Here is a 452,604-nt window from a genome sequence, read left to right as displayed (position 1 = left end):
ACTTCGACGATTTCGCGTCGCTCGCGCCTCTGTTCGGGCGGTGGGGCGCTCATGTGGGACCGGGGACTCCGGTCGCGGTGATCGTCGGCGTCCTGGTGGTGATCCTCGGCCCGTCCGTGGCGGCACGCATGTCGTGGCGTCCGCTGCTCCTTGTCACCTGGGCGACGACCCTTGTCTGGACCGTCGGTCTGGCTGCGGTCGACGGCTGGCAGAAAGGGTTCGTCGACAAGTTGACGTCCCGCGACGAGTATCTGTCCGAAGTAGGTGGTATCGACGACATCGGTGCCACACTGCGCGGCTTCTCCGACCGGATCATCGACGGCCAGCCTGACTCGTGGGCCACGCACGTCTCCGGGCATCCCCCCGGCGCCATCCTGACGTTCGTGTGGTTGGACCGCATCGGACTCGGGGGAGGCGCGGCCGCCGCATGGTTGTGTGTGATCGTCGGGTCATCGGCCGCCGTCGCCACCGCTGTCGCCGTGGCAGCGCTCGTCGGCCGCGACACCGCCCGACGGTTGATCCCGTTCGCCGTGATCGCCCCCAGCGCGATCTGGATCGGTGTCTCCGCGGACGGATTCTTCACCGGTGTGTCCGCCTGGGGCATCGCCCTCCTGACCGTCGCAGCAGCCGGTCGACGAGCGCGACACGACGTCGCGGCCGTCGCGGCGGGTCTCCTGCTCGGGTTCTCGGTCTACCTCAACTACGGCCTCGCCCTGATGGGACTGCCGGCCCTGGCGGTCCTGATCGCCTCTCGCCGCGTGCGGCCACTGGTACCGGCGATCGGCGGCGCCCTCGTCGTCGCCGGCCTCTTCACCGCGTCGGGCTTCTGGTGGTTCGACGGGTACGTCGCGGTCCAGGAACGGTATTGGCAGGGCATCGCGTCAGCGCGCCCGTTCCAGTACTGGAGTTGGGGCAACATCGCGGCTCTGGTGTGTGCGGTGGGACTCGCGGTGCCCGCTGCGCTGTCCCGCGTGGTGTCACTGCCGCGTGTGCGACGTGCCGAGCCTGTGACTCTGCTCGTGGTGGCCGCTCTGCTGGCGGTGGCGTTCGCGGACCTGAGCAGGCTGAGCAAGGCGGAGACGGAACGCATTTGGCTGCCGTTCCAAGTGTGGATGACGGTTGCCACTGTCGCGATCGGGGACCGCTCGGTGCGCTTCTGGCTGGCAGCGCAAGTCGTGCTGGCACTCGCGATCAACCATCTGACGTACACGAACTGGTGAGCGACCCGTCCCCCCTCGATCGACACGACAAGGAGAAAACGATGCACGTGTTACTCACCGGCGCGGCCGGTTTCATCGGTGAACACATTCACGAAGCACTACTGGCGGCCGACCACGACGTGACGGCTGTCGACGCGTTCCTACCCTCGGCGCACGGCTCGACGCCACTGCACGCGCCGAACGTCACGACGGTCGACGTCCGCGACCCCGGCGCTCTGGACGATGTCATGGCGGGGGTCGACGTGGTGTGTCACCAGGCCGCCGTCGTCGGAGCCGGCGTCAGCACTGCGGACGCACCCGCATACGCCAGCCACAACGACCTGGGTACTGCCGAAGTACTTGCTGCGATGGCCCGAGCCGAGTGTCGGAAGCTGGTTCTCGCGTCATCGATGGTCGTCTACGGCGAAGGTCGCTACCGCTGCCCCGTGCACGGTGTCGTCCGTCCGCGCCCCCGGAACCCGTCGGATCTGCGGAACGGGGTCTTCGATGCGAAGTGCCCGGAGGGTGACGAGCCGGTGACGTGGGAGACGGTGGACGAGGACGCTCCGCTCGAGCCCCGAAGTCTCTATGCAGCAAGCAAACTCGCGCAGGAGAACTATGCACTCGCCTGGTCGCTGGCGACGGGCGGATCGGTCACGGCGCTGCGCTACCACAACGTCTACGGTGACCGAATGCCGCGTGACACACCGTATTCCGGTGTCGCCGCGATGTTCCGCTCATCGCTCGAGGGCGGTGAATCACCGACTGTGTACGAGGACGGTGGGCAGATGCGAGATTTCGTCGATGTCCGGGACGTCGCCGCCGCCAACCTTGCCGCCGTCGAGCACGACGGAGCGGGGTTCGTGGCCTGCAACGTCTGTTCGGGACACCCGATCTCGATCGGCGATGTGGCCCGCATTCTGTGTCGTGCACACGGCGGCGGCATCGAGCCGAAGGTGACGGGTCAGTTCCGTCCCGGCGACGTGCGGCACATCGTTGCCGGTGCCGATCGGGCCGACGAGATTCTCCGATTCCGAGCTGCCGTCGGTCCGGACGAGGGCCTGACGCGGTTCGCGTCGGCACCGCTTCGGGCGGCATCCGACGGCTCGGCTCCGGTGGTGTGACAATGATCGATCCTTCCGATGTCACCGTCGTACTTCCGTGCCGCAACGAGGCGCAATCTCTTCCCGATGTTCTCGACGCCGTGCCCGACGGCTATCACCGCCTGGTCGTCGACAACGGCTCCACCGACGGCACCGCGGACGTGGCCCGCGCGCACGGGGCGCAGGTGGTCGTCGAGGCTGTTCCCGGGTACGGCTCCGCCGTGCACGCCGGAATCACCGCCGCGCGAACGACGGTCGTCGCCGTCATGGACGGGGACGGGTCGATGTGGACCCGCGCGAACTGCCCGGGCTCGTCGCAGCGCTGGACTCCGCCCAACTCGTCGTCGGTCGGCGCCGCCCGGTGCACCGCAGTGGCTCGCCGTGGCACGCCCGCCTCGGCAACAAGGCCATCGCCTGGCGTCTGCGCAGACGGCTGAAGATCGACGTCCACGACATCGGCGCTCTTCGGGTGGCGCGCCGCGAGGATCTGCTCTCGCTCGACGTCCCGGACCGACGCTCCGGTTACCCGCTGCAGCTGCTGGTTCTCGCCGCACGGGCAGGGTGGACAGTTGTCGAGCGCGACATCACCTACCGCCCGCGTACCGGGGGAGTGTCGAAGGTGTCGGGGTCGGTTCGCGGCACGGTGGTGGCCGTCTGGGATTTTGCGAAGGTGATTCCATGATCGACGCGACGCTGCTCGTCATCGCGAAAGCGCCGGTACCCGGCTTCGCCAAGACTCGATTGATGGCCGCCATGACCGCCGAGGACGCCGCGTCGGTGGCGGCCGCGGCGCTGCTCGACACACTCGCCGCGGCGAGGCAGGCTCCTTTCGCCCGGCGGGTGGTCGCGATGACCGGCGACCTGGCCGAGGCGATGCGCAGCGACGAGATCCGAGAGTCCCTGGCAAATTTTCTGGTCATCGACCAACGCGGGGGCGGATTTGCGGAACGCCTGATTCATGCGCATCACGACGCCGCCGGATCAGGCCCCGTCGTGCAGATAGGCATGGACACACCGCAGGTCGACCCCGCGATGCTCACCGACCTCGGTGAGGCTCTGGCACCGTCGTCGGCGATCCTGGGCCGTGCCGAGGACGGAGGGTGGTGGGTGCTCGGACTGCACGACGCATCAGATGCGCAGGCCCTGCGAGTAGTGGAGATGTCCACCGACCGCACCGGTTACGACACCCGGGACGCCCTGCAGCGCCGCGGCCTCGTCGTCGGTGCAGCACCGACTCTGCGTGACGCCGACGAACTCGTCGATCTCGACCCGATCGCACGACAGTGCCACCCGGACAGCGAGTTCGCCCGATGCGTGGCTGCACTCCCTGTTTCGAGGCCGACGGGGGAGACACTCTGACCGCGACCTCCGGCACCCGGAGTGTGCTGTTCCGCTTCTATCTGGTCGGCGGTGCGAGCGCCGCTGCGTACGTTCTGTTGTTTCTGGTGTTCCGAGTCGTCATGTCGTCCCAGGCCGCGAACGTGCTCGCGCTCCTCGTCTCTGCGCTCGCCAACACCGCGATCAACCGCCGGTTCACCTTCGGAATCCGTGGAACCGATGCGATCGTTCGCCAGTACGTGCAAGGGCTCGTCGTCTTCGCCCTCGGGCTGGCGGTCACCAGCGGCTCGTTGGTACTCCTCCAAAGGTGGGTACCCGATGCATCGCGAGCAATCGAGGTGTCCGTCCTGGTGGCCGCGAACCTCGTGGCCACGGTGGTGCGCTTCGTCGGGTTGCGCCGGGTGTTCACCGAACACCGATCGTGAACGTCGCGCAGGCACGCGTCACGATACGTCGACACTGTCGGCCGGGATGATCTGCAGGCTCGAGTCCGCGCCGGGATCACTGCCTGTCACCAACACGTTTCCCGTTCGTGGATCCACGGCAACGGAATTGGCCTGACGAACCGTCGGCAAGTCGACCACGATCCGCGGCGATGCCGGCTCGGCCACATCGACGACACGAAGGATGTTGCTCTCGGTCAGCGTGATCAGAAGGAGCTTCCGATCGGCGTCGTAGGCGAGCCCGTAAGGATTACCGGGTGCGTCGATGCGAGCGACCTCGCTGATGTCGGGAGTGATGCGTTCGAGGTATACCGCGCCACCGTCGGTGTCGGCGAAGGCAGCGAGGTCGGGGCCGAGGGATGTCGCATGCGTCAGTTTGGTTCCCAGTGGGGCCTGTGCAACGAGTTCCTGGTCCGGCCCGCTGTAGATCCAGATCCCGTTGCCCTGCACATCTGCGACAGCTGCGTAATTGCCGACGGCTGCAACGCCGCCCGGTTGCACGGGACCGGCGGGGAGAGATGCGGTCACGACACCGTTGCGTACGAAGACGACTCCGCCGCCCATCTCGTTGGTCACGACGGTCGTGCCGTCGGCGGTCACCACGGCATCGTGCGGTTGCCGTCCGACGCCGCGGGTGGTGGAGAGCGTCGCTCCGTTCGCCGGATCGACCAGGAGCAGTTCGTCACTGGACTCGAGGGGCGCGAGTACCGGTCCGTCCGGGCCGGCGAGGGAGAGGTGTCGCGGCGCACCGACCGTCGGCACGAACGATCGCTCGACTCCGGTCGCCGCGTCGAGCAGCCTCAGGCCATCGGGTTCACGCACTGCGGCGACGGCGATGCCGGACGAGGTGACGACGATTCCCTCGGGTGCGCCCGGAAGCGGGACGACGGTGCCGATCGGATCCTGCGCTGCGGGCGCCCGAGCCGGTTCGGCGGCGGGTGTCTGCGTCGGCCCGGGTGCAGTGTCGTCGGTGGAACAGCCGGCGACGAGAGCCAGTACCGACAGGGCGACGACGATGCGTTTCACGGTGAACCACCGAGCTTCTCTAGTGCGTCCAGGCACGTTCGTCGTATACGTACCCAGCACGTTCACGCGGGAAACCCGAGTCGAGCTCCCACGAGCACAGCCGAGCTCGAGTCTGTCGGAATCGGTGCACGGAGCCGGGCTGATAGCGTCGATCGTCTCCACGCTTCATCGCACGAGGGGAACGACGAGACGATGACGGGCACACTCACCTGGCACGACGACGTCAGTCCGCAGGCACGCGTCCTGTCGGCGGCGATGAAGGCGGTCCTCAAGCCGACCCTGAGTATGTGGCCGCTCACCGACGGCGGCATCAAGGCCATCGGGCACCTCGATCGCGTCGTCGACCGACTGCCGAAGCCGCCTCGCGTCACCATCGACCAGGTGGTTCTCGGTGGTGTGCCCTGCGAGAAGACGACACATCCTCGGACGGCCACCGGCTCTCTGGCCGGTGCGACGGTTCTCTACTTTCACGGCGGCGGCTTTTCGTCTTCTGCGGACTGGCGACCCACCGCGGTGCATGTGCCATGATCGCCGCCCGTGCGGGTGTTCCGGTGTACTCCGTGGAGTACCGGCAGATTCCGTACGGCGGCATCGGTACGTCGATCTTCGATGCCATGGCCGCCTACCGCGCCGCGTCGGCGACGGTGGCCGATCCGTCGAAGATCATCGTGGCGGGAGACTCGGCCGGCGGTTACCTCGCGATGAAGGTCGCCGAACTGGCTGCGCTGGAAGGGTTGACACCACCCGCGGCCGTTCTGGGATTCTCGCCGTTGCTCAATCTGGACCTGAGGAGCCATTCCCGTGCGTTCATGAAGCGGGACGCGTATCTGCCGATGAAACAGGTTCTCGCGCTGGAGGATCGTTGGATGAACGGTCCGGACGCCATCCCGGGCGCAGCGTCTCCGATCGATGCCGATCCGTCGGTGTTTCCGCCGGTCTTCCTGTCCTCGGCGCAGTACGAGTTGATGCGCCCGGACGTGGAGGCGATGACGCGCAAGCTCGAGGACGCCGGCCGGATCGTCGAGACCCATGTGTGGCGGGGTCAGGTGCACGCATTTCCCGTGTTGGCAGGCGTACTTCCGGAAGGCCGCGAGACGCTGCGGTGCGCGGTGGACTTCGCTGCGCGCCACCTCTGAGCCGTTCAGACGACTCCACCCGAGCTGGTGGTCGCTCCCGCGTGACCGCACGCGCACGGCTCGGTTGTCGAATGTCCCGACCCATCGCACGGATACTGGCCACACTCCACATCGGTGGTGCCCGTCTCGGACCGATACTTGTCCCGTGACCGACATCGATGTCTCCGCACTGCCTCGCTACAGCAGGACCGGCCGGGGAGCGCCCATGCTCCTGATTCACGGGATCGGGCATCGACATAAGATGTGGGACCCCGTGATTCCGACACTGGCTGATCACTTCGACACCGTCGCGATCGATCTCCCGGGCTTCGGAGAGAGCGATCCCCTCGGCGACGGTGACGCACCCACGCCGGCGCGACTGGCTGACCGGGTGGAGCTGGTGATGGACGAACTGGGCTGGGACAGTGCGCACCTCGTGGGCAATTCGCTCGGCGGGTGGCTCTCGTTGGAGCTCGCGCGCCGTGGCCGGGCGACGTCCGTGTGTGCACTCATGCCCGCCGGGCTGTGGCGCTCGACGGGCGGCACAGCCCGTGTGCGTCGGCAGGTGCTCTTCTCCGTGTGGGTGCACGGGTCTCGCGTTCCGGGTGCGGGGTTCCTTCTGCGCCGGCCACTGCCGCGGACCGTCGCCTTGTTCGGGCTGTTCGGCCGTCCGTGGCGCATCCCGTCGGTGGTGGCAGCCGACGATGCACGCAACCTCGCCACGTGCGACTTCGACCGCACGATGTCGGCCCTCGAGGGCACCCGCTTCGGCGGCGGAGCCGAGATCGATGTCCCGATCACCGTGGTCTACGGGGGCAGAGACCCGCTCATCCGTGCAGCGGAGACGGACCTCGACGGGCTGCCGTCCCTCTCCGCCGTCATCGTCCACGAGCATCTGGGGCACGTTCCCACGTGGGACGATCCTGATCTCGTGGCAGCTGTGATCAGGGGCTCGACCACGGCGTCGTGAGCACACGTGGGAACGCCACGCTTTCGGTAGACGCTCACGCCCGCGATGCCAGGTAGTCGTCCACCGTCGTCGGGGCGCGGGGGTCGTCCCCCGCCGCGGCGACGCGTCCTGCAGAGAACGCGCGGTGCATCTCGACCTGCAATCTCGCTGCATCGTCGGAGAATCCGACCTGGAGTAGCTGGGTGATCGTCTCCTCGTCGGGGAGCTGCTGGTAGGGGAGATGGCCGATGCCCTGTGCTCGGCCGACCGCAGCGGCGAGGTCTGTCAGGGTGAGATCGACTGCGGTCCTGATCTCGCGGATGGTGGTGCCCTGGTGCTCGGGTTCCTCGACTGCCGCGGCCGCGGCTGCGCCGACGTCGCCGGCCGCCACCATCGGCAGGGGCACGTCGGGGGCGATGGAGTCCTGGAGTGCCCCGATGTGGCGAAGGTGGGGCAGGACGGGGTCGAGATTGTCGAAGAAGTAGCCGGGTCGGAGAAGGACGAGATCGGTCTCGAGGGCGGTGAGTCGCTGCTCCTGAGCGTGCAGTGCGGTGAGGAATCCGGTCCCGTGCTCGAGTTCGGCGCCCAGGGAACTGAGTGCGACGACGCGTGGCACCCGTGCTCGTCGGAGTGCGTCGGTGATGGAGGACCCGGTGTCGTTCATGTGTGCTCGGACGTCGGGTGCCGTGGGGTCGAATGGGACGAGGACGTAGGCCGCGTCCACGCCGGTGAACGCGGTGGTGAGGAAGTCGGTGTCGGTCAGGTCGCCCGTGTGCGTGGTGGCAGCCGGGTGTGCGTGGGGCCGTGCGGTGCGCGCGACACGGCGTACTTTCCATCCGCGGCCGAGGAGCGTGTCGGTGAGGCGTCGTCCGGTTCGGCCGGTGGCGCCGAGAACAGTGATGGTTCGTTGTGTGGTCACGATGTTCACGGTGCCGGGTTCGTGGTGGACAATGAATACCGTGGAGTCCACCGTTGATGATCGATCGTCCAGGATGTGGCGCGGTGACGATGCGCTCGGCGACGCCCTGCACTCGCTGCGGATGCGTGGGGTGTTCTACGTTCGATCGGAACTGACGGCTCCCTGGGTCTCGACATCCCCGCGATGGAGGACTGCCTGTGGTTTCACGCACCGGTGGTGGGATCGTGCCTGCTCGACCTGCCGGGGACGGACCCTCGGCTGGTGGGCGAGGGTGAGTGCGTGCTGGTCCCGCACGGTCGAGGCCACCGAGTGGTGGACGATCCGTCATCCCTGTCGGTGTCGATGTACGACCCGGAGCCCGAGTGGATCTCGGACCGCTTCATCGTTCTCGAGCACGGCGGCGGGGGCGAGCGGGCCGTGTTGATCTGTGGCGCAGTGAAGTTCGATCATCCGACTGCCCGCTCACTCCTCGACGTGCTGCCCGACGTGCTGGTGGGTGATCGCGGGTCTGCGGTCTCGGCCGCGGTACTGGAACTGCTCGCGAACGAGGCCGCTGCCCGCCGGCCGGGTGGGGAGGCCGTGGTGACGCGGCTTGCCGACATCCTGATCATCGATCTCGTCCGAGCGTGGCTCCGAGAGGAGGGCGCTGAGATCGGCGGCTGGCTGGGGGCGTTGCGCGACAGACAGATCGGTGCCGCGGTCATCGCGATGCACCGGCATCCGGAGCGGCCGTGGACGGTGGCGGATCTGGCTCGGACGGCGGCGATGTCTCGATCCGCCTTCGCCGCGCGCTTCACCGCGCTGGTGGGTGAGGCCCCGCTGGTCCACCTGACCCGTCGGCGCATGCAGCTCGCGGCGGCGGAGCTCATGAGATCGAACGCCACCATCTCCTCGGTCGCGGCCTCGTTCGGATACGGGTCCGACGCGGCGTTCTCGCGAGCGTTCACCCGCACGATGGGTCGGTCCCCGTCGTCGATGCGGCACTCAGGGTCGGCGTCGTAGGGGCATCCTGTTGTCCGACAACCCCTCACATCGGACGAAGACTCGGAGCGGCACGAACGGAGGCTATGCCTCAGCCTTCCGGGCTGCCACACGGTGGGCGGCATCCTGCACGAACCAGTAGGCCACCAGGCCGACGTACACGCCGACGAGCCCGCCGGTCACCCGTACGCCGCGCCGACGAGACAGAGACTCCCACGACACAGACATCGCACACCCTCTCACCGAACACGTCACCGATCCGGTGATTGTCCTCCGAACATGCCGATCAGCACAACGGCTGCGAGTGACGGCGGAACGATCGGCCTGAGTCTCGCTGTCCTGGAGTGCCACCCTCGGGCTCTGACGGGCGCCGTGGAGGCTACGCGAGAGTCAGCGCGTCGCGCACGGTCGCAGGCGACCTGCCGAGCAACTGGCCCAGCAGTGGATCGACGCCGGCGAACCAACCGCCGGCTGCAGCGTCGAAAATCCCGAGTGTGAAGCGAGCCGCGAATTCCGGCTGCCCCGAGGCGACCCGGGCTGCGATCCAGTCCTCGGGGTCCATCAGGACTCGCCGTACCGTCCGCCCGGCCACGTCGGAGGCGATCGCCGCCACCTCCTCGAAGGTGGGTGCGGACTCGGCGGTCACCGTGACTGGTCCGTCGTACGCGCCGTTCGATGCGATGATCGCCGCCGCAGCCTCCGCCGAATCCGCTCGGGACGTCCACGACACCGGACCGTCGGCCGGAACGGTGATGACACCGGACTCGCGCCAGGGGCCTGTCGACCAGGCCAGGCTGTGGGCGTAGAAGCCGTTGCGCAGCGAGGTCCACGGCAGGCCGGAACCCGCCAGCAGCCGCTCCGTCGCCGCGTGGTCTCGACCCGGACCGAACGGTGTGTCGTCCGCGGCCCCCTGATGACTCGTGTACAGGATTCGCCCCACGCCCGCGGTGACGGCCGCGTCGATCGCGTTGCGGTGCAGGGAGACTGCGTCGGCCCTCGGATCACTGGACGAGACGAGCAGCAGCTGATCGGCATTCGCGAACGCGTCCGGCAGCGACGCCGGGTCTGCGTAGTCGCCGTGGCGCACCTCGATGCCGAGATCGGCGAAGCGTCGGGCCCTGGACGCGTCTCTGACCGCCACCGCGATCTCCGAAGCGGGGCGATGTCTGAGCAGGTGGTCGACAGTGGCGCCGTTCAGCGCGCCGGTGGCGCCGGTAATGACGATCATGAGTGCCTCAGTTTCGTTGGTATCGCACCGTTGTTATCGATGGAAACACGACGGTATCACGAGACTGTTATCGTTGGAACGTGATCAAGCCGACCAGCACTCGAGGCGACGTCCGGGCGCGGATCATCGAGGTCGCGGCCGTCCTGCTGCGCGATCACGGCGTGGCCGCAGTGACCACTCGTGGGGTTGCCGAGGGTGCCGACGTACAGCCCCCGACGATCTATCGACTGTTCGGCGACAAGGACGGTCTCCTGGAATCCGTCGCAGAACATGTTCTGGCCGAGCATGTCTCGATGAAGAGACGCATCACCGAGACGGCCGCGTCGCAGGGCGTGGATCCCCTCGTGGACCTGCACGACGGGTGGCTGACGCAGGTCGAGTTCGGCATCGCCAACCCGGAACTGTTCCGGATGATGAACGGCCCGCAGCACCTGACACGATCTCGCGCGGCGCAGGCCGGCATGGACGTCCTCCGGGCTCGGATACACAGGGTCGCCGAGACGGGCCGACTGCGGGTGAGCGAACAACGGGCCCTCGGACTCGTCCAGGCAGCGGGTGTGGGCACGATCTCGGTGCTTCTCGCGACTCCGGCCGAGGACCGCGACGACGAGTTGGCCGACGCGATGTTCGATGCCGTCATGCGGCAGATCCTCGCCGACCCGCCCGACCGCGAGCAGGACGACCACGCCGCCGCCGCGGTCGCTTTTCGTGCGATCACGCCGGCGTTGGACACGTTGAGCGCCGCCGAGCGCGCGGTCATGGTCGAGTGGCTCGATCGGGTGATCGCCGGACTCTGACACTCGACTCGCCGTTCTCGTCGAGGTCGTTCACAGCGGACTGCACGGACCGCGTGGTTTGTGACAAAGTACGAACAACGACGAGTTCGAGGGGTATCCGTGACACCACTGTTGAACGCTCCTGCACATCGACATCGAGTACCGGTCGAACATCGTGTGCTGGGTCTCGACCGTCGAACGTGGCCACCGGCGCTCGTCGTGCTCGCTGTGTTCCTGATCTTCACCGTGGTGGTTCCGCGCATCGACGCTGCCCTCGACTGGGACGACCCCGTTCTGGCAGGGCAGCAGCTTGCACTCACCGACACCCTCGTCTTCACCCCCGTCGCCGGTTACGACGTCGAGTCCGGCTTCCGTGTCGGAGACGGAGGCACGTTCGGCGATGCCACCCTCGCCGGGGCCGGCATCACCTTCCAGGTGTCGACAGACTCGTACGACGGCACTCCCGATCAGCTGCTCGACCAGGTGCAGAAGGTCACGTCCCGGACGGACGACCCCACCTTCCGGGTCGACGGGAACAGGGCCACTCTCACCACGGCGGCCGGCGAGACCGGAGTCGCGCAGCCCTACAACAGCGTGCGAAGCGACGGGGTGATCGCGGCCTTCGTTCTCGGCGGCACAGGGGTCGACATCACTGCCTACGGGCCACCCACCCAGATGACCGCAGCCCTCGACGACGTCCGAGCGATGATCGCGAGCATCCGTACCGTGGATGGGGACGACGCATGAGCACTGTCGACCCCCGTACGTCTCCCGAGACGGTCGGCACCGAAGCTGGTCAACGCCGAGCGGAAGCAGTCGAGATCTCCGGGTGGGGTGCGAGATTCCACTTCATGCAGCCTCACAACCTCTCCTTCTGGGTCTACCTGGCGCTGACCGCCATAGGTGCGTTCCAGGCGTGGGCGTTCTTCGCACCCGACGCCGGGTTCTACGCCGAAGGGTTCGCGGTCGCAGCGGTGCTGTGCGGGTTGTGCGGACTCGCGTGGCTTGTCTGGTTCCATCACATCGACCGGTGGGAGCGGCAACCAGGCGGGCTCGTGGTCGCTGCCCTCGTGTGGGGCGCTGTCCCGGCAACGTTCGCCTTTGCGATGACCGTCAACACGGCGATGCTCGGCATCTACCCCAAGCTGTTCGGTCAGGAATGGAGCGCGAACTGGGCGGCAGGTGCGACGGCACCGTTCACCGAGGAGGCGGCCAAACTCTGTGGTTTCCTGCTCCTGATGAGCCTCGCCCCGCGTCTCATCCGCACCGCGAACGACGGCCTCATCGTCGGAGCGTTCATCGGGCTCGGATTCGCCGTGTTCGAGGACTTCCTCTACGCGGCGAGTTCCACTGCTCGGGCATTCGGCACCGATCCCGTGGGCAACGCGGTGCACATGTCCGTCGTACGCATCGCCGTCAGTTTCGCCTCCCACCCTCTGTTCAGTGCCCTCGTCTGCACCGGAGCCGTCTATCTGATCGGGACGGCAGCGCAACCCCGGCGAGTCGGGCGTGGTGCGGCCTTCGTCGTCGCCGGCATGTTCCTCCACTTCACATGGGACGACGCCGGCGGTCTCGGGGGCGGCGGTCTGGGAAACTTCGTGGTGCTCCTGGCGTCGGTCGTCATCGGGTTCACGGTGCTGACCATCGCGTTCCGCCGGGCCGCACCGCGTGAGTATCAGTTCGTCCGCGACATCCTCGCCCCGGAAGTCGAGGCCGGTGTCGTCACCGATGCCGAGGTCGACGGTGTGCTGGACAAGAGGGCACGCAAGGCATTCGTGAAGTCCGCGCCCACTCGGAAGGCCCGACGAGCCCGCACACATCTGCGTCGCGCCGTTCTGGACCTGGCGCACGATGTCGCCCGCGAGAAGGGGGAGGACACCGAGTCCGTACGCCACTCTCGCAGCGAGGTCGAGCGGTTACGAGCAGTGGCCGGGTGATCGACAGCCGACCTTCTGGACCACGACTGTTCCCGTGTGGGTCAGCGCACCACCTCCACCCGAGCATCGAAGTCGAACCTGTTGATCGCTCCGATTCCCGTTGCCGTCTCGGTGCCCATCAGGAACGTGATGGGTGAATTCGGCTCGGCGGTCACGTGCCCGATCCCGGCCTGCGCCGTCGGCCGATGGACCGTCAAGCGGAGAGCACTTCTGCTGTTCTCGGTGTCCTTCCAGATGCTGACCTGCCCGAGAGGCGACGGCAGTCGTGGAACGGGCGCCTCGTCCACGATCCGTACGGAGCCGCCCTCCGAGAATCCTCCGACTGCGTCGGCAGTGGCGCCGACTCCCGGCACCAATGCGATGTCGAATCCGGCCTCCCGCATCAAGTCGTAGATCTGTTGGTTGTCTGTGACCTGCTCGACGGTTTAGAAGTGGTATCCCGGCCGAGCATCCTCGCGGTCGACGGAGAGGACGCGCTCACCGAAGGCGACGGGACCGTCGACGGGGACGCCGTCGATGATCCCGCTCTGGCAGGTCTCGACACCCATCAGGAGCGATGAATTACCCGGAATGCCGGGGCCACCGGGCAATCCGATGAACGACGAGGAGGTGTAGCCGTCCGGCAGTGCGGCGGCTGCGCGCTCGCGTAACACTGAGACGATGGCGGACACCTCGACGCAGTCTCGAAGCTGGAAGCTGCCGAGAACATCGTTCGGCGTGGCGGACGCAGACGGGGCGACTGCCGAGATCAACGCGAGCGCGAGTCCTGTAGTGAACGTGACGGCGGCGGGTCGCACGCCCTTCGAGTGTGTGTGCATCGGATGTCTCCCTGGAATCGTAGGCGTCAGTTCAGGGCGACGAGCTCGTGAAGTGTTCGGCCCGTTCGGGTTTCGGTGACCCCGTCACGTACGACGGTCAGTTCGAACGTCGAGTCGAAGCGGAAGTACCCGGGGTGTCCGACGAGGCTGTAGAGCAACGGGCGGAACATACGATGGCCGGCGATGGGAACGTCGTCCAGCAGGTCGTGGGCGTGCACGACGTTCTGGACGGTCAGCAGGAGGGACACCTGTCCCGGTACCTCGATGCGGAGCCACGCGGGGTACGACCGATTGGCGATCTCGTTGAACACCATCGGCCCCTCGGTGACGTCCGCTTCGCCGGAGCTCAGGACGATCTCGCCCTTGTACGCCAACATCAGTGGGCGACTCTCGTGGGCACCGAGCCGAGCCTGCGTCTTGACCAAGGCATAGAGCAAGGAATAGTCGTCGTCGTACAGTCGGCCCCAGTGCCAGCGGTCGATGACGCGCTTCATGTCGCCCGCGCCCCAGTTGTGGTCCGCGTAGCCGCGCCCGGTGACGGCAGTGGTTCTTCCGGCGATGGTGATGGATCCCTCGACCCGCGCACGCGGCGCGGCGACGACCCAGCCGAAGACGTCGGTGCCTCCGAACAACGTCTCTCCCTCGCCGGGCATCCAGCTCGGAAGTTCGTTGTGGAAGCGGAGATCGAAGGTGACGTCCTCCTCCGACAGGTAGAGGTGATGGATGGGGAGCCCGTCGGCGGGGAACTCCGCCCACGCGTGATTAGGCCCCACGACGACGTCGCAGGCGGCGATCGACGCGGTGGCGTCCTTCTTGGAGTGACGGACGAAAATCTGCCGCCGTGAGCCGTCGGGTGCGTAGATCAAGATCTCCACGCTCGGTTTCGCCACCAGCGCAGGCTCTTCCGGCCGGCGCAGGTTGAGGAACCCGATGATGGTGTGACCGTCGTCGAGGTGGGCGTCGAAGTACCAGTGCTCGAAGCCGGACCGGCTCCCCGGCACGGGATGAGCGGCATTGTGCCGCGGGTGGACGTCGGTCAGCCGAGCGTCGCGTCGGCCGGGGCCGTTCCAGGTCTCGACGATCTCCGGCGCGCTCATGCGGAGAATCCGATGTGAACGGTCTTCTCTTCGGTGTCTCCGTCGAGTCCGGTGCGGCCGAGTTCGCGGCCGACCCCGCTCGCGCCGCGTCCGCCCCACGGCAGAGCCGGGTCCGGCACACCCCACCCGTTCACCCACACGGTGCCCACGCGAAGTTGCTCGACGACGGAGTGCACTCGGGAGATGTTCTGCGAGTAAACCATCGCGTTGAGGCCGTATTGCGTGTCGTTGGCGATCGCTACGGCCTCCTCGGTGGACGAGAAGCTGATGACGGTGGCGACGGGGCCGAAGATCTCCTCCCTGGCGATGGTCAGGTCGTTGTGTCCGCGGAAGACGGTGGGCTGCACGAACTGTCCCGGGCCGTCCAGTCGGCGCCCCCCGGTCACCAGTTCTGCACCCTCGGCGACACCGGAGTCGATGTATCCCATGATGCCGTCCAGTTGTCGTTCGTTGACGATGGTGCCCATCGTGCTCGCATCGTCGAACGGGTCTCCGATCACGGCCGCGTCGGCAGCGGCAACCAGCCCCTCGACGACGCGATCGACGACGGACTCGTGAGCGAGGACGCGGGTGCCCGCGGCACATACCTGCCCCTGGTGGTAGAAATTGCCCATCGCGATCCACGGCATCGCCGCGTCGAGGTCGGCGTCCTCGAAGATCAGTTGCGGTGCCTTACCGCCCAGTTCGAGGACGATCTTGCGGAACGTGCTGCCCGCGAGCGCCTGGATCTGCCGGCCGACACGGGGACTGCCGGTGAAGGACACCTTGTCCACACCGGGATGGCCGGCCAAGGCCGCACCGGCGGTCACGCCCAGACCGGTGACCACGTTGAGCACACCCGGCGGTAGACCGGCTTCGGCACACAGATCCGCGAGGTGCAGCGTGGACAGGGACGCGTCCTCCGCGGGCTTGATCACCACCGTGTTCCCTGCGGCGAGTGCGGGTGCCAGCTTCCACGCGGCGATCAACAGCGGGTTGTTCCACGGCGTGATCGCGGCGACGACACCGAGAGGCTGCCGGACGGTGTAGCCGAACCGGCGTTGCGGGCCGAAGTCCGGCAACATGACGGTGGTTCCGGAGATCTTGTCCGCCCACCCAGCGAAGTGCCGGAACACCGCGGCAGCGGCCGGGATGTCGCCGTTCACGGAGTCGCGGAACAACTTGCCCATCTCGACTGCTTCGAGTGCGGCGAGGGTCTCGCAGTCGCGATCGATCAGATCCGCGATCGTGAGAAGGATCCTCGTACGTTCCGGGCCGCTGACGCGTGACCAGTCACCGTCGAACTGCGCATGTGCAGCGCGGACGGCCCGGTCGACGTCGGCCTCGGCGCCGGCAGCGACGGAGGTGACGAGAGCACCCGTGGTCGGATCGATGCTGTCGTAGGTCTGCCCACCGGAGGCAGCCTGCGAGACGCCGCCGATACGCAGCAGCGGATCGGGCAGGGCGACAGAGGGACGGGTGGTGGTGCTCGCGGTCATGACTGCTCCGGGTTGGTGGGAGTGAGGGGAGACGTGAAGTGGCGCTGCAGTCCGGCCCACGAGGAGTCGTAGTCCGGCTGGCGATGCGGTGCGTCGTGGGCGAGTGGGGTGACGAGCAGGGGGAGCCGCGTCTCGAACATGAACGGCAACGATCCTTCGAGCTTCTGCGGTGCCAGGTCGGCCGCGGTGGCGAGGTCGAAGGTCTCCTGGTCCGGTCCGTGCGCACCCCACATGTTGTGCAGACTTGCACCCCCGGGCAGAAAGCCTTCCGCCTTGGAATCGTGTTGCCCCCGGACCAGTCCCATGAACTCGGTCATGACGTTGCGATGGAAGTGCGGGGGCCGGAACGTGTGCTCGGCGACGTTCCAGCGCGGCGGGAAGATGGCGAGATCCACATTCGCCTGTCCCGGCCGTTCGGAGGGCGACGTCAGAAGCGTGAAGATCGACGGGTCGCTGTGGTCCCACCCGAGTGTCCCCATGACGTTGAAATCGGCAGTGTCGTATTTGTACACACCGTGATTGCCGTGCCAGGCCACCACGTCGAGAGGCGAGTGGTCCAGCTCTGTCGAGAAGAGTCGGCCGCCGAACTTCTGGATCTTCTCGACGGGTCGGTCGTCGTCCTCGAATGCTGCGACGGTGTAGTGGAAGTCCCGCGCGTGGGCGAGACCGTTCGCGCCGATGGGTCCGAGTTCGGGGAGGGTGAAGTAGGACCCGTAGTTCTCGCACACATAGCCCGCGGCATCGTCGTCGAGCAGCACGACTCGGAACGTGATGGCCCGTCCGACGACGGCGATCTCGCCGGGAGCGACGTCGACGATTCCGACCTCGGTGTGTATCCGCAGACGGCCCGATTGGGGAACGATCAGCAACTCGCCGTCCAGGTCCGCGACGTAGCGATCGGTCATCGAACTCGTCGCGTGGTACAGGTGGATCGCGATGCCGTCACGCTGCAGCGCATCACCGTTCGCGGCGACGGTCGTGAGGCCGTCGAGGAAGTCGGCCGTCTCGAAGGGGCGGGCCACCGGGTTCCACCGAAGCCGGTTCACGTCGAGAACCCCGTCGGTCAGGGGCGCGGATCGGAGCGTCGGATGGTCGATGGGGTGATACCGCGGGTGCGCTGCACTGGGGCGGATCCGGTACGTCCAGGTGCGTCGGTTGACCTCTCGCGGCTCGGTGAACGCCGTCGCGGACAGTTGCTCCGCGTAGAGGCCGTGGGGCGCTCGCTGCGGCGAGTTCTGACCTCGGGGGAGTGCACCGTCGAGGGCTTCGGACTGGTGTTGGTTGCCGAAGCCGGAAAGATACTCGGTCATCGTCGCAGTGCTCCGTTCGCGTCGAATTCGGCCTCGCGGCCGTTCATCTGGTCCCGGTACCACCGGAGTCGTTGTGCCACAGCGACCTTCTCGATGACGGGCGCCACTCCGGGCAGGAATCGTCGGGAGAGCTCGATCGCTGTCAGGAGAGGGAAGCGCAGGAGGATGATCAGGATCCACGGGAACGCACGAGGCATCGTGTAGTCCGACCGTGTCACCGGACTCATGAAGAGAGCGGTGTAAGCGCCGTGAATGCCGTAGTTGTACCGCGCGCGGAGACGCGCGAGGCCTCGCTGCTCGGGGCGCGGTGCGAAGCCTGCGGGGAAGGACTCGATGAGTTCCTTGCCGTGTGGTCCGGCGTCGTAACTGCGGGCGGCCGACACCATCGCCGTCATGCGGAGCGAGTCGGCGATGGTGGTGGGGAAGTTCGACACGTCGACACCCAGCAGGTGGCCCATGTACTTCTGGAAATGGAGCAACGCCCGGATCTCGTCGGCGGTGGTCTGCAGACCCACCAGCCGCAGAGCAAGTGCCGGAACGGTGCTGCCACCGAGGAGGGTCAGCATCTGATACCCCTGGCTGATGGGGTAGCCCCACTTCTCGCGATCCCACTCCGGGTGTCCGTCGACCTTGCGGCGTACGGCGACGTGCATGACGCGGACCTTCATCGCGGTGGCTCGGCCTTCGGACCCGATGCGGGACAGGGCACCCGGCTCGGAGGTGTCGATCCAGAACTTGCAGGTCTCGAGGAATCGGCGCATCGCGTTGTCGCCGGCGTACCCGCCTGCCAGTGAGAGCGGGGTGGCGACGGCAGCCTCGGTGTACATCTCGAGCGTGATGCCGCCGGCAACGGTGAACAGCATCGTGCCCCACCGTCGCCACACCGCGGCCCCGCGCTCCACCAGATCGGTGTCGAGCCAGTCCGGTTCGGTCTCGAACTCGTCGAACAGGACGCGCATGCTCTCGGGAACGTCGGGAAGAGAGTCGATCCCGTGAGCCAGTGCACGGTCGAGGAGGGCGCGTGTTCCGGTCGGGTCTGCCGCGTACACCTCGTCGACGAAGTTCTCGGCCACGGTGTCGCCGAGGAACAGACTCTCGCAGAACTCCCGCGCGACGTCATCGCTGGGAAAAGGCGACGACCGGAACACTCGCTCGAACAATGCTTCGGCGCGTTGGATGCGGGGACTCTGCCGGTGGTCCCAGTAGGTGAACGCGGTGGGAGTGCGGGTAGCGCTGGTCATCTCGGTGTCCTTTCCGACAGAGCGGTGGTCAGCCATGCCAGCGCTGCGGTGGTGACTCGGTCGACTCCGTCGGGTTGATCGACCAGGTAGTGGTTCAGGTGGGGCATCTCGATGACCGTCGCGTCACCGCGAGCTGCGGCCATCGCACGCGCATCGTCGGCGAAGGCGGCTTGGTCGCCGAGCAGAGGCATGACGAGGGTGGGAACCCTCACGTCGGTCAGGTTGCGCACGGCATCCACGTTCGTGTGGTCGAGGCTCCACGTGCTGAGCCAGCTGCGGACCGAGACGAAGCGCGCGAGTCCGCCGGCGGCGGAATTGGCCGCGACCGGATTCCCGTACATGCTGCCCGGCAGCCGATCACTCGGATCCAGCGTCATGTCGACGAAGCGCGGATCTGCCACGGTGCGATGGACGACGAAGGCTCGGTCCGACGCCCCGCCCCGAGTGAGATCCTCCAGTTCTCTCCACGCCCACGTGTCGATCCTGCGCATGCGGGAGAGCTGCGCCGCCCGGTATTCCTCGACCCACGTGCGGTCGAGTGGCGTCGTACGTCCAGGTGCGTAGAGGTCGAGGTCGGGGGCGACCGAGGACGGGTCGGACTCGTCCACGACTGCTCCGTCGATCCAGTGGCGCAGGACGCGGGCGCGTCCGGAGTGCGCTCCGACGAGCATGAGGGCATCCGCAGGAACGAGCTCCGCCGACGCGAGATCGACCGGGTCACCGGCGGGAGTCGTCGTGATCGTCGGAGTCTCGGCCTGCGACTGGTAGAACGCGGACAGCGAACCGCCGCCGCTGAATCCGAGGAGAACGACCTTCTCGAACCCGAGCTCGTCCTTCATCCACCGCACACCGGCGCCCACGTCCAGGGCCGCGCGTTCCATGATCAGTGCCGGCTCGTTGGAGGAGTAGCGGGTGTTGAGACCCATCGTGGGGATGCCGGCGGCGGCGAATCCGCGGAGCAGGAAGTGCGACAGGAAGTCGCTCGACGGGTGCGCCATCAGGATGCCGACGCGTCGATCAGGGTTGCCGCTGGGCGACACCAGATTCGCATGCAGCGTCGGGTAGTGCCGGGAGAGTCCGGAATGCATCTCCACGCGCCCGTCCCGCGCCGGTTCGTACGGTATTCGCTGGAACTCGTCGACTGTCTCCGGCACCTGCCCCCCTGCTTTCGATCGGTGAAATCCGGTCGTTCGTGTGGAGCGAACGTACCGTACTACCGGGTATGGAGAAAGCGTTTCGAGCAACGAATTCTGTTCCGCTGTTTCGGAATCAGCAGCCGTACTCTGTAGTACGGTCGACCCCGAGGGCCGCGCTGGAGGTGGCCCGGGACAGGAGGGGCTGTGCGCACACGAACGCGGGTGATCGTCGGTGTACTCGCTGTCGCTGCGGTGGCCACCTCGGTCACGGTCTCGGCCTCGACGTGGATGCAATCTCAGGAGGTTCGGGAGCGCGCCACGCTCGAGCAGCAGTACCTGCAGGTCGCACGGCAGGGCGTTCTCGACCTCACGACCATCTCCGCAGACACGGTCGATGCGGACGTCGAGCGGGTGACGTCGGCGTCCACCGGTCGCTTCCGCGACGAGTTCTCGGAGCGCGCAGCAGATTTCGTGTCCGTCGTCCGGGATGCGGACGTCACTGCCACCGGAGCGGTGAGCGAGGCGGGAATCGAGTCGATGACCGATTCCGAAGCGCAGGTGCTCGTGGCTGCGACGTCGACGGTCACCAATGCCTCGGGAGCCACGGACGAGCCGCGTGTCTGGCGCCTGCGCGTCTCGGTCGCACGCGACGGTGACCGCCTTGCGTTGTCCGACGTGCAGTTCGTGCCGTGAGCGACGATGTGGCGGTCACTCTGGACGCCGACACGGAACCTGAGGATGCGGTCGAGGACAACGCGGCGACCGACCGACGACGAGGCCTGCGCCGGAGGGGTGCGCAGATCTCGATCGCCGTCGGAGTCGTTGCGTTGGTTGCTGTCCCGGTCGCCATCGTACTGACGGTCCCGGATCGGGTGGTATCCGATGCCGTCGAGTCTGACGTCGTCAGGGCGGCGACGGAGGGGACCGTCGCCGTCCTGTCCTACCGAGCCGACAGCGTGCAGTCCGACGTCGACGGCGCGAAGGCACGCCTCACCGGCGATTTCCTCACCTACTATTCCGGTTTCGCCGAGCAGTCCGTCGTTCCGGGAGCGATCGAACGCGGACTCACCTCGAGCGCGGTCGTGTCGGGTGCCGCACTCGTCTCGATGGACGACGCCGAGGCCGTCGCGCTGCTGTTCGTCAACCAGACCGTCACTGCGGCAGACACTCCAGACCCGCGTGCCACCTCGACCAGCCTCCGCGTGGAGATCGCGCAGGTGGACGGCCGATGGCTCGTCTCCGCGCTGGATCCTGTGCGGTAGATCGCCGGTTCACTCGTCCGGCAGCATCATCTGTTCCACCGTTGCGGGCGGCGCGTCGGACAGCGTCGACTCGACCCAGCGCGACCCGTCATCGGTGATGTACGACCCGTTGTTCGGGTCGTAGGCACCCTGTCGGCACAACTGCACCGTCGCCGCCCGCCGGCCCGGGAACTCCTGGCACGGCAGGTTGCGTGCACCGCGGATCGCGCTCGGGTCGTCCGGCGCAACCTTGCAGTACAGGTCGGTCGACGTCGGCACGGTGTCGACCTCGACGGGTGACCTGCGTTGGTCGGCGGGGAGGAAACCTTCCGTGCACGGCGGCGGGTCGTTGAGTTGTGCGGCGAAGTAGGTGTTCTGGCCGGGGTCACCGGCATCGGCATTCGCTTTACCGGTGCCTTGCGTGGCAGCGATGAGAGGGGGATACAGAACCAGGATCTGTTCCAGCGCAGCGTTGTAGGTGACGGCCACCTGCTCGACGCTGATCAGGTTCGACAACAACAGGGGGAGTGTGGGGCGCAGGTCCTGGAAGAGGCCCGACACCGCAGCGCCCAGGGGTTCACCACCGTCGATGACGGATCGTAGGTTGCCGTCGCGCGCCGACACCTGACCGGTGACGGTGGCCAGCGACGCGGCCCACGACCGGATGGCGTCACTGCTCGCGGCGGTCGCACCGAGCACGGGGTCGAGATCGGTGACGAGGGCCGCGATCGGGTCGATGTTCTCCCGCGTCGCCGTGGTGACGGACCCGAGCGAGTCGAGCAGCTCGCCGAGGGTGTCACCGTCGGCGCCCAGCGCGAGGGAGCTGTCGTCGAGAACGCGGCCGAGAGTCACCGGGTCGACGGAGCGGAACGCGGCGTCGAGCCGGTCGATCGTCGGGGCCACCGCGGTGGGGATGGTGGTGCGGTCGATCGGGATGACCGACCCGTCTTCCAGAAAGGGCCCGTCGTCCGTGTCGGGCAGGAGATCGATGAACTGTTCGCCGATGGCCGACATGCTGTGCACCTCGGCGCGTGTCGACGCAGGAACCGACACGTCCGAGGACAGGGAGACGACGGCCGACGCACCGGTGGGAGTGACGCGCAGGGCACTGACCTTGCCGATCTCGCTGCCGCGGTACGTGACGTTGGCGTTGGTGTACAGGCCGGCGCCCCCCGCGAGCTCCACAGTCACGCTGTACCGGCCCAGCCCCAGCTCTTGCGGGATGCGTGCGTAGTGGACACCCGTGATCCCCACCGACAGCACTGCCACCACGGCGATGACCGTCAGCTGGACACGGAGTCGGACAGTCGGAGTCATGGTGCGCCGTTCTGTGGCGGAAGGTTCGGGGGCAGAAGGTTCGGGGGCAATAGCAGGTCGTTCACGGTGGGCAGCGTGGGCGTCGGGGTGGGTGCCATGGCGCCCACGGCTCCTTCGAGCCCGGCGAGCATCCCTTCGAACGGCGTGCCGAGAAGGAGAGCGTTGTCCAGCGTGGCCATCCGGAGATCGAGCGTCACCTCGCCGTTGGCATAGTCGCCGCGCACCGCGTTCTTGTAGACGTCGATGGGGAACGGGTAGGTGAGGAGATAGCGGAACGATTCGGTGAGTGATGTTCCGGAATCCGCGAGGGACTTGAGGACCGGGCCCAGATCGTCCAGTGCTGTGACGAGGTCGTCGCCGGTGTCGTTCACGATGGCCTCCGCCGTCGTGCCGAGGCGTCCGAGGGAGTCGAGGGCCGAGACCAGGTCCCCCCGACGATCCGACAACACGGTCAGAGCCGGAGCCAGCGCGGTGACCGCGTCGCCCAGGACCGCGTCGTTCGCGGCGACCGTCCCGGCGAATCGGTCCAGATCCACGATGGCGTTCTGGATGTCGCTCTTCTGATCGTCGAGTCCGACGAGCAGTGTCTCCAGACCCGCGAGGACCGAGCGCAGCGACTCCTCGTTGCCGTCCAGTGCCGCGTCCACCTCGGTCGTGATGTCGTTGATGCGCGCGAGCCCACCCCCGTTCAGTACCAGGGACAACGACGACAACGTCTGCTCTGTCGTGGGGTACGCGCCCGCTCGGTCGAGGGGGATCACATCGCCATCGGAGAGTCGACCCTGTGCGTCTCCCGATGTCGAAGCGGCCAATTCGATGTGGGTCGATCCGAGGAGGCTCGTCTGCCCCACCGACGCGACGGCATCGGCCGGGAGTGTGGTGCTGCCGTCGAGACGCACCGTCACCTCGGCGTGTCCGTCGACGAGCGCCAGATCGGCCACACGTCCGACGGTGACGTCGCCGACGAGGACTCGCGCGTTGCGTTCGATCGTGGACACGTCGGGCATCTCGATGACCACCTCGTACGATCCGGGACCGTCGCCCGCCGTGCCCGGCAGCGGAAGCGAGTTCAGGCCCTGCCATCCGCACGCCGACAGCAGTGCCGACGAGCACAAAACGAGTGCTACCGACGTTGCGGCCCTCCGTGTCGTCATCGCCCACCCTCGCTGTCGACGATCTGGCCCGGCAGAGCGCCGACACCCGTGATGGGGTTCGCCTGCAGGGGCAGGTAGTCGAACGCGAGAGTCTTCAGCAACGGACCCAGGTACCGGACACACGACTCTGCTCCCTCCTGCGCTCCCACCTGCTCGGCGGCGGCGATGGCCGAACAGACGAAGTCCATCGGATTCGCGAAGTTGTTCGGCGCCAACGACGACACGATCGCGTTGTGCGCCGGCTGGTAGATGTTGTTCAGATTCGACAGCGCAGTAGGCGCTACGTGGAGGATCTGCGCGATGCCGTCCCGCTGGGACGCCAGCTCGGCCGTCAGCTCTTCCAGGCTGCCCAGAGTGGTTGCGACGCCCGTCCTGTTCTCGCGGACGAAGCGCTCCACGTCCGACACCGCCCCGTCCAATGATGCCAGCGCGCTGCCGATCTCGTCCTGATCGTCGGCCAGCACGGAGGTGACCGAGGCCATCGTCTCGTTGAACGTGACGATCTGCTGATCACTCGCAGCGAGTGCCGACACGAAGACCTGGAGGTTGCGCACGAGGGAGTAGAGGTCGGTTCTGCCGTCCGAGAGCGTGCGCATCGCGTCGGACAGCTGGGTCAGCGTGGTGCGGATGTCCTGCCCACGCCCGCCGATAGTGGCGTCCACCGCATCGACGAGCGCTCCGAGGGGCCTGGCGGCGTCGACCGAGTCGGGCCCGGTGGGGCCCTGCGGCGCGAGCGTCTCGGACACGCGGGCGAGTTGCTCGGTGATGCGGTCCCACTCGACGGGCACGGCGGTCCGGTCGAGCGGGATGGTGTCGGCGGATCGGAGGGTGTCGCCGCCGTCGTAAGCGGGAGCGAGTTGGACGAAGCGCGACGCGACCACACTCTGCGAGACGATGACCGCCTTCGCGTCGGCCGGAAGGGGATACGACGAGTCGTAGCGCAGTCCCACCTCCGCGTGGTCGCCGCGAGGCTCGATCGAGGTCACCGAGCCGATGGTCACTCCCATGAGGCGCACGTCGTCACCGACGTACAGACCGGTGGTGTTCGCGAACTCCGCCGTCACCGCAACCGAGGTGAATCGCGGCACGATCGCGTACGACGCGGCAGCAGCGACGACGAGGAACAGCACGACGCCGACGAGCCTCCTGGTCATCGGGGTGCTCCGTTCAACGCAGTCAGCGGATTGACGGAGGTGGAATCGGCCGGAGCCGGGCCCAGTCCGAGGGCAGCCCGGATGAACGGGCTGATGACCTGGCCGGGGATCAGGTTCTGGATGTACGAGTTGAAGAACGGTCCGCTGGACACCGCCTCGCCGAGTTGCGTCACGTACGGCCCCAGGTTCTCGATCGCGGCGGAGATGTCCGCCTTGTTGTCGGTCAGGACGGTGAGGACGGAGTCGAGCGAGGCCAGTGTCGGCGCAAGCTCGGCCTGGTTGTCGGCCACCAGTCCGCGCAGTTGGTCCGCCAACCGCGTCACGGTTCCGAAGAGTGTGTCCACGGCGCCGCGTCGTCGGTCGAGTTCGGCGAGAACCGTGGCCGCATCGACGATGAGCGTGTCGACCTGCGCACTGCGGTCTGCAAGGACGCCGGTGACCTTCTCGGCCGACGCCAGGAGGTCACGCAAGCTCTCGTCCCGCGACGCGACCGTCGCGGACAAACGACCCACCCCGTCGATGGCGCGGCCCAGGTCGTCCGGTGTGCGATCGAGCATCTCGGTGGTGGCGGCGAGTGAGTCGGTGAGCTGCTCGGTGTCGATACCGGCCGCGTCGTCGGTGAGATCGCCCAGTGCGTCCGTGAGCTGATACGGGCTGGTGGTGCGGTCGAGTCCGACGGGTTCCGTCGTCGACAGGCGGCCGTCACCACGCGGATCCATCCGGAGGTTCTTGGTGCCGAGGACGGTTTCGGTGGCGATGGCGAGACGGGTGTCGTTGCCGGGCAGCACCTTTCCCTCGACCGAGAACGTCACCAGGACGGCCTGTCCCGCGACCGCGATGTCGGTGACCGTCCCTACCCGCACCCCCGCGACCTCCACGGCGGCGCCTGTCTCGAGTCCTCCGGTGTCGAGGAACAATCCGCTGTACGACGTTCCGGCGGAGACGATCGGCAGTGCGGCCGCGTTCATCGCTGCTGCTGCGGCGATCACCACGAGGAAGATGCCGACGATGCCGGTGCGGACGGTGTCGACCGTGCGAAAGCGTTCCATCATGCTGGGGCACACCTTCCCGTGTTCTGACCGATGAGCGGTGTCGTCAGGCCCCACCCGTCGGGCGTGTCGATCTTCAACCTGATGCCGCACAGGTAGTAGTTGAAGAAGTTCCCGTACGCGCCGAGGCGGCTGAGGGAGGCGTACGTGTCCGGAAGGCGAGTGGTGATGCTCGCGATGGTGTCCTTGCCGGCATCGAGTTGTGCTGCCGTGCGCTGCAACTGGTCGATGGTGGTGTCCAACGGGGGACGGGCGTCGACGAGCAGATCGCCGATCGTGGCGGCCGAACTGTCGATGCTCGTCAGTGCCTCACCCCAGGTCCGGGTGTCGGCAGCGAGGCCGGACACCAGCGTCTGAGCACTGTCTATCGCGAGGGACACGTCGTCCTGGCGCCCTGCGAGTGTCGCCAGGGTGGTCCGCAGATTTGTGATCAGCTGTCCGATCACCTCGTCACGGTCTGCCAACGACGACGTCAGGCTCGCGAGCCGCGCCAGCACAGAGGCGACGGTGCCGCCCTGCCCCTGCAAGACGTCGACGAGTTCGCCGGTCACTCTGTTCACGGTGCTGGGGTCGAGGCCGGAGAACAAGGGTTGGAATCCGCCCAGGAGTCGGTCGAGATCCAGTGCAGGAGAGGTCCGGTCGACCGGGATGGTGACGCCGGCAGCGAGAGGCGCGGCGTCACCGGCAGTGTCGGCCAATTCGAGGTAACGATCGCCGACCAGGTTCTGGTAGCGGATCGTGGCCGTGGTGGACTCGGTCACGGTGTACGCATCGGTCACGTCGAACTCCACCACGGCGTGGTCGTTGTCGACGATGTCCACCGTGCCCACCGATCCGACCTCCACACCCGCCACTCGGACGAATTCACCACTGCGCAAGCCGGACGCGCTGGTGAAGAGCGCCCGGTGGGTGGTGGTCGAGTCGAAGCGGACCTGGCCGAAGACGACCACCAGAGCGGCGAGCACCAGGGTCATGGTGACCACGAAGCTCGTGAGCCGAACAAGGGTGCCCCGGTGACTCATCGAGTCGTGCTCGGTGCTGCGAGACCGCCGGGGAGGAAGTCGATGATGGACGTCGGGTCCAGGACGGGGGCGGTCGTACCGGCGCGGAAGGGGTTCGAGCCGGTGTCGGCGCGGACGTAGGGAGCCGGAATGTCGCCGTCGGACAGCAGCGGCAGCGCACCGCACCGGGGCCCGCCGGTGGCAGCGACCTTCGGTAGGTCGGTGGCGTACTCGTACGCCGGCACCCCGAACAGCACGGTGCTGTTCAGCAACATCGTGCGGCCGTTGCCGCCGGAGACCTTCTCCGCAGCCTTCCGTGCGATGTCGGCGCCCTGAAGGAAGCACGTGAACTCGGGGGAGTACTCCCGCAGCAACCCGGTCGTCGGGACCAGATCGGCCACCGTGGCGGTCACTCCGTCGGCGTTCTCCGCGAGAACGGTGCGAGCGTCGGTCGCCGCTCCCGTCAGCGACGTCAGGGCGGGGCCCAGCACATCAGTGCTGTCGGTGACCGTGCGCGCGGTGGTGGTCAGCGAGGCCAGAGTGCTGACCAGATCCGGTGCGCTGTCACCCAGTGCACCGGATGTGACAGCAGCGGAACGCAGGTCGCGTCGGAGTGTGGGAACGAGCGGACTGACCGCCCCGAGCACGGTGTCCAGGTTCTCGATGGTCGTGCCCAGCGCGCGGCCCCGGCCGTTCAGGGCGGTGGAGAGCGCCCCCAGGGTGGTGTTCAGCTTCTCGGGTTGCGACGCGACGAGAACGGACGTCAGCGATTCGAACACGGAGTTCACCTCCACGGTGACGGAGGAGGCGGCGATGACGGCGCCGTCCGCGATGGGCACGGCGGACGGTGACGGGGGAGCGGTGAGGGTGACCATCTTCGATCCGAAGATGGTGGTGGCGGCGACGGTGGCCCCGACATCGGAGGGCACCGAACCCGCGATGTCGCCGCGGAGGCGGAGGTCGATCACGGCGCCGCGGGTCGACGGGCGGACCTGCGACACGGTGCCGATCTCGACACCGTTCATCTTGACCAGCGCGCCCCGCTGCATCACCAGCCCGGCGCGATCGGACTGCACTGACACGGTGACCGACGGCATGATCGCTTCCCTGACGGTGCCCCGATAAGCGAGGTAGGCCGCCGCGACGACTCCGACGATCAGCAGAATCGACAGGAGCGCAGCGCCTTTGAGGCGTGCGGAGGATTGCGTCATGTCACCCTGCCAGGTGCACGGATCGTGCGCTGCCGTACAGCGCGAGCGAGATCAGCAGCGTGACGCTGACGACAGTGATGAGGGACAGTCGCACGGCGCGTCCGGTGGCGGTGCCGACGCCCGCGGGACCCCCGGAGGCGGTGTAGCCGTAGTAGGTGTGGATGACCATGACCGCAACAGCCATGACGATGACTTGGACGAACGACCACAGAACATCCGTGGGTACGAGAAACGTGGAGAAGTAGTGGTCGTAGACCCCGCCGGACTGGCCCAGCACCACGACTGTCGCGACCCGGCTCGCAAGGAACGACGTGATCAGTGACAACGCGTAGAGCGGAACCACTGCGACGATGCCCGCGACGATGCGTGTGCCGACGAGGTACGGCAGCGACTTGATCGCCATGACCTCGAGCGCATCGATCTCCTCGCTGATCCGCATGGCGCCGAGGGCGGCGGTGGTTCCGGCACCGATGGTCGCGGCCAGTCCGACTCCCGCGGTGACCGGTGCGACGACCCGGACGTTGACGTAGGCGGCCAGGAACCCGGTCAGCGCGTCGACCCCGATACTTCCGAGCGAGTCGAAACCCTGCACCGCGACGGTGGCACCGGCGAACAGCGTGAGAAAACCGAGGATGACGATGCTGCCGCCGATCGCGGCGAGAACCCCGGTGCCGAGGGAGATCTCGGCGATGACGCGCATCGTCTCCCTGCGGTACGACCGGACGGCTCGGCCGGTGGACGCAAGTGCACGCGTGAAGAAGATCGCGCGTTCGCCGAGCACATCGACCGCTCCGGAGGCAGCGTTCGTCCGGCGTCGCATCGCAGCGGCGACGTCGCTCATCTCGAGAACCATCAGCGGCCGCTCACGGCGAGGCCCACGGAGGTGAGGACCAGGTTGGCCAGGAACAGGGCGACGAACGAGAACACCACGGTCTCGTTGACCGCCTCCCCGACGCTCTTCGGTCCACCCCGCACGGACAGTCCGCGGTAACAGGCGACCAGCGCGGCGAGGAGACCGAACAGTGCTGCCTTCACCTCGGAGAGCAGCAGTTCCGGAAGTCCCACCAGCAGCGTGACTCCTGCGGCATAGGCACCCGGCGTGACGTCCTGGAGGTACACGGAGAAGAAGAACCCGCCCACCAGTCCGATGGTGCACACGGCGCCGTTCAAAAGAGCCGCGACGAGGGTGCAGGCGAGAACGCGAGGCAGGACGAGGCGGTGTACCGGGTCGATGCCCAGCACCTCCATGGCGTCCACCTCCTCGCGGATGGTGCGCGATCCGAGATCTGCGGCGATCGCAGTCGCGGCAGCGCCGGCCACGACGAGCACGGTGACCAGCGGCCCGATCTGGGTGACGGCGCCCAGGCCTGCGCCCGCACCGCTCAGATCGGAGGCACCGATCTCGATGAGCAACGAGTTCAGGGTGAAGACGACCAGCACCGTGAACGGGACCGACATCAGGATCGTCGGCAGCAGGGACACCCGGGCGATGAACCAACTCTGATCGACGAACTCCCGCCACTGGAACGGCCGCTTCGCGAGTGCTCGGGCGGTGTCGAGTGCCAAGGAGTAGAACTCGCCGAGTGACGACACCGCCCCGCGTGCCGCCGACGTGACTGCGCGCGAGGTGGAGACGCTCACCGGCCGACCAGTGTCCGTGCGTGGTCCATGCGGCATACCCTTCCGGTGACAATCAGCAACAGCGGCTGTGACTCAGGCCACCATACCGCACTGTATGGTGTGTTCGAACGGTTTCGATGATCCGACCTCGGGAGAGATGAATGTCGTTGTGCAGCAGGCTCATGTCCGTCGTGCTCATCGCGACCGGAGTCCAGGCGTGTGTCGTGGCTCCGTCCACGGCCGGCCCGGCGGATCCGTGCGTCGACACTGTTCTCCTGCTGCACGACCTGGGTTCCTCCGCGGCGGAGTGGGACGGGTGGACCGACGATCTGACGAGGAGCGGGTGGTGTCCGGTCACGCTGACCTACGGCGAATCGGCTCTCACGGAGGCGCTCCGGCCGGTCGCCACGGTCGCCGGGCTGGCTGCACTCGAGGACTCCGCGTCGCAGGTGCGGTCGGCGATCGACGGGATCCTGTCCCGCACCGGGGAGTCGCGGATACGCGTCGTGGCACGCGGCGCGGGAGCGCTGGCCGTGCAGTACGCACTGGCCCACCCCGTGAACGACGGACCTGCCCCGGTGTCCACATTGCTCACGATCGGGCCTCTCTGGCGCGGAACGAACCTCGCCGGGGCCGGCACGATCGCCGCGTTCAACCGCGGTATCGGAATTTACGACGAATTGGCCCGTCTGGAGAAGCCCCTGGTGGGTCCGTGGTGCGGGGCGTGCGGCCAGATCGTCGCGGGGTCGTCGTTTCTCACGACTCCGCCCGTCGACGTACCGGTCGCTGGGGTGCGGTATGTCGACCTCGTCACGGCGACCGACGGACTCGTGACCGCTCCGCTCACGAGTGCGATGCCGGGTGGCGAGGCGATCGTCGTGCAGTCTGTCGATCCGACCAGCACGGTCGACCACACCCGGCTCTCGAGCGACGAGCAGGTACGGCGACTCGCGCTGGACGCACTCGGTCGGACCTGAGCCGACGAGGTGATCGTACGATCAACGAATCAGTCGAGCCCGATGACACGAAGGAGAGCGATGGCACCCGAGGCCGCGTCCGGCGATGCCCGCACCCGGAGTGGCGCTCCCGCACGTCGACGGCGTGGCAGTGAGAAGAAGTCGGCGCCCGCGCCACGGGCTCCGCGGCTCACCGTCGACGACTGGATCGACGCCGCCTTCGCACTGCTGGTGAGCGAGGGCGTGTCGGAAGTGAAGATCACGACGCTGTGCGAGCGGCTGAAGGTGACCAAGGGCAGCTTCTACTGGCACTTTGCCGACATCGACGAGCTGATGACCGCCATCGCCGACAAGTGGTGCGACGAGCAGAACGACACGCTCCGCGGACTGGCGCAGGTGGACACCGTACCGGTGGACGCGAGACTGCAGGTGATGGCGGAACTGCTTCTGCAGGAACGTACCTGGGCTGTCGAGGCGGCAGTGCGGGACTGGGCTCGGACCTACGACAAGATTGCCGTGGTCGTCCGGGAGCTCGATCAACGCATCTTCGACGTGGTTCAGAACTCGATGCGCGAACTGGGGTTCGACGAGGCCGAGGCACGGTTGCGGGCAGGCTTTCTCGTGTACGCGGGAATCGGTTTCGTGCATGCCCGCGACAACCTTCCCACGCCGACCCCGGACGAGGTGCGGGCGATGTTCGCCCTGCTGACCGCGCGGTAGCTGCCCGTCACTCCGCCGAAACGGGCCTGACACACCATACGGTGCGGTACGGTCAGCCCGGCGCACTCGCGCCGCGGGCATGGGGGTGCGAAGTGGCGGAGGAGTTCTCGGTCGGTCGTGACGGTGCGATGGCGCGCCGGCGGTTCCTGCGCAATCTGGGCTTGGCGGTGACAGTGGGTGCGACGGGGGGTGTTGCCACCCGCGCTCAGGCTCAGCCGACCCTCTCGAGTCCGCTGTTGTTCCACTCGCCGGCACTGACGCCGTACATCGACGAGGTGGCTCCGCTACCTACTGTGCGCGGGGCCGACCACGTTGTCCGAACCGTGTCCACGATGCATCGGTATCACTCGGGAGTGTCTGCGGCGCCGGCGATGGCGTACGAGGTGGACGGGGTGGCGACCACGGTGCTCGGCCCCACCCTCGAAGCGGTGTCCGGTCAACGGATGTCGCTCACGCTCACCAACGACCTCGGCCCGCATCCGTTCGCGCGCGATCTCGACACGAGTCTCCACGGGGTTTCGCCTCTCTTCCGGACCAGTCCGCCGACGGTGCTGCATCTGCACGGTGGGCTGACTCCGCCGGACAGCGACGGGCACGCCGAGCAACTAGTGCATTACGGTCGCACCCTGCGCTACGAGTTCCCGTTCCGCCAGGAAGCTGCGCACTTCTGGTACCACGACCACGCCATGGGAATCACCCGCGCGAACGTGTACGGCGGACTCGCCGGGAACGTTCTGCTTCGCGACCGCTTCGACACCGGCGAGCCGAGCAATCCGCTGGGTCTGCCCGCAGGTGAGTTCGAGATGCCGCTCGTACTGCAGGAGAAGATCCTGAATCCTGATGGCAGAGCGAGCCTGCGATCCACCCCCGTGGTGCCCGAAGGATCCTGGGAAGGCGGGGCCGTCGGCGATCTCGGAGTGGTGAACGGTGCTGTGTGGCCGCGTGTCCCGGTCGCTCGCGGGGTGTATCGCTTTCGTATGATCAACGCCGGCTCGTACAGCGTCTGGAATCTCTACCTCGATCACGAGATCCCGTTTCTGGTCATCGGTAACGACGGCGGACTGCTCGATGCCCCGGTCGAGACTCGACACCTCCGGATCGCCCCGGGGGAGCGCTACGACGTGCTCGTGGACTTCGGGGCAGTCGAACCCGGCACGGCGGTGCGGCTGCTCAACGACGAGGCACCACCGTTCCAGGCTGCGCAACTAGGCGCCGTCGCCATGACGCACTTCTGCCGCTTCGACGTCACCGCGGCTCGCGGCCACACGGGCGCGATCCCGAACCGTCTGCGCGACGGTGGATCACGACCGGAACCACTACCGCCGATCGCAACTCCCGACCGCCACCGTGTCGTCACCGTCAGTCAGCCGTACGCGCTACGGCTTCCGCCGGCGTACATGGCTCTCAACAACCTCCGCTACACCGACGGGGACATCGAATCTCCCCGCGCCGGGACCACCGAGCGGTGGGACATCGTGAACGTCACGGCGGATCCGCATCCGATCCATCTGCACCTGGTGCACTTCCGCATTCTCGAGCGCGTCCCGCTACGCACCGTCGAGCTTCAACTCGCTCATCCGCAACCCGCCGTCGGCACGAAGTGGACGCCGTCACCGGAACCCTTCCTCGCCGGTCCGGGACTCCCTCCCGCGCCATGGGAGAGCGGGTGGAAGGACACGGTGCGACTCGATCCCGGTACCGTGACTCGCATCGTCGTGCGATTCCCCACCGCCGAGGAACTCGACTTCGATCCCGACGCCGTGTTCCCCCGGCCGCCCGAACCGGGTGCCCTGGCGTCCTACGACCATGCAGCTCACAGCGCACCGGCCAGAGATCTGCAGGGCTACATGTGGCACTGCCACATCCTCGACCACGAGGATCACGAGATGATGTTGCGGTACCGCGTGATCGGGTGAGGTGCGGGGTGCCTCGACGCTGCGAATCTCACGTTCGACGGGGGCCGGGTATCAGCAGGGGAACGCGGTCCACCAGGTCGAGTGCGACATCGGGAGAGGCGCCGTCGAACACGGCGGTGTGGATCCCGCGCATGGCGCCGGTCACGAGTTGCGCTGCCGCAGCCACGTCGGTGTGGCGTTCGATCTGACCGGCATCGGCCGCTCTGTGTAGCAGTTGTTCGATCGCGACGACGAAGTCGGTGTGCCACCCCTCGGCGGTTCCTTCGCTGCGGGGAACACCGATGTTGCGGAACAGCACGTGGGTCGCTGGAGTGTCGTAGATGGTGGCCGCGGCGATGTGCAGGAACGATCGCAGCTGTCCCAGAGGATCGTCCGGCCACGTCTCCTGCTCGGAACGCGTTGCCATGCGGTCGATCAGCGTGGTGGCGGCTTCGTTGACGGCTGCGTGGAACAGGTCGCGTTTGGTGGGGAAGTGGTGGAATGCGGTCCGGGCCGCGAGTCCGCAGTGCTGCGCCACGGCCTCCACGGTGATGTCGCCGTAGTCGGAGTGTTCGAGCAGCGTCTGGGTGGCGTGGACGAGCCGAGTGGGCGCCGGCCCCGGGTCGTCCGCCGTGTCGGACGCGGCCCACCGATAGAGAGTGGTCGGGTGGACACCCAGATCAGATGCGACGGCGGTGGGACTCTCTGTTCCCTCGAAGGCACGCTCCACAGCGGCGCGACGGTCGGCCGCAGTGAACTTCGAGGCCCTGGCCATGATCGTGACACTACAGTCCGTGTCGGCCGAGCGGGGACGGCAACTCGGGAGATCAGCGCAGTAGCCGCGCCACCGCCGGAAGCAGTACCCGAGGTGGCGTCAGCGCTGCCGTGGCGGCCGCGATGGTGTTCCTCCGTCCTGAGATGACGTGTGGACGTGAGGTTCTGGCGTCGAGGGCGCGCATCGCGGTGGCGACGACCTCGGCGGGTGACTGGTACGAGCCGGTCGTCGCGGCGGACTCGCCGATGACATCGAAGAACTCGGTGCGCGTCGGACCCGGGGCGAGTGCGAACACTCGGACACCGTGGCGCCTGGACTCGTACCACAGCGACTGCGTGAAGCTCAGGACGAACGCCTTGGCTGCGGCGTAGACGGCGAGGGTGGGAACGGGTTGGAACGCCGTCGTGCTGGCGACGTTGACGACGGATCCGGTGCCGCGGGAGATCATGTCGGGGAGGAAGGCAGAGCAGATGTCCACCACTGCAGCGACATCGACCGCCAGGAGCCGCGCGAGGTCGTCGGCATCGTTGTCGACGAACGGGCCCTGTACAGCGAAGCCGGCATTGTTGACGACGAGGTCCAGTCTCTCGGGAACCAGGGTCCGCAGTCGACGTCCGGCTGCGGGTTCCGACAGATCATGGGAGACCGTACGGCAGTGGATGCCGTGTGCACGTTCGAGTTCGGCTGCGAGAGCGGTCGACCGGTCCTCCCGTCGTGCCACCAACACCAGGTCGGAGCCGCGCGCGGCCAGGGCTCGGGCGAACTCGGCCCCGATGCCGGAACTCGCTCCGGTCACCATGGACCGCGCCGGTCGGAATGGATCCTGCGAGCGACTCATCCTCGGGAGTCCTTCGACCGATGCCCACGCTCGGAGGCGGACCGGCGGGCGAACTCCTCGTAGGAGGTGGGTTCGCGTCCGAGCAGTGCGGGAAGCACGGTCAGATCACCGGCGGGAAGTCCGTGCCGGTCGTAATGTGACATCATCGTGCGGTACGCCTCGCGCGCATCGTGCGGCCAGTCGTTCATGCCGCGGGGATTGGCGGCCGCGCCGATTCCCCGCACGAGGTGGCTCGCGGAGTGCATTCCGGTCGCCCGGACGGCCTCGACGAGGATCGGTCCCAGCGCGGGCAGGGCGGCTGTCCTGTGTCTGAGCGATGACGGCGGGATGCGGAGAGCAGTCACGCGATGGCCCAACACCGTCGACCAGATCGCCGCCATCTGGTGGCGAGTCAGTTCGACGGTGGACAGGTCGTAGGTACGCCCGGTGTGTGGGTCCGGATCGAGTGCGATGGTGGCGGCCACCTCGGCGACATCGGCGAGGTCGACCACTCCCATGACGCTGTCCGGTGAGACCGGGTACGGCATGACGCCCGCGTGCAGAAGGTCCCACACCTCGAGGTAGTTCTGCATGTAGTGCGACGGTCTCAGGACGGTGGTGGGGATCGCGCTGTCGAGCAGCATCCCCTCCGCGATGTGCTTCTGCCGATGATGGGTCAGCTGGTGCAGTTCGGGGTGGATCACCGAGTGGAACACGATGTGCTGCAGACCAAGTGATGGTCCTGAAGCGATGAGGTGATCGATGATGGGTCGCTCGTCGATGATCTGCGTCGGAGCCGCGTGGTACAGGACGGTCGTGCCGGCGAGGGCCGTGTCGAGTGTCTGCGGGGCTCTCAGATCGCCCACGACGACCTCGGTGGCCCCGTCCCGCCGAGTCGTACGGGCCTGGTCGTCGTTCTTCACCACCGCTCGTATCGGAACACCTCGTGATGCCAGCTGTCGGACGAGCAGCCGTCCGACACCGCCTGCGGCACTGGTCACCGTGATCATGGAATCCCCTCCGGTCTCCGCACCCGGCCCGCCCCGATGCTTATGCGAATATTGCATTATGAATGCATATAACGCAAGGCTGACAAGGCGTGATCGGCGGACGGGTCGTCACGATCCCGGCATCGAGAGGACCGGCCGACTAGACTTCTTCCCGTGGACGCGGGTCGAGAGAACGACAGGTCACCCGGCGACACCATCGCGGCACACTTGCGGGAGGAGATCCTCTCGGGTCGTCGTGTCGGCGGGGAGAGGCTCGTCGAGGAGACCATCGCCAAGAGTTTCGGTGTGTCTCGCGTGCCGGTTCGAGAGGCTCTGGCGCAGTTGGAAGCCGAAGGTTTCGTCACCACTGTGCGGTATCGCGGTGCGACGGTGTCGACCACTCTCCACAAGGACAATCGAGAGCTGCTCGAGGTCCGGCACGGACTCGAGGTCCTCGCCGCCCAGCTGGCTGCGCGCAACCGGGGTGGCCCGGTGGCGGACGAGCTGGCGCGCGTCGTCGAACAGGCGCGGGAGCGCAGTGGTGAACCATCCGCCGACCGGAGCGACGCCCGGTCGTTTCACGACCTCATCGCCATCGCCTCGGGCAACGACCAACTCAGAGAGATGCTGGCGGGCGTCAATCGACGCGTCGAGTGGGGCCTCGGTGACGATCCCGATGCCACCGTTCACGACCACGCGGCGCTCGCCTCGGCCATCCTCGGTGGCGCGCCCGTCCAGGCGGGGTTCCTCATGGACGAGCATCTCCGGCAGGACGAAGCCGACACCTGAGTAGTCGGTCCGTCACTTCGTATACTATCTGAGGTGTATATCAGGGGATTAACACATCCGTAGCGCCGAGCAACGGGAATGACACGTGGTTTGTATACAAATTAGGCAGTCGTTTCGGAGCACGTGGAGAGGCGACTCGCCGGCTGACATCCGTTCCCGGTGCCGTCCAGTCCCCTGGAGCACACCATGTCCACATCCACTCCGGCGTCGATCCCACCGGGCGTCGATCCCGTGCCGGCATCGGCACTGTCCAGCACCCTCGACCGCATCGGATTCACCCGCGTCCAGGGAGCTGTCGTCCTCCTCCTCATGGCGGGGTTGTTCTTCGACAGTCTCGAGCAGAACTCCACCGGCGCCATGGGCCCGCTCATCAAGGACTCTCTCGGAATCGGCAACGCGCAGTTGACATTCATCAACACCGCCACCGTGATCGGTGGACTCGTGGGCCGCCTCATCGGTGGCTACATCGCCGACCGGTGGGGCAGGCGGGTGGCGCTCAGCCTGAACCTGCTGGTCTACACCCTCGGCGGACTGATCAGTGCCGCGTCCGTCAGTTACGAGATGCTGCTGGCGAGCCGATTCATCGTGGGCATCGGTCTGGGCGGCGAGTTCACGGTCGGTTTGGCGATCCTCGCCGAACTGGTCGCGACCCGCCACCGCGGTTCTCTCCTCGCCACTCTCAACATCTCGTCCGGAGGCATCGGCAACATCGCATCGTTCGGCTTCTTCATGCTCGTGCTCGGTCCGCTCGGAGGCGTGCTCGGCGGCGACGACACGTCGTGGCGCTGGACTTACGTCATCCTCGCGGTTCCGGCACTGCTGGTCGTGTTCTTCCGGCGCTACCTTCCGGAATCGCCGCGTTTCCTGTTGTCCAAAGGGCGTGTCGACGAGGCCAATCGAAGTCTGACGCGGCTGGCCAGTGGCTCGATCTCGGGGCTTCGCGACCCGGGGCCGACGAAGCAGTTCGTGACCGATGCCGACATCCTGCCCACCACCTCGTCGACGTCGTACGCCGAGGTGTTCCGCGGGCAGAATCTGCGCCGCACCGCGGCGGTCGGAGCCGCCTCGTGGATGTCGTTCGGTGCCCAGGTCACCCTCCTGTTCCTCATGCCCATCCTGTTGGTCTCGCGGGGCTACTCCCTCACGGACTCACTGCTGTTCACCATGATCATGAACGTCGGCAGTCTCTTCGGCGCCTGTGCCGCGTGCTATCTCGCCGGCCGAGTCCGGCGGCGGCCCACTGTGATGACCGCGGCCGTACTCGGATGCATGTCTGCGGTCGCGTTCGCGACTCTCGCGAACAGCGTTGCCACCATCCTCGTTCTCGGCGCCGTCTTCCAGTTCTTCACGATGATGCTCAACACCATGCTGTCGGTGTGGACGCCGGAACTGTTCCCCACCTCGATCCGCGGAATGGGCACGTCCATCGTCAACGGAATCGGCAATGTAGCCGGCGCTGTCATGCCGTTCGCAGCTCTCTTCTTCTTCGACCGCGCGGGAGTGGCCGGAGTGTTCTTCATGATCGCGGCCATGTACGTCCTCCTGGTCGTCGTCGCCCGGTTCGGACCCGAGACGTTCGGACAGTCCCTCGAGGAAGTGAACGAGAAGGAGCTCGTCGCAGCCTGACACTCGAACACAGTGCACCACAACAGAAAGGCAACATCCATCATGACCGAGTCACTGTTCGTCTCCGCCACCGCGCACGGGCTGAACTACCTTCCCGAGTACTACGCCGATCACGCCGGCATGTTCGCCGAGCGCGGTATGTCGGTGCACGCGAAGGCGTGTGACCCATGGACCGGCGTGCTCGACGATCTCGACAGCGGTGCTGCGGACATCGCGCTCGGCGGACTGTGGGTTCCCGGAATGTACTGGGGTACATCTCGTCAGCTCACCGTGTTCGCGCAGCTCAATCACCAGTTCCCCAAGGCGCTCGTCATGCGAGAGCCGACACCAGAAGGATTCGACTGGTCGATGCTGACCGGGAAGACCGTATTGGCGCCGGGAATCGGTGGTAGCGCGCCGTATGCGATCACCGCGGGAATGATGCGGGAAGCGGGAATCGACTCCGCCGCCACCACGTTCCTCCGCGACCTCTCCACGCCGATGTTCGTCGAATTGTTCGAGGACGGACTGGGTGACGCGATCATTCTCGACATCACGACCGCTCAGTCGATGTCGGACCGCCACACCGGACACATCGTCGTCGAGTACGCAGACGTCGGCGGGCTCGGCCCGAACAGTGTGTACTACTGCCGCACCGACCGTGTCGACGAACTGCAGGACCGGTTGGTCGCGTTCACATCCGCCTTGGACGCTGCGATGGCAACGGTCAAGGCGACTCCGGTCAGTGAACTCGAACCCTTGCTCGCCGAGCACTGGCCCACGATGCCGCTGTCCACTTTGTCCGCCGCCTGCACCAGGATTCAGCAGTCCCGCACCTGGGACACGGTGCGCATCGACGGTGCTGCGAGCGACCGCTGGATGCGCATCCTCCACGAGGAGAAGATGGTCGGTCGTGCCCCCGCGTTCGAGGACCTGGTCACCTCGCACATCGTCGACGCTGCGGAACTGACGACGGTCGGCTGAACGGTGACACTGGTACTGCGTCACTCGGAGATCTCGGCGCTCCTGGACCGCACGACCGTCCTGGAAGCAGTCCAGCGGATGTTCGTGGAATTGAGTCAGGGCAGCGCCCAGAACCCGGTTCCGCCGTCGATGAACGGAACCGACGACGCCCGCATCATCCCCATGGTGGCCCAGTCCGGTGTCGCGCAACTGGCGGTGGCCAAGGTGCTCTGCGACGCACCCGCGAATCGTGCGCGCGGACTTCCTCGTCAGCGGTCGACGATGCTGGTCACCTCGACTCGCACCGGAGAATGCGTCGCTCTGTTGGACGGACGTGCGATCACTGCCATCAGGACCGCAGCCGCCAGTGCAGTCGCCACCCGGTACCTGGCACGGCCGGGGCCGGCTGTGCTGGGTGTCGTCGGCGCCGGCGCGCTCGCGGTCGAGCATGTCCGCGCGATCCGCACTGTGCGGGACGTGACCAGTGTTCTGGTGTGGTCCAGATCGGCGAGCACGGTGGAGACGTTCCGTACGGCCCTCGAGGGTGACGATCTCCTGGTGCGGTCGGCAGCGTCGGTGGAAGAGATGGCCCGCTGCGCCGACATCGTCTGCACTCTCACCCCGTCGGTTCACCCGATCCTGCGCGGCGAATGGCTCACCACCGGAACGCATCTGAACGTGGTAGGTGCAGCGCCACGCCCGAACGAACGTGAAGTGGACGGTGAGGCCATGGCGCGGTCGCGGGTCGTCGTGGACAGTCGAAGCACCGCGCTGTCCAAATCGGGGGATGCCGTGCTCGCACTCGCCGAGGGTGCGGTGACCGAGGACGACCTGAGCACCGAGATCGGTGACGTCATCACCGGCCGGAGGATCGGTCGATCATCGGACGAGCAGATCACACTCTTCGACTCGACCGGCATCGGTGCGGAGGACCTCGCCGTCGCACGCCTCGTCATCACAGCAGCTCGTGAGCGAGGACTGGGAATCAGCGTCGATCTCAGCTCGTGAGGCGGCGGGGGAGAGTCGGGTGAACCCCACGGGGCGACAGGACGGTCTCGCTGGTGGCGACGACGGCCTTCCCGCCGGGGTGAGCGTGACACGTGTGTGACGCCGCTCGTCAGGGTGGAGCGGGTGCTCGACGGGCCGGTGCATCTCGAGACCGTCCACGATCTCGGGGCCGTCTCTCGAGCCGAGTGAAATAGTGTCGCGGACCGCCGCCTGCACTGAACCGACAGCCTCGGCCAATTCCGCGCGACGACCCTTGTTCTTCTCGAACTCGGACAGCAGTGTCCATACTGTCGGCTCGCTTCCGGTTCCCCGGTCATCGGGGAACCGTCCGGGCTATTCGGCGACCAGTGCCGCCCGGCGATGGGGCGAAACGGTCAGATCGCCGGGTGCGCCGGTGTAGAACGATATCCGGGGCGGGTGGCGAAGGATGTCCCCGACCGTGAGCACGAACGAGTGGGTGTCAGGGTGTCGGTACATCGTCTGCAGTGGTCGCCGGGGCAGCCGTCGGTGTCCGACGTCGAGGCGCGAGCGGCCACCATCGGTGTGATCCGCTACGACATCGCTGCCCGGCGCCTGGATCTCGACGACCGCGCGAGGGAGATCTTCGCGGCGCCCGCGGACCGTCCCGCGATGCAGGTGTGGCACGAACGAGTGCATCCCGACGACGAGAGTGTCGTGCAGCGGATGTTCGAGGATGCCCACACCTCGCTCGGGGCCGAGTGCCTCTACCGGATCGTGCTTCCGGACCGGTCCCTGCGGTACGTCCTGACCCGGAGTATGACCATCGAGAAGACGAACGAGTCCGGCGCCGGAGTTCTCACCGGCATCGTGCTCGCCGTGGACCCCGAACTCGGCGCAGACGCCGTACTCACGCGGGTGCTGGATCGGGTCTCGCTCGGCTTCATGGTGTTGGGCGAAGACATGGTGGTCCGCTACATCAACACGGAGAGCGAACGGCATCTCGGGGTGCCTCGCGCCGAGATCCTGGGCCGACACATTCACGACGCACTGCCGCGGACGCGGGACTCGTTCTTCGGTGACTTCCACCGCGAGGTCCTCGCCACGCGTGGTGAGGTGACGCTGCAGACGGCATCCCTGTACGTGCCCGGTCGCACCATCGAACTGACGGGCAGTTTCGTGGACGGGCACGTGGCGATCAATTTTCGCGACGTCACCGAGACCGTCGAACGGACCGCTCGCCTGGTCGACGCGTACCAGTCGATTCTGGACCGGTCTCGTCATGACGACCTGACCGGCGTCCTGAACCGGTCGGCACTGCTGGAGAGGCTCACCCACCCGGACTGCGACCTCGCTGCTCCGACGGCGCTGCTGTTCGTGGACGTCGATTACTTCAAGGAGATCAGCGACACTCACGGACACGCGGCGGGTGATCTCGTCCTGCGTACGCTCGCTCAGCGTCTGCGGTCCGAGTGCGGTTCGGAGGATGTGATCGGCAGAATCGGTGGCGACGAGTTCATCATTGCGTCGTTCGCCCCGACGGGCGCCGGCGGCGAGCAGGGTGCGGACCGGCTGGCCGCCCGACTAGGTGACAGGGTTCGCGAACCCATCGCGCTCGACGAGAGCGATGTCGAGGTGTCCGTCACCATCGGGATCGCGTACAACTCCGGAACCGTCCGGCTCGCCGACCTCCTCGCCCTCGCCGACACGGCCCTGTACAGCGCCAAACGCACCCGGCCTGCTCGACGCGGGTAGCCGCGAGACGTGGGGGACCTCGTTGCTCCGGTGGACGGTGGGCTCCACTGACAGGGGAGCGGGTGCGTCGCTGATGGTCAGAGATCGCCGGTCGGCGCGGCGGCGCTGACGGACTCGACGAACTCGGTGGCGATGTCGCGCACCTTGCGATTGAGATGTTGGGAGCGGGTCGACAGCACAGAGAAAGCCGCATCCTCGTCGATACCACGCAGTGCCATCAGAATGCCCTTGGCCTGTTCGATGGGAGCCCTGTGCACCAGCGCGTCCCGTAGCCCGGCGATGGTTCCGTGTAGTTCGCGGCGACGTCGAGCCCTCTCGAGAGCATCCGCTGTCACTCCGGTGAGCAGCTCGACGAGGCGGTGATCGAGATCGTCGAAACCCTGTGGTGCACGGGCGAACAGGGTCAGCGATCCGACCGGCCGATCGTCGCAGACGATCGGCGCACACAGCATGGTGTTGATGCCGACGCGGCGAGCAGCAGGTCCGAGATGCGGCCATCGATCGTCGTCGACCGTGCAATCGACGACGATGGTGGCGGCCGTGCGAGCCGCGTGCAGACAGGGACCGTCGTCGGCGGAGTACTGCTGGTCGTTGATCGGCGCGATCTCCGTGCTCGAGGCTGCGGCGGTGAAGGTGACATCGCCGATCGACAGCGTGATGCCGCAGTGGTCGGCGGCATCGACGAGGGTGCAGGCGACGTCGGTCAGTCGATCGAGCAGCTCGGCGACGTGGTCGTCGTCGGCGAGTGCGGCAACTGCCCGGACGGCCAGAGCGAGCCGCAGCTCGGGCGGTGTGGGGTCCGACGTGGTCACGGCGCTCTTTCCATCACTGTCTCAGGTCGCGCCGACCGGTGACGGGCCTCGCGAACTCGGGAAGTCGGTGCCGACCGCCGTCGGTTTCGACAGTCGAGCACCGAACTCCGGGTGCAGCGGGGCACCTGCGGAGAATTGTGCCCAGTGGGGGACCACCCTGAAACACCGCTCGAAGATCACATGGAGTCGAGAGAGAAAATTTCCCCTCACGGAAGGTTGAGTGGCACCGGACAGGGTATGGACACGCACAGACAGCGGCGTCCAGAGTGTGGCGGCTTCCTACTACCTACCGATACAACGGCAGATCGGCCCGTGCGGGGTCACCCTGCGTGGTCGTTCGTACGCGTGTCCGAGGAGCTCCGCGTGGTTCGCAAGGTTGACGTGACGCTGATCGACGACCTGGACGGGATGTCCGCGGACGACACCGTCGTGTTCGGTTACCGGGGAACATGGTTCGAGATCGACCTGTCGTCCGAGAACGCAGCGCAGATCCACGGCCTGCTCACGGAGTGGAGCACCCGAGGACGTCGGTCGGAGGACATCTCGACGGTGCGGCGTCGGACGGCAGCGGACCGCGCGGAGACCGCGGCGATCCGCACGTGGGCGCGTGGACATGGTTTCGCCATCGCCGACCGCGGGCGCATCGCCGATTCTGTCGTGGCGGCGTATCGGACGCGAGCACGTCCGCCGTCTCGTGAGGATGCGACCTGCCCCCGTCGTCGCGGACGGGAAAGCTGAACGAGGCGTACGCGAGTCGATCTGCGAACGCCTGGTGGAGGGATGGACCATGAACGACCCCGGTGATGCGACCGCGTCCGACGGGCCTCGACTCGGCCCGGGGGAGCGGTTGTCGGATTTCGTCGACGTGTGTGTCGGGGTCGCCGGCGCGGACGGTGGCGCGGTGGTCGTGTCGTCCCCGCGTCACCCCGATACGCGACGCGTGCTGCACACCACCGACTCGTCGGCGGAGAGGATCGCCGACCTGCTGTACCTGCACGGCGCGGATGTCGATCTCGTGTCGAGTGACCGTGCGGTGGGCCGGACGATCATCGTGGACGACCGCCACGACGGGGCGCGGTGGCCGTTGCTGATCGACGACCTGGTGGCATTGGATGTCGGGTGGGTGAGGGTGCTCCCACTGGGCGCGGTGGACGCCCCCCTCGGGTGCGTGCAACTGCACCGGCGCTCGGTGTGGAGCGGGCCGTTGCCGGCAGGAACGGACGTCTTGATCGGACACCTGGTGCGGGTCATCGGGCCCGTGGTCGCAGGCGACGCCGCGCTGGCGACCGTGGACGGGGACGAGGCAACCGATCTCACGAGCGTGGCCATCGGCATCCTGGTCGCGCGGCATGCCGTGGCGGTCGATGTCGCGTCGGCGATGTTGCGGGCCGGAGCGGTCACTCGGGAGCATTCGTCGGTGGAGGAGGCGCAGCGCATCATCGCCACCCTCCACGGCCGCGAGGGGCCGTGACACGCGCAGCGCGGCGGCGGCATCATCCTTCCCGAGGGGTCACCCGGCAGTCTCCGCGGCGACGAGTCCGAGCACCAGAGCGGCCGCCAGACCGCCTGCGTACGCGCGGTTCCACAGGCCGCCCGTGTCGGAACCGGCTGCCAGCAGGCCCGGAATCGGCTCGCCGTTCGGTGTCAGAACACGGGCGTCGCCGTCGACTCTGACGCCGTGAAACGGGAAAGTGACGGCCGGGACGGCTTCGATGACGTAGTAAGGCGGTTCGCTCAGCGGGCTCGCATCCAGCGCTCGGCCCGGCACAGGGCCCTCCGCCGACGTGGTGGACTCGTTGAAGTCGGCGATCGCGGCCGCGATGGCGGCTCCGTCGTATCCCCAGTCCTCCGGTAGGTATTCGAGCTCCTCGAGCGTGTCCGCTCGTCCGACCCGACCCCCGCGCTTGCTCGCCAGTGCGAACTTGTCGACGGCCACGGCGCCCTCGACGTACGACGCCAGGACCCAGTCCCGGTGCACGCGAGCGTCCGCCACGAGAAGCCCGCGTGCCTCGCGCCGGTCGAGCAGAGCCATCGTCGTCAGGTGATCACCGAGTGTCTCGTCGACGAAGCGCGTCCCGTCGAGATCGAACAGGAGCGCGTGTTCGCTGTAGTACAGCGACATGTCGACGAAATCGGACGGGTCCGTCAGGGTCACCCCGCTGGGAATCAGGTGCCCGTAGAAGCCGGCGTTCATCGCACCGGCGGCAGCGCCGACGCTCTCGGCGAGTGTCAGGCCCACCCCCGTGCTGTGGGGGTTCGAGCGCAGTTGCATGCGCCCTGCATTCGGATGAACGTGCTTCTCGAGCAGCGCTGCGGACCCTTGGAAACCGCCCGTGGCGAGCACGGTGTGCGCCGCCCGCACGTCCTGTGGTTCCGCGGTGCCGGTCCGGATCACCGCGCCGGTGACGACGCCGTTCTCGAACATCAGGCTCTCGGTGCACGTGTTCAGAAGGACCGATCCGCCGGACTCGAGGACGATCCGCCTGCACAGATCGACGTACTGGTTGGTGTCGAACTTGTGTCCTCGCCCGAAGGACAGGATTCGCTGCGCATCGCCCACCTCCACACCGGTGTCACGTAACCACTGCACGCCGTCCTGGAACCGGTCCACCAGCAGTCGCCTCAGGGCAGGGTTGCCGTGCGGGTTCTGTGCGTCCATGACGGTGTGATCCGGTGCCGTCCAGACGTATCCGGCATAGCGCGCGGATCCGCCGACATCCGCACCGACCTCCACCACGACGACGGATCTGCCTGCGGACGCGGCGCGGGCTCCGGCGGTCAGACCGGCCATCCCGCCGCCGATGACCAGTACGTCGCACTCGATGTCGTTCATTGCTGTCGGCCTCTCGATCAGAAGTGGTGTCTGCGGGTCACCGTGAGAACGCGCGCAGCCCGGCTGCGGCGAATTCGACTGTGGCGTGGGCGGCTGCTGCGGCGGTGCCGTCCGTGTCGTCGGAGGTGGCGGCGCGGTGTGCGATGCCTTCGGCGATGACGGCGATCTTGAAGTCGGCGAGGGCGCGGTAGAAGTTCCAGTGGGCGAGGTCGCGTCCGGATACGGCGGCGTAGTGCTGGGCGAGGTCGTCGGCGTCGGGGTAGCGGGGGGAGGTCCAGGCGGCGTCGACGCCGAGGACGGTGTCGAACATGGGTTGCCGGTAGGCGCACATGAGGGCGATGTCGGTGAGGGGGTCGCCGAGGGTGGACATCTCCCAGTCGACGAGTGCGGCAACGGTTCCGGGTTCACCGTGGGTGAGGATGGTGTTGTCGACGCGGTAGTCGCCGTGCACGATGGCGGCGGCGCAGTGGGTGGGGACGGCGTCGGTGAGGGCCTGGTGGAGTCGGTCGATGTCGTTCAGGTCGCGGGTCTTGACGCGGTGCCATTGCCGTCCCCAGGTGGCGACCTGTCGGGCGGTGAATCCGTCGGGTCTGCCGAAGTCGGCGAGTCCGACTTCGTGGTGGTCGACGGCGTGCAGCGCGGCGAGGACACGGACGAGTTCGCTGGTGTTGGCGGCGATGTCGTCGTCGGTGAGGGCGTCGAGGTCGGTGCGGGTGCGCACGACCTGTCCGGGGACGAACTCGACGACGGTCATCGGAGCTCCGAGGGTGGCGCCGTCGGCGTCGAAGGCGACGGCGGTGGCGACGGGGACGTCGGTGCCGGCGAGGGCGCGGGTGACGGTCCACTCGCGGGCCATGTCGTGGGCGGAGGGGGTCAGTCCGCTGACCGGGGGGCGTCGCACGATCCACGAGGTGGTGTCGTCGTGGGCGCGGTAGGTGAGGTTGGACCGGCCTCCGGCGATGCGGTCGACGCGCAGGTGCCCGGTGATGTCGATGCCGTTGTCGCGCAGGAACGTCTCGAGTGCGGCGATGTTCATGCCGGGGAGCGTGGTGGTCACGGCTGTTCCTTGGCGGCGGCGCGGCGGGCGGCGCCGACGGCGCGTTTGGCGATGGCCCACCGGTGCACTTCGGAGGGTCCGTCGTAGACGCGGAAGGGGCGGACCTCGCGGGAGAGTCGGGCGAGGGGCAGGTCGTCGGAGACACCGAGTCCGCCGCACATCTGCACGCCGCGGTCGACGATGCGGAAGATGGCTTCGGCGGCGAAGGTCTTGGCGATGGAGGTCTCGTTGCTCGCGGGGTCGCCGAGGTCGAGTGCGTGGCAGGCGGTGACGAGCAGGGCGCGGGTGGCGGCGATGTCGATCTCGTTGTCGGCGATCATCTTCTGCACCATGCCGAGGTCGCCGAGGCGGCTGCCGAACCCTTCGCGGTGGGCGACGTGGGCGACGGCGACGTCGTGGCCGCGTCGGGCGGCGCCGAGCCAGCGCATGACGTGGGTCATGCGGGCGGGTCCGAGGCGGACCTGGGCGTAGGTGAATCCTTCGTCGACGGCGCCGAGGACGTTGTCCTCGGGCACGAGGACGTGGTCGAAGGTGACTTCGCAGTGCCCGCCGATCATGGCGCGGTCGAGGGTGCTGATGTGGCGGCCGACGGTGATACCGGCGGTGTCGGCGGGGACGAGGAACATCGTGGCGCCGCCGCGGTCGCCGGGGGTGCCGGAGGTGCGGGCCATGACGATGAAGAATCCGGCGCCGTCGGCGCCGGTGATGAACCATTTGTGGCCGTCGATGCGCCAGCCGCCGTCGGTGCGGGTGGCGGTGGTGGTGAGGGCGGAGGGGTCCGAGCCGGCGCCGGGGGCGGGTTCGGTCATCGCGAACGCGGACCGCACGTCGCCGCGGGCGAGGGGGGCGAGGAACTGTTCCTTCTGGGCGGGGGAGGCGACGTGGGCGAGCAGGTGGACGTTGCCTTCGTCGGGGGCGCTGATGTTCGTCGCGATCGGGCCGAAGAGGGAGTAGCCGGCTTCTTCGAACACGGGGGCGCGGTCGCTCATGGACAGTCCGCCGCCGCCGTACTCGCGGGGGGCGTGGGGAGCGAAGACTGCCGCGTCCTTCGCCGCGGCCTGCAGTTCCCGGCGTAGGTCGTCGCCGCCCGCGGCGGTCACGTCACCGAGGAACTTGTCCTCGATGGGCAGGACGTGCTCGCGGGTGAACGTGCGGGTGCGCTCGATCCACTCGCGGACGACGGGGTCGTAGGTCAGATCGATCGCCATGGTGGTTCCCTTTCACATGGTCCAGGAGCGTTCGCTCGGTGGGGTCGTGCTGAGACGTGGTTCGAGGCTCACGGGCACGTAGGTGACGGAACCCTCGACGGATCGACAGGCGGCGGTGACCAACGTTCGGTCACCGCGTCTTCGTGAGGTCGATACATGCGTAGTACCAGGAAGAACGGACGTGGTGGGGCGGGAAGCCAGGATTCCCGACTATCGAGGTCATCGGGTCTCGCGTACCCGACCACGATTCGAGAGGGAGTGGACACCACACCGTCCGGCGAGGTGGTCGATCCGACGGAGAACACGTCGCCGGGTGCGTCGTACAGCCAGCCGGTATCGGCCTCGTACAGGGTGACGCTCCAGAACGCCTCTGCGGGTGGGGGTTCGGAGAAAGTGATCTCGTAGGTGCGGCCTCCGAGGCCCGTCAGTGCGGTTCCGTCCGAGTCGACGTACGTGTTGTACGAGCAGTTCTCCTCGACGACGTTGGCTCCGAGCCCCACGAAGTTCATGACGGCGCGTGCCACGAAGTTGTGTCCGTGTGCGCCCTTGTCGAGTACCCGCGTCCACCCGGACGCCGTGCGCCGCCCGAGGCGGGATCGGGACGTGTCGAGCAGGGACATGGCGCGTGTGAAGCCGAGGTCGGCGCCTCGTGACACCACCTCTTCGAGATCGCCGACCTCCGGCGTACCGGGACCGACGTTCAGCTGACGGAACTGGTGAACGTGCGACACATCCTGCACCGGAACACCGTTGACGGCCACCACGGCATCGAGGGCCGTCAGGAACGCGGCGGCGGAAGACTCCACCTCCTCCCGGAGCAGAACGGGCCACGAACGAGAGCGGGGAGGTGGACCGGTGAGGACGACCGAGTCCTGCAGTGTCCTGACCGTGTCGATGTCGTCGGGAGCGCCGTGAACCTGGATGCGCATGAGCAGCCACATCAGCGGCGTGGACACGGGAAAGGACACGACGTCGGACGACCGCGCGGTGCCGGGGTCGTCCTGGCCCGGCGCGATCACCATGATCCTGCGTGGGCCGTCCGGATGCGTCCGCGCGCTGACGTTGCTCACGTTGCTGTGGGCGTCCAGGAATTCGAGGGTGTAGTACCTGCCACCGAAGTCGGGTAGCTCGATGGTCACCGGTCCGTCGGTCAGATCCAGCCAGGCATTGGAGTAGACCGTGTCGACGTTCGGAACCCGGAACTGGCGAAAATCCGAACGGGCCGTGCTTCTCTCGTGGACCAAGGTGTTGACGGACCACGGTGCACCGTCGGCATCCGGAGCGCACTGTGCACACATGCTCGCGTACTGGTAGACGGCGGGCACGCCGTACAGCACTGCCTGCTGCGCGAGCACGGACGCGAGTGTGAGCGCCTCGTCGGCGGCCACGGGTCGGACGTCGTCGGACGTCGATTCCTGGTATTGGTCGGTTCGAGCAGGGTCGTACGGCGTCGGGCCACTCACGGTGGCCGTTTCTCGTCCTCGAGTCATCCGACACTCCTTCACCCGGCGCACCGACCTGTACGCGACCCCGCCACCGCTCTTGACTCTGCCCACCCTACTTGGTGAACTGAGGTCAGTTCAACAAAGGAGATGGACATGAGTGCTCTCGGTAGATCGATCCGGACGACCACGATCGCTGTGGTCGGGGTGGTGGCGCTGACGATGACGGCGTGCGGCAGCAGCGGTGGAGGGGGTACCTCTCCCGTGGAGGGGAGCTGGGACGACGTCGTCGCCGCGGCGAAGTCCGAGGGGTCGGTGATGTTGTACTCGAGCCAGAACACCACGATCCTCGACAGCGTGAAGAAGGCCTGGAGTCAGACGTACCCCGAGATCACTCTCGATTTCGTTCGCGGAACGGACGCGGATCTGAATCCTCGTGTCGAGACCGAGAACAAGACCGGTAAGGGCACGGCGGACGTACACGTGGTCACGGACACGGCATGGATCGCGTCGGCGGCGGAGTCCGGCGCGTACTCCCAGTCTCTGAAGGGCGACGCGTTCGACGATCCGGACTACGGACGGGACCGCAGCGTCAAGAACGACAGGTTCTTCCTCGACGTCGCCGCCACCTTCGGCATGGGGTGGAACACGGGAACCGTGCCGGCCGGACTCACCGATCCGCGCGATGTGTTGCGCCCCGAGTACCGAGGCAAGGTGGGCGTGGTCAACCCCGTCGGCATCGCGTCCTACGTGGATCTCTACCGCTTCTACCGCGAGAACTTCGGCGACGATTTCGTGGACCAGCTCGCCGAGCAGCAGCCTCGCATCTACCCGAGCGCGCTGGGGGTCGCGCAGGCACTCACCTCCGGTGAGGTCGTCGTCTCCCCCATGGTCCAGCCTCTCGTGCAGGAGGTCGCGTCCGGCGCTCCGGTGAACTGGGTGCTCCCGACGCCGTCGTGGGGAACACCGTTCTACGGTCACGTCACGTCGGTCGCGCCCCATCCCAACGCTGCGCAGGTTCTGGCCGACTTCCTGGTCAGCCCCGAAGGTCAACGGGCGCAGGCGATCGGGGTCGCGACTGCGCTGCCCGGTATCGACGGCGCGACCGCCGACGCCCATGACATCGCCGGGCCCGATCCGACACAACTCACTCCCGAGTTCATCGAGCGGGAATCCCGTGAGTGGGAGCAGAAGTTCCAGGGCTGACCGAGCCACGGAACGGCCCCGGGCTCAGTGCTCGGGGCCGAACGTCACGGTGCGGGCCACGATCAGTGCCAGGACGCCGAGACTCGCAGTGAGGACTGCCAGTACGTGAGCGCGCGCCGGGATTCCTCGCGGCGCGTCCGGGCCGGCGTCCGCGCGCCTGCGCTTCGGTCGCCGAACGATGTCGACGACGAGCGCAGCGACGGCGCCGGTCAGTACGACGCCGGCGGCTACAGCCGTCGGTACGTCACCCTGGTGGGTGGCCAGGCGCAGACCCACCAGGGCGCACACCGCCACCGAGCACTCGGTGCGCCGCCAGGCGAGCGCCGTCCGTTCGACCTGGAGACCACCGTCCCCGAGTGCGCCCGCTGGCCTGTCCTCGGGTGGTCCCGTCACGAGAAGACCGACCAGACGACCAGCGCTGCGGCCACCGCCAGCAGGGCGGCCAGGGGTGCTCCGACACGAGGGGACGGAAGCGGCCGATTACGGCGCAGGCTCGATTCGACTGCGCCCCAGGCCCACCACGCGTGCAGCGGCAGAACGACGGAGCATCCGATCAGCAGCACCGATGCGATGCGTGCGGGCGTCGTGTCCCCTCCGACCTCGAACACGTCGAGCGCGACTCCGGCTGCCATGAACGCCAACGATGTTCGAATCCACGCGAGGTACGTCCGCTCGTTCGCCAGGCTGAACCGTGCGTCCGGTTCGGCACCGACGGCGTAGACCCGGCGCGGGCGCCGACGATCGTGCGCCTCCTCCTGGGACATGACTTCTCCTGACGGTCGAGGGCTCGCAATGTCACTGAGAGTCCCTAGCCTAATCGAACTCACTTCAGTTATGGTCGTGGTGTGACTGCACCCGACTGCTCGGATGGTGGCGACGAGCTGTTCCGCGACGCGCGCGCGCTGCAGATCTGGGGATTTCCGCTCGTCTTCGCTCAGCGACTGCGTCTCCGGTTCACATCCCCGCTGGAGCCTGACGTGGACCGGCCGCTCACATCGGCGGGTGCAGCGCTGAACACGATGGGCCATCAGCGCAGGTTGTCCGATCCCACCCTCACCGCAGGAGTGGCTCCCAACGTGGACACGCTCTACTCACTGGCCTTCGTCGACCTCGATGTCGGGTCGTTCACGCTTCGAATGCCCGATCTCGGTGACCGCTACTACTGCATTCAGCTAGGTGAGGCCGACTCGACGACCATCGCGGTACAGGGTCAGCGGACACACGGGAGCCGTTTGCCGACACTGCATATCGTCCGCTCGGGCAGCGAGGTGGTCATGGCGGACGACGAACTACTGGTGGCCTGCCGAACACGTCATGTCATGGTTGCAGTGCGCATCCTGGTGCGACCGGACGATGCCGAGGATCTCCGGCGAGTGATCGCCGTGCAGGACGCCATCGTGCTGGACGGGCCGCGTGCGCCCGGAGCTGCGTGCGACGCTGCCACCCGCACGCTCGTCCTCCGTGAACGCGATGACGAACTACGCGATCCGGAAGCCTTTCTCGACTCGCTGGACCACGCCGTCGCCGGTGTCGCGGCGGCGGACGTGCCACCCGCGGTCCGCGAGAGCTTGGCGCGACTGCGTAGAGCGCTGCACGCAGGGGAACAGTTCACGCGAGCACGTTCGCAGTTCGCAGCAGGGTTGTCCGACGGCCTGGATGCGATCGCCGACCGGGTGAGGTCGCTGGGCCGGACGACGAACGGCTGGTCGGTCAACGAACTCGGCACGGATTTCGGCGACGACCATCTTCTGCGCGCGGCCGTCGCGTTGTCTCAGATCTACGTCAACCCGGCGGACGAGGCGCTGTACCCGGTGTGTGAGGTGGACGACGGTGGGCGCCCCTTGTCGGGTGCGCATTCCTACGACATCACTTTCGCCGCCGGCGAGGCGCCGCCGGCGCGCTTCTTCTGGTCCCTCACCGTCTACCACAAGCGAGGACTGCTGTGCGAGAACTCGATCGGCCGATATGCAATCACCGACCGGACGCCCGGCGTGACGGTGGCGCACGACGGATCCCTGACCGTTCGACTCGCGTCGACCCCGCCCGCGGAAGGGACGAGCAACTGGCTCCCGACTCCGTCCGGAGACTTCCGGTTGATGCTGCGGCTGTACGGACCCTCGGACCGGGCGTGGAGCCCGCCAGTCGTGCGGCGGACGCCCGCCAGGTCGTCTCGGACCGTGGGGGACCGATGACCGACACGCGATCCGGAGGGATCGAACTCGGACCGGTATCTCGACGGGTGTTGTGCGAGTTCGCATCCTGTGGCCGCGGACCCCTGCCGAGCACCACCGCGGTGGCCCGTGCTCTCCACATCAGCGAGCCGCACCTACGGCGCCTGCTCGCCGGTGAGTCGACCACTCTGGGTGCTCTGCGTGCTCGACACGACGCCGCCCGCGCGGTGGAGGCGCTTCGGCGCGGCGAGGCCCTGGACATCGTGTCGGCCCGATTGGGCTACTCGGAACCACGGGCGTTCCGGCGCGCCTTCCGCCGGTGGACCGGGATGACGCCGAGCGCGGTAGGTGCGGCATGACCGGGGTGATCTCGACCCGTCATGTCGTGTTGCGCTCGTGGCCGAACGGCGCACTGACGAGTGGTGACCTCGAGGTGGTGGAGGCGCCGGTGCCCGAGCTCCGTTCCGGCGACGTGCTCGTCCGCAACACGTGGCTCTCGATCGATCCGTCGATCCGCATCCGGCTGTCGAGGCAGACGCCGGGAGGCTATCTGCCGCCCTTCGCGCCAGGGCAGGCACTGGAAGGTCTCGCTCTCGGCGTCGTCGAACGATCGGAAAGCTCCGCTTTCGCTGTCGGTGACATCGTCACTCACACACTGGGTTTCCGTGAGCACGCCCTCATCTCGGCCGACACCGCGACGATCGGCGGCTACGGGTCGCCCACCGTCGTCCGTCCGGGCGGTCTGCCCGAACAGTGGTTCCTCGGGCCCCTGGGCAGTTCCGGTCTCACCGCGTACGCGGGGATGATCGGCATCCTCGACGTGGGGCCCGCGGACACGGTCTGGGTGTCGTCCGCTGCCGGTGCGGTCGGTGGGCTCGCGGCGGGACTCGCGGTGGCACGAGGGGCCACCGTCATCGGATCGGCAGGGTCAGCGGCCAAGGTGGCCCATCTGCGAGCGTCCGGCCTGGCGGACGCCTTCGATCATCACGAATCGCTGCCCGCGGCGGTGGCCGCCGCGGCGCCGGACGGCATCGACGCGTACTTCGACTGTGTCGGCGGTGATCACCTGACTGCAGCGATCGACGCACTTCGACCGAACGGACGTATCGCGATGTGCGGCCAGATGTCCCAGTACGACGCGGCCGACGCGCCGAGTCTTCCCGGCAACCTGTTCCAGTTCGTGTCGAAGAATCTGTCGATGCGGGGGTACCGGGCCGGATCGTTCCTGCACCTCGAAGCCGACATGCGCGCGGAGATCACCTCCCTCATCGACGCGGGCCGTCTCGGGTACGACGAATGGGTGTTCGACGGACTCGATTCGGCCCCGGCCGCACTGGTCTCGATGCTGGCAGGGGAGAACATAGGTAAGACGCTCGTCCGACTGGGATGACCTCGCGGGCGTCACCGTCGGAACTCAGTCGGCGGAGAGGGAGTCGAGCAGCGTTGCGAGGCGGTCGGGGGCGCTGATCATCGGCATGTGTCCGGAGTCCATGTGCACGACGTGCCCCGACCCGGCTCCGGCGCGGACCAGTGCGGACGAGGCTTCCTGCAGTTCCGGCGGGTAGCACGTGTCCCTCGCCGTCCGGATGTAGGTGCGGGGGACGTCGACCCGGAGGCCGGAGAGATCGACGGTCTCGGTGAGCAGCGCGCCGGAGTCGTCGACGAGCTGCTCGAGAGTCCACGCGGTCTGCTCGTCGTCCATGTCGTTGCACAACATGGCCTGTGCCCCCTCGGGGCCCTGGACGTATCTGCCGTCCACGATGGACGCCTTCACGATGTCGCGAACCGCAGGATCGATCCCGTCGATCACCGCCGTTCCGTCCGGCGGGACCACCGCGGCCAGGAAGACCACGTGCCGGACACGGTCCTGCAGCCTGTCGAGAACGCGAGGAACCGACACTCCGGCGAACGAGTGGGCCACCAGCACGATGTCGGTGACATCCTCCCGCTCCACGTCCGCGACGATCGCGTCGGCGCAGTCCTCCAGTGTGACGGTGCGCAGGTCGATGTCTGCGCGTTCACCGCGGCCGGGAAGGTCGACCGCGACCACGCGACCGGTCAACCGCGGTACGAGGCGGTCCCAACACGACGCGCCCATTCCGGCACCGTGCACGAGTACGAACGACATGATGTGTCTCCACTTCTTTCGTGATGTGCCGCTGGTGCGGTTCAGCGGCATCGGGATTCTAGAGTTCTGCGCCTGTTCGATATCCCTCTGCGATCGCGTGACCGATGCGCCGTGGTGTGACGCAATCTCCGATGACGCTGACGGTGGAGCTCGAGTCGAGTCCGAACGACGACAGTGCCACTCGCGGCTGGTGCCACACGATGGCGGCGTCCTCGTAGGGCAGGTCGCCGGCCCCGAAGACCGGGCGCAAGGTCACCGGATCTGCCGGGTCGTCGGGAACGTGAAGGGCGTGCGCGACCTTGAAGTCGACCCCTGCGTCACCCAGTCGATCGAGCAGCGGTCCTGCACTCTCGGTGGGGATTCGGGACGCGAGAGCCGTGAGCGTCGTGGCCACGGTGACCTCCCAGCCACGCTGCACGAGTGCTTCGGCTGCGCTGTACGCCGGCCAGAAGCCGTCACCGTCGTCGAACACCACCACCCTGCCGGCATCGGCCGAGACGCGGCCGAGCAGAACATCGTCGACGCTGTAGGAGGTCCGCGTCCGGAGCGACGGGGTCACGTCCGCGGGACGCGATCCTGTCGCCACCACGATGTGGTCCGACGCGGAGCGAATCTCGTCCAGGTCGTCCTCGCCGATTCCGGCCGACAGGTGAACCTCGACCTTCAGTCGACGCATCTCACGTTCCAGATAGTCGACGATGTCGATGAGCGTCGCGCGATGGGGCGCCGAGGCAGCGACGCGTACGGATCCGCCGAGGGCACCGCCCTTCTCGAACACGGTGACTCGGTGGCCCCTTCCTGCGGCCACGCGAGCGGCTTCGAGACCCGCGGGGCCGCCGCCGATCACGACGACGTCCTTCGTCGCGCGGGCTCGTCGACCGACGTCGACGTGTCGACCGCGCCCGATCTCGGCATTGACCGCGCAGTGCAGATGCGGGTCGAAGGCCCTGCAGTCCTGGTTGACGCCGAGGCAACCGCGTATCTCGTCGAGGCGACCGGTTCGAGACTTGTTCGGCAGTTCAGGGTCCGCTATCAGCGCCCGTGCCATGCCGACCATGTCCACCTGTCCGGTCTTGATGGCGTGGTCCGCAACGCCCGCATCGCGAATCCGCTGTCCGACGAGAGTCGGTGTCCCGGTCGCCGATCGGACCCTCGCAGCCGACGGGATCGCGACCGCGTCCGCGCCGGTGGAATCCTTGACGTACTTCCCGCGGGTGCCGTGGGTGATGCTGAAGTAGTCGACGCCGACCGCGGCCACGTTCTCGGCGATGCGAACGCAGTCGTCGATGGACATTCCGCCGGGGATCTCCTCCTCCCCGCTCAACCTCACTCCGAGCGCGAGCCCCGCGGGCATCTCCGACCGCATCGCCTCGATCACCATCCGGGTGAAGCGCATTCGGCCGTCGAACGAGCCGCCGAAATCGTCTGTCCGTCGGTTCGTGAGCGGGGACATGAACTGAGCGGGGAGGTACCCGTGCGCAGCATGGAGCTCCACCCCGTCGACACCTGCTCGCACCAGGTTTCGCGTCGACGTGCGCCAACCCTCGACGATGTCCTCGATCTCCGCGACCGACAGTTCGTGGGGTGGGTAGGCGTCGCGCGCGGTCTTGATCGCCGAGGGCGCGGAGGGTGGCGCATCCGATTCGCCGCCGATGAACTCACGTCCGAGATGGCAGAGTTGGCCGATGAATCGTGCGTCGTGGCGATGCGCCGCAGACACTTTGGCCGCTGTGCTCGGAATGACCTCGACCCGGTAGGCCTCGATCAGCTTGCGCGATCGCAGCGTCGTCGTCGGGTGCACGACCGTGGCACCCCCGATGATCAAGCCCACTCCACCCGCGGCCAGACGCTCGACGTGCTCGGTGTCCCCGTGGGTGGGCACACCGTCGACCGCCATCGACGTGCCCGCCGGGAGCGCGACCAGTCTGTTCTTCAGCGTGAGTCCGCCGATCCGGATCGGCGAGAAGAGGTGGGGAAAGTGGTCGTTCATTCGGACTCGGTTCTGTCGGCGGGTGTTCTGGGGCGGACGAGGACTCGAACACGCGGTTCCTCCGCCAGGTCGAGCGCGAGGTCGGTTCGGACGAGCCGTTCCGGAACGGTGAGACGCACGGTCTCCTGGGCGGAGTACTCGGCCCAGTTCCGGAAGGTGCAGAACTCGACGTACGTCGAGGCGGAGTCGCTCACCCTGGTCAGCGCCCATCGCGATGCGCCGAGGCGCAGGCGCGACGACCTCAGACGAGTCATGGCGTGGACGAAGTGGTCCGCCCGCTGCGGACGGACCACGTACGTCGTCTCGACGACGATTGTCGCGCCACGATGACCCGGTTCGAGTTCCGGCGGTCCGGCGGCACCGGACGGGTCGGGCGCGATGGAGTCGCTGGGCAGAATGCCTCGGCGCAGCAGTCCGATCGACGACACCGACATCGCGACGGCGGAGAGTGCGACAGCGGAGACGAGCCCCATCGTGTCGGCGATGAGCCCCCACAGAAGGGCACCGACCGCTTGGCTGCCCTGGAACGTCAGCATCACGACGGCGATGACTCGGGCCTTGATCCACGGTGGCACGACCGCGTGCGTCGCGATCATCCACGTGCTCTGCACGCCGACCCAGGCCGCGCCGACGATCACCAACAGAGCGACCACGACCGGCATCCACGGCACGAAGGCGAGACCGAGCAGAACCAGTGCGTACGCGGCAGAACCCAGGGCTGCGAACACGTTCCAGCTCAGGCGTCGACGAAGCGGCATCGAGGCGATGGTGCCCGCCACCGCGCCGACACCGATCGCCCCGGACAACACTCCGAACTCGAACGTCGTCACGTGGAGCATCTCGTACGCCACGAGCGGCAGCAGAGCCCACAGGCAGCTCGCCGGCAGGCCGAACATCACGACACGGAACAACAGTCTCCGCGTCCATCGCGAATGACGGATGAACCGCAGACTCGTCGCCACCGATTCGAGAACCGACTCGGTCCTGGGAACTCGCCCGGACCGAGGCGGGATCTGACCGGCCGCCAGGACGACGCAGATCGCGAACACGACCGTGACGAGAGCGAAGGTGGAGGTGGCGCCCCATGCGGCCAGGAGTGCCCCGCCGAGTACCGGACCGATGGCGCGTGCACCGTTGAAGATGGCGCCGTCGATCGCGGGCACGACGGTCATCATCTCGCGGGTCGCCAGCGTCGGCAGCAGCGATTGCCAGACGATCGCCACCGACGCCAGACCGCACCCCGACAGGAACACGGCCGCCATCAGAACCGGCATCGTCGCGAGGTCGAGGACCTGGAGCACCGTGAGCACTGCCGACGTGACCAACAGACCGATCGCCGTGCCGGTCAGCAGAGTTCGATGGCCGGCGTGCTCCGCTATCGCGCCGAGGGGGAGGGAGAGCAGAAAGAAGGGCAGGCTGGCGGCGAACTGGACGCCCGACACTGCGAACGCGGATTCTCCTGCTCGGGTCAGGGTCCACTGGACCGCCAGAACGAGGATCCAGATGCCGATGGCGGCGCCGAGTTCGAAACCCAACATCATGCGTAATCGGCGCACACGCAACGGCGTCAGGAGTGTGACGGTCGGTGGTCGTGTCATGGCCTGTGCCCCTTCGCCGCCCGCCGGCATCACCGGATGAAGCCCGACGTCACCGGATGAAACGCTGTTCCCACTCCGCCTGGTACTCGGTGACCGCTGCGGGGTCGAGGTCCGCGGGGTCGGTCAGTGCGATGTCCTGTGCGCGTCCGACCGACTCCGGGATGTTCGGCAGCACACTCGCGTACCCCTTCGACAACGCCTGCTGGCCCTCGGGGGAGACGAGGAAGTCGGCGAGAAGTTGCGCTGCATTCGGGTGCGGTGCGGACGCGAGAACATGGGAGTAGTAGGGGGCGCCCCACGCCGGGTCCGGCCTGAACCACCCGACGGGTGCGCCTGCCTCCTGCTCGCGCACGAGGGGTTGGACCATCGGCGTGGCGATGATCTCTCCGGACCCGAGGCCCTGTGCGACGGCCAGAACACCGGGATAGACACGTGGCTCGTTCTGCGCGAGTTCGTCGGTGTAGTCGGGTGACCAGTTGCGGTCGAAGAACCGGAACTGATCGGTCACGGCGGCGAAGCCCGCAGGATTGACGACGCCGACACGTCCCCGCAGTTCGGGAGCCAGGAGATCCTCCGGACTGTCGAGACCGTCCGGCAGTGCCGTGGTGTTCCAGCCGAGCCCCAGAACGGCCGCGCTGGTGAGGAAGAGCTTGTCGTTCACCACGCTGGTGTCTCGACCGTAGTCGGGATTGTCGAACGAGGGGCCGACGACGTTCACCGAGTACTCGCCCGAGTCGGCGGCCGCGCGGATCCACGCGGGGTCGGTGGTCATGTGGACGTCGCCGATCCCGCGCCCGGACTTGTGCTCCGCGTCCACGCGGGGGTTCAGCTCGACGTCGGAACCTCGCGTGAACTCCACCGTGATGCCCGGATACGTCGCTTCGAATCCGGCTTTCACCGAGGCGAGGTTCTCGGGGTGCTGCGACGAGTACAGGTAGACGGATCCCTCGTCCTTCGCCGCGGCGACCACGTCGTCCCACGTGCCCGACACCGGTCCGGACGCTGTCGCCCCACCGCTGCAGGCCGCCGACAACCCGACTGCGGCTGCCGATGTCAGCGCCGCGAGCGTACGACACCACGTGGTCATGAGGGTCTCCTGTCAGTTGTGGTCGACGGCGTCAGTCGAACGCGAGTTCCGGTGTCCGGCAGATGAGCAACCGGCGTATCGAGCCGGCCGCGTCGACCGACGCGGTCGCGTTGAAGGACGCCTCGAAGTCGCCGTCTCGCGTGGTCCGCCCCAGTACGAGTTCCACGTCGCCCACCCGGGATCCGACGTCGATGTGATGGACGAGGGTGCTCTTCTCACGCTGGGCGAGGTAGAGGACGAGTCCCTCTCTGTCGCCGACGAATTCGGCGGATGCTCCCTCGCCACGGGAGAACTGCACGGACATCCGGAAGTCGTCCGTGATCATGGTCAGCACCCGGTCGGGATCTTCGGAGTCCATGTACGAGAACCATGTTCGCAGGACTGCTGTCGCGTCGGTCGTCATCGTCGTGCTCCTGTCGGGTCGGTCGAGGGCGCGTCGGAACCGGCCCACGGCACCAGTGCGTGGTCGGGATCGAACGACACCTGGTAGCGGTCGATCAGCCCGTTCTCGTCGAGGTGCATCGCCGCGACGAAATATCCCGTCACGACATCGCCGTGCTCGGTGACGGCTCCCTGGGCGAACTGGACGTCGCCGTCCTGTGCGCGTCGCAGCAGTCGATGCTGCCGGCCGACAGGGGGACGTCCGGTGAGGTAGTCGAGCATCGCGGCGCGACCGGTGCCGGCTCGGGCTCCCGTCGGGACGATCATCACGAAGGAGACGCTCTCCGCCAGCATGTCGGTCGCCTGCTCGAGCTCACCGCTGTCGAGGGTGGCGTAGTAGGACTCGATTCGAAGCATGAACCGAACTTAGTTCAAGAAAAGTCCGCATGTCTTCCATTTCGCCGATACTCTCGAAACAGAACTGAACTCGACTCAGGAGTGTTATGTCTGCAGCGATCGACGACGTCACCTACTCACCCTGGCCGGAGGCGGAGCCCGCGGGCCTGATTCCCGGGCCGGAGCAGACCGATCTCCGGTCCGCGATGCGCGCAGTACTGGCGCGGCACCGTGGGCGAGACGAGGGGGACCCGACGGCACTGTGGCGGACACTCGTGGACGACATGGCCGTGACCATGCTGTCCGTTCCCGAGGATCGTGGCGGCCTCGGGTACGGGATGACGGACATGGCCGTGGTCCTGGAGGAGTGCGGCCGAGCGCTCGTGTCGGAACCGGTGCTGTTCGCGGCCGGTGTCGGCGTGCACGCGCTGCTCCGAGCTCCGGCCGGAACTGTGGACGAGTTGCTGTCCGGTGCCCTCGCCGGTGAACTCCGCGTCGCGGTGCACCTGCCCGTGTCGCATACGCGACGAGCGGCCACGCAGGTGATCACGGCCGACCACGCGGCAGACGGATGGCGTCTGAGCGGTGTCGCGACCGACATCGTTCACGGTGCGTCGGCCGATGTCGTCGTGGTCGGGGCGCACACGGCGGACGGCGCCCGAGTGTTCGCCGTACCCCTCTCCGACGCGGTGCGCGCCGTCCCGCGGACGGTCATCGACCCGACGCGGCCGCGCGCCGACGTGCACCTCGACTCGGCAGAGGCGTCCGTGCTCACCGAGGTGGCGGACACGGCCTCCGCTCTCGACGACCTGACAGCGCGAGCGACGATCGGGCTGGCGAGCGAGCACACGGGAATCGCCGATCGCATGCTGGAGATGACCGTCGAGTACGTCACCACCAGGCAGCAGTTCGGTCGGCCCGTCGGCTCCTTCCAGGCCGTGAAGCACCGACTCGCCGACCTGCTCCTCTCTCTCGAACGAGCGCGATCGGCATCCCGCTTCGCTGCTGCGCTCCACGACAGCTCCCCGGACCGTGCCGCGCTCGCGGTCGCGATCGCCGGCGCCGTGTGCACGGAGGTCGCGTCCGAGTCGGTCGCCGAGGCGGTGCAGCTGCACGGTGGCGTCGGCTTCACGTGGGAGCACCAGGCGCACAGATACTTTCGCCGAGCTACCGGTGACGAGGCGCTGCTCGGCGATGCGGTGTACCACCGCCGCCGCATCGCCGACCTCATCGGACTGAACCCGGTTCGATTCGAGGGTTGACGCGCTCGACCCCATGCCGTAAAACTGAAGTGAATCCAGTTCAAATCGTGACGCAGCCCAAGGAGATCCCATGATCGACACCGACCACATCCTGCTCGAGAAGGACGGCGACGTCGCTCGCGTCTGGCTCAACCGCCCGCACAAGAAGAACGCGGTGACTCCGGAGCTGCTGTACCGACTCGACGAGATCATCGCCGAGGTCGACGCCGACCCGAACCTCAAGGTCCTGGTCCTGCGCGGTGTGAACAACACCTTCTGCTCGGGGTTCGACCTCGACATCCTGCTGTCCGACTACGTCGGCAGTACCAACGCCATGGACGTGGCCGTGCTCTCGGCCAAGGTCTGCGATCGCCTGTACTCCATGAACACGCCGTCCGTCGCGGTCCTCGAGGGCTACGTCACCGCCGGTGGGTTCGAGCTCATGATCTCCTGTGATTTCGCCATCGCCGACGACGACGCCAAGATCGGCGACTTCCACATCCGCCGTGCACTGTTCGGCGGCGCCGGCCCCATCTATCGCCTCCCGCGCATGATCGGCATCCGCAAGACCAAGGAACTGATGCTGACCGGCAAGCTGCTCTCCGGTGTCGAGGCTGCGGACTTCGATCTCATCAACGCGTCCGCGCCGGCCGCCGAGTTGGACAAGACCGTCGAGGAGTTCATCGCGCAGCTCACCGACAAGAGCCCGTTCATGATGAAGCTGACCAAGATGACGATCGATCGCGGCCTCGACGCGGACATCCAGTCCCTCATGGTCATGGAGCATCTCGCCGTGGGCAACGCCCTGCAGTCCGAGGACGGGCGAGAAGGCGTCACCGCGTTCCTCGAGAAGCGTGAGCCGAAGTGGGTCGGTCGCTGATCCTCAGCGAGACACGAACGAGGAACGACGGTCGGCGGGGAGCGGGAGGATCACGATGACGAATGGTCTCGGGACACAGCGGGTGGTGTTGCAGGGCAGTAGATGCACTGTGTGCGGCACGGTCGCGTACCCGGCGTCGAGTCTCTGCTCCCGGTGCGTCACGCCCACGGCAGAACCCGTCGACCTGAGTACGTCGGGCACCGTGTGGGCCCACACGGTGCAGCGCTTCCCGCCCAAGTCGCCGCCGTACGTGCCACCCGCGGGCGGGTTCACCCCGTTCGCGGTCGGCTGGGTCGAGTTGAGCGAGGGCATCCGCATCGAGGCGATTCTCGACACCGAGAACGTCGACGATCTGCACGGAGCGCTCGTCCACCTCACGGCCGTCGTGCCGGTTCCCCGGTTCGAGGTCGTCGCGGCCGGCCCGTCGTCCGCACCGAGCACACTGGGAGACACCGTATGAGCGAGTCCGTGGTCATCGTCGGAGTGGGATTGTCGAAGTTCGGTCGCCAGCCCGGTGTCAGCGGCCGAGCGATGGCCGTCTCGGCCATTACCGCCGCGCTCGCCGACGCGGGCATCGCCTGGCCGGACGTCGATGTGGCGTTCGGGGGCAGCGACTCCGCGGGCCTCGCCGACACGCTCGTCAGTGAACTCGGTTTCACCGGACTGCCGTTCACCAACGTGCGGAACGGCTGCGCCACGGGCGGCAGCGCCCTGTTCTCGGCGGTCAACGCCGTACGGGCGGGATCGGCGTCGATCGGTCTCGCAGTGGGCTTCGACAAGCACCCGCGCGGTGCGTTCGACCCCACGCCGGCGGAGTGGGGTCTGTCCGAGGGGTACGGCGAGGCGGGTCTGATGGTGACCACGCAGTTCTTCGGCGCGAAGATCTCCCGCTACATGCGGCAGCACGGCATCACCCCGGACACGCTCGCGCGCGTCGCCGAGAAGTCCTACCGCAACGGCGCGCTCAATCCCAATGCGTGGCGCCGCGAACCCATGTCGGCCGAGGCGATCGCCTCCGCCGACATGGTGAACGATCCCCTCACGCGGTACATGTTCTGTTCTCCCGGCGAAGGCGGTGCGGCCGTGATCGTGGCCTCACCCGAGGTGGCCGAGCGGCTGACGGGCCGGCCGATCCGGTTGCGCGCCATCACCCATCGGACGCGGCGATTCGGCTCGTTCGAGGTCTTCAGTCCGTCCGTCCAGGGCGTCGGCGAGCCGACCAGCGTCAGCGCGGATGCCGCGGCAGCCGCGTTCGAGCAGGCCGGGATCTCCCCGTCGGATGTCGACGTGGCCCAACTGCAGGACACCGAGAGTGGCGCCGAACTCATGCACATGGCCGAGTGCGGCTTCTGCGAGCACGGCGAGCAGGAGCAGTGGATCGCCGAGGGAGCCACCGAGATCGGCGGGCGTCTACCCGTCAACACCGACGGTGGGTGCATCGCGAACGGAGAACCGATCGGCGCCTCCGGTCTGCGCCAGGTGCACGAGGTGGTCACCCAGTTGCGCGGCGAGGCCGGCGATCGTCAGGTGCCGGGCGGGCCGTCCATCGGCTTCACCCATGTCTACGGGGCACCGGGCATCAGCGCCTGCACCGTTCTGTCCGTCTGAACCAGTCCGATCCGACCAGCGAGGTCAGTCCATGAGTACCAGCACCGTGTCGTCCGACGTCCGAGCATTCACCGCCGAGGCGACGGCGTGGCTCAGCAGCGTGGCCGCACCGCGGACCAGCACGACGTGGGGCGAGGGCTCCGACTCGGTGGCCGTCTTCGAGAACTGGACGCCCGAGGAGGAACGCCGGCACACGGACGTCATCCGCGACTACGAACGACGGAAGTTCGACGCCGGCTGGGGTCCGCTCGACTGGCCCGCGGAATACGGTGGACGAGATCTCCCGCTGTCCCACGTACTCGCCTTCCGCCGCGCGGAGGACCGGTTCGATGTCCCGCGCCGCACCGAGATGTTCTCCGTGACACAGCAACTGGTGGCACCCACGATCGAGAAATGGGGCACGCCGGATCAGCGCGCAACGTACGTGCGCGCGATGCTGCGCACCGACCTCATGGCCTGCCAACTCTTCTCGGAGACCGAGGCCGGTTCCGACCTCGCTGCGGTCCGTACGCGCGCAATCCGTGACGACGACGGGTGGGTGCTGAACGGCCACAAGGTCTGGACGTCGGGAGCCACCGTCTCGGACATCGGAGTGGCGGTGTGCCGCACCGATTCCTCGGTCCCGAAGCACAAAGGTCTCACCGTCTTCCTGGTCCCGATGGACGCGGAGGGCGTCACCATCCGCCCCATTCGGCAGATGACGGGCGGCAGCTCGTTCAACGAGGTGTACCTCGAGAACGTGCGGCTGACCGATGCGCACCGTCTCGGGCCGGAGGGACAGGGATGGCAGGTGGCTCTCACCGTGCTGGCGGCCGAACGGCTCGATGGCGGCAACCTCGGATTGGCGAACGCCGACCGGGCCGTGGAACTGGCGCGCAATCTGGGTCGGCCCCTCACCGAGATCGAGCTGGATCAGGTTGCTGATCTCGTTGTGCACAGCCATGTTCAGCGCGTCACCGCCATGCGCGTCGCCGGCGTCGTGGTCTCCGGACGCGATCCCGGCCCCGAGGCGTCCGTCGGCAAACTGCTGGCGACCACCACGATGTCCCGAACATCAGCGGCGGTCCGCCGGATGCTGGGCTCCGATCTGGTGTCCGACACCGGTGAATGGGGCACGTTCGCCTGGACGGAACACGTCCTGGGCGCGCCCGGATACCGCATCGCCGGCGGCACCGACGAGATCCAACACAACATCATCGCCGAGCGCGTTCTCGGCCTTCCCCGAGAGCCGAGGCCGTGACCACCCACGACACGACACACTCCGCACTGCAGCAGCGCGTCGCCGAGAAGCTGGAGGCCGGCGGCCTCGGATCGCTGCGCAGCTTCGATCCACTCCTCGGCGGGCACTCCGGTCTGACCTACCGCGTGCGGACCGACGACGCCGAGTTGGTGGTCAAGGCCGTGCCCGCAGGGCAGCGCCCCGTCGGGCGCCACGACATGCTGCGGCAGGCGACCATCATGCGGGAACTCGCGGGTACGTCGGTGCCGGTGCCCACGATCGTGATGGTCGACGACACCGAGCCCTCCTGGTACGCCATGACATTCGTCCGCGGTGAGTCGCTCGAGCCTGTTCTGGACGATCCGGCCGTCGACCCGGAGCTGGCGGCCGCGCGCATGCGGCGTGCGGCGGCGGTCCTGCCCGAGCTGCACGCGGTCGATCACCGAGCTGTGCCCGACGCCGGTCCCACGCTCTCACCGGGTGACGAACTCGCCCGGTGGGCTCGCACGCTCGGCGCCGTTCCACCGGTACTGGTGGAGGGCGGAGACAGACTGCTGAGCCTTCTCGGTGCCCGCGTCCCGGATGCGGTCTCGTCGACGCTGGTGCACGGTGACTATCGCCTGGGCAATCTGATCGCGGACGGTACCGAGCCGGTCGCGCTCATCGACTGGGAGATCTGGAGTGTGGGCGACCCCCGTGTCGAGCTGGGGTGGTTCCTCGTCTTCGCCGATGGCGACAACTTCCCCGGTGTCGGGCGGTCCGTCCCCGGTCTGCCGAGCGCCGACGAGTTGGTGGAGATCTACGCCGGTGCGGGACGCGACCTGCCCGATCTGCCGTGGTTCGACGCCCTGGGACGACTCAAGATGGCCGCCATCATGGGGCACAACCTGCGTCGTCACCGGGAGGGCCGTCATCACGATCCGGACCAGGAGAAGCTGCCCGCCACCATCTCTCGGCTGATCGACACCGGAACCGCCCTGCTCGCCTGAGCTCCCTCGTCCTCGTATTCACCCGCTCGATCCGCCCTCCAGGAGGCCAACCGTGGACTTCTCCTACAGTGCTCGTACCGACGCGCTGCTCGAGACCCTCGAGACATTCATGACCGATCATGTTCTGCCCGCCGAGAAGGTGTACGACGCGCAGATCGCGGCGAACACGAACAAGCACGAGCAGCCGGCGGTGATGCGCGAACTGCAGGAGACCGCGCGCTCGCAGGGACTTTGGAACCTTTTCATGACGCACGACGGGCTCGGGGCCGGACTCACCAACCTCGAGTACGCCCCTCTCGCCGAGGTGGTCGGGCGCTCGATCATCGGCAACGAGGCCATCAACTGCTCCGCCCCGGACACCGGCAACATGGAGATCCTCGCCATGTTCGGTACCGAGGAGCAGAAGAAGGACTGGCTCGAGCCCCTGCTCGACTGTCGTATCCGGTCCGCGTTCGCCATGACCGAACCGGCCGTGGCCAGCTCCGACGCCACCAACATCACCTCGACGATCCGGCGCGACGGTGACGAGTACGTGCTCAACGGCCGAAAGTGGTACACCTCGGGTGTTCTCGACCCGGACTGCAAGCTCATCATCTTCATGGGCAAGTCGGATCCGGACGGTCCGACCTACCGTCAGCAGAGCATGATCCTGGTTCCCGCCGACAGTCCCGGCATCGAGGTCCTGCGCGATCTCCCGATGTTCGGTTTCCACGACCGTCTCGGGCACGGCGACGTCCAGTTCACCGATGTCCGGGTGCCGGCCTCGAACATGCTGGGAGCCGAGGGCGACGGTTTCGCCATCGCGCAGGGTCGTCTCGGCCCCGGCCGGATGCACTACGCCATGCGCGCCGTCGGCATGGCCGAGCGCGCTCTGGAGATGATGTGCCGCCGTTCGCTCGACCGAGTGGCCTTCGGTGCCCCGCTCGCCGATCGCGGTGTCGTGCGTGAGTGGATCGCACGCAGTCGTATCGAGATCGACCAGATCCGACTGTTGGTCCTGAAGTCGTCCTGGATGATGGACACCCGCGGTAACGCCTCGGCGCGCTCCGAGGTCGCCGCGATCAAGGTCGCGGCGATGGAGGTGGCGCACAAGGTGGTCGACCGTGCTGTTCAGACGTTCGGAGCGGCCGGTGTCAGCGACGATTTCGTCCTGGCCCGCCTGCACGCCATCACCCGCGCCCTCCAGATCGCAGACGGACCGAGCGAGGTCCATCTCCGCACCATCGCCCGCCTCGAGACGAAGAAGTACCGATGACCGACATACATTCCCTCACCGGCAGAGTGGCGCTCGTGACCGGCGCGAGCCGCGGACTCGGCCTTGCCATCGCTCGTGGACTGCGCGACGCGGGCGCCACCGTCGTGGTGTCCAGCCGCAAACTCGAGGCGTGCGAGGAGGCAGTCGCCTCACTCGGACCGTCGACGGTGGGCAGCGCTCACGCCCGCGCTCTGCACGTCGGTCGCTGGGACGAGATCGAGCCCGCGGTCGACGCCATCGTCGACGAGTTCGGCTCACTCGACATCGTGGTCAACAACGCCGGCATCGCGCCGCTGTCCGAGAACCTCGTCGGAGTGACGGAAGGGTTGTGGGACAAAACCATCGAGGTCAATCTCAAGGGTCCGTTCAGGCTGATGGCAGTGGCCGGAGCGCGGATGGCGGCCGCCGGGCGCGGGTCGATCATCAACATCTCGAGCATCGGAGCTGTTCGACCGAGCCCGCCCGAAGCCATGTACGCCGCGGCCAAGAACGGCCTCAATGCGCTGACCATGGCGTTCGCGCAGGAGTACGCGCCGCACGTGCGAGTGAACTGCGTGATGCCCGGGGGATTTGCAACGGACATGGCCGAGCACTGGGACGACGAGTTCGTCGGCAAGATCGTCGACCGGCTGCCATCGGGACGTCTGGGTCGCCCCGAGGAGATCGCCGGTCTCGTCGTACATCTCGCGAGTGACGCCTCGTCGTACACGACGGGTGCCATCATTCCCGTCGACGGCGGCCGCACCGCGGTCTACTGAGGAGGGCGTGGACGTGACAGAAGTGAACGACACCCCGAGCCCTGCCGCCTTGTTCGATCTGACCGGCCGAACAGCGGTGGTGACCGGAGCGTCGTCCGGTCTCGGTCTCGGGTTCGCCCGGACGCTCGCCGCCGCCGGAGCCACGGTGTACGCGGCGGCGCGTCGCGCGGATCGTCTGGCCGCGGTGGCGGAGACCGTCCCGGGCCTCGTTCCCGTGCGATGCGATGTGACCTCGGACGAGGACCGTCGAGCGCTGGTGGATCGGTGCCGTGCAGAGACCGGGCGCCTGGACATCCTGATCAACAACGCCGGGATGCCCGGCCCACCGGACGCGGAGCAGGAGACCGCGGAGGGTTTCTCCGCGATCCTCGAGGTGAACCTCCTCGCAGGCTTCCACCTGGCGGTGCACGTCGCCTCGACGACGCCGGACTCCGCCCCGGTGTCGATCGTCAACATCTCGTCGGTCGTCGGTCTCGTCTCGACCGCCCCCATCGGCGGTGCGAGTTACGCGGCGTCCAAGGCCGGTGTGCTCGGCCTGACCCGTGAACTCGCCGGGCAGTGGGGACGACGACGGATCCGCGTGAACGCGGTGGTCCCCGGGTGGTTCGACACCGAGATGACCGACGGGCTCTTCGAGAACGAGAAGTCGGCCGGGTGGGTGCGGCGCAACACGATGCTCGGTCGCGGGGGTACTGCGGGCGAGGTGGACGGCGCGGTGCTGTTCCTCGCCTCCGATGCCTCGTCGTACGTCACCGGGCACACCCTGGTGGTCGACGGCGGCTGGACGGCGCGCTGATGCTGGCCGTGCAACTGCTCGAGTGGGGCTCCGCTCCCGAGCTGCGGGACATTCCCGTTCCCGAACCGACGGGCGAGCAGTTGCTGCTCGAAGTCACGGCGGCGGGTCTGTGTCGTAGCGATCTGTCCGTCTGCGATGCGCCGGCCGGACGGTTCGACTACCCGTTGCCACTCACGCTGGGACACGAGGTGGCCGGACGCGTCGTCGCTGCCGGCCCCGATGCCGACGGGAGCACGGTGGGATCGTCCGTGGTCGTCCACGGCGTGTGGTCCTGCAGAACCTGCCGCAACTGCCGCCGGGGTCGGGAGAACTACTGTCTGGCACTGCGGCCGGTCGACGGCAGGCTCGCCGTGATCGGCAACGGCCTCGGCGCGCCGGGCGGACTGGCCGAGTACATGGTGGTTCCGCACGGCGGGGTGCTGGTCGACACCGGTTCCCTGGCACCGGAACTCGCAGCGCCCCTCGCCGATGCGGGCGCCACCGTGCATCACGCCGTCAGCGGTCAGGCCGACCTCCTCGACTCGAACGCCGTGGTCGTGATCGTCGGTGTCGGCGGTCTCGGTCACCTCGCGGTCCGAATGGCGTCGCTGCTGGGAGCCGGCCACGTGGTGGCCGTCGATCCGCGCGACGCGGCTCGGAGATCCGCGACGACCATGGGCGCCGCCGCGGTGTACTCGTCACTGGCCGAGGCGGCCTCTGCCACGAGAGATCTCGGGGGCGTCGACGTGGTGTTCGACTTCGTCGGCAGCGACGACACGATGGCCGAGGGGCTGGCCACGCTCGTACCCGGAGGACGCCTCGTCGTGGTGGGGGGCGCCGGGGGGTCCGTGTCGGTGGCCAAGAACCGGGGGATCGCCGCCGGGTGGCAGGTCTCGGCCCCCTTCTGGGGCAGTCGGGCGGATCTGGTGGAGGTGGTGGCGCTCGCGGAGTCCGGGGCGCTGCTGCCCGAGGTGACCACGCGACCTCTCGACGAGGCGATCGACGCCTATGCGCGTCTGCGTGCCGGGGAGGACGCCGGCCGAACCGTGCTCCTGCCCACCACGTCCGACGAGCCCACCCCAGAACGTGATGCCGGAAAGGACCACCGTCAGTGAAGACTCTCGCGCTCGAACTGCGAGACCGCGTCCGGGAACACCCCGACGCGATCGCCGTGATCGACCTGCACGGCACCCATCGACTGGCCGACGTGATGGCTGCCGCCGAAAGCGGAGCCGAGCACATGGCACAGCACGACCCCACACCTCCCACTGTGCTGATCCAGGCGGACAACACCTGGCAGACGGTGGCCACCGCACTGTCGGTCGGTCTGCGCGGAGGCGTGGTCGCCGTGCTCAGCCCGCATGCCACAGCATCGGAATTCGTGCTCGCCGTCGAGGACGTCGACCCCGACATGGTGGTGGCCGACCTTCGCACACTCGAACAGTGGGGGGTGTCCGACCAGGACTTCCCGTCGGGCGACGCGGCGGTCGGTGACCGTCATCTGCGTGCTCGCCGTGGTGATCCGCGAGGTGTGTCGCGCTGGAACGGAGGCAGTGTCATCGCGATGACCTCCGGATCCACCGGTCGCCCGAAGTGCGTCGTCCAGTCCGAGGACGCACTGCGCTACGCCTGTTCGTGCACGAGGGACGCCGTGGGTCTGCGGCCGGGCGACGCGGTGGGCGCCTTCGTCCCCCTGTCCTCCGTCGCCGCAGCATGTTTCGGGATGTATCTGCCGCTGTTCGTGGGCGGACCGATGGTGTCGATCGGCAAGTGGTCACCGGCGGCCGCACTCGACGCGATGGCCGCCCACGACGTCCGCTGGACGATGCTGGTGCCGACGATGGCGCTGCAGCTGTCCCTCGTCGAGAACGGGGCCGGTCGACTCGCGGGGATGCGGGCGATGACGGTCGGCGGCGGGCCCATGAACGCGTCGGCTCTCGAACGGGCCGAGCAGTTCCTGGGAACGACGTTCCTCCGGGTGTTCGGCATGTCGGAGTGCCTCGGTCACACGACCGCGACCCCGGACGACGATCCTCGACTTCGCCTCGGTACGGACGGACGGCCGTTCCCCGGCACGATCGTGCGGGCCGTGAACGGTGCGGGGGAGGACGTGGGCACCGGGGAGATCGGTGACGCGCAGGTCCGCGGACCCTCGATGTTCGTCGGGTACGCACGGGGAGGACAGGTCGCGGCACCGACACTGACCGACGACGGATACCTGCCGACCGGTGACCTCGTCGAGGTGGCGACCCACGGCACCATCACCGTGATGGGCAGGCAGAAGCAGATCATCATCCGTGGTGGTCGCAACATCGACATCAACGAGGTCGAGGCGGCGGTGGCCGGCGTCCCCGGCATCGTGCAGGTCTGCGTGGTGCCGATCCCGGACGAGCTGCTGTCCGAGCGCGCCGGAGCCCTCGTGGTGACCGACGGACGCGCTCTCGGTCTGGCCGAGGTGACGGACGGATTGTCCCGTCGCGGCGTGCCACGACACAACTGGCCGGAGTACGTCTTCGCTGTGGACGATCTGCCGCAGAACCGTGTCGGGAAGCTCTCCCGACCCGATGCCGTGCGGATGGCAGCGCGTCTCGCCGGTGTTCCCGATCCGAATTCACCTCGGGACGAGTAACATGAGCACGATGCTGACACGTTGCGGGGAGGCCGGAGGCCGGCCGGGCCAGTCTTCGAGGGTGCCGCGATGAGCGTCGGAACGACGGCACGCCGCGAGAGCCCGCGCTCCAAGCGGTCTCGTATTCTCACCGTCGCCATCGAGCAGTTCGGCAGGGTGGGCTACGACCACACCAAGTGGGCGTCGGTGGCGGACGAGGTCGGAATAGGCCAGACCGCGCTCTACCACTACTTCGAATCCAAAGCGCACTGTCTGCTCACCATCATGCGTCTGGAACTGGCGGATTCCGTCGAGCGCTTCGACGCGGCCACGGCCGACCGGAGCGACCCGGAGGCGGCACTGCGAGCCGCCGTCGCGGGAGCTCTCCAGGCCTCGCCGCTGGACGCTCTGCAGCGCCGGATCCTGCAGAACCACATGGACCTTCTGGCGACGGAGCGGCAGTCGGGGAAGGAGGAGGCCGAGCGTCTCCAGTCCCGAGAGCTGGTCCAGGAGATCGAGCGTCGGTGGACGAGATTGATCGCCAGTGGCATGGACGACGGGGTCTTCGCCGAGGGAGATCCGAAGACGGTGGGACGCCTGGTCCTCGCCCTCGTCATCAGCGTGTGGCGGTGGTACCGGCCGAACGGCCCCGCCACCCTCGACGAGATCGCCGAGACCGTCACCACCGCGGTGCTCAAGATGGTGCGCCCCTGACCGCTGGGCGCTGAGCCCGGCTCGGTCATTCGTGTCGATCACGTCCACCCATACCGAACCGAATTCATGTTGACCACACCCTGGAGGAAATCATGTTCGATCTGATGGTTCTCGCCGCCCGTCCGAACGACTGGACGCACGAGCAGTTCATGACGTGGTGGCGCGGTGAGCACGCGGAGGTGACCTACCCTCTCCCGGGCCTGCTGCGGTGGCAGCACATCGACATCGTCCACTCGATAGACGAGCGCAGCGCCGGGTGGGACGGACTGTCCATTCTGAGCTTCGCCTCGCGCGACGATCTCGAGACCGCGCTCGCCAGTCCGGAGTGGAAGGTCGCCGTCGAGCACGTCGGAACCATGCGTGGGCGACGGATGATCTGGTACGGCGACGAGCGGACCATGGTCGCCGACACGTCGACCACCTCGTGACCGCCCGGTGGTCCGATCCGGGATCCGTTCGGATCGCGGACGGCATCCACCGGGTGCCACTGCAGATGCCGTCCGACGGACTCCGTGCCATCAATGTCTATGCCCTGGAGACCGACAGGGGCCTGGCGCTGATCGACGGCGGATGGCGACGGCCGGGTACGTACGACGAGTTCTCCACCGCGCTGGCCGAATTCGGTTGCCGACCGGACGACGTACACGATGTGTTCGTCACTCACGTCCACCGTGACCACTACACCTTCGCCGTCGACCTCCGCCGTCGACACGGTTGCCGCATCCACCTCGGGTCGGCCGAGGCGCCGGGGATCGTCGCCATCGGGGAGCTTGCCTCCAACATGCCGACATCGTCACTGCGTGAGCTGGAACGGGCCGGCGCCGACGACATCGCGCGAGCTGTTCGCCTGGACACCAGCGACGGGGACTTCGACTCGGACGACTGGGAGCCGCCGGACGCGTGGCTCACCGAGGGCGCCCTCGACATCCCCGGACACCGGTTGACCGCGGTGCACACGCCCGGCCACACCAAGGGCCACATGGTGTTCCACGATCTCGACCGAGACATCAGCTACACGGGCGACCACGTTCTGCCGACCATCACCCCGTCGATCGGATTCGAACTCGGTGAGTGGGACCTGCCCCTGGGGCACTACCTGCAGTCGTTGGAGATGATGCTCGACGATCGGGATCGCACCGTGCTGCCCGCTCACGGGGACACCGGTGTCGGTCTGCACGCGCGCGTGCGCGAACTCCTCGATCACCACGCCCGCCGCTTGGCGGCGACCCGTGCGGTCGTCGCCGACCTGACCCGGGCGACCGGCCTCGATGTCGCCGAGCGCCTTCCGTGGACCCGTCGTGATCGCCCGTTCGCGGATCTCGGAACGTTCGATCGCATGGTCGCGGTCTGCGAGACCCTGGCCCACCTCGATCTGGACGTCCACTGGGGCGTGCTGCGTGTGGAGAACCAGGACGGCGTCGACGTGTTCAGCGTCGCCTGAGACTCAGGCGGCGGTCCACCCGCCGTCGACGTACAGCTCGGTACCGGTCACGAAGCGCGCATCGTCACCGGCCAGGAACGCTACCGCGGCAGCGACTTCCGCGCCGGAACCCAGTCGTCCCATCGGCGTGCCGGCCAGCATGGCCTCGTGGCGCGGTGTGCCCTCGTAGCGCGCGAGCAGTGGCGGGGTCGCGATGAAACCGGGGTGGATCGAGTTGACCCGCACCCCGAGGCGGGCCCAGTGCAGCGCCGCGTTCTTCGTCATGGTCCGCACGGCACCCTTCGCCGCGGCGTAGGCGATGCTGTTGCCCAGTCCGCCGACGCTGCCGAGGATGGAGCAGATGTTGACCACAGATCCGCCGCCGGTCCGCTCGATCAGGGCGCCGGCGTGCTTCATCCCCAGCCACGTACCGGTCTGACTCACCTCGACGACGCGGCGATACTGCTCCACCGTCTCGTCGACGACGGTGGCGAGCGATCCGATCGCACCGTTGTTGACGACGGCGTCGAGCGTGCCGTGACGGTCCTCCACGAGGGCGAGGGTCGCCGCCCACTGCTCCTCGTCGGTGATGTCCAGCGCGCACGCCAGATGCGAGTCGGGGCGTTCCAGCGCGTGCACCGCTGCGTCGCAGGCGCTCTGGTCGACATCGGTGACGATCAGGCTGGCTCCCTCGGACGCCAGCCTCGTCACGATGTCGACACCGATCCCGCCGGTGGCGCCGGTCACGAGGACCACCTTGTCGGTCAGACGGGTACTGCCTTCGGGCATGGTGGGCCTTTCAGAGCTTGCTGAGGACGTTGCGACCGCCGACGAGCATGGCGATCGCGACTCCCGTGGTGGTCACCGCGGTCATGAGCAGCGCCATCGCCGCGACGAGCGGGTACGAGCCGTTCTGCCACATGTCGTAGAGCAGGGTGCCCATGACCTGGGTCGTCGAGGCGCGGACGAGCAGCGAGGCGGCGAACTCGTGAGTCAGAAGGATGAACATCAGGGCGACGGCGCCGAAGATGGCTCCTCGCATGAGTGGCAACAGAATCCGAAGATTGGTCACCAAGGGCGAGGCGCCGCTGGTGGCCGAGGCCTCGGTGTAGGTGTTGCCCAGCGCGAGCATCGCCGTCATCTGCAGTCGGACCGAGAACGGCAACATCAGCACGATGTAGACGAGCACGATCACCGTGCGAGTGCCGTAGAGGATCAACGGAGGTTCGGTGTACGTGAGCAGGAACCCCACACCGAAGATGACCGCGGGGATACCCAGTGGCAGGGCGGTGATGAAGTCGCCGATCATGCCCAGGACGCGGAAGCGTCGACCGCGGACCAACAGGTTGGCCATGACGTACCCGATGGGGATGCACACGGCCACCGCGGCGAGGGACGTGAGGATGCTGGTGAGTACGGACGAGACGATCGCGTCGTCGGAGATGAGGGCCCGGAAGTTGTCCAGCGTCAACAGATCCAGGGTCAGGGTGTCCGACCAGTACGGGGTCAGCGACACGATGACGAGTCCGACGATGGGGATCAGCAGCGCGAACAGGGCGTACACACTGATGGTGACGGCCGCCCACGTTCCGCGGCCCGAGGGTGCGGAGAACGCCTTGCCGCCGTGAGTGACGAACCGGCTCTGATTGCCCAGCAACATCTTCTGCACCAGAACCAGCGCCAGTCCGAACAGGACGAGGGGTGAACCGGCAGCTGCGGCGGCCGCGAAGTCGGACGGTGATTCCGACACCCGCCGGTACATCTCGGTGGTGAGGACCTTCACTCCGCTGTTCTGACCCAACAGGAGTGGTCCGGTGAACTGGCCGAGCCCGAGGAGGAACGCGATACCACCGCCGTAGATGAGCGACGGACGGAGCAGGGGGAGAACGATACGGAAGAACACACCCATCGAGGACGATCCGCTGATCCGTGCGGCCTCGAGGTGCTCCGAACTGATGTTGTCCATCCCCGAGGACACGAAGAGATAGACGAACGACGTCAGACCGAATCCGGTCAGGATGACGATCCACGGCACCGTGTAGACGTCCACGGGGCCGCTCTCGAGATCGCTCCACCAGGGCAGCGCGCGCAGTACGACATTGAGGTAGCCGGGTCCCGGTGACAGCAGGAAGGCCCAGCCGACGATGTTGGCGACCGCGGGAAGCACGATGGGCAGGATGGGGATCATCTTGAGGAACCCCAGTCGCGCGGGAAGGCGGCTCGCGGCGTAGGCGAGCAGGGTGCCGAGAACGAGCGCGATGACGAGCGATCCCAGCGCCAGAATCACTGTCGTCCACAGTGTCTGGGCGATGTCGAACCGTCCGTACTGGCTGCGGTAGCCCCGCGCTCCGTCCTCGAACGCGAGCATCTGCAGACGCACCATGGGGAGGACGACCAGATAGGCGAGAACGGCGAGAAGAATGCCGTAACCGAGCCGGGCACGCCAGGGGCCGGTCAGCCGTGACCGTCGTCCCGCCGGCGGCGGCGTCGTGTCGGTGTCGGGGGGTGTGAGGGTGGCGGTCACGATGCGCTCCCCACTGCTGCGGCGACGGGTGCGGTGTCCGCGGCTGTCGCGGTGGAGGGCGCCGAGGGGAACACCCGCAGTGCTGCGGGGGAGAAGGAGACGACCACGGCGTCACCCGGCTCGGCCGAACGCAGCGCGAGGCCGTGCTCGGCGGCCGACGCACGCAGGGTGAGTGTCTCGGCGCCGGACCGCACGGTCACATCGAAGTGCCGACCTCCGTACTCGTGATCGACGAGGGCGGCGTGCAGTCCGACGTGGCCGGGCGGAACCTCGGCCATGCTGCGGTGCAGGAGCAGGTCGTCCGGACGCAGCCGTGCGACCGCGGAATCGCCCTCGTCGGCACGATCGCGGACCACCGAGTCGCGGAGATCGATCGCGTCACCCGCGGAGGTCTGCCAGCCGTCGTGCGCCCTGCGCAGTTCGAGCTTGTTGGCCATGCCGATGAATGCCGCGACGTAGTCCGAGCCGGGGTTCTCGAACACGCTCGACGGCGTGTCGAGCTGCTCGATGCGACCCGATTTCATGATGGCCAGACGATCGCCCAGTGCGAATGCCTCGGACTGGTCGTGGGTCACGAACACGGCGGTGAACCCGAGTTCGCGGTGCAGGCGGTGGATCTGGGACCGGACCTGATCGCGCAGCCGGGCATCGAGGTTGCTGAGCGGCTCGTCGAAGAGGATGAGGTCCGGACGCGCGACCAGCCCGCGGGCGACCGCCACGCGCTGCTGTTGGCCACCACTGAGTTGCGACGGATACCGGTCGAGCAGTGCGCCGCAGTCCACCATGTCGGCCGCTGCCTCGACGGCTCCCGGTCCGAAGGACTTGGTGAGTCCGCGGACGTCGAGGGGGTACTTGATGTTGCGGCGCACCGTCATGTGCGGCCACAGGGCGTAGGACTGGAAGACCATGCCGATGTTGCGCTTGTGCGCGGGGACGTCGACTCGCTGGTCCGCGTCGAAGACCGTCCTGTCCTTGAACGAGATACGCCCGCCCTGGGGTGTCTCGAGCCCCGCGAGGCACCGCAGCGTGGTGGTCTTCCCGCAGCCACTCGGGCCGAGAAGAACCAGGAACTCGCCCTGCTCGATGTCGATGTCGAGACCGTCCACGACCTTCGTGCTGCCGTACGTCTTGGTCAGTCCGGAAATGGTGAAGCGATCGGTCATCTCATGCCTTCTGTCCAGAGGTGTGTGTGGGTGTTCGCGCGCCGGCCGCCAGACCACCGTCGACGACGAGGTCGGTTCCCGTGATGTAGCTGCTCTCGGATCCGGCGAGGAACACGACGGCGTCCGCGACGTCGCCGGTGGTGCCCCGCCGCTGCATCGGAATGGTGCGCACATAGCCGGCGACATCGTGGTCGGCGAAGTCCTCGCTACCGGTGATGTCGGTGTCGATGCTTCCGGGGCACACCGAGTTGACTCGGATCCCCCGCTCGGCGAGCTCGAGCGCAGCCACTCGGGTGAGGGCCCGCACACCGAACTTCGAGGCGCCGTAGGCGCCGAGCTTCGCTGTCGCGAGGATTCCGCGCAGGGACGACACCGTGATCACGGAACCGCCGGACTTGACGGCGGTGCTCGCCGTCCTGAGGGCGAGGAAGGTGCCGACCAGGTTGATGTCGAGCATGCGGCGGAAGTCGGCCAGTGAGGTGTCGGCGATGTCGCCGCGGTGCGCCGCCCCGGCGTTGGCCACCAGCACGTCGAGGCCTCCACCGTCCGCTTCGATTCTCTGCACGCACGCGTCCCACTCGGCTTCCGACGCCACGTCCAGATGCAGGTAGCGAACCGACGGTCCGAGGGTGTCGGCGACCGCGCGACCACCCTCGTCGTCCACGTCCGTGACGTACACGGTCGCTCCGAGAGAGGCGAAGCGCGCGGCACATGCCGCACCGATGCCGCGCGCGGCGCCGGTGACGAGCACACGGGAGCCGTGTGAAGGCGCTGTCCGAGCGTCCATGATCACCTCCCTGGATGACGAGTTCGGATGGTCGAGAGCGGTCGCGTCCCCGTCACTGGAAGAGCTGCGACCATTCCTGCGAGTACCGGTCGACGTTCTCGGGGGTCAGATCGGCGGGATCGGGTGAGGCGATGTTCTGTGCCCGCTCGACGGCGCCCGGAACATCCGGCAGCGCGGCGGCGTAGCCACCGTTCAGCGCGGCCTGTCCCTCGGCGGTCACCATGAAGTCCGCAAGGACCTGAGCCGCGTTCGGATGCGGCGCCGCACTCAGGACCTCGGTGTACCACGGTGTGCCCCAGGGGTTCTCCGGCAGCACCCAATCGACGGGAGCGCCCGCGTCGACCTCGGTGACGAGCGGCTGGACGCTGGGCGAGACCACCACCTCACCCGACGTCAGGGCCTGCGCGACGGCCAGGGCGCTCGGGTAGACACGCGGCTGCAGTTCGGCCAGCTTGTCCCAGTAGTCCTCGCCGTAGTTCTCGGCGTAGTGCCGATACAGGTCGACGTACGACGCGATGCCCGTCGGATTGACGATGCCGATGCGGCCGCGGTAGGCCGGGTCCAGAATGTCCTGCGGGGTCTCGAGACCGTCGGGCACCGCGGCGGTGTTCCACCCGAGGCCGAAGACAGCGGCGGACGAGAGGAAGAAGCGGTCGTTCTTCACGCTGGCCGCGCGGTCGTAGTCGGGTGCGTCGAAGTCCGGACCCACGATCTCGGTGGAGAAGGTGCCGGACTCGGACGCGCTGGCGATCCACGACGCGTCGGTCACCATGTGGACGTCGGCAATGCCTGTACCCGTGCGGTTCTCGGTCTCGACACGGGGATTGATCTCGGAATCCGTTCCGCGCACGAAGTCCATGGAGATCTCCGGGTACTTCTGCGTGAACGCGGCCTTCAGCGCGTCGAGGTTCGCAGGCTTCTGGCTGGAGTAGAGCATCACGCTGCCCTCCGTCTTCGCCGCGGCGACGACGTCGTCCCAGCTGCCCTCGACGGGCCCGGACGGGGTGGTGCTGCCGCCGCACGCTGTGAGCGCGAACGCCGACGCTGCCACGGCAACGGTGGCGATGGCTCGGGGAATCCTCCGCATGGTCAGACCTCTCTCGGACTCACAGGGCCGCTCGGCTGTCGGTGCGAGTGGACTTCCTGAACTGATGTCAGTTTGAAAGTAGTATGACGTCCTTGTGATGTCAATCACGCAGGTGAGGGCGGTGCGACGACGGGCACGACGGGGTCGCCGGGCCCGTGCCCATCTCCGCGCGCCGCGATCCGGGGTTGCGAGGTTGTCGCAGTCGCGATCGGCGAGCTCTCGAGCGGGCAGGGCGTTCTCTTACTCGACTGCCGTCGCGGTCCAGGTCGCGTAGGCGTTGAGCGCTCCGCGGGTCGCCCGAGCGCGGTCGTCGCCGATACCGACGAGCTGGGCGACAGCCATGGGCGCGAGGACGCTCGCGACTGCGTCGCTGTGATCGGCGAAGTGGCCGGCCGCTTCGAGCGAGACGAACCCGTGTACCAGGCTCCACAACTGGGCGGCGATCTGTTCCGGGTCGTGTCGCGGCTGCCGTGGTGTACCCGGTGACGCTGTCGATTCTGACCAACGTGTTCCAGGAGCGGTCCGAACGCGTCATGGCCATCGGACTGTGGGGCGCGGCGACCGGCGTCTCGGTCGCGGTCGGACCCGTGGTGGGTGGGGCGTTGATCGAACATTTCTGGTGGGGATCGATCTTCGTCTTCAACGGCCTCGCTGCTGTCGCAACCATCGCTCTCGCAGTGCGTTTCGTGCCGAACTCCCGTGATCCGTCGACCCCGCCGCTGGACAAGTCGGGCTTGCTTCTGTCCGTGCTGGCCCTGGGTTCACTGGTGCACGCCATCATCGAAGGCCCCGACCGCGGGTGGTCCTCGGCGTCGACGGCGCTCGGATTCGGTGTGGCCGCCGCAGTGCTGGTCACCTTCGTTCTCCGGGAGTCGCGCGCTCGCCACCCGATGCTGGACGTGCGGCTGTTCACGAACATGCGCTTCACGGCTGCCAGTGGGGCGGTCACCAGTGCGTTCTTCGCGCTGTTCGGGTTCATCTTCCTCGTCACCCAGTACTTCCAGTCCGTGCGCGGCTTCGGTGCCCTCGAGACCGGCGTGCGCATGCTGCCCGTCGCGGGATCGCTGGCAGTGTTCTCGCTGGTGGGTCCTCGCCTGGCAGTACTGGTCGGTTCCAAGATCGTGGTGGCCGCCGGCCTGGCATCGTTGACGGCTGCGTTCCTGTGGATCTCGCAGATCGACACGGGCACGTCCTACCTGCAGATCGCGGGTCAGATGGTGCTGCTGGGCGCAGGCCTGGGTCTGACGAGTGCCCCTGCGACGGAAGCGATCATGGGAGTCGTTCCGACCGACAAGGCCGGGATGGGATCAGCGGTCAACGATGCCACCCGCGAGCTCGGCGGAACACTCGGTGTCGCCGTGATCGGGTCGGTCGCTCTGTCGGTGTACCGAGACGGGCTGGACACGACCGAATTGCCCACCGTCCTGATGGAACCCGCGCAGGAGTCGGTGGGCGCCGCGCTCGAAGCCGCACGCCAGGCGGCGGACTCGCTGGGTGCCACCGGGGCACTGCTCGGGTCGCAACTGTCCGATCTCGCACGCGAACGCTTCGTCGACGGCTTCACCACCGGCAGTCTCGTCGCCGGGATGGTCACCGCTGTGGCCGGTGTGCTGACGCTGGTCTTTCTCCCCTCGCATCCCCTCCCGTCGCATCCCGGCGACGACGAGTCGCACGATCGCCCCGACGTGAGCATGCGCCGCTGACATACGCTCCATCGGTGCCGACTCTGCGAGCCCTGGAATGCTTCGTGGCCGTCGTCGACGCCGGCTCTGTCACCGCGGGAGCAGCCCAGCTGCATCTGTCGCAACCCGCGCTCTCCCATCACCTCGCGTCGTTGGAGTCGGAGATCGGGAGTCCTCTGCTGGAGCGGCTTCCGCGAGGCGTGCGTCTCACGCCCATCGGCCGTGCCGTTCTCGTCGATGCGCGGATCGCGTTGGCAGCGGCCGAGCGAGTTCTGCGAACCGGACACGCTGCGGCACAGGGTGATGCGGGCCGGCTACGCCTGGGGTGTGCGGAGAGCATGACCGTCCCGATCCTGGCGCCGACGTTGCGCACCTGGACCCGGAAGCATCCGGACATCGGTCTGGATCTGACCGAGTACACCAGCGCCGACGCGATGGCGACGGCGATCACGGACGGCGACCTCGACATCGCAGTGGGGCCGGCGCCGTCGCGCGGGTCCGCAGCGATGACCGAGATCGGGACCGAGGAGATCCTGGTCGTGATTCCGGAAGGTCTCGATCTCGCCGACGAGGACGCCGTCTCCTGGCCGAACCTCGCCGGCAGGCCGATCGTGCACTACCACCCGTCGAACGGCCTTCGTGGATGGTTCGACACCGTGGCTGCAACGCACGGAGTCCAGTTCGACGCTGTCACGCACACTCGACATGCCACGACGGCAGCACAACTCGCTCACGCAGGGTTGGGGGTCGCGCTCGTGCCGGCCACCGCCGTTCCCGCTCGCTTCGCCGGGATCGTCAAGTCGATGACACCTCCACTGACGAGGTCGGTCGTCGTGATGGTCGGGGCGGAATCGGACGCGCTGACACAGAGGTTCGTGGCCGATCTCGTGTCGCGGGGCATCGGTACTCGCCGCTCCTGACCCGCTCCGCGCGACCGGCTCACACCAGAGTCTGCGTGCCGACGACGCACAGCAACTCCAGACGTTGCTCGTCCTCGGAGCCGGGAACGGTGGTGTAGACCACGATGCGCAGATCGCTGCCCGGTGCCGTGAGCACATCGCAGTCGACGGCGATCGGTCCCACCGGCGTCGTCATCACCTTGCGGCTTGCCTTGTGCACCGACATGGTGGCGCGACCCCAGCGAGCGTCGAAGTCCGCACTCCTCGCCCGGAGTCGGGTGACGAGGGTGGTCAGATACGGGTCGTCGGGATAGCGGGCGTGTGCCGCTCGGAGATCGGCGACGAGGTCCTCGCCGAATTCCTCGTGATGCCGGTCGTCGTAGCCGACGCCGGTGAAGTCGTCGGTGAAATGGCGCCACACCACATTGCGGTCGACACGGTGTCGCAGTGCGGGGTCCCCGCTGATGGCTGCCCAGAGGCCGTTGTGATGGACGATGTCCCACGCGGCCGTGAAGACCGCCAGTGGCACGTCGTCCAGGCGGTCGACCATGCGCCGCACTCCGGGCCCGATGTGGTGCGGTACGAGGCGCCCGTTCGGTGATGCCAGTCCGGCCACCCGATACAGGTGATCCACTTCCTCGTCGTTCAGTCGCAGCGCTCGCGCCAACGCGGCGACGGTCTGCGCCGACGGGTGCCGCGCCCGCCCCTGCTCGAGGCGGACGATGTAGTCGACGCTGATGGACGCCAACGTGGCGAGTTCCTCACGGCGCAGTCCGGGTGCTCGTCGGCCGGGGACGGCGGACAGGCCGACCTCCTCCGGTCGAGTCCGGTCCCGCCAAGCCCGGAGCACCGTCGACAGTTCACTCATGCACACCATCGTGCACCGCGTCGCCGGAGCGCGGGTGGTACCGGCAGTACCTGGACCTGCACGTCACCGGGCCACAGGATCGAGACATGACAACAGCACTCATCACGGGAGCGAACAAGGGCCTCGGACTCGAGACGGCGCGACGACTCGTCGACTCCGGTGTCGACGTGTACGCCGGCGTCCGCGACCCCGACAGGGCAGACGACGTCCGCGCACTCGGCGCACACGTGGTACGGCTGGACGTGACGCACACCGACTCGGTCACCGCGGCGGTGTCGTCACTTCCCCGACTGGACGTCCTGATCAACAACGCCGGCGTCATCGGACACGGCGGCGGTGTCGACGACCTGGACGCCGACTCCATGGCGGACACCCTCGACATCAACGTCGTCGGCATCGTCCGGGTGACGCAAGCAACGCTGCCGCTGCTGCGGCAGTCGTCGAACCCGGTGATCGTCAACGTGGCCTCGGGTGTGGGAATGGGCCGCTTCCTCCAGGATCCCGGTCGGGACGAGTTCCCCGTCGCCGCCATCCCGTACGCCGCCTCGAAGGCAGCCGTCATCGCTCTCACCGTGCAGTACGCCAAGAACCTCCCCGAGATGCGAATCAACGCCTCCGACCCCGGCTACACGGCCACCGACCTCAACGGGAACACCGGGCATCAGACCGTCGCGGAGGGAACCGACGCCACCGTTCGCCTGGCCCTGCTCGGCAGCGACGGACCCACGGGGGAGTTCCACGACCGCACCGGGCGGATCGAGTTGTGAGCAGGCGGTCGTTCGGCTGATGGCACAGATTCCTCGACGTGACTGCGTGTTCGTCACGGGCCCGGTGTCGTGGACGTTCGTGTTCCCAGCGCGGGGAGCAGCTGAAGCTTCTCGTGACTCGGGCTGCCGGGAACTGCGGTGTAGACCAGAAGGAAATGGGACTGCAGCGGATCGACGAGCGTCTGGCAGGACAGTTCGAGGCGGCCGAGATCCGGGTGGACGAATCGCTTCGTCTCGGCCGGCCGCACTCCTACTTCGTGCCGCTCCCAGACGGTGCGGAACTCGTCGCTCTCCTGAAGCAGCGTCGCCGCGAGACGCGCAGCGCGCGAGTCGGGTCCGCGAAGAGTGGCGACCTCGCGTAGGCCGGACACCCATGTTCGGGTGAGGTGCGCGTGATCCTCGGGGGCGTACAGGTTCCTGCTCGCCGGGTCGGCGAACCACCGATACCCGATGCTGCGCGAGGGCCCGGTGCGGCCGGACTGATCACCGGTGAGCGCGACACCGAGTGCCGTCTGCCGCAGCGTCTCTCCCAACTCTGTGACGATCTCGGCGGGAGTGTCGTGCAGTCGGTCGAATATGCGCAGCAGGCCCGGACCGATGTGATCGCCGACGGCCCCGCGCGTCGGTGGGGTGTGGCCGGCGAGCCGGAACAAGTGGTCGCGTTCGGGTAGTGAGAGATGCAGTCCCTGTGCGATCGAGGCGACCATCTGTTCGGACGGTTGGGGTCCTCGCTCCCGCTCGATACGGGCGTAGTAGTCGGTCGACATGTGGCTCAGTGCCGCGACCTCTTCGCGCCTCAATCCGTCGGTCCGACGTCGCAGCCCTCGCGGAAGACCCACGTCCTCGGGTTGCAGTGCGCTGCGGCGACCCCGGAGAAACTGGGCCACCCCTGCTCTGTCGATCTCCATTGCTTCTTCCTATCGCGTGGCGCGTGCGCCGACCAGGGTCTGTCGATCCCCCTCTCACGCGCAAGGGGTGACCCGGCCATCGGGGGATCGACGAGTCCTGGTTGTCGGGGGAGGACCCCGGCACGGTGAGGTCACACGTCGTCGACACGACACCTCACACCCATCAGGAGCGACCCATGAGACGCACCATCGACATCGCCGTCCCCGATCTCTCCGGTATCCGAGCTGTCGTCACCGGCGGCAGTGACGGCATCGGCCTCGTCCTCTCCCGTCGCCTCGCGGCAGCAGGGGCGGAGGTGGTCCTGCCCGTTCGCTCGCAGAGCAAGGGGGAGGCGGCGATCGACGCGATCAGGCAGGCTCATCCCAGCGCCGACGTCTCACTCCGGCGCCTCGATCTCTCGTCGCTCGACTCCGTGTCCGCACTCGCGGACACGCTGTCGTCGGAGGGCAGACCGATCGGCATCCTCGTGAACAATGCCGGCGTGATGACTCCACCGTCGCGACGGACGACGTCGGACGGATTCGAGCTGCAGTTCGGTACGAACCACCTCGGCCACGTCGCGCTCGTGGGCCGTCTGCTTCCCTTGCTGCGAGCAGGGCGCGCCCGCGTCGTCTCACAGATCAGCATTGCCGCGAACAGCGGATCGATCAACTGGGACGATCTGAACTGGGAACGGTCGTACGACGGAATGCGCGCCTACAGCCAGTCGAAGATCGCCTTCGGATTGTTCGGCCTCGAACTGAGGCGGCTCAGCGCGCAGCGTGGCTGGGGTATCTCGAGTCATCTGTCCCACCCTGGAATCGCGCCGACAGGTCTGCTCGCCGCGCGACCCGAGCTCGACCGGACCTCGCAGACGACGAGCCGTCGCGTGATCGAGTCCCTGTCCCGTCGCGGATTACTGGTCGGCACCACCGAGACCGCTGCGCTGCCGGCTCTGTACGCGGCGACCGCCGTCGATGTGACGTCCGGAAGTTTCCACGGGCCTGCGGGACTCGGGCACCTCGGTGGGCGTCCCGGACCGCAGAAGCTGTACTCGCGGCTGCGCGATCGTGCGGAGGCGCGACGGGTCTGGGAACTGTCGACCGAGCTCGCCGGAGTCGGGTTCCCGGACTGACTACCGGGCGCCGGACCCTCACCACGCGTGGTGAGGAAGAGCACGCATCCCGATCGGCGATCGTGTGCGAATGTGTTTCATGGTTCATCGCACTCAACCGACGCCGCGCTCGTGTGACTTCCTCGAGGTGATGGGCACGTCCGACATCGAACCCTCGAGTCGGTTCCTGGTGTGGTTGATCGACGACCGCGACACCGTGGTGGTGCGGGCAGCGGCCGACGTGTCGTCGGCGGTGCGGACGGCTCGCGCGTACTGCGCGGCCTGGGGAGCACGGGTGCAGTACATCGAGGGTCCGGACGGCCGGATAGTCGACCGCGCGGACTGGGAACCATCGATGACCGGCCCCCATCCGTTGCCGTACGTGTACACGGTGGAACTGCGATCGCCGCGCGCGACGGGACGTGACGAACTGGTGTCGGCTCTGTGGACCAGTACCGACCTCGACGAGGCGCTGCGATGGCGTGACATGCTCCCCGACGACCTTCGGGGTCGCAGCCTGGTGGTCAGCAACGCACCCGACGGTCACTATCCGACCGCCCCCTGACACGAGTGCATTCGGCTCCGTCGGCGTTCGCACGGCCACGGAACGCTCGACGTGCGATGCTGGACGGGTCATAAGCCGTGAATGTCGGGGTTTGTCGCTCGTGACGTGTGCCCGTGGTCGAACCGACCATCGACTCACAGACGCCGAACGGAGTGATGGTGACGATCCCCGCCCGTGTCCTCGCGGACGTTCGTGCATCCCGACGCTTCGCGCTGGCGCAGACCGCGCTCGCCAGGCTCAGTGGGCTCGCCGTCTCCGCCGACCTGGACGAGGTGTCCGCCGCAGCGACTTCCACCGCGGCGACCCTGGTGGGGGTGGCGTCCGCGGCGCTCGCTCGGCACGAGAGTCCGGAGGATCCGTTTCTGCGCATCGACGCGGTCACCCATGTGCTGCGCACCAATGTCGAGGTGCGGTCCGGCGCCGGCTCCCTGGCCGGATTCGCTCTGGCGCACGGTCGATTGACCGTCTGCTCGGACGGCGAGACAGAGACACGGTTCGACACGTCCACCATGTCGTCGGTCGGCTTTCGCAGCGGCGCCGCTGTGCCGATCACGACGAGCGCCGGGGTGTGGGGCGCGCTGATCGTGTTCGGGGCGGAACCGAATCTGTTCGACGACACGGACATCGCGTTCCTGTCGGCGGTGGCCGGAGTGTTCTCCGCAGCGCTCGAACGCGTCGACCTCTCGCGGCTTCTCCGGGAACAGACCGATCACGATCCACTCACGGGACTTCCGGACCGCACGCGGGCCTACTCGGCGGTGGGCGATGCGTTGACTCGTGCGCGTGCGCAGGGCGACGAGGTGGCGTTGCTCCTCCTCGACGTCGACGATTTCGCGATCATCAACGACAGCCTCGGACACGACACCGGGGACCGCGCGTTGGTCCGGTTCGCCGAGCGTCTCGTCGCTGCGGTCCGAACGCGGGACGCGGTGTATCGCTTCGGAGGTGACGAGTTTCTCGTCGTCTGCGGGGGCTTCGACGACGCCCGGAACGCCGAGGATCTCGCGTTCCGTGTCACCGCTGCGCTGGCCGCGCCGCCGTCCGCGGCCGATGCCCCCATTCCGATGAGTGCCTCGATAGGTATCGCGGTGTCCGAGCCCGGCGTCACGGTGCGGGAGTTGCTGCGGCGCGTCGATCTGGCGCTGCACCGCGCCAAGGACGGCGGCGGCGGAGCGCATGCCGTCTTCGACGCCGAGGACGATCACTACGACGCCGACCGCGTCCGCTCCCTGTCGGTCGACCTGCGGGCTGCCCTGGCCGAGGATGAGTTGACCCTCGCGTACCAACCCTTGGTGCACATCGCGACAGGGGAGGTGGTGTCCGTCGAAGCACTCGCACGCTGGAGTCACCCGACGCTCGGGCAGATCGAGCCGTCCGAGTTCGTAGCGGTGGCCGAGCGCACCGGTCTGGCTGCGGTACTGGGGGATTGGGCGCTACGCACTGCGTGCCGCCAGGCGGCGACATGGCGCAGGGACTTTTCGATCACCGTGCGGGTGAACGTCAGCGCGCTCCAGTTGCGAGATCCGGCGTTCCCCGGCCGGGTCGCGTCGGTGCTCCGGGAGACCGGACTACCGCCACAGGCCCTGGGGCTCGAGGTGACCGAGACGGTGTGGCTCGCCGACACCGGACGCGTCGCCCGGAACCTCAGCGCGGTGACCGAGATGGGCGTCGCGCTGCTCCTCGACGACGTCGGCGCCGGTCACAGCAGCCTGGCCTACCTCGAACGGTTTCCGGTGTTCGAGTGCTTCAAGATCGACAAGGGATACATCGACGCACTCGACACCCGGCGGGGCCGTGCGGTCGTCACCGCCATCGTCGCGTTGGCCAAGGCGTACGAGATGACCGTCGTGGGGGAAGGCGTCGAGACCCGCGTGCAACTCGATGCACTCGCCGAGACGGGATGCGATCTGGCGCAGGGGTTCCTGCTCGGCAGACCCGTCGACGCCGAGCGCACCACCGCCGTGCTGGAGCTCCGTGCGCCACGGGCGGAGACGGTTCACGAGGTGTGAACCGTTCACCTCAGTCGTGCTCTGTCTCCGCGTCGGACCGAGGGCGCGACAGATGCAGATCGTCCTCGCGAACGAGCGCCGTGGCGATGACGCTGATCACCGACGTGCCGACGAGGAAGCCGCACGCGAGCCAGGGTGACCCGCTCGCCGCGGCGATCAGTGCGGTGAGAACGAGAGGCGTCACGCCCGAGGCGTAGATCCCGGAGAACTGGTAGACCACGGACAGGCCGGTGTAGCGGATCTCGGTCGGATACAGGCTCGCGTACAGCGTGCCCTGTGCTCCGTAGAAGGTGGCGTGGACGATGCCGAACACCAGGACCAGTCCGAGTCCGAAGAGCCACAGGCTGCCCGTGTCGAAGAGGGCGAACACGGGAAACACGGCCAGCCCGTAGGCCGCGATGCCGGTGATGTACACACGCTTGGCGCCCACCCTGTCCACGAGCACCCCGGACACCGGGATGAGCACCGCCATCACCACTGCCGCCACGGTGACCACGAGCAGGACCGAGACCTTGTCGAACTTCAGTTGTGTCGTCGCGTAGGTGATGGCGAAGACACCCCACGTGTTGAAGGCGGCACCCTCGCCCCATCGCGACAGCAGTCCGAGGACGGTGCTTCGCGCATGGCGCCGTGCGAACACCTCCTTGATCGGTGCGCTCGATCGCTGCTGGAGTTCCGACACCTCGCGGAACGCCGGCGTCTCCTCCACCTTCAGGCGCACGACCAGACCGACGATCACCAGAACGAGACTGACGAGGAACGCGATGCGCCAGCCGTAGGAGAGGAATTGCTCTTCGTCGAAGATCACCTGCAGCAGGGCGAACATTCCGGTGCCCAACGCGAGGCCGAGCGCGAGACCCACCTGCGGGATGCTTCCGAACAATCCACGCCGACGCGCCGGGCTGTGCTCGACGGCCAGAAGCACGGCACCGGCCCACTCGCCGCCGAGAGCGAAACCCTGTGCGATGCGCAACAGCAACAACAGAATCGGAGCCAGCAGACCGACGTCCTCGGTCGTCGGCAGGACGCCCATCAGGGTGGTCGCCACACCCATGATCAGCATCGACAACGCCAGTGTCTTCTTGCGGCCGATACGGTCTCCGAAGTATCCGAAGACGACTCCACCGATGGGGCGCACCACGAATCCGACAGCGAAGGTGGCGAACGACAGCATGGTGCCGACGAAGGACGACTGATCGGGGAAGAACAGGCGATTGAAGACCACACTCGCTGCCGTGGCGTAGAGGAAGAAGTCGTACCACTCGACGGTGGTGCCGAGCAGACTCGACGCCACGACCGTGCGAAGGCGCTTGCGCCGGTCGGCATCGGGTTCGTACGAGGCCGAGTCGGTGAGGACAGTCATGTGTTCCGACATTGGCGCACTAGCTGTCCCGCGGTCACCCCTTGTGCTCGAGCTGATCCGAACGTCTACAGGACGTGGGCACCGTGGATGACTCTGACTTTCGATCGCATCGTGTGACTCGGCTGCACACATTCGTCGCGATCGTCGGGTCGGTCAGTACACCGTCCGGAAACCGCCTATCAGGGTGATGACGTTGCCGTCGGGATCGGTGATCGGCGCGAGCCGAACTCCGTTGGTGGCGTCCGTGGTGTCGCCGACGGCGAGTCCGCGGCCCGCGAGCTCGGTGGTGTGAGCGTCGAGGTCGTCGACGGCGAGGTTCGACCGCGTCCGGCCGGCCCGGTCGGCATCGAGGAACACCTGCATCCACGCCCCCGGCACGATCTGCCACTCGATCAGACCCGGCATGGGGTTGTTGTCGGGTTCGCGTCCCAGCAGGCGCGTGTACCACTCGCGTGCGACATCGATGTCGCGCACGGGTACGACGGTCAGTACGTGGTCGATCATGGGCTCGTCCTCTCGTCGGATGTCACTGATGTGGACCGGCGCGAGGTCGGGAACTCATCGACCACGCGCCCGCTCTGCGTGATCCGGTGCAGCTGACCGTGCTGTACACGGTTCACTGCACCGGATCGTCCGGCACACGGGAGTTGTGAGGGGTGTGGCAGCAGGGGCGGCTCGCTATCGTGAGTGACTGGACCGGCACGGTCGATGAGGATGGAGGCGAACCGGGGTGGCGGACGATTCGGACGTGGCGCAGGCGCGGGTGTTTCTCGCGGCGCTGGACGACGAGATCGCGACCGTATCGGTTCAACTCGAGGACGCGCGTCGGCTCGCCGCAGAAGCTCGGGCCAGGGGGGACGCGCCCACCGGTACGTGGCACGAGCAGCAGGCCGCGACACACAAGCGGACTCTGCGAGAGCTGCACCGGCAGACGCAGAATTTGCGCACCCGGTTCGCGCTGGCCTGAGATCCGAACTCTGGAACCTCCGCGAACGGGATCGATGCGATCCGGTGCGGTGGACTCGACGTCGTAGGGTCGACGTGTGAGGACACGACTCGGTGCTCTGGACCGTCGCACCCGCACAGCGCTCGGCGGCCCCGGGCTCGGGGTGGTCGCGCTTGCTGCGCTCGTCGTTCTCGGTGCCGTGATCCTCGTCCACGCGGTGGCCCCGGATGGGTGGGTCGTGGCGGTAGTGCTGGCGCTCGTTGCGCTGGTCGTCAATCTCGGAGGCGCCCGCCGTTCACGCAGACGGTGACTCACTGAAGTGAGGTAAGCCTGCGCTAACATTCGGACATGTCGACCATCTCCGCCGGGCGCGCCGGCGCTCTCCTCGCTGCCCTCGCTCTGGCTGTCGCCGGGTGTTCCACCGAGTCCGGGAGCAGTTCCGGTGGGGAAGGGTGGTCTCACACCACTGCCTTCGGCAACACCGTGGCGCTGGACGCACCGCCGGACACGGTGGTCGTCGATGCGTATTCGGCTGCCGCACTGTGGGACTACGGTGTTCGCCCTGCCGGGGTCTACGGCTACGGCATCACCAACGGGCTGGGTCTCGGTGACGCGGACCTCGATTCCATGACCGTCGTGGGTACGGATGCGGTGTTCGAGACGGAGGTAGCGGCGACTATGGGCGCCGACCTCGTCGTCGGCTATTCCGCCGAGACCGATCCCACGTCCTGGATCTGGTGGGAGGCAGCGCAGGCCGAGCAGATCAACGTCGTCGCTCCCTTCCTGGGCATCGACCCGTCCTCGTCGCTCGACGGAACGCTGGATCAATACCGTTCGCTCGCAGCATCACTGGGCGCCGACGTGGACTCCCCGGAGATCGCATCCGACCGTGCGGACTACGACGCGGCGAAACAGCGGGTGCGCGATGCTGTGGCCGCGAATCCCGGCGTGACGGTGCTGCCCGTCAACGCGGCCGCCGACGCCGTGTACATCGGAACGGAACAGTTGTCGGTGCTGGGACTGCTCTCGGACCTCGGTGTGAGTCTCGCGGGTCCGGGATTCGACGGACCGTGGGCGACGGTGAGCTGGGAGAACGTTGCTCAGTACCCTGCCGACATCGTTCTCGAGTACCCCGCGAGCCGTGAGGTGCTGGACGCCTCACCCGTCTACGGTTCCATTCCTGCGGTCACCTCGGGCGATGTTCTGGACTGGGACGACAAGCGTCCCACCACCTATGCCGAGTACGCGGACTGGCTCGACCGCCTTGCGGACGCCGTCGACCGCTCGAGCTCGTCGACCTGACGCCGACCGGGGGGGGGGGTACTCCTGCATGGTCCAGGGGCCCCGTCCGGCGGCGGCTCAGGATCGTCCCGTCGCCACCGCCGACTCGTTGATCGAACCCGCAGCCGGCCGACCGGCCAGTGCTGCGACGACGGACTCGGCGGCGGCAGTACCCGCATCGGTGCGCGCCTCGCGGGTCTGACCGGCCAGGTGTGAGGTGGCGACGACCGTGGGCATGGCCAGGAGCGGGTTGTCCGGGTTCGGTGGTTCGGTGGCGAAGACGTCGAGCGCCGCTCCCGCGATGGTGTGGTCGCGGAGCGCGTCGACGAGGGCATCCTCGTCGACCATCGATCCGCGGGCCGTGTTGACCAGGTAGGCAGAGGGTTTCATCTCGGCCAGTGCCGCGGCGTCGATGACGGGTGCGCCGCCGGCACGGGCGTGGAGGCTGACGAAGTCGGACTCGCGCAGCAGGGTTGTCTTGTCGACGTAGGTGACGTCGAAGTCGTGGTCGGGATGACCGGTGGAGACGAGGATGGTCATGCCGAACGCACGAGCGAGATCCGCGACGGCCCGTCCGCTCGGCCCGAGGCCGATGATGCCGAGAGTCGCGCCCCGTAGCTGTCGAGTGTCGTGGCGTGGCCACTCTCCGCGTCGCACGCCGTCCGTGGTCTCGCCGATCCGCCTCGCGCACATCAGGAGCAGAGCGAGGGTCATCTCGGCCACCGCATGGCGGTTGGCTCCGGGGGTGTTGCAGACGAGGACGCCGTGAGCGGTGGCGGCCTCGATGTCGACCGAGTCGTATCCGACTCCGCTGCGCGCGATCACGCTGAGGGACGGGGCCGCGCGCAGCATGGCGGCGGTGACGGGTTCGCTGGCGATGATGGCAGCGTCACTCGCGGCGAGGAGCGCGGCCATCTCACCGTCGGGGCGGGGCCCGACGGCGGGGGAGTGGACGGTCTCGTGACCGTGCGCACGGAGCAGGGTGTCGACGTCGTCGCCGGGGTGGAGGTAGTCGGTGGTGATGAGGACGGTAGCCATCTGTCCCTCTTTCATGTCCGTGCCGATCCGGATCGGCGTCACTCGCCGATCAGGCGCTGCACCTTCTCGCGAGTGTCGGTGCCCGCGACAGGAAGGTAGACGACGATGTTCAGGTCCTTGTGATCGGTCGGCGCCAACTGGTGGTGCTCGAAGCGCAACTCTCCGACGACAGGGTGCCGGAAGACGCGCTCACGCGAGGCGAATCCCTCGATGTCGCGGTTGTCCCACCCGTCGGCGAACGTGTCACTCGTCGAGCGGAGCCGATCGACCAGGTCCGTGAAGGAGGGAGTGCCGAGGGCGGCGCCTCCGTCCGCCCGGAACTCTGCGAGGAAGCGTCTGCTGTCGGACTCCCAGTGCGGGAGCAACTCGCGCACGTACGGGTCGGTGAAGACCAGCCACAGAAGGTTTCGGTCCGCTGCCTGCACGGTCTCGATGCGGGGGAACAACGCACGGTACGCACGGTTCCATCCGGCGATCGTCCACTCCGGACGGAGAGCGAACGCGGGGAAATCGGTGAGGGCATCGAGCAGACGTTGCACGGCCGGAGGCGTCGTCTCCGCGCTCGACGGGGTCGGCGTCGGCGGGTGTCCCGCGAGGTCGAGAACGTAATCGTGCTCGGCAGGCGTGAGGTGGAGCGTCGCGGCGACGGCATCGAGGACTTGGCGTGACGGGTGGATGTCCCGCCCTTGTTCGAGCCAGGTGTACCAGGTGACGCTGACATGGGACAGCGACGAGACGTCCTCTCTACGTAAGCCTGTCGACCGGCCCCGCGGAACGGGCGGCAACCCGAGCCGCGACCGTGGCAGTGCCGAGCGGCGGGCGCGCAGGAAAGCTCCCAGCTCACGGCGCGCGCCGAAGTCCCGGTCGGTGGTCACACGGCAACTCTACGATCGTCCACGCGTGAAGGTGGTGGTGGTGATACCAGTACCGGAGCTGTCTTCCTGCGGCGGCACTCGACCGGCATCGTCGTCCCCATGCCTGCACTTCGATCGAGAACCGTCACGCACGGACGCAACATGGCGGGGGCCCGCGCGCTACTACGCGCCGCGGGGGTGAACGGCGACGATTTCGGTAAGCCGATCATCGCCGTCGCGAACAGCTTCACCGAGTTCGTTCCCGGCCACACCCATCTCCAGCCGGTCGGCCGCATCGTCTCGGACGCGATCACCGCAGCCGGCGGCATTCCGCGCGAGTTCAACACGATCGCGGTCGACGACGGCATCGCGATGGGACACGGCGGGATGCTCTACTCGCTGCCCTCCCGCGATCTCATCGCCGACTCCGTCGAGTACATGGTGAACGCACACTGCGCGGACGCTCTCGTGTGCATCTCGAACTGCGACAAGATCACCCCCGGGATGCTCATGGCCGCACTGCGACTGAACATCCCGGTGGTGTTCGTCTCGGGCGGTCCGATGGAGGGTGGCACCGCAGTGCTCGTCGACGGCACCGTGCGAACCCGACTCACCCTGGTGTCCGCCATGTCCGATGCCGCCGCCGGTGACGTCTCGGACGAGGACCTGGCACGCGTGGAGGAGTCAGCGTGCCCCACGTGCGGGAGCTGCTCGGGAATGTTCACGGCAAACTCGATGAACTGCCTGACCGAAGCGCTGGGGCTCGCTCTGCCGGGCAACGGAACCACGCTCGCCACGCACACGGCGCGTCGGGACCTCTACGAGAATGCCGGGCGCACCGTGGTCGATCTGTGCCGTCGGTGGTACGACCACGACGACGAGTCGGTCCTTCCTCGGCAGATCGCCTCACGCGCTGCGTTCGACAACGCCATGGCCCTCGACATCGCGATGGGTGGATCGACGAACACGATCCTGCATCTCCTGGCCGCGGCACGCGAGGCTGAACTCGACTACAGCCTCGACGACATCGAGAAGCGTTCGCGGATGGTCCCATGTCTGTGCAAGGTGGCACCCAACGGGCACTACCTCGTCGAGGACGTGCACCGCGCCGGTGGAGTGCCCGCCATTCTCGGTGAGCTCCGCAGGGGCGGGCATCTGCACGATCACGTGCACACGGTGCATTCGGAGTCTCTCGCGGACTGGCTCGACCGGTGGGACGTCCGGTCCGGGTGTGCCGACGAGGCCACGATCGAGTTGTTCCACGCCGCACCGGGATGCGTGCGTTCCGCCACTGCGTTCTCGCAGTCCGAGCGTTGGGAGACGTTGGATCTCGACTCCGCCGGCGGATGCATCCGCGATGTGGAGCACGCGTACTCGGCCGACGGCGGCCTGGCGGTTCTGCGCGGCAACCTGTCCGCCGACGGGTGTGTGGTGAAGACGGCGGGCGTCGACGACTCCATCCTCACCTTCACCGGCCCGGCCGTGGTCGTGGAGTCGCAGGAGGACGCATGTGACGCCATCCTGTCCGGACGGATCGTGGCCGGCGACGTGCTGGTCGTGCGGTACGAGGGTCCGCGCGGTGGGCCCGGAATGCAGGAGATGCTCTATCCGACAGCATTTCTCAAGGGTCGCGGCCTCGGGGCATCGTGTGCGCTGATCACCGACGGCCGCTTCTCCGGCGGGACATCGGGTCTGTCGATCGGGCACGTGTCTCCGGAGGCGGCCGCGGGTGGCGTGATCGCTCTGGTCGAGGACGGGGACAGCATCACCATCGACATCCCGCACCGCTCGATCACACTGGACGTCGCCGACAGCGTGCTCGCGCAACGGCGTTCTGCCCTCGACGGCTTCCGGCCCCGCCACAGGCAGCGCGAGGTGAGCGTCGCTCTCCGTGCGTACGCCGTTCTCGCACTGTCCGCAGACAAGGGTGCGGTGCGCGACGTCGATTCGCTCCGGTGAGTCCCGTGGTTCGTCACCGCTCCGTTGCGTCGACCGCCGTCGCCAAGCCGTCGACGAGAGTCGGGAGGAAGTAGGGAATCGTCAGTGCCGTCGGGCCGATGGCGGCCCCGGCTTCCTGGCCGACGAATCCGGCGACGGCACCTGCCGCCACAGCGGGGATCTGCCGCGACACGTCGGATGACAGGAACTCCCGGAGTGCCGCGTCCGTGTCCACCTGTGTGAAGACGACAGAGGCATCGATTCGGGAGATCTCCTCGGACGACACCGCGGTCGAGAACGTGGAATCACCGGTCGCCAGTTCGGTGACGGACGGATCGGACGTGAATCCCAGGTTCTCGAGCAACTCGACGCGCGGGTCCGAGGGAAGCAGGAGGTAGTAGACGTCCTGCGCCTCGGACACGTAGGCGATGGTTCGGTCTCGGAACTCGGGGTGTCCTGCGCCGGCATCGACGACCTGCTGGTCCAGTTCTGACACGAGTTCCGTTGCCTCGACGCTCTTTCCGAGAACCTCACCGGTGACACCGATCGTGTCTCGCCACGGAGTCGACCAGAGCTCGGACGGCGGTGCGACCACGGGAATGCCGGCCGATGTGACCGCGTCGTACTCGCTCCGAGTGAGGCCGGAATGTGGTGCCAGCAGGACGTCGGGGTCGGCTGCGACGAGCTTCTCGACCGACAGGGGACCCAAAACGTCGTCCAGGAGAGCCGGTGCCTCACCGCCGTTCCGGGCGATCGACTCGGCGATCCACGGGTACGTCAGGTCGTCACCGCCGCCGTACGTGGTCGACGGCATGGCCACCGGCATCACCCCGAGAGCCAGCACGGCATCCGTGGCGCCGGCACCCCAGGTGGCCACGCGGGCGGGTGTCGAGTCGAGGACAGTCTCGCCGTACATGTGCCGCACCGTCTTCGGGAACGACGCATCGGCGGTCGTCGCCGAACCGGGGTCAGCGGGGTCCGACGAGCTGCAGCCGACGAGGTGCGCGGTCACCACCACGGCGGCGATGAGAACTGTGATCGAGCGTCTCGTCCATCGTGGAACGCTGCCGGGAATACGCATCATGCCTTGATGCTAAGGGTAGGCTGCCCTTACGACGCAATCAACGAGGTCAGGTGCCGGTTCCCCGTCGCCCGACTGAATCGACGATGACCCGTGCCTGCGCCACCGACGAGCGCCCGTGAGAATCAGCGACCGCGCGCAGAAGTGCGGATGCGGCGGATACGGAAAGCTCGTGCCTGGCGGCCATCATTCCGATCGCCGTGTGCACCACGTCGGTGTCGGGACCGGGCTGTGCACCGTTCTCGGCGGCGAAATCGGTGGCGCACAGAGTGCCGAGAGAGTGCGCCAGTCGGCCGAGAGGGCCGTCGAGCTCCGTCGACCACCCTCGACCTCTCCAGGTGCGTCGGTGAAGTTGCAAGGTTCCCGACGGTCGGGCGCGGGGGCCCACAGGGAACACCCGTAGCCACCCGACGCCCAGGACGCTCAGGGCGCCGGTCACCTGCGGCCACCGCAGGCGATCGAGTGAATCCTCCACCGCGGCATCGTGGACCGCACCGTCGGCGAGAGCGTCGACGACCGGACCGAGCCCGATTGCCTGGAGTTCCCGTGCGACGCGGGCCGCCGTCGCGTCTGTCACGTGCGCGACATTCTGCACCGACCAGTCGCCGGGCGGGACCAGAACTAGGGCGGCGCCGTCGGCGCCCGTCAGATCGACACAGACATCCACGATGTCGGTGATGATCGACGTGCGAAGCCCGCCGTCGTGGTTCCCCGCGCTCACCATCGAGGGTCGTCCTCTCTCGGTGCGCGGGTGCCGCGCTTCACTCGGGACTACCCCCATTTTCGCCACCCCACGCGCATTCCGTGAGAATGCACCGACTGGTCACACTCACGTTCCCCGGTCGGGCCCACGCCCCGTGATCACCCCGGCGCGAACGGCCCTGACGGGCCGAAGGCGATGTCCGCGAAACGCTGTCCCATGACGGCGTGGGCGTCGGTGTCGGGATGCAGGTTGTCCGGAAGTGGGTGGCGCCGTTCGTCGTCCTCGCCGAAGAGCAGCAGTCCGTCGAGGTGGTGGAGGTTCGGGTCGTCCGATCGACTGTCGACGATCTGAGCGAGCGCGTCACGGATCACGCGAAGTGTCAGGCGTCCGAGCGCGATGTCGCCCTCCGTGCCCGTCGCGCGAAATCTCGCGGAGCCGGCGGCGAACGAGTCGGGATCGATCGCCCCGGGTCCCGGAGTGTTCTCGTGGATCGCGCAGTGGATCGGCGAGATCAGCAGCAGCGGTGTGGTCGGGTGCCCGTCGCGGACGGTGTCGAGGAACCCGTGAACTGCGGGAACGAACGAACGAAGGCGCATTGCATCGAGGTTGACGACGTTGATGCCCAGCTTGACGCTGATGACGTCCGCGGGGGAGTCCCGCACGACGCGAGCCATGAACGGATCGACGAAGGCGCTGCCCCCGAAACCCAGGTTGCGCAGCCGAACGCCGGCACGACGGGCCGCGACGACAGGCCAGATGCGCGTGGGGCTCGCGGCGTTGGATCCCTGGCTGATCGAGCTGCCGTGGTGCAGCCACCTCGGTCCGCTCGTCGGCGCCGGGTGCAGAACGGCATCAGCGGACAGCGAGACCAGATCCACCTGTTCGTTGTGGGGGAGCCAGATCTCGACCGTCTTCTCCCCGGCCGGCAGATCGGTGAGGGTGATGCGTTCCGTCGTTCCCGGGTGGACCGTGCTCGTCCCGGTGGTCGGATCGATCTCGACGGTGTCACCGCCCGAGAGCACGTGCGACTGAAGAATCGAGTCGTTCACCACCACGTCGACGGCGCCCCGGTCGCGCATCACACCCCGGTAGGTCATGCGCGTGGTGTGGACCTCGAGGACCATCTGGACGGCGGTCGTGCGCGCGGCGATACGCACTCCGGACGGTTGCGCCTCCATCATCGCGAGCTGCGGGTCCGCATCGCGTTGCCGGACGGCACGGGGGAGCCGGTGTGGGCGCACGCCCCGATCCACGCGTTCGAGCTCGGCTGCACCGAGGACGATGTCGTCGTTGAGTGGTGCGGTGATCATACTTTCCGAGACTACCTAACGGTATTCAGGGGCTACCGAACGGTGTTCAGGACGACCGCGGCGCTCTCGCTCACCGCGGCGTCCTCGTACGGTGCCGAGGCGTCGTTCTTCCGTGTCAGCACCGTCAGTACCAGCGGGGGACGGCCGGGTGGTGTGACGACGGCGATGTCGTTCCGCACGGCCCCGGCGCCACCCGACTTGTCGGCCACCGTCCATCCGCTCGGCGCCCCCGCGCGGACGAGTGCGTCGCCCGTGGCGTTCCCGCTCATCCACTCGGCCAGGGTCGCTGCGTCGGCATCGGTCGACGAGCCGGCACCCCGCAGTGCGGCCAGACTCGTCGTGAACGCGTCGGCGGTGGTGGTGTTTCCGGTGCTGTCGGGTCCGACCGTGTTGAGGCCCGGCTCCACGTCGACGATGTCCGTGACATCGTCACCGAGTCGGGACAGAGCCGCATCGAGCTCTGCGGGACCGCCGATTTGGTCGAACACGAGGTTGGTCGCCGTGTTGTCGCTCTCCCGCACGGCCGCTTCCGCCAACTCGGCCGCCGTGAGTCCGGTGTCCAGACGTGCCGTGGTCACCGGTGAATATCCCGCGCGCTCGATGTCGGCCGCGGTCCACCTCACGAGGTCGTCCCGAGCGTCCTCAGGGGTTCGTCGCAGGAACTCGGCTGCCAGGAACACCTTCACTGTCGAAGCGAAACCGAAACGTTCGGCTCCGCGATAGCTGATCGTCTCGCCGGTCCCGGTGTTCAGGAGGCTGACACCCACCGTCACGTCGTAGCGCTCCTCGACAGCCTGCAGTCCGGTCGAGACGTCGTCGCGCTCTGCTCGACTCGACGTGGGAGCCGGCGAGACGGGCACACCGCCCGAGGGAGCGCACGCGGTGAGGGCCAGGGCGACGACAGCGAGCGCGACGCGCGGTCGGGCCGCCGTGTGCAGGAGTGCTCGTCTCGTCACGCGAGTGCGAGGAACAGCTTCTCGAGTTCCGCCTCGGTCATGGGTTCCTTGTTGTCGGCGGTGGCACCGGTCATACATTCGCGCAGGCCGGTGGCGACGATCTTGAACCCTGCCCTGTCGAGCGCGCGCGAGACGGCGGCGAGCTGGGTGACGACCTCCTTGCAGTCGCGGCCGTTCTCGATCATCGAGATGACCCCGGTGAGTTGGCCGTTGGCGCGCCGGAGTCGGTTGAGTACCAGTGCGATGCTGTCGTCGTCGCCGACCATGATGAACTCCTGTCAGAACTGCCGTGAGCTGTCGATGGTACCCCCGGGGGCATCAGAGTCTCAGTGTCCGGGTGCCGGTTCGTCGGCGAGCGTGGCGATGGCAGCGCGGAGCTTGGTCGCTGCGTCGTGGGCGACGTCGCCGAGCGCCGGCACTCCGGTCGACTGGACCATGATGTCGGGGTTCATGGCGTCGACGATGATCACGTCGGCGTTGTCCGGGTCCTCGCGGACGACGACGTTGCAGGGGAGCAGCAGGCCGATCTGTCGCATGACGCCGACGGCGCGGTGGGCCAGGGGCGGGTTGCACGCGCCGAGAATCAGGTAGCGCTCCATGTCCTCACCGAGCTTGGCTTTCAGGGTGGCCTGCATGTCGATCTCGGTGAGCACGCCGAAACCCTGCTCTGCTAGGGCGTCTCGGGTGCGCTGGACGGCGGTGTCGAAGTCGGTGTCGGTCAGGGTGATGGTCAGAGCGATGGTCACGAGTGTCGTCCTTCGGTCGGGGGTGTCAGTGGGAGAAGCTGATGGACGGGAGGGCCTTGCGGAGCCAGGCCGGTGACCACCAGGCGGCGGAACCGGTCAGTCGGAGCAGGACGGGCAGCAGGATCAACCGGATGAGCACGGCGTCGAGAAGCACGGCGACGCCGAGGATGATGCCCATCTCCTTCGGCGGGAGCGGGTCGGCGAGGGCGAAGGTGAAGAACACCGCCACCATCACCGCGGCCGCGGCGAAGATGACCCGCCCGGAGTGGGCGAGACCGTCGATCATCGCCGTCGTCGCGTCGCCGGTGCGCTCGAAGTGCTCCTTGGCGGTGGCGAGGAGGAACACGGTGTAGTCCATGGCGATGGCGAAGATCATCGCGAAGAAGAACACCGGTCCCCAGCCGTTCAGGAAGCCCTGCGGAGTGAAGCCGAGCAGCGAGGCGCTGTGCCCGTCCTGGAAGATCAGCTTCGCGACGCCGAACGCGGCGGCGGTGGAGAGCAGGCTGACCGCGGTGCCCAGGAACGCGATCAAGGGTGCTTGCAGTGCGACGAGGAGCAGCACGAACCCGAGTATCAGGATGATCGTGACGACGAGCGGCAGGGAGCCGTTCAGGGCCTGCTGCAGGTCGAGGTTCTCCGCGGGGGCGCCGCCGACCAGCGCCGACTCCGGGAGCTCGCCGCGCAGGTCGGCGAGGATGGTGCCCATCGACTCGTCGGAGGGGTCGACCGCCGGAATCGCTTGCAGGAGTGCGTAGCCGGAGCCGTCGGCGGCGGGTTGCGGTGGGGTGACCATGGCGATGCCGGACACCTGCGCCGCGGCGGCGGCCGTGTCTGCGGAGTCGGTGTCAGAGACGACGATCTGCAGTGCGCCGGGGGCGCCGTCACCGAACTGCTGCTGGACGAGCGCGTAGCCCTGCCGCACGGGCGCGTCCTCGGGGACGACGGAGATCGACGGCATCGCGACCTTCAGGCCGAGAACAGGCAGCGCCAGTGCGACGAGGACGCCGATCGAGGCGAGCGCGAACGGCCACGGGTGCTTGTGCAGGAGTGCGCCCCACGCGGCGAACATGGGTGAGCGGTGCTGCTGACGCTTGGCGTAGGGGAGGGACGCAGCGTCGACCTTCGGTCCGAGCGCGCCGAGGGCGGCGGGGAGCAGGGTGAGGGTGGCGAGCAGGACGAAGGTGACGGCGAGCATGATCCCGACGGCCATGGTCCGCACCGCGGGGGCGGGGACGATCAGCACGGCGGACAAGCTGACGAGGACGGTGAGTCCGGACAGGACCACGGCTTTGCCGGCGGTGTCCATGGTCTCGGCGACGGCCGCGCGGGGATCGCGGGAGCGCAGGGCGTCGCGGAAGCGGGCAACGAGGAACAGCGCGTAGTCGATACCGAGTGCGAGGGCGAACATCATGGCGAAGTTCATCGCCCACACCGAGATCGGGGTGATCTCGTTGAGCAGGACCAGCCCGCCGGCGGAGGCGACGAGACCGGCGATGGTCAAGAGCAGCGGGAGCCCGGCGGCGACGAGCGAGCCGAACGCGAGGACCATGATGGCGAGGGTGACGGGCCAGGAGATGAGTTCGGCCTGGATCATCGCGTCGTGGTTGGCCTTGTCGAAGTCCGACCACAGCGCCGACGCGCCGGTGGGGTAGATCTCGACACCGTCGCCGGAGAGTGCGGTGAGCTCGTCCTTGACGTCGTCGACGGCGGTGACCATCTCGTCGGTGGTGCCGTCGGCCCCGGCGATGAGGGTGCCGGTGCGCCCGTCGGGGCTGATCGTCATCCCCGGCTGCGGGGGCACGATCTCACCGAAACGCGGGTCGGCGTTCAGGATGTCGGTCGCGCCGGTGAGAGCGGCGGTCGCTGCCGGGTCCGTCAGCGCGCCGGAGTCGCTGTGGACGACGACCTGCACCGCGGCGGAGGAGTTGCCGCCGAAGTGTTCCTCGGCGAGCTCGCGGACCTGGACCGATTCCGATCCGTTCGCCTGCCACCCGGCGCCGGCGAGGGACGAGAACACCGACGGTGCAGCGGATCCGAGGGCGATCAGCAGGATCAGCCAGGTGCCGAAGACCCAGCGGCGGCGGGTGACCATGGCTGCGCCCCACCGGCCGAGGCGGCCGGGGGCGCTGTCGTGGTGGTCGCCGGGCCGGGGTTCGGCGACGGTGTCGGACTGGGACACGGTGGACTCCTATACGGCTGGGGGTATGTGAAGGGCCTGGATCGGCCATCGTCGAGAAGTGGTGTGAGGGTGTGCTCAGCGGTGGAACTGTGAGCATTCGGCAAGGGGGCCCACAGGACACCCCTTCCGCGTTCGATCCGCTGTACTGCGCACACCGTGTCACATACGAGGGGGGGTATGCAAGTACCCCCTGGGGTATCTGACCGAGGTTGCCGGGTTTCGGTGCGACGACCGCCCGACTTACCCCCAGGGGGTACTCGCCGGTACGCTGGGGCCCGTGTTGCACAGTCTTCGGCAGCGACGTTCGCTGACCCTCGCTGTGCCGATGGCCTGGTGGGCCGTCTCGATCGCACTGGGCGTGGTGCTGATGCACATGGTGGTGCCCGTCCAGGCCGCCGCGGCCCATGAAGCGATGCCGAACCACCACGCGTCGATGGACGCGGAGGTCCACGCTGACGCCGCCACGCACATCGCGGAGCCCGGCCCGGCGGCGGAGCGACTGCCGTGCCCCGGCGGTCACGACATGATGCATCCGTGCATCGGGACGGTCACCTCGTTCCCGCCGATGTCGGTCCCGATCGGGGCCGTCGAGTGCCTGCCGGCGCTCGATGACGCATCCGACCGTGTCGTCATGATCGTCGCCCGCGCAGGTCGTGCTCCACCATGGGCGCTGTCCTCGCTGGACGACTCGGTACTTCTGCGGGTGTGACGGGGAGCCCGGGGCAGTGATGCTCCGGCGGATCGCACGTCGATTCAGACCCCTATCCCGTTCGACACACCTCAGGAGTACGCCCATGCATGTCAAGAACACGACAGTCACTACTCTCGCCGCCGCCGCGATCGGAGTCGCCCTCGTCGCCGGTTGTGGCGACGACGGGTCGTCCGCGTCGATGGAGGGCCACTCGATGGGTTCCTCGTCCATGGAGTCCGCGCCGTCTCAGGATCCCGCTGCGGACTTCGCCGACGCCGACGTCGCGTTCGCATCGATGATGTACCCGCACCATGCTCAGGCTGTCGAGATGGCCTCCATGGTCGACGGGCGGTCCACGAACCCGGACGTGGTCACGCTCGCCGACGAGATCGCGGACGCGCAGGGACCCGAGATGGACCAGTTGGCCTCCTGGCTGGCGGAGTGGGGTCAGCCGTCTCCGTCGGCAACGCCCGACGACATGCAGGGCATGGATCACGGGTCGGGGAGCGGAATGATGAGTTCGCAGGACATGGCCTCCCTGACGGCCCTGTCCGGCGACGAGTTCGACCAGCGGTGGCTGACGATGATGATCGACCATCATCGAGGTGCGGTCGCCATGGCGGAGACGGAGATCGAGGAGGGCTCGAACGACGACGCGGTCGCGATGGCCCGCACGATCGTCGAGACGCAGAACGCCGAGATCGCCAGGATGGAACAACTTCTCGGTTGACCTCCGGCCGACGGCCGCCACTCCGACGGGAGTGGCGGCCATCGGGTGCGGCCCGTGTCAGTTCCGGAGGCGCGCCGCGAGTTCGTCGACGCGCGCGGCGATGTCGTCGCGCACCAGGCGCATCCGCTCGATGCCCTCGATACCTCGCGTCGACGGCTCGTCGGTGTCCCAGTTCAGGTAGGTCGGTCCCTCGACCGGGTCGACGGTCGCCTCGGTGCCGAGGGTGACGACGTAGTCCATCCGGGACATCAGATCCGGATCGATCGGCTTGGGGTGCTCACCGGTGAGATCGACTCCGACCTCGCGCAGCGACTCGGCGGCCAGAGCGTTGACTGCACTGCCGGGGGCAGTCCCGGCGGAATGCACCTCGACATCGTCACCGGCGACCGTGCGCATCAGCCCTGCGGCCATCTGCGATTTGCCGCCGTTCTTCACGCAGACGAACAACACACTCGGCTTGCGGGACATCAGGATTCCTTCGTCTGTCGGGTGGGTGAGAATCGTCTGCGCAGTGCCAGCGAGACGTAGACCAGGCCCACGAGCACAGGGACTTCGATCAGGGGTCCGACGACGCCGGCGAGGGCTTGACCGGACGTGGCGCCGTAGGTGGCGATCGCGACAGCGATGGCGAGTTCGAAGTTGTTGCCCGCCGCGGTGAACGCCAGGGTCGTCGTGCGCTCGTAGCCCAGTCCCATCGCTGCGCCGAGGGCGTATCCGCCGCCCCACATCACGGCGAAGTACACCAGCAGCGGGAGCGCGATGCGAACGACGTCCAGGGGCTGGGAGGTGATGCGGTCGCCCTGCAGGGCGAACAGGACGACGATGGTGAACAGCAGTCCGTAGAGCGCCCACGGCCCGATTTTCGGGATGAACGAGGTCTCGTACCAGTCGCGGCCCTTGGCGCGTTCGCCGAAGTACCGGGAGGCGAATCCGGCGATCAACGGGATGCCCAGGAAAATCAGCACGGACTTCGCGATCTGCCACGGTGATGCCTCGATGGTGGTCTGGTCGAGGCCGAGCCAGCCGGGGAGCACGGAGAGGTAGAACCAGCCGAGGACGGCGAACATGATCACCTGGAACACAGAATTGATCGCCACGAGTACGGCTGCGGCTTCGCGGTCGCCGCAGGCGAGGTCGTTCCAGATGATGACCATCGCGATGCAGCGGGCGAGTCCGACGATGATCAGTCCGGTGCGGTACTCCGGTAGATCGGGGAGGAACAGCCAGGCCAGCGCGAACATCAATGCGGGGCCGAGAATCCAGTTCAGAGCGAGAGAACCGAGGAGGAGCTTCTTGTCGCCGGTGACCGTGTCGAGACGGTCGTAGCGGACCTTGGCCAGTACCGGGTACATCATGATGAGCAGGCCGATCGCGATCGGCAGGGACACGCCGTCCACAGAGATGGACGACAGGGCGTCGTTCATCCCTGGGATCAGTCGTCCGAGCAGGAGCCCGACGACCATCGCGACGCCGATCCACACCGGCAGGAAGCGGTCGAGGGTGGAGAGCTTGCCGACGACGGCGGGGTGGTCGCTGGTGTTCGCCGCGGTGCTCATGCGGTCACCAGCGTCGGGTCGACAGTGGCCATGACGGTCGACAACTGCTGCAGCGCATCGGGAATCACGCGGTAGTAGACCCAGGTTCCACGCCGCTCGGAGCCGAGCAGGCCGGCCTGGCGAAGCACCTTGAGGTGGTGGGAGATGGTCGGCTGCGACAGGTCGAAGGATCCGGAGATGTCGCACACGCACGCCTCACCACCGTCATGACTCGCGATGAGACTGAGCAGGCGCAACCGGACCGGGTCGCCCAGCGCCTTGAACATCGACGCGAGGATGTGCGACTGCTGCTCGGTCAGAGGTTCACGAACCAGGGGCGAGCATCGGACACCCGTGTCGGGCTCTGACTGATTCGACATTCTTCTATATTGACGGTTGTCGATGGTCTCGGTCAATTCGCACCCTACTCTCCGGTGAGAGTAGAGTTCCGCCCCAGCGGAGGGCCGTGCTCGGCCTCCGGCAGTCCCGCACCGTGAAAGAGGCTCGTCATGTCCCACGCCGGCTCGACCGTCGCCCCACCCGAGGACACCTCGGTGCTGGCCGCGCTGCGCTCACCTCGTCGACTGAAGACCGAGGTGCTGGCGGGCCTGGTCGTCGCGCTGGCGCTGATCCCGGAGGCGATCTCGTTCTCCATCATCGCCGGTGTCGATCCCCGCGTCGGACTGTTCGCGTCCTTCACGATGGCGGTCACCATCTCGATCGTCGGCGGTCGTCCGGCCATGATCTCGGCCGCCACCGGAGCGATCGCCCTCGTCGTCGCGCCACTGTCACGCGAGTACGGCCTCGACCACCTCATCGCCGCCGTGATCCTCGGTGGCGTCCTGCAGATCGTGCTCAGCGTCGTCGGAGTGGCGAAGCTGATGCGCTTCATTCCGCGCAGCGTGATGGTCGGGTTCGTCAACGCGCTCGCCATCCTCATCTTCACGTCGCAGTTGCCCTACCTCATCGGCGTGCCCGCCCTGGTGTATCCCCTCGTGGCAGTGGGTCTCGTGGTCATGGTGTTCCTTCCCAAGCTGACGACCGTCGTGCCCGCACCGTTGATCGCCATCGTGATGCTCACCGCCGCCACCCTCGTGTTCGCGCTGCAGGTTCCCGATGTCGGCGACGAGGGTGAGCTGCCGTCCTCGCTTCCGACGCTGCTGCTCCCGAACGTGCCGTTCACCCTCGACACCCTGTCGATCATCGCGCCGTTCTCGCTCGCCATCGCACTGGTGGGTCTGCTCGAATCACTCATGACCGCAAAGCTGGTGGACGACATCACCGATTCGCGCTCGAACAAGACCCGCGAGGGTTGGGGCCAGGGTGTCGCCAACCTCGTCACGGGCTTCACCGGCGGCATGGGCGGCTGCGCGATGATCGGCCAGACCATGATCAACGTGAAGGTCTCCGGCGCTCGTACCCGGATCTCGACCTTCCTCGCCGGGACGTTCCTGCTGATCCTCGTGGTGGGACTGGGCGACATCGTGGCACTCATCCCGATGGCCGCGTTGGTCGCGGTCATGATCATGGTCTCGGTGGGCACGTTCGACTGGCACAGCATCCGTCCGTCGACCCTGCGGCGCATGCCCAAGAGCGAGACGCTGGTCATGATCGCCACGGTGGCCGTGACCGTCGCGACCCACAACCTGGCCTACGGCGTCGTCGTCGGTGTCGTCACCGCGATGGTGCTCTTCGCGCGGCGGGTCGCGCACCTCACCGAGGTGGTCGACGTGGCACATCCGGACGAGAACACGCGCGTCTACAAGGTGCTGGGAGAGCTGTTCTTCGCCTCCAGCAACGATCTGATCCACCAGTTCGACTACGTCGGTGACCCCGAGAACATCGTCATCGACATGTCGGAGTCCCACATCTGGGACGCCTCCACGGTCGCGACGCTCGATGCCGTCACCACGAAGTACGCGGCGAGGGGCAAGAAGGTCGAGATCGTGGGTCTGAACGCGTCGTCCGTGGAACGACGGGACCGGCTCAGCGGAAACCTCGGCGCAGGACACTGATCGGGCCCGGTCTCCGGGTCGGAACTAGAGTCGACGCACACTCGACGTACGACGAAGGAGCGGGACAGTGGGCGAGAGCATGCAGATCGGTGAGGTCGCCGAGCGCACGGCACTGTCCATTCGCACACTGCGCCACTACGACTCGGTGGGTCTCGTCGTCCCGTCGGCGCGATCGGCCGGCGGATTCCGGCTCTACACCGAGGCCGACGTCGAGCGGTTGTTGGTGATCCGGCGAATGAAGCCGCTGGAGTTCACGCTGGCCGAGATGGGCGAGCTGCTCGCCGCCCTCGACGTCCTCGGGAACGGCGATGCCGACGACGAGGACCGCGCTGCCGCAACACAGTTCGTCGACCAGTGCCACGACAAGGCGCTGGACCGATGCGAGACGTTGCGACGCCATCTCGCCTACGGCGAGGAGTTCGCAGCGCTGCTCGCGGCCCGCAGGCCGGTCACCGAACTCTGAGTCAGCTCTCCTCGCGGCGCTGATACACGTCAGGGATGCCGTCGTGATCGTCGTCGCGGGTCTCCTCCTCGTGGATCAGCTTGTACGCGCGGTTGCGGCTGCGCAGAATCGCGGCGGCGGTGCACGCCGAGATCACCGATCCGGTCAGCACTCCGACCTTGACGTGATCGTCTCGCTCGGTGCTCTCACCGAAGGCGAGGTCGCCGATCAACAGCGAGACGGTGAAACCGATGCCGGCGAGAACGGCGACGCCGAACACGTCACGCCACGCGAGTCCGGCGTCGAGAGTGGCACGGGTGAAGCGGGACACGAGATACGTGGTGCCCAGCACGCCGATGGTCTTGCCGACCACCAGTCCCGCGACGATGCCGATGGCGATCGGGTCGCCGAGCGCCTCGAAGAAGCCCGACACGCCGCCGACGGTCACGCCGGCGGCGCAGAATGCGAAGAGCGGCACCGCGACACCTGCAGAGAGAGGTCGGATGCGATGTTCGAAGTGTTCGGCCATACCGGGTCCGGCTTCCGGACCGCCGGCGGCGCGGCTGCGGATCACCGGCACTGCGAATCCGAGCAGCACGCCGGCGACCGTGGCGTGAACGCCGGACTCGTGCATGAGAACCCAGGTGACGACCGCGAGGGGAATGAGAATCCACCACGACCGGATCCGTCGCTGCACGGCGACGGCGAAGAGGGCGAGCGGGATCATCGCGGCGCCGAGCGCCACGAAATTCAGGTCGGCGGTGTAGAAGATCGCGATCACCGTCACCGCGAGGAGATCGTCGACGACGGCCAGCGTGAGTAGAAAGGTGCGCAGGGCGAGCGGTAGGTGCGTGCTGACGACGGCGAGAACGGCGACCGCGAAGGCGATGTCGGTCGCGGTGGGAATAGCCCACCCCAGCAGTGCGCCGTCACCGGTGCGCAGATTGACGACGACGAAGATCAGTGCGGGCACGGCCATGCCGCCGATCGCGGCCGCGATGGGCAGGGCCGCACGCGCCGGGTCGCGGAGGTCGCCGGCGACGAACTCGCGCTTGAGTTCGAGGCCCACGACGAAGAAGAAGATCGCGAGCAGGCCGTCCGCGGCCCACGTGGAGAGAGTGAGATCGAGGTGGAGCGCGGACGGGCCCACTCGTGTCGCCATGAGCGTGTCGTAGGCGGCCGACCACGGGGAGTTGGCCCAGACGAGAGCGATCACCGTGGCGACCAGCAACAGGGCACCCCCGACGGTCTCCTTGCGCAGCACGTCGGTGATGCGCGAGGCTTCGGACCACGACCCCCGCGAGAGCAGACTGCGACGCGTGGGAGGTGGCGAGGATGACGTCATGGGGTGCCCTTCGGTGCTCTGACGATCAGGAGTTGTCGTACGCGGTGGCGTCGGTACGGCGTTGGTGGGCTTCGCCTTCGGCGGAGTCCGCGAACTCGGGGGTGTCGAAGACCTCGCCGCCGAGCGGATCGACCGGCTCGTCGTGCTCCGAGTACTGGACGGCGCCGGTGTCCGGGTCGATCTGAAGTCGGCTCTGCGGTACCGACTGGACCGCGAGCAGCCCCGACGGAGTGGACAGGCCGTCCTTCGACGGTGACAGACCGGCGAACGTGGTGGAGATGCCGCCGCGCTCCGGCCGTCTCGCCGGTGTCGCGCCGTCCACGGGCGGTGCATCCCCGGCAGGGGTGATCCGGACGTAGGACGGTGTGGTGGCCACCTCGTAGCGGAAGGCCTTCAGGAGTGACACGCACGCCAGCACCATGATGATCGAGAACGGCACCGCGGTCGCGATCGACGCCGTCTGCAAGGCCGTGAGTGATCCGGATCCACCGATCAGCAGCAGAACAGCGGCAGCGACGCCCTCGAGCACGGTCCAGTAGACGCGGGTGATCTTGGGTGTGTCGAGATCACCACCGGTGGAGAGGATGTCGATGACCAGCGAGCCGGAGTCCGAGGAGGTGACGAAGAAAAACACGATCACCGCGATGGCGAGAACGCTCGTGACGGTCGCGAGCGGAAGACCGTCGAGAAGTTGGAACAGGCTCGTGTCCGTGCCGACGGTTCCGTCGTCGGCGAGCATGGTGCCCTCGTTGCGCTGACGGAGGATTCCGGAGTCACCGAAGATGGTGAACCACAGCGAGCCGACGAGAGTCGGTGCGAGCAGCACGCCGAAGACGAATTCGCGGATCGTGCGGCCGCGCGAGATCCGTGCGATGAACATGCCGACGAACGGTGCCCAGCTCATCCACCATCCCCAGTAGAAGATGGTCCAGGCGCCGGCCCACCCGTCCTCGGCGAAAGGCGATGTACGGAGCATCAATTCCGGCAGCGCCTGGACGTACCCACCGAGGTTCTGCACCCACGACTGCATGAGGAACAGCGTCGGTCCGGCGATCAGGACGAACACAGCCAAGCCGGCGGCGAGTGCCATGTTGATGTTGGAGAGCCATTTCAGGCCCTTCGACACACCCGAGACGACGGAATACGTGGCGAGCAACGTGACGAAGGCAATGAGGGCGATGGTCAGCCAATTGTTCGTCTCCACCCAGCCGAGGTAGGACAGACCGGCTGAGATCTGCTGAACACCGAAACCGAGTGAGGTCGCGACGCCGAACAGCGTTCCAATGATGGCGATCGCGTCGATGGCGTGACCGATACCGCCCTCGATCCGTTGCCGTCCGAGCAGTGGCTCGAGGAGCCAGCGAACCGACAGGGGGCGCCCCTTGCGATAGGTCATGTACGCGAGTCCGAGACCCACGACGACGTAGATCGCCCATGCGTGCAGACCCCAGTGGTACAGGGTGAGCTCCATGGCCTGGTTGGCGGCCGCGTCGGTCGATCCGTCGACACCCCCGGCAACCGGGGGAGTGATGTAGTGCGACAACGGTTCCGCGACGCCGTAGAACACCAGTCCGATGCCCATACCGGCGCTGAAGAGCATCGCGAACCAGGAGAGGACGCCGAATTCGGGGCTCTCGTCGTCGCGGCCGAGGCGGATGTTGCCGATACGGCTGGCGCCACAGTAGAGGGCGAAGACGACGAATCCCGTCGCCGTCAGGATGTACCACCATCCGACACCGTCGGTGATGGCCCCGTTGAGGGCCTCGAATGCGTCGGCTGCGGTACCCGCGAAAATGACGGAGAAAACGATCATGGCGACGATGATCGCGGACGCGGGAATGAATACCGGTTTGCGTATTCCGCGCCAGGCGGATCGTACTGAATTCACTTGTTCACATCCTGAGAAATAGACGATCGGTCAGTCGATCATGGAGGTGAGGCCGGGGTGGACGCGAATCCGCTACGTCCGGACCAGTCGGTCGACCCGCTCGATCGCGGCGGTGAGCGCCCGCGGGCATTCGTGTTCCGGGAGGTGACCGCAGTCGTCGAGCACCGTCGTGTCCCGACCGGTGATCTCCCACACCTGGTCGTCCAGTCGACGGTGGTCGAGCACCGGATCACACGATCCCGCCACCACTTCGAGCGGCACCGCGCGGCTCCACTCCGCGAGCCGCCGCTCCGAGATGTGGCGATCCGCGCGCGTTCCGGCGCAATGCGTCGACACCAGAAGTCGCCATTCCACCAGGTCGTCGTCCGGACGGAAATGTTGTCCGCAGAGTGCGGCCACCGCCCTGGAGGTGCTGTGCGCGGACGTGCGGCGTCGCAGGAACCGCCCATCGGGGCGAGAGACCGGGACGATGCCTTCGGGACGGACCAGCACCATCGCGCCGACTGACGATCGGCAGGTGGCGGAGAGGGCCGCCGCGGCGCCGCTCCCGATGCCCAGCAGAACCGGCCGCGGGGCGCCGATCTGCGTCAGGGTGTCCTCCAGCCAGCGACCGTAGTCGGCCGAGGCCCGGCCCCGGCGCGGGCGCACCCCCGAACTGAGCCCGGGCTGGCCGGGCATGTCGGCGACGTGCACCGTGGCGTCGGGCATCGCATCGATCAGCGGCGTCAGAAGTGCCGCGCAGGACAGCTCGCCGGGCACCACCACGACGGTGCGCTGCGCGTCGGGTCGAACGACGGACGTGACGACGGTCGAGCCGAGCGAGGTGTCGATCCGGCGAACGGTGTGCGGCGTGGACCAGTCGGCGAGTCTGCGTCGGCACCATTCCTGCACGGCGTCTCGGCCTGCTGTGGTCCGGTACGTGCCCGTGTCGACGGCGAGCATCATGTCGAGGTGCCTCTTCCTGCTGGACGTCGTTCGGGGTCGCGGAAGCGACCGCCGACCAGACTTCCCGGCACACCGTGGGAGGACACTACTCGTGCGGTCGGCGGGTTGCCACTCGGCGACAGAGGTCCCGCGGAAGGACACGCGCCGGGCGTGCTCGACCGGCATGATCGGGCAATGGCGACGACCAGGCACCACCGCATCGACTACATCGAGCTGTCGGTCACCGACCTGACGGTCGCTCGGGCCTTCTACGCGGGAGCCTTCGGATGGACGTTCGTCGACTACGGCCCGACGTACGCCGGCATCGTGGGAGCCGACGGCGCCGAGGTCGGTGGGCTGGCCGTGGTCGAGACCCCCGCGCCGGCGGGAGGACCACTCGTGCTGCTCTACTCCGACGACCTGGACGCATCGGCCGAGGCGGTCGAGGCCGCTGGCGGATCGGTGGTGTCCGGCCCCTACGACTTCCCGGGTGGACGACGCTTCCACTTCGCCGATCCGAGCGGCACCGTGCTGGGTGTGTGGGCGTCGTCCTGAACCACGCGATGACGACAGTGGAATCGAGACCCCGGATTCCGGGGTCGGGAGTACACGATCAGCGGGCTGCTTCAGTCGACCAGGACCCCAGCAGTCGCAGTCGATCCGCGCTCGGGGATCCGGGCTCCGCTGTGTAGACCATGAGGACGGAACCGGGGTCCGCGGTGATCACCAGTTCCTCGTAGGCCAGGTGGACCTCGCCGACGACGGGATGGTGGAAGCGTTTGGTTCCGGCGCCGTGAGTGCGGACGTCGTGTGCTCCCCACAGCCTGCGAAACGTCTCGTCGCGTGTGGACAATTCGCCGACGAGGTCCTGCAGGCCCTTGTCGTGTGGGTCCCGGCCGGCCTCCGCACGCATGATGGAGACGCACATCTGCGCGAACAGGTCCCAGTCGGGATAGAACTCCCGCGACAGCGGATCGAGGAACTGGAACCGAGCCAGGTTGGGCACCCGGCCGCCGTCACCGATGACAGGCGCGTAGAACGCTTTTCCCAGTTCGTTGGTGGCCAGCAGATCCTGCCGTCGATTGCGCACGAAAGCGACGCCGTCGGTGATGGAGTCGAGTGCCCACTGCAGGCTGATGCGAGGTGGGGTGATGCGCTCCGCCCTGCGACGGGGGCGTCCCGACGTGGGGACACCGTCGGCCGCGCGAGCCAGATCGAGCAGATGCGCATGTTCGGTGTCGGTGAGCTGCAGGGCGCGCGAGAGCGCGTCGAGCACGGACGACGATGCACCGCCGATGGCGCCGCGCTCGATGCGGGCGTAGTACTCGACCGACAGGCCGGCCAGCGACGCCACTTCGCTGCGACGCAGGCCGGCCACCCGACGGGTACCACTGGTCGTGATGCCCGCTGCCTCCGGTGTCAACCTCGCGCGGCGGGTCATGAGGAACTCGCGAACCTCGGCCTTGGTGTCCATGAATTCAGCGTAGGACGACCGGAGGCGATGAGGGAGGCCCTGTCATGACACCCCTCGCGCGGTCAGGCCAGCGTCGCCGTGTCGATGACGAACCGGTAGCGGACATCGGAGGCGAGCACGCGTTCCCACGCGTCATTGATCTTGTCTGCGGAGATGACCTCGATCTCGGCTCCGAGATGATGCTCGGCGCAGAAGTCGAGCATCTCCTGAGTCTCCGCGATCGAGCCGATGGCGGATCCTGCGAAGGTACGGCGGTGCGGGATGAGCGAGAAGACCTGCAGGGGGAGTGGTTCCGCCGGCGCGCCGACGTTGACCATGGCACCGTCGACGGCCAACAGCGACAGATGTGCGTTCAGATCGATCGACGCGCTGACGGTGTTGATGATCAGATCGAACGTGGAGGCGAGCTCGGTGAACGTGTCCGGATCGCCGGTGGCGAAGTAGTGGTCCGCGCCGAGACGTAGTCCGTCTTCCTGCTTCGCCAGCGACTGCGACAGGACGGTGACCTCGGCTCCCATGGCGTGCGCGAGCTTCACGGCCATGTGCCCGAGTCCACCCATCCCCACGACGGCGACCTTCTTGCCGGGTCCTGCGCCCCAGTGGCGGAGCGGTGAGTACGTGGTGATGCCGGCGCACAGCAGCGGCGCCGCAGCGTCGAGCTCGATGCCCTCGGGAATCGAGACGACGAAGTGCTCGGTGACGACGACCTGCTGCGAGTAGCCACCCTGAGTGACCGTGCCGTCACGGTCGGTGCTGCCGTAGGTCTGAATGTTGCCGACGAGGCAGTACTGCTCGAGGCCCCTGACGCACTGGGTGCACTCGCCGCACGAGCCGACCATGCAGCCGACGCCGACGCGGTCGCCGACCGCGTGCTTCGTGACCTCGGAGCCGATCTCGGCCACGATTCCCGCGATCTCGTGGCCGACGACGAGGGGGTACGGAACCGGGCCCCCATTCGCCGCGGGCGGTGTGGATGTCGGAGTGGCAGATTCCGGCGAACGCGATGTCGATCCGGACGTCGTGAGGTCCGACATCGCGGCGGTCGATGGTGTAGGGAGACAGTGGCTCGTCTGCTGCGGTGGCGGCGTACGCCTTCACGGAAGTGGTCATGTCTCCAGTCGACACCCGCATCGGCGGTCGAGGGAGTCCCTGACGGAGGGTGTACCCGCAGGGCACCTCTCGTCGAGAAGGTCAGTCCAGAGGTGCTGCGAACGTGCGGAATTCGCCGCGCTCGGTGTGCATGGTCCACAATAGTTCCGCGAGCGCGTCCGGTTCGTGCGACGGCTCACCCGCGCCGATGCCCCGCGGAATGATCAGCTGGCCGACGTGCAGCCCCTCCGGTGCGAGTGCGTCGTGCAGCAGTTGGGCGTAGGCACTCTCGCCGGCGAAGGCGACCGAGGTCCCGGCGACGGTCGCGCCGGGACGAACTGCACTGCCTCCGTTCACGAACAGCACGGTGCCGCGTCCCAGCGACCGCATTCCCGGCAGTGCCCAGTTCACCGCGGTGACGGGTCCGTAGATGGAGAACTCGACCGGACCGACGAGATCGGCCACGCGTGTCTCGAGGACCGGCTTCATGAATTCCCTTGCCGGGACAGGGCTGTACTGCAGCACCTCGATCGGTCCGAGTCGCTCGGCCGCCGAGTCCAGCGCGGTGGTCAGGGACTCGGGGTTCCGGACGTCGGCCGCGAAGCCCGCGGCGGTGATCCCGGCATCGCCCAGCGAGTCGGCGATGCGGTCGACATTGCCCTGCTCTCGTGAGATCAGGGCGACCGAGAACCCCTCGCGGTCGAAGCGGCGAGCGACGGCGGCTCCGAGTCCCTCACCCGCACCGATGATGGCGATCGTGGTCATAGTCGTTGCTCCTCTGATCGAGTGGAAGTCAGGACACCAGTGCGTCGTGCTGCGGGGTGGTGCCGGCGCGGTGGCCGTGTCCGGGCCTGGCCATGATCACGAGGGTAGCCAGCGGAACGAGCAGCGCGGCGGCGAACGCTGCGCCGACGACCGGGATCGAGGCCGGGCCGAACACGCCGATTGCCCGCGCGGTGACCGCACTCCCCATCGCGGTGCCGAGGTTGAACATGGACGTGCACAGCGACGTGGCCAGGGTGGGTGCGCCCTCGGCGAACCTGACGGCCATCGACATGAGGACCGGGTTCATGCCGAGACCGGCGAGACCGGCGATCGCGAGAAGTGCGATCGCCGGTGCGGCGTGGTCCGACACCGCGCCGAGCAGGGCGAGTGCTGCCACGACGGCGATGCCACCGCCCAGAGCAGTCCCGTACGGCGCGCGGCCCGCGAGCCGGCCACTGCCGAGTGTGCCGGTGACGGCCCCGACGCCGAAGATCGCGAGACCCACCGGGAGGAGTTCGGCGGACAGGCCCGCGCGCTCCGTCAGCAGCGGGGCGATGAACGAGTAGGTGGACATCACGGCCGAGGTGACGAGTACGCAGGCAGCCATGACCACCCACAGGCGCCGCGACATCAGCGCCGCCGTCTGCTCTCGCAGCGGGACGGTGGTCGAGGCGGAGCGACCGCCGGGAACGATGCGAGCGACGGGAACGGTCGCGAGCAGCGCCAGCCCGGCGAGGATCCAGAACGGGCCGCGCCACCCGACGAGCTGACCGGCGACGGACCCGAGGGGCACGCCGATGACGGTCGCCAGGATGCCGCCGCTGAGGACCATGCCGATGGCACGCGCGGCGTCGTCCGGGCCGGACACTCGAGCACCGACGGACGCTGCGATCGACCAGAACGCCCCCGTCACCAGCGCGGTCACGAAGCGGGCGACGAGGACGACGGAGAGCTCGTCGGTGAGTGCCACGACGACATGTCCGGCGGCGAACACGGCGAGCGAGAGCAGCAGCGTCGTGCGCTCGGGAACTCGCAGCACCGCCACCGCCACCGCCGGCGTGGCGATCATGCCGATCGCGAATGCCGTGACCAGGAGACCCGCCTCGGAGATCCCGATGGCCAGGTCGCCGGCGATGTCGGGCAGCAACCCGGCCACGACGAACTCGGACGTGCCCATGAGGAACGTGCCCATCGCCAGGACGGAGACGAGGAAGGGCAGCGGTCGACGTTCGGTGGTGGAAGGCACGGTCGTCGACGCTATCGACGTCCTCGCGGCGCAACGAGACCCTGACAGGGAACCTCTCGCTCCCGAGCCACCTGCGTGCAGTGATCCGCGGATACCGCGGATCACTGCACACGAGTCAGCGCTCGAGCTCCGTGCTTCCCACTCGAACACCAACTTGTGATGATTTCATCAGAAAATCTTGACGGGCGATCCGATCATGAGTGACGATGTGATCATCTACTTCAGGAGCGGCCATGACGATCGACCACGCGCACCGAACTCGCGACGTCGACGGGCATCAGGGGATGCACGTCGATCAGGGTGCGTTGCCGGGTGAGCATCCCGGTCGTGCGATGAACCCGGTGATCAAGGTCCAGGACATCGCCTGGCTCGAGTTCCGCAAGCCCGACCTGGACCGCGCGCAGACGTTCGCGGAAGCATTCGGCTTCGGAGTCACCGTGCGGACCGGCGACGAGTTGCATCTGCGCGGGCTGGCTGACGGAGCGCCGTGCGTCATCATCCGCAAGGGGCGCCGGACGTCCTACGTCGGTGCAGCCTTCCGTGCCGCCGAGTCCGCCGACGTGCTGCGCCTCGCCCGCGCGACGGGTCATCGCGTCGAGCGGCTGCCCGAGTCGATCGGGGGGATCGGGGTGACCGTGACGGATCCGAGCGGCCAGCCGGTGCGGGTGGTCGCCGATCTCGACGACGGTCGCCCACTGCCGGGTCAGCGCACCCACGACTACAACTTCGGGGCGCTCGACGACGCGGGGATCACGCGCACCAATGCCACGCAGCGGCCACCGCACGAGCCCGCCCTCGTGGAGCGGCTCGGTCACGTGGTGCTGCAGCGCACGCGTTATCTCGAGAATCTGACCTGGTACCTCGAACACCTGGGCCTGATCGTCAGCGATTTCCTCTACTACGACGGGCAACGTCACCGCGGACCGGTCATGAGTTTCATCCGCTGCGACCGGGGGTCCGAACCGACCGACCACCACACGCTCGCGATGACGCTGGGGCCGTCGGACCGCTACGTCCACTCGGCGTACCAGGTGTGCGATATCGACGCCATCGGTGCGGGGAGCCGCTATCTCACCGAGCGCGGCTACCGGCACTCGTGGGGGATCGGTCGGCATATCCAGGGCAGTCAGATCTTCGACTACTGGCGCGACCCGGACGGCTTCCTCGTCGAGCACTTCAGCGACGGTGACCGCTTCGACTCCACGCTCGAACCGGGCTGGGCGCCGATGACGGCGTCCGGTCTCGCGCAGTGGGGACCACCCGCGAGCAAGGACTTCCTGGGGATCGCACCGAACAAGCGGTCCCTGTCGGAACTGCGATCCATCCTCACCGGACTGCGCAGCGACAACGAATTCGACTCCGAACGCCTTCTCGGCCTGATGAAAGTAGCCTCGACATGAGCATCGCCGTTCTCCGCACCGCCGACGGATGGTGGGTGCAGACCCGCGAGGGTGCCGTTCGGGTGGACACCACAGCGACCACCACCGCGGACCTGCTCGCAGACCGGTCGGCCGTCGATGCTGCCGCGGCCGGTGGCGAGACCGTCCCCGTGGCATCGCTGGAGCTCGTCTCGCCCGTCACCGCGCCGTGTCGAGTGGTGGCACAGATGACCAATTACGTGTCGCACGTGAAGGATTCCGGTATGAATCCGGAGACGGTGCCACTGACTTTCTTCCGGAAGTCGTCGGGGTCGATCAGCGGACCGACCGCCGACATCGTCCGGCCGGCCCATGTCACCCTGCTCGACTACGAGGTGGAGATCGGGCTCGTGGTGGGGACGACCCTTCCCGTCGGATCGACGATCGACGACACGACGGTCGCCCGCCACATCGCGGCACTGGTGATCACCAACGACGTGTCGGCCCGCGACGTCCAGCTGCCCAAGACCCAGTTCTACGAGGCGAAGTCGTACCCGACCTTCACCCCCGTCGGCCCCGTCCTCCTGGTTCTCGAGGACGGCGACCTCGATCGTTTCGAGCAACTGCGGTTGATGCTGCGCGTCAACGGGGAGATCCGGCAGAACAGTACGGTGCGAGACATGATCTACCGACCCACGGAAGCGCTGCGGACCCTGACGGGGTTCCAGCGCGTCGACCCGGGCGACCTGATCCTGACCGGCACTCCGGGAGGCACGGCCCTGAAGGCGCCACCGAAGCCCATCGAGATCATCGGCGCTCTGCTGCCGCCGGCCGTGAAGTGGAAGACCTTCTTCAAGCGTCAGGCGAGCAACCCGGCCTACCTGCAGGACGGTGACGTCGTGGAGGTGACCATCGCCACCGACGACGCGATGCTCGACCTGGGGATGCAGCGTACGACGGTGCGGTACGCGTGACGCACCACCCGGCCGTCGTCGTCGGCGCGGGACCCACCGGAATGGTGGCAGCCTCACTGCTCGGTCGGCACGGCATCGAGTGCCTCGTACTCGACCGGTGGGAGGACATCTTCCCGCAGCCGCGTGCCGTCCACCTCGACGACGAGGTCCACCGCATCCTCGGTGACCTCGGCGTCGCGGAGGCGTTCACCGAGATCTCCCGCCCCGGACGCGGCCTGCGCCTGGTGGACCCCGCCATGGACACCATCGCCGAGTTCGAGCGTGATCCCGATTCCCGTCCCCACGGCTTCCCTCCGGCCAACATGTTCGACCAACCGGAGCTCGAGCGCATCCTGCGATCGGCGATGACGCGGAATCCTCACGTGCAGTTTCGCGGCGGCGTGGAGATCACCGACGTGGCCACGATGAGGGACCACGTGCAGGTGATCGTCCAGGACGTCGCCACGGGCGAACGCAGCGCCGTCACGGCGGACGTGGTGCTCGGGTGCGACGGTGCGAACAGCGCGGTGCGGGCCGCGCTCGGAACGACGATGCGGACTCTCGCGCCCGAACAGCGGTGGCTGGTGGTCGACGCGTCGAGTCCCGTCGACCCCGGCCTGTGGGACGGGGTGCATCAGCTCTGCGATCCACACCGCGCGGGAACATTCATGCGCATCGGCGCCACTCGCTACCGGTGGGAGTTCGAGCTGCTGCAACACGAGACCGTCGACGACTACTCGGATCTCGACTCGCTCACACCCCTGCTCGATCCGTGGCTACGCGGCGCTCCGAACGCCGATCTCGAGCTGGTACGGGTCACGGAGTACACCTTCCGTGCCCAGATCGCGGACCGGTGGCGTGATCGACGGGTCTTCCTGCTGGGAGACGCCGCGCATCTGACACCGCCCTTCATCGGTCAGGGCATGGGTGCCGGACTGCGAGACGCCTACAACCTCACGTGGAAGGTGGCCGGTGTGTTGCGCGGCACCCTTTCCGAGCAGGCACTCGACACGTACGAGCAGGAACGAGTGCCGCACGCGCGGGCCATGATCCGCCAGGCCGTCGCCGTGGGCTGGGCGATGAACGGCGGCGGCGAACGTGTCGCCGGCCTGCGGCGCCGGGCCTTTCCGGTGCTCACGCGCGTTCCCGGTCTGAGTTCCCTCGTCACGGACAGCGCGACCCCGCGCCTGCATCCGTCGGCGTTCGTGCGACGGGGGTCGATGTCGCCGCGTCGGCTCGAGGGAACGTTGTGTCCGAACGCACCGACGGAGCGCGGCGTGCGCTTCGATGCCGTCGCCCCGTATCGGTTCACGGTGGTCACCGCCGTGGTGCCCGAACCCGCTCAGCGTCAGGAGATCACGCGCCGTGGCGCGGAGATCCTGCTGGTCAGCCCCGGGTCCGACCACGGCAGATGGTTGCGTGGCGGACGTGTGTCCGCGGCCCTGGTCCGTCCCGACCGGACCGTGATGGCGACCGCGCGGTCCCTGTCCGCCCTGCACACGCTCATACCCCCTTCTCCACATCCGTTCCCCCCGAATCAGATCGGACGTGCCGATGAGAACTGACACGGCGATCCCGCGGTACACGCAGGACATCTACTCCACCGCCGCCATCCTCGATCCGTACCCGCACTACGCAGAGATGCGTGCGCTGGGTCCGGTCGTGTGGCTGTCTCGTCAGAAGGTGTACGCGATCACGCGCTACGCGGAGTGCAAACAGGTACTGCTCGACGACGCGACGTTCATCTCCGGCGATGGAGTCGCCCTGAACCCCGTCGCCAACAGGCTCGGTCGGGGTACGACCCTGAACAGTGACGGCGACGACCACACCCTGAAGCGTTCGGTGCTCGCGCATCGGCTCACTCCGAAGGCCGTCCGGAAGATGGCCTCGTCGGTGCAGGAGAAGGCCGAGCACATCGTCGACGCGGCGATCGCGAAGCGGTGGGTCGACGGGGTCGACGACCTCGCCACGGCGCTACCCACCTCGATCGTGCCTGATCTCGTCGGCTGGCCCGAAGATGGCCGCGACGAGTTGTTGCGCTGGGCCGGAGCGACATTCGATGCGCTCGGTCCACTGAACCGGCACTCCGTGGCGGCGACCAGAGCAGCGACGGAGATGATGGCCTACTCCCGACGCGTGGTCGAGGAACGGTCGGTGCTGCCGGGCAGCATGGGCGCGGATGTCCTCGCCGCTGCCGACGAGGGCCGCATCGAGAAGTCGCAGTGCCCGGCGCTGATGATCGATTATCTCGGTCCGTCCCTCGACACGACCATCGGCGCCATCTCCGGTGCACTCCATCTCTTCTCGAAGCACCCGGATCAATGGCAGGCGGTTCGCGAGGATCCAGCTCTGATTCCCAACGCGATCAACGAGGTGGTGCGGTACGAGTCGCCCATCCGTGCGTTCTCGCGCCGGGCCGTGCGACAGGAGGTGATCGGCGGTGTGGTGATCCCGCGGGACGCCCGGGTACTGGTGCTGTACGCCTCGGCGAACCGTGATCCGCGTGAATGGCACGACCCGGACTCGTTCGACATCACCCGGGACGCGTCGCGCCAACTCGGATTCGGATCGGGAGTGCACGGGTGCGCCGGCCAGGGTCTCGCTCGCCTCGAAGCGTCCACGATCCTGCGGGTCCTGGCCGAGCGCGTCGAGCGCATCGAACTCACGGGCACACCGTCGCGTGCGGTGAACAACGTCATCCACCGATTCGACCGCCTCCCACTGAGGTTGGTCGCAGCAGAGAGGAGATCGTCATGATCGTCGATGTCGACTGGGATCGATGCGAGGGACACGGCATCTGCGCAGAGCAGGCGCCGGAGGTGTTCAGCCTCGACGACGAGGGCGAGCTGCACCATGCCTACGACGGCGCGGACGTCCCGGACGAGTTGGTGCCCGGTGCTCGATCCGCCGTGAGTGTCTGTCCGGTCGCGGCGCTGCGTGAGCGCGCGTGAGCGGTGCCGCACGCCGGGTGGTGATCGTCGGTGATTCCATCGCCGGATGTACCGCCGCACGTGAACTCCGCGCGCTGGGGCACGACGGTCCGATCACCATGATCGGATGCGATCCCGACGGCTGCTATGCCCGGCCGCCGCTGTCCAAACGCGTTCTCGCGGAGGGCATCGGCGCGTCCGATGCCTGGGATCTGTCCGACCTGAATCTGACGTCCGTCACCGCGGAAGCGACCGGAGTCGATGTCGAGCGGAGAACGATCGCCCTGTCGGACGGTGCGGACGTTCCGTACGACGCCCTCATCGTGGCGACGGGCGCGGATGCACGCCGACTCGCAGCGCCCGAGCAGAACGGTGAGATCGTGGTGCGCAGCCTCGCCGACGCGAGATTGCTGCGGAACCGGTTGGACGCGGCGACGTCCGCGATCGTCGTCGGCGCAGGGTTCCTGGGCATGGAGGTGGTCAGTGCCTGCGCATCCCGTGACATCGCGGTCACCGTGGTCGACGTGGACCCACCGCTGCACCGCATACTCGGCCCGTTCCTGTCCGAGGCGATCACCGCACGGGCGGCTGCACGCTCGGTCGACGTTCGCCGGGTGGACCGGCCTGTCGAGTTGATCGGCGATCCGGTGGGTGGGGTCCGGATCGACGGCATCGAGTCGACGGCCGATCTCGTGGTCAGCTGTGTCGGTGAGGTCCCCGGCACGCACTGGCTCGACGGCAGCGGGATCGGTGACGGCGGCGGCGTGGACATCGACGACCGCTGTGCGACGGCGGTGGCGGGAGTGTTCGCTGCGGGAGACGTCACTCGTGGCTCGGACGAGAACGGCCGGGTTCGCCGTACCCCGTTCTGGTCCACTGCGATCGCGCAGGGCAGGGTCGCCGCGGCATCGGTGTTGGATGTGCCGGCCCGGTGCGCACCGACGGACGACTACTTCTGGACCGAGGTACTGGGATTGTCCATCAAGGTCGTCGGTCCGCTGCCTCTCGTCGGTGCACCCACCGTGTTGGAGGGATCGGTGAAGGACGGCTCGGCTCTCCTCGAGTGGACGCACGACGACGGTCGCAGGACCGTCGTGGCCTACGGGATGAAGAAGGCTGTCAGGTTGTTGCGACGCATGGTGTGGTGAACTGTCAGATCACTTCCCGAGTTCGCCGAACGTGGCGTCGATGTCGGCCATCTCCATCTCTGCGGTCTGCTGGATCAGCTCCATGAGCTCCGGATCGAGCCCGGGTGCGAACTCCTCCGGTCGCTCGGGCGCGATGTCGAGGGGTGCACCCGCCGGCGCCTGTTCGCTCGCGTCGAGATCCGTTCCGTCCTTCGACGGCGACATGCCCTGGTAGATACGGCCCGCCTCGGACGCGCCGGTGAGGTCGAAGGTGTACTGCTTGCTCTGCAGGCCCATCTCCACGAGCTTCTTCACCTCGGGGAACTGCTCGGCGTTCGTCTTCGGAATGGGCAGCGTCTTCTTCCAGTCGACACCCAGTGTCTCGAGTGCCTTCGCGTAGCCGTTCTCGTGCGCCTGGTCCCGAACGATGAGGTAGGAGATGGTGGACCGGGCGGTCTTGTTGTCGGTCATCTCGTACATGCGGCACTTCTGCAGGCGGCCCGTCGATTCGAGCATCAGGTTGTACAGCAGATCGAGCACGAGGTTGCCCGAGTTGTAGACGTAACTGCCGCTCCACGGGTTGCCCACCGAGTCGACGGGCATCGCGCCCTGAGCACCGACGAGGTAATGGTGGATGTTGCCCTCGGACAGGGCGATGTTCAGCGGCACGGCGCCGCCCGCGCCCGGTGTGTCGAGCGGATCGTTCTGCTTGCCCTGGTATCGCGGCGACCCGTCGAGCAGGCGAGAGATGGTGGTGCCGATGAGTTCGACGTGACTGATCTCCTCGGTACCGATGCCCTGGATCAGGTCCCGGTAGGGCTTGGCCGCGGCACCGCGGAAGTTCATCGACTGGAACAGGTACTGCATCATCGTGCGCATCTCGCCGAACTGGCCACCGAGACCCTCCTGCAGTGCGTTCGCTGCGGCGGGATCGGGCTCGTCGGGAACGATGTCGTGAATCAGCTTCTGTACGTGCAGATACATGGGGCCTCCTCAGGCGTGGGGCGGAACTGCCGCCCACGCAGCACGGGTGCCCCGCATCTGACCACCCTCAATCCTTCGGTGGTGTTCCAGTCTTCGAGGAAGGCTGTTGTGACTCACCACGTTTCACTGGTGTTACGCGCATTTATTGTTTTGTGATACACGCCTCACGGAGTCGTCCGAGCACATTTCGTCCGGAGAATGACAGGTATGACCTCTCCTATGGCGATCAGTCGTGACACCGCAGTGGGCCCGGAAGCCCGGTTGTCCTGGATTCTGTCCGGCCTCGCCGGGATGGTCGGCGCGGTCGCATTTCTGCATTCCGCGGGATACTTCGTCACCTTCATGACGGGAAATACCGAACGTGCGGTTGTGGGTCATTTCGGGGAACCCGCCGGCAAGGAGGTGGCGCCCGGCGCATCTCCCTGGGCTGCACTCGCTTTGATGGGATCGTTCCTGCTCGGTGTCGTCATCGCATCGATCTGCCGGCGGAAGTACTGGTCGAACCATCCGCACGGTGCCACCGTGGTGACGACGATCGCGCTCGCGGCAGCGGGATCGATCGATATCGCTCTGTCCGGTTGGTCGTCCGCCGACGTCAACTTCTATCCGATCCTTCTCATCGCTTTCGCGCTCGGTGCATTGAACACCGCCTTCACCAAGAAGGAAGAGACCTATATTCCGTTGAGTTACGTCACCGGAACGCTGGTCAAGCTGGGGCAGGGAATCGAACGCCATCTGTGCGGTGGCGGAACCCGCTACGACTGGCTCTGCTACCTCATGCTGCTGGGGTCGTTCTCGCTCGGTGGTGCGATCGGCGCATTCGTCGGTGTGGTCATCACGGGCCCCCAGGTGCTTCTGCTCGCCGCGGTGTTCAGCTTCGGCGCCACCATCTTCACGTTCACGCACACCGAGCGGCAGACGGTCTTCGGCTGACAGGTACCCCGCCGGCTCAGATCGCGCGAAAAGCTCTCCGCGCCGTCGCGGCCAGTGCTGCCCGTCGTCGGTCGTGATTGGACGCGCTCTCACCCGCGTGTGCGGTGTGGACGATCGCAGACTGCGCCCACGTGGCGGCGAGGGACACCAGCATCGACCAGAGATCCTCCGCCGAGAGGTCGTCGACGAGAACGCCCCGCTTCTGTGCGTCCCGGATGGCGTCCAGCTCGACACGACTCGCATCCTCGCGGTGTGCGAACAGCGGGCCGATCGGAGTCCGCTCCAACCGCGCCCACGTGAGCAGGCGCACCAGCTCGGGATCGTTCAGATACATGTCGTACAGGGCCGCCACGTATCCGGGCAGATCGTCCGCGTCGAGCGGCATGTCCGCCATGTCGACGTCCACCCGGTTGTCGAAGACCGCGTCGAACAGTGCCTGTTTGCTGCCGAAGTACGCATAGATCTGCGACTTGTTGATGGCGGCGTTCGCAGCGATGCGGTCGACGCGCGCCCCCGCGATGCCGTGCTCGGCGAACTCGGCCGTCCCTGCACGGAGTATTCGTCGTCTCGTCTCGGCGGCGTCACCCATGGGTCGAGCCTACGCAGTGACCAACCGGTTGGTCACTTCGATCGTTCTCAGTTACGCTTCCAACTAACCAGTTGGTTGCCACCGACCGGTCCACGTCGAAGGGACATCCAGTGAGAACCGTGGCCGCCTACAGCGCATCCGCACCCGGAGCCCCGTTGATCCGGGACTCGGTGGAGCGACGGGACCTGCGGGCCGACGACGTCGCCGTGCTCGTGAGCCACTGCGGTGTGTGCCATTCCGATCTGCACGCGCTCCGGGACGACGCGGGGTCCTTCCCGCTCACCCCGGGCCACGAGTTCGTCGGAACGGTGCTCGACGTGGGCAGCGGCGTCACGGACTTCGCCCCTGGGGACCCCGTGGCCGTCGGCAACATCGTCGACTCGTGCGACGTGTGCGACATGTGCGCTGCGGGGCAGGAGAACTACTGCCGTGAGTTCCCCACCCTCACCTACGGCGGGCGGGACCGCGTCGACGGATCGACGACGGCAGGAGCCTTCTCGGCGGAGTACGTCGTGCGGGATCGGTTCGTCTACCACCGGCCGAAAGGCCTCGATGCGGCCGCGGTCGCTCCCCTGATGTGCGCGGGCATCACGGTGTGGGAGCCGTTGCGCCGCTGGAACATCGGTCCCGGCTCTCGTGTCGGTGTTGCCGGAATCGGTGGCCTCGGTCATCTCGCCGTGCGATTCGCGGCGGCGCTGGGCGCCGAGGTCACCGTGTTCACCACCTCGTCGGCCAAGGCGGAGGAGGCGCGGGAACTGGGTGCTCACCACACCGTACTGTCGACCGACGACGCCGCGATGGCGGCGGTGCAGGGCGGACTGGATCTCGTCGTCGACTGCATCCCGGTCGCTCACGATCCGCAGCCGTACCTCGCGAGCCTGGCGCTCGACGGAACCCTCTGTCTGGTGGGCCACCTCGGCTCGGTCTCGATCGAGACGGTGGATCTCCTGGTCGGTCGCACATCGGTGAGCTCGTCCGGCAGCGGTGGTCGCCGGCACACGCAGGAGATGCTCGACTTCTGCGGCGACCACGGCATCACCGCGCAGGTGGAGGTGCTGCCGTCGGCCCTCGTCGGCATCGCTCTCGATCGCCTCGAGGCCGGAGACGTGCGCTACCGGTTCGTGCTCGACATGGGTGATCTGGTCGGCGACGGCACACCCGCCTGAGGGTTGCGGAATCGGGGCGCGGGGCATTCAGGGCGTGACCCGACCACCGATCAGAGAGCAGGACCCCGCGATGACGATGCCCAGTGATGCTGCGGACGCCGTGCCCGCCGCCGGAAGCAACGACGGACCGCGCGAGCACGAGCAGGACACCGAGCACACCGCGTACGTCGACGAGGAGAACGTGCCGCACCCCGGGGATGCGAACACCGACTCCTGATCGGCGACCGTGGGTATCGACACCAGCGGGAAGACGCTGACACTCACCATCGGACACGACGAGTTGATCGTCCGTCAGCGGTGGGAAGTGGTCAGCATCGTCAACGACATCGCGATCGCGGTGTGGTTCATCGCGGGCAGTGTGCTGTTCTTCAGTGAGTCGACCACCGAGCTCGGAACAGTCTTCTTCCTTGTCGGGAGCATCGAGTTGCTCGTCCGGCCTGTCATCCGCCTCGTTCGACGGGTGCACATTCGGCGAGTACGTGGTGGCTCCGACGGAGTGGACAGCCTCGACTTCTGAGTGTCGTCGGGAGACCGCAAAGGGTGCCCTCGTAGGGACTCCCTCGCGTGCGATCACGTCTCTAGCGTTGGTGGGGCCAGACCAACCCTCCGACGTGACGAGGTACCAACCGTGAAGAGACCGTTCGTGATTGCCGCGCCGGCGGTCGCTGTGCCCCGCACTGGGCGCGGCGTGGACGGCGTCGGAGGAGGCGAGCCCGCTGGTGGGGGAGTGGCGCATGACCGGGCTCGGCGTTCGATCCTGCAGGGGTACGAGTCGTTCCACGGTGATCTCGTGACCGAGTCCGACGGAACCTCGGGGACCTTCACGATCTCGGTGGCGTCGGCTCTGGCGCGCGATCTCATCGGGCAGACCCTTCATCGTGCTCACGAGGTGGACGGTGACACTCTCGTTCCGACACCGAGCGATCCTGCCGACGGCTTCCGGGCCACCTACGAGCGTGGATGACGCGCCGCGGAGCGATTGCCCTCGCGTCCGCAGTCTCTCTGCTCGCCGGCTGCTCGGCTGAGAGCGACACCGTCGGTGCGGCTGCCTCGTCACCGACGACCACGCGGCCGACCGCCGCAGAACGGAACGGAGAGACGATGCGCATCGCGATCGACGTCGAGGGCACCACGGTGATCGGAACGCTGAACGACAGTGTGGCGGCCCGCGATCTCGCGGCACTTCTGCCCGTGACGGTGGAGATGTCGGATCACGGCGGCGTGGAGAAGACGGGTCCGCTGCCGGCGGTGCTGAGCACGGACGGGTCTCCCGCAGGGGCGGATCCCGATCCCGGCGACATCGGGTACTACGCGCCGTCGAACGACGTCGTTCTGTACTACGGCGATCAGAGCTACTTCCCCGGCATCGTCGTACTCGGGACCATGGACCCGTCGGGAGTCGGCGTGGTCGGTGCGCTCGGTGGCACGGTGACGGTGACCATCACGTCGGCCGACTGATCGCGCCTGGCCTCACCACGGCCCATGTCTTCGGAGCCGAGCGTGAGTGCGGACGGTCCCGGGGCGCATACTTACCGGATGCCCCCCAACGCGAAGCGCACGATTCTGAGCAACGGCGCCGACCGCGTCACCGTCTTCCACGACGGGAGGGTGAAGGTCACCTCGAGTTCGCACGTCTGGGACATCGTCGATCGCGGACGCCACAGTGCCCTCGGCCAGTACGTCACCCTCGCGCCCGCACCGGCCCGCCACGCGGACGTACGAGCGGACGACCGCGAGGCCGCGCCGGGCACCCCCGACTTCGTCGCCGAACTGAACCCGGAGTTGGGGTCGGCCGTCGCCGGAACCGCAGCGGCCACGAACGGCACCTTCGTCCAGTTCGTGCACGACGGGACCATCATCGTCGGCAACGACGGTCGCGACCTCGCCGAGACGTTCAACACCGGTCGCGAGGCCACCGAGGAGGCCGCTGCGGAACGCGGTGGCGCGGTGACCGTGACGTTCAAGGGGTCGTATCGGCCGCGTGACATCCGTGAGCACGACTGGCTCATCGAGATCCCCGTGAACGAGAAGCCGTTCAGCAATCGCCTCTACCGGGGGGACTACGAGAACTCGGAGAACAAGGTGGGTCCGCACCGCAGGTAGTTCACAGTCCACCGGCCACCCGGAGCACCGCACCCGTCACGTAACTCGCGTCCTCGGACATGAGCCAGACGACGGCTCCCGCGATGTCGTCGACGGTGCCCGCTCGACCGAGCGGCACCGTCGGGGCGACCTGCGCGGGCCGGTCCGGCTCCTGGTGGAAGTCGGTCCAGATCGTGCCGGGCGACACGGCGTTCACGCGGATCGCGGGGGCAAGTTCTTTCGACAGTCCGAGTGTCAGTGCGTCGACTCCGGCTTTCGCTGCCGCGTAGTGGACGTACCTCGACGGACTTCCGAGCGTCGCGGCCGCGGACGAGATCGAGACGATCGATCCACCGCCCTGTCTCATGAGTGCTGCCTGCGCGAACTTGCAGCAGACGATCACTCCGAAGAGGTCGACGTCGAGGTCCCGGTGGATCGCCGCTAGGTCGTTGTCCTCGAGCCGCCCCACTGCGGTGGCCGCGCCGGCGTTGTTCACCACCCCGGTCACCGGCCCGAACGTCTCCGCTGCCGCGAAGAACGCGGCGACGGAATCCTCGTCGACGATGTCGACCGCGCAGCACAACGCGCGGCGACCGAGGGCTGTGACGTCAGCTGCGACGGCGTCGGCCGAGTCCGCGTCGGAGTGGTAGCCGATCACCACGTCCCACCCGGCGCGGGCCAGGGCCAGGCTGATGGCCCGTCCGATCCCGCGTCCACCGCCGGTCACGATGGCGACCCTCGTGTCAGTCATGGGCACAGTCAACCCCGTCGGTTCCGGTGCTGCCGAAGGAATCGGAGCGCGGAACCCTCGACATGCCGCTGTCACCGCATCGGATAGTGCTGGCGCCAGCGTTCGAGGAATCTCGTCAACTCGGCCACACCCGACGACGCCGGCGAGGTCGTACGCCAGGCCACGTGCCCGTCCGGGCGGACCAGCACGGCTCCCTTTTCGCCGACCTCCAGCAGGTCGATCAGTCGACGTCGGTCTGCGGGATCCGGTGCGTCGACGGGGGCCACCACGACGCCCGGGCCCACGATGCGGTGAGTGCCGAGCTCGTTCTCCCACCCGTCGTCGTCGAGGGCGAGGAGGGTCAACGAGGTCCGGTGGAGTACGTCGTGGATGCCCGTGGTGAGCCCGCGCGTCGAGATCATCGCGTGGGGAAGCCGGGCGCCGGGGTAGGTGGTGGGGAGATAGTCGACCACGTCCTCGGGCGGCCGCACTGCAGGGTCGTCGTCGGCGACGAGGTCGCTCGTGTGCAGATAGCCGAACTGCAGACCGGTGGAGACGAAGTGTTCGATCTGACCGGGCAACGCCTCCGCGATCTGCCCGCGCAGTGCCGTCGAACCCGGAGCCCGAGGATGCAGTCGCCGCGCTCGACGCATCTGCCGACGCATCATCGCCGTGGCCATCGGCGCGACGAGCCGGTCGGGGAGCGACGCGAGCGGTGCACGCGCCGCGACCCGGGTCGCGACCGCCAGCATCCTGTTGGTGATGCCGATGCGTCCACCGATGTCGTCGAGCCGGAAATGGTTGGCCACACTCTGCTCCGCGAACTTCTCCACCACCGGTCGGCGTTCCGTCTCGTAGGTGTCGAGCAGAGTGGGAGAGGCAGTGCCGGACAGCACCGCGTCGAGCTTCCACGCGAGATTGTGCGCGTCCTGCACCCCGGAGTTCAGGCCGAAGCCGCCGGTGTGCGGGAACCGATGCGCAGCGTCACCGAGGAGCAGGAGCCGCCCGCGGCGGAACGAGTCCGCGGTCTGCGAGGTCATCACCCAGGTGCCGGTCGACTCCAGCTCGAAGTCTCTGTCACCGAGCACCTTCGGCAACATGTCGGCCCAGAACTGGCGGCTGTTCGCGGCGATCTCCTGGGCCGGGTGCAGGTAGGCCGTCATGAGGATGTACCGGTGATCGGCGTGCGAGATCAGGACGCCGCACAGATCCGGCGTGTAGATCCAGCTCAGAAGTGGACGAGCGTAGTCCGGGAACAGCGTGTGCGAGGTGAAGAACGCGCTGCCCATGTTCGCCAGGACCGGCCCGTCGAGGTCGATTCCAGTGGCATCGCGAACAGGGCTGTTGGCCCCGTCGCACCCCAAGACGTACCGAGCGGTCACCTCCCCGTCGTCATCTCCACTGCGCGTTCGCACTCGGGCGACCTCGGGTGTGGACTCGACATCCAGAACCGTGACGCCGCGGCGGAAGTCGATGAGCGGGTCCTCGTCCAGCGCGTTCCACAGCACGGGCATGAGCAGGTGCTGTCCGATGTGCGAGACCATGTACGGGCTCTGGCTCTCGACGACTGCTTTCCGATCGGGATCGGACAGCAGGTCGATGGACCCGATGGGGCCGTCGCCGATGCCGCCGAACCAACTGATGAGGTTCACCTCGTCGTGCGGAGGCGACATCGACGCGATGACCGACGCGAGATCGGGGCTGTACTCGTGCCAGATCTCGAGCGTGCGGGCATTGATCACGTGTGCGGCCGGATGGAAGAGCGGCGTGGCTCGACGCTCCAGGACAACGGTGCGGATACCCCTGCGAGCCAACAGCAGTGCGGCTGTGGCGCCTGCCGGTCCCGCGCCGACGATCACCACCGGAGTCGTCATCGGACGACGGTCCGCTGAGTGCCGAGATCGATGGTGCCGTCGGCCGTGCGGATGGTGGCGGTCACGACGTCGTCGACGGAGAGGTAATGGGGATTGCGCGCCTGTCGAGCGAAGAAGATCTTCCACTTGACCGCCGGCGGAAGGAGTTCGCCGATCTTCTGCACGATCTTCGGTGGGGCGGAGATGGCGGTTCCGACCGGCGTGCCCGTCAGGAGAACGTCTCCTGCGGAGAGGGACTGGAAACGAGACAGGCGGGTGAGTGCCTCGGCGGGTGGCGTGATCAGGTCATCGCCGATGGTCTGATCCTGACGGACGTCGCCGTTGACGGACAGGGTCATGTGCAACTCGGGGAGCCGCGCCCAGTCTGCTGCGTCGAACAGGACGAGTCGCGGGCCGAGTGGCGTGAAGGTGGGATACGACTTGCTCTCGTAGACCTGGACGCGGGTCAGCTGGATCTCGCGCGCCGACACGTCGTCGGCCACGACCACCCCCGCGGCGTAGTGCGGCAGGGTGTCCTGCGTGACCGTGGTCCCGACAGGGACGTCCGCCCCGATGACGATGCCCAGCTCGATCTCGTGATCCAGCAGGGCGACGTCGGCGGGTTGGCGGATCGGATCGTTGGGGCCGCTGATGGAGGCCGACGATTTCCGGAAGAACGTGGGGTACAGCGTTGCCGGGTCGGCTCCGATGTCCAGCGCGTGCGACCGGTAGTTGAGCAACTGAGCCACGACGCGGCACGGTACGGTGATCGGCGAGAGGACGTCGAGATCCGCCGCGACGGCGTCCTCGCCGTGTGCGCTCTCGACGGCCGCACGATCGGCGAGCAGATCACGGGTGGTGTCGGCCGTGGTGTCGATGCGGGCCGCGGTCTCACCGTGCAGGCGCCACCATCCCTCGGCAGTGCGAACAATGTTCACGGGCATGGTGATTCGCTTTCTCGAGAAGGGATCACAAGGTACGGAACGAGATGGTCTTCTTGTTCGCCACGACCGGCCGGCCCGGCCTGGTCCCGGCCTCCCGCCGCCGCAGCTCCTTCGGCGACTCGCCGTTGCGCAGTCGGCTCAGCAGGTAGTCGGGGTCGATGTTCACGCCGATCGGATTGCGGGCGAACTCGTCGCTGTAGAAGAACGCCGCGGTGTGATCCGGGTCGAAGTTCTCCACCTGGAACTCGAGTCGGATGCCGTCGGGATCCTCGTAGTAGAGGGAGATGGTCGGGCCGTGGTTGATGGACCAGACCGGGCGGATGCCCTGGCGCTTCAACCGCACGTAGTTCTCGAGCAGCCGTTCGAGGGACGTGAAGGTCAGCGCGATGTGGTCGATGCCGTAGACCTTGCGCTTGAGCCTCGCGAGCGGGAAGAGAAGCCGCAGAACCGGGGGCACGGCGATGATCGCCAGGCGGTGCGACTCGTCGTCCCAGGTCAGGAACGTGATCTCGTCGTCCTGATACGCGACCTGCGCCCCGAAGACGGTGCCGTACCACCGCACCATCTCGTCGGTGCGAGTCGATTTCACCACCCAGTGGGCGATGCGATCCGGTCCGTGCCTGCCGAGACCGGCCGAGCCGGTGTGATCACCCGTCGCGTTCATCGTCGCCTCTCGTCGTGGGGAAGTGACCGCGACGCTACGAGCACTTTGACTGTCAGTCAAGAAATTGACTCGTGCTCGAGGTGCAGGGCGGGGTGCACTACCCTCGGTGCCATGTCCGCGAACCCCCCCGACGGCGCGCGTCGTCCGCGACGGGATCGTCGACAGGCACTCATCGATGCGGCCATCGCCCTCATGAGCGAGGGCGGCGACGCGGACATCAGCGCGGCCGCCATCTCCCGGCGGGCCGACGTGGCACACGGGTTGCTGTTCTACTACTTCACCGACAAGCAGGGCCTGGTGGCTGCGGCGCTCGCAGACGTGTTGTCGCGCTTGGTGCATCAACAGAGTCCGAGGGCGGACGAGCAGACTCCGGAGCAACGCCTCGACGGTTTCGTCCGACGGCACATCGAGTTCCTGGAGAACCATCGGACGCTGTACGTCCGCGTCGTCGTCGAGGGCGTGCTGGGCGATCCGGCCGTCGAACGGGCGCTCCGCGAGGCACGTGCGGCAGGCGCGCGTCAGGTGGCGGACATCGTCGGACTGGGGCAGCCCCTGACTCCGGTGATGCAGACGGCGGTCGTCGCCTGGACGGGATTCCTCGACCGGGCGGCCGACGAGTACGTCGAGCGCGACGACCTGTCGCTCGACGACGTCGTGGACCTCGTGGTGAGAGCCTTCGGCGTGGTCACCGGGCACTGACGCCGCGCATCCCTCGTGGCGGTGGGCACGTGCACAACGCATCGTGCGGCGCCGTGTCGCGACAGCCATCGTGCGCGACGCTCCCGAAGGCCACACTCGAGTGATCGATACCGTCGTCCGGCGAGGAGTGGCCCGTGATCATGATGCTGCGCTGGGTCCTCCGCATGCACTCGTTCGGACGGACGGCGCGAGTGGGTGATCCTCTCGAGACACGGTTCCGCGTACTCCCGGCGGATCTCGACATCCTGATGCACATGACCAACGGCCGGTACCTGTCCGTTCTGGACGCGGCCCGCATCGCGTACTACGCGAGAACCGGTCTGTGGCACCAGTTCCGCGTGCGGGGCTGGAGTCCCGTCGTCACGGCGCAGAGCATCACCTACCGGCGCTCGCTGACCTTCCCGCGTGCGTATCGCGTGCGGACCCGTCTGATCGGTACCGATGCCAAGAACCTGTACTTCGAGCAGGTCTTCCACATTCGCGACGTCGACCATGCCACCGCGGTGGTGTCCGTCCGACTGACCGATCGGGGCGGCGGGTCGGTGCCGCCGGCGCGGATCCTCGCTCTCGACGGCACGTTCGTGCTGCCCGACCGCATCCCGACAGCAATCGCGGAATGGTCGGAGTTCGCCCGTCACCACCACGCAGGGAAAGAGGGTCAGTGATGACATCGTCCGGGACCACCACGAGTTCCGACCACCACACGCTGGCGGTCGTCGGCTCGGGTTTCGCGGGAGTCGGAGCAGCGATCGGGCTGGCACCGTTGCACCAGGGGAGCGTCGTCATCTTCGAGCGCGCGGCGACGCTCGGCGGGGTGTGGCGCGACAACGACTATCCGGGTGCTGCGTGCGACGTCCAGAGCCTCCTCTATTCGTTCTCGTTCGCTCCCAGCCACCGGTGGCGTCACACCTACGCACGGCAGCCCGAGATCCGCGAGTACCTCGACCGGGTGGCGCGGGACCACGGGTTGCTCCCGCGACTCCGGACGCAGTGCCCGGTCACGTCCCTCACCTGGGACGCGAGCGCGGCGCGATGGACTCTCGAGACGCCGCGCGGGACGTCGACCGCGGATCACGTCGTTCTCGCCACGGGGTCCCTCGCCGACCCCTCTCTCCCCGCCGTCGACGGCATCGAGTCCTTCGCAGGTCCGATGTTCCACTCGTCGCAGTGGGACCACGACACGGATCTGACGGGTATGCGCGTCGCCGTCGTCGGTACCGGTGCCTCCGCGATCCAGTTCGTCCCGAGAATCCAACCGCTGGTGGAGTCCCTGACCCTGTTCCAGCGCACGGCACCGTGGGTGATGCCGCGCGACGACAAGCCCATCTCCGCACGCACGCGGACCCTGCTGAAGTCGGTTCCCGGATACCAGCGTGCTGCGCGCGCGGCCATCTACCTCGAGCGGGAGGTGAAGCTCCTGGCCTTCCGGCACCCTGCGTTGATGGCGATCGGGGAGCGCGAGGGTCGTGCGCACCTCGCACATGCCGTGAGCGATCCTGTTCTGCGGCAGAAACTCACACCGGACTATCGGATGGGCTGCAAGCGGATCCTGTTGTCCGACGAGTACTACCCGGCCCTGGCGCAACCCAACGTGTCCGTCGAGACGGCGGGCGTGGCGACGGTGACTCCCACCGGAGTGATCGACACGAACGGCACCGCGCACGAGGTGGACGCCGTCATCTTCGGCACCGGGTTCGACACCAGTCGACTTCCGCTGACGGACAGTGTCTTCGACGGGTCGGGTCGATCGATGGCGGACACGTGGGGCGACAGTCCGCGGGCCTACCTGGGAACGACCGTCGCGGGATTCCCGAATCTCTATCTGATGCACGGACCGAACATCGCACTCGGCCACACGTCGGTGATCCTGATGTTCGAGTCTCAGATCGCATACATCGAGAAGGCGATGCGTCGTGCGATGACCGCACGCGGTTCCATCGAGCCGACCGCCCGGGCGCAGGCCGAGTACTCGACCGACATCGACGACCTCACCGACGGGACGGTGTGGACGAGCGGTGGGTGCTCGAGTTGGTACCTCGACCCCGCCGGCCGCAACAGCAACCTCTGGCCGGGCAGCATCCTCGGGTATCGACGCCGTGCCGCGCGATTCGACGAGAAGCACCACGCGGTCCACACGAACGCGGTGCCGCGATGAGCGAGCCCGTCGTCCTCCTGCACGGACTCGGCGGGTCGCCTGCGATCTGGGATCGCGTTCGACCGCTGCTCACCGGTAGGGTGCTCGCGCCCGAGATCGCGGGTACCGCGTCGATCGAGCAGGACGCCCTCGACATCGCCCGGGCGGTCCGGGCCGCCGGCATCGGTCCCGCTGTCGTGGTGGGGCACTCGCGCGGCGGACTCGTCGCCACGTCTCTGGCGGAGCAGTTCCCGGGCCTCGTGACCCGTCTGGTGCTGGTTGCGACTCCGCCGACCACGGCGAGTCGGCTGACGGCCAGAGGTGTCTCCGAGATGGTTCTCGGTGTGCCGGTCCTCGGCGCCGCGGTGTGGACGATGCTGCCCGAGCGCAGGCTCCGGTCCGGTCTCGCGTCGGCGTTCGCTCCCGGTGGTCCGGTTCCCGAGTTCGCGGTGCGGGACCTCGTCGCGACGGGACTGCGTCGGTTCCGCGCGTCCTCGACGGCGATCGACCACTACGTGACCGAAGCGCCGCTGAGAGAACGACTGTCGAGACTGTCCGTCCCGGTCTCACTGGTGTACGGCCTGAACGACCGACGTGTGGATCCGGCCGCGATGGCCGACAGTGCAGGCGGCCCGCGCACCACCGCGTATCCGCTGCGGCGCGAGGGGCACGGTGCCCCGTGGAGTTCGGCCGGTGCCGTGGCCCGCCGTGATCGCCGGCGACGCGCACCCGAGCGAGGCCGTTCGACCCACTTCCACGGTGGCTCCGCGACTACGCCCGGTCCGGTGGACTCCACCGAGCGCGCCGGCCCGAGCACGGCAGGTGACGAGCAGGGAGCCGGTGGCGTCGATCCGGCGTCTCGAACTACCGGGCCGCGGGCCGGAGGACGTCAGGCTGGACTCGCGGGGGCGGGTACTCACCGGCCTGGAGGACGGGCGCATCGTCCGGGTCACCATCGACGACACCGGTCACGGCGTCGAGACTCTCGCGCACACGGGAGGTCGACCGCTCGGCATCACCGTCGTCGACGACGCCACGTTGCTGGTGTGCGATGCCGAACGAGGTGTTCTCCGCGTGGATCTCGGCACCGGGGTGGTCGACGTCCTTCTCGACCGACTCGACGGCGAACCGATCACCTTCGCGTCGAACATCGTCCAGGGGCGGTCGGGCAACATCTACTTCACGGTGTCCACCCGGCGGTTCGGGTTCCACGACTTCCTCGCCGATCTCCTCGAGCACTCCGGCACGGGCCGGCTGGCGGTGGTGTCGCCCGACGGCGCCGCGCGCACGCTCGTCGACGGTGTCCAGTTCGCCAACGGGCTGGCGGTCTCGGACGACGAGGATTCCGTCACCGTGATCTCGACAGGCGACTTCGCCGTACTGCGGTACCCCCTCGTCGACGGTCACGCCGGACCGCCGCATGTCGTCGTCGACAATCTGCCTGCCTTCCCCGACAACGTCTCGGTCGACGGTGACCTTCTGTGGGTGGCCCTGGCGACGCCGCGCAGCACACTGCACGATCGGGTCGCGCAGCTCCCCGGCATCGTCCGGAGGTTCGCGTACCGCCTCCCCGAGAGTGTGCGACAGGGCGAGTCCACGACGTGGGTGATCGCTCTCGACTCCGGCGGCACGGTCGTGCACGACCTGCAGTCGGCATCTCCCGAGTACTCGATGGTGACCAGCGTGGTCCGACGCGGCACGCAACTGATTCTCGGAAGCATCACCGAATCCGCGCTGGCGGTCGTCGACCTCCCGCCCACGTCACAGGGGAGAGTCGAATGGTGAGCAGCCTCGACGGCCAGGTCCTCGTCGTCACGGGCGCGGCCGGAGGCATCGGTTCCGCGACGGCGCGGCGGTGCTCGGACCTCGGTGCGATCGTCGTCCTGCTCGACGTGGACGAGGGCGGTCTGACCCGCACCGCGCGGTCGCTGACGGGCCCGTGCGACACCCACGTGCTCGACGTCCGGGACGCCGATGCCTGCCGCCGAGTGATAGACACCGTCGTCGCCGAGCGGGGGCGGGTCGACATCGTGTGGGCCAATGCCGGTGTGTCGGAGTACGGTCCGCTCGACCTTCTGCCCGACGGAGCGTGGAAGCGCATGATCGACATCAACCTGATCGGTGCCCACAACATCGTGCGGGCCGCGCTCCCGGCTGTTCTGGTCTCGCGCGGCCACATCGCCTTCACGTGTTCCTGGGCGTCCTTCGCTCATCAGCCCGGCCACTCGGGCTACGCCGCGGCGAAGGCGGGGCTGGAAGCGTTCGCGAACGCCCTTCGACTGGAACTCAGCGGCACCGGAGTGCGTGTCGGATCCCTGCACCCGGGATGGATCGACACGTCGATGGTCACGGGAAAGATGGCGCAGCCCGCGTTCGCGGCCCTGCTCGCCGCCCTTCCCGGCCCGTTCGGTGCGGTCAGCCCCGTCGACGACATCGTTCCGCACATCGTCCGCGCGCTGGAGCGGCGGTCGTCGCGCATGGTGTACCCGAGAGCCGGCCGCGTCCTCCTCGTCCTCCGTGCCGCGCTCCCGACGGCACCGTTCACTGCGCGGAGTCGAGCAGCAGCTCCGCGGATTCGTGCGCTCGCTGCTCGGGATGTGCGACGCTCGTGAACCGGACAGGCAGGGTGGTGGAAGAGGAGGCGCGATGAGCGACCGGACGGGTACTCCGCGGGAGCGGGAGATCGCCGCGCGCATCGCCTCCCTCGTCACCGACGCCGAGCAGGAACTCGATGCCGTCGCGTCGGACCTGACGTCGTTGTACCGCAGAAGCATTCCGGTGTACGACTCGGTGGCGCACGAGGAGGTGCAGCGCAACACGCGTGCCGTCCTGGACATCGTGCTGTGGCGAGTGCGCAGCGATGCACCTGCCGTGAACGAGCGGGACGTCGCCGATCTGGTCCGGCGGTGGGCCGATCAGCGGATCCCCCTCGAACTCGTCGCACACAGCATCCAGCTCGGTGCCCGCGAGCTGTTCAAGATGATCCGGCGCAACGCCGTCGAGCAGCAGTTGTCGACCGATGTCATCGACGACATGCAGGACATGATGTGGGAGTGGGCCACGTCGTACTCGGCCGCCGTGAACACGGTGATGCAGGAACGAGCGGTCACGGGTGCCACCCGGCGTGCGGATCTCATCCGGCAGCTCGTCGACGGGTCGTACGTGCCCGCGTCCGTCGAGCGGGACGCCCGTGAGCACGGTATCGCGCTCGATCACCACTACAGCGTTGCCTGTGTGACCTGGAACGACTCGTCGATCGTGTCGGACATCCGGTCGATGCTGCGACTACGTTGCGGCACCGATGATCTCGGCGTGGTGGACGCGGTCATCGACAGCTGTCTCGTCGCCCTTCTGCCCGTGGTTCCGGACCGCCTCGCGGCCTCGGTGGCGGTCGGTCTGGGCGATGCTCGACCGGCCACGGACGCGCGCGCGTCGTACGGGCAGGCGCGGCACGCACTCGACCTCGCCACCCGCTTCGCGAGGACTGGGGTGGTCGACCTGGCCGCACTCGGACCGCTTCCTCTCCTCGCGCTGGGGGAGGAGGCCGCGGATCGACTCGCGTCCGCGCATCTGACCACGGTGGCCGAACGCGGCGAGGCGGGTCGCGAGATTCTGGACACCGTCGCGGCGTACCTCGACCATGATCGGCGCGTCGACGACACCGCCGCCGCCCTCTACGTGCATCGCAACACCGTGCGCAACAGGGTGGCGCGTTTCGGTGATCTGACGGGCCTCGACATCGACCGGACAGCCGATCTCGTCCTCGCGTGGTGGCTACTGACGCGTGAGCGCAGCGCGCGCTCGGCTCTCCAGGATCCCCCGCTCCAGTAGTGGAACCGTCTTCCGCATCTTCGGACGGAGAATCGCGTCCCACAGCGAGCCGGTGAACACACCGCGGATCTTGTCGACGCCGCGCAGAGCGCCCGGCACGTACACCTTCCGGCGGCGCCGGACGATGGCGTCGACGAACGCGTCGGCGCAGTCCTCGACGTCGGTGACGACATCGAACGGCCAGGGCAGTTCCTCGATGCTCGCCCGCACCGACTCGATGCTGTGCTGCGACTCGAACATCGGAGTCCGGACGAATGCGGGATGCGCGACCCCGACGCCGACGCCCTTGTGTGCCACCTCGAGGCGCAGTCCGCCGCCGAATGCCTCGACACCCGTCTTGGCGGCCGCGTAGGCGGACTGGCCCGGCACGGTCTTCAGGGCGGCCGCGGACGAGACCAACAGATAGAAGCCGCGCTGTGCGGTCACGGCGGGCAACGTGGCGTGCACGGTGCGGATGACGCCGTTCAGATTGATGTCGACGATGCGGGTCAGTGTCTCGACGTCGCTGATGGCGACGGTGCCGGCCTCCGCGATGCCCGCATTGGCCACCACCACGTCGAGGCACCCGTACTCCGAGAGAATTTGTGCGACAGCTGATTCGAGCGACGCGGTGTCCGTGACGTCGGCAGTCACGGCCAGGTGCCGGCCGTGAGCGCTGGTGTCCAGGCTCCCGATCACCGATGCGGGTATGTCGGATCGGTCCACGAGCACCACGTGCGCGCCCTGCGACGCTAGTCGGCGTCCGGTCTCGAGACCGATCCCGGACGCACCGCCGGTGATGAGTACGACCTTGCCTGCCATCGATTCCATGCGCTGTCCTTCACGGGTCGTCGTTCGCGGTCCCCTCAGCGTCGCCCGGCGAGGAGTCCCGCGACAGGTGCGTGACTCCACGTCGGGTCGGCCTGCGCTGTGCAGCCGCACAGCGAGCGATCGACCGGTCTGCGTAGGCCTGACGCCGATCGGGTACCCGCGGAACGACGACAGGAGCAAACTCACGTGAGTACGGACGATCTCGACCCCGGTGTCGCCGCGGCCGTACGGTCCCGCATCGCGTCCGCTGGTGAGATCCCGCTACCGGGGTCCGGTGCGACCAGGCGACGCTGGGATCTGCTGGCCGCGTGGTGCCGCGACGACGCGGTGGTCGGCCGGTTGCTCGAAGCCCACTTCGACGCCGTCGCCATCTGCGCGGAGCTGGGTGGTCCCGCGACCTCGTCCGAGCAGATGTGGGGAGTGTGGGCCGCAGAGACGCCGCCGCCCGTCAACGCGGTCTCCGACGAGCACGGTTCCTGGTCGCTGACCGGCCGGAAGATGTGGTGCTCGGGCGCCCACAGTTGCTCGCACGCGCTGGTGACGGCACGGGCGGGGGAGGACTCCGCCTTGTTCGCCGTGGCGCTGGACAGCGGCACCGTGATCCCTGAACCGAACACGTGGCACGCGACGGGTATGCGCGAGAGCGATTCCGGCGCAGTGTCTCTCGCGGGAACGCCCGCGGTCGCGGTGGGGCAACCGGGTGACTACACCGCGCGTGCCGGATTCTGGCACGGGGCGATCGGGGTGGCCGCCTGCTGGTTCGGGGTGGCACTCGCCGTCGCCGACCCGCTCTACCGCCGGGCCGCTGCGGACCGGGCCGGACCGCATGCGCTCGCGCACCTCGGAGCAGTGGACGCGGCACTGACGGCCTGTGTCAACACCTTCGACGTCGCTGCCGACGAGGTGGACCGAGACCCACTGGCTCTGGACGAGGCGAGAGTCCGCGCCATGCGGGTTCGCGCCATCGTGGAGCGGGCCTGCACCGAAGTTCTCGACCGGGTCGGCCGCGCGCTGGGTGCGGCACCCCTCGGTCTGGACGCGGAGCACTCCCGCCGGGTGGCAGACCTGACGACGTATCTTCGCCAGAGCCACGCCGAGGTCGATCTGGAGAACCTGGGCCGGGCGGTCGCGGCGTCGGGTTCCGCATCGTGAGTGTGGACAGGTTCGCGGAACGCCCGGTGGCACAGCGTGGAACGCCGGAGTCCGTGTGGCGCGAGAACGGTCCGACGTACCCCGACCTTGTCCACGACGGGCTGGCGCATCTGGTCCTCGTCGCTCCGCACCCCGATGACGAGGTCCTCGGTCTGGGCGGCTGGGCATCGATGCTGGCCGCGTCCGGTGTTCCGGTGACGGTGGTCGCCGTCACCGACGGGGGCGCGTCTCACACCCCCACGCCCGCGCGGTCGCGCGCCGACCTGGAAGCGGTGCGCAGAGCCGAGAGTGCCTCGGCGCTCGTGGATCTCGGTATCGTCGACATCCGTCGGCTGAGCTTGCCCGACGGACAGGTGGCCGAGCACGAGCGCGCCCTCGTCGTCGCTCTCGTCGACGTGCTCGACACCGTGGGGCGCGGTACGACGGTGTGGTGCGCGACGACGCTGCGCGGCGACGGCCACCCCGATCACGAAGCGGTCGGGCGCGCGTCGGCCGCGGCGGCGAGCCGGAACGGGTGCACGCTCGTCGAGTACCCGGTGTGGATGTGGCACTGGGCAGAACCGGGGGACGAGGCCGTGGACTGGGAGTCGGCCCGCACGATCACTCTCGACGCGGACGCGATCGCGCGCAAGGAGGTAGCGGTGAGCAGATTCGTCAGCCAGACGACTCGGGACGGGAACGAGGACGAGATCCTCCCGCCGTGGGTTCTGGAGCGGCTCCTGCGTTCTCACGAGACGGTGTTCGTGTGAGCGGGCAGGCCGGAGGCCGGTCGGAATCGGGCGGGCAGGCCGGAGGCCGGTCGGAATCGGGCGGGCAGGCCGGAGGCCGGTCGGAATCGGGCGGGCAGGCCGGAGGTGTCCCGGCGAGTTATTTCGAGCGCATGTACGAGGCCGATCCGGACCCGTGGGGGTTCGAGAGCCGGTGGTACGAGCGACGCAAGTACGCCCTCACGATGGCGATGCTTCCGAACGAGCGGTACCGGTCGGCCTTCGAGCCGGGGTGTTCCGTCGGAGTTCTGTCCGAACTCATCGCGGGCCGAGCCGATCGCCTGCTCTCCACGGACATCGCGGAGGCACCGTTGCGTCGCGCGCGGGAGCGTGGGATTCCGAACGTGGAGTTCCGCCGAGAGTCGCTGCACGACGGGTGGCCGGACGAGCAGTTCGATCTCGTCGTGCTGAGCGAGATGTGTTACTACGTCCACCCGACGGAGCTCGACGCTCTGGTGTCGAAGGCGGTCGATGCGGCAGAGCCCGGCGGAACCGTGTGCGTCGCGCACTGGCGCCACGACGTTCCGGAGTACCCGAGCACTGCGGCCGAGGTGCACACCGCGTTCCGCGCGTCACCGCACCTGCTCCTCCGGGCGGAGTACCGCGACGACGACGTTCTCGTCGACGTCTTCACGCGGGGTACCGGCGCACACTGATCAGGCGGTGACGGGAGTCGCCATCTCGTCGAGGAACGTGGCGAAACCACCTGTGGTGCGCGTACTGGTGCGGGCCGACGTGGTCACGCACGGAGCGCCGGTGCGGCGTATGCGGTACCCCCGGCGTCCGAGTCGCTCGACCAGATCGACGTCCTCGTGGACGGCGAGCGCACGGAATCCGCCGACCGCACGGTAGGCGTCGGCGCGCACCGCGAGGTTGGCTCCGTGGACCTGCAGGAGACCGCGTCGTTCACGGTCCGCGTAGTCGCGCCGGAATCGCCGGAGCACGACGGGATCACGCAGGCCCTCGTCGACGCGCACCGGTCCGGGGACGACGTGTGCCTGCGCAGCGCACGCCACGATCGATCGGAAGTGGCCGGGGTCGACCAGCGAATCGGCGTCGGTGTTGACGTACCAGGTGGACGATCCGGCGCTCGACGTCTCGGACCGGAACCCCAGGGCCCGTGCAGCTCCCACGTTCGCGACGTCCGTCGTGACGCACCGGACGCCCCCACCCACCACCTCCGCGGTGCGGTCACTGCAGGCGTCCAGCACCACCACCAGTCGGACGGGGACCGGCGACAGCGTGCGAGCGGTGCGCAGGGCATCGAGGCACGCAGACAGCGACGCGTCCTCGTTGTGGGCGGGCACCACTGCGACGATGCGCTCGACCCGGGCCGGCGTGAAATGCACACCTGTGAAATGCCCGATTACCATCGTCGCCAATCATGCGCAGCGCGCGGTGCTGTGCGCGCTACGCCGTGCGGTGCGCGCGGCGCCCCATGGCGGGGCGTACCGCCTCCAGAACCGCGATACCCACTGCCGCGGAAACGAAGGCGAGCACGGTGTAGGACACGTTGCCCGCATCGAGCTCGAAGAAGCGGGCGAGCGGCGGCACGGTGAAGATGACCGCGTAGGCCGCCACGGACACGGTCAGCAGCGTCACCTTCCACCACTGCATGGGCCGGGCCACCGTCCCGAGGACCCACATCGCGACGACGATGAGAGTGATGAGCGCCGAGGTGCTGGACTGGATCCGGTCCACCCGCGAGGCATCGGGTCCGTCGTAGGTGGCGAGATAGGTCGCGAACGTGGCGATTCCCACCACCAGTCCTGCAGGCACCGCCTTGCGCAGTACCCGAGGGACGAAGCCGGAGCGGGCCCGTTCGTTGTTCGGCGCCAGCGACAGCAGGAACGCGGGAATGCCGATGGTGAACCACGCCGCGATGGTGACGTGGCGGGGAAGAAACGGGTAGGGCAGCGGGTCGACGTTCACGACCAGGGACAGCAGGCCGGACAGCCCGACGAGGACCGCGAGCACCACCGAGTAGACCGTCTTGGTGAGGAACAGCGTGGAGACCCGTTCGATGTTGCCAATGACTCGTCGACCCTCGGCCACCACGTGGGGCAGCGTCGAGAAGGCGTTGTCCAGCAACACGATCTGCGCCACGGACCGCGCCGCGGGACTTCCCGCGCCCATGGCGACACCGATGTCGGCCTTCTTCAGTGCGAGAACGTCGTTGACGCCGTCACCCGTCATGGCCACCGTGTGACCACGGCTCTGCAAGGCGGTGACCATGTCCCGCTTCTGTTCCGGGCGTACCCGTCCGAACACGGCGTGACGCTCCATGGTGTCCGCGAGATCGTCCGTGTTCGACGGGAGACTGCGAGCGTCGACCGCATCGCCCGACGGCAGAGCATCGAGCGACCCGGCCACCGCGCCCACGGACACCGCGTTGTCGCCGGAGATGATCTTGACCTGGACGGACTGATCCGCGAAGTAGTTCAGTGTGTCGCCGGCGTCCGCCCGGATCTTCTGCTCGAGCACGACGAGGGCTCGGGGCGTCACGACACCCGGCGCGTCGGCGTGATCCATCGGGAGGTCGCTGGTGGCGAAGAGCAGCACCCTCTTTCCGGCCGCGCCCAGCTCGGTGGCGCGTGCGGAGGCCTCCGATGCCGGATCCAGCAGCACGTCCGGAGCACCGATCAGGTAGTTGCCCGCGTCGGGGAAGGAGACTCCGCTCCACTTCTTCTCCGACGAGAACGGAGCCCGCGCGGACGCCGTCCGGGCAGGCGCGGTCGGAAGCGCGTCGGCGACGGCGATCATGCTGGCGTTCGGTCGATCGTCGTCGGCGACGACGGCGGACAGGTCGCGCCGGACGTCCTCGTCGGACTCGGCCGACAGCACGAGGAGGTCCGACATGACCATCGCGTTCTCGGTCAGCGTTCCGGTCTTGTCGGCGCACACCACGTCGATACGGGCCAGCCCCTCGACCGCCGGAAGCTCCTGCACGAGGCACTGTCGACGTCCGAGGCGGACCACGCCGACGGCGAAGGCCAGTGAGGTGAGCAGGACCAGTCCTTCCGGCACCATCGGGACCAGCGCCGCCACCATGCCGTTGAGCGCGGGGCCGAGCGGCTGGCCCGTGACGACGAGCTGGTTGACGACGATGACAATGCCGGCCGGGACCATCACCCGGGTGATGTGGCGGAGGATGCGGTCGATACCGGACCGGAGTTCGGAGTCGATGAGCGTGAACTTGCCTGCCTCCTCGGCCAACTGGGCCGCGTACGCTTCCCTCCCCACCTTGGTGACGCGGTAGGCTCCGCGGCCGGCGACGACGAACGACCCGGAGAACACGGAGTCGCTCGGGGTCTTGGTCATCGAGTCGGACTCACCCGTCAGCAGTGATTCGTCGACGTCGAGCGAGTCCGCCTCGATCACGTCGCCGTCGACGATGATCTGATCGCCCGGACCGAGTTCCACGACGTCGCCGAGCACCACCTCGTGGGGAGCGAGGTCCCGTGCACGGCCGTCTCGTCGCACGAGGGGCCGACTCTGGCCCACGATGGCGAGCGCGTCGAGGGTGCGCTTCGCGCGCAGTTCCTGGATGATGCCGATCCCGCTGTTGGCGACGATGAGCAGACCGAACATCGCGTCGATGATCGATCCGGTCGACAGAACGATGACGAGAAGTACCGCCAGAATCGCGTTGATGCGCGTGAAGATGTTGCCGCGCAGGATGTCTGCGACCGACCTCGAGGAGCGGGCCGGCACGTCGTTGGACCGACCCTGCGATGCGAGGGTCTCCGCTTCCGCTGTGGTGAGTCCGACTGCGGTGGGGACGTCGCTCGACAGCATGAAGGGGAGCCTAGTGGGTGTCGGCGACGACGGTCGTCAGCCTCGTTGGTCGTCCAGCACCTGTCGAGCCTGCTCGGTGACCGTGGTCCCAGCGCTGTAGGCCTGTGCTCGCAGCAGTGCCGACGCGGCCTGGACGCCGAGGTGGTGCCGAGCGACCACCACGCCGATCGCCAGGTGCACGGTCGACAGGTCGAAGCCGTGGTCGGGCCCGCCGTCGACGGCCGTGAGGACAGTGTCTCCGTCCAGGTCGTCGCACAGGGGAACTCGCGGCGCCAGCAACTCCGGGCGACGTTCCACGAGCGCTGCGATGGCGGCGTCGGAGTGCGTGCTGCTGCGGCGTCGACCACGCCAGTACATCTGGAGCGTTCCCAGGGGGGTGGCGGGTGTACCGATGGGGAACGTCGCGACCTCGACGACTCCGAGGGTCGCCAATTCGTCGACGAGAGTGGTCCAGCGGACGCCGTGGTCAGGGTCCTCGACATCGAGTCGGCTGTGTCCCGCTCCCGCCATCGACTCGGTGTGCGGTCCGCAGCCGAGCAGGTACTGGAGGTCGGCCAGCCGCTCCGCCAGGTCGTCCGTCGCGTACGTGACGAGCCGGACGTCGGCATCGGCCGCCGATTCCGCCACCACGGCGGCTCCGTCCGCCCGGCACCACTGCACGCACGCGGCCAGCCATGTCTCCGCAGTGCGTCCGGACCGCAGGGCGCCCGTGACGCGTTCGTCTGGTGGATGGGGCTCGCGGGCCGAGTTCGATGCCATGGGGCGTCCTTCGCTGCGTTCGTGTAACCGGTTCGTGGACCGCAGCTGAGGGTGTGGCTCGCCGTTCATCGTGTACCCGTCCGTCGGCTCCGCACACCACATCCGGCCGGTGTCCTCGAACACGGGCGCCCACTCACCGGGTGTCGGCGGTCACCCGAGTGGTCGACACGCTCGGAAGACCCACGACGACATGCGGTGCTGTGCGCAGAATGCTCGGTCGCGGAGCCGGATCTTGCGCAGTCGGCAAGACCGTGGTCACCTGGGGATCTCCGCGAAGCATCGAGCCGGAGATGACGTCCTGAGGGGGCAGCGCCATGACCAGCAACGAGCATGTCGACGATCGAGCGCCACAGACGGTGGAGACCCTGGAGGAGATCGCACAGCGTGTGTTGTGGCTGTCGACCTCGATGATCCACCACGCCAATCGAATTCGGACCAACCCCAGCGGACTCAAAGTCGGAGGCCATCAAGCCTCGTGCGCGTCGATGGTGTCGATCATGACCTCCCTGTGGTTCGAACAGTTGCAGCCCGGGGACCGGGTGTCGGTCAAGCCGCACGCGTCTCCGGTGCTGCACGCGATCAACTACCTCCTCGGTGAGTTGGACGAGAAGTACCTGACGACGCTGCGGTCCTACGGCGGGCTGCAGTCCTACCCCTCGCGCGCCAAGGACCCCGACACCGTCGACTACTCCACCGGGTCCGTGGGAATCGGAGCGACCGCACCGATCTGGGGCGCGATGTCGCGCCGCTACGTCGACGCCGCCTTCGGTGACGCGCACGACGACGCCCGGACTGCGACCGGATTCCGGGGGCGGCAGTACTCGCTCGTCGGCGACGCCGAACTGGACGAGGGCGCGGTGTGGGAAGCGGTGATCGACCCGGGAATCGCCGACCTCGGCGAGATCGTGTGGATCGTCGACCTGAACCGCCAATCGCTGGATCGAGTGGTGCCGAACTTCGCTGCGCGGCGGCTGGAGAAGATGTTCGACGCCGCCGGCTGGCAGGTCGTCACGGTCTCGTTCGGCACCCTTCTCGACGCATTGTTCGCCCGTCCCGGCGGCGAGGCCCTGCGCGAACGCATCGTCGACATGCCCAACCCGGAGTACCAACGCCTCCTGCGCTGCACGGCGGACGAACTGCGCACCCGACTGCCCGGCGCCGGGCCCGGTGCCGAACGGATTCGTGCCCTCGTCGCCGATCTGGACGATGCCGCTCTGACGGAGGCCGTCCGCAACCTGGGCGGACACGACCTCGCCGCACTACGCGCCGCGTTCGCCCGTATCGACGACACCCGTCCCACCGTGATCATCGCGTACACCGTCAAGGGCTTCGGGTTGCCGACGCAGGGTCATCCGCAGAATCACTCGTCGTTGCTGACGGTCGAGGAGTACGCCGAACTCGCGGGCGCGCTGGGCACCGACCCCGACGCGCCCTGGGCACGATTCTCGGACGACAGTCCGGCAGGGCGGGTGTGCGCGGACACCGCGGACCGGCTGCGCCGGGAACCGATACACACGGCCGAGCCTCCCTCGGTGCCCACCGACATCGGGCGCACGCCCAAGGGAACGGCGACGACACAGGCCGCGCTCGGTCGCGTCCTGCTCGACCTCACCAGAGCGGCTCCGGACGCCGCGCGGCGGGTCGTCACCGTCAGTCCCGACGTCAGCTCCACCACCAACCTCGGCGGCTGGGTGAACAAGGTCGGCGTCTGGTCCTCCTCGGAACGCCACGACTGGTTCGGTGACGACGCCGAGACGATCATGCACTGGCGCGAGAGCCCCACGGGGCAACACATGGAACTGGGCATCGCCGAGACCAACCTCGTCGGACTGATGGGCGAGCTCGGTGCGACGTGGAGCCGGTGGGGAGAGCCGCTGTTCCCGATCGGAGTCATGTACGACCCGTTCGTCGAGCGCGCGCTCGAGCCGTGGTCGTACGGCATCTACGCAGGCGGACAGTCCATCCTCGTCGGCACCCCCTCGGGAGTGACCCTGGCGGCGGAAGGTGGTGCGCACCAGTCGATCAAGACCCCGTCGATCGGTCTGGAGCAACCCGGGTGCGTGAGCTGGGAACCGGCGTTCGCGATCGACGTCGAGTGGACGCTGCTGGCGGCGATCGGACGGTTGGGGCGCCCGGGCGGCACGTCGGCGTATCTGCGCCTGTCGACCAGGCCGGTCGATCAGTCGCTGGCGAACGTTCCGGCGGATCCGGCGGCGCGGGAGCGCCGACGGCGGCAGGTGGTCGCCGGGGGATACCCGCTGGTGCGGCGGGACGGTGCCGTGGTGACCATCGCGGCGATGGGCGCGATGGTCACCGAGGCCCTCGCCGCGGCGGAGCGGCTCGAACAGATCGGGCTCGCTGCCGACGTCCTGTGCGTCACGAGTCCGGGGGAGCTGTATCGGGCGGTGCAGGCACGGCAGGGGCATCTCGAGGCGGAGTCGTGGATTCTCGATCATCTGCTGCCGGCAGAGCGGGCGACGCCGATGGTGACGGTCCTCGACGGTCATCCCCACACGCTCGCGTTCCTGGCGACGGTGAACCGGGTGCCGTCCACGTCTCTCGGGGTGAGCGAGTTCGGTCAGGTCGGCGCACTCGACGAGGTGTACCGCCACCATCAGATCGACACCGACTCGATCGTCCGGGCCGCACTCGACGTCACCGGTCACTGACTGCTCGGCAGGTTCATCGAGCGGCCGCGGCACCGAGTTCGATGAGCAGGACGCCGACGACGATGCATGCGATCCCGCCGAGCATGCGGCGGGTCAGGGGTTCTCGAAAGAGGTACCGGGAGGCCACGGCGGTGAGGGCGACTCCGGACGCGGCCCAGATGCCGTAGGCCACTCCCAGGGCCAGACCCGAACGGAGCGCACCGAGCAGGGCGACGAACGCGAGGAGATAGCCGAGAGCGACGACCCCGTAGAACGCGGGGCGTCCGGTGGCCGCCACGCGGAGCGACAGCGTGGCCGACACCTCGAGGAGGATGGCGCCGAGGAGGAAGAGGTACTGCATCACGGTTCCCGCTCTGCGGGGTGGGACCCGGTCTCGACGAGGAGTACACCGACGATGACCAGTCCGATTCCGAGACCCATCACGATGGTCAGCGGTTCACCGAAGAGCGCTGAGGCGAGAAGGGCGGTGAGAGCGACACCGCCTGCTCCCCAGATACCGTAGGCGGCACCGAGGGCCATACCGCGGCGCAGTACGGACGCGAGTCCGACGAAGGCCAGCAGATAACCGAAGATGACTACGACGTAGAGGGCGGGACGGGTCTCGGAACCTTTGAGTGACAGGGTGGCGGACACTTCGGCCACCACGGCCGCCGCCAGAACGAACCACACCATGCGGTAGTTCTACCGCGGGTGGGACTAGCGAGCGATCTGTCCGCGGCCCATGCGCAGGAGGAGCATGCCGAGGGTGCGGCCCTCGCGGCCGAGATCACCGAAGTGCTGGAGCACCGACATCTCGCGTGCGGACGATGCGGCCGAGCGGGGCTCCATCATGCCGACGGTGCGAGTGAGCTCGGTGCGTCGTGCCACTGCGGCCAGGATCTGGGCGTCGAGACGCTCGATCTCGTCGTGCATGGAGTCGATGTCGTGGGCGGTGTCGGCACCGTGGTTGCGCGTGACGTCTGCGGTGGCGAAGTCGGTTGCAATGCTCATGTCTACTGAATCGCGCCCATCCCGAATTTCATTACCGATCTGCCGAGATATTTTTCGGCGACCAGTCGAGAACGGGTCTCACCTGGGGTGATGCAGATTGTGAGCTGGATCGCAGTGCGCCCGTGGGCGTCAGGTGAGGTTAGGCTAACGCAATGTTTCTCACCGTGTGTGCGCCCGTGAGGCGACTGATCCCTGTACTCGTCGCGACGGTGGCCCTCACCGTGTCGTGCTCGTCGGCCGCCACCGAGGACGGCCGCGACGCGGCGCAGACGGCGGCCGGCGGCGTCTATCCAGCGACGGTCGACACCGCGTTCGGCGCCGTCGACCTCGGGTCGGCGCCGACGCGCGTCGTGGCGCTGGGGTGGGGGGACGCGGAGACGGCATTGGCCCTCGGGGTCCAGCCGGTCGGTGCCAGCGACTGGCTCGACTTCGGCGGAGAGGGCGTCGGTCCGTGGGCGGAGGGTCTCTACGACACACCACCCGAGATCATCGGAACCCTGGAACCGTCCTACGAAGCCGTGGCGGCACTCGAGCCGGATCTGATCCTCGACACCAAGAGCTCGGGCGACGTCGGCCGGCACGACCGGCTGGCGGCCATCGCGCCGACCGTCGGCATCCCGGAGGGTGCGGAGAACTACACGACGTCCTACGAGGATCAGGTCACCATGGTGGCCGCGGCGCTCGGTGTGCCCGAGACGGGCGCCGAGCTGATCGCCGGGCTGGACGACGGCTTCCGCACGGCCGCTGCGGACCATCCGGAGTTCGCAGAGAAGACCGTGACGGTGGGCGCCCTCAGCGGAACCGGCTACGGCGCCAACATAGAGGACAGCGAGCGGGTGCAGTTCCTGATGCGCCTCGGGTTCCGGCAGAACCCGACCATCGCATCGATGACCCCGGTGCGGTTCTCCGTACCGATCGCGGACGAGCAGCTGGGTCTGCTCGACGCGGATCTCGTCGTCATGTTCCCGATCGGCAAGACTGCGCAGGACATCGAGCAGAACCCGCTGTTCCGCAGCATCCCGGCCGTGGCGCAGGGGCATGCGATCGTGTTCGACGACCCGGCGGTGGCGAAGTCCTACTCCACCAACTCGGCGCTCTCGCTGCAGTACGCACTCGACACCGTGGTGCCCATGCTGGCGGAGGCGCTCCGGTCGTGATGCTCGGAGGCGATCGCTCACGCGTGCCTTCACCAGCGGCGCGACCTCGGTGCCGAGCAACTCGATGCCCCGCAGCATGGTCCGTCCAAGAGATGCGCCACCCGCTCGTGAGCGGTGACGCGGTGGCCGGTGTCGTACTCGGCGACGGCCGACACGAAGTTGTCGATCCCGATCTGCATCGCGGTGCCGTTCTGCCGATGTAGTGAAGTGTCAACACTCTGTGGTGTCGTCGAGTTGAATCTTCAAGTTGGGGTAGTGAAGGTTCGCGACACCTAGGCTGAGTGTGTGAACGACGACGTCGAGTGGCTGCGACCCGACGAGGTACGCGCGTGGCTCGCGGTCGCAGGCCTCCTCGAGGCGCTCCCCGCTGTACTGAACTCGCAGTTGAAGAACGACGCGGGGGTCAACCACTTCGAATACATGCTTCTGGCCGGTCTGTCCGAGTCGCCTGGTCGGAGTTCGCCGACGAGTGAGATCGCTGCCTTCGCCGCAGGATCACTCTCTCGGGTCTCCCACGCACTCACGCGTATGGAGTCGCGGGGGTGGGTCGAACGGGGGCCACGCGGAGGCCCCGGTGGGCAGACCGCGGTGACGTTGACCGACGAGGGCATGGAGATCGTTCGTCGCGCGGCTCCCGGTCACGTCGCGCAGGTGCGAGAACTGGTCGTCGACCGCCTCGGTCGTGAGGACGCACTCGAGCTCGGGCGACTCGCGGGCCGGGTGCTCGAGGGTGCGAACCCGGCGGTCCACAGGATGCTGATGGACCGGTATCCCGAGCAGGACGTGCGCCCGGACGACCGGGACTGACGGAGAGGACCCCATGTCGCTACCGCTGACCGGCGTTCGAGTGCTGGAGCTCGGCAACTACATCGCCGCGCCGACCGCGGGACGCATGCTCGCGGACTTCGGCGCGGAGGTGATCAAGGTCGAGCGACCCGGCACCGGCGACGAGATCCGGAACTGGCGTCTCTATTCCGGTACCACGTCGATGTTGTATCGCACGATCAACCGCAACAAGAAGTCGATCGTGCTCGATCTGCGCACCGAGCAGGGGCGGCAGGACGTGCTGGATCTCGCCGCGCAGTGCGACGTCGTGCTCGAGAACTTTCGGCCCGGCACTCTCGAGAAATGGGGACTCTCGCCGGAGCGGTTGAGCGAGAGGAACCCTGATCTCATCATCACCCGCATCTCCGCTTTCGGGCAGACCGGTCCGATGGCCGAGCGACCCGGCTTCGCCGCCGTCGCCGAGGCCTACGGGGGATTTCGCAACCTCGTCGGCGACCCCGACCGACCACCGGTTCGCGTCGGAGTGTCGATCGGTGACTCCATCGCCGGCCTCTACGCCGCCTTCGGTTGTGTCATGGCTCTGTTCCGACGCCAGACCGCGTCGAGCGAGCTCTCGCTCGAGCAACGCTCGATCGACGTCGCGCTCAACGAGTCGATTCTGTCGATGATGGAATCGCTGGTACCCGACTACCTCGCCTACGGAGTGGAACGCGAGCGCACCGGTGGGCGGATGGAAGGCATCGCGCCCTCGAATGCATACCCGTGCAACGACGGTCACTCGATCATCATCGCCGGCAACGGCGACGCCATCTTCCAGCGCTACATGGAGACGATCGGTCGGCCGGATCTCGGCGCGGATCCCGAGCTGTCCGTCAATGCCGGCCGCTGGCGACGTCGGGACGAACTGGACGCGGCCATCTCCGCCTGGACCATGCTGCACTCACGCGACGAGGCGTTGGCGGTGCTCGATCGGGCCGGTGTGCCGTCGGGGCCCATCTACACGGCCGCCGACATCGTGCGGGACCCACAGTACCGAGCGCGCAACATGATTCAGACGTTCCCCGTGGACGTCGGTGGTGAGACTCCGGTGGACGTGGGTTTCGTCGGTGTGGTGCCCGTCATCGGCGATGCGTCCGTTCCCATCCGATCGCTCGGACCGGACCTCGGCGAGCACACCGCCGAAGTGCTGCGGGAACTGTTGGGACGCACCGAGAGCGAGCACGACGCATGACGCGGATCCTGGTCACCCTGCCGATTCCCGAACCGGGTATGGAGATTCTGCGCCGCGCCGCCGACGTCGACGTGATCGCGCTCGATCACGTCGCGCTGGCGGAGCGATGCGCCTCCGGCGACTACGACGTGGTGGTGGCCCAGCTCCGGGACCGGTTCGACAGCGCACTGCTCGCCGGTGCGCGCCTGCGTGGGATCTCCAACTACGCGGTGGGTGTCGACAACATCGACGTCGGCGCCGCCACCGCCCGAGGCATCGTCGTCGGGAACACTCCGGGCGTCCTGACGGACTCCACGGCGGACATCGCTCTCCTGCTGATGCTGGCCACAGCGCGTCGGGCGCTCGAGGCGGACCGGACGGTGCGCGCCGGTGAGTTCACCGGATGGGCACCGGACCTGATGCTCGGCACGGACGTGTCCGGACGGGTGCTGGGACTGGCCGGATTCGGGCGCATCGCTCGCGCGACGGCGCGGCGCGCTCTCGGATTCGGTATGACGGTGCGGTTCTGCCCACGGCCCCCGTCCGACAGGCCCGTCGACGATGCGGAGCTCGACGAGTTCGGCGGTCGCGTCGAGCACGTCTCGTGGGACGAGTTGGTGGCGACGAGCGACTTCCTGTCCCTGCACGTTCCGCTGACCGAGGCGACGTACCACCTCGTCGATGCTCGGGTTCTCGGCGCGATGAAGACCTCCGCGATTCTGGTGAACACCGCGCGCGGGCCGGTGGTCGACGAGTCCGCTCTGGTGGAGGCGTTGCGGGACGGCGTGATCGCCGGTGCGGGGCTCGACGTCTACGAGGACGAACCGGCCACGGCACCCGGCCTGTCGGAGCTGGCCAACACCGTGCTGCTGCCGCACGTCGGGAGCGCGACGGTGTCGGTGCGGAGCGAGATGGCGCGTCTGTGCGCGGAGAACGCCGTCGCGATGGCCGCCGGCACGATGCCGCCCCACGCCGTCAATCCGGAGGCATGGGCGGACCTGTGAGAACTACAACTAGGTCGCGAGTGCGGCGTTGACCGCGTTCTCCGTTCGGGTCGGATCGTCCACCGTCAGGACGAGTCGATCGAACCGTCCGGTGCCGTCGAGCTCGATCACAATGTTGCGCACCGGGTCCCCGACGTTCCAGAACACTTTCTCGCCGTCACGATGGAAGGTGCCGGCGTACTTTCCCGGTATCGAGAGGCCCGGAGCCCTGATGCCCCTGGGCTCACGCCGTACACCGGTGTCGACGGTGGCGCCCTTCACCTCGGACAGCGGAATGTCGAGTCGGCGCGTGAAGCTCCAGAGCTTGTCGAGGCCGCGTGGTTCGACGACCAGTCGGCCGTCGACGATGGTCACGGTGTTCATGCTGTGCCCTTTCTCTCGATGCAGGCGCGCGTGAGTATCGCGTCGCCCAGTGCCCGTGCGTCGATGTTCTCGGCAACCAACTTCTCGCGGATCTCCTGCCTCACCGAGGGATCGGAGGGGGCCAGATCCATGAGAGCGACGAGAAGCAGAGGCATCGTGGAGTGCGTCGAGCGCAGTGCGGTGAGGAACAGTCCGCGCTTGCTTCCGAACGCGTTGTAGAGGCTCGCCCGTCGGATGCCGACGGCGTCGAGGATCTGATCGACGGACGCGCCGGTGTAACCGTGACGGACGAACGTGTCGACGGCGGCCGCGAGCACAGTGTCCGTGTCGAACTCGCGCGGTCTCGGCATGCACCCATTCTAGACTGATCAGTCAATAATGGCGAGTGCCCGCACGGCATCGACGAACGCGTCCACGTCGCGCGCAGTGTGCGCGAACGACGTCACGAGACGCACGACCCCCGGCTCCCACCGGTCGTCGTAGAACGTGAATCCGCGGTCGTGCAGTGCCTGTGTCAGAGCAGCGGGGAAGCGGAAGTAGGACATGTTCGCCGACGCGTCGCCCACGACCTCGATGCCCCCGATCTGTCGGAGCCCGTCTCGGAGCCGCGCGGCCATCGCGTTGGCGTTCCGCGCATGACGCATCCAGAGGTCGTTCTCCAGGTACGCGACCAGTTGCGCGCTCTGGAACCGCATCTTGGACGTCAGCTGGCCACCGCGCTTGTGTCGGAACGCCAGTTCGGTGGACAACGCGGGATCGAACGACACGATGGCCTCGGCGGTCATCGTGCCGTTCTTCGTCGCGCCGAAGGACAGGATGTCCACGCCTGCTCGCCAGGTCATCTCGGCCGGCGTGCACTCGAGGGCCACGAGCGCGTTGGCGAACCGGGCGCCGTCCATGTGCACGCGGAGTCCGGCATCGTGCGCGATGGTCGACACCTCACGCACCTCGTCGAGGGTGTGGACGCTGCCCGTCTCGGTGACCTGCGTGAGGCTCACCACCGACGGCTGGACACTGTGGACGTCGCCGCGTCGTCGCACGACCGCGGCGCGCAGTGCGGTGGGATCCATCGTCGAACGGGGGCCGTCCACGAGGACGATCTTGGCGCCGTCGGTGAAGAACTCCGGAGCGCCGGCCTCGTCGTTGGTGATGTGGCCGTCGGGATGGGTGAGGATGCTGCCCCACGGCGGTGTGCACGCGGCCAGCGCCAGTCCGTTGGCCGCCGAACCGGTTCCGACGACGAACACGTCGACGGGACGCTCGAAGACGTCTGCCATCAGCCTCGTGAGACGAGCGGACGTCGGATCGTTGCCGTACGGGGCTGCGAGCCCGGTCGAGGCCTCCGCCATGGCCGCGAGAATCTCCGGCGCGGTGCCCGCGGCGTTGTCGCTGAGATATCCGGTGAGTGGGGCAGTGGTGCTCGTGGCCATACCCCCATGGTGGCAGGACCTCGACCGGCTACCGCAGCTCCGCCGCCAGCCGAGGGAGCAGCGCGAGGGGATTGGCGCGTTCCACCCGTGCCCGGCCGTCGCCGTCGAACACGTCGGACAGGCCGGGGGCCGGGTCGTCCGTGTCCGAGGCGGAGTAGGTGAGTCCGCTGAAGGGCCAGTCGGTTCCGAAGACGATGTGGTCGACGTCGGTCACCTCGAGCACTGATCGCAGCGACGACGCCGAGGCGGACAGTGCGGTGTCGTAGTGGAAGCGTCGCAGTGCACCCTCGAGGCCGAGCAGCGACACGGACGGGATCTGGTCCGGTGCGACGGCGCGGGGCGCACCCAGCCGCGTGGCGAGGTACGGCAGGCAACCACCCGCGTGAGCGAGGACGAAGCGGATGTTCGGATACCGGTCGAGGGTGCCGGCCGCGATCATCTCGACCGCTGTACGTGTGGTCTCGAACGGGAACTCGAGGAGGAAGCTCGGAAGCGGCACTGGGGGAGCCGAACCCGCGGGGAGCTCGCCGGGGTGCACGAAGACGAGGGCGGACCGCGCGTCGAGCAACGCCATGATCGGCTCGAAGCGTGGGTCACCGAGGTAGATGCCGTCGTACGACGACAGCAGTGCCACCCCGTCCATTCCCAGCACGTCCAGGCCGTACGCGATCTCGGCGAGGGACGCCGGCACGTCCGGAAGTGGCACGGTGACCAGGGAGCCGAAACGAGTGGGATGCAGTCGAACCTGGTCGGCCGCGTAGTCGTTGCAGGAGCGCGCGAGGCGCACCGCCTCGAGGCCGCGCACGAACCGCACTCCGGGGTCGGAGATCGAGAGCACCTGGGCCGCGATGCCGAACTCGTCCATGAACGCGAGAGCGGACTCCGGCGACCACGCGGGCAGCGGTAGGCCGCCCGGAACCAGAAGCCCGGCGCGCAGCACGGCCTCCCGATACATCGGCGGGATCATGTGCGCGTGTAGGTCCACTCGATACGCGCCTGTGGGAGCGGCCGAGGCCGTCGGTCCCGTGGCCGCGAGCAGCCCCGTGCCGAGCACGCCTCCGCCGATCAGAGTCTGCAGAGCCTGTCGTCGTGTCGCCATCGTCGTTCCCCCCGTGTGCGGAAGCCGTCCCCCCGGCTCCGCGGCAACGTAACAGGCGTCGGTGCCACTCCTGATGTTTTCATCGGAATTCGGGACCGGTCACGAGTCGACGTGGTCCTGCGTGTCGTCCAGTCGGCCGGCAGCTGCGCGTCGACGAAGGACCTCGCGGTGTCCGAACGTCGCACGGAGAATCTGCTCCCGGTCGGCCACGGTGCTGCCGACGGCGCCCGCCACGGTGCCGAGTGATGCCGAGAGCCAGGCCAGGCGAACGTAATCGGAGAGGTTCGCCGCGCGCCCGATCTGTTCGGACAGGAACGACGGAGAGATCACCACCGCGGCCGCCGCGCCGACCACCGCGAACAGGACCGCGTACATGACGGCCACCCCGGACACGACCGTACCGAGGGTGGCGAGGTTGTACATCGTGCGATCGAACCCACGCTCGCGTCGAGCGCGCCTCTCCCACAGTCCGTTCGGCACGATGAGCCATGTCGTCACGGCCACGAGGGCGGTGGCGGACACCGCTGACAGACGCACGATCGACATCGAGGCCGCCATCTGCCAGATGCTCGAGTAGAAGAGGCCGAACGCGGACGTCGCGGTCGCCGCGGCGAGTGCGCCGGACAACGTCGGCATCAACCGCCACGGGCGGTTGGTGCGGATCATGCCCGCGACCACTCGCGCTCGTCCCGCCAGGGCGGGCGCCACCAGGGCGTCGTGGCCGGAGACGGTGGACCAGTGCGCGAGACCCGTGGCGGGATCGGGCCTGTCGACACCGGTGGCGTCGCGTAGCGCTTCCAGCGCGGCCAGCGTGACGGCGCGCGCCCGCGGCGCGACTCGGTGGGTCCCGAACGACGGAACGTAGACGACCACCATCGACGGCCCGACGATCTCGGCGAGTACGGGGCGGGACCGCACGCGCCGCGGTATCTCGGACACGCACACGGTGAGGATGTCCTCGCTGCCCCCGGTATGGCCGAGCAGGGACGCCCAGGTGTCCAGGTCGGGGCTGCCGCTCTGTACCGGTGGCAACGGGATCGCGACCTGGTCGACGGTGAGCACGTCGCCGTCGCGCGTGGCCGATCCGTCGAGATCGGCCGCGACGGAGTCGGCGACGGCGGCGGCGAAGCCGGGATCGGACGCGACTCTGACGACGGGCATCCTGGTCGGCTACCCGTCGTGGTCGATCGGAAACGGGCACGGGGGCCGCCGCGTTCCCGCCGAGTCGTCGCCCGCCCGATCGCTCAGTCGTCGAGCTTGAAGCCGACCTTCAGCGTCACCTGAAAGTGCGCGACAGCACCGTTCTCGATGTGTCCGCGAGTCTCGGTGACTTCGAACCAGTCCAGCTCTCGCAGTGTGGCGCTCGCACGGGAGATGGCCTTGCGGATCGCGTCGTCGACACCCTCCGTCGAGGTTCCGACGATCTCGGTGACGCGGTAGACGTTGTCGCTCATGGTGTGCCCTTCACTCGGTGACAGTTCCCCGTCATCGTGCGTCCTCGGGTGTCGTCCGGTCCAGGGTTCCGATCATCGCGGTTCGACGCGGTCGAGCACCTGTGTCCGTTTCGGAAGTGGGTGGCTCGGGTAGAAGACGTGCGGCGGCAGCGGCGGCGCGTGCGTCGGCGTGGACGCCCGGTGAGGTTGAGACCACAGCCTGCCGATGGAACGGCCTTCCCGCACGGACCACGCGGGCGGGGAGGCCGTGTCCGTCTTCTATTCGGAGTCGGGCGGAGGTCGGATCTACTCAGTCCGAGACGGTGAGACCGTGCGCGTGCACGTAGGCGAGTGCCTGGACCGTGTCGATGCGAGCTCCGTCGAGCACGGCCGACGTCCAGAACGTGGCATCGGCGATGCTGCCCCGCAGATCCGCATCGTTCAACCGGAGCCCGGAGGTGCGGGCACCGCCGAAGTCGACACCGCGCAGCGTGGCCTTGCGGAGATCGGTCCCGACGAGGTTGGCGTCACGCAGGCGCGCCCCGGTGAGGTCGAGTCCGCGGAGGTCGAGACCGCCGAGCGAGGTGAGCATGAGATCGACCTCGTCGAAGACCGCGGGCGTGATGCGCGAGTCCGCGATGGCGGAACCGAGAAACGATGTGCTGCGGAAGGTGCTGTGCCACAACCGGCTCCGCCGGAACTCGCAGTTGCGGAAGGCCGACCCGATGTGCGTCGAGTCCGTCAGATCCACGCCGGAGAAGTCGCAGTCGGTGAAGACGACACCGTGGGTGGTCAGACCGCCGAGGTCCGCGTCGATGAAGCTGCAGGACGTGTACGAACGCCTGTCCCACCGCTGGCCGTGTGCGTCGATCTCGTTGTAGTTCTCGTCCTCGAACGACCGGTCGGCGAATTCGTCCTCCACACGGGGGACTCTAGTGGGAGGGCCGGAGGCCGGTCGGGGTGTGGCGGGAGGGCCGGAGGCCGGTCGGGGTGTGGCGGGAAGGCCGGAGGCCGGTCGGAATGCAGGCGGTCAGGCGGTCGGGCGGGCGGTGGGGCCCATCCGCGGCACGCTGGCGGGGAGCACGGCGTCGACGAGAGCCGCCGCTCGCGGGTCCACGTCGGCATCGGTCCGGGCGATGAACGTCGTGGTGCTGGTGCACACGTCCTCGCCGTGCGACGTCAGATGGTTCTGGACCACCAGGATGTCGTTGCCCGCGAACTGGCGGATCGACAGCACCTGGAGAGTGGACACCAGCTGATCTCCCTGCATGACCGGGCGATGCAGAACGAAGCTCTGATCGGTCTGCATGACTGCCGTGATCTCGTACTCCACGAGGATGTGCGCGAAGAGATAGTCGATGGCGATGGATCCGACGACGCTCACGAAGGTCGCGGGCGCGACGAGTCCCTCGTATCCCAACTCGGCCGCAGCGGCCTCCTTGTGGTGCGCCGGATGTTCGTTCTGGATGGCGCGGGAGAGTTCGCGGATCTTCTCGCGGCCGACCTCGTAGTAGTCGGGGATGACGTAGGCGTGTCCGACCAGGCGGGAGCTGCGTTCGAACCGGTGATCGGGCTCGTGCGGAACGAGCGGGCGAGTCTCGTGAGCACCTGTCACGGAGTCGTCGGTCACCGAATTGCTGGTCACGTGGAGCCTTCCCCTGGGACGCGCCCACCCCCATCGGCACACGCGTATGTGAACAAATCCTACTTCGCGTGTGAATATCCACAAATGCGGCAGTCGAACCCCGTCGGTCGGGTGCGCGGGTGCGCGGGTGCGTGGTCGCCGCCGGCGTGCACGGGTTTCGTGAGGGGCACACCCTGTGCCGCGTGTCGACAGGGGTGTGGCGCGCTGAGTGGGGTGTGGGCGCGAGATCGGTCAGGGAACCTGAGTGGTCGCATTCCGGTCAGGTGTCGGACCGGCCGCGTCGACTGTCGAGGTAGGCCCTCGCCCTGAGGGACCGCAGCCATTCCGGACCGGGCCGGACACTGTCGGGAGTGCGCCGGATCGGGTCGAACGACAGGTCGCCACCGGACTGGTCGACCGAGCCGAGCGTCAGTTCGGCCAGCGGGACGTACGCCCCGGTGCCCTCGGCCTGCTCGAACTCGAAGACCAGCGGCCTCGCACGTACAGCATCGACGATGGAGTCCAGGGTGGGCAGCGGCGGCGCGGCGACGGCCCGCGCGCGGACCCACCACTGACCACCCTCGAACTGCAGCGGCATCAGCGTCGAGAAGGAGGCCGTCTCGAACGCGAGCACCGGGAGCGGAACGCACCGCGTCACGACCTCCCGCCCGGCGCTGGCAAGGAGGATGTCCCAGGCACCGCCGGCCCGGTCGGTCGGCGGGAGACGCAACGCGAGACCCGCGACGTCGGGAACCCGTCGGGGCAGCCCGAGCGCGGTGGACAGGCGCACCGTCACCTCGCACGTGCCCACAGGCAGTCCGGCGTCGCCCTCGGCGGTACGGCGCAGTGTGCCCGTCAGAACCTTCCCGTGGGGATGGAACAGCTTGGCGTGGCGCAGCGCCGACCCCAGCCCGAACGGCAGGGCGAGCGCGCGCACGGGCATCGACGTCTCGTTCACGCTCGGGGATTGCCCGGTGTGTGACGTGAGGAAACGTCGCCGCTCAGGCTCCGTCGTGGGCCTTCTGCAGGTCGGCGACCACGATCTTCGACATCGACAGCATGGCCTGCACGACGCGCTGGGACGCCGCCGGATCCGGGGTGCTCATCAACTGCATCAGCTGGACCGGGACGATCTGCCAGGAGACCCCGAACTTGTCCTTGCACCAGGCGCACCGGCCCTCGGATCCACCGTCGGACGTGAGCGCGTTCCAGTAGCGGTCGACCTCTTCCTGCCCGTCGCAGCTGACAGCCATGGAGATGGCCTCGGTGAACGGGAACTGTGGTCCCCCGTTCAGGGCGTTGAATCGCTGACCGAAGAGCTCGAAGTCGACCATCATCGCGCGGCCCGGGGCGCCGGGTCCACCGTCGCCGTAGCGGCTGACGTTCAGTATCGCTCCCGTGCCGAACGTCGAGAGGTAGAACTCCGCGGCCTCCTCGGCCCGGTCGTCGAACCACAGTGTGGGGGTGATCTTCTGCATCGTGAGGTCCTTCGTCTTCGGATGGCGGAGCGAACTCGACCCGTCAGCCGTGTCGACTCCGGCCGACGGCGAAAGTCATCGCGCGATGCCGGCGGTCAGCAGTGTGGCCAGCTCCCGGTAGGCGGCGGCGTCGTCCAGACCCGTGCGACGGGCGAGGGCACGGCTCTGGATCGAGACCATCACGGACGCGGCGACGTCGGCGACGAACGCGGCGTGGACGTCCCGCACGTCGCCGGCGCGGACCCCGTCGTCGATGATGCCGCGGACTCGCTCGGCCGCGATGGCGGTGTTGCGTTCGTAGACGAGCCTCGACGGCTCGAAGTCGGCGAGGTCGGTCATGAACCGTTCCGACGCCGGCGCGAGTGCTTCACCGACCGCGCCCAGATACGCCGCGAGGCGCTCGCGGGTGCCCGTCGCGGCGTCGGAGGCCGCGTCCACGCGGACCGCTGCCGAGGTGAAGAAGTGCACCGCGGCGGAGCGGACGAGGTCGTCCTTGCTCGCGGCGAGGGTGTACAGCGTGCTCTTCGAGCACCGAAGGCGGGCGGCGATGTCGTCGAGAGTGAGGTGCGCGAAGCCTTCGGCCAGGAACAGGGCCACCACGGAATCGAAGAGCTGCGCGCGCCGCGCGGTCGCGTGAGCTGCTGTCATGGTGAGCGACAGTACTGCAGAACGCCATGCAGTACTGTCGTAGTACTGAGGGGCCCGCTGCAGTACTGGTGCCGCCTCATCCGATCCGCGACCGAGACGAGGACCCATGGCTGTCGAACGACTGCTGCCGAACGACGACGCACGTGACCTTCTCCAGTTGACCCGCGACATCGCGGACAAGGTCCTCGACCCCATCGTCGACGAACACGAGAAGGCCGAGACCTATCCCGACGGCGTCTTCGCCACGCTCGGCGAGGCGGGGCTGCTCAGCCTGCCGTATCCGGAGGAGTGGGGCGGTGGCGGTCAGTCCTACGAGGTCTATCTGCAGGTGCTCGAGGAACTGGCGTCGCGCTGGGCCGCGGTGGCCGTCGCCGTGAGCGTGCACGGGCTCTCGTGCCACCCGCTGATGTCCTTCGGGTCGGAGGACCAGAAGTCGCGGTGGCTGCCGGACATGCTCGGTGGGCGCACGATCGGCGCCTACAGCCTCTCGGAGCCACAGGCCGGCAGCGACGCGGCCGCCCTCTCCTGCAAGGCCGTGGCCGGTCCGGAGGGGTACACCGTCACCGGGTCGAAGGCCTGGATCACGCACGGCGGCAAGGCGGACTTCTACACGCTCTTCGCGCGCACCGGCGAGGGCTCGCGGGGCATCTCCTGCTTCCTCGTGCCCGCCGACCTCGAGGGGCTCTCCTTCGGAGCTCCGGAGGAGAAGATGGGGCTGCACGCGATACCCACGACGGCCGCCCACTACGACGGCGCGGTGCTGTCGGCCGATCGCCGCATCGGCGAGGAGGGGCAGGGGCTCGGCATCGCGTTCAGTGCCCTCGACGCCGGGAGGCTGGGCATCGCCGCCGTCGCCGTCGGCATCGCCCAGGCCGCGCTCGACGATGCCGTGGCCTATGCGCAGGAGCGAACGACGTTCGGCCGCAAGATCATCGATCATCAAGGGCTCGGGTTCGTGCTGGCCGACATGGCAGCGGCGGTGGACTCGGCCCGGGCGACGTACATCGACGCGGCACGCCGCAAGGATGCCGGACTGCCGTTCTCACGTCAGGCCTCCGTGGCCAAGCTCGTGGCGACGGACGCGGCGATGAAGGTGACGACCGACGGCGTGCAGGTGTTCGGAGGCTACGGGTACACCCGAGACTTCCGGGTCGAGCGGTACATGCGCGACGCCAAGATCACGCAGATCTTCGAGGGCACCAACCAGATCCAGCGTCTGGTGATCAGCCGGTCGCTGGCCTGACCCCCCGTGCGCACTATGCGCATCCAGCGGTACGCACAGGGCGCACGGGGCGATAGCCTCCCGCTATGAGCTCGTTCACCGGAATCCCGGAGGCCGCCCTCGATTTCTACGAGGATCTCGAGGTCGACAACAGCAAGACCTGGTGGGCCGAACACAAGCACGTCTACGACGAATCGGTCCGCGCGCCCATGACCGCGCTCACGGAGTTACTGGCCGAGGAGTTCGGGACGGCCAAGCTCTTCCGGCCGCACCGCGACGTCCGCTTCTCCAAGGACAAGGTGCCGTACAAGACGCACCAGGGTGCCTACGTGCAGGTGGCCCCGTCCACGGGGTGGTACGTGCAGGTCGACGCCTCCGGCCTCATGGTCGCCGGCGGGTTCTACGCGTCCACGTCCGACTCCATCGCCCAGTTCCGCGCCGTCGTCGACGACGAGGTCCGCGGGTCGGAGCTCGCGCGAATCGTGGCCGATCTCGAGAGCCGCGGCTACGACCGCGGCGGTGACCGGCTGAAGACCTCGCCGCGCGGCTACGACGCGGATCATCCCCGCATCGATCTGCTGCGCCACAAGTCCCTGACGGCAGGACGGTCCTTCGGCTGCCCGCCGTGGCTCGACACAGCAGAGTGCGCCGATCACATCCGTGGCGCCTGGCGTGATCTCACACCACTTCTCGAATGGTGCCGTCAGGTACTGGCCTGACGTGCCAGCACGGCCAACTGGAGTTCCATCAGCAGTCGCGCGGCGGGATCCGACAGGTCCGTCCCGGTGATCTCCTCGGCCCGTCGGACCCGATAGCGCAACGTGTTCGGGTGCACGTGCAGGTCGGCCGCGGCCCGGCGCACATCGGACGGGTGCCGCAGATACGTCGCGATGCTCTCGCGTAGCGACGAGGACGTGCGTGCGTCGTACTCGACGAGCGCCGCCATGCGCGGATCGTGCAGCGAGGGGTGCGCGAGGAGCAGATCGACGATCTCACCGAGCAACACGGACGTCCGCGAATCGGCGAGTGTGGTCACCCTGTCGTCTGCTCCGGCGGTCCCGTCCAGGACGCGATCGACCTCGCGGCGAGCGGCGGCGACCTCGGACAGGGCGGCCACCGGCGATGCCACCGCGGCCCGCAAGCGGATCCCCGTGCGTCCCTCGATGCCCTCGAGCAACCGGCGAGTCCACGACGGCACCGAGGTCTCCGCGCGGGTCCGTGGGACGAGGACGTAGATGCGGTCGCCGAGAGTGGTGACCAAGGACAGTCGGTGAAAGGAACTGGCGTGCAGTCGGATCGCGCCGGACAGATCGGCCATCGTGGCCGACGAGGGGGCATCGGGCGCGGCGCCGTCCACCGCGGCGAGACCGATCACCGCCGCCGGCCCGTCCGTCGGGATGGACAGCGCCGCGGCGAGTGAGGGCACGTCGACCCCACCGCCACGAGCGCCGAGCAGTCGCTGGATCTGCACCGCCTCGTTCGTGGGTGCCTCGAGGATGCGCGTGATCAACCGTGCCGCCACCGCGGCCGCGCCCTGCAGCACGCTCGGAGCATCGTCGGTGAGCGGTCGACGACCTTCCTGGATCCACAGCGTGCCGACCAGTCGCGGTGTGCCCGAACCATCCTGCGTGGCAGTCGTTCTGATGCCGGCGACCAGTCGCCGTCGGATACCCAGATCGGAGTGCGCCGGCACCTCGACGACCTCGTCGGAACGGCGGACCGCGTCGTAGACACCCCACTGCTCGAGTCGCCGGAGATACTCCGCGGGGCCTTCTCGTCCGAGAATGGACAGGGTCCGCAGCTCGTCCGCCTGATCGTCCGACGCCGAGTACGCCAACACGTGCGACCGCTGGTCCTCGATGCTCACCATCCCGCGCGTGAGCACCGCGACGGTGTGCGCCAGCCCGAAGAGATCGGTGTCCGCGCCCACCAGTCCCGCCAGTTCGGACGGTTCCGCGGACGACGGTGGAGGTGTGGTGATCGACGGCGAGGAATGGTCGAGCACGCCGCGCACCATCGACAGGAGGCGGTCCCAGCGGGTCTGCGTGTGCACCGCGACGAGAGCGACGCCGGCCGTGCGAGCCGCGTGCTGCATCAGCGTGGACGAGGCGGCGATCTTCGACATCACCGCGGTGGGTCGAAGGTCGCTGCTCCGCGTCGCCAGGTCGTCGAACCACGCCACGGCGTCCGCTTCCCGCACACCCGCCAGCAGATAGAGGTCCGCCGCAGCGGCGGTCGTGTAGAGCTCGGCGGCCAGATCGTCGGCGTCGACGAGCGTCACCGACCCGATCGGCACGTCCGACCCCGCCGGTGCCACGAGCACCTCGACGAAGGCGGAGTGCAGCGCACGAACGATCGAGTCGAGGGTCGACGAGGTGCGGGTCATGCCGTGCACTCTAGGTGTCCTTCATCCGATCGGACAGGGGTCGGTGTGTTTCTTTGGACGCTGGGCCGAATATCGAGGATGCCGCGTCCGCTTGGCTGAACCCACCGACCCGGCACGAAGACCCGACACCGAGGACCGACATGGACGCCGTCACCGCAGTACCCACCCCCCTGAACGAGCCGGTGCACACGTACGCACCCGGCAGCGCCGAGCGAGCGCGGCTCACGCACCATCTGGATCGACTCGCCGCCACGCCCACCGAGATCACCCAGGTCATCGGCGGAGACCACCGCGACGCGACGGGCCCACGCGAGAACGTCGTGCAACCGCACCGGCACGCGTCCGTCATCGGATCGTTCGCGAATGCCACCCACCAGGATGTGCGCGACGCCATCGACGCGGCGACCGCCGCCGCACCTGCGTGGCGATCGCTGCCCTTCGACGAGCGCGCCGCAGTCTTCCTCCGCGCCGCCGATCTCCTCGCCGGGCCGTGGCGCGAGACCATCGCGGCTGCCACCATGCTGGGGCAGTCGAAGAGCGCGTACCAGGCCGAGATCGACGCACCCTGCGAGCTGATCGACTTCTGGCGCTTCAACGTCTCGTTCGCCCGACAGATCATGGCCGAACAACCGATCTCCGCGCCCGGCGTCTGGAACCGCGTCGAATACCGCCCCCTCGAGGGCTTCGTCTACGCCATCACCCCGTTCAATTTCACCGCCATCGCGGGAAACCTCCCCACGGCGCCGGCGCTCATGGGCAACACCGTGCTGTGGAAGCCGTCGCCCACCCAGGCCGTCGCCGCGTACCTGACGATGCAGCTTCTCGAGGCCGCCGGACTGCCCCCCGGCGTCATCAACCTCGTGCTCGGTGACGGACCCCTCGTCTCCGAGGTCGCACTCGCCGATCGTCGTCTCGCCGGCATCCACTTCACCGGCTCCACACCGACGTTCCAGCGGCTGTGGCGCGAGGTGGGCGAGAACATCGCCGGCTACGACACCTACCCGCGACTGGTCGGTGAGACCGGTGGCAAGGACTTCGTCGTCGCCCACAGTTCCGCCGACCCGGACGTGCTCACCACGGCGCTGATCCGCGGTGCCTTCGACTTCCAGGGTCAGAAGTGCTCCGCGGCGTCGAGGGCCTTCGTGCCGTCGTCGGTGTGGAAGAGGATGGGGGACACGCTCGTCGACACCGCGTCGTCGCTGCGTTACGGCGACGTCACCGATCTGTCGAACTTCGGTGGGGCGGTCATCGACCGGAAGGCCTTCGACCGCAACGCGGCTGCACTCGAGCGCGCGAAGTCCACCCCGGGCATCACCATCGCCGCCGGCGGCACCTGCGACGATTCCGTCGGCTACTTCGTGGACCCGACGATCCTGCTCGGTGACGACGCGGGCGACGAGGCGTTCCACACCGAGTACTTCGGCCCGATCCTCGCCGTGCACGTCTACGACGACTCGAAGCCCGATGCGTTCGAGAACACGCTCGCCATGGTCGACAGCGGGTCGAAGTACGCCCTGACCGGATCGATCATCGCCGACGATCGCGCCGCCGTCACGCAGGCCACCGAGGCCCTGCGCTTCGCCGCCGGCAACTTCTACGTCAACGACAAACCGACCGGCGCCGTCGTCGGGCAGCAGCCGTTCGGCGGTGCTCGCGCGTCGGGCACCAACGACAAGGCCGGATCACCGCAGAACCTGCTCCGGTGGGCCTCCGCGCGCACCATCAAGGAGACTTTCGTGCCGGCCGTGGACCACACCTACCCTCACCAGGAAGTCTGACCGATGGCCACCAACCCGCTCCGCCCCGTCCTGCTCGCCGCCGGGCGATCGCGCCGCCTCGAACGCGTCGTCGCGCGGTCCGTCCTGACCAGGTCGCTCGTCGAACGCTTCATCGCCGGGAGCACCGAACCGGAGGTGGTCGGTGCCGTCGCCGACCTGCTCGGGTCCGGCCGCGTCGTCAGCGTCGATCACCTGGGTGAGGACACCACCGACGCGGCGCAGGCCACCGCGACCGTCGACGCGTATCTGTCCCTACTGCAGGCATACTCACGCCTCCACACCCCACAGCCTCCAGCTTCCCCGTCCAATTCCGGCCGGCCTCCGGCCTTCCCGTCCAATTCCGGCCGGCCTCCGGCCTTCCCGCTGGAGATCTCGCTGAAGCTCTCGGCGCTCGGACAGTCGCTCCCCGACGACGGCCACGCCGCGGCCCTCGCCAACGCCCACAAGGTGTGCGCCGCCGCGGACGCCGCGGGAGTGTGGGTCACCGTCGACGCCGAGGACCACACCACCACCGACTCGACTCTCGCGATCGTGCGGGAGCTCCGCAAGGACTTCCCGACTCTCGGCACCGTCCTGCAGGCGTACCTGCACCGCACCGAACAGGACTGCCGCGAGCTCTCCGGTCCCGGATCACGAATCCGGTTGTGCAAGGGCGCATATCGCGAACCGGCCAGTGTGGCCTTCCAGAAGAAGGCGGACGTGGACGCCTCGTACGAGCGGTGCCTGCGGGTGCTCATGGAGGGGGAGGGCTACCCCATGGTGGCGTCCCACGATCCCCGCATGATCGAGGCGGCGCGACGAGACGCGGCCGAACTGGGACGTGGACCGGACGACATGGAGTACCAGATGCTCTACGGCATCCGCGACGGTGAGCAGACACGCCTGGTGTCGGAGGGGTACCGCGTCCGCGTGTACGTGCCCTTCGGTACGCAATGGTACGGATACTTCATGCGGCGGTTGGCGGAGCGTCCGGCGAACCTGACGTTCTTCCTCCGGTCACTGCTGACCCGCTCCTGACCCCTCGCCGCGCGCGCGATTCGCGCGTCCGTCGAAACTCCCGTCCCGGCACCCCTCGCCGAGGGCGGGAGTGAAGACGGTGTCACCGCAGGTGCGGCAGTGGTGCGTGCGATGGTGACCGATGCCGCACGAGCACGACCTGGCTCCCACGAGAACCGAACGCGCTTGCAGCACATGACCGTTACCGCAGGTGGCCGGTGCCTCCTCGTGCCAGACCCCGTTCATCAGGTGCAGTCGGCGCCGACGGTTCATCACGGACGTCTCCTCGGGAATCACACGTCACGAGGGAAGGTCTGACGTCGGGTGGTGCAGTGACACCCACCCTACACGGGTGTCGAACACATGTTCGACTTCGAGTGGATCCGATCCGGGACGGAATCAGACGAGCGCGACGCGGGCCACGGCGCCCGAGGTGGGGAACGGTGATCCGCCCGCGGGTTCCACGGTCACCGAGAGTGCGGTGGCGCCGTCGACGGGCACGGATGCAGGCTGGGAGAGGTCGTCGGCATCCATCGTCCCGACGGACACGGGCGAGCCCTCGATGAGCCAGACCTGGTAGACCGATCCGGCGGGAGGCGCTGCGACATCCGTCATGCGGAGCACGGCGCGCTCGTCACCGGGGGTGTACTGCACGCTCATGGTGCCGCCTCCGGCCACCGGGGATTCGAGCGGTGCCGCGACGGTCGCGGTGGGAGCCGACGGAGTCGCGTTCTGCTGCACGGCCACCGCCCCGCCCACACCGACGACCACCGCAGCGGCGGCCGCCATCGCGGCGATGCGCCATCCGCGTCGGCGGCTGGGACGAAGGGGGAGGACTGTCGCGCCGTCGGGGTCGACCTGCGCCGTGTCCTCCACGGCCCCCAGGATGCGGACCCGGAGATCGGCGGGGGCGGGAGTGCGTGTCGCGTCCGACGTCACGGCCATCGTCTCGCGGACGTCACGCACGATCGCGTCGAACCTCCGCCTGGTGTGGGCGTCCGTGTCGTCGAGGCGAGTCATGGTCTCGTACTGCTCCGAGGCTGCCATGGCGTCGAGGGCACACAGGTACGCGAGCTCGAGAAGGTCCCGATCCGGCAGCTGCACGGGTCGTTCGGGCGAACCGTGATCGCTCATCTCGGGCTGCCTCCATGCGTGTGGTCGGTGGGTCAGTAAGAGTGGGCGAAAAGTACCCCCGTCACATCCACGGCCGTGCTCTCCTGGCTGATACACCGGGTATTCGGTGCGCTCGCCGCACCGGATGGGCGGAGGGCGTCAGCTCGGTCCGCCCTCGTCGACCAGTCGCGGCCGCAGGTGCTCGAAGATCAGTGTGGTCTCGGTCGCGGCCACCGACGGATGAGCACTGAGGTTCTGGACGACGAAGTCCCTCAGGTGCGCAGAGTCCGTCATCGCGACGTGGATCAGGTAGTCGTCGGCACCGGCGATGAAGTAGACGTCGAGCACCTCGGGGAACGTCGTGAAGGACTCCGCGAACTCGCCCAGGTGGCGCCGGGCACCCGCCAGCAGCCGCACCGCGATCATGGCCTGCAGGCCCCGCCCCAGTGCCGCCGGATCGATGTCGGCGTGGAAACCGCGGACGACCCCGCGCTCGACCAGTGAACGGACGCGTCCCAGACACGTCGACGGGGCGATCCCGGCGCGGGCGGCCAGGGTGTTGTTGGGGATGCGGGCGTCGTTCGCCAGTTCACGCAGGATGACGCGATCGATGCGGTCCAGAGATGCCGCCCGAAGATTGTTCGGTCGCACCGGGGCGGACAGACCTGTGTTCGACGATTCGATGTCCATGAGGCCAGTCTACGAAATTATCGTCACTTCGATTGCGGCTCGGTCGAACGAAGTTCACGATTATCGGACATGACGAGTCATCCGGTAGAGGCGAAGGGCGCACCATGAGAATCGGCATACCTCGGGAACTGAAGAATCACGAGTACCGGGTGGCGGCGAGCCCGGCGGGAGTGCACGACATGGTCGTGCACGGTCATCGCGTCGTCGTCGAGACCGAGGCGGGCGCGGGATCGTCGTTCTCGGACAACGACTTCAAGGCTGCCGGCGCGGAGATCTCGAACTCGGCCGACGAGGTGTGGGCGCGGGCCGAGTTGCTGCTCAAGGTGAAGGAGCCGATCGAGGCCGAATACCACCGGCTGCGGTCGGGCCAGGTCCTGTTCACCTATCTCCATCTCGCCGCGTCGGCCGCATGCACCGATGCCCTCGTCGCGTCCGGCACCACGGCGATCGCCTACGAGACGGTGACCGGCGCGGGCGGCAGTCTGCCGTTGCTCGCACCGATGAGCGAGGTCGCCGGCCGGCTCGCGACCCAGGCCGGGGCGTATCACCTGATGGCGCAGACGGGCGGCCGCGGCGTGCTGATGGGCGGCGTTCCGGGAGTGAGTCCGGCCAAGGTGGTGGTGATCGGCGGTGGGGTGTCGGGATCCAACGCCGTGGCGATGGCACACGGGCTCGGTGCGGACGTGACGGTGTTCGACCTCGACATCGCCAAGCTGCGAACCATCGACGCGCAGTACCGCGGCCAGGTCAAGACCGTGGTGTCGAACAGGTGGGAGCTCGAGCAGGCCGTCGTGGCCGCCGACCTCGTCATCGGGGCGGTCCTCGTCCCGGGTGCCAAGGCCCCGACGGTGGTGTCCAACGCACTGGTCGCACGGATGAAGGCGGGGTCCGTGCTCGTCGACATCGCCATCGATCAGGGCGGGTGTTTCGAGGACTCGCGTCCCACCACGCACGACGATCCCACCTTCCCGGTGCACGATTCGATCTTCTACTGCGTGGCCAACATGCCGGGCTCGGTTCCCCGCACGTCGACGCAGGCGCTGACCAACGCGACGCTCCCGTTCGTTCTCGCTCTCGCCGACCAGGGCTGGGAGCAGGCGTGCGCCACCGTTCCCGGGCTCGCAGACGGTCTCAGCGTGCACGCCGGCAACCTGCTGTCGGACACCGTGAGAACGGCGCTGGGTCGCTAGAGTCGGCCGGTATGACTGTCATCGAGGTCGACACCGGAACAGATCGCATCGAGGCGACACTCGAGATCCCCTCAGGGGAGGGGCCCTGGCCCGCCGTCGTGATCGTGCACGACGTGTTCGGCATGACCGACGACATCAGGTCCATCGCCCGGCGCTTCGCCGACCAGGGCTACGTCGCGTTGGTGCCGGATCTCTACGCCCGCGGTGGTCGCGCCAAGTGTGTGACAGGAGTGTTCCGGTCGCTTCTCGCGCGCTCGGGCCGGGCGGTGGACGACCTGCTGGCGTGCCGCGACACCCTCACCGCGCGCGCCGACACCACCGGCGCGGTGGGCATCGTCGGGTTCTGCATGGGTGGAGGTTTCGCTCTGGCGCTGGCGCCCCGGGGGTTCGAGGCGAGCGCGCCGTTCTACGGCATCCTGCCCCGTCACATCGAGTCGGCCCTCGAGGGCACGTGCCCGATGGTCGCGAGTTTCGGCAAGCGCGATCCGATGCTGCCGGGCGCGGGCCCGAAGCTCGAGAAGGTGTTGCAGGACAAGGGCGTTGCCCACGACGTCGTGACCTATCCCGGTGCCGGCCACAGTTTCGCGAACGACTTCGGATCGGGTCCGGGTGCACTGGTCATGCGCGTCACCGGATTCGGCTATCAGCACGAGCAAGCCGAGGACGCCTTCGCTCGGGTCTTCACCTTCTTCGGCGAGCACGTCCGGTCGCGCTGACGCCCACGAGGCTCAGCGGCCGACGGCCGGACCCTGCAGCGCCCCGCGCACCTCGCCCGTCTTGGGCTCGACCGCGCCGCGACTCTTGACCCAGCGGCTCGGCAGCTTGCCCACCAGCTCGCCGAGCGGGTTCACCGCAGCGGCGAGGACGTCCACGGTGTCCTGCAGAATCTCCACGCTGACGCTCATGCGCTCGAGGTTGGGCGCCAGCGAACTCAGCGACTCGGCGACGGTCACGAGCTGATCCAGCGGACCGTTGCGTGCCGTCAGCCGCTGGATCGCGCCTTCCTCACCGAGCAGCGTCTCGACGAGCCCGCCCTTGGCGAGGGCGTTGTCGATGACCCCGTTCTCACGGGTCAGCGCCTCGATCACGCCGCCCTCCTTGGTCAGGAGTTCGACAGGGCCGTCCTTCGCGGTGAGGCGCTCGATGGGTCCGTCGACGGCCGTGAGTCGATCGAGCAGACCGCCCTCGGCGAGGAGGCGATCCAGCGCACCGTCCTCCGCGAGGACTCGGGTGAGGGGGCCGTCGTCCGCCAGGATGCGTTCGAGAGGACCGCCGGGCTCGAGCAGTCGATCGAGGGTGCCGCCCTTGCTCGTCAACCTGTCGACGGCGCCACCGGGCTCGAGCAGTCGGTCCAGCGGGCCACCGGGCCGCAGCGCGTGACCCAGTGCGCGGTCGTCGGAGGTGAGCTCGGCCAACTGTCCGAGAAGCTGCAGCGGGCCGCTCCGAGGATTGGCCAGGGTGATGGCGTCGAGTGACCCGGAAGCGCCTGCGGCCAGCGCCATCCGGGTGGTCGCGACGGCCGACTCGGCCACCCCGACCGCCGACTCGGCGACAGCCAATCCGACACGCACCGGCAGTGTGACCGCGGACACCCAGTTCATGGGGTCACTCTAACCCGCGGCGGGAAGGCCGGAGGCCGGTCGGGATGGGACGGCGGGACGGCCGGGGGCGCGGTCAGTGGGCGAGCTTGAGTCCGATGACGCACCCGACGAGCCCTGCGATGAGGGCGATGCGGATCGGCGTCGCGGACTCGGTGCCGGACACCATCGCGTAGACGACGGTGAGCGAGGCGCCGATGCCCACCCACACCGCGTAGGCGGTGCCGGTCGGGATGGTCCGCATGGCGAAGGCGAGACCGCCCATGCTGACGACGAGCGCCGTACCGAAGACGATGGTGGCGACGGGCTTCGTGAAGCCCTCGGACTTGCCGAGTGCGGTGGCCCAGACGGCCTCGAACACGCCCGACAACACCAGAATGATCCATGCCATGAGTAGTCGACTCTCCTGGCACCGTCTTGTCGCTGGCCGGGTACGGTGCGCTCGTCCGGGTCTGTGTCGCAGTCTGTCCTCCACGGTAGCAAAGCGGACACGACGCCGGGTCGGGGCTCACAGGAACCTCACAGCGACACCCCGGGCAGGAACCAGCAACGCCGGACACCATGGCACTCGTGAGCGAGAATTCCGTCATGACGACTCCCCGACCGCAGACCACCGCCGAGGCGAAGGTACTGGTGGTCGACGACGAGCCGACCATCGTCGAACTGCTGTCGGTCAGTCTGAAGTTCCAGGGTTTCGAGGTCCGCACGGCGCTGGGTGGGCCCGCGGCTCTGGACGTCGCCCGGACCTTCCGGCCGGACGCGTTGATCCTGGACGTGATGATGCCCGACATGGACGGCTTCGGGCTGCTCCGCCGACTGCGCGCCGACGGTATCGACGCGCCCGCACTGTTCCTCACGGCACGGGACTCGGTGGAGGACAAGGTGACCGGTCTGACCATGGGTGCGGACGACTACGTCACCAAGCCGTTCAGCCTCGAGGAGGTGGTGGCGCGCCTGCGCGTGATCCTGCGCCGGTCGGTGCGCGGTCCGGAGGCGCAGCCGTCACGCCTGACGTTCGCCGACATCGAGCTCGACGACGACACCCACGAGGTGTGGAAGGCGGGCGAACCCGTCTCGTTGTCCCCGACGGAGTTCACGCTCCTGCGCTACCTCATGGTCAATTCCGGGACGGTGCTGTCCAAGCCCCGGATCCTGGACCACGTGTGGCACTACGACTTCGGGGGTGAGGTCGGTGTCGTGGAGTCCTACGTGTCGTACCTGCGCAGGAAGGTCGACACGACGGAACCCCGGCTGATCCACACACTGCGAGGCGTCGGCTACGTCCTGCGGGAACCGCGACGGTGAAGCGGCACCTACGCGCCGTCCCGCTCCGCGTCACCCTGGTGTCGGTGCTGCTGCTTCTCGTCGCCCTCGGTCTCGTCGGTTCGGGTGTGGCCGTGACCTCGGCACTGCAGAACACGCTGACCCAACGTGTCGACGAACAGCTCATGGAGGCGGCGTCCGGCTGGGCCAGGCCTCGTGGGGAGCGGTTCCTCGGACCTCCCCCGGAGGAGGCGAACCCACAGCGTCCGCCCACCGCGTTCTACGTCCGCTCGGTGGCGGCGGACGGCACCGTGCGTACTCCCGTGAACGATGTCGGGGACGATCAGCCGGATCTGACCGGCGTCCTGACCGCCACGCCGACCACTGTCGGATCGGTCGGCGATCCCGACGATTCGTGGCGCACGGTGACCGTCTCGAACGGGGACGGCCAGACGACGGTCGCGATTCCGCTGGCGGGCAACGAGGCCATCGTCTCCAGGCTCGTGACTCTGCAACTGTCCATCGGTCTCGGAGTGCTGGCGGTGCTGGGTGTCGCCGCGTACTTCCTGGTACGCCGGAGCCTGCGGCCGCTGCAGGAGGTGGAGGTGACTGCCGCGGCCATCGCGTCCGGGGATCTGCATCGACGCGTTCCCGAGCGGAACGAACGCACCGAGGTGGGGCGACTGTCCGCGGCACTCAACGGAATGCTCGCCCAGATCCAGCACGCCTTCGCTGCGACGGAGGCGTCCGAGAACGCGGCGCGCGAGTCCGAGAACGCGGCACGTGCGTCGGAGGACCGGATGCGCCGTTTCGTGGCCGACGCCTCCCACGAGCTCCGGACCCCGCTGACGACGATCCGCGGCTTCGCCGAGCTCTACCGGCAGGGGGCCATGACCGACACCGAGTTGCTGATGACCCGTATCGGGGGAGAGTCGGCGCGGATGGGTCTGCTCGTCGAAGATCTGCTGATGTTGGCGCGGCTGGACGCCCAGCGTCCGCTCGATCGGAGCCCCGTGGACCTCCTCGTGATCGCAGCGGACGCGGTGCACGATGCGGCCGCCACGGCTCCGGAACGAGCCGTGAGTCTGCAGGTGCTCGAGGGCAGCGGCGTGCCGGAGGTGCTGGGGGACGATGCGCGTCTGCGCCAGGTGCTCGGCAACCTGGTGGGCAACGCGCTCCGGCACACCCCGCCGACGGCGTCGATCACCGTGGCGGTCGGAACCGTCGGTGAGACAGCAGTTCTGGAGGTTCGTGACACCGGGCCGGGACTCACCGAGGACGATGCCGAGCGCGTCTTCGAGCGGTTCTATCGGGCGGATCGTTCGCGCACGAGAGAGAGCGGCGGGAGTGGTCTGGGTCTGTCGATCGTGTCCGCGCTGGTCGCGGCCCACAGCGGTCGGGTCTCGGTGGCGAGCGCGCCCGGCCGGGGTGCGACGTTCCGCGTGGAGCTGCCCCTGGCGGGCCGGCGTCCGGGTGGACGGGTGGAGTCAGCCGGAGACGAGCCCCTCGACCAGGACGACGGCGATGAGGAGCATGACCACACCGATCAGGACGTCGAGCACACGCCACGCGACGGGTCTGGCGAAGATCGGCGTCATGAATCGCGCGCCGAATCCGAGGGCCGTGAACCAGACGATGCTGCCCAGCGTCGCGCCGAGGGCGAACCACCAGCGCGCTGACCCGGTCTCGCGATTGGCGACGGAGCCGAGGAAGACGACGGTGTCGAGATAGACGTGCGGGTTGAGCCACGTCAGTGCCAGGCAGGTGAGGACCGCGGACCGCAGCGACACACTCGCTCCGTTCCCGCCGACTGTCAGACTCGTCGGGCGCAGGGCCCGTCGGAAGGCCATGAGTCCGTACACGGTGAGGAAGACGGCGCCGGCGACCGTGACGACGGTGACAGCCGTCGGGTAGGTCTCGACGACCACGCCGATGCCCGAGACTCCCGCGAGGATGAGGACCGCGTCGGACAGAGCGCACACCAGGACGACGGCGAGCACGTGCTGTCGTGCGATGCCCTGACGGAGAACGAAGGCGTTCTGTGCGCCGATCGCGACGATGAGGGAGAGGCCGACACCGAAGCCGACGAACAGGGAGGACATGACCGGAACGCTAGGTCGAACCCGACGATGTAGTCCAGCTCATGTTTTTCAGGACTGATGAGCGTAGCTTCACATCATGCAGTCGGACCAGCTCGAGGCTCTGCGTGCCGTCGTCGACGACGGCACGTTCGAAGCGGCTGCGCGGTCGCTGCACATCACACCGTCGGCGGTGAGTCAGCGCATCAAAGCGCTGGAACTGCGGGTCGGTGCCGTTCTCGTCTCGCGCACGAAGCCCGTGATGCCGACCGAGTCCGGCGTCGTGCTGCTCCGGCTCGCCCGGCAGATCCAGACTCTGACCGACGGCGCCGTGCGGGAGTTGCGCGCCGCGGACGACGTCGCTCGGGTGTCGCTGGCCGTCAACTCGGATTCCCTGGCCACGTGGGTGTTGCCGGCGCTCGCGCCACTGGCGGGCTCCGTGATCCTCGACATCCATCGAGAGGATCAGGACCACACCGCCGAATTGCTCCGCGGTGGAACGGTGACGGCGGCGATCACGTCCGTGGACACACCTGTCCGCGGCTGTACCTCGACCAGGCTCGGCTCAATGCGGTACCGCCCCTGCGCGTCTCCGTCGTTCGTGACTCGATTCCTGGACGACGGCGTCACTCCGGACGCCCTGGCCCGAGCCCACGTCGTGGTGTTCGACGAGAAGGACGCGCTGCAGGATCGCTACCTCTCGCGACACGGCGTGTCCGCGTCGGTGCCGCCGCGACACCTGGTGCCGTCGTCCACCGAGTACGCGCGTGCCGTGCATCTGGGCTTCGGCTGGGGCATGCTGCCGGACCAGCAGCGCGGCGGACTCGACGTCGTCGAACTCGACGACACCGTGATCGACGTGGCGCTTCACTGGCAGCAATGGACGCTGTCGTCGCCGGCGCTCGACACGGTGGCCGCGGCGATCGTCGGAGCCGCGCGGGCGGTTCTCGGACGACCGATCAGCGACGGGGGACGTGCTGCCCGTGGCCGAGTGCCGTGAGCGCTGCGGTGATCTTCTCCTGCGCCTCGTCCAACGACTCGGGCGACGGGGAGGTGTCGGCGCCGGAGATGTCGAAGTCCGCCATGTCGAAGGCCGGGAACACGTGCAGATGCAGGTGCGGCACCTCGAGACCGGCGATCAGCAGACCCGCCCGAGGGGCGTCGAACGCCGACCGGACGGCCTTGCCGACGGTCTGAGCGACAGACGTGAGCGAGCCGAAGGTCGTGGGATCGACGTCCTGCCACTGATCGATCTCGGCTCGCGGGACGATCAGGGTGTGACCCTGCGTGACCGGGGCGATGGTGAGGAACCCGACGACGTCGTCGTCCTCCCACACGAAGCGGCCCGGGATGTCGCCGGCGATGATTGCGCTGAACACGGATGCCATGGGCCGACTCTATTCGTCGGCTCCGCATCGGCTCCCGGGTACTTCCCGGGTTCGCCCCGGGTCGGTCCCGGGGCGGCGCACGAGTGTTCGGTGCATGACAACCAACTCAGTGGTGGAGCGGGAAGGCCGGAGGCCGGCCGGTGACGGGCGGGAAGGCCGGAGGCCCGCCGGTGACGGGCGGGAAGGCCGGAGGCCGGCCGGTGACGGGCGGGAAGGCCGTGGGCCCGGGCGCGGGCGGGAGCCGGGGCCGGGTGGGAGTGCGGCGCGGACGGTGACCGTCGAGCTCGTGGTGCCCGTGTACAACGAGGAGGCCGCGCTCGAAGCCTGTGTCCGCAGGCTGCACGCCTTCCTGCGGGCCGACGTTCCCTGGTCGACGGTGATCACCGTCGCCGACAACGCGAGCACGGACGCGACACGGTCGATCGCCGAGCGCCTCGCCCGGGAGCTCGACGGTGTCTCGGTGCGACATCTGGACGACAAGGGTCGCGGCCGCGCGCTCAAGGCGGTGTGGACGGAGTCGGAGGCCGACATCGTCGCGTACATGGACGTCGACCTGTCGACGGATCTCGGTGCACTCGTGCCCCTCCTGGCTCCGCTGGCATCGGGCCATTCCGATCTCGCGATCGGGTCCCGGCTCGCCTCGTCCTCGCGGGTGGTGCGAGGGGCGAAGCGAGAGTTCATCTCCCGCACCTACAACGTCCTCCTTCGCACGGGTCTGCGGACCAGATTCTCCGACGCTCAGTGCGGGTTCAAGGCCGCGCGCACCGAGATCGTCCGGGAACTGCTTCCGCTGATCGAGGACACCGGGTGGTTCTTCGACACCGAACTGCTCGTCCTCGCGGAGCGGGTCGGTCTCCGCATTCACGAGGTGCCCGTCGACTGGGTCGACGATCCCGACTCGAGCGTGGACATCGTCGACACCGCACTGGCCGATCTGAAGGGCTGCTGGCGCGTCGGGCGTGCGCTCGCGACCGGCGCCCTCCCGATCGCGGACCTGCGTCTCAGCCTGGGTCGTGGACCCCTGTCGTCCACCGCCTCCACCACCGAGGTCTCCGAACTGAGGGGAGTGCCCGTCGGCATGATCGGTCAGCTGGTGCGGTTCGCGCTCGTCGGCGTCGCCAGCACTGTCGCCTACGCGGTGCTGTACCTGATCCTGCACACGATCCTCGGCGCGCAGGGCGCCAACTTCGTCGCGCTCCTCGTCACCGCAGTGCTGAACACCGCCGCCAACAGAGCCTTCACATTCGGGGTCCGAGGCTCCGACGGGGCTGCGGCGCATCATCTTCAGGGTCTCGCGGTGTTCGCCTTCGGGTGGCTCGTCACCGCCGGTTCTCTCGTCGCCCTGCACGAGTGGGCTCCGGGTGCGTCCAAGCACGTCGAGCTCCTCGTTCTCGTTCTCGCCAACCTGGTCGCCACCGTGACGCGCTTCGTCGCGCTGCGCTGGGTCTTCCGGGCCGCATCCTCCGCCCGCACTCGTCAGATGGAGTCCACCTCGTGACCACCCTCCTCACCGCCCCGGAAGATCACGTGCACGACGGGGCTCCGCGCCCGGTCCGTACTCGTTGGGAACCATGGGCCGCTGCGGCCCTGATCCTGGGAACTGCTGTCGCCTACCTCGTGAACCTGAGCAGCAACGGATGGGCCAACTCCTTCTACTCCGCTGCGGTGCAGGCGGGTTCGCAATCCTGGGAGGCGTTCTTCTTCGGCTCCTCCGATGCCGCGAACTCCATCACCGTCGACAAGCCGCCGATGTCGCTGTGGCTCATGGAACTGTCCGTCCGGGTGTTCGGGCTGAACTCGTGGGCGATCCTCGTGCCTCAGGTCCTGCTGGGTGTCGCCTCCGTGACGCTGCTGTGGCGCACCGTACGGCGACAGTGGGGACCGGCCGCCGGACTGCTCGCAGGACTGGTTCTCGCGCTGACTCCCGTGGCGGCACTGATGTTCCGTTTCAACAACCCCGATGCGCTGCTGGTGCTGCTCATGATCGTGGCGGTGTGGGCGATGATGCGGGCTGTCGAGACCGGTCGCACCCGGTGGCTCGTGGTCGTCGGCACGATGGTCGGACTCGGCTTCCTGACCAAGCAGCTGCAGGTCATGCTGGTGGTTCCCCCTCTGGCGCTGACGTACCTCCTGGCCGGGCCTGTGTCGCTGCGACGGCGCATCCTGCAGTTGTGTGCCGCGCTGGGCGCGATGATCGTGTCGGCCGGATGGTGGATCGCCGTCGTGGAACTCTGGCCGGCGTCGTCGCGGCCGTGGATCGGTGGGTCGCAGAACAACTCGATCCTCGAACTGACGCTGGGATACAACGGTCTCGGTCGGCTCAACGGTGAGGAGACCGGTTCGGTCACGCCCGGCGGCGGCGGTGGTGGCGGCGGAATGTGGGGGGAGACGGGCATCCTGCGGATGTTCGACGCCTCGCAGGGCGGTCAGATCGCCTGGCTCGTTCCCGCTGCGCTGATTCTGGGAATCGCGGCGATCGTGCTGCGCGGCAAGGCTCCTCGTACCGACCAGCGGCGCGCTGCGCTGATGGTCTGGGGACTGTGGCTCCTGGTCACCGGGCTGACGTTCAGCTTCATGGCCGGCATCTTCCACTCGTACTACACCGTGGCGCTGGCGCCGGCGGTCGCGGCGCTGGTGGGCATGGGCAGCGTGGCGCTCTGGCGGGCCCGCGAGCGCCTCGTCGCACGCATCGTTCTCGCCGCGACGGTGGTCGCGACCGTGGTGACGTCCTGGATCCTGTTGTCCCGCAGCGCATCCTTCGTTCCGTGGCTGAAGGTCGTCGTCGTGCTGGTCGGTGTGCTCGCGGTCGTGGGGCTGCTCGTTCCGCGGCTGACTCGCGGCAGGCTCGCCGCGGTCACGGTTCTGGCGGCGGTGATCGCGGGACTCGCAGGACCGACCGCCTACGCCGCGAACACCATCGCGACACCGCATCAGGGCTCCATCGTCACGGCCGGGCCGAACACCGGTGGCGGCTTCGGGCGTGGCGGCATGGACGGCGGGCGCGGCATGCGCGACGGCGGTGCCGGCCGGATGCCCGCCGGGGGACAGGCGCCGACGGGTGCGCCCGGTCAGCTCTTGGGTGGCGCCGCGCAGATGCCGGGTGGCGCGGACGGTGGCGGCGGCATGGGCGGGTTGCTCGATGGCAGTACTCCGAGCGCCGAGATGGTCGCCCTGCTCGAGGAGAACTCGGACTCGTACACCTGGGTCGCCGCGGCGATCGGGTCCAATGCCGCGTCGGGCTACCAGTTGGCGACCGAGGACCCGGTGATGCCGATCGGTGGTTTCAACGGCAGCGATCCCTCCCCGACGCTGGCCGCGTTCCAGCAGTACGTCGCTGACGGTGAGATCCACTGGTTCATCGCGGGCGGCGGTATGGGAGGCGGTGCGTCCGGTACCTCGGCGGAGATCAGCGAGTGGGTCACCGCGACCTTCACCGCCCAGACCGTGGACGGCGTGACACTGTACGACCTCACCGCCTGACCCGGATCCGGTGCAGTGAACCGTGCTGACCACGGTCCACTGCACCGGATCTCACATCAGCGAAGTTCTCCGGCGATGTCGGCCGAGGCGAGCATCAGCACCAGCGCGGGCACGACGGTGCGTGCGGCGAGCCGGTAGTCGCCCCGGCCGTGCTGCTCGACGATCCGCGCCGACGTGAGGGTCTTCAGATGGTGATAGAGCTGACCGACGGACGACAGTCCCACCGCCGCCTGCAGATCGGCGGCGACCGCGGGACCGCGCAACAGTGCGCGGACCACGGCGAGCCTCACAGGGTGGCCGAGCGCCGCCAGCACCTCGACCGCCCGGTCGGGGGGAAGATCGAGCACGGCGTCGGGCACGTACTCGATGGACCAGGTGACGTCGCCGGCCAGATGGACGTCACCCGAGTAGGACACGAGGCCCCCGGTGGACGCCGCCGTCTGTCGGGGGTCCCCCTCGAGCGCCGCGACCCGAGCCTCCAGGGCTGCGACGCGTGCCTCCAGCTCGCTCACGAGATGCAGGCTAGCCGCCCCACTGTCGCCGGATCCGCCGCGGCCTCGAGGAGCAGCGTCTGATGCTGGGTCAGGTTCGTCGTCGCGGACTCGTACTCGGCTGCGGTCAGACCATGGTTCAGCCACACCACCACGGCGGGGGCGCCGTCCGCGCGGCGGAACTCGAAGCCGTGCGTGAGAACTCCGGGCAGATTCCCGCCCTTGAACCCCATGGCCACGAACCCGGCGTCCGCAGGCGGGTCCTGCCATTCGAGGTGGCGCCTGATGGTGTCGACCCCCGAGCCGTAGGAACCGTCGGCGACGGCGGTGTGGAATCGCGCGAGCTCGGCGGCCGTCCCGGTCGGGCCGAACCGATCGAAGTACGTGAGCAGTTCCGTCTCGTCTCGCGGTCGCGCAGTCGTTCCGTAGGTCGCGCGGAAGTCGGCGTCGAACGCGAACCGCTGTGCGAGCGACCACAGATCGTCCGTGTCGACGGTCGCGTCGAGGGCGCCGAGCGTGACGCCGACGAGGGTGGGTGGTGTGAAGTCGCTCCACCCGCCCGCTGCGGCGGCGTCCCGCAACGCGTCGTCGCCCAGGCGGTACCGGAGGTAGTCGGGCACTCCGTTGTCGCTCTCACGCACCATCGCGGTGACCATGTCGTCGAGCCGCACCGTCGCGGCCGGATCCGTCGGCGATGTTCCGTCGTTCGCGTTGCCGAGGCGATTCAGAGCCGCGATGTGGGCACCGCCGTCCGTGCCGGGTGCGTACCACCGCTGCCAGTCGGCGACAGGGATGCGTTCGTCCGGGTCCAGCGTGCCGTCGGCCACGGCGCGGGCGTAGGCACCGAGGTGTACGACCTTCACGGCGGAGGCGAGGGGGTGCGGCGTGTCCGCGTCGTGCTCGGCGGTGTGTCCGAGCCCGTCGTCCACCGCGAAGGACACCGATTCGGGGTGCTCGGCGGCGAAGCCGATCCAGCCGTCGGGTGTGGTCATGTCCGCAACGGGGGCCGGTGCGCACGTCGTGGTGGACGTCGGCTCGTCCGTGCTCGGCGGTGCGGACGAGCACCCGGCCAGCAGAATCGACGCCGCGGTCACGGCGGTGAGAGTGCGCATCATCGGTTCTCCTCGAGTCGCATCGTTCGGCTATTCCGTAATTCCGGAATTACCATAGCGCGAACGGGTGCGCTGGTCCAGAGGTCGTGGCCAGTACGCTGCTCTCGTGCGAGTACTCGTCATCGGTTCCGGAGCCCGTGAACATGCCCTGCTGATCGCCCTGGCGGCGGACCCCGAGGTGAGCGCGGTGATGTGCGCCCCCGGCAACGCCGGCATCGAGACCGTCGCCCAGACGTACCCCGTCGACGTCGCCTCCGGGGAGGCCGTCGTGTCGCTCGCTCGCGAGCGCGGCGCCGATCTGGTCGTCATCGGCCCCGAGGTACCGCTGGTGCTCGGCGTCGCCGACGCGGTGCGCGAGGCCGGGATCGCCTGCTTCGGTCCGTCCGCCGCCGCCGCCCGGATCGAGGGTTCCAAGGCGTTCGCGAAGGACGTCATGGCGTCGGCCGGGGTCCGCACCGCGACCAGCGAGGTGGTGGACACGCCGGCACTGCTCGATGCCGCCCTCAACCGCTTCGGGCCGACGTGGGTGGTGAAGGACGACGGACTGGCCGCGGGCAAGGGAGTCGTCGTCACGCAGGACCGCCTCACCGCGCGCGCTCACGCCGCCGAGCTCCTCGAACTCGGCCATCCCGTGTTGCTCGAATCGTTCCTGTCCGGCCCGGAGGTGTCGCTGTTCTGTCTCGTCGACGGCGAGACCGTGGTGCCGCTGCTGCCCGCTCAGGACCACAAGCGCGTCGGAGACGGCGACACCGGGCCCAACACCGGCGGGATGGGCGCCTACACACCGTTGCCGTGGTTGCCCGACTCGATGGTCCAGCGCATCGTCGACGAGGTGGTCGCGCCCGTGGCAGCGGAGATGGTGGCACGGGGTTGCCCGTTCACCGGCCTGCTCTACGCGGGCCTCGCGGTGGACGGTGAGGGCCCCGCGGTCATCGAATTCAACTGTCGCTTCGGTGATCCCGAGACCCAGGCCGTGCTCGCACTGCTCGACTCACCGCTCGGTGCGGCGCTGTACGCGGCATCCACCGGAACATTGGCGGACCTGCCGCCGCTGCAGTGGAAGCAGGGCTCGGCGGTCACCGTCGTGCTCGCCGCCGAGAACTATCCCGGCCGACCGCGCACCGGAGACGCCATCACCGGCGCCGAGAACCCCGGCGTGCTGCACGCGGGGACGGCGCACGGCAGGAACGGTGGCCTCGTGTCGGCCGGGGGCCGGGTGCTCAGCGTCGTCGGCACCGGGGCGGATCTCGCCGCCGCCCGCACCGAGGCTTACGACATCATGGCGCGAGTGTCGTTGACCGGCAGCCACTTCCGCACCGACATCGGACTCTCGGCCGTCGAGGGCCGGATCTCGATCCCCTCCTGACGATGGTCGAGGAATCCGCACGCTCGCGCATCGAGCCGTTCCGCGTCATGGACGTGTTCGCCGCTGCGGCGCGCCGCCAGGAGACTCACGGCGACGTCGTGTCCCTCGCGGCCGGACAGCCGTCCACGCGTGCGCCCGGGCCGGTCCTCGCTGCCATGCGCACGGCGCTCGACGACGACGTGATCGGCTACTCCGAGACGTTGGGTACCGCGCGGCTGAGGGCGACGATCGCCGCCTACCTGTCGACGCGATCGCAGGTCGTCATCGAGGCCGAGGACGTCGTGGTGACCACCGGGTCGTCGGGTGCGTTCACGTTGCTGTTCCTCGCGGCGTTCGACGCCGGCGACACCGTGGTGATGGCGCGACCCGGTTATCCCGCGTATCGCAACACGTTGTCCGCGTTGGGGTGTCGCGTGATCGAGCTGGACTGCGGCGAAGACGTGCGCTTCCAGCCGACGGTCGCGATGCTCGATGCGCTCCCCGAACCTCCGAAGGGACTGATCATCGCCAGTCCGGCCAATCCGACCGGCACGATCATCGATCCCGACGAGTTGGCCGCGCTCGCACGATGGTGCGACGAGCACGGCACGCTGTTGATCTCCGACGAGATCTACCACGGCATCTCCTACGGCGACGTCGAGTGCCGGAGCGCTCGGGAGTTCTCGGACGGCGCCGTCTCGATCGGGTCGGTCTCGAAGTACTTCTCCATGACCGGCTGGCGTCTCGGCTGGATGGTGCTCCCGCGTTCGCTCACCCGAGCGGTCCAGCGGCTGGCCTCGAACATGACGGTGTGTCCGCCGACCGTCTCGCAGCTCGCCGCGGTCGCCGCCTTCACGGACGAGTCCCTCGCCGAGTTGGACGGTCACGTGCGGCGGTACGCCCGCAACCGCGAGGAACTGCTCGGCGGTCTCCGTGATGCCGGCGTCACCCGGCTCGCTCCCGCGGACGGCGCCTTCTACGCGTACGCCGACATCGGGCACCTGACGGACGATTCGTTCCGATGGTGCGCCGACACCCTGAACGAGACCGGCGTGGCCGTCGTCCCGGGTGCGGACTTCGACACGGTGCACGGTCACCACACGGTGCGCTTCTCCTTCGCCGGTGCGACCGAGGACATCACCGAGGCGCTGCGTCGGCTCACCCCGCGACTGCGGTAGTGGGCTGCGCCCCCGTGCGCCCTTTGCGCATCCAGGGATACGCAAAAGGCGCACGGGGGAGAAGCGCCGGTGGCAGCATGTGTACGCATGTCGACCGGCTCCGCTCCCCGCTCGACGCCCAAGGGTCGGCGTCGGCGCGAGGCCCTCATCTCGGCCGCAGCTGACCTTCTGCTGGCCGGGGGGTACGACGCCGTGCGGCACCGGAGCGTCGCGGCGAGGGCCAGGCTTCCGCTGGCGTCGACGACCTACTACTTCGACTCCCTGGACGACCTCGTCACGCACGCCGCGGAACTGAACGGGGTCCGCGAGATCGCGATGATCCGCGACCGGATGACCGCATTCGCGCCGGTTGCGTTGGACACCGCGGACACGGTGGACCTGGTGGTGGACCTGCTCGTGGGTCCGGACGACGGCGACGAGGTCCGGCGGGACCTGATGGTGGCGCGCTACGAGCGGGTGCTGGCCGCGGCGCGGCATCCGCAGCTGCAGGAACTGCACTGCCGGCTGCGTGGTGAGCTGGAGGACATGCTGTCCGACGTGCTGTCCGCCGCGGGTCGGCCCACCGACCGTGACCACGTCCGCCCGCTCCTGGCCCTCGTCGACGGTGTCGTGATGGGCGCGTTGGGGGAGAACGGGGCGGACCTGCGGTCACGCGTGCGGGACGTCCTGCTGGATGCGGTGGACCGTCACGCGCCGTTGTCGCGGGAAGTCCGGAGGACGGTCGCGCAGTAGAGGCGCAGTCCGGAGGACGGTCGCGCAGTGGAGGGACCGTAAACTGGCCGCTCGTGAGCCGTATCCCGAATGTCCTCGCCCACCGTTACGCCAGTCCCGACATGGCCCGTCTGTGGTCACCCGAGCACAAGATCGTGCTCGAGCGTCAGCTGTGGATCGCCGTGCTGCGAGCGCAGGCCGATCTCGGTGTCGACGTCCCGGCGGAGGCCATCGCGGACTACGAGCGCGTGGCCGACCGGGTCGATCTCGAGTCGATCGCGGATCGCGAGCGGGTCACTCGTCACGACGTGAAGGCGCGGATCGAGGAGTTCAACGCCCTCGCCGGCCACGAGCACGTGCACAAGGGTCTGACCAGCCGCGATCTGACGGAGAACGTCGAGCAGCTGCAGATCCTGCGGTCGATGGAACACGTGTACGGGCACGGCGTGGCTGTCGCGGCGCGTCTGGCCGAGCGCGCGGCCGAGTACACCGAGGTGGTCATGGCCGGCCGCAGCCACAACGTCGCGGCGCAGGCCACGACGCTGGGCAAGCGGTTCGCGTCGGCTGCCGACGAGCTGATGGTGGCGTTGACCCGGCTCCGGGAGCTGATCGACCGGTACCCGCTGCGCGGCATCAAGGGTCCGATGGGGACGGCCCAGGACATGCTCGATCTGCTCGGCGGCGATGCCGACAAGCTCGAGACCCTCGAACGCGCGGTGGCGCAGCATCTCGGTTTCGCCCACGTCTTCACGAGTGTCGGCCAGGTCTACCCTCGTTCCCTCGACCACGACGTGGTGTCGGCGCTGGTGCAGGTGGGTGCGGCGCAGTCTTCCTTCGCGCACACGGTGCGCCTGATGGCCGGACACGAACTGGTCACCGAGGGTTTCCAGCCGGGTCAGGTGGGCTCGTCGGCCATGCCGCACAAGATGAACACCCGGTCCTGCGAACGCGTCAACGGCCTGCAGGTGATCCTGCGCGGCTACGGGTCCATGGCCGCGGAGTTGGCCGGCGCACAGTGGAACGAGGGCGACGTCTTCTGTTCCGTCGTGCGTCGAGTCGCGCTGCCGGACGCATTCTTCGCCATCGACGGGATGATGGAGACCTTCCTGACCGTGCTCGCAGAGTTCGGTGCCTATCCCGCGGTGATCGCCCGCGAGCTCGATCGCTATCTGCCCTTCCTGGCGACGACCAAGGTGCTCATGGCCGCCGTCCGCGCAGGCGTCGGTCGGGAGACCGCCCACGAAGCCATCAAGGAGCATGCCGTGGCCGTCGCTCTCGCGATGCGGGAGCAGGGGAGGGAACCGGACCTCCTCGACCGACTCGCGGCCGACGAGCGGTTGCCGCTCGACCGCGCGGCACTCGACACGGCGCTGGCGGATCGGTCGGCGTTCATCGGCGCCGCGCACGCTCAGGTCGCTGCGGTCGTCGCCGCGGTGCAGACACTGGTCGACGAGAACCCGGAGGCGGCTCTGTACACACCGGCTCCCATTCTGTGATGTGAACCCTGACGACGGGGCGGTCTCCCGGTGGAAGTGACGGCCGTCAGACCCTACGGTTCGTCATGTGAGCAAAGTTGTCGTCATCGGAACGGGTTACCTGGGCGCCACGCACGCTGCGTGCATGGCCGAGATCGGACACGACGTCCTCGGGGTCGATGTCGACCCGAGCAAGCTGGCCAAGCTCGAGGCGGGGGAGGTGCCCTTCTGGGAGCCCGGGCTCGAGGACGTGTTGCAGCGCAACATCGCAGCGGGCCGCCTGCGCTTCACCGCGTCGTACGCGGACGCTGCAGCGTTCGGCGACATCTTCTTCCTCGCGGTGGGCACGCCGCAGAAGAAGGGCGAGTACGCCGCTGACGTGACGTACGTGAACTCGGTGGTGGAGAACCTCGCACCGCTGATCACCGGACCCGCTGTCCTCTTCGGCAAGTCCACGGTCCCCGTGGGCACGGCGGAGCGACTCGGCGCGTTGGCCCATGCGCTCTCGTCGGCAGGCGAGGACCTCGAGGTGGCCTGGAACCCGGAGTTCCTGCGCGAGGGTCACGCCGTGGAGGACACGCTGCACCCGGACCGGCTGGTGCTCGGGGTCGACCGGAACCGTCCTCGGCGCGCGGAGGAGGTCGCGCGCGAGGTCTACGCGCCCCTGCTCGCCGAGGGAATCCCTTTCATCGTGACCGATCTGGCCACCGCCGAATTGGTCAAGACCTCGGCCAACGCATTTCTCGCTACGAAGATCTCGTTCATCAATGCTATTTCCGAGGTCTGTGACGCGGCAGGCGCCGATATCACCGTTCTGGCCGACGCAATCGGTCACGACGATCGAATCGGACGCAAGTTTCTGAACGCCGGGATCGGTTTCGGCGGAGGTTGCCTACCGAAGGACATTCGCGCATTCATGGCTCGTGCCGGTGAGCTGGGAGCCGATCAGGCGCTGACGTTCCTGCGCGAGGTCGACAACATCAACATGCGTCGCCGCACCGGCATGGTCGAGGTCGTGCGCGACACCGTGGGAACTCTGCTGGGAGCTCAGGTCGCGGTGCTGGGTGCAGCCTTCAAGCCCGACTCCGACGACGTCCGCGATTCACCGGCACTCAATGTCGCTGGCCAACTGCAACTTCAGGGTGCCGGTGTGACCGTGTACGACCCGAAGGCCAACGACAACTCACGCGCGCTGTTCCCCACGCTGGGGTACGCGAGCTCTGCGCTGGAGGCGTGCGCGAAGGCCGACGTGGTACTCGTGCTCACCGAATGGCGTGAATTCCGCGAGCTGGTTCCCGCCGATCTGGACGGCGTGGTGCGAGAACGCAGAATCATCGACGGACGCAATTGCCTCGACGTGAATGCATGGCGATACGCGGGTTGGCTGTATCGGGGACTCGGCAGGCCGTAGTGGGGTGAATGCGTGCCGAGTGACGCGACGCACGACCCGAAGACGATTGATACACTTCCGCCGAATCCCGATCCGTGTACGAGTAGAGGAATTTCGTGTCGACTGAGCTCGAGGAAACCACGGCGGCACGCCGTCGGCGACGTGTACCGATCTGGGTATGGGTTGTCGTCATCGTGCTGCTCGGGCTCGTCGCATGGTTCGGATGGACCGTCTTCACTGCGTACAAGGGACTGAGCTCGGCGCGCGACGACGCGCTGGCGGCGCGGTCGGCGATCCTGGCGGGCAACGCGGACGAGGGCCGCGAGCACGTCGCGGACGCCACCGCGGCGTCGTCGGATGCGCTGGACGCCACCGAGTCGCCCATCTGGAAAGCCGTCGCCGCGATTCCGGGCGTCGGCTCCCCGCTCGAGGTCGTGGGGCCTCTCACCGGGCTCGTCCACGACCTCACGACCGAGGTCCTGCAGCCCGCCGTCGAAGTCGGTGCCGTCCTGAACCCGAGTGAACTGCGCGCGGACGACGGCACGATCGACCTGGGCGCCCTTCGCGATGCATCGCCGACGCTGGAGCAGGTGTCGGTGTCGGCCGGCGAGTTGAACGATCGTGCCGAGTCCATCGACACCGAGAGCTACCTGCCCCAGGTCACCGAGGCCGGCGACTCGTTGAAGGCACAGCTGGACGACCTGTCCGGGCTGCTCACCAATACCAGCCTCGCGTCGAAGATCCTCCCGGACATGCTCGGCGAGAATGCGCCCCAGAGTTACTTCTTGGCCTTCCAGACGAATGCGGAATCGCGTGGTACCGGCGGGCTGATGGGTGGATTCGCCATCATCGATGCTGACCGGGGAAAAATAGAGCTGGACGAGCTGGCGAAGAACAGCGAATTACGCCGTAACTACGACCCGATCGACCTGGGCGCGGACTTCGCGAAGAATTACGGGAACCAGTACAACGCGACGGCCAACTGGCAGAACGCCAACGTGAGCTCCCACTTTCCGTATGCCGGCGAGATTCTTCGGTCGATCTGGCAGCAGGAATCGGGTCAGTCTGTCGACGGCGTACTGGCGACGGACCCGGTGGCCCTGAGCTACATCCTCGGTGTCGTCGGACCCGTGACGCTCGCCGACGGGGAACAGGTCACCGAGGACAACGTCGTGAACCTGACCCAGTCTGAGGCGTACTTCCGCTTCGCGGACGACAACGCCGCGCGCAAGGACTACCTCCAGCAGATCGCCGCGCGTGTCTTCTCCAAAGTGGAGGGCAAGATCAAGAACCCGGCGAAGTTGCTGGACGCGATCGGACGTGGCGTGAGCGAGGGTCACACCGCTGTCTGGAGTGCCGATCCGGCTGTGCAGAGCGTGCTGTCGGGAACCAAGATCGCGCACGAGGTTCCGGACGATCCGGCGCCGTACGCATCGGTGATCGTGAACAACGGCGCCGGCGGCAAACTCGACTACTACCTGAAGCGTGACGTCACCTACACCGCTTCGTCGTGTGTCGGAGACACGCGAACGTCGCAGATCACGGCCACCGTCACCAACACTGCACCTGCGCAGGACTATCCGAGATACATCGCCGGCCGTCAGAACGAGACCACCGCCTACGAGGGGCCGCCAGGAACGAACCGCTCAGTGGTGTCCGTCCTGACCACGACTGGATCCACGCTGTCCAAGGCGACGATCGACGGCCAGCAGGTCTTCCTCCTGACCGGTCAGGAACGCAATCACCCGGTGTTCTACACACCGCTCGTCGTGGAGCCGGGGCAGACGAAGACCCTGGTGCTCGACCTGGTCGAGCCGACAGCTGCCGGGGCCGCTCGCGCGCCCGTTCAACCCCAGACATTGGACGGCACTGCGACGATCGACGTTCCGGACTGCTCCGGATCGTGAGCGTGAGGAAGCTGACCGCGGCCGTGCACGTGTTCGTCGGTGCGACGGGCGCTCGAGACAACGTCGGAGACACGGCGCTGCGGCGAGAGTTGTTCAGAGCCCTGCGACCACGAGGGACACTTCACCTCTGGGTCGGTGGTCTGCCGGAGACATACCTGTCCGGTCTGGGGCTGGACGCCACCGATGTGCTGTACCGCAGTCGCAGGACGTGGCGAGTCGCGGCACTCCGTCACGCTCTGAAAGGCCGCGTTCTGTTCGCCTTTCACGGCGGGGAGATCAGCCTGACGCCCGCGGTACTGCGTTCCTACGCACTTCATCTCCCTCTTCTCGCTTTGCTCCGGGTCCGTGGAGGGATCGCCGTTCACACCAGCATCGGGGTGCGTGCACCGCGTCGTCGAACAGCGCGAATTCTGCGGTGGATCCTCGCCGGGTGTGATCTGGTGACCTGGCGCGACGACCGCAGTCAGGAGTGGATCGGGCTCGGAACAGTCACGCCGGACTGGGCATTCGCACACAGACACGGTGAGGCCCTCCCACCTGACGACGAGAGGCCGTTGATGGCGGTGGCCTTACGTCACGATCGGCCGGCCCCGTCGGAGGACTATGCGCGGACTGTGTGCGCACTGGCCGCCGCGCACGGACTCGACCTGGTGATGACGGCGCAGACCGCCGCAGACATGAGGTCGGCACGGCAGTGGGCACCGCTCTTCGGCGCAAGGGTCGTGGAGTGGCCAAGCGACGATCTCGCGCAGGCCGAGGACGTTCTTCGGCACACCTACCGCCGCTGTCGTGCGGTGGTGAGCAATCGCCTTCACGGTCTCATCATGGCGGCGACCGAGGGCGCGGTCCCGATCGGACTGGGTACGTCCGATGTGGAGAAGCTCGACCGCGGAATGCGGGCAGCCGGACTGGTGTCGGTGGCGCTGCACGCTCAGGACTCCGACGTGGCTCTGTCCTTCGCGGAGGACGTACTGAGCCGTCGCGACGAAGTGCGACGTCGTGTGATCGGCGCAGCCGGTGAACTGGACGAACTGACCGACCGTATCGCCGGTGCGTTGGAGCGAGCGACGTGAGAATTCTCGTGGTGGTCCCCTCGATGCACGGCGGCGGTGCAGAATTCGTCGCGCGCACCTGGGCTGCGTGGCTTGCCGATCACGGCCACCAGGTGCACGTCCACACCGTCGCGGAACACAGTCGCCCAGCAGAGTTGGCGAGCAACGTCGTGTGGCACGGATCCGACCGTGTGAGTGGCCACCTCGCCACCCAACGACATCTGCGGTCCACCGTCCGAACGGTTCGACCGGACATCGTGTTGTCCCTGCAGATGTACGCGAATCTGCACGCTCTCGCCTCTCGGTTCGGGCAGCGAGGCTCACGAGTTCCCGTTGTGGTGAGTGAGCGCAACCTGGTGTCCATCGGTCTGTCGGCGGCCTCGCGAGGTCACCGGAGGAAGGTTGCTGTTGCCCGGCGCGCCTATCGTCGTGCCGACCACGTCGCGGCCATCTCGCATGCGGTCGCGGCGGAGATGGTCTCGTCCTTCGGCGTCGCTGCCGAACGGTGCACCGTGGTTCAGAACCCCGCTGCCTCCAAGGTGACGACCATCCCCGATCGCCTCGGACCCGGCGAGGACGTGGTCCGGGGAGATCGCCGTGTCGTCCTGGTCTTTCCGTGTCGGCTGGTCGAGCAGAAGCGACCGCTCCTCGCCGTCGAGGTGGCCGCCGAACTCGATCGGCGGGGCTACGACACCTCGTTACTCGTGTTCGGGACCGGACCGCTCGAGGAGGCGATGCGCGAGCATGCTCGCCGTCGGGCGGTGACGGCCGTCTTCGGAGGTTGGCAGGAGCACTGGTTCAGATCCTGCCCGAAAGGCGCGGTGCTGTTGATGCCCTCCGTCCGTGAGGGTTTCGGTAACACGCTCGTGGAGGCCGCGGCCGCGGGGCTGCGCAGCGTCGCTTTCTCCGGCGCCCTGGGAGTGTCGGATGCAGTGGTGCCCGGACTGACGGGAACTCTGACACCGTCCGACAGCCCCGAAGGGCTCGCGGACGGTGTCGAGGCCGAGTACGGGCTGTCCGTCGAAGGAGTCGACGAGTGGCTGATCAGGTTCGGTGCCGATGCCAGTGGGACAGCGGTGAGTGATCTGCTCGAACGCGTTCGGATCTCGGCGTCGTGAGCGGGCGCGCGACCGTGTATCAGGTGGGGGGTGCCGGTGACATCGCGGGTGGGCTCAGCCAGGTGGTGAGATCGCTGTGCACGTGGCAGTTCGAGCACGTCGACACCGTGGCTCTTCCGACGCGACGTCGCGGTTCCGTGATGAGAACGTCGGTCGCACTCGGTGCGGCGATGGTCACCATTCTCCGACGGCGGTCGCGGCGGCAGTCCACCGTCGTTGCCGTGCACGTCTCGCAGGGCGGTTCGTTCGTACGGGAAGGCGCAGTCGTTCTCGGCGCGCACGCTGCGGGACTGCCGGTGGTGATTCACGTGCATGGCAGTGCTTTCGCCGTGTTCGCCCGTGACCGTCCGAGGATTGCGGGTGTGGTGCTCCGACGAGCTGACGCCGTACTCGTTCTGTCGGAGGAGACTGCGACGGCCGTACGTTCGGTCGCACCGAGCGTGCCGGTGATCGATGTCCCGAATGCTGTCGTGGTGCCGGAGCCCGAGAGCAAGGCCGACGTGGTGGTGTTCGCCGGAGCCGTCTGCCACCGCAAGGGCGTCGACGTTCTGCTGGAAGCGTGGAGCTCTGTCGGTGCCGACGCCCACGAGTGGAAGCTCGTGCTGGCCGGTCCGGTGGAGATGGATCTCGAACCGTGGGCGGGGCTGCGAAACGTCACCGTCTGTGGCGCTGTGGACCATGATGCGCTCCTGGAGGTGATGGCACGTGCGCGAGTGGTCGTCCTCCCCTCGCGTGCGGAGGCGCTGCCCCTGGCGCTTGTCGAGGGCATGGCAGCGGGATGTGCGGTGGTCTCGACGGAGGTCGGCAGCATTGGGCGGTTGCTCCGAGGCGGCGCGGGCATCGTCGTGCCCGCCGGTGATCTCGAAGCCCTTCGAACCGCGTTGCACGAACTCCTCGTCGACGACGCGCTGGTGGATCGACTGGGCGCGGCAGGCAGGAGACGAGTCCACGAGGACTACTCGGCGGGAGCGGTTTTTCCCCGTGTGGAGTCCGTGTGGCTGCGCGCCCTCTCACAGCGCAACGGAGCGCGCCGACGTCCTATGGACACGATCCTGTGACCACCTTCGTGCCACTCGTCGGTCAGTACGACAATCTCGGTGACGTCTTCCTGCGTCGTCGACTCGCCGCTTGGATCGACGACGACCTCCACGTTCTGCTCGCGGGTGCGCCGAACGACTTCGTTGCAGCCCTCGACCTACCTTCGTCCGCGACCGTGTACCGCTCCTTCGCCCGATGGTCCGGCGCCATGGCGACGGACTCCACGAGAGCGCGGTATGTGTACAAGCCCGGTGAGATCCAGATGTCCCTACCGGGAATGAAGGAACACGTCGGTCTTCTGCCCCTGGTCGCGCGACTCCGGGCTTCCGGTGGTCGTGTCGGAAGAGTCGGCGTGGGAACGAGGTCGGTCGCGCAACCGTACGTGTCCATGTGCCGACCGTCCGTGGTACTCAGTGACGTCACGTTCTGGCGCGATGATGCGACCAGGGCCGCCTTCGGACGCGGACAGGTCGCGCCGGATCTGGCTTTCGCGGAAGGGTCGGACGCTTCGACGTGGGACGGTGAGGACCGCTCCCTGGTCGTGGTGTCACTACGAGGGGATCTGCCGATTCCGTCCGACAGCTGGTTCGAGGCGATTCGCCGTTTCGCGGATCGCAAGGAGCTCGACATCGTCTGCGTGTCGCAGGTGCGGAGGGACGACCGTCGGACACTGGACTGCGCAGACTTTCTCGGCGGTCGTGCGGTCTGCCTGGAAGGCATCACCTTCGGTGATGCGGAGCAGCACCTGCGTCACCTCTACCGACGGACGTGTCTGGCGGTCAGCGATCGCCTGCACGTGCTCGTCGGCGCGGCCACCGAGGGGGCGGCAGTGTCAGCCGCGCTGGACAGAGGATCACCGAAGATCAGACGCCATTTCGACGTGATCGGGCTCGGCGGAGTCGAAGTCACGACGGGCACACTCGCGTCGGACGACCGAGTGCGAGTGCTCGAGACGGCTGCGAGATCCGTGACCGAGACGCGCGCAGGTGTCGAACGCGCACGCACCGAACTGCGCGACGCGCGTGCAGTGTTCGCTGCTGCGTTGGGCTATTCGGCGTGAGCGTCGGTGTCAGTGTCATCGTTGCCGTTCACGACGGCGGCGCTCATTTGCGCACAGCGCTGGACAGTGTGCTCGCCTCCTCGTGGCGGGATCTCGAACTGATCGTGGTGGACGACGGTTCCACCGACGACTCGCTTGCTGTCGCGCGGTCCTACGACGACCCACGTGTGCTGCCGATTGTGCTGGAGCGCAACGTCGGAGTGGCTGCCGCACGTGAGGTCGGGGTAGCTCACAGTGCGGGCGAATACGTATGGTTCGTCGACGCGGACGACGCTGTTCCGAGCACGGGCCTCGAGGCGATGATCACCGCTGCGCGACAGTCGGGGGCGGATGTCGTCGTCGGTGAATCCGTCGTGGTGGGAGGGGCTTCTCGCACGTCGCCGCCCGCGTCCGCACACTGGACAGGGCCCGAGGCGTTGCGGTCACTGTTGCTCGGCCGGATACGAGGGCAGTTGTGGGACAAACTCATCGCCGGCGATCTGCTTCGATCGTTGGAGATACCGCATTCTCGGGTGCACTCCGATGTCGCCCTGGTGGCACGCTGCCTGGCGGCCTCGGGGGTCGTCGTCCGCGTCGACGACCTCGTGTACAGCTACACGGTCCGCGCCGACTCGATCATCGGGCGGTCGCGGCGTCGCGCCGAGTCGCTGCGGAGCGTCGAGCAGGTCGTGACGGCTGCCGCTGCGGCCACGGCCCCTGTTCCGTACGACGCGATCGCCTACTACCGCGCCCGTTTCATCGGTCTCTCGATGATCAGGGACTCGGCCGGCGGGGGATGGTCGCAGGACGAGTCGGCGGGATTGCAACAGGAGGGGCGAGACCGTATCGCGTGGGCGGCCATTCGGCTCGCACTCACAGGTTCGGAGTGGCGGGTGGCCGCCACTCTCGCAGTGGCCCGGCTCCGTCCGGGTCTGTTCCTGACCGGAAGGCGATGGGCACGCGTGAGTCGTTGATCGGCGGCCGGGTCAGGCGGTCAGCACCGTGCGGTGGGCCGATCTCTCCAGTACCGACCTCGACGGGCGCGAGAGATCCAGTTCGAAGGCGAGATTGCGACGCTTCATCTCCTCTGCGATCTGTCGCTGGTGATCGTCCACGTGTTCGTCGGAACCTGGTTCGCGGACGACGATGGACGGAGTGATGCCCATGTCGAGCAATTGCATCAAACTTCCGACGCCGGCGTGGGTGACCGTCACGTCGGCGTCATGAGCGAACTTCGCGAACGATTCGGGCGAGATCTCGTGGTGCACCTCACCCCTGAGGTCGTCCCTCGTCGTGCATCCCAACTGCCAGACGATCTCGTCGTCAGGTGTCGTCACGTCGAGGACAGCGTCGACCGCTCGATCGAAACGATAGGGCCGTATGGTGCCGAGCGTCACGAAGATCTTGCGGGCGGTTCGTTCACGCTGGACTAGTTTCGGAGTCGACGACCAGGTGTCCAGAACCGAACCGGCCCAGGGCCATTGTTCGGACGCCCACGAAGCGTGCTGGGTGTAGGTGGTGACACCCGGCGCGCGACGGAGTGCCCTGCCTGTCACCGAGGGACCGTGCACCCGCGAGATCGACTCGATGTACACGGCGGGAACACCGTGGGCGGCCGCCACGGGCAGGACGCCGAGAGCGAGTGCTGATCCCGTACTGATGCACAGGTCATAACTTCTGCCGCGGAGGAACTTCGACGTCCGCGCGGCAGCTCGCGCCACACCCTTCCAATCGCGTGGAGCGATGTAGGGCACGAAATGTGGTGTCGTCGCGAGTGACGCTCCTCGTGTCTGAGGAGTGTCGAAGGTGATCCAGTCCGACCGGGCGTCGACGTCGACGGCCGCGGCCAGCCGGGCGAGTTGCGCGAAATGACCGCCACTCGAAGCCACCCACAACACGCGCGCGCCCGCCGGGACGAGAGCGGCCAGGGGATGAGCGTTGTCGGTCATGTCTCTCCGTTTCGTGTCGAGATGGCGATATGCGGGTATGAGGAAAGTCCTCGCGCCCCGACACGCGATCGAACACGACAAAATTGGTGGAACCCGCCACGCCGTGCACCGTCGTGCGGTGCCGTGTCGAATACCGATTACACGTTGATTGGGAGCCTATTGGATATTCGCGACGAGTGCCAGACCTTCGCATAACGCAAGGTTTGTTCCGTGGTCGACCTGCCGACAACCTCAGCGCACCACAGGTATTGATCCAAAGCTGCTCATCGACGGAATGGATCAAGTGCGCGGTGTATCGGTTCGAGTAAAATGTGATAAAGGAACGCTGGAACCGGTTTTTCGAGGCTCAGCCGACCGAAAGTGAGTGTTTCGGCCGAGAAATGGATACCGGGACGCCGAAAGTGGACGCTGTCGACGCGACCGATCATCGAGAACCGGGCATGATTCGTGCCATGAGGCTGTCCATGACCATCGAAATCGCGGCGACGTGACGAGTCGCATCGCCGGCGAGCGGATCGATCTCCGCGGGAACAGGCTCTGGCGTCTCCTTCTGGCTGCGATCGTCTTCGCCGTCGTGGCTGCGGTGGTGACACGCGAGGTTTACGACATCGACGCCGGAACACGCCGGACCTTGGTCGTCGTCGTGACCACAGCCTGCGCCGTGGGCGCGATGGTCCTCCGTGTGCAAATCCTGCCGAGCCTCGCACTCGTCGCGATCACTCTCGTTCCGCCGGGACTGTTCCCTGACGAACTGCCGCGCAGCGTCACACCCGCGGCGTGCGTCGTCGGAGTGTGGGTCGTGCGACGAATCGTCGAGAACGGTGCCGCTGCACTACGCCCGTGGCGAGACCCGGTGGTTCTGGCCATGTACGCGTTGCTCGTATGGTGTCTGGTGACGACAGCAGTCTCGGTGGATCTGCGAGTCTCGATCGGGTGGACTGTCGGCCTAACAGTCATGATCGCTCCAGCGGTGCTGCTCGACGCCCACGACGAGGCGGCACTGTTGCGCACGACCTGGTCGATGATGGCGGTGCCCCTAGGCCTCTACGCGATCGCCGAGTCGATGTTCGCGTCCAACGTCGTCTTCGGGGCGCTGCCCGGGGTCGCGGATCCGCAGCACTGGTCGCACTATCGATCGGTGGTGGCTTTCGGACACCCCCTTGCCGCGGGAACGTTCTTCGCGGTGTCCTTCGTGCTGCTTCTCGGCGATGCGTTCGCGCGGACCGGACGGCGGCGGGCTGTGTTCGCGGTCGGAGCCGCGGTGTCGTTCGAAGCACTACTGAGCACTGTCTCGCGTGGGTCCATCCTGGCTGCATTCCTCGCGACGATCTCGATGACGGTTGCGGTACTGCTGGTCGGGGGCCGTCGAGCGATGGTTCGCCGGTGGCGTGGTCGGCCGACTCTGACGCGGACCAGGGTGCTGACTGCGGCAGCGGTCGGCGTGGTCCTGGCTGCTGCGGCGTGGCCGACCACCGAATTGGTTCGTGCTGTCGTGGGTCGGTCCACCTCGGTCGGCGCCAGTCGATCGAATCAGGCGCGACGCGAGGGAGTCGACGTCGCTCTCGACGGTCTCACAGCGTCTCGCGGTCTAGGTGTCGGACCGGGGGCATCTCAACGTGCGGTCGACGAGTTCAACGACACTGGAGTGCCCATCGAGAACAGCTACCTACAGCTGGCTTTGAGTATCGGTATCCCTGGCCTCGTGCTCGTCACAGTCGTCCTGGTGACCGCTGCGGTGATTGCTTCGCGTCGCCGCGACTGGGGTGCTGCGGGTGCGGTGGTGGCTCTGGCCGTGTCCATAGGCACGTACAACATGATCGATGCTCGCCCCGCGTACCACCTGCTGATCGGGGCGGTGCTGATGATCGCTCTCCAGTCGTGTTCCGGCGCGACGATCTCATCCACGCAGTCTGCGGCCGAACTCTCGAAGGGTGAAGAGGTCGCGGCGAAACCCGGGCCAGACCAGACAGAGGATCGCCAACGCTGAGAGCATGACGAGTCCGCCGATCGTCGTCACGGCAAGAGGCGAACCGAACGGGGTCCACAGGGTGGTCGTCCAGGACACGCTGCCGACGATCGCGTAGCCGATGACGGTTCTCGCTCCGGTCTCGAACATCGCCCGACCCGGTGCTCCGGTGACGCGGTTTATCCAGATCAGACCGATGGGCCAGGTCAGCGCCATGCAGAGCGTGTAGGCCCAGGCCACGCCGTACAACCCCCACAACGATCCCACCACCACCGCCAGAATGGTCGCGGGACGAGTCGCGATCGTGAACCACAGACTCTGCCGACTGTTGCCGGTGGCGATGAAGACCCATCCCGTCGCGTAGGCAGCGGCTTGGAAGAAGCCGGCCACGGCCAGCACCTGGAACACGGGTGCGGTCCCTGCCCATTGTGGCCCGAGCGACAACTCGACCAGGGGAACCGCCTGCGCCGCAGAGAAGGCCAGGATGGCTGCGGTGATATGCAACAGCGCGGCTTGCCCGAAGAGTAGGAAGCGATCGAACCGGGGCCGGTCGTCCCTGAGCCGTGACAGCACGGGGAGCGCCACTCGATTGGAGGGAGCATTGATCTGATTGAGGGGGAGCAGCAACAGCTGGAACGCCCGGTTGTAGATACCGAGAGGACCCGGCCCCAGCGTTGCGCCGATCATGACCGTGTCGGTGTTACGACTCGCGTATCCGAGCAACTGCACAGCCGCGACATCGACGCCGAACTTGACGAGGTGTGCGACCGAGGCACTTCGTGCCCAGAGTCCGGGGAGCCAGCGGGACGCCGTCATGACGAGACCGAGCAGGAGGAAGGACTGGGACACCTGCTGCGCCGCGAGAGCCCACTGCCCACCGATCTCACCCGACTGCACGATCGTCGATGCGAGAGTCACGCCGATCACGAGCGCTACCACCTGGGCGGCGATCTCGGTGCCGGAGAGTGCTACGAATCGGAACCTTCGTGTGAGATCGGCCCGATACTGCGTGGCCATCCCGTTCGCGAGGAAGGTCGTCGACAGCGCGATCGTGAGCGGTGTCAGTCGGTCGTCGTCGTACACCGCTGCGATCAACGGAGCAGCCGAGATGACCAGGATTGTCAGCGCGGCCCCGATACCGGTGTTGATCCAGAACAGGTTGGATCGCTGTGCCTTCGTCAAGGTCGGTGATTGCACTGCCGCGGTGAACAACCCGAAATCTCGAAAGATCTCGCCTATCCCGATGACCGCGGTGGTCGCGGCCACGAGACCGTAGTCGTCCGGCGACAGCATGCGTGCGAGCACCACGATCCCCGTCAGCTGTACGAGGATGCGGGTCACCTGAGCGAGGCCGGTGGCGGCGGCGCCGCGCGAGGCCGTGCGACCGAGACTTCTCGGTCGGTCGGTCGGTGCGGCCGTCTCGGCCGACGCGCCGTCGGTCATCGTCGCGAGAGCACTGTCGACGGGCGGCGATCTCGGAGTGCATGCGCATAGGCCCGGGCGTGCAGCCCACCCACGGCGTCATGATCTCGCCCGTCGAGGTCGGGCCGGCCCCGCCGATCCACGCTCGTGGACCATGTCACCGCGTCCCGCAACACCTCGGTCGTCAGAGTCCCCTCGTAGCGGCGGACCCAATCTGTTCCCACTTCGTTCGCTAGCTCTCTGGTGGACGGAGTATCGGGAACGAGTACGGGCCGATCGAGGGACAGTGCCACGAGCAGTGCCCCGGAATTGTGCATCTCACGGTAGGGCAGTACGACCAGGGAGCAGGCGGCCACTTCGTCGGCGAGGTCGGAGTCGGACACGAACTCGAGCCGACCGGAAACCCGGTCGGACGTCGCGACCAAGTGTTCGACGGTGCCGCGGAGACGGCTCTGCGGTCTACCGACAACGCGTAATTCGAGTTCGGGCTCGACCAGAGCGGAGAACGCGGTGATCAGGTGCTCGACGCCCTTGTACGGGCGAATCAGTCCGAAGTACAGAAGACGCCCGGCGACGGCCTCGACGTGCGCAGCCGGGTGTAGACGGTCGCGGTAGTGCCCGTGGGGGATGTGAAACGTAGGGGTGCCCACGGCGACGCCGGTCGAGCCGTTCATGACGATGGCGAGCGTCGTCGCATCGTCGAATCGGTCGAGGGAACGCTGCTCGGCCGTCGACCCCGCTTCGTGGGGGCGCTCGTTGTGAACGGTGCGAATGACGGGTTTCCGGGTGACTCTTGCCCGAAGCAGGAGAAGATCGAGCGCGCGGCGCCGCATCCATGCCTTGGCGGGGGCACCGGATCGGATCATCAGCTCGGGCCAGTGCACGTGAAGGATGTCGTAACGGCCGACCAACGCCGTGCGCCAGCGGAAGTACAGAAATTCTGTGTCCGGTGTGGAGGACACGACCTGATCGACGTACCGGGTCGTGCCGTCGGGTGGTGACAGCGACAGGAGAACCGTCATCGATGTACGGCGGCCGTTTCGGGACATCGGATGAGCGCTCCCTCGTGTGTTACCTCTGCCGCTGCCGTCGACCGCGTGCGATGTCTGCCGCAACCCGGCTCACTGCCTCAGATACTGCCTCACGCAGCAGAGGCTGTCGCGCACTGCCATCGTGACATCTCACATCGCGGTCCTGAGCCCACCCCATTGCGCACATTCCTCGGGCATGGTTAGGCTGGCCTTACAGTCGCTCGATCCCTCGAGCGCGCCGCAGGCGAGGAGGTCCGATGTCGACAGCGTTCGAACTCGACGCCGCGACGCTCGATGCGGAACCCGGCTTCTATCCGGCGTCGGTGCTGTCCACGACGGCGATCTCACCCAGCATGGTGCGCATCGTTCTCGGCGGCCCGTGGGTGGAACGGTACGTCGGCGTCGAGGCACCGGACGAGTGCGTCACCGTGTACTTCCCGCCCGCCGTCGACGACGTCCTGCCGCCGATGACCTGCTGTAAGGGCGTGTGGGGCTACCACGACGCGTCGACGCGGCCGGAGTGCCGCAACTACACCGTCCGCATGCGCGACGACGACACGCTGACCATCGACTTCGTCCTGCACGAGAGCGGCGTCGCGTCGAACTGGGCGCGGCTGGCGCGCCCGGGCCACAGCGTCGTCCTCTCGCGCCCCCGCTCCTGGTACCGGTGTCCCGAGGACGCCGCGTGGCAACTGCTCGTGGCGGACCAGACGGGTCTGCCGGCCATCGCCCGAGCACTCGAACAGGCACCGGCCGGGCTGCGGACCCACGTCGTGCTCGAGGTCCTCGACCCCGCCGACATCCAGTCGTTCGACACGGCGGCGGACGTCACCGTCGACTGGCGCGTGGGTACCGGCAACGGTGTGATGCCGAGTGTTCTCCCCGATGCGGTCGCGTCGTACGAGCGTCCCGCGGGCTCCGGATACGTGTGGTTCGCCGGTGAGGCGGGCGCGTCCCGCGCGGTGCGCTCCCACGTGCGCAAGCAGTGGGGCATGAGCACCCGTGAGTGCTCGGTCATCGGATACTGGCGCGAGCGCGCCGAGGAGTGGCTGGCCTCCTACAAGCGGTACGAGGCGATGGCACTCGCGGGCTACAAGCGCGCTCTGCGCGAGGGCAAGTCGGAAGCGCAGGCGCAGGACGAGTTCGAGGCACTCCTCGAGCGCGTCGGCCTCTAGCTCTTCTCGGGATCGGCGATACGGCCACCGGGCATCGCGAGCGCGGCGATCAGCAGCAGGACCGCTCCGCCGATCACCGTGTAGAACACGATGTGCAGACCGTCGCCGAGTTCGGTCGGCGATGCGTCGTCTCCGACGGTGGCATTGACGATGGCCCCGCACACCGCGATGCCGACGGCGCTGCCGAGGTTGCGGGCGAACGTGTTGGTGGAGGTGACCACTCCGCGCTCGGACCAGTCGACACTCGACTGCGCCGCGATGAGCGCAGGGCCCGCGATCAGCCCCATCCCGGCTCCGATCACGAGGCACCCGACGCAGATCTCCCACACCGACGACGTCGTGGTCCATCCCAGTGTGAGCAGCGAACCGGCCGTGACGATCGACCCACCGATGACCGCGGTGCGCCGGAACCCGATGCGCAGATACACCCGACCCGACTGTGACGACATCAGCGGCCACGACAGCAGGAGCGGTGCGAGGGTGAAGCCGCCCGCCAGTGCGCTCAGCCCCAGTACGCCCTGGACGAACGTCGGGACGTACGTGGTGAGCGTGAGCACGACGGCGCCGATGACGGCGCCCACGGCGCTCGTGGCGACCAGGACGCGACGCGTCAGCACCCACAGTGGGAGCACGGGGGACGCGACGCGTCTCTCGACGAGCACGAAGGCGGCGAGCCCGGCCACTCCGACGGCGAAGACCGCGACACTCGCTCCCGACGTCCACGCCCACGACTGACCACCCTCGAGCAGCCCGAGGATGAGGGCGCCCGCGCCGACGGTGAGCAGCGCGGCGCCGACGTAGTCGATGCTCTGCCGCGTCGACGGCCTCGCCGTCTCGTCGAACTTGCGGATCAGCATCACCGCCGCGACCAGGCACAGCGGGATGTTGACGAAGAAGATCCAGCGCCACGAGAGGAACTCGGAGAAGATGCCGCCGAGACTGGGACCCACGATGGACGACATCGCCCACACGCTGGCCAGATAGCCCTGCGCCTTCGCGCGCTCGCGCACGGTGTAGATGTCGCCGGCGATCGTCTGCACCATCGGTTGGATCGCGCCCGCGCCGATGCCCTGGATCGCCCGGGCGACGATGAGGGCGGGCATGCTCCAGGCGATCCCGCACAGCACCGAGCCGATCGCGAAGACGGCGATGCCGAACAGGACGAGACGCTTGCGGCCGAAGAGATCCGCCAGCTTGCCGTAGACCGGCACGGTGACGGCCTGTGCGAGCAGATAGATCGAGAAGAGCCACGGGAACTGGGAGAAGCCGCCCAGGTCGTCGACGATGGTGAGGACGGACGTGGCGATGATCGTCGAGTCGAGGGCGACGAGCGAGTTGCAGAGCATCAGCGCCGCCAGGATCGGGCCTCGTTCGGACCGGAATCCGACCTGCACCCTGTCCGTCGTCGTCACCCGCCACACTCCTTCGTTCGCCTCGGTACCGAGGGTCCCTCCGAACACTGCCAGACACCGCCACCACCGCGATGCGCGGCACGACTACGCTCGAACGTCGTGCGCCCCTCTCTCTCGCAGTATCCCCATCTGGCGGCCGGCAAGGTCCGCGACCTGTATCGCATCGACGACGACCATCTGCTCCTGGTGGCGAGCGACCGCATCTCCGCGTACGACCACGTGCTGTCGACGCCCATTCCTGACAAGGGTCGCGTGCTCACCGCGATGAGCGTGTTCTTCTTCGACACTCTCGGCGTGCGCGATCACCTCGCCGGAGACGCGGAGGATCCGCGGATCCCGCAGGAGGTGCTCGGCCGCGCGCTGGTGGTGCGCGCGCTGCGCATGGCACCGGTCGAGTGTGTCGCCCGTGGCTACCTCACCGGGTCCGGGCTGCTCGACTATCGGGAGACGGGTGCGGTGTGCGGCGTTCCGCTCCCGGACGGTCTCACCGAGGCGAGCACGCTCCCGGAGCCGATCTTCACCCCCGCCAGCAAGGCGGCGATCGGCGATCACGACGAGAACATCGACTTCGATTCCGTGGTCGCCCTGGTCGGAGCCGACACGGCGGACAAGCTGCGCTCGGCCACGCTCGACATCTACGCGCGCGCCGCGGAGTTCGCCGCCGGACGCGGAATCATCCTCGCCGACACCAAGTTCGAGTTCGGTGTCGACGACGACGGCGAGGTGGTCCTCGCCGACGAGGTGTTGACTCCCGACTCGTCCCGGTACTGGCCGCTCGACGGCTACACCGAGGGGCAGGCGCAGCCGAGTTTCGACAAGCAGTTCGTCCGGGACTGGCTGACCGGTGAGTCCGGATGGGACCGCCACGGCGATGCACCGCCCCCGCCGCTGCCCGACGACATCGCCGACCGCACCCGGTCGCGTTACGTCGAGGCGTACGAACGACTCTCGGGTCTCTCCTTCGACGATTGGGTACGACCGTGACCGACATGCAGACGCACGACGCGCAGCAGACGACACCACCGATCGCCAAGACCGTTCCGCACACGCGCACCCACCACGGTGACGTCGTCGTCGACCCGTACGAGTGGTTGCGGGAGAAGTCGGATCCCGAGGTCGTCGCGTACCTCGAGGCGGAGAACGCCTACACCGAGGCACAGACGGCCCACCTGGAGCCGCTGCGCACGGCGATCTTCGACGAGATCAAGTCGCGCACACAGGAGACCGATCTGTCGGTGCCCACGCGCCGCGGACTCTGGTGGTACTACGGGCGCACGCTGGAGGGCAAGAGTTACGGCATGCAGTGCCGCTGCCCGGTCGCCTCGGTGGACGACTGGACGCCGCCCGCGCTCGAACCGGGTGTCGAGGTCCCCGGCGAGGAGATCGTCCTCGACGCCAACGTGCTGGCAGAAGGACACGATTTCTTCTCGCTCGGCGCATTCTCCCTGAGCGACGACGGACACCTGCTCGCGTACTCCGTCGACACCGCCGGCGACGAGCGGTACACGTTGCGCATCAAGGATCTTCGTACCGGAGAGCTGTTCCCGGACGAGATCGAGCAGACCGCTCCCGGAGCGACCTGGTCCGCCGATCAGCAGTACCTCTTCTATCAGACCGTGGACGACTCGTGGCGTCCGGACAAGGTGTGGCGACACCGGATCGGGTCGCCCACGTCCGAGGACGTGGTGGTCTTCCACGAGCCGGACGAGTCCTACTGGGTCAGTTTCGGATCCACGCGCAGCGAGAAGTACCTCGTGATCTGGGTGGGGTCGAAGGTCACCACCGAGGGCTGGTACCTCGATGCGCAGGATCCGACGGGCGAGTTCCACGTGATCCTGCCGCGCAGGGACGGCGTCGAGTACAGCGCGGAGCACGCCGTGGTCGCGGGCCGCGACCGGTTCCTGATCCTGCACAACGACGTCGTCGACGGAGTGAAGGCGGAGAACTTCGTCCTGGCCGACGCGCCGGTGGAGGACCCGTCGGACATGACGATTCTCCTGGAGCACGCCGACGACGTGCGGCTCGAGGACGTCGACGCGTTCGCGCACCACCTGGTGCTGTCGTACCGCCGGGAAGCCGTGCCGCGCATGGCCTTGTGGCCACTGCTCGACAGCGGCTACGGCGAGCGTCACGAGCTCGAGTTCGACGAGGAACTGTTCTCGGTGGGTCTCGGCTCGAATCCGGAGTGGGACGCACCGCTGCTGCGTTTCGGTTACACCTCGTTCATCACACCCTCGCGCGTCTACGACTACGACCTGGCCTCTGGCGAGCGCATCCTGCGCAAGTCGCAGCCGGTGCTCGGCGATTTCGACCCGACGCGGTACACCCAGACCAGGGAGTGGGCGACGGCGGAGGACGGCACCCGGGTACCGCTCTCGGTGATCAAGCGCGTAGACGTCGAGGTGTCCGAGGGCGGCGCGCCGACGTTGCTGTACGGGTACGGCTCGTACGAGGCGAGCATGGACCCGGGCTTCTCGGTGTCGAGACTGTCCCTGCTCGATCGGGGCATCGTGTTCGTCATCGCGCACGTGCGCGGCGGCGGGGAGATGGGCCGCCTCTGGTACGAGGACGGCAAGATGCTGCACAAGAAGAACACGTTCACCGACTTCGTCTCGTGCGCACGGCATCTGATCGACACCGGGGTGACGTCTCCCGATCGTCTGGTGGCCGACGGTGGCAGCGCGGGCGGGCTCCTCATGGGAGCGGTGGCCAACCTCGCACCCGAACTGTTCGCGGGCATCCTCGCCAACGTGCCGTTCGTGGATCCGCTCACGTCCATTCTCGACCCGTCGTTGCCGCTCACGGTGATCGAGTGGGACGAGTGGGGAAACCCGCTGGAGGACAAGGACGTCTACGACTACATGAAGTCGTACAGCCCGTACGAGAACGTGGCGGAGAAGGACTACCCGGCCGTCCTGGCCATCACCTCGATCAACGACACGCGCGTGCTCTACGTCGAACCCGCGAAGTGGATCGCCGCTCTGCGGGTGAAGAACACCGGCAGCGAGCCGATTCTGCTGAAGACCGAGATGAGTGCCGGGCACGGCGGGGTCAGCGGGCGATACGAGAAGTGGAAGGAGATCGCCTTCGAGTACGCGTGGGTGATCGAACGCACGGGTGCGATTGCCACGGGTGGCCGCGATACGGCAAGCTGACGGCGTTCGCCGGGGGGTGGACTGCAGCGAATGACGGTCGGGGGCCGCAGTGAGTGAACGTCGTGATGTCGAGTTCGTGTCCGGGGACGCCACCTGTGCGGCGTGGCTGTACCGTCCGGACACACCGAGCGAGCGGCAGCCGATCGTCGTCCTGGCCCACGGTCTGGGCGGTGTCCGCGAGATGCGGCTCGACGCGTACGCCGAGCGCTTCACTGCTGCCGGCTACGCGTGCCTGGTGTTCGACTACCGCCACTTCGGCGCCAGTGGCGGCGAGCCACGGCAGCTCCTCGACATCAGGCTCCAGCTCGAGGACTGGGCGTCGGCCATCGCGCACGCTCGCACGATCGACGGGATCGATCCGACCCGAGTGGTGCTGTGGGGGTCCTCGTTCGGCGGTGGCCACGTACTCGAGGCCGCAGCTCGGGACGGCCGGGTCGCCGCGGTGATCTCCCAGTGCCCGTTCACCGACGGGCTCGCGTCGGCCCTGGCCACGCCGCTGAGCACGACGCTCAGGATCACCCCGCTCGCCGTCCGGGACATCGTCGGATCGCTCCGGGGCAAGCCTCCCGTGATGGTGCCGCTCGCCGCGGAACACCGTGGTGTCGCACTGATGGCCAGCACCGATGCGCTCGACGGGTACCTCGGTCTGCAGCCCCCCGGTTCCGCCTTCTCCAACGAGGTGGCGGCTCGGTTCGCACTCGCCATCACCCGGTACTTCCCCGGCCGGGCGGCGAAGAAGATCACCGCGCCGGTGCTGTTCTGCGTGTGCGATCCGGACACCGTCGCACCGACGAAGGCGACCCTGCGCCATGCGGCGAAGGCGCCTCGCGGACAGATCGAGGTGTACCCGTACGGCCACTTCGAGATCTATGTCGGCGACCCGTTCGAGCACGTGGTGGCCGATCAGATCGCATTCCTGGAGCGCACGGTCCCGCTGGGCTGACTCACCGCCAGCGGTACCGCACCTGGGGCCGTCCGGCCCTGCCGTACTCGGTGTGCCGCTCGACGAGCCCGTCGTCGGCGAGCCGTTCGAGATAGCGCCACGCCGTCACCCGGGAGACGCCGACGGCCTTGGCTGCCTCGGAGGCCCCGAGTCCCTCGGGCTGTGCCCGCACGCTGTTCGAGATCTCGGTGAGTGTCGCCGGAGCGATGCCCTTGGGGGAGGCGGCGCGCTCGTCCGCGGTGCGCAGAGAGGCCATGGCGCGGTCGATGTCGCGTTGACTCACCGCCGACTCGCCGTCGCGCAGGGCACTGCGAAACTCGCCGTACCGTTCCAGCTTGTCCCGGAACGCCGCGAAGGTGAAGGGCTTGAGCAGGTACAGCACCACCCCGTGCGCGACGGCGTTGCGCACGACGGCGAGGTCGCGCTCGGAGGTGATGGCGATGACGTCGGGTCCGGGGCGCAGTCCACCGAGTGCGGCGGCGACGTCGATGCCGTTGGCGTCCGGCAGCCCGATGTCGAGCAGGACCAGATCGAACGGCGACCCGTCGGCGATGGCCTTGGACGCCGCGCGCATGGCGCCCGACCCGGTGTGCACCATCGCACCCACGGTGAAGCCGGGGACACGACCGACGTAGCTCGAATGGGCCTCCGCGATCAGGGGTTCGTCCTCGACGATCAGCACGCGGATGGTGGTGTGGTCGGGACCGGGTGCCTCACTCATGCGGGATGCTCGCGGTGACGACCGATCCGTAGGTCGTCTCCGACGTCAGGGTCCCGTGATGGCGTTCGACCACCTGGGTGACCAGCGCGAGACCGAGGCCCCGCGAGCCGGACTTGGTGGAGTATCCGCGGGTCCGTGCTCTCGCCAGGGCGTCCGCGTCCATTCCCGGTCCACTGTCCGCCACCTGGATCACGAGGTCCGTCTCGCTCTCGCGCACGGTCACCTCCACCCACGGCTCGTCCGACTGCTTCGCTGCATCGATCGCATTGTCTATCAAATTTCCGGCGAGAGTGACCAATTCGCGTCGGTCGAAGGACTCGGTGTCGGTGAGGGCGGTGTCCTCGGTGACCGTGAGCTCGACGCCCTGCTCGGCGGCCTGGCTCACCTTGCCCAGCAACAGTGCTGCGACCGCGGGTTCCTGCACCGTGCTCATGAGCCGGTCGATGAGGTTCTGCGACAGCTCGAGTTCCTGGGTGGCGAACTCGACCGCCTGCTCGGTGCGGCCGAGTTCGACCATCGTGATGACGGTGTGGAGACGGTTCGCCGACTCGTGCGCCTGCGAGCGCAGCGACTCGGCGAAGGACGTCATCGAGTCGAGTTCGCCCATGACACGCTGCAATTCGGTGTGATCGCGCAGCACGGTCACCGTGCCGAGCCGGCGGGACCCGTGCAGGACGGGGTCCTGGGTCACCACGAGGACACGCGTCGTCGTCAGGTGCATCTCGTCGCGAACGGCGGTGTCGCCCAGTCCGCGCAGCGATTCCGGAAGGCGCTCGCGCGTCACGGGACCCTCGGGCAGGTCCAGCAGCCGCCGCGCCTCGTCGTTGACCAGCTCCGCCTCCGAGTCGTCGCCCCACACCACCAGCCCCTCGCCGATGGAGTGCAGGACGGCGTCGTGGTGCTCGTACATGCTGCGCAGCTCGTCGGGCGCGAGCCCGAGGGTCTGACGACTGAGCCGCCGATTGAGTAGATACGACGCCGCGAGGGCCACGCCGAGTGCCGCCGCGATGATGCCGAGGACTGCCGGGAGCCCGGCGACGAACTGACTGGAGATCTTCTGGCGGGTGACCCCGGCGGAGACGAGCCCCACGACGCGGCCGTCGTCGAGCACGGGCGTGACGGCGCGGATCGACGGTCCCAGAGATCCGCGGTACGTCTCGGTGAACGTCTCGCCGGCGAGCGCCCGGTCGATCGTGCCCGTGAACTGCCCGCCGATCAGCTCGGTGGTGGTGTGGGTGAAACGCGTGCGGTCGGGCGACATGACGACGATGAAGTCCATCCCCGTCGCGATGCGCACGCGCTCGGTCACCGGTTGCAGCGCGGCTGTGGGATCCGCACTCGCGAGTGCGGTCACCGTGGACGGGGCAGTCGCGATCGAGACGGCGATGTCGACGACCTCCCGGCGGATGCTCTCGTCGCTGTCCCGGCGGGCGTCGACGAGGGCGAGAGCGCCGCCGAGCGTCACGAGGAGCACCACGACCGCGAGCTGGCCGACGAGGAGCTGCCGCGCCACACTGCGGCGACGCCGGGTGTTCGTGCTGCTCACGGGGTTCCTCCGGGTTCGACTGTTCTGCTCACGACGTGCGCGTGACCGCTGTACACATGAACGAAATGAACTCATTGGTGACTCGGGTCACGCTCATGGACCACCATTCCATTCAGACAAGCGTGATCCACCTCACGCCACGATCGTAAGGACAACCATGACCGCCAGCATCGACGCCGAACCGTACGACGCGACCCCGCCGCCCAAGAAGAAGCGGGACAAGACCCACTGGCTCTACATCGCCGTGATCATCGCCGTGATCGGCGGTGTCATCGTCGGTCTCGTCGCACCCGAGGTCGGGTCGAGCCTCGGCGTGCTGGGCACCATGTTCGTCGATCTGATCAAGATGATGATCAGCCCGGTCATCTTCTGCACCATCGTGCTCGGCATCGGGTCGGTCAAGGCCGCGGCCAGCGTCGGCAAGGTCGGCGGCCTCGCCCTCGGTTACTTCATCACGATGTCCACCTTCGCCCTCGCCATCGGCATGGTGGTCGGCAACCTGATCCAGCCGGGAACCGGCCTGAACATCGAGCCGAACTCCGGCGCTGTCGGCAAGCTCGTCGAGACCGCGGAAGGTGCCGGCGGCACGCTCGACTTCATCCAGGGCATCATCCCGACGTCGCTGCTGTCGTCGCTCACCGAGGGCAGCGTGCTGCAGACCCTCTTCGTCGCGCTGCTCGTCGGCTTCGGCCTGCAGGCCATGGGCAAGCAGGGTGAGGGCATCCTCCGCGGCATCGGCTCGATCCAGAAGCTCGTCTTCCGCATCCTGGCCGGCATCCTGTGGCTCGCCCCGATCGGTGCCTTCGGCGCCATCGCCAAGGTCGTCGGTGACACCGGCTTCGAGGCCGTGGTCCAGCTGGCCACCCTCATGCTGGCCTTCTACCTGACCTGCACCATCTTCGTCTTCGGCATCCTCGGCACGATCCTGCGCTTCGTCTCCGGCGTCTCGATCTTCAAGCTGGTCAAGTACCTGGCCCGTGAGTACCTGCTCATCGTCGCCACCTCGTCCTCCGAGTCGGCCCTGCCGCGCCTCATCGCCAAGATGGAGCACGTCGGAGTGCAGCGCACCACGGTCGGCGTCGTCGTCCCCACCGGCTACTCCTTCAACCTCGACGGCACCGCGATCTACCTGACGATGGCCTCGATCTTCATCGCCGACGCCATGGGCAACCCGCTCGGACTCGGCGAGCAGATCTCGCTGCTCGTCTTCATGATCATCGCCAGCAAGGGTGCGGCCGGCGTCTCCGGCGCCGGCCTCGCCACGCTCGCCGGTGGTCTGCAGAGCCACCGCCCCGAGCTGCTCGACGGCATCGGCCTCATCGTCGGCATCGACCGGTTCATGTCCGAGGCTCGCGCCGTCACCAACTTCTCGGGTAACGCCGTCGCCACGATGCTGGTCGGCACCTGGACGAAGACGATCGACAACGAACGCGTCAAGGACGTCCTCGCCGGCAAGCTCCCGTTCGACGAGACCACGATGGTGGACGACGGGCACGGAGAGGCCCGCGATCCGGAAGCCAAGCCCGACCTCGTGAAGAACTAGCACCGCACGCACCGACCGAGAGCGGGCGCATCCTCCACACAGGGAGGGTGCGCCCGCTCTCGTGCTCACGGGTTACCGGCCGGTACTGTGAGCCCATGACAGAACTGCAGAACGTCGGCATCAGCACTCTCGGCGGCGCTCCCACCTCGCTCGAGGAGTACAGCGGCCGCGCGGTGCTCGTGGTCAACGTCGCCTCGAAGTGTGGCCTGACCCCGCAGTACACGACGCTGGAGAAGCTGGCCCGCGAGTACGCGGACCGCGGACTCTCGGTCGTGGGCGTTCCCTGCAACCAGTTCGGTGGCCAGGAGCCCGGCTCGGCCGAGGAGATCGAGACGTTCTGCTCCACGACGTACGACGTCACCTTCCCGCTGATGGAGAAGGTCGACGTCAACGGCGAGAACCGGCACCCGCTCTACGAGATCCTGACGCAGACCGCGGACTCCGAGGGGAACGCGGGAGACGTGCAGTGGAACTTCGAGAAGTTCCTCGTCTCGCCGGACGGCGAGGTCGTGGGCCGATTCCGCCCCCGCACCGAACCGGACGCCCCCGAGGTTCTCGCGGCGATCGACAAGGTGCTGCCCGTTCCGACTCTCTGACGTCGCCCGGCGTTCACGCGGGACGAGACCGTCGTACACCTCGGTGTGCGACGGTTTCTTCATGAGTGCACGTCTGATCGTGTCCGTGTCCGGTATCCGCGACGAGACCCGCGACGCCGCCGCCGAGTTCGCCGCGGAGATGGATCGCCGCGACATCGAGTTGTCGCTTCTCGTGGCCCCGCGGTTGAAGGACAAGTACCGCCTCACGCGCGACACCGAGACGCAGGACTGGCTGCGCATGCGCCGCGATCACGGAGACGCACTGGTCCTGCACGGATACGACCAGGCGGCCACCAAGCGGCGTCGTGCCGAGTTCGCGACCCTCCCCGCTCACGAGGCGCAGCTGCGGTTGCGCGCCGCGGACCGGGTCATGGAGGAGATCGGCATGCGCACCCGCGTGTTCGCACCGCCCCGCTGGGTCGCCTCACCGGGTGCGGTGTCCGCCCTTCCCACGGTCGGGTTCCGTGTCTTCGCCGGGCTCGCCGGCATCCAGGACCTCGAGCGGGGCACCACGGTGCGCGGTCGGGTCCACGGTATCGGTGAGGGCTTCGGCACCGGATCCGGTGGCTACGTCTGGGAGCCCGGGTCCACGGAACCGTGGTGGTGCCGCGCGCTCGTCATGGGTGCCGGCCGTACGGCTCGCCGCGGCGGCGTGGTGCGACTGTCGGTGAGCGCCAAGCAGCTCGGCCGTCCGGGCCCCCGTGCCGCCATGCTCGACGCGGTGGACCTGGCGCGCTTCCACGGTGCGACGTCGGCCCGCTACGAGTGGGTTCCGCGCTCACGCACCGCTGTCGCCTGACCCGGCCGCGACCTGCGCGTCGTACAGGTCGTAGGGATCCGCGATCGGCATCCCGAGGGCCTCGGACAGGGACTCCGCCGACCAGCTCGTTCCCTCGGCATCGGTGTCCACGGCGCCGTCCGAGGTGAGGTTCGACCGGAAGATCCCCGCGGCGGACGCGGGTAGGAAGTCCTCGTAGACAACGGGTTCGAGCCCGTCCGGCCTGCGAAGGTAGTAGGCCAGTCCGCGCTCCGCCATCTCCTGATCGGTGCCGGGGAAGTGCTGCGCCCACTCCCGGGCAGCGGCCTCGTCGGAGAGGCCGTCCACCCGCGCCATAGCGGTGTCGTACACCTCCCGGCCGCGGCGGGTGAGGGCGACGCCCCGTGCCTCCACCTCACCGAAGCGCACGCGGAGCCGATCGGAGAACGTGGCACCGGACGCGTCGCGAAAGAGTCGAGGTTCGGCGAGAGCTCGGAACGACGTCTGGCGCAACAGCACCGGCGGTCCGGCCCACCGAGGGGGTCCCTGGATCCTGTCGATCATCTCGATACCGCGCTCGGCCATGCGGCGGTACAGGTCGTCGATGTCGAGCACCCGCGGCGTCAGGTGGTTGATGTGCGTCGACGACACCCCGCCGATGTCCGCGGCCACCGACGACACGGCTTCGAGCTCGTCGTACCAGGCGCGATCGACGGGCTCCGTGCCGAGTTCGAAAACGGCGACGGCGCCGTCGACGAGCGTGGTGGCCTCCGGTTCCGGTAACCCGCCGTCCTCGGCGGCACGGACCGCGAGGCGCACCAGGTCGGGCGGGACGAGCGTGCGCGCCTCGAGTGCGGTCGAGAGTCGCTGCTCCAGATCGGCGGTGAAGAATCTGCGGTCGTCGACGACGAGCATGGAGCAGAACACCCGGAACGGGTTGCGGGCCAGCTCGATCGAGTCCACGGGCCGGAACGCCGTGGACACCACCGGTATCGGGGTGGCGGCGTCACGCAGATCGTAGAAGCCGACGGGGTGCATGCCGAATCCCCCGAACAGTCGTGCCACGTCGCGCAACTCGGCGACGGTCCCCACCCGGACGGCTCCGTGCCGTTCCGCCGTGACGCGGTGGAGGGTGCCGAGGCGCTCGGCCTCGGCACCCTCGCGAGCCACCACGTCTGCGTTCACCGCGGTCGCCACCTCCACCAGCGTCGTGTACGCCGGGACCTCACGGCCGTACATCGCCGAGAGGGCGACTGCGAAACGAGCGCGGAGATCGGACGCCGGGATCATGCGACGACGCTATCGCTGTCCGACCCGTTCCGGCACCCGGACGGCCACCAGGATGTCGTCGGAGACGTGGGGGGTTCCGGGTGCTGCCTCCACCAGTCGTGGACGCGTCTCGTCGACCGTGACGGTCCACTCGGCGGGGTCGAGGGACTCGGCGACGGAGTGGGGGCTGTGGAAGTCCGACGGATCGAACCCTGCCCAGCGGTGTCCGGGCGACGGGGTGTGGCCGACCATGAGCAGCGTGCCGCCGGGCGCGACGGTGTCGACGAGGCGCGCGAGCCCGTCCGCCGGCCCGGACCGCAGGATGCCGAAGTAGTGCAGCGTCAGCAGATCCGTGGAGTGCGGCGGCAGCGGGTCGGTCAGCAGGTCCCTGGCCAGCCACGTCACACCGTCGTGCAGTCCGCGTGCCCGCTCGACGGCCACCTCGGAGATGTCGACGCCGGTGACGGTCCAGCCGCGTTCCGCCAGCCACACGGCGTCGGCGCCCTCACCCGATCCGACGTCGACGGCGCGCCCGGGGGAGAGGTGCTCCGCGTACTGGACCAGTGTCGGGTTGGGATTGCCGCTCCACCGCTTGTCCGACTCCCGGTACAACTCGTCCCAGAAGTGCCCGTCCAGTGTCGGCCGGGGGCGCCCTGCCTGGACCGCCTGGTCGAACTCCTCGGCGACGAGGTTCGCGTTGACGTGAGCGCCGGCGAGGGCTCCCTGCGCGGTGGAGGCGATGACCGTGGCCGACGGGTCGGTGACGTTGCCCGCCGCCCACACTCCCGCCACGGTGGTGGCTCCGAAGGAATCGACCTCGACGACGTCGCCGAGTCCGGTCGCGTGCGGCACTGTGGTGAGGCCGAGCGATCCGAGAAGTTCACTGCGAGCGGTGAAGCGCAGTCCCACGGCGAGAGCGTCGACCGCGACCTCGGTCCCGTCGGCCAGCCCGACAGCACGGAGGCGATCCTCCCCGGTGAGCACCGAGGTGACCTTCTGCTCGACGATCTCGATGCCGCGCGCGGTGAATTTCTCGCGATCATCGTCCGCCAGAGGTCCGCCGTCGGTGAAGAAGGTCAGGTTCTCAGTCCACTGCCGCCACATCGAGGCGTGATGGATGCTGAACGGCCCGGTGCTCAGGACGCCGATGCGGTGATCCTGGATCTCCCACCCGTCGCAGTAGGGGCACTGCACGACGTCCCGACCCCAGCGTTCCGCCAGACCGTCGACGGGCGGGAGCAGATCGGTGAGTCCGGTCGTCACCACGATGCGCCGCGCCGAGAAGGCGCGTCCGTCGTCCGTGGTCGCGGAGAAGTGCCCGACGTGACCGCCGAGTGCGGTGACCGTGGCGTCGACGATCGTGACGTCGTATCGCTCGAGGTCGGCTCGGCCGTTCTTCAGGTAGTCGAGCGGCGAGGTGTGGTCCCGACCCAGCACGCCGTGCATGTGCGAGGCAGGTGCGTTGCGAGGAGTTCCGTTGTCCAGAACCAGGACTCGCCTACGGGCACGGCCGAGCATGAGTGCGGCGGACAGTCCGGCGGACCCGCCGCCGAGGACGATGACGTCGGCGTCGACGTGGTGGTGTGAGGTCATGCGGACACTGTGCGCCCGAGTCTGCGGATTTGACAAACATATTTGCCGAAACTGCAATATGAGGTATGGACGACTTCGACGGTGTGATCAGTGCGATCGGTCCGCGCTTGCGCGCTCTCCGCGTCGCGGCGGACGTGACCCTGGCCGCGGTGTCCGAACGCACGGGCATCCCGGTGAGCACGCTCTCCCGGCTCGAATCGGGGCAACGCAAGCCCAGCCTCGAGCTGTTGCTGCCGTTGGCCAAGGTGTACGACGTTCCCCTGGACGACATCGTCGACGCCCCCGAGACCGGAGATCCGCGGGTGCAGTTCACGCCGGTCACGACGAACGGCGTCACCGTCGTCCCGCTGACGCGCCGGGCGGGCGGGTTGCAGGCGTTCAAGCAGATCGTCCCCGGAGATCGCTACGAGGAGAACCCGCGGTTGGGGTCTCACGAGGGTTATCACTGGATCTACGTGCTGAACGGGAAGCTACGACTCATTCTGGGCGACAAGGACCTGGTGCTGGGTCCGGGTGAGGTGGCCGAATTCGACACTCACCTTCCGCACTGGTTCGGCAGCGCCGACCGCCGGCCCGTCGAGTACCTGGGAATCTTCGGACCGCAGGGCGAACGGATGCATGTGAAGGCGACGTATTCGGGGCGCTGAGGACCTTCGTGGTCAGGGGATGTGCAGGAGGCGCCCGACGACCTCGCCCATCAGTTGCGGGGGCACGATGCCCGGCTGGGCGAGTTCCTCGACGGCCAGACCGTTGCTGAGCGCCAGGATGACGAACGTGACCCACTCCGCGGGAACGTGCAACGCCGCTCCGGAGCTCTCGGTGACGCTGACGACGGCGTCGGTGACCGCCGCCCGGAGCTGCGCCCGGTGCTGGGCGAAGCGGGCACCCACCTCGGGATCGCGAAGGGCCCTCGACCAGTAGTCCATGAACAGCAGATGCCAGTCGCGATTGTTCGAGATCGCCTCCGTGAGACGGGTACTCAGCACCCGCTGGGCGTCCCGCAGGTCGGAGGGGAGCTCGGCGAGCAGGTCGACCGACATCCGCGCCCGACCGAGCACCTGCCGGTCCATCAGCTCGTAGAACAGCCCCTCCTTGGAACCGAAGTTCGAGTAGACCGCGCCCTTGGTGAACCCGGCCTGCTCGGCGATGGCGTCGAGCGTGGCGTCGGCGTACCCGCGTCGACCGAACTCCGTCATCGCGGACGCGATGATCCGCTCGCGAACCTCGCTGCGAGGGGGGCGCGTGGTCGGCTCGGTGATGTTCGGGTCGGGGGTGCTCACTCGGGAAGAGTACCGCTCGATACCGACGGTATCGAAAACATGGTTCGCCGTATACGGTGAGGTCATGGGGATACGAGAGTGCGATGTCGTCGTGGTGGGTGCGGGTCTCGCAGGACTGGTCGCGACAGCAGAACTGGTCGAGGCGGGCAAGCGCGTGATCCTGCTCGATCAGGAGAACGAGGCGAACCTCGGCGGCCAGGCGTTCTGGTCGTTCGGAGGGCTGTTCCTCGTGGACAGCCCGGAGCAGCGTCGTCTCGGCGTCAAGGACTCCTACGAACTCGCCCTGCAGGACTGGATGGGATCAGCCGGCTTCGACCGTCCCGAGGACGAGTGGCCTCGCCAGTGGGCCGAGGCCTACGTCGCCTTCGCGGCGGGGGAGAAGCGCTCCTGGTTGCGCGAGCGCGGCTGGAAGATCTTCCCGGTCGTCGGGTGGGCCGAGCGCGGCGGCTACGGCCCCACCGGCCACGGCAACTCCGTGCCGCGATTCCATCTCACCTGGGGTACCGGGCCGGGACTGGTGGAGATCTTCGAACGCATCGTGCGGGACGGTATCGACCGCGGCAGCGTGATTCCCGCCTTCCGGCACCGGGTCGACGAGGTGGTGGTGACCGACGGTGTCGCGACCGGTGTACGCGGCGCCGTCCTGGAGCCGACCGACGTCGCCCGCGGCGTGACGTCCTCCCGCACCGTGGTGGGGGACTTCGAGATCCGGGCCGGCGCGGTGCTGGTGACCTCCGGCGGCATCGGCGGCAACTGGGACCTGGTGCAGAAGAACTGGCCGAAGCGCATGGGCCGCACCCCTTCTCACATGCTCTCGGGCGTACCGGCGCATGTCGACGGTCGGATGCTGGAGATCTCGCGTGCCGCGGGCGGGAACATCATCAACGAGGACCGCATGTGGCACTACACGGAGGGCATCACCAACTGGGACTCCGTGTGGCCGAACCACGGCATCCGCATCCTGCCGGGTCCGTCGTCGCTGTGGCTCGACGCGTCGGGTCAGCAGCTACCGGCGCCGCTGTTCCCCGGCTTCGACACGCTCGGCACTCTCGAACACATCGTGTCGACGGGACACGACTACACGTGGTTCCTCCTCGATCAGAAGATCATCGAGAAGGAGTTCGGACTCTCCGGTCAGGAGCAGAATCCGGATCTCACCGGCCGCGATCTGCGCAAGCTTCTCGAGCGAGTCCGTCCCGGCGCACCCGGCCCCGTCGAGGCCTTTAAGCAGAAGGGCGTCGACTTCGTCGTCGCCGACACGGTGGCCGAACTGGTCGCCGGTATGAACAAGATCGGTGACGTCACGCTCGACGCCGCCGAGGTCGAGAAATTGGTCGTCGCGCGAGATCGTGAGATGGACAACGACTTCAGCAAGGACCTCTCGGTCTCGGCGATCCACGCGGCGCGCAACTACCGAGGCGATCGCCTGGCGCGCATCGCCACACCGCACAAGCTGCTCGACGAGACCGGGCGTGCCGCAGCGGGTCCGCTGATCGCCGTCAAGTTGCACCTTCTGACGCGAAAGTCGCTGGGCGGGTTGCAGACCGACCTGAACTCCCGGGTGCTCCGAGCCGACGGCACGCCGTTCCCGGGGCTCTACGCGGCCGGCGAGGTCGCCGGCTTCGGTGGCGGCGGTGTGCACGGGTACCGCTCGCTCGAAGGCACATTCCTCGGGGGGTGCATCTTCTCCGGACGTGCCGCGGGACGCGCCCTGCGGCGCTAGGTGTACTGCAGCCGGGGAGTCATCCCAGCGCCCACTGCACGTTCACCGAGACGCTGACGGTCTGCTGCCCCGGCTCGATCGGCACCGCGGACGAGGCGGAGCTTCTGTCGAAGCTGGGCGCCGACTCCTGGCCGGTGATGTTCTCGGTGATCGACAGGACTTTGCCTAGATCGCTTCCCGCCAGGGACGCGTACTGCTCGGCTCGGTCGCGAGCGTCCGCGAATGCCCGTGACCGAGCGTCGGCGATGAGGTCGGAATCGTCGTCGATGCGGAAGGACACGCCGGACACTCGGGTCGCGTTCCCACCTGCGCGGGTGGCGTCGCCCAGCACCGCCGACGCTCGCGACAGGTCGCGCACGGTCACACCGAGGATGTTCGACGCCCGGTAGCCGGAGATCGTGGAGGTTCCGCCCCCGAACCCGTCGGCATACTGCGGGTCGATGGACACCTGGCGGGTCTGGATGTCCGCGCGGTCCACTCCGGCAGCGGCGATCGCTTCGGTCACCGCAGTCACCGCGGTGTTCGCCTCGTCGATCGCCGTCGTCACGTCGTCCGCCGTCGTCTCGACACCGATCTGAGCGGTGAGAGTGTCCGGGGTGCCCTGGATCTCGCCGACCCCGGACACGGAGATCCCCGGCGGTGTGTCGGTGGCCGACGCACCGGACTCCCCGGTCCCGCATGCCGCGGTCGCCGCCACGACGGCCAGCAGGGCGGCAGATCCGACGACCTTCGAGGTACTCCTGGTCCACGTCATCGGGTCAGTGTCCACGACGGTCCGGGAATGTCTAGAGCGACGTGCCCGTCTCCTCCTCCAGGGCGCGGAACTCCGTCCCTTCGCCCGCGAGGCCCGACAGCATGCCGTAGTAGATGCCGCGCGCGTCCGGCGCGACGATGGCCTGGTGGATGGGAACGGCCAGTCGCGGAGAGACGGCGCGGAGGAAGTCGATGCCCTCGCCGATCTTCATCCACGGGGCCGCTGCGGGAAGTGCCAGCACGTCGATCTCCACGTCGGGAACGAAGAGCGAGTCGCCGGGATGCATCAGCTGCCCGGGCTGTTCCGGCGTGCCGAGGAGATACGCGATGTTGTCGATCAGCGGGATGTCCGGGTGGATCGTCGCGTGCGTGCCGCCCGCGCCCGTCACCTGCACGCCCCCGATGGAGAAGACGTCTCCCGCGTTCACGGCGGTCCACCGATCCCCGAGCTGGTCGGCCGTCTGCGGGTCCGCGTACAGCGCCGCGTCGGGGTTGGCTTCGAGGAGCGCCGGCAACCGATCGGTGTCGACGTGGTCCGCATGCTGGTGCGTGATCAGGATGGCGTCGAGGCCGGTGATGCCCTCGAACCCGTGAGAGAAGGCGCCGGGGTCGAACAGCACCGTCGATCCCGCCATCGACACCTGAATGCACGAATGTCCGAAGTGAGTCAGCTCCATGGTTCCCCAGTATGCGCCGGATTCGTGGAGTGGTTCGGGACTGGGTAAAGTGCCTGCTGGATCTGCCCTCTTAGCTCAGGAGCTCTCACGTGGCCCGTGTGGTTGTCGACGTCATGCCCAAAGCGGAAATTCTCGACCCTCAGGGGCAGGCCATCGTCGGGGCGCTGCCGCGACTCGGTTTCGCCGGTGTCTCCGACGTCCGTCAGGGCAAGCGGTTCGAGCTCGAGGTCGGCGACGACGTCGACGATGCGACTCTCGACCAGATCGCCGAGACCTTCCTGGCCAACACCGTCATCGAGGAATGGAAAGTGACCCGGCTGTGACTCGCCTCGAAGATCGACCGGCCTCCGGCCTTCCCGCCCGGATCGGTGTGATCACCTTCCCCGGCACGCTGGACGACATCGACGCCTCGCGCGCGGTCACGCTCGCAGGTGGTGAGGCCGTCAGCCTCTGGCACGGCGACGCAGATCTGAAGAACGTCGACGCCGTCGTCGTCCCCGGCGGTTTCTCCTACGGCGACTACCTGCGCGCCGGCGCCATCGCGCGCTTCGCCCCCGTCATGGATGCGGTCATCGACGCAGCGAAGGGCGGCATGCCCGTCCTCGGTATCTGCAACGGCTTCCAGGTGCTGTGCGAGGCCGGACTCCTGCCCGGCGCCCTCACCCGGAACGCCAACCTGCACTTCACGTGTCGCGATCAGTGGCTCACGGTGGAGAGCACGTCCTCGGCATGGTCCTCGCGGTACGAGGCGGGCGCCGAGATCCTCGTTCCGCTCAAGTCCGGTGAGGGTCGCTTCCAGGCGTCCGAGGCGGTCCTGGACGAGCTCGAGGGCGAGGGACGCGTCGTGTTCCGCTACTCGGGTGACAACCCGAACGGTTCGCAGCGGTCCATCGCGGGCATCTCGTCCGCCGACGGGCGCATCGTGGGACTCATGCCGCACCCCGAGCACGCCACCGAGGCCCTCACGGGCCCCAGCGACGACGGCCTCGGCATCTTCTACTCTGCGCTGGACGCGATCGTCACGGCCTGACGGTCACCGCCCAGGAGTGCGGCCGCAGGTCGTTCTCCACTCCGTCGGCTGCTGCCACGATGTCTCCGGCCGGTCGAGGCACGGGTGCGTCGCCGATGTTCGCCGACAGCACCAGTGTCGTCGTGCCGTCCGTCGCGGTGAGGGTGACCGCGGTGTTCTCCAGTCCGGACACCTCGGCGTGCGCACGGTGCAGCCACGGGAACCGGCGCCGCATCGCGATCAGGGCCTGGTGGCGCCGGTAGTGCGGCCATCCGTACGGCGCCAGATCGTCGGGTGTCGCCGGGAACTCGGGTCGGATGGCGTCGTCGCCACCCACCCGCTCCTCCTTGACTCCGCGAAATCCCTGCTCGTCGCCGTAGTACACCGTCGGCGTTCCCGCCACGAAGAACAGCAGCGCGGCGGCGATGTCGGCATCGTCGTCGTCGAGGGTGGACGCGATCCGGGTGACGTCGTGGTTGCCGACGAACGTCGCCGGAACGAACGTGGGCAGCAACTCGTCGTGGCGCCCCAGCGCGTGGGCGAACTCGAAGAAGTTCGCGTCCTTCAGGGCGCTCCACGTCGCCTTCCACAGCTCGTACTGCGTGATCGAGTCGAGTCCGGACTCCCGCACGTACGACGCGTAGTCCCCGTGGATCATCTCGCCGACGATCCACGCGTCGGGATGTGCCTCTCGCACACGGGGGAGCACCGCCGCCCAGAAGGCCGGTGAGACCGCGTACGCCGCGTCGAGCCGCCATCCGTCGACACCGCGGTCGAGCCAGTGCGTCATGACCTGTGCGACGTGCTCCTGCACCGCCGGCTCGTCGTGGTTCAACTCGACCAGCAGATCGTGGCCCTCGAACGTGCGCGGCCGACCGTCCTTCCAGCGGAACCACCGCCCCGCGTCCGAGTCGGGCCCGTCCTGCTCCGCACGAACGAACTGCGGGTTGCTCCTGCCGACGTGGTTGAAGACGCCGTCGAGCAGAACTCGGATGCCCTTGGCGCGTGCCGCACCGATGAGCGCGTCCATGTCGCTGTCGGTTCCCAGACGGGAATCGATGCGGAGATGGTCGACGGTGTCGTAGCCGTGGGTCTCCGACGCGAACACCGGGCCGAGTGCGAGGCCGTTGCACCCGAGCTCGAGGAGGTAGTCGAACCAGCCCTCGATCCGGTCGAGTCGGTGTTCGGTGCGGTCCACTGCCTCGGCCTCGGCGCCGACGAACCCGAGGGGGTACACCTGCCACCAGATGACGTGATCGACCCAGTCCTGCATCGCATTTCCCCCTTTTTCCCGGTCTCGGCGAGGGTTCGCCGAGCGACGGTCTGCTTGTCGGATCGCACAATTCGATTCCGGTTGTGTAGTGACTGTCACTATGAGTAACTGACGTCGGCGGACGACCGTTCGTCACCACCGTGCCAAGGGAGTCACCATGTCCTCCGACCTCACCGATCTGCTCGAACTCTTCCAGAACCTGTCCGGGATCGTCGACGCGCTCGGATCGATCTTCGACGGACTGTCCTTCTTCAGCTGACCCGATCATCCCTGTGGGGCGAACTCGGCCGAGTCCGCCCCACAGGTGTGCCCGGCGTGGAATGGCAGGAGTCAGCGTCGGATCGGGTCGGAGTCCACGCGTGGTGACAGTGCTGGTGACAATGGCTCACCCGTGGCACGGCGTTGCAGGTGGTGCACAGATCGACCCGTGAGTCGATTCTCGTCACCGAATCGCGACAATTTTCGGGTTGCGAGCCATTCTTTTGTGTGGATTACTTAGCAAGCGGGCAACAAGCCCACCAACCTCACAAAGGGAGCTCCTCATGACCGACCTCGCCAGCTTCGTCGACCTTCTCGGTGCACTGTCCGACATCTTCGGTGGCGCCGGAAGCTTCCTCGACGGCCTGAGCTTCTTCAGCTGAACCCTTCTCGACTCGTGATGCCGGGTCCACCCTCGTGGTGGGCCCGGCATCGCTGTCTCCGCACCCCGTCTCTCTACGATCGGTGACCATGGCGTCCCTCACCTCCGCGACCGCGGCCGGCCTCTGTTCCTTCGTCGACGCGTCCCCGTCGCCTTTCCACGTCGTCGAGACGGTGGCCTCGGAACTGGCGGCGCACGGGTTCACCGCCGTGGCCGAGACGGACGCGTGGCCCTCCGAGCCCGGCCGGTACCTCGTCGTCCGCGGTGGTTCGATCATCGCTTGGTCCACCGAACGCGCGCCCGACGCGGCGTTCCGCATCGTGGGCGGGCACACCGACAGTCCGAACCTCCGCGTCAAGCAGAACCCCGATCTCGACGTCGCCGGGTGGCAGATGGTCGCCCTGGAGCCGTACGGCGGCGCGTGGCTCAACTCCTGGCTCGACCGCGATCTCGGCATCTCCGGCCGTCTCGGTGTGCGTGACGGCGGCTCGGTGCGAGACGTCCTCGTGCGCGTCGACCGTCCCATCCTGCGGGTGCCCCAGCTGGCGATCCACCTGTCGGAGGATCGCAAGGGAGTGCACCTCGATCCGCAGAACAACGTGAACGCGATCTGGGGCGTCGGGCGATCACCCCACTCGTTCATCGGGTTCCTCGCCGACGAGGTCGGGGTGGATCTCGGCGACGTGCTCGGGTGGGAACTGATGACCCACGACCTCAATCCTGCTGCAGTGGTGGGACTCTCGGACGACCTCGTCAGTTCGCCGCGACTGGACAACCAGGGCACCTGCTACGCCGGAACCGAGGCGCTGGTCGTCGCGGCCGCGCAAGCCGACGACTGCATCCCCGTGCTCGCACTCTTCGATCACGAGGAGGTGGGCAGCATGTCGGACCGTGGCGCGTTCTCGGATCTGATGAACACCGTCCTCGAGCGCATCGTGCTCGCGCGTGGTGGCGGCCGCGAGGAGTTCCTGCGCGCGATGGCCGGGTCGATCCACGCGTCGGGCGACATGGCGCACGCGACCCATCCCAATTACGTCTCGCGGCACGAGCCCGCGCACCGCATCGAGGTCAACGGTGGCCCGGTGCTCAAGGTCAACCAGAATCTGCGCTACGCCACCGACGCCGCCGGTGCCGCGGCCTTCGCCTTGGCGTGCGAGCGAGCCGACGTCCCACTGCAGCGGTACGTCCACCGGGCCGACCTTCCGTGCGGATCCACCATCGGCCCCATCACCGCCTCGCGCACCGGCCTGTCCACCGTCGACGTGGGTGCCGCGCAGCTCGCCATGCACTCCGCGCGCGAGGTGATGGGCGCACACGACGTCGACATGTACGCCGACGCCTTGGCTGCGTTCCTGGGGGCGTAGCGCTGGGTCGGGCTGCGCTGCGCTGGGTGCCCGTTGCATCCTGGCCGTTGGGCCGCCTGGCGATCCGATGCCGCCGCCGGGCGGTGCGCGAGATGGTCAGCGCACGCTACGGGATGTGCGCTGCACCGGGCGGTGCGCGCGGGCCGCGTGGTGGTACGGGAACCCCGTCGACGCGGCCGACGAATCCTGCTGCCGTACAGGGCCCGGCGGGGGAGACTGGCGGGATGGAGATCGCGCAGTGGTGGCCGGCCGTCACGGCGGAGACTCGGGACTGGCTGGTCGAGCACAACGGTGAGCCGCTCCCGTCCGCCGTGAGGGACGACGTGCTGCGCGTGAACGGCGATCTCACCGACCCGTCGTGGTGGGCCGGTGAGTCCGTCGACGGGTCGTCCGAGCTGACGGACGCGGCGACGGACTGGATCGAGTCCGCGGCGAACGAGGGGTGATGGGTTCCGGCGTCCGGCATGGTCTGTCCCGCAGTGATCGGCGACCGGCGCCGGTTCTTCACGAGGGCGGTACACGATGCGTGCGGTGACGGCAGGGCTCTTCCACTCGGTGGACGGTGTGGTCGAGGCTCCCGACCAGTGGCAGTTCGACAGTTTCGACGACGAACTCGGCCAGTCCATGGGCGGGTTCATGAGCAGGACCACCACCGCCGTCATGGGTCGGGTCGCCTACGAGTCGTGGTCGGAACACTTCGGCAACGCGGGGGCGGACGACCCCTTCGCCGGCTTCATCAATCCGGTGGAGAAGTTCGTCGCCTCACGCACGCTCACCGGAGATCTCGCGTGGCAGAACTCGACGCTCATCGACGGCGATCCGGTGGAGTTCGTGCGTCGACTCAAGCAGACCGACGGTGGCGACATCGCGCTGGTGGGCGGCGTCTCTCTGGTCCGCCAGCTCTTCCTGGCCGGTGTGCTCGACACCCTGACCCTGATGACGCACCCCGTCGTCGTGGGCAAGGGCCAGCACCTGTTCGAGCCGGGGGATCCGCTCACTCGTCTCGTCCTGACCAACTCCCTCGTCACGAGCAAGGGCAACGTGGTCGTCGACTACGCCGTCAAGGGGGACTAGCGGGCAGGCCGGAGGCCGGTCGGACGGTGTCGGGTCCTGCACATAGAATGACCTCGACATTCTGCCGAGGGAAGGACCCCATCCACCGTGTCTGTCGAGTCCACTCCTCAGGTCGACGCCCTCCCCACCCCTCCGGTCGACACCGTCTCCGCTGCGGCCGGGTCGCCCGATGTCGCTCAGCCGTGGGCGGAGCTGGGTCTGAAGGAGGACGAGTACGCCCGCATCCGGGAGATCCTCGGCCGCCGCCCGACGGACGCCGAGTTGGCGATGTACTCGGTGATGTGGAGCGAGCACTGCTCGTACAAGTCGTCGAAGGTGCACCTCAAGTACTTCGGCGAGACGACGACGGACGAGATGCGATCGGGAATGCTCGCCGGAATCGGTGAGAACGCGGGCGTGGTCGACGTCGGCGACGGGTGGGCTGTCACCTTCAAGGTGGAGAGCCACAATCATCCGTCGTACATCGAGCCGTACCAGGGTGCGGCCACCGGCGTCGGCGGCATCGTGCGCGACATCATGGCCATGGGTGCTCGTCCGATCGCGGTGATGGATCAGTTGCGTTTCGGTGCGGCTGATGCTCCGGACACGCGCCGGGTGCTCGAGGGCATCGTGCGCGGCGTCGGCGGTTACGGAAACTCACTCGGCCTCCCGAACGTGGGCGGCGAGACGGTGTTCGACGCGTCCTACGCCGGCAACCCGTTGCTCAACGCGCTGTGCGCCGGAGTGATGCGTACCGAGGATCTGCACCTGGCGTTCGCGTCGGGCTCGGGCAACAAGATCATCCTGTTCGGTGCCCGTACGGGCCTCGACGGGATCGGCGGCGTGTCGGTGCTGGCGTCCGAGACGTTCGACGAGAAGCAGGGCCGACGCAAGCTCCCCGCGGTGCAGGTGGGCGACCCGTTCACCGAGAAGGTGCTCATCGAGTGCTGCCTCGAGCTCTACCAGCAGAAGCTCGTGGTCGGTATCCAGGACCTCGGCGGTGCCGGATTGTCCTGTGCTACCTCCGAGCTCGCTTCGGCGGGTGACGGCGGTATGCACATCGCCCTGGATCGGGTTCCGCTGCGTGCGACCGGGATGACGCCGGCGGAGGTGCTGTCCAGCGAGTCGCAGGAACGCATGTGCGCCGTGGTGGCACCGGAGAACGTCGACGCCTTCATGGCGGTGTGCGCCAAGTGGGACGTGCTGGCGACCGACATCGGCGAGGTCACGGACGGTGAGCATCTCGAGATCACCTGGCACGGCGACGTCGTCGTCGACGTGCCGCCCAAGACGGTGGCCCACGACGGTCCCGTCTACGAGCGTCCCGTGCAGCGGCCCGCGAGCCAGGATGCCCTCGTGGCGAACACCACCGAGGGTCTGCCCCGTCCGACCACAGGTGTGGAACTGCGCGAGACCCTGCTGCAGATGATCTCCTCCCCCCAGCTCTGCAGTCGGCGGCTCATCACCGAGCAGTACGACCGGTACGTCCGCGGCAACACCGTGCTCGCCGAGCACGCCGATGCCGGTGTGGTGCGCATCGACGAGAAGACCGGCCGCGGAATCGCTCTCGCGACCGATGCGTCCGGCCGGTACACCGCGCTGGATCCGTACCGCGGTGCGCAGCTGGCTCTGGCCGAGGCGTTCCGCAACGTCGCGACGACGGGCGCCACGCCGAAAGCCGTCACCAACTGCCTGAACTTCGGGTCGCCCGAGGATCCGGGTGTCATGTGGCAGTTCCAGCAGGCGGTACGCGGCCTGGCGGACGGCTGTGTGCAACTGGGCATTCCGGTCACCGGCGGAAACGTCAGTTTCTACAACCAGACCGGGTCGACGCCGATCCTGCCGACCCCGGTGGTGGGTGTGCTGGGTGTCCTCGACGACGTCCACCGCCGCATCCCCACGGGCATCGGCCTGGAGCCGGGCGAGACCCTGATCCTGTTGGGTGACACGCACGACGAACTGGACGGCTCGATCTGGGCCCAGGTCGTCCACGACCATCTCGGTGGTGTTCCGCCGCAGGTGGATCTGGCTCGCGAGCAGTTGCTGGCCGACATCCTCACGGCGTCGAGCCGCGACGGTCTGGTCACCGCAGCGCACGACCTCTCCGAGGGCGGGCTCGCGCAGACCGTCGTCGAGGTCGCGCTCGCCGGCGAGACCGGGTGCCGCATTCTGCCGCCCGAAGGAACAGATCCTTTCGTCACCTTGTTCTCGGAATCGTCCGGGCGGGTACTCGTTGCTGTCCCTCGGACCGAGGAGACCAGGTTCACGGGGATGTGCAGCGCGAGGGGGATGCCATGGACGCGTATCGGGGTGGCCGACGAAGGGGCGGACGAGGTGGAGTTCCAGGGACTGTTCAGTGTCCCGTTGACCGAACTCCGCGAGGCGTACGAGGGGACGCTCCCGGCGCTCTTCGGCTGACCGACCTTCCCGGCACCGCCACCGTCCGATGACCGACACCGATACTCGGTCGTCGGACGAACTGCAGCGCCCCCACAGTTTCGAGGAACTGCCGGCGTACGTCCTGAGCTCGGCGACCCGCACGGTGCGCAAGCACCCCGCGTGGATCTGGGCGTGGGGTCTGCTGCGGCTCGACGTCACCGGCATCGCGTTCGGCGCCCTGTTCTTCTGCTGGTCGCTGACGCCGTCACTGCTGCCACGCGGCTGGCTGTTCCAGGGCATCGTCAGCGGCATCACCGCGGCCATCGGGTACGGGGTGGGCGTCGCTGTCGGCTGGATTCTCCTGCGCACGGTGCTTCGTCAGCAGCCGTGGTGGCCGCTGCCGATCCGCGTGGAGCGCGCACTCCTGGTCGCTGTCCCGGTGATCGCGACCGTCGCCGGAGCGGTCATGCTCTACGCCTCTGCGGACTGGCAGCGTCAGCTCGCCGCGCTCATGGGCGCCGAGGGGCTCACGTCCACGGGGTTCATCCGCACCGGCATCATCAGTTTCGCGGTGTGCGCCGCGCTCATCGGCCTGTGGCGGGTCATCCGGGACATCCGCCGCTTCGTCGTGCGCTCGATCCTGCGTCTGATCCGACTCCCGCAGTGGGTTGCCAACCTCGTGGGGTTCCTCCTCGTCGTGACGGTGCTCGTCACACTGGTGCAGGGTGTGCTGTTGCGCGGCACCATGACCGTCGCCAACTCGGTCTTCAGCACTCAGAACAGCAACACGCGTGAGGGTGCCGAACAGCCGACGGTGCCCGAGCGTTCCGGTGGTACCGGTTCGCTCGTGGACTGGGACACACTGGGATTCGAGGGCCGGAACTTCGTCTCGGGTGGGTTGTCGGCCGACGAGATGACCCGAGCGACCGGCCGCACGGGCATGGAGGCGATCCGCGCGTACGTGGGACTCGAGAGCGCGGAGACGGACGAGGAGCGCATGAATCTCCTGGTACGCGAACTCGATCGAACCGATGCGTTCTCCCGCAAGGCCATCGTCGTCATCCCGACCACGGGAACCGGGTGGGTCAATCCCACCGCAGCTCGGGCCGTGGAACTGATGTACGACGGGGACGTCGCGCTCGTGGCGTCCCAGTACTCGTACCTTCCGAGTTGGATCTCTTTCCTCGCCGATCGCGAGAAGGCGGCGGCCGCGGGGAAGTTGCTCATCGACACCGTGCACCAGCGATGGGAGCAGGAGCCCGAGGCGACCAGGCCCAAGTTCTACGTCTACGGCGAGAGTCTCGGAACCCAGGCCGGCGAAGGCGCGTTCGCGGACATCGCCGACATCCGGGACACCGTCGACGGAGTGCTGTGGGTGGGCCCGCCGAACTCCAATCGCATCTGGGACACCTACGTCAGCCGACGCGATCCGGGAACCACCGAGGTGGAACCCGTCTACGCCGGCGGACTGCTGATGCGGTTCGCCGACAGCACCCGTGACGTCGAGGCGCTGAGCGGGGACTGGCCCTACCCGCGCGTGCTGTACATCCAGCACCCGTCCGACCCCATCGTGTGGTGGACGCCGGATCTGATCTTCCAGCGTCCGGATTGGCTCGCCGAGCCGCCCGGGTACGACCGACTGCCCAGCATGCGGTGGTTCCCGTTCGTCACCTTCTGGCAGGTGAGTGCCGACCTCACGAACGCGGCCGGCGTGCCGGACGGGCACGGCCACAACTACGGGACGACGGTGCTCGACGGCTTCGCCGCTGTGGCCGCCCCCGACGGGTGGACGCAGGCCGACACCGAACGCATCCGCGTCGTCATGAACGAGTACGCCGACGCCGACGGTCCCGAGAAGTGACCGGACTGGCCCGATGGGTGCTGTTCGACATCCCCATCGGGACAGTGCTACCCGAGGAATTCCTGTTCCGCGGCGTCGTCGACACCGTGGCCACCGCCGTGGTGGGTCCCCGTGCCGCACTGGTGGTCGGCTCCACGGCATTCGGGGTCTGGCACTGGTACGACTCGGGCAGGTCGGTGCCCGTCGTCCTGTTCACCGGGGCGGCCGGCGCACTGTTCGTCGAGTCGAAGCGGCGAACCGGCACCATTCTGACGCCCATGGCACTGCACTGGGCCGCCAACTCGGTCGGTGCGATCGCATCGACGTGGTGGCGCTCTACTCGAGGTGACAGACCGCCTCGAGGTTGAGGCCGTCGGGGTCGTACACGAAGCCGCCGAAGTAGTTCTCGTGGTACTCGGGGCAGACGCGCGGAGACACCTTGTCCCGTGCGCCCGCCGCGAGGGCCGCGGCGTGGAACTCCCGGACGGCGTCACGGGTCGGTGCCGAGAACGCCACGTGCAGTGCGGGATCGACGGTGCTTCCCTGGACCAGCCAGAGGAACGGCTTTGCGGCCACTGCCGAATCCGACCATGCGGACGTAGTCGTCGTCCGACCCGCCGGTGACGTCGAGCAACTTCTCGATACCCAGTACCGCGAGGGCCGGCACGTAGATCGCGAGTGAGCGGTCGACGTTCGTGACTGTCACGTTGAGGTGGTCGATGGTCGATCCTTGATAGGGGTTCGGTGTCATGGAGACAGTGAAGCGTCCATCGCGGACTGCGGCGGTCCTCGTTGATCAGACCGTGCCTCAGCATCCACAACTCGCGAGAATCGGCGGGATCCCGTCAATGCGGGCGACGTCTGGACCGTGAGGCACGGCTCGGGGCACACCGCGCTCGGTGAGACACTGAACAGCGTGGCACCCTCGAAACCCGTCGACCCGGCCGAGCTCCGGAGCGCACTGCAGACCGTGTCTCCGTGGCTCGACGACCCCGACCTCCCGAAGCCGCCGCGCGCCGATCTCGCCGCCGCGGTGCGGCTCAGTGCGCGCACCATCGAGCAGACGGCGCCGGGCTCGAGTGTCGAGGTGCGCGTGCCGCCGTTCGTCGCGGTGCAGTGCATCGTCGGGCCGCGTCACACCCGAGGGACGCCGCCGAACGTCGTCGAATGTGACCCGCGGACATGGCTGTTGTTGGTGACGGGGCGCGTGGCGTTCGACGACGCCGTGCGCGGAGCGGGCGTCACGGCATCGGGTGGCCGCGCCGGCGAGGTGGCGCACTGGCTTCCGCTCGTGCGTATCTGACTGTCACCGCCAGGGCTGCACCGGCGGCTTCACCCACAGAATCTTCTCGTCGGAATGCGCCCGGCGGGCCGCGTCGTGATCGGGGTGATCGCGCGCCCACTCGGCCTTCTCGCGCAACAGCGTCGAGACCACCGTCCACGTCTCGTCGGAGCTGGGCGGGTTGATGTCCGCGGCCCGGGCCACCTTGCGTCGGACGTCCGCGGCCATCGCCGCGAGATCGTCCGCTGAGATGTCGCGGTCCCACAGATACCGAGCGAGAGCGACGGCCTTGTCGCGTCGGGACTTCTCGGCCGCGTCGGAGTGGCTGTAGAAGTTCTTCTCGGCCACTACCAGCCCCAACTCCCGGCGATGCCCTTGAACGGTCCGACGACGTCCCGGGTGATCCACCCCGCGTAGAAGCCGCCCTCCTGCGGGCGTGCCACCTCGCCGTCGAGCTCGCACGTCAGGGACACGGGAGAGAAGGAGAGCGCGCCGGCGATCGGTGCGAAGGACGGGGTGGGGTTCTCGTAGCTCCAGCCGCCGGCCTCGAGCACGGCGCCGTCGTCGCCCACGATGTCCCAGTAGGTGGCGGATCCCTTCCATTCGCACATCGTCGATCGCGCACTCGAGCGCCGCAGTCGGCTCTCGTCGACGTCGGCCCGCGGGATGTACCAGGTGGGCGGATGGCTGGTCTCCAGGACGCGGTGGGCCGCGTGACTGTCGGCGACGACCACGTCGCCGAAGCGCACCACGAGATGCTTCGTGGACGCCTCGAGGGCCGGCGGACGCGGGTAGTCCCACACCGATTCCTGCCCCTCGCCGGGCTGTTCGGGGGTGACGCCGTACGGAAGTCTGCTGACCATGTCTCCATCATGGCACCGCGCCGCGAGTCGTGGATCACAGCTCACCGCGGTATCGGTGCCTGCCGACGGCTTGTTGATCGCGGGGTTGCCCGTAGACTCCCCGAGTGTGCGTGCAGCGTGGCCTGCACCCCACCCCTCCCGGCTTCTAGGAGAGCGCGTCGTGACTCGTGACCCCTCGGTCAACAGCCCGAATCTGCTCGATGACACATCCGGTCCGGAACTGGACATCAACGAGAACGAGCCGCGGGAGGAATGCGGCGTCTTCGGTGTGTGGGCCCCCGGCGAGGACGTCGCGAAGATGACGTACTACGGCCTCTACGCGCTGCAGCACCGCGGTCAGGAGGCCGCCGGCATCGCCGTGGCCGACGGGTCCCAGGTGTTGGTGTTCAAGGACCTCGGTCTGGTGAGCCAGGTGTTCGACGAGCAGACTCTCGGCGCCATGAGCGGCCACATCGCCATCGGGCACTGCCGGTACTCCACCACCGGATCGACGACGTGGGAGAACGCGCAGCCCATCTTCCGCACCACCGCGGCCGGCAGCGGCATCGCCCTGGGCCACAACGGCAACCTCGTGAACACGGCCGAGTTGTCGGAGCGGGCGCGCGACGCCGGCATCATGGGCCGCCCGCGCGGGACCGGTGCCACCTCCGACTCGGACATCGTGGGCGCACTGCTGGCGCACGGCGCCGCGGACAGCACCATCGAGCAGGCGGCCATGGAACTGCTGCCGACGCTGAAGGGTGCCTTCTGCCTGACCTTCATGGACGAGCACACCCTCTACGCGGCACGTGACCCCCACGGTGTGCGTCCGTTGTCCCTGGGCCGTCTCGACCGCGGCTGGGTCGTGGCCTCGGAGACCGCCGCCCTCGACATCGTCGGCGCCTCGTTCGTCCGCGACATCGAGCCGGGCGAGCTGCTCGCCATCGACGCGGACGGCGTGCGATCCTCCCGCTTCGCCGCGCCCGAGCCCAAGGGCTGCATCTTCGAGTACGTCTACCTCGCACGCCCCGACAGCGTCATCGGTGGCCGGTCGGTCCACTCGACCCGCGTCGAGATCGGCCGCCGCCTGGCCGAGGAGCACCCCGCCGAGGGCGATCTGGTGATCCCGGTCCCGGAGTCGGGAACGCCCGCCGCCGTCGGCTACGCGCAGGGTTCCGGCATCCCGTACGGCCAGGGCCTGATGAAGAACGCCTACGTCGGACGCACGTTCATCCAGCCGTCGCAGACCATCCGTCAGCTCGGCATCCGGCTGAAGCTCAACCCTCTCCGCGAGGTCATCCGGGGCAAGCGCCTCATCGTGGTGGACGACTCGATCGTCCGCGGCAACACCCAGCGGGCCCTGGTACGCATGCTGCGCGAGGCGGGCGCGCTCGAGATCCACGTGCGCATCGCGTCGCCGCCGGTCCGCTGGCCCTGCTTCTACGGCATCGACTTCGCCTCGCCCGCGGAACTGATCGCCAACGGCATGGACTCCGAGGACGGCATGCTCGAGGGTGTGCGGCAGGCCATCGGCGCCGATTCGCTGGGCTACATCTCGATCGAGGGCATGATCGCCGCCTCCGAGCAGCCCGCGACGCGGCTGTGCTCCGCGTGCTTCGACGGCAAGTACCCCATCGAGCTCCCCAAGGAGACCGCCATGGGCAAGAACGTCCTCGAGGGCATGTTGGCGACCGCAGCGGGCATCGCGATGCCCGCTGCCGTCGACAACGTGAGCGCTCTCTCGCGCCCCTGACACCCAGATGCTGATCCGGCTCGCGATCGCCGAGGCGATCGCGACGGGAACGATCCGGGTGCAGTACCGGCGCTGGGCGAAGAGGCGCGTCAAGGCGGGTACGTGGATCCACACGCCGGCCGGTGTCGTCGTCGTGGACTCGATCACCGAGTGCGACCCCGAGTCGCTCACGGACGACGATGCCCGCGCGGCGGGAGAGCCCTCGATCTCGGCCTTGCGCAAGGGGTTTCGGGGCGCTGACGGTGATCCCGTCTGGCGGGTCGAGGTGTCGTTCGGTGGCGGGGAGGCCGGAGGCCGGCCGGATCGGGGCGAGGACCCGCGAGTGGGGCTGCGTGCGGACGACGATCTGTCCGACGACGACGTCGCCATGGTGACCACGAAGCTCGATCGCATGGACGAGCGTGCCGACGCGCCGTGGGCCTGGCGCACCCTCGAGCTGATCCGGGAGCGCCCGGCGGTGCTGGCGGCGGACCTCGGCGCCGTGCTGGGACTCGAACGCGACGTGTTCAAGCCGCGCGTGCGTCGACTGAAGGCGCTGGGTCTGACCGAGAGTCTGAAGGTGGGATATCGGCTGTCTCCGCGAGGCGAAAAGCTGTTGGACATCAGGCGGTCGGACAGGTAAGTACCGGTCATGTTAAAAATTTCGTGTGGTTCGACACATGAACGACATGCGCACTCGGTAACGTGCCGTTCACCGAACCACCGGAACGACCCGGCCGGACGGGACGCGACGCGCGCTTCCGACACCGCGGGCCCAGACTCACGAAGGACATCCACACCATGAGCGTGCCCTCCCGAGGACGCACGGCGCGGCGCACCGCAGCCGTGTCCATCCTGTCCGTCGCGGCTCTCACCGCGGCAGCGTGCGGCTCCGGCCGCACCGACGACGGCGGCGGCGCAGGCGGTGAGGGCGGCGGCGAGGCGCTCGTCGTCGGCACCACCGACCAGGTCTACTCGCTCGATCCTGCCGCCTCGTACGACAACGGCTCGTTCACGATCATGAACCAGGTCTATCCGTTCCTGATGAACTACGCCCCCGGCAGCGACGAACTGCAGCCCGACGCCGCCGAGAGCTGCGAGTTCAGTCAGCCGACGGTCTACACCTGCACGCTGAAGGACGACCTGACCTTCGCCAACGGCCACGCGCTGACCAGCGAGGACGTCAAGTTCTCGTTCGATCGCATCGTGTCCATCAACGATCCCAACGGCCCGTCCTCGCTGCTGGCCAACCTGGACTCGGTGGCCGCGCCGGACGACAAGACCGTCGAGTTCACGCTGAAGGCCGCGAACGACCAGACCTTCCCCCAGGTTCTCGCCACCAACACCGGGCCCATCATCGACTCCGAGGTCTTTCCGGCCGACTCGATCATGGACGACAACGCGGTCGTGGCGGCCAAGCCCTTCGCCGGCCCCTACTCGATCGACAGCTACGAGAAGAACTCCCTCGTCAGCTTCTCCGCCGCGGCGGACTACAAGGGCGTGCTGGGCGAGCCCAAGACCGGATCGGTCACCCTGCGCACCTACACCAGCGCGGACAACCTCAAGCTCGACATGCAGAACAAGTCCATCGATGTCGCGTGGCGTTCGCTGACCCCGACCGACATCGAGTCGCTCGACCAGGTGGACGGCCTCACCGTCCACGAGGGCCCCGGCGGCGAGCTCCGCTACATCGTCTTCAACCAGAACACGATGCCCGGCGGCACACCCGAGCAGAAGCTCGCGATCCGCAAGGCCATGGCCGCCTCGGTGGACCGTGACGCACTGTCGGAGAACGTCTACAAGGGCACGTTCACGCCGGCGTGGTCCGTGGTGCCCAGTGGCCTCGAGGGCGCGAACACCGCGTTCAAGGACGTCTACGGCGAGGCCCCGAACAAGGACGAGGCAGCGAAGTTCCTGTCCGACGCCGGTGTGCAGACCCCGGTCGCGGTCAATCTGCAGTACAACCCCGATCACTACGGTTCCTCGTCGTCGGAGGAGTACGCGGCGGTCAAGGCGCAGCTCGAGAGCTCGGGCCTGTTCACGGTGAACCTGCAGTCCACCGAGTGGAACACCTACAACAAGGAACGCGTCGCGGACACGTACCCCGTCTACCAGCTCGGCTGGTTCCCGGACTTCCCGGATGCGGACAACTACCTGACGCCGTTCTTCGCACCGGACAACTTCCTGCAGAACCACTTCGAGAACCCCGAGATCACTGCGCTGATCGACTCCGAGCGGACCGAGACCGACCCGGCTCGCCGCTCCGAGATCATCGGTGAGATCCAGACGCGGATGGCGCAGGACTTCGTGTCCACGCTGCCGCTCCTCGAGGGCAAGCAGATCGCGATCTCGACGGACGAGGTCCAGGGTGTCGACGAGACTCTCGACGCCTCGTTCAAGTTCCGCTTCACCCCGCTCACGAAGGGCTGATCCATGGTCACCACCACGCCCGACGAGGCGTCGGTGGGGAAGCAGTCACGGGCGAGCGCGTCGTCACGCTACGGCGCGCTCGCCCGTTATCTCGTGATCCGGTTCCTGCTGATCATTCCCACGGCATGGATCCTGGTCACGGTCGTCTTCTTCCTCATGCGCGTTCTCGGCGATCCCATCAGTGCTGCCCTCGGTGGACGACTGCCCGCCGACCAGATCGCCGAACGACGCGCCGCGGCCGGTTACGACCGGCCGATCCTGGTGCAGTACTGGGAGTACCTGTCCGGTCTGCTGCGGGGAGACTTCGGTCGCTCCGCGACCAGCAACCAGGAGATCAGCGGTGTGCTGATCACCAACGGCGCGGCGACGCTGGAACTCGCGTTCTGGGCGTTGCTCGTCGCGTTCGCCGTCGGCATCCCCCTCGGCTTCTACGCCGCGACCCGCCGCGACTCGATCTCCGACGGCACCCTGCGCATCCTGGCGATCCTGTTCTACGCGGCGCCGGTGTTCTTCGTCGGCATGCTGCTCAAGCTGGTCTTCGCCGTGAAGCTCGGGTGGCTGCCGGTGGCGGGCCGGGCGAGCACCAACGTCGAACTGGCACTGCAGAACGTGTCACCGAAGACCAACATCCTGCTGATCGACTCGATTCTCTACGGGGAGCCGAGCTACACCGTCGACGTGCTGAAGCACGCCGTGCTCCCCGCGGTCGCGCTCGGACTTCTCACCGCCGGCGTGTTCCTGCGCCTGGTGCGGGTGAACCTTCTGCAGACCCTGCAGTCCGGCTACGTGGAAGCTGCGCGCGCACGGGGACTCTCGGCGCGCGTCGTCGCCCGGCGGCACGCCTTCCGCAACGCGCTCATCCCGGTCGTCACCGTGATGGGGCTGCAGATCGCCATGCTGCTGGGCGGCGCGGTGCTCACCGAGACGACGTTCGAGTGGCAGGGACTGGGCTATCAGCTCGCTCGCTACCTGCAGGCGCGCGACTTCATCGCCGTCCAGGGCATCGTCACGTTCCTGGCCATCGTCGTCGCGGTCGTCAGCTTCCTCACCGACGCCATCGTGGCGATCGTCGATCCACGAGTGAGGTTCTGATGAGTATCGAGGTGAGCGTCGGCTCGATCGAGGCGCCGAAGCGACGTCGGGGTGTGCCCGGCCTGTCGATCATCCGCTCGAGTGCCGGACTGCAGAAGGCCACCATCGTCATCGGGCTCGTGCTGGTGGTGCTGTTCGTGATCATGGCGGTCTTCGCTCCGCTCATCGCGCCGTACACCTTCTCCCAGACGTCCGCCGACGGCATGGAGTTCGCGCGCCAGGCGGCGCCGAGTGCGGACCACATCTTCGGGACGTCGGTGCGCGGAGAGGACGTGTTCTCCCGCGTCGTCTACGGCGCACGGACCGCCCTGCTCGTCATCGTCACGTCGCTGGTGCTGTCGATCGTGGTGGGCGTTCCCCTAGGACTGCTCTCCGGCTACGTCGGCCGGTGGGTGGACCGGGTGTTGGTCCTCTTCATGGACGCGATGTACGCGTTCCCGAGTCTGCTTCTCGCCGTGGTGGTCTCGATCGTCGTCGCCGGAGGCCAGTCCAGCAGTTTCGGTGGTGTCCTCTCGGCCGCGATCGCCATCACCGCCGTCTTCGTGCCGCAGTACTTCCGCGTGGTGCGCAACGCGACGGTCTCGGTGAAGACAGAGCCCTACGTGGACGCGGCGCGGGTCACCGGCGCCGGCCCGGTGCGGATCATGTTCCGCCACATCCTCGCCAACGTCACGCAGACACTGCCGGTGATCCTCACGCTCAACGGCGCCGAGGCCATTCTGACCCTGGCGGGTCTCGGCTTCCTTGGGTTCGGCATCGAGCCGACGTCCGCGTCCGAGTGGGGATACGACCTCAACAAGGCGCTGCCGGACATCTCCAACGGCATCTGGTGGACGTCGATCTTCCCCGGCACGGCCATCGTCCTGGTCGTGCTCGGCATGACCATGGTCGGCGAGAGCGTGAGCGAGACACTCAATCCCGTTCTTCGTACACGCCGCAAGCAGAAGGACCCCTCATGACGGCCTCAGCGTCCACCCCGCAGGCGGCTCTGACCCTCGAGGCACTGTCGGTCAGCTTCGCCACCGACGCCGGGCCCGTCGACGCCGTCAGGGGAGTGAGTTTCGAGGTCTTCCCCGGCGAGGTCCTGGCCGTCGTCGGCGAATCGGGCTCCGGGAAGTCGGTCAGCGTCCGCTCCGCCATCGGGCTGCTCCCGGACACCGCCCGCGTACGCGGAACCGTCACCGTGGGGTCACGCGAGGTGACGTCGCTGTCGGACAAGCAGTGGGCCGATCTCCGCGGCAATGCCGTGGCGATGGTGTTCCAGGAACCCGGCAACGCCCTCGACCCGCTGTTCACCGTCGGTTTCCAGATCGTCGAGGCCCTGCGAGCTCACGCCGGACCGGACGGGAAGGTGCTGGACAAGAAGGCTGCCCGCCTCCGGGCGATCGAGTTGCTCACCATGGTGGGTCTGCCCGACCCGGAGCGGCGATTCGGCTACTTCCCGCACGAGCTGTCCGGTGGCCAGAAGCAGCGTGTGATGATCGCGATCGCCATCTCTTGCGAGGCGAAGGTGATCATCGCGGACGAGCCGACGACGGCACTCGACGTGACCGTGCAGGCCGAGATCCTCGACCTGCTGCGCGACCTCAAGGACCGTCTGGGCTGCGCGATCGTGCTGATCACGCACAGCATGGGCGTGGTGGCGGACATCGCCGATCGGGTCGTCGTCATGAAGGACGGCGAGGTGGTCGAGGAGGCACTCGTCCACGATCTCTTCGCTGCGCCGAAGGCCGACTACACGAAGACGTTGCTGGCGGCGGTCCCGACGCTCGATCCCGTGGTCACCGATCGCACCGTCTCGGACGAGGTGGTGCTGTCGGTGCGCGATCTCGTCGTGCAGTTCCCCGGCGGCATCGGTCAGCCCGTCTTCCGGGCCGTCGACTCGGTGACCTTCGATCTGCACCGCGGCGAGACCCTCGGTCTGGTGGGGGAGTCCGGTTCGGGCAAGTCCACCATCGGCCGTTGCGTGGCCGCACTGCAGAAGCCGACGTCCGGCTCGGTGGACGTCCTCGGTCAGGACGTGGGCAGGCTGCGGGGGTCCGCGCTGAAGAGTCTGCGCAAGCGTTTCGGATTCGTGTTCCAGGATCCGTCCACGTCGCTCAACCCCCGACTGACCGTCGGCCAGTGCATCGCCGAGCCGATGATCGTGCACAAGGCCGGGTCGAAGGCGGACATCGCGCGCACGGTCGTGGAGTGGCTCGATGCGGTCCAGCTCCCGAAGGGCACGGAGAAGCGGTACCCGCACGAGCTGTCGGGGGGTCAGCGTCAGCGGGCATCGCTGGCGCGGGCACTCGTCCTGAAGCCGGATCTGCTGGTCGCCGACGAACCGACCAGCGCGCTCGACGTCTCGGTGCAGGCCGCGGTTCTCGACCTCTTCGAGGAACTGCAGACCGAACTGCACTTCGCGTGCCTGTTCATCAGTCACGATCTCGCCGTGGTCGACCGCCTCGCGCATCGGGTGGCGGTGCTGCGGGGCGGCGCCGTCGTCGAGCTCGGGACGCCCGGACGGATCCTCCGGGATCCGGCGGAGGAGTACACCAAGCGCCTGATCGCGGCCATTCCCAGGCCCGAGGTGACACGAGACCGGAAGGACCGATAGGCCTCCGGTACCGTTAGGGCCGCATCCGACCCTCCCGGGTACTCACACACAGATCAGGCTGGAGCAGTACACCCATGACCGATGACACCCACCAGCCCGGCGCAGGAGCCTCGTACGCAGCGGCAGGAGTGGACATCGAAGCCGGTGATCGTGCCGTCGAGCTGTTCGCGCCCCTCGCCAAGCGGGCGTCGCGACCGGAGGTCATGGGCGGTCTCGGTGGGTTCGCCGGCCTGTTCGCGCTGAAGGGCGGATACCGCGAGCCGCTGCTCGCCGCGTCCACCGACGGTGTGGGCACCAAGATCGCGGTCGCGCAGGCTCTGGACAAGCACGACACGGTGGGACTCGACCTGGTCGCGATGGTCGTGGACGACCTCGTCGTCTGCGGCGCCGAGCCGTTGTTCCTGCAGGACTACATCGCGGTGGGGCGCGTGGTGCCCGAGCACGTCGCGCAGTTGGTCAAGGGCATCGCCGACGGCTGCATCCTGGCCGGATGCGCACTGCTGGGCGGCGAGACCGCCGAGCACCCCGGCATGATGGCGGACGGCGAGTACGACCTGTCCGCGACGGGTGTCGGCGTCGTCGAGGCCGACCAGGTGCTGGGCCCGGACCGGGTGCGTCCCGGCGACGTGGTCCTCGCGATGGGGTCCTCGGGACTGCACTCCAACGGCTACTCCCTCGCTCGCAAGGTTCTGCTCGACATCAGCCGCATGTCGCTCACCGGTCATGTCGAGGAGTTCGGTCGCACGCTCGGCGAGGAGATGCTCGAACCCACCCGCATCTACGCCAAGGACTGCCTCGCCCTCGCGGCGGAGACGGACGTGCGGACGTTCTGCCACGTCACCGGTGGTGGCCTGGCTGCCAACCTCGCTCGCGTCATGCCGAAGGGCCTCGTCGCCGAGCTCGATCGCGGAACGTGGAGCCCGGCTCCGATCTTCGCGATGATCGCGCAGCGCGGACGCGTGGAGCGCGAGGAGATGGACCGCACGTTCAACATGGGCGTCGGCATGGTCGCGATCGTGGCACCCGAGGACGTCGACCGCGCCCTCGCCGTGCTCACTGCTCGCCACATCGACTGCTGGACGCTGGGGACGGTCAAGAAGTCCGCCGACAGCGGAACCGACGAGCGCGCCGTGCTGACGGGTAATCACCCGCGTTTCTAGGTTCTCGTTTGTCGCAGGACTGGTCGGGCACCCGACCGGCATGACGACGTACGACGGATTCGACACCCTCCCGATCGCCGGTCAGTGGCGAGTGGGCCGAGACGGCCGCACCGCCGACGACGTGAACCCGTACTCGGGCGACGTCCTGACCACCCTCCCGCTGGCCGATGCGGCCGACGTCGACGCAGCGTTCACGGCGGCGAGCATCGCGCAGCGGGACTGGGAGTCCACGCTCCCGACCGAGCGTGCGGACGTGTTCCACCGCGCAGCGCGCATCATGGAGGAGCGCAAGGACGAGATCGTGGACTGGCTCGTCGCGGAGGTCGGCGCCATCCGCCCCCGCGCCGAGTGGGAATGGCTGGCCGTCCGCGCGGTGATGCTCGAATCGGCGAGCTACCCCACTCGATCGGCCGGGCGCATTCTCCCCGCTGCCCTGATCGACGGCAAGGAGAACCGCGTGTACCGGCGGCCCCTCGGCGTGGTCACGGTGATCAGTCCGTGGAACTTCCCGATGCAACTGTCCGCCCGCTCGGTGGCGCCCGCGCTGGCGCTCGGCAACGCAGTGGTGCTGAAGCCCGCGAGCGACACCCCCGTCACCGGCGGACTCCTGCTGGCCAGAATCCTCGAGGATGCCGGGTTACCCGCCGGCCTGCTGTCCGTCGTCGTCGGCAAGAGCAGCGAGATCGGTGACGCCGTGACCTCGCATCCCCTCACACGGCTCGTGTCGTTCACAGGCTCGACGCCCGTGGGGTCGGGCATCGCGGCGTCGGCGCCGCTCACCAGGATGTCCCTCGAACTCGGGGGCAACGGGCCTCTGGTCGTGCTGGAGGACGCGGACGTCGAGGCAGCCGTGAACGCGGCGGTCTTCGGGTCGTTCTTCCACCAGGGTCAGGTGTGTATGGCGACCAACCGGGTGATCGCGGTCGATGCGGTGCACGACGAGGTGGTGGACCGGCTCACCGAGCGGGTCCGGTCACTGCGCACCGGCGACCCCGCCGATCCCGACACACAGATCGGCCCGATCATCAACGACGCGCAGGTGGAGTCGACTCTCGACCGGATCTCTCGACCGGATCTCTCGCGCGGAGTCGGACGGCGCGGAGATCCGCGTGCGCGGAGAGCGTTCGGGACCGGCCGGGCGGGTGCTGGGCCCACATCTCGTGCTGGGAACGAACGGCGTCGCGACCGCCGCCGAGGAGGTGTTCGGACCCGTCGCCACGGTGATCCGCGCAGACGGGGAGGACGACGCCGTCCGGATCGCGAACGACACCGAGTACGAGCTCTCCAGCGCGGTGTTCTCGCGAGACGTCGAGCGTGCGGTCCGGGTGGCGACGAGACTCGACGCCGGAATGACACACGTGAACGACACCACGATCAACGACGAGCCCAACACCGCGTTCGGCGGCGAGAAGAACTCGGGCATCGGTCGTTTCGGCGGCGAGTGGGCCATCGAGGAGTTCACCACCGACCACTGGATCAGCGTCCAGCACACGCCGCGACAGTATGCGATCTGACCTCGCGTGAAGAACCTCGCACACACGACCGTGCGGGGCGTCCCTGAGTCGGAACGCCCCGCACGGTCGTGTGTGCGATGTGAGGATTCCCCCCGTGTCAGGGGATGCGGTCAGCGCCGCCAGTCGTCGTAGTCGTCATCGTCGTGTCGGGACGGCTCCCGATCGGCGATGCCGTTGCGGTGCGAGTCGGGGGAACCTGTGAGCTCTCGTTGGAGACTCTCGAAGTCCGTGGACGGTGAGCTGTACTTGAGCTCACGTGCAACTTTGGTCTGCTTTGCCTTAGCCCGGCCGCGGCCCATGGCTAACCCCCTCGCGAGTAGCGGGGCGGCCTGGGATTTTTTGGCGGCCCCGTCTGATTGTGTGTTCTTCCTGCCCACACTCTAGCGTGCGAATCGGGTCTGCGCTTCCACCGGCGCCGGTGTCACACCGACGGTGCGCGCCGCGCCGCCCGGGCCGCCATGTCGCGGGCCTCGCGGTAGACCTTGGGCGCCAGATCGGGGGTGTTCAGAAGGATCTGCATCGCCTCCGCCGACACCCCGGTGAAGAGGTCCCGCACGGTGACTCCGTGGTCGGGAACGGACACGATCTCGATGTCGTCGCCCGCCGAGAGCGCGCCGACTCGCACGACGCGCAGGTACGCCCCGACATCGCCCCGCGCGGTGAAACGCTTGACCCAGGTCTTCTCGCCCGTCCACCGCGCGAAGGCGGCACACGGGCGCCGCGGAATGGTCACCTCGAGCTCGGCGGTGCCCACCGACCAGCGCGTTCCGACGACCGCATCGGTGACGGGCAGTCCGCTCACGCGCAGGTTCTCACCGAACCACCCCGCGGGAACCTCCCGGCCGAGTTCCTCGGCCCACCTGTCGGCCTCGGCCTCGTCGTACGCGTAGACCGCCTGGTCCGCGCCGCCGTGGAAGGTGACGTCGCAGGAGCGATCACCGTGCAGACCGAGCTCGGTGACGTCGACCGGTCCGGACACCGCTCGCTTGTCGATGGCGGAGTCGACTACCGCCGGCCGAGAGATGGGGTGGATGGTGTGCACGACGCACACCGACAGCACGCGTCCCGACGGGGCCGGCTGCGTCACCGGCCGCGCAGCCGATCCACCGCGGCGCGGCCCGCCTGGACCGCGGTGTCCAGGACGTAGGAGTCGGGATCGATCGAGGCGGCACACGGCCCGGCGTCGAGCGTGGTCTCCACCGGCACCGCGCGCTTGATCTGTGCGAGCGCGATCGGTCCGAGCTCGAAGTGATCGACGACGGTGCCGATGCGGCCCACGGATCGGCCGCCGACGGTGACGTCGTCGCCCGTCTCCGGTCGACCGTCCGCGGAGCCGTCGAGGTGCAGCAGGACCAGTCGGCGCGGAGGCTTGCCCAGATTGTGGACGCGCGCCACCGTCTCCTGTCCGCGGTAGCACCCCTTCTCGAGGTGGACGGCCCCGAACTCGGTGACCCCGCCGATCCAGCCGACCTCGTGGGGAATCGTGCGGTCGTCGGTGTCGAGACCGAGGCGTGGTCGACCGGACTCGACGCGCAGCGCCTCGAACGCCCAGCTGCCCGCCTCACGCGCACCCGCGACGACGAACTTCGCCCACCACTCGTCGAGACGGTCGGCGGGGACCAGGACGTCGAATGAATCGGTGCGGGTCGGCCACGGCATCCGGCGGACGAGACCGGCGTCGGGGTTCGCGGCGTCGAGCGGAAGGGCGTCGTACGGCATCGCGGGCACCTCGGCGCCCACCGCTCGCAGGATGGAGCCTGCCTTCGGGCCGAGCAACGACACGACGACCCGTTCGCTGCCGCGACGCGGCGCGGCCTTCGACCAGAACACCATCTTCGACAGGAAGGCGAGAAGGTCCGGTCCGCGGTCCGCCTCGGTGTCGATCCAGGTGGTGCCGTCGAGGTCTGTCATGACCATGTGGTGTTCGACGCGCCCGTTGACGTCCAGGCTCAGGTTCTCCGCGGAGGCTCCGTCGGCAAGCGTCGCGACGTGCTGGCTGGAGATGGTGTGCAACCAGGTCAGTCGCTCCTCGCCGGTGATCGCGATGACGAACCGGTTCGACCGATCGACGACCGCGGCGGTCGTGACGGCGGCGCGCTGCTCACCCAACGGATCCCCGTAGTGCCAGGCGGTTCCACGATCGGGACCGTCCTGGGGTGCGGCCACCGCGCCGGGGCGGGCCAGAACGGGGGAGGAGTACAGGCCAGGGGTCTCGGACACCCCACCAGTCTAGGAGCGGACTGCCCGGTCCGGCCACGGCACTACCCTCGGGGCCATGACTTCACGCGTGGTGGTGACCCTGGACGGTGCCGTGCTCGATCCGACCGAGCCTGTTCTGCATGCCGACGACCTGGCGGCGGTGCGCGGGGACGGCATCTTCGAGACCGTGCTGATCCGCGAGGGTCGGGCGTGCCGACTCGACGCTCACCTCGCCCGCCTCACCCGGTCGGCGGCCATGCTCGACCTCGCGGAACCGGACGTCGACGCATGGCGGCGCGCGGTGGACGTGGCACTCGCGCAGTGGGAGAAGACCGGTGGCGGCGAGGGTGCGATGCGGCTGCTGCTGAGCCGGGGGCGCGAGGGCGCGGACGGTGCCGAGACGGCGCTCGTCATGGTCTCCGCCGTCGCCGATCGCGTCACCCAGGCGCGCGCGGAGGGCGTGTCGGCCCTGACCCTGAACCGGGGTTTCTCCATCGACGCGACACAGCAGTCGCCCTGGGCCCTGCTCGGTGCGAAGACTCTGTCCTACGCCACCAACATGGCGGCCCTGCGCCACGCGGCACGAGAGGGCTTCGACGAGGTCGTGTTCCGCAGTATCGAGGGGCAGGTGCTCGAGGGTCCACGGTCGAGCGTGCTGGCCGTGGTGGACCGCCGCATGGTCACGCCTCCGGTGGAGCACGGGGTGCTGCGCGGCACCACGGTGGACGCTCTCTTCGAGGTCGCGGGCGACGCCGGCTTCGACTGTGCGCACGAGCCGTTGCGGGTGGCCGATCTGATCCTGGCCGACAGTGTCTGGCTGATCTCCTCCGTCACGCTGGCCGCGCGCGTGCACACGCTCGACACCACGCACCTCAAGGAGATGCCGTCGGACCGCGTCGTGCGCGAACTGGTGGACACCGCCGTCGCGCGTTGACGCGCGCCACAGGTAACGGTGGACACAGTCCATCGCCTACTACTACGCGTAGTAGTAGCGTCGGCCCCGTAGGCAGGATCCCCGCCTCGCAGCCGACGACAAGAAGCTGGTCATGGACGCACTCGATGTCTCACGATGGCAGTTCGGAATCACCACCGTCTATCACTTCCTGCTCGTCCCGCTGACCATCGGACTCGCTCCGATCGTCGCCGCGATGCAGACCATGTGGGTGATCACCGGCAAGGACTCCTGGTACCGGCTCACCAAGTTCTTCGGCAAGCTCTTCCTCGTCAACTTCGCACTCGGCGTCGCCACCGGCATCGTCCAGGAGTTCCAGTTCGGCATGAACTGGTCCGAGTACTCACGGTTCGTGGGCGACGTCTTCGGTGCGCCGCTCGCGCTCGAGGGCCTCGTCGCGTTCTTCCTCGAGTCCACGTTCCTCGGGCTGTGGATCTTCGGGTGGCAACGGCTGCCGAAAGTCGTTCACCTGGTGACGATCTGGCTGGTGGCCATCGGGGTCAACGCCTCCGCCTACTTCATCATCGCCGCGAACTCGTGGATGCAGCACCCGGTGGGGGCCGTCTACGACCCGGACACGGGGCGTGCCGAGCTCGTCGACTTCTGGGCCATGCTCACCAACAACACGGCGCTCGCGGCGTTCCCGCACGCGGTGGCCGGATCCTTCCTCACCGCAGCGACATTCGTCGCCGGCATCGCCGGGTGGTGGATGGTGCGCAGCGCACGTCGCGGCGACGTCGGCCCCTCGTCGGAGGCCCGCTCCATGTTCCGCCCCGCGGCCCGGCTGGCATTCGTCGTCATGATCGCCTCCGGCGCTGCACTCGCGATCACCGGAGACGTGCAGGGCAAGCTGATGTTCGAGCAGCAGCCCATGAAGATGGCATCGGCAGAGTCGCTGTGTCACACCGAGACCGGCGCCTCGTTCTCGATCCTCACCATCGGCACCCACAACAACTGCGACAGCGTCCAGCACATCGTCGCGATCCCCGGCCTGACGTCGTTCCTCGCGAAGAGCGACGTCGACGCGACCGTCCAGGGTGTCACCGAGCTGCAGCAGCAGTACGAGGAGCAGTACGGACCGGGTAACTATCGGCCCAACCTCTTCGTGACCTACTGGGCCTTCCGGATGATGATCGGCCTCGCCGCCGGGTCCGCCGTGCTCGCGCTCGCCGGCCTGTGGGTCACTCGAGGTGGCCGAGTTCCGGACCAGCGCTGGTTCTCCCGGCTCTCACTGCTCGCGATCCCGACACCCTTCCTGGCCAACAGTGCGGGCTGGATCTTCACCGAGATGGGCCGCCAACCCTGGATCGTCGCGCCCAACCCCAGCGGAGTCGACATGATCCGCCTGACGGTCGACCAGGGTGTGTCCGACCACCCCGTCGCTCTGGTGGCGGCGTCCCTCGCGACGTTCACCGTCCTCTATGCCGGGCTCGGTGCCGTCTGGTTCCTGCTCATGCGTCGCCACGTGCAGGCAGGTCCGCTCGAGCACGACAGGCACCCCCACGACGACGACGGTGACGACACCGACGCCGACGCCCGCCCGCTCTCGTTCGCCTACTGACCCGCCGGAGACATGATCATGGGAACGCCCGAATTCTGGTTCGCCGTCGTCACCGCATTGTTCGTCGGATACTTCGTTCTCGAGGGATTCGACTTCGGGGTCGGCATGCTCATGCCCGTTCTCGGTCGATCCGGCCGGGACGACGCCGAGACCCGACGTCGCGTCGTGCTCAACACGATCGGTCCGGTGTGGGACGGCAACGAGGTGTGGCTCATCACGGCGGGAGGAGTGCTCTTCGCGGCCTTCCCCGAGTGGTACGCGACGCTCTTCTCCGGCTTCTATCTGCCGCTGCTGCTGATCCTCGTGGCGCTCATCCTGCGTATCTGTGCCATCGAGTACCGCGGCAAGATCGACGACCCCGTGTGGCGGCGTCGGTGCGACCTCGGTATCGGGATCGGTTCCTGGGTGCCCGCGGTGCTGTGGGGTGTCGCCTTCGCGAACATCGTGCGCGGTGTCGCCATCGACGCGGACAAGAAGGTCACCTCGGGACTGCTCGACCTTCTCACTCCCTATGCGCTGCTGGGTGGTGCGACCACAGCGATGCTCTTCGCGTTCCACGGTGCCGTGTTCATCGCCCTCAAGACGGCCGGCGAGGTTCGAGCGGACGCATCGAGACTCGCTGCGGCACTGATCGTTCCGACCGTGGTGGGCGCCGGGGTGTTCGCGCTGTGGACTCAGCTCGCGCACGGGAAGGGCTGGACCTGGTGGATCGTCGCCGCTGCCGTGGCAGGGCTGGTGACGGCAGCGGTGGCCGTGCTGCGCGGGCGAGACGGATGGGCCTTCGTCGGCACCACCGTGACCATCGGCGGAGCCGTGCTGTTGCTCTTCTGCTCACTGTTCCCGAACGTGATGCCCTCGACCATCGACGCCGCGTTCTCGCTGACCGTCGACAACGCGTCGTCCTCCGCGTACACGTTGCGCATCATGGCGTGGCTGTCGGCGATCGTGGCACCGGTGGTCCTGGCCTACCAGGGCTGGACCTACTGGGTCTTCCGTCGGCGCATCTCGACGACGCAGATCCCGGCGTCCATCGGCCTGGCGAGCACTCGATGACCGCGACGAGGCGGCCCCGAGGACCGATCGACCCCCGGTTGTGGCACCGGTCGGTGCCCGTCCGTCGTCACCTCGTGGGGTCGGTGGCGCTCTCCCTGGTGACGACCGCGTGCGTCGTCGTCATCGCCGTCGTCGTCGGGACCGTGCTGGGCGGCGCGGTCACCGACCCGACCCGTCGGACGGTCGGAGCCTGGACCACCGAGCTGACGGTCCTGGCTGCCGCCGTACTGGTCCGCGTCCTCGCGTCGTGGGCGCGGTCGAGGTACGCGCACCGCTCGGCGGTCCGAGTCGTGCGCGGGTTGCGCGCGGACATGCTGGACGCGGCCACGACGACGCGCGCGCGCGGCGGGGAGGATCGGGGCGAGTGGTCGACGGTGGTCACGCGTGGTCTCGACGGACTGGCGCCCTACCTCACCGACTACGTCCCGGCCCTCGTCCTGGCGGCGACCGTCACGCCGATCGCGACCCTTATGATCGCGTTCGTCGATCCGCTCTCCGCGGTGATCGTGGCGGTCACACTCCCGACGATCCCGGTGTTCATGGTGCTGATCGGTCTGATGACCCGCGGGCGGTCCCGACGAACCCTCGACGCGATGACGCGACTGTCCTCTCAGCTGATGGACCTGCTCGCCGGAATCCCGACACTGCGCGCACTCGGCCGGCAGGACGGGCCGGCCGCGCGGGTCGGCGAACTCGGGGACGAGCACCGCCGCCGGACGATGGCCGCACTGCGCGTCGCCTTCCTCTCGTCCATGGTGCTCGAACTGCTGGCCACGCTCGGCGTCGCACTCGTCGCGGTGTCGATCGGTCTACGCCTCGTGTACGGCGACATGGAGCTGGCACCCGGCATCGTCGCGCTCATTCTGGCGCCCGAGGTCTACTTGCCGCTGCGCGCACTCGGTGCCGCCTTCCACGCGTCCGAGGACGGTGCGGAGGCCGCGGGACGTACCTTCGCTCTGCTCGAGAGCGCCGAGTCGCAGGCGCCGCGTGACCAGCGGACGGCCGCGCCGCCCACCGGTCCGGTCACCGTCGTCCTGACGAACCTGTCGGTCCGCGGGCGGGACGGGTGGGCACCCCGCCACCTCGACGCGACGTTCCGGGCGGGACGGGTGACGGTGCTGACCGGCGCCAACGGGACCGGGAAGTCGACGGTCCTGGCGTCCGTTCTCGGGCTCGTCGATCCCGACGAGGGGTCCGTCTCCCTCGTGGGCTCCGACGGGGTGCGGGTCGACCTGTCGACCGTCGACCTCGACCAGTGGTGGCGCCGTGTGACCTGGCTGCCGCAGCGTCCGGCCGTCGTCGCCGGATCCGTCGCCGACAACCTCGACCTCGGGGCGCGTGGTGACGTGGCCGAAGCTGCTCGCGCCACGGGGTTCTCGTCCGTCCTGGCGTCCCTGCCCCGCGGAGCCGCGACGATGCTCGGCGCCGGGGGAGTGGGACTGTCCGTCGGAGAAGCCCAGCGGTTGGCCCTGACGCGCACTCTCGCCGCGACGGAATCCGTCGTGCTCCTGGACGAACCGACCGCCCACCTCGACCCGGAATCGGCGCGTCGGGTGCTCGGGTCCCTGCGGGCCGCGGCCGACGGCGGCCGCACCGTCGTCATCGTGGGGCACACGCCCGAGGTGCTCGCCGCCGCGGACTCTGTCGTGCACGTGGACCGAGCGGCGGTGTCGGCATGAGCGATCTGACGCGGGCACTGCGGCTGCTCGACCTGCCGCCGGGGCGCGTCGCGCGGGCCGTGGCGGCGGGAGTCGCGACGCTGGGCAGTGCACTCGCGCTGTCCGCGCTCTCGGCCTGGCTCATCACGCGGGCATGGCAGATGCCGCCGGTGTTGCACCTCTCGGTGGCCGTGGTCGCGGTGCGCGCGCTCGGCATCACGCGCGGCGTGTGTCGGTATCTGGAACGACTGGCCACTCACGACGTCGCACTGCGCGGGACCGTCCGTGCGCGGTCCACCCTGTACCGCGAGCTGTCGCAGGGTGATTCGGCCACGGCGGTGACGACGCGGCGAGGGGATCTCCTCGTGCGGACCGGCGCCGACGTGGACGCCGTCGGCGACGTGGTGGTGCGCGCCCTCGTTCCCGTCGCCGTCGCGGCGGTGGTCTCGGCCCTCGCGGTCGGACTCGTCGCCGTGTGGTCCCCTGCCGCGGCAATAGTGCTGGCGGTCGCGTTGCTCGTCTCCGGGGTCGTGGCGCCCTGGTCGAGCGCCAGGGCCGAGCGGGCCGCCGCCGAGGCTCTCGTCGCTGCGCGAGCCGACCTCGCCGCCCACGCCGTCACCGCGATCGACCACGCCGCCGAACTCCGGGTGTCCGGGCGACTGGCAGACGTGCGACGCCGCGCCGACGAGGCCGACCGCGCCGTCGGTGCCGCGCAGGACCGCGCCGCCGGGTGGTCCGCCCTGTCCGCCGCGGCGACCCCGCTGTCGATGGGAGTCGCGGTGCTGGGCGCCCTCGCCGTCGGCATCTCGGCGTACGGCACCGCATCGGGGTTCGCGGGCGGCACCGACCCCACCGGGCTCGCCGTCGTGGTGCTGGTTCCGCTCGCCGCGTTCGAGGCGACGGGTGCGATACCCGCCGCCGCGGTGGCGTGGGTGCGCGGATCCGCGGCGGCTCGGCGGATCATGGCTCTCGTGGACGAGGCCCGCTCCGGGCCGGCGGTGACGCCGAAGGACGACCAGTCGCCGTCGCCGTCGGTGCGCCTCGAGGTGTGCGACGTCGTCGCAGGCCGCGGCGGATCGCGGACCGCGCCGGTATCTCTGGTGGTGGAACCCGGTGCGCGCCTGGCGATCAGCGGACCCAGCGGCGTCGGCAAGTCCACGCTCGCCATGACGATCGCGGGGCTCGTCGCCCCCGCCGCGGGCGCCGTGCTCGTCGACGGCAGGTCCGTCGGCGAACTGTCCGAGGACGCGGTGCGCCGGACGGTGTCCTACGTCGCCGAGGACGCCCATGTCTTCCGGACCACCGTTCTGGAGAACCTCCGTGTGGTGCGCGGTGACGTGACCGAGACGGAGGCGACGGCGGCACTCGACCGGGTCGGGCTCGGCGACTGGGTGCGCGCACTGCCCGACGGTGTGCACACGGACCTCGACGGCGGCGCGGAGGTGCTGTCCGGCGGACAGCGTCGCCGACTGCTGCTGGCCCGCGCGACGCTCTCGCGGGCGGCGGTGATCATCGTCGACGAGCCCACCGAACACGTGGACGACGTGTCCTCCGCCGCGTTGCTCGCCGCGATGCTCGATCCCGACGGTGGACTGTTCGATCGGGCGACGACCGTTCTGGTCGTGACGCATCGACCGGTGCCGACGGGCGTTCGAGTGGTGACCGTGAGCGGTGAACGTCAGGTGTGTTCGCTCACGGAAAAAGACGTTGCCGACCGGGCTGATCCACGCGTAGCGTCGTCTGTACACGAGAGAGGAGGTGGTCTGGAATTGTATGACTCTTGGACGCGTGAGGTGGCTGCCCGCTAGCCGCAACCGCTGACGGTTCTTCTCTCACCGCGCGAGCGGCGGGCGAATACCAGGCAGCTACCCGACCCCCGAGCCCTCGGTCCGTCCAGACCGAGACCCGTACTCCTGCAACGGTGTACCGGTAGGGCTCGGGGGTCGTCCCATGTCCGGATCAGGCCCGCGCGCCTGGTCTTCCCCGTTCTGCCGAGCAGACCCCCTCGCCTGTGTCACTGTGGGGGACATGACGAGTGACGAGCAGCCCGACACGACGAACACCGACGACACGTCCTCCGACACCGGTTCGGCGAACGAGGAGACCGTGGGCCCCGAGCTGACGCAGGAGGACCTCGATCGCGCCGGCGAGAAGATGGACGGCCTCAATGCGCGGTACGAGACCGGTGCGCGCGAGACGGTGACGCTGCCCGGCACCGGCGGCACCGTGTCCGGTACCGCGTTCGCGGACTTCGACGAGGACGGTGCCTCCGAAAAATCCGACGCCGAGAAATCCGACACCTACAAGACCGACACCGGTTCCGGGAAGGATGCGGAGAGCGAGAAGGGCGAGCGTCAGCCCACGTAGCGTTCGAGGCGGGCGGACAGCCGGGGCTCGAGATCGCCGTCCGGTCCGACCCGCTCCTCGACGTACGCGAGATCGCCACCCTCGACGATGCCGTAGAGACGCTTCGCGCCCCCGACCAGCGCCGCCGACGTGCTTCTGATGACCACGTCGGTGGCCAGCTCCCAGGACGACTGCGTCAGTGCGCGGCCGTAGTACAGCTCGATGAGCCCGCTGGCGTGGGTCAGCAGGAGCTCGAGGGTCTCCTCGCCGTCGTCGCCGGGCTCACCGGTTCCGCTCACCCGCCAGAAGCCGGACTCGCGCATGTCGCGACCGGCGTAGGCGCCGTTCTCGTCGACGCGCCAGGTGCGGGACTCCCACGACAGGTAGGGACCGCCGTCGTGGCTCACGACGATCTGCTGTCCCAGTGTGTAGTCGCCCTCGGCGTCGTGTCCCTCACCGGTGCCGCGCCACACGCCGACCAGCGGCAGCAGTGCCAGCATGGAGTGCGAGATGTCGGGACCCTGCCGCAGATTGGCGGTGTCACCGTCACCGGGCAGATCGGGGAGCAGCGGGATGTTGCGCCCGGCCGTCTCCTTGGCCCGTTCCTCCGCACGCGCGACCGCGGCGTCACCGCTCAGGCGGGGCGCCGGGGTGCCGAACTCGTCGGTCACGACTCGTCGGTGACCAGGCGATAGACGACGTACAGCGAGAACCAGGCGATGAGGATCGACGCCAGGATGAGGAGTGCTTCGAAGAATAGGACCACGCACCGATTGTAGACCGGCGGTGTCGTGGATCTGCCGCGGGCCGCCGTCGCGATCGGTCGACGCAGGCGGTCCGCAGACTGTGTGACGGATGACAACCTGTGCCGGGTCCGGTGACGCGATTCATTGTTTAAGGTCGTGAGGTTCTGGAACCGAGAGACGAGGGTGATCCATCCATGCTTCGTGTGACCGGGCTCGACCCGACCGACCGTCGGCGGACCGGGCCGACGAGGATCGTGCTGCGCGCGGCGACCGCTGCCCTCGCGACACTGCTGTTGTGCGCGATCCCTGGAGGACTGGCGGGGGCGGCACCGATCACCCCCTCCGATCCGCTCGGTCTGGGCGACGACCCCGTCGAGTCGGTGCTCGACACGTTCGGGCTGGGCACGAAAGTCGATCAGGATCCGAACAACTACGCGTACGACTGCCCCGACGTGCTCATCGTCGCCATCACGGGCGCGACGGACTCGGAGTCGGACCGGAACCCCGTCGACGAGGTGGACCGGCTGCCGTGGTCCAACTGGGTCGGCAACGTGACCGTGCCCGCGGGGGAGGCCTCGGCGTCCACGCCCGGACGAGTCGGTTGGGTGTACGTGCCGTACGCGTCGGAGTACGGCGTGGCCGTGGCCGAGCCGGTGCCCACCTATCAGGAATCCGTCGCCGAGGGCCTCGCGACCATGGGCCGGATGATCGACGCCAACAAGACCGCGTGCGGCACGTCGACGAAGTACGTGCTGCTCGGCTACAGCGTGGGTGCCGAGGTGGTCGAGCGCCTCGCCGTCGACATCGGGTCCCGACCGTCCACGGCGCACGTGACGTCCGACGACATCGCCGGGGTCGCCCTCGTCGGAGATCCGTACCGCCCTGCCGGCACTGCGTCTCTGGACAAGCCCGGTCCGCCGGGTGGTGGCTTCATGTCGTCCGAGCCGAAGGACTACGGAACCCTCACGAACAAGATCCGGTGGGCGTGCCGTCCGATGGACATCGCCTGTGACGCACCGGAGAACCTCGGCGTCCTGCCGTTGGCGCTCAACGTCTTCGGGCGGATGCACTTCACCCTGCTCGATCCGGGCCGCACCGTCACCGAGTTCGTCGCGGTCTCGTCCGACGTCGCGGCTCGCACCATCGCGCACGTCTTCAGCGACCCGGACTTCGCCACGTCGGACGAGTCGCTGCTCGACGTGATGCTCCGGGTGTCGGACCGCACCCAGCCACTGCCGGACGAGAGGTCGCCGACGCCGCGCGAGATGTTCGACGCCGTGACGTGGGCGCTCGGTCCCGGCCGCCCCGTCGTCGAGGCCAAGCTGCAGGCGGAGGCCGTGGGGTTCGGCGAGGACAACGCCGACATCCCGCAGCTGTTCGAGAAGCCCTACGTCGAACTGGGGTTTCTGCAGCACCTCTACTACTGGGACAACTTCCCGGACAACGGCCGCGACTGGGAGAGCGAGAAGATGATCCGCTGGATCACCGACCTCGCTCGCGAGCAGAGCGAGGCCCCTCCGGTCGACGAGCCGGCCGCTCCTCCTGCGGGAGACACGACGGCGCCCGCCGAGCCCCGCGTGATTCCCCCGGTGAATCCCGGCTATCTCGCGCCGCCTGCGCAGCCCGTGGAGACGGTGCCGTCGACGTGGGAGGAAGTGCTGAAGTCCCTCGGCCTCCCGCCGGAGCCCGGCAAGTAGTTCCCGCGGTCGGATCGCACACCCTCCACGACGCGAACACCCTCCCCAGCACGCTGGGGAGGGTGTTCGGCTGAAACGAGAGGTGTTCGGTCAGGCGCCGATCGAGATCTCGGCCTCGTGGAGGCCGGCGGACTCGGGCGAGATGGTCACGTCGCCGTTGCCGGACGCGGACAGCGCGCGCAGCGTCCAGGTGCCGGGGGCCGCGAAGAAGCGGAAGTCGCCGGTTCCGGACGCGACGACCTCGGCGGTGAACTCACCCGTGCTGTCGAGCAGGCGCACGTACGCACCGCCGACGGGCTGACCGTCCGACGCGGCCAGGACACGGCCCGTGATGACCGTCTCCTTCTCCACGTCGACGCCGGCGGGAAGGGTCTGTCCCTGAGCAGGTGCTCCACACATGATTACGCTCCCAACTCGATAGGTGCTCCCACGAGGGAGCCGTATTCGGTCCAGCTGCCGTCGTAGTTCTTGACGTTCTCGTAGCCGAGCAGCTGTGTCAGTGCGAACCAGCTGTGCGACGAGCGCTCGCCGATGCGGCAGTACGCGATCGTGCCCTTGCTCGGATCGATGCCGACACCGTCGTAGAGCTCCTTCAGTTCCTCGTCGGACTTGAAGGTGCCGTCCTCGTTCGCTGCCTTGCTCCACGGCACGTTGACGGCGCCGGGGATGTGGCCGGGACGCTGGCTCTGCTCCTGCGGGAGGTGTGCCGGCGCCAGGATCTTGCCCGAGTACTCGTCGGGGGAGCGGATGTCGAGGAGGTTCTTGGTGCCGATGGCGGCGATGACCTCGTCGCGGAACGCGCGGATCGACAGGTCGGGAGCCTCGGCCTTGTATGACGTGGTCTCCCTCGAGACGGCGTCGGTGCTCAGCGGACGACCGTCCAGTTCCCACTTCTTGCGGCCGCCGTCGAGCAGACGGACGTCCTTGTGGCCGTACAGCTTGAAATACCAGTAGGCGTAGGCCGCGAACCAGTTGTTGTTGCCGCCGTAGAGGATCACGGTGTCGTCGTTGGCGATGCCGCGCGTCGACAGCAGGTCCGAGAACTGCTCCTGGTTCAGGAAGTCACGAAGGACCGGATCCTGGAGGTCGGACTTCCAGTCGAGCTTGACGGCACCCTCGATGTGGCCGGTGTCGTAGGCGCTGGTGTCCTCGTCGACCTCGACGAACACGGTCTTGGGAGCATGCAGGTTCTGCTCGGCCCAGTCGGCAGTGACCAGGACGTCGGAGCGAGCCATGTGGTTCCTTTCGATTCTTCTCTGACAGGTGGTGGGTGGTTCAGGTGGTGGCATGTCGAGCCGGCAGGAGCCGACTCGCGAGTGGGTAGATCTTGCAGCCCAGGCAGATTCCGAACGCCGCGTTCAGCACGGCGGCGAACAGGGCCAGACCCGTGGCGACGGTGCCGACGGTCGTCGAGGACAGCGCGAACCCGAGGGTTCCCACGATCGAGAAGGCGAATCCCAGTCCCTGCGCGAACCGCAGGGGGGTCGTCGGTTCGGTCTCCGACACCGGGCCCAGGCGCGGTGCGACGACGGCGCGGAACACGCGTCCGTAGGGATGCGCTGCCGGCCCGGCAGCAGCGCCGTACGCGAAGACCAGCGTCTGCAGGCCCAGGAGCACCGCTGCAGCGGTGAGCGACACCGTCGACACGAGCAGCGTCACGACGAGGACGCCGGTGGTCACCCAGGCGACGAAGCGGGGACCACGAACGTCGACCTGCGGGGGAATGGATGACATCGAGATGCTCCTGGAGTGGAGGAAAGGGGACCGAGCGGATGCGCATGGTCTCCGGCGATCGTCGAGCGGTCCGAGGTCGGTACAGCACGGCTGTACCCGAGCGGACGGGTCGACGAGGGGAGGACCGTCGTCAGCGGCAACGGCAGCAACAGCCACCGAGGCGGCACAGGTCCACTGTGCGGCGTCGGGTGAGCAGAAGCTCGTGGCTGGCGGTCACGTCGGCCATGGTACCCACGCCGGTCCAGATCCAGAAGTTCCGGGTGTCGCTCGTCACTCCGACGAGGGTGAATCGGACGCCGAGAGCACGGCGGCCCGCAGGTCCTTCGACGACGGCACACCCGACGCGCGCGATCGTTCCCGCATCGCCCCGTCGAGCACGAAGGTGGTCGGGAGAGACATCACGCCGAAGTCGCGGGCGAGCTGCGGATTCTCGTCCATGTCCACCTCGACGTCGGACACGCGGTGCCCCGCCGACTCGAGGTCGCTCACCACGGCGGACACGACGCGTCGCACCGCCGCACACGGGCCGCACCAGGTGGCGGAGAAGTGGAGCACGGTCACCGCGCCGTCGGTGGCGCCGGCGGCGCGCAGAGCGTGAGCTCGCGATCCCGACGCGCCGCCGCGATCCGACGTGCGGACGGCGCCCTCTCGGCGGCGGACCCACAGGCCCACCACGGCGGCGAGCGCCAGGGCGACGAGAAGGACGACGACGGCGCTCACGGCGTGCGGATCTCGTCGAGTTCGATGGTGACGTCCTCGGCGCTGCCCTCGATGACGATCTGGCCGCCCTCCGCGTAGACCGACGTGGGGAGGATGCCGAACGGCAGCTGCTGCTCGTCGATCGTGCGGGTGAACAGGCCCAGGACCGCGGGCTTCAGGAAGTCGGGGATGGTGAAGTCGGCCTGGCCCTCGGGCCCGAAGTAGAGGTCCGACGCGACGATGGACACGGTTCCACCGTCGAGCCGGAGCTCGGCGGTGACGCTGACCGCGGTGTCCAGGGGGCCGACGGGCACGGTGCCCGTGAGGACCACGGCCCCGGCGGTGGTCTCGCCGGAACCGCCCGAACCGCCGGTGCCGTCGGAGCGGTCGGCGGGGGGAGTGGAGACCTGGAGGTCGGGGATCTCGAGGAACCGGCCGAGGTCGGTGGCGTCGATACGGACGCGCGCGTCGAGTTGATCCATGGGCACCGTGCGCACCGATCCGTCGAGCAGGTCGGAGGCCGGAATGCGCACGCCGCGCAACGTCGCCTCGATGGTCGTCTTCTCGACGTAGTCGGTGGGGACGTCCTGCGCTCGGATCTCCACGCGGCCGTACCTGCCGTCGGCCGCCTGGGTCAGGAACGGGAAGCCGTGGATGGTCACCTGCGGATCGGACACCAGATCTCCGCCGTCCCGCAGTGCCCGCGAGACGCGGTACTCGGAGTAGGCGGCGGTGCCGAAATCGGCGGCCAGAGCGAGCGCCAGGACGAAGACGAGCCCGACGATCAGTTTTCGCACGGAGTTCCTCTCGGGCGGTTCGGTGTCCTGCGGGCGGGTCCCGAGGCGGGCGGTGGCGGCTCGCAGCCGACTGTCCTGCCTTCCGACAGGTTAGTCTGTGACCGAAGAACAACCGGAAGTGCCGGTCGCGGACCCGCTGGTGGGCTCGTCCGGCCGAAGAAGAGCGGACGAGGAGGCCCTGTGGAGTTGCTGCTGCTGACCTCCGATCCGGATCCGGAGTCCGTGCTCCCGTCCCTCGCGCTCCTGGCGCACACGGTGCGTCCCGCGCCGACCGAGGTCTCGTCGTTGCTCGAGGCCGGGAGCGCGGACATCGCGCTCGTCGACGCGCGCACCGATCTGGCCGCCGCCCGCGGACTGTGCCGACTGCTCGGCAGCGCCGGCTCGTCGGTACCCGTGGTGGCCGTGCTCACCGAGGGCGGCCTGGTCGCCGTCAACGCGGAGTGGGGCCTCGACGACATCCTGTTGCCCACCACCGGACCCGCCGAGCTCGATGCCCGGTTGCGTCTGCTCGTGGGCCGCCACGGAGGCGTCAGCAGTCCCGAGGCCTCGGGAAAGATCACGCTCGGCGAGCTCGTCATCGACGAGGGCACCTACACCGCCCGTCTGCGCGGGCGACCGCTCGACCTCACCTACAAGGAGTTCGAACTCCTCAAGTACCTCGCCCAGCACGCGGGCCGCGTCTTCACCCGGGCGCAGCTGCTGCAGGAGGTGTGGGGGTACGACTTCTTCGGCGGTACCCGCACTGTGGACGTGCACGTCCGGCGTCTGCGCGCGAAGCTCGGAACGGAGTACGAGTCGCTCATCGGCACCGTGCGCAACGTGGGATACAAGGCCGTGAGACCGAGCCGGGCAGGTAAGGGCGCGGCGGGCAGCGACGACGCGGTCGACCTGCCGTCGGACGGCGACCTGGACATCGAGAACGACACGGCGACACCCTCGTTCGCCCCAGCTGATCGGACGGCCTTCTGACGTGAGCGACGCGATTCGACTCGAGGCACGGCGACCGGTCGGCGACGAGGCCCGACGCGTCCGCGACGCGATCGAGGCCGCCACGACCGCCGACGGGACACCGCCGCTGTCGGAGCAGGCCGAGCGCGCCGTGGACTCTCCGCGGGACGACGAGCATCTGCTGGCACTGGACGGCGAACACCTCGTGGGGTACGCGACGCTCTCGTCCGCGCGCGGTGACGCGCCGGTCATGGTGGAGGCCGTCGTGCACCCCGATCACCGGGGCCGCGGCGTCGGCACCGCGCTGGTCGACCGCGCTCTCGCAGCACCGGGGGCGCGCGTGTGGGCCCACGGGCGGCTGCCCGCCGCCGATCGCGTCGCCGAGAAAGTCGGTCTCGAGGTGGTCCGCGAACTGCTGCAGATGCGCCGCCCGCTCGGTGGCCCCGACGCGGCGCCCCTGCCCGAACTCACCGTCCCGGACGGCATCACCGTGCGGACCTACCGGGAGTCCGACGACGCCGAGATCCTGCGGGTGAACAACGCCGCGTTCTCCTGGCACCCCGAGCAGGGTGGCTGGACGCAGGCGGAGATCGACGAGCGCCGCGCGGAGTCCTGGTTCGACCCCGCGGGGCTGTTCGTGGCGACGTCGACGGACGACCCGGACACGGTGCTGGGGTTCCACTGGACCAAGGTGCACCCGCCGACCGGAGACGATCCCGAACTGGGTGAGGTCTACGTCGTCGGCATCGATCCGGCGGCCCAGGGCAGGGGGCTCGGCCGGACCCTCACGCTCGCCGGCCTGCGGTATCTGGCCGATCGCGGCCTCGCCGGCGTGCTGCTGTACGTCGAGTCGGACAACACGGCCGCCGTGCACACGTACGACCGGCTCGGCTTCGCCACCTTCCACGTCGACGCGGCGTTCGCGCGCGTCTGACGCGGGACCGGTGCGGTCCCTGAGACGCGCATCGCATCCCGATCCGGGTTTTCGGTCTGTCTGTTCACCCTCCGTTCACAAAGGCGCGGTGAACCGTCCACCACCGGCGCTTACGTTCTCCCACGGGTAGCGCACGCTGCCCGTTGCGGTACGACGTCACCGCATCTTTTCTCGCCCGCCGACCGATCGGTCGCCGACGGGCTGTTTCTGGAGGAGACAGGTGAAGCTCGAGCGCAGCATTGCCCTCATGGGTGTACTGGCTGTCGGCGGATTGACGCTGGCTGCATGTGGTTCCGACGCGAACGTCGAGGCCACCGGCAGTGGTGACTCCGCCGCGACGTGCGAGGGCAAGAGCCCCATCACCGGCGAAGGATCGTCGGCGCAGCAGAACGCGATGTCCAACTTCACGTCCGTCTACTCGGGTGTGTGCTCCGGCAAGGCCGTGGAGTACACCGTGAGCGGTTCCGGCAACGGCCGGACCCAGTTCGTCGCCGGTCTCGTGGACTTCGCGGGCTCGGACTCGTCCATCAAGGAAGAGCAGGCCGACGCGGCCGCCACGCGCTGCGCCGGCAACCCGGCGTGGAACCTTCCCCTCGTGTTCGGTCCGGTCGCCGTGGCCTACACGCTCGACGGTGTCGACGACCTGGTCCTGACGCCCGACGTCATCGCCCAGATCTTCACCGGCAAGATCACCACCTGGAACGATCCGGCCATCGCCGCGCTGAACGAGGGCGCGTCGCTCCCGACCACCGCCATCACGCCGATCTACCGCTCGGATTCCTCGGGCACCAGCGACAACTTCCAGCGCTTCCTGTCCGACGCCGCACCGCAGTCCTGGACGCTGGACCACAGCTCCGACTGGGCCGGTGGAGTGGGCGAGGGCGCCAACGGTTCGTCGGGCGTCGCTCAGGCCGCTGCCGCCACCCCGGGCGCCATCACGTACGTCGAGAAGGGCTTCGCCGATCAGGAGAACCTGACCGCGGCGCAGATCGACTTCGGCGCCGGTGCCGTCGAGCTCACCACCGAGACCGCCGCCAAGGCGATCGACACGGTCACCTTCTCCGGTGACGGAAACGACCTCGCGCTCGACACCGACGCACTGTTCGCCAGCAAGGAAGCCGATTCCTACCCGCTGGTGCTGTCGACCTACGAGATCGTCTGCTCCAAGGGCTACGACGCGGAGACCGCCGCGGGCGTCAAGTCGTTCCTGCTCAGCGCTGCCAACGAGGGCCAGGAAGGCCTCGAGGCTGCCGGTTACGTGCCGCTCCCGGACAGCTTCAAGGAGCGTCTGGTGACGGCGATCAACGCCATTTCCTGACACACTGGTTCTCGCCTGCATCACCCCCGAAGACCATTCACCGGGTGATGCAGGCGATGCCGTACCACCCCACACGAGACAGTGAGCGGTATGAGCGACACCCATTCGATCAGCGACGTCACGCCGGCCACCACATCGGCCGTGAGCGCCGCTCGCAAGACGGAAGCGCCGACACCAGTGCCCGACAAGAAAGCCTCAGGTACGGTCACCCGCCCGGGTGACCGCATCTTCTCGACGCTCGCCACCGGTTCCGGTGTCTTCGTCATCGTCCTGATCGCGGCGATCGGTGGGTTCCTCCTGTGGCGGGCGATCCCCGCGCTGCAGAACAACACCGTGAACTTCTTCACGTACAACGGGCAGTGGAGCACGTCGGACACGTCCGCCATGCTCTTCGGTGTCCGTGACCTGTTCCTGGTCACGGCCACGGTGTCGGTGGTGGCTCTGCTGATCGCCATGCCGGTGGCACTGGGCATCGCGATCTACCTGACGAACTACGCCCCGAAGCGTCTGGCGGGCCCGCTGGGCTACGTCATCGACCTGCTGGCCGCCGTGCCGTCCATCGTCTTCGGACTCTGGGGCCTGTACGTTCTCGCGCCGGTCATCTCGCCCGTCGCCGAGTGGCTCAACACGAACCTCGCGTGGTTCCCGCTCTTCGCCACCGGTTCCGTCTCCATCGCCGGCGGCGGCACCATCTTCACCGGTGCGATCGTGCTCGCCGTCATGATCCTGCCGATCATCGCCGCGGTCACCCGCGAGGTGTTCGTCCAGACGCCCCGTGGCCAGATCGAGGCTGCTCTCGCCCTCGGCGCCACTCGGTGGGAGGTCGTGCGCACCACGGTCATCCCGTTCGGCAAGTCCGGCTTCGTCAGCGGCTCGATGCTGGGCCTGGGCCGCGCGCTCGGCGAGACCATCGCGCTCTACATCATCATCCGCAGCACCCAGGAGACGTTCGGCTGGACGCTGTTCGACGGCGGCAACACCTTCGCGACGAAGATCGCACTGGCCGCGGGTGAGTTCAACAACCAGCTGCAGGCCGGTGCCTACATCGCCGCGGGCCTGGTGCTGTTCGTCCTCACCTTCGTCGTCAACGCCGGCGCCCGCGCCGCCATCGCTGGAAAGAAGGACTGACCCATGGCCGACACCACGTCCGGTGGAACCGCCACCATGGATCGCCCCGTCAAGGAGCCGACCTTCCAGGGTGTCAGTGCCCGTCGCAAGGCCTCCGACTCGATCGCGACGGTCCTCGTGTCCCTCGCGGTGCTCGTCGCGCTCGTCCCACTGATCTGGGTTCTCTACACCGTCGTCTCCCGCGGTATCGGCGCCGTCGCGTCGGCCGACTGGTGGCAGTACTCGCAGGCGGGTGTCACCCCCTTCAAGGAAGGCGGCGGCGCGTACCACGCGATCGTCGGAACGCTGCTCCAGGGACTCTTCTGCGCGGTCATCTCCATCCCGATCGGCATCTTCGTCGCCATCTACCTCGTCGAGTACGGCGTGGGTACGCGGCTCGCGAAGGCCACGACGTTCATGGTCGACATCCTCACCGGTGTCCCGTCCATCGTCGCGGCGCTGTTCATCTACTCGCTGTGGATCGCGACGTTCGGCTTCGACCGGTCGGGTCTGGCTGTCTCGCTCGCCCTGGTCCTGCTCATGATCCCCGTGATCGTGCGCTCGGCGGAGGAGATGCTCCGCATCGTTCCCCAAGACCTGCGCGAGGCGTCGTACGCGCTGGGTGTGCCGAAGTGGAAGACCATCGCCAAGATCGTCGTCCCGACGGCGCTCTCGGGCATCGTCACGGGCATCATGCTCGCTCTCGCCCGCGTCATGGGTGAGACGGCGCCGGTGCTGATCCTGGTCGGGTCCGCGACGGCCATCAACTTCAACCTGTTCGCCGGTCCGCAGACGTCCCTGCCGCTCATGATGGTCGACCTCCAGAAGGCCGGAACCGCTGCCCTCACCAGTGAGCGGATGTGGGGTGCCGCCCTCACCCTCATCCTCATCGTCGCGGTGCTGAACATCGGCGCGAAGCTGGTCTCCCGCTTCTTCGCTCCCAAGAACTTCTGACAGAAGGATCTCGACATGGCAAAACGACTCGATCTCAAGGACGTCAACATCTTCTACGGCAAGTTCCACGCCGTGTCGAACGTGACGCTCTCCGTTCCTCCTCGTAGCGTCACGGCCTTCATCGGACCGTCCGGCTGCGGCAAGTCCACGGTGCTCCGCTCGCTGAACCGCATGCACGAGGTCACCCCGGGTGCCCGCGTCGAGGGCTCGGTGCTGCTCGACGGCGAGGACATCTACGGTTCCGGCGTCGACCCGGTCGGCGTCCGCCGCACCATCGGCATGGTCTTCCAGCGTCCGAACCCGTTCCCCACCATGTCCATCCGCGACAACGTCGTGGCCGGCCTGAAGCTGCAGGGTGGCCGCAGCAAGAAGCAGCTGGACGAGGTCGCGGAGGAGTCGCTCAAGGGCGCGAACCTGTGGAACGAGGTCAAGGACCGCCTCGACAAGCCGGGCGGTGGTCTGTCCGGTGGTCAGCAGCAGCGTCTGTGCATCGCCCGTGCGATCGCGGTGCAGCCCGACGTCCTGCTCATGGACGAGCCCTGCTCGGCTCTCGACCCGATCTCGACGCTGGCGATCGAGGACCTGATCGGTGAGCTGAAGAAGGACTTCACCATCGTCATCGTCACGCACAACATGCAGCAGGCTGCACGTGTGAGCGACCAGACCGGCTTCTTCAACCTCGAGGCCACCGGCAAGCCCGGCAACCTGATCGAGATCGACGACACCGAGAAGATCTTCTCCAACCCGTCGCAGAAGGCCACCGAGGACTACATCTCCGGTCGCTTCGGCTAGACCGCAGCTCGCGCGTCCACACACGGAAAGGGCGCCCTCCCCGCGGGGAGGGCGCCCTTTCGTGCGTCCGGGTACCGAGTGGAAGAACTAGGACACGTGCTGCGCGGGAGGCGTCGGCAGGTCGCTGGGCAGGCTGCCGGTGACCAGGAAGATGACTCGGCGGCCCACCTCGACGGCGTGGTCGGCGAAGCGCTCGTAGAAGCGACCCAGCAGGGTCACGTCGACGGCTGCGGCGACGCCGTGCTTCCACTCCTTGTCCATGAGGACGCTGAACAGGTGGCGGTGCAGGTCGTCCATCGCCTCGTCCTCCTCACGGAGCTTCGCGGCGCGCTCGGGGTCGCGGGTCTCGAGCACCTCACGTGCGGAGGAGCCGAGAGCGACGGCGATGCGTCCCATCTCGGCGAAGTAACCGTTGACCTCCTCCGGCAGTGCGTGCTGGGGGTGGCGACGACGCGCGATCTTGGCGACGTGCAGGGCGAGAGCGCCCATCCGGTCGATGTCGGCGACGATCTGGATGCCGGAGACCACCGAGCGGAGGTCGCCGGCGACGGGTGCCTGGAGAGCCAGCAACGCGAAGGCGCGCTCCTCTGCCTGGGCACTGAGGTCGGTGATCTTGTCGTGCTCGCCGATCACCTGCTCGGCGATCCGGAGATCCGCCTGCAGCAGGGACTGCGTGGCGCGCTCCATCGCACTACCGGCCAGGGCGGCCATCTCGCCGAGCAGGTCGGCGAGTTCTGTCATCTGTTCGTTGTAAGCCACGCGCATGGCCCGATTTTACTCGGCCGTACGTGGGTACAGGGCATGCAGGCGGTGAACGGGCGGTGAATGCGGAGCAGCGATTCACACACAGGACTCGTCCGCCCCGTTCGTGACCGTCAGATCGCTGGGGAGCGCGACCTCCGTGGACGCTCCGGAGACCCCCGTCGCGAAGGTCGGAAGCAGGTCTCCGACGACGGTCGGCGGCATCAGGAAGCCCTGGAAATCCGTCCCCAGGACGACTTCGACGATGCCGCCCAGAGTCGGCGTCTCCTCGAGAACCGCTCCCGGAATGGTGCTGGCCACCGTCGACGCGTCCGCGATCGACCCGGCGCCGTACCGCACGACGGTCGCCGCGGCACCGGTGGTCTCGGCGTTGCCGGTCCCGACGACCTGGAAGCCGTAGGCCGCCAGTTCGTCCGCGGTGGTGGCGGCCAGTCCGCTGGTCTCCGAGGCGTTGGAGATCTGGACCGACACCAGCGAGGGGTCGACCGCGACCTGCGGTTCGGTGGTGACCGGCGGCGCGACCTCGGGGGTGGTCTCGGGTGCGCGTTCCTCACCGGGGAGCGGCTGGTCGTCGATGATCGCCTGGAAGATCGCCTTGATGTCGTCGGTGCGCGGGATCTCGTTGCCGTAGTCGGTGGTACCCGCGGTGGGGACGGTGAGGAACGTGACCGCGCCCGCCTCGACGCCGCGCAGCGACTTGCCGAGCGTCAGCAGATCCGACGTCTTCACGTTCTCGACGAACGTGTCGCGGGTGAACGCCGTGACGAAACCGTTGAGGGCGCCCGGGTCGAACAGCACGCGGTTGCTCAGCACGGAGCGCAGGAGCGAGGACAGGAAGAGTTGCTGACGTTTGATGCGTCCGTAGTCACCGGTGCCCTCGGCGTCCACCTTGCGGGCGCGCACGTAGTTGAGCGCGGTGCGTCCGTCGATGCGCTGTTCGCCCGCGGTGGCCAGGACCGTTCCCAGCTCCTCGTCGACCAGCGGAACCGGGGAACACACGTCCACCCCGCCGACCTCGTCGACCATCGACTCGAAGCCGGCGAAGTCGATACCCACGAAGTGGCCGATCCGCAGTCCGGAGATCTTCTGAATGATCTTGACCAGGCACTTGGGTCCACCGAGCGCGTAGGTCGCGTTGAGCTTGTCGCCGTCCGCGGCGGGATACATCTCGCCCGTGTAGTCACCGGTGGTGCTGTCCCAGCCCTCGCACTCGGGGCGTTCGACGTCGAGGTCGCGGGGGAACGACACGGCGACCACGCGACTGCGGTCGGCCGGGATGTTGATGAGCATGACGGTGTCGGACCGTGCACCCTCGGCATCGGCCACCGTGCCGGCGCCGATCTCACCACTGGCTCCGGCTCGGGTGTCCGTCCCGACGATGAGGTAGGTCTCGTCGCCGTACTGGCCGGGCGCGTCGACCACGTCGGTGGACTCGGTGTCCAGGGCCGCGACCTGCTCGAACCCGCGGTCGGTCGCCCGGAGATATCCCCACACGACACCGGTGATGACCAGGGCCAGGATCGAGACCATCGAGACGCCGACACGGCCGGCGACCCGCATCCGCTTGCGCTTGCGTGCCCTGCTGAGGGCGAGCCGCGTGAGCGTCGGGGGTGCGACGGGGCCGACCGCCTCGGGCGCCGGACGCTCTGCGGTGCGTCGCTCGTCCACGACGGGGGCGATCACCTCGGTGGGCGGCTCGGGATCCTCGCGAGGTGGAACCGGCGGGGACGGTGGAGGGCTCGACGCGACCGCTCGATCGTCCGCGCCGGAGGTCGGCGAGTCGTCGCGACCCGCTGCGCGTCCCCGGTTGGAACCGATGCGGGAGATCCGATCCACGACCTCGGCCACCGAGAGCCGTCGATCCTGGTCGTCGGACGAGGACGGCGGGGTCTGCTCGGGCTCGGGTCGATCCGCTGGCGGGCGCTGTTCCGGCGCGGGCTGCTCGGACGGGGGAGACGGTGTCTCGGGGTCGCGATCGGAGCGCGGCACTCGCGAGATGGGACGCTCCCAGGGGGCGCGTCGTCCGGGTGTGGGCGACCCCGGTTCGTTCTCGTCACCCACTGGTCGTTCCGTCTTTCTCTCGGGCGTCGAACAGTGGTCGACGGATCGACGCCATAGTACTGATCATCCGCCCGAGTGCATCAGATCGGCGCCCGCCGGCACCGCACAGTCGTCGGGATCGTCGAGCCAGCCGTCGGGCAGCGACACGGCGCCGGGGGAACCCTGGCGACCGCGGGGGCCCTCGGCGTCGGCCGGGAAGGGAACGGTCGGATCCAGGCGAGCCAGCAGCTCGTCGAGCTCCGCGAGTGTCGAGACGGTGGCCATGCGTACCCGCAGGTCCGAGCCTGCTGGGAAGCCGCGCATGTACCAGGCGACGTGCTTGCGCATCTCCCGGAGCCCGCGGCCCTCGCCGTGGTGGTCGGACAGCAGTTCCGCGTGCCGACGCATGATGACGGCGACCTCGCCCAGCGTGGGCGGCGTCGGCGCAGTGGTGCCGCGCAGAGCGGCGGACAGTTCGGCGAACAGCCAGGGGCGTCCCAGGCAGCCGCGGCCGACGACCACGCCGTCGCAGCCGGTCTCGGCCATCATGCGGGCGGCGTCGGACGCGTCGAAGATGTCGCCGTTGCCCAGGACGGGGACGTCGCGAACGTGATCCTTGAGGCGCGCGATCTCGGACCAGTCGGCCGTACCGGAATAACGCTGCGCCGCGGTGCGCGCATGGAGCGCGACGGCCGCAGCACCCTCGCCGGCGGCGATCCGTCCTGCGTCGAGGTGCGTGTGATGCTCGTCGTCGATGCCGATCCGAAACTTGACGGTCACCGGGATGTCCGTCCCCTCGGTGGCCTTCACCGCCGCGGCGACGATGCGTCCGAAGAGCGATCGCTTGTACGGCAGGGCGGCGCCGCCGCCCTTGCGCGTCACCTTGGGCACAGGGCAGCCGAAGTTCATGTCGATGTGGTCGGCCATGTTCTCGTCGACGATCATCTTCGCGGCGTCGTACGTCGTGTCCGGGTCCACGGTGTAGAGCTGCAACGAGCGAGGCGTCTCGGTCGGGCCGAACGTGGTCATGTGCAACGTGGCGGGCTGCCGCTCGACGAGGGCACGCGCGGTGACCATCTCGCAGACGTAGAGCCCGGAGGTGCTGCCCGTCAGCGTCTCCTCGAGCTCCCGACACAGCGTGCGGAACGCCACGTTGGTGACACCGGCCATCGGCGCGAGGACGACGGGACTACGCAGGGCGAGGGAACCGATCTGCAGAGTCATGGTTGATCACACACCAGACATGGTCGACGGGAAACAGCGATGTGCCCGGCATCCGCGGAACGGGTGCCGGGCACATCGAGGGTATCCGTCGGAACTGGCACTCGGCCACTCCGTGGTGCGGTGCGGGTCAGGATGCCTGCGCGGCCTGCCGCTTGGCAGCCTCGCGGGACAGCATGCGGTCGCGCTGCTCCTCGAACTTGAGAACGTCTTTCTCCAGCTTCTCGAGGAAGGCGGCGAGCTCCTCACGCGTCTGCTCGCCCTCGGCGGTGAAGTCGGTGCGATCGAAGATGTTCCACTTGCGCAGCACCGGCATGACGACGTCCTCGAGGTGCTGACGCAGATCGTAGATCCCGTGCTTGGCCATCAGCACGCCGTTGCGGCGGAAGTTGGGCATGCCGGCGCCGGGCATCTGGAAGTTCTGCACGATGTCGGCGATGGCACGCAGCGCCTGGTCGGGCGAGATGTCGAGCGCCGCACCGCACAGGTTGCGGTAGAAGATCATGTGCAGGTTCTCGTCGGCCGCGATGCGCTGGAGCATGCGGTCGGCGATGGGGTCGTTGCAGACCTTGCCCGTGTTGCGGTGGCTGACTCGCGTGGCCAGCTCCTGGAACGTCACGTACGAGACGGAGTGCAGGAAGCCCATCTGATCGTGGCCACCGGCAGCGGCCGAGGAGAAGCCGTTGGTCATGTGCTCGATGCGGGCCTGCTCGAGGGCGACGGGATCCACTCCGCGCGTGACCACCAGGTAGTCGCGCATGACGATGCCGTGGCGGTTCTCCTCGGCGGTCCACCGGCCCACCCAGGTGCCCCAGGCGCCGTCCTGCGAGAAGTTCTCCGCGATCTCGCGGTGATACGACGGCAGGTTGTCCTCGGTGAGGAGGTTGGTGATCATGGCAGCCTTGGCCACCTCGTCGAGCCGAGACTGCTCGGGCGACCAGTCCTCGCCACCGAGCGCGGCGAAGTTACGCCCCTCGTCCCAGGGGACGTAGTCGTGGGGGTGCCACTCCTTCGCCATGGAGAGATGCCGGTTCAGATTCTCTTCCGCAACCGGCTGCAGCTCTCCGAGCAGCTCCAGTTGGGTCAGATCCCGTGCCATGCGTGTCCTCCAGAATGGTGTTCGGCTCACTGCTTCCGCGCGATGACCGCGCTGCCTCGTGCTGTGAGGGCAGCCTACGGCACCGTAACTTCGATGTGAATTGCTTCGACGAGCCGCCGCGAGGGGTGCGTACCGTCCGGTAGACGTTCATCGAGCGGGGCGACAGTTCGTTACGCCCGCCCGCCGTCGACCTCGTCCAGTATATGCCGCGGGGTACGGGGTACAGGTGTTGTGACTTCTGCGAGAAACGAACTCGATGTACTGTGCGTCACTCGGAGTCGGTGGCGGGGGACAGATCACCGGAGCCACTGTGGCGACGACCGTTGTCTGCCATTCTGTCTGCCGTGGCGCAACTGAGAACCGAGGGACACCGCGTTCTGGTCGTCGACCTGCACGGGGACAGCGTGCGGGCGGTCACCGGATCGATGATCGCGTACGAGGGCCAGGTGACCTTCCGGAACGCCGGGATGGGCGGTGGCGGTGGACTGCGCGCCGCTCTCAAGCAGAAGGTCACCGGCGAGTCGCTGTCCCTGATGGAGATGGCGGGGCAGGGAACGGTGCGGCTCGCGGTCGACGCGCAGCACGTCGTCGTCGTGCCGTTGGCGGGTGACGCACTCCACGTCGAATCGTCGCAGTTGCTCGCTCTGTCCGGCGGGCTGCGGTCCGATGTGGCCTTCGCCGGGCTCCGCGGCGCCTCGTCCGGGCAGGGCCTGTTCACGACGGTCGTCAGTGGACAGGGCGAGGTGGGGCTGCTGTCCGCGGGCGGACCGCTCATCGCGCTCGAGGTGTCACCGCAGTACCCGTTGGTGGTCGATCCGGACGCCTTCGTCGCGCACCGAGGTCAGGTGACACAGAGCTTCGTCACCGACGTCACGTGGCGGTCGGCCGTCGGCGGCGGGAGCGGCGAGGCCTTCTCCCTCCGCTTCGACGGCGCCGGTGTCGTCTACATCCAGCCGCAGGAGCGCTGACATGTTGGAACTCGTCAACAGCAAGGTCGTGAAGTCGACCGTCGCCCCGGGCTCGCCCACGCTCGCGCGCCGTGGATCCATGTTGTTCCACCAGGGCGACGTCCGCTTCGTCCCGCACACGATCGGCGGCGCGGGCGGCATGCCGGGGATGGGTGCCGTCGCGGGTATGGCCGGCCGGATGATGTCGGGCGAGCACGTCGCCATGATGGCCGCCGAGGGGTCCGGCACCGTGCACTACGGCCACGCCGGGTTGCACGTGTCCGTCATCGATCTCGACGGGACCGGTGTCCTCTCGGTCGAGGCGTCACGGTTGCTCGCACACAGTGGCGCACTCTCGACATCGGTCGTACCCCTGACGCAGCAGGGAGGGGTCCGCGGCGCGGTGCGCGGGGCGATGACCGGGCAGGGCATGTTCACGACACAGGTCGCCGGACGTGGGCAGGTGGCCGTGCTGGCCCACGGTGGGACGGTCGAGATCGAGGTGGGTCCGCACCGGCCGCAGGTGGTGGTCGATCCGCAGGCGTACGTGTGTCACCGCGGCACTCTCACCGTCGACATCTCGGCGAACGTCGGGTGGCGTGACGCCGTCGGCCGCGGTTCGGGTGAAGCCGTGCAACTCGCGATCGGCGGCGCAGGGACCGTGTGGGTCCAGGCGTCCGAGCAGAAGTTCTGACGAGAGGGAATCGGACATGACCGACGTCGTGCACAACCCCCACACCCTGCCGGTGAACGACAACGTGCCGGGAAACGACTACGCCTTCTGCATCGAACTCGCGGGACAGCCGTGGTTCACGGCGAAGGGCGCGATGATCGCCTACTACGGGTCGGTGCAGTTCGAGCCTCTCGGGCGGACGTCGATGGCGGCCGTCGTGGCCTCACGCTTCTCGTCGCCGCTGTACGCGAACGACTGGGTGCTCGCGAGCGGACACGGCAAGGTGCTGCTCGGCGATCGCGGCTTCGACATCAACTCGTTCGATCTCGACGACGGCAACCTGACCATCCGGGCGTCGAACCTGCTGGCCTTCGAACCCGGCCTCGAGCTGAAGCAGTCCATCGTGCCCGGTTTTCTCACGCTGCTCGGCACCGGGAAGTTCCTCGCCTCGTCCAACGGTGCGGTCGTGTTCGCCGCACCGCCCGTTCGAGTGGATCCGCAGGCACTCGTCGGCTGGGCCGACTGCCCCGCTCCGTCCCACCACTTCGACGCGCAGTGGATGCAGAGCTTCCTGGGGGCGGCGCAGGGGATGCTCCTCGGAGCACAGACGGGGGAGGAGCGGCAGTTCGACTTCACCGGTGCGGGAACGGTCCTGATCCAGTCGTCCGAGAAGGTGGTGAGCGACGCTCATCTGCTCCGCCACATCGAGTCGGAGACCGTGGCGCTGGGTCAGAACGCGTTGCGCTCACTCCATCAGAGCATCGGGGCCCGGCTGAGCCAGAATTCCTGAGCGTCGACGGGTGTGGGGAAAGACGTTGTGCCCCCAGTAGGGCTCGAACCTACGACCTGCGGATTAAAAGTCCGTAGCTCTACCAACTGAGCTATAGGGGCAGTGCACGACGAGTGTAATGGACCCCGGGCGGACGCTCACGACCTGGCCTCGCGTCGGGAGTGACGCATTCACCATTCACCTATTCGCTATGAATCATCACCATTCTCGCCGGTCGACATTCGGACGCGGGCCGGGGGCATATCCGACAAACCGGTCATCGGAACGCACGACACGCTGGTGGGGCCGTCCGAACACGCCGGACGAACCTGCTCGAGCTCGATGTTTGCGGCCACGTCCGAGGGGATTCTCAGGTTTGTCGGCTACCCTTCACTCAGTATCAGGGCCCTTCAGGGTGTTCAATTTCGGAGGCAGCAGCGCAATGGCACAGCAGGAACGTGCTCGACGCACCCGGGCCGCGATCGTCGAGGCAGCCGCGTACGAGTTCAGCAAGCGTGGGTACACCGCGGCGTCGGTCAACACGATTCTCGAGGGATCACGCGCCACCAAGGGTGCGATGTACTTTCACTTCAGCTCGAAGGAAGAACTGGCTCGCGCCGTTCTGCAGACCGCGATGGAGAAGTACGTCGCGATCATGGACGTGGAGCGCCCGGACGGCGTCGATGCCCTCGAGTGGCTGCACAACCTCATCTTCCAGCTCGCCCGGTCCTTCGACGAGAACGTCGTCGTGCGTGCGGAGTTCCGTCTCGTCGTCGAGCCCGAGTTCCACGCGAGCATCCGCGAGGGAGCGGGCGCCGTGTGGGGTCGCACCGCACACAAGCTCGCGGCCGAGGCGCACGAGACCGGTCTGCTGCGCCCCGACATCGATCCGCGCATGTTCACCCGCGTGCTGGTGACCTCGCTCGCCGGCCAGCGGTACATGGCCGATCTGACCGCCGAGGACACCGACCTGGTGGTGCTGTTCGAGGAGTCCCTCGAGGTTCTCCTGATGGCGATGGCGTCGCGGGAATGGCTCGACAAGTGGCGCGTCAACGGGTGGCCCCGAGTCGACGCCGTGAGCGTCGAAACATAGCCTCACCTGCGGATTTGTGAAATTCCGAAGCGGTGTCCTAAGCTATCCAAGCTCCCAACGGAACGCCGTTGGGGTACGGTCGGAGCGATTCGACGGGCCCCCTTCGTTTAGCGGCCTAGGACGCCGCCCTTTCAAGGCGGTAGCGCGGGTTCGAATCCCGTAGGGGGTACGTTTCAGCGAGTGACAACGCTGGAGCGGGAGTGGTGAGAAGTAGGACGAAGATGCAGTAGGGTCTTCCACGCAGTACATGCTTCACAGCATGGCCCTGTGGCGCAGTTGGTTAGCGCGCCGCCCTGTCACGGCGGAGGTCGCGGGTTCGAGTCCCGTCAGGGTCGCAACACCTCAGAGGTCGCAATACCTCAGTGATGCGATGATCGTCAGCACCGAGTAGGACAGCATCACCGGTACCCGCGAGGGTGCCCACGGCCAGGTAGCTCAGTCGGTACGAGCGTCCGCCTGAAAAGCGGAAGGTCGCCGGTTCGATCCCGGCTCTGGCCACCGAGAATGAACACAGACTGGAACCACCTGCCCGCGCAGGTGGTTCTTCTCGTTTCCGGACCCGTCGTCCGAGGTCGCCGAGGCCCGGGTGGTATCGATAGGGCATGACTGACATCGATGCTGACGTGATCGTGGTGGGGGCGGGTATCGCCGGTCTCCGGTGCGCCGGCGCGCTGCGCCGACGTGGATTCACGGTGCGGGTCGTGGAGGCGAGCGACGCCCCGGGGGGACGGATCCGCACCGATCTCGTGGACGGCTTCCGCTGTGACCGAGGCTTCCAGCTCCTCAACCCCTCCTACCCTGCCGTGAAGCGTCATGTCGACGTGTCCGCGCTCGATCTGCGGGTCGCCGGTCGCGGTGTGCGGATCGTCGACGACTCGGGGCGAGCGCACACGGTCGCCGACCCGACACGGCACCCGGGCCTGCTGCTCGGGACCATGCGGTCCGCGGCTCGCCTGGGCCTGCTGCATCCGGGCGCCGTCGTCGGCGCCGCGCGGTGGGCGTTGCCCGCCGTCGGACCGGTGCGCCGCCTGGCCGCGTCCCCCGACGCTGCACTCGCCGACGACTGGGACCGCGTCGGCCTTCGCGGTCCGCTGCGCTCCGCACTGCTGGCTCCGTTTCTCAGCGGGGTCCTCGCCGACGGCGTGGGAGACACGTCGGACCGCTACGTTCGGCTCGTGCTCCGCAGCTTTCTTCTCGCGACACCCGGTGTGCCGAACCGCGGAATGCAGGCGTTCCCCGAGCAGCTCGCCCGCGATGCCGGGGTCGACATCGCGTACTCCTCGCGCGTCGAGCAGGTCACCGACGGCGCGGCACCCGCCGTGCGGATCGCTGACGGGTCGGTGCTGCAGGCCCGCGCGGTGGTGGTGGCGACGGACGCGCGAGGCGCGAACGAGCTGACGGACACCCGGACCTCTCCCATGCGCGGGTTGTCGACGTGGTGGTTCGAGGCCGACGCCGCGGAATCCGACGAGTTCCTCCGCATCTCAGGGACGGGCGGCGTGGTGGTCAACACCGCCGAGATGAGCTCCATCGCACCGGGATACGCGCCGACCGGGAAGACCCTGGTGCAGGCGACCACGCTGCTGGACGACGCCGGTCCCGCCGCGGAGTCCGTCGTGCGCGCCGTTCTCGACCGGCTGTGGGGTCGGTCCACCGCGTCGTGGCGGGTGATCGTGCGTCACGACGTGCGGCGTGCGCTCCCGGTCCAGGCACCCGGGACGTCGCTCCGGCGATCGCTGCGGGTCGGTGACCGCGTGCTGCTCGCCGGCGACCATCGCGACACCCCGTCGATCCAGGGTGCTCTGGTGTCGGGTGGTCGCGCGGCCGCCGAGGTGGCGCGGCTGCTCGGCTGACGCGGCGTCCGGTTCTGGGCCGGAGCGATCTCCACGGAATCTTCACAACGTGTCCCCGAGACCCGCACATGGTGCCGTTACGGTCTGTTTCATGGATCGACGACGAATTCTGGTGGTCGAGGACGAACGGGCCCTGGCCGACGCGATCGCGGCACGGCTGCGGTCCGAGGGCTTCGACGTCGACCTCGCGTCGACCGGACCGGCCGCCGTGGAGACGGTGGCCCGCACGAACCCCGACCTGGTGGTCCTCGACGTGATGCTGCCCGGGTTCGACGGTCTCGAGGTGTGCCGACGCATCCAGTCCCGCCCCGAGGGCGCCGTCGCCGTCCTCATGCTCACGGCGCGGTCGGACGAGACGGACCAGCTGGTGGGCCTCGGGGTGGGTGCGGACGACTACATGTCCAAGCCGTTCTCGATGCGCACCCTGGTGGCCCGCGTGCACGCACTGCTGCGCCGGGTGGAACGCCATCCCTCGCCGTCGCCGACCGTCGTGCACGAGTTCGACGACGTCCGGGTCGACGAGCACGCGCGGCGGGTCTTCCGTGACGGCGACGAGGTCCACCTGACACGCACGGAGTTCGATCTGCTGCTGTTCCTCGCTCGGCGGCCGGGCGCGGCCTTCGCGCGAGACCGGTTGTTGTCGGACGTGTGGGGGTGGTCGCGCGACGACTCCATGACGTCGGTGCCGTCCCGCACGGTCGACAGCCACGTCAAGGCGTTGCGGCGCAAGCTGGGGTCCGACGTCGTGCGCACCGTCCACGGCGTCGGGTACGCGTTCCGGGCACGCGGATGATCCGCCCTCTCGACTCGCTGCGCTCGTTCAAGGTCAAGACCGGCCTGGTGGTGGTCATCGCACTGTTCGCGGCGTCGGGCACCTTCTGGCTCGCGGCGCAGCAGCCCTTCCGGTACGCGCTGCTGCTCGCACTCGTCGTGGCGCTGGTGGTCACACAGATCGTCGCGCACGGGATGACTTCGCCGCTGCGCGAGATGACCGCAGCCTCGCGAGCGATGGCGAACGGGGACTACACGCACCGCGTCCGGGCCACGTCGCGGGACGAGATCGGCCAGCTGGCCGTCGCCTTCAACACGATGTCGGCGGACCTCGCCGAGGCGGATCGCTACCGTCGGGAACTGATCGGCAACGTCTCCCACGAACTCCGGACGCCGATCGCGTCGCTGCAGGCCGTGCTCGAGAACATCGCCGACGGGGTGCAGGAAGCGACCCCCAGGGCGGTGGGAGTCGCTCTCGAGCAGACCGAACGCCTGGCCCGGCTCGTGGACGACCTCCTGGATCTGTCGAAGCTCGAGGGTGGCGCACTCGGCTTGTCGCGCAGCAGGTTCGACCTCCGAGAGTTCCTGACCAGCGTGGTCACCCAGAGCACGGCGACCCGGTTCTCGGTGTCGGTCGAGCCGTCCGGTGCGACGGTGACCGCCGACGAGGAGAGGGTGCGACAGGTGGTGGCCAATCTCATCGAGAACGCCGTACGCCACGGTCCGCCCGACGGTGCAGTGGCCGTGTCGGCCGTGGTGGGGGACGACACGGTGCGCATCGACGTGGTCGACGAGGGCGACGGGATCGCGCCGGCCGACCGCGCTCGGGTCTTCGACCGGTTCGTCCGCGGCGGGTCGACCGACGGCGGCACCGGCATCGGGCTCGCCATCGCTCGATGGGCTGCCGAGTTGCACGGCGGCACACTCGATGTGGTCGACGTCGGCGCCGGGTGTTGCTTCCGTCTCACCCTTCCCGTCTGACCCCACCGTCCGCACTCGACACGTGACACGCATCCGGTGCTCGCGCGATCACCCCTGCCCGAAAGAGGTTCACGATGGCCACCGACCTTCTTCCCGATCCGGCGGCGCAGTCGCCGGTCCGCACCGTCACCGAGTCTCCGCGCCGCTGGGCCGTGGGTTCCGCCGCAGCGGTCGGGGTGGTCGCCGGCGCGATACTGACCGACCGGCCGTCGGTGGCCTACCTCGCCGTCGGCGTCGCTGCCGTCCTCGCCGCTCGACTGCCGGACCGGTCGCGCTGGTCCGTGGCATGGATCGGCGCCGCGTTCACGCTGCTGGTGGTCCCGTTCGTCCGCGATTCGGGATGGCTCGCAGCGTCGTCCGTCGGACTGGCCGTGTGGTGTGTGGCTCTGTCGACCACGAGATCGACGACGTTCACCGCCACGGTGCTCGCGCCGATCGTGCCCGTCGTGGTGCAGGGAGCCGTGCTCCGCTCGCTCGGAACCGGTGCCGCACAGGTGACGCTCCCGTCTCGGGGGTCCGCGGTACGCACGCTGCGCGTGGTGGTGAGCACGGCCCTGCTGGTCACCGTGTTCACGCTGCTGTTCGCGGGCGCCGACGATCGCTTCGCCTCGCTCGTCGACGCGGTGATCCCGACCGTGTCCGTCGACGTCGACCCGCTGGGGCCGGTCGTGGCTCTGTGCGTCGCGCTGTGGATTCTGGGTGTCGCCCACGCGAAGCGTCACGCGATGGCACTCGATGCTCGCTCCTGGCGCCGGTCGACGACGACCGGTGTGGGAGTGGGCGGTGCCGGTCTGCGCGCTCGTCGTCGTGTTCGCTGCGTTCGTGGTGGTGCAGGCAGCCACGTTGTTCGGCGGACACGACCACGTGATGACGACGGACGACCTGACCTTCGCGGACCACGCCCGATCGGGATTCTGGCAGCTGATCACGGTGACAGTCGGCGTGCTCGTCGTGGTCGCCGTGCAGGTACGCAAGGTCGACGCCGAGGTGCGGCGCGACCGGGTGCTCGCGCGCATCGCCTTCGGGTCGCTGTGTGTGCTGACGCTGGTGGTCGTCTGGTCGGCGGTGTACCGAATGTCGTTGTACGAGCAACAGTTCGGTCTCACTCGGCTGCGTGTCGGGGTCATGGCCGTCGAGGTGTGGTTGGGCGTCGTCGTGCTCGCCGTCATTGTCGCCGGTGCGCGCTGGTCCGCGCGCCTACTGCCCGCGGTGATCGTCGGCACGGCGGCGCTGGGCGTGCTGGTGATGGCGGTGGTGAACGTCGATGCGCTGGTCGCGGACCGTGCAGTCGAGCGCTACGAGCGGACCGGACTGATCGACGTCGACTATCTCGGCACGCTGTCGGCGGACGCGGTGCCCGCCGTGTCGACCCTGCCGCCCACGCTGCGCGACTGCATCGTCGACGAGCCCGGGAGCGACCCGTGGTGGAACGCGAACCTCGCACGCCGTGAGGCCGCCGTCATCGCGGCGAGCGACCCTCTCGCAGAGTGCGCTCTGCCAGCTCGCGAAGCGGGCCGGTGAGTGCCGAATCGCCGGTCTCGCACGAGTGCTCGCCGATCTCGAGTCGCCACCGGAAGGTGTCGCGGGCGAGGGACGACGACTCGGGCAGGCCGTTCAACAGGGGGAGCGCGCGGGTGACCAGCTGCTCCCACTCGGGTGCCGTGTCGCCGAGGGCCGTGGTGTCGACGCTGCCGCGGCGGGTCATCCCGGCCACGCCGCCGCTGCGTACCACCACGATGACCATGTCACGTCCTCTTGCTCGCCTCGTCCGCCGCATCGGACGCGGATCCCGTCCCGGCCGGCTCGAGGCCCACGGTAGTCCACCCGCCGACCACGGCGCGGTGAACGTCGGACCCGGTTCCGTAGCGCGCCGATGCCGCCGCGACCGTCGCGGCGGAGAAGGCGGCGAAATCGGCGGTCGGCGTCAGGCTGCCGGACGTGAGGGCGTCGAACCAGACCTGTCCGAGACGATCCCAGGCCGGCCCGCCGAGCGCGACGGCGGCCTCGGCGAACGCGCGGTTGGGGATGCCGGAGTTGATGTGCACCCCGCCGTTGTCCTCGGTGGTCTCGACGTATCCCGCCATGTCCGCGGGCTGGGGGTCCTTGCCGAGGACGTCGTCGTCGTACGCGGTACCGGGTGCCAGCATCGAGCGGAGGGCGCTGCCCTGCACGTCGGGGAGGAAGAGCCCCTCGCCGACGAGCCAGGACGCGTCCTCGGCGTTCTGCCCACGCGAGCGCTGTTCTGCGAGGACGCCGAACACGTCGGACACCGACTCGTTGAGGGCGCCGGACTGTCCGGCGTACTCGAGCTGTGAGGTGTACTGCGTGAAACCGTGAGCCAACTCGTGCGCGATGACGGACAGCGACACGGTGAAGCGGGTGAACACCTCGCCGTCACCGTCGCCGAACACCATGCGGGTGCCGTCCCAGAACGCGTTGTCGTACTGCTCGCCGTAGTGCACCGTGGCGTCGAGCGGCAGCCCCTGCCCATTGAGGCTGGACCATCCGTAGACCTCGGCGAACAGGGCGTGGGTGACGCCGAGGCCGTCGTAGCTCTCGTCCGCCGCCGGATCGCCGACAGGTTCGCCGCCCTCGGTACGCACGACGTCGCCGGGCAGAGTCTGCGTGTTCTTCGCGTCGGCGATGGTGCGCTGCAGTCGATCCGCGACGGCGCCGCGGGGAGCGGTGGGCGACACGGTGGACCGCGTCGAATCGCGTCGGCGCCGCATCTCGTCGTCGAGTTCCAGCGTGCGGCTCGCGACGGACGGGGCGGTGTCCAGGCGGGCACTACGTTCCGCGGGGGCCGACGCGAGGCGCTGCAGAAGGTAGGGAGGAACGACGCCCTGGCAGCAGGGCGTGGTGCGCGAGAGGTCGGGGGTGGCCACGATGAGATCCTTCCGAAGGGGAACGATCGCCACGCTAACCCCGATCACCGACAGCCCGCGCACCTCGCGGAGCTCGTGCGGTCAGGGGCAGGCGACCTTCGCCTGGTCGTAGATGCGACCGGCCTCGTCGACACCGGGCTCGTTGCCGTTGTTGGTGGCCTGCGACCGGATGTCGGTGACCACGGCGTCCTTTTCCTTGCCGTCGGTGATCTGCTGGCAGATGCTGCCGAGCAGCGATTCGATGTCCTCGTCGGACTTTCCCTCGGAGAGCGCGGAGAACTGCGCCTTGTAGGCGGCGACGAAGGTCGCGCGCTTGGCGTCGTCGAACACGTTGCCGGCATCGTCGGCCAGGCTGCCGGCGCTCGACTGGATGCCGGGTGCGGCCGACTGTGCAGAGCTGAGTGCGCCCTGAGCTGCGTCGCCCACCGATTCCGCGGCGTTGTTCGCGGTGTCCTGTGCGGACTGCTGATCCTCGGAGCTGCATCCACCCAGGACCAGGGCGAGGGTGGCGGCAGCGGCGAGCGTGGCGGGAAGGAGTCTCATCGGACGAACTTTACCGGGCGTACCGTCGCATTCCACCGCGAAAGAGGCCTGTGAATGACCATGATCGACGATGGCCATCATGCAGCGGGGTGCGGGTGCGCGGCGGGTGCGGACGCCGATCGTGCGCAGTGCCGACGGGACGTCGTCCGTGGAGTCGTTCGTCATCGCCGCGGTCGCGACCATCCTGCTCACCCGCGCCTACCTCGAACTCACCGACTATCCGCAGGTGGGCGGTGGAAGCCTGCACATCGCCCACGCACTGTGGGGCGGTGCGCTGATGATGACGGCGCTCGTCGTCGGATGGCTGTTCCTCGGCTTCGGAGCGCGCTCGTCGGCCGTGCTGCTGGGCGGCGTCGGCTTCGGTCTGTTCCTGGACGAGGTCGGGAAGTTCGTGACGAGGGACAACGACTACTTCTACGGCCCGTCCGCCGAGATCATGTACGTGACGGTGGTTCTGGTCCTGGTGGTCGGACGAACCGTCCGCGACGTCCGCGAACCGACGCCACGGGAATGCCTCGCGAACGCTGCCGCCATCGCGTCGGAAGGACTCGTCGGTGGGGTACCGGGATCGCGCCGGGAGCTGGCCCGCGAACTGCTCGACCGAGCGCGGACGACGGGAGCCGATCCCGAGCTCGTCGCGAGCATCGACACTCTGCTGAGTCGGTGCGTTCCGGCACCGTCCCGGCCGACGAGTCGGCGGGCGTGGTTCTCGCGCGCCGTCCCGTCGTTCGTGACCAGTACGCGCTGGGCGATCGCGTTGTCCTGGCTCATGGTGGTCACCGCGTCCGCGACGGTCGTGGCGGGCATCGCGCAACTGGCCACGGGCGGTCTGGTCATCGAGCGCGACGACCTCGATGTCACCCTCGACCGGATGACCATCTCGGGCGGCATCCTGTGGGTGACGGCGTGCGTCACGGTTGCCCTCGGGCTCCCGTCGCTGATCGCGCGGCGGCGCACCGCGTCCCTCTGGCCTCTGCACCGACTCCGGTCGGCGGCCCTGATCTACGCGTTGCTCGGTGCGCTCGTCGACTTCGCCGAGACGGGCTTCGCCGCCCTGACCAACCTCGCGATCGGACTGCTGACGCTCGCCGCGATCTCGCACCGGATCACGGTGGAGACAGCGCGAGGGTCCGCTGCGACGCGAAGTGCCGCGGTGCGCCTGTGAGCGGGTCGGTGAACTCGATGCTCCGCGCCAGCAGTCGTAGTGGATCCCGGTAGTCGTCGACGGCGACCTCGCGCGGCACGGGATACAGCGAGTCGCCGACGATGGGCAGGCCGAGAGAGGCCATGTGCACGCGTAGTTGATGGGTCTTGCCCGTGCGCGGATGCAGGCGGTAGAGCGCCAGGTCGCCCACCGTGCGCACCTTCTCGATCACGGTCTCGCTGTTCGGCTCACCCGGCACCTCGGTCGCCTGCAGTGATCCACGGTCCTTGACGATGCGGCTGATCGCGGTGTGCGGGAACGAGATCGGCGAGTCGGGGGCCACCGCTTCGTAGACCTTGACCATGCTGCGATCCCGGAACATCTCCTGATATGCGCGGCGGACGTCCTGTCGTGCGGTGAAGACGAGCACGCCCGCGGTGAGGCGATCGAGGCGGTGCGCCGGGGACAGTGCGTCGTTTCCCAGTTCGCGTCGCAGCCGGGTCAGGGCGGTCTGCACGACGAAGCGCCCGCGTGGTGTCGTCGCCAGGAAGTGCGGCTTGTCCACCACCACGATCGCATCGTCTCGGTACAGGATCGGGGCGGTGAACGGCACCTCGGGTTCCACGGGCGGATCCCGGTACAGGTAGACGTCGGCGCGGGGGACCAGGGGAGTGTCGACCAGCACGGGCCGTCCTGCGGCATCGACGACCTCGCCGTCCGTCACCTTCGCGCGCAGGGCCTCCGCATCGCGCGGAAAGCGTGCGACGAGGTACTCGACTATGGTCCTGTGCTCTGCCGGCGCGTCCGGCATGCGGATCCGCGTCGGATTGAGACCGTCTCGGATCGGCAGCGGTGCGGGCACCGGATCGAGCGTAGTGCGCCGGTACCCTCGAACGCGGTCGGCCGCGACGAGCGGCCGAGAGAAGTCTCAGGGGGGAAGCGCATGGCACAGAAGTCTGCACACAAGTGGGTCGAGACCGACGTACCGGATCAGACCGGCCGGACCTTCGTGGTCACGGGAGCCAACAGCGGGCTCGGCGCCGAGGCCGCGAAGGCACTCGGTCGCGCGGGCGCGACGGTGGTGCTGGCCTGCCGGACAGTGGAGAAGGCGAAGCCGATCGCGGACGAGATCGGTGAGCGCGCCGAGGTGCGTCGACTCGACCTCGCGGATCTGAGCTCGGTGCGGGAGTTCGCCGACAACACGCCCACCGTGGACGTACTGATCAACAACGCCGGCGTCATGGCACTGCCGCTGAAGCGGACCGCCGACGGTTTCGAGATGCAGTTCGGCACGAACCATCTCGGGCATTTCGCGCTGACCGGCCTCCTGCTGGACAGGATCACCGACCGCGTGGTCACCACGTCGAGTTTCATGCACCAGGTACCGGGACTGAAGCTGTCGGATCTCAACTACGAGAAGCGTCGCTACAGCCGGTGGGGTGCCTACGGGCAGTCGAAGCTGTCGAACCTGCTGTTCGCGTACGAGCTGGATCGCCGACTGCGTGCGGCGGGGTCACCCGTGCTCTCGCTGGCGGCGCATCCCGGTTACTCGAGTACCGAGTTGATGGGGCGGACGGAGAGTGTGCAGGACGCGTTCATGTCACTCGGCCGGGTCTTCGCCCAGTCGGCCTACATGGGAAGCCTGCCGGAGCTCTACGCCGCGACGGCACCGGGGCTGCAGTCCGGCGGCTACTTCGGACCGGACGGGTTCCAGGAGCTGAGCGGGCACCCGAAGAAGGTCGGATCGAACAAGGCCTCCCGTGACGAGGCGAAAGCCCGTGAGCTCTGGACCAGGTCGGTCGAGCTCACGGGCGTCACCTACCCGATCTGAACGGTCAGTCGTCGCTGACGGTGATCTGCACGTCGATGTTGCCGCGGGTCGCATTGCTGTAGGGGCAGACCTCGTGGGCCTTGTCCGCGAGGGCCTGCGCCGTGTCGTGATCGAGGTTGGGGAGGGTCACCTCGAGGACCACGGCGAGCTCGAAGCCGCCGGCGTCGTTCGGGCCGATGCTGACCTTCGCGCCGACGGAGGAGTCGGTGACGTCGGCCTTCTGCTGGCCGGCGACGAGGCGCAGAGCGGAGTGGTAGCACGCGGCGTAGCCGACGGCGAAGAGCTGCTCCGGGTTGGTTCCGTTGCCGCTGCCGCCCATCTCGGTGGGGGCGGCGAGGTCGACGTCGACCTTGCCGTCGGTGGTGCGGCCGTGGCCGTTGCGTCCGTCGCCGGTGGCCAGTGCCTCTGCGGTGTACAGCGTCTTCATGGGTGAACCTCTCGTGGTGGGGATGGACGGGTCAGGCGGAACGAAGCGACGCGGTGGTCTTGCGGACGAGTGCGATCAACGTGGTCGCCTCGTCTTCGGAGAGGCCGGTCGCGGTGAAGATGCACTCGGGAACGTGCGCGGCCGCGGAACGCAGGGCGCGGCCCGTGTCCGTCAGCCGGATCTCGACGCGTCGTTCGTCCTCCGCTGAGCGTTCGCGGGTGACGAGCGACAGTGTCTCGATGCGCTTGAGCAGGGGGGACAGTGTTCCGGAATCCAGGCCGAGTCGATCGCCCAGTTCCGAGACGCTGAGTCCGTCCCGCTCCCACAGCACGAGCATCACCAGGTACTGCGGGTAGGTGATGCCCAGGTCGTCCAGCAGGGGCCGGTAGACCGCGGTGGTGGCCCGCGACGCCGAGTACAGGGCGAAGCAGAGTTGCTTGTCCAGTGCCAGCGCGTCGTTCACAAGATCGATCGTAGCGCACAATTGAATTGTGCACAACCTTTTGCTCCAGACAAGATACCATCGCAGCGATCGAGGCGGACGTCAGCGTGCGAACAGGAACATCGCGAGGGTGCGCAGAACGCCGGGGTAGGCGTCGTCACGCGGCTGCGAGGCGGCGGGCGCGGGTCGGAGCGGCGTCATGGGCACCGATGGGTACTGACCGTCGGTAACGGGTGCAGTGGTGGTTTCGGCGGAATGGTCCAGACTCATACCCCGTATTGTGCACCACCCGTCTGCGAAAAGGCTGTGAACAGCCCGTGCGGTCCGTGGCGTGTCCTACGGGACGTCACATCCGGGCGTGCCGGGCCATCACGACGGCGTAGACGCCGTAGAGGGCGATGCCGACTCCGGCGAGGACGAGCAGGATCTGTCCGAACGGCTGCGCCCCCAGGGTCTTGACGGCTCCGTCGAGACCCGTCGCCTTGCCGGGGTCCGCGGTCAGCACGGCGGCGGCCACCAGCACACCGACACCGACGAGGGCGAGGCCCTTGGCGGTGTATCCGACCACGCCGATGACCCGGACCGGACGCCCGACGTGACCCTCGAGGTCCTTCTCGAACTTCGTGGAGATGCCCTTGTAGACGTGATGGGCGCCGACGCCGATGATGACGGCCGCGGCCACGACGAGAACGACCTTGCCGATCGTCGACTCCATGAGGCGGGCGGTGAGCCCGGCGTTCTGCTGACCCGTCGACTGCCCGGCACCGCGAGCGAAGTTCAGCGCGGACCAGGCGAATGCGAGGTACACGACGGCGAGTGCACCGGCCTTGAGTCGATCGGTCGCACTACCGGAATCGGCCTCGGTCTTCTTGCCCACCACCGCCTCGAGAATGCGCCACGCGGCGAGGGCCAGGAAGGCGACGACGGCGATCCACAGCATGACGGCACCGCCGGGCTTGGAGGCCAGCTCGCCCAGCGCGCCGGACTGGTCGGCGTTGCCGCCCTGTCCGAAGGCGAGCCGCACCGCGATGTATCCGATCAGGAGGTGCAGCACTCCGCTCACGAGATGCCCTGCGCGGGCGGCTCTCTCGAACGCCGTGCTGTTCTGGATGCGGTCCCCGCGAGAGGTGTCGATCGCCATCGGACCATGGTCCCACGTCGAGGGAGAAGAATGTCCGCTTCCGCCGCCCGGGCTCGTCGGCACGGCCGTGCGCTACAGTGCCTGTGTGCAGCGAGCATATTTTTGGTTCAGCAGGCCGGCCCTCGGTGGTCCGGTCAGCGGAACCATGCGCTGACCCACTCCACCCGACGAGCCGGCAGGACCGGCTCGCGTGGAATGCGTGTCCCGGTCGTGACGTCTCACCCGACCGCCCCGAGGACTCATCGTGACTCTCGCACTCGACACTCTTCCCGACCTGTCGCGGACAGGTCCGCTCGTCTCGCCGCGTGCGCTGCGGGACGCGGAGCCCGCATCCGCCGACGCGGCTCTCCGCGTCGCCGACAGCCGTGACGCCCTGCGCGCCATCCTGACCGGAGCCGACGACCGCGTGGCCGTCGTGGTGGGCCCGTGCTCCGTGCACGACCCGATCGCGGCACTGGACTACGCCCGCCGGTTGGCCGTCCTGGCCGACGAGGTGGGGGATCGACTCCAGGTGATCATGCGGGTCTACTTCGAGAAGCCGCGGACGTCGGTGGGCTGGAAGGGTCTGCTCAGCGACCCCGGCCTCGACGGCTCGGACGATCTCGACGCCGGGCTCCGGGCGGCGCGGCGCATTCTGGCCGCCATCGTCGACGGCGGCCTGCCCACGGCGACGGAGTTCCTCGATCCTGCTCTGTCCGGCCATCTCTCGGACCTGGTGACGTACGGGGCGATCGGTGCCCGCACCGCGTCGTCGCAGGTTCACCGCCAGATGGTCAGCGGTCTGCCGATGCCGGTGGGCATCAAGAACGGAACGGACGGCGACGTGCAGGTGGCCGTCGACGGGGTGCGCTCGGCGAGGTCGCCGCACGTGTACGCCGGGGTCGACGACGACGGCCGACTGGCCGCCGTGCGCACGACGGGCAACGAGGACGCCCACGTCATCCTCCGGGGTGGGTCCTCCGGCCCGAACTACGACGCGGCCTCGGTGACCGACGCGGGGGAGCGGCTCCGGCGCTCGGGCGCGGACCCGCGGGTGGTGGTGGACGTCAGCCACGGCAACAGTGCCAAGAACCACCGACGCCAGCTCGACGTGCTGGGCGACCTCGCCGACCGGATCGCCGGCGGCGACCGCGGCGTCGTGGGGGTGATGGTGGAGAGCTTCCTCGTCGAGGGCCGTCAGGACCTCGGCACGTTGGGGGAGCCGCTCACCTACGGCCAGTCGATCACCGATGCCTGCCTCGGGTGGGCCGACACCGAACGCGCCGTGCGTGCGCTGGCCGACGCCGTCAGCGCACGCCGTGCGGTCGGAACTGGACGCTGATCCGGGGCCCCGTGGCGCGCGTGCTCTTGGGCACGCAGTGCTCCCAGGTCCGCTGACAGGACCCGCCCATGACGATCAGATCACCGTGTCCCAGAGTGTGTCTCACCGAGGGACCGCCGCCGCGCGGTCGCAGCAACAGCGGCCGTGCGGCGCCGAGGGACACGATGGCGACCATGGTGTCCTCGCGCGCTCCGCGTCCGAGGTCGTCGCCGTGCCAGGCGACGCTGTCCTTGCCGTCGCGGTAGAAGCAGAGTCCGGCCGTCGCGAAGTCCTCGCTCAGTTCGGCTCGGTAGTGCTCGCTCAGCTGTCGACCGGCATCGACCAGGACGGGGGCGGGCAGCCGCTCGGGATCGGGGAAGAAGGAGACCAGGCGCGGGACGTCGACGACGCGGTCGTACATCGGTCGGCGTTCCGACCGCCACGGAACCTCCTCCACCAGCCGGTCGAAGACGGAGTCCGAGCCGCTCACCCAGTTCGGCAGCACGTCGATCCACGCGCCGTCGGTCAACACCGTCCGGCGGACGGACGTGAGGGAGCCGAGCGACGGTCCGTCCGCGCCGTCGTCGAACAGGGACGCCTGGAGTAGGTCACGGGGCCATCGTAGCGCGGTCGTTCGAACGTATGTTCCTACGCGGCCGTCGTCAGCGAACGCGGGCCAGCTCCGCTGCGCGCAGACCGACGTACAGTTCGGCGGCGTCCACCGGGTTCGTGTGATCACGGCCCGTGAGGTCGTGGATACGGCGGAGCCGGTAGAGCACGGTGTTGCGGTGGTAGTGCAAGCGGTCGGCCGCCGCGGTGGTGGAACCGGCGGCCGCGAACCACGCGTCGAGCGTCTCGAGCAGGCTGTCCCGGTCCGCGAGGCGGTGCGGGCCCTCGGCCACGGCGAGCGGACCCAGGATCTGCCGGGCGGCCCGCGCGGCGGCGTCGGGAGTCGAGACCAGCAGCAGCGGAACCGGACACGCGTCGTAGCGACTGATGCGCGCGCTCCCCGGCGGTGCGCAGCGACGAGCCGTCCGGGCCTGCGCCACCGCCGTCGGGGTGGACAGCGACCGCTCGTAGTACGTGCCGACACCCAGTCGGGTGCCGTAGAGCCGGCCCAGGGTGTCCACCGCGTCGTCGAGCACCGCCGGCGCCGAGGCGACCAGCAGTCCCAGGTGACCGTCCGCATCGGTGTCCCACACCGACTCGACACCGAGCGGCAGGATGCTCTCGCGCGCGCTGCCCGGAGTGGCACCCCGGTCGACGGTGGTCTCGGCGGACACGACGGCGAAGTAGCCCGCGTCCGGGATGCGGAAGGCCCGCAGGGCGTCCTGCACGGCAGCGGGGTCCGAGGCGGTCTCGTCGAAGAGAGCGCGCAGCACCATGCGGCGCGCATCGGCGTCGTCGAGGGCGAGCCGGTCCGCGGCGTCGCGATACGCCTCCGCGGCCGCGTCGGAATAGGTGTCCACCAGTGCCCACACCTCGGTGGCCATCGCGAGCAGCACCTCCGGAGCCCGGCCCGCGGCCGCCGCGGTGAGCTCGGCCCAGATCAGACGACCACCGAGGCGGAACGCGTGCAGCAACGCCGCCAGCGGCACCGCGTTCTCGGCCTTGATCCGGCCGGCCGCGCGTGCGGGTTCCAGGTCGCCGCTCGCGCCCGTGGTCAGAGCGTCGAGCATGGACCGAAGATTGCCGGTGCACACAGTGGCGAGCTCGTCCCGCGTGAGCGACGTGGCCTCGAGGTACGACTGTTCGGCGACCAGGATGTCGAGGACGAGTCGCTCGCTGAGCTCGCCGACGTGCTCTCCCAGCAGCGCGGCGAGACCCTGCGAGGTGAGCGGTTCCGGTGCGGAGCGGCGGACGGCCACGGGCATCGACATCACTCCACCGTACGGCTGTCCGGTGACGGACGCCACAGGGCGGCTGTGCCTCGGCACAAACCGGGCGCGTGAGCGGCCGACGTCCGCCTATGGCCACCCGATGTAGTACAGGTCACAATCAACGGTATGACCACAGGCGAACTCACCCCGAGTACCACCGGCGCATCCGCCTTTCCCGAGGTCGACGCGGCTCTCCGCGACCTCGAACAGGGCGAGGCCGCATGGGCACGTGCCTCGCTCGGCGACCGCGCGGACCTTCTCGACCGGGTCGCGGCCCTCACGGCGTCGATGGCGCAGGAGTGGGTCGATGCGGCCGCTCGATTCAAGAAGCTGCCCGCGGCCTCCGCACTCCTCGGCGAGGAATGGCTCTCCGGGCCGTACTCCGTCGTCACCGCGTGCCACGTGCTCGCGCAGAGTCTGCGGCAGCTCGCCGTCGGGAAGAGCCCGCTCGCGGACGCCCGGATCGGCTCGGGTCCGGGCGGGCGCACCACCGTGCAGGTGCTGCCGTCGAACATCTTCGACACGCTGCTGCTCAACGGGTTCTCCGCCGAGGTGTGGCTCGAACCGGGTGTCGACGCGGACACCGCGCGCCGTGACGCCGGACTCGCGCAACGGAACCCGACCGAGACCGGGGGCATCGGTGCGGTGCTCGGCGCCGGCAACATCACGTCCATCGCCCCGCTCGACACGCTCTACGAACTGGTCGCTCACAACCGCGTCGTCGCGCTGAAGCTCAACCCGGTGACGGATCCGATGGAGCCGGTGCTCCGCGCCGTCTTCGCTCCCTTGGTCGAGCTGGGCGCGGTGCGCATCCTCACCGGTGGCCCGGACGTCGGCTCGTACCTCGTGCACCACGACGCCGTGGCGCACGTGCACATGACGGGCAGCTCGATCACGCACGACGCCATCGTCTTCGGCACCGGCGAGGAGGGTGCCGAGCGCAGGAAGGCCAACACCCCGTTGCTCGACGTGCCCATCTCGAGCGAACTCGGCGGCGTCTCGCCGGTCATCGTGATCCCGGGCGAGTGGTCCGACGCGGACATCCGGTTCCAGGCCGAACACGTGGTGACCCAGCGGCTGCACAACGGCGGCTACAACTGCGTCGCGGCGCAGGTCGTGGTGATCTCCTCCGAGTGGCCGCAGCGCGACGCGTTCCTGGCGGCACTGCGCACGGCACTGCACGAGGCACCGGACCGCGAGCCGTACTACCCCGGCAGCGCCACCCGCGTCGCCGGTGCCCGAGCGGACTACCCGGGCGCGGAGTCGCTCGGCCCGTCCGGCGGCCGTACCCTCGTGAGCGACCTCGATCCGGACAGCTATCGCGCTCTGCTCACCACCGAGTACTTCGCACCGGTACTCGGTGTCATCGAGATCCCGTACACCGGGCAACGTTTCGTGGACGAGGCCGTCCGCATGTCGAACGAGGAGTTCGTCGGCACGCTCGGCGTCAACGTGATCGCGCATCCCGACACGCTGTCGTCGCTCGGCACCGCCGTCGACGAGATGCTCGAGGACCTGCGCTACGGCACCATCGCGCTCAACGCGTGGACCGGCGTCGGCTTCCTCACGGCGGCGGCGACCTGGGGTGCGTTCCCGGGCCACACGCTCGACGACGTCCAGAGCGGAATCGGCGTCGTGCACAACGCACTGCTGATCGACCGACCCGAGCGCACCATCGTCCGCGGGCCCTTCCGACCCGCGCCGCGCTCGATCCTGAAGGGCGAGTTCACCCTGTCGCCGAAGCCGCCGTGGTTCGTCACCAACCGCACCGCGGCCACCACCGCGAAGCGGTTCACCGCGTTCGCCGCGGCTCCGTCCTGGAAAGCCCTGCCCGCCATCTTCGCGTCCGCTCTGAGAGGTTGACATGACCGAGACTTCCACCGACTACGTCGTCGTCGGCGCAGGATCCGCAGGATGCGTCGTCGCGAATCGGCTCAGTGCCGCGTCGAACACCGACGTCGTCGTCCTCGAGGCGGGCCCGGAGGACAAGGACAAGTTCGTCCACATTCCCGCCGGGTTCTCGAAGCTCTTCCGTTCGGAACTGGACTGGGACTACGACACCGAGCCGCAGGCCGAACTCGCCGGCCGACGGATCTTCTGGCCCCGTGGGCGCATGCTCGGCGGCTCCTCGTCGATGAACGCCATGATGTGGGTGCGCGGGTTCGCAGCCGACTACGACGACTGGGCGGAGGCAGCGGGACCCGGGTGGTCGTTCGACAGCGTGGTGGACACCTTCCGCCGTATCGAGAACATCGAGGGTGCCACCGAGTCCGACGAGGGCAGCGGCGGACCGCTGCACGTGTCGAAGCAGCGCAGTCCCCGGTCGATCACCGGCGCGTACCTCGATTCGGCCGCGGCACTGGGCTTGTCGACGGAGCGCGCCAATCTCCCCACGCCCAAGGGCATGACCGAGACGATGGTCAACCAGAAGCGCGGCGCCCGGTGGAGCTGCGCCGACGCGTACCTGCGGCCGGCCATGTCACGGCCCAACCTCACCGTGGTGACGGAGGCGCAGGCCACGCGCGTGCTCTTCGAGGGAACCCGCGCAGTGGGTGTCGAGTACTCGAAGGACGGTGCGCTGCACACGGTTCGGGCCTCGAAGGAGGTCATCCTGTCCGGCGGTGCCATCAACACCCCGCAGTTGTTGATGCTGTCGGGGATCGGTGCGCCGGAGCATCTCGCCGAGCACGGCATCGACGTGGTGCACGCCGCCCCCGAGGTGGGCGAGAACCTCATGGACCACCTGGTGTCCGCCCTCGGATACGGGGTGCAGTCCGACACGCTGTTCACCGCGGAGAAGATTCCGGAGCTGATCAACTACCTCGCGCGTCGACGCGGCATGCTGACCTCCAACGTCGCGGAGGCGTACGGCTTCGTCCGCAGCCGCGACTCGCTCGACCTCCCGGACATCGAACTGCTCTTCGCGCCGGCGCCCTTCTTCGACGAGGGTCTCATCCCTGCGGACTCGCACGCGGCCATCCTGGCGTCGATCCTGCTCAAGCCGGAGAGCCGCGGACGCATCTCGTTGCGGTCGTCCGCACCGTTGGACAAGGCGATCGTGGATCCGCGCTACCTGTCCGACCCGGGCGGTGTGGACCGCACGGCGATGCTCAGCGGGCTACGCTACTGCGCCGACATCGCGCAGACGGAGCCGCTGAAATCGCGACTGGGGGAGATGGTGCGCCCGGTACTGCGCAACAGCGAGGCACTCGACGAAGCGCTGAGCGAGTCGCTGGAGACCATGTCTCACACCCTCTATCACCCGGTGGGCACCGCCCGGATGGGCTCGGACGCGGCATCGGTGGTGGATCCGGAGCTGCGGGTGCGCGGGGTGGAGGGGCTGCGCGTGGCCGACGCGTCCGTGATGCCGACGATCATCCGCGGCCACACCCACGCACCGTCGGTGCTCATCGGGGAGAAGCTGTCGGAGTTCGTGCTCGCCTCACGCGTGTGAGCGGTACGACCCCGGCGTCATCCCGGTCCACCGTTTGAAGGCGCGGCGGAAGGCGCTGGGTTCGGAGAAGCCGAGACGCGAGGAGATCTCCTCGGCCGTCTCGCCTCGTTCGAGCCCGGCGACCGCCGCGTCGCGCAGCACCTCGTCGCGCAGCTGACCCAGTGACGTGCCCTCCTGGCGCAGCAACCGGCGCAGGTGCGGCACGCTGATGGACAACATCGTCGCGATGTCGGTGGTGGTCGAGGCGCGGCCCATCGCGCCCAGTGCGAGGGCGCGCCGCACCACACTCGCCGCGCTGGAGCCGTAGTCCCGCTCCGAGAACAGGCGATTGGGCGACTCGCGGAGGTACTCCTCGAGGCTCTCCTCCGTCTGCACGAGCGGTGACGCCATGATCGCGTCGTCGAATTCCAGTGCCGCGACGTCGGATCCGAACGTCACGTGCACCCCGAAGATGTCGTCGTACACCCGCGGCGACGGATGCTGCGGTTCGGGGAAGGGCACCTGGACGGACAGCAGTTTCACGCGCCGCCCGATGAGCCACGCAGAGAAGCGGTGCCAGAGGATGAGCAGGAACTCGATGCGGATGCGCTGCGCCGCCTCGGCCGCCTCCGGGGAGAGCTGATCGGCGATCATCGTCGGGGAGTCGACGAGTTCGAGCCGGGCGCGTCCCCCGCCGCGCATCAGCACACCGCGCGGGACGCCGGGAAAGGCGCGACCGACGTCCACCATCCGCTCGAGCGCGCTCCCCAGATCGGGGCGGTGGATCATCGTCAGACTGAGTGCCCGAAAGGTGCCGCGGCGCACCGGAGCCGATCCGAGACCCATCAGCTCGTCGCCCGTCATCTGCCACAGCGCGCGAGTGAGGCGCGTGACCTGGTCGGTGGTGAGGCGGGCGCCGGGACGAGTGAGGACGTGCGGGTCGATGTCGGCCTCGCGCAGGCAGGCGGACAGGTCCACACCCGTCTCCCGCGCGAGGGTCACCGCCGTGCGGACGAACTCCACCGAGATGGTCGGCGGCGCCGCAGTGTCGATCGTCATGGGGTGGCGGACAATCGGGCCAATCGCGACGCCGCGTCGGCGAGCACGTGATCCTGTTTGCAGAAGGCGAAGCGCACCAGGGTGTCCCAGCCCTCGCGGTGATCGACGAACGCGTCCACCGGTACGCCGACGACGCCGATGCGTTCGGGCAACGCACGGCAGAAACTGTCGGCGTCGGACTCGCCCAGTGGAGCGATGTCGGCGCAGACGAAGTACGTGCCCTCACTGCGCTTGACGTCCAGCCCGGCATGCGACAGCGCGGCGGACAGCGTGTCCCGCTTGGCCTGCAGTCCCGATCGCAGGGCGTCCACCCAGGCGCTCTCGTGGTCGAGGGCGTGGGCCACCGCCGGCTGGAAGGGGGCGCCGCCGACGAAGGTCATGAACTGCTTGGCCGCCTTCACCGCGGCGATGAGGTCGGCGGGTCCGCAGGCCCACCCCGTCTTCCACCCGGTGGCGTTGAACGTCTTCGCCGCGCTCGACACCGTGATGGTGCGCTCGGCCATGCCAGGGAGCGTGGCGATGGGGGTGTGGACGGCGTCGTCGAACACCAGTCGCTCGTAGACCTCGTCGGTGAGGACCAGGAGGTCGTGCTCGCACGCGACCTCGGCGATCGCGGCCAGCTCCGATGCGGTGAACACGGTTCCGGTGGGATTGTGCGGGGAGTTGACGACGATCATGCGGGTGCGCGGGCCGACGGCGGAGCGCAGGGCATCGACGTCGAGGGCGAACCGATCGCCGTCGACGACGAGGGGGACGGTGCGCCGCTGCGCACCCGCGAGCGCGACGGCGGCCGCGTAGGAGTCGTAGTACGGCTCGACGAGCAGCACCTCGTCACCGCTCTCGACGAGGCCGAGCATCGCGGCGCTGATCGCCTCGGTGGCCCCGACGGTGACCAGGATCTCCGAGTCCGGGTCGTACTCGGTGCCGTAGCGGCCGGCCCGGTCCCGAGCGACGGCGTCGCGCAACACCGCCATGCCCGGCCCGGGCGGGTACTGGTTGAGGCCGGACGCGATGGCCTCGCGCGCCACCTCGAGCATGCGCGCGGGGCCGTCGGTGTCCGGGAAACCCTGACCGAGGTTGACGGCGTCGTGCGTGGCCGCGAGTGCGGTCATCTCCGCGAAGATGGTGGACGCGAAGGGGCGCAGCCGGGCGACGGTGCGGGAAGGCCGGAGGCCGGCCGGATTCGATTCGCGGGAAGGCCGGAGGCCGGCCGGATTCGATTCGCGGGAAGGCCGGAGGCCGGCCGGACTCGATGCGCGGTCGTTCGACGTCACAGCCATGAGGGGGAGCCTAGCGTTCGAGTCACGAGTCCCTCGACGCGTCAGTCCGCGCGCTTCTGCAGCAGTTCCTCGGGCAGGTCGTGGGGGTCGATGAGGAGCTGATCGTTCTCGGCCTGCCGCACGGTCTCCGACACGGACAGGTTCTTGCGCAGCAGCTTCCACTCGACCGGATCGATGGCCTCGATGGCCGTCCGCAGCACGGTCCGGTCCCGCGTACCCCAAGCGACGGGCATGGGGCTGACCATCTGCCACGTCTCCGAGATGGATTTGGCGCTCCGGTCGGACAGCACGGCCACGGAGGGGACGCGCTCGCCCTCGGTCATCGTGTGTCCCGGCAGCGCCCGCACGTTCCGGACGACGAGTGCGTAGTGCGGGACGGTGGTCTCCGGTTTGGCGATGTCGATCAGCGCGAGGATCGTGGCTCCACGCGGTCGCGTCTCCGACACCATGGCCGGCACCAACGCGCTCGAGGCGTACAGCTCGTCGATGGACCCGACCTTGCGGGGCGCCCACACGGACACCCACAGCGACATCAGGGCGGCCACGGCCAGCACCGCACACAGGATGTAGGACCACGCGTGGTCGAGGACGTACAGCCAGGCCGCGCCGCCCGCGAGGAGCACGGCGAAGACGACGGACGAGATGCGCAACCGCCGCACGTCGCCGAGGGTCTCGTTCACCGACCGGGCGTGCGCGCGGTCGACGGGGAAGTCGAAGGTGCGCACGTCAGATCGCCGGTCCCAGGAGGTCGTCGGCGTCGGTGATGCGGTACGCGTAGCCCTGCTCGGCGAGGAAGCGCTGGCGGTGAGCCGCGTACTCCGCGTCGAGGGTGTCGCGCGAGACGACCGAGTAGAAGTGCGCCTGCCCACCGTCGTGCTTGGGGCGCAGCAGTCGGCCCAGTCGCTGGGCCTCCTCCTGCCGGGATCCGAAGGTGCCCGAGACCTGCACGGCCACCGAGGCTTCGGGGAGGTCGATGGAGAAGTTGGCGACCTTGCTCACCACGAGGGTCTTGATCTCGCCGCGGCGGAACGCGTCGAAGAGCAGTTCGCGCTCCTTGTTCTTGGTCGAGCCCTGGATCACGGGAGCATCCAGGGCCGCACCCAGCTCGTCGAGCTGGTCGAGGTACGCGCCGATGACGAGCGTCGGTGAGTCCTCGTGCCGCGCCAGGATCGACTTCACCACGGCGATCTTCGTGTGCGCCGTGGAGCACAGCTTGTAACGCTCCTCCGGCTCCGCCACGGCGTACGACATGCGTTCCGCGTCGGTCAGAGTGACGCGCACCTCGATGCACTCGGCCGGCGCGATCCAGCCCTGTGCCTCGATGTCCTTCCACGGTGCGTCGTAACGCTTGGGGCCGATGAGCGAGAACACGTCGCCCTCGCGGCCGTCCTCGCGCACCAGCGTCGCGGTGAGTCCGAGTCGGCGTCGCGACTGCAGGTCGGCTGTCATGCGGAACACGGGAGCGGGGAGGAGGTGCACCTCGTCGTAGATCACCAGGCCCCAGTCGCGGGAGTCGAAGAGCTCGAGGTGCTTGTACTCACCCTTGGTGCGGCGCGTGATCACCTGGTAGGTCGCGATGGTGACCGGGCGGATCTCCTTGCGCTCGCCGGAGTACTCGCCGATCTCCTCCTCGGTCAGGGAGGTGCGGGCGATGAGCTCGCGCTTCCACTGCCGACCGGCGACGGTGTTGGTGACGAGGATCAGTGTGGTCGCGCGGGCCTTGGCCATGGCCGCGGCGCCCACCATCGTCTTGCCGGCACCACAGGGGAGGACGACCACACCGGATCCACCGGCCCAGAACGAGTCGGTCGCCATCTGCTGGTAGTCGCGTAGCTCCCAGTGGCCACCGGAGAAGTCCAGATCGATGGGGTGCGCCTCGCCGTCGACGTATCCGGCCAGATCCTCGGCCGGCCAGCCGACCTTGAGGAGCATCTGCTTGAGGCGCCCGCGCTCACTGGGGTGGACGAGCACGGTGTCGTCGTCGACCTGAGCGCCGAGCATCGGGGCGATCTTCTTGTGCCGCATGATCTCGGTGAGCACGGCGCGGTCGAGGCTCACCAGGGACAGCCCGTGCACGGGCGACTTGACCAGCTGGAGCCGGCCGTAGCGGGCCATGGTGTCGACGATGTCGACGAGCAGTGGCTGCGGAACCGCGTAGCGGGAGAAGGTCACGAGGGCGTCGACCACCTGCTCGGCATCGTGGCCCGCGGCGCGCGCGTTCCACAGCGCGAGCGGGGTGATGCGGTAGGTGTGGACGTGCTCGGGTGCGCGTTCCAGCTCGGCGAACGGAGCGATGGCCGAGCGGGCCTGCCCGGCGAGCTCGTGGTCGACCTCGAGCAACAGGGTCTTGTCGGACTGGACGATCAACGGTCCGTCGGTCACGGTCTCTCCTTCACGCGCCCCGCATGGACGAACCGGGGCGCAACCAGTCCATTGTGCCTTGCACCGGCGCGGCGGTTCAGGCGAGCAGGGCCACCGACGTGATGCGGTGCAACGTGAAGTGACGCATGACACCGGCGTCGGGGTCCCACGCGTCGAGTTGGCCGCCGCCGACGGTCACCGGTTCGACGACACGGTTGCTCGAGACACCGGCAGCGTCCACGTAACCGATGCTGATCGGTGAGCGGGACAACGCGGCGCGCTGGAGAAGCGCGATCGTCGCGGCGCCGGACGCACGGGTGCCGTCGGACCGCACCCGTTCACGCTCGGTCCGGCGCACCTCTCCGGCTCGGGTGCCGGCCCGCATCTCCGAGACGAGGCGCCCCAGTTGCTCGTCCGTGGGGACGGCGGGCGTGCGGTAGGGCGAGCGACCGCGACGGGGGACGACGCGCGCACCGCGATCGCGGACGTCGACGATGGTGCCGGAGGAGTCCTCGCCCGCGGGTGCGAACCCGGCGGCGCGCAGCCCGGCCAGCACGTCGGCAAGCGGCGCCTGCGAGATCGCGACGGTCGGGGCCAGTGCCCGCAACGCGAGGGCCTCGGCGGCGGAGGAGGAGAGCACCTCCGCGAGCAGTGCGGGGTCCTCGCAGCGGACGAAGGACGACGCCACCCCGGCACGCAGGCGTCCGTGGCGGCGGGCGACGTCATCGATGAGGTAGGTCAGCGACTGCGGGACGGGCGTCCGCGAGTGGGTGGCGAAGAGTGCATGGAGCTCCGCGGCGGTGGTGCCGCCGTCCAGAGCACGTCGCAGCGTCCGCTCGTCGATGCGGTACATCGTCGCGGCGCCCGCCGACTCGATGTCCGCGACCGTCGCCATCCGCTGCGCGAGCTCGGGAGTCAACGGCCCGGGGGCGACGACGGTCAGGTCGGCCTGGACCAGAACGTGGTCGATGGGGTCGGGCAGGACGCGGTGCATCGCCGCCGCGGCCGAGGAGGGATCACCGATCAGTGCGCCTCCGGGGGTGGACAGTGCTCCGCGGCCGACGACCCCGAGAGCGCCGGCCTCGGCCAGGTAGCGGGAGACCGGGCCGACGCCCAGGCGAGCGGCGAGGCGAGGCCTGCGCCAGGTGGCGATGCGGACGACGTCCTCGGTGGCGAGGGCCTTTCCCGAGGCGAGATCGGCGATCACGCCCAGCACGATCCGCCGGTCTCGGGGCGCGGCGGCCGAGCGGGCCTCGTCGGACAGTGCGGCGATCGGCTTGTCGTTGGCGTCGCGCATGCCGATCAACCACGGCACCCTGGGCAGATCCAGCCAGGCACCTGCCAGGGTGGCCCAGCGCTGTGCCGGCGATGCGGTGACCCATGCGTCGACCGCGGGGGTGGGCGTCCACATGTCGTCGATGTCGGTGAGCGGTCCCGGATCGGGCAGCCCCACCGCGATGAGTCCGGCGCCCGCCAGGACCTCGACCAGCAGGCCGACCCGCGCCTCGTCGAGATCGGCTGCCTTCGCGATGCGTCGGATCTCCCGGACGCCGAGTCCTCCCGCCTTGAGTGCGGGCGCGGGCGTGCGGGAGAGCGAGTCGACGATGTCCTCGCAGTGCCGCAGCAGCTCGAGGGCCTCCCCGGCGGCGGCCGCGTCGACGTCCGCCACCCCGACAGCGGTGGTCGACGCCGCCGGTGGGGCCAGCGACACCGGATCGGTGACGGGCTCGCCGCGGAGTACCTGCGAGACCTGCGGCGGCAGTTCGACCGTGTTGTCGTCGAGCCAGGTGAGCAGCCCGGCGGCGAGCAGGCGCTGGACGGGCCGATCCGCGGGCGTACCGGGTGCAGCGTCGCGCGTCCGGCCGATCGACGACGAGCGGGTCAGCGTGGTGAGCAGCTCACGGCTGCGGTCGTCGATCTCCGCGAGCTTCGCACCGACCACCTCGGCGGTGAGCGAGGCGTCGACGTCGAAGAACCGTCCGACCCGCCACGGCACGGCGTCGCGTGCGGCCGCGACCAGGGTGAGCGACGTCGTGCCGCGCACCAGCGCACGCGCACGCAACACCGACAGAGCCGCGTCGACCGCCTTCTTCGTCGCTCGGCGGCCGACGATCTCGTCGAGTCGAGCGCGGGCGACCGGGGCGGTGTCGGCGCCCTCGTGCGCGAGCAGCTCCACGACGGTCAGGCACGTGGTGTCCAGGTCCTCGGCCGCGCGCAGTACCGAGGCACGTTGCTCGGACCGGCCCGCCAGAACCTCGAGTGTGGGCGGCGGCGGGATGGTCAGATCGGGGCGGAGCCGCAGCAGTTCGGCCAGTTCGTCGTCGCTGCGCGCGGACAACCACTCGGTGAGTGTGTCCGCCGGCGTGCCCTCGTTGTCGGTCATCGAGGTCAAGCGTAGAGACCGGTCCAGGGACCTGGACTGGCAGAGGCGCTACTCCGAATGGTGAAATGAACCATGGCGAACTCAGAGAAGAAGCGATATGTCGACCCGGGCTGGCCGCACAGTGCGGACGACGACGATCATCCCGTCACCGAACTGATGTCGGCGCGCGCCGGAAACCTGTCCCCGTTCGGTGAGGAGACGGAGTTCCCGCTGCCGGTGGACTCGCTGCCCTACGCGCATCCCCATACGGTCATCAACCGCTGACGCGCGAGACACGAGAAAGGCCCCCACCAGTCGGTGGGGGCCTTTCTCGTGGAGTGGGTCAGCGGGGCAGGAGATCCTGGTTCGCTGCGATGAAGCTCGCCACCTGCGGATCCGCGGTGGCGGCCTGGACGAAGCCCAGGATCGCCGGATCGTTGGTGAAGTTCTGGACGACCTGGGTGAGTCCCTGCACGGCCTGCTCGGTCGACGGGATGCTCGTCAGATCGGGGAGTGCCGGTGCGGTGGGCGCCGTGGTCGCCGGTGCGTCGCGCTGCGTCGGGCCGCTGCTCAGTCCGAGCTGCGAGGAGCAGGACGGCCAGGCGCCCCAACCCTGCGACTCGAGCACGCGCTCGGCGACGACGATCTGCTCTTCACGGCTGGCCTGGTTCGCGGTGGCCGCGAACTCTCCGCCGCCGTGTCCGGTCCAGGTGCTCGGCGAGAACTGCAGGCCGCCCTGGAAACCGTTGCCGGTGTTGATGCCCCAGTTGCCGCCGGCCTCGCACTGCGAGAGACGGTCCCAGTCGGAATCGGGGGCTGCGTTGGCCGTGCCGCTGAATGCGAGACCTGCGGTGCCGACCAGTGCGCCGGTGACGGCGACCTTGGCGACGGTCTTGCCCGTGGTGCTCGGCTTGCGATGACGTCCGCTCATAAGGGTAGAAATCCTCTCCACACGCGCCTGCGAGGTCAGCTGTCGGATTCGGGCTGAGAGGTAGCCCGGCCTCGGTGCGCTCCTGGCTGGAGCGGAGAGGCTTCACCCCTAGGTCGACTGCTCGGTGCCCGGTGGGGCGCCGCGAGGGCCGGCCGGATATCTACGAAGGACGTGTGGGTCCCCCGCCCTCGTCCCTGATCATGTCTGTGAGGGATGTCCGGTACCCGCGGGACGAGGTTTGGCGCGGCGGGCCGGACGTCGGCCGAACTTCCGGCCGTGATTGACAGTATTACGAAACGGGCACACATGTCACTGTTCGATAACTTCCCCTGGTGCGCGCGTCGCGCCGCCGTTGTGAGGTGTTCGAACGGGTCGTCGCAGCTAGGACGGCGAAGACGTGCTGACCACCGTCTCGTCACCCGTTCGTGACCGCTTCGTTATGTGTCCGACGTCACATGTGCGCAGGATCACAGCCACGACGACGAGCACCAGGACACCCGTGGTCGGGTAGACGGTCTGCAGCGCCACACCCTCGAGTCGGTTCGACGGCGGGAGCATGAAGGTGCCGATCGCGTAGACGTCACCGGGCGCCACCCAGAACCAGGCGATCTGCGGCAGGCTCGCGACGAGCGGCAGGATCCAGGCGAGCGGGTTCGAGGCACGCAGTGCGACGTCCATGCAGACGATGACCAGCGGCAGGAGCCACACCCAGTGGTGACCCCAGGAGAACGGGGACACCAGAGGCGCTGTCAGGCCGATGACGATCAGGCCGAGGAGCGGCAACCCCCGGCGGTGCGCCGCCGCGCCCACGAGAAGGCCGGCCACGCAGACGGCTCCGGCGATGACGATCCAGAGCAGCGTCGGCGCCTCGGTCATGCCGAACCACCTCGGTATCGACGCGCGTAGCGACTGGTTCGCGCCGGACGAGATGTCGCCGATGCGGGACGAGTCGGAGATGGCGCCGAACCAGTAGGTGACCGCGTCGGAGAAGAGCACGACGAAGCCGAGCACCACGGTCGCCGCGGCGGTGACGACGCCGACGACCAGTGCCCGCCACTGCCGTGTCAGCGCTAGGTGGACGAGGAACAGTCCGGGAGTCATCTTAATGCCGGTGGCGATGCCTACCCCGATCCCGCGGAGCCGGCTGCCCTCGGGCCGCGACAGGTCCCACAGCACCAGCGCCAGGAGCACGAGATTGATCTGACCGAGCCAGATGGTCATGCGCACCGGTTCGAGCCACGTGAAGACGATGGACAGTGCGGCGCTGACGATGCGGAGACTGCGGTCGTCGCGGAAGCCGAGGACCATCCAGCAGGACCGGACGATCAGATAGAGCAGCGCGATGTTCCCGAGCCAGAAGACAATGTTGGTCGTCGCAGTGGACATCGCCCCGAGAGGTGCGAACACCAGCGCGGCGAACGGGGGATACGTGAAGGGGAGTTCGCCGACCAGATCGTGGGCGTACAGCGGGGACGAGTTGAGCACCGTCGCTCCGCCGGCGCGGTACACGAGAGCGTCGATGCCGAACCGGAACAACCCGAACTTGGGGACGTCGAACGGGATGAGCCGATCGTGCGCGACGAGCGCCACGGCGGCACCGATCACGGTGAGGGCGACGAAGATCCTGTGTGATCCGAAGGTGCGGTCATCGGATTTCTTCAGTATCACGCACAGGATGGTAGACCGATCCGACGTGTATCACCCCTCGGGCCACGCCGAGAAGGAACCGTTCGTTCTGTTGAGTGCGCGCCCCGACGTCAGTAGCGCGTGGCCACGAACGGTGCGTCCGAGTCGACGATGTCCTTGCCCAGCGGCATGAGCGACACCGGGATCAGCTTGAGGTTCGCCAACGCCAGCGGGATCCCGATGATGGTGATCGCCATGGCGATCGCGGTGAGGATGTGCCCGATGGCCAGCCAGATCCCTGCCACGACGATCCAGATCACGTTGCCGATCACCGAGGCGACGCCCGCCGTGGGCTTGTCCACCACGGTCCGGCCGAAGGGCCACAGGGCGTACACCCCGATGCGGAACGCCGCGATACCGAACGGGATGGTGACGATGAGAATGCAGCAGACGATGCCGGCCACGAAGTAGCCGAGAGCAAGCCACAGGCCGCCGAAGATCAACCAGATGACGTTCAGCAGCAGGCGCATGCGACCAGTATGCCCGGTTCCGCCGTGTCAGCGCCGGGCTCGGCGGCCCGACCGCAGCGCGTGGATCAGACCGAGCAGGAACCCCAGCGGGCACAGCATCGCCGAGAGATAGATCCACAGTCCGGGCGGATCGTCCCAGACGAGCAGCGTCACGAACATGACGACGATCGCCAGCAGGCCCAGCCCGAAACAGACGAGGGCGGCGACCAGGAGCGCCGGGGTTCCGGTACGGGGGGAGTCGGTCACGAGAGAGCACACTATCCCGCCGTCCTGATGCCCCGACCGGCCTCCGGCCTACCCGGCGCCTGCCCCGCGATATCGAGGTGCTCGTCGTTCGCGCAGCGGAGTACCATGGACTCATCGCGTCCCGAGCGCCAGGGCCCGTCATGGGCGGCGGCAACGGGCGCGATTATTCATGTGACGCGATCAACGAGACGAATGGGTGAGATCGGTGCCGACCGGCAAGGTGAAGTGGTACGACGTCGACAAGGGTTTCGGCTTCCTCTCGCAGGAGGAGGGTGAGGACGTGTACGTCCGGTCGTCCGCGCTCCCGCAGGGAGTCGAGGGCCTGAAGGCCGGCCAGCGCGTCGAGTTCGGCATGGCCGCCGGACGCCGCGGACCCCAGGCGTTGTCGCTGAAGGTTCTCGACCCGGCGCCCTCACTGCGTCAGGCGGGTGCCGCCGCCCGCCGCGATCAGCCGACCGCTCGCAAGCACACGCCCGACGAGTTGCACGGCATGGTCGAGGACATGATCACGCTTCTGGAGGCCACCGTGCAGCCCGAATTGCGCAAGGGCAAGTATCCCGACCGCAAGACCGCCCAGAAGATCTCCGAGGTGGTCCGGGCCGTCGCCCGCGAACTGGACAGCTGACCCGGGCGCTCACTCCCAGCGGCCGTGCGTGCGCCAGTGCTCGAACTGGGTGGTGAATCCGTCACGCGAGCCCGCAGTGTCCTAGAGGGCCGTCGTGGTGGCGATCGACCAGATGGCGTGGCTGACGATCTCCTCCTGGTCGGTGTCGACGTCGATGACACCGGACGGCAGGCGCACCTCGACGCCGATGAGCACGAGTCCGTCCTCGTTCACCGGCGGCACGGTGAGCGTGTTCCGAGTCCCGGGGGCGAAGTACTCGTCTGCTTCCACGACGTCGCCGGAGTCCGGGTCTCCGTAGACGCTGGCGAAGCCCCACGGGTTCTCCGAGATGGCGCCCGGCAGGGACAACTGCAGCGGATGGCCCTCGCGCACGGGCATCGTCGCGGTCGTGCCCTCGTAGTCGCAGAGCGGCTCCTGCACCGGGCAGTACCGGAACGGTTCCACTTCCTCGTACCGGCCGTCGGCGTACGCGGACACCCGCGGGGACTCCTCGGGGGCGTCGAGGATCGCCTTGCCGACCACCAGCACGAAGGCGACGCCGACGATGGCGACCAGTGCGGACAGTCCGTACAGGATCTTGCGTGTCGTCATCGGGGAGCGTCCTCGCCCGCGGGTGCGCGGCCCGCGTCCTGATCCACTCGGGGAATTCGGCCGGTGGCGTGGCGCAGTTCGCTGCCCGCCACCTCCTGGTCCGCTCGTACCGGTCTCTTGCCGCCGAAGCCGGGAAGCAGCGAGCCGCCCCGGTGGGTCACGAATGTCTGCACCAGGCCGATCGTAAGGACCACCGACACCACGGTGAAACCCAGCCAGTACTCGGTGGGGAGCAGCACGCCGAACGTGCCGCCGATGACCCAGCTCAGCTGCAGCACCGTCTCGCTGCGCCCGAAGCCGGACGCGATCGACTCGGGAGGCAGGTCGTTCTGCAACGACGCGTCGAGCGACACCTTCGCCAGCGCGCTCGCGCCCGACGCGACGAGAGCCGCGAGCGCGGCAGTCAGCAGGCTGTTCGTCAGAGCCGCGACGATCGCGACCGCAGTGACGGCCGCGGTGCAGCGCACCACCAGCACCGACGGGCGACCGAGCTTCACCCGGGCGCCGGCGGCGTTGCCGCCGAAGTTCCCGAGTCCGGCCGCCGCGCCCACCAACGCCAACATGAGTGCCTGCTGGAGTGGCTCGTGCTCGGTGCGGGACTTCGCCACGAACGCGACGTACAGCGTGAGGAAGCCGGTGAGCACGCGGATGGTGCCGTTGCCCCACAGTCCGGTGAGGACGTCGCGGCCGAGGGGCTGCCGGCGTTTGCTGGGCGCCGGGACGATGCCGATCGCGCCGGTGGTCGCCTCGGCGTGGTACCCGAGCGTCGCGGGCACCTCACCCTCGGTGACCTCCACCCAGGACGGGATGCGCATGGAGAGATACGCGCCGAACACCGTCACGGCGAACGTGAACCACAGTGCCCCGGCGGAACCCAGTGCGAACGCGATGGCACCCGCGACCGCTCCCGCCGAGATGGTGCCGCCCAGCAACCCGAACACGGTCAGGCGGGAGTTCACCCGGACGAGGTCGATGTCCGGTGGCAGCACCCGAGGGGTGACGGCTGACTTGAGCACCGAGAACGACTTGCTCAGCACCATCATCCCGAGCGCGGCGGGATAGAGGAGCCAGGTGTCGAAATTGAAGACCAGCACCACGGCGAGGACGGCACGCAGGACGAACGAGGTGGCCAGCGCGATGCGGCGACCCTGCTGCAGGCGGTCGAGCATGGGGCCGATCAGGGGCGCGATGATCGCGAACGGGGCGATGGTGATGAGCAGATACAGGGCGACCTTGGTCTTGTCCTCGCCCGTCGCGGCGGAGAAGAACAGCGTGTTGGCCAGCGCCACCGCCATCGCCGCGTCCGAGGCGAAGTTGGCCATCGTCGCGTAGGTGAGCGCCGTGAGACCGGACTTGTCGGCTCCGTCGGCGGTGGCGGCGCGTCGGAACGTCGCGATGCCCTTGCCCGTGATCTCACGACCACGCATCGCCGCGACGCGGGTGACCGTCAGTTTGCGCGGTACGCGGGGACGGCGGGGACCGGTGTCCTGGTTCGGCATGCGTGTCGTCGGGTCGGGCGCCGTGGTCGGGTCGCCCGGGATCGTCTCGCCCGGTCCGGCCGTCGGTGGATGCAGCGGAGGCAGCGGCGATCGACGGGGTGGGAGTCGCTCGGACGGCGAGTAGTTGTCCCATCCCGGATGTCGCGAACCGGGGCGCGGATCGTCGGGACCTGTCACCCCGTCATTGTCCCCCACCTCGGGTCGGGGAGTGTGGGCGACTCGCTCGGCGGGGGCGGCGTCCCTCGGTCACCGTGGTCGGAACTCGACCTCGAACAGAGTGGGCCACAATTTGCCGGTCACGAGGAAGCGGGACGTGCCGGGGACGGCCGCGATGCCGTTGAGGACGTCGATTCCGGACGTGTCCTCGAGTGCGGCACGCAACGGCGAGGCGTCGACGATCGCCGTCACGGCGCCGGTCGACGGATCGATCCGCACGATGTCGTCGGTCTTCCAGATGTTGGCGTAGATCCCGTCCGCGGTGCACTCCAGCTCGTTGATCGACGTCACCGGCCGCTCGCCCCGAGTCACGCGCACGCTGCCGGTGGGCTCGAAGGTGACCGGATCTCGGAAGGTGAGGGTGTCGGTGCCGTCGCTCATCACGAGGCGGCCGCTCGATCCCGCACTCGACTCGTCGAGGCACAGACCCCAGCCCTCGCCGTCGTAGTCGACACGTCGCCGCTCCAGCAGAGTTTCGCGATCTCGGGCCACCGCGATCCCGTCCTGCCAGGTCAGCTGCCACACCGTGTCGCCGGCGACGGTGAGGCCCTCGCCGAACAGCGGTGCGGGAAGGTCCACCTCCGTGAGCACGTCGCCCGTCTCCCGATCGGACGCCGTGACGCGGGAGCGGCCCTCGCGGCCCGTCCCCTCGAGCAATCGGTCACCGTCGATCTCGAGACCCTGGGTGAAGGCGTCGGTGTCGTGCGGCGACGTGCCGACGATCTCGACGCCGAAGCGGGGCACGTCCGCGGCCGGCGGTGCGGGGTCCGGCGCGCATCCACCGAGCACCACCGCGGCGGCGACGGTTCCGGACCCGATCGCGCGGCCGACTCCCGAACCTGAACGCAAGAGACCCGAACGCATGCGGCCATCCTGTCAGGCCCGGTGGGCGCACGACGCGAGCCGATGCTGCAAAATAGGGGGTGTGAGTGCCCCTGTCGTGACCGAGATCCCCCCGCTCCTCGCCGACGCCGTGTCCGTGGCGCAGGCCGCCGTCGTGGAGTCGGGCGAAGGCCCGGTTGGAGCCCACCTCGGGGTCGAGGCCGTCGACGAGGCCTCTGCGATCCACCGCTTCGCGGCCGACCTGCCCGGATACGGCGGCTGGCAGTGGGCGGTCGTCGTCGCAGCGCCCCCCGGCTCCGAGACCGTCACCGTCAGCGAACTCGCCCTGCTTCCCGGTCCGGACGCCCTGGTGGCGCCGACGTGGGTTCCGTGGGACGAGCGCATCCGTCCCGGCGATCTGGCTCCGGGTGACCTGCTGCCGCCACGCCACGAGGACGTCCGACTGGTGCCGGGGTACCTGGCCACCGGCGATCCCGCCGTCGACGACGTCGCCCTCGAACTCGGTCTCGGTCGCAAGCAGGTCATGAGCCGCGAGGGTCGGCTCGAGGCCGCCGAGCGGTGGGCCGAGGGCGACTTCGGTCCCGATTCCCCGATGGCCAAGGCGGCGCCGGGCACGTGCGTCACGTGTGGTTTCTATCTCGCTCTGCAGGGTTCGCTGAGCGCTGCGTTCGGCGTGTGCGGAAACGAGTTGGCCGCGGACGGACACGTGGTGCACGCGGCGTACGGCTGCGGTGCGCACTCGGACACCGAGGGACCGACCGGCGCCGGATCGCCCGCGTACGCGGCCTACGACGACGGTGCCCTGGAGACCACGCCGACCGAGAACACCGAGCCCCAGAACACCGAGCCCCGGAACACCGAGCCCCGGGACACCGAGGCGGTCACCGACATCACGGAGTCGTCGTCGACCCTCTGACCGACCCCTTCGGGACGGAGGCACTGCGCGAGTCCGTTCTCGCGGCCTGGTCGTCGTCGCCCACCCGACTGCGGGAGGATGCGGCCACGGAGGCCGATCTGGTGGTGGGGGGCTACCGCGATCGCGTGATCACGGAGCTGGCGCAGAACGCCGCCGACGCCGCCTCCCGCGCCGACGTTCCCGGTCGCCTGGCGGTGTGGTCCGTCGGCGACGCGCTGCACGTCGCGAATGTCGGTGTGCCGCTGTCGATCACCGGGGTGCAGGCGCTGTCCGCGCTGCGAGCGTCCGACAAGACTTCCGAGCACGCCACGTCAGTCGGGCGATACGGAGTCGGGTTCACCGCCGTCCGTGCGGTGTCCGAGCGTATCGAGATCCGATCCACGTCGGGCTCGATCGTGTTCGACGGATCGAGGACGCGCCGAGCGATCGCCGCGCGTGGGCTCAGTGAGCCGGAGCAGGGCGTTCCCGTCCTCCGGTTGCCGTGGGCGTCGGACGACGTGCCGACCCCGGGTTGGGACACCGAGGTCGTGCTGCACGGCGTCGTGGACGTCGCCGAAGTGCTGACCGCGGCCGCCCGTGAGTCGATCGATCTGATGCTCGAACTCGATGCGCTGCAGTCGATCTCCGTCGACGGGACCGAACTCGTGCGTGAGGTGTCGTCGGGCCCGGGAGCGTGGACGGACGTGCGGGTCGGCGGCCGACGATGGTGGCGCGGCGACGCGGCGGCCGCACGCTGGTTTCTGCCGCTCGAGGACGACGGTCTCACGCCGGACTCGCCCGCGCCACTGACGCGGGACGTGCTGCGTGCGCCCACCAGATCCGATGAGGTGCTGACTATTCCGCTGCTCCTGATCGCGGACGTCCCCCTCCAGCCCGACCGTCGACGGGTCCTTCCGGGCGCCGACCTCTCGGTCGTGGCGACCGGATACGCGGCATTGGTCGCCGACCTGCCGGCGTCTCATCGGGCCGCCGCGGTACCGCGTCCGGGACTGCCGGCGTCCGAGGTCGACGAGGCGGTCCGCGCGGCGCTCGTCCGCGACCTGGAGTCGACCGCGTGGGTCCCGACGGCGGCGGGCCGGGCGGTACGTCCCGCGAATGCCGCGGTGGTGGACTCTATCTCGGCCGAATTGGCCGATCTCCTCGTGGACGTCGTGCCGGGTCTGGTGGCACCCGAGGCATCGGATCGCGCGTCGGCGACGGCTCTGGCGGCGGGCGGTGTGCGTCGGCTCGGGCTCGCGGGCATCGTCGAGAGCCTGTCGGGGGTGTCGCGGCCGCCGATCTGGTGGCACCGCCTGTACGACGCACTGACCGACATCGTGCACGACTCGGCGGACGTCGACGAGTGTGCGGCGCTGCCGGTTCCGCTGACGGACGGCCGCACCGTCACGGGTCCCCGCACGGTGGTGCTGGTGGACGGCGACCGTCTCGGCTCGGTCGGGTGGGCTCGTGTGGTGCACCCGGACGCCGCCCATCCGTTGCTCCGCCGCGCGGGAGCGCGGACCGCTCGCCCGGCCGACCTGCTCGCCGACCCCGCGTTGGCAGCGATGCTCGAGGATCCGGACGACGTGCCGGAGGAACTGGTGCACGACGTGCTGACCCTCGCGGCAGCCGTCGGCGGCGGGACGAGGATCGGCTCCGTCGGGTCGTTGCCGTTGCTCTCGTCGGACGGCGAGATGCGGGCGGCGGACGAACTGCTGTTGCCGGACTCGCCGTTACGGCGAGTGTTGCAGCGGGACAGCCCGTTCGGCGTGGTGGATCGGTCCGTCGTCGACCGGTACGGCGCGGACGCCCTGCGGGTGGTGGGCGTGGGTCACGGCTTCGGCGTCGTGGTGGACGAGACCCCCGCGGGTCCCGATCACGATCTCGACGACGAGGAGGCGTGGTGGGACAGTCTCTCCGGTGAGCCCGGCACCCTGGTCGCCGTGCGTGATCTCGATCTGGTGGACGAGGCGCGCTGGGCGGACGCGCTCACCCAGATCGTCGACGATCCGGTGACGGCCGCGGCGGTGCGGGACCGGACCGGCTACACCGCCTGGTGGCTGCGTCGTCACGCGCGGGTGAACGAGACACCGCTGGGGTTGCTCCGTCTGCCCGGCGACGACTCCCTGCGTGGACTGCTGGACCCCGTCGACCATCCCCGCGCCGCCGAGTTCGCCGCGGCGCTGGCGGGTCCCGCGATCGACGACGCCGACACGGCGGCCGATCTGCTCGCCGCGGCGGCCGATCCCGATCGTGTGGTGTCTCCCGCGGTGGCGATCCGGGTCCACACGCTCCTCGCCGAGGCGGTGGACGCCGGGCGGGTGGATCTACGCGACATCGATCCGCCCGAGGCGGTACGCACTCTCGCCGGCAGCGTGGCCGATCCCGCCGCGGTGGTCGTCCTCGATCACCCGCGGTGGATCGCCCTGCTACCCGCCGACCGAGTCGTGCTCGGGTCGACGGCGTCCGCCGACACCCTCGCGGATCTCCTCGACGTGGAGACGGCGTCGACGGCGCTGAGCGTCGAGATCGTGTCGGTGGGGGAGCTGGCGACGGTGGACACCCATCCCGCCCTCGCGGCCGCACGCGCGATCTCGTCGTGGCCGGTCCCGGACGTCGTCGTCCTGCACGACGACCTGGTGGTGCGGTGTCGCGGCACCGTGCGAGTGGAGCGAGCGGTGCCCTTCTGGGTCACCGACGACGGCGAGACGCACGTGTCACGGACGGTGCTGCCGTGAGCGCGGACCGTGATGTCCTCGACTGGATGGTGGATCACCGGAGCGCGGCCCTGACGGACGCCATGACCGTGATCACCACGGTGGGCAACACCGCGGGCGTCGCACTCGTGACGGTGGTGGTCGCGCTGATCCTGGTGCGCCGGGGGCACCGCCATCTCGGGCCGGGCCTCGTGGCCACGGTGTTCACCGGATGGCTCGTCATGAACGCTCTCAAGTACGCGATCCGCCGGACCCGGCCGCCGGTGCCCGAGCGTCTCGTCGACATCTCGACCTACTCGTTCCCGTCCGGTCACGCCATGGTGTCGGCGACCTTCGCGGCGGCAGTGATCACGCTGCTGGTCGCGCTCGGCGCGTTCGACACTGCCCGGAAACGAACGAGAGCAGCGGCCGCCGTGGTCACGGCGGCAACGCTGCTCATCGGGTTCTCCCGCGTCTACCTCGGGGCGCACTGGCTCAGCGACGTCGTCGTCGGCTGGCTCCTGGGGGCCCTGGTCGGTGTCGCGGGTATCGCGGTGGTGTCGCGACTCAGCGGTCGCGCTGGGCGATGACGAGAAGCTCGTCACGCATCGCGGGGCTGCCCACATTGTTCGCGCGTGCGTAGAGATCACGCAGTGCCCGAACGTGGCGGCGGCGGTTGAGGAAACTTTCGACGTACTTCACTTCTATCTCTCCGGACGTTGCTCGAGTAGCTGAACTGACATAACCGATTCTCCACGTTACGTCCGTGTTACTCAACCTCGACGAGGGTGAGTTCCAGCACGTCAGAGGGGGTTTTCGCGCCCGGAACCTGTCGCCCGGGTCACACCTCGGGCGGGTGCACGAGCCCCTTCTGGGCCGTGCGTCGGCCGCGGCGAGCAGCGCGGCGTTGCAGTGCGAACAGTCCGAACCCCAACGCGCCCAGAGCGGTTCCCGTCCAGCAGACCGCGACTGCGCCCGAGAAGGAGTCGACCACCGAGCACACGACGGCGGCGACGAGGAACAGCAGCGTCCCGGCAGCGAGCACCGGAGCGGGATCGGTCACGCGCGGTGGCAGTCCGGGCGGGGTGGCGGGGGTGGGGCGCACGGCGCCGACGCTACCCGCGCCCCTCACCGGGTCATGGCCTAGTCTCCACTTCATGTCTCGCGCGACGTCTCTCCTCGACTCGTACTTCAAGATCACCGATCGCGGATCGACCATGTCCGCCGAGGTGCGGGGAGGCGTCGTCACGTTCGTCGCCATGGCCTACATCGTGGTGCTGAATCCGCTGATCCTCGGCAGCTTCTCGCCCGACGACGCGGCGGCCAAGACCGACGTGCTGGGCGACATCCTCCCGGTGCCCCAGGTCGCCGCCGTCACGGCGCTCGTGGCCGGCGTCATGAGCATCCTCTTCGGTGTCATCGCCAATTACCCGTTCGCCATCGCGGCGGGACTCGGCATCAACACGCTGCTCGCCGTCACCATCGCCCCGCAGGTCACCTGGGCCGAGGCCATGGGGCTGGTCGTCATCGACGGCATCATCATCGTGGTGTTGGCGCTCACCGGATTCCGCACCGCCGTGTTCGAGGCCATCCCCAGCGAACTCAAGGCTGCCATCGCGGCGGGCATCGGCGCCTTCATCGCGCTCATCGGTCTCGTCGACGCAGGCTTCGTGCGTCGTGTGCCGGACATCGCCGGCACCACCGTTCCGGTCGGCCTGGGCATCGACGGGTCCATCGCGTCGTGGCCGACGGTGACCTTCGTCTTCGGTCTGCTTCTCATGGGCATCCTCGTGGCGCGAAAGGTGCGGGGCGGGTTGCTGATCGGGATCGTCGTCACCACCGTGGTGGCCGCGATCATCGAGGCGATCACCGACACCGGTGCCTCCGCGGGAGTGAACCCGAAGGGCTGGAACCTCAGCGTGCCGGCGCTGCCCGACGTCGTCGTCGACCTCCCCGACCTGTCACTCGTGGGCAACGTCGATCTGTTCGGCGCCTTCACCCGCATCGGCGTCCTGGCGGCCAGCCTGCTGGTGTTCACGCTGGTGCTGGCCAACTTCTTCGACGCCATGGGCACCATGACCGGGCTCGGCAAGGAGGCCGGGCTAGCGAGCAAGGACGGCACGCTGCCGGGCGTCGGCAAGGCGCTCGTCGTCGAGGGTGTCGGCGCGGTCGCGGGCGGCGCGGGCTCGGCGTCGTCGAACACGGTCTTCGTCGAGTCGGCGTCGGGAATCGCCGAGGGTGCGCGCACCGGCCTCGCCAACGTGGTGACGGGCGTGCTGTTCCTCGCCGCGATGTTCCTGACACCGCTGTACTCGGTGGTCCCCATCGAGGCGGCCGCACCGGCCCTCGTCGTGGTGGGGGCGTTGATGATCGGGCAGGTCGCCGACATCGACTTCACCAAATTCCATGTGGCGCTGCCCGCGTTCCTCACCATCGTGGTCATGCCGTTCACCTACTCCATCGCGAACGGCATCGGCGTCGGATTCATCACCTGGGTCGTCCTCGCCGTCGGTCGCGGCAAGATCCGCAGCGTCCACCCACTTCTCGGCATCGTGGCCCTGCTCTTCGTCGCGTACTTCGCCCTCGGGCCCATCACGGACGCGCTCACGTAGTCGGCGCAGATCCGCTGCTCGCGCGGGTCGTTCAGCACCCGCACGTGCCGTATCCTGTGGCGATGCCTCAGGAACTGCGTGCGTTGGCCGGCGACCTCTCCCTCGCTGTCGTCCGTATGACGCGGCACCTGCGAGGCCGCCGCACCAGCCAGGTAACGCTCACGCAGCTCTCCGCTCTCGCGACCCTCGCACGCGAAGGCGCGATGACTCCGGGCACCCTGGCAGCGCGCGAGCGCGTACAGCCGCCGTCCATGACGCGCGTCGTCGCGTCCCTGGGCGATCTCGGGTACGTGGACCGGATGCCCCACCCCACCGACGGCCGTCAGATCATCGTGTCGCTGTCCGACGCGGGCCGTCAGGTCATCGAGGACGAGGTCAACGCCCGCGAGGCGTGGTTGACCGAACAGTTGCGCGGGCTCGACGCGGACCAGCTCGTGGCGATGCGTACCGCGGTCGACATCATGTCGGCCATCGTCAACGAGTCGGAGTGACGCTCCCCGCCTGACCTCGGGCCGAGGTCTCCGCCACCGGAGTAGATTGGTACTTCGTGCAACTACTTCATCGGCGGACGGACGGGTCCGCGGCCCGGCCCTCTCTGTTCGACGCGTTGCACTCGCGCAACTACAGACTGTGGGCGTCGGGTCAGATCGTCTCGCTCATCGGCACCTGGATGCAGCGCATCGCCCAGGACTGGCTGGTTCTCGAACTGTCCGGGGGCAACGGGCTCGCCGTCGGCATCGTCATGGCACTGCAGTTCGGTCCCACACTGGTGCTGTCCGTGTGGGGCGGGGTGCTCGCGGATCGGTACGACAAGAGACGCCTCCTCATGGCCACTCAGGCCGCTGCTGCCGTGTTCGGGCTCGTGCTCGGGCTGCTCGACGTCGGCGGTGTCGTGGCGCTGTGGCACGTCTACGTCCTGGCGCTGCTCCTCGGCTGTTCGTCGGCGATCGACGCGCCCGTCCGGCAGTCGTTCACCATCGAGATGGTCGGTCCCGCACGGCTTCCCAACGCCATCGGCCTCAACTCGATGACGTTCAACCTCGCCCGCATCGTCGGCCCCGCCATCGCCGGCGTGGGCATCACGCTGGTCGGCACCGGCTGGGTCTTCCTCGTCAACGCAGCCTCGTTCGCCGCGGTGTTCGGCGCCCTCGCCGCCATGCGGCCCGCCGAACTGTTCACCGTCGAGCGTGCACCGCGTCGGAAAGGTCAGGTGCGGGAGGGATTCCGCTACGTCGCGGGGCGGCCGGATCTCTGCGTGCTCCTGGCGACCGTGTTCGTCGTGTCGACGTTCGGCATCAACTTCCCGCTGAGCCTGTCGGTGATCGCGCGCAACACCTTCGACAAGGGTGCGGACGCGTACGGATTCCTGTCCACGGTGCTCGCGGTGGGCACCTTGATCGGCGCGACTCTCGCCGCCCGGAGACGCGGCACCCCCGGGATCCGTCTCTTCGTGCTGTCCGCGGTGGTGTTCGGCATCTTCGAGACTCTGGCCGGAGTGATGCCCGCGTTCTGGGCCGTCGCAGTCATGCTGATCCCGGCCGGCGCAGTCCAGCTCACGTTCAGCACCATCGCGATGAACATCCTGCAGGCGTCGGTCCCGTCGGACATGCGCGGCCGGGTCATGGGCATCTACATGCTGTGCTTCCTCGGCGGAACCCCGCTGGGCAGCCCGTTGCTCGGCTGGGTGGCCGACGTCGTCGATCCTCGCGCACCGCTGGTGCTCGGCGGGATCGTCTCCCTGATCGCGGGCCTGGGCGCGGCGCTGGTCGTGCGCCGCACCCATGTCGACGACATCGCGATGCCCGACGTCGGGGTCGACGAACCCCGACCCGCCTAGAAGAACCAGCCGATCTGGGGCTGGCTCGGGGTGCCGAAAGCCAGATCGAATTCGTGCAACGCCTTCTCCGACGTCGACGCCACTCGGCCGGCGGCCGCGAACTGGCGGGCGCGGTGCGCGCCGAGGTAGAGGCTGCCGAGGACGGACGAGGACACCGTCACGTCGGGGTCGTCGTCACTGCGCGTGACCTCGGCGTGCCCGTCGCGGGTGACGAAGCGATAGGCGCCGCCGGCGTGCAGGAACGGATCCTCCACGCCGATCACGAGATCGGTGTCGATGGCGTACGTCCGCGCCGACAGCGCCGCCGGGACGTCCATCAACCGCACCCACAGGCCGTCCTTGACGCCGGTGACCTGCGGAACACGACGATCGGTCAGCAGTGTCAGCAGCGGATCCCCGACGGGAAGCGTCACTTCGATCGTCTCCACGAGATCGATGCCGCACATCACCTGCCAGAGATCGGAGCGTGCCTCGTCCGTCGCGGCGATGATGTCGACGATGCGCGCCTCCTGCGCCCCCGCTGTCCCGACGCGGTAGCCGCGGCGGAACGCGATGTATCCGTCGGGGTGGACGATGAAGAAGAGCTTGGAGAAACCACCGCGGGAGTTCTTGCGATCGGCGAAGAAGCGATGCCACCGGGTCTGGGGCATCGGCTGGGCGCCGGCGGTCTGTCGCTGCCACCGTCCGTAGATCTCCGGCAGCAGTTCACGAGCCTCCGCGGACGTCACCAGACGGGCGCCCCGGGGCGGCGGCAGATCCTTGCGGAACGCGGTGAAGCGCCGGTCGATGGTGTAGTTGACACCCTGCGTGGCGGCGCCGTACCCGAACCGCTCGTAGATGGTCGCCTCGCTCGCCGTGAGCACCGACAGGGGCTTGCCCGCCTCCTCGAAGCGCTCGTGCTGCGCGGTGAACATCCGGCGCAGGATGCCGCGTCGGCGATGCGTGGGAGCGACCGACACCCACGACACCCCCGTCGCGGGCAGGGTGCGGCCACCGGGAACGGTGACGTCCATCGGGAAGTGCATCGTGACACCGACCGGCAGGTCACCGTCGCACGCCAGGAAGATCTCGGACGAGGCCGTGAGTATCTTGGTCTCCTCCATGTCCTCGCTGTTCTGGTGCTCACCGAAAGCGTGGGCGTCGAGGAGCGCGATGGCGTCCCAGTCGTCCTCGGTGGCGGTACGGATGGTGATCGTGTCGTCGGTAGTCATCGCAGACGACCTTATCGGCCGCGCCGATGCACCGCCGGAACACGTCCTGAGAAGATGGGTCCGTGGTACACGTCGTCGACATCACCGACCCAGCCGATCCTCGCCTCGACGACTTCCGGGACCTCAACTCCTCGGACCGTCGCCCCGACCTGCCCGAGGGCAAGGGGCTGGTGATCGCGGAGGGTGTTCTGGTGGTCCAGCGCCTCGTCGCGTCACGTTTCGAGCCCCTCTCGCTGCTGGGCGTCGAGCGGCGGCTCGGTGAGCTCGCGGACGATCTCGTGGACGTCGACGTGCCGTTCTACCGAACCACGGCGGACGTCATGGCGGAGGCCGTCGGGTTCCACCTCAACCGCGGTGTGCTCGCGGCCGCCCGGCGCCCCGCACCGCTGGACCTCGCGGACGTCGTCGCCGACGCGCGGACCGTGGCGATTCTCGAAGGCGTCAACGACCACGAGAACCTCGGCTCCATGTTCCGCAATGCCGCCGGCCTCGGTGCCGACGCCGTCCTCTTCGGCGGCGCCTGCGCCGACCCGCTGTACCGACGGTCGGTGCGTGTCTCGATGGGCCACGTGCTGCGCGTGCCGTTCGCCACGGTCCCCGACTGGCCGCGCGGGCTGTCCGTGCTGCGCGACAACGGGTTCCAGCTCGTCTCGCTGACTCCGAATCCCACCGCGGTTCCGCTGGCCGAGGCGATGACGGGGGAGAAGGTCGCGCTCCTGCTCGGCGCCGAGGGGCCCGGACTCACCGAACACGCGATGCGCGCCACCGACGTCCGGGCGCGGATCCCGATGGCACCGGGCACCGACTCGCTCAACGTCGCCACCGCGGCCGCCATGGCGTTCTACGAGCGGGTGCGCACGGGATGAGGGATCCGGACGAACCGACACCGTGGGGCCCGGGAATCGCGTGTGCCGTCGCCGCGGCACTCGTCACCGCCGCCGCGGTGACGTCGCTGGGCCTCACCCTGCTCCGGGTCAGCAGCCTCTTCGCTGTCCTGGTGATGGCCGTGATGGTGGGCGGCGCCGCGCCGTCGGTCGCCCGCCGGCGTGCAGATCCGGTGTGGCGCTTCGTCGTTCCGGGCATCGCCGCCGGCGCGGCCGTGGGTGTATTGGCGTTCGCCGTCGACGCGTCGGTCTAGCGGCGCCGGAACAGGCCGCGCTTGCGCTGCGGCTCCGGAGTCTCCGGTCGCGGCGATTCGGGCGGAGGGGTCGCCGCCGGATCGCGCATCGCGAAATCGCACAACAGCACCGACCCGGGGTCGGTGTCCCCGTCGCGGGCACCGCCGATCATGCGGACGCCGAGCCAGTGGGCGCTCGCCGCGTCGGCGAACTCCTGGGGGTGGAACGGCAGCGCCTGGGGATCGGGAAACTTCTCGCCGTCGAACTGCAGCGGATGGTCGCCCGACCAGAAGGGCCGTTCCCACGGGAAGGGGAGACCCTCGTCCTCGTGGATGTAGGTGGGGCCGGCGCTGAACGAGCGCTTCAGGGTGCCGGAGTCCCATTGCGCGAAGGCGCCCCACGCGTGCTCGCGTTCGGAGGCGACGAGAAAGGTGTGCGTGGACGGCAGCAACGACGTCCACGACTCCTCGAGAGTCGACGGGCGCACCGCGGCGGGCTCGGACGCGCAGACGACGGTGATGCCCGGGTAGCAGCCGACCAGCACGCGGTTCGGCTCCGACGCCACGGCGAACGCCGTCAGGGGAGCCATGCCGACGAGGGTGGGCTCGAGACCGGGGTGGAGCTTCCGTGCGACGGCCGCGGCCGCATCGGTGTCGGACTGCACTCCGGACCGCAGTACCGCGATCGGATCAGGTGCGTCGACGAACCACAACGCTGCTGTTCCCAGCCCCACCGGGCGCCCCCTTGTCGTCGTCCGGTCTCAGACGGTCACTTTCTCGGCCGTGAAGATCGCTCTGCCGTGAACACTGCTCGGCTCAGCGGCCGTTGCTGCGCACTCCCAGCAAGACATCCTCCCACGACGGCATGGCCGGCTTTCCCCGTTTGTCCTTCGCGTTCGCATGGCCCGGCGCCGGCTTGGGTTGCGTCGGTTCGGGCTCGGGCTCGGCCTGCACTGCGGGTGTCTCCGCGGGTTCGGGCTGCTCCGCCGTGGTCTCCGTGTCCGAGTCCGCGTCGACCCCGTAGTAGTCGTCGAGGGTCTGCTGGGACGGCGAGTCCTCCTCGGCGGCGACGACGGGGGCCAGCCCTCGGAGCTGGCGGCCGAAGTCGGGGTCTATCAGCTCGGACGCCGCGTCGTCGAGGGGCGTGACACTGCCGCCGTGGGCATCCGGCTGGAAACGCCAGTGCGCGGTGTTGGTGGTGCGTCCCGCGGGCCACGTCAGCTGAGCGATCCAGTGATTGTCCTCGTCGCGCCACGCGTCCCACTCGGCCTGGTCCATCGAATGCCCGCGGCCGCGGAACGCGAGTCCCACGATCTCCACGAGGGTGAGCACGGCGGGCCCGTCGGCACGCAGGGGGTGGCCCAGCTGGGCGAGTTCGGCGGCGCGGGAGCGTTCCAGTAGAACCGGGTGCGCGTAGCGCTCCACCTTGCTCGCCGGCATACCCGACTCCTTGGCCACCTGCTCGATGGAGGCGCCGGACCGGATGCGCGCCTGGATCTCGCGCGGTCGCATCAGAGAATCCATCTCGATCTCGATCTGTCCGAGTCGCGCGGCGTCACCACGGGCGGCGGCACGCAACTTCTCGTCGGCCGGCAGACGGAACTTCTCACCGGAGGAATCGGCACAGACGATGTGCTTGCCGTCCGACGCCAGGCCGATCACGTGGATCTCTCGCACGATCACTCCTTTGCGTCGCGACGGCCCCTGCCCCTCGGCTGCTCGCTGTCCGAGCACGGGGCCGGGTTCGGTGCCTCCCCCGACTGTAATGCACCACAGTGCAGCAGTCGGGGGGACACGCACTCTCTCACGCCAGGTGTTCGACCACGTGATCGATGCAGGCGGTCAGGGCGGTGACGTCGTCGGGCTCGACGGCCGGGAACATGCCGACGCGCAGCTGGTTGCGGCCAAGCTTGCGGTAGGGCTCCGTGTCGACGATACCGTTGGCGCGCAACGTCTTCGCGACGGCTGCAGCGTCGACCTTCTCGTCGAAGTCGATGGTGCCGACCACCTGCGAGCGATGCTTCGGGTCGACGACGAACGGCGTCGCGTACTCGGAGCGCTCCGCCCAGTCGTACAGCCGCGACGAGGAGTCGGCGGTCCGTGACGTCGCCCAGTCCAGGCCGCCCTTGCCGTTCAGCCACTCGATCTGGTCGGCGAACAGGAGCAGCGTCGCCACCGCGGGGGTGTTGTACGTCTGGTTCTTGGTGCTGTTGTCGATGGCGATGGGCAGCGACAGGAAGTCGGGGACCCAGCGCTTGCTCGCCGCGATCTCGTCGACGCGGGCCAGGGCGGCGGGGCTCATCAGCGCGACCCACAGGCCGCCGTCGGCCGCGAAGTTCTTCTGCGGAGCGAAGTAGTAGACATCCGAATCGGCCACGTTCACGGGCAGTCCGCCGGCGCCCGAGGTCGCGTCGATCGCGATGAGGGCGTTTTCCGAGCCCGCCGGGCGCGACACGGGAATGGCGACACCCGTCGAGGTCTCGTTGTGCGCCCACCCGATCAGGTCGACCGACGGGTCCGACGTGGGCTCCGGAGCACTGCCCGGCTCCGCGGAGACGACGATCGGGTCACCGATGAACGGGTTGGCCTTGGCCACCGAGGCGAACTTCGAGCTGAACTCACCGTTGGTGAGGTGCAGCGACTTCTCCTTGATCAGGCCGAACGCCGCGGCGTCCCAGAACGCGGTGGTGCCGCCGTTGCCCAGCACGACCTCGTAGCCCCCGGGGATCGAGAACAGCTCGCGCAGACCGTCGCGCACCCGACCCACCACGTCCTTCACCGGCTTCTGGCGGTGGCTGGTGCCGAACACCGACGCGCCCACGTCCACCAGGGACTGGAGCTGCTCGGGCCGGACCTTCGACGGACCGCACCCGAAGCGTCCGTCGCCGGGCTTGAGGTCGGAAGGAATGGTCAGGTTCTCGGCCATACGGGGTTCGCGTCCTTAGTTTCGGTGTGGGCGGTACCGGCGAGATCAGGGTAGTGCAGCCGTGACAGGGGTCGTGCACCCCGCTGGGCGTCTCGGTGCTGGTTGCCCGGTGCTGGTGGGCCGGCGGGCGCACCGCGCGGTGCCCTGCGCAGGATGCGGCGTGCGCTCGTCGACGGGCGCTGCGCGTGGAGGGCGCGGTCACCCCACCCGAGTGGTGCGCGGCCGTGCGCCCCCGCACCCTGCGGCCAACACCCGACACAGTTCGCGGCCGAGTTTTGGCGACGTCAGATCAGCCCACGTCCAGCGCACCACCGTCCATCCGTGCGCGCGGAGCAGGTCCTCGCGACGCTTCTCCCGCACCAGGACGTCGGCGGGTGACTCGCCGGGGCGTGCGAGAGCCGAGTACTTCGAGACACCGTCGAACTCGCCGATCACACCCTCGTCCTCCCACAAGAAATCGGGGCGGAAGGTGGTGCGGCGGTCCGAGAGCATCAGCGTGACCTGCAGTTCCGGGCACGGAACGCCGAGATGGTGCAGATACACGCGGCTCCGCGACTCCCCGACGCTCTCGCTTCGCCCGTCCAGGAAGCCGAGTACAGACTCGGCGGCGGTGCGTCTGCGATGGGACGGCGTACGGCTCAGCGACTCGCGCACCGACTCCGGCGTCACGAGATGTCGGTTCAGTGCGGAGTCACCGGCGCAGACCGCATCCTCGAACGGGAGGGTCCGCGCGAGGTCGGCGACGGTGCGCGCAGCGGACGTGCAGCGCAGGCCGTCGATGACGTCGACGTCCCGCTCGGTCAGACCGTCGGCATGCACGTGGCGATGCCGACCGACGTGGCCACCCGACGATCGCGGGATGCCGAGATGCACCCGTTCCGGGACTCGCCACAACGACATCCCGTGCACCAAGGCTGCGGAACCGTGTGCGGCGGCCGCCGCGGGGGCGCTCGCCAGCAGCGTCGCGCGCACCTCGAGCAGGTGCCGGCCGGTGGCGTCGAGCGATTCGAGGACCGCCGCCGGAACGTAGATGCCGCGCCGGACGACGGCGATCTCGCGACGCGCCAGTGCAGCCTTGATCTCGGCGTCGGTGGCGCCGCGTGCGAGTGCGTCACGACGGCTGAGCAGCAGTTCCCCGTAGAAGTTCACGGCCGCAGTGTGCGCACGAGTCGGTCGCCCGCGCTGCGGCCGTCCACAGTCGGCCGTCATCCCCGGGTTCGAGCGCCCGCCCCTTGCCCCGCGCGCACCGCTCGGCTACGCGCGCAGGACGAGAAATGCGCGAAACACCGTGCGGTGCGCGCGGCGGAAACCCGGGCACCCAGCAACTGGGCACCCCACCTACCTCACGCGATGGTGCCCCACCCCTCGACGCTCTCGGGGGAGCGCGGTGCGGGGCCGGTGTAGATGGCGGCGGGACGCACGAGCTTGCCGAGGCGTTTCTGTTCGAGGATGTGGGCGCACCAGCCGGCGGTGCGGCCGCAGGTGAACATGGCGGGCATCATGTGCGCGGGTACTTCGGCGAAGTCGAGGATGACGGCGGCCCAGAATTCGACGTTGGTCTCGATGGCGCGGTCGGGGCGGCGTTCGCGCAGTTCGGCGAGTGCGGCCTGTTCGAGGGCGGCGGCGACCTCGAAGCGGGGTGCGTTCAGGCGCTGCGCGGTGGCGCGGAGGACGCGGGCGCGGGGGTCCTCGGCGCGGTAGACGCGGTGCCCGAAGCCCATGAGCTTCTCTTTGCGGTCGAGGATGCCCTTGACCAGTGCCCGTGCGTCGTCGGACTTCTCGACTTCCTTGATCATGGGGAGCACGCGGGCGGGGGCGCCGCCGTGGAGCGGTCCGGACATGGCGCCGATGGCTCCGGAGAGGGCGGCGGCGACGTCGGCTCCGGTGGAGGCGATGACGCGGGCCGTGAAGGTGGAGGCGTTCATGCCGTGCTCGGCGGCGGAGACCCAGTAGGCGTCGATGGCCTCGGTGTGGGCGGGATCGGGGTCGCCCTTCCACCGAGTCATGAATCGTTCTGTGACGGTGGAGCACTGGTCGATTCGCGTCTGCGGCACGGCCGGCTGGTAGATGCCCCGCGCGGACTGGGCGACGTAGGACAGCGCCATGACGGAGGCGCGGGCGAGGTGTTCGCGGGCGGTGTCGTCATCGATGTCGAGGAGTGGCTCGTAGCCCCAGATCGGTGCGAGCATCGCGAGTCCGGCTTGGACGTCGACGCGGACGTCGCCGGTGTGGATGGGGAGGGGGAAGGGTTCGGCGGGCGGTAGTCCGGGGCCGAAGCGTCCGTCGACGAGCAGTGCCCACACGTTGCCGAAGGTGACGCCCTTGCCGACGAGGTCCTCGATGTCGACGCCGCGGTAGCGCAGTGCGCCGCCGTCCTTGTCGGGTTCGGCGATGTCGGTGGTGAAGGCGACGACGCCCTCGAGTCCGGCGACGAAGCCCTCCGGTACCACTGTTTCCTGGGCCATGAAGATCCCTCGTTCTCCTGTGTCCGCGGACCCCGCTTTCGTGCGTGGACCTGCACCTCACCGCACCCTAGTGGGTAGCGCGGGCCGCACCGTACTCCGGGAGTAGCGTCTGCGCGGTGACCGAGAACATCGACCTGGCGGATATGCGGGTGGCGTATGGCGGGGACGACGATCTCGAGGAGAGCGACCTCGCCGACGGCTGGCTCGCGCTCGCCCGTGTGTGGTTGCAGCAGGCGATCGACGCGCGTCTGCCGGAACCGAATGCCATCACACTCGCGACGGTGGACGCGGACGGCCGACCGGCGACCCGCACGGTGCTGTGCAAGGAGTTGTCGGAGTCGGGTGTCATCTTCTACACGAACTACGGATCCGCGAAGGCCCGCCATCTCGAGTCGACGCCCTTCGCATCGGCGACGTTCCCGTGGATCGGCATCCAGCGCCAGCTCACGGTGCGCGGACCGGTCACGCGGGTGAGTGCCGACGAGACGGCCGCGTACTGGGCCACCCGGCCGCGGGGGTCGCAGCTCGGTGCGTGGGCGTCGCAGCAGTCGAGCCCCATCGGATCGCGCCAGGATCTGGAACAGCAACTCGCCGACGTGACGGACAGGTTCGAGAACGAGGACGTGCCGGTGCCTCCGAACTGGGGCGGCCTCCGCATCGCGCCCGAGTCCGTGGAGTTCTGGCAGGGCCGGAACAACCGTCTGCACAACAGGCTGGTGGTCACGGCGTCCGGCGTCGAACGTCTGCAACCGTGAGACTTCTCGCCGACACCACTCCTCTCCAGAATCCCGATTATCGACGCCTGTGGGCCTCGGGCGTCGTCACGGTCATCGGCGCCCAGCTCTCGGTCGTCGCTGTGCCGCAACAGATCTTCCAGATCACGTCGAGCTCGGCGTACGTAGGACTCGCGGGTGCTTTCGCGTTGGTTCCGCTGGTCGTGTTCGGGCTGTGGGGCGGGGCGTTGGCCGACGTGATGGATCGGCGCACCCTGCTGATGATCACCACGGTGGGGATCGGCGCGACGTCGTTCATGCTGTGGCTGCAGGCGCACCTGGGGCTGAACAACGTGTGGATCGTGTTGGTGCTGCTCGCCGTGCAGCAGGGCTTCTTCGCGGTGAACCAACCCACGCGCAGCGCCATCATCCCGCGCCTGATTCCGTTGCGGCAGTTGCCCGCTGCCAACTCACTCAACATGACGGTGTTCAACTTCGGTGCCATCGCGGGCCCGATGCTGGCCGGTGCGTTGATTCCGGCGTTCGGGCTGCCGACGCTGTACCTGCTCGACACCATTGCGCTGTCGGTGACCCTGTGGGCAGTCGCGCGACTGCCGAAGATTCCGCCGACGGGGGAGTCCCGACGCGCGGGTCTGCGCGAGGTGTTCCAGGGGTTCGCCTACCTGGCGACGCAGAAGGTGCTGCTCGCCTCGTTCGTCGTGGACATCATCGCGATGGTGTTCGGGATGCCGCGCGCACTGTTCCCCGAGGTGGCCACCGAGACGTTCGGTGACCCGGCCGAGGGTGGACTCGTCCTCGGACTGCTGTTCGCGTCGCTGTCGGCGGGCGCGGTGCTGGGCGGAATCTTCTCGGGGTGGTTGCCGCGCGTGCAGCGTCAGGGTGTCGCGGTGATCGCGTGCATCGTGGTGTGGGGCGGCGCGATGATCGGGTTCGGCGTCTCCGTGGCGCTCGCGACCGTCGGTCAGCGAGGGTGGGCGCTGTACCTGGCGCTGGGCTTCCTGGCGATCGGCGGCGGCGCCGACATGATCTCCGCCGCGTTCCGGAGTTCGATGCTGCAGTCCGTGGCCACCGACGACATGCGTGGCAGGTTGCAGGGAGTCTTCATCGTGGTGGTCGCGGGCGGCCCGCGGGTGGGCGACGTCCTGCACGGCGCGGCCGCCTTCATGGTGGGTACCGCGGCCGCGGCGGCGGGCGGCGGGGTGCTGGTCATCGTCGGCGTGATGATCGCGGCCCTCGCCATCCCGGCCTTCGTCAAGTACCGCGTCACGGCTCACACCTGAGCGGTGCGGCGGCACACCTCCGCCCAGGGAGTGGGCTCGATGCCCAGCATCTGCTGTGACCGCGTCGAGTCGAGGACGTAGGGCGCGGTGCGCTGGTAGGACAGCTGGTTCAGCTCCCGCAGCATCGGTACGGCGAGACCCGCAGCCCGCGTGATCACGCGGGGTACGACGCGTACGGGCACCGGGGGTCTGCCCACGGCCGCGAGTGTGTCGGTGATCGCCTGCCGCAGTGTCACAGCGGGATTGGTCGGCGCATGCCACACCTGACCCCATGATTCGGGAGTGTCGACGGCGGCGATCAGTGCCCGCGCCTCGTCGAGGACGTCGGTGAACGAGTGCGGCACGTCGGCCGCATCGATCGCCCATACTGCCTTGCCGTCGAGCGCAGCGGGGAGGAGGCGCGTGACGTGGCCGTTCGCGCCCACTCCCGTTCCCACGTAGTCGGATCCGCGTACCTCGACGGCGCGCAGAGAACCGGCGCGGTGAGCGTCGGCGAGATCCGCCCACATCTGGGCTCGCAGCACACCCTTGTGGTCGGTGGCCGCGTCGGGCATTCCCTCGCGCATGACACCGTCGGCGACGGGCCCGTACGGGTAGAGGGTGCCCGTGACAGCCAGGACGGCGCCTGTCCGTTCGGCAGCGGTGCGCAGCGACCGCGCCAGAGGGGGCCACACCTGATGCCACTGCGTGTAGTCGCTCGGGTTGGCGCAGTTGTACAGCGCGACGGCACCGTCCGTGAGGGCGCTGAGAGCGTCGGCGTCGGAGGCGTCGAGCGTGGCGGAGGTGACGCCGGGGGCCGTGGTGCCGCGACGGGAGACGAGAACGACCTCGGAGCCGCGGTCGGCGAGCAGGCGGGCGACGTGGGTACCGACGGGGCCGGCCCCGACGACGACGTGACGATCGGACATGGGAAACACCTTCCGTAGTGGAGAGCACCGCTCTCGCCACAACTATGAGAGCACCGCTCTCGAAAGTCAAGAGCGGTGCTCTCGGTTACTGTGAAGGCATGCCCACGCCTCGGGAGACCGCCCGCACGGAGACGATGGCCGCGATCCTCGGCGCAGCTCGGACCCAGCTCGCCGACATCGGACCCGCGGCATTATCCCTGCGCGCCGTGGCGCGGGAGATCGGCATGGTGTCCTCGGCCGTCTATCGCTACGTGGCGAGCCGGGACGAGCTGCTCACGGCACTGATCGTGCAGTGCTACGACGAGCTGGGTGCGGCCCTCGAGGATGCGGATCCGCAGGGTGGGAAGCCTGTCGACCGCTGGGTCGCGGTCTGTGACGCACTGCGATCGTGGGCCGCGGCGCACCCGCACGAGTACGCGCTGCTGTACGGCTCGCCCGTGCCCGGCTATCGAGCGCCGCAGACGACCGTCGGTCCGGCCACGCGCCCGACTCTCGTGGTGGTGAGCATCGTCGTCGACGCGCATCGGTCTGCACCGCCGGTCCGTATCGAGCCCGACAACTATTCACCGGCGCGCGACTTCGTCGTGCAGCACTTCCGCGAGACCCGCGGGGAGGACGTGAGTGGCGTGATGACGCCCGACCTGGTGGCCCGCACATTGTCGGCGTGGATCACGGTCTTCGGCGCGGTGTCGTTCGAGCGTTTCGGCCATCTGGTCGGCGTCACCGAGGACACCGGCGCGTTCTACGCCGACATCGTGCGGAATCTCGCCGCGACGCTCGACCTCAGTGGAAGGTGACGTGCCACACCGCGAGTGCGGCCAACGCGCCGGCGCCGTTGAGTGCCCAGTGCAGACCGATGGGAGCGAGGATGCTCCCGCCGCGATGGCGCAGCCAGGTGAAGACGAAGCCGGCGACGGTGGTCCCGGCGACGGCGCCGCACACCCCGATGATCTGGCCGAACAGTCCGGTTCCCAGCACGGCGGAGAACCCGTCGTTGCCCACTGTCAGGCCGAGTGACGACGCCACGTGCCACAGGCCGAAGAGCAGCGAGCCGATGACGGCGACCGCGCGAATGCCGAAGCGCCGCGACAACTTCGCGTGCAGGACGCCGCGGAACGCGAGCTCCTCGGGAATGACGGTCTGGAGCGGGATGATGACGAGGGCCGCGAACAGCGTGGCGCCGACGTTGACGCCGTACCGCTCGTTGAGGAAGGCGCTCTGGGTGAGGGGGATCGAGGCAGCGATGGCCACCACCACCAGCGTGAGTCCGGCCGCAGCGGCGCCGTGACGGGCTCCGCGCCCGATGTTGCTCAGCCCGAGGTCGCTCCACTGGACGCCGCGCGCACGAGCGAAGGCGAGCAGGATAAGGGCGCCGACCGGCACCGCGGCGACCGCGATGGGAGTGGGCGCGAAGTGTGTGGTCAGGTTGAAGACCACAAGGGCGGCGACGACCACGACGATGTCGACGAGGGTCCTGTCGAACCAACGGCGGGATGTCACCGGTTCGGTGGCGACGACGACTGTGGACACCCGATCCACCGTACAGAGAACGGCGCGTCACATCAGGGCGGTAGCGTGCTGCCATGGTCGACGACGCGCCATCCGCCCTGTCCCATTCGCTGCGCCACGGTGCGTACAGAGCCGACGTCGCCGCCACCGGTGCGGGACTGCGAGCCCTCGAGCATGCCGGCCGGCGGCTCACCGAGACGTGGGACGCGGGCAGGCCGGAGGCCGGTCGGGATCGGGTCGCCCTCAAACCCCCGTTGTCGGCGGGGCTTGTTCTCGCACCGTGGCCCAACCGCACGCGCGACGGCCGGTTCACGTTCGACGGTGAGACACATCAGCTCGAGATCACCGAACCGGCCCGGAACAACGCGAGTCACGGACTCGTCCGTCGACGGGAATGGGACGTCGCGGAGCGGTCCGACTCGTCGATCACCCACACCATCGACATCGGTGGCGAGCAGGGATGGCCGTTCGCGATGCGGCTGACAGCTCGGCACAGCCTCGGCGACGACGGATTGACCGTCACCCACACGGCCACGAACGTCGGGGATCGCACAGCGCCGTTCGGCATGGGCGTCCACTCGTTCGTCCGCGCAGGCGATGCGCCCCTGGACGAGTGCACGCTCCGACTCTCGGCGGGTGTGCGTCTCCCGCTCGACGTCGAGCGCAACCTGCCCAGCGGCGGCCCCGTGCCCGTGCAGGACACGGACCTCGACTTCGCTGCGGCGCGGAGCCTCGCCGGAGTCTGGCTCGACACCCCGTTCAGTGCCCTCGTCCCGGACGCGGACGGCATCGCGCGGCAGTACCTGACGCCGCCGGACAGCGCGGCCACCGTGCTGTGGACCGACGCGAATTTCCCGTGGGTGCAGGTGTTCACGGCGGATCCGGCGCACGATCAGGCCTACCCGGACCGCGGCCGCGCCCTGGCGATCGAACCGATGACGTGCCCACCGGACGCGCTGAACTCAGGGGTGGGGCTGATCGTGCTGGAGCCGGGGGAGACCTGGACCGGGAGCTGGGGCATCCGGGTGGACGACGGGAGCGCCTCGTGACGATCCTCGTGTGCGGCGAGGCGCTGGTCGATCTGGTGCCGGATCGCCAGGGCGGTGGTCCCGCGTTGACGCCGAAGCTGGGCGGCGGCCCGTTCAACGTCGCCGTCGCGCTCGGCCGCCTCGGTGCGGACGTGCAGTTCCTCTCCCGCATCTCCCGCGACCCGTTCGGCCGCGACCTGGTGGCGTGGCTGGAGGCGTCGAAGGTGGGACTCGACCTGCTGCAGCGTGGGCCGGAGCTGACCACGCTCGCCCTGACCGTGCTCGACGCGCACGGCGCCGCCGAGTACTCGTTCTATGCCGACGGCACCGCGGACCGACTCGTCGAGGCGCCCGCGACCATCCCCGAGTCGGTGACCGCGGCGTCGTTCGGCACGCTGTCGCTGCTCTACGAGCCGGGCGCGAGCGTGTACGCGGCGCTGCTCGCGAGGGTGCACGACGCCGGGGTCCTGACGATGCTCGATCCGAACATCCGCCCGGCCGCGATGACGGACGGCGACGGTTACCGCGCCCGGTTCCGTACCTGGTTTCCGTCGATCGACATCCTCAAGGTGTCGGTCGAGGACGCGGGATGGCTGGGGGAGGGGCCGCAGGGCACCACCGTCCGAGACTGGTTGGACGCGGGCGTGACGGCCGTCGTCGTCACGCGCGGCGGGGACGGACTGTCGGTGGTCACCACGGCCGGCGAGACAGTCGTTCCCGGTGTGTCGGTGCAGGTCGCGGACACCATCGGTGCGGGCGACACCGTCCACGGAGCGATGCTCCACCACCTGACGGAGCACGGCGTGCGCTCGTCGGCGGACCTTCTGCGACTCGATTCACACGCCTGGACGGCGGCTCTCACGTTCGCCGCGAAGGCAGCCGCCATCACCGTGTCACGACCGGGGGCGGACCCTCCCTGGGCGGACGAGGTCGGCGACGACTAGTTTTATCGAGACACCACAAGTTCCGTTACACCGAGCTCGAGAGGGACCCTTCGTGCCCGCTGAGAATGCCGACAACGCCGCCACCGCCAAGCTGATCTATCCCGGCGGCGAACACGAGATGACCATTGCGAGAGCGACCGAAGGCAACGACGGTATCGAGCTGGGCAAACTGCTCGCGAACACCGGGTACACGACGCTGGACGGTGGGTTCGTCAACACGGCCTCCACCAAGTCCGCCATCACGTACATCGACGGTGCCGAGGGCATCCTGCGCTACCGCGGATACCCGATCGACCAGCTCGCCGAGAAGTCGTCGTTCCTCGAGGTCAGCTACCTGCTGATCTACGGGGAGCTGCCCACCACCGTCGAGTTGGAGAACTTCACCGACCGCATCCGTCGGCACACCCTGCTGCACGAGGACCTCAAGCGCTTCTTCGACGGCTTCCCGCGCAACGCCCACCCGATGCCCGTCGTCTCGTCCGCGGTCAACGCGCTGTCCGCGTACTACCAGGACTCGCTCGACCCGAACGATCCCGAGCAGGTCGAGCTCTCGACGATCCGTCTGCTGGCCAAGCTGCCGACCATCGCCGCGTACGCGTACAAGAAGTCGGTGGGCCAGCCGTTCCTGTACCCGGACAACTCGAAGAGCTACGTCGAGAACTTCCTGCGCATGACCTTCGGTTTCCCGGCCGAGCCCTACGAGGCCGATCCCGAGATGGTCAAGGCGCTCGACATGCTGCTCATCCTGCACGCCGACCACGAGCAGAACTGCTCGACGTCGACGGTGCGCCTGGTCGGCTCGTCCGACGCCAACCTCTTCACGTCCATCTCCGGCGGCATCAACGCACTGTGGGGTCCGCTGCACGGCGGCGCCAACCAGGCCGTCCTCGAGATGCTCTACCGCATCCAGAGTGAGGGCGGCGACAGCGCCGACTTCCTGAAGCGGGTCAAGAACAAGGAGGACGGTGTCAAGCTCATGGGCTTCGGACACCGTGTCTACAAGAACTACGACCCGCGCGCGGCCATCGTGCGCAAGACGGCGCACTCGATTCTCGAGAAGCTCGGCACCAACGACGAGCTGCTCGACATCGCGATGAAGCTCGAAGAGGTCGCCCTGTCCGACGACTACTTCGTCGAGCGCAAGCTGTACCCGAACGTCGACTTCTACACGGGTCTCATCTACCGCGCCATGGGCTTCCCCGAGCGCATGTTCACGGTGCTGTTCGCCCTCGGCCGCCTGCCCGGGTGGATCGCGCACTGGCAGGAGATGCACCAGGACCCGAACGCCAAGATCGGCCGCCCCCGTCAGATCTACACGGGCTACACCGAGCGCGGCTACGAGGGCATCGACGGCCGCTGATCGGCCCCGCCCCTCGCGACACCCCCGACGCGGTGCGTCAGAACTTCCGGTTGGCCAACACCGGCAGGTTCTGGCGCACCGCGTCGATCTCGTTCGGGTCGATGTCGAGCGTGAGCAGACCGGGCGCCGCGCCGAGCTGGTCGAGCACGTGGCCGGTGGGGGACACCACCATCGAGTTGCCGACGCCCACGGGTGCCGAGCCCGAGATCTCGATACCCGACTCGGCGGGGTCCGCCTGCCCGCAGGCCGCGAGGAACGTCGTGGAGTCCAGTGCGCGGGCGCGGGCGAGCAGTGTCCACTGATCCACCTTGCCGGGGCCGCGGCCCCACGACGCGGCGACGACGGTGAGCAGGGCGCCGCGGTCCGCGAGGGTCTGGAAGAGGCCGGGGAAGCGAATGTCGTAGCACGTCGCGAAGCCGACACCCACGCCGTCGATGTCGACGACCACCGGCTCGGTTCCCGGTGCGACGGTGTCGGACTCGGCGAAACCGAACGCGTCGAACAGGTGGATCTTGTCGTACGACGCCTCGACGCCCCCGCCGGTGATCAGCAGGGTGTTGCGCACCCGCTCGTCACCGCCGACGGCCGGGGTGAACATGCCGGCCGCGACGGTGATGCCCGCGTCGTCGGCGATCTCGCGCACCGCGGTGGCCCAGGGGCCGTCGAGCGGCTCGGCGACGTCGGCGATCGATCCGCCGAATCGGCGCATCGTTGCCTCGGGAAGGACGCACAGCCGGGCGCCCGCGTCCACAGCGTCACGGACGGACGAGCGCACCAGGTCGAGGTTCTCGTTCGGATCGCGGGACGCGGTGATCTGGGCGAGGCTGATTCTCATGCGGTGCTCCTGACGTCGGCGTGCGGGGTGTCGAGGGTCGTGACTGGTATACACACAGTATGCAAGAACAGTCCGGTCGCGAGCGTGCCTATGTCTATCTCCGCGACCGCGTGCTGTCCGAACCGGCGTTCACGGGCACGTTCCTGAACGAGGGCGAGCTGGCGTCGCAGATCGGGGTGTCGCGCACCCCGGTCCGAGAAGCGTTGCTGCTGTTGGTGTCCGAGGGTCTCATCGAGATGGTGCGCGGCCGGGGCGCGTACGTGCCGCCGATGTCCGGGCGCCAGATCGGTGAACTGATGGACCTGCGCGGCGTGCTCGAACGGCACGCCGCGGAGAAGGCGATCGACGCCGGGAACGTACCCATCGCGGCGATGACGGCCACTCTGGAGTCGCAGGAGGCTCTGGCCGCCGGTGCCGCCGAGGATCACGCCCGAACCTTCATCGACCTCGACGGTACGTTCCACCAGGAACTGATCGACTCCGCAGGCAGCGAGTTGCTGTCCCGGACGTACGCCGGGCTGCGGGCTCGGCAGTTGCGTGCCGGGTTGTCCGCGCTGTTCGGCGCTCCCGACCGCAAGCGCCAGGTGTGCACCGAGCATCGCGCGATCGTCGACGCGTTGGCCTCGGGGGATCTGGCCGCGGCGTCCGCGCAGATCTATGCACACCTGGACGTCACCATGCGAATCCTGCTGCGCGGCTAGCTCTCCCGCGCCGAGAGCTGCTCGGCGCCGAGGTTCTGCGCGACGTAGCTCTCCTCCTCCGCGGGATCGGGACCACGGCCGAGTGCCAGGCCGAGGACGGTGAGCACACCCATCGCCATGATGTAGACGAAGACGGGCACCCAGCTGTCGGTGCGGTCGAGCAGGAACGTGAACATGAGCGGAGCGATCGCGCCGCCGAAGACGCCGGCGATCGTGTACGCCAGCGAGGCACCGGTGGAGCGCAGGCGCAGCGAGAACTGCTCCGTCACGAACGCGGCCTGCGGCCCGTACATGAACGAGTGGAACGTCAGTCCGACGACGACGCCCAGGACGAGCATGCCGAACGAGCTGCCGCCGATGAGGATGAAGAAGACGGCCACCCACACGACGCCGCCCACGGCGGCGACGGCGTAGAGCAGTCGCCGGTTCACGATGTCGGACAGTGCGCCCGCCAGCGGGATGGTGGCCAGCTGGAACGCCGAGCCGATGAGGATGGCCGTGAGCACCTCGCTGCGCACGAAGCCGAGCTTCTGCACGCCGTAGGTGATGGAGAAGACGGTGAAGAGGGCGTAGATGACGTCGGGCGCGATGCGCGAGAGGATCGCGGCGACCAGGGGGCGGCGCTGCTCGCGGAACACCTCGGTGATCGGTGCCGCGGGTCGGTCGCCGCTCTCCTGCAGCGCCTTGAACACCGGGGTGTCCTCGAGCTTCAGGCGGATCCACAGTCCGAAGCCGACCAGAACGGCCGACAGCAGGAATGCCACGCGCCAGCCCCACGACTCGAACTGCTCCTCGGTGAGGGCGAAGGTGAGGGCCGCGAGAGCGCCGTTGGCCATCAGGTTGCCGGCGGGCGGGCCGATCTGCGCCGCGGACGACCAGAATCCACGCTTGCGCGGATTGCCGTACTCACTCGAGAGCAGGACGGCACCGCCCCACTCGCCGCCGACGGCGACGCCCTGCGCGAACCGCAACGCCACCAGGATGATCGGCGCCGCGACGCCGATGGTCGCGTAGCCCGGCAGCAGTCCGATGAGGAACGTCGTGACGCCGATGAGCAACAACGTGATGACGAGCAGCTGTTTGCGTCCGATGACGTCGCCGAGGCGGCCGAAGACGAACCCGCCGATCGGTCGCGCGACGTACCCCACGGCGTAGGTCGAGAACGCGAGCAGCGTTCCCGTCAACGGGTCGCTCTCCGGGAAGAAGATGATGGGGAAGATCAGTGCGGCCGACGCGGAGTAGACGGCGAAGTCGTACCACTCCAGTGCCGTACCGGTCAGGCTGGCAGCGAAAGCCTTGGTCAGCGCAGTCCGGTCGGGACGCACCGCCCCTCGGCCGTCGGGTGTCGTGCCGTCCATGGGATGTCCTTTCGGGTGTCGTGGTTCATATACTTGCTGTATACAAGACGTATGCGCAACCCCTCGAGCGCTTCCGAAACAGAGAAGTAACAGGAGAAATGATGACGACACTGACCTTCGAACTTCCCGACGGTTCCACCGAGTCGGTCACCGTGACCACACTCCTGAACGCCGGGTACGCGGGCCGTGACCAGGCCGAGGTCGCGTCCCACATCGCCGAACTGGCCGAGCTCGGCGTTCCCGCACCGACCACCATTCCGGCGATGTACCCCATCTCGCCCTACCTGGCACAGCAGACCTCCGAGGTGCACGTCCAGCACGGACACACCTCGGGCGAGGCGGAGTGGGCACTGGTGATCACGGGTCCCACCCGCGACGACGTGCTGCTGACCGTCGCGTGCGACCACACCGATCGCGATCTCGAGGTGCACAGCGTCGCGTGGAGCAAGAACGCCTCACCCGACGTGCTCGGCACCGGGGCCTGGCGGCTCGCGGAGGTGGCCGACCGCCTCGACGACATCACGCTGCGCGCGTGGGTCGGAGACGACGAGACCCTGATCCAGGACGGCACTCTGGGCGATCTGCTCTCGCCCGATCACTGGCTCGACGTCCTCACCGAGCGGGGGCTCTTCCGGGCGGGCACGGTGCTGATGTCCGGCACGGTGTCGATGGTTCCGGGGGTGGACCAGTTCGCGAGCGCGTGGAAGGTCGAGCTGCGCGACCCGGCGACCGATCGGACTCTGACCTGCGCCTACCGCACCGTCGCCATGCCGTCCCCGATAGGCTGAGCGCAGTCACGTTACAGTCGATCGGTACAGGACATCGTCGTTCGGTATCAGTCGACTACAGGAGTTCATCGTGACCAAGCCCGAGATCGAGTTCCAGGCCGGCCCCCCTCCTACCGACCTCGTGGTCCAGGACATCACGGTCGGTGACGGCGCGGAAGCCGTTCCCGGCGGCACCGTCGAGGTCCACTACGTGGGCGTCGAGTTCGAGAGTGGCGAGGAGTTCGACTCGTCCTGGAACCGCGGCGAGTCCATCACCTTCCCGCTGCGCGGCCTCATCCAGGGCTGGCAGGACGGCATTCCCGGCATGAAGGTCGGCGGACGCCGTCAGCTCACCATCCCGCCGGAGCTCGCCTACGGCCCCGCAGGCGCCGGACATCGGCTGTCCGGCAAGACCCTCGTCTTCGTCATCGATCTGCTGAACGCCTGATCTCTGCTCCGCAGATTCGACGGGCTCACGCCACGTCGAGCACCAACCTCGCACCGCCCAGCGGGCTCGCCTCCAGATGCACAGTTCCACCGTGCAGGTGAGCCTGCTGGGCGACCAGTGCGAGCCCGAGTCCGGATCCGCCCGCCGCGGCTCGTGATCCGCGCTCGAAGCGTCCGAAGACACGTTCCCGCTCGTCCTCCGGGACGCCGGACCCGTTGTCGTCCACGCTGATTCGCGCACCCTCCGCCGTGCGCGCCACGCTGATCACCACGGTCGTCGCGCCGCCGTGACGCACGGCATTGAGCACGGCGTTGTCGAGCGCCAACCGTAGTCCCGTGGGATGGCCCAGGGCGGACACCGGCCCGTCGGCCTCCACCCGCACCCGCGTCTCCGGCAACGTCCGCGCGGCGTCCCGTGCGACGAGGTCGGCGATCTCCACGACGTCCACGCTCACCCGGTCCGCGTCGGTGGTCAGCTCTCCGGTGGCCAGCCGTTCCAGCGCGGCGAGAGTCGATTCCACCCGGCCCTGCGTGCGCTGGAGGTCGTCGAGAATCTCCTGCCGCTGCTCGGCCGAGAGATCGAGCGTGCGCAGCACCTCGATGTCGGTACGCATGGCGGTCAGCGGCGTCCGCAGCTCGTGCGCCGACACGGCGGCGAAGTCGCGAGCCGTCTCGAGGGCGCTCTCGGTGCGCGCCTGGGCGTCCGACACTCGCTGCAGCATGTCGCCGACGGCGGCCGCGAGGGCGTCCGCCTCCCGCACACCCGTCGACTTGCGGGGTGGTGTCGGCGGGTCCTTCGCGACGTCGTGCGTGAGCCTCATCAACGGGCGCACTGCCCGTCCGCCGAGGATCCAGCCGAGTGCCGTCGACGCGCCGACCGCCAGAGCGCCGGCCTGCAGTACCTGCCGCTGCTGGTCGTCCGTGATGTCCTGCGCCTCCGACAACGGCACCGCGATGGACACGGTGACGTCCGTCCGGTCCGGCACCGCGGCGGTGTAGACGCGGAACGGGGTGCCGTCGACGTCGGCGGTCGCCGAACCGAGCGGCATCGCGGGGAGCTGCGGCTGCGTACTTGCCCGCACCTGATCGGTCTGCCTGATCGTGATGGCGAAGGCCTCGGACCTGCTCAGGCTCCCGAGGAACATCTCGAACGTCTGCGCACGCGGCACCACCACCTCGGACGCGGTCTCGAGCCGACGGTCGAGCTGCAGGATGTTGTTGCGGGAGATGGCCGCTGCGACGTACCAACCGACGAGCGAGACGATGATGAGGGCGCCCAGGGCGGTGGCGGCGGCCACGCGGGCGCGCAGCGAGAAGACCCGGGAGGGCCGGAGGCCGGTCGTCATGAAGCCGTGCGCAGGACGAAGCCGACGCCGCGGACGGTGTGCAGGATCCGTGGCACCCCACCGCTCTCCATCTTCCGGCGCAGGTACCCGACGAAGACGTCGACGACGTTGGTGTCGGCCACGAAGTCGTACCCCCACACCAGTTCCAGGAGCCGCTCCCGGCTGAGCACCACTCCGGCGTTGTGCGCGAGGACGGCGAGGAGTTCGAACTCGCGCTTGGTGAGGTCGAGGGGCCGCCCGTCGATGGTGGCGCGGTGGCCCGGCTCGTCGAGGCTCAGCGGTCCGACCACCACGGCGGCAGTGGCCGGGACGCTGGTACCGATGGTGCCGCGGCGGCGCAGCATCGCGTTGATGCGTGCCACCAGTTCGGCGAGGACGAACGGCTTGGTCAGGTAGTCGTCGGCGCCGGACTCGAGGCCCGCGATGCGGTCGTCGACGGAACTGCGCGCGCTCAGGACGCACACCGGGACGTCGTTGCCGCGGGCGCGCAATGCGGTGACCACGCCGTTGCCGTCGAGGACGGGCATGTTCATGTCCAGCACCACGACGTCCGGATCCTGCGCACCGACGAGGTCGAGAGCGGCGGCGCCGTCGCGAGCGGTGAGCACGGTGAACCCGGACAGCCGCAGTCCGCGCTCGATCGAGGCCAGCACGTCGACGTCGTCGTCCACCACGAGGACGGTGGGCTGGTCCGGAGCGGTCATCCGTCGATTGTGCCGGAACGCCCGTGGTGTGCGGATACGCCCCGCGCCGCGGGAGTCGACCTGTGTGCAGTGATCCGCGCTCACCGCGGATCACTGCACACAACCGGCCGGGCCGGGAACGATCGCGGTGGTCACGTCTGCGCAATCTTCCCGGAACAGAGCGTCTCTATCGTCTCTCGAAGCCGTCGGTGCATCCAGCGCGGTCGGGGTCGAGCATGCAAGGGGTATCACGATGAGCGCGAACACGGTCCGTCTCCAGGCTCTGCGAGCGGTCGAGGCGTACCAGCCTCCCGCCGTCAGCTACACCGACACGGAGACTCCGGGTCAGGTCTTCGGCGAGAACGTGTTCAACCGTGTGGTGATGCAGAAGCGCCTGCCGAAATCGGTCTACAAGTCGGTGATGAAGACGATCGAGCACGGTGCGCCGCTCGATCCGATGGTGGCCGACGCGGTGGCGTCCGCGATGAAGGACTGGGCCATCGAGAAGGGTGCGACGCACTACGCGCACGTGTTCTACCCGCTGACGGGTTTGACAGCGGAGAAGCATGACAGTTTCCTCGAGCCGGTGTCGGACGGTTCCGCGTTGGCGGAGTTCGCCGGCAAGACGCTGATCCAGGGTGAACCCGACGCTTCGAGTTTCCCGAACGGCGGTCTGCGCAACACCTTCGAGGCGCGTGGTTACACGGGGTGGGACGTCACCAGCCCGGCGTACGTCCTCGAGAATCCGAACGGCAACACGCTGTGCATCCCGACGGTGTTCGTGTCGATGACCGGTGAGGCACTGGACCACAAGACGGGTCTGCTGCGCTCCCAGCAGGCGATGGGCCGGCACGCCGAGCGCATCCTGACGCTCTTCGGACACGAGGACCCCGAGCACGTCGTGTCCTTCTGCGGACCGGAGCAGGAGTACTTCCTCGTCGACCGGCACTTCTTCCTGGCGCGTCCGGATCTGCTCAACGCGGGGCGCACCCTGTTCGGTGCGAAGCCGCCCAAGGGCCAGGAGTTCGACGACCACTATTTCGGCGCGATTCCCGAACGCGTCCTGGGCTTCATGATGGACACCGAGCGCGAACTGTTCAAGCTCGGCATCCCGGCCAAGACCCGGCACAACGAGGTGGCGCCCGGACAGTTCGAGATAGCGCCGATGTTCGAGCGCGGCAACATCGCCGCGGATCACCAGCAATTGCTCATGACGACGTTCAAGACCATCGCCAAGAAGCACGGCATGGAGATCCTGTTCCACGAGAAGCCGTTCGAGGGCGTCAACGGGTCGGGTAAGCACGTCAACTTCTCGTTGGGCAACTCCGAGCTCGGCAGCCTCCTGGTCCCGGGGGACACCCCGCACGACAACGCACAGTTCCTCGTCTTCTGTGCTGCGGTGATCCGCGCGGTGCACAAGTACGCCGGGCTGCTGCGCGCATCGGTGGCGTCGGCCACCAACGATCACCGACTCGGCGCGAACGAGGCTCCGCCGGCCATCATCTCGATCTTCCTGGGTGACCAGCTCGCCGACGTCTTCGACCAGATCGCCAAGGGTGCGGCGACGTCCTCGAAGGGCAAGGGCACCATGATGATCGGGGCGGACACGCTACCCGTGCTGCCCACCGATCCGGGCGACCGCAACCGTACGAGCCCGTTCGCGTTCACCGGCAACCGATTCGAGTTCCGCGCCCCGGGGTCGATGCAGACGGTGAACGAGCCGATGGTCGTCATCAACACGATCATGGCCGAGTCGCTCGACCACATGGCCACCGAGCTCGAGACGGCGGTCGCGGACGGGGTCGACTTCGACACCGCGGTTCAGAACCTGTTGACGCAGATCATCACCGACCACGGCGCTGTCGTCTTCAACGGTGACGGGTACTCGGAGAACTGGCCCATCGAGGCGGAGGCGCGGGGTCTCGCCAACCTGCGCACGACGCTGGACGCATTGCCGGAGCTCATCACCGACGAGGCACTGGCCCTCTTCTCGAAGTACGACGTGTTCAACTCGCGAGAGATGCACAGCCGCTACGAGATCGGGCTCGAGCAGTACGCACTCACCATCGGTGTGGAGGCTCGGTTGACGCTCGAGATGGGCACCACCATCGTGCTGCCGGCGGCAGTGCGGTACCAGACGGAGGTCGCCCAGAACCTGGCCGCGCTGCAGGCGGTGGGCGTGGAGATCGACAGGGCACCGCTGGACACCGTGTCCGTGCCGCTCGCGGCTCTGCGGGCCGGGCTGGCGACGCTGAAGGGCGCGCTGGACGCCGACACCGGGCACGACGCGCTCGGCGAGGCCACCCACGCCAGGGACGCACTCCTTCCGGCCATGGCGGAGGTGCGGGCGGCGGCCGATCAGCTCGAGGACATCGTCGCCGACGACCTGTGGCCGCTGCCGACCTACCAGGAGATGTTGTTCGTCCTGTGATGCACGCGGCGCGCTGGTGACATTCACTCGAGGCGTGCCGAATGTCCGTTTTCCGTGCGGCACCACCTCCGGCGGGCGGTAGCTTCCCCGTCGGGGGTGATGCGGCATGGGGTCGTCGGGATCAGGATCGTCAGGGTGGAATGCAGGGTCGTTGTTCGCGCTACCGGTTCGGGTCGGGTTGGTCCTGACCGCGGTGGCGGCGACGGTGGTGGTCAGCGCCGTCACCGCGGTCGCAGCGCCCGCCGACCCGGCCGTCGGCTCCACCTACGCGTGCAGCGGCGACGTCGCGGGTGCGGCGGAGGACCCTGTGGTGTTGGTGCACGGCACCTGGACGAACAGTGTCGAGGACTTCGGCGCGGTGCTCGAACCGTGGCTCACGCAGACCGGTCGACCGTTCTGCACGGTGGAACTACCTCGGCGCGCGACGGTCGACGTGCAGATCAGCACCCGCTTCGTCGTGGACGCCGTGCTGCGCACCGCGAACACCCGCGGTGCCCCGGTCGATCTGGTCGGCCACAGCCAGGGCGGAACTCTCGCGGCGTGGGCGGTGAAGTCCGATCCCGAGGTCGCCGCGGTGGTGGACGACGTGGTCGGGCTCGCTCCGGTGGGTGCTCCGCAGGACACCGATGCGGTGTGCGCGGCGCTGGGCGGCTGTGCGGCGCCCATCTGGCAGTTCTCGGAGGGTTCCGACTTCATGGCCGCACTGACGTCGACGCCGTTCCCGGCGGGCACGTCGGCCACCACGATCTCGACGGCGTTCGACGAGCTGGTGCGACCGGCCCCGGCCGCCGGCGCGATGGCCGGGGCGTCGAACCTGGTGATCCAGGACGTCTGCCCCCTGAAGTACGTCTCCCACGTCCTGCTTCCGTCGGACGCCACGGCGATCGCGATGCTGGCCGACGCGTTGGACAACGACGGCCCGGCCGTCGAGTCGAGGGTGGGCACGCAGAGTTGTCTCCAGCTCACCCCGCCCGGAACCGATCCGCTGGGCCCGCTGCGTACCGCGCCCACCGCCATCGCCGGCCTGGTGGACGCGCAGATCCAGACGCAGGTGCTTCCGGCCGAGCCGGCCTACACCGGACCCTGACGTTCGGCCGGGGCGCGGAACGGGTACGAACGTCTGTCATGAGCTCTTCTGCACCCTCCGTCCTGTGGTTCCGCCGCGACCTGCGCCTCGGTGACCACCCGGCACTGGCCCACGCCGCCGAGGACGGCCGGGACGTGCTGGCGCTGTTCGTGCTCGACGATCACCTCCTCGGCCCGTCGGGTGCCGCGCGCCGCGACGTGCTGTTCCGGTCGTTGACAGCGCTGGACGATCAGCTCGGCGGCCGCCTGATGGTGGTGAAGGGCGATCCGGTGGCCGCGGTTCCGGCCGTGGCGAAGGCCGTGGGAGCGGGCGCCGTGCACGTGAGCGAGGACTACGGTCCGTACGGTCGACGCCGCGACGACGCCGTCGCCGAGAAGGTCGACCTGGTGCGGACGGGGTCGCCGTACGCGGTGTCGCCCGGCCGCATCGTCAAGGACGACGGCGAGGGTTTCAAGGTCTTCACGCCGTTCTACCGCCGCTGGCAGGACCACGGCTGGCGCGGCCCCGCCGACACCTCCGCGTCGTCGGCGTCGTGGATCGATCCGGACGACGTGTCGGGCGGCCGCAAGCGAGTGACCATTCCGACGGAGAAGACCCGTGCGGACGTCGAGGCCGGCGAGCAGGCGGCGCTGTCCTCGTGGGCGGACTTCCGCGACGACCGTGCGACCGGGTACGACGACGAGCGCAACCGTCCGGACAAGGACAGCACCAGCCGGATGTCGGTGCACCTGAAGTACGGGACCATCCATCCGCGCACCATGCTGGCCGATCTGGCCTCACTGAAGAACGACGGCTCGGAGGCGTACCGACGCGAGTTGTGCTTCCGAGACTTCTACGCCGACATCCTCTTTCGCCGACCGGACAGCGCTCGGGAGAACTACGACAAGAGGTTCGACAAGATCGAGCTCGACTCCGGGCCGCACGCGGACGAGCTCTTCCAGGCGTGGTGCGACGGCACGACGGGCTTCCCCATCGTCGACGCGGGCATGCGCCAACTGGTCTCGGAGAACTGGATGCACAACAGGGTGCGGATGATCGTCGCATCCTTCCTGGTGAAGGACCTGCACCTGCCGTGGTGGCGGGGTGCACGCTTCTTCCTGCAGCACCTGATGGACGGCGACATCGCCAGCAACCAGCACGGGTGGCAGTGGACCGCGGGCACGGGAACCGATGCGTCGCCGTACTTCCGGGTGTTCAACCCCACGACGCAGGGCGAGAAGTTCGACCCGAACGGCGACTACGTGCGTCGCTGGGTTCCCGAGCTCCGCGGTGTCGAGGGTAGAGCCGTGCACGCTCTGAAGAACGGACGGCCGGAGGACTATCCCGAGCCGATCGTCGACCACAAGCACGAGCGGGAGGAAGCGCTCCGACGCTTCGGCGCGCTCAAGTCTTGACTGTGCGGTCCGTTCAGGGCCTGAAGAGGGCCGCCAGGGCGTCGAGCACGGACGCGTCCTCGATGGTCGACGGCACCACCACCTCTTCGCCGTCGACCATCTGGCGCATCGTCTTGCGCAGGATCTTGCCCGAGCGTGTCTTGGGCAACGCCTGTACGACGGTCACGTCACGGAACGTGGCAACGGCGCCGATGTCCTCGCGAACGGCCGCGACGAGTTCGGAGCGCAGGGTGTCGTCGTCGATGTCCACGCCGGTCTTGAGCACGACGTAGGCGCTGGGGCGTTGACCCTTCGTCTCGTCGTGGATGCCGATCACGGCGCACTCGGCGACGGCCGGGTGGGCGCCGACGACGGCTTCGATACTGCCCGTGGACAATCGGTGCCCCGCGACGTTGATGACGTCGTCGGTGCGCCCCAGGACGTAGACGTAGCCGTCCTCGTCGACGTAGCCCGAATCGCCGGTGAGGTAGTACCCGTCGAACGCGGCGAGATACGACGACAGGAACCGGTCGTCGTCCTGCCAGAGTCCGGCGAGTGTGCCGGGCGGCAGGGGAAGTTCGAGCACGATGTTGCCCTCGGTGCCGGCGGGTACCTCGGCCCCCGAACCGTCGACGATGCCGACGTGGAACCCGGGCACCGGCACCGTCGGTGAGCCCGACTTCAGCGGCATCGGTTCCAGCCCGCGGAGATTCGCGCAGATAGCCCACCCCGTCTCGGTCTGCCACCAGTGGTCGACCACCGGTCGGTCCAGGATGCGGGACGCCCACGCGAAGGTGTCCGGATCCAGGCGCTCGCCGGCGACGAACAGGGTTTCCAGGGACGACACGTCGTGATCGCGCAGCAGCGCGGCCTCCGGATCGACCTTGCGTACGGCGCGCAGTGCCGTGGGCGCCGTGAACAGCGCACGCACCCCGTACTCCTCGATCACTCGCCAGAACGCGCCCGCGTCGGGGGTGCCGACGGGCTTGCCCTCGTACAGCACCGTCGTCGCTCCGGCCAGCAACGGGCCGTAGACGATGTAGCTGTGGCCGACCACCCAGCCCACGTCCGAGGCGGTCCACATGACCTGGCCGGGTCCGACGTCGTAGATGTTGGTCATCGACCAGCGCAGCGCGACGGCGTGTCCGCCGTTGTCCCGGACGACGCCCTTCGGCTTCCCGGTGGTGCCCGACGTGTAGAGGATGTAGAGCGGATCGGTCGCCGCGACCGACACGGGATCCGCGGGGGTCGCGGCGTCGAGTTCCCGGTGGAAGTCCAGCCAGTCGCCCGGTGCCTCGATGTCGATCTCCGGTCGGCGCGTGAGGAAGACCGCACGCGGGGACGACGTCGACATGGCGAGGGCCGCGGCGACGGGTGTCACGTAGTCGACGGTGCGTCCGGGTTCGAGACCACCCGTGGCGGTCACGATCGCGACGGGATCCGCGTCGTCGATGCGCGCGGCCAGTTCCTTAGCGGCGAACCCGCCGAACACCACCGAGTGGACCGCACCGAGGCGCGCACAGGCGAGCATCGCGACGACGGCCTCCGGGATCATCGGCATGTAGAGCACGACGCGATCACCCGCACCGACGCCGCGAGCGGCGAGCGCCCCCGCGAAGCGGGACACCCGGTCGAGGAGTTCGGAGTAGGTGAACGACACGCGAGCGCCCGTCATGGCGGAATCGTGGATCAGCGCGGTCCGATCGCCGGCACCGGCCGCGACGTGGCGGTCGAGCGCGTTGACGCACGTGTTCAGTCGACCGTCCGGGAACCAGCGGTGGAAGGGTGCGTTCGACGAGTCCAGGGCGATGGTCGGCGCGACGTCCCAGTCGATCGCCCGCGCCGCCTCGAGCCAAAAGGCGTCGGGGTCGGCGGCAGCGGTGTCGTAGGCCTGGCGGTAGGCGCCCGATTCGGTCATGAGCCGACTGTAATCTCGGCCGCACTTCCGTAAGGTCGAGACATGACCCTGATTGCCGAGGATCTGCTGCTTCTTCTGCTGGACGACGGAACGGGCAAGCCCGTCGTCGACAGCACCAAGCTGCCGCGGGTGCTCGCCGGCGCGGTGATCCTCGAGCTCGCGATGGACGGCACCGTGTCGGTGGCCGGCGACAACGAGACGACGAAGAAGGGCCGGCTCGCGGTGTCCGGCGCTCGAACTGTGTCGGATCCGATACTCGAGCGGGCCGTGGAGGCGATCGAGACGGCCAAACGTCCGATGACGCCGAAGTCGGCCGTCGAGAAGTTGCACAAGGACATTCGCGAGCAGGTGGTCGCCCGCGTCGTCGAGCGGGGGTTCGTCGGCGAAGAGAAGGGCAAGGTCCTGGGGCTGTTCCCCACCACCACGTGGCCGACGCTCGATTCGTCGCACGAGGACCGGGTCCGCGAGACGCTGCACTCCGTCCTGATCGACGGTCTCGATCCCGATGCGCGGACGTCCGCGGTGGTGGCGTTGCTGTCGGCGATCGACGCGACGCACAAGGTCTTTCCCGATGCGGACAAGCGCGCGGTGAAGAACCGTGCCAAGGACATCGCGCAGGGGGAGTGGGCGAGCGATGCCGTGCGCAAGGCGGTGCAGGACGTCTACACCGCGGTCACCGTGGCGGTGATGGTTCCCGTCATGGCCGGTACGTCGGGGAGCTGATCCCGACCGCTTCCTGGACCGGGGTCTCCCGGGTGACGCGGTGCCGTCCGCAGTGGCACCGGTGATAGACGACGGTGCCCTCGCTGGTGCGGTGGCGGGACTCGACCGTCCATCGATGCAGACATTCCACGGTGCTCATGACGACGAGTCTGCTGTAATGGTCTTGTGCACCTCAACCCTTACGGAGAATATGCGGTCCGGCTGGCCGTCGACATCGTGAACTCGCCCCCGACCGATGCGGTCGAGTTCGAGAGTCGGTGCCTCGAAGCGGGCATGTCCGACGACACGGTGGCCATGCACACCGATCTGGCTCGGGCGGAGGTGTTCTTCGAGGAGTGGCTCGGCGTGGTCGATGCGCCGACGCACGAGCAACGGGCGCTCGCACTGAACGCGTTGCTCGCGCAGACCTCGGCATACCCGAGGTTGACGAACCACGCCGACGACGGCTGGCACCTGCACTACCGGGATCCGGATCTGCCGCTCGCGGACGTCGTGCGCGCGCTGGTGAGCGTCGGTACCGCGCTGCATCTGGTGGGCCGCGGCATGCACCGTCTCGGTCGGTGTTCGGCGGACGACTGCGACCGTGTCTACGCCGACTTCTCCCGTACCGGTCGCCAACGGTACTGCGGCACGGCCTGTTCCAACCGCGACGCGGTCCGGCGGCACCGCGCGAAGGCTACTGCCCCAGCATCCTGAACCGACGCAGTCGCTCAGACTGTCGGACGCCCGGGTCGAGGGCGGTGACGGTGTCGAGTTCGCGGGCGATCGCAGTCCCGAGGCGACCCATGAACCGGTGCGGTTCGTCGGCGGCATCCGGGTCCTCGGGCACGATGGTGTCGACGATCCGGGCCGCCCGGAGGTCGACGGGCCGGATGCCCTGCGCCTCGGCCATCGCGGGCGCGTGCGCGGTGTCGCGGTGCACGATGGCACTCGCCCCTTCCGGCGGGAGCGGCGCCAGCCACGCGTGCTGCGCGGCCACGACGCGGTCGGCGGGAAGCAGTGCGAGCGCGCCGCCGCCGGTGCCCTGCCCCAGCAGTACCGACACGGTGGGAGTGCGCAGGGTGATCAGCGTCGAGATGCAGCGCGCGATTCCGGGAGCCAACCCGTGCTCTTCGGCCTCGCGTGACAGCGATGCGCCGAGCGTGTCGATCACCAGGACCAGCGGCAGGCCCAGTTGCTCCGCGAGGCGCATGCCGCGCAACGCTTCCCGGAGAGCGCCCGGACCCATGGTGTTCTCCGGGGTCTGCCCGGTGCGATCCTGCCCGAACAGGACGCACGATCGTCCGCGGAACCGGGTGAGGGACAGGGTCACGGTGGAGTCGAAGTCGCCGCGCCCCGTCCCGCTCAGCGGGATGTGATGAGAGACGTTCGCCGCCAGCAGCTCTCGCACACCGGGGCGGTCGTCGCGGCGACTCAGCAGGACCGAGTGCCACGCCGACACGGAGGTGTCCGCACCCTCGTCGGACGGTTGCGCGTTCTCGGGGGTCGCCTCCGGGTCGTCCTGCAGAACCACCAGGGCCCGTTCGAGGACGCCGCGGACATCGGCGAGAGGGACGACCGCGTCGATCACGCCGCAGCGGAACAGGTTCTCGGCCGTCTGCACGCCCTCGGGGAACTCCTGGCCGTAGAGGGCCTGGTAGACCCGCGGTCCGAGGAACCCGATGAGGGCACCGGGTTCGGCGAACGTGACGTGGCCGAGCGATCCCCACGACGCGAACACGCCGCCCGTCGTGGGGTGCCGGAGATGGACGAGGTAGGGCAGGCCGACGTCCTTGTGCAGGGTCACCGCCGCGGCGATCTTCACCATCTGCACGAACGCCGCGGTGCCCTCCTGCATGCGCGTGCCGCCGGAAGTGGGGGACGCGATCAGCGGAAGCCCCTCCGCCGTGGCCCGTTCCACGGCCAGGGTGATGCGCTCCGCCGCGGCCACACCGATGGATCCGGCGAGGAACGCGAACTCGCACACCACCACGGCGACGCGCCGCCCGCCGACGGTGCCCGCACCCGTCAAGACCGCCTCGTCCACTCCGCTCCGGGTTCGTGCGCGCTCGAGGTCGGCGAGGTACTGCTCGTCCGCCGCGACGACGAGCGGTGCCCGATCCCACGAGAGGAAAGTCCCGGGATCGAGCACCGCGTCGAGGAACTGCTGCGCCGTGGTCGTCATGCGCTCAGTATGGCGTGCGATCAGGCGCGCCCGAGCGCCTCCTTCCAGGACAGCGTGCGGCCGATGCGCAGGATGGAGCGCTGGTAGATCTTGGCCGCGACGACGGCGAGAACCAGGGTGGCGACGATCATCAGCACGATGGTGCCGACGATCTGGATCGGGTCCGCGACGCCCGCCGCGACGCGCAGCGGCATGAGGATGGCGGAGAACGGGGGAATCCACGACAGGACGGTCGGCAGTGTCGCTCCCGGGTCGTCGATGGACGAGAACGCCGCGAAGAACATCGCCAGGATCACGATCAGCAGCGGCATGGTCGTCGAGTTGACGTCCTCCTGGCGCGACACCATGGAGCCGCCGGCGGCGTAGAGCACCGCGAAGAACGCGAAGCCCAGCACGAACCAGCCGATGGTGGAGACGAAGACGCTGACGGCGGTACCGGTGACCGTGAGCGTGCCGGTGGCCGTGCCCGCGATGAGGCCGGCGGCGCCGTACGCGGTGAGCTGCACCAGTCCGACCACACCGATGCCGATCACCTTGCCCCACAGCAGCTGCAGCGGGCGCACGGTGGAGAGCAGCAGTTCGACGACCCGGGACGACTTCTCCTCCACGACACCCATCGCGACGTACATGCCGAAAGTGATGATCTGGGCGTACAGCAGGATGACGGCGATGAAACTCAGCGCGAGTCGTTGACCCTGTGCGGGATCGGGCGGATCGACGGCCTCGACCGTGACCGTGGCGGCGCTCGTCGCCGAGGTGACGGTGGCGGGATCGACTCCCAGCCCGGTGAGGGCGTCGTTCTGCGCCTGCGCGGCGACCGCGCTGTCGATGACGGCCTTCAGGGTGCCGTCGACGGTGTCCTCGGTGACGGCCGTGTACGCGCCGCCGGTCCCGGGGACGAGCGCCACGTCCACGTCGCCGTCGGTGACCTGCGTGCGAGCCTCGTCCGCCGAGCCGATCTCGCGGACCTCGACGGGAGCGCCGAGTTGATCGCCCACCGCGGTGAGGGTCTGGGACAGGCTTTGGTCACCGACCAGCCCGAGGGGCGTCCGGTCCTCGGAGTCGCTGCCGCCGGAGAAGATCGAGAACGCGACGATGCCGCCGACGATGACCAGCAGCACGATGGCGTTGGAGATCAGGAAGCTCTTCTTCCGGACCTGGACGTCGAACTCGCGCCGGGCGACGAGCGCGATGGCTCGTCCCGCCGAGAGCGGTGATCGGGTGGTCGACTTCTCGCTCATGCCACTACCTCTCGGTACAGGTCGGTCAGGGACGGTGTGCTGCGGGCGAACTCGTGCACGGGTCCGGTGGCGAGCGCTGCGGCGAGCACCGCCTGGTCGTCCGCCTCGGGCGCCAACGACAGGCTGGTGCGCCCGTCGGAGTGCGACACGGTGGTGACCCCGGTCAGCGCGTCGGCCCAGCCGGCGGGAGCGGCCGGGGCGTGCACCTCGAGGGTGGTGCCGGACTTGCCGCGCAGTTCGTCGACGTTGCCCACGGCCTTCATCCGGCCGGAACCGATGATGCCGACCCGATCGCACAGGCGCTGCACCAGATCGAGCTGGTGGCTCGAGAACAGCACGGGGACACCGGTGCGGGCCTTCTCGAGAAGCACCTCGCTCATGGTGTCGACGGCCACGGGGTCGAGACCCGAGAAGGGTTCGTCCAGCACCAGGACGGCGGGATCGTGAATCAGGGCTGCGGCCAACTGGACTCGCTGCTGGTTTCCCAGTGACAGTGAATCGACCGTGTCGTTCACCCGGCCGTCGATGCCGAGGCGCTCGGTCCAGGTCGCGACGGCGGCGGAGGCGTCGGACGTGGACAGCCCGTGCAGCTCGGCCAGGTACTTCAGCTGCGCCCCCACCTTCATCTTCGGGTACAGCCCACGCTCCTCCGGCATGTACCCGATGGTGCGGCGCACGTTCAGGTCGATGGGCTGCCCGTTCAGGCGTGCCTCTCCCGAATCGGCTCCCAGCACGCCGAGGGTGATGCGCATCGTCGTGGTCTTGCCGGCACCGTTGCTGCCGACGAACCCGAACACCTCGCCGGGATTCACGGTGAACCCGACGCCGTCGAGTGCGACGGTCTCGCCGTATCTCTTGTGCAGGTCGTCGATCTCGAGAGTCGAGCCGCTCATGCTGATCCTTTCTCGGGGGAGTGGGGTGTGGGAGTGGGGAATTCGTCCGGTTCGTCGACCGGCGCCGTCCAGGCGAGGATGATGCCGGGAGAGCAGATCCCGACAAGTAGACCACTCAGTATGATGAATCCGCCACCGAGTGCCAGTCGGGGATCGTCGGTGAAGGTGGTCGCCCACACCAGTGCGAGCGCCGGAACCGTCACCGCGCCCTGAGTGATCGCGAACCCGATGGAGCGAGCCGCGTTGCGACGCTCCAGGTCCCACTCGTCGAGCGCATCGGCGGGAGCATCGCTGCGGCGGCCGGTGACGATCTGCAGTGTCGTCCACGACACGCTCATGAGGATCGCGCCGGGAAGCCAGGTGAGCGGCGCCCACTCGGGCCCGACGAGGATGAAGATCGACGATGCCGCGAGCGCGACGAGCGAGGCGACGAGAATCCACACCAGCAGCCGGCGCCGTGACCTGGTGCGCCAGCCGGGGAGGTAGTGCGCGTACCGCGCCTCGTTCTGCAGGTATCGACGGGTGCGGAACGCCTGATAGCGGTCCAGAACGGTGTCACTCATCGTGGTGTCCCTTCCTCGGGCTGGGTGCGTCGGTAGACCTCCGTGGACAGCGGCGCGAACTCGGTACGCGAGAACACCGCCTCGACCGGCAGCCCGAACACGTCGCAGATGCGCATCGCGAGATCGAGGCTCGGGTAGTGATCGCCGCGTTCGAGTGCGCCGACCGTCTGCGGGTTGACCTCGACGAGTTCCGCGAGCTGGGCGCGGGTCATCCGACGCTCGGCGCGCAGCACACCGATGCGGTTGTGGATGGGGAGCGTGGTCCCGCGTTTGACCGGACTCATATATCGAAGTGTTGTATAAACCCAACGATGTGTCAATACCGTAGGCAGCGCTGTCCGGGCGAGCGCGCGCTGAACCACACGATCGTGCGTGATTCTGCCGATCGGCAGGAACTGCGACGATCGGGTGGGGAATCCTCAGTCCTGGTGCAGAACGCCCTGCGCGACGGTCCACCGGCGCGTGCTGCGCACCGAGTCGAGCATCCGCCGGTCGTGGGTGACCAGGAGCATCGTTCCCTCGTAGGTCTCCAGTGCCGATTCGAGCTGCTCGATGGCGGGGACGTCGAGGTGGTTGGTGGGCTCGTCGAGCACGAGCAGGTTCACCCCTCGTGCCTGCAGCAGCGCGAGTCCCGCTCGGGTGCGCTCGCCGGGGGACAGGGATGCCGACGGCCGCAGGGCGGCCTGTCCGCGGAGACCGAACTTCGCCAGGAGTGTGCGGACGTCGGCGTCCGGCCAGTCCGGAACGGAGGCTGCCAGCGCGTCGGCGACCGAGTCGGGTCCGTCGAAAGCCGAACGGGCCTGGTCCATCTCGCCGATCTCGACTCCGGAGCCGATGCTCACGGATCCACTGGTCGGCGTGATGCGGCCCAGCAGCAGGTGCAGCAGGGTGGTCTTGCCCGAGCCGTTGGCGCCGGTGACGACGATGCGGTCCCCGGCGTCGATCTGTGCCGTCACCGGCCCGAGCCGGAACGCCCCCCGCTCCACGACGGCGGAGTTCACGGAGACCACGACGCTGCCGCTGCGGGGCGCCGCCGCGATCTCCATGCGCAGTTCCCACTCCTTGCGCGGCTCCTCGACGACGTCGAGCCGTTCGATGCGTCGCTGGGTCTGGCGCGCCTTCGCGGCTTGCTTCTCCGTCGATTCGGCGCGGACCTTCCGGCTCGCCTTGTCGTTGTCCTTGCTCTTGCGTCGAGCGTTCCGCACGCCGTGCTCGAGCCAGTTCCGCTGCATGCGAGCGCGATCCTCGAGCCCGGACCTGGTGTCGGCGTACTGCTCGAACTCTTCCCGTGCGTGACGACGCGCCACGTCGCGCTCGACGAGGTAGGCCTCGTACCCGCCGTCGTAGACCGCTATCTGCTGCTGCGCCAGGTCCAGCTCGACGATGCCGGTGACGGTGCGCGCCAGGAACTCACGATCGTGACTGACGATCATCACGGCGCACTGGGTACTCGTCACGAAGTTCTCGAGCTGGTCCAGTCCCGCGAGATCCAGATCGTTGGTGGGCTCGTCGAGAAGCAGGACGTCATAGCGCGCCAACAGGATTCCCGCGAGTGATGCGCGGGCCGCCTGCCCACCGGACAGGGCGGACATCTCGGTGTCGAGCGCCGCGTCCAGGCCCAGGCCGGCGAGCACCGACTCGGCTCGCTCGGGCAGATCGGCGCCGCCGAGCGCCAACCACCGCTCCAGTGCCGGTGTGTAGAGATCGTCCGACGCGCTCGCGTCGCCGAGCGTCTCCGCCGCCGCGTTCATCGCGTCCTCGGCCGCGCGCACTCCGGTGCGGCGCTGCAGGAACATCTCGACGGTCTCACCGGGAACGCGGGAGACCTCCTGTGCCAGGTGGCCGACGGTGGCGTCCGACGGGGTGAGCGTGACCGTGCCGTCGTGGTCGACTCCGGTCGCCGTGCCCGCCAGCAGGCCGAGCAGCGTCGACTTGCCGGCGCCGTTCGCGCCGACCAGCCCGACGACGTCGCCGGGTCCGACGGTGAGGTCGAGACCGTCGAACAGCGTGCGCTCGCCGCGATAGGCGGACAGGTCGTCGACACGGACCACGGCACTCACGTCTCGCCCAGCTCCTGAAGTAGTTCCCGCACGGCCGTGCGTCCCGCACGGTTGGCGCCGATGGTGCTGGCCGACGGACCGTATCCGATCAGATGGACGGTGGGCCGCGCGGCCACTCGAGTGGCCGACGCGCCGGTCATCGTGATGCCGCCGCCCGGCCCGCGCAGTCGGAGTGGCGCGAGGTGATCGAGCGCGCTGCGAAACCCGGTGGCCCACAGGATGACGTCCGCGCGGGTGGCGGTGCCGTCGTCCCACCGCACTCCGTCGGGTGTGACCTCCGCGAACATGGGCCGCCGTACCAGGACGCCGCGATCGCGGGCCTCGCGCAAGCTGGGGGTGAGGATCAGACCGGTCACCGACACCACCGATCCCGGCGGCAGTCCGCGGCGCACTCGATCCTCGACCTGCGCGACGGCAGCGCGGCCCACCTCGGGTGTGAAGTCCCGCTCGAGGAAGACGGGCTCGCGGCGGGTCACCCACGTCGTGGTGGTCACGCGCGAGATCTCGTCGAGCAACTGCACCGCGGAGATCCCGCCTCCGACGACGACGACGTGCTCGCCGCGGAACTCCTCCGCCGAGGTGTAGTCGCGCGTGTGCAGTTGGCGCCCCGTGAACGTCTCCATGCCGGGGTAGCGCGGGACGAACGGGTGCTCCCAGGTGCCGGTGCAGTTGATCAAGCCCCGTGCGTGGACGTCGCCCTGCTCGGCCTCCACCCGGTACCGCATCGCCGTCTCGTCCCGGTCGCAGACGACCGACACCCGTCCCGGCCGCCGCACGGGCAGCGCGAAGTGCTTCTCGTACGCCGCGTAGTACTCGGGCACCGCCGACGACGCGGGCACGTGCGCGGGGTCGACGTCGGGGGCCAGCGTGTCCGCGAACGCCATGCCCGGAAGGTCGTGCACCCCGTTGACGGTCTCGAGGGTCAGGGAGGGCCAGCGGAACTGCCACGCCCCACCGGGAGCCGGCGCACCGTCGAGCACGACGTAGTCGTCCCATGCCCGCAGCCCCGCTCGCTGCAGGAAATAGGCCGCGGACAGACCGGCCTGCCCGGCACCGATCACTGCGACGTCGACGTGTTGCACCCGTCCAGTACACCAGTCAGGGCTCCGCACCCGGTAAATTCGCGTAAGGGGGTCTCACAGAACACTTCGTTCCACGCAGAGAGAAGACACAACGTGACCATTGGTATCACCAGGAACGGCGCGGTTCTCACCGTGGAACTGCAGCGACCGGAGCGCCGCAACGCTCTGAACACGGCTCTGTGCACCGAAGTGCGTGAGGCGGTGGAGGGTGCCGAGGCGGACGGCACCCGCGTCGTCGTGATCACCGGCGAGGGCACGAGCTTCTGCGCGGGCGCCGATCTGTCGGGCGAAGCCATCGCCGACGAGTTCCCCGAGGCGCTGCTGTCGATGAACCGCGCGCTCCAGACCGTGTCGGTCCCGGTCATCGCCGCCGTGAACGGGCCTGCTGTGGGTGCGGGCACGCAGTTGGCTATCGCCGCAGACCTGCGGGTGGTCGACTCGGGCGCCTTCTTCGCCATTCCCTCCACCCGGTTGGCCATCGCCGTGGACAACTGGACCGTCAAGCGGCTGGTGTCGCTGGCCGGCGGCGGTCCCGCCCGGACGGTGCTCCTGGGTGCCGAGCAGTTGTCCGCCGAGCAGGCGCTGGCGTGCGGACTGGCCAACAAACTCGGCGATCTCGACGTCGCGCACGCGTGGGCCGAGGAGATCGCGCAGCTGGCGCCACTGTCGCTGCGTCACCTCAAACTCGTCTTCAACGACGACGGCACACGTGACGAGGCGAACGCCACGCAGCTCGACGCGTTCGCGGCCGCCTGGGCGAGCAACGACGCCGTGGAGGCGCGGATCGCGCGCAAGGAGAAGCGACGCCCGGTCTTCCAGGGCCAGTGACGACATCGGGGTCGCTGACCTGCCGATTCGGGCAAAGGCGACACCCCGGCACCACGTAACGCACTCGACACAGAGTGCGTACAGTCCGGCAACACAGCGTTCCTACGGTCATCTCGCATCGCGCCGCCACGGCGTGCGACACGACCGGAGGCACCCGACCATGACCGCTCTCGGAGACGTTCCACCCGACTCCACGCTCACGTCCGACAGTCAGAAGCAGTCGGCGGCACTGAAGGAGACGCTCGAGGACTACACGCTGCGCTTCGCCCCGCGCAGCTACCGCAAGTGGGGGACCGGCGTCGTGGCGACGTCGGCTCTCGGCGGAATCGCGTACCTCGCGGACTTCGCCATCGGCGCCAACATCGGCATCTCCTACGGCACCGGCAACGCGCTGTGGGGAATCCTGGTGTTCGCCGTCGTCATCTTCCTGACGGGTCTGCCGCTCGCCTACTACGCGGCGCGCTACAACATCGACCTCGATCTGATCACGCGCGGAAGCGGATTCGGCTACTACGGGTCGGTGGTCACCAACGTCATCTTCGCGACGTTCACGTTCATCTTCTTCGCGCTCGAAGGGTCGATCATGGCCCAGGGCCTCGAACTGGGGCTGAACATCCCGCTGCCCATCGGGTACGCGGTGTCCACCCTGATGGTCATCCCGTTGGTCATCTACGGCATGAAGGCGCTCGCCACACTGCAGGTGTGGACGACCCCGCTGTGGCTGATCCTCATGGTGCTGCCGTTCGTCTATCTCGTGGTGAGCAACCCCGACTCCATCGGTCAGTTCATGGCCTACGGGGGTGCCGACGGTGCCGCCGGCACCGGTGTGAACCTCGGATCCGTCATGCTCGCCGCGGGTGTCTGCCTCTCGTTGATCGCTCAGATCGCGGAGCAGATCGACTACCTGCGCTTCATGCCGCCCAAGACGCCGGAGAACTCGCGTCGCTGGTGGACGGCCGTCCTGCTCGCGGGGCCGGGCTGGGTCATCTTCGGTGCGCTCAAGCAGATCGTCGGACTGTTCCTCGCCGTGTACCTCATCGCTAACGTGGTCGACGGATCGTCGATCGCCAACGAGCCGGTGCACCAGTTCCTCGAGATCTACGAGAACTTCATGCCGGGCTGGCTCGCCATGACCCTCGCCGTGGTGCTCGTCGTCATCTCGCAGATCAAGATCAACGTGACCAACGCGTACTCGGGCTCCCTGGCGTGGACCAACTCGTACACCCGCGTCACCAAGTCCTACCCCGGACGACTGGTCTTCGTGCTGTTCAACCTCGCGATCGCGTTGATCCTGATGGAAGCCAACATGTTCGACTTCCTCAACAACATCCTCGGGTTCTACGCGAACTGCGGTATCGCCTGGATCGCGGTGGTCGCCTCCGACATCGTGTTCAACAAGTACCTGCTGAAGCTGTCCCCGAAGGTGCCGGAGTTCCGCAGGGGGATGCTCTACGCGGTGAACCCCGTCGGTTTCGGCTCCATGGCGGTGTCCGCGATCCTGTCCATCCTCGTGTTCTTCGGGGCGTTCGGGCCGGCGATCAAGCCGTACTCGCCCATCGTGGCGCTGGTACTGGCGATCGTGCTGCCGCCCGTGCTGGCGATCGCGACCAAGGGCAAGTACTACCTGCGGCGCACCGACGACGGCATCGATCTGCCGATGTTCGACGAGTACGGCAACCCGTCCGACGCGACGCTGCTGTGCTCGGTGTCGGGAATGGAGTTCGAGCGGCCGGACATGATCGCGTCGGCCAAGAAGGGGCCGAACGGGGAGACGCTCTACATCTCGTCGCTGTCGCTGAGCACCGACAAGACGGGGGAGCACATCCTGCCGGAACAGACGTGAGCCGATACTTGTGAAGTCGGTACACATCAACCGTGGACTAGTGTCGGAGGCGTGAAACCAGCCACCGCAGCAGTGTCCATCGGGCTCGCCGCCGCAGGGTTGTCCTGGCTCGCGCGCGCGGCGTGGGGTGTGCCGTCCGCCGTCGGCGCCGGACGCGGTGCCATCCGTCCGTACGCCGCCGCGTCCTCGCACTACCGGGACCGCAAGTTCCACAACACACGCAGCAGCTCGCCGGTCGCGGCGGGGGAGCAGGCGAGCATCGGAGCCGCGATGCTCACGCGCGGCCGCTCGGGACGACCCGAGCGCGCCGTGCCGTTGGCCACCCCGCTCGCGCCGGCGGAGGCCGGGGACCTGGCCGTCACCTGGTTCGGGCACTCCTCGGTGGTCGTCGAGATCGACGGTCACCGCGTGCTCACCGATCCGGTCTGGAGCCGGCGGGTCTCACCGTCGCGGGTTCTCGGACCGGCCAGGTTGCACCCGGTACCCGTTGCGGCCGAGGCGCTTCCGCAGGTCGACGCCATCGTCATCTCGCACGATCACTACGACCACCTCGACCGTGACACGGTGGCCACGCTGCTCACGTCGCAGTCGGCGCCGTTCCTGGTGCCGCTGGGGGTGGGCGCCCATCTGCGCCGCTGGAAGGTTCCCGAGGACCGGATCGTCGAGCTCGACTGGAACGACGACGTCCGCATCGGATCGCTCACCGTCACGTGCCTGGAGGCACGACACTTCTCGGGCCGGTCCCTGGTGCGCGACACCACGCAGTGGGCGTCGTGGTCGGTGGTGGGTCCGGAGCACCGGGCCTTCTTCGGCGGCGACACCGGCTACACCGAGGCGTTCGCGGACATCGGCGCGCGGCTCGGTCCGTTCGACGTGACCCTGCTTCCCGTCGGCGCCTACGACGACCGGTGGCCGGACATCCACATGAACCCCGAGGAGGCGGCGCGGTCGCACGGTGACCTGCAGCAGGGCACCCCGTCCTCCGGCATCGTCGTGCCCGTCCACTGGGCGACCTTCAACCTTGCGTTCCACCCGTGGTCCGAACCCGTGGAGCGGCTGCTGACGGCCGCCGAGGCGGAGCGGATCTCGGTGGTGGTGCCGATGCCGGGCCAGCGAGTCGATCTCGCGCGTCCTCTCCCGCACCGGCGTTGGTGGTCCGGCGCGGTATCGTGACGACCATGGCACTCGTGGACAACCTCAAGAAGCTGATCGGCCAGGGCAAGAAGGCCGCCGCTCAGAACAGTGACAAGATCGAGAAGGCCGTGGACAAGGCAGCGGACTTCGCCGACAAGAAGACGCAGGGCAAGTACGCCGACAAGATCGACAAGGTCCAGGACGCCGCCAAGAAGGCGATCCCCGAGAAGTAGCAGACCCGCGCGGTAGTCGAGTCGATGGACGGGTGGCTCCTGCTTCTGGTGATCGTCGGGGCCGTCGTCATCGCCGGCTTCGCCAAGCGCCTCGATCTGCAGGTGCCCCTCGTTCTCGTCGCCGTCGGGTCGGTCGCCTCGTTCGTCCCCGGGCTGCCGCGTCCCGCTCTCGAACCCGAACTCCTTCTGGGCGTGATCCTTCCGCCCCTGCTGTACTCGACAGCGTTGAACTTCTCGTTCCGCTCCTTCGCGCACAACTTCCGCTCCATCGTCCGGCTCGGCGTCGGTCTCGTCGTCGTCACGACCGTCTCGGTGGGGTACTTCTCGTACTGGCTCGTCCCGGAGCTGACACTGGGCGCCGCCCTGGTCCTCGGCGCCGTGGTCGCGCCGCCCGACGCCGTCGCCGCGGTAGCCGTGGGGCGCAAGCTGGGTCTGCCCGCGCGCATGATGGCGATCCTCACCGGCGAATCACTCGTCAACGACGCGGCGGCGCTGACCCTGTTCACCATCACCGTCGCCTCCGTGACGGGAAGCCGGGTCGGCATCGACTCGCCGCTCCTGTTCTTCGTCTACGAGGTCGTGGGCGGCGTCGCCGTGGGATACGTGCTCAGCCGACTCGTGCGCTTCGTCCGCAGCCGTATGGCGGACAGCGCGCTGGAGACCGTGCTGGGCATCCTCGTTCCCTTCACCGCCTACCTCGCCGCGGAGCAGATCCACGCCTCGGGTGTGCTCGCCGTCGTCACCGCCGGATTCGTGCTCGGTTCGGCGCGCAGCGGCGACGCGATCCCGACGCGAATCCAGGAGCGGCACGTCTGGCCGACGCTCGATCTGCTCCTCGAGACCTTCGTCTTCGCCTACATGGGCCTGCAGCTCAAGTTCGTCATCGACGACATCAGCCGCGAGGGGCTGCCCGTCCACCACATCTTCCTGTACGGACTTCTGGTCCTCGCGCTCGTCATGGCAGTGCGTCCGGTGATGCTGTTCGCCGGCTCGGCGCTGCGACGCGTCTACCACCGGGCTCGATCGACCGAGGACGCGGAACTGACCTGGCGCCAGAACGTCGTCCTGTCCTGGGCCGGGATGCGCGGAGTGGTGACCCTCGCGGCGGCCGCCGGTGTCCCTTTCACCACCCTTGCGGGGGACGACTTCCCCGGGCGCGGAGTCATCCAGGCCATCGCCTTCACCGTGGCCGTCGGAACCCTACTGATCCAGGGGGTGACATTGCCGCTGGTGATCCGACGGCTGGACATCTCCGACCCGGACGAGGCCCGGCATCTCGACGAGCAGCGCGCACTCGCTCGGCAGATCGCGCGCCGTGCGATCGAGGAGTCGCTCGACGAGGCGATGACGAAGGTCGAGGGAACCGAGGCCGCCGAGGTCGTCGATCGGGTGCGCCGCGTGATGCTGGGCCGTCTCCGGACGGAGCAGGACGAGGACGATCAGGAGAGGGCCGCGCGGGCGCGGTCCTCCGGCGCGGTGTTCGATCGATGGCGGCGCACCGCACTGCGGCGACAGCGCGAGGCGTTGCTCGCCGCACGCGACGCGGGGGACCTCGACGACGAGGTTCTCGCCGCGGTTCTGGACGGGCTCGACATCGAGCAGGCCGCCACCGAGACACGGTTGCAGCGATTCATGGCGGAAAGAGGTCGAGAGTGAACGTGTGCAGGATCGGTTCGAGACCAGGACTGCGCGGCAGGGTCCCGGTCCTGCTGGGATCGGCACTGGCGGCGTCGATGCTGATGCTGTCGGGATGTGCGTCCTCGGATCCCGCGCCCACCCCGGGGAACGACGCGACCACCGACGCGGCACCCCGCTCTCCTGCCCCCACGGGCGACGAGCGCGGCTCGCTGGTCGCCGACGTGCTCCTCGGTCAGGTCGACCAGGCGGTCACCAATCTCGGCGCCACGGCGCACCGCATCACGTACCGCTCGACGTCCGGGGTGGACGGCGGCGGTGTCGACGTCACGGGCACGGTGTTCGTCCCGGCCGGCGCACCGCCCGAGGGGGGATGGCCGGTCGTGTCCGTCGGGCACGGCACGACGGGTGTGACCGACGAGTGCGCACCGTCCCTCTATCCCAATCTGCTCGGCTCCATCGGCCTGGTCACGCCGATGCTCGAACGCGGCGCCGTCGTCGCGGTGACGGACTACGAGGGCCTGGGAACCGACGATCCGCATCCGTACCTGAACGCCCCGTCGGCCGGCCACGACATCATCGACGCTGTCCGCGCAGCGCGGAACGTGGCGCCCGGCAGCGGGACTCGCTGGGCGGCGCTGGGCGTGTCGCAGGGTGGGCAGGCCACCTGGGCCGCCGCCGAGATGGCCGCGGAGTACGGCGACGGGCTCGAGTTCCTGGGATCGGCCAACCTGTCCCCGGCCGCGGACATCAGCCCGATCGCCCCGGAGTCCGGACTGGGGCAGCTCACGTTGCCCCAGAAGGCGATCATGCCGTTCGTCGTCGAGGGCTTCCTCGTGGACCATCCGGAGTACACCGACGCTGACTTCCTCAGCGGCGGACTGTTGGAGAACAAGGACGTCCTGTTGGCCTGCACGGGACCCCTGGCCGCCGGCAAGTTGACGGCCGCGGGATCCATCGGACCGGACGACGTGCGCCCCAGCTCGCCGGAAGCGTACGCCGCCATTCGAGAGTGGTTGTCGGACAACGCCCTACCGCAGGGGCGGGCCGCGGCGCCGATGATGGTGCTGGTCGGTTCGCGAGACGATCTCATCCTGCCGCAGTGGACCGAGGACGCGTCCCGCCGAGCGTGCGCGCAGGGCGACGTCATCGACTACCGGGTCCGGGCGGACCAGGGCCACGCCGACTCGGCCGCCAACATCGAGGGCATCGACTGGATCACCCAGCGGTTCGAGGGAACCGGACAACCGACGAACACGTGTGACCAGGTGCCGTGACAGCCACCACGGCGGTCGTCCTGTTGGTGATGGCCGCGGTCGTCGCCGGTGCGGTCGTCGTCATCACGCGCCGGGGGACGCGCCCGCTGACCACGCCCACCGAACGCGCGGTGCACGCCGCGCTGCACACCGCATCGCTCGCGGCACGCCCGTTGCGGCGGGGCCTCGACGCCGCGTCCGCGTCGGAGGCGGCGCCGCACCTGCGCACACTGACCGGCGCCGCCGCCGTCGTCCTGGCGGGACCGGACGGGACGGTGTTGGGCCACGACGGTCCCGTCGACGGGACCCTGGACGAGTTCCCCGTGGTCGCCCGCCGCGCCGTCGACACCGAGCGTCGGGTGCTGCTGCGCACCGCCGCGACCGCGGACGCCCCGGCACGTTCGGTGGTGGTGCAGCCGGTCCTCACCGAGGGCGCCGGCGTGGTCTGCGTGCTGGGCGTGGTCACGCTGGAGGAACCCGGTCCCGGTCTTCTCGGGGCCTGCACCGAGGTCGCGCGGTACGTCGGCGAGCAGGTCGAGCTGGCCGAACTCGACGCGAGCAGAGCACGCCTCGACCGGGCCGAGGTCCGGGCGCTGCGCGCCCAGATCAGCCCGCACTTCATCTACAACGCCCTGACGACCATCGCGTCGTTCGTGCGGACCGATCCCGATCGTGCGCGCGAGCTGGTCCTCGAGTTCGCCGACTTCACGCGCTACTCGTTCCGCACGGCGGGGGAGTTCACGGTGCTCTCCGACGAGCTCCGCAACATCGACCGGTACCTCACGCTCGAGCGCGCGCGTTTCGGTGACTCCCTCGACGTGACGGTGCAGATCGCTCCCGAGGTACTCGGAGTGGTGTTGCCGTTCCTGGCGCTGCAGCCACTCGTCGAGAACGCGGTGCGCCACGGCGTCGCCGGCCGGGGCCGCGGCCGTATCACCGTGATCGCGGCGGACGCGGGTACGGACGCGGCCATCAGCATCGAGGACGACGGTGTCGGCATGGATCCGGAACTGCTGCGCTCCGGCGACCTGGGATCGGAGGAGGGGGTGCACGTCGGACTCGCCAACGTCGACGACCGGTTGCGCGCCGCCTTCGGCAACGACTACGGCCTGGTGGTGGAGACCGCGCCGGACGCCGGCACCAAGGTGAGTATGCGGATCCCGAAATTTCGGGCAGGCATCCGGCCCTGACGTGCGCGCGCGACATGGCACGATGAAGACGCCATGAGCCCCACCCATGCCACCGAGGCGACCACGCCCGCCGCTGCCGACCGGCCCCTGCGGCTGCTCGCCGTGGACGACGAGCGGCCGGCCCTGGACGAACTCGTCTACCTGCTGCGCCGCCACCCGGCGGTCGGATCGGTCGAGGGAGCGAGCGACGCCACCACGGCGCTGCGCATCCTGCGCGACGCGCCGGTCGACGGTGTCTTTCTCGACATCGACATGCCCGGACTCGACGGCATGGAACTGGCCGGAGTGCTGAGCAACTTCGCCTCACCGCCGGCGGTCGTCTTCGTGACCGCCCACGACGATCGCGCCGTCGCCGCCTTCGAGATCGGGGCCGTCGACTACCTCCTCAAGCCGATCCGCGACCAGCGCCTGTCCGACGCTGTCCGCCGCGTCGTCGACAAGAGGTCCGGCGCGGTACCGGGTCCCGCGGGGCGCAGCGACCAGGACGACGTGATCCCGGTGGAGCTCGGCGGTGTGACGACGATGGTGCCGCGGTCCACCGTCGTCTGGGTGGAGGCCGAGGGCGACTACGCCCGGCTGCACACGACGACCGGCACCCACCTGGTGCGGATCGCCCTCTCGACGCTGGAGTCCCGCTGGGCCGACCACGGATTCCTGCGCGTCCATCGGTCGTACCTCGTGTCCGTCGGCCAGGTCGGGGGGACCCGTACCGTCGGGTCCGGACTGGTGGTCTGCCTGCGCGGCACGGGTGCCTGCCCACCCGTCGAGCTCCCGGTGAGCCGTCGCCACACCCGCGAACTCCGCGATCGGCTCGTCCGCGGCCCACGAGCGGCACTCGCCGGACAGCACCGTTCCTGAGATGGCGGCGCAGCGAGAGAAGGTGGTGTTGGCCCAGCGCCGCGGCGCACGCATCGTGCGCACCCGGGTGGAGGTCCAGGAGCAGACCGAGGTGGGCGAGGCCATGATCAACGGCCTGGTCCGCGCTCAGTTGGCGCTCGCGTTGCGCACCGCGGCCGTCGTCGTCCTGATCCTCGGCATCGTCCCGCTGGTGTGGGTGTTCGCGCCGGCCGCGGGTACCGCACGCATCGCCGGCATCGGGGTCCCGTGGTGGTCGCTCGCCGTCGCCGCGTACCCGGTCCTGCTGGTCGCCGGGTACCTCTTCGTCCGTTCGGCCGAGCGCAACGAGCAGGAGTTCACCGAACTGGTGGAGGACTGATGGCCGGCGCTCTCACGTCCGGCACGCGCTGATGGTGTCCGTCCCCACGGTGCTCGCCGTCATCTTCTCGGCGGTGGCCACCGTCGCGGTGGGCGCGTACGGAGTCCGGTTGGCGCGCACCACCTCCGACTTCCTCGTCGCCTCCCGTAGCGTGGGTCCGCGGTGGAACGCCGCGGCCGTGTCCGGTGAGTACCTCTCGGCCGCATCGTTTCTCGGGGTCGCGGGCCTGATCGCCAAGTACGGTGCCGACGCACTGTGGTACCCGGTGGGCTTCACGGCCGGGTATCTCGGGCTGTTGCTGTTCGTCTCGGCGCCGCTGCGACGGTCCGGTGCGTACACGGTGCCGGACTTCGCCGAGTTCCGCCTCGGTTCGGCGCGGCTCCGCACGTTGGCCATGCTGGTGGTCGCCGGGGTGTGCGCGCTGTACCTCGTCCCGCAGCTGCAGGGCGCCGGGCTCACCCTCAACATCCTTCTCGGCGTTCCCAGTTGGGTCGGCGCGGCTGTCATCGGGGTGATCGTGATCCTCAACGTGGTCGGCGGCGGCATGCGCTCCATCACGTTCGTCCAGGCGTTCCAGTACTGGCTCAAGCTGACGGCCGTCGCGGTACCGGCGCTGGTGCTCGCGGTGCATTTCGCGGCCGATCCGCGCGAGATGGGCACTCCCGCACCGCCGTCCGTGGACACCGCCACGACGGTCGACATCAGTACCGACGTCGTCGTGCAGGTGCAGGAGAACCTCGACGTCGTGGTCCGCGGCACCGTCGACGGCGCCGCGGTGGACGGACCGACGACACTCGACGCGGGCGACCACACGCTGCAGTCGGGCACGGTGCTCGAACTCGAGGCAGGATCGCCGGTCCCCGTGGTGGCGGGCGCACCGGTCGAGGGCTCCGACTGGCTCTCGCCCGGCAACGGTTTCGGTGGTCCCTTCCCGCTGTACCAGGTGTACTCGCTGATCCTCGCCACGTTCCTCGGCACGATGGGGTTGCCCCACGTCCTCGTGCGCTTCTACACCAACCCGGACGGGCCGGCGGCCCGCTGGACGGCGCTGACAGTGGTGGGTCTGCTGTCGGTGTTCTACCTGTTCCCGACGGTGTTGGGTGTGTTCGCACGCCTGTACGTTCCCCAGTTGCTGATCACCGGAGCATCCGACGCGGCCGTGCTCCTGCTGCCGTCGGCGGCCATCGACGGGGTGCCGGGTCTGCTGCTCGCCGCACTCGTCGCCGCGGGCGCGATGGCGGCGTTCCTGTCCACGTCGTCGGGACTGCTGGTGACCATCGCCGGAGTGCTCAGCACCGACGTCCTGCGCGGCCGGGTGCGCGACTTCCGGATCGCCGCGATCGTGGCCGGCACCGGTCCGCTGCTGCTGTCGGTCGGGTTGGTCACGCTCGACCTCTCCCGCACCGTGGGGCTCGTGTTCGCCGTCGCGGCGTCGACGCTGTGTCCGCTGCTGGTGCTCGGCATCTGGTGGCGCGGTCTCACCGCCGCCGGGGCCGCCGCGGGGCTGATCGTCGGCGGCGGGGTCTCCACGGCCGCCGCATCCCTCGCCGTGCTCGGCGGGGTGTCCGATCAGCTCCTGGGTGGGTGGGCCGCGGCGATCGTCGGCTACCCGGCGGCGGTCAGCGTGCCCCTCGCCTTCGCCGTCATGGTGACGGTGTCGCTGGCGACTCGGTCCTCGATACCGCTGGACATCGGCCGCATCATGTCGGCCATGCACGCACCCGAACGCCTCGGTCTGGGCGTGGAGCGACTGCGCAAGCAGTGAGCGGCACGACCGTTCGTCCCGCCCGGCAGACCGTTCGGCGCACCGGCGCGCTGCTCGGCGTGTGATCGGCGCCACGCCGTATCGGTGTGATGGTGGTCTCACTACCGTCATCCGAGTATCTCCCGACACGTAGGAGCACCCGTGACCACCGCACAACCCCATTCGGGCGCACACCCCGAACCCCGGACCCCGTCCCCCCAGGACTTCGTCGACATGCAGGCCACGCCCGAGTTCCAGGAACTCAAGAAGCGCCTGCGCGGCTTCGTCTTCCCGATGGCCGCCTTCTTCCTCATCTGGTACACGACGTACGTGCTCCTCGGGGCGTACGCACACGACTTCATGGCCACCCGCGTCTTCGGCAACATCAACGTCGGACTGCTGCTCGGACTCGGACAGTTCGTGACGACGTTCGCCATCACCGGCATCTACGTGAAGTTCGCGAACCGTGAGCTCGACCCCCGTGCCGCGAAGATCCGCGACGAACTCGAAGGACCCCTCCAGTGACCACCTACTCTGCCGCGCAGCAGTTCCTGGCCCAGCAGACGATCGAGGCCGAGACCGTCGGCAGCCCGCTCGTCAACATCTCGATCTTCGCGGTCTTCGTCATCGTGACCATGGCCGTGGTGATCAAGGCCAGCAAGAAGAACGCCACCTCCGCGGAGTTCTTCACCGCGGGCGGCGGCTTCTCCGGACCGCAGAACGGTGTCGCCATCGCCGGTGACTACCTCTCCGCGGCGAGCTTCCTCGGCATCGCGGGCGCCATCGCCGTCTACGGTTACGACGGCTTCCTGTACTCCATCGGCTTCCTCGTCGCGTGGCTCGTCGCCCTGCTTCTCGTCGCCGAGATGTTGCGCAACACCGGCAAGTTCACGATGGCCGACGTGCTGAGCTTCCGCCTCAAGCAGGGCCCGGTGCGCACCGCGGCCGCGCTGTCGACACTCACGGTGTCGTTCTTCTACCTGCTCGCGCAGATGGCCGGAGCCGGCGGCCTCGTCGCACTGCTCCTCGACATCTCGGATCGCACGGGACAGTCCATCGTCATCGCGGTCGTCGGCGTCCTCATGATCGTCTACGTCCTCGTCGGCGGTATGAAGGGCACCACCTGGGTGCAGATCATCAAGGCCGCGCTGCTCATCGCCGGTGCCGGTCTCATGACGGTGATGGTGCTGGCCAAGTTCGGCTTCAACCTGTCCGAGATCCTCGGCAGCGCGCAGACCATGGTCGGCGACTCGGTCTCCGAGACCGTCGCCGCGCGTGACGTTCTCGCCCCCGGCGCCCAGTACGGCGGCTCTGCCACGTCGCAGCTGAACTTCGTCTCGCTCGGTATCGCCCTGGTGCTCGGCACGGCCGGCCTGCCGCACGTGCTCATGCGCTTCTACACGGTGCCCACCGCCAAGGAAGCCCGTCGCAGCGTCGTGTGGGCCATCGCGCTGATCGGTGCGTTCTACCTCTTCACGCTGGTGCTCGGCTACGGCGCCGCCGCCATCGTCGGACCGGACCGCATCCTCGCCGCGGCCGGCGGTCAGAACGCTGCCGCACCGCTTCTCGCGTTCGAACTCGGCGGCGTGATCCTGCTGGGCGTCATCTCGGCGGTCGCCTTCGCGACGATCCTCGCGGTCGTCGCCGGCCTCACCATCACCGCGTCCGCGTCCTTCGCTCACGACATCTACGCCGGTGTCATCAAGAAGGGCAAGGTCGACGACAAGAAGCAGGTCCAGGTTTCTCGCATCACCGCCGTCGTCATCGGCATCCTCGCCATCGGTGGCGGCATCCTGGCCAACGGACAGAACATCGCCTTCCTCGTGGCGCTGGCCTTCGCGGTCGCCGCGGCGGCCAACCTGCCGACCATCCTGTACTCGCTCTTCTGGCGACGCTTCACCACGCGCGGCGCGCTGTGGAGCATGTACGGCGGTCTGATCTCCACCATCGTGCTCATCATCTTCTCCCCGGCCGTGTCCGGCTCGGCGACGGCGATGATCAAGGGCTCGGACTTCGCCTGGTTCCCCCTGTCGAACCCGGGCATCGTCTCGATCCCGCTCGCCTTCATCCTCGGCATCGTGGGAACGCTGACGAGCAAGGACAACGAGAGCACCGACAAGGCGGCGGAGATGGAGGTGCGATCCCTCACCGGCGTCGGCGCCGAGAAGCCGGTCGCTCACTAGGATTCGCCCTGGAAGTTCGGACACGATGCGGGCCACCGCGGGTGTCGTCACGCGCTAGTGTTCACGGCGTGGCGAAACTCGAGGTGGTCCGCATCGTTCCTCTGTCCGCGGAGGATGCCTGGAACGGCGCATCCGATCTGACGCGGTACGAGGAATGGCTCAGCATTCACGACGGGTGGCGCAGTGACCTGCCCGCCGAACTGTCCGAAGGCACGCAGATGGCGTCCGTGGTGTCGGTCAAGGGCATGCGGAACCGGGTGCAGTGGACCGTGAAGAAGTACTCCCCGCCGCGCGAGCTCGAACTGAAGGGCGCGGGCAAGGGCGGGGTCAAGGTCTCGCTGAAGCTCACCGTCGCGGAGAAGAAGGACGGCTCCGAGCTGAAGATGACGATCGATCTCGGCGGCGCGCCCCTGTTCGGTCCCGTGGGATCCGGTGTGGCGCGGGCGCTCAAGGGCGACATCGAGAAGTCCGTCGACACGTTCGTCACGGTCTTCTCCTGAGCGTCAGGACAGTACGACCCCCGTCGCGCACGCGGCGATCACCAGCACCAGGGCGACCGCGTCGGATCCGTGCGGGCGACGTCGGCCCGACGTGATGCTGCCGCTGCCGCCGCGCACCGCGATCGCCTCGCCCATGTCGGCCGACCGCCGGATGGCCACCGACATGATGGCGGCCATGATGTCGATGAGGAATGTGTCCTGCGCCTTGCCGCTGCGCGTGCTCTTGCGGGGTCGGAGCTTGCGTGCGGCCACCAGCGTGTAGACGTCGTCGACCAACATCGGCAGCGACCGCAGCAGCAGAGCCATCGAGACGGCCCACTCGTCCACGGGCGCACCGACTCTGCGCAGGGGCGACAACAAAGTGGCGATGGCCGGTGCGATGTCCGCCATCGACGTCGTCCAGGCCACGGTGAGCGTCGCCCACAGCAGCACGACGCCGAACAGGATGCCGCGGAAGTAGATCCACACGGCGTCGACGCCGACCACCACGTTCACTGCGGCACCGAACGCGACCAGTCCCCAGAGCCACCACGGCGGAACGGGGATCGCGAACACCGGGACTCGTGCGGCGATCGCCGCGAGCAGCAGGACGACGGACACCGCGGCGAGCATCGGCCAGGTCGGGTAGACCACCAGCGACCCGCCCAGCAGCGTGACCGCCACGAGTTTCGTTCCCGCCCAGAGTCGGTGGACCGACGTCTCCCGCGGAAGTTCGCGGAGCAGCGTGCCTCTCATCGGGTCACTCCTCGTTCCATGGTGTCGTCGGTGGACCCCAGCTGCAGGGTGCCGTGGTCGAGCACGACGGTGCGCGATCGGACGGACGCCAGGGTGTCGACGTCGTGCGAGATGATGACGAGGGTGAGCCCTGTGCGGCGCAGATGGGTGAGCAGAGCGGTGATCTCCCGTCGACCCGGCGGATCGAGTCCGGCGAGCGGTTCGTCGAGCACCAGGACGTCCGGCTTGCCCACCAGCAGTCCGGCCAGCGCGACGCGCCGCATCTGCCCGCCACTCAGTTCGTCGACACGCGCGCCCGCGATGCGGCGATCGAGTCCCACCTGGTCGAGAACACGGCTGACGTCGATGGTGCCCACGTCGGTTCCCCCCGCGGCCTCGATGTCCTCGGACACGGTGCGGCGCTGCAGTTGCAACCGAGCGTGCTGGAACGAGAGCGCGACGGTGCCGACGGCCGACGACGTGGCCTTGCCCGAGAGCTCGCACGTGCCCTCGGAGGGCTTCGTCAGGCCGGCCATGATCCAGGCCAGCGTGGATTTGCCGGAGCCGTTGCCGCCGATGACGAGCAACCCCTCGCCGCGATGCACCGTGAGGTCGATTCCCTCGAGCGCGCGGGTGGCCCACGGACCGCGTCGGTCGTACACGTGTCCGACGCCGCGCAGCACCAGTAACGGTGGTCCGGGCGGCGGCAGCGGATCCGTCCGCAGCGGAGTCGACGACATCCAGTTCGGGTCGTGCATCACCCGGCGGCCGCGGTGGAGCCGTACGACGTCGTCGGCCAGCGCTGCCTCGGTCGCGCGATGGGTGATGAGGACGACGGCCATGCCGTGGCGACGGGGGAGCCGGGCGAGCAGTTCGACGAGATCGCGCTGACCCTCCGGGTCGATCATCGCGGTGGCCTCGTCGGCGACCAGCAGCCGTGGTTCGCGAGCCAGTGCCGCGGCGACGGCGAGGCGCTGCAGTTCGCCACCGGACAGGCTGCCGGTGTCGCGCAGCCCGTACCCGGCCAGGCCCACTTCGGCGAGCAGGGCCTCGACACGGTCCGGTGTCGGCCGCGCCGCCGCCGGCAGGCCCCACACGACGTCGTCGGCCACGCGGGTGCCGAGGATCTGGGACTCGGGGTGCTGCAGGATCATCGCGGTTCCGCCGATCAGGCCGAGCCCGGTGGAACCCGTCCGGTCGATCCGGCCGCCCGTCGGCTCGGTGCCCACCAGGATGCGAGCGAGGGTCGACTTGCCGGATCCGTTGGCGCCGACGACGGCCACGAAACGGCCGGGCACGATCTCGAGATCGAGTGGGCCCAGCGCGTCGTCGTGACCGCCCCGGTAGCGGTAGGTCACGCCCGACAACCGCACGGGCACGGGGTGCGGTGCGGCCGCGTCGTCGGGGGTGACCACGACGTCGGGCAACTCGCCCCGCGACTCCAGCTCGCCGAGGCGGGACAGGGTGGCGCGCAGCACCCACCACGCGACGACGCCGCTGACGGCCGTCGACATCAGCGCCGAGACGAAGACGAGCACCCACCAGTACCCCAGGGCGAAGGAGGCGTAGTCGGCCACGGCGGTGGCGACGTCCTCGGCGGGTGCGATCCTGCCGACGATGTCCGCGCTGCCGCGGATCGAGTTGTCGAGGACGGTGAGGAACAGCTCGCGCAGTCCGCTGAGGATCAGCAGCATCAGCACGGAGAGGGCGCCCACCACGGCGCCGGTGAGCAGCGAGAGGGTGAGCACCGACGTGAACCCACGTCCGCGTCGGACGCTCACTCCCACGATGCCTGCCAGCACTCCTGAGATCGTCATGGTCAGCGCGGTGCCGAACCCGCCCGCGACGAACGACACGAGCATGCCGGCGGTACCGGCGACGGCCAGTGCCCGCAGGCGGTGGCGGTGGGCGATGACGGCCAACGGGACGATGGCGACGATCTGCAGCGCACCCGCCACGGGAATGAGAGCGCCGATCACCGAGAACGCGACGGCGAGGGCGGTCATCACCGATCCGGTCGCGAGTTCGTCCGGGTGTAGCGTCTTCGTACCGCGACCTGTGGCCGTCCTGGATCTCACCCCTCGAGTGTGCCACCGGCGTGTCCGGTTCCCGTTCCGACGGAGACCCGCGGAACGAGAAAGTGAGCCATGACGTCCGACTCCGACGCCGCCGTGCAGATCACGCGCCCGAGACGCGTGCACCGGGCCTGGATCGTCGCCGCCGTGGCGTTCCTCGCACTCCTCGGGGCCGCGGGGTTCCGCGCCGCTCCGTCGGTGCTGATGGTGCCGATCACCGACGAGTTCGGCTGGTCGCGCGGCGTGTTGTCCGCGGCGGTGGGTGTCAACCTGCTGCTCTTCGGGCTGACCGCACCGTTCGCGGCGGCACTGATGGACCGCTTCGGCATCCGGACGGTGACGTCCGTCGCCCTCACCGTCGTGGCCCTGGGCAGCGCCCTCACCGTGTTCGTCACAGCGCCGTGGCAGATCCTGCTGACGTGGGGACTGCTCATCGGCCTGGGTACCGGATCGATGGCACTCGTCTTCGCCGCCATGGTCACCGACCGATGGTTCGTGCGGCGGCGCGGGCTCGTGTCCGGCATCCTCACGGCCGGGTCCGCGACCGGTCAGCTCATCTTCCTGCCCGTGGTCGCCGCGCTCGCCGACAGCTCGGGATGGCGGACGGCGTCACTGGTCGTGGCGGGCGGTGCGCTGGCCGTGGTGCCGTTCGTCCTGCTGTTCCTGCGGAACTCGCCGGAGGAGGTGGGGGAGCTGCCGTACGGGGCGACCGAGCAGCCCGCCCCGGTGCTCGTCACGGGGAATCCCGCGATGCGGGCGATCCGAGCACTGCGGGACGCGTCGTCCGTGCGGACGTTCTGGGCGCTGATGGTGGGCTTCGCGATCTGCGGCGCCACCACGAACGGGCTGGTCGGTGTGCACTTCATCCCGTCCGCGCACGACCACGGCATGCCGCAGACCACGGCCGCGGGACTACTGGCCGTGGTGGGGATCTTCGACATCGTGGGCACCATCGCGTCGGGCTGGCTCACCGACCGGGTGGATCCGAGACTGCTGCTGGGCGCGTACTACGCCTTCCGAGGCGTCGCCCTGCTGTTCCTGCCGGCGCTGCTGTCCGACGCCCTGCACCCGTCGATCGTGGTGTTCATCGTCGTGTACGGCCTCGACTGGGTCGCCACGGTGCCGCCGACCATCGCCCTGTGCCGCGAGGTGTTCGGCACGCAGGGGCCGCTGGTCTTCGGCTGGGTGTTCGCCTCGCACCAGGTGGGCGCGGGCATCGCGTCCGTGGTGGCGGGGGTCGTGCGCGATGCCACCGGTGAGTACACCGCCGCCTGGTTCGGCGCAGCTGGTCTCTGCGTCGTGGCGGCGGTGCTCAGCGTCGGGATCGCTCGGCGATCAGCCCCGGTAACCGGCTGATTCGCTGCGCGCGGTGGTGGGGCGACGACGTCGACCCGAACCCCCGTTGGAGTTGCCGGCATGACCGCCGCGGGTGGAGCGTCCGCGTCCGGGCTGCTGCTGCTTCGGAGCCGGTGCGGCCTCCTTGGGAGCGGGCTTGACGTAGGCCGCGACGTCGCCGACCAGCTCCTGGACGGCCGGTGAGTCGACGGTCACGCGCTGCGGCGCCGCGTCGATCTTGGCCTTGCGCATCAGGACCGACAGGTCTCGACGCTGCTCCGGCAGGACGACGGTGACGACGTCGCCGGCGCTGCCCGCACGGGCCGTACGGCCACTGCGGTGCAGGTAGGCCTTGTGCTCGGCGGGCGGATCGACGTGGACGACCAGCTCGACGTTGTCGACGTGCACACCGCGCGCCGCGACGTCCGTGGCCACGAGCACGCGCGCATCGCCGTTGGAGAACGCAGCGAGGTTGCGGTCACGTGCAGCCTGCGACAGGTTGCCGTGCAGGTCGACGGACGGGATGCCGGCCTCGGTGAGTTGACGCGCCAGCTTGCGAGCCTGGTGCTTGGTGCGCATGAAGAGGATGCGGCGACCCTCACCGGAGGCGAGACGCTGGACCAGCGCCTTCTTGCCGTCGACGCCACCCACCTCGAAGATGTGGTGGGTCATCGCGGCGACGGGTGAGTTCTCCTCGTCGACCGAGTGCTGCACCGGGTCGGTGAGGAACTGCTTGACCAGCTTGTCGACGCCGTTGTCCAGCGTCGCCGAGAACAGCATGCGCTGTCCGTGCGAGGGTGTGGCCTTCATGATGCGCGTGACGCCGGGCAGGAAGCCCAGGTCCGCCATGTGGTCGGCCTCGTCGAGCACGGTGATCTCGATGTCGTCCAGCGTCACCAGACGCTGCTTCATCAGATCCTCGAGGCGACCGGGGCAGGCGACGACGATGTCGACGCCGCGGCTGAGCGCGGTGACCTGGCGTGCCTGCGAGACGCCACCGAAGATCGTGGTGACGCGCAGGTTCGACGCCATGGTGAGCGGCTCGAGGGCGGCAGCGATCTGGGTGGCCAGCTCACGGGTGGGGGCGAGGATCAGACCACGCGGGCGGTTGGGCTTGCGGACGCCCGAGAACGTCTCGCCGAGCCGGGACACCATGGGGATGGAGAACGCGAGAGTCTTTCCACTGCCGGTCTTTCCGCGTCCGAGGACGTCGCGACCCTTCAGCGTGTCGGGCAGGGTGTCCGCCTGGATGGGGAACGGTGACGCGATGCCGGCAGCTGTGAGAGCGCGGACGAGACGGTCACTGACGCCGAGGTCGGCGAAGGAGGGAGAAGTCATGAAGAGTTCGAGTGCCTTTCGGGCATCTGAGCACTCCTGTGGCGGAGCGCAGAATGGCGAGACTGCCGGTGGGCAGTTCCGATCGCCGTAAGAAAAATTCGTGCTGATTCCACGACGTACGCCGCGCACAGTGGCGCAGCAGCGTGACCCAGTGTAGCCGGTCGGTCGCTGTGACCGCCGTCTCGCAGCGCGTGGGGCCGGCGCCGTGCACGCTCTGCCGGGTGGAGTTGTTGTGGCGGAACGGGATCGGCAGTGCGTGCACACCCTTTCCGGTGGGCGCACACCCCTCCCGGCAGGCCGCAGCGAGTGTGCGCCTCACGGAACTGGTGTGCGGTTCGGAGTACGGGTCTAGTTCGCGTGTGCGCACCCGGGTGATGAGCGCGCGCGGCTGCGGTGGGTGTGCGCTTCGGTGCAAGGCCCGGTAGGGGTGTGCACACCCCCTCTGGTGAGCGCACACCCCTCCCAGCAGGCCGCAGCGGGTGTGCGCTTCACGGAATCGGTGTGCGCTTCGGCGTGCGGGTCTGGTTCGCGTGTGCGCACCCCGTGTGACCAGCGCGCACGGGGCTGCGGTGGGTGCGCGGGAGATGCTGGCCCGGTAGGGGTGTGCACCCCCCTCTGGTGGGCGCACACCCCTATCAACAGGCCGCAGCGGGTGTGCGCCTCACGGAATCGGTGTGCGGTCAGGCAGTGAACGCCGCGCTCTGCGACCGCACCAGATCGACCAGTGTCTGTTGCGGGATCGTCAGGTCGAACAGGTGCAGCCCCCAGGTCGCGTTCGGCAGCGTGGGCAGGGCCGAGGCTCCGGTGCCGTCGATCATGAGCACGTTGTCACCGTCGCACTGCGCCGTGAGGTTCGGCAACGGCCCCAGCACCGGCGTCCTCGCATTCGCCCCGAGCGACGCCGGGTTGGTGCAGAGGATGCCGTCGCCGCCGTAGCGGGAGTCGGGCGGGGGAGTGCGCGAGAACGTGGAATATGCTACGACGCAACCGGTCTCGCTCGCATCCGTGCACGGGGCGACGGTGGTGAAGTCCGACATCCGCACCGAGATGCCGGGAATGATCGCGGACACCAGCACGTCTCGGGCCGCGGGATCCGGTTCGATGCGGTTCTGCAGGAGTGTGCGCAGCATGCGAGACCCCTGCGAGTGGCCGAGCAGCACGACCCCACGGTTGGAGTCCCGCTGCGCGAGGAAATCGGTCCAGGCTCGATCGATGTCCACGTAGGCCTCGGCGAGTGCGGCATCGCGTGCGGGACCGTCGGCCGTGGCGAGGCTCAGCAGCGTGGCCTGACGGTAGACCGGAGCCCAGACGTTGCACACGGAGCCGAACGGGCGGGCCTGCGCCGCCGCGGCGAAGGCGAGTTCGGGGGACGCGTCGAGGTTCGCCGACTGCGCCGGTTGCAGAGAGGCGGTGGGGTAGACGTAGAAGCAGTCGACCGGGGCGTCGGTGCCACCACCACACGGATCCGCGGTGCCGGGCCGGCAGAGCCAGGTTGTCGACGGTGCTGCCGACGCGGCCGGCACCGACAGAAAGAGTGAGCCGAACAGGGCTGCCACCAGGAGGAGCGCGCGCGTCATGGCTGGACTGTAGCGGGGCTTTCGGTGCCCTCGGCAGGATTCGAACCTGCGACCTACCCTTTAGGAGAGGGTTGCTCTATCCCCTGAGCTACGAGGGCCGACCCGGCGAGAGCCGGGCTGACGCTCAGCACTCTACCGGGTCGACATGTCTGTCAGGCGCTGGGCGAGATGGCCTCCAGCTTGCGTGCCACCAGTGCGGCCTGCAGGTGCCGCATTCCGGACGGGCGCGTGGGATCGAACCCCGTGAGGTGCGCGATCCGCTTGAGGCGGTAGTCGACCGTGTTGGTGTGCAGGTGCAGCTGACGCGCCGAGCGCTGACGGTTGAGGTCGTGGTTGATGTGGATCTCGAGGGTCTCGAGCAGCTCGGGCGAGTTGTCCAACGGGACGAGAACGCGTGACAGGTACGCCCGGCCGGGGCCGGGGCGGGTGAGCTGGTACTCGAGAACCAGGTCGGTCATGCGGTAGACACCGGCGGGTCGACGAAGCTGCTGGGCGAGGTCGAGAAGCTCGTGCACCTGATCCGAGGCGGCCGGCACGTCGTTGACGGAACTGGTGGCGACCGTGGCGGTGACCGCGGTCTCGGCGGCGACGGACATGCGCTCCACGAGAGTGGCGACCCATTCGTCGTCGCGCTCGCCGGGAACGAGAATGGTGCCGCCCTCGGCGGACAGCATCGACAGGGGGGAGCGGTCGCACACGAGGGCCAGCTCGGCCTGCACGCGGCGCAGCTTGCGACGGGCGGTGACCGCGCGCGGCAGGGCGGGGTTGGACTCGTCGGGATGCGCGGCGATGGAGACGGCCAGCACGGTGAACGAGTCGGCGAGCTCGATGCCCGACTGGCGGGCCACCGAACGCGCGTTGTGGCCACTGAGCAGTGCGGTGACGACGGTGTGCGCGGCGGTGTGGTGCTCGCTCGCGACGGCCTGCAGTTCGTCGACGTAGCTGGCCGACGCGGCCGTCGAGATGCGCTCCGACAGGGCGACGAACGCCTTGGCGACAGCCTTGAGATTGCCCGTCGCGCGCTCGGACACCAGGTCCCAGCCCATCTGGATGCCCTCGTGGTAGACGCCGAGGACGGCGCGGAGCGGAACACCCTCGCGGGCCCACTGCGCCGCGCGGCCACCGAGCTCGGCGATGTCCTCGTCCGAGGTGGTGGGTGCGTCGCCGACGCCGACGGCCATGGACAGGCAGGACACCGTCAGTTCCGTGACGTCAGCCCGGAGGGTCGCGCCGAGTGTCGACGTGCGGGTGGCCGCAGCCGGCTGACCCACCGTCCGACGAGCGACGTTCTCGAGGTCGCGTGGCGGCACGCCGGTGCGGCCTGCCACCATGAGTCCGGTGGTGCTCTTCTCCACCGCAGCCGCCTGGGACGACTGCGTGTTCTCGACACTCACGTAACTAGTTCCTTCCGGTCGGCGAGCCGTACGTCCACTCCGTGTCACGTGGCGGTTTCCCTCCACGTCGACGGTCGACTGGCTCGTCACTCGCACAAAAACGGGGCGCAAGTTCAGATTGTAGGGCAATAAAAGTTCATATGTGTAGTTTCGTCCCGCGTTTCCTCGCGGCGCTGTGACCCGAGCCAGGCGGAATCGGACCGTCCTGCGACTCGTCCCAACATCGACGCAAGGCGGCGGTGGCCCGATCGGACCCGTCCTAGCGTCACCTCTCGTCGGCCGGCCAGGTCGACGGAACACGACGCGTCACGGGGGAACCTCATGCCACAGGTGCTGTCACAGATCGAGCTGCTGCGCGAACTGCAGCCGGTAGCGGAAACCAATCTCGAACGCCATCTGACGCTGGCCAAGCCGTGGAACCCCCACGACTACATCCCGTGGAGCGACGGCAAGAACTTCGCGATGCTGGGCGGCCAGGACTGGTCGCCGGAGCAGTCGTCGCTGTCGAAGGTCGCCAAGGCGGCCATGGTCACCAACCTGCTGACCGAGGACAATCTGCCCTCCTACCACCGCGGGCTCGCCGAGAACTTCTCGATGGACGGGGCCTGGGGAACCTGGGTCGGTCGCTGGACCGCGGAGGAGAACCGCCACGGCATCGCGATGCGCGACTATCTCGTCGTCACCCGGAGCGTCGATCCCGTCGCGCTCGAGCAGGCGCGGATGGAGCACATGACGGTCGGTATCGACTCGCCGATGGAGGGCGCCAACCTGCTGCACGGCGTCGCCTACGTGACGTTCCAGGAGCTGGCCACCCGGGTGTCGCACCGCAACACCGGCAAGGCCTGCAACGATCCGATCGCCGACGCACTGCTCGCCCGCATCGCGGCCGATGAGAACCTGCACATGATCTTCTACCGCAACATGTGCTCGGCGGCCATCGAGCTCGCGCCGGACCAGACGATGAAGGCGATCGCCGACGTCGTCATGAACTTCCAGATGCCGGGGCTCAACCAGCCGGACTTCCGTCGCAACGCCGTCCTCATCGCGAAGTACGGCATCTACGACCTGCGCCAGCACCTCGACGAGGTCATCATGCCGGTGCTGCGCAAGTGGGACATCTTCGAGCGCACCGACTTCGGACCCGAGGGCGAGAAGCTGCGCGAGATGGTGGCCGACTACCTGGCCGACCTCGAGAAGCAGGCGGTGCGCTTCGAGGAGTCACGCGACCGAGCACTCGCCCGCGACCGCGAACGCGGCGAAGCCATCGCCGTCTGACAGATCTGACGACCGTCTTCGATCGACCGGCCTCCGGCCTGCCCGGCCTCCGGCCTGCCCGTCCTACATCGCGACGGTCAGCAGGAACGCGACGTCCTCGACGGCCTCCACACTGTGGCGGGCGTCGGGGACGACGAGGAGATCGCCCGCGGAACCTTTCCAGGATCGCTCACCGCTCACCAGTTGCAACTGGCCGCTGAGGACCAGGACCGTGGACTCCCCGTTCAGATCGTGCTCGGCCAGCGAGTTGCCCGCGGCCAGGCCGACGACGGTCTGCCGCAGGCTGCGCTGATGTCCGCCGTAGACGGTGTGCGAACTCCGTCCGCTGGACGCGGTCTTCGCCAGCTTCAGCTGTTGCCGAGCGAGCGCGGTCAGCGATTTCTTGTCCATGCGTCGTATTGTCCCGCTCAGCGGGCCCCGGCGCGGCGAATCAGCGCGTGTAGCGCACGAATCGATAGCGAACATCGGATGCGCTGCTCGTCTGCCAGGCGCCCTCGGTGCGGGTGAACGATGCCGGTACCTCGGGAGCGACCGTGTCGCCGCCGGGGACGTCCAGATCGATCTCGGTCATCTCGACGACATCGGCGTGCGGCAGGGCGAGCCGGTAGATGTCCGCGCCGCCGATGATCCACGTGTCGTGGCCGCCGAGCAGCGCCTCGTCCATCGTGGCGGCACGTGCGGCACCCTCCGCGGACCAGGACGCGTCACGGCTGAGCACGATGTTCGTCCGGCCCGGCAGAGGGCGGAACCGTGCGGGCAACGAGTCCCAGGTACGCCGTCCCATGACGACGCGGCTGGATCCCGTGACCTCACGGAAGTGCGCCATGTCCTCGGGCACCCGCCACGGAATCGTGCCGTCCTTGCCGATGACGCCGCCGTGCGCCTGCGCCCACACCAACCCGATCGTCATACCGCTACGGGTGCCTTGATCGCGGGATGGTGCTGGTAGTCGACGATCTCGATGTCGTCGAAGGTGTAGTCGAAGATCGAGTCACGTGGAGCGAGTCGTAGCGTGGGGGCGGGGAACGCGTCTCGCGTCAACTGCTCGCGCACCTGGTCTACGTGATTGTCGTAGATGTGGCAGTCGCCGCCGGTCCACACGAAGTCGCCCACCTCGAGGCCAGTCTGCGCGGCGACCATGTGCGTGAGCAGGGCGTAGCTCGCGATGTTGAACGGCACGCCGAGAAACATGTCGGCGCTGCGCTGGTACAGCTGGCACGACAGCTTTCCGTCGGCGACGTAGAACTGGAAGAAGGCGTGGCACGGAGCCAGCGCCATGTCGGGGATCTCCGCGACGTTCCAGGCCGAGACGATCATGCGTCGGGAATCGGGGTCGCGGCGGATGGTGTCGATCACCTGCGAGATCTGATCGATGTGGTCGCCCGACGGTGTGGGCCACGAGCGCCACTGCACTCCGTAGACCGGCCCCAGGTCGCCCTTCTCGTCGGCCCACTCGTCCCAGATGGTGACGCCGTTCTCGCGCAGGTAGGCGACGTTGGACTCGCCTCGCAGGAACCACAGCAGCTCGTGCACGATCGACTTGAGATGCACGCGCTTGGTGGTCACCAGCGGGAATCCCTCGGACAGGTCGAACCGCATCTGGTGGCCGAACAGGCTGGTGGTGCCGGTCCCGGTGCGGTCGGACTTGGGCGTGCCCTCCGCGAGCACGCGGCGGAGCAGATCCTCGTAGGGCGTCGCGACCATGGCTACACCTTAGGCTCAGGCAGATGAGGACCATGCACGTGATCGGTATCGGCGCGGGGGATCCCGACCAGGTGACCGTCGCGGCGATCAAGGCGATGAACACCGTCGACGTCTTCTTCGTCATCGACAAGGGCGCGCAGAAGCAGGAGTTGGTCGACGTCCGCACCCGCATCCTGCGCGAGCACGTGCCGACCGTCCATCGCGTGGTCGAGTTCACCGATCCGCCGCGCGACCGCGCGCCGTCGGACTACGACGACGCCGTCGACACCTGGCACGACCTCCGCGCCCGGATGCTCGCCGACCTCGTGGACGCGGAGCCGTCCGAGTCGGTCGGCGCGATGCTGGTGTGGGGCGACCCGTCGCTCTACGACAGCACGTTGCGCGTGGTGGAGCGGGTGCGCGCGGTGCTCGACAGCCCGTTCGAGGTCTCGGTGATCCCGGGTGTCACCAGTCCGTCGGCGCTCGCGGCCGCGCACCGCATCGTGATGAACCGAGTGGGGGAGCCGGTCCTCACCACCACCGGTCGCCGGCTTCGTGACGAGGGCCTGCCCGACGGCGTCACGGCGGCCGTGGTGATGCTCGACTCGGACTGCAGCTTCCGGTCGCTGCCCGGGTGGAACGTGTGGTGGGGTGCGAACCTGGGCACGCCCGGCGAGGTGACCCTGGCGGGCCCCGTCGACGACATCGGGGACGAGATCGTCGCGCGCCGGGCGGCTCTGCGGGCCGAGGCCGGCTGGGTGATGGACACCTATCTCGTCCATCGACCGTGACTTCCGATTAGGGTCGAGGTGTGCCGGAATTACCCGAGGTCGAGGCTCTCGCGGGCTTCCTCCGTGAGCATGCGCTGGGAGCGGTGATCGGGCGCATCGACGTGGCCGCGTTGAGCGTTCTCAAGACCTTCGATCCGCCGGTCACCGATCTGCAGGGCAAGGACATCACGGGCGCGGCCCGGTGGGGCAAGCACCTCGGCATCGAGGCCGGCGGGCTCTGGCTCGTCACGCATCTGTCGCGCGGTGGCTGGCTGCGGTGGACGGACAATCCGTCGTCGGCGCCGCCCAAGCCGGGCAAGGGGCCGCTCGCACTCCGCGTCCATCTCTTCACGACCGAGGGGCTCACCCCCGCGTTCGACCTCACCGAGGCGGGGACGCGCAAGCGGCTCGCCGTGTGGGTCGTGCGCGATCCGCAGGAGGTGCCCGGCATCGCCCGCCTGGGCCCGGACGCCCTCGCGGTGACGGAGCCGGAGTTCGCGGAACTACTCGCCCGCAAGAGTTCTCGGCTCAAGACCGCACTAGTGGATCAGCAACTGCTCGCCGGGATCGGCAATGCCTACAGCGACGAGATCCTGCACACCGCGAAGCTCTCGCCGTTCGCCACCACCGCCTCGCTCACCCCCGAGTCGGTGAACCTGCTGTGGACCACGATGCGCTCGGTCCTGCTCGACGCCGTCGCGCGGTCCGAGGGTCAGGACGCGGCACGGCTCAAGGGCGAGAAGCGGTCCGGTATGCGGGTGCACGCGCGGACGGGCATGCCCTGCCCGGTCTGCGGTGACACCGTTCGCGAGGTCTCCTACGTCGACCGGTCGTTCCAGTACTGCCCCACGTGCCAGACCGGCGGCCGGATTCTCGCCGACCGCCGTCTGTCCCGTCTCGTGAAGTAGCCGATCAGCGGAAGTCCTGCGACGACTCGTTCTCCGAACCGGCCGAGGATCCGGTCGGTGTGTCGTAGCCGCTGAAGCCCTCCCACGCAGCGCGGCGGGATCCGAGCGGATCGTTCTCCATCCGCGTCGCGCTGTCGAAGATCCGAGTGGCGCGCCCGGGCACCTCGTACTGAGTCCAGTCCGCTTCGGGCGCACCGGTTCTCGCGAAGGCGAGCCACTGCTTCTGCACCTCGTCGGTGACAGCCACCGAGCTGCCCCAGTCGCCCAGGATCGCGAAGAACTTGCCGACGCGGGCGCGGTAGACGCCGAACACGGCGAACAGTTCGGAACCGTGCGTCGAGTACAGCTTCAGCAGGTCGAACAACCGCGGTGAGTAGTCGTAGCGGTACACGTAGGTGGGCGCGTGCTCGGTGTGCGCGTCCGCGATCTCCAGCGACGGTCGCCAGAAGGTGATGTCGCCGCCGAAGTCGATGGCGGACAGGCCCTTCGGGTACCCGGGGTACTCGGCGAGAATGCGATCCCTGGCCGACGGGTCGGTGTTCGCGAACAGGCGGTCGATGCGCTCGGCATTCGTGGGAAGGGCGTCGAGCCACTTGGGGAACAGGGTGCCCTCGTGCTCGTTGCTGCCGATGATCATCGGGACGGGATGCGCGCGGCCCGATCGGTACGCCTCGAGCGGCGCCTCCGGCACGTAGTCCCCGTCGACGCTGGGGCCGAACGGAATGAGCCCCGGAGTCTCCTTCAGGCTCTTCGAACCCAGCCGGTGAGCCGCCTTCAGCAGGTCGGCCACGTCGGCTCCCGCGAGCGTGTCGGCGGCGGTGTCCGGAGTGGCACCGAGCAACTCGACGAAGTCGCGTCCCCACTTCTCGCTACGGTCGGACGTGGCGACCATGCCCGGCGCCGAGCTCTGCGAGATGGCCTTGTGGAAGAGGCCCTTCGTGGCGGGCACGGTCGTCAACGTGGTGACGGCGTTGCCGCCGGCCGATTCGCCGAAGATGGTGACGTTGTCCGGATCGCCGCCGAATGCGGCGATGTTGCGCTGGACCCACTGCAGCGCGGCGACCTGGTCCCGCAGCCCGAGATTGCTGTCGAAGGTCCGGTCAGGCGTCGAGAACTGTCGGAAGTCGAGGTACCCGAGGGCGCCGAGCCGGTAGTTGAGCGAGACGTAGACGATGTCGCCGCGGCGGACCAGCGACGTGCCCGAGTACATGGAGGTGGCCGACGTTCCCAGCGTGTAGGCGCCGCCGTGGATGAACACCATGACGGGGCGGGGGCCGGCGGGCGTGGTGGCCGGCGCGCTGACGTTCAGCGTCAGGCAGTCCTCGCTGGTGCCCTGTCCCTTGATGGGACCGATGGGGGAGCGGCCCGAGTCCTGGACCGCCGCGTCACCCCAGCGGGTGGCGTCCCGGACGCCCTCCCACGCCGTCGGCGGCTGCGGTGCCCGCAACCGCAGCGGTCCGACCGGCGGCTGCGCGTACGGGATGCCCCGCCACTGCGCGATACCGCGCGCGACGAATCCGCGGACCCGCCCCTCGCTCGTGGTGATCTCTGTCGAAAAGTCTCCCTGCCCCATCCGGCCGACTATACGGAGAGCCGAGTGAGCACACTCGGGGTATGACGTTCACCTGTCCCATCGAGATCGTGCAGCTTCTCGTGTCTCCGTCACATGCCTACTTCGGTCGCAGCAAGGACGGGCCCGCCGCCGACGTACGCACGCAGCTGCCGTCGTCCGTCGAGGTGGTGACCGGGAAGGGCATCCGGGGCGACCGGTTCTTCGGCGTCCAGGCGCACACCGAGGCGGCGATCACGTTCCTGGCCGTCGAGGCGTGGGAGACGGCGGTCGCCGAGGCGAACGCCCTGCACCCGGACGACGAGCCGTGGGACGGGGACGTGAGCGTGGCCCGCCGCAACATCGTCGTGCGTGGTCTCGAACTCGACCCGCTCCGGGGCGAGGACTTCGTCATCGACACCGGTGACGGCCCGGTGCTCCTGCGTGGGGGGCGTCCCGCGCACCCGTGCGCGTGGATGGACAGCATGGTGGTGGACGGCACCCGCAAGGCGTTGATCGGACGCGGTGGTCTGCGCACTGCGCCGATCAGCTCGGGCACGCTGCGAGTCGGACACGGCGTCGTGATCTCCCCGGTCCCACTCGACCCCGAGCGAGCAGCACTGTCCGTACGGCGCGCCCAGCCGCTGCCGCGCGGCTAGCTTCCGCTGCGAGCGGCCTCGAGCAGGCGCAACCACACCTCGCTCATCGTCGGGTAGGACGGGACCGCGTGCCACAGGGTCTCCAGCGGGACGCGGCCGACCACCGCGATGGTGGCCGCGTGCAGGAGTTCCGCGACGCCCTGGCCGACCAGCGTGAATCCGACGATCACGTCGCTCGACGTCTCGATCACCATCGACGCGTGTCCGGCGAAGTCGTCCTGGCGCAGGGAGCTTCCCGCGACGGCGATGTCCATCTCGACCACCCGCACCGGCAGACCGGCGGCCCGCGCCTTCTTCTCGGTGAAGCCCACCGACGCCACCTCGGGGGTGGTGAAGACGACCTGGGGCACCTGGCCGTGGTCGGCACTCGCCCGGAACCTGCTGCCGTCGATCGATCGACCCTCGGCGCGCGCGGCGATGACGTCGCCGCACACGCGTCCCTGGTACTTGCCCATGTGGGTGAGCAGGGCGCGACCGTTGACGTCGCCCACCGCGTAGAGCCACTCGTCCTTCGCCGTCAGATGGTCGTCGACGGCGATCGGGTCCCCGGTGGGGAGGCCCACCGCGTCGAGCCCCAGGTCCTTGGTGGCCGGCCGTCGGCCGGCGGCGACCAGGATCTCGTCGACCTCGAGTGTGTCGTCGCCGATCGTCACCGAGGCGGGCCCACCGTGGAGGTGGCCGTACCCGGTGTCCTGCGCATCGGGCCGCGACACCGTGGCGACTTGCGACTCGAACAGGATGCGCGCACCCGCGGCGGTCAGAGCGTCGGCCACCGCAGCCCCGGCGAACGGCTCCGATCCGGCCAGCAGCGAGGTTCCGCGCACGATCATCGTGACCTCGGCGCCGAGGGCCAGCAACCATGTCGCCGACTCGCAGGCGACGACGCCCCCGCCGATCACGATGATCCGCTCCGGCACCTCGTGCAGGTTGGTCGAGTCGCGGGAGGTCCACGGAAGTGCTTCGCGCAGTCCGGGAATCGGCGGCACCGTGGCCGTGGTGCCGGTCGCGAGGACCACCGCGTGCCGAGCGCGCAGGACCCGATCGCCCACTGTCACCTCGCGCTCGCCGGACACCCGGCCGTGACCGCGCACGACGTGGATGTTCGCGCCCTCGGCCCACGACACCTGGGAGGAGTCGTCGAGCCCGTGGGTGAAGCTCTCGCGGCGGGCGAACACCGCGTCGACGTCGAGTCGCGCGTCGCCGACGATCTCGCGGACCCCGGGCATCGCTCGGGCCTGGTTCAGCACGGAGGCGGGCAGGAGCAACGCCTTGCTGGGCATGCAGGCCCAGTACGAGCACTCACCGCCCACCAGTTCGTGCTCGACGATGGCGGCAGTGCGATCACTGCCCGCGATCGCGTACTGCGCCGCGTTCTCGCCGACGGGCCCTCCGCCGATCACGATGACGTCGTACTCGTCGGTGCTGCTGTCGCTCACTGATCCTCCAGAGTTCTGAGTGGGTCGTGGTGGCTAGTGTGTGCCCGATGGGGAGACAGAAGATCGTGATCACCGGGGCCAGTTCGGGTCTGGGCGAGGAGATGGCGCGGCGGTTCGCGGCGATGGGCCGCGACGTGGGGTTGTGTGCCCGGCGGGTGGACCGGCTCGAGGCTCTGCGCGCCGAGCTCACCGCCCGGCATCCGGACATCACCGTGGCGGTCGCCGCGATGGACGTGACGGATCACGAGTCGGTGGTGTCGGGGATCGACGCGTTGCGGGAGACACTCGGCGGGCTCGACCGCGTGATCGTGAACGCCGGTCTCGGGAAGGGCGCGAGGCTCGGCACCGGCCGCGCGGACGCCAACCTCGAGACCGCACGCACCAACTTCGTCGGAGTGGTGTCCCAGGTCGAGGCAGCGCTGGCGGTGTTCCGTGAGCAGAATGCCGGTCACCTCGTCCTCGTGTCGTCGGTGAGTGCCGATCGCGGACTACCCGGATCCAAGGCTGTGTACTCCGCGTCGAAGGCGGGAGTCTCGGCACTCGGCGAGGCGCTGGTCGCCGAACTCCGCCGCACACCCATCGCGGTCACCACGGTGCTGCCCGGATATGTCGCCACCGACATGTCCTCCCGCGCCGGAGACGCCGGTCGACTGATGTCCTCACTCGACGACGGCGTCTCCGCGATGGTCGCGGCCATCGAGAAGGAGGTCGCGCGCTCCGCGCTGCCGGGCCTCACCTGGAAGGCGATCGACGTCGTGTTGCGCGTGCTCCCTCGTCGACTCACGGACGGGCTCGTCTAGCTACTGCAGGTAGTTCTCGACCTGTGAGACGGACTGCGCCTCGGCGTCGTCGGGGGAGAGTCCGGCGTCCTTCTTGGCGCGCCGCTGACGCAGCAGGTCCCAGCACTGGTCGAGTGCCTTCTCGAGCTGGTCGAGCTGCGCCCGCTCCTCGCTCGGATCGAGCTCGCCTGCTTCGGTGCGCGAACGCAACTCGTGCTCGGTGTCGACCAGGTCCTTGATCTTCGCGTAGATGTCGGTCTCACTCATGAACGCACTCACCTCTCTGAAGTCGGTGATGTTCACCGTACTCACCAGAAGTCGGGTGTGAGGTGGTGATGCCCGAGTGCCGTCGCGATCGCGTCGCGAACCTGCTCCACCGAGTGCGTCGCCGCAGGATCGGTGACCACCACCGACAGCGTGTAGGCGTGATCGTGGCGGCAGAGATAGGCCGACAGGATGGTCGGCGACGCGGCGGACTGCTCGTGTCGGAGTCCCGGGTGGATCGCCCGCGCGGCGACGCGCACCGCGGGGCGGCCGCCGATGGTGCGAACCGCCTCGGGAAGCGGGCCGATGTTGGAGCACAGAGCATCTCGCCGGCCCGTCGACGGCGCGAGGAGCGCGGCGGCGCGTTCGGGGACCACGTGCAGCAACTCGTCGGGGAAGCCCGCGGGACCGGTCAGCGGGCTTCGGTACGCCGTCTTCGCGCGTCGACGGATGTCGGCCAGTGAGTCGGATTCCGTGATGCGGACCGCCGTCACCGAGATCGCGTTGGCGCCGCCGGCCTCGACCTTCATCGGGACGCCGAGCAGGACGGACCCGTCGGTGTCGCCGGACGTGCCCGAACATCTCAGCGTCGCGACGACGGCCGCGACGACGGACAGGAACACCACGTTCGGAGTGCCCGCTCCGTCGGCGGCGACCCGATCCCACTGCGTCGCTTCGACATCGGTGCTCACGGACAGCGCTTCCCACGCGTCGGGACGGGCCGGCGCAGGAGTTCCGGTCCTCGACGCCTGCAAGTACTGCATCAGTTCGGCGCGCCGGGCGCGACTGACGGCGAGCGCGGAGACGGCCACGGCGGTGCGGCCGACGACGGTCGACAGTGTGGCCAGTGCATCGGCGGTGTCGGTGGTGCCGTCGTCCGGGGCGATCGGGTCCGGGACGCCGGACAGCGCCGCCGCTGCTGCGTCGATGAGTCCGCGTGCGTCGGCGATGACGTGGGAGCACACCAACGAGACGGCGGTTCCGTTCCCGCAGGGCGCCGCGGTCAGACGCCAGCCCGGTCCGTACTCGGGGTCGAGCGAGACGTCGGCGCCCGACTCGGCCCAGCGGACCGGGTCGTCGGTCGGCTCCGTCCACCGGACGCCGGGGCGCCCCGATGCCCGCACCCAGCGCCGACGCGCGCCGGGCAGACGCGAGCTGACGATCCGCACACCCAGACGACCCTCGGCGAGCCGGGCGTCGATCAGGTCGAGAGCGCCGGGGGTGATGGGCTCCTCGGTGACCCAGAGGCCCTGCATCGCAACGGGTATGCCGAAGCCTCGATGTGTGCGGAGGAAGATCTCGTCGACGACGGAGAGGCGAGTCACTCGAGCGGTGCTCCGTGTCGCCCGGCGCCGGACGCGAACTTCTGTGCACCGTCGAACGCGTCGACGAGCGAGGTGGCACCGTGCCGGAACTCGTTCGCCATCGCCGCGCGGTGGTCCAGGCCCTCCTGCTCGAGCGCCGACAGTCGGTCGCCGCGCAGGCACGCCTGCGGGAACTCGGCCAGGGACGCGGCGAGTTCCTCCGCGGCAGCGCGGCAGGTGCCCGTGGGGACGACCCGGTTGGCGAGTCCGAACGTCAGCGCTTCCTGCGCGTCGACGGCACGCCCGGTGAGGATCATGTCCATCGCCCGCGACGTACCGATCGCCCGCGGCAATCGCACCGTTCCGCCGTCGATCAGCGGCACACCCCAGCGCCGACAGAACACACCGAACACGGCGTTCTCGTCGGCGACGCGCAGGTCGCACCACAGCGCGAGTTCGAGACCGCCGGCGACCGCATGGCCGGACACCGCGGCGATGACAGGCTTGGACAGTTCCATGCGCGTGGGCCCCATCGGCCCGTCACCGTGCTCGGTCGCCACGTTCGAGCGCTCGGTGCCCAGTGCCTTGAGGTCGGCACCGGCGCAGAAGGTTCCGCCGTCTCCCCACAGCACCGCGACCGATGCCGTCGGATCCGCGTCGAACTCCTCGAAGGCCTCCACCAGAGCGGCCGCCGTCGGACCGTCCACGGCATTGCGTGCCTCGGGTCGGTGGAGGATCACCGTGACCACCGGACCTCGGCGTTCGATCCGCACGTTCATGGTTCGACCGTACCGCTGCCACGCCCGGTTGTGGTTGTTCACGAGGCCGCCGAAGAAAGTTCGCCCGATGTGTAACGCCCGGACGGGTGGCGGCGACATGGTGTGTGAGACCGTGCCGGTCCGTCAGACCCCCGACCCGACGGACCGGCGCGGTCTCGCTGTACGTCAGCGTCCGCGTTCGCTGCGGTACCAGTCGATCAGCGCACTCGTCGACGAATCGAGGTCCGCGCCCGGGCCGTCCGCATCGGTCAGCACCGGCGTCAGCTCCTGCGCCTGGGTCTTGCCCAGCTCGACTCCCCACTGGTCGAACGAGTCGATGCCGAAGATGACGCCCTCGACGAAGACCTGATGTTCGTAGAGGGCGATGAGCTGACCCACCACCGAAGGCGTGAGTTTCGGCGCGAGGATCGACGTCGACGGGCGGTTGCCCGGCATCACCTTGTGCGGCACGATGTCCGCGTCCGTGCCCTCGGCAGCGATCTCCTCCGCCGTCTTGCCGAAGGCCAACACCTTGGTCTGGGCGAAGTAGTTGCTCATGAGCAGGTCGTGCATGCTGCCCGTGCCGTCCGCGGTGGGAAGATCGTCCGTCGGCTCGGCGAAGCCGATGAAGTCCGCCGGCACGAGTCGTGTTCCCTGGTGCAGCAATTGGTAGAAGGCGTGCTGGCCGTTGGTTCCGGGCTCGCCCCAGAAGATCTCGCCGGTGTCGGTCGTGACGGGCGTTCCGTCGGCCCTCACCGACTTGCCGTTCGACTCCATGGTGAGCTGCTGCAGGTAGGCGGCGAACCGGTTCAGATCGTTCGAGTACGGCAGCACCGCCCGGGACTGCGCGCCGAAGAAGCTGGAGTACCAGACGCCCAGCGTGCCCAGCAGGATCGGCGCGTTGGACTCGAGCGGCGCCTCGCGGAAGTGCTGGTCGATCAGGTGGAAGCCCTCGAGGAAGTCCGCGAACGCCTCGCGGCCGACGGCGAGCATCACCGACAGACCGATGGCGGAATCGACCGAGTAGCGGCCGCCGACCCAGTCCCAGAAGCCGAACATGTTCGCGGTGTCGATGCCGAAGTTCGACACCTTCTCCGCATTGGTGGACACCGCGACGAAGTGCTGGGCGACGGCGTCGTCACCGAGTGCGGCCGTGAGCCATCGCCGGGCGGCCGTGGCGTTGGTCAGCGTCTCGAGTGTGCCGAAGGTCTTGGAGGCGACGATGAACAGCGTCGACGCCGGGTCCAGGTCGGCGAGGGTGCCGACGAGATCGGCCGGGTCGACGTTCGAGACGAAGCGCGCCGAGATGCCCGCGTCGGCGTAGTGCCGCAGAGCCTGGTAGACCATCACCGGACCCAGGTCGGAGCCGCCGATCCCGATGTTGACGACGGTGCGGATCCGCTCACCGGTGGCGCCGGTCCACGCGCCGGATCGCACTCGATCGCTGAAATCGCCCATCCGCGTGAGGACCTCGTGCACGTCGGCCACCACGTCCTGGCCGTCGACCTCGAGTGACGCGTCCGACGGCAGACGCAGCGCGGTGTGCAGCACGGCCCGGTTCTCGGAGGTGTTGATGTGCTCGCCCGCGAACATGGCGTCCCGACGCCCGGTGACGTCCGCTGCGCGTGCGAGGTCGAGCAGCAGTTCGAGCGTCTGCCGCTCGACCCGGTGCTTGCTGTAGTCGATGTACAGGTCGCCCGCGGTGACGGTCAGCTCGCTCCCACGCGACGGATCGTCGGCGAAGAAGTCACGGAGGTGGCGATCGGCCACGGCCTCGTGATGCGAGACGAGCTCGGTCCAGGCTTCGGTGCTCGTGATGTCGGCGCTCATGAGCCCTGACCCTAATCGCTGGGCACCCGAGCCGCTGGGACATGCCGACCGGCCTCCGGCCTGCCCGCTGACATGCGATCGCCGTGCGGGAGTGCGTGACGAGTCCCGCCCCACGGGGTAGACAGTCGGTACCACCGGGCGACCCGGCGAGCAGCGACGAGGAGTGCGAGAGACGTGAGCGAAGGAACGAGCAGCGCAGCGACGACCCGGGAGAAGGACCTGATCGCGTCCGTCCCCACGAAGTTGTGGATCGGAGGCAAGCAGGTCGACGCGGAGAACGGCGCCACGTTCCCGGTTCGGGATCCCTCGACCGGGGAGGTGCTCACCGAGGTCTCGGACGCGAGTCCCGCCGACGCCGCACGCGCGCTCGACGAGGCCGTCGCGGTGCAGAAGTCCTGGGCCGCCACCCCGGCGCGACAGCGCGGCGAGATCCTGCGGGCGGTCTTCGAGTCGATCACCGAGCACGCCGACGACATCGCACTGCTCATGACGCTGGAGATGGGCAAGGCCTTTGCCGAGAGTCAGGCCGAGGTGAAGTACGGCGGAGAGTTCTTCCGCTGGTTCTCCGAGGAGGCGGTCCGCATCGCGGGGCGGTACACGCCGGCGCCCGCGGGCAACGGCCGGATTCTGGTGACCAAGCAGCCCGTCGGCCCGGTGCTGGCGATCACGCCGTGGAACTTCCCGCTGGCGATGGGCACCCGCAAGATCGGGCCCGCACTCGCGGCGGGATGCACGATCCTGGTGAAGCCCGCCTCGGAGACTCCGCTGACGATGCTCTACCTGGCGAAGCTCATCTCCGAGGCCGGGCTGCCCGAGGGCGTGCTGTCGGTACTGCCGACGTCGAAGTCCAGCGCTGTCACCGGGCCGTTGATCGACGATCCTCGACTGCGCAAGTTGACCTTCACCGGCTCCACCGAGGTTGGGCGGATGCTCGTGGAGAAGTCGTCGAAGAATCTGCTGCGGACGTCGATGGAGCTGGGCGGCAATGCGCCCTTCGTCGTGTTCGACGACGCGGACATCGACGCCGCCGTCGAGGGGGCGATGCTCGCCAAGATGCGCAACGGCGGCGAGGCCTGCACGGCCGCCAATCGGTTCCACGTGCAGAACTCGGTCAAGGACGAGTTCGTCGCGAAGGTGACCGAGAAGATGCGCGCCATGACGGTCGGGCGGGGCAGTGATCCGGACACGAAGCTCGGACCGCTGATCAACGAGGAGCAGCGTGACACGGTGGCCGAACTCGTCGACGACGCGGCGTCCAAGGGCGCGACCGTCGCTCTCGGCGGCACTGCGGAGGACGGGCCGGGCTGGTTTTTCCCCGCCACCGTGCTGACCGACGTGCCCGGTGACGCCCGAATTCTGAGCGAGGAGGTCTTCGGACCGGTGCTCGCGGTGCGCGGCTTCGAGACCGAGGAGGACGGCATCGCTGCGGCGAACGACACCGAGTTCGGCCTGGCCGCGTACATCTTCACGCGGGATCTGGACCGGGCGCTGCGCGTGGCGGAGGCCGTGGAGACCGGCATGGTGGGTGTCAATCGCGGGGTGATCTCCGACGCGGCCGCACCGTTCGGTGGGATCAAGGCGTCGGGATTCGGTCGCGAGGGCGGAAGCGAGGGGATCGAGGAGTACCTCGAGACCAAGTACATCGCCCTGCAGTGATGCGGTGAGGCACGGGAACCGCCCGTCGTCTGGGCGGTTCCCGGTCGAGCTCTACGAGCGGTGGACTCAGTGTCCGAGGCGGCCGCGGCCCAGGCGGAGCAGGAGCATGGCCAGCGTGTGACCCTCCTGGCCGAGGTCGCTGAAGCGCTGGAGGACCTTCATCTCGCGGCTGTGGACGAGGCGGGGTCCGCCCTGTGCCATCCGCGTCTGACCGATGGTGCGGGAGACCTCGGAGCGGCGCTTCACGGCGGCGAGGATCTCGGCATCGAGGCGGTCGATCTCCTTGCGGAGCTCGTCGATCTCGGCTTCGGACGTCGGCAGGTTCGCGTCGTCGGCGTGATCGTTCGACTCGGACGACGCCGATGCTGCGGTGGTGTGAATCGCTGTGCTCATATCAACTCCTCGTGTCAGAACGTGTGTCGCTCTGCTCTCACGTTCTGTTACGCGATTTCCACGAATTTCCGCGGAAGTCACGAAACGCCTGGTCACTACGGTCGGGTGCAGTCGGTGTGATGCCGTTCGCCGGTCGAGCCCGGGCAAGAGTATGCCCGTGTCACTCCCCACGTAAAGAAGGAGCAATTGCAGATCGGCGTGATACGGCGAGCGGCAGAACTCCGACACGACAGGGATTCGGCGCCCACGGCCCGAGTGATGGTGTCGGTGTCGGTGACCGCCGGTAATCTGGACGGACGATGAACACACAGTCACCCGCACGTGCCACCAGGTCCTCGGACCAGCTCCTCGAGGGCCTCAATCCCCAGCAGCGCGAGGCAGTGATGCACTCGGGGGGACCGTTGCTCATCGTGGCGGGCGCCGGTTCGGGCAAGACCGCGGTGCTGACCCGTCGCATCGCGTATCTCCTGGCGGAGAGAGATGTCACACCCGGCCAGGTCCTCGCGATCACGTTCACCAACAAGGCCGCGGCGGAGATGCGGGAACGCGTCGTCCAGTTGGTCGGGCCGCGGGCCAACTTCATGTGGGTGAGCACGTTCCACTCGAGCTGCGTGCGGATCCTCCGGAGCCAGGCGGCGCTGCTTCCCGGCCTCAACTCGAACTTCTCCATCTACGACGCGGACGACTCGCGTCGGCTCCTCACGATGATCGGCAAGGATCTGCAGCTCGATCCGAAGAAGTTCTCGTCGCGTCTGCTGGCGACGCAGATCTCCAATCTGAAGAACGAGCTGATCGATCCGGACCAGGCCGTCGCCGACGCGGAGAAGGAGCCGGCCGAGCTGCCGGCCGTCATCGCGAAGGTCTACGGCCACTACCAGCAGCGTCTGCGGGCGGCCAACGCGTTCGACTTCGACGATCTCATCGGCGAGACGGTGGCACTGCTGCAGAGCCATCCGGACGTCGCCGAGTACTACCGGCGCCGCTTCCGCCACGTCCTCGTCGACGAGTACCAGGACACCAACCACGCGCAGTACATGCTGGTGCGCGAGTTGGTGGGCACCGGATCGACGGCGGAGGGCGACGTCGCGGCAGTTCCCCCGAGCGAACTGTGCGTGGTGGGCGACGCCGACCAGTCGATCTACGCGTTCCGCGGCGCGACCATCCGCAACATCGAGGAGTTCGAGCGCGACTATCCGGATGCGCGGACCATCCTGCTCGAGCAGAACTACCGGTCCACCCAGACCATCCTGGCGGCAGCCAACGCCGTCATCGCGCGCAACACCAACCGTCGTGACAAGCGGTTGTGGACGGACACCGGCGACGGCGATCCGATCATCGGCTACGTGGCGGACAACGAGCACGACGAGGCCAAGTTCGTGGCGTCGGAGATCGATCGGCTGGTCGACGGCACCGACTACAAGTACTCCGACGTCGCGGTGTTCTACCGGACCAACAACTCCTCGCGCGCGCTCGAGGAGATCTTCATCCGCCTCGGTCTGCCCTACAAGGTGGTGGGCGGTGTGCGCTTCTACGAGCGCAAGGAGGTACGCGACGTGGTCGCGTACCTCCGCGTGCTGGCCAATCCGGACGACACGGTGAGCATGCGGCGCATCCTCAACACCCCGCGCCGCGGCATCGGCGATCGTGCCGAGGCCTGTGTCGCCGTGCACGCCGAGCGGAAGAACATCAGCTTCAACGCCGCGCTCCTCGATGCCGCGGCCGGCTCCGTGGCGCTGCTCAACACGCGCGCGCAGAACGCCATCGCGTCGTTCATGGAGATGATCGGCGAGCTGCGGGCCACCATGAACGCCACCGATGCCGACGGAAACGACGTCGCGGACATCGGCGACATCGTCGAGGCGGTGCTCGACCGCACGCGGTATCGCGCCGAACTCGAGGCCAGCTCGGATCCCCAGGACGGCGCTCGCCTCGACAACCTCAACGAACTGGTCAGCGTGGCCCGCGAGTTCAGTGCCGACGCACGCAACCTTCAGGGCATCGAGGATCTCGAGGTGGGGGTCGACATCAACGCGGACCTCGACGTCGCGTCCGCAGAACCAGAGGACACCGACGGTGTGGCCGAGCCGGGTTCGCTCGCCGCCTTCCTCGAGCGGGTCTCGCTGGTGGCCGACACCGACCAGATCCCGGACAACGGCGACGGTGTCGTCACGCTCATGACGCTGCACACGGCCAAGGGGCTCGAGTTCCCGGTCGTGTTCGTCACCGGGTGGGAGGACGGCCAGTTCCCGCACATGCGAGCGCTCGGTGATCCTGCGGAGTTGTCCGAGGAGCGTCGACTCGCCTACGTGGGCATCACGCGTGCGCGGCACCGGCTCTACCTCACTCGCGCGATCATGCGCTCGGCGTGGGGGCAGCCCATCAACAACCCCGAATCGCGCTTCCTGCAAGAGGTTCCGCAGCATCTCATCGACTGGAAACGGGAGGATCCCGGCGTCGGCAGCGGGTTCGGTTCCAGTGGTGGCTCGGGGCGCCAGCGCGACTGGACGTCGAATCCCCGTGGTGGATGGTCCGGTGGGTCGTCGCCGTCGGCCACCCCGACACCCAGCTTCGGCAAGGCCCGGTCCAACAACACCCTGACGCTCGCCGTGGGTGATCGCGTGAGCCACGACAAGTACGGTCTCGGGACCGTCGTCGAGTCCGAGGGATCAGGTCAGCGTGCGATGGTGCTGATCGACTTCGGCACGTCCGGTCGCGTGAAGATGATGCTCATCGGCGGAGTGCCGATGACCAAGCTGTGAGAGGGCACGGAAGAAAGGTCCGGCGCCACCGTCCATGACGGTGGCGCCGGACCTTCGACGTGAGTGGAGGTGGGAACTCAGTCGCGCTCGGGGCCGAGAGCGATACCGCGGGACGCCAACCAGGGGAGCGGGTCGATCTTGTTGTCCCCCGTGAGGTGGACCTCGAAGTGGAGGTGCGGGCCGGTGGACTGGCCGCGGTTGCCCATCTTGGCGATCTCGTCGCCGGCCATGACCGTCTGGCCCACCTGGACCTCGGACGAATCGATGTGGCCGTACACGGTGATGGTGCCGTCGGCGTGCTGCAACCGGACCCACAGTCCGAAGCCGGCCGCGGGGCCCGAGTCGATGACGGTGCCGTCGGCCACGGCGTACACCGGCGTGCCGATGGCGTTGGCGATGTCCACGCCGGCGTGGAGCGTGCCCCACCGCGAGCCGAAGCCGGAGGTGTAGGTGCCGAGCGCGGGCAGTGCGAAAAGGGGACGCCGTGCAGCGGCCTCGCGAGCCTCGCGCTCCTCGCTGAAGCGCTGGCCCTTCGCCAGGAGCTCCGAGAACTGGCCCAGGTCGACCGGTGCGGCGATGTTGAGGATCTGCGGTGCCGCGGAGGTGGAGGGGGCCGTGACGGGCGCTCCGGTCGACGTGGCGGTGGGCACCGAGTCGACGTGCGCGGCCGGCTGGTCCGCGACGATGCCGGCGGCGGTGGAGCTGTCGACGATTCCTGCGGACGCGGCAGCTGCCGGGGCCTGGCCGGCGGCCAGCGCGTACTCGGAGGTCTCGGTGCGCTCGGCGGGCTGCGCGTTGTCGATCGCGGCCTGGCCGGCAGCGACGACCGCACCTGCGGCCACGGCGACGACAGCGACGCGTCCCTTGAGGGCGGACGGCGGAGCGGGGATGCGGTGGGCGCCGCTGCGCTTGACGGCGATCTCGTCCGCGATGGCAGCCGAGGTCACCGACGGTGCTGCCCCGGCCGGAGCGGTGACGAGGAAGGACGTCGCCGGTACCGAGCGGCGGCGGCGCGTGGGCGCATCGCCGAGGGGGGCCGGGGTGTACGCGGGCGCGGACGCCACGTAGTCGCTGGACTCGTGCGCACGGTCCCAGGGGGACGATGCTGCATCGGTCGAGAGGGCTTCGAGGGGGCCGGTGTCGGTCAGATGACCGTCCGCCGGCGTGAACACGGTGGTGTCGTGCTCGAACTGCTGGGCCTCGTACTGCTGGGAATCGAACCGACTGCCGTCGGTGGCGTCCGAGACGAAGCGTGAGCGTGTGAACGGAGTTCGGTGGTGCTGCAAGACCTGCCGTCCTCCTGATTCGTGACCTACCCGTGATGTGGAACCTCGTGGACGGTAACGAAATGGTCGCGGCGGGCGCAAGCCAAACGGCTTCTCGGGTCACATATGTGAGGTGGCTCACAAGGTGTCCTGGGTTTACTCGAGGACGAGTCCCGACGCCGATCAGGCACATCGGTGATCTTCCTGTGATCGAGGCGAGCGGCATCACGATCGGCGGACACAAGGACCGGATACCGTTCGTCATCGTGACACAGCCGACATCCGCGGGCCGTCGTACCTCAGGTTCCGCGTCCGACCCCGTCCGGCTCGGTGCCCGCGCTCTCGGAGTCGTCGGAGCGCTGGCGGTGGCGGCCGCTCCGTACGTTCCCGTCGTCGGCGGCGCCGACGTGGGTCCCCCGGTGCGGGGCGCGGCCGCCGTCTCGTCGGCGCTCTGGGCGGCGATCGCCCTGCTGCTCCTGGTGCGCGCGACCCGGCCGATCGTCTTCCCCGTGCTCGCGACGTTGGGCGCCGTCGCACTGGGATCGATCGTGGCCGATCTCCAGTTGTTCGTCGGAGCGATCGACGCCGACCGGCTGGAGCTGTTCCGTCCGATCTCGGCCGGCGCGCTGGAGGCGGGCCCCGGAGCCGTGGTGGTGACGCTCGGGCACGCGCTCGTCGTCGTCGCCGGGGCGCTGGCGGCACTCGCGCTGGCGCGGACGGTCGAGTGGGACGACGTCGACGAGGATCCCGTCGCTCGTCGATCGGCATCGGTCGTGGTCGCCGCGGGGGTCGCGGGCGCTCTCGCACTCGCCGCCTCGTTCCTCCTGCCCGCGTACGTGAGCACCGATGCCGTCGTCCTCGCTCCCGCTCCGGTCGCCGGACCCGTCGCGTCGGCTCTCGGCGGTGGACTGTCCGCGGTCGCGGTGCTGGTGGGTGTGGCCTACGCGTTCTCGTCGACCAGCAGGTCCGCGGCGGTCGGCGCACTGACCGGTGTGGTCGTGGCGTCGGCGACCGTCGTCGGCGTCCGCCTGGCTGCCGCGCTCGGGGCGGGCGACCGCATCGACCTCGGCGCGGGCACGGTCGTCGGAGTCGGCGGGCTCCTCGTCCTCGGCGTGGCCACGGTGGCGACGGCGCGCGCGACCTCCGGACCCACGACCTCCGTGCCCCGGCTCGCACGGTCCGCCGCTCCCTCGAACTCGACGCGGCGGCACGTCGTCGCGGGAGCGGTGACGGTCCTGACGGGCATCGCTCTCGGTGTCGGCGCCGTCCTGCCGCTTCTCGACGTCTCGACCGGCTCCGTCCCGACGGTGGTGGGGGATCGGGCGGTGGCCGCGTACGCCGTCGTGACCGTCGTCGGCGGCGTGCTGTTGCTCTTCTCGGAGTTCGCCGCCGCGGTGCGGCCTGCCGTGCCGCTGATCGTCACGGGCCATCTGGCGCTCGCGGCCGCGGTGCTGCAGGCGCTCGTGCTGGGCGTCGGTATCGACGGCGTGTCCGTCGGTGCGGGCGGCTGGCTGCTGGTCGTCGGCACGCTGCTCGGTCTGCTCACGCTCGCGCTCGTCGCCGCGGCGGGCGCCTCGGAGCGGGACGGCGTCGACACCAGCGATCTGGACGGGGCCTCGCGCCCCCTCGCAGCCGCGCTGGCCGTCGCGGCCGGGGTCGCCGCACTGGGGCTGCTCCTGCCGCAGTACGACGTGGTTGGGGAGACCGGCGGCTGGATCGGGGCGCTGCCGTGGGGGTGGGACGTGTGGGGGCGGCTGGTACTCGTGGCCGCCGTCCTGATCGGCGCCGCCGTCGCGGCCCGCGCTCGGGCGTCGCGCGCCGCGGCGCTCCAGATCGGTTCAGCGGTGGCTCTGGCGGGTGTCGCGCTGAGCCCGATCCTCGGCGGCGCGGGCCCCGGCGTGACGGCGTCGTCGGGGGCCTTCGTGACCGCTGTCGGCGCTGCGGCATCGGCGCTGGTGGCGGCAGGATTTTTTCGTACTGGTGAGTAGATGTCGGCGCAGGTCGGTGATCTGAACCACAAGTTCGACGGGCTGTCGATCAGGCCTCTCGGTGGAAAGTTACAGTCGCAAGTCGGACCCGCTCCTACCCCTCGAGCGGGCGTCAACGCAGACGAGATGGTGAGCTGATGGATCTCTTCGAATACCAGGCGAAGGAACTCTTCGCCAAGCACGAGGTTCCGACGTCGGCAGGTCGTGTCACCGACACGGTCGCCGGTGCACGACAGATCGCCGAAGAAATCGGCAAGCCTGTCATGGTCAAGGCCCAGGTGAAGGTCGGCGGCCGCGGCAAGGCCGGCGGCGTGAAGTACTCCAAGGACGTCGCCGAGGCCGAGGCGAACGCGGAAGCGATCCTCGGACTCGACATCAAGGGCCACGTCGTCAAGAAGCTCCTCGTCGCCGAGGCCAGCGACATCGCGGAGGAGTACTACATCTCCTTCCTGCTCGACCGCACGAACCGCACGTACCTCGCGATGTGTTCCGTCGAGGGTGGTGTCGAGATCGAGGTCACCGCCGAGGAGAACCCGGACGCGCTCGCCCGCATCCCCGTCGACGCCGTCAAGGGTGTCGACCTCGCCTTCGCGCGTGAGATCGCCGAGGCCGGCAAGCTTCCCGCCGAGGTGCTCGACGCCGCGGCCAACACGATCCAGAAGCTGTGGGACGTCTTCATCAAGGAAGACGCGCTGCTCGTCGAGGTCAACCCCCTCGTGCGCACGCCGGACGACCAGATCCTCGCCCTCGACGGCAAGGTCACCCTGGACGCCAACGCGGACTTCCGCCAGAAGGGCCACGCCGAGTTCGAGGACGCCGACGCGGCGGACCCACTCGAGGCGAAGGCCAAGGAGAACGACCTCAACTACGTCAAGCTCGACGGACAGGTCGGCATCATCGGAAACGGTGCTGGACTGGTCATGTCGACCCTCGACGTCGTCGCGTACGCCGGTGAGGCGCACGGTGGCGTCAAGCCCGCCAACTTCCTCGACATCGGCGGCGGCGCCTCGGCAGAGGTCATGGCCGCAGGCCTCGACGTCATCCTCGGCGACTCGCAGGTCAAGAGCGTGTTCGTCAACGTCTTCGGCGGAATCACCTCGTGCGACGCGGTTGCCAACGGCATCGTCGGCGCTCTGAAGACGCTGGGCGACACCGCCTCCAAGCCGCTGGTCGTCCGCCTGGACGGCAACAAGGTCGAAGAAGGCCGGAAGATTCTCGCCGATGCTGCGCACCCGTTGGTGACACTGGCCGAGACCATGGACGAAGGCGCCGACAAGGCCGCCGAGCTGGCTGCGAAGTAGAGGGCACCGAAACTATGTCTATTTTCCTGAACAAGAACAACAAGGTCATCGTCCAGGGCATCACCGGCGGCGAGGGCACGAAGCACACCGCCCTGATGCTCAAGGCCGGCACGCAGGTCGTCGGCGGCGTCAACGCTCGCAAGGCCGGGACCACGGTCAAGCACACCGCAGCCGACGGTTCCGACGTCGAGCTGCCCGTGTTCGCCAGCGTTGCCGAGGCCATGGAGAAGACCGGAGCCGACGTGTCCATCGCGTTCGTGCCGCCGGCATTCTCCAAGGACGCCATCGTCGAGGCCATCGACGCGGAGATCCCGCTGCTCGTCGTCATCACCGAGGGAATCCCGGTGCAGGACAGTGCGTACGCGTGGGCCTACAACGTCGAGAAGGGCAAGAAGACCCGCATCATCGGGCCGAACTGCCCCGGCATCATCACCCCCGGCGAGGCACTGGTCGGCATCACGCCCGCCAACATCGCCGGCAAGGGCCCCATCGGCCTCGTCTCGAAGTCGGGCACCCTGACCTACCAGATGATGTTCGAGCTCCGTGACTTCGGCTTCTCCACCGCCATCGGCATCGGCGGCGACCCGGTCATCGGCACCACGCACATCGACGCCATCGAGGCGTTCGAGAACGATCCCGACACCGAGATCATCGTCATGATCGGCGAGATCGGTGGCGATGCCGAGGAGCGTGCAGCCGACTACATCAAGGCGCACGTCACCAAGCCCGTCGTCGGTTACGTCGCCGGCTTCACCGCTCCCGAGGGCAAGACCATGGGCCACGCCGGCGCCATCGTCTCCGGCTCGCTGGGAACGGCTCAGGCCAAGAAGGACGCTCTCGAGGCGGCCGGCGTGAAGGTCGGCAAGACGCCGTCCGAGACCGCTGCCCTCGCGCGCGAGATCCTCGAGAAGAAGTAGTCACTCTTTCTTCTCTCACACGAGGGAGGCCGGTTTCCCGCTCGGGAAGCTTGCCTCCCTCGTGTCGTTCCGGGGGACTACCGTCGAGGTATGAGCATTCCCGCGACTCACTCCGCCATCGTCTCCGTCGAACCCGACTCGCCGTTCGTGCAGATCGAGCGAGAGACTCCGTCGCCCACCGGATTCGACGTTCTCGTACGTGTCGACGCGGTGTCCGTCAATCCGGTGGACACGAAGGTTCGCTCGTCCTTCGATCCGTCCGACGGCCCGAAGGTCCTCGGTTTCGACGCCGTCGGTGAGGTCGTCGCGGTGGGTTCCGACGCCCGAATCTTCGAGCCCGGCGATCGAGTCTTCTATGCGGGATCCATAGCTCGGGACGGCAGCAACGCCCAGTACCAACTCGTCGACGAGCGGATCGTCGGCCATGCGCCGTCGTCACTGTCCGCCGAGGACGCCGCGGCCGTGCCGCTGACCGCCATCACCGCCTGGGAATCGCTGTTCGTCCGGCTCGGACTCGGGAAAGACAGCACCGGCACACTTCTCGTGATGGGGGCCGCCGGCGGTACCGGGTCGATGATCATCCAGCTCGCCCGGGCACTGACCTCGCTCACCGTTGTTGCCGCGGCATCGCGCGGCGAATCCCGCGACTGGGCAATGGAGATGGGCGCCCATCACGTGGTGGATCGGCACTCCCTCGTGGACGAGGTCGGTGCCCTGGCACCGGACGGCGTCGAGTACGTGTTCTCGCCGTTCTCCGAGGGCAATGTCGACGCCTACGCCGCGGTGATGGCGGTGCACGGTCAGGTCGTGGCGATCGACGATCCGGTCGGCCTGGACCTGATGCCGCTGAAGGCCAAGAGCCAGACCTGGCACTGGGAACTGATGTTCACGGTGCCGTTGTCGTTGCCGGAGAGCACTGCTCAGCACACCATCCTCGACGAGGTCTCGCGACTCATCGACAACGGAACTCTGCGGAGCACCCGCACCACGACTCTGTCACCGTTCGACGTGGACACCCTGCAGGACGCGCACCGGCGGGTGGAAAGTGGCGGCACTGTCGGGAAGGTGGTCGTCCTTCGGTAGATCAGTCGATCGGCGAGACCCTGATGAGGTTGCCGTCGGGGTCGCTGACCACAAATGTGCGGCCGAAGACCGCGTCGTACGGCTCGTCGACGACACGGACTCCCTTCGAGACCCAGTTCGCGAAGACCTCGTCGACGGCAGACGCCGACCCGGGGACCATCAGTCCGACCTCGGTCGTGCGTGGAGTGTCCGGGGCCAGGTGCTCGCTGTAGCCGGTCCACAGCGCGAACAAGACGCCGGGGGCTACCTGGAAAGCGACATAGTGGGGACTGATGAAGGTCGGTTCGATCTCGAACAGGTCGCTGTAGAAGCTGGTAGCTGTCTCGGCGTCGCGGACGCCGATCAGGAACAGGTTCGGTGCGGGCACAGGAGCTCCTCGACTCGGTGAATTCTCGGTACCGCCACAGTGGACCGGCCTATCACGACAGAACCTGTCACCTTTTCTGCGAAGATCGGACGCATGAAGGCCTCCCGATTGCTGCACCTTTTGCTGTTGCTGCAGACCCGCCAACGCATCACCACCACGGAGCTGGCTGCGCGTCTGGAAGTATCGCGGCGGACCGTGCTGCGGGAGGTCGAGGCGCTCTCGGCAGCAGGAGTGCCTGTGTACGCCGAACGTGGCCGCAGCGGTGGAATCGTCCTGCTCCCCGGTGCGCGGCTCAACGCGTCCCACCTGGAACCACCGGAGTTGGAAGCCCTTTCTCTGGCGGGTCTGGACAGCACGCAACGTGAGCGCATGGGCTTGTCGGCGATGTGGGAGTCGGCAGCACGCAAGATCGCCGCCCGCCAGGCCGCGACATCCACGGGCACGAGCCCATTGCGACTGGCGGACCTCGTGCTGGTGGACAGCACCCCGTGGTTTGCCGATTCAGAAGCAGCGGTCGACGTCGCCGATCTGGCATCGGCCCTGCAGGACCGACGCCGATTGCGAATCCGATACCGGCGGAGCGCCGAGAGTGAGGCCTCGACACGTGTGGTCGACCCGTACGGGATCGTGGCGAAGTCCGGCCGCTGGTACCTCGTCGCCGACCACCGAGGAGATGGACGACTGTTCTCTCTGGACCGACTCGCGGCTTTCGAACAACTCGACGCGCCAGTCTCTCTCCGACCCGGAGAAACCCTCCGCACCACATGGGCCGCGTTGAAGGACCGCACCGAGGGTCGAGGTCATGTGAGCGTGACCTTTCGCCTGCCGGAACACGGCCTCGACTTGGCGCGGCGCATCCTCGGGACACGCATCCACGATGTATCCGATCCGGAGAACGGAACATGCATCGTCGTCGTCGGCTACCCCGACATCGAGTCGGTGCGTCAACTGCTGCAATTCGGCGACCACATCGAGGTCCTCGCCCCAGACGCAGCCCGCACACGCATCAGCCAACTCGCGAAAGTCCTGGCCGAAACACACTCACCCCCATCCAGTTGACCGCCGATCGGGACGCCTCGAGCTCGATCGACGTGTCCGGTCAGTACGACCGGCCGTGTTCTCGGGCACGGAATGTGTTGGTGGAAAGGCGATCTGCGCTCAATGTCCGCACATGTATCGACGGCCGAAACGGATCGAGGAGCTGGAGCGCGCATCCGACGGCGTGACCCGAAAGTGTGTCGGTGGGGTGGGTTACTGTCTGTTCAGGTCGTCGGGGGGCGGTCTGATCGGGGCATCACCGGGGGGTGAATTCGTGTACGACGCAGAGGTTTCGGTGGATGTGGTGGTGTCGGCGAAGGTCGACGCTCAGGCGTCGTTCGCCCGGACCGTGTCGGCGTCGTGTGCGTACGTGCAGGAGTCGTCGCGCCGGCCGGCGGTGCTCGGTCCGGGTGGGGTGTTCGACGCCGAGGCTGCTGAGATCTGTGCGGTGGCGGAGGTCGCGGCGGCGTTGTCGGTGTCGACGCGCACGGTGACCGAGTGGCTGTTCCTGACCCGCACCGCGCATCCTGCGGTGGCGGAGGCGTTCGATGCGGGCCGGTTGTCGTATGCGGCGTTCCGGACGGTGTGCAGGTCGGTGGCCGGGGTTCCGAACGCCACCGAAGCGCTGCTGCAGCGGGTGATCGCTGCCGCATCGAGGTGCACTCCGGGTGCGGTGGCAGCGGCGGTCGATCGGATCCTCGCGGAGTTCGACGCGGAATGGCACCGCATCGCTCGGGAGCGCGCGACGACGGAACGGTACGTCTCGGTAAGGAAGCTGCCGCGAGGTCAAGCCGAGCTGAAAGTTCGTGGCCCCGCAGAGCAGATCGCCGGGATGAAGCGGGCCATCGTCGAGGCGGCCCGAGGGGTGTGCGATCCGAGTTCGCTGCCGGCGCGGTTGTTCGACGCTGCGCATGCGATCATCACCGGCACACCTCTGCCGTGCGACTGCGTTGACGAGAGTTGCGCCCACGCGCCGTCGCCGGCCGCACCGGCCCATCATGCCGTCATCGTCCTCGACGCCGCCACGGCGGCGGGGTTGGCAGGGGAACCCGGTCACCTCGTCGGTTGGGGTCCGGTTCCTGCGGACGTGGCCCGGAGAATCGCCGGGGATGCGACGTGGCAGGCGATGATCACCGCCGCGGAGGTCGCGGAACCGCGGGCGGGGTGCAGCTGCCGATGCCCACAACACGACCCACCGACCGACTCCGAACCACCGGGCCCGCCGGTGCCCGCCGCCGGGCGGGAAGTCCGCCGCACCCGCCGTATGCCCGCAGGCTGGACACCGACCGCGGGGAAGCTGGGCAGCACGACAGCCCGCAAAGCCAGGGAGCAGGTCGACTACCTTCGCACGCTCCCACCATCGGCGGTGGACCGTGCCGTCGCCGACCCCGTCGGACATGGGGGATTCGCCGTACCCCCGGCCGGGGCGTTGACCTACCGGCCGTCCGAGGCGATCGCGTCGCTGGTGACAGCCCTGTATCCGACGTGCGTCCATCCGGGATGTGCTGTACCCAGCGAAGACTGCGACCTCGACCATGTCGTCCCGTTCGACCACACCGACCCGGAGAGAGGCGGATGGACCGTCACCGGCAACCTCGCGCCGCTGTGCCGTCGGCACCACGGCCTGAAGACCCGGCGGCAGTGGCACCACCGCATGCTCCGGGACGGGATCGTCCATGTCCGCGACTCGCACGGCACCGACTACTTCACCGCACCCGGCGAGTGAGCGAACCGTTCGAATCACCCAGAGCGCAACGGTGGTTCCGCATCGACCCGGGCGATGTACTTCCGGGCATGACGATCACCGACACCCGCCCCGCCGGCGCCGCCACCGAACCGCGCTGGACCACCGCTCCCACGACGTCCGCGGAATGGATCGACCGTGCCCACGAGGTGGCCGCGATCCTCGCCGTCGACGCCGTCGCCCGTGATCGCGCCACCGAGGCGCCGCACGAGGAGGTGACGTTGTTGAAGGAGTCCGGTCTGGTCACGATCCTCGGGCCGACCGAGTTCGGTGGTGGCGGGCAGACCTGGGAGACCGCCTACCAGGTGATCCGCGCCGTGGCCGCCGCCGACGGGTCGATCGGACAGCTGCTCGGCTACCACCTGCTGTGGTTCTGGGCGGCACGTCTGGTCGGGACGAAGGAGCAGATCGCTGCCGTCGAACAAGCCGCCACCGAGAACACCTGGTTCTTCGGCGGCGCGGTCAACCCGCGCGACAACGACGTCGAGATCACCGACGAGGGCGACACGATCGTCTACAACGGTGCCAAGACGTTCTCCACGGGCAGTCGTGTCTCCGACGTGACCGTGCTCGAGGGGGTGCTCGCCGGTACCGACACCCACGTCTTCGCCATCGTTCCGTCGAACTCCGAGGGCCTGACATTCCACGACGACTGGGACAACATCGGTCAGCGTCGCACCGAGAGTGGCAGTGTCACCATCGATCACGTCCGCACCGACTGGAGCTCGGCCGCCGGATTCGCGAACAAGGCGTTCGAGCCGCGGGTCTACAACACCCTCAACGTCCCGATCATCCAGCTGGTGTTCGTCAACTTCTACCTCGGCATCGCACGCGGAGCCCTCGAGACCGCTGCCGACTACACGCGCACCACCACGCGAGCGTGGCTGCACAGCACCGTGGACAACGCGCTCGACGAGCCCTACATCATCGACCTGTACGGAGACCTGACCGCGAAGCTCTGGGCCGCAGAGGCTCTCGCGGACGCCGTAGCCGCGGAGCAGCAGCGGATCCACGAGAACGCCTGGACCGTCACCGAGCACGAGCGCGGCGAGCACGAGGTGCGCGTCGCCGCGGCGAAGGCACGCGCCACGGAGGTCGCCCTGGAGATCACGTCGGGCATCTTCGAGGGGCTCGGCGCCCGCGCCACCGCGTCGAGTCACGGATTCGACCGTTTCTGGCGCAACGTGCGCACGCACACGTTGCACGATCCGGTGGCCTACAAGCGCCGCGAGGTCGGCCGCCACGTGCTCACCGGCGAGTTGCCCCAGCCCACCTGGTACTCCTGAAATCATATGTCGCGCACTATTATCGAACCGAGGACTGCATGAGTACAGAGAAGATCGCCGACGAAGTGAAGTTCGCCTACTGGGTGCCCAACGTCAGTGGTGGCCTCGTCACCAGCGACATCGAGCAACGCACCAGCTGGGAGTTCGAGTACAACAAGAAGCTCGCGCAGACGGCGGAGAACAACGGGTTCGAGTACGCGCTGAGCCAGGTCCGGTACGAGGCCAGCTACGGAGCCGAGTTTCAACATGAGTCCACGAGTTTCAGTCTGGGACTGCTCCTCGCGACCGAGCGCCTCAAGGTCATCGCTGCCGTGCATCCCGGGCTCTGGCAACCGGCCGTGCTCGCGAAACTCGGTGCGACAGCGGACCATCTCTCAAACGGACGCTTCGCCGTCAATGTGGTGAGTGGATGGTTCAAGGACGAATTCACGCATCTCGGTGAGCCCTGGCTCGAACACGACGAGCGTTACCGACGCAGCGCCGAATTCCTGCAGGTGCTGCGCAAGATCTGGACCGAGGACGACGTCGATTTCCGCGGCGACTTCTACCGCATCCACGACTTCACGCTCAAGCCGAAACCGCTCAACACGCCCGCCCGTCCCAATCCCGAACTGTTCCAGGGTGGTAATTCGTCGGCGGCACGGGAGAACGCAGGTCGGTACTCCGACTGGTACTTCTCCAACGGCAAGGATTTCGACGGCATCACCGAGCAGATCGACGACGTGCGGCGCGTCGCACAGGCCCATCAGCGTGAGGTGAAGTTCGGTCTCAACGGCTTCATCATCGCCCGCGACACCGAGAAGGAGGCGAGGGACACCCTCCGCGAGATCATCGAGAAGGCGAACAAGCCGGCAGTCGAGGGGTTCCGCGGTGCCGTGCAGCAGGCCGGCAGTTCGACGTCGGACAAGAAGGGCATGTGGGCCGACTCGAGCTTCGAGGACCTCGTGCAGTACAACGACGGCTTCAAGACCCAGCTGATCGGTACGCCCGAACAGGTGGCGACGCGCATCGTCGACTACCGCGACCGCGGCGTGGACCTCATCCTCGGCGGTTTCCTGCACTTCCAGGAGGAGATCGAGTACTTCGGAGCGAAGATTCTGCCGCTGGTGCGGGAGATCGAGGCCGCGCGGGCGAGTGACCGCGAACCCGTCGGCGTCGCCTGAGCGAGGAGTCACTCACCGCGGGTCCGTAGTGTTGGTGAGCGGCGCGGCCGCCGCAGTCGGCGGCCGACCGACGACCAGCACCGAGGAAGAGGAATCGAGATGACCTTCTCACCAGGGGGACCCGACCACGACCACGGCCGGACGGACCCGCGGACGACCACCTTCGGAGACCCGTCCACGGAGACCGGGCAGGTCGACGACCGTTCAGCGTCGATCGACCGCACTGACGGCGCTGCGACCCCGTCCGTCGACGCGGACGCGGCCGGCGCCGACGACAACACGACCGAGCAGATCGCGGCGCGCACGACGCAGGTCGCCCGTATCGCGTCGTACGTCGTCATCGGCACCGGTGTCCTCGCGTTCCTGCTCGGTCTGTCCGCGCAGTTCGCGCTCGGCGGTGAGTCCTCCAACTTCTTCGAACGCGAGCTGGGCGACCCGACGTCCGTGGCGCTGCTCCTCCTCGCTGCGCTCGTCACGGCCGCGGGCCTCCTCCCGCGGCAGACGACGTCGCGGGGACTGGTCGCGGCGCTGTCCGTCACCGCGTTGCTCACGCTGATCTTCCAGCTGGTTAACCGCGGGGCGGCGTTCACCGCCTTCGGTGAGACCGTCCGCGTCGGTATCGGCATCGGGTCGATCCTGGTTCTGATCCTGGCCATCGTGCAGGTGGCCGCGGCCGTCGGTGCGCTTCTCGTCGACTCGGGAGTCGTGACGGTTCCGGCGCCGCGTCCGAAGCAGCAGCAGTTCGGCCAGCCGGGTGGCCCGGGACAGCAGGGTCCCGGCCAGCAGAACAACGGGCAACAGGCATACGGCCAACAGGCATATGGCCAGCAGGGCGCCTATGGCCAGCAGGGTTACGGGCAGCCACAGAGCTATGGCCAGCCGCAGGGTTACGGGCAGCCGGGTGCCTACGGGCAGCCGCAGGGATACGGGCAGCCGCAGGGTTACGGGCAGCCGCAGGGTTACGGGCAGCCGCAGGGTTACGGGCAGCCGCAGGGTTACGGGCAGCCGCAGGGATACGGCCAGCAGGGTCAGGCGCAGCCCGGCGCCTACGGTCAGCAAGGGTACGGCCAGCCGCAGGGCTACGGATCGCCCTACAGCGCCCCGACCGAGCGCTACGGGCAGCCGGTCGGCCAGACCGCCGAGGGCACCGCCCCCGCGCACGCCGCATCGGCGGAGTCCGCGACACCTCCCACCGGTGAGCAGTCGTCCGCGCAGCAGCCGAGCACGGAGGGGCACGCACCCGAGCAACAGGCACCCGAGCAACAGGCGCCCGAGCAGCAGGCACCGGAAGCCACCCGCGCACTCGACTTCGGCGATCGGTCGGACGACCGCCGCTGAACCACGTCGTCGGCGCGCCTAGGTTCTCCACCGCGCCGACGGTGAGAACCTGATCGGTGATGACCTCACTACTCGATCGCGAACCGCACACGCGGGGCCGCTTCGGTCCGAGTCCCGACGAGGCTCGAATGCTGCTCACCGTGGCGTTCCGGCCCGTCGGGCTACTCCTGGCCGTCGTCACGGCCGTGGTGCTGGTGACGCTCGTCTCCGCGAACAGCGACCTGACGGGGACGTTCGGAGCGTTGGCCGCCACGTGGCTGGCCGTCCATCAAGTGCCGCTGGGCATCGCCGGTGCGACGTTGTCGATCCTGCCGCTGCTGCCCACTCTCGTGCTGGTGCGCGCGGTGTCGTCGGCGGTCGCGCGGCCACTGACCGACGCCTCCACCCGCCGCGACATCGGATGGGTCGTCGGCGCGGCGATCGCGGGTCCGCTCGCGATGGCGGCGGTGATGCTCGCAATGATTCACGACGCGTCCACCGTCATCGCCCTGAGCACGCCCAACGCACTCGCCACCTTCGGGTGGGTCATCCTCGTGCACGGCATCGGTGCGGCGATCGGCTGCATCCGCGGTACCTGGCCCTCACTCATGCGCACGGTGGTCCTGCCGCCGTGGCTCGCAGCGTCCTTCGCTCCGGCGGCGCGTGCCGGCGCGGTGCTGCTCGCCGGTGGCGCCGTCGTCGTCGCCACCTCTCTCGTGCTGTCCTTCTCCACGCTCGGCACGCTGCTCGAGTCCGGCGGCGGGATCGGCGGAGCGCTGGGTCTGACCGCGATCTCGGTGCTGTATCTGCCCAACATCGTGGTGGCGGCGTCGTCGGTCGTCACCGGGTCGTCCGCCCACGTGGGCGCGGCGATGGTCTCCGTCACCGAGACGACCGGCGGTCAGCTTCCTGCCGTCCCGGTGCTGGCAGTCATGCCCGAATCGTCGGCCCAGGTGTGGTGGCCGGTCATGCTCGTCGTCCCCGCACTCGCCGCCGTGGTGCTCGGGCGTGCGTGTGCTCGTGCGACGACGTCCCTGGCGGACGCGGTGCGCAGTGCCGCCGCCGCCGCGGTCTGCGTGAGCGTGGCGGCCGTCCTGATCGGCGTCGTCGCCGGTGGCTCGGTGGGAACGTTCGGCCATCTCGGTGTCGACGCGCCGCTCCTCGGCGTCACCACCTTCGCGTGGTGCCTCGTGGTGGGCGCGCTCACCGCGGCCGTCACCGCCTGGTCGATGCGGCGCCACGACATCCACGGATGGCACGAGGGCAACGAAGCCGAGGAGAGTGAATCCGACGACTCCGCGGGCACATCGATGCTCGGTGAGCCGGCCGCCCTCCCCGCAGCCCCGGACGCCGCGCCGACGGACACGGACATCGTGGAAGCCGAGACCGAAGCCGAGACCACCGACACCGACACCGTCGAGACCGAAGACGATGCCGTGGAGGCGGACGTCGTCGACGCCGAGATCGTCGACCTGCCGGACGAGTCGGCCGAGCCCGAGAAGCCCGGCGGCACCGACACCGCTCCCTGACGCGCGTCCTCCCCGAGCGAGGCCGATCGAGGAGGCGAACGGCGGCCGTCTAGGCTTCCTGTCGGCGTGATCCCACGCCGACAGAGCACCTGACCCGCCCGAGCAGCTGAGGAGAAGCACGCTGTCTGCCCCGCGTTCGACACCCGGGCGGGACCTCCCGGCCCGCGTCGTCGTCCTCGCCTCGGGGGTCGGATCACTGCTCGGATCGTTGGTCGAGGCCGCGTCCGCTCCCGAGTTCCCGGCCGAGGTCGTCGCCGTGGTGGTGGATCGGCCGTGCGGCGCCGAGAGCGCAGGGCTGCCGTCCCGGCGAGTGGCCGTGTCGGACCACGGTTCGCGTGCGGAGTGGGATGCCGCCCTCACCGAGGTCGTGGACTCCTGGTCACCGGATCTCGTCGTGAGCGCGGGATTCATGCGGATCCTCGGGCCGGTGTTCCTCGCACGCTTCGGTGGCCGCATCGTCAACACCCACCCCGCACTGCTGCCGTCGTTCCCGGGCGCGCACGCGGTGGCCGATGCCCTCGCCCACGGTGTGAAGGTCAGCGGGTCCACCGTCCACCTGGTGGACGACGGTGTGGACACCGGGCCCATCGTGGCGCAGGAAGCTGTTCCGGTGCTCGACGGCGACACCGAGGAGTCGCTGCACGAGCGCATCAAGATCGTCGAACGACGGCTGCTGATCGACGTGGTCGCCGCCGTCGCCACACGCGGAGTCATCACCGATGGACGAAAGGCCCAGATCCCCAGTGACTAACCCAGAGAACACGCGCGCCGTCTCGCGCGCACTCGTCAGCGTCTACGACAAGACCGGTCTGGACGAGCTGGCCGTGGGCCTTCACGCCGCCGGGGTGGAGATCGTGTCCACCGGATCGACCGCCGGGCGCATCGCCGCCGCGGGCGTGCCGGTGACTCGGGTCGAAGACCTCACCGGCTTCCCCGAGACCCTGGACGGCCGCGTGAAGACGCTGCATCCGCGCGTGCACGCCGGCGTCCTGGCGGACACGCGCAAGCCGGAACACCTCGCGCAGCTCGACGAGTTGGGCGTCGCTCCGTTCGAGCTCGTCATCGTCAACCTCTACCCGTTCACCGAGACGGTGGCGTCCGGTGCGAGTTCGGACGAGTGCGTGGAGCAGATCGACATCGGTGGCCCGTCCATGGTCCGCGCCGCGGCGAAGAACCATCCGTCGGTGGCGGTCGTGGTGGATCCCGCTCGCTACGCCGACGTGCTGACCGCGGTGCAGGGTGGCGGCTTCACGCTCGAGCAGCGAATCGCGCTGGCCGCCACGGCGTTCCAGCACACCGCAGCATACGACGTCGCGGTGGCGTCCTGGATGACCGACGTCCTCGTCGCCGGCGGTTCCGACGAGTCCGAGCACTTCCCGGCATGGATGGGCGCGACCTACGAGCGCGCCTCGGTTCTGCGCTACGGCGAGAATCCGCACCAGGCCGGCGCTCTGTACGTCGACCCGTCCGCTCCCGCCGGCATCGCGCAGGCGGAGCAGGTGCACGGCAAGGAGATGTCGTACAACAACTACACCGACGGTGACGCCGCCTGGCGTGCCGCGTTCGACCACGATCTCCCGTGCGTGGCGATCATCAAGCACGCCAACCCGTGTGGCATCGCGGTGTCGGCGTCCGGCTCCATCGCCGAGGCGCATCGCAAGGCGCACGCCTGCGATCCGGTGAGCGCGTACGGCGGCGTCATCGCGTCCAACCGCGAGATCACCGTCGAGATGGCCGAGCAGGTCGCCGAGATCTTCACCGAGGTCATCATCGCCCCGTCCTACGCCGACGGCGCGCTGGGAGTGCTGCAGCGCAAGAAGAACATCCGCGTCCTCGTGTGCGAGCCGCCGACGGCGGTGCCGGAGATCAAGCAGATCTCGGGCGGCCTGCTGCTGCAGGACCGCGACCGTCTCGACGCCGCGGGCGACGATCCGTCGGGGTGGACCCTGGCCGTGGGCGAGCCCGCCGACGAGGCAGTGCTGGCCGACCTCGAGTTCGCCTGGAAGGCGTGCCGCGCCGTCAAGTCCAACGCCATCCTCATCGCCGCGGACGGTGCGTCCGTGGGAGTGGGCATGGGACAGGTCAATCGGGTCGATTCCGCCGAACTGGCCGTGCGCCGCGCCGGCGACCGCACCACGGGCGCCGTGGCCGCGTCGGACGCCTTCTTCCCGTTCCCCGACGGCTTCCAGATCCTCGCCGCAGCGGGGGTGGCGGCGGTGGTGCAGCCCGGCGGATCGATCCGCGACACCGAGGTCGTGGAGGCAGCGCGCGAGGCGGGCGTGACCATGTACCTGACCGGGTCACGCCACTTCGCACACTGACCTCTCCCAACCCCGACCCCCCCGAACTTCGACCCCCCGAACCTCGACCCCCCGGGCTCAGTTCTTCGCGAGGACCTTCTCGATCGGCTTCGCGAGCTTCTCCGGCTTGGTGGTCGGCCCGAAACGGTCGACCACCTTGCCGTCGGCGTCGATGAGGAACTTGGTGAAGTTCCACTTGATCCGGCTGCCCAGCACGCCCGACTTCTGGTCGCGCAGCCACTTGTAGAGCGGGTGCGCGCCGTCGCCGTTCACCTCGATCTTCTCGTGCATCGGGAACGTGACGTCGTACCGCAGCGAGCAGAAGTTCTTGATCTCGTCGGCGTCGCCGGGCTCCTGGTGCCCGAACTGATCGCACGGGAAGCCGAGAACCACCAGCCCCTGCGGCCCGTACGTCTTGTTCAGCACCTCGAGGCCCTCGTACTGCGGCGTGAATCCGCACTGCGAAGCGGTGTTGACGATGAGGAGCGGCTTGCCCTTGTAGGCGGCGAGGTCGACGGGCTCGCCGTCGATGGTCGTGGCGGTGAAGTCGTATGCACTGGTCTCGGTCACCGCTCGACGCTACCGGCAGGAGGCCACATCGTGTTTGGTCTGTTCTCGGCGAGGGTAGACGCGGGCCATGACTCAGGACCACCGTGACGGCGACCCGGACGGCGGAATGAAGGAGGGCAGCTCGGAGCGCGAGCCTCGCGACGACGAGCGGACCTTCCGCGCACACGCCGGCGAGGCCATCGCCGATGCCCGGAACTGGCCCGGCTACTTCCTCATCGCACTGGGCCTCGGGGCCATGGGTCTCGGGCTCACTGCCGCAGGAGGCGGTTTCGAGGGGTGGGTGATGATCCTGTTCCCGGCCACCGTGATCCTCTGGGCCGCCGGTCTGACAGTGATCCTGCTCGAACGCAAGCGCGTCAAGAACGCCGAGGGCAAGGACCTGACGGACCCGTCGGGGCACTGATCGAGCTGTGCACGTGCCGAAACGGCTCGACGCTCGTACGTTGGAAGGGTGACCCAGTCTCCCAGTAGTCGAGATCCACACCCGCGCGCGACCACCCTCGGTGAACTCCGCGCGTCGGGACACGTCCAGAAGACAGTCAAGAACGAACTCCGCGACAACCTGCTCGACGCCCTGCGCGAGGGCCGCGACGCATGGCCCGGCATTCTCGGATTCGAGAACACCGTCCTTCCGCAGATCGAACGCGCACTCCTCGCCCAGCACGACGTCGTTCTCCTCGGCGAGCGCGGGCAGGGCAAGACCCGCCTGCTCCGAACCCTCACCACGCTGCTCGACGAGTGGACGCCCGTCATCGACGGCTCCGAGCTCGGTGAGCATCCCTACGACCCCATCACCCCCGCCTCGATCCGCCGGGCAGCCGAACTCGGCGACGATCTGCCGGTGTCCTGGCGCCATCGCTCCGAGCGGTACTCGGAGAAGCTGGCGACCCCGGACACGTCGGTGGCCGACCTCGTCGGCGACGTCGACCCCGTGAAGGTCGCCGAGGGCCGCAGCCTGGGCGATCCGGAGACAATCCACTTCGGCCTCGTGCCGCGTACCCACCGCGGAATCGTGGCGATCAACGAGCTGCCCGACCTCGCCGAGCGCATCCAGGTGTCGTTGCTCAACGTGATGGAGGAGCGCGACATCCAGATCCGTGGCTACACGGTGCGGTTGCCCCTCGACGTGCTCCTCGTCGCGAGTGCGAACCCGGAGGACTACACCAACCGCGGTCGGATCATCACTCCGCTGAAGGACCGGTTCGGCGCCGAGATCCGCACCCACTATCCGATCCTGCTGACCGACGAGATCGCGGTCATCGAGCAAGAGGCCGACCTCACCGCAGTCGTGCCGCCGCACGTGCTCGAGGTGCTGGCGCGGTTCACCCGGCTGCTGCGTGAATCGCCGTCGGTCGACCAGCGTTCCGGCGTCTCGGCTCGGTTCGCCGTCGCCGCCGCCGAGACCGTCGGCGCGGCCGCCGTGCACCGTGCCGCCGTGCTGGGCGAGTCCGATCCGGTGGCTCGACCCGTCGACACCCAGACGATCGTCGACGTCCTGCGGGGCAAGGTGGAGTTCGAGTCGGGCGAGGAGGGACGGGAGATCGAGGTTCTGAACCACCTGCTGCGGCGGGCCACAGCCGACACCGCACGGGACTCGCTCGGCGGTATCGACCTGGGCCCTCTCGTCACGGCCGTCGAGCAGGGTGAGCCCGTGATCACCGGTGATCGAGTCACCGCGAAGGTGCTGCTGAACGAGTTGCCGGATCTTCCTGTCATCGATGAGATCGCCGAGCGTCTGGGCGCGACCTCCGACGGTGAGCGCGCCGCGGCTGTCGAGCTCGCGCTCGAGGGTCTCTACCTCGCACGTCGCATCGGCAAGGACACCGGCGACGACGGGCAGACGGTGTACAGCTGATGGCGGGCCACAACTCCCGGTACGGGCCGTACGTCGACGGTCCGGATCCGCTGGCGCCACCCGTCGATCTGCGGGAGGCGCTCGACGCGATCGGTCAGGACGTTCTCGAAGGTGCGTCGCCGCGCCGCGCGATGCAGGAGATGTTGCGTCGCGGGACGAAGAACATGCGCGGCCTGGACGATCTCGCCGCGCGGGCGAACCGTCGTCGGCGGGAACTGCTGAAGAACAAGAATCTCGACGGCACCCTGCAGGAGGTGCGCGAGCTGTTGGACGAGGCGGTCCTCGAGGAGCGCAAGACCCTGGCCCGTGCGCTGGACGACGACGCCCGCTTCCAGGAGATGCAGATCGCCGAACTGCCTCCGTCGACGGCGCAGGCCGTGCAGGAGCTCGCCGACTACGACTGGCGCAGTAGCGAGGCGCGGGAGAACTACGAGAAGATCAAGGATCTGCTCGGCCGCGAGGTGCTCGATCAACGCTTCAAGGGCATGAAGCAGGCACTCGAGGGGGCCACCGAGGAGGACCGTGCTCGGGTCGCCGAGATGCTGTCCGATCTCAACGACATGCTCGACGCCCATGCGCGCGGGGAGAACACCGACGAGCAGTTCGAGAAGTTCATGCGCGATCACGGTGAGTTCTTCCCCGAGAATCCCGAGACCATCGACGACCTGATCGATGCTCTCGCGGAGCGGTCCGCGGCAGCGCAGAGGCTGCGGAACTCGCTCTCCGCGGAGCAGCGTGCCGAGCTGGACGCGTTGGCGCAGCAGGCCTTCGGCAGCCAGGACCTGATGGACCAGCTGTCGCGACTCGACGCGAATCTGCAGTCGGCCCGGCCGGGGGAGGACTGGGACTCCGCCCAGAAGTTCCGCGGTCAGGAGGGCATGGGACTCGGCGACGGGACCGGTGTGCTGCAGGACATCGCCGAACTCGAGGAGCTGGGGGACCAGCTCTCGCAGCAGTACAACGGTGCGGCGCTCGACGACATCGACGCCGATGCGTTGCTGCGCCAACTGGGTCCGGAGGCGGCCGCGGACGCGCGGACGTTGGCGGACCTGGAGAAGGCGTTGCAGCAGGAGGGTTTCCTCGACAAGGGGGCCGACGGACAGTGGCGCCTGTCCCCCAAGGCCATGCGGCAGTTGGGGCAATCGGCTCTGAAGGACGTCGCGGGCGGCATGGCATCGCGCCGCGGTGAGCGTGACACCCGCCGAGCGGGCGCGATGGGCGAGCCCACCGGTGCGTCGCGCGCCTGGGAGTTCGGCGACACCGAGCCGTGGGACGTCGTCCGGACGGTGACCAACGCCGTCCTGCGCACCGCGACGGAACCTCGCGGAGACGGCGAGACCGGAGTGCGTCTGGCCGTCACCGACGTCGAGATCAGCGAGACCGAGCTACGGTCACAGGCCGTGGTGGCCCTGCTGGTGGACACGTCGTTCTCCATGGTGATGGAGGGTCGCTGGGTTCCGATGAAGCGGACGGCGCTGGCGTTGAATCACCTCGTCAGCACGCGGTTCCGCGGCGACGATCTGACGATGATCGGTTTCGGACGACACGCGCAGACGCTCACACCGTCGGAACTGGCGGGGCTCGACGGCGCGTGGGACCAGGGCACCAACCTGCACCACGCGCTGATGCTGGCCACGGCGCACCTGCGGCGCAATCCCAACGCCCAACCCGTGGTGCTCATCGTCACGGACGGCGAGCCGACCGCCCATCTCGAACCGGACGGCCACGCCTTCTTCGATTATCCGCCGCATCCGCGGACCCTCGGGTTGACGGTCAGGGAGCTCGATACCCTGGCGAAGATCGGTGCGCAGGTGACGATCTTCCGGCTGGGAGACGATCCCGGTCTGGCCCGCGTCGTGGACCGGATGGCCCAGCGCGTGGGCGGGCGGGTCGTCGCACCCGATCTGGACGGACTCGGTGCCGCGGTGGTGAGCGACTATCTGAGCGCCCGCAGGAAGCGCTGAGCCGGCTCAGGTCCCGTTGAGCACCGTGCGGGTGCCCACCGGGGCCGCGAGCTGCAGCTCCATGGTCCCGTACACGGCGATCATGATGCAGGACTTGTCCTTCGCGGATTCGAGGGTGCCGGTCCGGACGGTGACCACCACCGTCTCCTCGGTCTCCTCCACGGTCGCGTCGGCGCCGTAGCACTCGGGAGTGCCGGTGACGAAGTGCACCGCGATCCGGTTGCCCGGCAGCGCGGTCCACGCCTCGAACGGTGTGGACTGCGCCATCACCAGCGACGCGCCGGGTGTGAACTCGGTGCCCACCTGGTCCGCGGCCACCTCGTGGGGAACCGGCGGTGAGCCGGGGACGGGCACGAGGTCGGTGGGGGACGCCGCGCCGGTCTCGAGGTCGCCGGCGTCGCCGGGGTCGGAGGAGCCGCATCCGCCGAGTGCGACACACAACAGCAGCCCCAGGGCGAACGACCTCATGACCTCCACGGTAGCGCGGCCGCGCGCGGGCCCGGCCGAGCTCGCTCCCACGGTCACGCGAGCAGCGCGGCGACGAGGGCGATGACGGGAACGGACACCAGCGTCGTGACGAACGCGGTGTCGCGTGCCAGCACGGTTCCGCGGCCGTAGCGGGTGGCGTAGATGAACACGTTCTGCGCGGTGGGAAGCGCTGCGATGACCACCACGGCGAAGAGGTCGTGGCCGTCGATGCGCCACACCCACCGCGCCAGGACGTAGGTGAGGACGGGCAGCACGGCCATCTTGAGAAAGGTCGCCAGCGCGACGTCGCGGCGCGGTCCGGCTCCCCGCTCGAGCACGCGTACGCCCTGCAACGACATGCCGAAGGCGAGAAGGGCGCCGGGAACGCTGGCGCCGCCGAGCAGTGCGAACGGCTGCATCACGGGGTCCGGCAGGCTCAGACCCGTCACGGCGAGCGCCAGTCCGGCGAGGCCGGCGAGGACGATCGGGTTGGTGAACGGGGCTGCCACGACACCGACCAGCGAGGTGCCGCGCGACGACGTCGAGACGTCCAGGATCGTCAGGGCCAGCGGCGAGTAGATCATGATCTGGAAGAGCAGCAGCGGCGCGACGAACGAGGCGTCGCCCAGGACGTACACGGCGATGGGGATGCCGAGGTTGGCCGCGTTGACGTAGGACGCGGCGAGTGCCCCGATGGTGGCCTCGGGGACCGTGCGCTTCGTGATCGTCAGGGCGATCACCAGATACAGGGCTCCGACCAGCAGAGCCCCCACGGCCGTGATGGCGAGTGTGGGGGAGAAGATCACCGACAGGTCGGCGCGGGCGAGGGTGTCGAACAGCAGCGCCGGAGTGGCGACGAAGAACACCATCCGCCCCAGAACGAGTCCGCCGGACTCACCGAGTACGCCCGTACGGGCGACGACGTAGCCGATGAAGACGACCACGAAGATGACGGTGAATCCGGCGAGAACTCCTGACACGGGGGGCCTGTCAGCCCCTACCGGTCGACACTCAGCGGGTGGTGAACGGAAGGAGCGCCATCTCGCGTGCGTTGCGCACGGCGGTGGCGACCTGACGCTGCTGCTGGGGGGTCAGCCCGGTGACACGGCGGCTACGGATCTTGCCGCGATCGGAGATGAACTGACGCAGCAGGTTCACGTCCTTGTAGTCGACCTCGGTGATGCCCGCCGCGATGAGCGGGTTCTTCTTGGGCTTGCGATCCTTCTCGACCCGATCCTTCTTGGACGGGCCCCTCTTCACTGCCATGAGTTCTCCATCTCACCAACTGCTCTTGTGGACGCCGGGAAGTTCCCCGCGATGTGCTCTCTCTCGAACGCCGATGCGGGAGAGTCCGAATTTCCGGAGGTACCCGCGCGGGCGACCGTCCGCAGCGTCTCGATTGCGCAATCTTACCGGACTCGCATCGCGCGGTAGACGCTGGAGAGCCCGCTGCGCCGCGAACCGGTCCTCGTCGCTCGTCGAGGGCCTCCGGATCAGCTCTTTCAGCTCGTGGCGACGTGCCGCGTGGCGGGCGACGATCTCGGCCCGCTGGGTGTTGCGGGCGATCTTCGACTTCTTGGCCATCAGCGTTCCTCCCGGAAATCGACGTGTCGACGCACGACGGGGTCGTACTTGCGCAGGACCAGTCGGTCGGGATCGTTGCGCCGGTTCTTCCGGGTGACGTACGTGTGGCCGGTGCCGGCGGTCGACGTCAGTTTCACGATCGGCCGGACGTCGGTGCTCTTGCTCGCCATGTCAGGACTTCTTTCCGGCCGCGACGAGCCGCGTGACGACGGAGTCGATGCCGTCGCGGTCGATGGTCTTGATCCCCTTCGCCGAGACCGTCAGCCGCACTCGTCGGCCGAGGCTCGGTACGAAGTAGGTCTTGTGCTGCACGTTGGGGTTCCACCTCCGACTCGTGCGGTGGTGGGAGTGCGAGACGGACTTCCCGAAGCTCGGGACCCGTCCTGTGACGTCGCAGTGCGCGGACATCGGGAACCCTTCCTCTCTGTCGACTGGTGACCGGACTTTATCGACAACAGTTGTCGACAAGCGCTGTATCGGAACTGTACGCTCGGACGCCGGTAACTGACAATCGTTGTCGACAACTCGAAGAACCGAAAGGACGTGCAGTGCCGATGGAGAACCTCGAGGCGCCCGACAGGAGAACGCCCCTGGTCGTGGTGTGCGGGCCGGAGGATCTCGGCGCCGCGGTGAGCGCGACGTTCCAGGAGCCGGGCACGATCGTCCTGCACCACGACCTCTCCGACGCCACCGTCGGTGTCGTGCGGCGGCGGACGGTCCGGATGGACGACGACGCCACGCCGACCACCCGGGTCGTCGACCTGGCGGGTCTCGGGTGCTGCGTCTCCTGCCTGCTGCGGGAGGATCTGCTCCCCCTGCTGCGATCGGTCTCCGCGGACTCGTCCGTGCGACGCATCGTCGTCCGGGTCGATCCCTCGCTGGAGGTCGAGGCGATCTGCTGGGCGATCGAGAACACCGTCGTCACCGGCATGGTCGGCCGGGTGGACGCCACGGCGTCGCGAGACGTGCGCATCGAGGCGGTCGTCGGCTGCGTCGACGGCGCGACCTGGCTGTCCGACGCCACCGGCGACGAGCTCGTCGGCGAACGGGCGTTCCCGCCCGGGCCCGACGGCGGTCAGGTCGTGGATCTTCTCGACGACCGCACCGTCGCGCAGGTCGCCGTCGGCACCGTTCGAGGGTCCGATCTGCTGGTCGTCGCGGACACCGGAGTCGATCGGTGGGACGCCGCGCGCCTAGACGCGGTACTGGCGCGGCTCGCACCACGCGCGCCGCGGGTCTGGATCCTGCCGGGCGAACGTCCGCGAGACCTGCTGGCCCGCGTTCCGGCGACGGCGCGGCGAGGACTCGTCGACGACGCCCACGCGCCACTGCTCGACGGGCAGCCGCCGCTGTCGGCGGAGTGCGGCGTCACCCTGGTCGAGTTCACGGACCGACGGCCGTTCCACCCGGGCCGGCTGCACGACGCGATCGACGTTCTCCTCGACGGTGTCGTCGCCACCCGCGGTCGGCTGTGGGTGGCCACGCAACCCGACGCCGTGCTGTGGCTCGAGTCCGCCGGCGGTGGGCTCCGGGTTGCCTCCGCGGGCTCGTGGCTCGCGGCCATGGCACCGGACGACTACGAGGAGGCGCCCACCGCCCGCCGCGCTCTCGCCGCACTCGCATGGGACGAGGAGTACGGGGACCGCGCGCAGTCGCTGGTGGTGCTGGTGCACGAGGCAGATCCCGAGCACGTGTACGCGGCGCTGTCCGACGCGCTGCTCACGCCGGACGAGCTCGAGACTCCCGAGCTCTGGGCCGAGTGGGCTGACCCTTTCGGGCAGTACCACGAAGATCCCTGCGAGACAGACAGTTCCGCCGTCGGGGCGGACGACGACAGAAGGGCTGCACAGTGAAGAAGAACGTACATCCGGACTACCATCCGGTCGTATTCCAGGACTCCGGGACGGGATCGATGTTCCTGACGAGGTCGACCGTCACCAGCGATCGCACCGTCGAGTACTCGGACGGTCGCACATATCCCCTGGTGGTCGTCGACGTCACCAACGAGTCGCACCCGTTCTGGACCGGCGCGGCGCGGGTGATGGACACGCAGGGACGCGTCGAGAAGTTCGAGCGTCGCTACGGCACCCGCACGAGAAAGGCCTGACCCGTGGCTGTTCCCAAGAGGAAGATGTCCCGCTCGAACACGCGCAGTCGACGCTCGCAGTGGAAGGCGACGCCGCCGGATCTGGTGTCCGTCACCGTCGGCGGCGTGACGCACCGGGTGCCGCGTCGGCTGGTGAAGGCGGTGCAGACGGGACTGTTGGACCCGTCACGACTGACCTGAGGGGCTAGCATCGCCGCATGAACGTCGACGTCACCCTGCTTCCCGGCATCGGGGTACGCAAGGATTTCGCGCTGTCCACGGGGCGACGCATCGGGGTCATCACGCGCAAGGACGGCACGAACGAGCTGATCGTGTCGAAGAAGGAGGACCCGGACTCGACGCAGGCGTCGATCACGCTGACGAACGAGGAGGCGGCGGCGCTCGGCAACCTGCTGGGCACGCCGCAACTCGTCGCGCAGCTGGGGGAGGAGCACCGCGACCTCCCCGGTATCCGGACCCGGCAGTTGCCGATCCACGAGGGATCCCGCTTCGACGGCCGACTTCTCGGCGACACCGCCATGCGGACCAAGACCGGGGTGTCCATCGTGGCGGTCATGCGGGCGGGGCAGGTCCAGCCGTCGCCGCCGCCGAACTTCACCCTCGTCTCGGGCGACCTGCTCGTCGTCGTCGGAACGAGCGACGGTCTCGATCACGCAGCGAAGATCCTCGGTAGCTGACGGGTGGGAGAGACTGCGCTCGGACTGACCGAGCTGGGCGCTGTCTTCTTCGCGCTGGGGTTGCTCGCCAGGCTCGCTTCGCGGATCGGCATGTCCCCCATCCCGTTCTATCTGCTCGCCGGGTTGTTCTTCGGCAACGGCGGCATCGTCGAGCTCGACGGCATCGACGACTTCACCCATCTCGCGAGCGAGATCGGCGTGGTGCTGCTGCTCCTGCTCCTCGGACTCGAGTACACCGCGAACGAACTGGTCACCGGGCTGCAACGGTCGTGGACCGCGGGCCTGGTCGACCTGGTGCTGAACTTCGTGCCCGGTGCGGTGACAGCGCTGATTCTCGGCTGGGGACCGATCGGCGCCCTGGTGCTCGGCGGTGTCACCTACATCTCGTCGTCCGGCATCGTCGCCAAGGTGCTCGGTGACCTGGGCCGACTGGGCAACCGCGAGACGCCCGTCGTGCTGTCCATCCTGGTGTTCGAGGACCTCATGATGGCGCTCTATCTGCCGATCCTCACCGCGGTGCTCGGCGGCGTCAGCATTCTCGGCGGCGCCGAGGCCGTGGGGATCTCCCTGCTCGTCGTCGCCGTCGTGCTGGTCGTCGCACTGCGGTACGGGTGGGTGGTGTCGAAGGTGGTCGCCAGCCGGGACCGAGAGGTGGTGCTGCTGAAAGTCTTCGGGCTCGCCCTCTTGGTGGCCGGAATCGCGTCGGCGATGCAGGTGTCCGCGGCCGTGGGGGCGTTCCTGCTCGGGATCGCCATCTCGGGATCCACCGCCCAGGCCGCCACCCGGGTGCTCGAGCCCTTGCGTGACCTGTTCGCGGCCATCTTCTTCGTCGTGTTCGGGTTCAACACCGACCCGCGCTCGATCCCGCCCGTCCTCGGGTACGCGGTGCTGCTCGCGGTCATCACCGCGGTGACCAAGGTGGCCACCGGCGCGTGGGCCGCGAAGCAGATCGGCGTGGGACAGCTGGGCCGGATGCGTGCCGGGGCAGCACTGATCGCGCGCGGCGAGTTCTCCATCGTCATCGCGGGTCTGGCCGTCGCGGCCGGCGCCGTGGAGAGCGAGCTGGCCGCACTCGCCACGGCCTACGTGCTGATCATGGCCGTCGCCGGACCCATCGCAGCCAGGGTCGTCGAGCCCGTGACGCTGCGCGTGCTGGCGGCGCGGGGTCCGACGTCATGAGACCGGCCTGTTGCAGCGATGCCTTCTTCGCCGCGAGCGCTGCCCGAGCCGCTGACCGGTCTTGGGTCCACTGCGCGACCACCTCGTCGGCGTCGACGCGGCCGATGGGTACCTGAGGTCCCACGGGCGCCCGCAGCCAGTCCATGATGCGCGCGTTCAGATCCTTGACGATCGCACGGACCGCGTCCTCGGACCGTACGTCCCGCAGCGCCTCCGGGAGACGCTCGACCTCCTTGCGCAGGCGGAGCGGCGTCGGCAGAAGAGCATCGCCCGAGAGGTTCTCGCGCTTCAGATACCCCCGCACCCAGGACAGCTCGTCGGTGCTCGACGGTGGGATCGGCTTGCCGAGGCCCGGCAGGTTCTCGAAGGCGCCGTTCTCCTGAGCGGACGCGATCTGCCGGTCCACCCACGTCTGGACACTGATGTCCGACGGCTTGCGTTCCGTCATGCGACGAGACCTCCTGCGCTGCTGTGCCTATCCGACGGGGTCGGACCCGAGCTCCTCCACGAAGTCGCGGACCAGTTGCTCCGCGATCACCCGAGCCTTGACGTTGGCGGCCTGACTCATCGTCGCGATGTGGTCGAAGGCCGCCTCCGGCGACATCCGCTGCGTGACCATCAGCAGGCCCACTGCCTGACTCAGGACACTGCGGCTGTCGAGCGCCGTGCGCAGCGAGGACACCTCGCGTTGCGCGCTGCCGAGCAGCTGCTCCCGCAACCGGGCGAGCTCGAGGTGCACCCGGACACGTGCGACGAGCTCCGCCGGCTGGAACGGCTTGGTCACGTAGTCGTCCGCACCGAGGCGGAGGCCTTCGACGACCGACTCGGATCCCGCACGTGCACTGAGCAACACGATCGGGACGCGCACCAGCCGGCCGTCGGACCTCGCCTCGTCGACGAGCGAGAGACCGGAGCGTCCCGGCAGCATGATGTCGCTGACGATGACGTCCGGCGGGTGGGCGCGGGCGTGCGCCATCGCGGAGTCGACATCGGCGAACATGGTCACGTGCCAGTTCTGTTCGCGGAGCAGTCCGACGAGGTAGTCGCGCATGTCGGCGTTGTCCTCGACGAGCACCACCTGGCGCTGATCGGGTGTCGGATCGGTCCGGACGCCGTCCAGCGGTCGCCAGGTGTCGGCTTCACCGATGTACCCGGCGCCCAACGCTTCCGCGACCTCCTGTGTGGTGGCGTCGGAGGCGGGCGGCGCGGACGCCACCGTGCGGGGAAGCGTCACGGTGAACGTGGATCCCGTGCCGTCCGGGCCGTCGCTCACGTCGATGGTGCCGTGCAGGGCGGCCACGAGGTCGCGCACCAGGGAGAGTCCGACGCCGGACCCCTCGCGGCTGCGACCGGCGGCGGCCGCGACCTGATAGAACCGGTCGAAGATCTTCGCTCGGTCGGCCTCGGGGACACCCGGTCCCGTGTCCGTGACCGTCAACGTCACCGTGTCCGCGTCGTCTCGCAGGCTCACGGTCACCGATCCCGCCGTCGTGAACTTGACCGCGTTGGACACCAGGTTCATCACCACGTGAGTCCACATCGTGCGGTCCATCTCGGCGAAGCGGTGGGTGACGTCGTCGAGTGCGAGGTGCAGTTCCACGCCGGCCCGCGCCGTCGCGTCGCGGAACATCGAGGCGCAGTCCGTGGTGAGCGAGACGATGTCGGTCGGTTCGAGAGACACGACGAATCCGTCGGCATCGCCGCGGGCGACGTCGAGCAGGGTGTCCACCAGTCGCTGCAGTCGCAGTGCCGCGCGCCGCGCGGTCTGCAGCGATCGCACCCGGTGCGGCGGCAGTGGGTTCTCCTGGTCGTCCACCACGTCGCCCAACGGACCCAGGAGCAGTGTCAGCGGGGTGCGGAACTCGTGGCTGACGTTCTCGAAGAACCGGGTCTTGGCAGCATCCAGCTCTTCCAGGTCGCGAGCCCTGCGGCGTTCTGCCGCATACGAGTACGCATCCGTCAGCGCCGTCGAGATGCGTCCGGCCACCAGATCGAGGAACACGCGGTACGGCTCGTCGAAGCGCCGCAACGCGCTGATGCCGGCCACGAGAACGCCGACGGGTCGGCCCGACGACGCGTGCAGGGGGAGCACGACGGCGGTCGTGCCCACGATCTCGCCGACACCGCTGTTGCTGACGCGATCGATCACGTCGCGATCGACGGTCGTGGCGGTGTGCGGCCGACCGGGGAGCGTCGCGGACGTCGAGGCGACGGGACGGATCTCGCCGAGTTCCGCGTTGTGGGTGGTGCGGAGGTGGATGGACGCGAACGGCACGTCGGCCTCGTTGCCGGCGAGCAGGTCCAGTGACGCCCGGCAGACGTCGTCGATGTCGCGGGAGGCCACGGAGATCGAGCCCAGCTCGTGCAGCACCGACATGCGGCGCTCCGCCAGCACCTGCTGGGTCACGTCGGTGGTGGCGACGAAGACCCCGTTCACCGTGTCGCCGGAACCGAGGATCGGGCTGTAGGAGAACGTGAAGAACGTTTCCTCGAGGTAGCCGAAACGGTCCAGCAGGACGCGCTGACGGGTGCGATGGACGGCGGTGCCGCGCAGGGCGTCGTGCGCCAACGGGCCGAGCTGCTCCCAGCCGACGCGCCAGCAGTCCGCGGCGCGCTGGCCCACGGCCTCGGGAAACAGGTCGCCTGCCATCGGGGTGTAGGCGTGGTTGAAGAGCTGGACCAGATCCTCGCCCCACCACACGAGCTGTCCCACCTCGGACGGGAACAGCGTGCGGATGGCGGTCACCAGTGCGTCCGGCCAGTTCTCGACCGGTCCGAGTGACGTCGTCGACCAGTCGAACTCGCGATGGGCGGTCGAGGTGGCGTCCGTGCCGGGGAACAGCTCGTCGCGGGTCGTCACGCGACCACGTGCATCATGCGAGCACACCCGTCATGCGCTGTGTGCTGTCGTCGTCCCCGGCATTCCTGATGAACCTTCCTCGCGCGTCTCCGTACAGTGTAAAGGTGCGCGCGGGGTGGTGACGACTGCGAGCGGATCAGGCCAGCGCACTCCCGGCGAGCCACTCGGACCACGGGACGCTCCAGTCACCGTTCTGCCACTGCTGCAGCGGTGCACCGCCGGTGTCGCGCACCTCGACGACGTCGCCGGGCACCGAGAAGTCGTAGAACCAGGACGCGTTGGCCCGGCTCAGGTTGAGGCAGCCGTGCGAGACGTTTGTGTTGCCCTGCGCCCACACGGTGTCCTCGAGTTCGTGCAGGTAGATGCCGTCGTTGCTGATGCGCGTCGCGTAGTTGATCGACTCCTTGTACCCGAGGCGCGAGTTCACCGGCAGCCCGTACGTCGAGGAGTCCATGATCACCGGGTTCGCCTTGTCCAGCACGGTGTAGACGCCGGGCTGAGTCCAGAACGTCAACGTCTGGCCACCGACGGTCTCGCTGCCTCCCATGCCCATCGACGTGGGCATGGTGCGCACGAGCGTGCCGTTCTCGTACACCTCTACCTGCTTGGTGTCGTCGTCGGCGACGGAGACGTGCGAGTCGCCGATGGTGAACGACGTGGTGACGTCCTCCTGTCCGAAGAGGCCCTCACCGACCTCGACGCCGTACACCTTCGCGGAGATGGTCACCGCGGTTCCGGGCGTGTAGTAGTTCTCCGGCCGCCAGTGGACGTTCTGGTCGTCGGCCCAGTACCAGGATCCGGTCACGGCGGGCGTGGTCTGGACGGACAGCGTGCGCTCGGCGGCGGCGCGGTCACCGATGGGCTCGTCGAAGTGCACCACCGCGACGATGCCGACGCCGAAGGTGCCCCCGTCCGTGAGCAGGTTGCCGCCCGACGTCACGAAGGACGGCAGCGTGTAGTTGTCCGGCTCCACGGTCGTGAACGTGCTCGTCTGCTCGTGCGCGGCGCCGTCGGTCGCCTCGGTGTCGATCTCCAGTGAGTACTGCTTCCCGTAGCCGAGCGTGGTGGCCGGCTTCCAGGTGGATCCGTCGGGTGTCACGACCCCGTCGACGACGACACCGTCCGCGTTCGTCATCCGCACCGCGGTGATGGTGCCGTTCGACGCCGTCACGCTCACCGGCGCGAGCGGGTTGACGTCGGCCGCGCCGTCCGGCGGGTCGAGGGTGAGGGTCGGCGCGGGTGCGGCCTGCGTCGTCTCCGGCGCGCCGCCGGAATCACCTCCCGAGCCGCCGTCACTCGATCCGATGGTGCAGGCCGAGGCCAGCAGCATCACGAACGCGAGGCACGCCAGGAGAACGGTGCGGAGAAGGGCAGGACGGGACGACATGCAGGTGCTCCGTAAGGTGCGGAATCGGGCAGCGCGACGACACGGCGCTGACCACCACGGTAGCGCGTGCGCGGCGCTCACCCCCGCCGAGCGGGAGTGCGGGTTCGATGGAAGCATCGCGGGCATGACCACGACTCGCCGCCGATCCTCCGTCCCGGACGCGTTGCCGCCCCAGGTGGTCGTCCTCTTCGGTGCCACCGGAGACCTGGCCAAACGCAAACTGCTCTCGGGGATGATGCACCTCGTCCTGTCCGAACTGGCGCCACGGATGCGCGTCGTCGGTACGTCGTTGCAGGAGATGACGTCGGACGAGTTCCGGGCGATGGCGAAGGAGGCGATCGAGCAGTTCTCCACGCGCACACCGACGGAGGACGAGTGGGACCGCTTCGCGACTCGCCTGACCTACGTGCCCCAGACCGCCGGCCCGCAGGCGTTGTCGGACGCGGTGGCAGCGGCGGAGAAGGAACTCGGGGACGGCGTGCAGCGGCTGCACTATCTGTCGGTACCGCCGTCCGCGGCGCTCGCCGTCATCGACATGCTCTCCGAGGCGACGCTCGTCGAGCGGGCCCGCATCATCATGGAGAAGCCGTTCGGCACCGATCTCGCCAGCGCCGTCGCGCTCAACGCGGCTGTGCACGAGACCTTCGCCGAGGAGCAGATCTTTCGCATCGACCACTTCCTCGGCAAGGAGCCGGCGCAGAACATCCTCGCGTTCCGCTTCGCCAACGGTCTCTTCGAGCCGATCTGGAACCGCACGTTCATCCAACACGTGCAGATCGACGTGCCCGAGACTCTGGGACTGGACGGCCGCGCCGGCTTCTACGAGTCGACGGGTGCCTTCAAGGACATGGTGGTGACCCACCTGTTCCAGGTACTGGCCTTCACGGCCATGGAACCGCCCACCGCGCTGGAACCCGAGGCGATCAAGGAGGAGAAGAACAAGGTCTTCCGCTCCATGCTTCCCCTCGATCCGCGGAACGTCGTGCGCGGCCAGTACTCCGGCTACCGCAGCGAGAAGGACATCGCCCCCGACTCGGACACCGACACCTTCGTCGCCCTGAAGTGCCACATCGACAACTGGCGGTGGGCGGGTGTGCCGTTCTATCTCCGGACCGGCAAGAAGCTGGCCGAGGGGCAGCGCATCATCTCGATCGCGTTCCGGGAGCCGCCCAAGTCGATGTTCCCGGCGGGCTCCGGCGTCGGCGCCCAGGGGCCGGACCACCTGACCTTCGACCTCACCGACTCGTCGAAGGTGTCGCTCTCCTTCTACGGTAAGCGGCCGGGCCCGGGCATGCGCCTGGACAAGCTCAGCATGCAGTTCGCGCTGCACGAGACGGAGAGTGCCGCAGACGTTCTGGAGGCGTACGAGCGGCTGATCCTCGATGCGATGCACGGGGATCACACGCTGTTCACCACGTCCGAGGGCATCGAGCGGCTGTGGGAGGTCTCGGCACCGCTGCTCGAGGACCCGCCGCCCGTCCGGTCCTACGCGCCGGGATCGTGGGGTCCCAACGCGATCCACAGTCTGGTCGCGCCCGATGCGTGGCGGCTGCCGTTCGAGCGCGAGTGGCGCGGGGAGTGACCTAGTTGCAGGTACTCGGCGCCGGTGTCCCGGCGAACCGGCCGTCCAGCCATTCCGCCGGCGCACTTCCGAGGTTCAGGATGCCGTGGCCCTGCCCCGGTGCCTCGCGGAGCTCGATGGTGTCGCCGAGTGCGCACGCTCGCTGCACCGCGGCCACCGTCCACTCCGGGAGTGCGAGTCGATCCAGTTCGCCGTAGCCGACGAACATGGGCGCGGTCGCCGCGGCGCCCGGCACTCCGGCCTCGGTGAGCCACGCGCGCAGACGATCTGCGGCGGCCTCGTCCACCGGTGCGTAGTCCGACGGTGTGACGGACTCGGCGATCGCGCTCTCGAGCCCGTCGTTCTCGCCCTCGCAGGCGGCGAAGACGTCCCGACGTTCGTACAGCACACCGCGGAGGTAGTCGGTCACCTGGAGGTCGGGGTGCGCGACGGACAGCCCTGTCAGGACCGACGGCACCAGCGCGACCTGTTCGGCGGTGAGTGTTCCGGCCACCATCGCGTCGACGAGCGGGCTCAGGTCGGTCGCGGGGGACATGCTGATGGTGCCGACGAGGCGGAGTCCGTCGCCGTAGTCGGCGGCCCGTTCGTTGGCGGCCCACACCGCCTGCCCGCCCTGGGAGACGCCGTAGCCGATCCAGGAGTCGGACGCCGTCGGTTCCACCTCGCGCGCTGCGCGCACCGCGTCGATCACGTTGTTGCCGGCCGTGGCGGCATCGAGGTACGGGTGCGGACCCGGGGTGCCCAGGCCCTCGTAGTCGGTCATGGCGACCACGTAACCGTTGGCGAGGAAGGGGATCACGGTGGTGAGCGCCCCCAGCAGCCCGATGTGGGTGGACGGTGCGCACCGACTGTCGGTACCGGTGGTCGCGTGGCCGACGGAGACGACCGGCCACCCACCTGCCGGTGGGTCGCCGCGAGGAACGAGGACCAGCCCGCTCACCTCGGTGGCGGAGCCGTCGATGCCGGAGGTCGAACGGTAGAGCACCGTCTTCGACACCGCTGTCAGGGTGGCGAGCGCGGGATAGCCCGCGAAGTCACGAGGGGTGCCCAGCAGTGAGCCCGCGGCGACGTCGGTGAGAGAGTCGACGGCCGTCTCCGGGGCCGACTCTCCCGGCAGCCCAGCGCAACTCGCGCAGAGGACGGCCAGCACCGACAGCCAGATCAGCGCGACCTGGCGGCGCGCGGTCGTCGTCCCGATGATCGCGGCCACCGCACGTCACTCCCCGTCGGAGCGCAGGTCGGCCGTGTTCCGGCTCAGCAAACCGACAGGATCGGCACACGCGCGGGCGAGGGCACGGTCGACCGTCTCGGTCTCGATCATGCCGCTGCAGAACGACGCCGAGTACGAACGTCCGCCCTGGACCTGCGAGACGAGGATCGAGATGCCGTCCGGGCCGTCGGGTTCGAGAGAAGCCGTCATCTGACGGGGCCGACCGTCGTCGAGCCAGGGAAGGTGGTCGTAGATCGAGAGGGTGCCCAGGTCGCTCACCGCGAGTCGCGGTCGGTCGGGCACCGTGACGACGTCCTCGCTCGGCGCCGGTGCCGGGGCCGTCCGGTGACCCTTGAGAGTTGCTCGGGCATCGGCCATTCCGAGCACGGCGATGGGCCAGCCGGAGTCGATGACCTGCTTCATGACACCGGCGACGTCACCCGGCGTCGGCAGCACGGGCAGGCGGACCGGGATACCGATCGCGAAGTTGCCGTGTTCCGCGCGGTGCTTCTCGTCGAGGTACCGGCGGCAGTTGAAGAGGATCATGACGTGCTCGTCGAGGGGGACACCCTCGGAGCGCAGAGCGGCGACGAGCAGAGCGACCGACACCGACGCGCCGGTGGCGCCCGGCGCGTTCGCCTTCGACCACGATCGCAGTTCCGCCACCTGCTCGGGACGCATGTAGGCCGCGCGCGTGGTCTTCGACGATTCCCAGTGCTCGATACGGCGCGTCGGCGCCCCGTCGGCCGTCGCGTCACGCCGTTTGTGGACGGCGCGTAGGCGCCGGAAGTCCTGCAGGGCACGAGGGTTGGATCGGTAGTGCCGCCGCAGAGCACTCCACGTGGCGCTTCTCGGCAGCGACGGCGCCATGCTGCGTGCGATCGCGAAGCCGGGGTCGCACGCGGCGGCGCCGACCAGCAGTACACCGAGCTGACCGTCGCCCACGCCGTGGGAGTAGTGGACCACGGCGTAGTCACCGCACAGCACGATCTCCACGGGGGCGCGTACACCGTCGCGGGTGCGCACCCGGTCCATCAGCTCACCGAGGTCGTCGGTGGCCAGATCCGGCCTGCTGGTGACGGCAGTGCCGGCGCCGACGTCGGTGCGGTACGCCCAGTTCCGACTGTCCGAGCGGGGATCGAGCCGGATGCGGGAGGTGGGGGACGCGTTCTCCGCCGCGGCGAGCATCGCGCGCGCGGCGTCGACGTCGAGACCCGCCGTCGGCCCGACGACGGCGAGGGTCTGCGCGGACGCGAAGGTGCGGTCGAGTTCGGTCGACGGGTACTCAGACTGCGGCATCGATCACCTCCTGCATTCGTGAGCGGAAGTTGGCTCGCGAGAAGCCTTCCGCCCAGACGCGGATCTGCGCTCGATCGAACTGGGCCGGGTCGAACGACGTCATGGCGTCGGCGAAACCGGTGACGATCTCGTCGTCGGTACCGGGCTGCACGTGCAATCCGGTGGTGCCGTGGATGACCGAGTCGACGGCACCACCCTCACCGAGCGCGATGACCGGGGTACCGGTGGCCATCGACTCGACGGGAACGATGCCGAAGTCCTCGATGCCGGGCATCAGCAGTGCACGCGTGGAGCGGTGGAGCTCGAGCAGCTTCTCGTGCGAGACGCGGCCGAGGAACACCGTCTTCGGTCCGGCGAGGGCGCGGCACTGCTCCATCGCGCGGCCGTCGCCGGCGACGATGAGCGGTACGTCCGCCAGGGCTGCTGCACGGATCGCGATGTCGGGACGCTTGTACGGCACCAGGCGACCGGCGAGCAGGAAGAAGTCCTCACGCTCCACCGTCGGATCGGGAGTGAAACCCTCGGTGTCGACGGGTGGGTGCACCACCACGGCGTCGTCTCGTCCCCACCAGCGCGAGATGCGGTCCGCTACGGCGGTCGAGTTGGCGACGACGGTGGTCAGACGCGGCGCGGCTCCTGTCTCGCAGCGCCGTGCGACGGCCGACAGTGCCGTGAGGATCGCGGCACCTGCGCGGCCGCCGCCCTCACCCGCCCGCAGTTCCGGATCCCACGCCCAACGCGCCGGGCTGTGCACGTAGGCGATGACGGGAGCGTCGGTCGCGTGCACGGCCTGCGTCGCGAAGGCGTGGTGGCTCACGACGACGGCCTCGGCGTCGCGCAACGGCAGACGACGGAACACCGTCGGCATCAGCGGCAGGACCGGGGCGTAGGACCGCTGACCGATGCCGTTGTAGATCGAGTTGAGCCACGTGGTGTCCGGCGGCGTGGTCAGCCCGGCGGGAGTTCCCTCGGGACGGGCGATGGGTGCGTACACGCGCGCACCCGGCCACTGCAGAGCGAGCTGTTCGACGACGTGCTCGGATCCGGCGATCTCGGTGAAGCGCTCGTGGACGATCGCGATCTTGTCAGTGTCTGGCATTGTGTCCGACCTGTTCCTCGGGGCGCTGGGAGGCCGTGCGTCCACCCGGAGCGGGATCGGACCGGCGCTTGCGGCCGGACGGTTGCACGACGAGGTGAGTGTGGATGCCGAACGTCCGCAGCTGCTTCAGCACTCCCTCGGCAGCTCGGCGGTCGCGTCCACCGGACGACAGTAGTACCACCGCGGTCTCGACGTCGTGCACGTCGACGAAGGTCCACCACTCGCTCGTGAGGTCGGCCCCGACGAGTGCGTCCGGGTGGCGGGGCTGCCCGCCCGTGGAGAGGGAGGTGGGAGCCGGATACACGGCGTCGTCACCGACGAGTACCAGCACGTTCTGCTCGATGCGGCCGTGGGCGGCGTGCCGAGCGCCGGCCGATCGGGTGCCGTTGCCGTTGCTGCCGTTGCCGTTCGACGACGGCGCGCCCCGGTCCGACGCGGCCACCGTCGCGGCGACGATGGGCGGCAGGCCCGTGGTCACCTTCGGATCGAAGTCGGCCTGGTACTTGCGAGCGACGCGGCGGGCCCACGCGGGCCGCGGACGACGCCCGAGTCGACTGCGCAGCAACACGATCAGCTCGGCGGCGACGATGAACGCCACCAGGCCCGCGACGGAGGCCTCCGAGGCGGGCATCGGTGAGACGGGGGCGGTGCTCTGCTCGGGCACGGCGAGCACCACCAGCTGGTTCCCGCCGCCCGTGCTCTGGAGCTGTGTCAGCTGGTCGCGGAGGTCGGCGAGCGACTGGTCCGATGCGGAGCGGGCAGGGTCGCCCGGGATGAGCTGGGAGTTGCGGGCTTCCTCGGCCGCGATCGAGGCTTGAACCTGCTCGAGCTGCCCCTGTGCGTTGCGGGCGGCGTTGGCCGACGACGCCTGCGACACCGTGGTCACCGTGGTGCGGGCGACCTCGAGGGCGAGCTCGGGGGAGTCCGCGGTGACGGTGAAGGTGAGCAGCGCCGGCGACGTTCCCGGGGCGAGCTCGAGGTGGGAGGCGAGCTCGCCGGCGTCCCAGCCCGTGTCGACCTGCGACAGCACCTGATCGAGCACGTCGTTGTCCGCGGCCAGCCCGATGAACGGGGCGCGCAGCTGCTCGATGAACGCGTCGCCCGGGATCACCTCGCCGGTCGCCCGGATCTCCGTCACGACGGATGCCGCGTACTGCTTCTCGGTGCCGTACTCGCGGAGGGCGAAGACGCCGGCGCCGACGATCAGCGCGATGATCAGAGCGGGAAGGAACGCGCGTCCCAGTTCCCGCATGTGCCCGGCGAGATCTATCGGCGGAGGTACGTCTCCGCGGTGCACGGGGTCGTCTACGGGCGCCAACCGAATCTCCTCGAGTTGCTGGTGCGCGTGCGGTCATGCCAGGTCGACGGCATGTCCCATTCGATACTACGCAGGGACGGAGACCATTCCTGCGTAGGCGAATTGCCGTGTGTCACCGTTCGGGAGATCGGTCCGAGGGCCGTCGTGAAACCGACGCGGTACCCATTCTGGGCGCGTGAGGAATGGATGATGGCTCTTTCTGTCGTGGCATTCATGCGGTCAATTCCGTCAACAGTCGGGGGAGGGTGACCGAGATGTCGTGACGCGTCGCGACGGTGTCCCGCGCGCGTGCTCCCATGTCCGCGCGCGCCGCGTCGTCGCCGAGCACCCTTCGCAGAGCGTCGGCCAGTGCCGCCGCGTCACCCGGCGGGACCAGCACGCCCTCCCCGCGAGCGAGGAACTCGGTGGGACCGCCGTGATCGGTGGCCACCACCGGCACCCCGTGGGACATGGCCTCGAGGACGGACAGGGGCCCCGCCTCGGGGAGAACGCTGGCCGACACCACGACGTCCCACCGGCGCAGCGCGCTGTCGGGATCGACGTGCCCGAGGAAGCGGACACGTCCCGCGAGATCGGGACGTGCTGCCCGCGTGTGCAGTTCGTCGACGTACGCCTGATCGCCGGAGAAGCTGCCGCCCGCCAGTTCGACCACCACGTCGTCGAGCCTCGCGACCGCGTCGAGCAGAACGAGGTGCCCCTTCCACGGAGTGAGGAGCGCGAGCATGCCCACGACGGGCGGCGAGTGCGTGGGGGCGGCGAAATCCTCCACGGGCCACGGCACGCCGTAGGGCACGATCTCCACCTCGATGCCGAGGTCGCGTACCGGTGCCGCCGCGGCGGACGTGCACGCGACCGCGCGGCGGACGGCGCCTCGACTCGCCGACGCCACGGCGCGCTGGCGTCCCGCCGCGATCGCATCGTGCACCAGCCAGGCGACACCGTGCGGTGGCCGGGCGAGTCGCGCTGCGGGCAGGGCGAACAGCGAGTTGACGACGGTGTGGGTCGCCGGCCGTCGCGTCACCGCACGCAGCGTCCGTGCGGCGGACACCCACCGCGCCGCCATCCTCGCCGCGGCGCCGATGCGGGCGACTCCCTGCTCTCCGCCCAGGCCCAGCTCGGGGATCGCGACGTGCACCGCGGCGTCGGGCAGCGCCTCGGACAGTGCCCCGACGGGACAGACGACGGTGACGCCGCCCGGCCCCCGCAGTGCCTCGGACACCAGCGACAGCAGCATCTTCTCGGCACCCGAGATGTTCGCGGTGTGCGCGACGAACACGGTGGTGCGGTCCGGAGTCACGAGGCGACTTCCGGGGCAGGAGAGTTGCTGCGCGAGTCACGCTTGGTCAGGAGGAACCCGCACGCGGCGACCAGGAGCGCCGCGACGACCGAGATCAGGAACCACAGGGACGGTGCCGCGTCGACGAGCAGTGTCGCCCCGACCGTCACCGCGGCCGTGACGGCGGCGAGCACGAGGATCGGCGACACGGCGAGCAGCCCCGACATGGGCATGCTGCGCTCGATCACGACCCACAGCATGATCACCGTGACACCGAACGTGACGACGGTGGCGATGGCGGATCCGTTGTAGGACAACCTCGGAATGAGCGCGACGTTGAGGCCGATGTTGAGAGCGAGGCCGAACAGCGCGACGAGCGGGTAGTGCCGCTGCATGCCCGCGGAGGCGAGCAGGAAGATGCCGAGCAGGATGAGCGACATGATCGCGGCACCGAGGACGAGGAGCCGTGCCGCGTCGGAACCGGGAGCGAAGCGCTCGCCGTAGAGCAGGCGGATGAGCGGCTCGGCAGAGGGCCAGAAGCCGGCGACGGCGACGGCGCCGAAGGTCGCGAAGTACAGTCCCGCGGAACGGGATCGGGCGCGGAACGTGGCCGTCTCGCTCGGCCAGGCCGCCACGAGGAGGGTGCTCACCGGCGCCACGGCGGCCAGCGCGATGGTGTCCATCATGTCGGAGAACTTGTAGCCGATGGAGTACAGGCCGACCGCGTCGAAGGTGTCGAGAAGGCTCAGCATCAGGACGTCGATCTTCAGCATCGCGATGGTCAGCGCGAAGCCGATCGCGAGGGGAATCGCCTCGCGGAGGTAGGCACCCCACCGGTGGACGTCGATGTGACGAGACGGGCGCAAGCCCACCGACCGCCGCCGCACCGCGAGACCCTTGCCGACCGCGCGGAACGCCTCGTTGAGCACGGCCGGCAGCACGAAGATCAGCAGCACCGGCGCGAAGACGGCGGCGAGGATCGTGAGCACCAACTGCAGGCCCTGGCCCAGGCTCTCGATGACCGCGACCAGCAACAGTCGATGGCGAGCCTGGAACAGCACGGAGAGTGCGTGGGACGGCGTCGCGAACACCACGACGAGGCCGCCCAGAGCGGTCGCCGCGATGACCTCACCCGGGTACTGCAGCACCACGACGTAGCCGACGGCGAGCACGTACCCCACGAGTCCGAGCACGGTGCGCAGTGCGAGGAACGACGAGGCGGTGCGGCCGATCTCCTCGGCGTCGTCGTCCATCAGTCGGGCCAGGACGACGCGGCCGACGCCGAGGTCGGTGACGACGGACATGAGTCCGAGCAGCGCGAAGACGAAGCTGAACTGACCCCACCCCTCGGGGCTCAGCGAGCGGGCCACGATGACGCTGCCCACCCAGCCGAGTCCCGCCACGATCACGCGGGAGATCAGCACCGCCGCGGTCGCCCGCGCCGCCGCCTTCGGATCGGCGGCGAGCGCGCGATAGTCGGGTGCAGTCGTCTCGGGTTCGGGGGTGACGGCACCCTCGACGGTGATGTCGTCGTCCATCAGAGCAGGCCTGCGTCCCGATAGGCGTCCGCGGTGCGCTCGGCGGTCCGGGCCCACGTCAGGTCGGCCATCGCGTGCAGGGCCTCGGTCACCAGGTCCGCGCGCGCCGTCTCGTCGAACATCAACGGGCTCAGTGCCTCCGCCCAGTCGTCGACCCGCTCGTTGTCGAGCAGCACGGCGCCCTTGCCGACCACCTCGGGCAGGGCGCCCACCGCGCTCGCGACCACGGCGCCGCCGCACGCCATCGCTTCGACCGGGGGCAGCCCGAAGCCCTCGTAACGCGACGCGTACGCGGTGACGGTCGCCGCCGCGTACAGTGCGGGCAGGTCCTCCACGTCGACGTAGCCGAGCCCGTTCGCGTAGCGGGGTGCGTCCGGGCCCGTGGACCCCGCGCCCGCCAGGAAGAAGGGCACGCCCAGCTTCTCCGCGGCGTCGGCGACCAACTGCACGTTCTTGCGCGGCTCCACGGTGCCCACCTGCATGACGAAGCGTTCGGGCAGACCGTACTTCGCGCGCACCGTCTCCACCGCGCCGTCCTCCGGGGGCACGGCCCAGGCTGCCGGGGCGAGTTCGACGACCGCGGCGTCGCGGCCGCTGACGGCCTTGATGCGGTCGGCGGTGAACTGCGAGACGGCGATGAGCAGGTCGGCCTTGCGCAGCGACCGTCGCACGAGGCGCTGTTCGCCGGCGGCGCGGAAGCGACTCGACGCGGACGGCATGTCGATGACCGAGATGTCGTGCACCGTGGCGACGGTGGCGCCCCGGCCGACGAGGGGGAGATCGACGTCGAGCCCGTGGACCACGTCGTGCGATCCGACCGGGAGCGCACCGAGCACCGCGCGGACGGCACCGCCGGACACCGGCCGGGGGAGCGCGTCGACGCCCGTCGGCAGCTCGCCGATCGCGTCCTTCTGGACGACGGCGGCGAGGTCCGTTCCGGGGAGACGGCCGGGCAGCTCCCTCAGGAGCTCACGGATGTACGTCTGGACGCCGCTGCCGCCGGGACGGAGGGCGAGGGCCCCGAAAACGATTCGTGTTGTGCTGCTGCGCATCCCACAACTCCTAACAAGAGCCAGAAATAGACGTCGATAGGGAAGATCTCGAAATAGGTGGCCACCAGCGACGCGAACATCGCCGCGACGATGGAGGCGCCGACACCGAGTGTCAGCGCGCCGTCCTGACCGGGGAGGGTGCGGGAGAGTCGCGTGCACCAGATCAGGGCGGTCACCAGGAGCGCGAGGACGGCCCACAGTCCGATCGGACCGAGTTCGAGAGCCGTCTTCACGTAGTAGTTGTCGGGCTGGTAGTTGGTGGACAGCCCGAGCGACCCGGTGATGTTCTCACCCTGCGCCGACGAGATCCGGTCCGCTGCCGCACCACTCGACCCGAGCCCCTCGCCGAGCCAGTGGGTGCGCACCTTCTCGATGACCTCGTTCCATCGACCGCCACGTTCGTTCAGGCTGCTCGACGAGAAGAAGACCGACGTGATCTTGGGGACGAACGGCAGAATTGCGCCGACGAGCGCCGCCATGATCACGAGCAGCCCGCCGAGTGCGCGGAACCGGATGATGGTCATGTAGATCAGCCCGACCGCGAGTCCGAGCAGCGCCGCTCGCACGATGGCACTCGACATGGCGACCACCATGAACGGGCTCGCGCACAGGAACAGCAGGTTGCGCCGGCGCATGGGGTTCGCGAGCGCCACGGCTCCGCCGACGAGCAGCGACAGCATCACGTAGAGCCCGAACGGGAAGGGCAGGTTGAACGTGCTGAACGTGCGGAGCAGCCCGCCCGACGTCCGGACCTGGGTGCCGTACTCGTACCCGATCGCCACGAGCGCCGCCGGTCCCGCGAGCAACTGAGCGATGCCGACCAGGGACGTGAACGCGCCCATGCCCATGAGGATGCTGACGAGGTGGTCCCGGTCGCGGGCGTCGAACGGCGCGAGCCACAGGATCGCCACCAGCAGCAGGTAGAAGAACGTCACCTTGATGCCGACAAAGCCGATGATCCCGAACGACAGCAGTGCCGACGCGGTCCCGAACACCACGAACAGGGCTGCGGCCGGCCACCAGGGCATCAGCAGTGTCGGACGACGCGGGCCCAGCGCTCGACTGCGCCGGATCCAGGCGCTGCCGAGCGTGAAGATCACCAGGCCCTCCTTCCAGCCGGCGACGAAGCCGGGCAGCGGAAGGATGGCGAGGAGACCGTTCAGCGGGACGAACGCGGCCAGCAGCAGCACCCCGAGCTGCGGTCGGTGAAAGACCGCGCGTGCCACCAGGAACGCGACGACCAGCACGACGACCGCGGCGAGACCCTCGAGGACGATCAGCATGACGGGACCGCCGACACGGTCAGTCTTCCGCCTTCTTCAGGACCGCGGCGATGGTGAGGAACAGGATCTTGATGTCGAGGGACAGCGACCAGTTCTCGATGTAGTAGTTGTCCCACTCGGCGCGGTCGGCGATGGACGTCTGTCCGCGCAGTCCGTGCACCTGCGCCCACCCGGTGACACCGGCCTTCACCCGGTGGCGCTCACCGTAGCGGCGGATCTGCATCTCGAACAGATCCACGTACGCGGGGCGCTCCGGTCGGGGACCCACGAGGCTCATGTCGCCGCGAACGACGTTGAGGAGCTGGGGCAGCTCGTCGAGCGACGTCTGACGCATGATCTTGCCGATACGGGTCCGGCGATCGACGCCCTCGACGCCGCCCGGAGCGGCGCCCTCGACGCGAGTGAACTCGGCGTCCGAGGCACGCGGCGGACGCATCGACCGGAACTTGAGGCAGCCGAACGGTTTTCCGTCACGGCCGATGCGCTCCTGGGAGAAGAAGATGGGTCCGGGGGAGCTCGTCTTGACCAGCAGCGCGAGCACCAGGAAGACGGGGGAGAGGACCAGCACGCCCAGTCCGGCCAGGGTGCGGTCCATGACGCCCTTGACGACGAACTGCCATCCCTTGGGGTCGGTGTGCGGCAGCACCATCAGGGGCAACCCGCCGAGATGCTCGACGCGGGTCCGCACGCCGACGGTGTCGAACAGGCGCGGTACCAACCACACTCGCATGCCGTTCGAGTGGGCGGTGCGGATGGCCTTGACCAGACTCTCGGTCGGAACGTCCGAGAACCCGATGACGAGCTCCTCGGCACCGGTCTGCTCGATGGCCTGCGCGAGCTGCGACGGTGTGCCCATGTAGGGGACGGTCAGTGCCTCGGGAGTGTCGGGCTGCGGATCGACCGCGGGTGCCTTGTCGAGCACGCCCACGGGGTCGAGGCCGTACTCGGGGAACTGGTGCATGCGCGACGCCAGCTGGTGGGCGATCGGACCGCCGCCGATGATGAGCGTCGGAGCCGCCGACTTGTGGTTCACCCGCAGGTACCGCTGGATCGCGGTGCGCAGGAACCGCGCCACCGCCACCAGGATCGCCGCGGCGATCCACACCCGGACCATGAAGAGGCCGGGCCGGTACTCCGTGCCTATGACCAGCAAGATCGTCAGCACCAGCAGAGTGGCGAGCGCGACGGACGTCTCGACGGGACCGATCTCGTCGAGGAAGTTCCGGCGGAGTCCGCGTCGGTAGAGCGAGCGGGACGCCAGGATGAGCAGAACCAGCGGCACGAACAACCACGGCACCCAGCCGTAGTCGATGCCGCCCGTTCCCGGCCAGAACCTCGCCACGGCAACAGCCACGATCGCTGCCGTCGCGTCTGCCGCGATGGTGACCATCGTGTGTGCGGGATCGACGCGAAGACGGTCCGCTATTCCACGTTCATTGGACACCCTCGTGGCAGGGGCGTTGCGTAGCAACGTATCTCGCGATTCCAGTGTTTCGGACACAGGATTCACTCCGTACGGACCTAGTGGTTGACCGACCGAGGTCAACACTAGACCATTCTTTGGAGTTGTCTTCTCAGAATGGTCACGGCGCCATTACGGAAAAGCGACCGATGGACAGACTAACGAGGCGAAAATGTAGATCACGCCCGGAATGGTTCGCTCACTCGAAAATTCGCTCGCGAACCATCCACGCGATGTCCTTCAGTACCTGTACGTGCCCCGTCGTCCACTGACGTGGTTCGGCGTCCCAGACGCACAGCGTGCCCACCGCGTGACCGCCGTCGTCCACCAACGGGATGCCGAGGTAGGAGATGAAGGTCTTGTCCAGCACGCCGGGGTGGTTCATGAACTTCTCGTCGAGGCGGGCGTCCTCCACCAGCAGTGGTTCACCCAGGGCCACCGTGTGGCGGCACATTCCGGCCTCGAGGGGAATCTCCCGAGGTCGTTCCTCCTCCGGCCCGAAACCGACAGCGCTCTTGATGAACTGTCGGTCCTTGTCGATCAAGGAGATCGAGGCGCCCGGCGTGGACAACGCGTCCGCGGCCATGGCCACGATGCGGTCGTAGGCCGGTTCGGACGGGGTGTCGAGCAGCCCGGTGGCCTCGACGGCGCGCACGCGATCGGGATCGGTGACGATCGCGGGCATGTCGGATGCCGCCGGAGGTGTGGACGCGGGCGTGTCGGGCACCGGATCCGCCGTCGACTCGAGGCGCTTGAGCAGATGGCCGAGATCGGTGTCGTCCGCCTCGGCAAGTTCTTTCACCAGGCGTGTCATGACGGCGCGCCGAACATAGGCGGGCACCGTCTCGCCCACCCTCACGGCCTGCTGTTCCAGAACCTCGTTGAGGCGGGCGTCGAAGCCGTCGTTTCCCGTCGTCATTTCGCCGATACTAATGCAGGCTTGTACGGGATCGAGCGTTGTGGAGAATCATCGCAGCCGGAGCCTCGCCGGTGTCCGTTTTCGCTGGTACGCCCCGCGCGGCCGCCGCTGTTAGCCTGGGCCGGTGCTCACCGATCGGTCTGTTTCGCGTTCGAGGCCGACTCGGCGCGGAGCCGGTGCCGGGTTTCTCCGGCGATGCAGCGTGTCTGGTGCCGCTGTCCTTCTCGTTCTCGTCGGTGTGCCGGCACCGGCATCCGGCGCTCCGTCGGGCGAGGTACCGCGGTGCGTCGCGGAGTCCGACGGCGTCCGGGTGGGCGGATCACCCGGCGGCTCCTTCGGATTCCTGTCGGACGAGGACCTCGGACGCGAACTCGACATCGCGAAGAATGCGGGCATGTTCTCGGTCCGCATCGACATCGACTGGTCGGTGGTGGAGCCGCAGCCCGGTCGGCGCGACTGGTCGTCGACGGACAGAGTGGTCGACGCCATCGTCGCTCGGGGTATGTGCCCGTACGCCATCGTGACCTACGCACCTGCCTGGGCGCGTGTGGCGACGGCTCGGGATCAGCCCTACGCCCGGCCGGCGAGTCCGGACGCGTTCGCGGCCTTCGCGGCACTCGCCGCGGAGCGGTACCGCGACCGAATCGTGTTGTGGGAGGTGTGGAACGAGCCGAACATCACCACCTACTTCACGCCGCTGCCCGACCCGACGGTGTACGCGCTGATGCTGCGCGCGACGTACCGCGCCATCAAGAAGGTGCAACCGGAGGCGCTGGTGCTCGCCGGCGGTATGGCGCCCGCGGTGAACAACGGCACCAACATCTCGCCGACCGCTTTCCTCTCGTCGCTCTACACCCTCGGAGCGAATCGTTATTTCGATGCCTTCAACGTTCACCCGTACACGTGGCCGTTCCTTCCGAACGATCTGTCGACGGCGGCATGGAACACGGCGATGGCGATGTGGTCGATGCACGATGTCATGAGTGCCGAGGGTGACGGCGACAAGCAGATTTGGATCACCGAGATGGGCGCACCCACGGGAACGAACGCGAATGCCATGAGCGAGGAGGGGCAGGCCGAGTCCATCGGCATCATGCTCAATGCCCTTCTCGGCAATTCCTGGCTCGGGCCCGCGTACGTCTACAGCATGCGTGACTCGGGCAGCGACGAGTCCGACACGGAGCAGAACTTCGGAATGGTGCGCCGCGATTTCTCGCCCAAGCCTGCGCTCGCCGAGATCACGGAATTCACGGCGGAACATTCCGGCTGACGGTGCCAGGCCGGCGCAGTGTCGAACCTGAGGTCGCCCTCGGCTCACCGTCTCGGATTCGATCAGTCGTCCGGCGGCGGTGCGAGGTGCCGTTCGGGAAAGTTCAGGTGGTTCGGGATGCCGTGCCGACCCTCGTCGATGACGGCAGGCGGATGCCATAGCACTGTGCCCGGGTACGGATGACTCGGGGGAGCGGTGCTGGTGGCCCACTGGCCGGCACGTTCGCCGACGAGCGGATGGTGGACGTCGCACGCCAGCGCGAGGTCGTCGATGTCGGTGAGGCCGCCCGCCGCCCAGTCGTCGACATGGTGGGCCTCGCACCGTGACGCGGGCGCCGAGCATCCCGGCCCGGTGCAGCCGCGGTCGCGGGCGAACAGGGCGAGCCGCTGGTCGGTGCTCGCGCACCGGCGGGCTCGGGCGAAGTGCAGCGTGCTGCCGGTGGCCCCGTCGAAGACGCGGAGGTAGTGGTGCGCCTCGGCCGCGAGCCTGACGACATCGGCCACCGGGACCGTGGATCCGGTGGCGGTGATTCCGAGACCTGCTGCGGCGGTGAGCTGGTCGAGTGACACCGACACGACCATGGACAGGGGCAGACCACGATGCTGTCCGTGTCGACCCGAGGCCAGCACGTCCTTCAGGAGGTAGGTCAGTGCATCGTGATTGCGCTGGCCAGGGGTGCGGTGGTCCCACTCGGCCTCGCGGTCGTCCGACTCCTCCGCCGCGGCCGGCTGTCCTGCGTCGCCGGACGGGACAGCGTCGGTGGGGGTCGTGTCATCGTTCGCGGGCGGGGCGTCGAGATCGACTGAACCGTCGGGAGCGTTCGTTCCGGGTGCCGCGAATTTGGCGAGGAACGCGTCGAGGAGGGCGCGCAGCACCGGGTCGACGCAGAAGCGGCCGGTCGACATCGAATCGGGGCCCTGGGGGTCGATCTCGAAGAAGCGCTTCCTGGCGCGGTCGCGATCGTCGGGCTCCGCTCCGTCGGGATCGAGGTATTCGGTGAGGCGCGTCGCGATGGCCGTGAGCTCCTCCGGTCCGACCGTGCGCGCAAGGTTGGCGAGAGTCTGCTCGGCGGCGTCGCGCGTCTCGGCATCGACGGCGTGAGGGAGCTTCTTCAGGAACGAGCGGATGATCGAGACGTGTGCGTCGGCCAGCGCGCCGTCCCGCGCTGCCGCGGCCGTGTGGGTCAACGGCGGATCGAGCGTCTCACCCGTCATGGTCGTTCCGGTGCCGAGATCGCGTGCCACGGCAAGGCGGGATGCCGCGGCAGCCGTGGTGATGCGCAGCATGTGCGCCAGTGCGTGCGGAACACCGCTCGCGCCGATCGCACCGATCACAGAGTCGAATCCCGAGCCGGCCACCAGGCCGTTGAGCCAGGTGTGTGACGCGCCGGTGAGCAGGCGCCGGGTGTTCTCGGCCCCGCAGACCAGCGCCAGTCGGTCCTCGCTGGTGAGCGTCGACGCGTCGAGCATGGCGATGCCCTCGACCGCGGAGCCGAGCTGGGCGAGTAGCGCGCACACGCGGGGATCGTCGACAGGTGCGGCCACAGCAGGCAGCGCGCCGACACGTCGGCCCATCTGCACCTGCCAGGCCGACCCTGGATCCCCCGATTCCATGACCTCAGACTACATGGAGTAGAACATATGTTCGATATTAGATGTCACCGAATACGGACAGAGAACTGCCCACCGTTCACAGGTGAACGGTGGGCAGTCGTCGATGTGCGTCGGTGTCAGCGCGAACGGTAGCTGTGCGACATCTGGCGTCCCCGGAAGTCCAGGTCGCGTCCGCCGGACAACAGTGCGACCGCGAGTGCTGCCGCGCCGACGAGTGTCAGTGTGATCATCATGTGTTTCCTCCGATCGTGCTGAGGTCGGTTCCCCTGACCGGCCCCGGCGGGAGCGTGTCCCGCCGCGCTCCATGATTGCCCGCTGCGAGGTGGTTTCCACCGGAATGAGGGGCACCCCACGTGGTGCCGATCGGGGCGACGGCGGTCACAACTGAGTGTGACGCGAGGTCACGGCTACTCGCGTAGGCCGTCCGCCAGCTCGAAGACCCGGCCCATGTAGCGGGAGACGAAGACGTCGAGCGCGTGGTCGGACAACTCCAGGCACCCCACCCGTCGGAACCAGTGTTCGAGGTCCACCAGCTTGTCGCCGAGGGCCACTCGGTGGTCGTCGAGCGCCCGGAGCTCGTCCGCGACCGCGCGCAGCTCGAGCACCTTGTCGTTCACCGAACTCTGCGTCGCACCCACCTCATCCATGACTGAAGAGCGTAGCCGTGATCGAACGTATGTTCTAGTCCGGAATCCGGCGCCGGAGCGGTACGGTGACGCCGTGCCGAACCGCTCCCGCCGCCTGCTGCGCGCCTTGGTGACCCTGACCGCCACGACGTCCGTCGCGCTGACCCTCACGGGTGTGGCGCAGGCGCAGGACCGTGATCCGGGCACTCTCGTCGGATCGACGGCATCACCGGCCCCGATTCCGGGAAGTGTCGACGCCCGGCGCATCACCTACTGGTCGGTGGGCTCGCAGAACGAGCCGGCCCTGAGTACCGGTGGCGTCCATCTGCCGCCCGGCGAGGCGCCCGAAGGTGGCTGGCCTGTCATCGCGTGGGCCCACGGCACGTCCGGGCTCGGCGACGACTGCGCTCCGTCGGTCGTCGGCCCCACGTTGCCGGACCGCGACTTCCCGTACCTCCAGACGTGGCTGAACCGCGGCTACGCGATCGTCGCCACGGACTACGTGGGACTCGGTACCCCCGGAGTGATGCCGTACCTGGACGGCAAGGTGCAGGCGCACAGCGTCGTCGACAGTGTCACTGCTGCAAGGGAACTGGAGCCGACGCTGTCGAATCGCTGGGTCGCGATCGGCCAGTCCCAGGGCGGCGGCGCCGCGGTGACCACCGCGCGGTACGCCACCGAGTACGGCGGCGACGGCCTGGACTACCTCGGCGCCGTCGGGACCGGCGTGCCCGCCAACATCGAACTCGTTCTGCTTCCGCTCGGGCCCGGAGTCCCGCCCGTCGCGATTCCGGACGGTCTGACGTCCTACGTCTTCTACATCCTGGCGGGGTTGCGTGCCGCCCATCCGGAGATCGATCTGAACTCCTACCTGACTCCGCTCGGCCGGCAGTGGGTGGACACCGCCGAGACGCAGTGCGCGAACCCGTTCCACGATGCGGTGTCCGGGCTGCGACTCGGCGACATGTTCTCGCGGCCGCTGGCGCAGATCCCGAACGTGTACGGACTACTGAACGACTACATGGGTGTGCCCACCTCCGGGTACGACCGTCCCGTCTTCATCGGCCAGGGTCTGCGGGACGTCGATGTGCCTGCACCGTCCGCCCTGTCGCTCGCGGCGGCCATGACGGCCAACGGCGAACCGCTGACCTTCCGGACCTACCCGGGCGACCACAGTCAGACGTTCCGTGACTCGCAGCCCGATGCGATCGCGTTCGTCGACCGACTGTTCGGGCGCTGACACCGGCCGCCCCTGTGTCCTCTCAGCAGCGTCTCAGTCGTCGGGGCGACACTGTTCCCATGCGTGTACTGGTGACCGACGACGATCGTGCCGTCCGAGAATCGCTGCGACGGTCGCTGACGTTCAACGGGTACACCGTGGACCTGGCCACCGACGGTCTCGACGCCCTCGAGAAGGTCGCGGCCGAGCGACCGGACGCGCTGGTCCTCGACGTCATGATGCCCCGGCTCGACGGGCTCGAGGTGTGCCGTCGCTTGCGCAGCACCGGAGACGACCTGCCGATCCTGGTCCTGACGGCTCGTGACTCCGTGTCCGAGCGGGTGGCGGGTCTCGATGCCGGGGCGGACGACTACCTGCCCAAACCGTTCGCGCTCGAGGAGCTGCTGGCACGGCTGCGCGCACTGTTGCGACGCACCGGTGGGGAACTGGGTCCGGACAGCGAGGCCATGACGTTCGCCGATCTGTCACTCGACCCCGTCACGCGCGAGGTGCGACGGGGCGAACGGCCCATCAGCCTGACCCGCACCGAGTTCTCGTTGCTCGAGATGCTGCTCGCCAACCCCCGACGGGTGCTCAGCCGGAGCCGCATCCTCGAGGAGGTGTGGGGCTACGACTTCCCGACGTCGGGCAACGCCCTCGAGGTGTACGTCGGGTATCTGCGGCGCAAGACCGAGGCCGACGGCGAGACTCGTCTCATCCACACCGTCCGCGGTGTGGGTTACGTGCTGCGGGAAACGCCTCCGTGATGGTTGCTCCCTTCGGCCGCCGGCGGGGCGAGGCCGGGACCGACAAGGGGCGCGCGGCACAGGACGGACTCATGCGTCCTCCGATGCCCCTCACCCGCTCGGTGTCCCTGCGGTGGCGTGTCACGCTGCTCGCGGCGTCCGTGGTGGCCATCGCGGTCGCCGTCATGGCGATCGCCGCGTACGCGGTGGTGTCCCGCGCGCTGTACGGCGACGTCGACAATCAGCTGCGTACCCGGGCGAGTGCGCTGATCGAGACCAACCTCGTCGCCTTCGATCCCCGGTACGTCGCGGGCGCCACGCTCTACAGCACCGATGTCAGTGTCGCGCTGATCTTTCCGGACCTGACGAAGTACATCCCGCCGGGTTCGATCGTGCCCATCGGTGACCCCGAGATGGACGTCGCGCTGGGACAGTCGACCTCGTCGCTGCGCACCACCTCGGGAGCTCGCGTTCTCGCGGAGCGCACGCAGACCGGAAGCACGCTGGTGATCGCACAGCGGCTCGCTCCCACCGGCCAGGTCCTGGATCGACTGGCCTGGGTGCTGTTCGTCGTGGGCGGCTGTGGCGTCGTCCTCGCGGCGGTGGCCGGCACGGCGGTGGGACGCACCGGTCTGCGACCCATCGGACGGCTGACGGCGGCGGCCGAGCGTGTCGCCAGAACCGACGACCTGACGCCTATTCCGGTGACGGGCAACGACGAACTCGCCCGCCTCACCGACAGTTTCAACACGATGCTGCGGGCGCTCGCCGAGTCGCGGGCGCGGCAGAGTCGACTCGTGGCGGACGCGGGTCACGAACTACGGACCCCGTTGACGTCGTTGCGCACCAACATGGAACTGCTGATCGCGTCGAGTCGGCCGGGTGCGCCGCGCATCCCGGAGCAGGACATGGCGGAGCTGCGTCTCGACGTGGTGGCGCAGATCGAGGAACTGTCCACGCTCGTCGGCGATCTGGTCGACCTGGCACGTGAGGACGCCCCGGAGAACGTCTTCGAACGTGTCGACATGGCGGATGTCGTCGAGCGCAGCCTGGAGCGAGTTCGCAGGCGTCGCAACGAGATCGACTTCGACTCGATGACCACGCCGTGGATCCTGTACGGCGACCAGGCGGGTCTGTCCCGCGCCGTCCTCAACGTGCTCGACAACGCGGCCAAGTGGAGTCCGTCGGGCGCCACCGTGCACGTGGCGATGATCGCCCGGCCCGACGGCCTGCTCGAACTCACCGTGTCCGACGCGGGTCCGGGTATCGCGCCCGAGGAACGAGAGCTGGTGTTCGAACGCTTCTACCGGTCCACCGCGTCGCGGTCCATGCCCGGATCGGGACTGGGTCTGGCGATCGTGCGCCAGGTGGTGCTCAAGCACGGCGGAACCATCGCGGTCGAGGACTCGGTCACCGGCGGCACCCTGATTCGAATCGTTCTTCCGGGGGAATCCGCCGGTCCGCAGGATCTGCTGGGAACAGGATCGCAGGACCCACAGGCCACTGACACGATGATCTCAGCGCCCTCTCAGTCCGGCGGAGCATCGTCGATCAGGACGACGTGAGGTGACCGGTGCGAGCTGGTCATGGAGATGGAGCGAAACGCATGAACGAGGACCGCACCACTGGTGACACCGGCCGCGACGGCCGGGACGGCGCATCGGAGCCCACCGCGCAGCAGCCCGCGTACGGGGGCCAGACACAGCCCCAGTACACCGGGTGGGACGGTCGACAGTCCGGTCAACACCAGTCGGGTCAACACCAGGCCGGTCAACACCAGGCGGGTCAACACCAGCAGCCCCACAACCCGTATCAGCAGCCTCATCAGCAGGGACAGAACCCCTACCAGCAGAACCCGTACCAGCAGCCGCAGTACTACGGCGGGACGGCGCCGGCGACCACGTCGCGGAAGCCGGGGCGTGCAGCCCTCGTCGCAGGCGCCATCGCCCTGGCCCTGGTGAGCGGTGGAGTCGGCGGCGCGGTCGGCGCCATCGCTGCGGACGGCGGCAACGGTGGCGTGACCAACGCCCTCAATCAGCCCGTCACGCAGGCGAACCCGGCCGCCAACGCCCCCGACGGTTCGGTGCAGGCCGTGGCCGGCAAGGTGCTCCCCAGCGTGGTCCAGATCCAGGTGGCGGGCCGCACCGCCGAGGGCGAGGGGTCCGGCGTGATCCTGTCCTCCGACGGCCTCATCCTGACGAACAACCATGTCGTGTCCGGCGCGGGTGCGAACGCCCAGCTGACCGTCTCCTTCAACGACGGATCCACGTCGTCGGCGACGGTGGTCGGTGCGGACGCGTCCTCGGACATCGCGGTGATCAAGGCGCAGGGTCGCAGCAACCTGACGCCCATCGAGCTCGGCACCTCGGACGGTCTGCAGGTGGGTCAGGGTGTCGTGGCCGTCGGTTCGCCGCTCGGCCTCGCCGGCACGGTGACCTCCGGCATCATCTCGTCGCTCAACCGCCCGGTCGCGACCAGTGGCGAGTCGACGGACCAGACCACGGTGATCGACGCGATCCAGACCGACGCGGCCATCAACCCGGGCAACTCGGGCGGCGCGCTCGTGGACATGAACGGCAAGCTGGTCGGCGTCAACAGCGCCATCGCGACGTTGGGAGCGGGCGCCAGCTCGTCCGAGTCGCAGAGCGGGTCCATCGGCCTCGGCTTCGCCATCCCCGTCGACCAGGCCCGCCGCATCGCCGACGAGCTGGTACAGACCGGCAAGGCGACGCAGGCGATCATCGGCATCAGCGTCCCGAGCCGCGACGACGCCAACGGAGCCACGGTCATGGCCGTCACCGACGGCGGGCCGGCCGCGCAGGCGGGCATCCCGACCGGTGCAGTGGTCACCAAGGTCGACGACCGCGTCATCGCCAGCGGCGACGCACTCATCGCGGCGGTCCGCTCCCACGCCCCGGGCGACCAGGTCTCGGTGACCTACACACAGGGTGGCAACGAGCAGACCGTGCAGGTCACGCTCGGGACGGCCCCGAGCGGAGGCAACTGATGAAGCGACCCCGGATCGTCCGTGACCGTGGGCACCTCACGCCCATCGTCGGGCACATCGAGTCTCCGTCGGGCCCGGGCATTACGGTGAGCGACATGACTATGGATGCAGCCGTGGCCGGACGTGCGCTCGTCGTGATCGTCGACGACCGCACGGCTCACGGAGATGCCGACTCGACCGGACCTCTGGTCAACGAACTGCTGACCGAGGCGGGCTTCCTCGTCGACGGTGTCGTCGTGGTCAGCAACGACGAGGTGGACGTGCGCAACGCACTGAACACCGCGGTCATCGGCGGCGTCGACCTGGTGGTCTCCGTCGGCGGCACCGGCACGTCGCCACGCGACGTCACCCCGGACGCGACGGCCGAGGTGCTCGACCGTGAACTCCTCGGCATCAGTGAGGCGCTCCGCTCCTCCGGACTGGCGGCGGGGTCGCTCGACGCCGGCCTGTCCCGCGGGCTCGCCGGAGTGTCCGGCAGCACGCTGGTGGTCAACTTGGCCGGGAGCCGCGCGGCCGTCCGCGACGGAATGGCGACGCTGACGCCCCTCGCCGCCCATGTCATCGGTGAGTTGTCCAGCCTTGACGGCTGACGACCCCCAGAAGAACGACCCTCGAGCCGGCGACGCAACACCTGTCGATCCGGACTCCGAGGACACTGCGAGCCGGGCCCGTGCACGACGGGCCCGGCTCGCTCGTGTGTTCGGCGATGTTCTTCCCGAGTCGACTCGAGACGACGGAACGTCGGGCGAACCACATCGAGGTGATTCGTCCTCGGGCTCGGAGGAGTGGTTGAGGAGCCAGAGGCCTCCGCATTACGACTAGTTTTGTGTGATCCACATCACTGGGAGTTACCACAGTGCGAACCCGGTGTTGCCTGTCTGTTAACCGCGAATTCGTCTGAATTCGGACGACCGCCCCGAGAGTTACCGCAGGGTAGATGTGACTGGTGTGACTGGCAACCCCCGTCGAGCAGTGGTTCCGCTCGGGGTCGAGTCGAATAACGCCCACGTCACGGGCACCCGGGTACCCGATTAGCACAGTCCGACGACGTTTCGCGCCATTGGAGCTGCGGCGCGTCGTGCGGCCAAAACGCTTGTGACGCACGTTCACACGCACGAAACGTGGACGGCGGTTTTCGGACGCAACGCCGCGAACGTAGGGATTGTCACGGTCCGAATCACCCTCTAAGGTTTCGCTCAGGTTCAACGGTGGATGCTGAATCGATACGAGGACGCGTCCAACTTGTGTTCCTGCACTGCCCGACGCGTAAGCCATGAGCTTGCAGTCGCCGCCTGATACGGTTCGCTCGCAAGCGAACCGCTCGGGAGGACGTCAGAGCCCGACAGCGCACCCGAGGCGAACACGCCGCGGGACGAACATGATGAGGAAGTACATGACCGTAATTCGTAAGCCGCGGCGCAGCCGGGGGCTCAAGTCCATGAGTGTTGCAGCTGTGGCAGGCGCCTCGGTCGTCGGCCTGGTTCTCGGAACCGGCACTGCAAACGCGGGCGTCGACGCAAGCAACACCGTTGTTGACGCTGATGGCAACGCCATCACGATCAACCTCGAGGACACCTTTGTGAACAGCGTGTTCCCGCTTGACGGCAACCCGCTGACCCGCGAGTGGTTCGGCAACGGCCGAATCACCTGGTCGGTCGCAGGTCCGTCTGCTGACGACTTCGAGGGCACGGTCAAGGTCGGCTACCAGGTCGGTTACCCGGGCAGCCTCGGTGGTTCACTCAACATCGACTGGGCAACGCCCACAGTCGGCCTGAAGCTCGGCGGAACGCTCGGCGGTGGCACGGGTTCGATCGCCGATGCTCCGATCGCCGCTGACGTCCAGCTTCTGCCCGTCGCAAGCGCCAATGTCGAGATCGCGCCCGGCCCCGGCATCACGCAGTCCGAGAGCGCTGTTGCAGTCGTCGACGAGTCGGCCGACATCACCGGTGGCGAGCAGGAAGCAGCCGGCACCGATGGCTCCATCCAGCTGGCCAACGTCCATGGAACCGCCACCGGCATCCTGGGCAACGTCCGCGTCCGTCCGTACGCCTCGATCGTGTCCGCCACCGGCGACACGGCCGTCGCCTACGGCCCCGTGTGGACCTTCAACTGATCCTGGCCCAGCCAGTATCAGTTGCCTGCTGATCGGTAGTCCGCTGCCACAGCAGATCTGAACACAGACGAAGCCCCATCCGGGTCATCCGGGTGGGGCTTCGTCGTGTTCGTGAAGCGTGACAATGGCGTGCGACAACGGTCGGTGGCATGTCACGAGCATCCGAAGGTCCACCGCCCCACTGCGTTCCGACGTCCACGCATCCTGTTGAATGGTCGGCATGAACTCCGGTACCGCGACTCGTGTGATGACTGCAGCTTTCGCCCTCACGGCCCTGGTGGGCCTGTCCGCCTGCAGCAGCGGGGATTCCGGGACGTCCGACGACTCGTCCGAGAACGCCACCGCCTGCACTGATTTCGAGACCACGTACGACCAGTTCACCGCCCTCGTCAAGGCCGGCCCGGCCGACACGGACGTCCAGACCTGGACCGACGCGAAGACCGCCGAGATGCAGAAGTTCCAGCCTCTCGCGGACACCGCCACCGGTGATGTCGAGTCCTCGCTCAGCACGCTCATCGGTGCGCTACCCGCCGATTCCCTCGAACTCACCGAGCCGGACAGCTCGTCCGGTCAGGCGTTCGTCGACAACTCGACGGCAGTGGTCGACGCCTGCTCCGCGGCCGGCACCGCGATCACCCTCGACGAGTTCCCGCTGGTCAAGTTCAACTGATCCCGCTCGTTCGAACAGACGACGAAGGGCTCGTCCTCACCGTGCGGTGAGGACGAGCCCTTCGTCGTGTCTGTGGGTGACTACGTGGTGGTGGTGCCCGGCGTCGTGTTGCCGGTGATGCCGTCCGAGGTGGTCTTGACGCCGTCGGACCGGCCCTCCGCCAGAAGGTCCCGGATCTGGATCAGGATGTCCTGATCGCTCAGAGCCTTCTCCTTCTTCGTCGCGAAGCGGTTCTTCGCGGTGTTCACCGGGAGGATGAGCACGAAATAGACGACCGCCGCGATTATGACGAAGTTGATCACCGCGGTGATGACGGCTCCGATGTTCACGAATGTCGCGTCGTTGCCGGAGCGGATCAGGAAGCCCCAGCCCCAGCTCGTTGCTCGCCCCGATGGACGAGATCAACGGGTTCACGATGTTGGTGGTGAATGCGGTGACGATGGCCGTGAAGGCCGCACCGATGACCACTGCGACCGCGAGGTCGACCACGTTCCCGCGCAGCAGGAAGTCCTTGAAGCCCTTCAACATGCGATCCGCCCCTACTCTCGTCGATCATGGATTGAGCCACGACGAGAGTAACCGACCAGCGCGTCTCGATGGGCGCGGCGAAGCCCGGGACCCGGGGACGGTCACCGCAGCAGCACCGTCAGTGCATCGGAGAGCGACGCAGCGGCGACGGCCGACGCGTCGTCCGCGCGCAGGGCGACCAGGACGAGCTGGTCGCGTCGCGACACTCCGGAGCTCGGGGCGGAAACCATCACCACGGTGGCGCTCTCGGCGATCACCCCGGACGGGGACGTGTCGTCCGGCGCCGCCCGCACCACGTCGACCACGTCGCCGGCTCGAAGCAGTTGCGCCAGCTCGGGATCGGCGAGGCGGATCGGCACGATACGGGCATCACCGGACGGCAGGGTGGCGGACGCCAGCCGGGGCCCCAGCAATCGGACGTCGGTGAGCGCCTCGCCGGATCGGACGGGTCCGGCGACCGTCCGTCCCACCGCGTCGTCCACCGACCGCAGCGTTCCGTCCGCGAGCAGAGACGAGTCGACGCGGGTCAGCGTGACGTCGGCCGCCGTGAGTGAGGTTCCGGGCGCGAGGTCTGCGGCGGTCACGACGACCGGGACCTCGGTCCGCGACGGATCGGTTCGATAGGTCGAGACGACGGCGAGCCCGACGAGAGCAGCGGCGAGGATGCGTCGAGCGGCAGGTGACCGCAGACGCGGTGGTAGAGGCGGGATGCGGTCGAACAGGCGCGCAGTCAGCGGGTGATCGACCGTGGGAGACATGACGCGACCGTAGAACGCGGGCGACGCAGGACGCCGCCAGGTTTCACGGTGCCCGGGGACAGCGGTTCGACGCTCCCCGGGGCGGACGATCAGCTTGCGGCGGCGGGGGTGGAGGTGCTGGTCGACTTCTTCTCACTCGAGGTGGTCGAGGTCGAGTCGGACTTCGTGTCGCTCTTCTTCTCGCTCGAGCTCTTGCTGTCCGAGGAGCTGCCGGAGTCGGACGAGCCCGACTCGCTGCTACTCGAACTGCCGCGGCTGTCGTTGCGGTAGAAGCCGCTGCCCTTGAAGACGATGCCCACGGTGTTGAACAGCTTGCGAAGCTTGCCGGAGCACGCGGGGCAGACCGTCAACGAGTCGTCCGTGAACTTCTGGACGATGTCGAACCGGTTGTCACACTCGGTGCACGCATAAGAGTAGGTAGGCACGTTTCCTCCGCTGTCGGTCCCTGACTGGCACTCTACAGTCGACAGTGCCAGCGTCGGCAATCGAGGCAACGTCCGTGCAGGTGGCGCTATTCCTCAGCCGTGGCTGTCGTGGCCGAGTCGCTGCAGCCCCGACAGCGGCGTCAACACGTGGGTCATGCGCACGTCGTGCGTCTCGGTGGGCAGCGCGTCGACCAGGTCGTCGTCGTACACCACGCCCACCAGCCACGCGTCCGGCCGGACGGCATCGAGTGTGCGGTCGTAGAAGCCGGCGCCCCGGCCGAGGCGACCGCCGCTGCGATCGACGGCGAGTGCGGGTACCAACACGATCGACGCGTCCGCGACGGTCTCGGGAGGAAGCGTCGGGCCGGACGGTTCGCGCAAGCCGTACGCGGCCGCGACGAGCGAGTCGGGTCCGCGGTACTCGGCCCAGGACAGCGGCCCCGGTTCACGCGCGACGGGCAGCAGCACTCGCAGTCCGGCGGCCAGTGCGGAGTCGAGCATGCTCGCATCACCGGGCTCGCTACCCACCGGTACGTAGGCGGCGACAGTGTCGCCGCCGCGCTCCCGCGCATCGGAGGCCAAAACCGACACGGCGTGAGAGAGTGCCTCTGATGCCCGCTCTCGTGCGTGGACGTCTCGCTGCTTGCGGGCAGTGAGTATGCGTGTCCTCCACTCGAGTTTGTCGTCACTGATCACGGGGGAAACCCCAGTGTCTCGCGAAGGACGATTCGCGGTCTACATGGATAGGGTGTGCGCATGAGCTCAGCAAACAGTGAGTCCGTGGCCGGTGGCAAGAAGCCGTCGTTCCGTACGGCCGTCGTACCCGCTGCAGGCATGGGAACACGTTTCCTCCCCGCCACGAAAACGGTACCGAAAGAGCTACTGCCGGTGGTCGATACGCCCGGAATCGAGCTCGTCGCCGGAGAAGCTGCCGATTCCGGCGCGCAGCGTCTCGTCATCGTCACCTCGCCCGGCAAAGACGGTGTGGTCGCCCACTTCGTCGAGGATCTGGTGCTGGAGAACAAGCTCGAGGCGAGCGGCAAGCTCGAGATGCTCGAGAAGGTCCGTGTCGCGCCCGGACTTCTCGACGTCCAGTCGGTGATCCAGGCGGAGCCATTGGGTCTCGGACATGCCGTCGCGTGCGCCGAAGAGGTGCTCGACGACGACGAGGACGCGATCGCAGTGCTGCTCCCGGACGACCTGGTGATGCCGCGGGGTGTGCTCGACGTGATGTCGCGGGTGCGTGCCAAGCGCGGCGGAACCGTGTTGTGCGCCATCGAGGTTCCCGAGGACGCGGTGTCCGCGTACGGAGTGTTCGACACCGAGATCGTGCCCGACGCAGTGAACCCCAACGTGCTCAAGGTCAACGGCATGGTGGAGAAGCCCAAGAAGGAGGACGCGCCGTCGAACTACGCGGCGGCCGGCCGATACCTTCTGGACCGGGCCATCTTCGATGCGTTGCGACGAATCCAGCCCGGCGCCGGTGGCGAGTTGCAACTCACCGACGCCATCGCTCTCCTCATCGAGGAGGGTCATCCGGTACATGTGGTGGTGCACCGCGGAGTGAGACACGACCTCGGAAATCCCGGGGGTTACCTCCGCGCTGCGGTTGACTTCGCACTGGAACGCGAAGATTACGGTCCGGCACTGCGCGAGTGGCTCCAGGAGCGCTTGAGCGAC

439 protein-coding genes, 5 tRNA genes, 9 pseudogenes and 2 riboswitches (2 of these 455 running past the window's edge) are annotated in these 452,604 nt (G+C 68.5%); of the genes and pseudogenes, 239 read left to right on the top strand and 214 right to left on the bottom strand.

The annotated features are described in order from the left end of the window. The 5 genes and pseudogenes from QE397_RS16010 to QE397_RS15990 form a co-directional block, all read left to right on the top strand. Positions 1–1,220, top strand: partial view of a hypothetical protein gene (locus tag QE397_RS16010; RefSeq protein ID WP_307097599.1) — the 3' portion only. 142 nt of this gene lie to the left of the window's left edge; 1,220 of the gene's 1,362 nt are visible here — the last part of the coding sequence; the start codon falls outside the window, past its left edge; its stop codon occupies positions 1,218–1,220. 41 nt (positions 1,221–1,261) lie between these two features. Then, positions 1,262–2,323 (top strand): NAD(P)-dependent oxidoreductase, encoded by a 1,062-nt coding sequence (locus tag QE397_RS16005; RefSeq protein WP_307095901.1) that lies wholly within the window; start codon positions 1,262–1,264, stop codon positions 2,321–2,323. Between the two features lie 2 nt (positions 2,324–2,325). Then, positions 2,326–2,984 (top strand): annotated as a pseudogene (locus QE397_RS16000) (glycosyltransferase family 2 protein). After that, entirely contained in the window at positions 2,981–3,661 is a 681-nt protein-coding gene (locus QE397_RS15995) for a DUF2064 domain-containing protein (protein WP_307095898.1), read from the top strand. The pseudogene QE397_RS16000 and the gene QE397_RS15995 overlap by 4 nt, the downstream one beginning before the upstream one ends. Then, entirely contained in the window at positions 3,613–4,065 is a 453-nt protein-coding gene (locus QE397_RS15990) for a GtrA family protein (protein ID WP_307095896.1), read from the top strand. Before QE397_RS15995 ends, QE397_RS15990 begins: the two co-directional genes overlap by 49 nt. Positions 4,066–4,083: 18 nt before the next feature. Here QE397_RS15990 and QE397_RS15985 read toward each other — a convergent pair whose 3' ends face one another. Further along, entirely contained in the window at positions 4,084–5,109 is a 1,026-nt protein-coding gene (locus QE397_RS15985; protein ID WP_307095895.1) for a hypothetical protein, read from the bottom strand. Positions 5,110–5,301: 192 nt separating this feature from the next. Here QE397_RS15985 and QE397_RS15980 point away from each other — a divergent pair. Both QE397_RS15980 and QE397_RS15975 read left to right on the top strand, forming a co-directional pair. Continuing rightward, positions 5,302–6,245, top strand: a pseudogene (locus QE397_RS15980) (alpha/beta hydrolase). Positions 6,246–6,390: 145 nt separating this feature from the next. Beyond that, positions 6,391–7,194 carry an alpha/beta fold hydrolase gene (locus tag QE397_RS15975; protein ID WP_307095893.1) on the top strand — a complete coding sequence of 268 codons (804 nt, stop codon included), beginning with the start codon at positions 6,391–6,393 and terminating at the stop codon, positions 7,192–7,194. 34 nt (positions 7,195–7,228) lie between these two features. Here QE397_RS15975 and QE397_RS15970 read toward each other — a convergent pair whose 3' ends face one another. Next, positions 7,229–8,092 carry an NAD(P)H-binding protein gene (locus QE397_RS15970; RefSeq protein ID WP_307095891.1) on the bottom strand — a complete coding sequence of 288 codons (864 nt, stop codon included), beginning with the start codon at positions 8,090–8,092 and terminating at the stop codon, positions 7,229–7,231. A 183-nt stretch (positions 8,093–8,275) separates the two neighbouring features. Here QE397_RS15970 and QE397_RS15965 point away from each other — a divergent pair, with 183 nt between their 5' ends. Continuing rightward, positions 8,276–9,094: an AraC family transcriptional regulator gene (locus QE397_RS15965; protein ID WP_307095889.1), complete on the top strand. Its 819-nt coding sequence runs from the start codon at positions 8,276–8,278 to the stop codon at positions 9,092–9,094. Positions 9,095–9,452: 358 nt separating this feature from the next. Here QE397_RS15965 and QE397_RS15960 read toward each other — a convergent pair whose 3' ends face one another. Next, entirely contained in the window at positions 9,453–10,301 is an 849-nt protein-coding gene (locus tag QE397_RS15960; RefSeq protein ID WP_307095887.1) for an NAD(P)H-binding protein, read from the bottom strand. 80 nt (positions 10,302–10,381) lie between these two features. On the opposite strand from QE397_RS15960, the gene QE397_RS15955 reads away from it, so the two are divergent. The 3 genes from QE397_RS15955 to QE397_RS15945 all read left to right on the top strand — a co-directional run bounded on the left by QE397_RS15955 (position 10,382) and on the right by QE397_RS15945 (position 13,014). Beyond that, positions 10,382–11,098 carry a TetR/AcrR family transcriptional regulator gene (locus tag QE397_RS15955; RefSeq protein ID WP_307095885.1) on the top strand — a complete coding sequence of 239 codons (717 nt, stop codon included), beginning with the start codon at positions 10,382–10,384 and terminating at the stop codon, positions 11,096–11,098. Between the two features lie 156 nt (positions 11,099–11,254). Continuing rightward, complete coding sequence (locus QE397_RS15950) at positions 11,255–11,824, top strand: hypothetical protein (protein ID WP_307095883.1); 570 nt, start codon at positions 11,255–11,257, stop codon at positions 11,822–11,824. Beyond that, positions 11,821–13,014 (top strand): PrsW family intramembrane metalloprotease, encoded by a 1,194-nt coding sequence (locus QE397_RS15945; RefSeq protein ID WP_307095882.1) that lies wholly within the window; start codon positions 11,821–11,823, stop codon positions 13,012–13,014. Before QE397_RS15950 ends, QE397_RS15945 begins: the two co-directional genes overlap by 4 nt. A 41-nt stretch (positions 13,015–13,055) precedes the next feature. On the opposite strand, the gene QE397_RS15940 is transcribed toward QE397_RS15945, so the two are convergent. From QE397_RS15940 to QE397_RS15910, 7 genes are read right to left on the bottom strand one after another with little or no spacing between them, the layout of a single operon-like run. Beyond that, complete coding sequence (locus QE397_RS15940) at positions 13,056–13,400, bottom strand: hypothetical protein (RefSeq protein ID WP_307095880.1); 345 nt, start codon at positions 13,398–13,400, stop codon at positions 13,056–13,058. A gap of 39 nt (positions 13,401–13,439) precedes the next feature. Then, positions 13,440–13,832: a hypothetical protein gene (locus QE397_RS15935; RefSeq protein ID WP_307095878.1), complete on the bottom strand. Its 393-nt coding sequence runs from the start codon at positions 13,830–13,832 to the stop codon at positions 13,440–13,442. Positions 13,833–13,858: 26 nt separating this feature from the next. After that, positions 13,859–14,929: a lipocalin-like domain-containing protein gene (locus QE397_RS15930; RefSeq protein ID WP_307095876.1), complete on the bottom strand. Its 1,071-nt coding sequence runs from the start codon at positions 14,927–14,929 to the stop codon at positions 13,859–13,861. After that, positions 14,926–16,407 (bottom strand): aldehyde dehydrogenase family protein, encoded by a 1,482-nt coding sequence (locus QE397_RS15925; protein ID WP_307095874.1) that lies wholly within the window; start codon positions 16,405–16,407, stop codon positions 14,926–14,928. The genes QE397_RS15930 and QE397_RS15925 overlap by 4 nt, the downstream gene beginning before the upstream one ends. Continuing rightward, positions 16,404–17,717, bottom strand: a complete 1,314-nt coding sequence (gene hmgA / locus QE397_RS15920) for a homogentisate 1,2-dioxygenase (protein ID WP_307095872.1) — start codon at positions 17,715–17,717, stop codon at positions 16,404–16,406. Before hmgA ends, QE397_RS15925 begins: the two co-directional genes overlap by 4 nt. Continuing rightward, on the bottom strand, positions 17,714–18,958 hold the full coding sequence (locus QE397_RS15915; protein WP_307095870.1) for an oxygenase MpaB family protein: 1,245 nt from the start codon (positions 18,956–18,958) through the stop codon (positions 17,714–17,716). Before QE397_RS15915 ends, hmgA begins: the two co-directional genes overlap by 4 nt. Continuing rightward, positions 18,955–20,046: an alpha/beta hydrolase gene (locus QE397_RS15910; protein WP_307097596.1), complete on the bottom strand. Its 1,092-nt coding sequence runs from the start codon at positions 20,044–20,046 to the stop codon at positions 18,955–18,957. Before QE397_RS15910 ends, QE397_RS15915 begins: the two co-directional genes overlap by 4 nt. Before the next feature lie 252 nt (positions 20,047–20,298). On the opposite strand from QE397_RS15910, the gene QE397_RS15905 reads away from it, so the two are divergent. Further along, complete coding sequence (locus QE397_RS15905; RefSeq protein ID WP_307095868.1) at positions 20,299–20,787, top strand: hypothetical protein; 489 nt, start codon at positions 20,299–20,301, stop codon at positions 20,785–20,787. Beyond that, positions 20,784–21,356 carry a hypothetical protein gene (locus tag QE397_RS15900; RefSeq protein ID WP_307095866.1) on the top strand — a complete coding sequence of 191 codons (573 nt, stop codon included), beginning with the start codon at positions 20,784–20,786 and terminating at the stop codon, positions 21,354–21,356. Before QE397_RS15905 ends, QE397_RS15900 begins: the two co-directional genes overlap by 4 nt. Before the next feature lie 9 nt (positions 21,357–21,365). Here the strand turns inward: QE397_RS15900 and QE397_RS15895 are convergent, their stop codons facing one another. From QE397_RS15895 to QE397_RS15860, 8 genes are read right to left on the bottom strand one after another with little or no spacing between them, the layout of a single operon-like run. Then, positions 21,366–22,652 carry an MCE family protein gene (locus tag QE397_RS15895; RefSeq protein WP_307095863.1) on the bottom strand — a complete coding sequence of 429 codons (1,287 nt, stop codon included), beginning with the start codon at positions 22,650–22,652 and terminating at the stop codon, positions 21,366–21,368. Next, positions 22,649–23,806 carry an MCE family protein gene (locus tag QE397_RS15890; RefSeq protein ID WP_307095862.1) on the bottom strand — a complete coding sequence of 386 codons (1,158 nt, stop codon included), beginning with the start codon at positions 23,804–23,806 and terminating at the stop codon, positions 22,649–22,651. The genes QE397_RS15895 and QE397_RS15890 overlap by 4 nt, the downstream gene beginning before the upstream one ends. Further along, on the bottom strand, positions 23,803–24,960 hold the full coding sequence (locus tag QE397_RS15885) for an MCE family protein (RefSeq protein WP_307095859.1): 1,158 nt from the start codon (positions 24,958–24,960) through the stop codon (positions 23,803–23,805). The genes QE397_RS15890 and QE397_RS15885 overlap by 4 nt, the downstream gene beginning before the upstream one ends. Continuing rightward, positions 24,957–26,012 carry an MCE family protein gene (locus QE397_RS15880; RefSeq protein WP_307095857.1) on the bottom strand — a complete coding sequence of 352 codons (1,056 nt, stop codon included), beginning with the start codon at positions 26,010–26,012 and terminating at the stop codon, positions 24,957–24,959. Before QE397_RS15880 ends, QE397_RS15885 begins: the two co-directional genes overlap by 4 nt. Continuing rightward, entirely contained in the window at positions 26,009–26,992 is a 984-nt protein-coding gene (locus QE397_RS15875) for an MCE family protein (protein WP_307095855.1), read from the bottom strand. Before QE397_RS15875 ends, QE397_RS15880 begins: the two co-directional genes overlap by 4 nt. A 35-nt stretch (positions 26,993–27,027) precedes the next feature. Next, a complete protein-coding gene (locus QE397_RS15870) occupies positions 27,028–28,221 on the bottom strand; it encodes an MCE family protein (protein WP_307095853.1) in 1,194 nt (397 codons plus the stop codon). A gap of 1 nt (position 28,222) precedes the next feature. Continuing rightward, the gene (locus QE397_RS15865; RefSeq protein WP_307095851.1) at positions 28,223–29,062 is read right to left on the bottom strand and encodes an ABC transporter permease; all 840 of its coding nucleotides are present in this window, start codon (positions 29,060–29,062) and stop codon (positions 28,223–28,225) included. Positions 29,063–29,073: 11 nt separating this feature from the next. Then, positions 29,074–29,898 carry an ABC transporter permease gene (locus tag QE397_RS15860; RefSeq protein WP_082544730.1) on the bottom strand — a complete coding sequence of 275 codons (825 nt, stop codon included), beginning with the start codon at positions 29,896–29,898 and terminating at the stop codon, positions 29,074–29,076. Positions 29,899–30,023: 125 nt separating this feature from the next. Here QE397_RS15860 and QE397_RS15855 point away from each other — a divergent pair, with 125 nt between their 5' ends. The 3 genes from QE397_RS15855 to QE397_RS15845 all read left to right on the top strand — a co-directional run bounded on the left by QE397_RS15855 (position 30,024) and on the right by QE397_RS15845 (position 33,433). Next, positions 30,024–30,818 (top strand): triacylglycerol lipase, encoded by a 795-nt coding sequence (locus QE397_RS15855; protein ID WP_307095848.1) that lies wholly within the window; start codon positions 30,024–30,026, stop codon positions 30,816–30,818. Between the two features lie 60 nt (positions 30,819–30,878). Next, the gene (locus QE397_RS15850) at positions 30,879–31,517 is read left to right on the top strand and encodes a TetR/AcrR family transcriptional regulator (RefSeq protein WP_027504457.1); all 639 of its coding nucleotides are present in this window, start codon (positions 30,879–30,881) and stop codon (positions 31,515–31,517) included. A 128-nt stretch (positions 31,518–31,645) separates the two neighbouring features. Then, a complete protein-coding gene (locus tag QE397_RS15845; protein ID WP_307097594.1) occupies positions 31,646–33,433 on the top strand; it encodes a multicopper oxidase family protein in 1,788 nt (595 codons plus the stop codon). Positions 33,434–33,461: 28 nt separating this feature from the next. Here QE397_RS15845 and QE397_RS15840 read toward each other — a convergent pair whose 3' ends face one another. Genes QE397_RS15840 through QE397_RS15830 form a run of 3 tightly spaced genes read right to left on the bottom strand, consistent with a single transcriptional unit; the run spans position 33,462 to position 36,014 of the window. After that, a complete protein-coding gene (locus tag QE397_RS15840; RefSeq protein ID WP_307095846.1) occupies positions 33,462–34,187 on the bottom strand; it encodes a TetR family transcriptional regulator in 726 nt (241 codons plus the stop codon). A gap of 52 nt (positions 34,188–34,239) precedes the next feature. Then, positions 34,240–35,025 (bottom strand): SDR family oxidoreductase, encoded by a 786-nt coding sequence (locus QE397_RS15835; protein ID WP_307095843.1) that lies wholly within the window; start codon positions 35,023–35,025, stop codon positions 34,240–34,242. Continuing rightward, complete coding sequence (locus QE397_RS15830; RefSeq protein WP_307095841.1) at positions 35,022–36,014, bottom strand: SDR family oxidoreductase; 993 nt, start codon at positions 36,012–36,014, stop codon at positions 35,022–35,024. The genes QE397_RS15835 and QE397_RS15830 overlap by 4 nt, the downstream gene beginning before the upstream one ends. Before the next feature lie 153 nt (positions 36,015–36,167). Here QE397_RS15830 and QE397_RS15825 point away from each other — a divergent pair, with 153 nt between their 5' ends. The 5 genes from QE397_RS15825 (at position 36,168) to QE397_RS15805 (ending at position 42,071) form a co-directional block, all read left to right on the top strand. Continuing rightward, positions 36,168–36,782: a GntR family transcriptional regulator gene (locus tag QE397_RS15825; protein ID WP_307095839.1), complete on the top strand. Its 615-nt coding sequence runs from the start codon at positions 36,168–36,170 to the stop codon at positions 36,780–36,782. Positions 36,783–36,968: 186 nt separating this feature from the next. After that, on the top strand, positions 36,969–38,408 hold the full coding sequence (locus QE397_RS15820) for an MFS transporter (RefSeq protein ID WP_307095837.1): 1,440 nt from the start codon (positions 36,969–36,971) through the stop codon (positions 38,406–38,408). Between the two features lie 42 nt (positions 38,409–38,450). After that, a complete protein-coding gene (locus QE397_RS15815; RefSeq protein ID WP_307095835.1) occupies positions 38,451–39,371 on the top strand; it encodes an ABC transporter substrate-binding protein in 921 nt (306 codons plus the stop codon). Between the two features lie 3 nt (positions 39,372–39,374). Beyond that, positions 39,375–40,358, top strand: a complete 984-nt coding sequence (locus QE397_RS15810) for an ornithine cyclodeaminase family protein (protein ID WP_307095833.1) — start codon at positions 39,375–39,377, stop codon at positions 40,356–40,358. A 465-nt stretch (positions 40,359–40,823) separates the two neighbouring features. Beyond that, a complete protein-coding gene (locus QE397_RS15805) occupies positions 40,824–42,071 on the top strand; it encodes a diguanylate cyclase (protein WP_307095831.1) in 1,248 nt (415 codons plus the stop codon). A gap of 77 nt (positions 42,072–42,148) precedes the next feature. On the opposite strand, the gene QE397_RS15800 is transcribed toward QE397_RS15805, so the two are convergent. Next, positions 42,149–42,883 carry a GAF and ANTAR domain-containing protein gene (locus QE397_RS15800; protein ID WP_056449433.1) on the bottom strand — a complete coding sequence of 245 codons (735 nt, stop codon included), beginning with the start codon at positions 42,881–42,883 and terminating at the stop codon, positions 42,149–42,151. 363 nt (positions 42,884–43,246) lie between these two features. On the opposite strand from QE397_RS15800, the gene QE397_RS15795 reads away from it, so the two are divergent. Both QE397_RS15795 and QE397_RS15790 read left to right on the top strand, forming a co-directional pair. Next, positions 43,247–43,621 carry an Lsr2 family protein gene (locus tag QE397_RS15795; RefSeq protein ID WP_081821111.1) on the top strand — a complete coding sequence of 125 codons (375 nt, stop codon included), beginning with the start codon at positions 43,247–43,249 and terminating at the stop codon, positions 43,619–43,621. 49 nt (positions 43,622–43,670) lie between these two features. Then, positions 43,671–44,354, top strand: coding sequence for a hypothetical protein (locus QE397_RS15790; RefSeq protein ID WP_222640011.1), 684 nt, complete (start codon positions 43,671–43,673; stop codon positions 44,352–44,354). 39 nt (positions 44,355–44,393) lie between these two features. Here the strand turns inward: QE397_RS15790 and QE397_RS15785 are convergent, their stop codons facing one another. The 4 genes from QE397_RS15785 to QE397_RS15770 form a co-directional block, all read right to left on the bottom strand. Next, complete coding sequence (locus tag QE397_RS15785) at positions 44,394–45,716, bottom strand: FAD-binding protein (RefSeq protein WP_307095827.1); 1,323 nt, start codon at positions 45,714–45,716, stop codon at positions 44,394–44,396. 37 nt (positions 45,717–45,753) lie between these two features. Further along, positions 45,754–46,752: a phosphotransferase family protein gene (locus QE397_RS15780; RefSeq protein ID WP_307097591.1), complete on the bottom strand. Its 999-nt coding sequence runs from the start codon at positions 46,750–46,752 to the stop codon at positions 45,754–45,756. A 17-nt stretch (positions 46,753–46,769) separates the two neighbouring features. Next, entirely contained in the window at positions 46,770–47,981 is a 1,212-nt protein-coding gene (locus QE397_RS15775; RefSeq protein ID WP_307095824.1) for an acyl-CoA dehydrogenase family protein, read from the bottom strand. A 68-nt stretch (positions 47,982–48,049) separates the two neighbouring features. Continuing rightward, complete coding sequence (locus tag QE397_RS15770; protein ID WP_307095822.1) at positions 48,050–49,471, bottom strand: DUF1254 domain-containing protein; 1,422 nt, start codon at positions 49,469–49,471, stop codon at positions 48,050–48,052. Between the two features lie 108 nt (positions 49,472–49,579). On the opposite strand from QE397_RS15770, the gene QE397_RS15765 reads away from it, so the two are divergent. After that, the gene (locus QE397_RS15765; RefSeq protein ID WP_037184572.1) at positions 49,580–50,629 is read left to right on the top strand and encodes an extracellular solute-binding protein; all 1,050 of its coding nucleotides are present in this window, start codon (positions 49,580–49,582) and stop codon (positions 50,627–50,629) included. 24 nt (positions 50,630–50,653) lie between these two features. Here QE397_RS15765 and QE397_RS15760 read toward each other — a convergent pair whose 3' ends face one another. Beyond that, complete coding sequence (locus tag QE397_RS15760) at positions 50,654–51,022, bottom strand: DUF202 domain-containing protein (RefSeq protein WP_307095820.1); 369 nt, start codon at positions 51,020–51,022, stop codon at positions 50,654–50,656. Beyond that, a complete protein-coding gene (locus tag QE397_RS15755; RefSeq protein WP_027504443.1) occupies positions 51,019–51,393 on the bottom strand; it encodes a YidH family protein in 375 nt (124 codons plus the stop codon). The genes QE397_RS15760 and QE397_RS15755 overlap by 4 nt, the downstream gene beginning before the upstream one ends. An 81-nt stretch (positions 51,394–51,474) precedes the next feature. Here QE397_RS15755 and QE397_RS15750 point away from each other — a divergent pair, with 81 nt between their 5' ends. The 3 genes from QE397_RS15750 to QE397_RS15740 are packed head-to-tail and all read left to right on the top strand — an operon-like array spanning position 51,475 to position 54,190. Continuing rightward, entirely contained in the window at positions 51,475–52,821 is a 1,347-nt protein-coding gene (locus QE397_RS15750; RefSeq protein ID WP_307095817.1) for a DUF1254 domain-containing protein, read from the top strand. Next, a complete protein-coding gene (locus QE397_RS15745) occupies positions 52,818–53,159 on the top strand; it encodes a helix-turn-helix domain-containing protein (protein WP_222639982.1) in 342 nt (113 codons plus the stop codon). Before QE397_RS15750 ends, QE397_RS15745 begins: the two co-directional genes overlap by 4 nt. After that, on the top strand, positions 53,156–54,190 hold the full coding sequence (locus tag QE397_RS15740) for an NADP-dependent oxidoreductase (protein ID WP_307095815.1): 1,035 nt from the start codon (positions 53,156–53,158) through the stop codon (positions 54,188–54,190). The genes QE397_RS15745 and QE397_RS15740 overlap by 4 nt, the downstream gene beginning before the upstream one ends. A gap of 24 nt (positions 54,191–54,214) precedes the next feature. Here the strand turns inward: QE397_RS15740 and QE397_RS15735 are convergent, their stop codons facing one another. From QE397_RS15735 to QE397_RS15710, 6 genes are read right to left on the bottom strand one after another with little or no spacing between them, the layout of a single operon-like run. Then, complete coding sequence (locus tag QE397_RS15735; RefSeq protein ID WP_307095813.1) at positions 54,215–54,928, bottom strand: alpha/beta fold hydrolase; 714 nt, start codon at positions 54,926–54,928, stop codon at positions 54,215–54,217. A gap of 58 nt (positions 54,929–54,986) precedes the next feature. Beyond that, positions 54,987–56,918 (bottom strand): FAD-dependent oxidoreductase, encoded by a 1,932-nt coding sequence (locus QE397_RS15730; RefSeq protein WP_307095811.1) that lies wholly within the window; start codon positions 56,916–56,918, stop codon positions 54,987–54,989. Continuing rightward, a complete protein-coding gene (locus tag QE397_RS15725) occupies positions 56,915–58,516 on the bottom strand; it encodes an MFS transporter (protein ID WP_307095809.1) in 1,602 nt (533 codons plus the stop codon). Before QE397_RS15725 ends, QE397_RS15730 begins: the two co-directional genes overlap by 4 nt. A gap of 49 nt (positions 58,517–58,565) precedes the next feature. After that, entirely contained in the window at positions 58,566–59,603 is a 1,038-nt protein-coding gene (locus QE397_RS15720; RefSeq protein ID WP_027504438.1) for an ABC transporter substrate-binding protein, read from the bottom strand. A gap of 31 nt (positions 59,604–59,634) precedes the next feature. Next, complete coding sequence (locus QE397_RS15715) at positions 59,635–60,006, bottom strand: hypothetical protein (protein ID WP_027504437.1); 372 nt, start codon at positions 60,004–60,006, stop codon at positions 59,635–59,637. Then, positions 60,003–60,401, bottom strand: coding sequence for a nuclear transport factor 2 family protein (locus QE397_RS15710; protein ID WP_037184069.1), 399 nt, complete (start codon positions 60,399–60,401; stop codon positions 60,003–60,005). Before QE397_RS15710 ends, QE397_RS15715 begins: the two co-directional genes overlap by 4 nt. Before the next feature lie 86 nt (positions 60,402–60,487). On the opposite strand from QE397_RS15710, the gene QE397_RS15705 reads away from it, so the two are divergent. The 14 genes from QE397_RS15705 to QE397_RS15640 all read left to right on the top strand — a co-directional run bounded on the left by QE397_RS15705 (position 60,488) and on the right by QE397_RS15640 (position 73,868). Next, complete coding sequence (locus QE397_RS15705) at positions 60,488–61,642, top strand: acyl-CoA dehydrogenase family protein (RefSeq protein ID WP_307095806.1); 1,155 nt, start codon at positions 60,488–60,490, stop codon at positions 61,640–61,642. A gap of 70 nt (positions 61,643–61,712) precedes the next feature. Beyond that, positions 61,713–62,501 (top strand): enoyl-CoA hydratase/isomerase family protein, encoded by a 789-nt coding sequence (locus QE397_RS15700; protein WP_027504435.1) that lies wholly within the window; start codon positions 61,713–61,715, stop codon positions 62,499–62,501. Positions 62,502–62,556: 55 nt separating this feature from the next. Then, positions 62,557–62,961, top strand: a complete 405-nt coding sequence (locus QE397_RS15695; RefSeq protein ID WP_027504434.1) for a Zn-ribbon domain-containing OB-fold protein — start codon at positions 62,557–62,559, stop codon at positions 62,959–62,961. Next, the gene (locus QE397_RS15690) at positions 62,958–64,109 is read left to right on the top strand and encodes a thiolase family protein (RefSeq protein ID WP_027504433.1); all 1,152 of its coding nucleotides are present in this window, start codon (positions 62,958–62,960) and stop codon (positions 64,107–64,109) included. The genes QE397_RS15695 and QE397_RS15690 overlap by 4 nt, the downstream gene beginning before the upstream one ends. Positions 64,110–64,140: 31 nt before the next feature. Next, entirely contained in the window at positions 64,141–65,349 is a 1,209-nt protein-coding gene (locus QE397_RS15685; protein WP_307095802.1) for an acyl-CoA dehydrogenase family protein, read from the top strand. After that, entirely contained in the window at positions 65,346–66,317 is a 972-nt protein-coding gene (locus tag QE397_RS15680) for a phosphotransferase family protein (RefSeq protein ID WP_307095799.1), read from the top strand. The genes QE397_RS15685 and QE397_RS15680 overlap by 4 nt, the downstream gene beginning before the upstream one ends. Before the next feature lie 52 nt (positions 66,318–66,369). Next, positions 66,370–67,572, top strand: a complete 1,203-nt coding sequence (locus QE397_RS15675) for an acyl-CoA dehydrogenase family protein (RefSeq protein WP_042575773.1) — start codon at positions 66,370–66,372, stop codon at positions 67,570–67,572. After that, entirely contained in the window at positions 67,569–68,330 is a 762-nt protein-coding gene (locus QE397_RS15670) for an SDR family NAD(P)-dependent oxidoreductase (RefSeq protein WP_307095796.1), read from the top strand. The genes QE397_RS15675 and QE397_RS15670 overlap by 4 nt, the downstream gene beginning before the upstream one ends. Before the next feature lie 13 nt (positions 68,331–68,343). Then, entirely contained in the window at positions 68,344–69,126 is a 783-nt protein-coding gene (locus QE397_RS15665) for an SDR family NAD(P)-dependent oxidoreductase (protein ID WP_155956915.1), read from the top strand. After that, positions 69,126–70,220 carry an alcohol dehydrogenase catalytic domain-containing protein gene (locus QE397_RS15660; protein ID WP_307095794.1) on the top strand — a complete coding sequence of 365 codons (1,095 nt, stop codon included), beginning with the start codon at positions 69,126–69,128 and terminating at the stop codon, positions 70,218–70,220. Before QE397_RS15665 ends, QE397_RS15660 begins: the two co-directional genes overlap by 1 nt. Continuing rightward, positions 70,217–71,734, top strand: coding sequence for a class I adenylate-forming enzyme family protein (locus QE397_RS15655; protein ID WP_307095792.1), 1,518 nt, complete (start codon positions 70,217–70,219; stop codon positions 71,732–71,734). Before QE397_RS15660 ends, QE397_RS15655 begins: the two co-directional genes overlap by 4 nt. Positions 71,735–71,803: 69 nt before the next feature. Continuing rightward, positions 71,804–72,427, top strand: a complete 624-nt coding sequence (locus QE397_RS15650; protein ID WP_027504426.1) for a TetR/AcrR family transcriptional regulator — start codon at positions 71,804–71,806, stop codon at positions 72,425–72,427. 92 nt (positions 72,428–72,519) lie between these two features. Further along, positions 72,520–72,855: an EthD family reductase gene (locus QE397_RS15645; RefSeq protein ID WP_027504425.1), complete on the top strand. Its 336-nt coding sequence runs from the start codon at positions 72,520–72,522 to the stop codon at positions 72,853–72,855. Continuing rightward, positions 72,852–73,868, top strand: coding sequence for an MBL fold metallo-hydrolase (locus QE397_RS15640; RefSeq protein ID WP_373425245.1), 1,017 nt, complete (start codon positions 72,852–72,854; stop codon positions 73,866–73,868). Before QE397_RS15645 ends, QE397_RS15640 begins: the two co-directional genes overlap by 4 nt. A 3-nt stretch (positions 73,869–73,871) precedes the next feature. On the opposite strand, the gene QE397_RS15635 is transcribed toward QE397_RS15640, so the two are convergent. The 6 genes and pseudogenes from QE397_RS15635 to QE397_RS15610 form a co-directional block, all read right to left on the bottom strand. After that, a complete protein-coding gene (locus QE397_RS15635) occupies positions 73,872–74,636 on the bottom strand; it encodes an SDR family NAD(P)-dependent oxidoreductase (RefSeq protein ID WP_307095788.1) in 765 nt (254 codons plus the stop codon). A 10-nt stretch (positions 74,637–74,646) separates the two neighbouring features. Continuing rightward, positions 74,647–76,305, bottom strand: a complete 1,659-nt coding sequence (locus QE397_RS15630) for an iron ABC transporter permease (protein ID WP_307097586.1) — start codon at positions 76,303–76,305, stop codon at positions 74,647–74,649. A 62-nt stretch (positions 76,306–76,367) separates the two neighbouring features. Further along, positions 76,368–77,534 carry an ABC transporter ATP-binding protein gene (locus tag QE397_RS15625; RefSeq protein ID WP_222639902.1) on the bottom strand — a complete coding sequence of 389 codons (1,167 nt, stop codon included), beginning with the start codon at positions 77,532–77,534 and terminating at the stop codon, positions 76,368–76,370. Position 77,535: 1 nt separating this feature from the next. Then, the gene (locus tag QE397_RS15620; RefSeq protein WP_027504420.1) at positions 77,536–78,321 is read right to left on the bottom strand and encodes an SDR family NAD(P)-dependent oxidoreductase; all 786 of its coding nucleotides are present in this window, start codon (positions 78,319–78,321) and stop codon (positions 77,536–77,538) included. 52 nt (positions 78,322–78,373) lie between these two features. Then, a complete protein-coding gene (locus QE397_RS15615) occupies positions 78,374–79,408 on the bottom strand; it encodes an ABC transporter substrate-binding protein (RefSeq protein WP_307095785.1) in 1,035 nt (344 codons plus the stop codon). Positions 79,409–79,648: 240 nt separating this feature from the next. Continuing rightward, positions 79,649–79,864 (bottom strand): annotated as a pseudogene (locus QE397_RS15610) (TetR-like C-terminal domain-containing protein); the annotation flags it as partial. A gap of 14 nt (positions 79,865–79,878) precedes the next feature. Between QE397_RS15610 and QE397_RS15605 the strand changes: the two are divergent. Further along, on the top strand, positions 79,879–81,111 hold the full coding sequence (locus QE397_RS15605) for an MFS transporter (RefSeq protein ID WP_373425244.1): 1,233 nt from the start codon (positions 79,879–79,881) through the stop codon (positions 81,109–81,111). Positions 81,112–81,125: 14 nt separating this feature from the next. Continuing rightward, the gene (locus QE397_RS15600) at positions 81,126–82,010 is read left to right on the top strand and encodes a LysR family transcriptional regulator (protein WP_307095782.1); all 885 of its coding nucleotides are present in this window, start codon (positions 81,126–81,128) and stop codon (positions 82,008–82,010) included. Between the two features lie 19 nt (positions 82,011–82,029). On the opposite strand, the gene QE397_RS15595 is transcribed toward QE397_RS15600, so the two are convergent. Further along, the gene (locus QE397_RS15595; RefSeq protein WP_307095780.1) at positions 82,030–82,857 is read right to left on the bottom strand and encodes a helix-turn-helix transcriptional regulator; all 828 of its coding nucleotides are present in this window, start codon (positions 82,855–82,857) and stop codon (positions 82,030–82,032) included. Positions 82,858–82,943: 86 nt separating this feature from the next. Between QE397_RS15595 and QE397_RS15590 the strand changes: the two genes are divergently transcribed. After that, positions 82,944–83,624 carry an SDR family NAD(P)-dependent oxidoreductase gene (locus QE397_RS15590; RefSeq protein WP_307095778.1) on the top strand — a complete coding sequence of 227 codons (681 nt, stop codon included), beginning with the start codon at positions 82,944–82,946 and terminating at the stop codon, positions 83,622–83,624. 53 nt (positions 83,625–83,677) lie between these two features. On the opposite strand, the gene QE397_RS15585 is transcribed toward QE397_RS15590, so the two are convergent. Beyond that, complete coding sequence (locus QE397_RS15585; protein ID WP_307095776.1) at positions 83,678–84,532, bottom strand: helix-turn-helix transcriptional regulator; 855 nt, start codon at positions 84,530–84,532, stop codon at positions 83,678–83,680. A gap of 176 nt (positions 84,533–84,708) precedes the next feature. Here QE397_RS15585 and QE397_RS15580 point away from each other — a divergent pair, with 176 nt between their 5' ends. The 3 genes from QE397_RS15580 to QE397_RS15570 all read left to right on the top strand — a co-directional run bounded on the left by QE397_RS15580 (position 84,709) and on the right by QE397_RS15570 (position 88,200). Then, positions 84,709–85,647 carry an SDR family oxidoreductase gene (locus QE397_RS15580; protein ID WP_307095775.1) on the top strand — a complete coding sequence of 313 codons (939 nt, stop codon included), beginning with the start codon at positions 84,709–84,711 and terminating at the stop codon, positions 85,645–85,647. A gap of 79 nt (positions 85,648–85,726) precedes the next feature. Next, the gene (locus QE397_RS15575; protein WP_027504413.1) at positions 85,727–86,191 is read left to right on the top strand and encodes a hypothetical protein; all 465 of its coding nucleotides are present in this window, start codon (positions 85,727–85,729) and stop codon (positions 86,189–86,191) included. Between the two features lie 158 nt (positions 86,192–86,349). Then, on the top strand, positions 86,350–88,200 hold the full coding sequence (locus tag QE397_RS15570; protein ID WP_307095772.1) for a bifunctional diguanylate cyclase/phosphodiesterase: 1,851 nt from the start codon (positions 86,350–86,352) through the stop codon (positions 88,198–88,200). A 10-nt stretch (positions 88,201–88,210) separates the two neighbouring features. Here QE397_RS15570 and QE397_RS15565 read toward each other — a convergent pair whose 3' ends face one another. Then, positions 88,211–89,563, bottom strand: a complete 1,353-nt coding sequence (locus QE397_RS15565; protein WP_037184058.1) for an MFS transporter — start codon at positions 89,561–89,563, stop codon at positions 88,211–88,213. A 153-nt stretch (positions 89,564–89,716) separates the two neighbouring features. Further along, complete coding sequence (locus tag QE397_RS15560) at positions 89,717–90,067, bottom strand: VOC family protein (protein ID WP_222646528.1); 351 nt, start codon at positions 90,065–90,067, stop codon at positions 89,717–89,719. Between the two features lie 226 nt (positions 90,068–90,293). Between QE397_RS15560 and QE397_RS15555 the strand changes: the two genes are divergently transcribed. From QE397_RS15555 to QE397_RS15545, 3 genes are all read left to right on the top strand, one after another. Then, positions 90,294–90,530, top strand: a complete 237-nt coding sequence (locus tag QE397_RS15555) for a hypothetical protein (protein ID WP_222639806.1) — start codon at positions 90,294–90,296, stop codon at positions 90,528–90,530. 76 nt (positions 90,531–90,606) lie between these two features. Continuing rightward, a complete protein-coding gene (locus QE397_RS15550) occupies positions 90,607–90,819 on the top strand; it encodes a hypothetical protein (RefSeq protein ID WP_307095768.1) in 213 nt (70 codons plus the stop codon). A gap of 38 nt (positions 90,820–90,857) precedes the next feature. Next, the gene (locus QE397_RS15545) at positions 90,858–91,811 is read left to right on the top strand and encodes an ABC transporter substrate-binding protein (RefSeq protein WP_307095766.1); all 954 of its coding nucleotides are present in this window, start codon (positions 90,858–90,860) and stop codon (positions 91,809–91,811) included. A 57-nt stretch (positions 91,812–91,868) separates the two neighbouring features. Here QE397_RS15545 and QE397_RS15540 read toward each other — a convergent pair whose 3' ends face one another. After that, positions 91,869–92,828 carry a phosphoglycerate dehydrogenase gene (locus QE397_RS15540; protein WP_307095764.1) on the bottom strand — a complete coding sequence of 320 codons (960 nt, stop codon included), beginning with the start codon at positions 92,826–92,828 and terminating at the stop codon, positions 91,869–91,871. A gap of 38 nt (positions 92,829–92,866) precedes the next feature. Further along, positions 92,867–93,703, bottom strand: coding sequence for a helix-turn-helix transcriptional regulator (locus QE397_RS15535; protein ID WP_307095762.1), 837 nt, complete (start codon positions 93,701–93,703; stop codon positions 92,867–92,869). Positions 93,704–93,802: 99 nt separating this feature from the next. Here QE397_RS15535 and ilvD point away from each other — a divergent pair, with 99 nt between their 5' ends. Continuing rightward, complete coding sequence (gene ilvD, locus QE397_RS15530; protein WP_307095760.1) at positions 93,803–95,641, top strand: dihydroxy-acid dehydratase; 1,839 nt, start codon at positions 93,803–93,805, stop codon at positions 95,639–95,641. A 13-nt stretch (positions 95,642–95,654) separates the two neighbouring features. On the opposite strand, the gene QE397_RS15525 is transcribed toward ilvD, so the two are convergent. The 7 genes from QE397_RS15525 to QE397_RS15495 form a co-directional block, all read right to left on the bottom strand. Beyond that, the gene (locus QE397_RS15525) at positions 95,655–96,704 is read right to left on the bottom strand and encodes an ABC transporter substrate-binding protein (RefSeq protein WP_307095758.1); all 1,050 of its coding nucleotides are present in this window, start codon (positions 96,702–96,704) and stop codon (positions 95,655–95,657) included. A gap of 46 nt (positions 96,705–96,750) precedes the next feature. Then, complete coding sequence (locus QE397_RS15520) at positions 96,751–97,425, bottom strand: hypothetical protein (protein ID WP_307095756.1); 675 nt, start codon at positions 97,423–97,425, stop codon at positions 96,751–96,753. A gap of 137 nt (positions 97,426–97,562) precedes the next feature. Then, positions 97,563–98,714, bottom strand: a complete 1,152-nt coding sequence (locus tag QE397_RS15515) for an SGNH/GDSL hydrolase family protein (RefSeq protein WP_027504399.1) — start codon at positions 98,712–98,714, stop codon at positions 97,563–97,565. Positions 98,715–98,746: 32 nt separating this feature from the next. Further along, positions 98,747–99,670: a class A beta-lactamase gene (gene bla / locus QE397_RS15510; protein ID WP_162246777.1), complete on the bottom strand. Its 924-nt coding sequence runs from the start codon at positions 99,668–99,670 to the stop codon at positions 98,747–98,749. Further along, complete coding sequence (locus QE397_RS15505) at positions 99,667–99,936, bottom strand: metal-sensitive transcriptional regulator (RefSeq protein ID WP_027504397.1); 270 nt, start codon at positions 99,934–99,936, stop codon at positions 99,667–99,669. Before QE397_RS15505 ends, bla begins: the two co-directional genes overlap by 4 nt. A 60-nt stretch (positions 99,937–99,996) precedes the next feature. After that, a complete protein-coding gene (locus tag QE397_RS15500) occupies positions 99,997–100,416 on the bottom strand; it encodes a DUF302 domain-containing protein (protein ID WP_307095752.1) in 420 nt (139 codons plus the stop codon). A 25-nt stretch (positions 100,417–100,441) separates the two neighbouring features. Next, entirely contained in the window at positions 100,442–102,508 is a 2,067-nt protein-coding gene (locus QE397_RS15495) for an MMPL family transporter (RefSeq protein ID WP_307097584.1), read from the bottom strand. A 364-nt stretch (positions 102,509–102,872) separates the two neighbouring features. On the opposite strand from QE397_RS15495, the gene QE397_RS15490 reads away from it, so the two are divergent. Both QE397_RS15490 and QE397_RS15485 read left to right on the top strand, forming a co-directional pair. Next, positions 102,873–103,304 (top strand): DUF6153 family protein, encoded by a 432-nt coding sequence (locus QE397_RS15490; RefSeq protein ID WP_307095749.1) that lies wholly within the window; start codon positions 102,873–102,875, stop codon positions 103,302–103,304. Between the two features lie 85 nt (positions 103,305–103,389). After that, a complete protein-coding gene (locus QE397_RS15485; protein WP_307095747.1) occupies positions 103,390–104,016 on the top strand; it encodes a DUF305 domain-containing protein in 627 nt (208 codons plus the stop codon). Positions 104,017–104,073: 57 nt separating this feature from the next. Here the strand turns inward: QE397_RS15485 and QE397_RS15480 are convergent, their stop codons facing one another. The 3 genes from QE397_RS15480 to QE397_RS15470 are packed head-to-tail and all read right to left on the bottom strand — an operon-like array spanning position 104,074 to position 105,931. Beyond that, positions 104,074–104,484 carry a low molecular weight phosphatase family protein gene (locus QE397_RS15480; RefSeq protein WP_307095746.1) on the bottom strand — a complete coding sequence of 137 codons (411 nt, stop codon included), beginning with the start codon at positions 104,482–104,484 and terminating at the stop codon, positions 104,074–104,076. Beyond that, positions 104,484–105,572: an ACR3 family arsenite efflux transporter gene (gene arsB / locus QE397_RS15475; protein ID WP_307095744.1), complete on the bottom strand. Its 1,089-nt coding sequence runs from the start codon at positions 105,570–105,572 to the stop codon at positions 104,484–104,486. Before arsB ends, QE397_RS15480 begins: the two co-directional genes overlap by 1 nt. After that, positions 105,569–105,931 carry a helix-turn-helix transcriptional regulator gene (locus QE397_RS15470; protein ID WP_307095742.1) on the bottom strand — a complete coding sequence of 121 codons (363 nt, stop codon included), beginning with the start codon at positions 105,929–105,931 and terminating at the stop codon, positions 105,569–105,571. Before QE397_RS15470 ends, arsB begins: the two co-directional genes overlap by 4 nt. Before the next feature lie 129 nt (positions 105,932–106,060). Between QE397_RS15470 and QE397_RS15465 the strand changes: the two genes are divergently transcribed. After that, on the top strand, positions 106,061–107,566 hold the full coding sequence (locus QE397_RS15465) for a SulP family inorganic anion transporter (protein ID WP_307095740.1): 1,506 nt from the start codon (positions 106,061–106,063) through the stop codon (positions 107,564–107,566). Positions 107,567–107,645: 79 nt separating this feature from the next. After that, positions 107,646–108,029, top strand: coding sequence for a MerR family transcriptional regulator (locus QE397_RS15460; RefSeq protein WP_307097582.1), 384 nt, complete (start codon positions 107,646–107,648; stop codon positions 108,027–108,029). A gap of 1 nt (position 108,030) precedes the next feature. Here the strand turns inward: QE397_RS15460 and nhaA are convergent, their stop codons facing one another. The 3 genes from nhaA to QE397_RS15445 all read right to left on the bottom strand — a co-directional run bounded on the left by nhaA (position 108,031) and on the right by QE397_RS15445 (position 112,186). Beyond that, complete coding sequence (nhaA, locus tag QE397_RS15455) at positions 108,031–109,353, bottom strand: Na+/H+ antiporter NhaA (protein WP_307095738.1); 1,323 nt, start codon at positions 109,351–109,353, stop codon at positions 108,031–108,033. 25 nt (positions 109,354–109,378) lie between these two features. Beyond that, positions 109,379–111,166, bottom strand: a complete 1,788-nt coding sequence (locus QE397_RS15450) for a BCCT family transporter (protein ID WP_373425243.1) — start codon at positions 111,164–111,166, stop codon at positions 109,379–109,381. A gap of 147 nt (positions 111,167–111,313) precedes the next feature. Then, positions 111,314–112,186, bottom strand: a complete 873-nt coding sequence (locus QE397_RS15445; protein ID WP_307095734.1) for an alpha/beta fold hydrolase — start codon at positions 112,184–112,186, stop codon at positions 111,314–111,316. A gap of 174 nt (positions 112,187–112,360) precedes the next feature. On the opposite strand from QE397_RS15445, the gene QE397_RS15440 reads away from it, so the two are divergent. Continuing rightward, entirely contained in the window at positions 112,361–112,720 is a 360-nt protein-coding gene (locus QE397_RS15440) for a VOC family protein (RefSeq protein WP_222639723.1), read from the top strand. A gap of 58 nt (positions 112,721–112,778) precedes the next feature. Here the strand turns inward: QE397_RS15440 and QE397_RS15435 are convergent, their stop codons facing one another. The 4 genes and pseudogenes from QE397_RS15435 to QE397_RS15420 all read right to left on the bottom strand — a co-directional run bounded on the left by QE397_RS15435 (position 112,779) and on the right by QE397_RS15420 (position 116,739). Then, positions 112,779–113,639, bottom strand: a complete 861-nt coding sequence (locus QE397_RS15435; RefSeq protein ID WP_056446493.1) for a helix-turn-helix transcriptional regulator — start codon at positions 113,637–113,639, stop codon at positions 112,779–112,781. A gap of 62 nt (positions 113,640–113,701) precedes the next feature. Further along, positions 113,702–114,749 (bottom strand): annotated as a pseudogene (locus QE397_RS15430) (NAD(P)-dependent alcohol dehydrogenase). 81 nt (positions 114,750–114,830) lie between these two features. Then, positions 114,831–115,493 carry an SDR family NAD(P)-dependent oxidoreductase gene (locus QE397_RS15425; RefSeq protein WP_307095730.1) on the bottom strand — a complete coding sequence of 221 codons (663 nt, stop codon included), beginning with the start codon at positions 115,491–115,493 and terminating at the stop codon, positions 114,831–114,833. A 28-nt stretch (positions 115,494–115,521) separates the two neighbouring features. Further along, entirely contained in the window at positions 115,522–116,739 is a 1,218-nt protein-coding gene (locus tag QE397_RS15420; RefSeq protein ID WP_307095728.1) for an MFS transporter, read from the bottom strand. Between the two features lie 233 nt (positions 116,740–116,972). On the opposite strand from QE397_RS15420, the gene QE397_RS15415 reads away from it, so the two are divergent. From QE397_RS15415 to QE397_RS15390, 6 genes are read left to right on the top strand one after another with little or no spacing between them, the layout of a single operon-like run. After that, complete coding sequence (locus QE397_RS15415) at positions 116,973–118,139, top strand: VOC family protein (protein WP_307095726.1); 1,167 nt, start codon at positions 116,973–116,975, stop codon at positions 118,137–118,139. After that, on the top strand, positions 118,136–119,071 hold the full coding sequence (locus tag QE397_RS15410; protein ID WP_027504379.1) for a fumarylacetoacetate hydrolase family protein: 936 nt from the start codon (positions 118,136–118,138) through the stop codon (positions 119,069–119,071). The genes QE397_RS15415 and QE397_RS15410 overlap by 4 nt, the downstream gene beginning before the upstream one ends. Next, the gene (locus QE397_RS15405; protein WP_307095723.1) at positions 119,068–120,615 is read left to right on the top strand and encodes a bifunctional 3-(3-hydroxy-phenyl)propionate/3-hydroxycinnamic acid hydroxylase; all 1,548 of its coding nucleotides are present in this window, start codon (positions 119,068–119,070) and stop codon (positions 120,613–120,615) included. The genes QE397_RS15410 and QE397_RS15405 overlap by 4 nt, the downstream gene beginning before the upstream one ends. Continuing rightward, entirely contained in the window at positions 120,605–121,807 is a 1,203-nt protein-coding gene (locus QE397_RS15400; RefSeq protein WP_307095721.1) for a cytochrome P450, read from the top strand. The genes QE397_RS15405 and QE397_RS15400 overlap by 11 nt, the downstream gene beginning before the upstream one ends. Next, the gene (locus QE397_RS15395; RefSeq protein WP_027504376.1) at positions 121,804–122,001 is read left to right on the top strand and encodes a ferredoxin; all 198 of its coding nucleotides are present in this window, start codon (positions 121,804–121,806) and stop codon (positions 121,999–122,001) included. The genes QE397_RS15400 and QE397_RS15395 overlap by 4 nt, the downstream gene beginning before the upstream one ends. Next, a complete protein-coding gene (locus tag QE397_RS15390) occupies positions 121,998–123,128 on the top strand; it encodes an NAD(P)/FAD-dependent oxidoreductase (protein WP_307095719.1) in 1,131 nt (376 codons plus the stop codon). Before QE397_RS15395 ends, QE397_RS15390 begins: the two co-directional genes overlap by 4 nt. A 9-nt stretch (positions 123,129–123,137) precedes the next feature. On the opposite strand, the gene QE397_RS15385 is transcribed toward QE397_RS15390, so the two are convergent. After that, a complete protein-coding gene (locus QE397_RS15385) occupies positions 123,138–124,091 on the bottom strand; it encodes a manganese catalase family protein (protein ID WP_027504374.1) in 954 nt (317 codons plus the stop codon). 207 nt (positions 124,092–124,298) lie between these two features. Between QE397_RS15385 and QE397_RS15380 the strand changes: the two genes are divergently transcribed. Continuing rightward, positions 124,299–125,024 carry a YoaK family protein gene (locus tag QE397_RS15380; RefSeq protein WP_307095716.1) on the top strand — a complete coding sequence of 242 codons (726 nt, stop codon included), beginning with the start codon at positions 124,299–124,301 and terminating at the stop codon, positions 125,022–125,024. Positions 125,025–125,040: 16 nt separating this feature from the next. Here the strand turns inward: QE397_RS15380 and QE397_RS15375 are convergent, their stop codons facing one another. Continuing rightward, a complete protein-coding gene (locus tag QE397_RS15375; protein WP_307095714.1) occupies positions 125,041–125,613 on the bottom strand; it encodes a TetR family transcriptional regulator in 573 nt (190 codons plus the stop codon). Positions 125,614–125,723: 110 nt separating this feature from the next. On the opposite strand from QE397_RS15375, the gene QE397_RS15370 reads away from it, so the two are divergent. The 6 genes from QE397_RS15370 to QE397_RS15345 all read left to right on the top strand — a co-directional run bounded on the left by QE397_RS15370 (position 125,724) and on the right by QE397_RS15345 (position 128,882). Beyond that, positions 125,724–126,779 carry an NAD(P)-dependent alcohol dehydrogenase gene (locus tag QE397_RS15370; protein ID WP_307095713.1) on the top strand — a complete coding sequence of 352 codons (1,056 nt, stop codon included), beginning with the start codon at positions 125,724–125,726 and terminating at the stop codon, positions 126,777–126,779. A 70-nt stretch (positions 126,780–126,849) separates the two neighbouring features. After that, positions 126,850–126,996, top strand: a complete 147-nt coding sequence (locus tag QE397_RS15365) for a hypothetical protein (RefSeq protein ID WP_197027715.1) — start codon at positions 126,850–126,852, stop codon at positions 126,994–126,996. Positions 126,997–127,005: 9 nt separating this feature from the next. Continuing rightward, a complete protein-coding gene (locus QE397_RS15360) occupies positions 127,006–127,296 on the top strand; it encodes a YrhK family protein (protein WP_307095710.1) in 291 nt (96 codons plus the stop codon). A gap of 273 nt (positions 127,297–127,569) precedes the next feature. Then, entirely contained in the window at positions 127,570–127,743 is a 174-nt protein-coding gene (locus QE397_RS15355; protein ID WP_307095708.1) for a hypothetical protein, read from the top strand. Positions 127,744–127,880: 137 nt separating this feature from the next. Next, positions 127,881–128,237 (top strand): cyclophilin-like fold protein, encoded by a 357-nt coding sequence (locus QE397_RS15350; protein ID WP_307095706.1) that lies wholly within the window; start codon positions 127,881–127,883, stop codon positions 128,235–128,237. A gap of 78 nt (positions 128,238–128,315) precedes the next feature. Beyond that, positions 128,316–128,882, top strand: coding sequence for a hypothetical protein (locus QE397_RS15345; protein ID WP_027504369.1), 567 nt, complete (start codon positions 128,316–128,318; stop codon positions 128,880–128,882). A gap of 1 nt (position 128,883) precedes the next feature. On the opposite strand, the gene QE397_RS15340 is transcribed toward QE397_RS15345, so the two are convergent. The 4 genes from QE397_RS15340 to QE397_RS15325 all read right to left on the bottom strand — a co-directional run bounded on the left by QE397_RS15340 (position 128,884) and on the right by QE397_RS15325 (position 133,052). Next, positions 128,884–129,612 carry an SDR family NAD(P)-dependent oxidoreductase gene (locus QE397_RS15340; RefSeq protein WP_027504368.1) on the bottom strand — a complete coding sequence of 243 codons (729 nt, stop codon included), beginning with the start codon at positions 129,610–129,612 and terminating at the stop codon, positions 128,884–128,886. A 71-nt stretch (positions 129,613–129,683) separates the two neighbouring features. Beyond that, complete coding sequence (locus QE397_RS15335) at positions 129,684–131,465, bottom strand: FAD-dependent monooxygenase (RefSeq protein ID WP_307095702.1); 1,782 nt, start codon at positions 131,463–131,465, stop codon at positions 129,684–129,686. Continuing rightward, positions 131,462–132,388 carry a fumarylacetoacetate hydrolase family protein gene (locus QE397_RS15330; protein ID WP_307095700.1) on the bottom strand — a complete coding sequence of 309 codons (927 nt, stop codon included), beginning with the start codon at positions 132,386–132,388 and terminating at the stop codon, positions 131,462–131,464. Before QE397_RS15330 ends, QE397_RS15335 begins: the two co-directional genes overlap by 4 nt. A 25-nt stretch (positions 132,389–132,413) precedes the next feature. After that, complete coding sequence (locus QE397_RS15325; protein ID WP_222639689.1) at positions 132,414–133,052, bottom strand: VOC family protein; 639 nt, start codon at positions 133,050–133,052, stop codon at positions 132,414–132,416. A gap of 111 nt (positions 133,053–133,163) precedes the next feature. Between QE397_RS15325 and QE397_RS15320 the strand changes: the two genes are divergently transcribed. From QE397_RS15320 to QE397_RS15295, 7 genes and pseudogenes are all read left to right on the top strand, one after another. Next, positions 133,164–133,751: a TetR/AcrR family transcriptional regulator gene (locus tag QE397_RS15320; RefSeq protein WP_307095698.1), complete on the top strand. Its 588-nt coding sequence runs from the start codon at positions 133,164–133,166 to the stop codon at positions 133,749–133,751. A 140-nt stretch (positions 133,752–133,891) separates the two neighbouring features. Next, positions 133,892–134,416 carry a thioesterase family protein gene (locus QE397_RS15315; RefSeq protein WP_307097579.1) on the top strand — a complete coding sequence of 175 codons (525 nt, stop codon included), beginning with the start codon at positions 133,892–133,894 and terminating at the stop codon, positions 134,414–134,416. Next, on the top strand, positions 134,416–135,906 hold the full coding sequence (locus QE397_RS15310) for an NAD(P)/FAD-dependent oxidoreductase (RefSeq protein ID WP_307095696.1): 1,491 nt from the start codon (positions 134,416–134,418) through the stop codon (positions 135,904–135,906). The genes QE397_RS15315 and QE397_RS15310 overlap by 1 nt, the downstream gene beginning before the upstream one ends. Then, positions 135,903–136,580 (top strand): annotated as a pseudogene (locus QE397_RS21820) (alpha/beta fold hydrolase); the annotation flags it as partial. The gene QE397_RS15310 and the pseudogene QE397_RS21820, both read left to right, overlap by 4 nt. 127 nt (positions 136,581–136,707) lie before the next feature. Next, positions 136,708–137,670 carry an SMP-30/gluconolactonase/LRE family protein gene (locus tag QE397_RS15305; RefSeq protein ID WP_307095694.1) on the top strand — a complete coding sequence of 321 codons (963 nt, stop codon included), beginning with the start codon at positions 136,708–136,710 and terminating at the stop codon, positions 137,668–137,670. Next, on the top strand, positions 137,667–138,497 hold the full coding sequence (locus tag QE397_RS15300; RefSeq protein WP_307095692.1) for an SDR family NAD(P)-dependent oxidoreductase: 831 nt from the start codon (positions 137,667–137,669) through the stop codon (positions 138,495–138,497). The genes QE397_RS15305 and QE397_RS15300 overlap by 4 nt, the downstream gene beginning before the upstream one ends. A gap of 34 nt (positions 138,498–138,531) precedes the next feature. After that, entirely contained in the window at positions 138,532–139,716 is a 1,185-nt protein-coding gene (locus QE397_RS15295; RefSeq protein ID WP_307095690.1) for a CdaR family transcriptional regulator, read from the top strand. On the opposite strand, the gene QE397_RS15290 is transcribed toward QE397_RS15295, so the two are convergent. Next, positions 139,660–140,526 carry a short-chain dehydrogenase/reductase gene (locus QE397_RS15290; RefSeq protein WP_307095688.1) on the bottom strand — a complete coding sequence of 289 codons (867 nt, stop codon included), beginning with the start codon at positions 140,524–140,526 and terminating at the stop codon, positions 139,660–139,662. The genes QE397_RS15295 and QE397_RS15290 overlap by 57 nt on opposite strands. A 186-nt stretch (positions 140,527–140,712) precedes the next feature. Between QE397_RS15290 and QE397_RS15285 the strand changes: the two genes are divergently transcribed. The 3 genes from QE397_RS15285 to QE397_RS15275 all read left to right on the top strand — a co-directional run bounded on the left by QE397_RS15285 (position 140,713) and on the right by QE397_RS15275 (position 143,101). Beyond that, positions 140,713–141,678, top strand: a complete 966-nt coding sequence (locus tag QE397_RS15285) for an acyl-CoA dehydrogenase (protein WP_373425242.1) — start codon at positions 140,713–140,715, stop codon at positions 141,676–141,678. Next, positions 141,675–142,427 (top strand): PIG-L deacetylase family protein, encoded by a 753-nt coding sequence (locus QE397_RS15280; protein WP_307095686.1) that lies wholly within the window; start codon positions 141,675–141,677, stop codon positions 142,425–142,427. Before QE397_RS15285 ends, QE397_RS15280 begins: the two co-directional genes overlap by 4 nt. Positions 142,428–142,558: 131 nt before the next feature. Beyond that, entirely contained in the window at positions 142,559–143,101 is a 543-nt protein-coding gene (locus tag QE397_RS15275; protein ID WP_222640420.1) for a trans-aconitate 2-methyltransferase, read from the top strand. On the opposite strand, the gene QE397_RS15270 is transcribed toward QE397_RS15275, so the two are convergent. The 3 genes from QE397_RS15270 to QE397_RS15260 form a co-directional block, all read right to left on the bottom strand. Next, positions 143,102–143,794 (bottom strand): glycosyltransferase family 2 protein, encoded by a 693-nt coding sequence (locus tag QE397_RS15270; RefSeq protein ID WP_222627990.1) that lies wholly within the window; start codon positions 143,792–143,794, stop codon positions 143,102–143,104. Positions 143,795–143,855: 61 nt separating this feature from the next. Further along, the gene (locus QE397_RS15265; protein ID WP_307095684.1) at positions 143,856–146,243 is read right to left on the bottom strand and encodes an HAD-IC family P-type ATPase; all 2,388 of its coding nucleotides are present in this window, start codon (positions 146,241–146,243) and stop codon (positions 143,856–143,858) included. 36 nt (positions 146,244–146,279) lie between these two features. Next, positions 146,280–147,002, bottom strand: a complete 723-nt coding sequence (locus QE397_RS15260) for an ANTAR domain-containing protein (protein ID WP_307095682.1) — start codon at positions 147,000–147,002, stop codon at positions 146,280–146,282. A 314-nt stretch (positions 147,003–147,316) separates the two neighbouring features. Here QE397_RS15260 and QE397_RS15255 point away from each other — a divergent pair, with 314 nt between their 5' ends. Continuing rightward, positions 147,317–149,671 carry a pyruvate dehydrogenase gene (locus QE397_RS15255; RefSeq protein WP_307095680.1) on the top strand — a complete coding sequence of 785 codons (2,355 nt, stop codon included), beginning with the start codon at positions 147,317–147,319 and terminating at the stop codon, positions 149,669–149,671. Positions 149,672–149,684: 13 nt separating this feature from the next. Here the strand turns inward: QE397_RS15255 and QE397_RS15250 are convergent, their stop codons facing one another. From QE397_RS15250 to QE397_RS15240, 3 genes are read right to left on the bottom strand one after another with little or no spacing between them, the layout of a single operon-like run. Beyond that, the gene (locus tag QE397_RS15250) at positions 149,685–150,011 is read right to left on the bottom strand and encodes a multidrug efflux SMR transporter (RefSeq protein WP_222639653.1); all 327 of its coding nucleotides are present in this window, start codon (positions 150,009–150,011) and stop codon (positions 149,685–149,687) included. Continuing rightward, positions 150,011–150,343 carry a multidrug efflux SMR transporter gene (locus tag QE397_RS15245; protein WP_307095678.1) on the bottom strand — a complete coding sequence of 111 codons (333 nt, stop codon included), beginning with the start codon at positions 150,341–150,343 and terminating at the stop codon, positions 150,011–150,013. Before QE397_RS15245 ends, QE397_RS15250 begins: the two co-directional genes overlap by 1 nt. 24 nt (positions 150,344–150,367) lie before the next feature. After that, the gene (locus QE397_RS15240) at positions 150,368–150,661 is read right to left on the bottom strand and encodes a chorismate mutase (RefSeq protein ID WP_037184031.1); all 294 of its coding nucleotides are present in this window, start codon (positions 150,659–150,661) and stop codon (positions 150,368–150,370) included. Between the two features lie 152 nt (positions 150,662–150,813). On the opposite strand from QE397_RS15240, the gene QE397_RS15235 reads away from it, so the two are divergent. From QE397_RS15235 to QE397_RS15220, 4 genes are all read left to right on the top strand, one after another. After that, positions 150,814–151,818, top strand: a complete 1,005-nt coding sequence (locus tag QE397_RS15235; protein ID WP_307095674.1) for an iron-siderophore ABC transporter substrate-binding protein — start codon at positions 150,814–150,816, stop codon at positions 151,816–151,818. A gap of 285 nt (positions 151,819–152,103) precedes the next feature. Continuing rightward, on the top strand, positions 152,104–152,625 hold the full coding sequence (locus QE397_RS15230) for a MarR family winged helix-turn-helix transcriptional regulator (protein WP_056446583.1): 522 nt from the start codon (positions 152,104–152,106) through the stop codon (positions 152,623–152,625). A 13-nt stretch (positions 152,626–152,638) separates the two neighbouring features. Next, positions 152,639–153,835 carry a CaiB/BaiF CoA-transferase family protein gene (locus tag QE397_RS15225; RefSeq protein ID WP_307095671.1) on the top strand — a complete coding sequence of 399 codons (1,197 nt, stop codon included), beginning with the start codon at positions 152,639–152,641 and terminating at the stop codon, positions 153,833–153,835. Continuing rightward, entirely contained in the window at positions 153,832–154,818 is a 987-nt protein-coding gene (locus QE397_RS15220) for a D-glycerate dehydrogenase (protein ID WP_056446588.1), read from the top strand. Before QE397_RS15225 ends, QE397_RS15220 begins: the two co-directional genes overlap by 4 nt. Positions 154,819–154,827: 9 nt before the next feature. Here QE397_RS15220 and QE397_RS15215 read toward each other — a convergent pair whose 3' ends face one another. From QE397_RS15215 to QE397_RS15165, 11 genes are all read right to left on the bottom strand, one after another. Then, positions 154,828–155,181 carry a hypothetical protein gene (locus QE397_RS15215; RefSeq protein ID WP_056446591.1) on the bottom strand — a complete coding sequence of 118 codons (354 nt, stop codon included), beginning with the start codon at positions 155,179–155,181 and terminating at the stop codon, positions 154,828–154,830. Continuing rightward, entirely contained in the window at positions 155,178–155,531 is a 354-nt protein-coding gene (locus QE397_RS15210; RefSeq protein ID WP_051612997.1) for a TetR/AcrR family transcriptional regulator, read from the bottom strand. Before QE397_RS15210 ends, QE397_RS15215 begins: the two co-directional genes overlap by 4 nt. Before the next feature lie 18 nt (positions 155,532–155,549). Beyond that, positions 155,550–156,611: a low specificity L-threonine aldolase gene (locus QE397_RS15205; RefSeq protein WP_307095667.1), complete on the bottom strand. Its 1,062-nt coding sequence runs from the start codon at positions 156,609–156,611 to the stop codon at positions 155,550–155,552. Between the two features lie 28 nt (positions 156,612–156,639). Then, positions 156,640–157,710 carry an amidohydrolase family protein gene (locus tag QE397_RS15200; protein WP_037184028.1) on the bottom strand — a complete coding sequence of 357 codons (1,071 nt, stop codon included), beginning with the start codon at positions 157,708–157,710 and terminating at the stop codon, positions 156,640–156,642. A gap of 99 nt (positions 157,711–157,809) precedes the next feature. After that, positions 157,810–158,871: a hypothetical protein gene (locus tag QE397_RS15195; protein WP_222639621.1), complete on the bottom strand. Its 1,062-nt coding sequence runs from the start codon at positions 158,869–158,871 to the stop codon at positions 157,810–157,812. Positions 158,872–158,954: 83 nt separating this feature from the next. Then, positions 158,955–159,164, bottom strand: a complete 210-nt coding sequence (locus tag QE397_RS15190) for a dodecin (protein ID WP_222627022.1) — start codon at positions 159,162–159,164, stop codon at positions 158,955–158,957. Between the two features lie 289 nt (positions 159,165–159,453). Beyond that, a complete protein-coding gene (locus QE397_RS15185) occupies positions 159,454–160,014 on the bottom strand; it encodes a pentapeptide repeat-containing protein (protein ID WP_231476201.1) in 561 nt (186 codons plus the stop codon). 159 nt (positions 160,015–160,173) lie between these two features. Further along, a complete protein-coding gene (locus QE397_RS15180) occupies positions 160,174–160,788 on the bottom strand; it encodes a MaoC family dehydratase N-terminal domain-containing protein (protein WP_051612996.1) in 615 nt (204 codons plus the stop codon). Between the two features lie 259 nt (positions 160,789–161,047). Continuing rightward, positions 161,048–161,725 carry a phosphodiesterase gene (locus tag QE397_RS15175; RefSeq protein WP_307095662.1) on the bottom strand — a complete coding sequence of 226 codons (678 nt, stop codon included), beginning with the start codon at positions 161,723–161,725 and terminating at the stop codon, positions 161,048–161,050. Between the two features lie 43 nt (positions 161,726–161,768). Beyond that, the gene (locus QE397_RS15170; RefSeq protein ID WP_027504343.1) at positions 161,769–162,245 is read right to left on the bottom strand and encodes a VOC family protein; all 477 of its coding nucleotides are present in this window, start codon (positions 162,243–162,245) and stop codon (positions 161,769–161,771) included. Between the two features lie 75 nt (positions 162,246–162,320). Then, the gene (locus QE397_RS15165; RefSeq protein WP_056447480.1) at positions 162,321–162,893 is read right to left on the bottom strand and encodes a TetR/AcrR family transcriptional regulator; all 573 of its coding nucleotides are present in this window, start codon (positions 162,891–162,893) and stop codon (positions 162,321–162,323) included. 106 nt (positions 162,894–162,999) lie between these two features. Here QE397_RS15165 and QE397_RS15160 point away from each other — a divergent pair, with 106 nt between their 5' ends. After that, positions 163,000–164,136: an acyl-CoA dehydrogenase family protein gene (locus tag QE397_RS15160; protein WP_222646569.1), complete on the top strand. Its 1,137-nt coding sequence runs from the start codon at positions 163,000–163,002 to the stop codon at positions 164,134–164,136. A 65-nt stretch (positions 164,137–164,201) separates the two neighbouring features. Then, complete coding sequence (locus QE397_RS15155) at positions 164,202–164,834, top strand: DUF2461 domain-containing protein (RefSeq protein ID WP_056446613.1); 633 nt, start codon at positions 164,202–164,204, stop codon at positions 164,832–164,834. On the opposite strand, the gene QE397_RS15150 is transcribed toward QE397_RS15155, so the two are convergent. Further along, positions 164,819–166,501 (bottom strand): CdaR family transcriptional regulator, encoded by a 1,683-nt coding sequence (locus QE397_RS15150; protein WP_222641048.1) that lies wholly within the window; start codon positions 166,499–166,501, stop codon positions 164,819–164,821. The genes QE397_RS15155 and QE397_RS15150 overlap by 16 nt on opposite strands. Before the next feature lie 140 nt (positions 166,502–166,641). Between QE397_RS15150 and pruA the strand changes: the two genes are divergently transcribed. Beyond that, positions 166,642–168,279 (top strand): L-glutamate gamma-semialdehyde dehydrogenase, encoded by a 1,638-nt coding sequence (pruA, locus tag QE397_RS15145; RefSeq protein WP_307095657.1) that lies wholly within the window; start codon positions 166,642–166,644, stop codon positions 168,277–168,279. Between the two features lie 3 nt (positions 168,280–168,282). Then, positions 168,283–169,296 carry a proline dehydrogenase family protein gene (locus QE397_RS15140; protein ID WP_307095655.1) on the top strand — a complete coding sequence of 338 codons (1,014 nt, stop codon included), beginning with the start codon at positions 168,283–168,285 and terminating at the stop codon, positions 169,294–169,296. Between the two features lie 378 nt (positions 169,297–169,674). Here QE397_RS15140 and QE397_RS15135 read toward each other — a convergent pair whose 3' ends face one another. Together QE397_RS15135 and QE397_RS15130 are read right to left on the bottom strand one after the other, a co-directional pair. Then, positions 169,675–170,409 (bottom strand): anti-sigma factor, encoded by a 735-nt coding sequence (locus QE397_RS15135; RefSeq protein ID WP_051612994.1) that lies wholly within the window; start codon positions 170,407–170,409, stop codon positions 169,675–169,677. Between the two features lie 138 nt (positions 170,410–170,547). Further along, entirely contained in the window at positions 170,548–171,078 is a 531-nt protein-coding gene (locus QE397_RS15130; RefSeq protein WP_307095652.1) for an Lrp/AsnC family transcriptional regulator, read from the bottom strand. A gap of 104 nt (positions 171,079–171,182) precedes the next feature. Here QE397_RS15130 and ald point away from each other — a divergent pair, with 104 nt between their 5' ends. Together ald and QE397_RS15120 are read left to right on the top strand one after the other, a co-directional pair. Further along, positions 171,183–172,268 carry an alanine dehydrogenase gene (gene ald, locus QE397_RS15125; protein WP_027504333.1) on the top strand — a complete coding sequence of 362 codons (1,086 nt, stop codon included), beginning with the start codon at positions 171,183–171,185 and terminating at the stop codon, positions 172,266–172,268. An 11-nt stretch (positions 172,269–172,279) separates the two neighbouring features. Next, positions 172,280–172,984 (top strand): dienelactone hydrolase family protein, encoded by a 705-nt coding sequence (locus QE397_RS15120; RefSeq protein WP_307095650.1) that lies wholly within the window; start codon positions 172,280–172,282, stop codon positions 172,982–172,984. Positions 172,985–172,996: 12 nt separating this feature from the next. On the opposite strand, the gene QE397_RS15115 is transcribed toward QE397_RS15120, so the two are convergent. Next, positions 172,997–173,869, bottom strand: a complete 873-nt coding sequence (locus QE397_RS15115; protein ID WP_051612993.1) for a hypothetical protein — start codon at positions 173,867–173,869, stop codon at positions 172,997–172,999. 73 nt (positions 173,870–173,942) lie between these two features. After that, positions 173,943–174,257, bottom strand: coding sequence for a multidrug efflux SMR transporter (locus tag QE397_RS15110; protein WP_027504331.1), 315 nt, complete (start codon positions 174,255–174,257; stop codon positions 173,943–173,945). A 15-nt stretch (positions 174,258–174,272) separates the two neighbouring features. After that, positions 174,273–174,334, bottom strand: a riboswitch (guanidine-III (ykkC-III) riboswitch). A gap of 120 nt (positions 174,335–174,454) precedes the next feature. On the opposite strand from QE397_RS15110, the gene QE397_RS15105 reads away from it, so the two are divergent. Both QE397_RS15105 and QE397_RS15100 read left to right on the top strand, forming a co-directional pair. Further along, positions 174,455–175,171 carry a response regulator transcription factor gene (locus QE397_RS15105; protein WP_027504330.1) on the top strand — a complete coding sequence of 239 codons (717 nt, stop codon included), beginning with the start codon at positions 174,455–174,457 and terminating at the stop codon, positions 175,169–175,171. Further along, positions 175,168–176,808 (top strand): cell wall metabolism sensor histidine kinase WalK, encoded by a 1,641-nt coding sequence (locus QE397_RS15100; RefSeq protein WP_307095647.1) that lies wholly within the window; start codon positions 175,168–175,170, stop codon positions 176,806–176,808. Before QE397_RS15105 ends, QE397_RS15100 begins: the two co-directional genes overlap by 4 nt. Here the strand turns inward: QE397_RS15100 and QE397_RS15095 are convergent. After that, positions 176,698–177,231, bottom strand: a pseudogene (locus QE397_RS15095) (LysE/ArgO family amino acid transporter); the annotation flags it as partial. The gene QE397_RS15100 and the pseudogene QE397_RS15095 sit on opposite strands and share 111 nt — an antisense overlap. Before the next feature lie 76 nt (positions 177,232–177,307). On the opposite strand from QE397_RS15095, the gene QE397_RS15090 reads away from it, so the two are divergent. Next, the gene (locus QE397_RS15090) at positions 177,308–178,207 is read left to right on the top strand and encodes a LysR family transcriptional regulator ArgP (RefSeq protein WP_027504328.1); all 900 of its coding nucleotides are present in this window, start codon (positions 177,308–177,310) and stop codon (positions 178,205–178,207) included. Here the strand turns inward: QE397_RS15090 and QE397_RS15085 are convergent. Next, a complete protein-coding gene (locus tag QE397_RS15085) occupies positions 178,167–178,595 on the bottom strand; it encodes an HIT family protein (RefSeq protein WP_027504327.1) in 429 nt (142 codons plus the stop codon). The two genes, QE397_RS15090 and QE397_RS15085, sit on opposite strands and share 41 nt — an antisense overlap. Positions 178,596–178,689: 94 nt before the next feature. On the opposite strand from QE397_RS15085, the gene QE397_RS15080 reads away from it, so the two are divergent. Further along, positions 178,690–180,093 carry a bifunctional glycosyltransferase family 2/GtrA family protein gene (locus QE397_RS15080; RefSeq protein WP_307095644.1) on the top strand — a complete coding sequence of 468 codons (1,404 nt, stop codon included), beginning with the start codon at positions 178,690–178,692 and terminating at the stop codon, positions 180,091–180,093. Next, positions 180,090–182,075 (top strand): glycosyltransferase family 39 protein, encoded by a 1,986-nt coding sequence (locus QE397_RS15075; RefSeq protein ID WP_373425241.1) that lies wholly within the window; start codon positions 180,090–180,092, stop codon positions 182,073–182,075. Before QE397_RS15080 ends, QE397_RS15075 begins: the two co-directional genes overlap by 4 nt. A 56-nt stretch (positions 182,076–182,131) precedes the next feature. Here QE397_RS15075 and QE397_RS15070 read toward each other — a convergent pair whose 3' ends face one another. Both QE397_RS15070 and QE397_RS15065 read right to left on the bottom strand, forming a co-directional pair. Continuing rightward, entirely contained in the window at positions 182,132–182,587 is a 456-nt protein-coding gene (locus tag QE397_RS15070; RefSeq protein ID WP_056446646.1) for a helix-turn-helix transcriptional regulator, read from the bottom strand. Further along, a complete protein-coding gene (locus QE397_RS15065) occupies positions 182,584–183,681 on the bottom strand; it encodes a serine hydrolase (protein ID WP_307095642.1) in 1,098 nt (365 codons plus the stop codon). Before QE397_RS15065 ends, QE397_RS15070 begins: the two co-directional genes overlap by 4 nt. A 103-nt stretch (positions 183,682–183,784) precedes the next feature. Between QE397_RS15065 and purD the strand changes: the two genes are divergently transcribed. The 11 genes from purD to QE397_RS15010 all read left to right on the top strand — a co-directional run bounded on the left by purD (position 183,785) and on the right by QE397_RS15010 (position 196,905). Beyond that, positions 183,785–185,044, top strand: coding sequence for a phosphoribosylamine--glycine ligase (gene purD, locus QE397_RS15060; protein ID WP_307095640.1), 1,260 nt, complete (start codon positions 183,785–183,787; stop codon positions 185,042–185,044). 2 nt (positions 185,045–185,046) lie between these two features. Further along, positions 185,047–186,201, top strand: a complete 1,155-nt coding sequence (locus tag QE397_RS15055; RefSeq protein ID WP_307095638.1) for a pyridoxal phosphate-dependent aminotransferase — start codon at positions 185,047–185,049, stop codon at positions 186,199–186,201. Between the two features lie 87 nt (positions 186,202–186,288). Further along, on the top strand, positions 186,289–186,933 hold the full coding sequence (locus tag QE397_RS15050; protein WP_307095636.1) for a TetR/AcrR family transcriptional regulator: 645 nt from the start codon (positions 186,289–186,291) through the stop codon (positions 186,931–186,933). Between the two features lie 53 nt (positions 186,934–186,986). Further along, a complete protein-coding gene (purB, locus tag QE397_RS15045) occupies positions 186,987–188,408 on the top strand; it encodes an adenylosuccinate lyase (RefSeq protein ID WP_307095634.1) in 1,422 nt (473 codons plus the stop codon). 67 nt (positions 188,409–188,475) lie between these two features. After that, positions 188,476–189,798: a UDP-glucose/GDP-mannose dehydrogenase family protein gene (locus tag QE397_RS15040; protein ID WP_307095632.1), complete on the top strand. Its 1,323-nt coding sequence runs from the start codon at positions 188,476–188,478 to the stop codon at positions 189,796–189,798. Positions 189,799–189,893: 95 nt separating this feature from the next. Then, positions 189,894–191,684, top strand: coding sequence for a DUF4012 domain-containing protein (locus QE397_RS15035; RefSeq protein WP_307095630.1), 1,791 nt, complete (start codon positions 189,894–189,896; stop codon positions 191,682–191,684). 2 nt (positions 191,685–191,686) lie between these two features. Beyond that, complete coding sequence (locus QE397_RS15030; protein WP_307095628.1) at positions 191,687–192,757, top strand: polysaccharide pyruvyl transferase family protein; 1,071 nt, start codon at positions 191,687–191,689, stop codon at positions 192,755–192,757. Next, the gene (locus QE397_RS15025) at positions 192,754–193,854 is read left to right on the top strand and encodes a glycosyltransferase family 4 protein (protein ID WP_307095626.1); all 1,101 of its coding nucleotides are present in this window, start codon (positions 192,754–192,756) and stop codon (positions 193,852–193,854) included. Before QE397_RS15030 ends, QE397_RS15025 begins: the two co-directional genes overlap by 4 nt. Positions 193,855–193,877: 23 nt before the next feature. Beyond that, entirely contained in the window at positions 193,878–194,912 is a 1,035-nt protein-coding gene (locus QE397_RS15020; protein WP_307095624.1) for a glycosyltransferase family 4 protein, read from the top strand. Next, complete coding sequence (locus tag QE397_RS15015) at positions 194,909–195,952, top strand: hypothetical protein (RefSeq protein ID WP_307095622.1); 1,044 nt, start codon at positions 194,909–194,911, stop codon at positions 195,950–195,952. The genes QE397_RS15020 and QE397_RS15015 overlap by 4 nt, the downstream gene beginning before the upstream one ends. Continuing rightward, complete coding sequence (locus QE397_RS15010; protein ID WP_307095620.1) at positions 195,949–196,905, top strand: glycosyltransferase family A protein; 957 nt, start codon at positions 195,949–195,951, stop codon at positions 196,903–196,905. Before QE397_RS15015 ends, QE397_RS15010 begins: the two co-directional genes overlap by 4 nt. A gap of 12 nt (positions 196,906–196,917) precedes the next feature. Here the strand turns inward: QE397_RS15010 and QE397_RS15005 are convergent, their stop codons facing one another. Continuing rightward, a complete protein-coding gene (locus tag QE397_RS15005) occupies positions 196,918–197,880 on the bottom strand; it encodes a glycosyltransferase (protein WP_307095618.1) in 963 nt (320 codons plus the stop codon). A 487-nt stretch (positions 197,881–198,367) separates the two neighbouring features. Between QE397_RS15005 and QE397_RS15000 the strand changes: the two genes are divergently transcribed. After that, positions 198,368–199,867 carry an O-antigen ligase family protein gene (locus QE397_RS15000; RefSeq protein ID WP_307095616.1) on the top strand — a complete coding sequence of 500 codons (1,500 nt, stop codon included), beginning with the start codon at positions 198,368–198,370 and terminating at the stop codon, positions 199,865–199,867. On the opposite strand, the gene QE397_RS14995 is transcribed toward QE397_RS15000, so the two are convergent. Both QE397_RS14995 and QE397_RS14990 read right to left on the bottom strand, forming a co-directional pair. Continuing rightward, positions 199,778–201,289 (bottom strand): lipopolysaccharide biosynthesis protein, encoded by a 1,512-nt coding sequence (locus QE397_RS14995; RefSeq protein ID WP_307095614.1) that lies wholly within the window; start codon positions 201,287–201,289, stop codon positions 199,778–199,780. The two genes, QE397_RS15000 and QE397_RS14995, sit on opposite strands and share 90 nt — an antisense overlap. Beyond that, on the bottom strand, positions 201,286–202,290 hold the full coding sequence (locus QE397_RS14990) for a glycosyltransferase (protein WP_307095612.1): 1,005 nt from the start codon (positions 202,288–202,290) through the stop codon (positions 201,286–201,288). The genes QE397_RS14995 and QE397_RS14990 overlap by 4 nt, the downstream gene beginning before the upstream one ends. 266 nt (positions 202,291–202,556) lie before the next feature. Here QE397_RS14990 and QE397_RS14985 point away from each other — a divergent pair, with 266 nt between their 5' ends. Further along, positions 202,557–203,474 (top strand): siderophore-interacting protein, encoded by a 918-nt coding sequence (locus QE397_RS14985; RefSeq protein WP_307095610.1) that lies wholly within the window; start codon positions 202,557–202,559, stop codon positions 203,472–203,474. On the opposite strand, the gene QE397_RS14980 is transcribed toward QE397_RS14985, so the two are convergent. Continuing rightward, entirely contained in the window at positions 203,471–204,886 is a 1,416-nt protein-coding gene (locus tag QE397_RS14980) for an MDR family MFS transporter (protein ID WP_027504317.1), read from the bottom strand. The genes QE397_RS14985 and QE397_RS14980 overlap by 4 nt on opposite strands. A 99-nt stretch (positions 204,887–204,985) precedes the next feature. Here QE397_RS14980 and QE397_RS14975 point away from each other — a divergent pair, with 99 nt between their 5' ends. The 3 genes from QE397_RS14975 to QE397_RS14965 are packed head-to-tail and all read left to right on the top strand — an operon-like array spanning position 204,986 to position 208,984. Beyond that, positions 204,986–205,870 (top strand): phosphoribosylaminoimidazolesuccinocarboxamide synthase, encoded by an 885-nt coding sequence (locus QE397_RS14975; protein WP_056446672.1) that lies wholly within the window; start codon positions 204,986–204,988, stop codon positions 205,868–205,870. 5 nt (positions 205,871–205,875) lie between these two features. After that, positions 205,876–208,041 carry a S9 family peptidase gene (locus QE397_RS14970; protein ID WP_056447493.1) on the top strand — a complete coding sequence of 722 codons (2,166 nt, stop codon included), beginning with the start codon at positions 205,876–205,878 and terminating at the stop codon, positions 208,039–208,041. Between the two features lie 49 nt (positions 208,042–208,090). Beyond that, the gene (locus QE397_RS14965) at positions 208,091–208,984 is read left to right on the top strand and encodes an alpha/beta hydrolase (protein WP_056446674.1); all 894 of its coding nucleotides are present in this window, start codon (positions 208,091–208,093) and stop codon (positions 208,982–208,984) included. Position 208,985: 1 nt separating this feature from the next. Here QE397_RS14965 and QE397_RS14960 read toward each other — a convergent pair whose 3' ends face one another. Then, positions 208,986–209,705, bottom strand: a complete 720-nt coding sequence (locus QE397_RS14960; RefSeq protein ID WP_307095606.1) for a response regulator — start codon at positions 209,703–209,705, stop codon at positions 208,986–208,988. After that, the gene (locus QE397_RS14955) at positions 209,698–211,251 is read right to left on the bottom strand and encodes a sensor histidine kinase (RefSeq protein WP_027504311.1); all 1,554 of its coding nucleotides are present in this window, start codon (positions 211,249–211,251) and stop codon (positions 209,698–209,700) included. Before QE397_RS14955 ends, QE397_RS14960 begins: the two co-directional genes overlap by 8 nt. Positions 211,252–211,408: 157 nt before the next feature. Between QE397_RS14955 and QE397_RS14950 the strand changes: the two genes are divergently transcribed. The 3 genes from QE397_RS14950 (at position 211,409) to QE397_RS14940 (ending at position 214,189) form a co-directional block, all read left to right on the top strand. Then, positions 211,409–212,794: a cation:dicarboxylate symporter family transporter gene (locus tag QE397_RS14950; protein WP_027504310.1), complete on the top strand. Its 1,386-nt coding sequence runs from the start codon at positions 211,409–211,411 to the stop codon at positions 212,792–212,794. Between the two features lie 95 nt (positions 212,795–212,889). Then, positions 212,890–213,390: a glutathione peroxidase gene (locus tag QE397_RS14945; RefSeq protein ID WP_027504309.1), complete on the top strand. Its 501-nt coding sequence runs from the start codon at positions 212,890–212,892 to the stop codon at positions 213,388–213,390. A 61-nt stretch (positions 213,391–213,451) separates the two neighbouring features. Then, entirely contained in the window at positions 213,452–214,189 is a 738-nt protein-coding gene (locus QE397_RS14940) for a DUF2334 domain-containing protein (RefSeq protein WP_027504308.1), read from the top strand. Here the strand turns inward: QE397_RS14940 and QE397_RS14935 are convergent. Then, positions 214,169–215,437, bottom strand: a complete 1,269-nt coding sequence (locus tag QE397_RS14935; RefSeq protein WP_307095603.1) for a VOC family protein — start codon at positions 215,435–215,437, stop codon at positions 214,169–214,171. The two genes, QE397_RS14940 and QE397_RS14935, sit on opposite strands and share 21 nt — an antisense overlap. Positions 215,438–215,446: 9 nt before the next feature. Next, positions 215,447–217,009 carry a bifunctional NAD(P)/FAD-dependent oxidoreductase/class I SAM-dependent methyltransferase gene (locus QE397_RS14930; protein WP_307095601.1) on the bottom strand — a complete coding sequence of 521 codons (1,563 nt, stop codon included), beginning with the start codon at positions 217,007–217,009 and terminating at the stop codon, positions 215,447–215,449. A gap of 65 nt (positions 217,010–217,074) precedes the next feature. On the opposite strand from QE397_RS14930, the gene QE397_RS14925 reads away from it, so the two are divergent. Next, positions 217,075–217,656: a helix-turn-helix domain-containing protein gene (locus QE397_RS14925; protein WP_222627893.1), complete on the top strand. Its 582-nt coding sequence runs from the start codon at positions 217,075–217,077 to the stop codon at positions 217,654–217,656. A 12-nt stretch (positions 217,657–217,668) separates the two neighbouring features. Here QE397_RS14925 and QE397_RS14920 read toward each other — a convergent pair whose 3' ends face one another. Next, complete coding sequence (locus tag QE397_RS14920) at positions 217,669–218,289, bottom strand: TetR/AcrR family transcriptional regulator (protein WP_307095598.1); 621 nt, start codon at positions 218,287–218,289, stop codon at positions 217,669–217,671. Positions 218,290–218,353: 64 nt separating this feature from the next. On the opposite strand from QE397_RS14920, the gene QE397_RS14915 reads away from it, so the two are divergent. Continuing rightward, on the top strand, positions 218,354–220,012 hold the full coding sequence (locus QE397_RS14915; protein ID WP_307095595.1) for an FAD-binding dehydrogenase: 1,659 nt from the start codon (positions 218,354–218,356) through the stop codon (positions 220,010–220,012). A 19-nt stretch (positions 220,013–220,031) separates the two neighbouring features. On the opposite strand, the gene QE397_RS14910 is transcribed toward QE397_RS14915, so the two are convergent. Beyond that, complete coding sequence (locus QE397_RS14910) at positions 220,032–220,766, bottom strand: SIMPL domain-containing protein (protein ID WP_307095593.1); 735 nt, start codon at positions 220,764–220,766, stop codon at positions 220,032–220,034. Between the two features lie 31 nt (positions 220,767–220,797). Further along, the gene (locus QE397_RS14905; RefSeq protein WP_027504303.1) at positions 220,798–221,442 is read right to left on the bottom strand and encodes an MBL fold metallo-hydrolase; all 645 of its coding nucleotides are present in this window, start codon (positions 221,440–221,442) and stop codon (positions 220,798–220,800) included. An 89-nt stretch (positions 221,443–221,531) separates the two neighbouring features. On the opposite strand from QE397_RS14905, the gene purS reads away from it, so the two are divergent. Further along, positions 221,532–221,765, top strand: a complete 234-nt coding sequence (gene purS, locus QE397_RS14900) for a phosphoribosylformylglycinamidine synthase subunit PurS (RefSeq protein ID WP_027504302.1) — start codon at positions 221,532–221,534, stop codon at positions 221,763–221,765. Continuing rightward, positions 221,762–222,472, top strand: a complete 711-nt coding sequence (gene purQ / locus QE397_RS14895; protein ID WP_307095590.1) for a phosphoribosylformylglycinamidine synthase subunit PurQ — start codon at positions 221,762–221,764, stop codon at positions 222,470–222,472. Before purS ends, purQ begins: the two co-directional genes overlap by 4 nt. On the opposite strand, the gene QE397_RS14890 is transcribed toward purQ, so the two are convergent. Continuing rightward, positions 222,462–223,724, bottom strand: coding sequence for an alpha-amylase family protein (locus QE397_RS14890; RefSeq protein WP_307095588.1), 1,263 nt, complete (start codon positions 223,722–223,724; stop codon positions 222,462–222,464). The two genes, purQ and QE397_RS14890, sit on opposite strands and share 11 nt — an antisense overlap. A 729-nt stretch (positions 223,725–224,453) precedes the next feature. On the opposite strand from QE397_RS14890, the gene QE397_RS14885 reads away from it, so the two are divergent. The 6 genes from QE397_RS14885 (at position 224,454) to QE397_RS14860 (ending at position 231,368) form a co-directional block, all read left to right on the top strand. Further along, the gene (locus QE397_RS14885) at positions 224,454–225,728 is read left to right on the top strand and encodes a M18 family aminopeptidase (RefSeq protein ID WP_307095586.1); all 1,275 of its coding nucleotides are present in this window, start codon (positions 224,454–224,456) and stop codon (positions 225,726–225,728) included. A 224-nt stretch (positions 225,729–225,952) separates the two neighbouring features. Beyond that, a complete protein-coding gene (locus QE397_RS14880) occupies positions 225,953–226,174 on the top strand; it encodes a hypothetical protein (protein WP_056446702.1) in 222 nt (73 codons plus the stop codon). A gap of 85 nt (positions 226,175–226,259) precedes the next feature. Further along, positions 226,260–226,802, top strand: coding sequence for a dihydrofolate reductase family protein (locus QE397_RS14875; RefSeq protein ID WP_285187763.1), 543 nt, complete (start codon positions 226,260–226,262; stop codon positions 226,800–226,802). Between the two features lie 87 nt (positions 226,803–226,889). Further along, entirely contained in the window at positions 226,890–229,199 is a 2,310-nt protein-coding gene (purL, locus tag QE397_RS14870) for a phosphoribosylformylglycinamidine synthase subunit PurL (RefSeq protein ID WP_307095584.1), read from the top strand. Between the two features lie 28 nt (positions 229,200–229,227). Beyond that, positions 229,228–231,021 carry an alpha/beta-hydrolase family protein gene (locus QE397_RS14865; RefSeq protein ID WP_222641131.1) on the top strand — a complete coding sequence of 598 codons (1,794 nt, stop codon included), beginning with the start codon at positions 229,228–229,230 and terminating at the stop codon, positions 231,019–231,021. Then, the gene (locus QE397_RS14860; RefSeq protein WP_051612986.1) at positions 231,018–231,368 is read left to right on the top strand and encodes a CPBP family intramembrane glutamic endopeptidase; all 351 of its coding nucleotides are present in this window, start codon (positions 231,018–231,020) and stop codon (positions 231,366–231,368) included. Before QE397_RS14865 ends, QE397_RS14860 begins: the two co-directional genes overlap by 4 nt. On the opposite strand, the gene QE397_RS14855 is transcribed toward QE397_RS14860, so the two are convergent. Next, a complete protein-coding gene (locus QE397_RS14855) occupies positions 231,337–231,516 on the bottom strand; it encodes a hypothetical protein (protein WP_307095582.1) in 180 nt (59 codons plus the stop codon). The two genes, QE397_RS14860 and QE397_RS14855, sit on opposite strands and share 32 nt — an antisense overlap. Beyond that, entirely contained in the window at positions 231,491–231,751 is a 261-nt protein-coding gene (locus tag QE397_RS14850; RefSeq protein ID WP_307095580.1) for a VOC family protein, read from the bottom strand. Before QE397_RS14850 ends, QE397_RS14855 begins: the two co-directional genes overlap by 26 nt. A 165-nt stretch (positions 231,752–231,916) precedes the next feature. On the opposite strand from QE397_RS14850, the gene QE397_RS14845 reads away from it, so the two are divergent. Next, the gene (locus QE397_RS14845) at positions 231,917–232,303 is read left to right on the top strand and encodes a sterol carrier family protein (RefSeq protein ID WP_222627871.1); all 387 of its coding nucleotides are present in this window, start codon (positions 231,917–231,919) and stop codon (positions 232,301–232,303) included. Positions 232,304–232,306: 3 nt separating this feature from the next. On the opposite strand, the gene QE397_RS14840 is transcribed toward QE397_RS14845, so the two are convergent. After that, on the bottom strand, positions 232,307–232,630 hold the full coding sequence (locus tag QE397_RS14840) for a hypothetical protein (RefSeq protein ID WP_056070453.1): 324 nt from the start codon (positions 232,628–232,630) through the stop codon (positions 232,307–232,309). Continuing rightward, on the bottom strand, positions 232,630–233,145 hold the full coding sequence (locus QE397_RS14835; RefSeq protein WP_307095576.1) for a DUF427 domain-containing protein: 516 nt from the start codon (positions 233,143–233,145) through the stop codon (positions 232,630–232,632). Before QE397_RS14835 ends, QE397_RS14840 begins: the two co-directional genes overlap by 1 nt. A 160-nt stretch (positions 233,146–233,305) precedes the next feature. Here QE397_RS14835 and purF point away from each other — a divergent pair, with 160 nt between their 5' ends. The 9 genes and pseudogenes from purF (at position 233,306) to QE397_RS21810 (ending at position 243,651) form a co-directional block, all read left to right on the top strand. After that, positions 233,306–234,877 carry an amidophosphoribosyltransferase gene (purF, locus tag QE397_RS14830; RefSeq protein WP_307095574.1) on the top strand — a complete coding sequence of 524 codons (1,572 nt, stop codon included), beginning with the start codon at positions 233,306–233,308 and terminating at the stop codon, positions 234,875–234,877. A 7-nt stretch (positions 234,878–234,884) separates the two neighbouring features. Continuing rightward, positions 234,885–235,499 carry an ASCH domain-containing protein gene (locus tag QE397_RS14825; protein ID WP_307095572.1) on the top strand — a complete coding sequence of 205 codons (615 nt, stop codon included), beginning with the start codon at positions 234,885–234,887 and terminating at the stop codon, positions 235,497–235,499. Between the two features lie 158 nt (positions 235,500–235,657). Further along, a complete protein-coding gene (locus QE397_RS14820) occupies positions 235,658–237,286 on the top strand; it encodes an ABC transporter substrate-binding protein (RefSeq protein ID WP_056447497.1) in 1,629 nt (542 codons plus the stop codon). Positions 237,287–237,289: 3 nt separating this feature from the next. Next, complete coding sequence (locus QE397_RS14815) at positions 237,290–238,378, top strand: ABC transporter permease (protein ID WP_081821062.1); 1,089 nt, start codon at positions 237,290–237,292, stop codon at positions 238,376–238,378. Continuing rightward, positions 238,378–239,337 (top strand): ABC transporter permease, encoded by a 960-nt coding sequence (locus tag QE397_RS14810; RefSeq protein WP_056446726.1) that lies wholly within the window; start codon positions 238,378–238,380, stop codon positions 239,335–239,337. The genes QE397_RS14815 and QE397_RS14810 overlap by 1 nt, the downstream gene beginning before the upstream one ends. Beyond that, positions 239,334–240,977 (top strand): ABC transporter ATP-binding protein, encoded by a 1,644-nt coding sequence (locus tag QE397_RS14805; protein ID WP_307095566.1) that lies wholly within the window; start codon positions 239,334–239,336, stop codon positions 240,975–240,977. Before QE397_RS14810 ends, QE397_RS14805 begins: the two co-directional genes overlap by 4 nt. Before the next feature lie 74 nt (positions 240,978–241,051). Continuing rightward, positions 241,052–242,137: a phosphoribosylformylglycinamidine cyclo-ligase gene (gene purM / locus QE397_RS14800; RefSeq protein ID WP_027504286.1), complete on the top strand. Its 1,086-nt coding sequence runs from the start codon at positions 241,052–241,054 to the stop codon at positions 242,135–242,137. Positions 242,138–242,177: 40 nt separating this feature from the next. Beyond that, positions 242,178–243,140: pseudogene (locus tag QE397_RS21815) on the top strand (aldehyde dehydrogenase family protein); the annotation flags it as partial. Further along, positions 243,064–243,651 (top strand): aldehyde dehydrogenase family protein, encoded by a 588-nt coding sequence (locus tag QE397_RS21810; protein WP_373425299.1) that lies wholly within the window; start codon positions 243,064–243,066, stop codon positions 243,649–243,651. The pseudogene QE397_RS21815 and the gene QE397_RS21810, both read left to right, overlap by 77 nt. Before the next feature lie 110 nt (positions 243,652–243,761). Here QE397_RS21810 and QE397_RS14790 read toward each other — a convergent pair whose 3' ends face one another. The 3 genes from QE397_RS14790 to QE397_RS14780 all read right to left on the bottom strand — a co-directional run bounded on the left by QE397_RS14790 (position 243,762) and on the right by QE397_RS14780 (position 245,871). Further along, complete coding sequence (locus QE397_RS14790; protein WP_081821107.1) at positions 243,762–243,950, bottom strand: DUF3073 domain-containing protein; 189 nt, start codon at positions 243,948–243,950, stop codon at positions 243,762–243,764. 122 nt (positions 243,951–244,072) lie between these two features. Continuing rightward, a complete protein-coding gene (locus QE397_RS14785; RefSeq protein WP_056446733.1) occupies positions 244,073–244,738 on the bottom strand; it encodes an MOSC domain-containing protein in 666 nt (221 codons plus the stop codon). Next, entirely contained in the window at positions 244,735–245,871 is a 1,137-nt protein-coding gene (locus tag QE397_RS14780) for a folate-binding protein (RefSeq protein WP_222627856.1), read from the bottom strand. The genes QE397_RS14785 and QE397_RS14780 overlap by 4 nt, the downstream gene beginning before the upstream one ends. A gap of 55 nt (positions 245,872–245,926) precedes the next feature. Here QE397_RS14780 and QE397_RS14775 point away from each other — a divergent pair, with 55 nt between their 5' ends. From QE397_RS14775 to QE397_RS14750, 6 genes are all read left to right on the top strand, one after another. Then, on the top strand, positions 245,927–246,784 hold the full coding sequence (locus QE397_RS14775; RefSeq protein WP_222646610.1) for an aminodeoxychorismate lyase: 858 nt from the start codon (positions 245,927–245,929) through the stop codon (positions 246,782–246,784). Positions 246,785–246,896: 112 nt separating this feature from the next. Then, the gene (locus tag QE397_RS14770) at positions 246,897–248,363 is read left to right on the top strand and encodes a cytochrome ubiquinol oxidase subunit I (protein WP_285187789.1); all 1,467 of its coding nucleotides are present in this window, start codon (positions 246,897–246,899) and stop codon (positions 248,361–248,363) included. A gap of 18 nt (positions 248,364–248,381) precedes the next feature. Continuing rightward, entirely contained in the window at positions 248,382–249,416 is a 1,035-nt protein-coding gene (cydB, locus tag QE397_RS14765) for a cytochrome d ubiquinol oxidase subunit II (RefSeq protein WP_222627850.1), read from the top strand. Continuing rightward, entirely contained in the window at positions 249,413–251,095 is a 1,683-nt protein-coding gene (gene cydD / locus QE397_RS14760) for a thiol reductant ABC exporter subunit CydD (protein ID WP_307095558.1), read from the top strand. Before cydB ends, cydD begins: the two co-directional genes overlap by 4 nt. After that, positions 251,092–252,882, top strand: a complete 1,791-nt coding sequence (gene cydC, locus QE397_RS14755) for a thiol reductant ABC exporter subunit CydC (RefSeq protein WP_307095555.1) — start codon at positions 251,092–251,094, stop codon at positions 252,880–252,882. The genes cydD and cydC overlap by 4 nt, the downstream gene beginning before the upstream one ends. Positions 252,883–253,102: 220 nt before the next feature. Continuing rightward, entirely contained in the window at positions 253,103–253,441 is a 339-nt protein-coding gene (locus QE397_RS14750) for a hypothetical protein (protein ID WP_307095553.1), read from the top strand. Here the strand turns inward: QE397_RS14750 and QE397_RS14745 are convergent. Continuing rightward, positions 253,429–254,091 carry an FABP family protein gene (locus tag QE397_RS14745; protein ID WP_307095551.1) on the bottom strand — a complete coding sequence of 221 codons (663 nt, stop codon included), beginning with the start codon at positions 254,089–254,091 and terminating at the stop codon, positions 253,429–253,431. The genes QE397_RS14750 and QE397_RS14745 overlap by 13 nt on opposite strands. Positions 254,092–254,360: 269 nt before the next feature. Here QE397_RS14745 and QE397_RS14740 point away from each other — a divergent pair, with 269 nt between their 5' ends. Further along, a complete protein-coding gene (locus QE397_RS14740; RefSeq protein WP_222646616.1) occupies positions 254,361–255,863 on the top strand; it encodes a cutinase family protein in 1,503 nt (500 codons plus the stop codon). 90 nt (positions 255,864–255,953) lie between these two features. Here the strand turns inward: QE397_RS14740 and QE397_RS14735 are convergent, their stop codons facing one another. The 5 genes from QE397_RS14735 to QE397_RS14715 all read right to left on the bottom strand — a co-directional run bounded on the left by QE397_RS14735 (position 255,954) and on the right by QE397_RS14715 (position 259,093). Further along, positions 255,954–256,262, bottom strand: a complete 309-nt coding sequence (locus QE397_RS14735; protein WP_027504276.1) for a DUF1416 domain-containing protein — start codon at positions 256,260–256,262, stop codon at positions 255,954–255,956. Between the two features lie 2 nt (positions 256,263–256,264). Continuing rightward, entirely contained in the window at positions 256,265–257,098 is an 834-nt protein-coding gene (locus QE397_RS14730) for a sulfurtransferase (protein WP_056446752.1), read from the bottom strand. A gap of 40 nt (positions 257,099–257,138) precedes the next feature. Then, the gene (locus QE397_RS14725; protein WP_222627838.1) at positions 257,139–257,597 is read right to left on the bottom strand and encodes a DUF4395 domain-containing protein; all 459 of its coding nucleotides are present in this window, start codon (positions 257,595–257,597) and stop codon (positions 257,139–257,141) included. Positions 257,598–257,867: 270 nt separating this feature from the next. Continuing rightward, on the bottom strand, positions 257,868–258,317 hold the full coding sequence (locus tag QE397_RS14720; protein WP_285187804.1) for a thioredoxin family protein: 450 nt from the start codon (positions 258,315–258,317) through the stop codon (positions 257,868–257,870). Further along, entirely contained in the window at positions 258,314–259,093 is a 780-nt protein-coding gene (locus QE397_RS14715; protein ID WP_027504272.1) for an LmeA family phospholipid-binding protein, read from the bottom strand. Before QE397_RS14715 ends, QE397_RS14720 begins: the two co-directional genes overlap by 4 nt. Positions 259,094–259,273: 180 nt before the next feature. On the opposite strand from QE397_RS14715, the gene QE397_RS14710 reads away from it, so the two are divergent. The 6 genes from QE397_RS14710 to pstB all read left to right on the top strand — a co-directional run bounded on the left by QE397_RS14710 (position 259,274) and on the right by pstB (position 265,146). Further along, the gene (locus tag QE397_RS14710; RefSeq protein ID WP_056446762.1) at positions 259,274–260,062 is read left to right on the top strand and encodes a response regulator transcription factor; all 789 of its coding nucleotides are present in this window, start codon (positions 259,274–259,276) and stop codon (positions 260,060–260,062) included. A 1-nt stretch (position 260,063) separates the two neighbouring features. Next, positions 260,064–260,975, top strand: a complete 912-nt coding sequence (mshD, locus tag QE397_RS14705; RefSeq protein ID WP_373425240.1) for a mycothiol synthase — start codon at positions 260,064–260,066, stop codon at positions 260,973–260,975. 220 nt (positions 260,976–261,195) lie between these two features. Continuing rightward, on the top strand, positions 261,196–262,293 hold the full coding sequence (pstS, locus tag QE397_RS14700; RefSeq protein ID WP_027504269.1) for a phosphate ABC transporter substrate-binding protein PstS: 1,098 nt from the start codon (positions 261,196–261,198) through the stop codon (positions 262,291–262,293). A 90-nt stretch (positions 262,294–262,383) separates the two neighbouring features. Continuing rightward, positions 262,384–263,421 carry a phosphate ABC transporter permease subunit PstC gene (pstC, locus tag QE397_RS14695; RefSeq protein WP_027504268.1) on the top strand — a complete coding sequence of 346 codons (1,038 nt, stop codon included), beginning with the start codon at positions 262,384–262,386 and terminating at the stop codon, positions 263,419–263,421. Positions 263,422–263,424: 3 nt separating this feature from the next. Next, positions 263,425–264,354, top strand: a complete 930-nt coding sequence (gene pstA / locus QE397_RS14690; RefSeq protein ID WP_285187808.1) for a phosphate ABC transporter permease PstA — start codon at positions 263,425–263,427, stop codon at positions 264,352–264,354. A gap of 15 nt (positions 264,355–264,369) precedes the next feature. Then, a complete protein-coding gene (gene pstB, locus QE397_RS14685) occupies positions 264,370–265,146 on the top strand; it encodes a phosphate ABC transporter ATP-binding protein PstB (RefSeq protein WP_027504266.1) in 777 nt (258 codons plus the stop codon). Positions 265,147–265,233: 87 nt separating this feature from the next. On the opposite strand, the gene phoU is transcribed toward pstB, so the two are convergent. The 4 genes from phoU to QE397_RS14665 form a co-directional block, all read right to left on the bottom strand. Continuing rightward, the gene (gene phoU / locus QE397_RS14680; RefSeq protein WP_027504265.1) at positions 265,234–265,911 is read right to left on the bottom strand and encodes a phosphate signaling complex protein PhoU; all 678 of its coding nucleotides are present in this window, start codon (positions 265,909–265,911) and stop codon (positions 265,234–265,236) included. A gap of 75 nt (positions 265,912–265,986) precedes the next feature. Next, positions 265,987–267,969, bottom strand: coding sequence for an LCP family protein (locus QE397_RS14675; protein WP_307095540.1), 1,983 nt, complete (start codon positions 267,967–267,969; stop codon positions 265,987–265,989). 63 nt (positions 267,970–268,032) lie between these two features. Further along, positions 268,033–269,172 (bottom strand): tRNA dihydrouridine synthase DusB, encoded by a 1,140-nt coding sequence (gene dusB, locus QE397_RS14670; RefSeq protein WP_056446780.1) that lies wholly within the window; start codon positions 269,170–269,172, stop codon positions 268,033–268,035. Positions 269,173–269,299: 127 nt separating this feature from the next. Further along, positions 269,300–270,268: an acyl-ACP desaturase gene (locus QE397_RS14665; RefSeq protein WP_027504262.1), complete on the bottom strand. Its 969-nt coding sequence runs from the start codon at positions 270,266–270,268 to the stop codon at positions 269,300–269,302. A gap of 353 nt (positions 270,269–270,621) precedes the next feature. Here QE397_RS14665 and QE397_RS14660 point away from each other — a divergent pair, with 353 nt between their 5' ends. Genes QE397_RS14660 through QE397_RS14650 form a run of 3 tightly spaced genes read left to right on the top strand, consistent with a single transcriptional unit; the run spans position 270,622 to position 272,678 of the window. Further along, complete coding sequence (locus QE397_RS14660) at positions 270,622–271,236, top strand: AIM24 family protein (protein ID WP_373425298.1); 615 nt, start codon at positions 270,622–270,624, stop codon at positions 271,234–271,236. Between the two features lies 1 nt (position 271,237). Then, positions 271,238–271,909, top strand: a complete 672-nt coding sequence (locus QE397_RS14655) for an AIM24 family protein (RefSeq protein WP_056446783.1) — start codon at positions 271,238–271,240, stop codon at positions 271,907–271,909. Between the two features lie 16 nt (positions 271,910–271,925). Continuing rightward, positions 271,926–272,678, top strand: a complete 753-nt coding sequence (locus QE397_RS14650) for an AIM24 family protein (protein WP_307095535.1) — start codon at positions 271,926–271,928, stop codon at positions 272,676–272,678. Positions 272,679–272,706: 28 nt separating this feature from the next. Here QE397_RS14650 and QE397_RS14645 read toward each other — a convergent pair. Then, positions 272,707–272,779, bottom strand: a tRNA-Lys gene (locus tag QE397_RS14645). Positions 272,780–273,099: 320 nt separating this feature from the next. On the opposite strand from QE397_RS14645, the gene QE397_RS14640 reads away from it, so the two are divergent. From QE397_RS14640 to QE397_RS14600, 9 genes and pseudogenes are all read left to right on the top strand, one after another. After that, on the top strand, positions 273,100–273,750 hold the full coding sequence (locus QE397_RS14640) for a ScbR family autoregulator-binding transcription factor (protein ID WP_027504258.1): 651 nt from the start codon (positions 273,100–273,102) through the stop codon (positions 273,748–273,750). 96 nt (positions 273,751–273,846) lie between these two features. Further along, positions 273,847–273,919 (top strand) — tRNA-Glu (locus tag QE397_RS14635). 92 nt (positions 273,920–274,011) lie between these two features. After that, a tRNA-Asp gene (locus tag QE397_RS14630) sits at positions 274,012–274,085 on the top strand. A gap of 89 nt (positions 274,086–274,174) precedes the next feature. Further along, a tRNA-Phe gene (locus tag QE397_RS14625) sits at positions 274,175–274,248 on the top strand. Positions 274,249–274,352: 104 nt separating this feature from the next. Next, positions 274,353–275,603: an FAD-dependent oxidoreductase gene (locus QE397_RS14620; protein ID WP_307095532.1), complete on the top strand. Its 1,251-nt coding sequence runs from the start codon at positions 274,353–274,355 to the stop codon at positions 275,601–275,603. A 91-nt stretch (positions 275,604–275,694) separates the two neighbouring features. Further along, entirely contained in the window at positions 275,695–276,396 is a 702-nt protein-coding gene (locus QE397_RS14615; protein WP_307095530.1) for a response regulator transcription factor, read from the top strand. Next, positions 276,393–277,355, top strand: a complete 963-nt coding sequence (locus QE397_RS14610; protein WP_307095528.1) for a HAMP domain-containing sensor histidine kinase — start codon at positions 276,393–276,395, stop codon at positions 277,353–277,355. The genes QE397_RS14615 and QE397_RS14610 overlap by 4 nt, the downstream gene beginning before the upstream one ends. 74 nt (positions 277,356–277,429) lie before the next feature. Continuing rightward, positions 277,430–278,002 (top strand): annotated as a pseudogene (locus tag QE397_RS21805) (DUF4153 domain-containing protein); the annotation flags it as partial. Positions 278,003–278,054: 52 nt separating this feature from the next. Then, positions 278,055–278,876, top strand: a complete 822-nt coding sequence (locus QE397_RS14600; RefSeq protein ID WP_307095523.1) for a DUF4173 domain-containing protein — start codon at positions 278,055–278,057, stop codon at positions 278,874–278,876. Here the strand turns inward: QE397_RS14600 and QE397_RS14595 are convergent. From QE397_RS14595 to QE397_RS14585, 3 genes are all read right to left on the bottom strand, one after another. Beyond that, on the bottom strand, positions 278,815–279,099 hold the full coding sequence (locus QE397_RS14595; RefSeq protein ID WP_027504254.1) for a protealysin inhibitor emfourin: 285 nt from the start codon (positions 279,097–279,099) through the stop codon (positions 278,815–278,817). The genes QE397_RS14600 and QE397_RS14595 overlap by 62 nt on opposite strands. 1 nt (position 279,100) lies before the next feature. Beyond that, positions 279,101–280,240, bottom strand: coding sequence for a M4 family metallopeptidase (locus QE397_RS14590; protein ID WP_307095520.1), 1,140 nt, complete (start codon positions 280,238–280,240; stop codon positions 279,101–279,103). Between the two features lie 81 nt (positions 280,241–280,321). Then, positions 280,322–280,783, bottom strand: a complete 462-nt coding sequence (locus tag QE397_RS14585; protein WP_051612982.1) for a hypothetical protein — start codon at positions 280,781–280,783, stop codon at positions 280,322–280,324. 70 nt (positions 280,784–280,853) lie between these two features. On the opposite strand from QE397_RS14585, the gene QE397_RS14580 reads away from it, so the two are divergent. Next, complete coding sequence (locus QE397_RS14580; RefSeq protein WP_307095517.1) at positions 280,854–281,948, top strand: hypothetical protein; 1,095 nt, start codon at positions 280,854–280,856, stop codon at positions 281,946–281,948. Here QE397_RS14580 and QE397_RS14575 read toward each other — a convergent pair. Then, complete coding sequence (locus tag QE397_RS14575; protein WP_222651028.1) at positions 281,890–282,738, bottom strand: pseudouridine synthase; 849 nt, start codon at positions 282,736–282,738, stop codon at positions 281,890–281,892. The genes QE397_RS14580 and QE397_RS14575 overlap by 59 nt on opposite strands. 132 nt (positions 282,739–282,870) lie before the next feature. Between QE397_RS14575 and QE397_RS14570 the strand changes: the two genes are divergently transcribed. Next, positions 282,871–283,758, top strand: coding sequence for an oxidoreductase (locus QE397_RS14570; RefSeq protein ID WP_307095512.1), 888 nt, complete (start codon positions 282,871–282,873; stop codon positions 283,756–283,758). A 4-nt stretch (positions 283,759–283,762) separates the two neighbouring features. Here QE397_RS14570 and QE397_RS14565 read toward each other — a convergent pair whose 3' ends face one another. The 4 genes from QE397_RS14565 to QE397_RS14550 all read right to left on the bottom strand — a co-directional run bounded on the left by QE397_RS14565 (position 283,763) and on the right by QE397_RS14550 (position 285,768). Continuing rightward, complete coding sequence (locus tag QE397_RS14565; RefSeq protein WP_027504250.1) at positions 283,763–284,185, bottom strand: organic hydroperoxide resistance protein; 423 nt, start codon at positions 284,183–284,185, stop codon at positions 283,763–283,765. 31 nt (positions 284,186–284,216) lie between these two features. Next, positions 284,217–284,648: a MarR family winged helix-turn-helix transcriptional regulator gene (locus QE397_RS14560; protein WP_307095509.1), complete on the bottom strand. Its 432-nt coding sequence runs from the start codon at positions 284,646–284,648 to the stop codon at positions 284,217–284,219. 81 nt (positions 284,649–284,729) lie between these two features. After that, complete coding sequence (locus tag QE397_RS14555; RefSeq protein WP_155956908.1) at positions 284,730–284,897, bottom strand: hypothetical protein; 168 nt, start codon at positions 284,895–284,897, stop codon at positions 284,730–284,732. Between the two features lie 76 nt (positions 284,898–284,973). Then, positions 284,974–285,768, bottom strand: a complete 795-nt coding sequence (locus QE397_RS14550; RefSeq protein ID WP_307095506.1) for a DUF1206 domain-containing protein — start codon at positions 285,766–285,768, stop codon at positions 284,974–284,976. Positions 285,769–286,012: 244 nt separating this feature from the next. On the opposite strand from QE397_RS14550, the gene QE397_RS14545 reads away from it, so the two are divergent. Further along, complete coding sequence (locus tag QE397_RS14545) at positions 286,013–287,089, top strand: 3-deoxy-7-phosphoheptulonate synthase (protein ID WP_037183986.1); 1,077 nt, start codon at positions 286,013–286,015, stop codon at positions 287,087–287,089. On the opposite strand, the gene QE397_RS14540 is transcribed toward QE397_RS14545, so the two are convergent. Further along, positions 287,055–287,660: an alpha-ketoglutarate-dependent dioxygenase AlkB gene (locus QE397_RS14540; RefSeq protein WP_307097570.1), complete on the bottom strand. Its 606-nt coding sequence runs from the start codon at positions 287,658–287,660 to the stop codon at positions 287,055–287,057. The genes QE397_RS14545 and QE397_RS14540 overlap by 35 nt on opposite strands. Positions 287,661–287,730: 70 nt before the next feature. After that, entirely contained in the window at positions 287,731–288,948 is a 1,218-nt protein-coding gene (locus QE397_RS14535) for a CdaR family transcriptional regulator (RefSeq protein WP_307095504.1), read from the bottom strand. Between the two features lie 126 nt (positions 288,949–289,074). Between QE397_RS14535 and QE397_RS14530 the strand changes: the two genes are divergently transcribed. Together QE397_RS14530 and QE397_RS14525 are read left to right on the top strand one after the other, a co-directional pair. Next, positions 289,075–290,811: an aldehyde dehydrogenase family protein gene (locus QE397_RS14530; RefSeq protein WP_307095502.1), complete on the top strand. Its 1,737-nt coding sequence runs from the start codon at positions 289,075–289,077 to the stop codon at positions 290,809–290,811. Between the two features lies 1 nt (position 290,812). After that, entirely contained in the window at positions 290,813–292,402 is a 1,590-nt protein-coding gene (locus QE397_RS14525; protein ID WP_307095500.1) for a GMC family oxidoreductase, read from the top strand. Here the strand turns inward: QE397_RS14525 and QE397_RS14520 are convergent. The 5 genes from QE397_RS14520 to QE397_RS14500 form a co-directional block, all read right to left on the bottom strand. After that, entirely contained in the window at positions 292,391–293,440 is a 1,050-nt protein-coding gene (locus tag QE397_RS14520) for an AraC family transcriptional regulator (RefSeq protein ID WP_056446817.1), read from the bottom strand. The two genes, QE397_RS14525 and QE397_RS14520, sit on opposite strands and share 12 nt — an antisense overlap. Next, positions 293,437–294,720: a pyridoxal phosphate-dependent aminotransferase gene (locus QE397_RS14515; RefSeq protein WP_307095497.1), complete on the bottom strand. Its 1,284-nt coding sequence runs from the start codon at positions 294,718–294,720 to the stop codon at positions 293,437–293,439. The genes QE397_RS14520 and QE397_RS14515 overlap by 4 nt, the downstream gene beginning before the upstream one ends. Before the next feature lie 41 nt (positions 294,721–294,761). Beyond that, positions 294,762–295,445 (bottom strand): DUF3239 domain-containing protein, encoded by a 684-nt coding sequence (locus QE397_RS14510; RefSeq protein WP_222640926.1) that lies wholly within the window; start codon positions 295,443–295,445, stop codon positions 294,762–294,764. A gap of 1 nt (position 295,446) precedes the next feature. Beyond that, complete coding sequence (locus QE397_RS14505) at positions 295,447–297,102, bottom strand: DNA repair helicase XPB (RefSeq protein WP_222627798.1); 1,656 nt, start codon at positions 297,100–297,102, stop codon at positions 295,447–295,449. A 76-nt stretch (positions 297,103–297,178) separates the two neighbouring features. Then, positions 297,179–299,464: a helicase-associated domain-containing protein gene (locus QE397_RS14500; RefSeq protein ID WP_307095494.1), complete on the bottom strand. Its 2,286-nt coding sequence runs from the start codon at positions 299,462–299,464 to the stop codon at positions 297,179–297,181. 72 nt (positions 299,465–299,536) lie between these two features. Here QE397_RS14500 and QE397_RS14495 point away from each other — a divergent pair, with 72 nt between their 5' ends. Beyond that, on the top strand, positions 299,537–299,728 hold the full coding sequence (locus QE397_RS14495) for a hypothetical protein (protein ID WP_027504238.1): 192 nt from the start codon (positions 299,537–299,539) through the stop codon (positions 299,726–299,728). Between the two features lie 58 nt (positions 299,729–299,786). Here the strand turns inward: QE397_RS14495 and QE397_RS14490 are convergent, their stop codons facing one another. The 4 genes from QE397_RS14490 to QE397_RS14475 form a co-directional block, all read right to left on the bottom strand. Continuing rightward, the gene (locus tag QE397_RS14490; protein WP_027504237.1) at positions 299,787–300,374 is read right to left on the bottom strand and encodes a transglycosylase family protein; all 588 of its coding nucleotides are present in this window, start codon (positions 300,372–300,374) and stop codon (positions 299,787–299,789) included. A gap of 8 nt (positions 300,375–300,382) precedes the next feature. After that, positions 300,383–300,589: riboswitch (cyclic di-AMP (ydaO/yuaA leader) on the bottom strand. A 166-nt stretch (positions 300,590–300,755) separates the two neighbouring features. After that, the gene (locus QE397_RS14485) at positions 300,756–302,042 is read right to left on the bottom strand and encodes a glycosyltransferase 87 family protein (protein ID WP_307095492.1); all 1,287 of its coding nucleotides are present in this window, start codon (positions 302,040–302,042) and stop codon (positions 300,756–300,758) included. 89 nt (positions 302,043–302,131) lie between these two features. Beyond that, the gene (locus QE397_RS14480) at positions 302,132–302,530 is read right to left on the bottom strand and encodes a YccF domain-containing protein (RefSeq protein ID WP_056446832.1); all 399 of its coding nucleotides are present in this window, start codon (positions 302,528–302,530) and stop codon (positions 302,132–302,134) included. 27 nt (positions 302,531–302,557) lie between these two features. Then, a complete protein-coding gene (locus tag QE397_RS14475; protein WP_027504235.1) occupies positions 302,558–302,776 on the bottom strand; it encodes a hypothetical protein in 219 nt (72 codons plus the stop codon). 205 nt (positions 302,777–302,981) lie between these two features. On the opposite strand from QE397_RS14475, the gene QE397_RS14470 reads away from it, so the two are divergent. Then, on the top strand, positions 302,982–303,401 hold the full coding sequence (locus QE397_RS14470; RefSeq protein ID WP_307097568.1) for a cold-shock protein: 420 nt from the start codon (positions 302,982–302,984) through the stop codon (positions 303,399–303,401). 81 nt (positions 303,402–303,482) lie between these two features. Here QE397_RS14470 and QE397_RS14465 read toward each other — a convergent pair whose 3' ends face one another. The 3 genes from QE397_RS14465 to QE397_RS14455 form a co-directional block, all read right to left on the bottom strand. Then, positions 303,483–303,992, bottom strand: coding sequence for a DUF2771 domain-containing protein (locus QE397_RS14465; RefSeq protein ID WP_307095490.1), 510 nt, complete (start codon positions 303,990–303,992; stop codon positions 303,483–303,485). Further along, positions 303,989–305,668 (bottom strand): MFS transporter, encoded by a 1,680-nt coding sequence (locus tag QE397_RS14460; protein WP_285187861.1) that lies wholly within the window; start codon positions 305,666–305,668, stop codon positions 303,989–303,991. The genes QE397_RS14465 and QE397_RS14460 overlap by 4 nt, the downstream gene beginning before the upstream one ends. A gap of 69 nt (positions 305,669–305,737) precedes the next feature. Then, the gene (locus QE397_RS14455) at positions 305,738–306,571 is read right to left on the bottom strand and encodes a glutaminyl-peptide cyclotransferase (RefSeq protein WP_307095487.1); all 834 of its coding nucleotides are present in this window, start codon (positions 306,569–306,571) and stop codon (positions 305,738–305,740) included. On the opposite strand from QE397_RS14455, the gene QE397_RS14450 reads away from it, so the two are divergent. The 3 genes from QE397_RS14450 to QE397_RS14440 are packed head-to-tail and all read left to right on the top strand — an operon-like array spanning position 306,570 to position 310,731. Next, on the top strand, positions 306,570–307,466 hold the full coding sequence (locus QE397_RS14450) for a DUF3027 domain-containing protein (RefSeq protein ID WP_373425238.1): 897 nt from the start codon (positions 306,570–306,572) through the stop codon (positions 307,464–307,466). The genes QE397_RS14455 and QE397_RS14450 overlap by 2 nt on opposite strands. Further along, positions 307,463–310,183, top strand: a complete 2,721-nt coding sequence (locus QE397_RS14445) for a sacsin N-terminal ATP-binding-like domain-containing protein (protein ID WP_373425297.1) — start codon at positions 307,463–307,465, stop codon at positions 310,181–310,183. Before QE397_RS14450 ends, QE397_RS14445 begins: the two co-directional genes overlap by 4 nt. Then, positions 310,180–310,731: a phosphatase PAP2 family protein gene (locus QE397_RS14440; protein WP_307095484.1), complete on the top strand. Its 552-nt coding sequence runs from the start codon at positions 310,180–310,182 to the stop codon at positions 310,729–310,731. Before QE397_RS14445 ends, QE397_RS14440 begins: the two co-directional genes overlap by 4 nt. On the opposite strand, the gene QE397_RS14435 is transcribed toward QE397_RS14440, so the two are convergent. Both QE397_RS14435 and QE397_RS14430 read right to left on the bottom strand, forming a co-directional pair. Further along, complete coding sequence (locus QE397_RS14435; protein ID WP_261769702.1) at positions 310,709–310,843, bottom strand: hypothetical protein; 135 nt, start codon at positions 310,841–310,843, stop codon at positions 310,709–310,711. The two genes, QE397_RS14440 and QE397_RS14435, sit on opposite strands and share 23 nt — an antisense overlap. A gap of 139 nt (positions 310,844–310,982) precedes the next feature. Then, on the bottom strand, positions 310,983–311,246 hold the full coding sequence (locus tag QE397_RS14430; RefSeq protein WP_307095482.1) for a DUF2530 domain-containing protein: 264 nt from the start codon (positions 311,244–311,246) through the stop codon (positions 310,983–310,985). Between the two features lie 52 nt (positions 311,247–311,298). Between QE397_RS14430 and QE397_RS14425 the strand changes: the two genes are divergently transcribed. The 3 genes from QE397_RS14425 (at position 311,299) to QE397_RS14415 (ending at position 314,590) form a co-directional block, all read left to right on the top strand. Continuing rightward, positions 311,299–312,753 (top strand): NCS2 family permease, encoded by a 1,455-nt coding sequence (locus QE397_RS14425; protein ID WP_027504226.1) that lies wholly within the window; start codon positions 311,299–311,301, stop codon positions 312,751–312,753. 62 nt (positions 312,754–312,815) lie between these two features. Further along, positions 312,816–313,244: a MarR family winged helix-turn-helix transcriptional regulator gene (locus QE397_RS14420; RefSeq protein WP_056447507.1), complete on the top strand. Its 429-nt coding sequence runs from the start codon at positions 312,816–312,818 to the stop codon at positions 313,242–313,244. A gap of 104 nt (positions 313,245–313,348) precedes the next feature. Continuing rightward, positions 313,349–314,590, top strand: a complete 1,242-nt coding sequence (locus QE397_RS14415) for an MFS transporter (RefSeq protein ID WP_307097564.1) — start codon at positions 313,349–313,351, stop codon at positions 314,588–314,590. Here the strand turns inward: QE397_RS14415 and QE397_RS14410 are convergent. Then, the gene (locus tag QE397_RS14410; RefSeq protein ID WP_222640915.1) at positions 314,587–315,801 is read right to left on the bottom strand and encodes a GNAT family N-acetyltransferase; all 1,215 of its coding nucleotides are present in this window, start codon (positions 315,799–315,801) and stop codon (positions 314,587–314,589) included. The genes QE397_RS14415 and QE397_RS14410 overlap by 4 nt on opposite strands. Before the next feature lie 62 nt (positions 315,802–315,863). Here QE397_RS14410 and QE397_RS14405 point away from each other — a divergent pair, with 62 nt between their 5' ends. Both QE397_RS14405 and QE397_RS14400 read left to right on the top strand, forming a co-directional pair. Beyond that, the gene (locus QE397_RS14405; protein WP_027504223.1) at positions 315,864–316,667 is read left to right on the top strand and encodes an RNA methyltransferase; all 804 of its coding nucleotides are present in this window, start codon (positions 315,864–315,866) and stop codon (positions 316,665–316,667) included. Further along, the gene (locus tag QE397_RS14400) at positions 316,664–316,939 is read left to right on the top strand and encodes a DUF2537 domain-containing protein (protein WP_307095477.1); all 276 of its coding nucleotides are present in this window, start codon (positions 316,664–316,666) and stop codon (positions 316,937–316,939) included. Before QE397_RS14405 ends, QE397_RS14400 begins: the two co-directional genes overlap by 4 nt. Here the strand turns inward: QE397_RS14400 and QE397_RS14395 are convergent. The 5 genes from QE397_RS14395 to QE397_RS14375 form a co-directional block, all read right to left on the bottom strand. Continuing rightward, positions 316,936–317,652 (bottom strand): hypothetical protein, encoded by a 717-nt coding sequence (locus QE397_RS14395; protein ID WP_307095476.1) that lies wholly within the window; start codon positions 317,650–317,652, stop codon positions 316,936–316,938. The two genes, QE397_RS14400 and QE397_RS14395, sit on opposite strands and share 4 nt — an antisense overlap. Positions 317,653–317,734: 82 nt before the next feature. Further along, complete coding sequence (sepH, locus tag QE397_RS14390) at positions 317,735–318,595, bottom strand: septation protein SepH (protein ID WP_222640911.1); 861 nt, start codon at positions 318,593–318,595, stop codon at positions 317,735–317,737. Between the two features lie 127 nt (positions 318,596–318,722). After that, positions 318,723–319,844, bottom strand: a complete 1,122-nt coding sequence (gene serC / locus QE397_RS14385) for a phosphoserine transaminase (RefSeq protein ID WP_307095473.1) — start codon at positions 319,842–319,844, stop codon at positions 318,723–318,725. Between the two features lie 198 nt (positions 319,845–320,042). Then, the gene (locus tag QE397_RS14380) at positions 320,043–320,993 is read right to left on the bottom strand and encodes a hypothetical protein (RefSeq protein ID WP_307095471.1); all 951 of its coding nucleotides are present in this window, start codon (positions 320,991–320,993) and stop codon (positions 320,043–320,045) included. A gap of 194 nt (positions 320,994–321,187) precedes the next feature. Further along, complete coding sequence (locus tag QE397_RS14375; protein ID WP_307095469.1) at positions 321,188–322,309, bottom strand: citrate synthase 2; 1,122 nt, start codon at positions 322,307–322,309, stop codon at positions 321,188–321,190. Between the two features lie 143 nt (positions 322,310–322,452). Between QE397_RS14375 and pdxH the strand changes: the two genes are divergently transcribed. Together pdxH and QE397_RS14365 are read left to right on the top strand one after the other, a co-directional pair. Further along, the gene (gene pdxH / locus QE397_RS14370; RefSeq protein ID WP_307097562.1) at positions 322,453–323,064 is read left to right on the top strand and encodes a pyridoxamine 5'-phosphate oxidase; all 612 of its coding nucleotides are present in this window, start codon (positions 322,453–322,455) and stop codon (positions 323,062–323,064) included. Beyond that, a complete protein-coding gene (locus QE397_RS14365; protein ID WP_307095468.1) occupies positions 323,061–324,323 on the top strand; it encodes an MFS transporter in 1,263 nt (420 codons plus the stop codon). Before pdxH ends, QE397_RS14365 begins: the two co-directional genes overlap by 4 nt. On the opposite strand, the gene QE397_RS14360 is transcribed toward QE397_RS14365, so the two are convergent. Further along, positions 324,314–325,231 carry an NAD-dependent epimerase/dehydratase family protein gene (locus QE397_RS14360; protein ID WP_222627767.1) on the bottom strand — a complete coding sequence of 306 codons (918 nt, stop codon included), beginning with the start codon at positions 325,229–325,231 and terminating at the stop codon, positions 324,314–324,316. The two genes, QE397_RS14365 and QE397_RS14360, sit on opposite strands and share 10 nt — an antisense overlap. Positions 325,232–325,329: 98 nt before the next feature. Between QE397_RS14360 and QE397_RS14355 the strand changes: the two genes are divergently transcribed. Continuing rightward, entirely contained in the window at positions 325,330–326,028 is a 699-nt protein-coding gene (locus QE397_RS14355; protein WP_307095465.1) for a TetR/AcrR family transcriptional regulator, read from the top strand. On the opposite strand, the gene QE397_RS14350 is transcribed toward QE397_RS14355, so the two are convergent. Next, positions 326,015–326,761, bottom strand: coding sequence for a CPBP family intramembrane glutamic endopeptidase (locus QE397_RS14350; RefSeq protein ID WP_307095463.1), 747 nt, complete (start codon positions 326,759–326,761; stop codon positions 326,015–326,017). The two genes, QE397_RS14355 and QE397_RS14350, sit on opposite strands and share 14 nt — an antisense overlap. Before the next feature lie 53 nt (positions 326,762–326,814). Between QE397_RS14350 and QE397_RS14345 the strand changes: the two genes are divergently transcribed. The 3 genes from QE397_RS14345 to QE397_RS14335 are packed head-to-tail and all read left to right on the top strand — an operon-like array spanning position 326,815 to position 330,072. Continuing rightward, positions 326,815–327,789, top strand: coding sequence for an aldose 1-epimerase family protein (locus tag QE397_RS14345; RefSeq protein ID WP_307095461.1), 975 nt, complete (start codon positions 326,815–326,817; stop codon positions 327,787–327,789). After that, positions 327,786–328,712, top strand: a complete 927-nt coding sequence (locus tag QE397_RS14340) for a carbohydrate kinase (protein WP_307095459.1) — start codon at positions 327,786–327,788, stop codon at positions 328,710–328,712. Before QE397_RS14345 ends, QE397_RS14340 begins: the two co-directional genes overlap by 4 nt. A 52-nt stretch (positions 328,713–328,764) precedes the next feature. After that, positions 328,765–330,072, top strand: coding sequence for a citrate synthase (locus QE397_RS14335; protein ID WP_037183979.1), 1,308 nt, complete (start codon positions 328,765–328,767; stop codon positions 330,070–330,072). A 37-nt stretch (positions 330,073–330,109) separates the two neighbouring features. On the opposite strand, the gene QE397_RS14330 is transcribed toward QE397_RS14335, so the two are convergent. Further along, positions 330,110–330,907, bottom strand: coding sequence for a carbon-nitrogen hydrolase family protein (locus QE397_RS14330; RefSeq protein ID WP_027504210.1), 798 nt, complete (start codon positions 330,905–330,907; stop codon positions 330,110–330,112). Between the two features lie 59 nt (positions 330,908–330,966). Between QE397_RS14330 and QE397_RS14325 the strand changes: the two genes are divergently transcribed. Beyond that, on the top strand, positions 330,967–331,608 hold the full coding sequence (locus QE397_RS14325) for a GntR family transcriptional regulator (protein WP_307095457.1): 642 nt from the start codon (positions 330,967–330,969) through the stop codon (positions 331,606–331,608). On the opposite strand, the gene QE397_RS14320 is transcribed toward QE397_RS14325, so the two are convergent. Continuing rightward, the gene (locus tag QE397_RS14320) at positions 331,605–332,966 is read right to left on the bottom strand and encodes an MFS transporter (protein ID WP_027504208.1); all 1,362 of its coding nucleotides are present in this window, start codon (positions 332,964–332,966) and stop codon (positions 331,605–331,607) included. The two genes, QE397_RS14325 and QE397_RS14320, sit on opposite strands and share 4 nt — an antisense overlap. Positions 332,967–333,067: 101 nt before the next feature. Between QE397_RS14320 and QE397_RS14315 the strand changes: the two genes are divergently transcribed. Next, positions 333,068–333,754, top strand: coding sequence for a DUF2848 domain-containing protein (locus QE397_RS14315; protein ID WP_027504207.1), 687 nt, complete (start codon positions 333,068–333,070; stop codon positions 333,752–333,754). A gap of 70 nt (positions 333,755–333,824) precedes the next feature. After that, positions 333,825–334,181 carry an FKBP-type peptidyl-prolyl cis-trans isomerase gene (locus QE397_RS14310; protein ID WP_027504206.1) on the top strand — a complete coding sequence of 119 codons (357 nt, stop codon included), beginning with the start codon at positions 333,825–333,827 and terminating at the stop codon, positions 334,179–334,181. A 25-nt stretch (positions 334,182–334,206) separates the two neighbouring features. Here the strand turns inward: QE397_RS14310 and QE397_RS14305 are convergent, their stop codons facing one another. Next, complete coding sequence (locus QE397_RS14305; protein ID WP_197027712.1) at positions 334,207–335,526, bottom strand: sensor histidine kinase KdpD; 1,320 nt, start codon at positions 335,524–335,526, stop codon at positions 334,207–334,209. Next, the gene (locus tag QE397_RS14300; protein WP_027504204.1) at positions 335,523–336,230 is read right to left on the bottom strand and encodes a response regulator transcription factor; all 708 of its coding nucleotides are present in this window, start codon (positions 336,228–336,230) and stop codon (positions 335,523–335,525) included. The genes QE397_RS14305 and QE397_RS14300 overlap by 4 nt, the downstream gene beginning before the upstream one ends. A 232-nt stretch (positions 336,231–336,462) precedes the next feature. Here QE397_RS14300 and QE397_RS14295 point away from each other — a divergent pair, with 232 nt between their 5' ends. The 3 genes from QE397_RS14295 (at position 336,463) to QE397_RS14285 (ending at position 341,121) form a co-directional block, all read left to right on the top strand. Continuing rightward, positions 336,463–338,640, top strand: coding sequence for a glutamine synthetase III (locus QE397_RS14295; RefSeq protein WP_027504203.1), 2,178 nt, complete (start codon positions 336,463–336,465; stop codon positions 338,638–338,640). Between the two features lie 151 nt (positions 338,641–338,791). Then, positions 338,792–339,727, top strand: coding sequence for a triacylglycerol lipase (locus QE397_RS14290; RefSeq protein ID WP_307095454.1), 936 nt, complete (start codon positions 338,792–338,794; stop codon positions 339,725–339,727). A 38-nt stretch (positions 339,728–339,765) separates the two neighbouring features. After that, on the top strand, positions 339,766–341,121 hold the full coding sequence (locus QE397_RS14285) for a deoxyribodipyrimidine photo-lyase (protein ID WP_307095453.1): 1,356 nt from the start codon (positions 339,766–339,768) through the stop codon (positions 341,119–341,121). 13 nt (positions 341,122–341,134) lie between these two features. On the opposite strand, the gene QE397_RS14280 is transcribed toward QE397_RS14285, so the two are convergent. Then, positions 341,135–343,018, bottom strand: coding sequence for a propionyl-CoA synthetase (locus tag QE397_RS14280; protein WP_307095451.1), 1,884 nt, complete (start codon positions 343,016–343,018; stop codon positions 341,135–341,137). Between the two features lie 42 nt (positions 343,019–343,060). Between QE397_RS14280 and QE397_RS14275 the strand changes: the two genes are divergently transcribed. Then, positions 343,061–343,741, top strand: coding sequence for a GPP34 family phosphoprotein (locus QE397_RS14275; protein WP_222640862.1), 681 nt, complete (start codon positions 343,061–343,063; stop codon positions 343,739–343,741). A 165-nt stretch (positions 343,742–343,906) separates the two neighbouring features. Beyond that, entirely contained in the window at positions 343,907–344,437 is a 531-nt protein-coding gene (locus QE397_RS14270; protein WP_027504199.1) for a CGNR zinc finger domain-containing protein, read from the top strand. On the opposite strand, the gene QE397_RS14265 is transcribed toward QE397_RS14270, so the two are convergent. The 7 genes from QE397_RS14265 to QE397_RS14235 form a co-directional block, all read right to left on the bottom strand. Beyond that, positions 344,418–345,905, bottom strand: coding sequence for a carboxyl transferase domain-containing protein (locus QE397_RS14265; RefSeq protein WP_307095447.1), 1,488 nt, complete (start codon positions 345,903–345,905; stop codon positions 344,418–344,420). The two genes, QE397_RS14270 and QE397_RS14265, sit on opposite strands and share 20 nt — an antisense overlap. A 20-nt stretch (positions 345,906–345,925) precedes the next feature. After that, entirely contained in the window at positions 345,926–347,146 is a 1,221-nt protein-coding gene (locus tag QE397_RS14260; protein WP_307095445.1) for an ABC transporter permease, read from the bottom strand. Further along, positions 347,143–348,039, bottom strand: a complete 897-nt coding sequence (locus QE397_RS14255) for an ABC transporter ATP-binding protein (RefSeq protein WP_027504196.1) — start codon at positions 348,037–348,039, stop codon at positions 347,143–347,145. Before QE397_RS14255 ends, QE397_RS14260 begins: the two co-directional genes overlap by 4 nt. After that, entirely contained in the window at positions 348,036–348,602 is a 567-nt protein-coding gene (locus QE397_RS14250; protein WP_037183974.1) for a hypothetical protein, read from the bottom strand. The genes QE397_RS14255 and QE397_RS14250 overlap by 4 nt, the downstream gene beginning before the upstream one ends. Then, the gene (locus QE397_RS14245; protein ID WP_027504195.1) at positions 348,599–348,886 is read right to left on the bottom strand and encodes a helix-turn-helix transcriptional regulator; all 288 of its coding nucleotides are present in this window, start codon (positions 348,884–348,886) and stop codon (positions 348,599–348,601) included. Before QE397_RS14245 ends, QE397_RS14250 begins: the two co-directional genes overlap by 4 nt. Before the next feature lie 135 nt (positions 348,887–349,021). Continuing rightward, complete coding sequence (locus QE397_RS14240) at positions 349,022–350,662, bottom strand: ABC-F family ATP-binding cassette domain-containing protein (protein ID WP_056446899.1); 1,641 nt, start codon at positions 350,660–350,662, stop codon at positions 349,022–349,024. After that, positions 350,659–351,744, bottom strand: a complete 1,086-nt coding sequence (locus QE397_RS14235; protein ID WP_307095442.1) for an NAD(P)-binding domain-containing protein — start codon at positions 351,742–351,744, stop codon at positions 350,659–350,661. Before QE397_RS14235 ends, QE397_RS14240 begins: the two co-directional genes overlap by 4 nt. Positions 351,745–351,837: 93 nt before the next feature. On the opposite strand from QE397_RS14235, the gene QE397_RS14230 reads away from it, so the two are divergent. The 13 genes from QE397_RS14230 to QE397_RS14170 all read left to right on the top strand — a co-directional run bounded on the left by QE397_RS14230 (position 351,838) and on the right by QE397_RS14170 (position 365,506). Next, positions 351,838–352,572, top strand: coding sequence for an enoyl-CoA hydratase (locus tag QE397_RS14230; protein ID WP_027504192.1), 735 nt, complete (start codon positions 351,838–351,840; stop codon positions 352,570–352,572). A 160-nt stretch (positions 352,573–352,732) separates the two neighbouring features. After that, positions 352,733–354,415 carry a cytosine permease gene (locus tag QE397_RS14225; protein ID WP_051612977.1) on the top strand — a complete coding sequence of 561 codons (1,683 nt, stop codon included), beginning with the start codon at positions 352,733–352,735 and terminating at the stop codon, positions 354,413–354,415. Positions 354,416–354,466: 51 nt separating this feature from the next. Beyond that, positions 354,467–355,588 carry an MBL fold metallo-hydrolase gene (locus QE397_RS14220; protein ID WP_235578801.1) on the top strand — a complete coding sequence of 374 codons (1,122 nt, stop codon included), beginning with the start codon at positions 354,467–354,469 and terminating at the stop codon, positions 355,586–355,588. Between the two features lie 5 nt (positions 355,589–355,593). Continuing rightward, on the top strand, positions 355,594–355,782 hold the full coding sequence (locus tag QE397_RS14215; RefSeq protein WP_042575922.1) for an antitoxin: 189 nt from the start codon (positions 355,594–355,596) through the stop codon (positions 355,780–355,782). Between the two features lie 24 nt (positions 355,783–355,806). After that, on the top strand, positions 355,807–357,438 hold the full coding sequence (locus QE397_RS14210; protein WP_307095436.1) for a Na+/H+ antiporter: 1,632 nt from the start codon (positions 355,807–355,809) through the stop codon (positions 357,436–357,438). Positions 357,439–357,515: 77 nt separating this feature from the next. Continuing rightward, a complete protein-coding gene (locus QE397_RS14205; protein ID WP_051613065.1) occupies positions 357,516–358,694 on the top strand; it encodes a lipase family protein in 1,179 nt (392 codons plus the stop codon). A gap of 29 nt (positions 358,695–358,723) precedes the next feature. Further along, positions 358,724–359,863, top strand: a complete 1,140-nt coding sequence (locus QE397_RS14200) for a sensor histidine kinase (RefSeq protein ID WP_037184426.1) — start codon at positions 358,724–358,726, stop codon at positions 359,861–359,863. A 33-nt stretch (positions 359,864–359,896) separates the two neighbouring features. Beyond that, a complete protein-coding gene (locus QE397_RS14195; protein ID WP_051612976.1) occupies positions 359,897–360,721 on the top strand; it encodes a LytTR family DNA-binding domain-containing protein in 825 nt (274 codons plus the stop codon). Position 360,722: 1 nt separating this feature from the next. After that, on the top strand, positions 360,723–361,079 hold the full coding sequence (locus tag QE397_RS14190) for a hypothetical protein (protein ID WP_222627731.1): 357 nt from the start codon (positions 360,723–360,725) through the stop codon (positions 361,077–361,079). Between the two features lie 31 nt (positions 361,080–361,110). Then, a complete protein-coding gene (locus tag QE397_RS14185; protein ID WP_056446914.1) occupies positions 361,111–362,844 on the top strand; it encodes a cation acetate symporter in 1,734 nt (577 codons plus the stop codon). 141 nt (positions 362,845–362,985) lie between these two features. Beyond that, positions 362,986–363,348: a DUF485 domain-containing protein gene (locus tag QE397_RS14180; protein ID WP_027504182.1), complete on the top strand. Its 363-nt coding sequence runs from the start codon at positions 362,986–362,988 to the stop codon at positions 363,346–363,348. Beyond that, a complete protein-coding gene (locus QE397_RS14175) occupies positions 363,345–365,006 on the top strand; it encodes a cation acetate symporter (RefSeq protein WP_231476145.1) in 1,662 nt (553 codons plus the stop codon). The genes QE397_RS14180 and QE397_RS14175 overlap by 4 nt, the downstream gene beginning before the upstream one ends. Positions 365,007–365,074: 68 nt before the next feature. Further along, the gene (locus QE397_RS14170) at positions 365,075–365,506 is read left to right on the top strand and encodes an SRPBCC family protein (protein ID WP_056446917.1); all 432 of its coding nucleotides are present in this window, start codon (positions 365,075–365,077) and stop codon (positions 365,504–365,506) included. A 3-nt stretch (positions 365,507–365,509) separates the two neighbouring features. Here the strand turns inward: QE397_RS14170 and QE397_RS14165 are convergent, their stop codons facing one another. After that, a complete protein-coding gene (locus QE397_RS14165) occupies positions 365,510–366,241 on the bottom strand; it encodes an energy-coupling factor transporter transmembrane protein EcfT (RefSeq protein ID WP_307095432.1) in 732 nt (243 codons plus the stop codon). After that, complete coding sequence (locus QE397_RS14160) at positions 366,238–368,226, bottom strand: ATP-binding cassette domain-containing protein (RefSeq protein ID WP_307095430.1); 1,989 nt, start codon at positions 368,224–368,226, stop codon at positions 366,238–366,240. The genes QE397_RS14165 and QE397_RS14160 overlap by 4 nt, the downstream gene beginning before the upstream one ends. A 141-nt stretch (positions 368,227–368,367) precedes the next feature. Here QE397_RS14160 and QE397_RS14155 point away from each other — a divergent pair, with 141 nt between their 5' ends. Continuing rightward, on the top strand, positions 368,368–369,651 hold the full coding sequence (locus tag QE397_RS14155) for an MFS transporter (protein ID WP_027504177.1): 1,284 nt from the start codon (positions 368,368–368,370) through the stop codon (positions 369,649–369,651). Here QE397_RS14155 and QE397_RS14150 read toward each other — a convergent pair. The 4 genes from QE397_RS14150 to QE397_RS14135 form a co-directional block, all read right to left on the bottom strand. After that, positions 369,631–370,968: a DEAD/DEAH box helicase gene (locus QE397_RS14150; RefSeq protein WP_222627727.1), complete on the bottom strand. Its 1,338-nt coding sequence runs from the start codon at positions 370,966–370,968 to the stop codon at positions 369,631–369,633. The two genes, QE397_RS14155 and QE397_RS14150, sit on opposite strands and share 21 nt — an antisense overlap. A 680-nt stretch (positions 370,969–371,648) precedes the next feature. Further along, a complete protein-coding gene (locus tag QE397_RS14145; RefSeq protein WP_307095425.1) occupies positions 371,649–372,545 on the bottom strand; it encodes a DUF3089 domain-containing protein in 897 nt (298 codons plus the stop codon). Between the two features lie 25 nt (positions 372,546–372,570). Then, positions 372,571–372,643 (bottom strand) — tRNA-Arg (locus tag QE397_RS14140). 54 nt (positions 372,644–372,697) lie between these two features. Next, complete coding sequence (locus QE397_RS14135) at positions 372,698–373,939, bottom strand: CdaR family transcriptional regulator (protein ID WP_307095423.1); 1,242 nt, start codon at positions 373,937–373,939, stop codon at positions 372,698–372,700. Between the two features lie 321 nt (positions 373,940–374,260). Here QE397_RS14135 and QE397_RS14130 point away from each other — a divergent pair, with 321 nt between their 5' ends. Next, complete coding sequence (locus QE397_RS14130; protein ID WP_027504174.1) at positions 374,261–375,214, top strand: acyl-ACP desaturase; 954 nt, start codon at positions 374,261–374,263, stop codon at positions 375,212–375,214. A 63-nt stretch (positions 375,215–375,277) separates the two neighbouring features. On the opposite strand, the gene QE397_RS14125 is transcribed toward QE397_RS14130, so the two are convergent. From QE397_RS14125 to QE397_RS14115, 3 genes are read right to left on the bottom strand one after another with little or no spacing between them, the layout of a single operon-like run. After that, positions 375,278–375,604, bottom strand: a complete 327-nt coding sequence (locus QE397_RS14125) for a cupin domain-containing protein (RefSeq protein ID WP_027504173.1) — start codon at positions 375,602–375,604, stop codon at positions 375,278–375,280. A gap of 40 nt (positions 375,605–375,644) precedes the next feature. Continuing rightward, entirely contained in the window at positions 375,645–376,124 is a 480-nt protein-coding gene (locus QE397_RS14120; RefSeq protein ID WP_027504172.1) for a dihydrofolate reductase, read from the bottom strand. Then, positions 376,121–376,918: a thymidylate synthase gene (locus QE397_RS14115; RefSeq protein WP_056446937.1), complete on the bottom strand. Its 798-nt coding sequence runs from the start codon at positions 376,916–376,918 to the stop codon at positions 376,121–376,123. The genes QE397_RS14120 and QE397_RS14115 overlap by 4 nt, the downstream gene beginning before the upstream one ends. A gap of 23 nt (positions 376,919–376,941) precedes the next feature. Here QE397_RS14115 and cobF point away from each other — a divergent pair, with 23 nt between their 5' ends. Together cobF and QE397_RS14105 are read left to right on the top strand one after the other, a co-directional pair. Then, positions 376,942–377,688: a precorrin-6A synthase (deacetylating) gene (cobF, locus tag QE397_RS14110; RefSeq protein ID WP_307095421.1), complete on the top strand. Its 747-nt coding sequence runs from the start codon at positions 376,942–376,944 to the stop codon at positions 377,686–377,688. Between the two features lie 20 nt (positions 377,689–377,708). After that, positions 377,709–378,575 carry an Fpg/Nei family DNA glycosylase gene (locus QE397_RS14105; protein WP_307095420.1) on the top strand — a complete coding sequence of 289 codons (867 nt, stop codon included), beginning with the start codon at positions 377,709–377,711 and terminating at the stop codon, positions 378,573–378,575. Positions 378,576–378,579: 4 nt separating this feature from the next. Here the strand turns inward: QE397_RS14105 and QE397_RS14100 are convergent, their stop codons facing one another. Next, on the bottom strand, positions 378,580–380,148 hold the full coding sequence (locus QE397_RS14100; RefSeq protein ID WP_051612973.1) for a carboxylesterase/lipase family protein: 1,569 nt from the start codon (positions 380,146–380,148) through the stop codon (positions 378,580–378,582). A 41-nt stretch (positions 380,149–380,189) separates the two neighbouring features. Here QE397_RS14100 and QE397_RS14095 point away from each other — a divergent pair, with 41 nt between their 5' ends. Next, positions 380,190–380,783: a hypothetical protein gene (locus tag QE397_RS14095; RefSeq protein WP_027504168.1), complete on the top strand. Its 594-nt coding sequence runs from the start codon at positions 380,190–380,192 to the stop codon at positions 380,781–380,783. Here the strand turns inward: QE397_RS14095 and QE397_RS14090 are convergent. Then, on the bottom strand, positions 380,780–382,219 hold the full coding sequence (locus tag QE397_RS14090) for an NAD(P)/FAD-dependent oxidoreductase (RefSeq protein WP_307095417.1): 1,440 nt from the start codon (positions 382,217–382,219) through the stop codon (positions 380,780–380,782). The two genes, QE397_RS14095 and QE397_RS14090, sit on opposite strands and share 4 nt — an antisense overlap. Positions 382,220–382,266: 47 nt before the next feature. On the opposite strand from QE397_RS14090, the gene QE397_RS14085 reads away from it, so the two are divergent. Then, entirely contained in the window at positions 382,267–383,019 is a 753-nt protein-coding gene (locus QE397_RS14085; RefSeq protein WP_307095415.1) for an SDR family oxidoreductase, read from the top strand. Here QE397_RS14085 and QE397_RS14080 read toward each other — a convergent pair whose 3' ends face one another. The 4 genes from QE397_RS14080 to pgi form a co-directional block, all read right to left on the bottom strand. Next, positions 383,020–383,265 carry a DUF2630 family protein gene (locus QE397_RS14080; protein WP_027504165.1) on the bottom strand — a complete coding sequence of 82 codons (246 nt, stop codon included), beginning with the start codon at positions 383,263–383,265 and terminating at the stop codon, positions 383,020–383,022. It abuts the gene before it with no gap. A 41-nt stretch (positions 383,266–383,306) separates the two neighbouring features. Beyond that, positions 383,307–384,587, bottom strand: a complete 1,281-nt coding sequence (locus QE397_RS14075; RefSeq protein ID WP_307095413.1) for a hypothetical protein — start codon at positions 384,585–384,587, stop codon at positions 383,307–383,309. Beyond that, entirely contained in the window at positions 384,584–385,345 is a 762-nt protein-coding gene (locus QE397_RS14070) for a crotonase/enoyl-CoA hydratase family protein (RefSeq protein WP_307095411.1), read from the bottom strand. Before QE397_RS14070 ends, QE397_RS14075 begins: the two co-directional genes overlap by 4 nt. Positions 385,346–385,510: 165 nt before the next feature. Beyond that, positions 385,511–387,154: a glucose-6-phosphate isomerase gene (pgi, locus tag QE397_RS14065; protein WP_056446956.1), complete on the bottom strand. Its 1,644-nt coding sequence runs from the start codon at positions 387,152–387,154 to the stop codon at positions 385,511–385,513. Between the two features lie 174 nt (positions 387,155–387,328). On the opposite strand from pgi, the gene QE397_RS14060 reads away from it, so the two are divergent. After that, the gene (locus tag QE397_RS14060) at positions 387,329–388,810 is read left to right on the top strand and encodes an NAD-dependent succinate-semialdehyde dehydrogenase (protein ID WP_307095409.1); all 1,482 of its coding nucleotides are present in this window, start codon (positions 387,329–387,331) and stop codon (positions 388,808–388,810) included. A gap of 66 nt (positions 388,811–388,876) precedes the next feature. On the opposite strand, the gene QE397_RS14055 is transcribed toward QE397_RS14060, so the two are convergent. Beyond that, on the bottom strand, positions 388,877–389,203 hold the full coding sequence (locus tag QE397_RS14055) for a chorismate mutase (RefSeq protein WP_027504161.1): 327 nt from the start codon (positions 389,201–389,203) through the stop codon (positions 388,877–388,879). A 299-nt stretch (positions 389,204–389,502) separates the two neighbouring features. Between QE397_RS14055 and QE397_RS14050 the strand changes: the two genes are divergently transcribed. Continuing rightward, a complete protein-coding gene (locus QE397_RS14050) occupies positions 389,503–391,962 on the top strand; it encodes a UvrD-helicase domain-containing protein (RefSeq protein WP_307095407.1) in 2,460 nt (819 codons plus the stop codon). A 77-nt stretch (positions 391,963–392,039) separates the two neighbouring features. On the opposite strand, the gene QE397_RS14045 is transcribed toward QE397_RS14050, so the two are convergent. After that, positions 392,040–393,248 carry a M23 family metallopeptidase gene (locus tag QE397_RS14045; RefSeq protein ID WP_307095405.1) on the bottom strand — a complete coding sequence of 403 codons (1,209 nt, stop codon included), beginning with the start codon at positions 393,246–393,248 and terminating at the stop codon, positions 392,040–392,042. Between the two features lie 245 nt (positions 393,249–393,493). On the opposite strand from QE397_RS14045, the gene QE397_RS14040 reads away from it, so the two are divergent. The 4 genes from QE397_RS14040 (at position 393,494) to QE397_RS14025 (ending at position 398,516) form a co-directional block, all read left to right on the top strand. Continuing rightward, on the top strand, positions 393,494–395,215 hold the full coding sequence (locus QE397_RS14040) for a hypothetical protein (RefSeq protein ID WP_307095403.1): 1,722 nt from the start codon (positions 393,494–393,496) through the stop codon (positions 395,213–395,215). A gap of 137 nt (positions 395,216–395,352) precedes the next feature. Then, on the top strand, positions 395,353–396,516 hold the full coding sequence (sucC, locus tag QE397_RS14035; RefSeq protein ID WP_056446972.1) for an ADP-forming succinate--CoA ligase subunit beta: 1,164 nt from the start codon (positions 395,353–395,355) through the stop codon (positions 396,514–396,516). 14 nt (positions 396,517–396,530) lie between these two features. Continuing rightward, complete coding sequence (sucD, locus tag QE397_RS14030; RefSeq protein ID WP_027504157.1) at positions 396,531–397,433, top strand: succinate--CoA ligase subunit alpha; 903 nt, start codon at positions 396,531–396,533, stop codon at positions 397,431–397,433. A gap of 90 nt (positions 397,434–397,523) precedes the next feature. After that, positions 397,524–398,516 (top strand): zinc-binding alcohol dehydrogenase family protein, encoded by a 993-nt coding sequence (locus QE397_RS14025; RefSeq protein ID WP_307095399.1) that lies wholly within the window; start codon positions 397,524–397,526, stop codon positions 398,514–398,516. A 1-nt stretch (position 398,517) separates the two neighbouring features. Here the strand turns inward: QE397_RS14025 and QE397_RS14020 are convergent, their stop codons facing one another. Beyond that, positions 398,518–398,883, bottom strand: coding sequence for a VOC family protein (locus QE397_RS14020; protein ID WP_056446979.1), 366 nt, complete (start codon positions 398,881–398,883; stop codon positions 398,518–398,520). 93 nt (positions 398,884–398,976) lie between these two features. On the opposite strand from QE397_RS14020, the gene QE397_RS14015 reads away from it, so the two are divergent. The 8 genes from QE397_RS14015 to purH all read left to right on the top strand — a co-directional run bounded on the left by QE397_RS14015 (position 398,977) and on the right by purH (position 409,281). After that, positions 398,977–399,942, top strand: coding sequence for a YafY family protein (locus QE397_RS14015; protein ID WP_307095396.1), 966 nt, complete (start codon positions 398,977–398,979; stop codon positions 399,940–399,942). A 253-nt stretch (positions 399,943–400,195) separates the two neighbouring features. Beyond that, positions 400,196–401,647, top strand: coding sequence for an HNH endonuclease signature motif containing protein (locus tag QE397_RS14010; protein WP_307095395.1), 1,452 nt, complete (start codon positions 400,196–400,198; stop codon positions 401,645–401,647). Positions 401,648–401,715: 68 nt separating this feature from the next. Then, positions 401,716–402,951 (top strand): acyl-CoA dehydrogenase family protein, encoded by a 1,236-nt coding sequence (locus QE397_RS14005; protein WP_056447522.1) that lies wholly within the window; start codon positions 401,716–401,718, stop codon positions 402,949–402,951. A 38-nt stretch (positions 402,952–402,989) separates the two neighbouring features. Beyond that, positions 402,990–404,114, top strand: a complete 1,125-nt coding sequence (gene sfnG / locus QE397_RS14000; protein WP_027504151.1) for a dimethylsulfone monooxygenase SfnG — start codon at positions 402,990–402,992, stop codon at positions 404,112–404,114. A gap of 99 nt (positions 404,115–404,213) precedes the next feature. After that, on the top strand, positions 404,214–405,452 hold the full coding sequence (locus QE397_RS13995) for a DUF5336 domain-containing protein (RefSeq protein ID WP_307095392.1): 1,239 nt from the start codon (positions 404,214–404,216) through the stop codon (positions 405,450–405,452). Positions 405,453–405,511: 59 nt separating this feature from the next. After that, a complete protein-coding gene (locus QE397_RS13990) occupies positions 405,512–406,960 on the top strand; it encodes a DUF6350 family protein (RefSeq protein ID WP_307095390.1) in 1,449 nt (482 codons plus the stop codon). Between the two features lie 106 nt (positions 406,961–407,066). Then, a complete protein-coding gene (gene purN / locus QE397_RS13985; RefSeq protein WP_222629067.1) occupies positions 407,067–407,711 on the top strand; it encodes a phosphoribosylglycinamide formyltransferase in 645 nt (214 codons plus the stop codon). Further along, positions 407,680–409,281 carry a bifunctional phosphoribosylaminoimidazolecarboxamide formyltransferase/IMP cyclohydrolase gene (purH, locus tag QE397_RS13980; protein ID WP_222627691.1) on the top strand — a complete coding sequence of 534 codons (1,602 nt, stop codon included), beginning with the start codon at positions 407,680–407,682 and terminating at the stop codon, positions 409,279–409,281. The genes purN and purH overlap by 32 nt, the downstream gene beginning before the upstream one ends. A gap of 57 nt (positions 409,282–409,338) precedes the next feature. Here the strand turns inward: purH and QE397_RS13975 are convergent, their stop codons facing one another. Further along, positions 409,339–409,830, bottom strand: a complete 492-nt coding sequence (locus QE397_RS13975; protein ID WP_027504148.1) for a glutathione peroxidase — start codon at positions 409,828–409,830, stop codon at positions 409,339–409,341. A gap of 67 nt (positions 409,831–409,897) precedes the next feature. Here QE397_RS13975 and QE397_RS13970 point away from each other — a divergent pair, with 67 nt between their 5' ends. The 3 genes from QE397_RS13970 to QE397_RS13960 are packed head-to-tail and all read left to right on the top strand — an operon-like array spanning position 409,898 to position 413,649. Then, positions 409,898–410,233 carry a hypothetical protein gene (locus QE397_RS13970; RefSeq protein ID WP_081821049.1) on the top strand — a complete coding sequence of 112 codons (336 nt, stop codon included), beginning with the start codon at positions 409,898–409,900 and terminating at the stop codon, positions 410,231–410,233. 48 nt (positions 410,234–410,281) lie between these two features. Further along, positions 410,282–411,685, top strand: a complete 1,404-nt coding sequence (locus tag QE397_RS13965) for a sigma 54-interacting transcriptional regulator (protein WP_307095385.1) — start codon at positions 410,282–410,284, stop codon at positions 411,683–411,685. Then, positions 411,685–413,649 carry a VWA domain-containing protein gene (locus QE397_RS13960; RefSeq protein ID WP_056446995.1) on the top strand — a complete coding sequence of 655 codons (1,965 nt, stop codon included), beginning with the start codon at positions 411,685–411,687 and terminating at the stop codon, positions 413,647–413,649. Before QE397_RS13965 ends, QE397_RS13960 begins: the two co-directional genes overlap by 1 nt. 6 nt (positions 413,650–413,655) lie before the next feature. Here the strand turns inward: QE397_RS13960 and QE397_RS13955 are convergent, their stop codons facing one another. The 6 genes from QE397_RS13955 to rpmB are packed head-to-tail and all read right to left on the bottom strand — an operon-like array spanning position 413,656 to position 416,109. Beyond that, positions 413,656–414,117 carry a hypothetical protein gene (locus QE397_RS13955; RefSeq protein ID WP_027504144.1) on the bottom strand — a complete coding sequence of 154 codons (462 nt, stop codon included), beginning with the start codon at positions 414,115–414,117 and terminating at the stop codon, positions 413,656–413,658. A gap of 53 nt (positions 414,118–414,170) precedes the next feature. Then, on the bottom strand, positions 414,171–415,097 hold the full coding sequence (locus QE397_RS13950; RefSeq protein WP_056447002.1) for an AEC family transporter: 927 nt from the start codon (positions 415,095–415,097) through the stop codon (positions 414,171–414,173). 31 nt (positions 415,098–415,128) lie between these two features. Continuing rightward, entirely contained in the window at positions 415,129–415,383 is a 255-nt protein-coding gene (rpsR, locus tag QE397_RS13945) for a 30S ribosomal protein S18 (RefSeq protein ID WP_027504142.1), read from the bottom strand. Positions 415,384–415,395: 12 nt separating this feature from the next. After that, positions 415,396–415,701 (bottom strand): 30S ribosomal protein S14, encoded by a 306-nt coding sequence (gene rpsN, locus QE397_RS13940; protein ID WP_027504141.1) that lies wholly within the window; start codon positions 415,699–415,701, stop codon positions 415,396–415,398. After that, positions 415,701–415,871 (bottom strand): 50S ribosomal protein L33, encoded by a 171-nt coding sequence (gene rpmG / locus QE397_RS13935; RefSeq protein ID WP_027504140.1) that lies wholly within the window; start codon positions 415,869–415,871, stop codon positions 415,701–415,703. Before rpmG ends, rpsN begins: the two co-directional genes overlap by 1 nt. Before the next feature lies 1 nt (position 415,872). Then, positions 415,873–416,109 (bottom strand): 50S ribosomal protein L28, encoded by a 237-nt coding sequence (rpmB, locus tag QE397_RS13930; protein WP_307095380.1) that lies wholly within the window; start codon positions 416,107–416,109, stop codon positions 415,873–415,875. A gap of 146 nt (positions 416,110–416,255) precedes the next feature. Between rpmB and mrf the strand changes: the two genes are divergently transcribed. Genes mrf through QE397_RS13905 form a run of 5 tightly spaced genes read left to right on the top strand, consistent with a single transcriptional unit; the run spans position 416,256 to position 419,664 of the window. Then, on the top strand, positions 416,256–417,554 hold the full coding sequence (gene mrf / locus QE397_RS13925; RefSeq protein ID WP_307097557.1) for a ribosome hibernation factor-recruiting GTPase MRF: 1,299 nt from the start codon (positions 416,256–416,258) through the stop codon (positions 417,552–417,554). Beyond that, on the top strand, positions 417,551–417,808 hold the full coding sequence (locus QE397_RS13920; RefSeq protein WP_027504137.1) for a type B 50S ribosomal protein L31: 258 nt from the start codon (positions 417,551–417,553) through the stop codon (positions 417,806–417,808). Before mrf ends, QE397_RS13920 begins: the two co-directional genes overlap by 4 nt. Before the next feature lie 3 nt (positions 417,809–417,811). Next, complete coding sequence (gene rpmF, locus QE397_RS13915) at positions 417,812–417,988, top strand: 50S ribosomal protein L32 (RefSeq protein WP_056447007.1); 177 nt, start codon at positions 417,812–417,814, stop codon at positions 417,986–417,988. Between the two features lie 17 nt (positions 417,989–418,005). Continuing rightward, complete coding sequence (locus tag QE397_RS13910) at positions 418,006–418,485, top strand: cation:proton antiporter regulatory subunit (protein ID WP_027504135.1); 480 nt, start codon at positions 418,006–418,008, stop codon at positions 418,483–418,485. Between the two features lie 3 nt (positions 418,486–418,488). Continuing rightward, positions 418,489–419,664, top strand: coding sequence for a cation:proton antiporter (locus QE397_RS13905; protein ID WP_027504134.1), 1,176 nt, complete (start codon positions 418,489–418,491; stop codon positions 419,662–419,664). Here the strand turns inward: QE397_RS13905 and QE397_RS13900 are convergent. From QE397_RS13900 to QE397_RS13890, 3 genes are all read right to left on the bottom strand, one after another. After that, on the bottom strand, positions 419,579–420,112 hold the full coding sequence (locus QE397_RS13900) for a DUF1992 domain-containing protein (RefSeq protein ID WP_307095376.1): 534 nt from the start codon (positions 420,110–420,112) through the stop codon (positions 419,579–419,581). The genes QE397_RS13905 and QE397_RS13900 overlap by 86 nt on opposite strands. A 27-nt stretch (positions 420,113–420,139) precedes the next feature. Continuing rightward, a complete protein-coding gene (locus tag QE397_RS13895; RefSeq protein ID WP_307095374.1) occupies positions 420,140–422,524 on the bottom strand; it encodes an ATP-binding protein in 2,385 nt (794 codons plus the stop codon). Between the two features lie 136 nt (positions 422,525–422,660). Next, on the bottom strand, positions 422,661–423,911 hold the full coding sequence (locus tag QE397_RS13890; RefSeq protein WP_027504131.1) for an Ig-like domain-containing protein: 1,251 nt from the start codon (positions 423,909–423,911) through the stop codon (positions 422,661–422,663). A 124-nt stretch (positions 423,912–424,035) separates the two neighbouring features. Here QE397_RS13890 and zwf point away from each other — a divergent pair, with 124 nt between their 5' ends. Then, positions 424,036–425,493, top strand: coding sequence for a glucose-6-phosphate dehydrogenase (gene zwf / locus QE397_RS13885; RefSeq protein ID WP_056447015.1), 1,458 nt, complete (start codon positions 424,036–424,038; stop codon positions 425,491–425,493). Between the two features lies 1 nt (position 425,494). On the opposite strand, the gene QE397_RS13880 is transcribed toward zwf, so the two are convergent. The 10 genes from QE397_RS13880 to QE397_RS13835 form a co-directional block, all read right to left on the bottom strand. Beyond that, the gene (locus tag QE397_RS13880; RefSeq protein WP_307095371.1) at positions 425,495–426,703 is read right to left on the bottom strand and encodes a lipase family protein; all 1,209 of its coding nucleotides are present in this window, start codon (positions 426,701–426,703) and stop codon (positions 425,495–425,497) included. 6 nt (positions 426,704–426,709) lie between these two features. Continuing rightward, entirely contained in the window at positions 426,710–428,002 is a 1,293-nt protein-coding gene (locus tag QE397_RS13875) for a hypothetical protein (RefSeq protein WP_307095369.1), read from the bottom strand. Then, positions 427,989–429,101: a glycosyltransferase gene (locus QE397_RS13870; protein WP_307095367.1), complete on the bottom strand. Its 1,113-nt coding sequence runs from the start codon at positions 429,099–429,101 to the stop codon at positions 427,989–427,991. Before QE397_RS13870 ends, QE397_RS13875 begins: the two co-directional genes overlap by 14 nt. Beyond that, entirely contained in the window at positions 429,088–430,353 is a 1,266-nt protein-coding gene (locus QE397_RS13865; RefSeq protein ID WP_307095365.1) for a hypothetical protein, read from the bottom strand. The genes QE397_RS13870 and QE397_RS13865 overlap by 14 nt, the downstream gene beginning before the upstream one ends. 277 nt (positions 430,354–430,630) lie before the next feature. After that, positions 430,631–431,716, bottom strand: coding sequence for a glycosyltransferase family 4 protein (locus tag QE397_RS13860; protein WP_307095363.1), 1,086 nt, complete (start codon positions 431,714–431,716; stop codon positions 430,631–430,633). Further along, complete coding sequence (locus QE397_RS13855) at positions 431,713–433,233, bottom strand: flippase (protein ID WP_307095361.1); 1,521 nt, start codon at positions 433,231–433,233, stop codon at positions 431,713–431,715. Before QE397_RS13855 ends, QE397_RS13860 begins: the two co-directional genes overlap by 4 nt. Then, positions 433,233–434,285, bottom strand: coding sequence for a glycosyltransferase family 1 protein (locus QE397_RS13850; RefSeq protein ID WP_056447022.1), 1,053 nt, complete (start codon positions 434,283–434,285; stop codon positions 433,233–433,235). Before QE397_RS13850 ends, QE397_RS13855 begins: the two co-directional genes overlap by 1 nt. Next, positions 434,195–435,568, bottom strand: coding sequence for an O-antigen ligase (locus QE397_RS13845; RefSeq protein WP_285188042.1), 1,374 nt, complete (start codon positions 435,566–435,568; stop codon positions 434,195–434,197). The genes QE397_RS13850 and QE397_RS13845 overlap by 91 nt, the downstream gene beginning before the upstream one ends. Before the next feature lie 19 nt (positions 435,569–435,587). Next, the gene (locus QE397_RS13840) at positions 435,588–436,958 is read right to left on the bottom strand and encodes a sugar transferase (RefSeq protein ID WP_081821047.1); all 1,371 of its coding nucleotides are present in this window, start codon (positions 436,956–436,958) and stop codon (positions 435,588–435,590) included. Positions 436,959–437,229: 271 nt separating this feature from the next. Next, complete coding sequence (locus tag QE397_RS13835) at positions 437,230–437,949, bottom strand: GAF domain-containing protein (protein WP_027504123.1); 720 nt, start codon at positions 437,947–437,949, stop codon at positions 437,230–437,232. A gap of 202 nt (positions 437,950–438,151) precedes the next feature. Here QE397_RS13835 and QE397_RS13830 point away from each other — a divergent pair, with 202 nt between their 5' ends. Continuing rightward, complete coding sequence (locus tag QE397_RS13830; protein WP_307095357.1) at positions 438,152–439,219, top strand: cellulase family glycosylhydrolase; 1,068 nt, start codon at positions 438,152–438,154, stop codon at positions 439,217–439,219. Positions 439,220–439,281: 62 nt separating this feature from the next. Here QE397_RS13830 and QE397_RS13825 read toward each other — a convergent pair whose 3' ends face one another. Both QE397_RS13825 and QE397_RS13820 read right to left on the bottom strand, forming a co-directional pair. After that, complete coding sequence (locus QE397_RS13825; RefSeq protein ID WP_307095354.1) at positions 439,282–440,832, bottom strand: HNH endonuclease signature motif containing protein; 1,551 nt, start codon at positions 440,830–440,832, stop codon at positions 439,282–439,284. Between the two features lie 407 nt (positions 440,833–441,239). Then, on the bottom strand, positions 441,240–441,479 hold the full coding sequence (locus QE397_RS13820; RefSeq protein WP_307095352.1) for a hypothetical protein: 240 nt from the start codon (positions 441,477–441,479) through the stop codon (positions 441,240–441,242). Positions 441,480–441,552: 73 nt separating this feature from the next. Here QE397_RS13820 and QE397_RS13815 point away from each other — a divergent pair, with 73 nt between their 5' ends. The 7 genes from QE397_RS13815 to QE397_RS13785 all read left to right on the top strand — a co-directional run bounded on the left by QE397_RS13815 (position 441,553) and on the right by QE397_RS13785 (position 449,213). Next, the gene (locus QE397_RS13815) at positions 441,553–442,698 is read left to right on the top strand and encodes a lipase family protein (protein ID WP_373425237.1); all 1,146 of its coding nucleotides are present in this window, start codon (positions 441,553–441,555) and stop codon (positions 442,696–442,698) included. 59 nt (positions 442,699–442,757) lie between these two features. Continuing rightward, entirely contained in the window at positions 442,758–443,444 is a 687-nt protein-coding gene (locus tag QE397_RS13810) for a response regulator transcription factor (RefSeq protein ID WP_027504120.1), read from the top strand. Between the two features lie 71 nt (positions 443,445–443,515). Then, positions 443,516–444,988, top strand: coding sequence for a HAMP domain-containing sensor histidine kinase (locus tag QE397_RS13805; RefSeq protein ID WP_231476140.1), 1,473 nt, complete (start codon positions 443,516–443,518; stop codon positions 444,986–444,988). Between the two features lie 41 nt (positions 444,989–445,029). Further along, positions 445,030–446,430, top strand: a complete 1,401-nt coding sequence (locus QE397_RS13800; protein ID WP_307095349.1) for a S1C family serine protease — start codon at positions 445,030–445,032, stop codon at positions 446,428–446,430. A 95-nt stretch (positions 446,431–446,525) separates the two neighbouring features. Then, positions 446,526–447,020 (top strand): molybdenum cofactor biosynthesis protein B, encoded by a 495-nt coding sequence (locus QE397_RS13795; protein ID WP_197027709.1) that lies wholly within the window; start codon positions 446,526–446,528, stop codon positions 447,018–447,020. A gap of 803 nt (positions 447,021–447,823) precedes the next feature. Beyond that, the gene (locus QE397_RS13790; protein WP_307095346.1) at positions 447,824–448,543 is read left to right on the top strand and encodes an MspA family porin; all 720 of its coding nucleotides are present in this window, start codon (positions 447,824–447,826) and stop codon (positions 448,541–448,543) included. Positions 448,544–448,790: 247 nt separating this feature from the next. Further along, on the top strand, positions 448,791–449,213 hold the full coding sequence (locus tag QE397_RS13785; RefSeq protein WP_056447534.1) for a hypothetical protein: 423 nt from the start codon (positions 448,791–448,793) through the stop codon (positions 449,211–449,213). An 80-nt stretch (positions 449,214–449,293) separates the two neighbouring features. Here the strand turns inward: QE397_RS13785 and mscL are convergent. From mscL to QE397_RS13765, 4 genes and pseudogenes are all read right to left on the bottom strand, one after another. Then, positions 449,294–449,741 (bottom strand): annotated as a pseudogene (gene mscL, locus QE397_RS13780) (large-conductance mechanosensitive channel protein MscL). Between the two features lie 101 nt (positions 449,742–449,842). Further along, positions 449,843–450,499, bottom strand: a complete 657-nt coding sequence (locus QE397_RS13775) for an SAF domain-containing protein (protein WP_307095344.1) — start codon at positions 450,497–450,499, stop codon at positions 449,843–449,845. Between the two features lie 89 nt (positions 450,500–450,588). After that, positions 450,589–450,924 (bottom strand): FmdB family zinc ribbon protein, encoded by a 336-nt coding sequence (locus tag QE397_RS13770; protein ID WP_081821044.1) that lies wholly within the window; start codon positions 450,922–450,924, stop codon positions 450,589–450,591. Between the two features lie 93 nt (positions 450,925–451,017). Then, positions 451,018–451,617: a 5-formyltetrahydrofolate cyclo-ligase gene (locus QE397_RS13765; RefSeq protein WP_373425296.1), complete on the bottom strand. Its 600-nt coding sequence runs from the start codon at positions 451,615–451,617 to the stop codon at positions 451,018–451,020. Positions 451,618–451,680: 63 nt separating this feature from the next. On the opposite strand from QE397_RS13765, the gene QE397_RS13760 reads away from it, so the two are divergent. Next, a protein-coding gene (locus tag QE397_RS13760) for a UTP--glucose-1-phosphate uridylyltransferase (RefSeq protein ID WP_051612960.1) crosses the window boundary here: on the top strand, positions 451,681–452,604 show its 5' portion. The gene runs 33 nt beyond the window's last position; only the first 924 of its 957 coding nucleotides appear in the window; the start codon lies at positions 451,681–451,683; its stop codon lies beyond the right edge, outside the window.

The sequence above is a fragment of the Rhodococcus sp. SORGH_AS_0301 genome, assembly GCF_030818285.1.
GTDB lineage: Bacteria > Actinomycetota > Actinomycetes > Mycobacteriales > Mycobacteriaceae > Rhodococcoides.
Note: the sequence above shows the minus strand (reverse complement) of the source record. Positions and strands in the feature narration are given on the sequence as shown.

What these genes read in the sequence shown, in the direction of transcription:
- QE397_RS16005 (WP_307095901.1), top strand. Translation starts at nt 1,262, where the DNA reads ATGCACGTGTTACTCACCGGCGCGGCCGGTTTCATCGGTGAACACATT.
- QE397_RS15995 (WP_307095898.1), top strand. Translation starts at nt 2,981, where the DNA reads ATGATCGACGCGACGCTGCTCGTCATCGCGAAAGCGCCGGTACCCGGC.
- QE397_RS15990 (WP_307095896.1), top strand. Translation starts at nt 3,613, where the DNA reads ATGCGTGGCTGCACTCCCTGTTTCGAGGCCGACGGGGGAGACACTCTG.
- QE397_RS15965 (WP_307095889.1), top strand. Translation starts at nt 8,276, where the DNA reads ATGGAGGACTGCCTGTGGTTTCACGCACCGGTGGTGGGATCGTGCCTG.
- QE397_RS15960 (WP_307095887.1), bottom strand. Translation starts at nt 10,301, where the DNA reads ATGATCGTCATTACCGGCGCCACCGGCGCGCTGAACGGCGCCACTGTC.
- QE397_RS15945 (WP_307095882.1), top strand. Translation starts at nt 11,821, where the DNA reads ATGAGCACTGTCGACCCCCGTACGTCTCCCGAGACGGTCGGCACCGAA.
- QE397_RS15935 (WP_307095878.1), bottom strand. Translation starts at nt 13,832, where the DNA reads ATGCACACACACTCGAAGGGCGTGCGACCCGCCGCCGTCACGTTCACT.
- QE397_RS15930 (WP_307095876.1), bottom strand. Translation starts at nt 14,929, where the DNA reads ATGAGCGCGCCGGAGATCGTCGAGACCTGGAACGGCCCCGGCCGACGC.
- QE397_RS15925 (WP_307095874.1), bottom strand. Translation starts at nt 16,407, where the DNA reads ATGACCGCGAGCACCACCACCCGTCCCTCTGTCGCCCTGCCCGATCCG.
- hmgA (WP_307095872.1), bottom strand. Translation starts at nt 17,717, where the DNA reads ATGACCGAGTATCTTTCCGGCTTCGGCAACCAACACCAGTCCGAAGCC.
- QE397_RS15915 (WP_307095870.1), bottom strand. Translation starts at nt 18,958, where the DNA reads ATGACCAGCGCTACCCGCACTCCCACCGCGTTCACCTACTGGGACCAC.
- QE397_RS15910 (WP_307097596.1), bottom strand. Translation starts at nt 20,046, where the DNA reads ATGCATTCCGGACTCTCCCGGCACTACCCGACGCTGCATGCGAATCTG.
- QE397_RS15895 (WP_307095863.1), bottom strand. Translation starts at nt 22,652, where the DNA reads ATGACTCCGACTGTCCGACTCCGTGTCCAGCTGACGGTCATCGCCGTG.
- QE397_RS15890 (WP_307095862.1), bottom strand. Translation starts at nt 23,806, where the DNA reads ATGACGACACGGAGGGCCGCAACGTCGGTAGCACTCGTTTTGTGCTCG.
- QE397_RS15885 (WP_307095859.1), bottom strand. Translation starts at nt 24,960, where the DNA reads ATGACCAGGAGGCTCGTCGGCGTCGTGCTGTTCCTCGTCGTCGCTGCT.
- QE397_RS15880 (WP_307095857.1), bottom strand. Translation starts at nt 26,012, where the DNA reads ATGATGGAACGCTTTCGCACGGTCGACACCGTCCGCACCGGCATCGTC.
- QE397_RS15870 (WP_307095853.1), bottom strand. Translation starts at nt 28,221, where the DNA reads ATGACGCAATCCTCCGCACGCCTCAAAGGCGCTGCGCTCCTGTCGATT.
- QE397_RS15865 (WP_307095851.1), bottom strand. Translation starts at nt 29,062, where the DNA reads ATGAGCGACGTCGCCGCTGCGATGCGACGCCGGACGAACGCTGCCTCC.
- QE397_RS15860 (WP_082544730.1), bottom strand. Translation starts at nt 29,898, where the DNA reads ATGCCGCATGGACCACGCACGGACACTGGTCGGCCGGTGAGCGTCTCC.
- QE397_RS15855 (WP_307095848.1), top strand. Translation starts at nt 30,024, where the DNA reads ATGTCCGTCGTGCTCATCGCGACCGGAGTCCAGGCGTGTGTCGTGGCT.
- QE397_RS15850 (WP_027504457.1), top strand. Translation starts at nt 30,879, where the DNA reads ATGGCACCCGAGGCCGCGTCCGGCGATGCCCGCACCCGGAGTGGCGCT.
- QE397_RS15845 (WP_307097594.1), top strand. Translation starts at nt 31,646, where the DNA reads ATGGCGCGCCGGCGGTTCCTGCGCAATCTGGGCTTGGCGGTGACAGTG.
- QE397_RS15840 (WP_307095846.1), bottom strand. Translation starts at nt 34,187, where the DNA reads ATGGCCAGGGCCTCGAAGTTCACTGCGGCCGACCGTCGCGCCGCTGTG.
- QE397_RS15835 (WP_307095843.1), bottom strand. Translation starts at nt 35,025, where the DNA reads ATGAGTCGCTCGCAGGATCCATTCCGACCGGCGCGGTCCATGGTGACC.
- QE397_RS15830 (WP_307095841.1), bottom strand. Translation starts at nt 36,014, where the DNA reads ATGATCACGGTGACCAGTGCCGCAGGCGGTGTCGGACGGCTGCTCGTC.
- QE397_RS15820 (WP_307095837.1), top strand. Translation starts at nt 36,969, where the DNA reads ATGTCCACATCCACTCCGGCGTCGATCCCACCGGGCGTCGATCCCGTG.
- QE397_RS15815 (WP_307095835.1), top strand. Translation starts at nt 38,451, where the DNA reads ATGACCGAGTCACTGTTCGTCTCCGCCACCGCGCACGGGCTGAACTAC.
- QE397_RS15790 (WP_222640011.1), top strand. Translation starts at nt 43,671, where the DNA reads ATGAACGACCCCGGTGATGCGACCGCGTCCGACGGGCCTCGACTCGGC.
- QE397_RS15785 (WP_307095827.1), bottom strand. Translation starts at nt 45,716, where the DNA reads ATGAACGACATCGAGTGCGACGTACTGGTCATCGGCGGCGGGATGGCC.
- QE397_RS15780 (WP_307097591.1), bottom strand. Translation starts at nt 46,752, where the DNA reads ATGAACATCGCCGCACTCGAGACGTTCCTGCGCGACAACGGCATCGAC.
- QE397_RS15775 (WP_307095824.1), bottom strand. Translation starts at nt 47,981, where the DNA reads ATGGCGATCGATCTGACCTACGACCCCGTCGTCCGCGAGTGGATCGAG.
- QE397_RS15770 (WP_307095822.1), bottom strand. Translation starts at nt 49,471, where the DNA reads ATGACTCGAGGACGAGAAACGGCCACCGTGAGTGGCCCGACGCCGTAC.
- QE397_RS15765 (WP_037184572.1), top strand. Translation starts at nt 49,580, where the DNA reads ATGAGTGCTCTCGGTAGATCGATCCGGACGACCACGATCGCTGTGGTC.
- QE397_RS15755 (WP_027504443.1), bottom strand. Translation starts at nt 51,393, where the DNA reads ATGTCCCAGGAGGAGGCGCACGATCGTCGGCGCCCGCGCCGGGTCTAC.
- QE397_RS15745 (WP_222639982.1), top strand. Translation starts at nt 52,818, where the DNA reads ATGACCGACACGCGATCCGGAGGGATCGAACTCGGACCGGTATCTCGA.
- QE397_RS15740 (WP_307095815.1), top strand. Translation starts at nt 53,156, where the DNA reads ATGACCGGGGTGATCTCGACCCGTCATGTCGTGTTGCGCTCGTGGCCG.
- QE397_RS15735 (WP_307095813.1), bottom strand. Translation starts at nt 54,928, where the DNA reads ATGTCGTTCGTACTCGTGCACGGTGCCGGAATGGGCGCGTCGTGTTGG.
- QE397_RS15730 (WP_307095811.1), bottom strand. Translation starts at nt 56,918, where the DNA reads ATGAACGACCACTTTCCCCACCTCTTCTCGCCGATCCGGATCGGCGGA.
- QE397_RS15725 (WP_307095809.1), bottom strand. Translation starts at nt 58,516, where the DNA reads ATGACACGACCACCGACCGTCACACTCCTGACGCCGTTGCGTGTGCGC.
- QE397_RS15720 (WP_027504438.1), bottom strand. Translation starts at nt 59,603, where the DNA reads ATGACCACGTGGTGTCGTACGCTCGCGGCGCTGACATCGGCAGCCGCA.
- QE397_RS15715 (WP_027504437.1), bottom strand. Translation starts at nt 60,006, where the DNA reads ATGACGACCGACGCGACAGCAGTCCTGCGAACATGGTTCTCGTACATG.
- QE397_RS15710 (WP_037184069.1), bottom strand. Translation starts at nt 60,401, where the DNA reads ATGCTTCGAATCGAGTCCTACTACGCCACCCTCGACAGCGGTGAGCTC.
- QE397_RS15705 (WP_307095806.1), top strand. Translation starts at nt 60,488, where the DNA reads ATGTCTGCAGCGATCGACGACGTCACCTACTCACCCTGGCCGGAGGCG.
- QE397_RS15700 (WP_027504435.1), top strand. Translation starts at nt 61,713, where the DNA reads ATGATCGACACCGACCACATCCTGCTCGAGAAGGACGGCGACGTCGCT.
- QE397_RS15695 (WP_027504434.1), top strand. Translation starts at nt 62,557, where the DNA reads ATGACGAATGGTCTCGGGACACAGCGGGTGGTGTTGCAGGGCAGTAGA.
- QE397_RS15690 (WP_027504433.1), top strand. Translation starts at nt 62,958, where the DNA reads ATGAGCGAGTCCGTGGTCATCGTCGGAGTGGGATTGTCGAAGTTCGGT.
- QE397_RS15685 (WP_307095802.1), top strand. Translation starts at nt 64,141, where the DNA reads ATGAGTACCAGCACCGTGTCGTCCGACGTCCGAGCATTCACCGCCGAG.
- QE397_RS15670 (WP_307095796.1), top strand. Translation starts at nt 67,569, where the DNA reads ATGACCGACATACATTCCCTCACCGGCAGAGTGGCGCTCGTGACCGGC.
- QE397_RS15660 (WP_307095794.1), top strand. Translation starts at nt 69,126, where the DNA reads ATGCTGGCCGTGCAACTGCTCGAGTGGGGCTCCGCTCCCGAGCTGCGG.
- QE397_RS15650 (WP_027504426.1), top strand. Translation starts at nt 71,804, where the DNA reads ATGAGCGTCGGAACGACGGCACGCCGCGAGAGCCCGCGCTCCAAGCGG.
- QE397_RS15645 (WP_027504425.1), top strand. Translation starts at nt 72,520, where the DNA reads ATGTTCGATCTGATGGTTCTCGCCGCCCGTCCGAACGACTGGACGCAC.
- QE397_RS15635 (WP_307095788.1), bottom strand. Translation starts at nt 74,636, where the DNA reads ATGCCCGAAGGCAGTACCCGTCTGACCGACAAGGTGGTCCTCGTGACC.
- QE397_RS15625 (WP_222639902.1), bottom strand. Translation starts at nt 77,534, where the DNA reads ATGACCGATCGCTTCACCATTTCCGGACTGACCAAGACGTACGGCAGC.
- QE397_RS15620 (WP_027504420.1), bottom strand. Translation starts at nt 78,321, where the DNA reads ATGGACGCTCGGACAGCGCCTTCACACGGCTCCCGTGTGCTCGTCACC.
- QE397_RS15615 (WP_307095785.1), bottom strand. Translation starts at nt 79,408, where the DNA reads ATGCGGAGGATTCCCCGAGCCATCGCCACCGTTGCCGTGGCAGCGTCG.
- QE397_RS15595 (WP_307095780.1), bottom strand. Translation starts at nt 82,857, where the DNA reads ATGAGTGAACTGTCGACGGTGCTCCGGGCTTGGCGGGACCGGACTCGA.
- QE397_RS15590 (WP_307095778.1), top strand. Translation starts at nt 82,944, where the DNA reads ATGACAACAGCACTCATCACGGGAGCGAACAAGGGCCTCGGACTCGAG.
- QE397_RS15585 (WP_307095776.1), bottom strand. Translation starts at nt 84,532, where the DNA reads ATGGAGATCGACAGAGCAGGGGTGGCCCAGTTTCTCCGGGGTCGCCGC.
- QE397_RS15580 (WP_307095775.1), top strand. Translation starts at nt 84,709, where the DNA reads ATGAGACGCACCATCGACATCGCCGTCCCCGATCTCTCCGGTATCCGA.
- QE397_RS15575 (WP_027504413.1), top strand. Translation starts at nt 85,727, where the DNA reads ATGGTTCATCGCACTCAACCGACGCCGCGCTCGTGTGACTTCCTCGAG.
- QE397_RS15565 (WP_037184058.1), bottom strand. Translation starts at nt 89,563, where the DNA reads ATGACTGTCCTCACCGACTCGGCCTCGTACGAACCCGATGCCGACCGG.
- QE397_RS15560 (WP_222646528.1), bottom strand. Translation starts at nt 90,067, where the DNA reads ATGATCGACCACGTACTGACCGTCGTACCCGTGCGCGACATCGATGTC.
- QE397_RS15545 (WP_307095766.1), top strand. Translation starts at nt 90,858, where the DNA reads ATGTCGACCATCTCCGCCGGGCGCGCCGGCGCTCTCCTCGCTGCCCTC.
- QE397_RS15540 (WP_307095764.1), bottom strand. Translation starts at nt 92,828, where the DNA reads ATGGCTACCGTCCTCATCACCACCGACTACCTCCACCCCGGCGACGAC.
- ilvD (WP_307095760.1), top strand. Translation starts at nt 93,803, where the DNA reads ATGCCTGCACTTCGATCGAGAACCGTCACGCACGGACGCAACATGGCG.
- QE397_RS15525 (WP_307095758.1), bottom strand. Translation starts at nt 96,704, where the DNA reads ATGATGCGTATTCCCGGCAGCGTTCCACGATGGACGAGACGCTCGATC.
- QE397_RS15520 (WP_307095756.1), bottom strand. Translation starts at nt 97,425, where the DNA reads ATGGTGAGCGCGGGGAACCACGACGGCGGGCTTCGCACGTCGATCATC.
- QE397_RS15515 (WP_027504399.1), bottom strand. Translation starts at nt 98,714, where the DNA reads ATGATCACCGCACCACTCAACGACGACATCGTCCTCGGTGCAGCCGAG.
- QE397_RS15505 (WP_027504397.1), bottom strand. Translation starts at nt 99,936, where the DNA reads ATGGTCGGCGACGACGACAGCATCGCACTGGTACTCAACCGACTCCGG.
- QE397_RS15495 (WP_307097584.1), bottom strand. Translation starts at nt 102,508, where the DNA reads ATGGTCACCCGCCGCCGCTGGGTCTTCGGCACCTGGCTGATCCTGCTG.
- QE397_RS15485 (WP_307095747.1), top strand. Translation starts at nt 103,390, where the DNA reads ATGCATGTCAAGAACACGACAGTCACTACTCTCGCCGCCGCCGCGATC.
- QE397_RS15480 (WP_307095746.1), bottom strand. Translation starts at nt 104,484, where the DNA reads ATGTCCCGCAAGCCGAGTGTGTTGTTCGTCTGCGTGAAGAACGGCGGC.
- arsB (WP_307095744.1), bottom strand. Translation starts at nt 105,572, where the DNA reads ATGAGCACCGCGGCGAACACCAGCGACCACCCCGCCGTCGTCGGCAAG.
- QE397_RS15470 (WP_307095742.1), bottom strand. Translation starts at nt 105,931, where the DNA reads ATGTCGAATCAGTCAGAGCCCGACACGGGTGTCCGATGCTCGCCCCTG.
- QE397_RS15465 (WP_307095740.1), top strand. Translation starts at nt 106,061, where the DNA reads ATGTCCCACGCCGGCTCGACCGTCGCCCCACCCGAGGACACCTCGGTG.
- QE397_RS15460 (WP_307097582.1), top strand. Translation starts at nt 107,646, where the DNA reads ATGCAGATCGGTGAGGTCGCCGAGCGCACGGCACTGTCCATTCGCACA.
- nhaA (WP_307095738.1), bottom strand. Translation starts at nt 109,353, where the DNA reads ATGACGTCATCCTCGCCACCTCCCACGCGTCGCAGTCTGCTCTCGCGG.
- QE397_RS15450 (WP_373425243.1), bottom strand. Translation starts at nt 111,166, where the DNA reads ATGATCGTTTTCTCCGTCATTTTCGCGGGTACCGCAGCCGACGCATTC.
- QE397_RS15445 (WP_307095734.1), bottom strand. Translation starts at nt 112,186, where the DNA reads ATGATGCTCGCCGTCGACACGGGCACGTACCGGACCACAGCAGGCCGA.
- QE397_RS15440 (WP_222639723.1), top strand. Translation starts at nt 112,361, where the DNA reads ATGGCGACGACCAGGCACCACCGCATCGACTACATCGAGCTGTCGGTC.
- QE397_RS15435 (WP_056446493.1), bottom strand. Translation starts at nt 113,639, where the DNA reads ATGGACACCAAGGCCGAGGTTCGCGAGTTCCTCATGACCCGCCGCGCG.
- QE397_RS15425 (WP_307095730.1), bottom strand. Translation starts at nt 115,493, where the DNA reads ATGACCACGATCGCCATCATCGGTGCGGGTGAGGGACTCGGAGCCGCC.
- QE397_RS15415 (WP_307095726.1), top strand. Translation starts at nt 116,973, where the DNA reads ATGACGATCGACCACGCGCACCGAACTCGCGACGTCGACGGGCATCAG.
- QE397_RS15410 (WP_027504379.1), top strand. Translation starts at nt 118,136, where the DNA reads ATGAGCATCGCCGTTCTCCGCACCGCCGACGGATGGTGGGTGCAGACC.
- QE397_RS15400 (WP_307095721.1), top strand. Translation starts at nt 120,605, where the DNA reads ATGAGAACTGACACGGCGATCCCGCGGTACACGCAGGACATCTACTCC.
- QE397_RS15395 (WP_027504376.1), top strand. Translation starts at nt 121,804, where the DNA reads ATGATCGTCGATGTCGACTGGGATCGATGCGAGGGACACGGCATCTGC.
- QE397_RS15385 (WP_027504374.1), bottom strand. Translation starts at nt 124,091, where the DNA reads ATGTATCTGCACGTACAGAAGCTGATTCACGACATCGTTCCCGACGAG.
- QE397_RS15380 (WP_307095716.1), top strand. Translation starts at nt 124,299, where the DNA reads ATGACCTCTCCTATGGCGATCAGTCGTGACACCGCAGTGGGCCCGGAA.
- QE397_RS15375 (WP_307095714.1), bottom strand. Translation starts at nt 125,613, where the DNA reads ATGGGTGACGCCGCCGAGACGAGACGACGAATACTCCGTGCAGGGACG.
- QE397_RS15365 (WP_197027715.1), top strand. Translation starts at nt 126,850, where the DNA reads ATGACGATGCCCAGTGATGCTGCGGACGCCGTGCCCGCCGCCGGAAGC.
- QE397_RS15350 (WP_307095706.1), top strand. Translation starts at nt 127,881, where the DNA reads ATGCGCATCGCGATCGACGTCGAGGGCACCACGGTGATCGGAACGCTG.
- QE397_RS15345 (WP_027504369.1), top strand. Translation starts at nt 128,316, where the DNA reads ATGCCCCCCAACGCGAAGCGCACGATTCTGAGCAACGGCGCCGACCGC.
- QE397_RS15340 (WP_027504368.1), bottom strand. Translation starts at nt 129,612, where the DNA reads ATGACTGACACGAGGGTCGCCATCGTGACCGGCGGTGGACGCGGGATC.
- QE397_RS15335 (WP_307095702.1), bottom strand. Translation starts at nt 131,465, where the DNA reads ATGACGACTCCGGTGGTGATCGTCGGCGCGGGACCGGCAGGCGCCACA.
- QE397_RS15330 (WP_307095700.1), bottom strand. Translation starts at nt 132,388, where the DNA reads ATGCCCGTGAACATTGTTCGCACTGCCGAGGGATGGTGGCGCCTGCAC.
- QE397_RS15325 (WP_222639689.1), bottom strand. Translation starts at nt 133,052, where the DNA reads ATGAACGCGACGGGTGATCACACCGGCTCGGCCGGTCTCGGCAGGCAC.
- QE397_RS15320 (WP_307095698.1), top strand. Translation starts at nt 133,164, where the DNA reads ATGTCCGCGAACCCCCCCGACGGCGCGCGTCGTCCGCGACGGGATCGT.
- QE397_RS15315 (WP_307097579.1), top strand. Translation starts at nt 133,892, where the DNA reads ATGATGCTGCGCTGGGTCCTCCGCATGCACTCGTTCGGACGGACGGCG.
- QE397_RS15310 (WP_307095696.1), top strand. Translation starts at nt 134,416, where the DNA reads ATGACATCGTCCGGGACCACCACGAGTTCCGACCACCACACGCTGGCG.
- QE397_RS15295 (WP_307095690.1), top strand. Translation starts at nt 138,532, where the DNA reads ATGAGCGACCGGACGGGTACTCCGCGGGAGCGGGAGATCGCCGCGCGC.
- QE397_RS15290 (WP_307095688.1), bottom strand. Translation starts at nt 140,526, where the DNA reads ATGGAATCGATGGCAGGCAAGGTCGTACTCATCACCGGCGGTGCGTCC.
- QE397_RS15275 (WP_222640420.1), top strand. Translation starts at nt 142,559, where the DNA reads ATGTACGAGGCCGATCCGGACCCGTGGGGGTTCGAGAGCCGGTGGTAC.
- QE397_RS15265 (WP_307095684.1), bottom strand. Translation starts at nt 146,243, where the DNA reads ATGCTGTCGAGCGACGTCCCCACCGCAGTCGGACTCACCACAGCGGAA.
- QE397_RS15260 (WP_307095682.1), bottom strand. Translation starts at nt 147,002, where the DNA reads ATGGCATCGAACTCGGCCCGCGAGCCCCATCCACCAGACGAACGCGTC.
- QE397_RS15255 (WP_307095680.1), top strand. Translation starts at nt 147,317, where the DNA reads ATGACCAGCAACGAGCATGTCGACGATCGAGCGCCACAGACGGTGGAG.
- QE397_RS15250 (WP_222639653.1), bottom strand. Translation starts at nt 150,011, where the DNA reads ATGCAGTACCTCTTCCTCCTCGGCGCCATCCTCCTCGAGGTGTCGGCC.
- QE397_RS15245 (WP_307095678.1), bottom strand. Translation starts at nt 150,343, where the DNA reads ATGGTGTGGTTCGTTCTGGCGGCGGCCGTGGTGGCCGAAGTGTCCGCC.
- QE397_RS15240 (WP_037184031.1), bottom strand. Translation starts at nt 150,661, where the DNA reads ATGAGCATTGCAACCGACTTCGCCACCGCAGACGTCACGCGCAACCAC.
- QE397_RS15235 (WP_307095674.1), top strand. Translation starts at nt 150,814, where the DNA reads ATGTTTCTCACCGTGTGTGCGCCCGTGAGGCGACTGATCCCTGTACTC.
- QE397_RS15225 (WP_307095671.1), top strand. Translation starts at nt 152,639, where the DNA reads ATGTCGCTACCGCTGACCGGCGTTCGAGTGCTGGAGCTCGGCAACTAC.
- QE397_RS15220 (WP_056446588.1), top strand. Translation starts at nt 153,832, where the DNA reads ATGACGCGGATCCTGGTCACCCTGCCGATTCCCGAACCGGGTATGGAG.
- QE397_RS15215 (WP_056446591.1), bottom strand. Translation starts at nt 155,181, where the DNA reads ATGAACACCGTGACCATCGTCGACGGCCGACTGGTCGTCGAACCACGC.
- QE397_RS15210 (WP_051612997.1), bottom strand. Translation starts at nt 155,531, where the DNA reads ATGCCGAGACCGCGCGAGTTCGACACGGACACTGTGCTCGCGGCCGCC.
- QE397_RS15205 (WP_307095667.1), bottom strand. Translation starts at nt 156,611, where the DNA reads ATGGCCACGAGCACCACTGCCCCACTCACCGGATATCTCAGCGACAAC.
- QE397_RS15200 (WP_037184028.1), bottom strand. Translation starts at nt 157,710, where the DNA reads ATGGCGACACGACGACAGGCTCTGCAGACTCTGATCGGCGGAGGCGTG.
- QE397_RS15195 (WP_222639621.1), bottom strand. Translation starts at nt 158,871, where the DNA reads ATGCCCGTCGTCAGAGTCGCGTCCGATCCCGGCTTCGCCGCCGCCGTC.
- QE397_RS15190 (WP_222627022.1), bottom strand. Translation starts at nt 159,164, where the DNA reads ATGAGCGACAACGTCTACCGCGTCACCGAGATCGTCGGAACCTCGACG.
- QE397_RS15170 (WP_027504343.1), bottom strand. Translation starts at nt 162,245, where the DNA reads ATGCAGAAGATCACCCCCACACTGTGGTTCGACGACCGGGCCGAGGAG.
- QE397_RS15165 (WP_056447480.1), bottom strand. Translation starts at nt 162,893, where the DNA reads ATGACAGCAGCTCACGCGACCGCGCGGCGCGCGCAGCTCTTCGATTCC.
- QE397_RS15160 (WP_222646569.1), top strand. Translation starts at nt 163,000, where the DNA reads ATGGCTGTCGAACGACTGCTGCCGAACGACGACGCACGTGACCTTCTC.
- QE397_RS15155 (WP_056446613.1), top strand. Translation starts at nt 164,202, where the DNA reads ATGAGCTCGTTCACCGGAATCCCGGAGGCCGCCCTCGATTTCTACGAG.
- QE397_RS15150 (WP_222641048.1), bottom strand. Translation starts at nt 166,501, where the DNA reads ATGACCCGCACCTCGTCGACCCTCGACTCGATCGTTCGTGCGCTGCAC.
- pruA (WP_307095657.1), top strand. Translation starts at nt 166,642, where the DNA reads ATGGACGCCGTCACCGCAGTACCCACCCCCCTGAACGAGCCGGTGCAC.
- QE397_RS15140 (WP_307095655.1), top strand. Translation starts at nt 168,283, where the DNA reads ATGGCCACCAACCCGCTCCGCCCCGTCCTGCTCGCCGCCGGGCGATCG.
- QE397_RS15135 (WP_051612994.1), bottom strand. Translation starts at nt 170,409, where the DNA reads ATGAGCGATCACGGTTCGCCCGAACGACCCGTGCAGCTGCCGGATCGG.
- QE397_RS15130 (WP_307095652.1), bottom strand. Translation starts at nt 171,078, where the DNA reads ATGGACATCGAATCGTCGAACACAGGTCTGTCCGCCCCGGTGCGACCG.
- ald (WP_027504333.1), top strand. Translation starts at nt 171,183, where the DNA reads ATGAGAATCGGCATACCTCGGGAACTGAAGAATCACGAGTACCGGGTG.
- QE397_RS15120 (WP_307095650.1), top strand. Translation starts at nt 172,280, where the DNA reads ATGACTGTCATCGAGGTCGACACCGGAACAGATCGCATCGAGGCGACA.
- QE397_RS15115 (WP_051612993.1), bottom strand. Translation starts at nt 173,869, where the DNA reads ATGAACTGGGTGTCCGCGGTCACACTGCCGGTGCGTGTCGGATTGGCT.
- QE397_RS15110 (WP_027504331.1), bottom strand. Translation starts at nt 174,257, where the DNA reads ATGGCATGGATCATTCTGGTGTTGTCGGGCGTGTTCGAGGCCGTCTGG.
- QE397_RS15105 (WP_027504330.1), top strand. Translation starts at nt 174,455, where the DNA reads ATGACGACTCCCCGACCGCAGACCACCGCCGAGGCGAAGGTACTGGTG.
- QE397_RS15090 (WP_027504328.1), top strand. Translation starts at nt 177,308, where the DNA reads ATGCAGTCGGACCAGCTCGAGGCTCTGCGTGCCGTCGTCGACGACGGC.
- QE397_RS15085 (WP_027504327.1), bottom strand. Translation starts at nt 178,595, where the DNA reads ATGGCATCCGTGTTCAGCGCAATCATCGCCGGCGACATCCCGGGCCGC.
- QE397_RS15080 (WP_307095644.1), top strand. Translation starts at nt 178,690, where the DNA reads ATGACAACCAACTCAGTGGTGGAGCGGGAAGGCCGGAGGCCGGCCGGT.
- QE397_RS15065 (WP_307095642.1), bottom strand. Translation starts at nt 183,681, where the DNA reads ATGATGCGCACTCTCACCGCCGTGACCGCGGCGTCGATTCTGCTGGCC.
- QE397_RS15055 (WP_307095638.1), top strand. Translation starts at nt 185,047, where the DNA reads ATGGTCGAGGAATCCGCACGCTCGCGCATCGAGCCGTTCCGCGTCATG.
- QE397_RS15050 (WP_307095636.1), top strand. Translation starts at nt 186,289, where the DNA reads ATGTCGACCGGCTCCGCTCCCCGCTCGACGCCCAAGGGTCGGCGTCGG.
- QE397_RS15005 (WP_307095618.1), bottom strand. Translation starts at nt 197,880, where the DNA reads ATGACCGACAACGCTCATCCCCTGGCCGCTCTCGTCCCGGCGGGCGCG.
- QE397_RS14995 (WP_307095614.1), bottom strand. Translation starts at nt 201,289, where the DNA reads ATGACCGACGGCGCGTCGGCCGAGACGGCCGCACCGACCGACCGACCG.
- QE397_RS14990 (WP_307095612.1), bottom strand. Translation starts at nt 202,290, where the DNA reads ATGACGGTTCTCCTGTCGCTGTCACCACCCGACGGCACGACCCGGTAC.
- QE397_RS14985 (WP_307095610.1), top strand. Translation starts at nt 202,557, where the DNA reads ATGTCGACAGCGTTCGAACTCGACGCCGCGACGCTCGATGCGGAACCC.
- QE397_RS14970 (WP_056447493.1), top strand. Translation starts at nt 205,876, where the DNA reads ATGCAGACGCACGACGCGCAGCAGACGACACCACCGATCGCCAAGACC.
- QE397_RS14960 (WP_307095606.1), bottom strand. Translation starts at nt 209,705, where the DNA reads ATGAGTGAGGCACCCGGTCCCGACCACACCACCATCCGCGTGCTGATC.
- QE397_RS14950 (WP_027504310.1), top strand. Translation starts at nt 211,409, where the DNA reads ATGACCGCCAGCATCGACGCCGAACCGTACGACGCGACCCCGCCGCCC.
- QE397_RS14945 (WP_027504309.1), top strand. Translation starts at nt 212,890, where the DNA reads ATGACAGAACTGCAGAACGTCGGCATCAGCACTCTCGGCGGCGCTCCC.
- QE397_RS14940 (WP_027504308.1), top strand. Translation starts at nt 213,452, where the DNA reads ATGAGTGCACGTCTGATCGTGTCCGTGTCCGGTATCCGCGACGAGACC.
- QE397_RS14935 (WP_307095603.1), bottom strand. Translation starts at nt 215,437, where the DNA reads ATGATCCCGGCGTCCGATCTCCGCGCTCGTTTCGCAGTCGCCCTCTCG.
- QE397_RS14930 (WP_307095601.1), bottom strand. Translation starts at nt 217,009, where the DNA reads ATGACCTCACACCACCACGTCGACGCCGACGTCATCGTCCTCGGCGGC.
- QE397_RS14925 (WP_222627893.1), top strand. Translation starts at nt 217,075, where the DNA reads ATGGACGACTTCGACGGTGTGATCAGTGCGATCGGTCCGCGCTTGCGC.
- QE397_RS14915 (WP_307095595.1), top strand. Translation starts at nt 218,354, where the DNA reads ATGGGGATACGAGAGTGCGATGTCGTCGTGGTGGGTGCGGGTCTCGCA.
- QE397_RS14910 (WP_307095593.1), bottom strand. Translation starts at nt 220,766, where the DNA reads ATGACGTGGACCAGGAGTACCTCGAAGGTCGTCGGATCTGCCGCCCTG.
- QE397_RS14905 (WP_027504303.1), bottom strand. Translation starts at nt 221,442, where the DNA reads ATGGAGCTGACTCACTTCGGACATTCGTGCATTCAGGTGTCGATGGCG.
- QE397_RS14890 (WP_307095588.1), bottom strand. Translation starts at nt 223,724, where the DNA reads ATGCAGGACTGGGTCGATCACGTCATCTGGTGGCAGGTGTACCCCCTC.
- QE397_RS14885 (WP_307095586.1), top strand. Translation starts at nt 224,454, where the DNA reads ATGGCGTCCCTCACCTCCGCGACCGCGGCCGGCCTCTGTTCCTTCGTC.
- QE397_RS14880 (WP_056446702.1), top strand. Translation starts at nt 225,953, where the DNA reads ATGGAGATCGCGCAGTGGTGGCCGGCCGTCACGGCGGAGACTCGGGAC.
- QE397_RS14865 (WP_222641131.1), top strand. Translation starts at nt 229,228, where the DNA reads ATGACCGACACCGATACTCGGTCGTCGGACGAACTGCAGCGCCCCCAC.
- QE397_RS14850 (WP_307095580.1), bottom strand. Translation starts at nt 231,751, where the DNA reads ATGACACCGAACCCCTATCAAGGATCGACCATCGACCACCTCAACGTG.
- QE397_RS14835 (WP_307095576.1), bottom strand. Translation starts at nt 233,145, where the DNA reads ATGGTCAGCAGACTTCCGTACGGCGTCACCCCCGAACAGCCCGGCGAG.
- QE397_RS14825 (WP_307095572.1), top strand. Translation starts at nt 234,885, where the DNA reads ATGCTGATCCGGCTCGCGATCGCCGAGGCGATCGCGACGGGAACGATC.
- QE397_RS14820 (WP_056447497.1), top strand. Translation starts at nt 235,658, where the DNA reads ATGAGCGTGCCCTCCCGAGGACGCACGGCGCGGCGCACCGCAGCCGTG.
- QE397_RS14815 (WP_081821062.1), top strand. Translation starts at nt 237,290, where the DNA reads ATGGTCACCACCACGCCCGACGAGGCGTCGGTGGGGAAGCAGTCACGG.
- QE397_RS14810 (WP_056446726.1), top strand. Translation starts at nt 238,378, where the DNA reads ATGAGTATCGAGGTGAGCGTCGGCTCGATCGAGGCGCCGAAGCGACGT.
- QE397_RS14805 (WP_307095566.1), top strand. Translation starts at nt 239,334, where the DNA reads ATGACGGCCTCAGCGTCCACCCCGCAGGCGGCTCTGACCCTCGAGGCA.
- purM (WP_027504286.1), top strand. Translation starts at nt 241,052, where the DNA reads ATGACCGATGACACCCACCAGCCCGGCGCAGGAGCCTCGTACGCAGCG.
- QE397_RS21810 (WP_373425299.1), top strand. Translation starts at nt 243,064, where the DNA reads ATGCGGTGCACGACGAGGTGGTGGACCGGCTCACCGAGCGGGTCCGGT.
- QE397_RS14790 (WP_081821107.1), bottom strand. Translation starts at nt 243,950, where the DNA reads ATGGGCCGCGGCCGGGCTAAGGCAAAGCAGACCAAAGTTGCACGTGAG.
- QE397_RS14775 (WP_222646610.1), top strand. Translation starts at nt 245,927, where the DNA reads ATGACTTCACGCGTGGTGGTGACCCTGGACGGTGCCGTGCTCGATCCG.
- QE397_RS14770 (WP_285187789.1), top strand. Translation starts at nt 246,897, where the DNA reads ATGGACGCACTCGATGTCTCACGATGGCAGTTCGGAATCACCACCGTC.
- cydB (WP_222627850.1), top strand. Translation starts at nt 248,382, where the DNA reads ATGGGAACGCCCGAATTCTGGTTCGCCGTCGTCACCGCATTGTTCGTC.
- cydD (WP_307095558.1), top strand. Translation starts at nt 249,413, where the DNA reads ATGACCGCGACGAGGCGGCCCCGAGGACCGATCGACCCCCGGTTGTGG.
- cydC (WP_307095555.1), top strand. Translation starts at nt 251,092, where the DNA reads ATGAGCGATCTGACGCGGGCACTGCGGCTGCTCGACCTGCCGCCGGGG.
- QE397_RS14750 (WP_307095553.1), top strand. Translation starts at nt 253,103, where the DNA reads ATGACGAGTGACGAGCAGCCCGACACGACGAACACCGACGACACGTCC.
- QE397_RS14740 (WP_222646616.1), top strand. Translation starts at nt 254,361, where the DNA reads ATGCTTCGTGTGACCGGGCTCGACCCGACCGACCGTCGGCGGACCGGG.
- QE397_RS14735 (WP_027504276.1), bottom strand. Translation starts at nt 256,262, where the DNA reads ATGTGTGGAGCACCTGCTCAGGGACAGACCCTTCCCGCCGGCGTCGAC.
- QE397_RS14730 (WP_056446752.1), bottom strand. Translation starts at nt 257,098, where the DNA reads ATGGCTCGCTCCGACGTCCTGGTCACTGCCGACTGGGCCGAGCAGAAC.
- QE397_RS14725 (WP_222627838.1), bottom strand. Translation starts at nt 257,597, where the DNA reads ATGTCATCCATTCCCCCGCAGGTCGACGTTCGTGGTCCCCGCTTCGTC.
- pstC (WP_027504268.1), top strand. Translation starts at nt 262,384, where the DNA reads ATGAGCGACACCCATTCGATCAGCGACGTCACGCCGGCCACCACATCG.
- pstA (WP_285187808.1), top strand. Translation starts at nt 263,425, where the DNA reads ATGGCCGACACCACGTCCGGTGGAACCGCCACCATGGATCGCCCCGTC.
- pstB (WP_027504266.1), top strand. Translation starts at nt 264,370, where the DNA reads ATGGCAAAACGACTCGATCTCAAGGACGTCAACATCTTCTACGGCAAG.
- phoU (WP_027504265.1), bottom strand. Translation starts at nt 265,911, where the DNA reads ATGCGCGTGGCTTACAACGAACAGATGACAGAACTCGCCGACCTGCTC.
- dusB (WP_056446780.1), bottom strand. Translation starts at nt 269,172, where the DNA reads ATGACTCTGCAGATCGGTTCCCTCGCCCTGCGTAGTCCCGTCGTCCTC.
- QE397_RS14665 (WP_027504262.1), bottom strand. Translation starts at nt 270,268, where the DNA reads ATGGCACGGGATCTGACCCAACTGGAGCTGCTCGGAGAGCTGCAGCCG.
- QE397_RS14655 (WP_056446783.1), top strand. Translation starts at nt 271,238, where the DNA reads ATGTTGGAACTCGTCAACAGCAAGGTCGTGAAGTCGACCGTCGCCCCG.
- QE397_RS14650 (WP_307095535.1), top strand. Translation starts at nt 271,926, where the DNA reads ATGACCGACGTCGTGCACAACCCCCACACCCTGCCGGTGAACGACAAC.
- QE397_RS14640 (WP_027504258.1), top strand. Translation starts at nt 273,100, where the DNA reads ATGGCACAGCAGGAACGTGCTCGACGCACCCGGGCCGCGATCGTCGAG.
- QE397_RS14620 (WP_307095532.1), top strand. Translation starts at nt 274,353, where the DNA reads ATGACTGACATCGATGCTGACGTGATCGTGGTGGGGGCGGGTATCGCC.
- QE397_RS14615 (WP_307095530.1), top strand. Translation starts at nt 275,695, where the DNA reads ATGGATCGACGACGAATTCTGGTGGTCGAGGACGAACGGGCCCTGGCC.
- QE397_RS14610 (WP_307095528.1), top strand. Translation starts at nt 276,393, where the DNA reads ATGATCCGCCCTCTCGACTCGCTGCGCTCGTTCAAGGTCAAGACCGGC.
- QE397_RS14595 (WP_027504254.1), bottom strand. Translation starts at nt 279,099, where the DNA reads ATGGTCATCGTGGTGGTACGCAGCGGCGGCGTGGCCGGGATGACCCGC.
- QE397_RS14585 (WP_051612982.1), bottom strand. Translation starts at nt 280,783, where the DNA reads ATGAGACTCCTTCCCGCCACGCTCGCCGCTGCCGCCACCCTCGCCCTG.
- QE397_RS14580 (WP_307095517.1), top strand. Translation starts at nt 280,854, where the DNA reads ATGGCCATCATGCAGCGGGGTGCGGGTGCGCGGCGGGTGCGGACGCCG.
- QE397_RS14575 (WP_222651028.1), bottom strand. Translation starts at nt 282,738, where the DNA reads ATGCCGGACGCGCCGGCAGAGCACAGGACCATAGTCGAGTACCTCGTC.
- QE397_RS14570 (WP_307095512.1), top strand. Translation starts at nt 282,871, where the DNA reads ATGGCACAGAAGTCTGCACACAAGTGGGTCGAGACCGACGTACCGGAT.
- QE397_RS14565 (WP_027504250.1), bottom strand. Translation starts at nt 284,185, where the DNA reads ATGAAGACGCTGTACACCGCAGAGGCACTGGCCACCGGCGACGGACGC.
- QE397_RS14555 (WP_155956908.1), bottom strand. Translation starts at nt 284,897, where the DNA reads ATGAGTCTGGACCATTCCGCCGAAACCACCACTGCACCCGTTACCGAC.
- QE397_RS14550 (WP_307095506.1), bottom strand. Translation starts at nt 285,768, where the DNA reads ATGGCGATCGACACCTCTCGCGGGGACCGCATCCAGAACAGCACGGCG.
- QE397_RS14535 (WP_307095504.1), bottom strand. Translation starts at nt 288,948, where the DNA reads ATGTCGATGCCCGTGGCCGTCCGCCGCTCCGCACCGGAACCGCTCACC.
- QE397_RS14530 (WP_307095502.1), top strand. Translation starts at nt 289,075, where the DNA reads ATGACCACAGGCGAACTCACCCCGAGTACCACCGGCGCATCCGCCTTT.
- QE397_RS14525 (WP_307095500.1), top strand. Translation starts at nt 290,813, where the DNA reads ATGACCGAGACTTCCACCGACTACGTCGTCGTCGGCGCAGGATCCGCA.
- QE397_RS14520 (WP_056446817.1), bottom strand. Translation starts at nt 293,440, where the DNA reads ATGACGATCGACACTGCGGCGCCGCCGACCATCTCGGTGGAGTTCGTC.
- QE397_RS14515 (WP_307095497.1), bottom strand. Translation starts at nt 294,720, where the DNA reads ATGGCTGTGACGTCGAACGACCGCGCATCGAGTCCGGCCGGCCTCCGG.
- QE397_RS14500 (WP_307095494.1), bottom strand. Translation starts at nt 299,464, where the DNA reads ATGACCGACAACGAGGGCACGCCGGCGGACACACTCACCGAGTGGTTG.
- QE397_RS14495 (WP_027504238.1), top strand. Translation starts at nt 299,537, where the DNA reads ATGGCGAACTCAGAGAAGAAGCGATATGTCGACCCGGGCTGGCCGCAC.
- QE397_RS14490 (WP_027504237.1), bottom strand. Translation starts at nt 300,374, where the DNA reads ATGAGCGGACGTCATCGCAAGCCGAGCACCACGGGCAAGACCGTCGCC.
- QE397_RS14480 (WP_056446832.1), bottom strand. Translation starts at nt 302,530, where the DNA reads ATGCGCCTGCTGCTGAACGTCATCTGGTTGATCTTCGGCGGCCTGTGG.
- QE397_RS14465 (WP_307095490.1), bottom strand. Translation starts at nt 303,992, where the DNA reads ATGACGACACGCAAGATCCTGTACGGACTGTCCGCACTGGTCGCCATC.
- QE397_RS14450 (WP_373425238.1), top strand. Translation starts at nt 306,570, where the DNA reads ATGCGGCCATCCTGTCAGGCCCGGTGGGCGCACGACGCGAGCCGATGC.
- QE397_RS14455 (WP_307095487.1), bottom strand. Translation starts at nt 306,571, where the DNA reads ATGCGTTCGGGTCTCTTGCGTTCAGGTTCGGGAGTCGGCCGCGCGATC.
- QE397_RS14425 (WP_027504226.1), top strand. Translation starts at nt 311,299, where the DNA reads ATGTCTCGCGCGACGTCTCTCCTCGACTCGTACTTCAAGATCACCGAT.
- QE397_RS14420 (WP_056447507.1), top strand. Translation starts at nt 312,816, where the DNA reads ATGCCTCAGGAACTGCGTGCGTTGGCCGGCGACCTCTCCCTCGCTGTC.
- QE397_RS14410 (WP_222640915.1), bottom strand. Translation starts at nt 315,801, where the DNA reads ATGACTACCGACGACACGATCACCATCCGTACCGCCACCGAGGACGAC.
- QE397_RS14400 (WP_307095477.1), top strand. Translation starts at nt 316,664, where the DNA reads ATGAGGGATCCGGACGAACCGACACCGTGGGGCCCGGGAATCGCGTGT.
- serC (WP_307095473.1), bottom strand. Translation starts at nt 319,844, where the DNA reads ATGGCCGAGAACCTGACCATTCCTTCCGACCTCAAGCCCGGCGACGGA.
- QE397_RS14375 (WP_307095469.1), bottom strand. Translation starts at nt 322,309, where the DNA reads ATGGCCCAGGAAACAGTGGTACCGGAGGGCTTCGTCGCCGGACTCGAG.
- pdxH (WP_307097562.1), top strand. Translation starts at nt 322,453, where the DNA reads ATGCGGGTGGCGTATGGCGGGGACGACGATCTCGAGGAGAGCGACCTC.
- QE397_RS14360 (WP_222627767.1), bottom strand. Translation starts at nt 325,231, where the DNA reads ATGTCCGATCGTCACGTCGTCGTCGGGGCCGGCCCCGTCGGTACCCAC.
- QE397_RS14355 (WP_307095465.1), top strand. Translation starts at nt 325,330, where the DNA reads ATGCCCACGCCTCGGGAGACCGCCCGCACGGAGACGATGGCCGCGATC.
- QE397_RS14345 (WP_307095461.1), top strand. Translation starts at nt 326,815, where the DNA reads ATGGTCGACGACGCGCCATCCGCCCTGTCCCATTCGCTGCGCCACGGT.
- QE397_RS14330 (WP_027504210.1), bottom strand. Translation starts at nt 330,907, where the DNA reads ATGAGAATCAGCCTCGCCCAGATCACCGCGTCCCGCGATCCGAACGAG.
- QE397_RS14325 (WP_307095457.1), top strand. Translation starts at nt 330,967, where the DNA reads ATGCAAGAACAGTCCGGTCGCGAGCGTGCCTATGTCTATCTCCGCGAC.
- QE397_RS14320 (WP_027504208.1), bottom strand. Translation starts at nt 332,966, where the DNA reads ATGGACGGCACGACACCCGACGGCCGAGGGGCGGTGCGTCCCGACCGG.
- QE397_RS14315 (WP_027504207.1), top strand. Translation starts at nt 333,068, where the DNA reads ATGACGACACTGACCTTCGAACTTCCCGACGGTTCCACCGAGTCGGTC.
- QE397_RS14305 (WP_197027712.1), bottom strand. Translation starts at nt 335,526, where the DNA reads ATGACGACCGGCCTCCGGCCCTCCCGGGTCTTCTCGCTGCGCGCCCGC.
- QE397_RS14300 (WP_027504204.1), bottom strand. Translation starts at nt 336,230, where the DNA reads ATGACCGCTCCGGACCAGCCCACCGTCCTCGTGGTGGACGACGACGTC.
- QE397_RS14295 (WP_027504203.1), top strand. Translation starts at nt 336,463, where the DNA reads ATGAGCGCGAACACGGTCCGTCTCCAGGCTCTGCGAGCGGTCGAGGCG.
- QE397_RS14285 (WP_307095453.1), top strand. Translation starts at nt 339,766, where the DNA reads ATGAGCTCTTCTGCACCCTCCGTCCTGTGGTTCCGCCGCGACCTGCGC.
- QE397_RS14280 (WP_307095451.1), bottom strand. Translation starts at nt 343,018, where the DNA reads ATGACCGAATCGGGCGCCTACCGCCAGGCCTACGACACCGCTGCCGCC.
- QE397_RS14275 (WP_222640862.1), top strand. Translation starts at nt 343,061, where the DNA reads ATGACCCTGATTGCCGAGGATCTGCTGCTTCTTCTGCTGGACGACGGA.
- QE397_RS14265 (WP_307095447.1), bottom strand. Translation starts at nt 345,905, where the DNA reads ATGACGACCACGGCGCAGCAGTTCCTCGACGCGGTGCTCGATCCCGGG.
- QE397_RS14260 (WP_307095445.1), bottom strand. Translation starts at nt 347,146, where the DNA reads ATGAGCGAGAAGTCGACCACCCGATCACCGCTCTCGGCGGGACGAGCC.
- QE397_RS14255 (WP_027504196.1), bottom strand. Translation starts at nt 348,039, where the DNA reads ATGAGCGGCTCGACTCTCGAGATCGACGACCTGCACAAGAGATACGGC.
- QE397_RS14250 (WP_037183974.1), bottom strand. Translation starts at nt 348,602, where the DNA reads ATGAGTGACACCGTTCTGGACCGCTATCAGGCGTTCCGCACCCGTCGA.
- QE397_RS14245 (WP_027504195.1), bottom strand. Translation starts at nt 348,886, where the DNA reads ATGAGTCCGGTCAAACGCGGGACCACGCTCCCCATCCACAACCGCATC.
- QE397_RS14225 (WP_051612977.1), top strand. Translation starts at nt 352,733, where the DNA reads ATGACCGCTCTCGGAGACGTTCCACCCGACTCCACGCTCACGTCCGAC.
- QE397_RS14215 (WP_042575922.1), top strand. Translation starts at nt 355,594, where the DNA reads ATGGCACTCGTGGACAACCTCAAGAAGCTGATCGGCCAGGGCAAGAAG.
- QE397_RS14210 (WP_307095436.1), top strand. Translation starts at nt 355,807, where the DNA reads ATGGACGGGTGGCTCCTGCTTCTGGTGATCGTCGGGGCCGTCGTCATC.
- QE397_RS14205 (WP_051613065.1), top strand. Translation starts at nt 357,516, where the DNA reads ATGCTGATGCTGTCGGGATGTGCGTCCTCGGATCCCGCGCCCACCCCG.
- QE397_RS14200 (WP_037184426.1), top strand. Translation starts at nt 358,724, where the DNA reads ATGGCCGCGGTCGTCGCCGGTGCGGTCGTCGTCATCACGCGCCGGGGG.
- QE397_RS14195 (WP_051612976.1), top strand. Translation starts at nt 359,897, where the DNA reads ATGAGCCCCACCCATGCCACCGAGGCGACCACGCCCGCCGCTGCCGAC.
- QE397_RS14190 (WP_222627731.1), top strand. Translation starts at nt 360,723, where the DNA reads ATGGCGGCGCAGCGAGAGAAGGTGGTGTTGGCCCAGCGCCGCGGCGCA.
- QE397_RS14185 (WP_056446914.1), top strand. Translation starts at nt 361,111, where the DNA reads ATGGTGTCCGTCCCCACGGTGCTCGCCGTCATCTTCTCGGCGGTGGCC.
- QE397_RS14165 (WP_307095432.1), bottom strand. Translation starts at nt 366,241, where the DNA reads ATGAGAGGCACGCTGCTCCGCGAACTTCCGCGGGAGACGTCGGTCCAC.
- QE397_RS14160 (WP_307095430.1), bottom strand. Translation starts at nt 368,226, where the DNA reads ATGACCGCCCTCGCCGTCGCGTTCTCGGTGATCGGCGCTCTCATTCCC.
- QE397_RS14155 (WP_027504177.1), top strand. Translation starts at nt 368,368, where the DNA reads ATGACGTCCGACTCCGACGCCGCCGTGCAGATCACGCGCCCGAGACGC.
- QE397_RS14150 (WP_222627727.1), bottom strand. Translation starts at nt 370,968, where the DNA reads ATGACTTCTCCCTCCTTCGCCGACCTCGGCGTCAGTGACCGTCTCGTC.
- QE397_RS14145 (WP_307095425.1), bottom strand. Translation starts at nt 372,545, where the DNA reads ATGACGCGCGCGCTCCTCCTGGTGGCAGCCCTGTTCGGCTCACTCTTT.
- QE397_RS14130 (WP_027504174.1), top strand. Translation starts at nt 374,261, where the DNA reads ATGCCACAGGTGCTGTCACAGATCGAGCTGCTGCGCGAACTGCAGCCG.
- QE397_RS14125 (WP_027504173.1), bottom strand. Translation starts at nt 375,604, where the DNA reads ATGGACAAGAAATCGCTGACCGCGCTCGCTCGGCAACAGCTGAAGCTG.
- QE397_RS14120 (WP_027504172.1), bottom strand. Translation starts at nt 376,124, where the DNA reads ATGACGATCGGGTTGGTGTGGGCGCAGGCGCACGGCGGCGTCATCGGC.
- QE397_RS14115 (WP_056446937.1), bottom strand. Translation starts at nt 376,918, where the DNA reads ATGGTCGCGACGCCCTACGAGGATCTGCTCCGCCGCGTGCTCGCGGAG.
- cobF (WP_307095421.1), top strand. Translation starts at nt 376,942, where the DNA reads ATGAGGACCATGCACGTGATCGGTATCGGCGCGGGGGATCCCGACCAG.
- QE397_RS14100 (WP_051612973.1), bottom strand. Translation starts at nt 380,148, where the DNA reads ATGGGGCAGGGAGACTTTTCGACAGAGATCACCACGAGCGAGGGGCGG.
- QE397_RS14095 (WP_027504168.1), top strand. Translation starts at nt 380,190, where the DNA reads ATGACGTTCACCTGTCCCATCGAGATCGTGCAGCTTCTCGTGTCTCCG.
- QE397_RS14085 (WP_307095415.1), top strand. Translation starts at nt 382,267, where the DNA reads ATGGGGAGACAGAAGATCGTGATCACCGGGGCCAGTTCGGGTCTGGGC.
- QE397_RS14080 (WP_027504165.1), bottom strand. Translation starts at nt 383,265, where the DNA reads ATGAGTGAGACCGACATCTACGCGAAGATCAAGGACCTGGTCGACACC.
- QE397_RS14070 (WP_307095411.1), bottom strand. Translation starts at nt 385,345, where the DNA reads ATGAACGTGCGGATCGAACGCCGAGGTCCGGTGGTCACGGTGATCCTC.
- pgi (WP_056446956.1), bottom strand. Translation starts at nt 387,154, where the DNA reads ATGAGCGCCGACATCACGAGCACCGAAGCCTGGACCGAGCTCGTCTCG.
- QE397_RS14055 (WP_027504161.1), bottom strand. Translation starts at nt 389,203, where the DNA reads ATGAGCACAGCGATTCACACCACCGCAGCATCGGCGTCGTCCGAGTCG.
- QE397_RS14050 (WP_307095407.1), top strand. Translation starts at nt 389,503, where the DNA reads ATGAACACACAGTCACCCGCACGTGCCACCAGGTCCTCGGACCAGCTC.
- sucC (WP_056446972.1), top strand. Translation starts at nt 395,353, where the DNA reads ATGGATCTCTTCGAATACCAGGCGAAGGAACTCTTCGCCAAGCACGAG.
- sucD (WP_027504157.1), top strand. Translation starts at nt 396,531, where the DNA reads ATGTCTATTTTCCTGAACAAGAACAACAAGGTCATCGTCCAGGGCATC.
- QE397_RS14025 (WP_307095399.1), top strand. Translation starts at nt 397,524, where the DNA reads ATGAGCATTCCCGCGACTCACTCCGCCATCGTCTCCGTCGAACCCGAC.
- QE397_RS14015 (WP_307095396.1), top strand. Translation starts at nt 398,977, where the DNA reads ATGAAGGCCTCCCGATTGCTGCACCTTTTGCTGTTGCTGCAGACCCGC.
- QE397_RS14005 (WP_056447522.1), top strand. Translation starts at nt 401,716, where the DNA reads ATGACGATCACCGACACCCGCCCCGCCGGCGCCGCCACCGAACCGCGC.
- sfnG (WP_027504151.1), top strand. Translation starts at nt 402,990, where the DNA reads ATGAGTACAGAGAAGATCGCCGACGAAGTGAAGTTCGCCTACTGGGTG.
- QE397_RS13995 (WP_307095392.1), top strand. Translation starts at nt 404,214, where the DNA reads ATGACCTTCTCACCAGGGGGACCCGACCACGACCACGGCCGGACGGAC.
- QE397_RS13990 (WP_307095390.1), top strand. Translation starts at nt 405,512, where the DNA reads ATGACCTCACTACTCGATCGCGAACCGCACACGCGGGGCCGCTTCGGT.
- purH (WP_222627691.1), top strand. Translation starts at nt 407,680, where the DNA reads ATGGACGAAAGGCCCAGATCCCCAGTGACTAACCCAGAGAACACGCGC.
- QE397_RS13970 (WP_081821049.1), top strand. Translation starts at nt 409,898, where the DNA reads ATGACTCAGGACCACCGTGACGGCGACCCGGACGGCGGAATGAAGGAG.
- QE397_RS13960 (WP_056446995.1), top strand. Translation starts at nt 411,685, where the DNA reads ATGGCGGGCCACAACTCCCGGTACGGGCCGTACGTCGACGGTCCGGAT.
- QE397_RS13955 (WP_027504144.1), bottom strand. Translation starts at nt 414,117, where the DNA reads ATGAGGTCGTTCGCCCTGGGGCTGCTGTTGTGTGTCGCACTCGGCGGA.
- rpsR (WP_027504142.1), bottom strand. Translation starts at nt 415,383, where the DNA reads ATGGCAGTGAAGAGGGGCCCGTCCAAGAAGGATCGGGTCGAGAAGGAT.
- rpsN (WP_027504141.1), bottom strand. Translation starts at nt 415,701, where the DNA reads ATGGCCAAGAAGTCGAAGATCGCCCGCAACACCCAGCGGGCCGAGATC.
- rpmG (WP_027504140.1), bottom strand. Translation starts at nt 415,871, where the DNA reads ATGGCGAGCAAGAGCACCGACGTCCGGCCGATCGTGAAACTGACGTCG.
- rpmB (WP_307095380.1), bottom strand. Translation starts at nt 416,109, where the DNA reads ATGTCCGCGCACTGCGACGTCACAGGACGGGTCCCGAGCTTCGGGAAG.
- mrf (WP_307097557.1), top strand. Translation starts at nt 416,256, where the DNA reads ATGGAGAACCTCGAGGCGCCCGACAGGAGAACGCCCCTGGTCGTGGTG.
- QE397_RS13910 (WP_027504135.1), top strand. Translation starts at nt 418,006, where the DNA reads ATGAACGTCGACGTCACCCTGCTTCCCGGCATCGGGGTACGCAAGGAT.
- QE397_RS13900 (WP_307095376.1), bottom strand. Translation starts at nt 420,112, where the DNA reads ATGACGGAACGCAAGCCGTCGGACATCAGTGTCCAGACGTGGGTGGAC.
- QE397_RS13890 (WP_027504131.1), bottom strand. Translation starts at nt 423,911, where the DNA reads ATGTCGTCCCGTCCTGCCCTTCTCCGCACCGTTCTCCTGGCGTGCCTC.
- zwf (WP_056447015.1), top strand. Translation starts at nt 424,036, where the DNA reads ATGACCACGACTCGCCGCCGATCCTCCGTCCCGGACGCGTTGCCGCCC.
- QE397_RS13875 (WP_307095369.1), bottom strand. Translation starts at nt 428,002, where the DNA reads ATGCCGCAGTCTGAGTACCCGTCGACCGAACTCGACCGCACCTTCGCG.
- QE397_RS13870 (WP_307095367.1), bottom strand. Translation starts at nt 429,101, where the DNA reads ATGCCAGACACTGACAAGATCGCGATCGTCCACGAGCGCTTCACCGAG.
- QE397_RS13865 (WP_307095365.1), bottom strand. Translation starts at nt 430,353, where the DNA reads ATGCGGGAACTGGGACGCGCGTTCCTTCCCGCTCTGATCATCGCGCTG.
- QE397_RS13855 (WP_307095361.1), bottom strand. Translation starts at nt 433,233, where the DNA reads ATGGACGACGACATCACCGTCGAGGGTGCCGTCACCCCCGAACCCGAG.
- QE397_RS13850 (WP_056447022.1), bottom strand. Translation starts at nt 434,285, where the DNA reads ATGCGCAGCAGCACAACACGAATCGTTTTCGGGGCCCTCGCCCTCCGT.
- QE397_RS13845 (WP_285188042.1), bottom strand. Translation starts at nt 435,568, where the DNA reads ATGCTGATCGTCCTCGAGGGTCTCGCCGCGGTCGTCGTGCTGGTCGTC.
- QE397_RS13840 (WP_081821047.1), bottom strand. Translation starts at nt 436,958, where the DNA reads ATGGTCACCATCGCGGCAGACGCGACGGCAGCGATCGTGGCTGTTGCC.
- QE397_RS13835 (WP_027504123.1), bottom strand. Translation starts at nt 437,949, where the DNA reads ATGACGACGGGAAACGACGGCTTCGACGCCCGCCTCAACGAGGTTCTG.
- QE397_RS13825 (WP_307095354.1), bottom strand. Translation starts at nt 440,832, where the DNA reads ATGGAATCGGGGGATCCAGGGTCGGCCTGGCAGGTGCAGATGGGCCGA.
- QE397_RS13820 (WP_307095352.1), bottom strand. Translation starts at nt 441,479, where the DNA reads ATGGATGAGGTGGGTGCGACGCAGAGTTCGGTGAACGACAAGGTGCTC.
- QE397_RS13810 (WP_027504120.1), top strand. Translation starts at nt 442,758, where the DNA reads ATGCGTGTACTGGTGACCGACGACGATCGTGCCGTCCGAGAATCGCTG.
- QE397_RS13805 (WP_231476140.1), top strand. Translation starts at nt 443,516, where the DNA reads ATGCGTCCTCCGATGCCCCTCACCCGCTCGGTGTCCCTGCGGTGGCGT.
- QE397_RS13800 (WP_307095349.1), top strand. Translation starts at nt 445,030, where the DNA reads ATGAACGAGGACCGCACCACTGGTGACACCGGCCGCGACGGCCGGGAC.
- QE397_RS13795 (WP_197027709.1), top strand. Translation starts at nt 446,526, where the DNA reads ATGACTATGGATGCAGCCGTGGCCGGACGTGCGCTCGTCGTGATCGTC.
- QE397_RS13790 (WP_307095346.1), top strand. Translation starts at nt 447,824, where the DNA reads ATGACCGTAATTCGTAAGCCGCGGCGCAGCCGGGGGCTCAAGTCCATG.
- QE397_RS13785 (WP_056447534.1), top strand. Translation starts at nt 448,791, where the DNA reads ATGACTGCAGCTTTCGCCCTCACGGCCCTGGTGGGCCTGTCCGCCTGC.
- QE397_RS13775 (WP_307095344.1), bottom strand. Translation starts at nt 450,499, where the DNA reads ATGTCTCCCACGGTCGATCACCCGCTGACTGCGCGCCTGTTCGACCGC.